410 protein-coding genes, 6 tRNA genes and 4 pseudogenes (2 of these 420 cut by a window edge) are annotated in these 449,146 nt (G+C 66.4%); 207 read left to right on the top strand and 213 right to left on the bottom strand.

Annotation, left to right across the window (positions count from 1 at the left end):
- The 3 genes from hrpB to ACVCNR_RS11110 all read right to left on the bottom strand — a co-directional run.
- Window positions 1–1,148, bottom strand: the start of a protein-coding gene (gene hrpB, locus ACVCNR_RS11120; RefSeq protein ID WP_447074832.1) for an ATP-dependent helicase HrpB. It extends 1,315 nt beyond the left edge of the window; only the first 1,148 of its 2,463 coding nucleotides appear in the window; it begins with the start codon at window positions 1,146–1,148; its stop codon lies beyond the left edge, outside the window.
- A gap of 7 nt (window positions 1,149–1,155) precedes the next feature.
- Window positions 1,156–2,142, bottom strand: coding sequence for a Gfo/Idh/MocA family protein (locus ACVCNR_RS11115; protein ID WP_447074831.1), 987 nt, complete (start codon window positions 2,140–2,142; stop codon window positions 1,156–1,158).
- 75 nt (window positions 2,143–2,217) lie between these two features.
- Window positions 2,218–3,108: a LysR family transcriptional regulator gene (locus ACVCNR_RS11110; protein ID WP_447074830.1), complete on the bottom strand. Its 891-nt coding sequence runs from the start codon at window positions 3,106–3,108 to the stop codon at window positions 2,218–2,220.
- 96 nt (window positions 3,109–3,204) lie between these two features.
- On the opposite strand from ACVCNR_RS11110, the gene ACVCNR_RS11105 reads away from it, so the two are divergent.
- Window positions 3,205–4,200, top strand: coding sequence for an aldo/keto reductase (locus ACVCNR_RS11105; RefSeq protein ID WP_447074829.1), 996 nt, complete (start codon window positions 3,205–3,207; stop codon window positions 4,198–4,200).
- A gap of 57 nt (window positions 4,201–4,257) precedes the next feature.
- Here the strand turns inward: ACVCNR_RS11105 and pheT are convergent, their stop codons facing one another.
- From pheT to infC, 7 genes are all read right to left on the bottom strand, one after another.
- On the bottom strand, window positions 4,258–6,663 hold the full coding sequence (gene pheT, locus ACVCNR_RS11100; protein ID WP_447074827.1) for a phenylalanine--tRNA ligase subunit beta: 2,406 nt from the start codon (window positions 6,661–6,663) through the stop codon (window positions 4,258–4,260).
- Between the two features lie 22 nt (window positions 6,664–6,685).
- A complete protein-coding gene (gene pheS / locus ACVCNR_RS11095; protein WP_447074826.1) occupies window positions 6,686–7,771 on the bottom strand; it encodes a phenylalanine--tRNA ligase subunit alpha in 1,086 nt (361 codons plus the stop codon).
- Window positions 7,768–8,637, bottom strand: coding sequence for a BUD32 family EKC/KEOPS complex subunit (locus tag ACVCNR_RS11090; protein WP_447074825.1), 870 nt, complete (start codon window positions 8,635–8,637; stop codon window positions 7,768–7,770). Before ACVCNR_RS11090 ends, pheS begins: the two co-directional genes overlap by 4 nt.
- 92 nt (window positions 8,638–8,729) lie before the next feature.
- The gene (gene rplT, locus ACVCNR_RS11085; RefSeq protein ID WP_354194472.1) at window positions 8,730–9,131 is read right to left on the bottom strand and encodes a 50S ribosomal protein L20; all 402 of its coding nucleotides are present in this window, start codon (window positions 9,129–9,131) and stop codon (window positions 8,730–8,732) included.
- Between the two features lie 31 nt (window positions 9,132–9,162).
- Complete coding sequence (gene rpmI / locus ACVCNR_RS11080) at window positions 9,163–9,372, bottom strand: 50S ribosomal protein L35 (RefSeq protein ID WP_354194470.1); 210 nt, start codon at window positions 9,370–9,372, stop codon at window positions 9,163–9,165.
- Between the two features lie 178 nt (window positions 9,373–9,550).
- On the bottom strand, window positions 9,551–10,195 hold the full coding sequence (locus ACVCNR_RS11075; RefSeq protein WP_354194468.1) for a methyltransferase family protein: 645 nt from the start codon (window positions 10,193–10,195) through the stop codon (window positions 9,551–9,553).
- Between the two features lie 128 nt (window positions 10,196–10,323).
- Window positions 10,324–10,860 (bottom strand): translation initiation factor IF-3, encoded by a 537-nt coding sequence (gene infC / locus ACVCNR_RS11070; RefSeq protein WP_354194761.1) that lies wholly within the window; start codon window positions 10,858–10,860, stop codon window positions 10,324–10,326.
- A 238-nt stretch (window positions 10,861–11,098) separates the two neighbouring features.
- Between infC and ACVCNR_RS11065 the strand changes: the two genes are divergently transcribed.
- The 3 genes from ACVCNR_RS11065 (at window position 11,099) to ACVCNR_RS11055 (ending at window position 13,384) form a co-directional block, all read left to right on the top strand.
- Complete coding sequence (locus tag ACVCNR_RS11065; protein WP_447074824.1) at window positions 11,099–11,881, top strand: alpha/beta hydrolase; 783 nt, start codon at window positions 11,099–11,101, stop codon at window positions 11,879–11,881.
- Between the two features lie 165 nt (window positions 11,882–12,046).
- Window positions 12,047–12,508, top strand: a complete 462-nt coding sequence (locus ACVCNR_RS11060) for a DUF2852 domain-containing protein (RefSeq protein WP_447074823.1) — start codon at window positions 12,047–12,049, stop codon at window positions 12,506–12,508.
- A gap of 108 nt (window positions 12,509–12,616) precedes the next feature.
- Complete coding sequence (locus tag ACVCNR_RS11055) at window positions 12,617–13,384, top strand: M48 family metallopeptidase (RefSeq protein ID WP_447074822.1); 768 nt, start codon at window positions 12,617–12,619, stop codon at window positions 13,382–13,384.
- 20 nt (window positions 13,385–13,404) lie between these two features.
- Here ACVCNR_RS11055 and ACVCNR_RS11050 read toward each other — a convergent pair whose 3' ends face one another.
- Together ACVCNR_RS11050 and gshB are read right to left on the bottom strand one after the other, a co-directional pair.
- Window positions 13,405–13,623, bottom strand: coding sequence for a hypothetical protein (locus ACVCNR_RS11050; RefSeq protein ID WP_354194462.1), 219 nt, complete (start codon window positions 13,621–13,623; stop codon window positions 13,405–13,407).
- Entirely contained in the window at window positions 13,620–14,561 is a 942-nt protein-coding gene (gene gshB, locus ACVCNR_RS11045) for a glutathione synthase (protein ID WP_447074821.1), read from the bottom strand. The genes ACVCNR_RS11050 and gshB overlap by 4 nt, the downstream gene beginning before the upstream one ends.
- A gap of 177 nt (window positions 14,562–14,738) precedes the next feature.
- Here gshB and ACVCNR_RS11040 point away from each other — a divergent pair, with 177 nt between their 5' ends.
- From ACVCNR_RS11040 to ACVCNR_RS11000, 9 genes are all read left to right on the top strand, one after another.
- Window positions 14,739–16,088: a putative bifunctional diguanylate cyclase/phosphodiesterase gene (locus tag ACVCNR_RS11040; protein WP_447074819.1), complete on the top strand. Its 1,350-nt coding sequence runs from the start codon at window positions 14,739–14,741 to the stop codon at window positions 16,086–16,088.
- A 249-nt stretch (window positions 16,089–16,337) separates the two neighbouring features.
- Window positions 16,338–18,134 carry an acyl-CoA dehydrogenase gene (locus tag ACVCNR_RS11035; RefSeq protein WP_354194457.1) on the top strand — a complete coding sequence of 599 codons (1,797 nt, stop codon included), beginning with the start codon at window positions 16,338–16,340 and terminating at the stop codon, window positions 18,132–18,134.
- A gap of 39 nt (window positions 18,135–18,173) precedes the next feature.
- Window positions 18,174–19,343 carry an acyl-CoA dehydrogenase family protein gene (locus ACVCNR_RS11030; protein WP_447074818.1) on the top strand — a complete coding sequence of 390 codons (1,170 nt, stop codon included), beginning with the start codon at window positions 18,174–18,176 and terminating at the stop codon, window positions 19,341–19,343.
- 8 nt (window positions 19,344–19,351) lie between these two features.
- Complete coding sequence (locus tag ACVCNR_RS11025; protein ID WP_447074817.1) at window positions 19,352–19,837, top strand: OsmC family protein; 486 nt, start codon at window positions 19,352–19,354, stop codon at window positions 19,835–19,837.
- A complete protein-coding gene (locus ACVCNR_RS11020; RefSeq protein WP_447074815.1) occupies window positions 19,830–21,038 on the top strand; it encodes an acetyl-CoA C-acetyltransferase in 1,209 nt (402 codons plus the stop codon). Before ACVCNR_RS11025 ends, ACVCNR_RS11020 begins: the two co-directional genes overlap by 8 nt.
- 16 nt (window positions 21,039–21,054) lie before the next feature.
- The gene (locus ACVCNR_RS11015) at window positions 21,055–23,268 is read left to right on the top strand and encodes a 3-hydroxyacyl-CoA dehydrogenase NAD-binding domain-containing protein (protein ID WP_447074814.1); all 2,214 of its coding nucleotides are present in this window, start codon (window positions 21,055–21,057) and stop codon (window positions 23,266–23,268) included.
- 124 nt (window positions 23,269–23,392) lie between these two features.
- Window positions 23,393–23,938 carry a thioesterase family protein gene (locus tag ACVCNR_RS11010; protein WP_354194447.1) on the top strand — a complete coding sequence of 182 codons (546 nt, stop codon included), beginning with the start codon at window positions 23,393–23,395 and terminating at the stop codon, window positions 23,936–23,938.
- Window positions 23,939–24,023: 85 nt separating this feature from the next.
- Window positions 24,024–24,674: a S24 family peptidase gene (locus ACVCNR_RS11005; protein ID WP_447074813.1), complete on the top strand. Its 651-nt coding sequence runs from the start codon at window positions 24,024–24,026 to the stop codon at window positions 24,672–24,674.
- A gap of 2 nt (window positions 24,675–24,676) precedes the next feature.
- The gene (locus tag ACVCNR_RS11000) at window positions 24,677–25,540 is read left to right on the top strand and encodes a thermonuclease family protein (RefSeq protein ID WP_447074812.1); all 864 of its coding nucleotides are present in this window, start codon (window positions 24,677–24,679) and stop codon (window positions 25,538–25,540) included.
- On the opposite strand, the gene ACVCNR_RS10995 is transcribed toward ACVCNR_RS11000, so the two are convergent.
- Window positions 25,503–27,155 (bottom strand): lysine--tRNA ligase, encoded by a 1,653-nt coding sequence (locus ACVCNR_RS10995; RefSeq protein WP_447074810.1) that lies wholly within the window; start codon window positions 27,153–27,155, stop codon window positions 25,503–25,505. The two genes, ACVCNR_RS11000 and ACVCNR_RS10995, sit on opposite strands and share 38 nt — an antisense overlap.
- A 349-nt stretch (window positions 27,156–27,504) precedes the next feature.
- On the opposite strand from ACVCNR_RS10995, the gene dnaK reads away from it, so the two are divergent.
- From dnaK to pmtA, 3 genes are all read left to right on the top strand, one after another.
- Window positions 27,505–29,421, top strand: a complete 1,917-nt coding sequence (gene dnaK / locus ACVCNR_RS10990) for a molecular chaperone DnaK (protein WP_447074808.1) — start codon at window positions 27,505–27,507, stop codon at window positions 29,419–29,421.
- A 288-nt stretch (window positions 29,422–29,709) separates the two neighbouring features.
- Window positions 29,710–30,840: a molecular chaperone DnaJ gene (gene dnaJ / locus ACVCNR_RS10985; protein WP_354194437.1), complete on the top strand. Its 1,131-nt coding sequence runs from the start codon at window positions 29,710–29,712 to the stop codon at window positions 30,838–30,840.
- 128 nt (window positions 30,841–30,968) lie between these two features.
- Window positions 30,969–31,574 carry a phospholipid N-methyltransferase PmtA gene (gene pmtA / locus ACVCNR_RS10980; protein WP_354194435.1) on the top strand — a complete coding sequence of 202 codons (606 nt, stop codon included), beginning with the start codon at window positions 30,969–30,971 and terminating at the stop codon, window positions 31,572–31,574.
- A 9-nt stretch (window positions 31,575–31,583) separates the two neighbouring features.
- On the opposite strand, the gene ACVCNR_RS10975 is transcribed toward pmtA, so the two are convergent.
- Both ACVCNR_RS10975 and ACVCNR_RS10970 read right to left on the bottom strand, forming a co-directional pair.
- Window positions 31,584–32,465 carry a LysR family transcriptional regulator gene (locus tag ACVCNR_RS10975; RefSeq protein ID WP_447074806.1) on the bottom strand — a complete coding sequence of 294 codons (882 nt, stop codon included), beginning with the start codon at window positions 32,463–32,465 and terminating at the stop codon, window positions 31,584–31,586.
- Between the two features lie 9 nt (window positions 32,466–32,474).
- Window positions 32,475–33,509 (bottom strand): YeiH family protein, encoded by a 1,035-nt coding sequence (locus ACVCNR_RS10970; RefSeq protein ID WP_447074804.1) that lies wholly within the window; start codon window positions 33,507–33,509, stop codon window positions 32,475–32,477.
- 169 nt (window positions 33,510–33,678) lie between these two features.
- On the opposite strand from ACVCNR_RS10970, the gene ACVCNR_RS10965 reads away from it, so the two are divergent.
- The 8 genes from ACVCNR_RS10965 (at window position 33,679) to ACVCNR_RS10930 (ending at window position 41,260) form a co-directional block, all read left to right on the top strand.
- A complete protein-coding gene (locus ACVCNR_RS10965) occupies window positions 33,679–34,143 on the top strand; it encodes a DUF6314 family protein (protein WP_447074802.1) in 465 nt (154 codons plus the stop codon).
- Between the two features lie 87 nt (window positions 34,144–34,230).
- Window positions 34,231–34,680 (top strand): universal stress protein, encoded by a 450-nt coding sequence (locus tag ACVCNR_RS10960; RefSeq protein ID WP_354194427.1) that lies wholly within the window; start codon window positions 34,231–34,233, stop codon window positions 34,678–34,680.
- A gap of 43 nt (window positions 34,681–34,723) precedes the next feature.
- A complete protein-coding gene (locus ACVCNR_RS10955) occupies window positions 34,724–35,164 on the top strand; it encodes a pyridoxamine 5'-phosphate oxidase family protein (RefSeq protein ID WP_447074801.1) in 441 nt (146 codons plus the stop codon).
- Between the two features lie 161 nt (window positions 35,165–35,325).
- Window positions 35,326–36,606: an RsmB/NOP family class I SAM-dependent RNA methyltransferase gene (locus tag ACVCNR_RS10950; RefSeq protein WP_447074800.1), complete on the top strand. Its 1,281-nt coding sequence runs from the start codon at window positions 35,326–35,328 to the stop codon at window positions 36,604–36,606.
- Window positions 36,607–36,660: 54 nt separating this feature from the next.
- Window positions 36,661–37,113 (top strand): TspO/MBR family protein, encoded by a 453-nt coding sequence (locus ACVCNR_RS10945; protein WP_354194421.1) that lies wholly within the window; start codon window positions 36,661–36,663, stop codon window positions 37,111–37,113.
- A 73-nt stretch (window positions 37,114–37,186) separates the two neighbouring features.
- The gene (locus ACVCNR_RS10940; RefSeq protein WP_447074799.1) at window positions 37,187–39,511 is read left to right on the top strand and encodes a Tex family protein; all 2,325 of its coding nucleotides are present in this window, start codon (window positions 37,187–37,189) and stop codon (window positions 39,509–39,511) included.
- A gap of 71 nt (window positions 39,512–39,582) precedes the next feature.
- Window positions 39,583–40,581, top strand: a complete 999-nt coding sequence (gene gnd, locus ACVCNR_RS10935; protein WP_447074798.1) for a phosphogluconate dehydrogenase (NAD(+)-dependent, decarboxylating) — start codon at window positions 39,583–39,585, stop codon at window positions 40,579–40,581.
- A 603-nt stretch (window positions 40,582–41,184) separates the two neighbouring features.
- Window positions 41,185–41,260, top strand: a tRNA-Phe gene (locus tag ACVCNR_RS10930).
- Window positions 41,261–41,332: 72 nt separating this feature from the next.
- Here ACVCNR_RS10930 and ACVCNR_RS10925 read toward each other — a convergent pair.
- From ACVCNR_RS10925 to ACVCNR_RS10885, 9 genes are all read right to left on the bottom strand, one after another.
- Window positions 41,333–41,482: a hypothetical protein gene (locus tag ACVCNR_RS10925; RefSeq protein ID WP_354194361.1), complete on the bottom strand. Its 150-nt coding sequence runs from the start codon at window positions 41,480–41,482 to the stop codon at window positions 41,333–41,335.
- 288 nt (window positions 41,483–41,770) lie between these two features.
- Window positions 41,771–42,391, bottom strand: coding sequence for a 2,3-bisphosphoglycerate-dependent phosphoglycerate mutase (locus tag ACVCNR_RS10920; protein WP_447074796.1), 621 nt, complete (start codon window positions 42,389–42,391; stop codon window positions 41,771–41,773).
- Between the two features lie 41 nt (window positions 42,392–42,432).
- Window positions 42,433–43,242 carry a 4-hydroxy-tetrahydrodipicolinate reductase gene (dapB, locus tag ACVCNR_RS10915; RefSeq protein WP_447074794.1) on the bottom strand — a complete coding sequence of 270 codons (810 nt, stop codon included), beginning with the start codon at window positions 43,240–43,242 and terminating at the stop codon, window positions 42,433–42,435.
- Window positions 43,239–45,080: an ABC transporter ATP-binding protein gene (locus ACVCNR_RS10910; protein WP_447074792.1), complete on the bottom strand. Its 1,842-nt coding sequence runs from the start codon at window positions 45,078–45,080 to the stop codon at window positions 43,239–43,241. Before ACVCNR_RS10910 ends, dapB begins: the two co-directional genes overlap by 4 nt.
- Window positions 45,081–45,194: 114 nt before the next feature.
- The gene (locus ACVCNR_RS10905; RefSeq protein ID WP_447074790.1) at window positions 45,195–46,220 is read right to left on the bottom strand and encodes a glucokinase; all 1,026 of its coding nucleotides are present in this window, start codon (window positions 46,218–46,220) and stop codon (window positions 45,195–45,197) included.
- 397 nt (window positions 46,221–46,617) lie between these two features.
- Window positions 46,618–47,652: a penicillin-insensitive murein endopeptidase gene (mepA, locus tag ACVCNR_RS10900; RefSeq protein ID WP_435521554.1), complete on the bottom strand. Its 1,035-nt coding sequence runs from the start codon at window positions 47,650–47,652 to the stop codon at window positions 46,618–46,620.
- A 183-nt stretch (window positions 47,653–47,835) separates the two neighbouring features.
- Window positions 47,836–48,741: an SDR family oxidoreductase gene (locus ACVCNR_RS10895; RefSeq protein WP_447074788.1), complete on the bottom strand. Its 906-nt coding sequence runs from the start codon at window positions 48,739–48,741 to the stop codon at window positions 47,836–47,838.
- A complete protein-coding gene (queG, locus tag ACVCNR_RS10890) occupies window positions 48,738–49,898 on the bottom strand; it encodes a tRNA epoxyqueuosine(34) reductase QueG (protein ID WP_447074787.1) in 1,161 nt (386 codons plus the stop codon). Before queG ends, ACVCNR_RS10895 begins: the two co-directional genes overlap by 4 nt.
- Window positions 49,879–50,571, bottom strand: coding sequence for a glutathione S-transferase family protein (locus tag ACVCNR_RS10885; RefSeq protein WP_354194347.1), 693 nt, complete (start codon window positions 50,569–50,571; stop codon window positions 49,879–49,881). The genes queG and ACVCNR_RS10885 overlap by 20 nt, the downstream gene beginning before the upstream one ends.
- A gap of 142 nt (window positions 50,572–50,713) precedes the next feature.
- Here ACVCNR_RS10885 and ACVCNR_RS10880 point away from each other — a divergent pair, with 142 nt between their 5' ends.
- On the top strand, window positions 50,714–51,652 hold the full coding sequence (locus tag ACVCNR_RS10880; protein WP_354194345.1) for an undecaprenyl-diphosphate phosphatase: 939 nt from the start codon (window positions 50,714–50,716) through the stop codon (window positions 51,650–51,652).
- 33 nt (window positions 51,653–51,685) lie between these two features.
- Here ACVCNR_RS10880 and ACVCNR_RS10875 read toward each other — a convergent pair whose 3' ends face one another.
- A complete protein-coding gene (locus ACVCNR_RS10875; protein WP_354194343.1) occupies window positions 51,686–52,660 on the bottom strand; it encodes a complex I NDUFA9 subunit family protein in 975 nt (324 codons plus the stop codon).
- 117 nt (window positions 52,661–52,777) lie between these two features.
- Entirely contained in the window at window positions 52,778–53,230 is a 453-nt protein-coding gene (locus tag ACVCNR_RS10870) for a DoxX family protein (protein ID WP_354194341.1), read from the bottom strand.
- A gap of 231 nt (window positions 53,231–53,461) precedes the next feature.
- Here ACVCNR_RS10870 and ACVCNR_RS10865 point away from each other — a divergent pair, with 231 nt between their 5' ends.
- On the top strand, window positions 53,462–54,169 hold the full coding sequence (locus ACVCNR_RS10865) for an SDR family NAD(P)-dependent oxidoreductase (RefSeq protein WP_354194339.1): 708 nt from the start codon (window positions 53,462–53,464) through the stop codon (window positions 54,167–54,169).
- A 119-nt stretch (window positions 54,170–54,288) separates the two neighbouring features.
- On the opposite strand, the gene rpsA is transcribed toward ACVCNR_RS10865, so the two are convergent.
- From rpsA to aroA, 3 genes are all read right to left on the bottom strand, one after another.
- Window positions 54,289–55,986 carry a 30S ribosomal protein S1 gene (rpsA, locus tag ACVCNR_RS10860; RefSeq protein ID WP_354194337.1) on the bottom strand — a complete coding sequence of 566 codons (1,698 nt, stop codon included), beginning with the start codon at window positions 55,984–55,986 and terminating at the stop codon, window positions 54,289–54,291.
- A 196-nt stretch (window positions 55,987–56,182) separates the two neighbouring features.
- Entirely contained in the window at window positions 56,183–56,848 is a 666-nt protein-coding gene (gene cmk, locus ACVCNR_RS10855) for a (d)CMP kinase (RefSeq protein ID WP_447074784.1), read from the bottom strand.
- Window positions 56,848–58,209: a 3-phosphoshikimate 1-carboxyvinyltransferase gene (aroA, locus tag ACVCNR_RS10850; protein ID WP_447074783.1), complete on the bottom strand. Its 1,362-nt coding sequence runs from the start codon at window positions 58,207–58,209 to the stop codon at window positions 56,848–56,850. The genes cmk and aroA overlap by 1 nt, the downstream gene beginning before the upstream one ends.
- 195 nt (window positions 58,210–58,404) lie before the next feature.
- Between aroA and ACVCNR_RS10845 the strand changes: the two genes are divergently transcribed.
- The 4 genes from ACVCNR_RS10845 to ACVCNR_RS10830 all read left to right on the top strand — a co-directional run bounded on the left by ACVCNR_RS10845 (window position 58,405) and on the right by ACVCNR_RS10830 (window position 60,029).
- The gene (locus tag ACVCNR_RS10845) at window positions 58,405–58,791 is read left to right on the top strand and encodes a TIGR02300 family protein (RefSeq protein ID WP_354194331.1); all 387 of its coding nucleotides are present in this window, start codon (window positions 58,405–58,407) and stop codon (window positions 58,789–58,791) included.
- Window positions 58,792–58,948: 157 nt separating this feature from the next.
- Window positions 58,949–59,024, top strand: a tRNA-Ala gene (locus tag ACVCNR_RS10840).
- A gap of 425 nt (window positions 59,025–59,449) precedes the next feature.
- Window positions 59,450–59,659 (top strand): cold-shock protein, encoded by a 210-nt coding sequence (locus ACVCNR_RS10835; RefSeq protein WP_354194329.1) that lies wholly within the window; start codon window positions 59,450–59,452, stop codon window positions 59,657–59,659.
- Window positions 59,660–59,795: 136 nt separating this feature from the next.
- Window positions 59,796–60,029: a hypothetical protein gene (locus tag ACVCNR_RS10830; protein ID WP_447074782.1), complete on the top strand. Its 234-nt coding sequence runs from the start codon at window positions 59,796–59,798 to the stop codon at window positions 60,027–60,029.
- 209 nt (window positions 60,030–60,238) lie between these two features.
- Here the strand turns inward: ACVCNR_RS10830 and ACVCNR_RS10825 are convergent, their stop codons facing one another.
- From ACVCNR_RS10825 to maiA, 3 genes are all read right to left on the bottom strand, one after another.
- Window positions 60,239–62,809: a DNA translocase FtsK gene (locus tag ACVCNR_RS10825; protein WP_447074781.1), complete on the bottom strand. Its 2,571-nt coding sequence runs from the start codon at window positions 62,807–62,809 to the stop codon at window positions 60,239–60,241.
- 153 nt (window positions 62,810–62,962) lie between these two features.
- A complete protein-coding gene (locus tag ACVCNR_RS10820) occupies window positions 62,963–63,211 on the bottom strand; it encodes a YdeI/OmpD-associated family protein (RefSeq protein ID WP_447074780.1) in 249 nt (82 codons plus the stop codon).
- A gap of 52 nt (window positions 63,212–63,263) precedes the next feature.
- Window positions 63,264–63,959: a maleylacetoacetate isomerase gene (maiA, locus tag ACVCNR_RS10815; RefSeq protein ID WP_447074778.1), complete on the bottom strand. Its 696-nt coding sequence runs from the start codon at window positions 63,957–63,959 to the stop codon at window positions 63,264–63,266.
- Window positions 63,960–64,159: 200 nt separating this feature from the next.
- On the opposite strand from maiA, the gene ACVCNR_RS10810 reads away from it, so the two are divergent.
- On the top strand, window positions 64,160–65,305 hold the full coding sequence (locus tag ACVCNR_RS10810; RefSeq protein ID WP_354194319.1) for a GGDEF domain-containing protein: 1,146 nt from the start codon (window positions 64,160–64,162) through the stop codon (window positions 65,303–65,305).
- An 84-nt stretch (window positions 65,306–65,389) separates the two neighbouring features.
- A complete protein-coding gene (locus ACVCNR_RS10805; RefSeq protein ID WP_354194317.1) occupies window positions 65,390–65,719 on the top strand; it encodes a hypothetical protein in 330 nt (109 codons plus the stop codon).
- Window positions 65,720–65,743: 24 nt separating this feature from the next.
- Here the strand turns inward: ACVCNR_RS10805 and hisG are convergent, their stop codons facing one another.
- The 5 genes from hisG to ACVCNR_RS10780 all read right to left on the bottom strand — a co-directional run bounded on the left by hisG (window position 65,744) and on the right by ACVCNR_RS10780 (window position 71,278).
- Entirely contained in the window at window positions 65,744–66,457 is a 714-nt protein-coding gene (gene hisG / locus ACVCNR_RS10800; RefSeq protein ID WP_447074776.1) for an ATP phosphoribosyltransferase, read from the bottom strand.
- Entirely contained in the window at window positions 66,454–67,578 is a 1,125-nt protein-coding gene (locus ACVCNR_RS10795) for an ATP phosphoribosyltransferase regulatory subunit (protein ID WP_447074775.1), read from the bottom strand. The genes hisG and ACVCNR_RS10795 overlap by 4 nt, the downstream gene beginning before the upstream one ends.
- Before the next feature lie 13 nt (window positions 67,579–67,591).
- Window positions 67,592–69,097, bottom strand: a complete 1,506-nt coding sequence (gene hisS / locus ACVCNR_RS10790) for a histidine--tRNA ligase (RefSeq protein ID WP_447074774.1) — start codon at window positions 69,095–69,097, stop codon at window positions 67,592–67,594.
- Window positions 69,098–69,294: 197 nt separating this feature from the next.
- On the bottom strand, window positions 69,295–70,233 hold the full coding sequence (locus tag ACVCNR_RS10785; protein ID WP_447073895.1) for a transposase: 939 nt from the start codon (window positions 70,231–70,233) through the stop codon (window positions 69,295–69,297).
- A gap of 409 nt (window positions 70,234–70,642) precedes the next feature.
- Window positions 70,643–71,278, bottom strand: coding sequence for a DNA-3-methyladenine glycosylase I (locus tag ACVCNR_RS10780; RefSeq protein WP_447074772.1), 636 nt, complete (start codon window positions 71,276–71,278; stop codon window positions 70,643–70,645).
- Between the two features lie 206 nt (window positions 71,279–71,484).
- Between ACVCNR_RS10780 and ACVCNR_RS10775 the strand changes: the two genes are divergently transcribed.
- Window positions 71,485–72,270 carry a L,D-transpeptidase gene (locus ACVCNR_RS10775; protein ID WP_447074770.1) on the top strand — a complete coding sequence of 262 codons (786 nt, stop codon included), beginning with the start codon at window positions 71,485–71,487 and terminating at the stop codon, window positions 72,268–72,270.
- 102 nt (window positions 72,271–72,372) lie between these two features.
- Here the strand turns inward: ACVCNR_RS10775 and glcF are convergent, their stop codons facing one another.
- The 6 genes from glcF to ACVCNR_RS10745 form a co-directional block, all read right to left on the bottom strand.
- A complete protein-coding gene (gene glcF / locus ACVCNR_RS10770) occupies window positions 72,373–73,674 on the bottom strand; it encodes a glycolate oxidase subunit GlcF (protein ID WP_447074768.1) in 1,302 nt (433 codons plus the stop codon).
- Between the two features lie 17 nt (window positions 73,675–73,691).
- The gene (locus tag ACVCNR_RS10765) at window positions 73,692–74,075 is read right to left on the bottom strand and encodes a DUF4870 family protein (RefSeq protein ID WP_447074767.1); all 384 of its coding nucleotides are present in this window, start codon (window positions 74,073–74,075) and stop codon (window positions 73,692–73,694) included.
- Window positions 74,072–75,313: an FAD-binding protein gene (locus tag ACVCNR_RS10760; protein WP_447074766.1), complete on the bottom strand. Its 1,242-nt coding sequence runs from the start codon at window positions 75,311–75,313 to the stop codon at window positions 74,072–74,074. Before ACVCNR_RS10760 ends, ACVCNR_RS10765 begins: the two co-directional genes overlap by 4 nt.
- On the bottom strand, window positions 75,310–75,891 hold the full coding sequence (locus ACVCNR_RS10755; protein WP_447074765.1) for an ASCH domain-containing protein: 582 nt from the start codon (window positions 75,889–75,891) through the stop codon (window positions 75,310–75,312). The genes ACVCNR_RS10760 and ACVCNR_RS10755 overlap by 4 nt, the downstream gene beginning before the upstream one ends.
- Window positions 75,891–77,387, bottom strand: a complete 1,497-nt coding sequence (locus ACVCNR_RS10750; RefSeq protein ID WP_354198215.1) for an FAD-linked oxidase C-terminal domain-containing protein — start codon at window positions 77,385–77,387, stop codon at window positions 75,891–75,893. Before ACVCNR_RS10750 ends, ACVCNR_RS10755 begins: the two co-directional genes overlap by 1 nt.
- Window positions 77,388–77,596: 209 nt before the next feature.
- Window positions 77,597–78,871 (bottom strand): DUF3422 family protein, encoded by a 1,275-nt coding sequence (locus ACVCNR_RS10745; RefSeq protein ID WP_447075679.1) that lies wholly within the window; start codon window positions 78,869–78,871, stop codon window positions 77,597–77,599.
- A gap of 232 nt (window positions 78,872–79,103) precedes the next feature.
- On the opposite strand from ACVCNR_RS10745, the gene ACVCNR_RS10740 reads away from it, so the two are divergent.
- From ACVCNR_RS10740 to ACVCNR_RS10730, 3 genes are all read left to right on the top strand, one after another.
- Window positions 79,104–79,886 carry an FCD domain-containing protein gene (locus tag ACVCNR_RS10740; protein WP_447074764.1) on the top strand — a complete coding sequence of 261 codons (783 nt, stop codon included), beginning with the start codon at window positions 79,104–79,106 and terminating at the stop codon, window positions 79,884–79,886.
- Between the two features lie 100 nt (window positions 79,887–79,986).
- On the top strand, window positions 79,987–81,126 hold the full coding sequence (locus tag ACVCNR_RS10735) for an alpha-hydroxy acid oxidase (RefSeq protein WP_447074763.1): 1,140 nt from the start codon (window positions 79,987–79,989) through the stop codon (window positions 81,124–81,126).
- Window positions 81,127–81,129: 3 nt separating this feature from the next.
- Entirely contained in the window at window positions 81,130–81,921 is a 792-nt protein-coding gene (locus ACVCNR_RS10730; RefSeq protein ID WP_447074762.1) for a metallophosphoesterase, read from the top strand.
- On the opposite strand, the gene ACVCNR_RS10725 is transcribed toward ACVCNR_RS10730, so the two are convergent.
- Window positions 81,894–82,034: a hypothetical protein gene (locus ACVCNR_RS10725; RefSeq protein WP_447074760.1), complete on the bottom strand. Its 141-nt coding sequence runs from the start codon at window positions 82,032–82,034 to the stop codon at window positions 81,894–81,896. The genes ACVCNR_RS10730 and ACVCNR_RS10725 overlap by 28 nt on opposite strands.
- A gap of 272 nt (window positions 82,035–82,306) precedes the next feature.
- Window positions 82,307–83,005 carry a type 1 glutamine amidotransferase gene (locus ACVCNR_RS10720; protein ID WP_354198203.1) on the bottom strand — a complete coding sequence of 233 codons (699 nt, stop codon included), beginning with the start codon at window positions 83,003–83,005 and terminating at the stop codon, window positions 82,307–82,309.
- A 91-nt stretch (window positions 83,006–83,096) separates the two neighbouring features.
- Here ACVCNR_RS10720 and ACVCNR_RS10715 point away from each other — a divergent pair, with 91 nt between their 5' ends.
- Window positions 83,097–83,735 (top strand): hypothetical protein, encoded by a 639-nt coding sequence (locus ACVCNR_RS10715; protein ID WP_447074759.1) that lies wholly within the window; start codon window positions 83,097–83,099, stop codon window positions 83,733–83,735.
- A gap of 31 nt (window positions 83,736–83,766) precedes the next feature.
- A complete protein-coding gene (locus tag ACVCNR_RS10710; protein ID WP_447074758.1) occupies window positions 83,767–84,501 on the top strand; it encodes a 16S rRNA (uracil(1498)-N(3))-methyltransferase in 735 nt (244 codons plus the stop codon).
- Window positions 84,502–84,508: 7 nt separating this feature from the next.
- On the opposite strand, the gene ACVCNR_RS10705 is transcribed toward ACVCNR_RS10710, so the two are convergent.
- Entirely contained in the window at window positions 84,509–86,494 is a 1,986-nt protein-coding gene (locus ACVCNR_RS10705) for an AI-2E family transporter (RefSeq protein WP_447074756.1), read from the bottom strand.
- A 229-nt stretch (window positions 86,495–86,723) separates the two neighbouring features.
- Between ACVCNR_RS10705 and ACVCNR_RS10700 the strand changes: the two genes are divergently transcribed.
- A complete protein-coding gene (locus ACVCNR_RS10700) occupies window positions 86,724–88,097 on the top strand; it encodes a glutamate--cysteine ligase (RefSeq protein WP_447074755.1) in 1,374 nt (457 codons plus the stop codon).
- 66 nt (window positions 88,098–88,163) lie between these two features.
- Window positions 88,164–89,102, top strand: a complete 939-nt coding sequence (locus tag ACVCNR_RS10695; RefSeq protein ID WP_447074754.1) for a DUF937 domain-containing protein — start codon at window positions 88,164–88,166, stop codon at window positions 89,100–89,102.
- 91 nt (window positions 89,103–89,193) lie between these two features.
- Here ACVCNR_RS10695 and ACVCNR_RS10690 read toward each other — a convergent pair whose 3' ends face one another.
- A complete protein-coding gene (locus ACVCNR_RS10690) occupies window positions 89,194–89,475 on the bottom strand; it encodes a DUF1127 domain-containing protein (protein WP_447074753.1) in 282 nt (93 codons plus the stop codon).
- 187 nt (window positions 89,476–89,662) lie between these two features.
- Here ACVCNR_RS10690 and ACVCNR_RS10685 point away from each other — a divergent pair, with 187 nt between their 5' ends.
- Entirely contained in the window at window positions 89,663–90,619 is a 957-nt protein-coding gene (locus ACVCNR_RS10685; protein ID WP_354198190.1) for a LysR substrate-binding domain-containing protein, read from the top strand.
- Between the two features lie 63 nt (window positions 90,620–90,682).
- Window positions 90,683–92,275, top strand: a complete 1,593-nt coding sequence (xseA, locus tag ACVCNR_RS10680; protein WP_447074752.1) for an exodeoxyribonuclease VII large subunit — start codon at window positions 90,683–90,685, stop codon at window positions 92,273–92,275.
- Window positions 92,276–92,421: 146 nt separating this feature from the next.
- Here the strand turns inward: xseA and ACVCNR_RS10675 are convergent, their stop codons facing one another.
- The 3 genes from ACVCNR_RS10675 to ACVCNR_RS10665 form a co-directional block, all read right to left on the bottom strand.
- Window positions 92,422–92,727: a hypothetical protein gene (locus tag ACVCNR_RS10675; protein ID WP_354198186.1), complete on the bottom strand. Its 306-nt coding sequence runs from the start codon at window positions 92,725–92,727 to the stop codon at window positions 92,422–92,424.
- Between the two features lie 407 nt (window positions 92,728–93,134).
- Window positions 93,135–93,211, bottom strand: a tRNA-His gene (locus ACVCNR_RS10670).
- Between the two features lie 266 nt (window positions 93,212–93,477).
- Window positions 93,478–93,927: a phasin gene (locus ACVCNR_RS10665; RefSeq protein WP_447074751.1), complete on the bottom strand. Its 450-nt coding sequence runs from the start codon at window positions 93,925–93,927 to the stop codon at window positions 93,478–93,480.
- 248 nt (window positions 93,928–94,175) lie between these two features.
- Between ACVCNR_RS10665 and ACVCNR_RS10660 the strand changes: the two genes are divergently transcribed.
- Complete coding sequence (locus ACVCNR_RS10660; protein ID WP_447074750.1) at window positions 94,176–97,457, top strand: PAS domain S-box protein; 3,282 nt, start codon at window positions 94,176–94,178, stop codon at window positions 97,455–97,457.
- A gap of 389 nt (window positions 97,458–97,846) precedes the next feature.
- Here the strand turns inward: ACVCNR_RS10660 and ACVCNR_RS10655 are convergent, their stop codons facing one another.
- Entirely contained in the window at window positions 97,847–99,805 is a 1,959-nt protein-coding gene (locus tag ACVCNR_RS10655) for an acetoacetate--CoA ligase (protein WP_447074748.1), read from the bottom strand.
- 186 nt (window positions 99,806–99,991) lie between these two features.
- On the opposite strand from ACVCNR_RS10655, the gene ACVCNR_RS10650 reads away from it, so the two are divergent.
- The 4 genes from ACVCNR_RS10650 (at window position 99,992) to ACVCNR_RS10635 (ending at window position 104,683) form a co-directional block, all read left to right on the top strand.
- Complete coding sequence (locus ACVCNR_RS10650) at window positions 99,992–101,863, top strand: AsmA family protein (RefSeq protein ID WP_447074747.1); 1,872 nt, start codon at window positions 99,992–99,994, stop codon at window positions 101,861–101,863.
- 144 nt (window positions 101,864–102,007) lie between these two features.
- On the top strand, window positions 102,008–102,352 hold the full coding sequence (locus ACVCNR_RS10645) for a hypothetical protein (RefSeq protein ID WP_447074745.1): 345 nt from the start codon (window positions 102,008–102,010) through the stop codon (window positions 102,350–102,352).
- A gap of 140 nt (window positions 102,353–102,492) precedes the next feature.
- Window positions 102,493–103,020: a YcnI family copper-binding membrane protein gene (locus ACVCNR_RS10640; RefSeq protein WP_447074743.1), complete on the top strand. Its 528-nt coding sequence runs from the start codon at window positions 102,493–102,495 to the stop codon at window positions 103,018–103,020.
- A 55-nt stretch (window positions 103,021–103,075) separates the two neighbouring features.
- Entirely contained in the window at window positions 103,076–104,683 is a 1,608-nt protein-coding gene (locus ACVCNR_RS10635) for a copper resistance CopC/CopD family protein (protein ID WP_447074742.1), read from the top strand.
- Window positions 104,684–104,685: 2 nt separating this feature from the next.
- Here the strand turns inward: ACVCNR_RS10635 and ACVCNR_RS10630 are convergent, their stop codons facing one another.
- Window positions 104,686–105,408 (bottom strand): L,D-transpeptidase, encoded by a 723-nt coding sequence (locus tag ACVCNR_RS10630; protein WP_447074741.1) that lies wholly within the window; start codon window positions 105,406–105,408, stop codon window positions 104,686–104,688.
- Window positions 105,409–105,697: 289 nt separating this feature from the next.
- Between ACVCNR_RS10630 and asnB the strand changes: the two genes are divergently transcribed.
- Genes asnB through nadE form a run of 4 tightly spaced genes read left to right on the top strand, consistent with a single transcriptional unit; the run spans window position 105,698 to window position 110,454 of the window.
- Window positions 105,698–107,623 carry an asparagine synthase (glutamine-hydrolyzing) gene (asnB, locus tag ACVCNR_RS10625; RefSeq protein WP_354198169.1) on the top strand — a complete coding sequence of 642 codons (1,926 nt, stop codon included), beginning with the start codon at window positions 105,698–105,700 and terminating at the stop codon, window positions 107,621–107,623.
- Between the two features lie 24 nt (window positions 107,624–107,647).
- Complete coding sequence (locus tag ACVCNR_RS10620; RefSeq protein ID WP_354198168.1) at window positions 107,648–107,908, top strand: acyl carrier protein; 261 nt, start codon at window positions 107,648–107,650, stop codon at window positions 107,906–107,908.
- A gap of 6 nt (window positions 107,909–107,914) precedes the next feature.
- Window positions 107,915–109,471: a class I adenylate-forming enzyme family protein gene (locus ACVCNR_RS10615; RefSeq protein ID WP_447074740.1), complete on the top strand. Its 1,557-nt coding sequence runs from the start codon at window positions 107,915–107,917 to the stop codon at window positions 109,469–109,471.
- A 2-nt stretch (window positions 109,472–109,473) separates the two neighbouring features.
- On the top strand, window positions 109,474–110,454 hold the full coding sequence (nadE, locus tag ACVCNR_RS10610; protein WP_447074739.1) for an NAD(+) synthase: 981 nt from the start codon (window positions 109,474–109,476) through the stop codon (window positions 110,452–110,454).
- A 7-nt stretch (window positions 110,455–110,461) separates the two neighbouring features.
- Here nadE and hutC read toward each other — a convergent pair whose 3' ends face one another.
- Entirely contained in the window at window positions 110,462–111,187 is a 726-nt protein-coding gene (gene hutC, locus ACVCNR_RS10605; RefSeq protein ID WP_435521608.1) for a histidine utilization transcriptional repressor HutC, read from the bottom strand.
- 167 nt (window positions 111,188–111,354) lie between these two features.
- Window positions 111,355–112,713 (bottom strand): formimidoylglutamate deiminase, encoded by a 1,359-nt coding sequence (locus tag ACVCNR_RS10600; protein ID WP_447075678.1) that lies wholly within the window; start codon window positions 112,711–112,713, stop codon window positions 111,355–111,357.
- Between the two features lie 122 nt (window positions 112,714–112,835).
- Between ACVCNR_RS10600 and hutI the strand changes: the two genes are divergently transcribed.
- Genes hutI through ACVCNR_RS10575 form a run of 5 tightly spaced genes read left to right on the top strand, consistent with a single transcriptional unit; the run spans window position 112,836 to window position 118,694 of the window.
- The gene (gene hutI, locus ACVCNR_RS10595; protein WP_447074738.1) at window positions 112,836–114,062 is read left to right on the top strand and encodes an imidazolonepropionase; all 1,227 of its coding nucleotides are present in this window, start codon (window positions 112,836–112,838) and stop codon (window positions 114,060–114,062) included.
- A 23-nt stretch (window positions 114,063–114,085) separates the two neighbouring features.
- Window positions 114,086–115,621, top strand: a complete 1,536-nt coding sequence (gene hutH, locus ACVCNR_RS10590; protein ID WP_447074737.1) for a histidine ammonia-lyase — start codon at window positions 114,086–114,088, stop codon at window positions 115,619–115,621.
- A gap of 1 nt (window position 115,622) precedes the next feature.
- A complete protein-coding gene (gene hutG, locus ACVCNR_RS10585; protein WP_447074736.1) occupies window positions 115,623–116,426 on the top strand; it encodes an N-formylglutamate deformylase in 804 nt (267 codons plus the stop codon).
- A gap of 13 nt (window positions 116,427–116,439) precedes the next feature.
- Window positions 116,440–118,113, top strand: coding sequence for a urocanate hydratase (gene hutU, locus ACVCNR_RS10580; protein ID WP_447074735.1), 1,674 nt, complete (start codon window positions 116,440–116,442; stop codon window positions 118,111–118,113).
- Between the two features lie 8 nt (window positions 118,114–118,121).
- On the top strand, window positions 118,122–118,694 hold the full coding sequence (locus ACVCNR_RS10575) for a HutD/Ves family protein (RefSeq protein WP_354198150.1): 573 nt from the start codon (window positions 118,122–118,124) through the stop codon (window positions 118,692–118,694).
- Here the strand turns inward: ACVCNR_RS10575 and ACVCNR_RS10570 are convergent.
- Entirely contained in the window at window positions 118,678–119,553 is an 876-nt protein-coding gene (locus tag ACVCNR_RS10570; protein WP_354198148.1) for a carbon-nitrogen hydrolase family protein, read from the bottom strand. The genes ACVCNR_RS10575 and ACVCNR_RS10570 overlap by 17 nt on opposite strands.
- A complete protein-coding gene (locus tag ACVCNR_RS10565) occupies window positions 119,553–120,140 on the bottom strand; it encodes a GNAT family N-acetyltransferase (protein WP_447074734.1) in 588 nt (195 codons plus the stop codon). The genes ACVCNR_RS10570 and ACVCNR_RS10565 overlap by 1 nt, the downstream gene beginning before the upstream one ends.
- Window positions 120,141–120,238: 98 nt before the next feature.
- Here ACVCNR_RS10565 and ACVCNR_RS10560 point away from each other — a divergent pair, with 98 nt between their 5' ends.
- A complete protein-coding gene (locus tag ACVCNR_RS10560) occupies window positions 120,239–120,640 on the top strand; it encodes a ketosteroid isomerase-related protein (protein WP_447074733.1) in 402 nt (133 codons plus the stop codon).
- Window positions 120,641–120,712: 72 nt separating this feature from the next.
- Here the strand turns inward: ACVCNR_RS10560 and ACVCNR_RS10555 are convergent, their stop codons facing one another.
- The 6 genes from ACVCNR_RS10555 to ACVCNR_RS10530 all read right to left on the bottom strand — a co-directional run bounded on the left by ACVCNR_RS10555 (window position 120,713) and on the right by ACVCNR_RS10530 (window position 127,748).
- Complete coding sequence (locus ACVCNR_RS10555) at window positions 120,713–121,534, bottom strand: ABC transporter permease (RefSeq protein ID WP_354198143.1); 822 nt, start codon at window positions 121,532–121,534, stop codon at window positions 120,713–120,715.
- 1 nt (window position 121,535) lies between these two features.
- Window positions 121,536–122,501, bottom strand: coding sequence for an ABC transporter permease subunit (locus tag ACVCNR_RS10550; protein ID WP_354198141.1), 966 nt, complete (start codon window positions 122,499–122,501; stop codon window positions 121,536–121,538).
- Between the two features lie 9 nt (window positions 122,502–122,510).
- Window positions 122,511–123,650, bottom strand: a complete 1,140-nt coding sequence (locus ACVCNR_RS10545; RefSeq protein WP_447074732.1) for an ABC transporter ATP-binding protein — start codon at window positions 123,648–123,650, stop codon at window positions 122,511–122,513.
- Between the two features lie 144 nt (window positions 123,651–123,794).
- Window positions 123,795–124,892, bottom strand: a complete 1,098-nt coding sequence (locus ACVCNR_RS10540; protein ID WP_447074731.1) for a polyamine ABC transporter substrate-binding protein — start codon at window positions 124,890–124,892, stop codon at window positions 123,795–123,797.
- Between the two features lie 352 nt (window positions 124,893–125,244).
- The gene (locus ACVCNR_RS10535) at window positions 125,245–126,195 is read right to left on the bottom strand and encodes a DMT family transporter (protein ID WP_354198137.1); all 951 of its coding nucleotides are present in this window, start codon (window positions 126,193–126,195) and stop codon (window positions 125,245–125,247) included.
- A 113-nt stretch (window positions 126,196–126,308) separates the two neighbouring features.
- Entirely contained in the window at window positions 126,309–127,748 is a 1,440-nt protein-coding gene (locus ACVCNR_RS10530; protein ID WP_447074729.1) for a helix-turn-helix domain-containing protein, read from the bottom strand.
- Window positions 127,749–127,998: 250 nt separating this feature from the next.
- Here ACVCNR_RS10530 and aceA point away from each other — a divergent pair, with 250 nt between their 5' ends.
- The 4 genes from aceA (at window position 127,999) to pyrC (ending at window position 131,501) form a co-directional block, all read left to right on the top strand.
- Window positions 127,999–129,285, top strand: coding sequence for an isocitrate lyase (gene aceA / locus ACVCNR_RS10525; protein WP_354198133.1), 1,287 nt, complete (start codon window positions 127,999–128,001; stop codon window positions 129,283–129,285).
- 42 nt (window positions 129,286–129,327) lie between these two features.
- Window positions 129,328–129,567 (top strand): SMc00767 family acetate metabolism repressor, encoded by a 240-nt coding sequence (locus ACVCNR_RS10520; protein WP_354198131.1) that lies wholly within the window; start codon window positions 129,328–129,330, stop codon window positions 129,565–129,567.
- Window positions 129,568–129,845: 278 nt separating this feature from the next.
- On the top strand, window positions 129,846–130,253 hold the full coding sequence (locus ACVCNR_RS10515; protein WP_354198129.1) for a response regulator: 408 nt from the start codon (window positions 129,846–129,848) through the stop codon (window positions 130,251–130,253).
- A gap of 156 nt (window positions 130,254–130,409) precedes the next feature.
- Window positions 130,410–131,501 carry a dihydroorotase gene (gene pyrC, locus ACVCNR_RS10510; protein ID WP_447074727.1) on the top strand — a complete coding sequence of 364 codons (1,092 nt, stop codon included), beginning with the start codon at window positions 130,410–130,412 and terminating at the stop codon, window positions 131,499–131,501.
- A gap of 97 nt (window positions 131,502–131,598) precedes the next feature.
- Here pyrC and ACVCNR_RS10505 read toward each other — a convergent pair whose 3' ends face one another.
- Window positions 131,599–133,107 carry a trimethylamine methyltransferase family protein gene (locus ACVCNR_RS10505; RefSeq protein WP_354198125.1) on the bottom strand — a complete coding sequence of 503 codons (1,509 nt, stop codon included), beginning with the start codon at window positions 133,105–133,107 and terminating at the stop codon, window positions 131,599–131,601.
- A 102-nt stretch (window positions 133,108–133,209) separates the two neighbouring features.
- Window positions 133,210–134,700: a MocR-like pyridoxine biosynthesis transcription factor PdxR gene (gene pdxR / locus ACVCNR_RS10500; protein ID WP_354198123.1), complete on the bottom strand. Its 1,491-nt coding sequence runs from the start codon at window positions 134,698–134,700 to the stop codon at window positions 133,210–133,212.
- A 298-nt stretch (window positions 134,701–134,998) separates the two neighbouring features.
- Between pdxR and pgi the strand changes: the two genes are divergently transcribed.
- The 3 genes from pgi to ACVCNR_RS10485 are packed head-to-tail and all read left to right on the top strand — an operon-like array spanning window position 134,999 to window position 138,196.
- Window positions 134,999–136,645: a glucose-6-phosphate isomerase gene (pgi, locus tag ACVCNR_RS10495; protein WP_354198122.1), complete on the top strand. Its 1,647-nt coding sequence runs from the start codon at window positions 134,999–135,001 to the stop codon at window positions 136,643–136,645.
- A gap of 4 nt (window positions 136,646–136,649) precedes the next feature.
- Complete coding sequence (locus tag ACVCNR_RS10490; protein WP_354198121.1) at window positions 136,650–137,357, top strand: HAD family hydrolase; 708 nt, start codon at window positions 136,650–136,652, stop codon at window positions 137,355–137,357.
- A gap of 41 nt (window positions 137,358–137,398) precedes the next feature.
- Window positions 137,399–138,196 (top strand): glutamate racemase, encoded by a 798-nt coding sequence (locus ACVCNR_RS10485; RefSeq protein WP_447074726.1) that lies wholly within the window; start codon window positions 137,399–137,401, stop codon window positions 138,194–138,196.
- Between the two features lie 23 nt (window positions 138,197–138,219).
- Here ACVCNR_RS10485 and ACVCNR_RS10480 read toward each other — a convergent pair whose 3' ends face one another.
- On the bottom strand, window positions 138,220–140,292 hold the full coding sequence (locus ACVCNR_RS10480) for a long-chain-fatty-acid--CoA ligase (protein ID WP_447075677.1): 2,073 nt from the start codon (window positions 140,290–140,292) through the stop codon (window positions 138,220–138,222).
- A gap of 201 nt (window positions 140,293–140,493) precedes the next feature.
- Between ACVCNR_RS10480 and ACVCNR_RS10475 the strand changes: the two genes are divergently transcribed.
- The 7 genes from ACVCNR_RS10475 to ACVCNR_RS10445 all read left to right on the top strand — a co-directional run bounded on the left by ACVCNR_RS10475 (window position 140,494) and on the right by ACVCNR_RS10445 (window position 147,314).
- Window positions 140,494–140,853: a hypothetical protein gene (locus ACVCNR_RS10475; RefSeq protein ID WP_447074725.1), complete on the top strand. Its 360-nt coding sequence runs from the start codon at window positions 140,494–140,496 to the stop codon at window positions 140,851–140,853.
- 37 nt (window positions 140,854–140,890) lie between these two features.
- A complete protein-coding gene (locus tag ACVCNR_RS10470; RefSeq protein ID WP_354198115.1) occupies window positions 140,891–142,486 on the top strand; it encodes an ABC transporter substrate-binding protein in 1,596 nt (531 codons plus the stop codon).
- An 86-nt stretch (window positions 142,487–142,572) separates the two neighbouring features.
- Window positions 142,573–143,577, top strand: a complete 1,005-nt coding sequence (locus tag ACVCNR_RS10465) for an ABC transporter permease subunit (RefSeq protein WP_354198113.1) — start codon at window positions 142,573–142,575, stop codon at window positions 143,575–143,577.
- Window positions 143,578–143,587: 10 nt separating this feature from the next.
- On the top strand, window positions 143,588–144,496 hold the full coding sequence (locus ACVCNR_RS10460; protein WP_447074724.1) for an ABC transporter permease subunit: 909 nt from the start codon (window positions 143,588–143,590) through the stop codon (window positions 144,494–144,496).
- A complete protein-coding gene (locus tag ACVCNR_RS10455; RefSeq protein WP_447075675.1) occupies window positions 144,496–145,344 on the top strand; it encodes an ABC transporter ATP-binding protein in 849 nt (282 codons plus the stop codon). Before ACVCNR_RS10460 ends, ACVCNR_RS10455 begins: the two co-directional genes overlap by 1 nt.
- Window positions 145,341–146,186 (top strand): dipeptide ABC transporter ATP-binding protein, encoded by an 846-nt coding sequence (locus ACVCNR_RS10450; RefSeq protein ID WP_447074723.1) that lies wholly within the window; start codon window positions 145,341–145,343, stop codon window positions 146,184–146,186. Before ACVCNR_RS10455 ends, ACVCNR_RS10450 begins: the two co-directional genes overlap by 4 nt.
- 168 nt (window positions 146,187–146,354) lie before the next feature.
- Window positions 146,355–147,314 (top strand): DUF1402 family protein, encoded by a 960-nt coding sequence (locus ACVCNR_RS10445; RefSeq protein ID WP_354198107.1) that lies wholly within the window; start codon window positions 146,355–146,357, stop codon window positions 147,312–147,314.
- Between the two features lie 75 nt (window positions 147,315–147,389).
- Here ACVCNR_RS10445 and ACVCNR_RS10440 read toward each other — a convergent pair whose 3' ends face one another.
- Both ACVCNR_RS10440 and ACVCNR_RS10435 read right to left on the bottom strand, forming a co-directional pair.
- Entirely contained in the window at window positions 147,390–148,760 is a 1,371-nt protein-coding gene (locus ACVCNR_RS10440; protein WP_447074721.1) for a dicarboxylate/amino acid:cation symporter, read from the bottom strand.
- A 228-nt stretch (window positions 148,761–148,988) separates the two neighbouring features.
- On the bottom strand, window positions 148,989–151,268 hold the full coding sequence (locus ACVCNR_RS10435) for an NADP-dependent malic enzyme (RefSeq protein WP_354198103.1): 2,280 nt from the start codon (window positions 151,266–151,268) through the stop codon (window positions 148,989–148,991).
- Window positions 151,269–151,403: 135 nt separating this feature from the next.
- On the opposite strand from ACVCNR_RS10435, the gene mutS reads away from it, so the two are divergent.
- Window positions 151,404–154,124 (top strand): DNA mismatch repair protein MutS, encoded by a 2,721-nt coding sequence (gene mutS, locus ACVCNR_RS10430; protein ID WP_435521604.1) that lies wholly within the window; start codon window positions 151,404–151,406, stop codon window positions 154,122–154,124.
- A gap of 74 nt (window positions 154,125–154,198) precedes the next feature.
- Window positions 154,199–154,948 carry a type I methionyl aminopeptidase gene (map, locus tag ACVCNR_RS10425; protein WP_447074719.1) on the top strand — a complete coding sequence of 250 codons (750 nt, stop codon included), beginning with the start codon at window positions 154,199–154,201 and terminating at the stop codon, window positions 154,946–154,948.
- A gap of 181 nt (window positions 154,949–155,129) precedes the next feature.
- Here the strand turns inward: map and ACVCNR_RS10420 are convergent, their stop codons facing one another.
- The 3 genes from ACVCNR_RS10420 to ACVCNR_RS10410 form a co-directional block, all read right to left on the bottom strand.
- On the bottom strand, window positions 155,130–155,969 hold the full coding sequence (locus ACVCNR_RS10420; protein WP_354198099.1) for an aldo/keto reductase: 840 nt from the start codon (window positions 155,967–155,969) through the stop codon (window positions 155,130–155,132).
- 66 nt (window positions 155,970–156,035) lie between these two features.
- Window positions 156,036–156,425, bottom strand: coding sequence for a CopM family metallochaperone (gene copM / locus ACVCNR_RS10415; RefSeq protein WP_354198097.1), 390 nt, complete (start codon window positions 156,423–156,425; stop codon window positions 156,036–156,038).
- Window positions 156,426–156,457: 32 nt separating this feature from the next.
- A complete protein-coding gene (locus tag ACVCNR_RS10410; protein WP_447074718.1) occupies window positions 156,458–158,992 on the bottom strand; it encodes a heavy metal translocating P-type ATPase in 2,535 nt (844 codons plus the stop codon).
- Between the two features lie 184 nt (window positions 158,993–159,176).
- Between ACVCNR_RS10410 and ACVCNR_RS10405 the strand changes: the two genes are divergently transcribed.
- The 5 genes from ACVCNR_RS10405 to ACVCNR_RS10385 all read left to right on the top strand — a co-directional run bounded on the left by ACVCNR_RS10405 (window position 159,177) and on the right by ACVCNR_RS10385 (window position 166,322).
- The gene (locus ACVCNR_RS10405; RefSeq protein ID WP_447074717.1) at window positions 159,177–161,972 is read left to right on the top strand and encodes a [protein-PII] uridylyltransferase; all 2,796 of its coding nucleotides are present in this window, start codon (window positions 159,177–159,179) and stop codon (window positions 161,970–161,972) included.
- A 217-nt stretch (window positions 161,973–162,189) separates the two neighbouring features.
- Window positions 162,190–163,779 carry a murein biosynthesis integral membrane protein MurJ gene (gene murJ, locus ACVCNR_RS10400; RefSeq protein ID WP_447074716.1) on the top strand — a complete coding sequence of 530 codons (1,590 nt, stop codon included), beginning with the start codon at window positions 162,190–162,192 and terminating at the stop codon, window positions 163,777–163,779.
- Window positions 163,780–163,950: 171 nt separating this feature from the next.
- Window positions 163,951–165,018 carry a tryptophan--tRNA ligase gene (gene trpS / locus ACVCNR_RS10395; protein WP_354198089.1) on the top strand — a complete coding sequence of 356 codons (1,068 nt, stop codon included), beginning with the start codon at window positions 163,951–163,953 and terminating at the stop codon, window positions 165,016–165,018.
- 140 nt (window positions 165,019–165,158) lie between these two features.
- Window positions 165,159–165,650, top strand: a complete 492-nt coding sequence (locus tag ACVCNR_RS10390) for a universal stress protein (RefSeq protein WP_354198087.1) — start codon at window positions 165,159–165,161, stop codon at window positions 165,648–165,650.
- Window positions 165,651–165,752: 102 nt separating this feature from the next.
- The gene (locus ACVCNR_RS10385) at window positions 165,753–166,322 is read left to right on the top strand and encodes a NifU family protein (RefSeq protein ID WP_354198085.1); all 570 of its coding nucleotides are present in this window, start codon (window positions 165,753–165,755) and stop codon (window positions 166,320–166,322) included.
- A 132-nt stretch (window positions 166,323–166,454) separates the two neighbouring features.
- On the opposite strand, the gene ACVCNR_RS10380 is transcribed toward ACVCNR_RS10385, so the two are convergent.
- Window positions 166,455–167,069 (bottom strand): L,D-transpeptidase, encoded by a 615-nt coding sequence (locus ACVCNR_RS10380; RefSeq protein WP_354198083.1) that lies wholly within the window; start codon window positions 167,067–167,069, stop codon window positions 166,455–166,457.
- A 207-nt stretch (window positions 167,070–167,276) separates the two neighbouring features.
- Here ACVCNR_RS10380 and cueR point away from each other — a divergent pair, with 207 nt between their 5' ends.
- Both cueR and ACVCNR_RS10370 read left to right on the top strand, forming a co-directional pair.
- A complete protein-coding gene (gene cueR, locus ACVCNR_RS10375; RefSeq protein ID WP_354198081.1) occupies window positions 167,277–167,681 on the top strand; it encodes a Cu(I)-responsive transcriptional regulator in 405 nt (134 codons plus the stop codon).
- 86 nt (window positions 167,682–167,767) lie between these two features.
- Window positions 167,768–168,268 (top strand): MmcB family DNA repair protein, encoded by a 501-nt coding sequence (locus ACVCNR_RS10370; RefSeq protein WP_354198079.1) that lies wholly within the window; start codon window positions 167,768–167,770, stop codon window positions 168,266–168,268.
- Window positions 168,269–168,528: 260 nt separating this feature from the next.
- Here the strand turns inward: ACVCNR_RS10370 and ACVCNR_RS10365 are convergent, their stop codons facing one another.
- From ACVCNR_RS10365 to ilvD, 6 genes are all read right to left on the bottom strand, one after another.
- Complete coding sequence (locus ACVCNR_RS10365; RefSeq protein WP_354198077.1) at window positions 168,529–169,092, bottom strand: ActR/PrrA/RegA family redox response regulator transcription factor; 564 nt, start codon at window positions 169,090–169,092, stop codon at window positions 168,529–168,531.
- Between the two features lie 149 nt (window positions 169,093–169,241).
- Window positions 169,242–170,564, bottom strand: coding sequence for an ActS/PrrB/RegB family redox-sensitive histidine kinase (locus ACVCNR_RS10360; protein ID WP_354198075.1), 1,323 nt, complete (start codon window positions 170,562–170,564; stop codon window positions 169,242–169,244).
- Entirely contained in the window at window positions 170,564–171,058 is a 495-nt protein-coding gene (gene msrC, locus ACVCNR_RS10355; RefSeq protein ID WP_354198073.1) for a free L-methionine (R)-S-oxide reductase MsrC, read from the bottom strand. Before msrC ends, ACVCNR_RS10360 begins: the two co-directional genes overlap by 1 nt.
- A 5-nt stretch (window positions 171,059–171,063) precedes the next feature.
- On the bottom strand, window positions 171,064–171,978 hold the full coding sequence (locus ACVCNR_RS10350) for a DMT family transporter (RefSeq protein WP_354198071.1): 915 nt from the start codon (window positions 171,976–171,978) through the stop codon (window positions 171,064–171,066).
- Window positions 171,979–172,160: 182 nt separating this feature from the next.
- Window positions 172,161–172,412: a hypothetical protein gene (locus ACVCNR_RS10345; RefSeq protein WP_354198069.1), complete on the bottom strand. Its 252-nt coding sequence runs from the start codon at window positions 172,410–172,412 to the stop codon at window positions 172,161–172,163.
- A gap of 204 nt (window positions 172,413–172,616) precedes the next feature.
- Window positions 172,617–174,452 (bottom strand): dihydroxy-acid dehydratase, encoded by a 1,836-nt coding sequence (ilvD, locus tag ACVCNR_RS10340; RefSeq protein WP_447074713.1) that lies wholly within the window; start codon window positions 174,450–174,452, stop codon window positions 172,617–172,619.
- A gap of 230 nt (window positions 174,453–174,682) precedes the next feature.
- Here ilvD and ACVCNR_RS10335 point away from each other — a divergent pair, with 230 nt between their 5' ends.
- Complete coding sequence (locus ACVCNR_RS10335) at window positions 174,683–175,156, top strand: VOC family protein (protein WP_354193066.1); 474 nt, start codon at window positions 174,683–174,685, stop codon at window positions 175,154–175,156.
- 67 nt (window positions 175,157–175,223) lie between these two features.
- On the opposite strand, the gene ACVCNR_RS10330 is transcribed toward ACVCNR_RS10335, so the two are convergent.
- Together ACVCNR_RS10330 and ACVCNR_RS10325 are read right to left on the bottom strand one after the other, a co-directional pair.
- Entirely contained in the window at window positions 175,224–178,310 is a 3,087-nt protein-coding gene (locus ACVCNR_RS10330) for an efflux RND transporter permease subunit (protein WP_354193067.1), read from the bottom strand.
- Window positions 178,307–179,554, bottom strand: coding sequence for an efflux RND transporter periplasmic adaptor subunit (locus ACVCNR_RS10325; RefSeq protein WP_447074711.1), 1,248 nt, complete (start codon window positions 179,552–179,554; stop codon window positions 178,307–178,309). Before ACVCNR_RS10325 ends, ACVCNR_RS10330 begins: the two co-directional genes overlap by 4 nt.
- 126 nt (window positions 179,555–179,680) lie before the next feature.
- Between ACVCNR_RS10325 and ACVCNR_RS10320 the strand changes: the two are divergent.
- Window positions 179,681–179,794 (top strand): annotated as a pseudogene (locus tag ACVCNR_RS10320) (TetR/AcrR family transcriptional regulator); the annotation flags it as partial.
- 48 nt (window positions 179,795–179,842) lie between these two features.
- Window positions 179,843–180,217, top strand: a complete 375-nt coding sequence (locus ACVCNR_RS10315; protein ID WP_447075674.1) for a hypothetical protein — start codon at window positions 179,843–179,845, stop codon at window positions 180,215–180,217.
- 131 nt (window positions 180,218–180,348) lie between these two features.
- Here ACVCNR_RS10315 and ACVCNR_RS10310 read toward each other — a convergent pair whose 3' ends face one another.
- From ACVCNR_RS10310 to ACVCNR_RS10285, 6 genes are all read right to left on the bottom strand, one after another.
- The gene (locus ACVCNR_RS10310) at window positions 180,349–180,585 is read right to left on the bottom strand and encodes a formate dehydrogenase subunit delta (RefSeq protein ID WP_354193070.1); all 237 of its coding nucleotides are present in this window, start codon (window positions 180,583–180,585) and stop codon (window positions 180,349–180,351) included.
- Window positions 180,575–181,474, bottom strand: coding sequence for a formate dehydrogenase accessory sulfurtransferase FdhD (fdhD, locus tag ACVCNR_RS10305; protein ID WP_447074710.1), 900 nt, complete (start codon window positions 181,472–181,474; stop codon window positions 180,575–180,577). The genes ACVCNR_RS10310 and fdhD overlap by 11 nt, the downstream gene beginning before the upstream one ends.
- Before the next feature lie 120 nt (window positions 181,475–181,594).
- Window positions 181,595–184,468, bottom strand: a complete 2,874-nt coding sequence (gene fdhF, locus ACVCNR_RS10300) for a formate dehydrogenase subunit alpha (RefSeq protein ID WP_447074709.1) — start codon at window positions 184,466–184,468, stop codon at window positions 181,595–181,597.
- 86 nt (window positions 184,469–184,554) lie between these two features.
- A complete protein-coding gene (locus ACVCNR_RS10295; RefSeq protein ID WP_354193073.1) occupies window positions 184,555–186,111 on the bottom strand; it encodes a formate dehydrogenase beta subunit in 1,557 nt (518 codons plus the stop codon).
- Window positions 186,108–186,587: a formate dehydrogenase subunit gamma gene (locus ACVCNR_RS10290; protein ID WP_447074708.1), complete on the bottom strand. Its 480-nt coding sequence runs from the start codon at window positions 186,585–186,587 to the stop codon at window positions 186,108–186,110. Before ACVCNR_RS10290 ends, ACVCNR_RS10295 begins: the two co-directional genes overlap by 4 nt.
- Before the next feature lie 150 nt (window positions 186,588–186,737).
- Window positions 186,738–187,637 (bottom strand): LysR family transcriptional regulator, encoded by a 900-nt coding sequence (locus ACVCNR_RS10285; RefSeq protein WP_354193075.1) that lies wholly within the window; start codon window positions 187,635–187,637, stop codon window positions 186,738–186,740.
- Between the two features lie 182 nt (window positions 187,638–187,819).
- On the opposite strand from ACVCNR_RS10285, the gene ACVCNR_RS10280 reads away from it, so the two are divergent.
- The 3 genes from ACVCNR_RS10280 (at window position 187,820) to ACVCNR_RS10270 (ending at window position 190,738) form a co-directional block, all read left to right on the top strand.
- Window positions 187,820–188,461 (top strand): DUF47 domain-containing protein, encoded by a 642-nt coding sequence (locus ACVCNR_RS10280; RefSeq protein WP_447074706.1) that lies wholly within the window; start codon window positions 187,820–187,822, stop codon window positions 188,459–188,461.
- 6 nt (window positions 188,462–188,467) lie between these two features.
- A complete protein-coding gene (locus tag ACVCNR_RS10275; RefSeq protein WP_354193077.1) occupies window positions 188,468–189,472 on the top strand; it encodes an inorganic phosphate transporter in 1,005 nt (334 codons plus the stop codon).
- Window positions 189,473–189,559: 87 nt separating this feature from the next.
- Window positions 189,560–190,738: an Mrp/NBP35 family ATP-binding protein gene (locus ACVCNR_RS10270; RefSeq protein ID WP_447074704.1), complete on the top strand. Its 1,179-nt coding sequence runs from the start codon at window positions 189,560–189,562 to the stop codon at window positions 190,736–190,738.
- A gap of 61 nt (window positions 190,739–190,799) precedes the next feature.
- Here the strand turns inward: ACVCNR_RS10270 and ACVCNR_RS10265 are convergent, their stop codons facing one another.
- Together ACVCNR_RS10265 and ACVCNR_RS10260 are read right to left on the bottom strand one after the other, a co-directional pair.
- On the bottom strand, window positions 190,800–191,252 hold the full coding sequence (locus tag ACVCNR_RS10265) for an SRPBCC family protein (RefSeq protein WP_354193079.1): 453 nt from the start codon (window positions 191,250–191,252) through the stop codon (window positions 190,800–190,802).
- Between the two features lie 85 nt (window positions 191,253–191,337).
- Window positions 191,338–192,177, bottom strand: a complete 840-nt coding sequence (locus ACVCNR_RS10260; protein ID WP_447074702.1) for an ABC transporter substrate-binding protein — start codon at window positions 192,175–192,177, stop codon at window positions 191,338–191,340.
- A gap of 250 nt (window positions 192,178–192,427) precedes the next feature.
- Here ACVCNR_RS10260 and ACVCNR_RS10255 point away from each other — a divergent pair, with 250 nt between their 5' ends.
- On the top strand, window positions 192,428–193,159 hold the full coding sequence (locus ACVCNR_RS10255; protein WP_447074700.1) for an SH3 domain-containing protein: 732 nt from the start codon (window positions 192,428–192,430) through the stop codon (window positions 193,157–193,159).
- Between the two features lie 81 nt (window positions 193,160–193,240).
- Here ACVCNR_RS10255 and ACVCNR_RS10250 read toward each other — a convergent pair whose 3' ends face one another.
- Both ACVCNR_RS10250 and ACVCNR_RS10245 read right to left on the bottom strand, forming a co-directional pair.
- A complete protein-coding gene (locus tag ACVCNR_RS10250) occupies window positions 193,241–193,987 on the bottom strand; it encodes an SDR family oxidoreductase (RefSeq protein WP_354193082.1) in 747 nt (248 codons plus the stop codon).
- 41 nt (window positions 193,988–194,028) lie between these two features.
- Window positions 194,029–195,510: an aldehyde dehydrogenase family protein gene (locus tag ACVCNR_RS10245; RefSeq protein WP_447074699.1), complete on the bottom strand. Its 1,482-nt coding sequence runs from the start codon at window positions 195,508–195,510 to the stop codon at window positions 194,029–194,031.
- A gap of 229 nt (window positions 195,511–195,739) precedes the next feature.
- On the opposite strand from ACVCNR_RS10245, the gene zwf reads away from it, so the two are divergent.
- The 3 genes from zwf to edd are packed head-to-tail and all read left to right on the top strand — an operon-like array spanning window position 195,740 to window position 199,798.
- On the top strand, window positions 195,740–197,209 hold the full coding sequence (zwf, locus tag ACVCNR_RS10240; RefSeq protein ID WP_354193085.1) for a glucose-6-phosphate dehydrogenase: 1,470 nt from the start codon (window positions 195,740–195,742) through the stop codon (window positions 197,207–197,209).
- 2 nt (window positions 197,210–197,211) lie between these two features.
- Window positions 197,212–197,913 (top strand): 6-phosphogluconolactonase, encoded by a 702-nt coding sequence (pgl, locus tag ACVCNR_RS10235; protein WP_447074697.1) that lies wholly within the window; start codon window positions 197,212–197,214, stop codon window positions 197,911–197,913.
- Between the two features lie 58 nt (window positions 197,914–197,971).
- On the top strand, window positions 197,972–199,798 hold the full coding sequence (gene edd / locus ACVCNR_RS10230) for a phosphogluconate dehydratase (protein ID WP_447074696.1): 1,827 nt from the start codon (window positions 197,972–197,974) through the stop codon (window positions 199,796–199,798).
- Window positions 199,799–199,814: 16 nt separating this feature from the next.
- On the opposite strand, the gene folD is transcribed toward edd, so the two are convergent.
- Both folD and ACVCNR_RS10220 read right to left on the bottom strand, forming a co-directional pair.
- On the bottom strand, window positions 199,815–200,714 hold the full coding sequence (gene folD, locus ACVCNR_RS10225; RefSeq protein WP_447074694.1) for a bifunctional methylenetetrahydrofolate dehydrogenase/methenyltetrahydrofolate cyclohydrolase FolD: 900 nt from the start codon (window positions 200,712–200,714) through the stop codon (window positions 199,815–199,817).
- Between the two features lie 110 nt (window positions 200,715–200,824).
- On the bottom strand, window positions 200,825–201,736 hold the full coding sequence (locus tag ACVCNR_RS10220) for a hypothetical protein (protein ID WP_447074693.1): 912 nt from the start codon (window positions 201,734–201,736) through the stop codon (window positions 200,825–200,827).
- A 267-nt stretch (window positions 201,737–202,003) separates the two neighbouring features.
- Here ACVCNR_RS10220 and ACVCNR_RS10215 point away from each other — a divergent pair.
- The 6 genes and pseudogenes from ACVCNR_RS10215 (at window position 202,004) to ACVCNR_RS10190 (ending at window position 207,672) form a co-directional block, all read left to right on the top strand.
- Window positions 202,004–202,088: transfer RNA gene (locus ACVCNR_RS10215), tRNA-Leu, on the top strand.
- Between the two features lie 168 nt (window positions 202,089–202,256).
- Window positions 202,257–203,003 carry a GntR family transcriptional regulator gene (locus tag ACVCNR_RS10210; protein WP_447074692.1) on the top strand — a complete coding sequence of 249 codons (747 nt, stop codon included), beginning with the start codon at window positions 202,257–202,259 and terminating at the stop codon, window positions 203,001–203,003.
- A 139-nt stretch (window positions 203,004–203,142) separates the two neighbouring features.
- Window positions 203,143–204,625: pseudogene (locus tag ACVCNR_RS10205) on the top strand (putative N-acetylmannosamine-6-phosphate 2-epimerase).
- Entirely contained in the window at window positions 204,622–205,950 is a 1,329-nt protein-coding gene (locus ACVCNR_RS10200) for an ABC transporter substrate-binding protein (RefSeq protein WP_447074691.1), read from the top strand. The pseudogene ACVCNR_RS10205 and the gene ACVCNR_RS10200 overlap by 4 nt, the downstream one beginning before the upstream one ends.
- 16 nt (window positions 205,951–205,966) lie before the next feature.
- Window positions 205,967–206,854, top strand: coding sequence for a carbohydrate ABC transporter permease (locus ACVCNR_RS10195; RefSeq protein ID WP_447074689.1), 888 nt, complete (start codon window positions 205,967–205,969; stop codon window positions 206,852–206,854).
- The gene (locus tag ACVCNR_RS10190; RefSeq protein WP_354193097.1) at window positions 206,851–207,672 is read left to right on the top strand and encodes a carbohydrate ABC transporter permease; all 822 of its coding nucleotides are present in this window, start codon (window positions 206,851–206,853) and stop codon (window positions 207,670–207,672) included. The genes ACVCNR_RS10195 and ACVCNR_RS10190 overlap by 4 nt, the downstream gene beginning before the upstream one ends.
- A 16-nt stretch (window positions 207,673–207,688) precedes the next feature.
- Here ACVCNR_RS10190 and ACVCNR_RS10185 read toward each other — a convergent pair whose 3' ends face one another.
- The 16 genes from ACVCNR_RS10185 to ACVCNR_RS10110 all read right to left on the bottom strand — a co-directional run bounded on the left by ACVCNR_RS10185 (window position 207,689) and on the right by ACVCNR_RS10110 (window position 225,534).
- Window positions 207,689–208,774, bottom strand: a complete 1,086-nt coding sequence (locus tag ACVCNR_RS10185) for an ABC transporter ATP-binding protein (RefSeq protein ID WP_447074688.1) — start codon at window positions 208,772–208,774, stop codon at window positions 207,689–207,691.
- A 14-nt stretch (window positions 208,775–208,788) separates the two neighbouring features.
- A complete protein-coding gene (locus tag ACVCNR_RS10180; protein WP_447074686.1) occupies window positions 208,789–209,616 on the bottom strand; it encodes a carbohydrate ABC transporter permease in 828 nt (275 codons plus the stop codon).
- Window positions 209,613–210,485 (bottom strand): carbohydrate ABC transporter permease, encoded by an 873-nt coding sequence (locus tag ACVCNR_RS10175; protein WP_447074685.1) that lies wholly within the window; start codon window positions 210,483–210,485, stop codon window positions 209,613–209,615. The genes ACVCNR_RS10180 and ACVCNR_RS10175 overlap by 4 nt, the downstream gene beginning before the upstream one ends.
- A gap of 123 nt (window positions 210,486–210,608) precedes the next feature.
- Window positions 210,609–211,892: an ABC transporter substrate-binding protein gene (locus ACVCNR_RS10170; RefSeq protein WP_447074684.1), complete on the bottom strand. Its 1,284-nt coding sequence runs from the start codon at window positions 211,890–211,892 to the stop codon at window positions 210,609–210,611.
- A 37-nt stretch (window positions 211,893–211,929) separates the two neighbouring features.
- Window positions 211,930–212,667: an SIS domain-containing protein gene (locus tag ACVCNR_RS10165; RefSeq protein WP_354193104.1), complete on the bottom strand. Its 738-nt coding sequence runs from the start codon at window positions 212,665–212,667 to the stop codon at window positions 211,930–211,932.
- 202 nt (window positions 212,668–212,869) lie between these two features.
- Window positions 212,870–214,360 (bottom strand): FGGY-family carbohydrate kinase, encoded by a 1,491-nt coding sequence (locus ACVCNR_RS10160; protein ID WP_447074683.1) that lies wholly within the window; start codon window positions 214,358–214,360, stop codon window positions 212,870–212,872.
- A 153-nt stretch (window positions 214,361–214,513) separates the two neighbouring features.
- Window positions 214,514–215,431 (bottom strand): glycosyltransferase family 2 protein, encoded by a 918-nt coding sequence (locus ACVCNR_RS10155; RefSeq protein WP_447074682.1) that lies wholly within the window; start codon window positions 215,429–215,431, stop codon window positions 214,514–214,516.
- Entirely contained in the window at window positions 215,428–216,822 is a 1,395-nt protein-coding gene (locus tag ACVCNR_RS10150) for a glycosyltransferase family 4 protein (protein ID WP_354193109.1), read from the bottom strand. The genes ACVCNR_RS10155 and ACVCNR_RS10150 overlap by 4 nt, the downstream gene beginning before the upstream one ends.
- Before the next feature lie 116 nt (window positions 216,823–216,938).
- The gene (locus tag ACVCNR_RS10145) at window positions 216,939–217,796 is read right to left on the bottom strand and encodes a metal ABC transporter permease (protein WP_447074681.1); all 858 of its coding nucleotides are present in this window, start codon (window positions 217,794–217,796) and stop codon (window positions 216,939–216,941) included.
- Window positions 217,793–218,653: a metal ABC transporter permease gene (locus tag ACVCNR_RS10140; RefSeq protein ID WP_447074679.1), complete on the bottom strand. Its 861-nt coding sequence runs from the start codon at window positions 218,651–218,653 to the stop codon at window positions 217,793–217,795. Before ACVCNR_RS10140 ends, ACVCNR_RS10145 begins: the two co-directional genes overlap by 4 nt.
- Window positions 218,650–219,561, bottom strand: a complete 912-nt coding sequence (locus ACVCNR_RS10135; RefSeq protein ID WP_447075673.1) for a manganese/iron ABC transporter ATP-binding protein — start codon at window positions 219,559–219,561, stop codon at window positions 218,650–218,652. The genes ACVCNR_RS10140 and ACVCNR_RS10135 overlap by 4 nt, the downstream gene beginning before the upstream one ends.
- Before the next feature lie 49 nt (window positions 219,562–219,610).
- Entirely contained in the window at window positions 219,611–220,525 is a 915-nt protein-coding gene (locus ACVCNR_RS10130) for a metal ABC transporter substrate-binding protein (RefSeq protein WP_447074677.1), read from the bottom strand.
- A 116-nt stretch (window positions 220,526–220,641) separates the two neighbouring features.
- Window positions 220,642–220,836 carry a hypothetical protein gene (locus tag ACVCNR_RS10125; RefSeq protein WP_447074675.1) on the bottom strand — a complete coding sequence of 65 codons (195 nt, stop codon included), beginning with the start codon at window positions 220,834–220,836 and terminating at the stop codon, window positions 220,642–220,644.
- Between the two features lie 54 nt (window positions 220,837–220,890).
- Window positions 220,891–222,111 (bottom strand): ethanolamine utilization protein EutH, encoded by a 1,221-nt coding sequence (gene eutH / locus ACVCNR_RS10120; RefSeq protein WP_447074673.1) that lies wholly within the window; start codon window positions 222,109–222,111, stop codon window positions 220,891–220,893.
- A gap of 58 nt (window positions 222,112–222,169) precedes the next feature.
- Window positions 222,170–224,629, bottom strand: a complete 2,460-nt coding sequence (locus tag ACVCNR_RS10115) for a GcvT family protein (protein ID WP_447074672.1) — start codon at window positions 224,627–224,629, stop codon at window positions 222,170–222,172.
- Window positions 224,629–225,534, bottom strand: a complete 906-nt coding sequence (locus tag ACVCNR_RS10110; protein WP_447074671.1) for a phosphotransferase — start codon at window positions 225,532–225,534, stop codon at window positions 224,629–224,631. Before ACVCNR_RS10110 ends, ACVCNR_RS10115 begins: the two co-directional genes overlap by 1 nt.
- A gap of 164 nt (window positions 225,535–225,698) precedes the next feature.
- Between ACVCNR_RS10110 and ACVCNR_RS10105 the strand changes: the two genes are divergently transcribed.
- The 5 genes from ACVCNR_RS10105 (at window position 225,699) to ade (ending at window position 231,558) form a co-directional block, all read left to right on the top strand.
- Window positions 225,699–226,460, top strand: a complete 762-nt coding sequence (locus ACVCNR_RS10105) for a DeoR/GlpR family DNA-binding transcription regulator (protein WP_354193116.1) — start codon at window positions 225,699–225,701, stop codon at window positions 226,458–226,460.
- An 81-nt stretch (window positions 226,461–226,541) separates the two neighbouring features.
- On the top strand, window positions 226,542–228,590 hold the full coding sequence (locus ACVCNR_RS10100) for a 3-hydroxyacyl-CoA dehydrogenase NAD-binding domain-containing protein (RefSeq protein ID WP_447074670.1): 2,049 nt from the start codon (window positions 226,542–226,544) through the stop codon (window positions 228,588–228,590).
- Window positions 228,587–229,273: an ankyrin repeat domain-containing protein gene (locus ACVCNR_RS10095; RefSeq protein WP_354193118.1), complete on the top strand. Its 687-nt coding sequence runs from the start codon at window positions 228,587–228,589 to the stop codon at window positions 229,271–229,273. The genes ACVCNR_RS10100 and ACVCNR_RS10095 overlap by 4 nt, the downstream gene beginning before the upstream one ends.
- Before the next feature lie 16 nt (window positions 229,274–229,289).
- Entirely contained in the window at window positions 229,290–229,763 is a 474-nt protein-coding gene (locus ACVCNR_RS10090; RefSeq protein WP_354193119.1) for a nucleoside deaminase, read from the top strand.
- A gap of 94 nt (window positions 229,764–229,857) precedes the next feature.
- Window positions 229,858–231,558 carry an adenine deaminase gene (gene ade / locus ACVCNR_RS10085; protein WP_447074669.1) on the top strand — a complete coding sequence of 567 codons (1,701 nt, stop codon included), beginning with the start codon at window positions 229,858–229,860 and terminating at the stop codon, window positions 231,556–231,558.
- A 30-nt stretch (window positions 231,559–231,588) separates the two neighbouring features.
- Here the strand turns inward: ade and guaA are convergent, their stop codons facing one another.
- The 4 genes from guaA to ACVCNR_RS10065 form a co-directional block, all read right to left on the bottom strand.
- Window positions 231,589–233,151: a glutamine-hydrolyzing GMP synthase gene (gene guaA, locus ACVCNR_RS10080; RefSeq protein WP_354193122.1), complete on the bottom strand. Its 1,563-nt coding sequence runs from the start codon at window positions 233,149–233,151 to the stop codon at window positions 231,589–231,591.
- Window positions 233,152–233,228: 77 nt separating this feature from the next.
- Window positions 233,229–233,882, bottom strand: a complete 654-nt coding sequence (locus ACVCNR_RS10075; protein WP_447074667.1) for a 5'-methylthioadenosine/S-adenosylhomocysteine nucleosidase — start codon at window positions 233,880–233,882, stop codon at window positions 233,229–233,231.
- 26 nt (window positions 233,883–233,908) lie between these two features.
- The gene (locus tag ACVCNR_RS10070; protein ID WP_447074666.1) at window positions 233,909–234,367 is read right to left on the bottom strand and encodes a PaaI family thioesterase; all 459 of its coding nucleotides are present in this window, start codon (window positions 234,365–234,367) and stop codon (window positions 233,909–233,911) included.
- A gap of 92 nt (window positions 234,368–234,459) precedes the next feature.
- Window positions 234,460–235,092 (bottom strand): HAD family hydrolase, encoded by a 633-nt coding sequence (locus tag ACVCNR_RS10065; RefSeq protein WP_447074665.1) that lies wholly within the window; start codon window positions 235,090–235,092, stop codon window positions 234,460–234,462.
- Window positions 235,093–235,337: 245 nt separating this feature from the next.
- On the opposite strand from ACVCNR_RS10065, the gene ACVCNR_RS10060 reads away from it, so the two are divergent.
- From ACVCNR_RS10060 to ACVCNR_RS10025, 8 genes are all read left to right on the top strand, one after another.
- On the top strand, window positions 235,338–236,738 hold the full coding sequence (locus ACVCNR_RS10060; RefSeq protein WP_447074664.1) for an MATE family efflux transporter: 1,401 nt from the start codon (window positions 235,338–235,340) through the stop codon (window positions 236,736–236,738).
- Between the two features lie 106 nt (window positions 236,739–236,844).
- On the top strand, window positions 236,845–238,152 hold the full coding sequence (gene pncB, locus ACVCNR_RS10055; RefSeq protein WP_447074663.1) for a nicotinate phosphoribosyltransferase: 1,308 nt from the start codon (window positions 236,845–236,847) through the stop codon (window positions 238,150–238,152).
- 9 nt (window positions 238,153–238,161) lie between these two features.
- The gene (locus ACVCNR_RS10050; protein WP_447074662.1) at window positions 238,162–239,565 is read left to right on the top strand and encodes a hypothetical protein; all 1,404 of its coding nucleotides are present in this window, start codon (window positions 238,162–238,164) and stop codon (window positions 239,563–239,565) included.
- Window positions 239,566–239,709: 144 nt separating this feature from the next.
- Complete coding sequence (locus ACVCNR_RS10045) at window positions 239,710–241,014, top strand: ABC transporter substrate-binding protein (RefSeq protein WP_447074661.1); 1,305 nt, start codon at window positions 239,710–239,712, stop codon at window positions 241,012–241,014.
- A gap of 33 nt (window positions 241,015–241,047) precedes the next feature.
- Window positions 241,048–241,929, top strand: coding sequence for a branched-chain amino acid ABC transporter permease (locus ACVCNR_RS10040; RefSeq protein ID WP_447074660.1), 882 nt, complete (start codon window positions 241,048–241,050; stop codon window positions 241,927–241,929).
- The gene (locus tag ACVCNR_RS10035) at window positions 241,926–242,882 is read left to right on the top strand and encodes a branched-chain amino acid ABC transporter permease (protein WP_447074659.1); all 957 of its coding nucleotides are present in this window, start codon (window positions 241,926–241,928) and stop codon (window positions 242,880–242,882) included. Before ACVCNR_RS10040 ends, ACVCNR_RS10035 begins: the two co-directional genes overlap by 4 nt.
- Window positions 242,879–243,604 carry an ABC transporter ATP-binding protein gene (locus tag ACVCNR_RS10030; protein WP_447074657.1) on the top strand — a complete coding sequence of 242 codons (726 nt, stop codon included), beginning with the start codon at window positions 242,879–242,881 and terminating at the stop codon, window positions 243,602–243,604. The genes ACVCNR_RS10035 and ACVCNR_RS10030 overlap by 4 nt, the downstream gene beginning before the upstream one ends.
- Window positions 243,601–244,308, top strand: coding sequence for an ABC transporter ATP-binding protein (locus ACVCNR_RS10025; RefSeq protein WP_354193138.1), 708 nt, complete (start codon window positions 243,601–243,603; stop codon window positions 244,306–244,308). Before ACVCNR_RS10030 ends, ACVCNR_RS10025 begins: the two co-directional genes overlap by 4 nt.
- Before the next feature lie 21 nt (window positions 244,309–244,329).
- On the opposite strand, the gene ACVCNR_RS10020 is transcribed toward ACVCNR_RS10025, so the two are convergent.
- The 4 genes from ACVCNR_RS10020 to ACVCNR_RS10005 all read right to left on the bottom strand — a co-directional run bounded on the left by ACVCNR_RS10020 (window position 244,330) and on the right by ACVCNR_RS10005 (window position 248,616).
- Complete coding sequence (locus ACVCNR_RS10020) at window positions 244,330–245,085, bottom strand: TSUP family transporter (protein WP_447074656.1); 756 nt, start codon at window positions 245,083–245,085, stop codon at window positions 244,330–244,332.
- A 117-nt stretch (window positions 245,086–245,202) separates the two neighbouring features.
- A complete protein-coding gene (locus tag ACVCNR_RS10015) occupies window positions 245,203–246,573 on the bottom strand; it encodes a sodium:proton antiporter (RefSeq protein WP_354193546.1) in 1,371 nt (456 codons plus the stop codon).
- Window positions 246,574–246,681: 108 nt separating this feature from the next.
- Window positions 246,682–247,281, bottom strand: coding sequence for a bifunctional nicotinamidase/pyrazinamidase (gene pncA / locus ACVCNR_RS10010; protein WP_447074655.1), 600 nt, complete (start codon window positions 247,279–247,281; stop codon window positions 246,682–246,684).
- An 84-nt stretch (window positions 247,282–247,365) separates the two neighbouring features.
- Entirely contained in the window at window positions 247,366–248,616 is a 1,251-nt protein-coding gene (locus ACVCNR_RS10005; RefSeq protein WP_447074654.1) for a D-amino acid dehydrogenase, read from the bottom strand.
- A 216-nt stretch (window positions 248,617–248,832) separates the two neighbouring features.
- On the opposite strand from ACVCNR_RS10005, the gene hemA reads away from it, so the two are divergent.
- Both hemA and proC read left to right on the top strand, forming a co-directional pair.
- The gene (hemA, locus tag ACVCNR_RS10000) at window positions 248,833–250,110 is read left to right on the top strand and encodes a 5-aminolevulinate synthase (protein ID WP_447074653.1); all 1,278 of its coding nucleotides are present in this window, start codon (window positions 248,833–248,835) and stop codon (window positions 250,108–250,110) included.
- 67 nt (window positions 250,111–250,177) lie between these two features.
- Window positions 250,178–250,993 (top strand): pyrroline-5-carboxylate reductase, encoded by an 816-nt coding sequence (gene proC, locus ACVCNR_RS09995; protein WP_447074652.1) that lies wholly within the window; start codon window positions 250,178–250,180, stop codon window positions 250,991–250,993.
- Here proC and ACVCNR_RS09990 read toward each other — a convergent pair whose 3' ends face one another.
- The 4 genes from ACVCNR_RS09990 to dut all read right to left on the bottom strand — a co-directional run bounded on the left by ACVCNR_RS09990 (window position 250,994) and on the right by dut (window position 254,496).
- Window positions 250,994–251,986: an adenosine kinase gene (locus ACVCNR_RS09990; RefSeq protein WP_354193144.1), complete on the bottom strand. Its 993-nt coding sequence runs from the start codon at window positions 251,984–251,986 to the stop codon at window positions 250,994–250,996. It abuts the gene before it with no gap.
- 126 nt (window positions 251,987–252,112) lie between these two features.
- On the bottom strand, window positions 252,113–253,120 hold the full coding sequence (locus ACVCNR_RS09985) for a proline racemase family protein (RefSeq protein ID WP_354193146.1): 1,008 nt from the start codon (window positions 253,118–253,120) through the stop codon (window positions 252,113–252,115).
- Window positions 253,121–253,122: 2 nt separating this feature from the next.
- Window positions 253,123–253,923 (bottom strand): isocitrate lyase/PEP mutase family protein, encoded by an 801-nt coding sequence (locus ACVCNR_RS09980; RefSeq protein ID WP_354193148.1) that lies wholly within the window; start codon window positions 253,921–253,923, stop codon window positions 253,123–253,125.
- A 93-nt stretch (window positions 253,924–254,016) separates the two neighbouring features.
- A complete protein-coding gene (dut, locus tag ACVCNR_RS09975; protein ID WP_447074650.1) occupies window positions 254,017–254,496 on the bottom strand; it encodes a dUTP diphosphatase in 480 nt (159 codons plus the stop codon).
- Between the two features lie 210 nt (window positions 254,497–254,706).
- Between dut and ACVCNR_RS09970 the strand changes: the two genes are divergently transcribed.
- Window positions 254,707–256,293 (top strand): peptide chain release factor 3, encoded by a 1,587-nt coding sequence (locus ACVCNR_RS09970; protein ID WP_447074649.1) that lies wholly within the window; start codon window positions 254,707–254,709, stop codon window positions 256,291–256,293.
- Window positions 256,294–256,299: 6 nt separating this feature from the next.
- On the opposite strand, the gene relB is transcribed toward ACVCNR_RS09970, so the two are convergent.
- From relB to ACVCNR_RS09950, 4 genes are read right to left on the bottom strand one after another with little or no spacing between them, the layout of a single operon-like run.
- Complete coding sequence (relB, locus tag ACVCNR_RS09965; RefSeq protein ID WP_447074647.1) at window positions 256,300–256,668, bottom strand: type II toxin-antitoxin system RelB family anti-toxin; 369 nt, start codon at window positions 256,666–256,668, stop codon at window positions 256,300–256,302.
- Between the two features lie 10 nt (window positions 256,669–256,678).
- A complete protein-coding gene (locus ACVCNR_RS09960) occupies window positions 256,679–257,209 on the bottom strand; it encodes a Smr/MutS family protein (protein WP_447074645.1) in 531 nt (176 codons plus the stop codon).
- On the bottom strand, window positions 257,206–258,351 hold the full coding sequence (gene mltA / locus ACVCNR_RS09955) for a murein transglycosylase A (protein WP_447074644.1): 1,146 nt from the start codon (window positions 258,349–258,351) through the stop codon (window positions 257,206–257,208). The genes ACVCNR_RS09960 and mltA overlap by 4 nt, the downstream gene beginning before the upstream one ends.
- A 20-nt stretch (window positions 258,352–258,371) precedes the next feature.
- Window positions 258,372–259,073: a Tim44/TimA family putative adaptor protein gene (locus ACVCNR_RS09950; protein WP_354193157.1), complete on the bottom strand. Its 702-nt coding sequence runs from the start codon at window positions 259,071–259,073 to the stop codon at window positions 258,372–258,374.
- A 185-nt stretch (window positions 259,074–259,258) separates the two neighbouring features.
- On the opposite strand from ACVCNR_RS09950, the gene ACVCNR_RS09945 reads away from it, so the two are divergent.
- A complete protein-coding gene (locus tag ACVCNR_RS09945) occupies window positions 259,259–259,759 on the top strand; it encodes an FxsA family protein (RefSeq protein ID WP_447074642.1) in 501 nt (166 codons plus the stop codon).
- Window positions 259,760–259,871: 112 nt separating this feature from the next.
- Window positions 259,872–260,366 (top strand): protein-export chaperone SecB, encoded by a 495-nt coding sequence (gene secB / locus ACVCNR_RS09940; protein WP_447074640.1) that lies wholly within the window; start codon window positions 259,872–259,874, stop codon window positions 260,364–260,366.
- A gap of 86 nt (window positions 260,367–260,452) precedes the next feature.
- Here the strand turns inward: secB and dnaQ are convergent, their stop codons facing one another.
- The 5 genes from dnaQ to ACVCNR_RS09915 are packed head-to-tail and all read right to left on the bottom strand — an operon-like array spanning window position 260,453 to window position 264,114.
- The gene (gene dnaQ / locus ACVCNR_RS09935; protein WP_447074639.1) at window positions 260,453–261,166 is read right to left on the bottom strand and encodes a DNA polymerase III subunit epsilon; all 714 of its coding nucleotides are present in this window, start codon (window positions 261,164–261,166) and stop codon (window positions 260,453–260,455) included.
- Between the two features lie 50 nt (window positions 261,167–261,216).
- A complete protein-coding gene (coaE, locus tag ACVCNR_RS09930) occupies window positions 261,217–261,822 on the bottom strand; it encodes a dephospho-CoA kinase (RefSeq protein ID WP_447074637.1) in 606 nt (201 codons plus the stop codon).
- Window positions 261,819–262,661 (bottom strand): shikimate dehydrogenase, encoded by an 843-nt coding sequence (locus ACVCNR_RS09925; protein WP_447074635.1) that lies wholly within the window; start codon window positions 262,659–262,661, stop codon window positions 261,819–261,821. Before ACVCNR_RS09925 ends, coaE begins: the two co-directional genes overlap by 4 nt.
- The gene (locus ACVCNR_RS09920) at window positions 262,654–263,253 is read right to left on the bottom strand and encodes a Maf-like protein (protein ID WP_447074633.1); all 600 of its coding nucleotides are present in this window, start codon (window positions 263,251–263,253) and stop codon (window positions 262,654–262,656) included. Before ACVCNR_RS09920 ends, ACVCNR_RS09925 begins: the two co-directional genes overlap by 8 nt.
- Window positions 263,254–263,292: 39 nt before the next feature.
- On the bottom strand, window positions 263,293–264,114 hold the full coding sequence (locus ACVCNR_RS09915; RefSeq protein ID WP_447074631.1) for a pyruvate, water dikinase regulatory protein: 822 nt from the start codon (window positions 264,112–264,114) through the stop codon (window positions 263,293–263,295).
- 401 nt (window positions 264,115–264,515) lie between these two features.
- Between ACVCNR_RS09915 and hemE the strand changes: the two genes are divergently transcribed.
- The 3 genes from hemE (at window position 264,516) to rho (ending at window position 267,558) form a co-directional block, all read left to right on the top strand.
- The gene (gene hemE, locus ACVCNR_RS09910; RefSeq protein ID WP_447074629.1) at window positions 264,516–265,550 is read left to right on the top strand and encodes a uroporphyrinogen decarboxylase; all 1,035 of its coding nucleotides are present in this window, start codon (window positions 264,516–264,518) and stop codon (window positions 265,548–265,550) included.
- A complete protein-coding gene (gene hemJ, locus ACVCNR_RS09905; protein ID WP_447074628.1) occupies window positions 265,547–266,077 on the top strand; it encodes a protoporphyrinogen oxidase HemJ in 531 nt (176 codons plus the stop codon). Before hemE ends, hemJ begins: the two co-directional genes overlap by 4 nt.
- A gap of 215 nt (window positions 266,078–266,292) precedes the next feature.
- On the top strand, window positions 266,293–267,558 hold the full coding sequence (gene rho, locus ACVCNR_RS09900; RefSeq protein WP_354193169.1) for a transcription termination factor Rho: 1,266 nt from the start codon (window positions 266,293–266,295) through the stop codon (window positions 267,556–267,558).
- Between the two features lie 37 nt (window positions 267,559–267,595).
- Here the strand turns inward: rho and ACVCNR_RS09895 are convergent, their stop codons facing one another.
- Window positions 267,596–269,614 carry a thioredoxin domain-containing protein gene (locus tag ACVCNR_RS09895; RefSeq protein WP_447074627.1) on the bottom strand — a complete coding sequence of 673 codons (2,019 nt, stop codon included), beginning with the start codon at window positions 269,612–269,614 and terminating at the stop codon, window positions 267,596–267,598.
- 58 nt (window positions 269,615–269,672) lie between these two features.
- Here ACVCNR_RS09895 and mnmE point away from each other — a divergent pair, with 58 nt between their 5' ends.
- The 5 genes and pseudogenes from mnmE (at window position 269,673) to ACVCNR_RS09870 (ending at window position 275,434) form a co-directional block, all read left to right on the top strand.
- Window positions 269,673–270,995 (top strand): tRNA uridine-5-carboxymethylaminomethyl(34) synthesis GTPase MnmE, encoded by a 1,323-nt coding sequence (gene mnmE / locus ACVCNR_RS09890; protein WP_447075672.1) that lies wholly within the window; start codon window positions 269,673–269,675, stop codon window positions 270,993–270,995.
- A gap of 155 nt (window positions 270,996–271,150) precedes the next feature.
- Entirely contained in the window at window positions 271,151–273,025 is a 1,875-nt protein-coding gene (gene mnmG / locus ACVCNR_RS09885; RefSeq protein WP_447074626.1) for a tRNA uridine-5-carboxymethylaminomethyl(34) synthesis enzyme MnmG, read from the top strand.
- Entirely contained in the window at window positions 273,022–273,651 is a 630-nt protein-coding gene (gene rsmG / locus ACVCNR_RS09880; protein WP_447074625.1) for a 16S rRNA (guanine(527)-N(7))-methyltransferase RsmG, read from the top strand. The genes mnmG and rsmG overlap by 4 nt, the downstream gene beginning before the upstream one ends.
- A gap of 39 nt (window positions 273,652–273,690) precedes the next feature.
- Complete coding sequence (locus ACVCNR_RS09875) at window positions 273,691–274,491, top strand: ParA family protein (RefSeq protein WP_447074624.1); 801 nt, start codon at window positions 273,691–273,693, stop codon at window positions 274,489–274,491.
- Window positions 274,492–274,556: 65 nt separating this feature from the next.
- Window positions 274,557–275,434, top strand: a pseudogene (locus ACVCNR_RS09870) (ParB/RepB/Spo0J family partition protein).
- Window positions 275,435–275,675: 241 nt separating this feature from the next.
- Here ACVCNR_RS09870 and holA read toward each other — a convergent pair.
- Window positions 275,676–276,719, bottom strand: coding sequence for a DNA polymerase III subunit delta (gene holA / locus ACVCNR_RS09865; protein WP_447074622.1), 1,044 nt, complete (start codon window positions 276,717–276,719; stop codon window positions 275,676–275,678).
- Between the two features lie 349 nt (window positions 276,720–277,068).
- Between holA and ACVCNR_RS09860 the strand changes: the two genes are divergently transcribed.
- From ACVCNR_RS09860 to lpdA, 4 genes are read left to right on the top strand one after another with little or no spacing between them, the layout of a single operon-like run.
- A complete protein-coding gene (locus tag ACVCNR_RS09860; RefSeq protein ID WP_354193180.1) occupies window positions 277,069–278,301 on the top strand; it encodes a 3-methyl-2-oxobutanoate dehydrogenase (2-methylpropanoyl-transferring) subunit alpha in 1,233 nt (410 codons plus the stop codon).
- A gap of 4 nt (window positions 278,302–278,305) precedes the next feature.
- A complete protein-coding gene (locus ACVCNR_RS09855; protein ID WP_354193182.1) occupies window positions 278,306–279,319 on the top strand; it encodes an alpha-ketoacid dehydrogenase subunit beta in 1,014 nt (337 codons plus the stop codon).
- Between the two features lies 1 nt (window position 279,320).
- On the top strand, window positions 279,321–280,628 hold the full coding sequence (locus tag ACVCNR_RS09850) for a dihydrolipoamide acetyltransferase family protein (RefSeq protein ID WP_447074620.1): 1,308 nt from the start codon (window positions 279,321–279,323) through the stop codon (window positions 280,626–280,628).
- Window positions 280,629–280,686: 58 nt separating this feature from the next.
- Window positions 280,687–282,081 carry a dihydrolipoyl dehydrogenase gene (gene lpdA / locus ACVCNR_RS09845; protein WP_447074618.1) on the top strand — a complete coding sequence of 465 codons (1,395 nt, stop codon included), beginning with the start codon at window positions 280,687–280,689 and terminating at the stop codon, window positions 282,079–282,081.
- 178 nt (window positions 282,082–282,259) lie between these two features.
- Here lpdA and ACVCNR_RS09840 read toward each other — a convergent pair whose 3' ends face one another.
- The 4 genes from ACVCNR_RS09840 to ACVCNR_RS09825 all read right to left on the bottom strand — a co-directional run bounded on the left by ACVCNR_RS09840 (window position 282,260) and on the right by ACVCNR_RS09825 (window position 284,829).
- Entirely contained in the window at window positions 282,260–282,652 is a 393-nt protein-coding gene (locus tag ACVCNR_RS09840) for a hypothetical protein (protein WP_447074616.1), read from the bottom strand.
- Window positions 282,613–282,864, bottom strand: coding sequence for a GlsB/YeaQ/YmgE family stress response membrane protein (locus tag ACVCNR_RS09835; RefSeq protein WP_354193187.1), 252 nt, complete (start codon window positions 282,862–282,864; stop codon window positions 282,613–282,615). Before ACVCNR_RS09835 ends, ACVCNR_RS09840 begins: the two co-directional genes overlap by 40 nt.
- A 629-nt stretch (window positions 282,865–283,493) precedes the next feature.
- Window positions 283,494–283,570 (bottom strand) — tRNA-Arg (locus tag ACVCNR_RS09830).
- 95 nt (window positions 283,571–283,665) lie between these two features.
- Window positions 283,666–284,829, bottom strand: a complete 1,164-nt coding sequence (locus ACVCNR_RS09825) for a M20 aminoacylase family protein (RefSeq protein WP_447074614.1) — start codon at window positions 284,827–284,829, stop codon at window positions 283,666–283,668.
- Window positions 284,830–285,006: 177 nt separating this feature from the next.
- On the opposite strand from ACVCNR_RS09825, the gene ACVCNR_RS09820 reads away from it, so the two are divergent.
- Window positions 285,007–286,119 carry a D-alanyl-D-alanine carboxypeptidase family protein gene (locus ACVCNR_RS09820; RefSeq protein WP_354193191.1) on the top strand — a complete coding sequence of 371 codons (1,113 nt, stop codon included), beginning with the start codon at window positions 285,007–285,009 and terminating at the stop codon, window positions 286,117–286,119.
- Between the two features lie 8 nt (window positions 286,120–286,127).
- On the top strand, window positions 286,128–287,231 hold the full coding sequence (locus ACVCNR_RS09815) for a CobW family GTP-binding protein (protein WP_447074613.1): 1,104 nt from the start codon (window positions 286,128–286,130) through the stop codon (window positions 287,229–287,231).
- 9 nt (window positions 287,232–287,240) lie between these two features.
- Here the strand turns inward: ACVCNR_RS09815 and ACVCNR_RS09810 are convergent, their stop codons facing one another.
- The 5 genes from ACVCNR_RS09810 to ACVCNR_RS09790 all read right to left on the bottom strand — a co-directional run bounded on the left by ACVCNR_RS09810 (window position 287,241) and on the right by ACVCNR_RS09790 (window position 291,194).
- Window positions 287,241–287,474, bottom strand: coding sequence for a sulfurtransferase TusA family protein (locus ACVCNR_RS09810; protein WP_354193193.1), 234 nt, complete (start codon window positions 287,472–287,474; stop codon window positions 287,241–287,243).
- Window positions 287,475–287,481: 7 nt separating this feature from the next.
- A complete protein-coding gene (locus ACVCNR_RS09805) occupies window positions 287,482–288,759 on the bottom strand; it encodes a L,D-transpeptidase family protein (RefSeq protein ID WP_447074611.1) in 1,278 nt (425 codons plus the stop codon).
- 297 nt (window positions 288,760–289,056) lie between these two features.
- A complete protein-coding gene (locus ACVCNR_RS09800) occupies window positions 289,057–290,007 on the bottom strand; it encodes an acetyl-CoA carboxylase carboxyltransferase subunit alpha (protein ID WP_447074609.1) in 951 nt (316 codons plus the stop codon).
- Between the two features lie 106 nt (window positions 290,008–290,113).
- The gene (locus tag ACVCNR_RS09795; protein ID WP_447074607.1) at window positions 290,114–291,031 is read right to left on the bottom strand and encodes a site-specific tyrosine recombinase XerD; all 918 of its coding nucleotides are present in this window, start codon (window positions 291,029–291,031) and stop codon (window positions 290,114–290,116) included.
- Between the two features lie 13 nt (window positions 291,032–291,044).
- Window positions 291,045–291,194: a histidine kinase gene (locus tag ACVCNR_RS09790; RefSeq protein ID WP_354193198.1), complete on the bottom strand. Its 150-nt coding sequence runs from the start codon at window positions 291,192–291,194 to the stop codon at window positions 291,045–291,047.
- A gap of 139 nt (window positions 291,195–291,333) precedes the next feature.
- Between ACVCNR_RS09790 and ACVCNR_RS09785 the strand changes: the two genes are divergently transcribed.
- Genes ACVCNR_RS09785 through ACVCNR_RS09775 form a run of 3 tightly spaced genes read left to right on the top strand, consistent with a single transcriptional unit; the run spans window position 291,334 to window position 293,956 of the window.
- Entirely contained in the window at window positions 291,334–291,930 is a 597-nt protein-coding gene (locus ACVCNR_RS09785) for a shikimate kinase (RefSeq protein WP_447074606.1), read from the top strand.
- Window positions 291,931–291,944: 14 nt separating this feature from the next.
- On the top strand, window positions 291,945–293,060 hold the full coding sequence (gene aroB, locus ACVCNR_RS09780) for a 3-dehydroquinate synthase (RefSeq protein WP_447074604.1): 1,116 nt from the start codon (window positions 291,945–291,947) through the stop codon (window positions 293,058–293,060).
- Window positions 293,057–293,956, top strand: coding sequence for a transporter associated domain-containing protein (locus ACVCNR_RS09775; protein ID WP_354193202.1), 900 nt, complete (start codon window positions 293,057–293,059; stop codon window positions 293,954–293,956). The genes aroB and ACVCNR_RS09775 overlap by 4 nt, the downstream gene beginning before the upstream one ends.
- Here the strand turns inward: ACVCNR_RS09775 and ACVCNR_RS09770 are convergent.
- Both ACVCNR_RS09770 and ACVCNR_RS09765 read right to left on the bottom strand, forming a co-directional pair.
- Entirely contained in the window at window positions 293,904–294,614 is a 711-nt protein-coding gene (locus tag ACVCNR_RS09770) for an aquaporin (RefSeq protein ID WP_447074603.1), read from the bottom strand. The two genes, ACVCNR_RS09775 and ACVCNR_RS09770, sit on opposite strands and share 53 nt — an antisense overlap.
- Before the next feature lie 3 nt (window positions 294,615–294,617).
- Window positions 294,618–294,914 (bottom strand): BolA family protein, encoded by a 297-nt coding sequence (locus ACVCNR_RS09765; RefSeq protein ID WP_354193204.1) that lies wholly within the window; start codon window positions 294,912–294,914, stop codon window positions 294,618–294,620.
- A 176-nt stretch (window positions 294,915–295,090) separates the two neighbouring features.
- Between ACVCNR_RS09765 and ACVCNR_RS09760 the strand changes: the two genes are divergently transcribed.
- The 5 genes from ACVCNR_RS09760 to ACVCNR_RS09740 all read left to right on the top strand — a co-directional run bounded on the left by ACVCNR_RS09760 (window position 295,091) and on the right by ACVCNR_RS09740 (window position 300,292).
- Window positions 295,091–295,705 carry a J domain-containing protein gene (locus ACVCNR_RS09760; protein ID WP_354193205.1) on the top strand — a complete coding sequence of 205 codons (615 nt, stop codon included), beginning with the start codon at window positions 295,091–295,093 and terminating at the stop codon, window positions 295,703–295,705.
- Between the two features lie 271 nt (window positions 295,706–295,976).
- Window positions 295,977–296,963 (top strand): cobaltochelatase subunit CobS, encoded by a 987-nt coding sequence (gene cobS / locus ACVCNR_RS09755; protein WP_354193207.1) that lies wholly within the window; start codon window positions 295,977–295,979, stop codon window positions 296,961–296,963.
- 13 nt (window positions 296,964–296,976) lie between these two features.
- Window positions 296,977–297,324, top strand: coding sequence for a GFA family protein (locus tag ACVCNR_RS09750; protein WP_354193208.1), 348 nt, complete (start codon window positions 296,977–296,979; stop codon window positions 297,322–297,324).
- A gap of 15 nt (window positions 297,325–297,339) precedes the next feature.
- Window positions 297,340–299,232 (top strand): cobaltochelatase subunit CobT, encoded by a 1,893-nt coding sequence (gene cobT, locus ACVCNR_RS09745; protein ID WP_447074602.1) that lies wholly within the window; start codon window positions 297,340–297,342, stop codon window positions 299,230–299,232.
- Between the two features lie 22 nt (window positions 299,233–299,254).
- Window positions 299,255–300,292 (top strand): esterase-like activity of phytase family protein, encoded by a 1,038-nt coding sequence (locus ACVCNR_RS09740; protein ID WP_447074601.1) that lies wholly within the window; start codon window positions 299,255–299,257, stop codon window positions 300,290–300,292.
- A gap of 16 nt (window positions 300,293–300,308) precedes the next feature.
- Here the strand turns inward: ACVCNR_RS09740 and ACVCNR_RS09735 are convergent, their stop codons facing one another.
- The gene (locus ACVCNR_RS09735; RefSeq protein ID WP_447074600.1) at window positions 300,309–301,478 is read right to left on the bottom strand and encodes an NAD(P)/FAD-dependent oxidoreductase; all 1,170 of its coding nucleotides are present in this window, start codon (window positions 301,476–301,478) and stop codon (window positions 300,309–300,311) included.
- Window positions 301,479–301,667: 189 nt separating this feature from the next.
- On the opposite strand from ACVCNR_RS09735, the gene ACVCNR_RS09730 reads away from it, so the two are divergent.
- Both ACVCNR_RS09730 and ACVCNR_RS09725 read left to right on the top strand, forming a co-directional pair.
- Entirely contained in the window at window positions 301,668–302,546 is an 879-nt protein-coding gene (locus tag ACVCNR_RS09730; RefSeq protein WP_447074599.1) for an HpcH/HpaI aldolase/citrate lyase family protein, read from the top strand.
- Window positions 302,547–302,601: 55 nt separating this feature from the next.
- Window positions 302,602–302,811, top strand: a complete 210-nt coding sequence (locus tag ACVCNR_RS09725; RefSeq protein ID WP_354193214.1) for a DUF1737 domain-containing protein — start codon at window positions 302,602–302,604, stop codon at window positions 302,809–302,811.
- A gap of 21 nt (window positions 302,812–302,832) precedes the next feature.
- On the opposite strand, the gene ACVCNR_RS09720 is transcribed toward ACVCNR_RS09725, so the two are convergent.
- Window positions 302,833–303,255: a metallopeptidase family protein gene (locus tag ACVCNR_RS09720; RefSeq protein WP_354193215.1), complete on the bottom strand. Its 423-nt coding sequence runs from the start codon at window positions 303,253–303,255 to the stop codon at window positions 302,833–302,835.
- Window positions 303,256–303,427: 172 nt separating this feature from the next.
- Here ACVCNR_RS09720 and ACVCNR_RS09715 point away from each other — a divergent pair, with 172 nt between their 5' ends.
- From ACVCNR_RS09715 to ACVCNR_RS09700, 4 genes are all read left to right on the top strand, one after another.
- Window positions 303,428–304,393, top strand: a complete 966-nt coding sequence (locus ACVCNR_RS09715) for an ImuA family protein (protein ID WP_447074598.1) — start codon at window positions 303,428–303,430, stop codon at window positions 304,391–304,393.
- Window positions 304,335–305,807 carry a Y-family DNA polymerase gene (locus ACVCNR_RS09710; protein WP_447074597.1) on the top strand — a complete coding sequence of 491 codons (1,473 nt, stop codon included), beginning with the start codon at window positions 304,335–304,337 and terminating at the stop codon, window positions 305,805–305,807. The genes ACVCNR_RS09715 and ACVCNR_RS09710 overlap by 59 nt, the downstream gene beginning before the upstream one ends.
- Window positions 305,804–309,175 (top strand): error-prone DNA polymerase, encoded by a 3,372-nt coding sequence (locus ACVCNR_RS09705; protein ID WP_447074596.1) that lies wholly within the window; start codon window positions 305,804–305,806, stop codon window positions 309,173–309,175. Before ACVCNR_RS09710 ends, ACVCNR_RS09705 begins: the two co-directional genes overlap by 4 nt.
- 247 nt (window positions 309,176–309,422) lie before the next feature.
- The gene (locus ACVCNR_RS09700) at window positions 309,423–310,361 is read left to right on the top strand and encodes a transposase (protein ID WP_447074595.1); all 939 of its coding nucleotides are present in this window, start codon (window positions 309,423–309,425) and stop codon (window positions 310,359–310,361) included.
- A gap of 161 nt (window positions 310,362–310,522) precedes the next feature.
- On the opposite strand, the gene ACVCNR_RS09695 is transcribed toward ACVCNR_RS09700, so the two are convergent.
- From ACVCNR_RS09695 to ACVCNR_RS09680, 4 genes are all read right to left on the bottom strand, one after another.
- Window positions 310,523–310,729 (bottom strand): Trm112 family protein, encoded by a 207-nt coding sequence (locus ACVCNR_RS09695; RefSeq protein WP_354193548.1) that lies wholly within the window; start codon window positions 310,727–310,729, stop codon window positions 310,523–310,525.
- A gap of 119 nt (window positions 310,730–310,848) precedes the next feature.
- Window positions 310,849–311,523, bottom strand: coding sequence for an LON peptidase substrate-binding domain-containing protein (locus ACVCNR_RS09690; RefSeq protein ID WP_354193220.1), 675 nt, complete (start codon window positions 311,521–311,523; stop codon window positions 310,849–310,851).
- Between the two features lie 80 nt (window positions 311,524–311,603).
- Window positions 311,604–312,569 (bottom strand): thioredoxin, encoded by a 966-nt coding sequence (gene trxA, locus ACVCNR_RS09685; RefSeq protein WP_447074593.1) that lies wholly within the window; start codon window positions 312,567–312,569, stop codon window positions 311,604–311,606.
- Between the two features lie 87 nt (window positions 312,570–312,656).
- Window positions 312,657–313,154, bottom strand: a complete 498-nt coding sequence (locus ACVCNR_RS09680; protein ID WP_447074592.1) for a prolyl-tRNA synthetase associated domain-containing protein — start codon at window positions 313,152–313,154, stop codon at window positions 312,657–312,659.
- Window positions 313,155–313,532: 378 nt separating this feature from the next.
- On the opposite strand from ACVCNR_RS09680, the gene ACVCNR_RS09675 reads away from it, so the two are divergent.
- Both ACVCNR_RS09675 and ACVCNR_RS09670 read left to right on the top strand, forming a co-directional pair.
- Window positions 313,533–313,607: transfer RNA gene (locus tag ACVCNR_RS09675), tRNA-Gly, on the top strand.
- A 326-nt stretch (window positions 313,608–313,933) separates the two neighbouring features.
- Complete coding sequence (locus ACVCNR_RS09670) at window positions 313,934–315,589, top strand: DUF6119 family protein (protein WP_447074590.1); 1,656 nt, start codon at window positions 313,934–313,936, stop codon at window positions 315,587–315,589.
- 53 nt (window positions 315,590–315,642) lie between these two features.
- Here ACVCNR_RS09670 and ACVCNR_RS09665 read toward each other — a convergent pair whose 3' ends face one another.
- Complete coding sequence (locus tag ACVCNR_RS09665) at window positions 315,643–315,849, bottom strand: helix-turn-helix domain-containing protein (protein ID WP_447075671.1); 207 nt, start codon at window positions 315,847–315,849, stop codon at window positions 315,643–315,645.
- A 141-nt stretch (window positions 315,850–315,990) separates the two neighbouring features.
- Here ACVCNR_RS09665 and ACVCNR_RS09660 point away from each other — a divergent pair, with 141 nt between their 5' ends.
- Window positions 315,991–316,722 (top strand): hypothetical protein, encoded by a 732-nt coding sequence (locus tag ACVCNR_RS09660; RefSeq protein ID WP_447074588.1) that lies wholly within the window; start codon window positions 315,991–315,993, stop codon window positions 316,720–316,722.
- A 73-nt stretch (window positions 316,723–316,795) separates the two neighbouring features.
- Entirely contained in the window at window positions 316,796–317,359 is a 564-nt protein-coding gene (locus ACVCNR_RS09655) for a hypothetical protein (protein ID WP_447074586.1), read from the top strand.
- A gap of 203 nt (window positions 317,360–317,562) precedes the next feature.
- Here ACVCNR_RS09655 and ACVCNR_RS09650 read toward each other — a convergent pair whose 3' ends face one another.
- The 6 genes from ACVCNR_RS09650 to ACVCNR_RS09625 all read right to left on the bottom strand — a co-directional run bounded on the left by ACVCNR_RS09650 (window position 317,563) and on the right by ACVCNR_RS09625 (window position 323,505).
- Complete coding sequence (locus ACVCNR_RS09650) at window positions 317,563–317,727, bottom strand: hypothetical protein (RefSeq protein WP_447074585.1); 165 nt, start codon at window positions 317,725–317,727, stop codon at window positions 317,563–317,565.
- Between the two features lie 245 nt (window positions 317,728–317,972).
- The gene (locus tag ACVCNR_RS09645) at window positions 317,973–319,211 is read right to left on the bottom strand and encodes a tyrosine-type recombinase/integrase (protein WP_447074583.1); all 1,239 of its coding nucleotides are present in this window, start codon (window positions 319,209–319,211) and stop codon (window positions 317,973–317,975) included.
- Window positions 319,212–319,625: 414 nt separating this feature from the next.
- Entirely contained in the window at window positions 319,626–322,007 is a 2,382-nt protein-coding gene (locus ACVCNR_RS09640) for a bifunctional DNA primase/polymerase (protein ID WP_447074582.1), read from the bottom strand.
- A gap of 126 nt (window positions 322,008–322,133) precedes the next feature.
- Complete coding sequence (locus ACVCNR_RS09635) at window positions 322,134–322,376, bottom strand: hypothetical protein (protein WP_447074581.1); 243 nt, start codon at window positions 322,374–322,376, stop codon at window positions 322,134–322,136.
- An 82-nt stretch (window positions 322,377–322,458) separates the two neighbouring features.
- The gene (locus tag ACVCNR_RS09630; protein WP_447074580.1) at window positions 322,459–322,659 is read right to left on the bottom strand and encodes a hypothetical protein; all 201 of its coding nucleotides are present in this window, start codon (window positions 322,657–322,659) and stop codon (window positions 322,459–322,461) included.
- Between the two features lie 111 nt (window positions 322,660–322,770).
- A complete protein-coding gene (locus ACVCNR_RS09625; protein WP_447074579.1) occupies window positions 322,771–323,505 on the bottom strand; it encodes a hypothetical protein in 735 nt (244 codons plus the stop codon).
- Window positions 323,506–323,594: 89 nt separating this feature from the next.
- Here ACVCNR_RS09625 and ACVCNR_RS24845 point away from each other — a divergent pair, with 89 nt between their 5' ends.
- From ACVCNR_RS24845 to ACVCNR_RS09615, 3 genes are all read left to right on the top strand, one after another.
- Window positions 323,595–323,843 (top strand): hypothetical protein, encoded by a 249-nt coding sequence (locus ACVCNR_RS24845; RefSeq protein ID WP_514373492.1) that lies wholly within the window; start codon window positions 323,595–323,597, stop codon window positions 323,841–323,843.
- A 468-nt stretch (window positions 323,844–324,311) separates the two neighbouring features.
- Window positions 324,312–324,542, top strand: coding sequence for a hypothetical protein (locus ACVCNR_RS09620; RefSeq protein WP_447074578.1), 231 nt, complete (start codon window positions 324,312–324,314; stop codon window positions 324,540–324,542).
- An 8-nt stretch (window positions 324,543–324,550) separates the two neighbouring features.
- Entirely contained in the window at window positions 324,551–326,374 is a 1,824-nt protein-coding gene (locus ACVCNR_RS09615; protein WP_447074577.1) for an ATP-binding protein, read from the top strand.
- A gap of 198 nt (window positions 326,375–326,572) precedes the next feature.
- Here ACVCNR_RS09615 and ACVCNR_RS09610 read toward each other — a convergent pair whose 3' ends face one another.
- Window positions 326,573–327,412 carry a BglII/BstYI family type II restriction endonuclease gene (locus ACVCNR_RS09610; protein ID WP_447074576.1) on the bottom strand — a complete coding sequence of 280 codons (840 nt, stop codon included), beginning with the start codon at window positions 327,410–327,412 and terminating at the stop codon, window positions 326,573–326,575.
- 196 nt (window positions 327,413–327,608) lie between these two features.
- On the opposite strand from ACVCNR_RS09610, the gene ACVCNR_RS09605 reads away from it, so the two are divergent.
- A complete protein-coding gene (locus tag ACVCNR_RS09605) occupies window positions 327,609–328,328 on the top strand; it encodes a BglII/BstYI family type II restriction endonuclease (protein ID WP_447074575.1) in 720 nt (239 codons plus the stop codon).
- 20 nt (window positions 328,329–328,348) lie between these two features.
- Here ACVCNR_RS09605 and ACVCNR_RS09600 read toward each other — a convergent pair whose 3' ends face one another.
- The 7 genes from ACVCNR_RS09600 to otsB all read right to left on the bottom strand — a co-directional run bounded on the left by ACVCNR_RS09600 (window position 328,349) and on the right by otsB (window position 336,792).
- Window positions 328,349–329,986 (bottom strand): DNA cytosine methyltransferase, encoded by a 1,638-nt coding sequence (locus tag ACVCNR_RS09600; RefSeq protein WP_447074574.1) that lies wholly within the window; start codon window positions 329,984–329,986, stop codon window positions 328,349–328,351.
- A 63-nt stretch (window positions 329,987–330,049) separates the two neighbouring features.
- Window positions 330,050–330,496: a very short patch repair endonuclease gene (locus ACVCNR_RS09595; RefSeq protein ID WP_447074573.1), complete on the bottom strand. Its 447-nt coding sequence runs from the start codon at window positions 330,494–330,496 to the stop codon at window positions 330,050–330,052.
- A 66-nt stretch (window positions 330,497–330,562) separates the two neighbouring features.
- Window positions 330,563–331,666, bottom strand: coding sequence for a hypothetical protein (locus ACVCNR_RS09590; RefSeq protein WP_447074571.1), 1,104 nt, complete (start codon window positions 331,664–331,666; stop codon window positions 330,563–330,565).
- Between the two features lie 526 nt (window positions 331,667–332,192).
- On the bottom strand, window positions 332,193–332,753 hold the full coding sequence (locus tag ACVCNR_RS09585; RefSeq protein ID WP_354193348.1) for a GNAT family N-acetyltransferase: 561 nt from the start codon (window positions 332,751–332,753) through the stop codon (window positions 332,193–332,195).
- A gap of 108 nt (window positions 332,754–332,861) precedes the next feature.
- The gene (otsA, locus tag ACVCNR_RS09580; protein ID WP_447074570.1) at window positions 332,862–334,229 is read right to left on the bottom strand and encodes an alpha,alpha-trehalose-phosphate synthase (UDP-forming); all 1,368 of its coding nucleotides are present in this window, start codon (window positions 334,227–334,229) and stop codon (window positions 332,862–332,864) included.
- On the bottom strand, window positions 334,226–336,025 hold the full coding sequence (locus ACVCNR_RS09575; RefSeq protein ID WP_447074569.1) for a glycoside hydrolase family 15 protein: 1,800 nt from the start codon (window positions 336,023–336,025) through the stop codon (window positions 334,226–334,228). The genes otsA and ACVCNR_RS09575 overlap by 4 nt, the downstream gene beginning before the upstream one ends.
- Window positions 336,022–336,792 (bottom strand): trehalose-phosphatase, encoded by a 771-nt coding sequence (gene otsB, locus ACVCNR_RS09570; RefSeq protein ID WP_354193353.1) that lies wholly within the window; start codon window positions 336,790–336,792, stop codon window positions 336,022–336,024. Before otsB ends, ACVCNR_RS09575 begins: the two co-directional genes overlap by 4 nt.
- Window positions 336,793–337,046: 254 nt before the next feature.
- On the opposite strand from otsB, the gene ACVCNR_RS09565 reads away from it, so the two are divergent.
- Window positions 337,047–337,265 carry a hypothetical protein gene (locus ACVCNR_RS09565; RefSeq protein ID WP_354193354.1) on the top strand — a complete coding sequence of 73 codons (219 nt, stop codon included), beginning with the start codon at window positions 337,047–337,049 and terminating at the stop codon, window positions 337,263–337,265.
- Window positions 337,266–337,323: 58 nt separating this feature from the next.
- On the opposite strand, the gene metH is transcribed toward ACVCNR_RS09565, so the two are convergent.
- From metH to soxR, 3 genes are all read right to left on the bottom strand, one after another.
- Complete coding sequence (gene metH, locus ACVCNR_RS09560) at window positions 337,324–341,133, bottom strand: methionine synthase (RefSeq protein ID WP_447074568.1); 3,810 nt, start codon at window positions 341,131–341,133, stop codon at window positions 337,324–337,326.
- Between the two features lie 246 nt (window positions 341,134–341,379).
- Window positions 341,380–342,801: an MFS transporter gene (locus tag ACVCNR_RS09555; RefSeq protein WP_354193358.1), complete on the bottom strand. Its 1,422-nt coding sequence runs from the start codon at window positions 342,799–342,801 to the stop codon at window positions 341,380–341,382.
- A 76-nt stretch (window positions 342,802–342,877) separates the two neighbouring features.
- On the bottom strand, window positions 342,878–343,327 hold the full coding sequence (soxR, locus tag ACVCNR_RS09550) for a redox-sensitive transcriptional activator SoxR (RefSeq protein WP_354193359.1): 450 nt from the start codon (window positions 343,325–343,327) through the stop codon (window positions 342,878–342,880).
- 212 nt (window positions 343,328–343,539) lie between these two features.
- On the opposite strand from soxR, the gene ACVCNR_RS09545 reads away from it, so the two are divergent.
- Window positions 343,540–344,973: an NAD-dependent succinate-semialdehyde dehydrogenase gene (locus tag ACVCNR_RS09545; protein ID WP_447074567.1), complete on the top strand. Its 1,434-nt coding sequence runs from the start codon at window positions 343,540–343,542 to the stop codon at window positions 344,971–344,973.
- A gap of 157 nt (window positions 344,974–345,130) precedes the next feature.
- Here the strand turns inward: ACVCNR_RS09545 and ACVCNR_RS09540 are convergent, their stop codons facing one another.
- Both ACVCNR_RS09540 and ACVCNR_RS09535 read right to left on the bottom strand, forming a co-directional pair.
- Window positions 345,131–346,249 (bottom strand): NAD(P)/FAD-dependent oxidoreductase, encoded by a 1,119-nt coding sequence (locus ACVCNR_RS09540; RefSeq protein WP_447074566.1) that lies wholly within the window; start codon window positions 346,247–346,249, stop codon window positions 345,131–345,133.
- On the bottom strand, window positions 346,249–346,938 hold the full coding sequence (locus ACVCNR_RS09535) for a GntR family transcriptional regulator (protein WP_447074564.1): 690 nt from the start codon (window positions 346,936–346,938) through the stop codon (window positions 346,249–346,251). Before ACVCNR_RS09535 ends, ACVCNR_RS09540 begins: the two co-directional genes overlap by 1 nt.
- Before the next feature lie 139 nt (window positions 346,939–347,077).
- Between ACVCNR_RS09535 and ACVCNR_RS09530 the strand changes: the two genes are divergently transcribed.
- A complete protein-coding gene (locus ACVCNR_RS09530; RefSeq protein WP_447074563.1) occupies window positions 347,078–348,448 on the top strand; it encodes an aspartate aminotransferase family protein in 1,371 nt (456 codons plus the stop codon).
- Window positions 348,449–348,517: 69 nt separating this feature from the next.
- On the opposite strand, the gene ACVCNR_RS09525 is transcribed toward ACVCNR_RS09530, so the two are convergent.
- Complete coding sequence (locus ACVCNR_RS09525) at window positions 348,518–348,781, bottom strand: helix-turn-helix domain-containing protein (RefSeq protein ID WP_354193367.1); 264 nt, start codon at window positions 348,779–348,781, stop codon at window positions 348,518–348,520.
- Between the two features lie 88 nt (window positions 348,782–348,869).
- On the opposite strand from ACVCNR_RS09525, the gene ACVCNR_RS09520 reads away from it, so the two are divergent.
- From ACVCNR_RS09520 to mnhG, 6 genes are read left to right on the top strand one after another with little or no spacing between them, the layout of a single operon-like run.
- Window positions 348,870–351,785 carry a monovalent cation/H+ antiporter subunit A gene (locus ACVCNR_RS09520; RefSeq protein ID WP_435521540.1) on the top strand — a complete coding sequence of 972 codons (2,916 nt, stop codon included), beginning with the start codon at window positions 348,870–348,872 and terminating at the stop codon, window positions 351,783–351,785.
- Window positions 351,782–352,123 (top strand): Na+/H+ antiporter subunit C, encoded by a 342-nt coding sequence (locus ACVCNR_RS09515; RefSeq protein WP_354193368.1) that lies wholly within the window; start codon window positions 351,782–351,784, stop codon window positions 352,121–352,123. The genes ACVCNR_RS09520 and ACVCNR_RS09515 overlap by 4 nt, the downstream gene beginning before the upstream one ends.
- The gene (locus ACVCNR_RS09510; RefSeq protein ID WP_354193370.1) at window positions 352,123–353,745 is read left to right on the top strand and encodes a monovalent cation/H+ antiporter subunit D; all 1,623 of its coding nucleotides are present in this window, start codon (window positions 352,123–352,125) and stop codon (window positions 353,743–353,745) included. Before ACVCNR_RS09515 ends, ACVCNR_RS09510 begins: the two co-directional genes overlap by 1 nt.
- Window positions 353,742–354,227, top strand: a complete 486-nt coding sequence (locus tag ACVCNR_RS09505) for a Na+/H+ antiporter subunit E (protein WP_447074561.1) — start codon at window positions 353,742–353,744, stop codon at window positions 354,225–354,227. Before ACVCNR_RS09510 ends, ACVCNR_RS09505 begins: the two co-directional genes overlap by 4 nt.
- Entirely contained in the window at window positions 354,224–354,505 is a 282-nt protein-coding gene (locus tag ACVCNR_RS09500) for a K+/H+ antiporter subunit F (RefSeq protein WP_447074560.1), read from the top strand. The genes ACVCNR_RS09505 and ACVCNR_RS09500 overlap by 4 nt, the downstream gene beginning before the upstream one ends.
- Entirely contained in the window at window positions 354,502–354,912 is a 411-nt protein-coding gene (mnhG, locus tag ACVCNR_RS09495) for a monovalent cation/H(+) antiporter subunit G (RefSeq protein WP_447074559.1), read from the top strand. Before ACVCNR_RS09500 ends, mnhG begins: the two co-directional genes overlap by 4 nt.
- Before the next feature lie 34 nt (window positions 354,913–354,946).
- On the opposite strand, the gene ACVCNR_RS09490 is transcribed toward mnhG, so the two are convergent.
- Window positions 354,947–355,726, bottom strand: coding sequence for a helix-turn-helix transcriptional regulator (locus tag ACVCNR_RS09490; protein WP_354193376.1), 780 nt, complete (start codon window positions 355,724–355,726; stop codon window positions 354,947–354,949).
- A 115-nt stretch (window positions 355,727–355,841) separates the two neighbouring features.
- On the opposite strand from ACVCNR_RS09490, the gene ACVCNR_RS09485 reads away from it, so the two are divergent.
- The 5 genes from ACVCNR_RS09485 to ACVCNR_RS09465 all read left to right on the top strand — a co-directional run bounded on the left by ACVCNR_RS09485 (window position 355,842) and on the right by ACVCNR_RS09465 (window position 362,770).
- A complete protein-coding gene (locus ACVCNR_RS09485) occupies window positions 355,842–357,986 on the top strand; it encodes a hydantoinase/oxoprolinase family protein (protein WP_447074557.1) in 2,145 nt (714 codons plus the stop codon).
- A 278-nt stretch (window positions 357,987–358,264) separates the two neighbouring features.
- Window positions 358,265–360,454 (top strand): hydantoinase B/oxoprolinase family protein, encoded by a 2,190-nt coding sequence (locus ACVCNR_RS09480; RefSeq protein ID WP_447074556.1) that lies wholly within the window; start codon window positions 358,265–358,267, stop codon window positions 360,452–360,454.
- 6 nt (window positions 360,455–360,460) lie between these two features.
- Window positions 360,461–360,964, top strand: a complete 504-nt coding sequence (locus ACVCNR_RS09475; RefSeq protein ID WP_447074554.1) for an acetone carboxylase subunit gamma — start codon at window positions 360,461–360,463, stop codon at window positions 360,962–360,964.
- A complete protein-coding gene (locus ACVCNR_RS09470) occupies window positions 360,961–361,788 on the top strand; it encodes an SDR family NAD(P)-dependent oxidoreductase (protein WP_447074553.1) in 828 nt (275 codons plus the stop codon). The genes ACVCNR_RS09475 and ACVCNR_RS09470 overlap by 4 nt, the downstream gene beginning before the upstream one ends.
- 43 nt (window positions 361,789–361,831) lie before the next feature.
- Window positions 361,832–362,770 carry a choline ABC transporter substrate-binding protein gene (locus ACVCNR_RS09465; protein ID WP_447074552.1) on the top strand — a complete coding sequence of 313 codons (939 nt, stop codon included), beginning with the start codon at window positions 361,832–361,834 and terminating at the stop codon, window positions 362,768–362,770.
- A 46-nt stretch (window positions 362,771–362,816) separates the two neighbouring features.
- On the opposite strand, the gene ACVCNR_RS09460 is transcribed toward ACVCNR_RS09465, so the two are convergent.
- Window positions 362,817–363,245, bottom strand: a complete 429-nt coding sequence (locus ACVCNR_RS09460; RefSeq protein WP_447074550.1) for an Lrp/AsnC family transcriptional regulator — start codon at window positions 363,243–363,245, stop codon at window positions 362,817–362,819.
- Between the two features lie 119 nt (window positions 363,246–363,364).
- Between ACVCNR_RS09460 and ACVCNR_RS09455 the strand changes: the two genes are divergently transcribed.
- The 7 genes from ACVCNR_RS09455 (at window position 363,365) to ACVCNR_RS09425 (ending at window position 371,828) form a co-directional block, all read left to right on the top strand.
- The gene (locus ACVCNR_RS09455) at window positions 363,365–364,492 is read left to right on the top strand and encodes a saccharopine dehydrogenase family protein (protein ID WP_447074549.1); all 1,128 of its coding nucleotides are present in this window, start codon (window positions 363,365–363,367) and stop codon (window positions 364,490–364,492) included.
- 494 nt (window positions 364,493–364,986) lie between these two features.
- Window positions 364,987–366,012 carry an ABC transporter substrate-binding protein gene (locus tag ACVCNR_RS09450; RefSeq protein WP_447074547.1) on the top strand — a complete coding sequence of 342 codons (1,026 nt, stop codon included), beginning with the start codon at window positions 364,987–364,989 and terminating at the stop codon, window positions 366,010–366,012.
- Window positions 366,013–366,072: 60 nt separating this feature from the next.
- Window positions 366,073–367,569: a sugar ABC transporter ATP-binding protein gene (locus tag ACVCNR_RS09445; RefSeq protein ID WP_447074546.1), complete on the top strand. Its 1,497-nt coding sequence runs from the start codon at window positions 366,073–366,075 to the stop codon at window positions 367,567–367,569.
- Complete coding sequence (locus ACVCNR_RS09440; RefSeq protein WP_354193560.1) at window positions 367,569–368,561, top strand: ABC transporter permease; 993 nt, start codon at window positions 367,569–367,571, stop codon at window positions 368,559–368,561. Before ACVCNR_RS09445 ends, ACVCNR_RS09440 begins: the two co-directional genes overlap by 1 nt.
- Window positions 368,558–369,514 carry an ABC transporter permease gene (locus ACVCNR_RS09435; protein WP_354193388.1) on the top strand — a complete coding sequence of 319 codons (957 nt, stop codon included), beginning with the start codon at window positions 368,558–368,560 and terminating at the stop codon, window positions 369,512–369,514. The genes ACVCNR_RS09440 and ACVCNR_RS09435 overlap by 4 nt, the downstream gene beginning before the upstream one ends.
- Before the next feature lie 22 nt (window positions 369,515–369,536).
- Window positions 369,537–370,556, top strand: coding sequence for a LacI family DNA-binding transcriptional regulator (locus ACVCNR_RS09430; protein ID WP_354193390.1), 1,020 nt, complete (start codon window positions 369,537–369,539; stop codon window positions 370,554–370,556).
- Between the two features lie 27 nt (window positions 370,557–370,583).
- Window positions 370,584–371,828 carry a Gfo/Idh/MocA family protein gene (locus ACVCNR_RS09425; protein ID WP_354193391.1) on the top strand — a complete coding sequence of 415 codons (1,245 nt, stop codon included), beginning with the start codon at window positions 370,584–370,586 and terminating at the stop codon, window positions 371,826–371,828.
- A gap of 17 nt (window positions 371,829–371,845) precedes the next feature.
- Here ACVCNR_RS09425 and ACVCNR_RS09420 read toward each other — a convergent pair whose 3' ends face one another.
- The 3 genes from ACVCNR_RS09420 to ACVCNR_RS09410 form a co-directional block, all read right to left on the bottom strand.
- Window positions 371,846–372,154 (bottom strand): hypothetical protein, encoded by a 309-nt coding sequence (locus tag ACVCNR_RS09420; RefSeq protein WP_447075670.1) that lies wholly within the window; start codon window positions 372,152–372,154, stop codon window positions 371,846–371,848.
- Window positions 372,155–372,282: 128 nt separating this feature from the next.
- On the bottom strand, window positions 372,283–372,750 hold the full coding sequence (locus ACVCNR_RS09415; protein WP_447074544.1) for a hypothetical protein: 468 nt from the start codon (window positions 372,748–372,750) through the stop codon (window positions 372,283–372,285).
- A gap of 77 nt (window positions 372,751–372,827) precedes the next feature.
- Entirely contained in the window at window positions 372,828–373,709 is an 882-nt protein-coding gene (locus ACVCNR_RS09410; RefSeq protein ID WP_354193393.1) for a LysR family transcriptional regulator, read from the bottom strand.
- Window positions 373,710–373,889: 180 nt separating this feature from the next.
- On the opposite strand from ACVCNR_RS09410, the gene ACVCNR_RS09405 reads away from it, so the two are divergent.
- A complete protein-coding gene (locus tag ACVCNR_RS09405; RefSeq protein WP_447074543.1) occupies window positions 373,890–375,386 on the top strand; it encodes a CoA-acylating methylmalonate-semialdehyde dehydrogenase in 1,497 nt (498 codons plus the stop codon).
- 462 nt (window positions 375,387–375,848) lie between these two features.
- Here ACVCNR_RS09405 and ACVCNR_RS09400 read toward each other — a convergent pair whose 3' ends face one another.
- Window positions 375,849–376,271 (bottom strand): VOC family protein, encoded by a 423-nt coding sequence (locus ACVCNR_RS09400; RefSeq protein WP_447074542.1) that lies wholly within the window; start codon window positions 376,269–376,271, stop codon window positions 375,849–375,851.
- Between the two features lie 207 nt (window positions 376,272–376,478).
- Window positions 376,479–377,141 carry a GntR family transcriptional regulator gene (locus tag ACVCNR_RS09395; RefSeq protein WP_447074541.1) on the bottom strand — a complete coding sequence of 221 codons (663 nt, stop codon included), beginning with the start codon at window positions 377,139–377,141 and terminating at the stop codon, window positions 376,479–376,481.
- 98 nt (window positions 377,142–377,239) lie between these two features.
- Here ACVCNR_RS09395 and ACVCNR_RS09390 point away from each other — a divergent pair, with 98 nt between their 5' ends.
- The 11 genes from ACVCNR_RS09390 to ACVCNR_RS09340 all read left to right on the top strand — a co-directional run bounded on the left by ACVCNR_RS09390 (window position 377,240) and on the right by ACVCNR_RS09340 (window position 391,403).
- Window positions 377,240–378,133, top strand: a complete 894-nt coding sequence (locus ACVCNR_RS09390; RefSeq protein ID WP_447074539.1) for a dihydrodipicolinate synthase family protein — start codon at window positions 377,240–377,242, stop codon at window positions 378,131–378,133.
- A 31-nt stretch (window positions 378,134–378,164) separates the two neighbouring features.
- A complete protein-coding gene (locus ACVCNR_RS09385) occupies window positions 378,165–379,430 on the top strand; it encodes an NAD(P)/FAD-dependent oxidoreductase (protein WP_447074538.1) in 1,266 nt (421 codons plus the stop codon).
- An 11-nt stretch (window positions 379,431–379,441) separates the two neighbouring features.
- Window positions 379,442–380,443, top strand: coding sequence for a 4-hydroxyproline epimerase (locus ACVCNR_RS09380; RefSeq protein WP_447074537.1), 1,002 nt, complete (start codon window positions 379,442–379,444; stop codon window positions 380,441–380,443).
- A gap of 342 nt (window positions 380,444–380,785) precedes the next feature.
- Window positions 380,786–381,688 (top strand): branched-chain amino acid ABC transporter permease, encoded by a 903-nt coding sequence (locus tag ACVCNR_RS09375; RefSeq protein ID WP_354193403.1) that lies wholly within the window; start codon window positions 380,786–380,788, stop codon window positions 381,686–381,688.
- A gap of 3 nt (window positions 381,689–381,691) precedes the next feature.
- Window positions 381,692–383,257 (top strand): high-affinity branched-chain amino acid ABC transporter permease LivM, encoded by a 1,566-nt coding sequence (livM, locus tag ACVCNR_RS09370; protein ID WP_354193405.1) that lies wholly within the window; start codon window positions 381,692–381,694, stop codon window positions 383,255–383,257.
- Window positions 383,257–384,780: an ATP-binding cassette domain-containing protein gene (locus tag ACVCNR_RS09365; RefSeq protein WP_354193407.1), complete on the top strand. Its 1,524-nt coding sequence runs from the start codon at window positions 383,257–383,259 to the stop codon at window positions 384,778–384,780. The genes livM and ACVCNR_RS09365 overlap by 1 nt, the downstream gene beginning before the upstream one ends.
- Window positions 384,780–385,508: an ABC transporter ATP-binding protein gene (locus tag ACVCNR_RS09360; RefSeq protein WP_447074536.1), complete on the top strand. Its 729-nt coding sequence runs from the start codon at window positions 384,780–384,782 to the stop codon at window positions 385,506–385,508. The genes ACVCNR_RS09365 and ACVCNR_RS09360 overlap by 1 nt, the downstream gene beginning before the upstream one ends.
- 107 nt (window positions 385,509–385,615) lie before the next feature.
- A complete protein-coding gene (locus ACVCNR_RS09355; RefSeq protein ID WP_354193409.1) occupies window positions 385,616–385,963 on the top strand; it encodes a DUF6867 family protein in 348 nt (115 codons plus the stop codon).
- Between the two features lie 256 nt (window positions 385,964–386,219).
- Complete coding sequence (locus tag ACVCNR_RS09350) at window positions 386,220–387,338, top strand: branched-chain amino acid ABC transporter substrate-binding protein (protein ID WP_354193411.1); 1,119 nt, start codon at window positions 386,220–386,222, stop codon at window positions 387,336–387,338.
- A 205-nt stretch (window positions 387,339–387,543) separates the two neighbouring features.
- Window positions 387,544–391,002, top strand: coding sequence for a pyruvate carboxylase (gene pyc / locus ACVCNR_RS09345; protein ID WP_447074534.1), 3,459 nt, complete (start codon window positions 387,544–387,546; stop codon window positions 391,000–391,002).
- Between the two features lie 140 nt (window positions 391,003–391,142).
- Window positions 391,143–391,403: a DUF2312 domain-containing protein gene (locus ACVCNR_RS09340; RefSeq protein ID WP_447074533.1), complete on the top strand. Its 261-nt coding sequence runs from the start codon at window positions 391,143–391,145 to the stop codon at window positions 391,401–391,403.
- A gap of 205 nt (window positions 391,404–391,608) precedes the next feature.
- Here ACVCNR_RS09340 and ACVCNR_RS09335 read toward each other — a convergent pair whose 3' ends face one another.
- Together ACVCNR_RS09335 and ACVCNR_RS09330 are read right to left on the bottom strand one after the other, a co-directional pair.
- Entirely contained in the window at window positions 391,609–392,643 is a 1,035-nt protein-coding gene (locus ACVCNR_RS09335) for an aspartate-semialdehyde dehydrogenase (protein ID WP_354193415.1), read from the bottom strand.
- 116 nt (window positions 392,644–392,759) lie between these two features.
- On the bottom strand, window positions 392,760–392,894 hold the full coding sequence (locus tag ACVCNR_RS09330) for a hypothetical protein (protein ID WP_354193416.1): 135 nt from the start codon (window positions 392,892–392,894) through the stop codon (window positions 392,760–392,762).
- Between the two features lie 193 nt (window positions 392,895–393,087).
- Here ACVCNR_RS09330 and ACVCNR_RS09325 point away from each other — a divergent pair, with 193 nt between their 5' ends.
- Window positions 393,088–394,950 carry a DEAD/DEAH box helicase gene (locus ACVCNR_RS09325; protein ID WP_354193417.1) on the top strand — a complete coding sequence of 621 codons (1,863 nt, stop codon included), beginning with the start codon at window positions 393,088–393,090 and terminating at the stop codon, window positions 394,948–394,950.
- 204 nt (window positions 394,951–395,154) lie between these two features.
- Here the strand turns inward: ACVCNR_RS09325 and leuB are convergent, their stop codons facing one another.
- The 4 genes from leuB to leuD form a co-directional block, all read right to left on the bottom strand.
- Window positions 395,155–396,258, bottom strand: coding sequence for a 3-isopropylmalate dehydrogenase (leuB, locus tag ACVCNR_RS09320; protein WP_354193419.1), 1,104 nt, complete (start codon window positions 396,256–396,258; stop codon window positions 395,155–395,157).
- A 119-nt stretch (window positions 396,259–396,377) separates the two neighbouring features.
- Complete coding sequence (locus tag ACVCNR_RS09315) at window positions 396,378–396,728, bottom strand: VOC family protein (RefSeq protein ID WP_354193420.1); 351 nt, start codon at window positions 396,726–396,728, stop codon at window positions 396,378–396,380.
- Between the two features lie 2 nt (window positions 396,729–396,730).
- Window positions 396,731–397,573 (bottom strand): Ivy family c-type lysozyme inhibitor, encoded by an 843-nt coding sequence (locus ACVCNR_RS09310; RefSeq protein WP_354193421.1) that lies wholly within the window; start codon window positions 397,571–397,573, stop codon window positions 396,731–396,733.
- Window positions 397,574–397,771: 198 nt separating this feature from the next.
- Window positions 397,772–398,377: a 3-isopropylmalate dehydratase small subunit gene (gene leuD, locus ACVCNR_RS09305; protein ID WP_354193423.1), complete on the bottom strand. Its 606-nt coding sequence runs from the start codon at window positions 398,375–398,377 to the stop codon at window positions 397,772–397,774.
- Window positions 398,378–398,543: 166 nt separating this feature from the next.
- Here leuD and ACVCNR_RS09300 point away from each other — a divergent pair, with 166 nt between their 5' ends.
- The 3 genes from ACVCNR_RS09300 (at window position 398,544) to msrB (ending at window position 400,674) form a co-directional block, all read left to right on the top strand.
- Entirely contained in the window at window positions 398,544–398,990 is a 447-nt protein-coding gene (locus tag ACVCNR_RS09300) for a GNAT family N-acetyltransferase (protein ID WP_354193424.1), read from the top strand.
- Window positions 398,991–398,998: 8 nt separating this feature from the next.
- Entirely contained in the window at window positions 398,999–400,192 is a 1,194-nt protein-coding gene (locus tag ACVCNR_RS09295) for a vWA domain-containing protein (RefSeq protein ID WP_447074530.1), read from the top strand.
- A 77-nt stretch (window positions 400,193–400,269) separates the two neighbouring features.
- A complete protein-coding gene (gene msrB, locus ACVCNR_RS09290) occupies window positions 400,270–400,674 on the top strand; it encodes a peptide-methionine (R)-S-oxide reductase MsrB (RefSeq protein ID WP_354193427.1) in 405 nt (134 codons plus the stop codon).
- Between the two features lie 59 nt (window positions 400,675–400,733).
- On the opposite strand, the gene ACVCNR_RS09285 is transcribed toward msrB, so the two are convergent.
- The 9 genes from ACVCNR_RS09285 to ACVCNR_RS09245 all read right to left on the bottom strand — a co-directional run bounded on the left by ACVCNR_RS09285 (window position 400,734) and on the right by ACVCNR_RS09245 (window position 409,651).
- Window positions 400,734–401,990, bottom strand: a complete 1,257-nt coding sequence (locus ACVCNR_RS09285; RefSeq protein WP_447074529.1) for a D-amino acid dehydrogenase — start codon at window positions 401,988–401,990, stop codon at window positions 400,734–400,736.
- A 37-nt stretch (window positions 401,991–402,027) separates the two neighbouring features.
- Window positions 402,028–403,161 (bottom strand): alanine racemase, encoded by a 1,134-nt coding sequence (alr, locus tag ACVCNR_RS09280; protein WP_447074527.1) that lies wholly within the window; start codon window positions 403,159–403,161, stop codon window positions 402,028–402,030.
- Window positions 403,162–403,501: 340 nt separating this feature from the next.
- Complete coding sequence (locus tag ACVCNR_RS09275; protein WP_447074525.1) at window positions 403,502–404,023, bottom strand: RNA pyrophosphohydrolase; 522 nt, start codon at window positions 404,021–404,023, stop codon at window positions 403,502–403,504.
- A gap of 19 nt (window positions 404,024–404,042) precedes the next feature.
- Complete coding sequence (locus tag ACVCNR_RS09270) at window positions 404,043–405,194, bottom strand: divergent polysaccharide deacetylase family protein (protein WP_447074523.1); 1,152 nt, start codon at window positions 405,192–405,194, stop codon at window positions 404,043–404,045.
- Window positions 405,195–405,332: 138 nt separating this feature from the next.
- Window positions 405,333–406,658, bottom strand: coding sequence for a S41 family peptidase (locus ACVCNR_RS09265; RefSeq protein ID WP_354193435.1), 1,326 nt, complete (start codon window positions 406,656–406,658; stop codon window positions 405,333–405,335).
- A 1-nt stretch (window position 406,659) separates the two neighbouring features.
- On the bottom strand, window positions 406,660–407,934 hold the full coding sequence (locus tag ACVCNR_RS09260) for a murein hydrolase activator EnvC family protein (protein ID WP_447074522.1): 1,275 nt from the start codon (window positions 407,932–407,934) through the stop codon (window positions 406,660–406,662).
- Window positions 407,935–408,086: 152 nt separating this feature from the next.
- A complete protein-coding gene (rlmH, locus tag ACVCNR_RS09255; protein ID WP_447074520.1) occupies window positions 408,087–408,581 on the bottom strand; it encodes a 23S rRNA (pseudouridine(1915)-N(3))-methyltransferase RlmH in 495 nt (164 codons plus the stop codon).
- A 57-nt stretch (window positions 408,582–408,638) separates the two neighbouring features.
- On the bottom strand, window positions 408,639–409,010 hold the full coding sequence (rsfS, locus tag ACVCNR_RS09250; protein ID WP_447075669.1) for a ribosome silencing factor: 372 nt from the start codon (window positions 409,008–409,010) through the stop codon (window positions 408,639–408,641).
- Window positions 409,011–409,270: 260 nt separating this feature from the next.
- Window positions 409,271–409,651 carry a fimbrial protein gene (locus tag ACVCNR_RS09245; protein WP_447074518.1) on the bottom strand — a complete coding sequence of 127 codons (381 nt, stop codon included), beginning with the start codon at window positions 409,649–409,651 and terminating at the stop codon, window positions 409,271–409,273.
- A gap of 26 nt (window positions 409,652–409,677) precedes the next feature.
- Here ACVCNR_RS09245 and ACVCNR_RS09240 point away from each other — a divergent pair, with 26 nt between their 5' ends.
- Together ACVCNR_RS09240 and rpoH are read left to right on the top strand one after the other, a co-directional pair.
- A complete protein-coding gene (locus ACVCNR_RS09240) occupies window positions 409,678–410,718 on the top strand; it encodes an RluA family pseudouridine synthase (protein WP_447074517.1) in 1,041 nt (346 codons plus the stop codon).
- 187 nt (window positions 410,719–410,905) lie between these two features.
- Window positions 410,906–411,817 carry an RNA polymerase sigma factor RpoH gene (rpoH, locus tag ACVCNR_RS09235; RefSeq protein ID WP_354193445.1) on the top strand — a complete coding sequence of 304 codons (912 nt, stop codon included), beginning with the start codon at window positions 410,906–410,908 and terminating at the stop codon, window positions 411,815–411,817.
- Window positions 411,818–411,899: 82 nt separating this feature from the next.
- On the opposite strand, the gene ACVCNR_RS09230 is transcribed toward rpoH, so the two are convergent.
- The 5 genes from ACVCNR_RS09230 to ACVCNR_RS09210 form a co-directional block, all read right to left on the bottom strand.
- A complete protein-coding gene (locus ACVCNR_RS09230) occupies window positions 411,900–412,316 on the bottom strand; it encodes a GNAT family N-acetyltransferase (protein ID WP_447074515.1) in 417 nt (138 codons plus the stop codon).
- Between the two features lie 107 nt (window positions 412,317–412,423).
- Window positions 412,424–412,651 (bottom strand): hypothetical protein, encoded by a 228-nt coding sequence (locus ACVCNR_RS09225; RefSeq protein WP_447074514.1) that lies wholly within the window; start codon window positions 412,649–412,651, stop codon window positions 412,424–412,426.
- Between the two features lie 88 nt (window positions 412,652–412,739).
- Window positions 412,740–413,399, bottom strand: a complete 660-nt coding sequence (locus ACVCNR_RS09220) for a peroxiredoxin (RefSeq protein WP_354193449.1) — start codon at window positions 413,397–413,399, stop codon at window positions 412,740–412,742.
- A gap of 170 nt (window positions 413,400–413,569) precedes the next feature.
- Window positions 413,570–413,935, bottom strand: coding sequence for a cell division protein ZapA (locus ACVCNR_RS09215; RefSeq protein WP_447074512.1), 366 nt, complete (start codon window positions 413,933–413,935; stop codon window positions 413,570–413,572).
- A gap of 15 nt (window positions 413,936–413,950) precedes the next feature.
- Complete coding sequence (locus tag ACVCNR_RS09210) at window positions 413,951–414,223, bottom strand: DUF4164 domain-containing protein (RefSeq protein ID WP_354193452.1); 273 nt, start codon at window positions 414,221–414,223, stop codon at window positions 413,951–413,953.
- A gap of 245 nt (window positions 414,224–414,468) precedes the next feature.
- Here ACVCNR_RS09210 and tkt point away from each other — a divergent pair, with 245 nt between their 5' ends.
- The 5 genes from tkt (at window position 414,469) to ACVCNR_RS09185 (ending at window position 420,386) form a co-directional block, all read left to right on the top strand.
- Window positions 414,469–416,460 (top strand): transketolase, encoded by a 1,992-nt coding sequence (gene tkt, locus ACVCNR_RS09205; protein WP_447074511.1) that lies wholly within the window; start codon window positions 414,469–414,471, stop codon window positions 416,458–416,460.
- A gap of 132 nt (window positions 416,461–416,592) precedes the next feature.
- A complete protein-coding gene (gene gap, locus ACVCNR_RS09200; protein ID WP_447074510.1) occupies window positions 416,593–417,603 on the top strand; it encodes a type I glyceraldehyde-3-phosphate dehydrogenase in 1,011 nt (336 codons plus the stop codon).
- A 119-nt stretch (window positions 417,604–417,722) separates the two neighbouring features.
- Window positions 417,723–418,922, top strand: coding sequence for a phosphoglycerate kinase (locus ACVCNR_RS09195; RefSeq protein WP_447074508.1), 1,200 nt, complete (start codon window positions 417,723–417,725; stop codon window positions 418,920–418,922).
- Between the two features lie 139 nt (window positions 418,923–419,061).
- Window positions 419,062–420,087: a class I fructose-bisphosphate aldolase gene (locus tag ACVCNR_RS09190; protein ID WP_447074507.1), complete on the top strand. Its 1,026-nt coding sequence runs from the start codon at window positions 419,062–419,064 to the stop codon at window positions 420,085–420,087.
- A 140-nt stretch (window positions 420,088–420,227) separates the two neighbouring features.
- Entirely contained in the window at window positions 420,228–420,386 is a 159-nt protein-coding gene (locus tag ACVCNR_RS09185) for a DUF3309 family protein (RefSeq protein ID WP_354193460.1), read from the top strand.
- A 44-nt stretch (window positions 420,387–420,430) separates the two neighbouring features.
- On the opposite strand, the gene ACVCNR_RS09180 is transcribed toward ACVCNR_RS09185, so the two are convergent.
- The gene (locus tag ACVCNR_RS09180; RefSeq protein ID WP_447074506.1) at window positions 420,431–421,609 is read right to left on the bottom strand and encodes an MFS transporter; all 1,179 of its coding nucleotides are present in this window, start codon (window positions 421,607–421,609) and stop codon (window positions 420,431–420,433) included.
- Between the two features lie 168 nt (window positions 421,610–421,777).
- On the opposite strand from ACVCNR_RS09180, the gene ACVCNR_RS09175 reads away from it, so the two are divergent.
- Window positions 421,778–422,251 carry a VOC family protein gene (locus tag ACVCNR_RS09175; RefSeq protein ID WP_354193563.1) on the top strand — a complete coding sequence of 158 codons (474 nt, stop codon included), beginning with the start codon at window positions 421,778–421,780 and terminating at the stop codon, window positions 422,249–422,251.
- 16 nt (window positions 422,252–422,267) lie between these two features.
- Here the strand turns inward: ACVCNR_RS09175 and ACVCNR_RS09170 are convergent, their stop codons facing one another.
- Both ACVCNR_RS09170 and ACVCNR_RS09165 read right to left on the bottom strand, forming a co-directional pair.
- Window positions 422,268–422,576 (bottom strand): DUF1244 domain-containing protein, encoded by a 309-nt coding sequence (locus ACVCNR_RS09170; RefSeq protein ID WP_447074505.1) that lies wholly within the window; start codon window positions 422,574–422,576, stop codon window positions 422,268–422,270.
- Window positions 422,577–422,620: 44 nt separating this feature from the next.
- The gene (locus tag ACVCNR_RS09165; protein ID WP_354193464.1) at window positions 422,621–423,418 is read right to left on the bottom strand and encodes an N-formylglutamate amidohydrolase; all 798 of its coding nucleotides are present in this window, start codon (window positions 423,416–423,418) and stop codon (window positions 422,621–422,623) included.
- A 382-nt stretch (window positions 423,419–423,800) separates the two neighbouring features.
- Here ACVCNR_RS09165 and ACVCNR_RS09160 point away from each other — a divergent pair, with 382 nt between their 5' ends.
- Together ACVCNR_RS09160 and pyk are read left to right on the top strand one after the other, a co-directional pair.
- A complete protein-coding gene (locus ACVCNR_RS09160) occupies window positions 423,801–424,256 on the top strand; it encodes a DUF1036 domain-containing protein (RefSeq protein ID WP_447075668.1) in 456 nt (151 codons plus the stop codon).
- Window positions 424,253–425,686 carry a pyruvate kinase gene (gene pyk, locus ACVCNR_RS09155; RefSeq protein WP_447074504.1) on the top strand — a complete coding sequence of 478 codons (1,434 nt, stop codon included), beginning with the start codon at window positions 424,253–424,255 and terminating at the stop codon, window positions 425,684–425,686. The genes ACVCNR_RS09160 and pyk overlap by 4 nt, the downstream gene beginning before the upstream one ends.
- Window positions 425,687–425,776: 90 nt before the next feature.
- On the opposite strand, the gene ACVCNR_RS09150 is transcribed toward pyk, so the two are convergent.
- Both ACVCNR_RS09150 and ykgO read right to left on the bottom strand, forming a co-directional pair.
- The gene (locus ACVCNR_RS09150) at window positions 425,777–426,391 is read right to left on the bottom strand and encodes a tetratricopeptide repeat protein (RefSeq protein WP_447074503.1); all 615 of its coding nucleotides are present in this window, start codon (window positions 426,389–426,391) and stop codon (window positions 425,777–425,779) included.
- Window positions 426,392–426,495: 104 nt separating this feature from the next.
- The gene (gene ykgO / locus ACVCNR_RS09145; RefSeq protein ID WP_035022199.1) at window positions 426,496–426,621 is read right to left on the bottom strand and encodes a type B 50S ribosomal protein L36; all 126 of its coding nucleotides are present in this window, start codon (window positions 426,619–426,621) and stop codon (window positions 426,496–426,498) included.
- Between the two features lie 259 nt (window positions 426,622–426,880).
- Between ykgO and ACVCNR_RS09140 the strand changes: the two are divergent.
- A pseudogene (locus tag ACVCNR_RS09140) lies at window positions 426,881–427,135 on the top strand (YMGG-like glycine zipper-containing protein); the annotation flags it as partial.
- Between the two features lie 218 nt (window positions 427,136–427,353).
- Here ACVCNR_RS09140 and rpsP read toward each other — a convergent pair.
- From rpsP to ACVCNR_RS09120, 4 genes are all read right to left on the bottom strand, one after another.
- Window positions 427,354–427,743, bottom strand: coding sequence for a 30S ribosomal protein S16 (rpsP, locus tag ACVCNR_RS09135; RefSeq protein WP_447074501.1), 390 nt, complete (start codon window positions 427,741–427,743; stop codon window positions 427,354–427,356).
- A 66-nt stretch (window positions 427,744–427,809) separates the two neighbouring features.
- Entirely contained in the window at window positions 427,810–428,136 is a 327-nt protein-coding gene (locus ACVCNR_RS09130; RefSeq protein ID WP_354193471.1) for a chorismate mutase, read from the bottom strand.
- A gap of 7 nt (window positions 428,137–428,143) precedes the next feature.
- A complete protein-coding gene (gene ffh, locus ACVCNR_RS09125; RefSeq protein ID WP_447074499.1) occupies window positions 428,144–429,724 on the bottom strand; it encodes a signal recognition particle protein in 1,581 nt (526 codons plus the stop codon).
- Window positions 429,725–429,950: 226 nt separating this feature from the next.
- Complete coding sequence (locus ACVCNR_RS09120) at window positions 429,951–430,922, bottom strand: CPBP family intramembrane glutamic endopeptidase (RefSeq protein WP_447074498.1); 972 nt, start codon at window positions 430,920–430,922, stop codon at window positions 429,951–429,953.
- Between the two features lie 253 nt (window positions 430,923–431,175).
- Here ACVCNR_RS09120 and ACVCNR_RS09115 point away from each other — a divergent pair, with 253 nt between their 5' ends.
- Window positions 431,176–431,991, top strand: a complete 816-nt coding sequence (locus ACVCNR_RS09115) for a lytic murein transglycosylase (RefSeq protein ID WP_354193476.1) — start codon at window positions 431,176–431,178, stop codon at window positions 431,989–431,991.
- A 22-nt stretch (window positions 431,992–432,013) separates the two neighbouring features.
- Here ACVCNR_RS09115 and ACVCNR_RS09110 read toward each other — a convergent pair whose 3' ends face one another.
- The 5 genes from ACVCNR_RS09110 to tlpA all read right to left on the bottom strand — a co-directional run bounded on the left by ACVCNR_RS09110 (window position 432,014) and on the right by tlpA (window position 437,185).
- Window positions 432,014–433,078 carry a sn-glycerol-3-phosphate import ATP-binding protein UgpC gene (locus tag ACVCNR_RS09110; protein ID WP_447074496.1) on the bottom strand — a complete coding sequence of 355 codons (1,065 nt, stop codon included), beginning with the start codon at window positions 433,076–433,078 and terminating at the stop codon, window positions 432,014–432,016.
- Window positions 433,079–433,083: 5 nt separating this feature from the next.
- The gene (ugpE, locus tag ACVCNR_RS09105; protein WP_354193565.1) at window positions 433,084–433,932 is read right to left on the bottom strand and encodes a sn-glycerol-3-phosphate ABC transporter permease UgpE; all 849 of its coding nucleotides are present in this window, start codon (window positions 433,930–433,932) and stop codon (window positions 433,084–433,086) included.
- A gap of 34 nt (window positions 433,933–433,966) precedes the next feature.
- The gene (gene ugpA, locus ACVCNR_RS09100) at window positions 433,967–434,851 is read right to left on the bottom strand and encodes a sn-glycerol-3-phosphate ABC transporter permease UgpA (protein ID WP_447074495.1); all 885 of its coding nucleotides are present in this window, start codon (window positions 434,849–434,851) and stop codon (window positions 433,967–433,969) included.
- Between the two features lie 207 nt (window positions 434,852–435,058).
- A complete protein-coding gene (gene ugpB, locus ACVCNR_RS09095; protein WP_354193480.1) occupies window positions 435,059–436,366 on the bottom strand; it encodes a sn-glycerol-3-phosphate ABC transporter substrate-binding protein UgpB in 1,308 nt (435 codons plus the stop codon).
- Between the two features lie 135 nt (window positions 436,367–436,501).
- Entirely contained in the window at window positions 436,502–437,185 is a 684-nt protein-coding gene (tlpA, locus tag ACVCNR_RS09090) for a thiol:disulfide interchange protein TlpA (protein ID WP_354193482.1), read from the bottom strand.
- Window positions 437,186–437,217: 32 nt separating this feature from the next.
- On the opposite strand from tlpA, the gene argH reads away from it, so the two are divergent.
- From argH to ACVCNR_RS09070, 4 genes are all read left to right on the top strand, one after another.
- Window positions 437,218–438,618, top strand: coding sequence for an argininosuccinate lyase (gene argH / locus ACVCNR_RS09085; protein ID WP_447074494.1), 1,401 nt, complete (start codon window positions 437,218–437,220; stop codon window positions 438,616–438,618).
- 104 nt (window positions 438,619–438,722) lie between these two features.
- A complete protein-coding gene (gene lptM, locus ACVCNR_RS09080) occupies window positions 438,723–438,929 on the top strand; it encodes an LPS translocon maturation chaperone LptM (protein ID WP_354193486.1) in 207 nt (68 codons plus the stop codon).
- Window positions 438,930–438,945: 16 nt separating this feature from the next.
- The gene (gene lysA / locus ACVCNR_RS09075; RefSeq protein WP_447074493.1) at window positions 438,946–440,211 is read left to right on the top strand and encodes a diaminopimelate decarboxylase; all 1,266 of its coding nucleotides are present in this window, start codon (window positions 438,946–438,948) and stop codon (window positions 440,209–440,211) included.
- Window positions 440,212–440,387: 176 nt separating this feature from the next.
- The gene (locus ACVCNR_RS09070) at window positions 440,388–442,967 is read left to right on the top strand and encodes a TIGR02302 family protein (RefSeq protein WP_447074492.1); all 2,580 of its coding nucleotides are present in this window, start codon (window positions 440,388–440,390) and stop codon (window positions 442,965–442,967) included.
- Between the two features lie 66 nt (window positions 442,968–443,033).
- Here the strand turns inward: ACVCNR_RS09070 and ACVCNR_RS09065 are convergent, their stop codons facing one another.
- The 3 genes from ACVCNR_RS09065 to ACVCNR_RS09055 all read right to left on the bottom strand — a co-directional run bounded on the left by ACVCNR_RS09065 (window position 443,034) and on the right by ACVCNR_RS09055 (window position 444,914).
- Window positions 443,034–443,417: a response regulator gene (locus tag ACVCNR_RS09065; RefSeq protein WP_447074490.1), complete on the bottom strand. Its 384-nt coding sequence runs from the start codon at window positions 443,415–443,417 to the stop codon at window positions 443,034–443,036.
- A gap of 174 nt (window positions 443,418–443,591) precedes the next feature.
- Window positions 443,592–444,134, bottom strand: coding sequence for a hypoxanthine phosphoribosyltransferase (gene hpt, locus ACVCNR_RS09060; RefSeq protein WP_354193493.1), 543 nt, complete (start codon window positions 444,132–444,134; stop codon window positions 443,592–443,594).
- 93 nt (window positions 444,135–444,227) lie between these two features.
- Complete coding sequence (locus ACVCNR_RS09055; RefSeq protein WP_447074489.1) at window positions 444,228–444,914, bottom strand: hypothetical protein; 687 nt, start codon at window positions 444,912–444,914, stop codon at window positions 444,228–444,230.
- A gap of 183 nt (window positions 444,915–445,097) precedes the next feature.
- On the opposite strand from ACVCNR_RS09055, the gene ftsE reads away from it, so the two are divergent.
- From ftsE to ACVCNR_RS09035, 4 genes are all read left to right on the top strand, one after another.
- A complete protein-coding gene (gene ftsE / locus ACVCNR_RS09050) occupies window positions 445,098–445,757 on the top strand; it encodes a cell division ATP-binding protein FtsE (RefSeq protein WP_035022137.1) in 660 nt (219 codons plus the stop codon).
- Complete coding sequence (locus ACVCNR_RS09045) at window positions 445,750–446,742, top strand: cell division protein FtsX (protein ID WP_447074488.1); 993 nt, start codon at window positions 445,750–445,752, stop codon at window positions 446,740–446,742. Before ftsE ends, ACVCNR_RS09045 begins: the two co-directional genes overlap by 8 nt.
- A 119-nt stretch (window positions 446,743–446,861) precedes the next feature.
- A complete protein-coding gene (locus ACVCNR_RS09040; RefSeq protein WP_447075667.1) occupies window positions 446,862–447,539 on the top strand; it encodes a YdcF family protein in 678 nt (225 codons plus the stop codon).
- 120 nt (window positions 447,540–447,659) lie between these two features.
- Complete coding sequence (locus tag ACVCNR_RS09035) at window positions 447,660–448,451, top strand: lysophospholipid acyltransferase family protein (protein WP_447074487.1); 792 nt, start codon at window positions 447,660–447,662, stop codon at window positions 448,449–448,451.
- Between the two features lie 13 nt (window positions 448,452–448,464).
- Here ACVCNR_RS09035 and ACVCNR_RS09030 read toward each other — a convergent pair whose 3' ends face one another.
- Window positions 448,465–449,146, bottom strand: the 3' portion of a protein-coding gene (locus ACVCNR_RS09030) for an aldo/keto reductase (RefSeq protein ID WP_447074485.1). The gene runs 269 nt beyond the window's last position; the window shows 682 of its 951 coding nt (coding positions 270–951); its start codon lies off the right edge, out of view; its stop codon occupies window positions 448,465–448,467.

Raw genomic sequence — 449,146 nt, 5'->3', positions numbered from 1 at the left:
AGGAAGGCGAGGCTGGCGGGATCGGCAACGCCGAAGGCCGCACAATCAAGCACCAGCCCTGACAGATCGGCGGCGAGGATTTCCGGCGGCGTGAAGGCGGGCAGCGCTGCCGTCTGCTCGGCCCGCCACAGGCGGATCGCCACGCCGGGTTCGGTGCGGCCGGCGCGGCCGGCGCGCTGGTCGGCGGAGGCGCGCGACACCCGCACCGTCTCCAGCCGCGTCAGCCCGCTGGCCGGCTCGTAGTGCGGCAGCCGCGCCAGCCCGCTGTCGATGACGACGCGCACGCCGTCGATGGTGATCGATGTCTCGGCGAGGGCGGTGGCCAGCACCACCTTGCGCCGGCCGGGCGGCGGCGGGCGGATGGCGGCGTCCTGCGCCTTGGCGTCCATCATGCCGTAAAGGGGCACGATATCGGTATCGACCCCGACGCCTTCCAGCCGTTCGGCGGTGCGCTCGATCTCGCGCTGGCCGGGCAGGAAGGCGAGCACGCTGCCGGTCTCCTCGGCAAGGGCCGCGCGAGTGGCGGCGGCCATGGCGTCCTCGACCGGGGTGCCGGCGGGGCGCTCCTGATAACGGATGTCTATCGGGAACGACCGGCCCTCGCTCTCGATCACCGGCGCGCCGTCCAGCAGTTTTGCCACGCGCGCGCCGTCCAGCGTCGCCGACATGACCAGCAGCCGCAGATCGGGACGCAGCGCACCCTGCACGTCGAGCGCCAGCGCGAGACCGAAATCGCCATCCAGCGAGCGTTCGTGGAACTCGTCGAAGATCACCGCCCTGACGCCCGGCAGTTCGGGATCGTCGAGGATCATGCGTGCCAGCACGCCCTCGGTGACGACAAGGATGCGGGTGCGCTCCGACACGCGCTTTTCCATGCGCATGGCATACCCGACCACACCACCCGGCTCCTCGCCGAGCAGGGACGCCATGCGCCTCGCGGCGGCGCGCGCGGCCAGCCGGCGTGGCTCCAGAAGCACGATGGTGCCACTGTTATGCCAGCCGGCCTCGAGCAGGGCCAGCGGCACCAGCGTCGTCTTGCCGGCACCCGGAGGCGCGACCAGCACCGCCTTGTTGCCCTTGTCGAGCGCTGCGGCGAGATCGGCCAGAACGGCGGTGACCGGAAGCTCCGGCAGCGGAACTTTGCTCATCAAGGGATCAGACCGGCTCCCAGCCGTCATGCGTGCCGGCCCGGAAGATGGCGTCGATGACCTTCTGGTTCGCCACCGAGTCCTCCAGCGTGAAGACACGGTCCCTGCCGCCGGCGGCCGCGCGGACGAAAGCCTCGACCTGCAGGCGATATTGCTGCGCGCCGGGAAAGCGGAACAGCTGCGCCGCATCGTGGTCCTGGTTGTGCAGCGTCACCCGCTGGTCGTCATAGAGCCCGGCGTTGAAGGGGGAGGCAATTTCTATGAAGCCCTTGTCGCCGTGGAACACCATGATCTGGCGGGCGGCCATCTGCGTCGAGAGATAGAAGGACAGTTCGAAACCGCCGAAATCGGCGCGCACCGAGGAATAGATGTCGGTGCCGAACGTCTCGTCGCGCTCGATGGTCGCCTGCACCCGCACAGGCTTGCCGCCCGTCGCAAAGCGCGTCGTCACGACCGGATAGACGCCGATGTCCGGCAGCGCGCCGCCGCCGAGATCGAGCTGGTTGCGCATGTTGTGCGGATCGTCATTGAAGTAGGAAAAGGCGCCCTGCACATGGCGCAGCCGGCCGACGGCCCCTTCCGCGATCAGCGCGCGCACCTTGAGCCATTGCGGATGGTGAACGACCATGAAGGCCTCGCTGACCAGCACCTTGTGCCGATCGCGCAGCGCGATCAGCGGGGCGATGTCGGCGGCCTTCAGCGCCAGCGGCTTTTCCACCAGCACATGCTTGCCGGCCTCGATGGCCTTCGCCGCCCATTCGACATGCTGCGAGGTCGGCAGGGGAATGTAGACGCCATCCACCTCCGCAGAGGCCAGCAACTCCTCATAGGAGCCGAAGGCGTGCGGGGCATTCCACCGGTCCGCCAGTTGCCGGGCGCGGGCCGGGTCGCGGCTGGCGATGGCTGCCACCACGCCGTTTTCCGAAGCGGCGATGGCCGGCAGCAGATGGTCGCGGGCGATCTTCGCCGTCGAAAGGATACCCCAGCGGAACATGCTACTGCCTCCAGAATTGCCGGCCCGGATTTGCCCCAAAGAGGCAAGAAAGCCAAGCGGTCGCCACAACAGGTTTTAGTCGCGCCAGCGAAAGAAATCCACGAAGGCGCGAAGCGCCGGGCGCATCTGCTTGCGGCTGGGATAGTAGACGAAGAACCCGTCAAAGGGCGGGCACCAGTCTTCCAGCAGGCGCACCAGCCGGCCCTCGGCCAATGGCTGGCGCACATAATCCTCGAAGAGGAAAGCAATGCCGGCGCCGTCGAGCGCGGCCTGCACGATCCCCCTGTCCTCGCCGAGGATCAGCGGGCCGTCCACGTCCATGACGACCTCCTCGCCGGCCTTTTCGAACTCCCAGCGATAGATGACGCCGCTGGAAAAGCGGAAGCGGATGCAGCGGTGGCCGGCAAGGTCGCGCGGATGACACGGCAGCGCCCTGCTCTCGATATAGGAGGGAGCCGCCACGACCGCACTGCGCAGTTGCGGCCCGATGCGCACGGCGATCATGTCGCGTTGCAGGCTTTCGCCAAGCCGCACGCCGGCATCGAAGCCGCCTTCCACGACATCGGTGAAGCGGTCCTCGTTGACGATCTCGAGCCTGATATCCGGATAGGCGGCCGCGAAGGCGCCAAGGCGCGGCGCCAGCGCAAGCTCGGCGGCGGTGCGCGGAACGTTCAGGCGCAGGTTTCCCGCCGGCCGGTCACGCGCTTCCACCGCCTGCGTCAGCGCAAGGTCGATCTCCGACAGCGCCGGCCGCAGCCGCTCCAGCAGGACCGCCCCCTCCTCGGTAAGCGCGACGCTGCGCGTCGTGCGCGCCAGAAGCCGTACGCCCAGCCGCGCCTCCAGCGCCGAAACGGCATGGCTGACGGCCGACGGGGCAATGCCCAGTTCCCGTGCGGCGGCCCGGAAGCTGCCGTTCCGGGCGACCGCCGCGAAGACCGGGAGATGGGAAAGCTCATGACGCGACATTAATCTAAAATACAGAACAGCCAGTGCTCAAACAAACGGATTATCGAACGGCGGCCTTGCTCCTATCTCTGCCGCATCCCACAAAGGAGCTTGCAGATGCAACCACGCAAACTTGGAACGGAACTCACCGTCAATCCCGTCGGCCTCGGCTGCATGGGCATGAGCTTCGCCTATGGCGGGCAAGAGGAAAAGGAGTCCATCGCCACATTGCACCGGGCCGTCGAGATCGGCGTCGATTTCTTCGACACGGCCGAGGTCTACGGCCCGTTCGAGAACGAACGCCTCGTCGGCAAGGCGTTGAAGGGCGTGCGCGACAAGGTCACCATCGCCACCAAGTTCGGCTTCAGGATCAGCGATGAAGGCACCGGGGCCGAGCGCATGGTGGGCGTGGACAGCCGCCCCGAGCACGTCAAGGCGGTGGCGGAAGCGTCGCTGAAGCGCCTCGGCATCGACGTCATCGATCTTTACTATCAGCACCGCGTCGATCCCTCGGTGCCGATCGAGGACACGGTGGGCGCGATGGCCGATCTGGTGCGGGAGGGCAAGGTGCGCGCGCTCGGCCTTTCGGAGGTGAGCGCGCAGACCTTGCGGCGCGCCCATGCCGTTCACCCGATTGCCGCCGTGCAGAGCGAATATTCGCTGTGGAGCCGCGAGCCGGAAGACGAGATCTTCACTGCCTGCCGGGAACTCGGCATCGGCTTCGTGCCGTACAGCCCGCTTGGGCGCGGCCTGCTCACCGGCACGATCCGCAAGGCGGAAGTCCTCGGCGAAGATGACTGGCGCCGCACCCTGCCGCGTTTCCAGGCACAGGCGATGGAAGCGAATTCGAGACTGGTGGCGCTGCTGGAACAGATGGCAGAGGGCAGGGGCGTGACGCCGGCGCAGTTGGCGCTTGCCTGGGTCCTGCACCAGGGCGATTTCATCGTGCCGATCCCCGGCGCGCGCCGCATCGCCCACCTCGAACAGAATGTCGCGGCAGCGGAGATACGGCTGAGCGACACCGAGGTCGCCAATATCGGCGACGCACTTTCGCCCGAAAAGGTGGCCGGCAAGCGCTACACCGAAGAAGCGCTCGCGCTCACCAACGGCTGAAACGATTGCGGGCAGGCGGAGCGATCCGCCTGCCCGCTTCTTCGTTCTCCAGGCAGATCAGGCCCGCAGCGCGCCGCCGGTCTGCTTCTTCACATTCTCGACGATGCGGCCGGCCAGCGCTTCGAAATCCTCGTCCGTGAGGGTCTTCTCGACCGGCTGGATAGTGACTTCGATGGCGATGGATTTCTTGCCCTCGCCAAGCGCCGCGCCCTCGAAAATGTCGAACACGCCGACATCGGTGACCAGCTTCTTGTCGGCGGCCAACGCCGCCTTCACCAGCGCGCCGGCCTCCACCATCCTGTCGACGACAAAGGCGAAGTCGCGCTTCACCGCCTGGAACGCGGACAGCTCGAGCTTCGGCTTGGTGCGTGTCGGCTTGGCCTTGGGCTCGGGGATGGCGTCCACGAACACCTCGAAGCCGGCGAGCGGCCCGCTGGCGTCGAGCGCCTCCAGCGTCTTCGGATGGAACTCGCCGAAATGGCCGAGCACCACCTTGGGGCCGAGCTTGATGAAACCCGAGCGGCCCGGATGATACCAGCCGGGGGCGGCGGCTTCGATCTGCAAGCGGTCCACCGGTGCGCCGCAGGCTTCCAGAACGGCGATGGCATCGGCCTTGGCGTCGTAGACGCCGACGGGGGCGGCGTTGCCGTTCCAGTGGCGGCCGGAGCCGTCCAGCTTCGCCGTGCCGCGACGGATGCCGGCGGCGACGCGGCGCTGCTTTTCGGGCGTGTCGCCCTCATAGGTGCCGGACACCTCGAACAGGGCGACGTCGCCCATGCCGCGATCCGCGTTGCGCTGGGCGGCGGCGATCAGGCCGGGCAGCAGCGACGGGCGCATGTCGGACATATCCGATGCGATCGGATTGGCGAGCTTCAGCGCCTCCTGCCCGCCGCCGAACAGTTCGGCGTGCCTTGCCGGGATGAACGACCAGGTGACCGCCTCCAGCATGCCGCGCACGGCCAGCGCGCGGCGGGCGAAGCGGCTGCGGATCTGCAAGGTGGTGAGGATCTTGCCGTTGACCGCATCATGGCTGGACAGCGGGCGCGGCACGATCTCGTCGACGCCGTGGATGCGCATCACCTCCTCCACCAGATCGGCCTTGCCGTCGACATCCGGCCGCCAGGACGGCACCTCGACATCAACCACGTCGCCAGTGCCGAGCGGCCTGAAGCCAAGCCGGGTGAGGATCGACAGGCTCTCGTCCCCCGGCACGTCGAGGCCGGTGAGCCGCTTCACTTCCGACAGCGGGAAGGAGACGATTTTCGGCGTGTGGCCGGCATAGCCGACGACCTGCGTCTCGGTCGGCTCGCCGCCGCACAGGTCCAGCACCATGCGGGTGGCCAGTTCCAGCCCCGGCACCATGAATTCGGGATCGACCCCGCGCTCGAAGCGATAGCGGGCATCGGTGATGATGCCGAGCGTGCGGCCCGTGCGGGCGACGTTCAAGGCATTCCAGAGCGCCGATTCGATCAGCACGTCGGTGGTGTTCTCGTCGCAGCCGGAATGCTCGCCACCCATGATGCCGGCGATGGATTCGACACCATTGTCGTCGGCGATGACGCACATGTCCGCCGTCAGCTCGTATTCGCGCCCGTCCAGCGCCAGCACCTTGTCGCCCTCGCGGCCATGGCGCACGGTGATATTGCCGGCGACCTTGGCGGCGTCGAAAACATGCAGCGGCCGGCCACGGTCGAAGGTGACGTAGTTGGTGATGTCGACCAGCGCGTTGATCGGCCGCAGGCCGATGGCCAGCAGCCGCTGCTGCATCCACTTCGGCGAGGGGCCGTTCTTCACCCCGCGCACGAGGCGCAGCGCGAAGCCGGGACACAGGTCGGGCGCCTCGATGGTCAGCTTCACCGGGCATTCGCCCTTGCCGGCGACGGGTTCGACCGGAGCCTCCCTGAGCTTGCCGAGGCCGGAGGCGGCGAGATCGCGGGCGATGCCGTGGACGCTCGTCGCGTCGGGACGATTGGGGGTCAGGTTGATCTCGATGACCGGATCGTCCAGCCCCGCCCAGCTCGCATAGGCGGTGCCGACCGGCGCATCGGCCGGCAGGTCGATGATGCCGTCATGCTCGTCGGAAAGCTGCAATTCGCGTTCCGAGCACATCATGCCGTGGCTCTCGACGCCGCGGATCTTGCCGACCGAGAGCGTCACGTCGATGCCGGGCACATAGGTGCCGGGCGCGGCGAAGGCGCCGACCAGGCCGGCCCGCGCATTGGGCGCGCCGCACACGACCTGAACGGGCGCGCCCGATCCGGTATCCACCGACAGAACGCGCAGCTTGTCGGCGTCGGGGTGCTTTTCGGCGGTGAGGACTTTCGCGATGACGAAGGGCTTGAGGGCGGCCTTGTCATCGACATTTTCGATCTCGAGCCCGATGGCGGTCAGCCGCTCGACGATCTCGTCGAGCGTGGCTTCGGTTTCGAGGTGGTCTTTCAGCCAGGAGAGGGTGAACTTCATTTTTCTGTCCCTTGCCGCTCGATCAGTTGCTCAGTCCGCCGAACAGGGTCGGCATGTCGAGCGGGCGGAAGCCGTAATGCTGCAGCCAGCGCACATCGGCGTCGAAGAAGGCGCGCAGGTCCGGCATGCCGTATTTCAGCATGGCGATGCGGTCGATGCCCATGCCCCAGGCGAAGCCCTGATACTCGTCCGGATCGAGCCCACCGGCGCGCAGCACATTGGGGTGGACCATGCCGCAGCCGAGGATTTCCATCCAGTCGCTGCCCTCGCCGAAGCGCACCTCGCCCGGCCGCGAGCGGTCGCACTGGATGTCCACTTCCAGCGACGGCTCGGTGAAGGGGAAGAAGCTCGGGCGGAAGCGCATCTTCACCTGCGGCACCTCGAAGAAGGCCTTGCAGAACTCCTCCAGCACCCACTTCATGTTGGCGACATTGGCGGTCTTGTCGATGACCAGCCCCTCGACCTGATGGAACATGGGCGAGTGGGTGGCATCCGAATCCTGACGGTAGGTCTTGCCGGGGATGACGATGCGGATCGGCGGCTTCTGGGCCTCCATGGTGCGGATCTGCACCGGCGAGGTGTGGGTGCGCAGCACCTTGCGCTCGCCCTTCTCGTCCGGCTGGAAGAAGAAGGTGTCGTGCATCTCGCGCGCCGGGTGGCCTTCGGGGAAGTTCAGCGCGGTGAAATTGTAGTAGTCGGTCTCGATGTCCGGCCCTTCCGCGATGGCGAAGCCGAGGTCGCCGAAGATGGCGGCGATCTCGTCGATCACCTGGCTGATCGGATGGATGCGGCCGCGCTCGGCCGGCGAGGCGCGCACGGGCAGCGTCACGTCGACCTTCTCGGCCTCCAGCCGCGCCGCGATGGCCACGTCGCGCAGTTCGGCGCGGCGCGCGGAGAGGGACTCGGTGACGCGGTTCTTGAGGCCGTTGATCGCCGGGCCCTTCACCTGCCGCTCCTCCGGGCTCATCGCGCCCAGCGTCTTCAGCAGTTCCGAGACCGAGCCCTTCTTGCCCAGCGCCGAGACGCGAACCGCTTCCAATGCGGCTTCGTCGCCGGCGCCGGCAATCGCATCCGACAGCGTTCGTTCGAGTTGGTCGATATCCGTCATGATTGTCCTCTTGGCCGCTCGCGGCCGGTGGCTTGAAGGGAAGACGCGGGTGCCGCGGCGGCATCGAGCGCGCTTTTCAGGAAAGACGTGGCCTGCACAGCATAGAGCGCGTCCTTGCCGAGCAGGCTTTCGGGCAGCAGCCGCAGCGGCGCCATCCAGCGGTGGAAGAAGCCGACGAGCTGCGCCAGCGCCGGCACCACGGCGGCGGGCGCGGCGGCGCGCCAGGCGGAAAAGGCGCGCATCTGCGCGCCCGGCAGGGCGGCGCGCGACGATATTTGCAGGAACAGCAGCCACAGGTCGCGGGCCTGCGCCATCGGCAGCGGCATGACTGCCTCGGGCTCCTCCTCGAAGTCGAGGAAGCCGACGCGGCCCTGTGCCAGGAACATGTCGCGTGGGTGCGGCCTGCCGTGGCACAGCCCGGCGCGATGCGCCTCGCCCAGCCCCTGCGCAAGCCTGACGAGCAAGTCGTCATGGGCGGCGGCATCCATGGAGCGCAGTTCGCCGAGGCGCTTCTGGGCGCTTTCGCCCACATCGGACAGGATCAGCACGGCCTTGTCCGCAAGCATGAGATCGGCGACCGGGAAGCCGGCGGCGCGGAAGCGGTCCATCTTGCGCCGCTCGCGCTCCAGCCCGGATTGCCCCCCCGCGCGCGCCGACGAGCGCAGGAAGACCGGAAGCAGCGGCGAGACCAGCGCATGCAGCACCTTGCCGAAGGGCATGCGCTCGACATCGTAGCGCTTGATCCAGAGGCGCCGGCCCTCGACCTCGACGCACGCCACGCGCAGATGCGCATGCGCCGCGACAAGGCCCGGCAGGCTTGCCAGACCTTCGGCGGAGAGCGCCCCTGTGTTGTCTTTTGCGTGCATGCTCATCGCATTCCATAAGAAAACCCGCGCCAGCCCTGCCAGCGCGGGTTTCCCAAATCGTGTTGTTGCAGAAGCTTCGGGAAAACGCTGGCTTAAGCTACAGCGCTCTCAAAAGCGTTCGGCGTGGTGTCCTTGAGGTATTCCAGCGCGGTCTTCGACTTCGCCACCAGCGCGGCGAAAGCCTGCGGCTCATGAATGGCCATGTCCGACAGAACCTTGCGGTCGATCTCGATGCCGGCCTTGTTGAGGCCGTCGATGAAACGGCCGTAGGTCAGGCCGTGCTCGCGCACCGCGGCGTTGATGCGCTGGATCCACAGGGCGCGGAAATTGCGCTTGCGGTTCTTGCGGTCGCGATAGGCGTACTGCAGCGACTTCTCGACCGCCTGCTTGGCGATGCGGATGGTGTTCTTGCGACGGCCGTAGAAACCGGAAGCGGCCTTCAGGACCTTCTTGTGCTTGGCGTGGGCGGTAACGCCCCTTTTTACACGTGCCATGTCATGATCTCCTTAAATCGTTCCAACCGGCTCAGAGGCCGCCGCCGTTCGGCAGAAAATTCTTGATGACCTTCTTGGCATCCGGCTCGGCGAGAACCATGGTGCCGCGGGCATCGCGGATGAACTTGTTGGTACGCTTGATCATGCCGTGGCGCTTGCCGGCGGCAGCCGAAAGCACCTTGCCGGTGCCGGTGATCTTGAACCGCTTCTTGGCGGACGATTTGGTCTTCATCTTGGGCATTTTGCTTGTCCTTTTCTGAATGCCTCACAATCGAGGCTAGGCGTTCCAGGCCGACCAAAGCCTGGAAAGCATAAGAAACCGCCACGGCATGCCCTGCCGGGCGGCTTTCCTGAACGGCGGGTCTATACGGCAAAGCGGGCGCAAGCGCAACACCTTGCCTGCGCGACGAAACCGCCCCTTACGGCACGGTGAACAGCACCGGCAGGATGCCGGCCATCTGGGCGCCGTCGATGGATTCGAAAACCGGCATGGCCAGCAGGAACACCAGCCCGTCGAGCAGCGTGGTCTTGAGCAGGCGCGGCTGGAACGAACCGGTGTCGCCCTCGTCATAGAGCGACAGGTCGGGAATGAAGCGCGGGACGCGGGCGAGATAGGCCTCGTAGGGCGCACCCAGCACCTCCTTCAGGAAGCGTTCCTCGCGCAGAATCACAAAATGGAAGGCGAAGGCGCACAAAAGCGCGAAGCCGAACATGGCGGTCAGCGAGCCCATCTGCGCGCCGACACCGGCGGCGGCCAGAGTCGAGAACACATAGAGCGGGTTGCGGGTGATCGAATAGGGGCCGCCGGTCACCACCTCGGCCGACTTGCGGCCGCCGATATAGAGCGTCGACCACAGCCGCCCGACGATGCCGAGGAAGATCAGCAATATGCCGAACATCTCGATGGTTTCGTGGACGACGGATTCGGGCGGATAGATGGACTGGCCGACCAGCAGCAGGGCGCACAACAGCACGACCAGGACCGCGAGGATGCGGCGGCGGGCGCGCTGGTAACCGCTCAGGTTCGGCCTTTCGGCCTGCTGCTTGACGATGCCTTCGCCCATGACCTCACCCCGGATCGCGCTTCCTCGATCGCATGAACACACGACCTTGAGGCAGGAAAGAGGCGCCCTCCCCCTGATCCGGCCTCGGGCCGGCGGGGGAGAGAAAGCGGCGCGCCCGCGGGTGACGTTCAGCGCGGCGCCAGCACCATCATCATCTGGCGGCCTTCGAGCTTGGGCTCGGCCTCGACCTTGGCGATGGTCGCGGTCTCCTCGCGCACCTTGTTGAGGAGCTGCATGCCAAGTTCCATATGCGCCATCTCGCGGCCGCGGAAGCGAAGCGTGACCTTGACCTTGTCGCCGTCCTCGAAGAACCGGCGCGCCGCGCGCATCTTCACCTCGTAATCGTGGTCGTCGATGTTCGGGCGCATCTTGATCTCCTTGATCTCGATGACCTTCTGATTCTTGCGGGCTTCCGCCGCCTTCTTCTGGGTGGCGTATTTCAGCTTGCCGAGGTCGAGGATCTTGACGACCGGCGGATTGGCATTGGGGGAAATCTCGACGAGGTCCAGCCCGACCTCTTCGGCCAGCATGAGGGCTTCGCTGGTGGCAAGTTCGCCGCGGTTGTTGCCGTCGGCATCGATAAGCTGGACGCGGGGGACCCTGATGTCCCGGTTAGCGCGCGGCCCTTCCTTGACGGGCGCTGCTGCTTTGAAAGGTCTGCGAATGGTCGTATTCTCCTCGAACTGTTGATCTGCGCATACGGACGCGCCTATGTGGGGAGCGCGTGCGCGGTGTCAATAGCACAGCGAACAGCAAAAATCACCATACTCCATTGCAAGTGCCTGCATCGGAATTGCATCTGTCGGCATGGGACGAAGAAATCGCGGGAAGGTTTCCCGGACCGCCGATCGCTGGCGGCGCGGGCCGGCCGGAGGAACAAGGGCAAGCGGAAGGAAGCCTGTCATGATCGCATCGCAAGTCGAATTCCTGGATGTCGACGGCACATCCATCGCCGTGCGCCGTCAGGAGGGCGATGTGCCCGGCGTGGTCTGGCTGGGCGGATACAAGTCCGACATGCTGGGCACCAAGGCCGAGGCGCTGGCCGAGTGGGCCGCCGGACAGGGCCGGGCCTTCGTGCGCCACGACTATTCCGGCCATGGCGAATCCGGCGGCGCGTTCGAGGACGGCACGATCTCGAAATGGCTGCGCGAGAGCCTCGCGGTGTTCGCCCGCTACACCCGCGGCCCGCAGGTTCTGGTCGGCTCGTCAATGGGCGGCTGGGTCGCGCTGCGCATGGTGCAGGAACTGCTCAAGGCCGGCGAGAGCCGCGTCAGGGGACTGGTGCTGATCGCGCCGGCGCCAGACTTCACCGCCGTGCTGGTGGAGCCGGCCATGACCGGCGACCAGCGCCGCGACCTGACCGAGCAGGGCTACTTCCAGATACCGTCCGACTATGCGGACGAGCCCTATATCTACACGCGCGCGCTGATCGAGGACGGCCGCGACAACCTCATGATGGGCGGCCCGATCGACACCCACTGCCCGGTCCATATCCTGCAGGGCATGCTGGACGATTCCGTGCCGCACGGCCATGCGCTCAAGCTGGTCAGCCTGCTGCCGGCGGATGACGTGACGCTGTCGCTCGTGCCCGACGGCGACCACCGCCTGTCGCGGCCGCAGGACATCGAGCTTCTGATCGGGGCGGTGCGCGAGATGACGGCCCGCGCCAGCCAGCCGGAGGCATAGGCAGGCAGGCGCATTTCCACCACCTGCCCGACCCGCGAAAAAAGACAACGGCATCAACCGCATATACGGGTGACGCGGATTTTGTCTTGAATCGCCTTTTTCGCCTTCCCATCTCGTTTTCAGGCAGCCGGAACGGCTGGCTCCAACTGAAGGAACGCGAAGAAAATGAACACGACTGCACTGATCCGCCCGGCCTGGACGCCGGCGACCATCGCGCTGATGGTGATCGGCTTCATGGTGTTCTGGCCGCTCGGCCTTGCCATGCTCGCCTACATCATCTGGGGCGACCGGCTCGAAGGCTTCAAGAAGGACGTCAACCGCGCGACCGACGGCATCTTCGCCGGCTGCCGCCGGGGCGCCGACAAGGCACAGCGCTGGGGCCACACCCGCACCGGCAACGTCGCCTTCGACGACTGGCGCGAGAAGGAACTGGCCCGTCTCGACGAAGAGCGCCGCAAGCTCGACGAGATGCTGAACGAGTTCGACGAATATGCGCGTGAACTGCGCCGCGCCAAGGACCAGGAAGAGTTCGACCGCTTCATGGCCCAGCGCAACCGCGCGACCGCGCCCACGACGCAGGCTCCGAAGAAGCGCGGCAAGCCGGACGATAATCTGCTCGACGACTGATCTTGCCGGCCCACGGCATTTGCAGGCGGCGTCGCTTCGGCGGCGCCGTTCGCTTTAGACCCTTTCATCCCCCATCCATCCCGCCGGCGAATCGCCTATGGTAGCGCCATGTCCTTCGGCTTCTTTCGCAATCTCAACAGGACCGCAAAGCCCGCGCCGCAACCGGTGGAGCTGCGCGAGCACACGGTTGGCGGGCGCACGCTGCCGCTGCGGATCGTCGAGAACGGGCGCGCGCGCCGCCTGACCCTGCGCATCGATGCCGGCGGCCAGGGCCTGCGCATCACCGTGCCGCCGGGCCTGCGGGTCGGCGAGGTCGACAATTTCCTCAACCGCCATCAGGGCTGGCTGGAGGAAAAGCTGGCCAAGGTGCCGGACCGGCCGCAGGTGCGGCCCGGCGTCAAGCTGCCGCTCTACGGCGTGCCGCACCTGATCGTGCACGAGCCGGGCAGGCGCGGCACGGTTGCCGTCGGCGCGGACGAGACCGGCCCTGTGCTCGTCGTCCATGGCGAGCGCGTCCACCTGCCGCGCCGCGTGGCGGATTTCCTCAAGCGCGAGGCCCGCCGCGAGATCGGCGCGCTGGTGGACAAGCACACGGCCGCGGTCGGCCGCAAGGCCAAGGCGGTGCGCTTCAAGGACACGTCGAGCCGCTGGGGCTCCTGCACGGCCGACGGCACGCTGTCCTTCTCATGGCGCATCATGATGGCGCCGCGCCCGGTCATCAATTATCTGGTGGCGCACGAGGTCGCGCATCTGCGCGAAATGAACCACGGCCCGAAATTCTGGAAGCTGTGCGAGGAATTGTGCCCGGACACGCCACGCTGCAAGGCGTGGCTGAAACGCAACGGCTCGGCGCTCCAGGCGATCGCCTTCCAGTAAGCGCTCAGTCGTCCCCGTCCTCAATCGTCATTGGTGGCGTTGAGTTCGTCCGGATGCAGCGATTCCCCCTCATGGCGCGGCCACGGCAGAAAGTCCCGGTCGAAGCCGTCGCCGTCGAAATAGGCAAGCGCCCGCTGGCCTTCCGCGCCGTCCATCCCGGCACGCTCCAGCAGATAGGCGATGACCTCGCGGGCCTGCGCCAGCTTTTCCCTGGCTTCCCTTGTGCTGTCGCCGGTCATCTTCGTTTCGCCTCCACGCAATCCCAGAACAGGGCGGCGATGTCGGCGCCGCCGAAACGCCTGACCTCGCGGATGCCGGTCGGCGAGGTGACGTTGATCTCTGTCATATAGTCGCCGATCACGTCGATGCCGACCAGAATGAAACCGCGATCCCGCAGCGCGGGGCCGATCGCCTCGCAGATCTCGCGTTCGCGGCTTGTCAGCTCCGTCTTCTCGGCACGGCCGCCGACATGCATGTTGGAGCGCGATTCATGGTCGGCCGGCACCCGGTTGATGGCCCCGACGGGCTCGCCGTCGATGAGGATGATGCGCTTGTCGCCCTTGCGCACGTCCTTGAGGTAGCGCTGGACGATGAACGGCTCGCGGAACATCTGCGAGAACATTTCGATCAGCGACGACAGGTTCTGGTCGTCGTCGCGCAGATGGAAGATGCCGGCGCCGCCATTGCCGTAGAGCGGCTTGATGATGATGTCGCCGAACTGGCGGCGGAAGGCGGCGACCTCGCCGGGGTCCTTGGTGATCAGCGTCTGCGGCATCAGGTCGGCGAATTCGGTGACGAAGATCTTCTCCGGACTGTTGCGCACCCAGGCCGGATCGTTGACCACCAGCGTGGCCGGATGGATGCGCTCCAGTATGTGCGTGGTGGTGATGTAGTTCATGTCGAACGGCGGATCCTGGCGCAGCAGGATGACGTCCATTTCCGAGAGATCGGTGCGCACCGGCTCGCCCAGCGTGAAATGATTGCCCTTCTCGTCGCGCACCGTCATTTCCTCGATGCGGGCGAACACCTTGCCGTCGAGCAGCGACAGGCGGTCGGGCGTATAGTGGTAGAGAACATGGCCACGCCGCTGCGCTTCCAGCGACAGCGCGAAGGAGGTGTCGCCTTCTATCGACACGGTGGAGATATGGTCCATCTGGACCGCGATCTTGAGCGGCATGGGGGAGTCTCCGAGGGGTACGAGGCGTGAGATATAAGGAAGTTGGCGGGCCCTGCCAATGCGGCGGCCGGCGAAGAATTTCGCAATCGTGAAATATGATTTCGCCGGATACTTTTCCTAAAGGCTTTGCTGCCAAGGTCCGCCACGAGCCTCTTTTTACCCTTTCCAGGAAGCGCAATGCATACGCCGTTTGGCAGCCGGCAGATCAGCAGGGACGGCAACGAGCTGGCTTCGACCGACGCCTTGACCGGGCTGGGCAATCACCGGCGCTTCTGCGACCGCGTCGAGCGCCTGATCCGCGACCGGGCCGACGATCCCGCCCCCTTCGCCATCGGCATACTCGACCTCGACGGCTTCAAGCCGATCAACGATCTGTTCGGCTACCAGGCCGGCGACCACATCCTGGCCCAGATCGCCATGCGGCTGCGCGCGTCCATGGACAGCCACTCCTCGGTCTGCCGCATCGGGGCCGACGAGTTCGCCTTCCTGTGCCCCATGGTGTTCAGCGAAGAGGCGGTGTCGGAGCGGGCGCGCACGCTGATCGAGATCCTGTCCGCCCCCTATGACGTCGGCGAACGCACGGCCCGGCTGTCGGCCTCGGCCGGCTGCTCGCTGTTCTACTCGCAGGACGAGACCACCGAGATCCTGCTGAACAAGGCCGAAACCGCCCTCTATCACGCCAAGCGCTCGGGGCGCGGGCAGGTGATGGTCTACACGCGCGAGATGGAGGAAGCGGCCCGGCGCGTGACCCATATCGAACAGGCATTGCGCCGCGCGGTCTCGGTCGGCGAGGTGGAACCGCATTTCCAGCCGATCGTGAATCTCGCGACGCGGCGCATCATCGGCTTCGAGACGCTGGCGCGGTGGACCGACAGGGACCTGGGGCCGATGTCGCCGGCGGTGTTCATCCCCATCGCGGAGGAGCGCGGCATCATCGGGCCGCTGTCGCAGCTCATGCTGCACAAGGCGGCGGAAACGGCGAGCGCCTGGCCACAGGACCTGTTCCTGTCCTTCAACCTTTCCCCCTCGCAGCTCGTCGACCAGAACACCGGCCGCCACATCCTCGCGACGCTGGAGCGCACCGGCCTCGACCCATGCCGGCTGGAGGTCGAGATCACCGAAACCGGCCTGATGAGCGACCCGGCCTCGGTCGCCAAGATCATCGACGACCTGCGCCGCCATGGCATCCGCGTCGCCCTCGACGATTTCGGCACCGGCCAGTCCTCGCTCGGCCGGTTGCGCGAATTCCCCTTCGACAAGCTCAAGATCGACCGGGCCTTCGTCTCGTCCCTGCTCGACGACCTGCCCTCGCAGCATATCATCCGGGCCATATTGTCGATGTGCGAGGGGCTCGGCATCGACGTCGTGGCCGAGGGCATCGAGGAAGAGGCGCAGGCGCAATGCCTGCTCGATTTCGGTTGCCTGGCCGGACAGGGCTTCCTGTTCGGCAGGGCGGCCAATGCCGACGCGACGCTGGCCCTGCTGCGCAGCCTGATGCGCCGCCCGCCCCTGGTCGCCGTAAGCTGATCCGGCCCCGGCCGCCCGACGATCGGCGGCTCTTTCTTGCCTTCCTTGCGACAGCTCCGTTACCTGCCTGCCCGCCACCTCCCGCCGGTCACGCCATGGCTTGGCCCGGCACGGCGGCGATTTCCGCAGCGGCATGCGCCTCCTGCAAGATTGACGTTTACGCAAACGTCAATATTTGCTATATCTGTGCCATCATCGGATTCAGTGCGCCGCGAGCGCCCGCATCAGTCCCACGGGTGGAGGAACCGCATGCCCATTTACCAGTCACCGGTCCAGGACACGCTCTATCTCCTCAACGAGGTGCTGGGCTATCCCAACCATGCCAACCTGCCCGGCTTCGCCGACGCCTCGCCGGACGTGCTGGAGGCCATTCTGGCCGAGGGCGCGAAGCTCGCCGAGAACGTCATGCTGCCGCTCAACCGCATCGGCGACACGGAAGGCTGCACCCGCAACGACGACGGCTCCGTGACCACGCCCAAGGGCTTCGGCCAGGCCTATCAGCAATATCGCGAAGGCGGCTGGATGGGGCTGGCCGCGCCCGCCGAATATGGCGGCCAGGGCCTGCCCTATGCGGTGCACGCCGCCGTCGGCGAATATCTGTCCTCGGCCAACATGGCGCTGATGATGTATCCGGGCCTGACGCAGGGCGCGATCGCGGCGATCGTCGCCCATGGCAGCGAGGCACAGAAGCAGACCTTCCTGCCGAAGATGATCGACGGCGGCTGGACCGGCACCATGAACCTGACCGAGCCGCATTGCGGCACCGATCTCGGCCTGTTGCGCACCAAGGCCGTGCCCAACGGCGACGGCACCTACCGCATCTCCGGCCAGAAGATCTTCATCTCGGCCGGCGAGCACGACATGAGCGACAACATCGTGCATCTGGTCCTGGCCCGCATCGAGGGCGCGCCGGAGGGCGTGAAGGGCATCTCGCTGTTCATCGTGCCGAAGTTCAAGCTCGACGCCGACGGCAATCCGGGCGAGCGCAACGGCGTGTCCTGCGGCTCCATCGAGGAGAAGATGGGCATCCATGGCAACGCCACCTGCGTCATGAACTATGACGAGGCCGAGGGCACGCTGCTCGGCGCCGAGAACGGCGGCCTCAAGGCCATGTTCGTGATGATGAACGAGGCCCGCCTCGGCGTCGGCCTGCAGGGCCTGTCGCTGTCCGAGGTCGCCTACCAGAACGCCGTCGCCTATGCCCGCGAGCGGCTTCAGGGCCGTTCGCTCTCCGGGCCGAAGAACCCGCAGGGCAAGGCCGATCCGATCATCGTCCACCCCGACATCCGCCGCGCGCTGATGACCATGCGCGCCTTCAACGAGGCCGGCCGCGCGCTGGTGCTGTGGACCGCGCTCAACTCCGACATCGCCCACCGTTCCGCCGACGAGGCGGAGCGGCAGGCCGCCGACGACCTGCTCGGCCTGATGACCCCGGTGCTCAAGGGCGTGCTCACCGACAAGGGCTTCGAGCATGCGGTGATGGCGCAGCAGGTGTTCGGCGGCCACGGCTACATCGAGGAGCACGGCATGAGCCAGTTCGTGCGCGATGCCCGCATCGCCATGATCTACGAAGGCGCCAACGGCATCCAGGCGCTCGATCTCGTCGGCCGCAAGCTGGCGCTGAACGGCGGCCGCGCCGTGCAGGCCTTCTTCAAGGAGGTCGGCGAATTCTGCGAGGAAAACCGCGCCGACGAGACCATGGCGCCCTTCACCAAGTCCATCAAGAAGGGCCTCAACGACCTCCAGGCGGCGACCATGTGGCTGATGCAGAACGCCATGGCCAAGCCCGACAATGCCGGCGCGGCCTCGACCGACTACATGCATCTCTTCGGCCTCGTGGTGCTGGGCTATCTGTGGGGCCGCATGGCCAAGGTCTCGCAGGAGAAGCTTGCCGAGGGCGCCGGCGACACGGCCGCCTTCCACGAGCACAAGATCGTCACCGCCCGCTACTTCATGGAGCGCGTGATGCCGGAGACCGCGGCGCATCTGGCCCGCATCTCCACCGGCGCCGACACCATGATGGCGCTGCCGGCGGAGGCGTTCTAGGGTAAGCGGGTCCAACGAGGGAGGCATCGGAGAAAAACCATGACCAGCCCCGCCGAAGTGCTCTCCGTGCCGAAGCCCGAATGGACGAGCGAAGATGTCGGCATGCTCTACGACATGGCGCACCGCTTTCTTTCGGAGGAGGTCGCGCCGCATTACGAGGCCTACGAGAAGAACGAGATCGTCGACCGCTCCGCCTGGGAAAAGGCGGGCGCAGCAGGCCTGCTCTGCCCTTCCATGCCGGAGGAATATGGCGGCGCGGGCGGCAGCTTCGCCCATGAGAGTGCCATCATCGAGGCCATCAGCCATGTCGGCGTCGACGGCTTCGGCATCGGCCTGCACAACGCTATCGTCGCCCCGTACATCCTCCACTACGGCTCGGAGGAACAGAAGAAGAAATGGCTGCCGAAGCTGGCCAGCGGCGAGCTGATCGGCGCCATCGCCATGACCGAGCCGGGCGCCGGCTCCGACCTGCTGGGCATACGCACCCGCGCCGACAGGGACGGCAACCATTACCGCATCAACGGCTCGAAGACCTTCATCACCAACGGCCAGAACGCCAACCTGATCATCATCGTGGCCAAGACCGACCCGGACAAGGGCGCCAAGGGCACCTCGCTGATCGTGGTCGAGACGGACGGCGCCGAAGGCTTCGAGCGCGGCCGCAACCTCGACAAGATCGGCCTCAAGGCCAACGACACGTCCGAGCTGTTCTTCAACGACCTGCGGGTGCCCACCGCGAACCTGCTGGGCGCGGAGGAAGGCCAGGGCTTCGTCCAGCTCATGCAGCAGCTTCCGCAGGAGCGGCTGATGATCGGCACCACGGCGATCGCCATGGCCGAGCGGGCGCTGGCGCTGACCATCGACTATGTCAAGGAGCGCAAGGCCTTCGGCCAGCCGATCCTTTCCTTCCAGAACACCCAGTTCAAGCTGGCGGAACTGAAGACCGAAATCACCATCGGCCGCGTCTTCTACAATGGTTGCGTGAAGCGCCACATCGAGGGCGGGCTCGACCCCGCCACCGCCTCCATGGCCAAGTACTGGCTCTCCGACCTGCAAGGCAGGGTGATGGACGAGTGCCTGCAACTGCATGGCGGCTATGGCTATATGAACGAATATCCGATCGCGCGCATGTGGCGCGACGCCCGGGTGCAGCGCATCTATGGCGGCACCAACGAGATCATGAAACTGCTGATCGCACGAAGCCTCTGAGGAACCCCATGTCGACCTATGTCGCGGAAATCGAGTGGAAGGCCAATCCGGAAGAGAATTTCCCCGCCGGGCGCTATTCGCGCGTGCATGAAATCCGCTTCGACAACGGCCTTGCGGTGCGGGCCTCGGCCTCGCCGAGCGTCGTGCCGCGCCCCTATTCCGACCCGACGGCCGTCGATCCGGAAGAACTGATGGTGGCGGCACTGTCCTCCTGCCACATGATGTCGTTCCTCGACCTTGCGCGCCGCGCCGGCGTCATCGTGCGCGCCTATCACGATGCGGCGGAAGGCATCCTGGAAAAGACCGCCGAGGGCCGCATCGCGCTGACCAAGGTGACGCTGCGGCCGCGCATCGACTGCGACGCCGACCGTGCCACGCTCGATGACCTCCATCACAAGGCGCATGAGGTCTGCTTCATCGCCAATTCCGTCAGGACCGACGTTCGCGTCGAGCCCGTATTCGAATCTTCAGGGAAGGAAGCACATCATGGCTGAAGCCTATGTCTATGACGCGGTGCGCACCCCGCGCGGGCGCGGCAAGAAGGACGGATCGCTGCACGAGGTGCCGGCCGTGCGGCTGGCTGCGAAGACGCTGGAAGCGATCCGCGACCGCAACGGGCTCGACACCGGTACGGTCGACGACATCATCTTCGGTTGCGTCGATCCGGTCGGCGAAGCCGGCGCGGTGATCCCGCGCGCCGCCGCCTTCGAGGCCGGCTTCGACGACAAGGCGCCGGGCATGCAGATCTCGCGCTTCTGCGCCTCCGGCCTCGACGCCATCAATTTCGGCGCGGCCAAGATCGCCCAGGGCGCCGACGACATCGTCATTGCCGGCGGCGTGGAATCGATGAGCCGCGTCGGCATGGGCGCGGCCGGCGGCGCCTGGTTCATGGACCCCTCGGTCGGCCTGCCCGGCTGGTTCGTGCCGCAGGGCATCTCGGCCGACCTCATCGCCACCAAATACGGCTTCTCCCGCGACGATGTCGACGCCTATGCGGTGGAGAGCCAGAAGCGCGCCGCGCATGCCTGGGAAAAGGGCTGGTTCAGGAACTCGGTCATTCCGGTCAGGGACCAGAACGGCCTGACCATCCTCGACCGTGACGAGCACATGCGACCCGACACCGACATGCAGGGGCTGGCGTCCCTCAACCCGTCCTTCGTCATGCCGGGCGAGATGGGCGGCTTCGACGCCGTGGCCGTGCAGAAGCATCCCGAGATCGAGGCGGTCAACCACGTCCACCACGCCGGCAATTCCTCCGGCATCGTCGACGGCGCCGCCGCCGTGCTGCTCGGCTCCAAGAAGGCCGGCAAGGCGCTCGGCGCGAAGCCGCGCGCGCGCATCCGCGCCTTCGCCAATATCGGTTCCGAGCCGGTGCTGATGCTGACCGGTCCGGTGGACGTGACCGAGAAGCTGCTCAAGCGCGCCAGAATGAAGATCTCGGACATCGACCTGTTCGAACTCAACGAGGCTTTCGCCAGCGTCGTGCTGCGCTACATGCAGGCCTTCGACATTCCGCACGACAAGATCAATGTCGCCGGCGGCGCCATCGCCATGGGCCATCCGCTGGGAGCCACCGGCGCGATGATTCTCGGCACCGTGCTGGACGAGCTGGAGCGGCGCGACCTCAACACCGCGCTGGTGACGCTGTGCATCGGTGCGGGCATGGGCACCGCCACCATCATCGAACGCGTCTGATCGGAGGGCAGGACAGATGACCTACAAGAACTTCACCGTCGAAACCGATGCCGACGGCATCGCCCTCGTCACCTGGGACATGCCCGACCGGTCGATGAACGTGTTCACCGAAGAGGCGATGCGCGAACTGGACAGCATCGTCGACCGCGTGACCGGCGACGGGGCCATCAAGGGCGCCGTCATCACCTCCGGCAAGGATACGTTCTCCGGCGGCGCCGACATCACCATGCTGCAAAAGATGCTGTCGATCTTCGCCGAGGAGAAGGCCAGCGATCCGGTCAAGGCCACGCAGAAGCTGTTCGAGACCGCCGGCTACATGACCGGCCTGTTCCGCAAGCTGGAAACCTGCGGCAAGCCGTGGGTGTCGGCCATCAACGGCACCTGCATGGGCGGCGCGTTCGAGCTTTCGCTCGCCTGCCACGCCCGCGTCGCCGCCGACAGCGACAAGGTCAAGATGGCGCTGCCCGAGGTCAAGATCGGCATCTTCCCAGGTGCCGGCGGCACCCAGCGGGTGCCGCGCCTGACCGACCAGCAGCAGGCCCTGCAGATGCTGACCAGCGGCCAGACGCTGACGCCGAAGAAGGCCAAGTCAATGGGCCTGATCACCGAGATCGCCGAGCCGGCCAAGCTGATCGAGGCCGCCAAGACCCTGATCAGGAACGGGCTTTCGGCCGTGCAACCATGGGACCAGAAGGGTTTCAAGCTGCCCGGCGGGCCGGTCTATTCGGTGGCGGGCGCCAATCTGTGGCCGCCGGCCATCGCCATCCTGCGCCGCGAGACCTACGGCAACTATCCGGCCGCAGCGGCGATCCTGAAATGCGTCTATGAAGGCCTTCTGGTACCGTTCGACACCGCGCTGCGCATCGAGCAGCGCTATTTCACGCAGATCATGCAGAGCCCGGAAGCGGCCGCGATGATTCGCTCGCTGTTCATTTCGTTGCAGGAGCTGAACAAGGGCGCGCGCCGCCCCGAGGGCGTGCCGGAGACGAAGTTCAAAAAGATCGGCGTCATCGGCGCCGGCTTCATGGGCGCGGGCATCGCCTATGTCACAGCCAAGGCCGGCATTCCCGTGGTGCTGCTCGACCGCGACCGGGCATCCGCCGACAAAGGCAAGGCCCATTCCGAAAGCCTGATGGACGGCGCCATCAAGAAGGGCCGCGCCACGCAGGCCGACAAGGAAAAGCTTCTGGCGCTGATCACGCCGAGCGCCGACTATGCCGACCTCAATGGCTGCGACCTCGTAGTCGAGGCGGTGTTCGAGGATTCGGGCGTCAAGAAGGCCGCGACCGAGCAGGCGGAAGCCGTGCTGAAGTCGACGGCTATCTTCGCCTCCAACACCTCGACCATTCCGATCACCTCGCTGGCCAAGAACTCGGCGAGGCCGAAGAACTTCGTCGGCATCCACTTCTTCTCCCCAGTCGACAAGATGATGCTGGTCGAGATCATCCTCGGCAAGAAGACCGGCGGCAAGGCGCTGGCCGTGGCCATCGACTATGTGCGGGCGATCAAGAAGACGCCGGTCGTGGTCAACGACACGCGCGGCTTCTTCGTCAACCGCTGCGTGCTGCGCTATATCGGCGAGGCCTACAAGATGCTGATCGAGGGCGTTCCGGCCGCGATGATCGAGAACGCCGCCAAGGCCGCCGGCATGCCGGTCGGGCCGCTGGCGCTCAACGACGAGACGGCCATCGACCTCGCCCAGAAGATCATGAAGCAGACCCTGCGCGATCTCGGCGAAAAGGCGGTCGACCCCCAACAGATGGCGCTGGTCGACACCATGGTCGACAAGCACGGCCGCCTCGGCCGCAAGAACGGCAAGGGTTTCTACGACTACCCGGAAAAGCCGGCCAAGAAGCATCTGTGGCCGGGCCTGAAGGACCTTTATCCGCAGCAGAACCCCGACGACATCGACTTCGAGGAGCTGAAGCAGCGCTTCCTCGTCGTCATTGCGCTGGAAGCGGCGCGGGTGATGGAGGAAAAGATCGTGACCGACCCGCGCGAGGCCGATGTCGGCTCGATCCTGGCCTTCGGCTTCGCGCCCTATACCGGCGGCGTGCTCTCCTATATCGACGGCATCGGCGCGGCCCGCTTCGTGAGCATCGCCAAGCGGCTGCAGAAGAAATACGGGGCGGAATTCAAGGCGCCGAAGCTGCTCGTCGACATGGCCGCCAGGGGCGACAGCTTCTACCAGCGCTTCGACCCTTACGGCGAGGCGCGGAAGGCCGCCTGACGCGGGGCGCGCGCCGGACAAACAAACGCAGGCCGGGTGTTTGCTTCCCCTCACCCGGCCTGCTTCGCAAACCGCCCTCTCCCCGGGTGGAAGACGGCCGAGGGGCCCGTGAAGGTGAACTGACATGTATGTGTGGGCGCGGCTGGCGCGGATGATGGCGACGGCGAAAAGCCGTGGCGACTACCACATGGGCGAGGAAAGCCGGCTCGGCTTCCGCTGCCTGCCGACCGACATCGACGCCAACCTTCATCTCAACAATGCCCGCTACATGATGCTGGCCGATGTCGGCCGCATCGACGTGTTCCTGCGCGCCGGGTTGTGGCAGGCGGCCCGCAAGCATCGCTGGGCGCCGATGCTGGGCGGGTTGCAGACCGTCTTCGTGCGCGAGATCCGCCTGTGGCAGCGCTTCGACGTCCTTTCCTCCATCGAGACCTGGGAAGGCACGCAGGCCATCGGCCGGCATCGCTTCGTGCTCGAAAGCGGCGAGACGGCGGCGGTGATCATGACCACCGCCGGCGTCTATGACCGCGCCGCCAGACGCTTCCTCGACATGGAGGAGGTCGTCATCGCGCTCGGCAAGCAGGCCACGCCGCGCCCGCTCGATGCCGACGAACGCAGCTTCATGGCCTCGCATACGGCCATGCGCGCCGCCGCCAAGGCGCAGCGCTGACGGTTGCCGCCTCGCGGCTGGACAAGCCGGGCGGGCGGGGATAAAAATCGAAAGGTATTTTTTCCTGTTCGGAGACCTCAGGCGCATGCTCTCGCATGACCGCGTATGGGCCGCCATCGACGCGCTCGCCGAGCGCTACTCGCTGTCCGCATCGGGCCTTGCCCGGCGGGCGGGGCTCGATTCCACCGCCTTCAACAAGTCCAAGCGGCTGTCGGCCGACGGGCGGCCGCGATGGCCGTCGACCGAATCGCTGGCCAAGATCATCGAGGCGACCGGCTCCTCGCTGAACGAATTTATCGCGCTGGTCGAGGACCGGGCCACCGCCGCACCCGACGCCCTGCCGGCGCGGCGCCCCTCCGTGCCGCTGGTCGGCTTCGCGCAGGCGGGCGCCGGCGGCTTCTTCGACGATGCCGGCTTCCCCGTCGGCCATGGCTGGGACCTGATCGAACTGCCGGCACCGGGCGGCGGCCCCGCCTATGCGCTGAAGGTCCAGGGCGATTCCATGCTGCCGCTCTATCGCGACGGCGACGTGCTGATCGTCGAACCGGGCGCCAGCGTGCGCAAGGGCGACCGCGTGGTGGTCAAGACCACGTCCGGCGAGGTCATGGCCAAGGTGCTCAGCCGTCAGAGCGCCAGGACGATCTCGCTGGTCTCGCTCAATCCCGAACATCCGGATCGCGAATTCCCCGTCCATGAGGTGGAGTGGATGGCGCGGATCGTGTGGGCGAGCCAATAGCGATGAAACCCCTGCATGCCGGCTTCGCGGCGCTTTGCCTGCTGATCATGACCGTTCTGGTCGTGGCCGGCGGAAGGGCGCTGAATCCGGGGGCCGATGCGGAACCGCAATCCGAAAGCGGCATCGTCTTCGACACGGAAATCAACGATGTCTTCCCGGAGGCGGAACCGGAGGACACCGCACCCGAGCCCTCCGAAGCCGTGCCGCAATCTTCCCTCCCCTCGCGGCCGATCGAGCCGGACGTCATCGCCCCGCCGCCGCTGGAGCCCTCCGAACTGGAACGGCTGCCGCCGCGCGAGCCGCTGAGCGAGCTTTCCCTCGCCGTTCCGCCCAAGCCGAAGCCCGATGCCGAATGGAAGGGCGCGACGCTGTTTCGCCCGCTCGCCACCGGCGCCGGGCGCATCAAGGCGCAGGGCCGGACCGTGACCGTCGCCGGCATCGACCCGGTGGCGCCGGACGAAACCTGCACGGACAGCGGCCGGCAATGGCCGTGCGGCACCCGCGCCACGACCGCCTTCCGCACCTTCCTGCGCGGCCGCGCCGTGGTCTGCGACATACCCGAAAATGACAGCGAGGGCGATTTCACCGCCCGCTGCCGGCTGGCCAGGCAGGACATCGGCGAATGGCTGGTGGAAAACGGCTGGGCACGCGCCCGGCAGGACGGCCCCTATGCGCAGGCGGCGGAGAAGGCACGAAAAGGCAGGAAAGGCATCTATGGCCACGCGCCGGACCTTTCGGGCCTGCCGCCGGCACCGGCGCAGGGATCGGGAGCCCCGGCGGCGCCGGACAGCATCATCGAGCTGCCCGGCCCTCCCGAACTTGTACCGGCTACGCCGCCAGACGGCCTTCCAGCGCCTTCCCGATAAGCTCCCGGGTCTCGGCGATGCCGTAGAGCGCGGCGAAGGAGCCGAAGCGCGGACCGCGCTCCTGACCGATCAGCACCTGATAGATCATCTGGAAGAAGGCGACCGAGACACCCGGTCCGCCCTCCGGGCTCTTCTTGGCGTGGTCCTGATAGCGCTCGATGGCGCGCGCCACATTGAGCGCCGCGTTCTGGATCGCCTCGCCGTCGGCGTCCTGCGGCAGGGCGGCCAGCGCCTGCGACAGCTTCGCCAGCGCCTCGCGCTCCACCTCGTCCGGCGCGCGGTAGACCTTCGACGGCTTCACGAAATCGTCGAAATAGCGGATCGCGTAGCCGGTCAACCTGTCCAGTTCGGGATGCGTCGCAGGCGTCACACCCGGCGCGTAGCGCGAGATGAAGCCCCACAGCACATCCTTGTTCTGGGCGTTGGAGACGCTGACCAGATTGAGCAGCAGCGCGAACGGCACCGGCAGGTCGATGGAAGGCGGATTGCCGTTGTGGATGTGCCAGACCGGATTGCCGAGACGGTTCTTCCAGTCCTGCTTCGGATAGGCCGACAGGAACTGGTAATATTCGTCCACGGCACGCGGGATGACATCGAAATAGAGCTTCTTGGCCACGCGCGGCTTCTGGAACATATAGAGCGCCAGGCTCTCGGTCGGCGCGTAGGTCAGCCACTCGTCGATGGTCAGGCCATTGCCCTTCGACTTGGAGATCTTCTGGCCGTTCTCGTCGAGAAACAGTTCGTAGACGAAATGTTCCGGCGCGCGCCCGCCGAGGATCTCGCAGATGCGGTCGTAGATCGCGGCGTTGGTCTGGTGGTCCTTGCCGAACATCTCGAAATCGACGTCGAGCGCCGCCCAGCGCATGCCGAAATCCGGCTTCCATTGCAGCTTCACCGCGCCGCCGGTGACCGGCAGCGTGGTCTCGGTGCCGTCCTCGTCGTCGAAGGTGACGGTGCCGGCCTCGGCGTCGACATGCTTCATCGGCACGTAGAGCACGTGGCCGCTCTTGGGCGATATCGGCAGGAAGGGGCTGTAGGTGGCCTGGCGCTCCTCGCCCAGCGTCGGCAGCATCACCTTCATGATGTCGTCATAGCGCTCTGCGGCGCGCAGCAGCACCTCGTCGAAGCGGCCTTCCTTGTAGTAATCGGTCGCGCTGGCGAACTCGTAGTCGAAGCCGAAGGTGTCGAGGAAGCGGCGCAGCATGGCGTTGTTGTGATGGCCGAAGCTCGCGTAGTCGCCGCCGAACGGGTTCGGCACGACGGTGAGCGGCATATGCAGGTAAGGCTCCAGCGCGGCGCGGTCGGGCACGTTGTCCGGGATCTTGCGCATGCCGTCCATGTCGTCGGAGAACACCAGAAGCCGCGTCCTGACCTTGTCCTGCGTGAGGATGCGGAAGGCATGGCGCACCATGGTGGTGCGCGCCACCTCGCCGAAGGTGCCGATATGCGGCAGGCCCGAGGGGCCGTAGCCGGTCTCGAACAGGATCGTTTCCGGAAACCCGGTCTTTGCATAGCGGGCGACGATTTTTTTCGCTTCCTCGAACGGCCAGGCTTTGTTCTCGCCGGCGGCGGCGAGAAGTTCCGGGTTGAGGTCGAGGGCGTCGTTTCCGGCCATGTCGTTGGTCCTGTTGGTGAAGCCGGCTTCGATGCCGGCCGGCCTGCTCTATGCGGGCCGCCGCCCAAGGTCAAATTTTTCCCGCCCGGGAGCCGCGATCGGAGGCCAGAAACGGCCAAAAAGCGTGATTTCACGCCTTTTTTGCGCCGATTCGCCGCGCCGGGCCTTGCAAGCATGTCAGCAGCGCGCAGAACGCTTGCACGCCGCGAAGCCTGTTCTTATATACGCCGCAGATCCGTACCGGCCGTTCCATGCAAGCGGGCGCGTACGGAAATTCTTGTGAACAGGGGCTTTCGCCGGAACGCCTGACAGGGTCCTTGAAAGCCTGCTTGAAGGAGAGAATGAACCAATGGCTAAAGTAATCGGCATCGACCTCGGAACCACGAATTCCTGCGTCGCCGTGATGGACGGCAAGGACGCCAAAGTGATCGAAAACGCGGAAGGCGCGCGCACCACCCCCTCGATCGTCGCCTTCACCTCCGACGGCGAACGCCTCGTCGGCCAGCCGGCCAAGCGCCAGGCGGTCACCAATCCCGAAAACACCGTCTTTGCGGTCAAGCGCCTCATCGGCCGCCGCTATGACGATCCGGTCACCGAAAAGGACAAGGGCCTCGTGCCCTACAAGATCGTCAAGGGCGACAATGGCGACGCCTGGGTCGAGGCCGGGGCTAAGAAGCAGTCGCCCTCGCAGATCTCGGCCATGATCCTGCAGAAGATGAAGGAGACGGCGGAAGCCTATCTCGGCGAGAAGGTCGAGAAGGCCGTCATCACCGTTCCCGCCTATTTCAACGACGCCCAGCGCCAGGCCACCAAGGACGCCGGCAAGATCGCCGGTCTGGAAGTGCTGCGCATCATCAACGAGCCGACTGCGGCAGCACTTGCCTACGGCCTCGACAAGAAGGACGGCAAGACCATCGCCGTCTACGACCTTGGCGGCGGCACCTTCGACATCTCCGTGCTGGAGATCGGCGACGGCGTGTTCGAGGTTAAGTCGACCAATGGCGACACCTTCCTCGGCGGCGAGGACTTCGACATGCGTCTGGTCGAGTATCTGGCCGACGAGTTCAAGAAGGACCAGGGCATCGACCTGCGCAACGACAAGCTCGCCCTGCAGCGCCTGAAGGAAGCTGCCGAGAAGGCCAAGATCGAGCTGTCGTCCACCACGCAGACCGAGATCAACCTGCCCTTCATCACCGCCGACGCCAGCGGCCCGAAGCACCTGACGCTGAAGCTGACCCGCGCCAAGTTCGAGAGCCTGGTCGACGACCTCGTCCAGCGCACCATCGAGCCGTGCAAGGCGGCGCTCAAGGATGCCGGCATCAAGGCGGGCGAGATCGACGAGGTAGTCCTGGTCGGCGGCATGACCCGCATGCCCAAGATCCAGGAAGTGGTGAAGCAGTTCTTCGGCAAGGAGCCGCACAAGGGCGTCAACCCCGACGAGGTGGTGGCGATGGGCGCGGCGATCCAGGCCGGCGTGCTGCAGGGCGACGTCAAGGACGTGCTCTTGCTCGACGTGACCCCGCTGTCGCTGGGCATCGAGACGCTGGGCGGCGTGTTCACTCGCCTCATCGAGCGCAACACCACCATCCCGACCAAGAAGAGCCAGACCTTCTCCACCGCCGAGGACAACCAGAACGCGGTGACGATCCGGGTCTTCCAGGGCGAGCGCGAGATGGCGGCCGACAACAAGCTGCTCGGCCAGTTCGATCTGGTCGGCATCCCGCCCGCACCGCGCGGCGTGCCGCAGATCGAGGTCACCTTCGACATCGACGCCAACGGCATCGTCAACGTCTCGGCCAAGGACAAGGGCACCGGCAAGGAGCACCAGATCCGCATCCAGGCTTCGGGCGGCCTGTCCGACGCCGACATCGAGAAGATGGTCAAGGACGCCGAGGCCAATGCCGAGGCCGACAAGAAGCGCAAGGCGCTGGTCGAGGCCCGCAACCAGGCCGAATCGCTGATCCATTCCAGCGAGAAGTCGCTGAAGGACTATGGCGACAAGGTTTCGGAAGCCGACCGCACGGCCATCTCCGACGCCATTGCGGCGCTGAAGACCGCCGCCGAGGGCGACGACCCGGCCGACATCGAGGCCAAGACCCAGACGCTGGCCGAGGTTTCGATGAAGCTCGGCCAGGCCATGTACGAGGCCTCGCAGAAGGAAGCGGCCGAAGCCGACGCCAAGGCGGATGCCGCCAAGGACGGCGACGTGGTCGACGCCGACTTCGAGGAGATCAACGAGGACGACGACAAGAAGAAGTCGGCCTGATCTTCGACGCGAACAGTGAAAAGCCCGGTCCAGGCCGGGCTTTTCTGCAACTTCGGCCGGAAAAATGCGCCCGGACCTTTGCCGGCTCTGGCATCGGGACCGCGCAGCACCTAAATCGAAGGCCACGAAAGAAAAGCGGAACGCTCCGGGAACCGTGCGTTTCAGGCGCATGACAATGCGGCACACAGGCCGGTAACCGGAAAATCGTTCCAGACGCTTCGATCGACAAGGAATGGCCGTTTCGGCCGATTTGGAGCCATCGGGCAGCAGAACCAAGACGGGCTTTAAATGAAGGCTGATTTCTACGAAACGCTCGGTGTGAGCAAAAGCGCGGACGACAAGGAACTCAAGAGCGCCTTCCGCAAGCTCGCCATGCAGTTCCATCCCGACCGCAATCCGGGCGACCACGCCTGCGAGCACAAGTTCAAGGAAATCAACGAGGCCTATGAGTGCCTCAAGGACCCGCAGAAGCGGGCCGCCTACGACCGCTTCGGCCATGCGGCCTTCGAGAACGGCGGCATGAACGGCGCCGCCCACGGCTTTGCCGCCGGCGGCTTCGCCGACATCTTCGAGGACATCTTCGGCGAGATGATGGGCGGCGGGCGCCGCCGCTCCTCCGGCGGGCGCGAACGCGGCGCCGACCTGCGCTACAACATGGAAATTTCGCTGGAGGAAGCCTTCACCGGCAAGACGGCACAGATCCATGTGCCGGCCTCGGTCTCCTGCGACGAATGCGCCGGCTCCGGCGCCAAGCCCGGCACCCAGCCGGTCACCTGCACCATGTGCGGCGGCCACGGCAAGGTGCGCGCCAGCCAGGGCTTCTTCTCCATCGAGCGCACCTGCCCGCAATGCCAGGGGCGCGGCCAGACCATCAAGGATCCGTGCGGCAAGTGCCATGGCCAGGGCCGCACCACCGAGGAGCGCTCGCTGTCGGTCAACATCCCGGCCGGCATCGAGGACGGCACCCGCATCCGGCTGGCCGGCGAGGGCGAGGCGGGCCTGCGCGGCGGGCCTGCCGGCGACCTCTACATCTTCCTGTCGGTGAAGCCGCACGAATTCTTCCAGCGCGACGGCGCCGACCTCTATTGCAAGGTGCCGATCTCGATGACCACGGCGGCGCTCGGCGGCTCCTTCGAGGTGACGACGCTGGACGGCAGCCAGACCCGCGTGAAGGTGCCGGAAGGCACCCAGAACGGCCGCCAGTTCCGCCTCAAGGGCAAGGGCATGCCGGTGCTGCGCCAGCCGCAGATCGGCGATCTCTACATCCAGACGGCGGTCGAGACGCCGCAGAACCTGACCCGGCGCCAGCGCGAATTGCTGGAGGAGTTCGAACAGATCTCCAGCCAGGAGAACTCGCCGCAATCGAGCGGCTTCTTCACCCGCATGAAGGACTTCTTCGATTCCTTTGCCGAGAAGTAAGGGGCCGCCGCACAGCGAGACGGGGCCCTGTCCGCTTCCGTCGCGGCATCAGCATCTTAGGCCAGATTTTTCCTTGAACCGGGCCAGCCAGATGCTAAGTACGACGACGGGGGCCGCAGGAGATTTGCATGGCTAGAGGAACCGGACTGCGCAAGACGCTGGCGGCAAAGTTCGACGACGAGCTCAAATTCTTCAAGGGCTGGATCGACAAGCCGAAAGCGGTCGGCGCCATCGTTCCCACCAGTTCGGTCACCGCGCGGCGCATGGCCTCCGTCATCGACCTCGGCTCCGGCCTGCCGGTGCTGGAGCTCGGCCCCGGCACCGGCGTCATCACCAAGGCCATCCTCAGGCACGGCGTGAGGCCGCAGAACCTCTATGCGGTCGAATATTCGGCCGATTTCGCCCGCCACCTGCGAACCAATTTCCCCGGCGTGAACGTCATCGAGGGCGATGCCTTCAATCTCGACACCACGCTCGGCAAGGCGGCCGACCTGACCTTCGATTCGATCATCTCGGGCGTGCCGCTGCTCAATTTCCCGGTCCCGCGCCGCGTCGAATATCTCGACGGGCTTTTGTCACGCATGCCGGAAGGCAGGCCGGTGGTGCAGATCACCTACGGCCCGATGTCGCCCATCCCGCCGGGACGCGGCGACTATACCGTCGAGCATTTCGACTTCATCCTGCGCAACATCCCGCCGGCGCGGCTGTGGATCTACCGCCGCCGCACGCACTGAAGCGGAAACTCAGCCTTCGCTCACCAGCCGGACGAATTCGCGTTCGGCTGCCGTCTCGTGATGCTGGGTGTGGCGCAGCATGAAGAACTTGCGGCGCGGCACCGGATAGTTCACCGCCGCCAGACGGCCGGCCTTCAGGGCGTTGGCGACCACGAGCCGCGACATCACCGTCGCCCCCGCGCCCGCCTCCACGGCCACCCGCACCGCCTCGTTGGAGGGGAACTCCAGGCTGATCTCGACATCCGCCAGGCGGTGACCGTGCGCCTTCAGCATGGCCTCCAGGATGGAGCGGGTGCCGGAGCCATGCTCGCGCATCACCCAGGGCGAGGCCCTCAGGTCGAGGGCCGCTCCGTCGAGGCTGCCGGCCCATGCATGGCCCGGCGCCACGATCAGCACCATGTCGTCGTCGGCGACCGCGGCGACGTTCAGGGCCTGGTCCTCGACATCGCCCTCGACGAAGCCCAGATTGGCCTCGCCCTTGCGCACCATCGCCGCCACCGTCTCGGTGTTGCCCATGGTCAGTTCCACAGCAAGGCCGGGATAGGCGGAGCGGAACCGGTGGACGAAGCCGGGCAGCCAGTAGTTGCCCACGGTCTGGCTGGCGGCCAGCCTGAGCGAGCCGACCTTCAGGCCGGCGAGATCGGCCAGCACCAGTTCGGCGCCGGCGGCGCGGGCCAGCACGGCCTTGGCCTCGGCCAGAAAGGTGCGGCCGGCGTCGGTCAGCGCGATGCGCCGCCCGACCCGGTCGAACAGCTTGGTCGCATAACGCGCCTCAAGCGCGGACACTGCCGCGCTCGTCGCCGATTGGGTAAGATTGAGGTCTGCGGCAGCCCGCGTCACATGCTCGCGCTCGGCGACGGCGACGAAGATGCGCAACTGCTCAAGCGTCATTTCCCGCGTTCAACCCAACAGCTTCACCAACAGCAGACTGAAGCCAGCGATAAACACAAACGCGGAAAGCGCAAGCAGAAGCGGCGCCAGGCCGCGCGACCTGATCTCCGACACATTGGCATTCAGCCCCATGGCGGCAAGCCCCATGGTCAGCATCAGGGTGGTGACGAAGACGACCAGCGGGCGCACCGTGTCGGGCAGGCCGACGAAGCTGTTCCACAGCACGACGGCGACAAAGCCCAGCACGAACCACGGCATCGGCGGGCGGGCGCCGCTTTCGCCGCCGCCGGAGCGGCGGGCGGCAAAGCCCATGGCGAACACCATCGGCGCGAGGAGGGCGACGCGGGTGAGCTTCGAGACGGTGCCCGCCTCGCCGGCCTGCGCCCCGTACTGGAAGGCGGCGCCGATGACCTGCGCGACCTCGTGGATGGAGGCGCCGGCCCACAGGCCGAAGGCGTTCTGGTCGAGGCCGGCAAGCGCGCCGAGCAGCGGATAGGCCAGCATGGCGACGGTGCCGAACAGGGTGATCGAGGCCACCGCATAGGCGACGTCCTCGTCGCGCGCATTGGTGACGGCATTGGCCGCCACGATGGCCGAGGCGCCGCAGATCGACGTGCCGGCGGCGATCAGTTGCGCAAGCCGCCGCTCGACGCCGAGCAGGCGGGCGACGCCAAGGGTGAACAGGAACGTCGTCACCAGCGTCAGGGCGATGATTCCGAAGCCGCCGAGGCCGATGGAGGCCGCCTGGTCGACCGTCAACTGGAAGCCGAGCAGGACGATGGCCAGGCGCAGCAGCGTCTTCTGGCTGAAGCGGATGCCTTCCTTGGTGTTGGCCGCGACCCCCACCGTGTTGGCGAACAGCATGCCGATGATCACCGCCAGGATCATCGGGCTGAAGATGACGAGGCCCGGCATTTCGCGCAGCGAATAGCCCGCGCCGGTGATGACGCCGACCAGCACCAGCCCGGGCCAGACGCCACCGGCGCGCTTGACGGTCGCCTTGCTGGCAACCGGCGCCGACAGGAAGCTTTCACTTGCAGACACGACATTCTCCAATTCAGGTCGAATGGGGAATGCCATTTCCGTTATATGCAATCCAACGCATTATTTATGTCGTAATGTTCGATTTCTCCGAACGATCGCGGATATTCGATCCCGCCGGACCCGGCAATCGGCGCTTGCGGGCGGCAAAACGACCGGCCATGGTGGATGGATGACGCCTGTGCATGCCATGTCAGCTTCCGACCGCACCTCGATCTCCGCGCCCCTGGCATCGGGCCCGGCCGATTTCATCGGCCTGTGGACGGTGCGCCGCCGGCTGGTCGACCATCTCGGCCACGCCCATCTGCGCTTTGCCGGGCAGGCACGGATCGAGGCCGACGCCATCACCGAAACCGGCGAGTTGCGCAGCGATCATGGCACGACGGAGGCGAGGCGTCTCTACCGCCTGTCGATGGACGCCGACGGTGTCGACGTCCTGTTCCCGAACGGCTCGGAATTCGTGCGGCTTGGCCTGTCGGCCAGCCAGAGCGTGCGCCATCACTGCGGCGACGACTTCTATGAAGGCCGTTTCGTCTTCCGCAGCCGCGATTGCTGGATCGAGTTCTGGCGGGTGTCGGGACCACGCAAGCGCTATGCCAGCCTCACCCGCTACGAACGGATTCCCGCCACCGGCTGAGCCCGCGACAAGATGCGGCTTGTATGCGGGCGCGGGCAATGGTTCGCTGGCCGTGCGAGGCGATGCAGCCCCTGGGGGTGAATGGCGATGTACGAGCATATTCTTGTGTCCAGCGACGGGTCCGAAGCCGCGCAGGCGGGTGTCGATCACGGGCTGGAACTGGCCAAGAAGCACGGCAGCAAGGTCACCGCCGTGACGGTGACCGAACCGCTCGGCGGCCAGTTCGCCTTCGCCTCCGACCTGTGGTCGCCCAGCGAAACGGAGGTGGCCGCCTTCGACGAAGCGCAGGCCCGCATCGCCCAGCGCATACTGGAGCCGATCCGCCGCAAGGCCGAGGCGCTCGGTATCCCCATCGAGACCGTGCACGTGCCGTGGCGGCTGGTGGCCGGCGCGCTGGTCGAGGCGGCGCAGGAATGCGGCTGCAGCCTGATCGTGATGTCTTCCCATGGCCGCACCGGCATCAACCGGGTTATGCTGGGCAGCCAGACAGCCGAAGTGGTGGCCAGCGCCAAGGTTCCGGTGCTGGTGGTGCGCTGAAAGGCATCGGGTCTTCAGGATTGGCAACGAGGGAGAAGGCGGCATGATCATCACCGAAATGAGCCGGGTCGAGTGCATGGCGCTGCTGTCGGCGCAACGCGTCGGCAGACTGGGCTGCAGCCGGAACGGCCAGCCCTATGTCGTGCCGATCACCTTCGCGCTGGAGGGCAACCATCTCTACAGCTTCTCGCTCACCGGCCAGAAGATCGACTGGATGCGGGTCAATCCGCTGGTGTGCGTGCAGGCCGACGAGTTCGGCCAGCATGGCGAATGGCGCAGCGTCGTCGTCAACGGCACGTTCGAGGAACTGCCGGACCGGATCGGCTGGAAACATGCCCGCGACCATGCCTGGTCGCTGCTCAGCACCCATGCCAACTGGTGGGAGCCGGGCGGGCTGAAGCCGGCGCCGGAAGGCCCGACGCCGCATCTGTTCTACCGCGTCATCATCGAGACCATGACCGGCCGCCGCGCCGTGGCCGAGTAGGCTTTCACGCAGCCGCAAGCCGCAACCGGCCTTTCGATCCGGGCCGCGGGGACCCCCCCCTGCGGCTCTTTTCTTTGCAGCCATGTTCTTTGAGCAGCCGGGGTTGTGCAGCCGCAGCCGGCGGCTTAGAGCCTTTCTGAACCTGAAACCGGATAGAATACATGCGCATGGGCGGAAGGCTGGCCGCAGCCATGGAAGTGCTGGCCGATATCGATGGACGGCAGCGGCCGGCCGCCGAGGCGCTGCGCGACTGGGGCGCCGCCCACCGCTTTGCCGGCGGCGGCGACCGCGCGGCCATCGGCAACATCGTCTACGACGCCCTGCGCCGCCGCCGCTCGGCCGCATGGCTGTTCGACGCCGACAGCCCGAGAGCACTCGCCTTCGGCGCGGTCCTGCTCGAATGGGGGGAGACGGCCGATGGCGTCAACGCCCTGCTGGCCGACGACAGGTTCGCCCCGCCGCCGCTTTCCGACGACGAATTGCAGGCCGTGCGCCAGCGTCTTGCTGAGGAGATGCCCGAGGACGCCCGCGCCGACTGTCCGGACTGGTGCGCGCCGCTGCTCAAGGCCGCCTTCGGCGAGGACTGGGCGGCCGAGGCGGCCGCGCTCGCCCGCCGTCCGCCTCTCGACCTGCGCGCCAATCTGCTGAAAGGCGGCCGCGATGCGGTGCTGGCCGACCTCGCCGCCACCCGCGCCCAGGCGACCGCGATCGCCCCGCACGGCATCCGCATCGCGCCCATCGAGGGCAGCGGCCGCCATCCCAATGTCCAGACCGGCGAGGCTTTCGCCGAGGGCCGGTTCGAGGTGCAGGACGAGGGCTCGCAGATCGTTTCCGAACTGGCCGGCGTCCAGCCCGGCATGCAGGTGCTGGACTATTGCGCCGGGGCCGGCGGCAAGTCGCTGGCGCTTTCGGCCGCGATGCGCAACCAGGGCCAGATCTTCGCCCATGACGCGCTGAAGCCCCGCCTCGCGCCGATCGTCGAGCGCATCAGACGCGCGGGCAGCCGCAACATTCAGGTGGCCGCCGGACCGGACGACCTCACCCCGCTGGAAGGCCGCATGGACGTGGTGCTGGTCGACGCCCCCTGCACCGGCTCCGGCACATGGCGGCGGCGTCCCGACACCAAATGGCGGCTGACGCGCCAGCAGCTCGACGCCCGCCTCGCCGAACAGGCGCAAATCCTCGATATGGCCGCCGCCTACGTGAAGCCCGGCGGGTTGCTCGCCTATGTCACCTGCTCGGTGTTTCAGGAAGAAAATGACGGTCAGGCGAAAGCCTTCACCGAACGCAACCCCGCCTTCGCACCGGAAGACCATAAGGCGCTGTGGAAACACCATTTCCCGAGCCACGAGGACCGCGCGCGCATCGGCATGGGCGTTTCCCTTTCGCCCGCACGCACGGGCACCGACGGCTTCTATTTCTGCGCGCTTCGCCGCACTTGACCTGTCCGGCTCGCGCCCCAGTTTGCACCGGTGCCGCCACCACAGGGGTCTACCTTGAACAGATATGCATCGCTTGGCGTCTTTCTGCTGGCCGTCGTGGGCGCGGGCATGGCGATCGGCATCGCGACGCCGCCCGGCGAATGGTATGCGGGACTCGTCAAGCCGGCTTTCAATCCACCGAACTGGCTGTTCGCCCCGGTCTGGACGATCCTCTACATCCTGATCGCCATCGTCGGCTGGCGCACATGGCGGCGCGATCCGTCCGGCATCGCCATGAAGCTCTGGTTCGTCCAGATGGCACTCAACTTCGCATGGTCGCCGATCTTCTTTGCCGCGCATGCCACGGCGGCTGCGCTCATCGTCATCCTGCTGCTGCTGGTGACGATCCTGTGGTTCATTGCCCGAACCGCCAGCAGCGACAGGCCCTCAGCCCTCATGTTCGCGCCCTATGCGCTGTGGGTCGCGTTCGCCACGCTGCTCAATGCCTCCATCCTTTATCTGAACTGACCGTCCGAAACCGGTTCCCACTTTCGCCGGTCTTGCTCTATGGTCGCTGCCCATCAACGAATCCGGGACAGGCATGAGCACCGACATCAAGCGCATCGCAGCGATCATTTCCGCCGAGATCAACGCCCGGCCCGACCAGGCGGCCGCCGCGATCACGCTGCTGGACGACGGGGCCACGGTGCCGTTCGTCGCCCGCTATCGCAAGGAGGCGACCGGCGGGCTGGACGACACGCAATTGCGCACGCTGTCCGAACGCCTCGCCTATCTGCGCGAGATGGATGCGCGCCGCGACACCATCCTGTCCTCCATCCGCGAGCAGGGCAAGCTGACGCCGGAGCTGGAAGCCAGGATCGCCGCCGCCGCCACCAAGGCCGAGCTTGAGGACATCTACCTGCCCTACAAGCCGAAGCGCCGCACCAAGGCCGAGATCGCCCGCGAGCGGGGGCTCGGGCCGCTGGCCGAGGCGATCCTGTCCGACCGCGCCGCCGTGCCGGCCGAGCTGGCGGCCGCCTATCTCACCGACGAGGTGGCGGATGTGAAGGCGGCGCTGGAAGGTGCGCGCGACATCATCGCCGAACAGTTTTCGGAAAATGCCGATCTCGTCGGCCGCCTGCGCTGCTACATGCATGAGCGCGCCGTGCTGCGCGCACGCGTGGTGGACGGCAAGCAGGAGGAAGGCGCAAAATTCTCCGACTATTTCGACCATGCCGAGCGCTGGGCCGGAGTGCCGAGCCACCGGGCGCTGGCCATGCTGCGCGGCCGCAACGAGGAGGTGCTCGCCCTCGACATCGAGGTCGATGCCGACGATACCTCGCCCATGCGCCCCACCGTGCGGATGATCTGCGACGCCTACGCCATCGGCCGCACCCTTCCCGGTGACGTGTGGCTTTCCGAGGTGGCCGGCTGGACATGGCGGGTGAAGCTGTCGCTGCATCTGTCGCTCGACCTGATGCGGGACCTGCGCGAACGGGCCGAGGAGGCGGCGATCCACGTCTTCGGCCGCAACCTGAAGGACCTGCTGCTTGCCGCTCCCGCCGGCTCGCGCCCGACCATGGGCCTCGATCCGGGCATTCGCACCGGCGTCAAGGTCGCCGTGGTGGACGGCACCGGAAAGCTTCTCGCCACCAGCACGGTCTATCCGTTCCAGCCGCGCAACGACCTGCGCGGCGCGCAGGCGGAACTGTCGGCGCTGATCCGCAAGCATGGCGTGGAGCTGATCGCCATCGGCAACGGCACCGCCAGCCGCGAGACCGAAAGGCTGGTGGCCGACATGCTGTCCGACATGCAGCCGCCGAAACCCACCAAGGTCATCGTCTCGGAAGCCGGCGCCTCCGTCTATTCGGCTTCGTCGACGGCCGCGGCCGAGTTCCCGGACCTCGACGTGTCGCTGCGCGGCGCCGTCTCCATCGCCCGCCGCTTGCAGGACCCGCTGGCGGAACTGGTCAAGATCGAGCCGAAGTCGATCGGCGTCGGCCAGTACCAGCACGATGTCGACCAGTTCCGGCTGGCGAAGGCGCTGGACGCGGTGGTGGAGGATGCGGTGAACGCCGTCGGCGTGGACCTCAACACCGCTTCCGCCCCGCTGCTGTCGCGGGTGTCGGGCCTCGGCACCTCGCTGGCGGAAGCCATCGTGCTGCACCGCAACGTCAACGGCCCGTTCGCCACGCGGCAGGACCTGCTCAAGGTGTCGCGCCTCGGGCCCCGCGCCTTCGAGCAATGCGCCGGCTTCCTGCGCATCCCCGACGGCACCGAACCGCTCGATGCCTCGGCCGTGCACCCGGAAGCCTATGCGGTGGCCAAGAAGATCGTTTCCGCCTGCGGCCGCGACGTGCGCGCGCTGATGGGCGACAGTGCGGCGCTGAAGGCGCTTGATCCGCGCGTCTTCGCCGACGAGCGCTTCGGCCTGCCCACGGTGCGCGACATCATCTCCGAACTTGAAAAACCCGGCCGCGATCCGCGCCCGAGCTTCCGCACCGCGACCTTCGCCGAGGGCGTGGACGACATCAAGGATCTCAAGCCCGGCATGCTTCTGGAGGGCACCGCCACCAATGTGGCGGCCTTCGGCGCCTTCGTCGACATCGGCGTGCACCAGGACGGGCTGGTGCATGTCTCGCAGCTTGCCGACCGCTTCGTGAAGGACGCGCATGAGGTGGTGAAGGCCGGCGACGTGGTGAAGGTGCGCGTGGTCGAGGTGGACGTGAAGCGCAAGCGCATCGGCCTTTCCATGCGCAAGGACGGCGGCGCGCCGCAGCAGGAGCGGCGCCCGCAGAACGACGGCGCCGGCCGGCGTGATTCGCGCCCGTTCAAGAAGCCGCAGGAGGAGAACAGGCCGCAACAGCGCACCCCCCAGCAGGGCGCCTTGGGCGCCGCCCTTGCCGAGGCGCTGCGACGCAAATAAGCAAGGGGGACGGGAGGCAACCATACCCCCGGCACGGTTTCGCCGGCGGCATCACCACAGGATATCAGGTCATGCAGATCGGAATGATGGGCTTGGGCAGGATGGGCGCCAACATGGTTCGGCGTCTCTCGAATGCCGGACATGAATGCGTCGTCTACGACATCGATCCGAAAAGCGTCGCGGCCCTCGTGGCGGAAGGGGCCGTCGGCACCGCATCCATGGAAGAGTTCGTCGGCAAGCTGGCAAAACCCCGTCACGCCTGGCTGATGCTGCCGGCGGCGATCACCGGCGCGGTGGTCGAGCAACTGGCCGGACTGATGGAGGCCGGCGACACCATCGTCGACGGCGGCAACTCCAATTATCGCGACGCCGTGGACCTTGCCGCGCGGCTTTCGGCCAAGGGCGTCAATTTCGTCGATGTCGGCACCAGCGGCGGCGTGCACGGGCTGGAGCGCGGCTATTGCCTGATGATCGGCGGGCCGGACGAGGCGGTGCGCCAGTTGGATCCGGTGTTCGCCTCGCTGGCCCCCGGCGGCGATGAGAAAGCGCCCGGCACGGCCGCGCGCGGCTACCTGCATTGCGGCCCGAGCGGTGCCGGCCATTTCGTCAAGATGGTCCACAACGGCATCGAATACGGCATGATGGCGGCCTATGCTGAAGGCTTCAACATCCTGAAGGCCGCCAATGCCGGCAAGCAGGAGCGCACGGCGGACGCCGAGACCACCCCACTTTCCGAGCCGCAATACTACAAGTTCGACATCGACGTGGCGCAAGTGGCGGAGGTGTGGCGCCACGGCAGCGTCATCGGCTCATGGCTGCTCGACCTCACCGCCGATGCGCTGGCCGCCGACCCGGCGCTGGAGCAGTTCGGCGGCCGGGTTTCGGATTCGGGCGAAGGCCGCTGGACGGTGAAAGCGGCCATCGACACCGGCGTGCCGACGCCGGTGCTGTCGTCGGCGCTCTACAGCCGTTTTTCCTCGCAAGGCAATTCGACCTATGCGGACAAGCTGCTGTCGGCCATGCGCCTTGCCTTCGGCGGCCATATCGAAAAGCCCCACAAGCAGGACTGACCGCAAGGCTTCAGGCCGAATTCAGACCCGGGCCGGAACCCGCGCCGGGCGGCGCGGACCGCCGGCAAAGGGCGGCACCGGCACCTGGCACCACGGGCAGCGCGACGCGGCGCGCGGCAGCTCGCGCTTGCAGCCCCTGCAGACATGCCTGGACGGATCGGAAATCATGGAAACGCTCCTTCTGGGCGATACCGGGCATCGCGGAATGAGCCGCTTTCAGGTCTCTCCCGGAGCAAATCTGGGCGCGGCCGTCAGGTTTCAGTCGCTTCGCCCCGGGCCGCATGGCGTGCTTTGCCGGCGAGCCTCGAGACCCTTATGAAGGTTTCCATGCACATGCCGGCAAGGTGGACGGCAATCGCGGCTTTTCAAGGGCCGCAGGATCACCCACCCGGGAATTTCCGCTTTTGTTGCAACGACTTGGCCCGTCCGGCATCACAGGCATCGCGGGCGATCCATGGTGCCGGACGACAAAGCGAAGAAAAGAGGCCGCAAATCCCGTCAAGGCGGCTGGACAGGCAAAAATCACGTGCTATAACCCACGCGCTCTCGCAGGCGTTCCGGCGTCCTGCTGGGCCGGGAAATCTCCCGGTTTCTTCGAGACAGGCCCAGGTAGCTCAGTTGGTAGAGCATGCGACTGAAAATCGCAGTGTCGGTGGTTCGATTCCGCCCCTGGGCACCACTCTTTTTCCAGACCCGATAGTTTCAGCGTGATGCGGCCGCGTGCAGGCCGGATGCCGGTTTCGGGCATGATCTAGACGAACACCATCACCACCAGCGCGCCGACCGTGATGAGGATGAGGCCCGCGATGAGCATGGGCATCAGGCTGCTGCCTTCCAAGTCCCTGCCGCTGGCGTGTTCGCCGGATAGAACAACCCGGTCGCGCTTTTCGCTGTCGTTCATTGTCGTCGGCCTCCGCATTAATGTGGCAAATAATATACCACTTTTATGCACCGCGCGCCGCGACAAAAAATCGCCGCGCTTCGGCCACCCCTCGGGTGGGTGCGCAGCGATCAGACCGAAACGAAAAGGGTATTCGCGGACGGTTCAGGCCCATTCCGGAAAAAGGACGAAGCGGTTTCGAGGCCGGAACCGCTTCGGAAAAGCATGGAGCCGCGGGCATTACGAAGAACGCCCGCGGCTCCAGGTTGGTTTGCACCGCCAGACGAGCCCGTCCGGCGGCAAAATGCTCTAGCCGGCCAGGATCTCTTTCGAGGCAACGGTGGAATCGGCGTTCAGGCGATAGACGATCGGCACGCCGGTGCCGAGCTCCACCTTCACCACCTCCTCGCCGGACAGGCCGTCGAGCGCCATGATGAGGGCGCGCAGCGAATTGCCGTGGGCCGCCACCAGCACCGTTTCGCCGCGCAGCACATGCGGCTGCATGTCGTGCAGATAGTAGGGCCACACGCGCGCGCCGGTGTCCTTCAGGCTCTCGCCGGCGGGCGGAGGCACGTCGTAGGAACGGCGCCAGACATGCACCTGCTCCTCGCCCCATTTCTGGCGCGCGTCGTCCTTGTTGAGCCCGGAGAGGTCGCCATAGTCGCGCTCGTTCAGCGCCTGGTTGCGAATGGTCTCGAGATCGCCCTGGCCGACCGCATCGAGGATGTGCCGGCAGGTCTTCTGGGCGCGTTGCAGATCGGAGGTGAAGGCGATGTCGAACTTCAGGCCGCGCTCCTTCAGCTTCTGCCCGGCCGCGCGCGCCTCGTCATGGCCCTTTTCGGTCAGGTCCACGTCGCGCCAGCCGGTGAACAGGTTCTTCAGGTTCCATTCGCTCTGGCCATGGCGCACGAGCACGAGGGTTCCGGACATGTTTGCTCCTTCTTCAGTTGCGTTTCGCGAAACGACCCGGCTCAGAAGCCGAGCACGTCGCGCATCGAATAGAGGCCGGGCTTGCGGCCGCGCGCCCACAGGGCCGCCTTGACCGCGCCGCGCGCGAAGATCGCCCGGTCCTGGGCGTGGTGGGCAAGGGTGATGGTCTCGCCATTGCCGGCGAGGATGACCGAATGGTCGCCCGGCACGGAGCCGCCGCGCAGCGTGGCGAAACCGATGCTGCCCGTCTGGCGCGGGCCGGTGTGGCCGTCACGCACCCGCACATCGTTGCCGGAAAGGGAAATGCCGCGCCCGGCGGCCGCCGCTTCGCCCAGCAGCAGGGCGGTGCCGGAGGGCGCATCGACCTTGTGGCGATGGTGCATCTCAAGCACCTCGATGTCGAAATCCTTGGCCTCCAGGGCGCGCGCCGCCTGCTCGACCAGCAGCGCCAGCAGGTTGACGCCGAGGCTCATATTGCCGGACTTGACGATGGTGGCGTGGCGGGCGGCCGCCTCGATGCGGGCGTTGTCTTCCGCCGACAGGCCGGTGGTGCCGAGCACATGGACGATGCGCGCCTGCGCCGCATAGCCGGCGAACTCGACGCTGGCCGCGGGCGCGGTGAAGTCGAGCACGCCATCGGCGGTGGCGAAGGCGGCCAGCGGATCGTCGCCGACGGCCACGCCGGAAGGGCCGAGGCCGGCCAGTTCGCCGATGTCCTTGCCGAGCGCGGGCGAGCCCTTGCGCTCCACCGCCCCGACGATGCGCGCGCCTTCCGCCTCGTGCACGGCGCGCACCAGCGCCAGCCCCATGCGGCCGGCCGCCCCGACGACGACAAGACCCATATCGCTCATATGCTGCTCCCCGATGTTGCGGATGTACCGGCCATATCCGTGGCCTCATCGTCGACGAGGCCCAGCCCCTTGTCGCCCTGGAACCGGTAGAAGCGGGCGTAGACACCGTCCGGATCGGCCATCAGTGCGGCGTGGGTGCCCTGCTCGACCACCCGCCCCTCGTCCAGCACGACGATATGGTCGGCATTGACCACGGTGGAGAGCCGATGGGCGATGACGATGGTGGTGCGGCCGCGCATCGCTTCGTTCAGCGCCTGCTGGACGCGCGCCTCCGACTCGTTGTCCAGCGCCGAGGTCGCCTCGTCGAGCAGCAGGATCGGCGCGTTGCGCACCATGGCGCGCGCGATCGACACGCGCTGGCGCTGGCCGCCGGAAAGCGTCGCGCCGTTTTCGCCGACCTGGGTGTCGTAGCCTTCGGGCTGCTGGCGGATGAACTCGTCCGCCGCCGCCAGCCGCGCCGCCAGCTCGATCTCGTTGTCGGTCGCCTCGGGGCGGCCATAGCGGATGTTGTCGCGGATCGTGCCCTCGAACAGATAGGGCTGCTGCGAGACATAGGCGATGGACTGGCGCAGCGAGCGCTTGGTCACCTTCGATACGTCCTGCCCGTCGATGGTGACGGCGCCGCCATCGACATCGTGGAACCGCTGCAGCAGCGCCACCAGCGTCGACTTGCCGGCGCCCGAGGCGCCGACGATGGCCGTGGTCTTGCCGGGGGCTGCGGTGAAGCTCACCCCATGCAGCACCGGCTGGCCCGGCACATAGCCGAAGGAGACGTTTTCGAAGCGCACCTCGCCCTTAGGCACGGCCAGCGCGGCGGCGCCCGGCACGTCGCCCTGGCGCGGCTCGAGGTCGAGGATCTCGTAGATCATGCGGGCATTGACCAGCGCGCGCTCGACATTGACCTGGGTGCGCGCCAGCCGGCGGGCCGGGTCATAGGCCAGCAGCAGCGCGGTGATGAAGGCCATGACGTCGCCGGGCGGATGGTTGGTCGTGGCCGCCTTGTAGGAGGCGTAGCCGATGACGCCGGCGACAGCGAAGCCGGCAAGGCTTTCGGTGATCGGGCCGAGGCGCTCCGAAACGCGGGCGATCTTGTTGTAGCGGCTCTCGGCCTGATCGACCAACTGGCCGATGCGGGCCGAAAGCTGATCTTCCATGGTGAAGGCCTTGACCACGGCGATGCCCTGCACCGCCTCCTGCATGGCCCCGATGAGGTGCGAGTTGATGGTGACGGATTCGCGCGTCACCGTGCGCACGCGGCGCATGATGTAGTTCACCGCCCACACCAGCGGCGGGCCGATGACGATGATCGAGGCGGCGAGATAGGGCTGCTGCCAGATCATCACCGCGACGAGGCCGATGAGGGCGACGAGATCGCCGGCGACGGAGCGCAGCGTCATGCCCATCAGGTCGCGGATGCCGGCCACGTTCTCGTTGATGCGCGCCGCCAGCCGGCCGGAACGCGTGTCGCCGAAGAAGTCGATGCCCAGCCGCATCAGGTGCTGGAAGACACGCTTCTGGTAGCGCGCCACGACATTGTTGCCGATCCTGGCCAGCGTCACCGAATAGCCATAGGTGGCGATGCCCCGGATCAGGAAGATGGCGATCACGCCGCCGCAGATCAGCGGGGCGCGGTCATAGCGCTGCCTGACGAAGATGTCGTCGACCAGCGGCTGCATGATCCAGGCGGCGAGGCCTGCGGTGGCCGCCGACACCAGCAGGCAGAATATGGTCAGCGCATAGTACCCGATATATTCGCGGCCGTTCTCGGCGAAAATGCGCTTCAGAACGGCGATGACTTCACCGGGCTGGGGCTTGCTGCGGTTGCTGCCGACGGTCAAGGTTGGGTCCGTTGCATTGGTCTGCGTCCGAAGACGCCGGATGAGGTCGGGCACCCTCTTAGAGCCTTTGCATCCATTTGCCTATGGCCGAGCCCAAAATTGCAGCCGGAGAGCTTACGTTCGCCAGCGCCGTCCCGCCGTTTCCACGCCGAAGCCTGACGGCGTGCGGGCATAGGCGGCGAGCCCGGCCAGCGCCGCCAGCGGATGGCCGACGACATGGACGGGAATGGAGCGCATCAGCGCGTTGTGGGGTGCCTTGTCCTCGAAGGCGGCGCGGAAATTGCCGGCCTTCAGCGCCGGCACGATCTTCTGGGCGATGCCGCCGCTCAGATAGACGCCGCCGCGCGCCTTGAAGATCAGAGCCACGTCGCCGGCGACCCGGCCGAGCAGGGTGGTGAAGATTTCCAGCGTTTCGACGGCGGTCGCGTCGCTGCCGGCCAGCCCGGCGGCGGTGATGTCGGAAGGCGCCGTCAAGGCGGGCTCGCCGCCGCCGGCCCGGGCAATGGCGCGATAGAGATTGGTGAGGCCGCGGCCGCACAATATGTCCTCGCCGGAAACGCGCCCGTCCAGCGTCTCGATATTAGCAAAGACCTCGTGGTCGCGCCGCGTGCGCGGGCCGAGGTCGATGTGGCCGCCCTCGCCCGGCACCGGCACCCAGCCGCCGAAGGCATGGACGAGACCGGCCACGCCGAGCCCCGTGCCGGGGCCGAGCACCACGCGCGCCGCATTGGCCACCGGCTCGCCGCCGCCGATCTTTTCCATGTGGTCCATGCCGAGCGCCGCGACCGCCAGCGCCTGCGCCTCGAAATCGTTGAGCAGCACCACGTCGTCGAGGCCGAGCTCGGCCAGCATGCGCCTGGGCCGTATCACCCACGGGCAATTGGTGAGCCGGACCTCGTCGCCCTCGATGGGAGCCGCCACCGCCAATATGGCCGTGCGCGGACGGCGCGGGGCACCGTCCAGAACCGCGGCGCGGATAGCCTCGTCGACACCGGCGAAATCCGCCGTCTTGACGATGCGCGGCTCGCCGGCCCCGGAAGTCTCGCCGCCGATGATGGAAAAGCGGGCATTGGTGCCGCCTATGTCGCCGATCAGGACCGGAAACCTGAACCGAACCTCGCCATCATCCGAACCTGTCATTCTGGTCCCCGACAAGCCATCGCCTTTCCGGGTCGATGCTCGATATGTGTGGTCTTGCCGCCTTCATGCAATGCCGGATGATTCCACCCGGCTGCAAAAGGCTAGAGCATCGGACCGAAAAGTGTACTCGGTTTTCGGATTGTTCCGATGTTCAATCAAAGTGTTAGAGCGTCCTTTGTGCATCCGAAAGGACGCACGGCGCTCCAAAGCGTGTCGCGATCTTTCAGATTCGCTCCATACGCTTCATGTTGTTGTTTTTACGCATGTCGTTATCCCGAAACCGGTTCCCGCTTTCGGGCGACATGCTTTAGCGCATGCCGGGCCAAAGGAAAACACCTTTCCAGCCCACGATTAAACCGATTGAAATAGCAGCAGTACAGCGGAGTTCCCTTTCCGGTCAATCGGCCGGGCGCGGAAACGGCAGAGGCGCGCCATATTCGGGCGTCGCCGCGAAGGAGCTCACGGCCGTGGACAATCCGTCCGAGGCCGCCAGCGCCGCGATCGGATCGGCCCTGGAGATGGTGGGTGCGCCGGCGGAAGGATAGGTGACGGCGGCGATGGACACCGGATCGGGCGCTTCCAGCACCGCGCGGCAGGCCTTGGGCAGCGACGCCATGGTCATCACGTCGCGGGCCTTGGGGGCGTCGGGGTTCTGATTGGGCCGCCAGGGCTCCTCGGTGAACCACCAGGCCAGCGACTTGTCGCACCCTTCGCCCGCCGCGACCGTTGCCTGCCGCTTGCAGTCGGGCGAGCCGGGCTGGCAGCCGATGCGGACGTGGAAATGGTAGTCATGGCCCCAGAACGGCCGGATCTTGCGCAGCCAGGCGCGGTCGCCCTTCACCGTGTCGCACAGCTTCTTCTTGATGCCCGGATTGACCAGAATGCGCTCCACCTCGGGGTAGGAGGCGGCGCGTTTCAGCAGTCTTTCATGCGCCGGCGTCCACAGCCTGTCGATGACCCGGTGGGTCTTTTCGTTCACCAGCGACGTGGCCGACATGTTCTCCCGTTCCTGCGGCGTCAGGCGGCGGTCGGGCATGGGGGTGAACCAGATGTCGGCATCGAGGCCGATCTGGTGCGAGGCATGGCCGGTGAGCATCGGCCCGCCGCGCGGCTGCGAGATATCGCCGAGCAGCAGGCCCGGCCAGCCATCCTGAACCGCATCACGGGACAGTTTCTCGATCAGCGAGATCATCGCGGGGTGGCCCCAGCGGCGGTTGCGCGACAGGCGCATGGCCTGCCAAGTGGGGCCATCGGTGGCGATGGCGACGCCGCCGGAAAAGCAACCCTTGGAATAGAAGCCGATGGATTGCGGCTGGGTCGCGGCCGGCAGCTGGTGGGCCCCGAACAGGTTCTTGGCCAGTTCCTGCGCGACCGCGTCCTGCGCAAAGGTCAGCGTGGACAGTGCGGCGAGCATGGCCACGCCTCTCGCCATCGTCCCCCGCAATGCTCGCATGCCCTCTCTCCAGTCCGGCGCCGCGCACGGCCATCAGAACGCGTCGCGATCTTTCAGATTCGCTCCGTACGCTCCAACTTGTTGTTTTTGCGCATGTCATCATCCCGAAACCGGGCGACATGCTTCAAAGCGAATCACATGATGCCGCCAACTGTGCCACGATCAAGGCAGGCGCATCCTGGCCCGCGATTCTCCCTGGTCCCAGTTGCCGTCATCCCACAGGGTGCGAAGGGCCGCGCGATAGTCGCGAAAGCGCAAATCATAGCCCGACGCCTTGAGCGCGGCGTTCGAGACGCGCTTGTTCTCGCCATAGAAGGAACGCGCCATGGGCGTCAGCTCGGCCTGATCGAAGGGAATTTCCGGCGGCGGCTCGACCCCCATCAGCCCGGCGGCATAGGTCACGACATCCTGCGGCGGCGAAGGCTCGTCGTCGGCGAGGTTGAAGATGCCGCCCCGCGCGGCATTGGCGAGGTGCAGCAGCGCGCCGGCGATGTCGGCGACATGGATGCGGTTGAAGACCTGTCCCGGCTTGACCAGGCGCTTGGCGGTGCCGTCCCGCAGATTGACGAAGGCGTTGCGGCCGGGCCCGTAGATGCCGGCAAGGCGCAGCACCGCGACCGGCCGGCCGACGGCCTCGCCAAGCGCCAGCCATTGGCGCTCGGCCTCGACCCGCAGCACCGAGCGGCGCGACACCGGCCGGCATGGCGTTTCCTCGTCCACCCAGGCGCCAGCGTGATCGCCATAGACGCCGACGGTGGAAAGATAGCCGATCCAGCGCAGCTTCGGCATCTCGCCCGCAAGGATCTCGCGCGCTCCATTCAGCACCGGATCACCGGCTTCGCCGGGTGCCGCCGAGACGACCAGATGGGTGGTGCCGGCCAGCGCGTCCCGCACCTCGCCCGTCACCACACCGTCGAACAGCAGCGGCGAGATGCCGGCCGCGCGCAGCAGCTCGAACTTTCCGGGCGCGCGCGTTGTGCCGAACACCGGCACATCCTTTGGACACAGACCGGCAAAGGCGCGGGCCGAGTAGCCGGCGCCGAAGATGAAGACCTGCTCCATGCTCATATCCTGACCTCCCCGGCCGACCCCATGCCCTGCATCCATTCCATCCGCACGTCCGGCTCCTCTTCCTCAGGCAGCGCCGCGCGCGCCAGACTGTCGAACGCGCCTTGCGGCAGAAGCCGCGACAGCGCCCAGACGGCAGCGCCGCGCACCAGCGGCGAGGCGTCGAGCGTCAGGGCGCGCACCGCACCGGTCAACCCGGCATCCCCGGAATTGCCGGCCGCGATCAGCACGTTGCGGATGAAGCGGTCGCGGCCCACGCGCTTGACCGGCGAGCCGGAAAAGAAGGCGCGGAAGGCCGGATCGTCCAGTTCCAGCATATCGGCGAGCTTCGGGGCGCGCAGGTCGTCGCGCGCGGCCAGCTTCGCCTCGGAGGCGGCCTGGGCGAACTTGTTCCACGGACAGGCGGCAAGGCAGTCGTCGCAGCCATAGATGCGGTTGCCGATCGCCGCGCGGAACTCAAGCGGGATCGGCCCCTTGTTCTCGATGGTGAGATAGGAGATGCAGCGGCGCGCATCGAGCCGGTACGGCACCGGAAAGGCGTTGGTCGGGCAGGCGTCGAGGCAGGCGCGGCAGGAGCCGCAACGATCGACGTCGCGTTCGTCCGGCTCCAGCTCTGCGGTGGTGAAGATGGAGCCGAGGAACAGCCACGAGCCATGCGTGCGGCTGACCAGATTGGTGTGCTTGCCCTGCCAGCCGAGCCCGGCGGCCTCGGCCAGCGGCTTCTCCATCACCGGCGCGGTGTCGACGAACACCTTCACGTCCCCGCCGGCGCGGGAAACGATCTTGCCGGCAATCTCCTTCAGCCGCCCCTTCATCACGTCGTGATAGTCGCGGTTGCGGGCATAGACGGAGATGGCGGCCCGGTCGGGATGGGCGAGAAGCTCGCGCGGATCGTGATCCGGCCCGTAGTTCATGGCCAGCACGATGATGGAGCGCACTTCCGGCCACAGCACGCCGGGTTTCGCGCGCCGCTCCAGCGTCTCCTCGATCCAGCCCATGGAACCGTGGAAACCGTCAGCCACGAATTGCGCCAGCCGTGCCGGGGCCTTCGGAATGGCATCGGGCGAGGTGACGGCGACGAGGTCGAAGCCGGCGCGCAGGGCTTCCCTGTCGATCAGCGCGCGAAGCTTGCCGGAATCAGAAGTCGAGGTCCGCATAGTGGGACACCGGCGCCAGGCCGCGCACGCGGTCGGACAGCAACGGGCGGAAGGAGGGGCGCGATTTCACCCGCATGTACCAGTCGCGCGCGGCGGCGTGCTCGCGCCAGTCGATCTCGCCCAGATAATCCAGCACCGAGAAGGTGGCGGCGGCGGCAAGGTCGGCATAGGTGAGGCGCGATCCGGCCAGCCAGTGACGGGTGCCGGCCAGCCAGTTGGTGTATTTCAGATGCTGCCTGATATTGGCGCGCGCGGCGCGGATGGCGGTGGAATCGGGCGAGCCGCCGCCCGCGGCATCCGGCATCAGCGGCTTCAGCACGCGCTCGCGCACCAGATGGCGGGTCACCTCGCTCTCGGTCTTGACGAGATACCAGTCGACGAGGCGCCTGATCTCGGCCCGGTCCATGGGGTTTTCGGCGAGCAGCCGCCGGTCGCGCTTCAGCACGCCGCGCGTTTCGTCGAGATATTCGGCAATCACCTCGGCGCCCACCACGGGCACGTCGCCTTCGGCCAGCAGGATCGGCAGGGTGCCGGCCGGGTTGAGGGCCAGGAACTCTTTGCGCCTCGACCAGGGCTTCTCCTCAATTAACGCCAATTCCTCGCCATATTCGCCGAATGCGATTCGGACGAAACGACAGGCAGCGGACATCGGATGATGAAAAAGCGTCAGCATGGTTCCTTGGGTCAAAAAAGCGCACTGGCAAATCGATGCCGGCACCGGTAAGCCTTGCCGCCCGCACCAACGGACTGTCAAGCTTTGCGACCTATAGGGTCAGAACGCCGTCCTGACAAGCAAACTGGGATCATCCGCCCATATGGAAAATCAGACGATCATCGAGGCCCTTCTGCTCGGCCTGCTGGAAGGGCTGACCGAGTTCATCCCGGTCTCGTCGACGGGCCACATCCTGCTCGCCGGCCATTTTCTCGGCTTCGAATCGACCGGCAAGGCCTTCGAGGTGCTGATCCAGCTTGGCGCCATCCTCGCCATATTGTCGGTCTATGCGGCCCGCTTCTGGGACTTCATGAAGCGGCGGGACCGGCTCCATGTCATCAGCGAGGTGGTGATCGGCATCCTGGCCACCCTGATCTGGATGGGCGGCTGCGCCGTCGAGTTCGTCTCGGCCATCGTGCGGCGCCGGCGTCCCAATTTGTTCGTGCCGCCGCAGCTTCCCGACGACCCGGCCGTGCGCATGCTGGTCGGCCTCGCCATCGGCTTCCTGCCGGCGGCGGTGATCGGCGTGCTGGCGCATGGCTTCATCAAGTCGGTGCTGTTCGAGACGCCGAAGCTGATCTGCATCATGCTGATCCTCGGCGGCATCGTGCTGTTGTGGATCGACAGGCTCGACCTCCGGCCGAAATACCATGAAGTGCGCGAATTTCCGCTGTCGCTCTATCTCAAGATCGGCCTGTTCCAGTGCCTGGCCATGATTCCCGGCACCTCGCGCTCCGGCGCCACCATCGTCGGCGGGCTGCTGATGGGGGCGGACAAGCGGGCGGCGGCCGAGTTCTCCTTCTTCCTCGCCATGCCGACCATGCTCGGCGCCTTCACGCTCGATCTCTGCAAGAACTGGAACGCGCTGTCGGCCTCGGACCTCAACATCATCGTGGCCGGCTTCCTCTCGGCCTTCGTGGCGGCGGTCATCGTGGTGCGCAGCCTGCTCGGCTATGTCAGCCGCCATGGCTACAGGCTGTTCGGCTGGTGGCGGCTGGTGGTGGGCACAGTCGGCCTCGCCGCCCTCTACATCGTCGGCTGACGAAATCCCTTCAGCCGGTCAACAGGCGTGAATTCAGGCCGCCTGCCGGCGCTGGAATTGGCCGGCGGCGCGGAAGCGCCACAGATAGCTGGGCAGGATGGTGGCCATTGCCTGCGCCTCGATGCCGAGGCCGGCCAGCGTGCGCGCCTCGGACTGCGCCGCCTGCGAAACCACATTGTCGGAGCGGAGCTGCGCCACCTGGTCGCGGGTGAGCAGCGGCTTGGGCAACAGGCCGAGGAAGGAAGCGGCCAGGTCCGCCACCCACCACGGCAGCGGCACCAGCAGGCGCTTGCGCTCGATCACGGCAAGCATCTCCTCCAGGCACTGGCGGAAGGTGGCGACCACCGGCCCGCCAAGCTCGTAGATGCGGCCGCCGACCGCCACGCCGTCCACCGCGCGGGCCACGGCCTCGGCCACGTCGCCGACATAGACCGGCTGGAATTTCGTCGTGCCGCCGCCGATCAGCGGCAGGGCGGGCGCATAGCGCGACATGGCGGCAAAGCGGTTGAAGAACTCGTCCTCGGGGCCGAAGATGATCGAAGGGCGGAAGATGGTGGCGTCCGGCACGGTTTCCAGCACCGCCTTCTCGCCGCGGGCCTTGGTGCGGGCATAGGCCGACGGCGACCGCTCGTCGACGCCGATCGCCGAAACATGGGTGAGACGGGCGCCGACGGCACGCGCGGCCTCGGCCACGGCGCGGGCGCCGAACTCATGCACCGCGCCGAACCTCTGGCGGCTGCCCTCGTGGAGGACGCCGACGAGGTTGATGACGTGATCGGCGCCGATCACCGCCTGGTCAACGGACCGGCGGAACCGCAGATTGGCCTGAACGGCCTGGATCTGGCCGACATTGCCGAGCGGCTGCAGATGTACGGCAAGGTCGGGCCGGCGGCAGGCGACGCGGATGCGGTAGCCGCGCTTGGCCAGCGCGCGCACCACATGCCGTCCCACGAAACCGGACCCGCCGAAGACGACCACGAGCTTGGGGGTTTGCAGGATTTCGGTCATGAGTGGCTCCGGCTAAATGCCCCGGCCCGGCCGGGGGTCTGGCTGAAGCCGTTTCATAGTCCGTTTCGCGCCGAAGGCAAAGTGCGATCGGTGGTCGCTGCCGCCGATCGCCCCGGATCAGAAAGCCTTGCCGATGCGGGCGTCGACCGAATGGCGGTTGGCGCCGCGGATGACGAAGTAGAACAGCATGGCCGACCACAGGATCGACTTTTCGGCGCCGGAATAACCCTGGCCCAGCGTGATCCAGTGGAACCACACCGTCACCAGCAGCACGAACAGGCCGGCGAAGGCGGAGGGCCGGGTGAGGAAGCCCAGCATCAGGAAGATGCCGCCGAAGAATTCGGTGCAGGACAGGAGCAGCGACCAGAAGGCGCCGGGATAGAAGCCCAGCCCCTCGACCATCTGGGCCGCGCCGAAGGGATCGACGATCTTGGACGAGCCGTGGATGGCGAGAATGCCGCCGGTGACGACGCGAAGCAGCGTCTCCGAACCTTCGTGCAGCGCGGCATAAAGGCCGCCAAGGGCCGGAATGATGAGGCGCGGGCGCCCGGTTTCGGTGGTTATGGACATCGATCTTCTTCCTGTTGCGGAGGCGCTCCTAACGCCTCAAGCGGTCTTCACGGTCAAATGAAATAAAGTTGAGCTACATTTCAAGTTTCCGGAGGGTGACAGTCCGTCACCGAAAAACGCAAGGCCGCCATGCGAAAAGGCAAGGCAGGTTCACGGAAATAGCATTTGAGTGGCACTCCAAAACGGGCCACGGTGGAGGGATATGCCAGGGTGAGGAGTGATCTATCGCTGATGACGAAAGCTTTTGACGGCAAGCATATCATCGTAACCGGCGGAACCGGCGCACTGGGCAGCGTCGTCGTCGGGAGACTGGTCGAACAAGGCGCCATATGCCACGTGCCCAATACCCATGCGGAACCGCCGCCGCATTTTCCCCATGCAGACCATCCCAATGTCCGGCTCAGCCACAACATCTATCTGGCCGACGTGCGGACCGTGGACGCCTATTATGCGGACGTGCCCGAACTGTGGGCCTCGATCCATCTCGCCGGCGGTTTTGCCGCCGCTCCCCTCGACAAGACCGAAGCGGCCTCGTTCGAGGAGCTTCTCGAAACCAACATCCACACCGCCTTCTTCTGCTGCCGGGCGGCGCTGCGCGCCATGCTCGCCAGCGGCACGGCCGGGCGCATCGTCAATGTCGCCGCCCGCCCGGGGCTCGACCCGCGGCGCGGCGCGGGCATGGTCGCCTACGCGACGAGCAAGGCGGCCGTGGCGGCCATGACCGTGGCTCTGGCCGAGGAGGTCAAGGCCAAGGGCATCCTGGCCAATGCCATCGCGCCGTCGACGCTCGACACGCCGGCCAACCGCGAGGCCATGCCGGATGCCGATTTCACCCGCTGGGTGAGCCTGGAGGCGGCGGCCGAGACGATCGCCTATCTGGCGTCGCCCGCCAATCAGGCGATGAGCGGGGCGCTGGTGCCGCTCTATGGCAGGGCCTGACGGGCCGGCTACGCGAGCTCTGCTTTACCGACCAAAAAAACCCGCCGGATCGCTCCGGCGGGTTTTTTGTTCCTGTCGGCCGCGCCGTGGAAACGGCGCGGCCGAATGGCCGAAGCTGCTTAGCTGCCCTGCTTCTTGAGCGCGGCGCCCAGAATGTCGCCCAGCGAAGCGCCGGAGTCGGTCGAACCGTACTGCGCGACGGCTTCCTTCTCCTCGGCGATTTCCAGCGCCTTGATCGACACCTGAACCTTGCGGTTCTTCTTGTCGTAGAGGATGACGCGGGCATCGACCTTCTGGCCGACGGTGAAGCGCTCGGGGCGCTGCTCGTCGCGGTCACGCGACAGGTCGGAGCGCTTGATGAAGGTCTCCAGGCCGCTTTCGACCAGACGAACGTCCAGACCGCCATCCTTCACGCCGATGACCTCGCAGGTCACCACGGCATTCTTGCGCAGTTCGCCGGAAGCGGCGGCGTCGCCGGCCGCGTCACGCGAAAGCTGCTTGATGCCGAGCGAGATGCGCTCCTTGTCGATGTCGACGTCGAGCACCTGGGCCTTGACCATGTCGCCACGGTTGTACTCCTCGATGACCTGCTCGCCCGGACGGTTCCAGTCGAGGTCGGAGAGGTGGACCATGCCGTCGACATCGCCCTCGAGGCCGATGAACAGGCCGAACTCGGTCTTGTTCTTGACCTCGCCCTCGACTTCCGAACCAACCGGATGGTTGCGGGCGAAAGCTTCCCACGGGTTCTCAAGCGTCTGCTTGAGGCCGAGCGAGATGCGGCGCTTGGCCGGATCGACCTCGAGCACCACCACGTCCACCTGCTGCGAGGTCGACAGGATCTTGCCGGGGTGCACGTTCTTCTTCGTCCACGACATTTCCGAAACGTGGATGAGGCCCTCTATGCCCGGCTCCAGCTCGACGAACGCGCCGTAGTCGGTGATGTTGGTGACGGTGCCGGTGATCTTCTTGCCGATCGGGAACTTGGTACCGATGTCGGACCACGGATCGCTCTCGAGTTGCTTCATGCCCAGCGAGATGCGGTGCGTCTCCTGGTTGATGCGGATGATCTGCACCTTGACCGTCTGGCCGATGTTGAGGATTTCGGTCGGATGGTTCACGCGGCGCCATGCCATGTCGGTGACGTGCAGCAGGCCATCGATGCCGCCGAGGTCGACGAACGCACCGTAGTCGGTGATGTTCTTGACCACGCCCTCGACCACCTGACCCTCTTCGAGGTTCTGGACGATCTCGGAGCGCTGCTCGGCACGGCTCTCTTCAAGCACGGTGCGGCGCGAAACGACGATGTTGCCGCGGCGCTTGTCCATCTTGAGGATTTCGAAGGGCTGCGGGTTGTGCATGAGCGGGGTGACGTCGCGGATCGGACGGATGTCGACCTGCGAACGCGGCAGGAAGGCCACGGCGCCGTCCAGATCGACGGTGAAGCCGCCCTTGACCTGGTTGAAGATGACGCCCTCGACGCGCTCGCCCTTGGAGAACTTCTCCTCGAGGCGGACCCAGCTTTCCTCGCGGCGAGCCTTCTCGCGCGACAGCATGGCCTCGCCCAGCGCGTTCTCGATGCGCTCGACATAGACCTCGACGGTGTCGCCGACCTTCAGCGTGCCGTCCTTGGCCTTGGCGCCGAATTCCTTCAGCGGAACGCGGCCCTCGACCTTCAGGCCGACGTCGATGATGGCCATGTCCTTCTCGATGGCGGTGACGATACCGCGCACGACCTGGCCTTCACCGGCGTGACCGTCGGCAAAGGATTCTTCGAGCATGCTCGCGAAATCGTCGCGAGTAGGGTTTGAAACTGACATATGTTCTCCTGAAATGCCTCTCGTGAAGGAGGCGGCGCCGTGGGTTCGCGTTGCGTTTGCCTGACCGACATTCCGGACCCTTCGGGCCCAGACCGCCAAGGGGCGGTCGGAAATACGGCGCGTGGAGTGCCGGCAGGCGGTTTCAGTCCGGTGCCGAACGGGGATTTCTCAGGCGAATGCGCCGATCAAGTCCCGCTCAGGCTTCGCTTCCTGTCGCCACTATATCATCAACGATGGTTCTGGCGGCAAGAAACGCGGCTTCTATATCCATTTCGCTGGTGTCGAGCAAGTGCGCATCGGCAGCCGGGCGCAAGGGCGAATCGGCGCGGCCCATGTCGCGCTCGTCGCGGCGCTCGATATCGGCAAGGATGGTGGCGAAGTCGCCGGTGCCGTCCTTGGCCTCGATCTCGGCCAGCCGGCGCCGCGCCCGCACCTCGGCGCTGGCGGTGACATAGAGCTTCACCGTGGCATGCGGGCACACCACGGTGCCGATGTCGCGCCCGTCGAGCACCGCGCCGGAGGGCCGCGCGGCGAAGGCGCGCTGCTTGTCGACCAGTATGCGCCGCACCTCCGCAATGACGGCGACCTTGGAGGCCGCCTCGCCCACGGCGTGGGCCGAAAGCGCGGTGCGGTCGAGCCGGCCCAGATCGACGAGGTTGGCGGCTTCCACCGCATGCGGCATATCGCCGAGCGGCCAGCCCTTCGTGAGCAGCATGTGCGCCACCGCCCTGTAGGTGAGGCCGGTGTCGAGATGCGGCAGGTGGTAATAATCGGCCAGCCGCCGCGCCAGCGTGCCCTTGCCGGACGCCGCCGGCCCGTCGATGGCGATGACCAGGGGAGAAGCGGCGAGCGGGGTGGCCATCACGCCGGCCCGTCCGCCGCCTCGATCTGCGCACCCAGCCCCGCCATGAGGTCCATGAATTCGGGGAAGCTGGTGGCGATCATCGCCTTGTCGTCGATCGTCACGGGATGCTCGCTGGCCAGCCCCATGACGAGGAAGCTCATGGCGATGCGATGGTCGAGATGGGTCTTCACCGCCTCGCCGCCGCCCAGCCCCTTGCCTTCGGCCACGCCGCGCACGGCAAGCGTCGCCTCGCCCTCGGTGCAGTCGACGCCGTTGAGCTTGAGGCCGGCGGCGACCGCAGCCAGCCGGTCGCTTTCCTTGACGCGCAGCTCTTCCAGCCCCTGCATCAGCGTCTCGCCCTCGGCGAAGGCGGCAGCGACGGCCAGCACCGGATATTCGTCGATCATCGACGGCGCGCGCTCGGCCGGCACCGTCACGCCCTTCAGTTGCGAATGGCGCACGCGCAGGTCCGCGACGTCCTCGCCGCCTTCGTTGCGCGGGTTCTGCACCTCGATATCGGCGCCCATTTCCTGCAAGGTGAGGATCAGGCCGGTGCGGGTCGGGTTCATCAGCACGTTGCGGATGACGATGTCGGAGCCGGGCACGATCAGCGCGGCGACCAGCGGGAAGGCGGCCGAGGACGGGTCGCCGGGCACGCGAATCGTCTGGCCGGCGAGCCTGCCCTGCCCCTCGATGAAGACGTGGCGCACACCGCGCTCGTCGGTCTCGACATTGATGCTGGCGCCGAAGCCCTTGAGCATCTTTTCGGTGTGGTCGCGGGTCATCACCGGCTCGATGACGGTGGTGATGCCGGGCGTGTTGAGCGCCGCCAGAAGCACGGCCGACTTCACCTGCGCGGAAGCCATCGGCACGCGATAGGTGATCGGTGCGGCATGCCTGGGGCCGCGCAACGTCAGCGGCATGCGGTCGCCGGGGGCCGCGGAAAGCACCTGCACGCCCATCTGGCGCAGCGGGTCGAGCACGCGCCCCATCGGCCGCGATTGCAGCGAGGCGTCGCCGATGAAGGTGGTCTCCATGTCATAGGTGCCGACCAGGCCCATGGTGAGGCGCGAGCCGGTGCCGGCATTGCCGAAATCGAGCGGACCTTCGGGCTGCAGCAGCGCGCCGTTGCCGGTGCCGCGGATGATCCACTCGTCGCCCGCCTTCTCGATATGGGCGCCCATCGCCTTCATCGCCTCTCCGGTGCGCAGCACGTCCTCGCCTTCCAGCAGGCCGGTGATGCGCGTCTCGCCGGAGGCCAGCCCGCCGAACATGAAGGAGCGGTGCGAGATCGATTTGTCGCCGGGCACGCGCGCCTCGCCCTTGAGCGGAGACGAACGGCGTGCGATGGCCGGTTGCGGGGTGGCGGTATGCGACATGACTATTCCTCTTGCGAAGATCCCGGTTGGCGGGCAGTTTCAAAGGCAGCGCGGCGGTCTCGTATCACGACCCGCAGCGACGGTCATCCCCCTCGGCACAGTGGCGGAAAGCTCGTTTTCCCGTGGCAGCATTTGGCTTTGACAGGCTTGCAGGGAGCCGTTAAGGGGACCAGACTTTTTTCGACGAGGCTTGCCGTGGCTAAACCCGAACTTGGCACAAAACGTATCGACCCGGAAACGGGCCAGAAATTCTACGACCTGAACAAGGATCCGATCGTCTCGCCCTATACGGGCAAGACCTATCCGCGTTCCTATTTCGAGGACAGCAAGTCTTCCATCATCGAGGATGAGGACGAGACCGCCGAGAAGGAACTGGACAACGAGGACGAAGGCGCCGAGCTGGTGTCCCTCGAAGAAGCCGACGACGAGGCGAAGGGTGACGACCTGCCGGATCTCGGCGACGACGACGATGTCGACCTGGGCGACGACGACGACGACACCTTCCTTGCCGACGAAGAGGAAGGCGACGACGACGTTGCCGACATGATCGGCGTCGGTGACGACGAGGAAGACGAAATCTGATCCGTCCCCCTGCCGCGATTTTTTATGTGCGCGGCATGAAAAAGCGGCCAAAGAGGCTTGCTATTGACGACGGGCGGCGCTAGAAGCCGCCCACATCGGGACGGCGACGCGCTGACCCGATCACCTCACCGGAAACGGTGCCCGTAAAACCGGGTGTGGGGCCATAGCTCAGCTGGGAGAGCGCCTGCATGGCATGCAGGAGGTCAGCGGTTCGATCCCGCTTGGCTCCACCAAATTCTCCAACCGCCTTGATTTCCAAAGCGCCCTGATCCGGCGATTTTCCGCTGTAGCGGTATGCAAAGCGGAGAATCCGCGCCGAAGGCCAGCGTCGCCGCGCTTCACGGCATGGCCGGGACCTTCCGGCTGCGCCATGATCGGATCACGCCTCATGGCCGGCAAACTTATACCTTCGCCGACTATATACAATCAGAGGATTACAGCCCCGAAACGCTGAAAAGCCTTCAGAAATTAAATTCTTTGAGGCAAGCCTTGCAATCAACATGATTGGAATATATGTATTACCATATCGATCTTGCTGACGAACTTTGTTTTCGCGCCTCGGCGTTCTGACGATCTTCTCCTCTCAATTTCGAAAGACTACGGCGTTTGGCACTCGGCCAAGCGGCGACAATCTGTGCCGATTTGAAAGGAAATCGCCATGAACACTGGAACCGTAAAGTTCTTCAATACCACCAAGGGCTTCGGCTTTATCGAACTGGGCAATGGCCAGGCGGACGTGTTTGTCCATATCTCGGCCGTCGAACGCGCCGGCATGCGCTCCATCGTCGAGGGCCAGAAGCTCAGCTTCGACATCGTGAAGGACAATCGCAGCGGCAAGAGCGCCGCCGAGAACCTTCAGGCTGCCTGACGGGATATCGCCTCTGGTCCTTGACCACGGATGTACTGGCACTGGCCATTGAGGCGAAGCGGAGAAGGTCGGGAATTTCCCGGCCTTTTTCATTTGTGCACCCGGCCTTTTTTCGTTTGTGCAAAGGAGTAGCGAAATGGACCACGACGCAGTCAATGCTGTTTTTGTACCGAAGCTCACCCGCATGGAAACCAAGGCGGACATATCGGCCCGCGTCGCCCGCGAGATCATGGACACGGAAGTCGCGCGGCGAAACGCCAAGACGGCGCGCCTGAGAGCTGCCCGTCTGGAACAGGAGGCGGAGGCGGAGGCGGCAACGAACAAGGAAAAGACCTCGGCCCCCCGGCGGGCACGAAAGGTTTCTTCTTAGAGCATGTCGCCCGAAAGTGGGGAACCGGTTTCGGGATAACGACACGCGTAAAAACAACAGCTTAAAGCGTAGGCAGCGAATCTGAAAGATCGCGACGCGCTTCAGATTGCCCCTTGGAGCGCCACGCGTCCTTCCGGACGCACAAGGACGATCCGACGCTTTGATCGGACCGAAAGCGGGACCCTGCTTTCGGTCCGATAAGATTTGCGTCAATCGGCGCGGTCGGGACGGCCCATGAGAATCTCGCGCTTGCCGACATGGTTCGGGGCGCCGACCAGCCCTTCCTTTTCCATGCGCTCGACCAGCGAGGCGGCGCGGTTGTAGCCGACGCCGAGGCGGCGCTGGATGTAGGAGGTCGAGCACTTCTTGTCGCGCATCACCACCTTCACCGCCTCCTCGAACAGGCCGTCGCCGTCCTCGGAACCCATGGCGCTCTTGTCGAAGACGGCGCCGTCGTCAGCCTCCGGCTCCTCCTCGTCCTCGTCGGCAGTGACCGTCTCCAGATATTCGGGACGGCCCTGCGTCTTGAGATGTGCGACGACCTGCTCGACCTCGTCGTCGGAGACGAAGGGGCCGTGCACGCGGGCGATGCGGCCGCCGCCGGCCATGTGCAGCATGTCGCCCTGGCCGAGAAGCTGTTCCGCGCCCTGCTCGCCCAGAATGGTGCGGCTGTCGATCTTCGACGTGACCTGGAAGGAGATGCGGGTCGGGAAATTGGCCTTGATGGTGCCGGTGATGACGTCCACCGAGGGGCGCTGCGTGGCCATGATCAGGTGGATGCCGGCGGCGCGCGCCATCTGGGCGAGGCGCTGGATGGCCCCTTCGATCTCCTTGCCGGCGACCATCATCAGGTCGGCCATCTCGTCGACGATGACGACGATATAGGGCATCGGCGACAGGTCGATCTCCTGCTCCTCGAACAGCGGCTCGCCGGTGCCCTTCTCGAAGCCGGTCTGCACCTGCATGACCACGGTCTCACCCTTGTCGCGGGCGGCGGCGGCGCGCTGGTTGTAGCCGTCGATGTTGCGCACGCCGAGCTTCGCCATCTTGCGATAGCGGTCCTCCATCTCGCGCACCGCCCATTTCAGCGCCGTCACCGCCTTCTTGGGATCGGTGACGACGGGGGTCAGAAGATGCGGGATGCCGTCATAGACCGACAGTTCCAGCATCTTGGGATCGACCATGATGAGGCGGCATTCCTCCGGCTTCAGCCGGTAGAGCAGCGACAGGATCATGGTGTTGATGGCGACCGACTTGCCCGAGCCGGTGGTGCCGGCGACCAGCAGATGCGGCATCTTGGCGAGTTCCGCGATCACCGGCTCGCCGCCGATGGTCTTGCCCAGGCACACCGCCAGCCTGGCGCTGCTCTTGCGGAAATCCTGCGATTCGATCATCTCGCGGAAATAGACCGTCTCGCGCGTCTCGTTGGGCAACTCGATGCCGATGACGTTGCGGCCCGGCACCACGGCGACGCGCGCCGAGATGGCCGACATGGAGCGGGCGATGTCTTCGGCCAGATTGATGACGCGCGAGGACTTCACGCCCGGCGCCGGCTCGAACTCGTAGAGGGTGACGACCGGACCGGGGCGGACATGGATGATCTCGCCCTTGATGCCGAAATCCTCCAGAACGCTCTCAAGCAGGTCGGCATTCTGCTCCAGCCGCTCCTGCGACATGTAGTAACCCTGTCCCTCCGGCGCCTCCTGCAACAATTCCTCGGACGGAAATTCATAGGACTCCCCGGACGAAACCTGCGCCACGCGGCCGGCTTTCGGAAGCCCCGGCGCGCGTGGCGTCGGCGCACGTGGGACCGGCATTGTGATCTCGACCGAGCGGGCCGGGCGGGCGGGCGCCGCTTCGGTTTCGGGGGCGGCCGCCACCGGAGCCACCTGCCTTTCCTGCGGCCGGGTTTCCGTCTTGGCGACCGCGGGCTCTACCGCCGCCTGCGCGGCAATGGGCTGCGGTGCGGGCATCGCTGCCGGCTGCGGCTGCGCCTCGAAGGCCTTGCCGGCCACGGCGCATTCGATGACCCGGTAGAGCGTGGTGATGTCGGCATTGCGCAAGGCGCGCGGATCGACAGGCGCCCGGGCAACGGGGGCGGGCGCGACCACCGGCGGCGTGAACGGCACCGCAGGGCGGGCCGGCACGTCAACGGCGATCCCGGCCGCGAACTCGAAGAAGGCATGGTCCGAAATATAGGCCCAGCGCCGGTCCGGCACGAGGCGCGTTTCAGGGGAGCGAACCGATGCAGGCCGGGCCGGCACGGCGGCCGCTGCCACAGGTCGCTGCGGAGCGGAGTGCGGCGCTTGCGGCCCCCGGGCCACGGCATTGTTCGCCGATGCCGGGACCGCCACGGAAACTGCTTGTTTTACGACGGGCGCGACGACGGGCGCCGGCGTTGCGGGCTCAACAGCCGCCGGCTGCGCGGCAGCCTCGTCCGCCGGCGTGCTGTGCCCGTCATCCTCGTCGCGCAGCTTCCTGATCTCGCGATCCGGCGTGCGGGTGAAGCGCACATTGGGCGCCAGGAAGAAATAGTTCTGCCAGTCGGGACGGGCGAATTCGCCTTCGGTGCCGCCGAAATTCGGGAACACGTCGCCATTGCCCTTCGCCTGCACATAGCTGGTGCCGGTGCGGTGCAGGTCGACCATGCGGGACGCCTGCACCGGCTGCGCGGGCGGCTGCAGCGCCGGTCCGCGCGGCGCCTCGGGTCGCGGCTCAGGGGTGCCGCCCTGCGAAACCATGTCCGAAAAATTGGCCCGGGAAAGACGCATGGATGACATACTCGAGACTCGCCGTTTGACTGCTCCCCAAGCAATAGGAAGCGATGGTTAACAGGTCCTTCCCGAGTCGGCGGACCATGACGAATATCGGCGGTTTGTCCCCGGTCGCACGCAGCGGCCTGCTGAGCCCACGTCAGCCTTCGGCGGCCTTGATCAGGCGGCCGGCCCGTTCCATTGCATGCGCATATAGACGCCGCCCCGCTCAAGCTCGTCGAGCATCTGGTCGAGCCGCTTCTGCCGCGTGGCCTCCTGCTTGGCCGAATTGATCCACGACAGGTAGTCGTTGCGCTGATAGGCGGGGCGGGCCGCGTATTTGTCCATCAGACCACGCGCCTCCAACGCTTCGCGCACCAGAGCGCTCATCGGTTGCAACGGCCGCTTCAGACGTCCTTCACCGCTCATTCATGCCTCCTCTTACCTGCCCCCGACCGGGATTCGACGCCCGGCCTTCACATCAGCCGGCCTGCGGCCTGGCCCTGGCGAAGGCGTCCAGCGCCTCGCATCTTTCCGCCACCTCGACGATGAGGGGAAACGCCGCCAGGTCGGCATCGAAACGGCGTGCGTTGAAGACCTGCGGCACGATGCAGATATCGGCCAGCGTCGGCTGCGCCCCGAGCGCGAAGGCAGCCGCACCGCGCCGCCGTTGCAGGATTCGCTCGACCGCGGTGAAGCCTTCCGCGATCCAGTGCCTGTACCATTGCAGGCGGCGCGCTTCCGGAACCTCCAGTTCCCCACCGAGATAGCTCAGCACCCGCAGATTGTTGAGCGGATGGATGTCGCAGGCGATGGCAAGCGCGATCTCCCGCACATGGGAAGCCTGTTCGGGATCGGCGGGGATCAGGCGCGGCCGATCGGGCGTCAGCACATCCAGCCACTCGATCATGGCCAGCGACTGGGTCAGCGAGCCGCCCTCCCAGGCAAAAGCGGGCACAAGACCGTGCGGGATCGCCTCGCTGAATTCCTCGGCCTTCTGCTCGCCCACCCTTATATCGAGATCGACGGTGCGGGCCGGCATGATGCCCTTCAGGTTGAGGGCGATGCGCACCCGGTAGGCGGCCGAGGAGCGGAAATAATTGTAGAAGGTGAAGGCGGGCAGGCGCCCGGTTCCGGGGGCGAGAAGGTCGACAGGCGCGATCTCGGAAAGGGCCATGGGTGACTTCCAGTGACGTTTCCGGCAAGGTACCAGATCGACCGTGGCCAATTCCAGTGCCCGCACGCGGCGGCATGGAGCGTCTCCGCACAGAATTATTTATAGGTTCCATTCACCTCGTTTGCAGTCGCTCTCCGACAATGCGCTTCGATGTGCTAGAGGTGATGGAATGGGGAGTCGCGGCTAGGGGCGCGGTCGGCATGGGGATGGATTCGGGCACGCTTTTCTTCGCTGCCGGCGTTTGCGCCACCGCACTGGCCCTGACCATGCTGAGCGTATGGCTCCAGAACCGCATGGATCGCTTCCTCATCGGCTGGATGCTGAGCATGGCGCTGCTGGGCAGCGGCGTCGTCATCTATTCGACCATCTCGATCGCCGTCAAACCGGCCTCGGTGATCGGCTTCACCTTGCAGATCATCGGCTTCGTCGCGGTTTACGTGTCCGCCCGGCTGTTCGTCGGCAAACAGACACGGCGGGGCACCATCGCCCTCCTGTGCGCCGGCCTTGCGCTTCCCGTCGCCACGCTCATCGCCATCGACCTCGACGGGATCGGCATCGCCATCTACAATCTGTTCGCGGCCGTGATGCTGGTGATGACCGCGTGGGAATATTGGGGCACGCGCAGCGAATCGCCGGTTTCGATTTCCGGCATCACCCTGCTCTATTTGCTCACCGCCCTGTCCTTCGCCGCCTGCGGCGCGGTGCTGCTCAGCGACGGCAAATGGATGCTGGACGCCCGGCCCAACAACTGGGCCGAGAACTTCAACGCGATCATGTCCATAGCGGGCATAACCGGCATCGGGGCGCTTTCGATCGGCCTCAACCAGGCGCGGGCGGCACGGCGGCACCGGCTGGAGGCGCGAACGGACGCGCTGACGGGAATCCTGAACAGGCGCGCCCTGTTCGACAATTTGGCGATCGACCGGATCAACCCGGGCGACGCGGTGGTCGTCTTCGACCTCGATCGCTTCAAGTCGATAAACGACCAGTACGGCCATCATGCCGGCGACCGGATCCTTTGCCAGTTCGCGCTGGAGCTTCGCAAGAACCTGAGGGACGGCGACCTCGCCGCACGCATGGGCGGTGAGGAATTCGTCCTGCTGATCAGGCGGGCGTCGCTGCCGGCCGCCATCGCCACGGCCGAACGCATCCGGGCCGCCTTCACGGCAAGCTCCCTGCAAGCCGAAAATGGCGCCGTCGCCAGCACCGCAAGCGCGGGCATCGCCATCGCGCTCGCCTCGGACGATGGCTTCGAGAGCGTGTTCCTGCGGGCGGACGCGGCGCTCTACCGGGCCAAGAACAACGGCCGTGACCGGGTGGTGACCGAGCTTCAGGTCGTCGCCTGAGGCAGGGGCAAGTCAGCCCGGCTTTGACAGGACCACCTCCATGCGGCAACTTTTCCGTGCATTCGCAGAGGAGGACGAAACGAGATGCGCATTTCGGCAGTGCTTACGGCCATCGCGGCCACCGCCATGCTCAGCGGCTGCGTCACCGAATCCAGCTACAAGCAGGCGCAGGAGATCGTGCGCGGCAGCCCGGCCATGAAGCGGGACGCGATCGACCGCTGCTACAGCGGCGCCTCGCGCGCCACGCCGGCCCGCAAGGCGCAGATGGCCAAGATCATGAATGTCAGCCCGCGCAGCAATGTGGCGCGCACCTATTGCACGCGCGCCTTCAACGGCATCGCCAGCGGCCGCATCACCTATGAGGATTTCCGCACCAAGAGCCCCCGCTTCATCCGCGTGATCCAGGGTAGATAACCACCGACGAGCGGGCCTTCTGCCTCACGCGGCCGGCGCGCCCACGGCGGCCTCGACGGCGGCGGCGATCTCGCCAATGAGCGTTTCGTCCGTGGCCGGGCGTTGCTTGCGCGAGGACACCAGGCAGGCCTGCGAGCGCAGGATCACCCCGTCGCCCAGCACCTTGAGATGGTTGGCGCGCAGCGTCGAGCCGGTCGAGGTGATGTCGACGATGACATCGGCGGACCCAGCCGCCGGCGCCCCCTCGGTGGCGCCGAGGCTTTCGACGATGCGATAGACCTGAATGCCGTGCTTGCCGGAAAAGAACTGCTGCGTGAGGCGCCAGTATTTGGTGGCGATGCGCAGCCGCCGGCCATGGCGCTGGCGGAAATCGGCGGCCACGTCGTCGAGGTCAGCCATCGTATCGACGTCGAGCCACATGTCCGGCACCGCCACCACCACATCGGCATGGCCGAAGCCGAGCCGCGCCACGATCTCGGCGCGGCTTTCCCAGTCGGCCAGGTTCTCGCGCACCAGATCCTCGCCGGTGACGCCGAGGTCGATGCCGCCGCTGCCGATCTCGCCCGAAATCTCGGAGGCCGACATGAACACCACCTCGATATCGGCGCGCCCCTCGACATGGGCATGATAGCGGCGGTCGTCCTCCGGCAGGCTGACGGCAAGCCCCGCACGCGCCAGAATTTCCAGCGTCTTTTCCTTCAGGCGCCCCTTGGAGGGAATGGCCAGCGTCACGCTCATGCCCGCGCCTCCCTGAGCGCTTCGACCCGGTCGAGCCAGACAGAGAAGCCGACACCGGGGATGGGCTGGCGCGCGCCTAGCAGCGTCAGCAGCCGGTCATAGCGGCCGCCGCCGGCAAGCGGGCGGTCCTCGCCATTTTCGGCGCCGATCTCGAAGACGAGGCCGGTGTAATAGTCGAGCGGACGGCCGAAGGCGGCGTCGTACCGCACCACATCGGAAGCCAGGCCGTGGCCGGCAATGGCCTCGGCGCGCGCCGCGAACAGGTCGAGCGCACCACCAAGCTCCAGCCCGGCATCGGCGGCGAAACCGCGCAGCGCGGCCGTCGCCCCGGTGAGCGGCGTGTCGATGGCCAGAAAGGTCTTCAGGGCGGTGAAGGCGTCGTCGGACAGGCGCACGCTGCGCAACTGCACCTTCTCGATCAGCCGGCGGGCGATCTCGGCCGGCGTGCGGCCGGCGGACAGCGGCAGGCCGGCCTGCTCCATGCCCCTGGCGATCTGATCGGCCAGCCCTTCCGCATCGCCGTCGACGGCGAGCAGCGCCACAGGCCCGGCAAGCTGGCCGTTGCGCGGCGGATTGGCGAGATCGGCAAGTGCGGCATCCAGCATGGCATGCGAGCCGAAGGCGCGCGCCAGCCGCATGCGCCAGCCGCGCGGCAGGCCGAGCGCGGCCAGCACCGCCTCGAACACCGACTGGTCGCCGATGGTCACCTTGAGGCCGGCGCCCGGAACGGCCTTCGCCAGCAGTTCATGCGCATCGGCCACCAGCCGCGCATCGGCGCATGCCGTATCCGTGTCGCCAAGGTCTTCGATGCCGGCCTGGAAGAACTCGTTGGACCCGTCGCGATGCTGGCGGAACACTTCGCCGAGATAGCCGTAGCGGCGCGGCGTGCCGGCCTGCGAGGCGATGTGGTCGAGACAGACGGGAATGGTGAATTCCGGCCGCAGGCACAGCGCCTGCCCGGTCTCGCTCTCGGTGAGGAAGATGCGCCGCCGCAGATCCTCGCCGGCAATGTCGAGGAACGGATCGGCCGGCTGCAAGACGCCAACCTCGACCAGATCGACGCTTTTGGCGACGAACAGCGCCTTTACGTCGCCGGCGACGGAAGGGGATCGCGATGTCATCGCCGTTCCTCGCTCATTGGCCGGCCCGGTCGGCCGCCTGTGCATCGAGGATTTTCTTCACCTCGGCGACCAGATCGGCTTCCGGCACGGTGACCTGCGCGGGACGCGCGGCGCGCCATTCGGCATTGTCCGAAATCTCGGCCGACATGCGCGCGCCTTCGATCAGGTCCTTGATCTGGACCTCGCCCTTCGCGCGCTCGTCGCCGCCCTGGATGACGGCCACCGGGCAGCCGCGACGGTCGGCATATTTGAGCTGCGCCTTCATGCCGGCGCCGCCGAGATACATTTCGGCGCGGATGCCGGCCCGGCGCAGATCCGACACCATCTTCTGGTAGCGGCCGAGGCTTTCCGTGTCCTTGTCCATGACCAGCACCACGACCGGCTGGACGACATCGGACATGTCGAGCTTGCCGAGGTTCTTCAGCGCCGTCATCAGGCGCGAAACGCCGATGGAAAAGCCCGTCGCCGGCACCGGCTCGCCACGGAAGCGCGACACCAGCCCGTCATAGCGGCCACCACCACCGACCGAGCCGAAGCGCACGATCCTGCCGTCCTCGTTGGGAATTTCGGCCAGCAGTTCGGCCTCGTAAACGGGGCCGGTGTAATATTCGAGGCCGCGCACCACGGAGGGGTCGATCTTGACGCGGCCGTCATCATAGCCGGCGGCCGCGACCATGGCGCCGATGTCGGCCAGTTCCTGCACGCCGTCCTCACCGCGCGCCGAGCCGGCGACGGCATCGCGCATGGCGGCCAGCGCGCCGGCAAGGTCGTCGCCGGTCGAGGAGGTCAGGAGCAGCACGCGATCCGCCTGCGCCTCATCCAGCCCCGCGCCCTTGGTGAAGTCGCCGCTCTCGTCCAGACGGCCCTTGCCGAGCAGGTCGCGCACGCCGTCTGCGCCCACCTTGTCGAGCTTGTCGACGGCGCGCAGCACGGTCAGCCGGCGGCCGGCATTGTCGTCGCCGCCAAGGCCGATGGCCTCCAGCACGCCGTCCAGAACCTTGCGGTTGTTGACGCGGATGACGTAGTCGCCACGGGCAATGCCCAGCGCTTCCATCACGTCGGCCATCATCATCGCCATCTCGGCATCGGCGGCCACGCCCGGCGTGCCGACCGTATCGGCATCGAACTGCATGAACTGGCGGAAGCGCCCCGGACCCGGCTTCTCGTTGCGGAACACCCAGCCGGCGCGATAGGAGCGGAACGGCTTCGGCAGGCGCTCATAATTCTCGGCCACGAAGCGGGCCATCGGCGCGGTCAGGTCGTAGCGCAGCGACAGCCATTGCTCGTCGTCGTCCTGGAAGGAGAAGACGCCCTCGTTCGGCCGGTCCTGATCGGGCAGGAACTTGCCCAGCGCGTCGGTGTACTCGATCAGCGGCTGGTCAACCGGCTCGAAGCCGTAAAGCTCGTAAACCTCGCGGATCTTCGCCATCATCCGGTCGACGGCGCGGATATCGTCAGCGCTGCGGTCAACAAAGCCGCGCGGCAGACGCGCTTTCATCTTTTCCGGTCGTTCGGCCATGATGGGTACTCGGCGGTTCGGGCATGAAATGTCGCACGGCGGGCTTTCGCCGCGCCGCGCGCTGTCCTAACCGATGCCGCCCCCAGCGGCAAGGGCGGTTGGTTTCAGGGTCATCGCATATCGGGCACGCAGTTGCGGACAACGTCCTTCAATTTAGGTTGCGGACCCGACTTGCCCTGGCAACCACTCCATCGTCATCAACTCTGATGGTTTTGATTGTCTCTGAGCCTTGCGTTGAGGGTTATGATGATCTTTCGCATGGTCGCTGCGATTGCGAGGATCGGTGGTTTTCCGTTGGCGATGAGGCGCGCGTAGAAGGCGGCGAACTCGCCTTGTCCGGCTGCGGCGCGCAAGGCCGGCATGAAGAGTGCGGTCCTGACCTGCGGTCTGCCGCCGCGCTGGCGTCGCCGGCCCCTTGCTGTGCCGCTCTCGTTGGGGTGCGGGGCGGTGCCGGCCAGCGCTGCGGCCTGTCGGCGCTGGAGATGGCCGAGCTCGGGCATCAGGGCGAGGATCGTCACGGCGCTGACCGTGCCGATGCCGTTCATGCCGGTGCAGATGGCGACGCGGTGGCGCAGGCCCGCGTTTTGCGCCACCAGCGCGGCGATCGCCCGCTCGAGCGCCGCGATCTGCCGGGTGATTGTTGCGAGCATGGCCCGAAACGAGGCGGCCATCGCCCTGGCACCGGGTGCCCGTGACCGGTTCTGCTCGGCAACCTTGAATGCGACCAGGTCGGCCCTTCGGCGCACGAGGGCCTGCATCTGCTTCTCGTCGGCGTCGGGCGCCTGCCACAAGGGCAGCTTCGTCCAGCGCTCGCGTCCATAGGCGGCCATCTGCGCGGCGTCGATGGCGTCGCTTTTGCCCAGCGTTCCGAAGGAGCGGATGAAGGCCTTGAGCCTGAGCGTGTCGGCGCGGTGGCAGGCGATGCCGGCCCTCAGGCACTCTTCCAGGAGCAGCAACTCGTAGCCGCCCGTCGGTTCGCACACGACGAGATCGGGGCGGCTGGTCCTGAGCAGCGAGCGGATGGCTGCGCGGCTGTTGGCGACAGTCGCAGCCGTGATGCCGTCATCGACGGCCAGCCGGTCCCTGGCGACATCGACACCGAGGCAGCGGACGGGCGCATGGTGCAGGAAGGTCATGACGGTGCTATCCTTTGCAGGCTTCGGATTGTTTGCGGGCGTGGTGGTGTGCCAGAGGCCCGATCAACTCTCCAAGCGGGGGTGCAAAGGCGGCAGAGACCTTGATGACGTCGGGTGTCGGCCCGATCCCGGAACCGGTCGCCTGCCGCCGAGGCTGCGGGTTTGCAGGCCCGCAGCCTCGCTGCTCAACCTACCCGATATCGATCAAACAATCCCGGAAGTCTGCCGCAGCGAAGCGAAGGCAGGCTGTCCGGGATCCATTCTGTGATGTTCGAAAGTTCCGGCATGAATCCCGGCTCGCGGTCGCTGACGCTCCCTTGGCCGGGATGACAGGCGCTTCAAGCCGCCAGTCAAATCTGAATACTGCCCCTTATGGGGAGGAGGCATACCAAGTGCGAAAACCCCACTTTCAGCCCGGCCGCCTGAAACGGGCGCGCTCGGCCTCGACCTCGGCGCGGCAGGCGCAGCCCTCGATATGGTCGTTGACCATGCCCATGGCCTGCATGAAGGCATAGACCGTGGTGGGGCCGACGAAGCTCCAGCCGCGCTTCTTCAGTTCCTTCGAGATGCGGGTGGAGACGGCCGTGGTCGGGTTGGCGCGCAGATGGGCGAGGTCCACAACCGCCGGCCGTTCTTCTGGAGCCGGCTCGAACTTCCAGAACCATGCGGCCAGCGAGCCGGCCTCATCCGCCAGTTCGCGAGCGCGGCGGGCATTGTTGATGGTGGAGACGATCTTGCCGCGATGGCGCACGATGCCGGCATTGCCGAGCAGGCGCTCGACATCAGCCTCGGTGAACCCGGCCACCCGCTCGAAATCGAAACCGGAAAAGGCTTCGCGGAAGTTTTCGCGCTTGCGCAGGATGGTCAGCCAGGAAAGGCCCGACTGGAAGCCCTCGAGGCAGATCTTCTCGAACAGGCGGCGGTCATCGGCCACCGGGCGGCCCCATTCATGGTCGTGATAGTGGATGTAGTCCGGCAGGTTGCCGTGCCAGAAGCAGCGGTCCACGCCGTCCGGGCCGGTGATGATGCCGTCATTTCCGCTCATGCGATCCATCCGTTGCTACGTTCCCGGCAGGTTTACCGGCGCTTTACCAGATTCCTGAACCGCCGGATAACCATACCGAACGCTTTCCTGACAAATGGGCATTCGACGCATCGGCGATTCACCTTTCGGTTGTCCTTCGCGCACAGGATCGCGTCATGACCGGACAAGCGTTTCCGGCCGACGACCATGTTCCAAGAGTGCGTCACATGAAACGAGTCCTTTTCCTGTTTACCTGCCTTGCCGGGGTGTTCTCCATGGGCTTTTCGCCGGCGCTGGCCAACGACCGCTATATCGAGCGCCCGCCGGTGCGGGTCAGCCCGGACCTCGCGGCGCCGTGGCTGCTGCAACTCGGCCACGCTCCTGACAGCGCGCGCCGCGCGGCACCGGAGCAGCGGCGCGCCTACCGCACGCAGCCGGCGCCGCGCGCCACCAAGCAGGCCCCGCAGCGCCAGCGCGCCGTGCAGACGCAGCCCGCGCGTGTGCAGCAGGCATCCGCGCCGAGGATGGTGCAGAAACGCGCCGTGCGTCCGCAGATCAACCCGATCTACCTGCCGCAGGTCGTCGCCTATGACGGCAAGCACAAGCCCGGCACCGTCATCATCGATACGCGCGACAATTTCCTCTTCCTGGTGGAAAAGAACGGCAAGGCGCGCCGCTACGGCGTCGGCACCGGCAAGCCGGGCTTCGAATGGGCCGGCACCCACAAGGTTTCGGCCAAGCGCGAATGGCCCGACTGGCGCCCGCCGGCGGAGATGATCGCCCGCGAGAAGGCCAAGGGCCGCCATTTGCCGACTTTCGTGGCCGGCGGCATCGAAAATCCGCTCGGCGCGCGCGCGCTCTATCTCGGCTCCACGCTCTACCGCATCCACGGCACCAACCAGCCATGGACGATCGGCGCCGCCGTCTCGTCGGGCTGCATCCGCATGCGCAACGAGGACGTGGTGAATCTTTACGAGCGCGTGCCTGTTGGCGCGACGGTCGTTGTCATGTAGAAGCTTTTCCCAACAACGGGGGACGGGCCGTGTCGGGGGACGTGGCCAGTCGCAGAAAAGGCAGCCGGTGAAAGCCGTGCTGCCTTTTCTGTTTTTGGCACCTCACTGCAACTGTCTGGGTTGCGCCCCGCCATAGGCCCAGTCGAGCAGTTCCACCGTATGCACCACGGGCAGCTTCGCCGCCGAGGCGATCTGGGTGATGCAGCCGATGTTGCCGGTGGCGACGAGTGCCGCACCGGTGGCCGAGATGTTCTTCACCTTGCGGTCGCGCAGCTTTGCCGAAATCTCCGGCTGCATGATGTTGTAGGTGCCGGCCGATCCGCAGCACAGATGCCCTTCGCGCGGCTCCTTCACCACGAAACCCGCTTTGGCCAGCAGCGCCTTGGGTTGGCGCGTGATCTTCTGGCCGTGCTGCATGGAGCAGGCCGAGTGATAGGCGACCACCGTGCCGGGTTTCATCGACGGTTCCGGCAGGTCGAGCGTGTCGAGATATTCGGTCACGTCCTTGGCCAAGGCCGAGACCCGCGCCGCCCTGTCGGCATAGGCGGGGTCGAGCCGCAGCATGTAGCCGTAGTCCTTGATCGTGGTGCCGCAGCCGGAGGCGGTGATGACGATGGCATCCAGCCCGCCCTCGTCGATCTGGCGTGTCCAGGCATCGACATTGCGGCGGGCGAAATCGAGCGCCTCGCTTTCGCGGCCCATATGATGCACCAGCGCCCCGCAGCAGCCCTCGCCCGGCGGCACCACGACCTCGACGCCGAGCCGGTTGAGCAGCGAGATGGTGGCCTCGTTGATGCCGGGATCGAGCACCGGCTGGGCACAGCCGGTGAGGATGGCGACGCGCCCGCGCTTCACCCCCCTGCCCTGATGCACGCCCGGCGAGGCAGCGGAAGACGCGCGCGGAACGCTGGCCGGGGCAAGCTTCAGCATCGCCGCCAGCGGCTTCAGCGCCGCACTGCGCTCGAACAGGGCGGCGAAGGGCTTGCCGAGCTTCGCCAGCTTCAGCGCCGCGCGAAAGCGGGCAGGATAGGGCAGCACGGCGGCCAGGACGGCGCGGATCAGCCGGTCCGGCAGCGGGCGCCTGTATGTCTGCTCGATATGGGCGCGGGCATGGTCGACCAGATGCATATAGTTCACGCCCGACGGGCATGTGGTCATGCACGACAGGCAGGACAGGCAGCGGTCGATATGGGTGACGATCTCGCGGTCGGCCGGCCTGCCGCCCTCCAGCATGTCCTTGATGAGATAAATGCGGCCACGCGGGCTGTCCAACTCGTTGCCGAGCGTCACATAGGTCGGGCAGGTGGCGGTGCAGAAGCCGCAATGCACGCATTTGCGCAGGATCTTTTCCGATTCCGCCACATGCGGATCGGCAAGCTGCTCGGGGGTGAAATGGGTTTGCACGGGCTTTCCGTCCTTGGTCAGTTGCCGAGCAGCCAGCTTTGCGGGTGCCGGACCGGCTCGCCGCGCTGCAAGGCCTGCATGCCGATGACGCAGCGGGCGATGAACCAGACGGCGACCGCCAGCATCAACAGGAAGCCGATCCCGACGATCAACAGCACCGCCGACACCAGCGCGTAAAGCAGCCCGATCCAGAAGGTGCGGATCAGGAAAGCATAGTGGCTTTCGACATAGGTGCCCGCCTTGCCGCGGTTGATATAGGCGATCACCAGCCCGGCCAGCGCGCTGATGCCGATCACCAGGCCGAGCAGATAGAGCACGTAGATCACCAGCGCATTGGTGGGACCCGGTTCCAGCCAGCGATCGGTCTGGCGCGGTTGCGGCCTCATGTTGGTATCGCTCATGTCGATGCTCCCTCCATTGTCCGCACCGGTGCGGACGCCATCCGCCCCGGATTGAGGATATTCTTCGGATCGAACTCGGCCTTCAGCCTTGCCGACAGGGCGGCGAGCGCCGGCGGCTGCGGCTGGAAGGTCGGAATTTCGGCGCGCTGTTCAGGCGTCGCACGCACCAGCATGGCATGGCCGCCGCCGCATTTCTTCACCAGCGACCGGACCAGCCCGGCTTCCGGATCGCCCGCCGCCATGGCGAGCCAGATCAGCCCGCCCTGCCAGTCGTAAAACGCCTCGACCGCCGCCTGCATGCGCAGCGCCATCACCATGTGGTGGCCGTTGGCCGGCGGCATGGACACGCGCCACACCGGCATGTGCGGCACCGATGCGAAAGGCAGGCAGTCGCGGACTTCGCGCCACAGCGCGCGCGAGGCTTCCGCTTCGATCTCGTGCATCGGCCCGGCCTTGGCCAGAAGCTCCTTCAGCAGCCGGATGCGATAGGCGACCGAAGGTCCGAAGCCCTCGACGCGCAGCAGGGTCGCCGGGTCGCTGCCGAGCGCGCCCCCGGCGACGCGGGTGACCGCCGGATAGGGCAGGTGCGCGGCACCCGACACTTCGGCGCTGGAGCCGAGCGCCAGGGACATCGCCGCCACGGCATTGTCGTCGAGCAGGCCGACAACGACCAGGGTCGTTTCCGTCTCTGCCGCCGGCAGCACCTTGAAGGTGACGTCGGTGGCGACCGCCAGCGTGCCCCAGCTGTTGGCCAGCGCCTTGGAGAGGTCATAGCCGGTGACGTTCTTGACCACCCGGCCGCCGGACTTGAACGCCTCGCCCCGCCCGGAAACGGCATGGATGCCGAGGATATGGTCGCGCGCCGCGCCCGCCTTCAGCCGCCGCGGCCCGCTGAGATTGGCCGCCAGCACGCCGCCAATGGTGCCGCGCCCGGCCTCCTGCCCGAGCAGCGGGCCATAGTCCAGCGGCTCGAAGGCAAGTTCCTGCCCGCGCGCCGCCACCACAGCCTCGATCTCGGCCAGCGGCGTGCCGGCCCGCGCCGACAGGATCAGCTCCTCCGGCTCGTAGAGCGTGATGCCGGACAGGCCCGACAGGTCGAGCACATGCCCGGCCTCGACCCTGCCGCCGATGGCGCGCTTGGAGCCGTGGCCGACGATCTCGACGGGCTGCTCCTCCGAAACCGCCCATTGCACGGCTTCCAGAACATCTTCGGCAGATGTGGAGGCAAAGGTGGTCATGGTCGAATTCCCAGGCGCTTGATGGCCGCCTCGCCTCGCACGGAAAGCCGGTACCCCGTTGCAAGGCTTTCGGTAAGGCCGAGTTCCTTCAGCTTGCGCACATCCTGCTTGAACCGCAGCTTTTCCACCTTCAAGCTTTCCGCCAGCACAGCCGCCGGCACTTCCGGATTGTCGCCGATCGCCTTCAGGATCGCGGGGAAATAGCCGGGCCGCGCCTTTTCCCAGCGCGCGAAGCGCTGTTCAAGCTCCGCAATCCCGGCCGCATCGAATGCGGCACGCCTGCGCAGCGTCACGCGCCTGTCGGCCTCGATGCCTGCCAGCGCGATCCGGTAGAGCGGCTTTTCGCCATCCGCGCCAAGCTCCCGCACCAGAGCGGCGAGGTCGTCATAGCCTGCCTTCCGCGCATCCGCCGGCGCAATGTCGCCAAGTTCGATCACCTCGAGAGCGCCTATCCGGACCACCCCCGCCGCAGTGCGGACGGCACCACCCGCCTTGACGGACGGCCTGCTCCAGCGGCGGAAGGCAAGCGTGATGCGGCCTTCGGCAATTCCTTCCAGAACAGCTTGCCTGAACAACATCAGAACCTCGGAATGTCCGGGAACGGCATCTGGCCGCGATGGATGTGCATGCGGCCGAGCTCGGCGCAGCGGCGCAGTTGCGGGAACACCTTGCCCGGATTGAGCAAATGGCCCGGATCGAAGGCGCATTTCACCCGCATCTGCTGGTCGAGGTCCGTTTCCGAGAACATTTCCGGCATCAGGTCGCGCTTCTCCACGCCCACCCCGTGCTCGCCGGTCAGCACGCCGCCGACCTTGACGCACAGCCGCAATATGTCGGCGCCGAAGGCCTCGGCCCTGTCCAGTTCGCCCGGCACATTGGCGTCATAGAGGATCAGCGGGTGCAGATTGCCGTCGCCGGCATGGAAGACATTGGCGACGCGCAGGCCATACTGTTCGGAAAGCTCGCGCATGCCGGCCAGCACGCGCGGCAGCTCCTTGCGCGGAATGGTGCCGTCCATGCAGTAATAGTCCGGCGAGATGCGCCCCACGGCGGGAAACGCCGCCTTGCGGCCGGCCCAGAAGGTCAGCCGCTCCTCCTCGCTTTGCGAGATGCGGCAGGAGGTGGAGCCGTTGCGGATCGCGATCTGCTCGACGAGGCCGATGAGGTGATCGACCTCCACCGCCGGGCCGTCCAGCTCGACGATCAGCAGTGCCTCGCAATCCAGCGGATAGCCGGCATGGACAAAATCCTCGGCCGCGCGGATCGCCGGCAGGTCCATCATCTCCATGCCGCCGGGAATGATGCCGGCGCCGATGATGTCGGCCACGCACTGGCCGCCCTGCTCGTTGGTGGGAAAGCCGATGAGCAGCGCCCGCGCCGTCTCCGGCTTGCGCAGGATGCGCACCGTGACCTCGGTGACGACGCCCAACAGCCCCTCCGAGCCGGTCATGACGCCCAGAAGATCGTAGCCTTCCGCATCGAGATGCATGCCGCCGAGGCGCACCACCTCGCCGTTCATCAGCACCATCTCCAGCCCCAGCAGATTGTTGGCGGTGAGGCCGTATTTCAGGCAGTGCACGCCGCCGGAGTTCTCCGCCACATTGCCGCCGATGGAACAGGCGATCTGCGACGACGGATCGGGCGCATAGTAGAAGCCCTCCGATTCGACCGCATGGGTGATGCCGAGATTGGTGACGCCCGGCTGGGCGACCACGGCGCGGTTGGGATAGTCGATCTCGAGAATACGGTTGAAGCGGCTCATGACCAGCAGGACCGCATCCTGCAGCGGCAGCGCGCCGCCCGACAGCGAGGTGCCGGAACCGCGCGGCACGACGCGGATATTGCGCTCGTTGCAATATTTCAGCACGCGCGACACCTGGTGCGTGGTTTCCGGCAGCACCACCACCAGCGGCAGCTGGCGATAGGCGGTCAGCCCGTCGCTCTCGAAGGCGCGCATCTCGTTGACCGTCTCGACCACGCCCTCGCCCGGCACGATGGAACGCAGGTCGGCGACGATCTCGGCGCGGCGGGCCAGCGTCGCGGCATCGGGTTCGGGCATGGCCAGGCCGGACATCGGCGCTCATCCTCCTCAACTGGTAAAAAGCTTTTACCAGTTTGCGACGGCGCCTGTAAATTGTGCATTTCAAGAAAGCCGCACGGGACGCGGCGGCATGAGCCCAGCGGCAATCTGCCGCTGGGTCGGGGATTGCCGGCAAAATGCGGAGCCGGATTGCCGAACCGCCGGGGAAAACCTCTCGACCACCCGGCGCCCTTATGCCGGGCTCAATCGGCGCCGGCGTGTTTTGTCGGCTCCGAATGCAGCCGCCGCACACGCCGCACGCCCCACCATACCAGAAGAATGGCCACGGGCACGGAAGCGGCGGTCACCGCCTCGGGGGCAACGGCATAGCCGAACCAGGTGGAGCCGCCCTTGGCCAGATAGCCGATGAGGCCGACCACATAATAGGACACCGCCGCCACCGACAGGCCCTCGACCGTCTGCTGCAGACGAAGCTGGAGGCGGGCGCGGTTGTTCATGGAGGCGAGCAGGTCGCGGTTCTGCTTTTCCACCTCGACATCGACCCAGGTGCGCAACAGCGTCGTGGCGCGGGTGAGCTTGCTCGACAGATTGGCCTGCCGCTCCTCCACTGACCGGCAGGTGCGCATGGCCGGCGCCATGCGCCGTTGCAGGAAACCGGCCCAGGTTTCGTGGCCCGGCACGACCATCTCGTCGAGCGCGCCGAGACGCTCGGTGACGATGCCGTCATAGGCGCGGCTGGCGCCGAAGCGGTAGAGGCTCGCGGCAGCGTCCGCCTCCAGTTCCGCCGCAAGCTCGGTGAGGTCGGCCAGAAGCTTCTGGCTGTCGCGGGTGGCGCTCTCGCGCATCTGGCCGGTGATGACGGCCAGCCGATCCTCGATGCGGCGCACGCGGCCCGACAGCGACAGCGCCAGCGGCAGGCCAAGCATGGCAAGCGTGCGATAGGTCTCGATGTCGATGAGGCGATGCGACAGCGCGCCGGCGCGGGCTGGAGTCAGGCCGCGGTCGAGGATCAGGATGCGGGTGAGCCCGTCGCCGTCCTGGCGGAAATCGGTGACGATCGCCGCATTGCCGCCCTCGACCAGCGAATAGCACAGGCTGGTCGGGTCGAAGCCGTCGATCAGCTTCTCGCTGTCCGGCGTCCAGTTGCGGATTTCCAGGCGGATGCCGGAAATGACCGTGCCGGGCGGCGAGAATCCGTTGCCGAAGGGCGAATCCTCCTGCCGGCGGCCGCGTTCGGAAAGCGGGCCTTCCCACAGATAGGTGGAGAATTCGGTGTGCCGCTCCCAGCGCAGCGTGCCCTTGCCCCATTTCATGGCGTGGTGGCGCGCCTGCCGGTCGGGCGCGGCGATGCCCAGCCGGCGCGACAGCTCCGACAGCACCGCCTGGTCGACGACGGAGCCGCCCTCGGTCATGAACGAGAGCTGCACCAGCACGCGCGGGGTGGTGACCAGCGGATAGGGCCGGGAGTGGACCTCGCCGAGCGCACCCGGCCTGCCCTCATGCGCGGGGAAGCCCATGACGCTGCCCGTCGGGCGCGGCTCGAACTCGGAACCGGTCGGACCTTCCTGCACGGCGGATCATCCCCAAAACTGGCACATCGGAGCCGTTTAAAACCGTTCCGCGCCCCGTGCAAACGATCTATGCGTGCAGGGCGATCCGGACACACGGTCCAAACTGGATAAATTAATTGACCAGTTTTGGCGGTTGCCGCTATGTTTTGCGCTCATCGCTCCTTTCATGGGCATACAAGTGACAGAAATCTTCACGCGCATCGAACATTCGCGCACCGCCGACGAGGTGGTGCAGCAGATCGAGAGCCTGATCCTCGAGGGCGTGCTGCGCACCGGCGACAGGCTGCCCGGCGAGCGCGAGCTGGCGCGCCGGTTCGAGGTCTCGCGGCCGATCCTGCGCGACGCGCTGAAGGCGCTGGAGACGCGCGGACTGCTGCTCACCCGCCATGGCGGCGGCACCTTCGTGGCCGACGTGATCGGGCAGGTGTTCTCCCGGCCGGTGATCGAACTCATCTCCAACCACCGCAAGGCGGGGTCGGACTATCTCGAATATCGCCGCGAGATGGAGGGCGTGGCGGCCGAATATGCGGCCCGGCGCGCGACGGCGGACGACCTTGCCCTGCTCGACGCGATCATGGCGCGCATGGACGCCGCCCATCGCGACGCCGATTTCGAGACGGAAGCGGAGGTCGACGTCGAGTTCCACCACGCCGTCGGCGAATGCGCCCACAACATCATCCTGCTGCACACGCTGCGCTCCTGCTACCGGCTGCTGTCGGAGGACGTGTTCCACAACCGTCTTCTGGTGTTCACGCAGCCCGGCGCGCGCGAGGCGCTGCTGGAACAGCACCGCGCCATCCACGCCGGCATCGCCGCCGGCGATCCGGCCGCGGCGCGCAAGGCGGCCATGGACCATATCCTGTATGTCGAACAGATCACCACGCAGGCGGAACGGGCCGGCGACTGGCGCCGCGTTTCGCGGCTCAGGCTGCAGCAGCGCACCGATCCGGGCGAGACCTAGGATCGGCCTTCCTGCCATCGACACCACCACTGCGATGGGGACCCACGCGTCGCCATCTGCCTCAACAAGCCGGACAGAATACGAGAAGGACCGACCGTTCATGGCTGAACCGCTGACAATCGACGACCTCAAGCGCATGGCGCGGCGGCGCGTGCCGAAGATGTTCTTCGACTATGCCGATTCCGGCTCGTGGACCGAGGGCACCTATCGCGCCAACGAGGCGGATTTCGCGGACATCAAGCTGCGCCAGCGGGTGCTGGTCGACATGACGAACCGCTCGCTCAAGTCCACCATGCTGGGCGAGGAGGTGGCGATGCCGGTGGCGCTGGCCCCCACCGGCCTCACCGGCATGCAGCACGCCGACGGCGAGATGCTGGCGGCGCAGGCGGCCGAGGAATTCGGCGTGCCGTTCACGCTGTCGACCATGAGCATCTGCTCGATCGAGGACGTGGCCTCGGTGACGAAAAAGCCGTTCTGGTTCCAGCTCTACGTGATGCGCGACCGCGGCTTCGTCGAAAGCCTAATCGAGCGCGCCAAGGCCGCCAACTGCTCGGCGCTGGTGCTGACGCTCGACTTGCAGATCCTCGGCCAGCGCCACAAGGATCTGCGCAACGGCCTGTCGGCGCCGCCGAAATTCACAGCCAAGCACATCTGGCAGATGGCGACGCGGCCGGCCTGGTGCATGGGCATGCTGGGCACCAAGCGCCGCACCTTCCGCAACATCGCCGGCCACGTCAAAGGCGTCGGCGACCTGTCGTCGCTGTCGTCCTGGACCGCCGACCAGTTCGATCCGCAACTGTCGTGGGACGACGTGGAATGGATCCGGCAGCGCTGGGGCGGCAAGCTGATCCTGAAAGGCATACTCGACCGGGAGGACGCGGAACTCGCCACCAGGACCGGCGCCGACGCCCTCATCGTCTCCAACCATGGCGGACGCCAGCTCGACGGCGCGCCGTCCTCGATCTCCGTGCTCGAGGACATCGCCGATGCGGTGGGCGACCGAATCGAAGTCTTCATGGACGGCGGCGTCCGCTCGGGGCAGGATGTGCTCAAGGCCCTTTGCCTCGGCGCCAAAGGCGTGTTCATCGGCCGCCCCTTCCTTTACGGGCTGGGCGCGCAGGGCAAGAAGGGCGTGACGGCAACGCTGAACATCATCGCCAAGGAACTGGACACGACCATGGCATTGTGCGGCAGGCGCGACATCAAGGATGTCGGCAAGGACATGCTCCATCGGGGCTGACGGATGGACGGCGGCGTCGATCTTGCCCATGCGCGGGCGCCGCAAGGCCTGCGCCTCTACGCGGTCGGCGACGTCCACGGCCGCCTCGATCTGCTTGAGGCCTTCCATCGCCATGTGGCGGCGGAAATCGAGGCCGACGCGCCGCCGGACTGGCGCGTCGTGCACCTGGGCGACTACACCGACCGCGGCCCCGATTCCAAGGGGGTGCTGGCGTTCCTGGCCGAGGCACAGGCCCGCGATACCCGCAACGTGCTGCTGGCCGGCAACCACGATCTCGGCCTGCTCGAATTCATCGACCGGCCCGAGCCCTACGGGCTGTTCATGACTAATGGCGGCATCGAGACGGCGGCCTCCTACGGCGTCCACTGGTCCCGCTTCGGCTTTCCGGTGGAGGACCAGGCCGCGCTGAGCGCCTTCCATGCGGCGCTGCTTGCGGCCATGCCGCCGGCCCATATCGACCTGCTGCGCTCGCTCACCACGTCCTTCGCATGCGGCGACTTCTTCCTGTGCCACGCCGGCGTGCGGCCGGGCATCGCGCTTGAGCGACAATCACGCGACGATCTGGTGTGGATACGCGGCGAATTCCACCACCACAGCGGGCTCTACCCGAAGGTGATCGTGCATGGCCACACACCGGTGGCGGCTGTCGAGGTGAAACCCAACCGGGTCAACCTGGACACCGGAGCCTACTATACCGGACGGCTCAGCGCCATGGCGGTCGAGGCGGGCGCCAAGCGCCTGCTGACGGTCACAAAGGAAGGGGTTTCTCAGTCCAGCGCGGCGGTGACGCCATAGCCGTCGGTCACGGCATGACCTCTCGCGGCGTCGGCCGCATAGATCCCGGCCCCGCCGATGGCGAGCGCGGACAGCATGGCGAAGGTCAGAAGGGCTGCTTTCACTGAGGTCATCTCGGATTGTACCTTCCGGCATCCTGCACGAACATGATTACCATTGCATTGAAACGCGAAAGCCCCGGAAGGGTTCGATCAGCCGCCGGAATACCGCTTGTGGTGCCCGCTGCCGCGCCGTTGCGGTCGGCGTTCTAGGGGGCGGGCGAGGCCGGGCCAAGGCGAAAAGCAGCCATCCACAGCGGTTTCGCCGAAGCGTGCCAAAATTGTCACGCATGCGGCCGCTGACGGGCGAGGCCGGAGCCGGTCCAACCCGCCGCCCGGGCAAAAAGTCAGATGGTCGCGACCCAGGCGCGGGCGATCGACAGGCCGGCGGAATCGGCCAGCACGCCGTTGCGGGCAACCTCGTCCTCCAGAACCTGCGCCCATTCGGGCCGGCGCTCGGCGATCAGTGGCGAGAACAACTCGCTCCACTGCCGCACCAGCCCGGTATCGGCCTCGAAATGGAACTGGAAGCCATAGGCGGCGCGACCGATGCGGAAGGCCTGGTTTTCCGCCACCTGGCTGCCGGCGAGGCGGATCGCGGATTGCGGCAGCGAGAAGGTGTCGTCGTGCCACTGGAAGATGGGGAAGCTCTGCGGCAAAGCGCCCAGCACCGCGTCGGCGCGGGCATCGGCGGTCAGTTCGACCGGCTGCCAGCCGAACTCCCTGGCGCCGCCGATCCGGTTCTCGCCGCCGAAGGCGCGGGCGATCAACTGGCTGCCGAGGCAGACGCCGGCAATGGCGCGGTCCTTGCCCTCGAAATCGCGGATGAGGTCGATCAGAGCCGGGAAATAGGGGCTGACATCGTCGGCCAGCGCATTCTGGGCACCGCCCAGCACCACCAGCGCATCGTGATCCCCGGCGGTCGCGGGCAAGGTGTCGCCGTCATAGGGCCGGCGCAGGTCGATCTCGCCGCCGGCTTCGGCGATGGCGATGCCGATCTGGCCAAGGCCGGCGTTCTCGAAATTCTCGACGACAAGTACCCGCATGATATCCACCCGTGACAAAGGCGCGGCAAGCGATACCATGGCCGGCCGAGGCAGGCAAAGCTCGGCCTGCTTCCAGCCTCGGGAAAGCGCTATGCCACTGCAAAACCGCGTCGATCCGTTCGGTGCCCTGCACGCCGTGCCCGAACGCGGGCTGTTCACCGGCAACCGCGGCATCATCCACGATCCCGACACCAGAAGCCTGCTCGGCCGCCGCTGGACGACCAGGGCCTGGATCGTGTGCGAATGCGACTTCGGCGAGCGGCGCCGCGACCCGATGGGCTGCAACGGCCCGGGCGGCAAGGCCGGCTGGACCGAACTATTCTTCCTCGACGAGGTGACGGCGCTCGCCGCCGGCCACCGCCCCTGCTTCTACTGCCGGCGCGAACGGGCCAGGGACTTCCTTGCCCGGTTCGGCGAAGCCTGCCGGATCGCCGGTCCGCGCGCCGCGCAGCTCGACGCACGCCTGCACGGCGAAAGGCTGGCCAGCGGCGGAACCCCGGCACCCCTGACCCGCGCCGAAGCCGACGCCCTGCCGGAAGGCGCCATGTTCTGCGACGGCGAGGCATGCTTCACCCGCCATCAGGGCAATCTGTTCCAGTGGTCGTTTGCCGGCTATGTGCCGGTTCGGCCTCCGGTGACGGAAAGGGTGTTCCTGCTCACCCCGCCGGCCAGCGTCGCGGCCTTGGGCGCCGGCTACCGGCCGGTCTGGCATCCGTCGGCCACGGCTTGACGCGTCCGCGCGCCTGCCGCATCAGTCGGCCATGCGCGCCAATTACCGACTGCAAAGACTTTTCGTGCCCGGCGACCTCGCCGCCGGGGTCGAGATCGAGGCCGATCCGCAGCAGAGCCATTATCTGGCCCATGTGCTGCGGCTCGGCGAGGGGGCGGAGCTTCTCGTATTCAACGGCCGCGACGGCGAGTGGTCAGCCTCCGTCGCGACGATCAGGAAAAAGGCGGTGCGGCTTCAGGTTCGCAGCCTGCAACGGCCGCAACCGGCGCCGTGCGACCTCGTCTACTGTTTCGCACCGCTGAAGCAGGGCCGCCTCGACTATCTGGTGCAGAAGGCGGTGGAGATGGGGGCGGGCGCGTTGCAGCCGGTCGTGACCCAGCACACGCAGGTGCCGAAGCTCGGGCTGGAGCGGTTGCGCGCCAATGTCGTCGAGGCGGCCGAGCAATGCGGCATCCTCGCCGTGCCCGAGGTGCATGAGACGGTGCGGCTGGAACGCCTGCTGTCGGACTGGGATGGCGGCCGGCGACTGATCTTCTGCGACGAGGACGCCGCCACCAACAATCCCGTGCCCGCACTCAAGGCCATTGCCGAACGCAGCCTCGGCCTGCTGGTCGGGCCGGAGGGCGGCTTCTCCGACGAGGAGCGGCGCATGCTGCGGGCCCTGCCCTTCGTCACCGCCATTCCGCTGGGGCCGCGCATCCTGCGCGCCGACACGGCGGCGGTGGCCGCGCTGGCGGTGATCCAGGCGACGATTGGCGACTGGTAAGGGCGGATCAGGCCGCGGCGCTGGCCGGCTTGCGCGGCCGTGCCCTTCTGCGCGAAAGACGGGCCGGCGCCGCCTTGAGGCGCACGGCCGGCTTGTCCTCGAGACCCGAGGTCACGGCCTCGGCAATGGAGCCGGCGACGAAATCGGCACTGATGGCGTCCGCCTTGACGGTGGCGCTCTCGCCTTCCGCGCGCGGCACGAAGATGCCGACCCGCAGGCCGGACTTCGCCCGCTTCAGCCGGCGCACGACATGGCGGGCATGCGCCTGCGAGCCGGCATTGAGGAAGGCCACGATGACAGTGTCGACCTTGCCGAGCGGCAGGGACGTGACCGCGCGACCCTCCAGCGCCGTGTGGGCGCCGGTCGCCGCCTCGGCGCCCTGCACTTCCAGAACCTGGGCCAGCATGGCGGCGGCGGCATCGTCCAGTTCACCTCGCCCGCCGAGGCACAGCAGCGAATGGCCCTCGCCATCGGGCAGGTCCGGGGTCTCGATCGCGTCCTCCTCCTCTTCGGCGGGCGCGCTCTCGGCCTTGCCGGCATCCTTCTCGGCCTTCTCGTCCTCCTCGTCGTCCTCTTCCTCCTCCTCCTGCGCGACGTCCTCCAGGTTCTCGACCAGCGTCAGCGCGCTGGCGGCCAGCAGCTTGCGCTGCTCGTCGCTCATGACGCCGCGCTGGCGGTCGCTTTCGCCGATCAGCAGGGCGGGAATGCCGATGCGGTCGTAATAGTCGACCAGATATTGCTCCTCCAGGAACTCCTCGGCATTGTCGGTCGCCTCGTCGGGGTCGCCGGCCAGCAGGCGCTGGTAGAGCCGCGCATGGGGTTCCAGCACCGGCTCGTTGCCGAGCAGCACGTCGAGGAAGGCGAATTGCGGCACATGCCGGCCGAGCACCACGAGGCAGACGGTGAGCGGGGTGGAGAGCACCAGGCCGAGCGGCCCCCACAGCCACGTCCAGAAGATCGCCGCCACGATGATGGCGAGCGGCGACAGCCCGGTGCGGGAGCCGTAGAGCCACGGCTCCAAGATGTTGTTGGACACGAGTTCCATGACCAGGAACAGGCCCGCCGTCCACAGCACCAGCGACCAGCCGGGGGCGACGGCCAGCGCCAGAAGCAGCGGCAGCATCATGGCGATGGCCGGACCGATATAGGGCACGAAGCGCAGCACCAGCGCCAAGAGGCCCCACAGCAACGCGTTGGGAATGCCGATCAGCCAAAGGCCGATGGTGATCGGAACGGCATAGGTGGTGTTGACCACGAGCTGCATCAGCAGATAGCGGCCGACGCGCTTGCCGGCGTCCTGCAAGGCCTCGGTGGTGCGGTGCAGGTCGCTGTAGCCGACGAGGCGGATGAAGCGGTCGCGCAGATCCTCCCGCTCCAGCAGCATGAAGATGACGACGACGATGATCAGGCCGGCGGTGGCGAAGGGCGCCGCCAGCGGCACGATGACGTTCTTCAGCGTCTCGATCGGGTTCTGGCGCGCCACGATCTCGACCGGCAGCGGCTCGCGCGGCGGCGTCTCCGGCTCGGCCGCCGGCGCGGTCTGGGTGCCGCGCTGAAGCTCGGCGCCGACGCGCTCGACGGCGCTGGACAGCCGGTCGATGATGCCGCCATTGGCGCCGACCTCGCGCAGCGCGCGGACCTTGTCGAGGATGTTGGACTGATAGGTGGGAATGTTCTGCGCCAGGGTGCTCACCTGGGTGGCGACGACGAAGGAAAACAGGCCGATGGCCATGAAGGCCAGCACGACCGTCAGGATCACCGCCGGCACCTTGGGCACCGAGCGCTTGCGCAGCGCCGAAACCATCGGCGCCAGGGCGAAGGTGAGCAGGAAGGCGACGGCCAGCGGCAAAAACACCTCGCGCCCCAGATAGAGGATGGCGGTGACGCCCACCATGGTGACGGCGGTGGGCACGAAGGGGCGCGAATAGTCGCCATCGGCCGTCACGGCCGCCCGCGCCGGACGCTTCGCCGCTGCTTCATCCGTTGTGGCCATGGCAGATTCCCTCACCTTGTCTTGCGCCTGTCATGCGCATTCTGCAGGAAATGCCGCAGGCTGGCCAAGGTTCCCGCCATCCGGCGGCGAAACCGGCCGTTTTTCATGCGGCTTCACGCTGCGTGCAGTTTCGTTGATGCATGGCTCTACAGTTTTCGCTTGATCGGGCGGGGGCATATCGTCCAACTAGCCGGCAATTCTCCCGAGGGGCCACGGCAACGAGGTTTTCATGGCGCGCGACACGACCGATTTCAGCCCCGTAGAAGGCCTGGACGAACTGGTCGGCTATCTGGCCGCCGGCTGCAAGCCGCGCGAGAAATGGCGCATCGGAACCGAGCACGAGAAGTTCCCCTTCTATGTCGACGGCCACGCGCCGGTGCCCTACGGGGGCGAGCGCGGCATCCGCAGCCTGCTGGAAGGCATGCAGGACAGGCTGGGCTGGGACCCGATCCTGGATGCCGGGCGCATCATCGGCCTGGTCGAGCCGACCGGACAGGGCGCCATCAGCCTGGAGCCGGGCGGGCAGTTCGAACTGTCGGGCGCGCCGGTGGAGACGATCCACCAGACCTGCCGCGAGGGCAACGCGCATCTGGCACAACTGCGCGAGATCGCCGAGCCGCTCGGCATCCGCTTCCTCGGCCTCGGCGGCAGCCCGAAATGGACGCTGGCCGAAACGCCGAAGATGCCCAAGTCGCGCTACGAGATCATGACGCGCTACATGCCCAAGGTCGGCAGCCACGGCCTCGACATGATGTACCGCACCTGCACCATCCAGGTGAATCTCGACTTCGACAGCGAGACCGACATGCGCCGCAAGATGCAGGTCTCGCTGAAGCTCCAGCCACTGGCGACGGCGCTGTTCGCCAACTCGCCCTTCACCGACGGCAAGCCCAACGGGCTGCAAAGCTGGCGCGGCGAAATCTGGCGCGACACCGACAACCAGCGCGCCGGCATGCCCGAATTCTGCTTCGCGCCCGATTTCGGCTTTGCCGACTATGTCGAATGGGCGCTGGACGTGCCGATGTATTTCGTCATCCGCGACGGCCGCTATCACGACATGACGCACATGACCTTCCGCCAGTTCATGGAAGGTGCCGCCCGCAACGAACTGCCCGACGGCCTGCCGACCATGGGCGACTGGGCCAACCATCTGTCGACCGTGTTCCCCGACGTGCGGCTCAAGCGCTTCCTGGAAATGCGCGGCGCTGACGGCGGCCCGTGGCGGCGTATCTGCGCCCTGCCGGCCTTCTGGGTCGGGCTGCTCTATGACGAGGAAGCGCTGGCGGCGGCCGAAGCCCTGACCTCGAACTGGACCTACGAGGAAGTGGTGGCGATGCGCGACGCGGTGCCGGCTAAGGGCATCGGCGCGCCGTTCCGCAACACCACGCTGCGCGAGATCGGCCGCGAGGTGCTGGCTTTGGCCCGGCTCGGCCTAAAGAACCGCGCCCGCCTCAACCGCGACGGCTATGACGAGACCTCCTTCCTGCAAACGCTGGACGAGGTGGTCAGCCGCGGCACCACCAGCGCCGAGGAGATGCTGTCGGCCTACCATACGCGCTGGGGCGGCTCGATCGAGCCGGCGTTCCTCGAATACGCCTACTGATTTAGCTTCAACAGCAGGACGAAAGGCTCTAGGCTTCGCCCCCACGCACAGGCTGGAGGAGCGAAGATGCAGAACCTGTTCGACATGCTGGCCCGGGCCCAGAACGGCCAGGGCATGGAAGCGCTGGCAAGGCAGTTCAACCTGTCGCAGGAACAGGCCCAGGCGGCGGTCGAGGCGCTGCTGCCGGCCTTCTCGCAGGGGCTGAAGCGCAACACCGCCGATCCCTACGGCCTCGGCGGTTTCCTCAACGCGCTCGCCAGCGGCCAGCACGCGAAATATTTCGAGGATGCAAGCCGCGCCTTCTCGCCGCAAGGCGTGGAGGAAGGCAACGGCATTCTCGGCCATCTGTTCGGCTCCAAGGACCTGTCGCGCGCCGTTGCCGCGCAGGCGGCGCAGGCCACCGGCCTCGGCCAGCAATTGCTGCAGCAGATGCTGCCGGTGATCGCCTCGATGATCATGGGCGGCCTGTTCAAGCAGTCGACCGGCCAGATGCAGGCCGCCGGCGGCTTCGGCAACAACCCGCTGGGCCAGATCATCGAGGAGATGATGAAGCAGGCAGGCACGGGACAGGCGGCCCCGCAGCCACGACAGGCGCCGCAGGGCGGCGGTGCCGGCAACCCGTTCGGCGACAACCCGTTCGCCAACACGCCCTTCGGCAAGGTGCTGCAGGACATGTTCGGCGGCGGCGCGCAGCCGTCCCCGCAAACCCGCCAGCAGCCCCGGACTCCGACGGGGGACCCGGCTCAAAACCCGCTGGGCGACACCCCGTGGGGCAAGATCCTGCAGGATATGCTCGGCGGCGGCACGGGCGGGACCGTCCCGGAACCCGAGCCGCAGCCCCGGCAGCAGCAGCGCCAGGCGAACCCCGGCGGGCGACCCACAAACCCGTATGACGACCTGTTCGGGCAGATGTTCGAAACCGGGCGCCCGCAGCGCGACGACTACCAGAAGGGCGTCGAATCGGTCTTCGACCAGTTCCTGCGCGGCATGGACCGCAACCGGTAGGCCGACATGAAAAAAGCCCGGTCCAGAACGGACCGGGCGAGGTTGCAGGCAGGCCGGAGGGGACCGGATGGGTATCGCCTGCGAGGGAAGTTCAGACGGATTTCGCAACGCCCGTCAGGCCGGCGCGCGCATCGGCGATGGCCATCAGCCGCGCGGTCGGATCGGAAGGCGAAGCGCCGAGCGCGACGTCGAGATCGGCGCGGGCAAGGCCGATGTCGGCAAGCTCATGGTCGGTCAGCTCGGACAGGCGCCGGAAGGCGCGGCGGTTCCGCCACAGCTTCAGGAGGCGAAGGGTGGCATGGCCGATACGGGTCAGGGCAGCCGGACGCGTGGAAATGCGTGAGGTCTCGGCGGCGCAGTCACAGGCAGTCATCTCACTCTCCTCAGCCGTGCGGCAAACGGCGACACGACGCGCCGTGGGAGGCGACGCGAGGCGGCCGATGCGCACTCGTTTCCAGTTGCGGGCATTTCTATGAGCCTGCGCACCATGCCAGCGACAGATTGATTAATCCAACGAATGTTTTTAATGTTTAGGATCAACTCTGCTGATGGGTATGCCGATGAAGCCGCCGCTCGACCTCGACCAGTTGCAGACTTTCATCACCATTGCCGACACCGGCAGCTTCACGCGCGCCGCCGAAGAAGTGCACCGCACGCAGTCTGCGGTGTCGATGCAGATGCGGCGGCTGGAAGAGCGCATCGGCAAGCCGCTGTTCGAGAAGGAGGGGCGCTCCAACCGCCTCACCGAAGAGGGCGAGCGGCTGCTTTCCTATGCGCGGCGGCTGCTTTACCTCAACCGCGAGACGCTGGCCGCCTTCGACGACCAGCGGCTGGAGGGCACGATCCGCATCGGCACGCCGGACGATTATGCCGACCGTTTCCTGCCCGAGATCATGGCGCGCTTCTCGCGCTCCAACCCCCGCGTCGAGCTGACGGTGGTGTGCGAGCCGACGCCCGGCCTTGTCGACCAGATCAAGCGCGGCCAGCTCGACATCGCGCTGGTCACCCACAACGACGCGCGCGGCCAGTCGGAAGTGGTGCGGCGCGAGCCCTTGCTGTGGGTCAGCTCCGTCAACCACGCCACCCATGAGCAGGAGGTGCTGCCCATGGCCTTCGGCCGGCCGAACTGCGTGTGGCGACGCGCCGCCTGCGATGTGCTGGACGGCATGAACCGCGAATACCGCATCCTGTTCACCAGCTTCTCGGCCACCGTCATCGCCGCCGCGGTGCTGTCCGGGCTTGCCATCTCGGTGCTGCCGGAATGCGCGCTCAGGCCCGGCATGCGGGTGCTGGGCGAGGCGGACGGCTTCGGCCCCCTGCCCGACTGCCGCATCGGCCTGATGCGCGGCCAGACCGAGCAGCCGGAGATCGTCGATGCGCTGGCCCGCCACATCGCCGAAAGCCTCGACAACATCTCGGTGCCGGGCATCGAGGAGACGACCGGGTTGGGCTTTGCCGCACAGGCACTCAACCGGGCGCGGCGCGGCCAGCCGGCCACGATCCTGCCCGGCTGGTGAGGAAACGGCGGACAATGCCGGGCGCGCCTTGACCGGGCGCGCCGGAAGCTGCCCTATCTGCCCATGAGCGAAACCGTCCCCGAATCACACGGCAGCGCATCGCGCAGCAACGCCGCCGAATTCACAGTCAGCGAGATTTCCGGCGCGCTCAAGCGTACCGTCGAGGACGTGTTCGGCAATGTGCGGGTGCGCGGCGAGATTTCCGGCTACCGCGGACCGCATTCTTCCGGCCATGCCTATTTCGCGCTGAAGGACGACCGCGCCCGGCTGGAAGCGGTGATCTGGAAGGGCACCATGTCCCGCCTCAAGTTCCGGCCTGAGGAGGGCATGGAGGTGGTGGCCAGCGGCAAGCTCACCACCTATCCGGGCTCGTCCAAATACCAGATCGTCATCGACAATCTGGAGCCGGCCGGGGCCGGCGCGCTGATGGCGCTGCTGGAGGAGCGCAAGCGCCGGCTGGCCGCCGAAGGCCTGTTCGACCCGGCTGCCAAGCGCCGGCTGCCCTACATGCCCTCGGTCATCGGCGTCATCACCTCGCCGACCGGGGCGGTGATCCGCGATATCCTCCACCGCATCCGCGACCGGTTTCCGCTGCATGTCATCGTGTGGCCGGTGCGCGTGCAGGGCGAAACCTCCGGCGCCGAGGCGGCAGCGGCCGTCGCCGGCTTCAATGCCTTGCCACAGGACGGCGCGATCCGCCGGCCGGACGTGCTGATCGTGGCGCGCGGCGGCGGCAGCCTCGAAGACCTGTGGGGCTTCAACGACGAGGCGCTGTCGCGGGCCGTGGCGGCCTCGCAGATCCCGGTGATCTCGGCCGTCGGCCACGAGACCGACTGGACGCTGATCGACCTTGCCGCCGACGTGCGCGCGCCGACACCCACGGGTGCCGCCGAGATGGCGGTGCCGGTGCGGGCCGAGCTGGAGGCGACGGTGGCGGCACTGGCCTCGCGGCTGCAAGCGTGCATGTCGCGCCGGCTGGAACGCGACCGGCAGGCAATACGGGCCGCCGCCCGCGCCCTGCCCTCGCCGGACCAGTTGCTGGGACTGAAGCGGCGTCGCTTCGACGAGGCGGAAAGCCGGTTGCAGCGGGCGCTGGAAGTGGGCGTCGAGCGCAAGAAGGCGCGGCTTGCGGCGATCCGGCTGACGCCGGCGGCCCTGTCGCGGCGCATGAACGAGGCCCGCCTGCTGATCGGCCGCGACATGGCTCGCGCCCAGGCCGCCTACTTCGCCGTGGTGCGGGAACGGCGCATGCGCCTTGGCCGCGCCGCCGGGCGGCTGACACCGGCGCCGATCCTGCGGCGCCAGCGCTTGCAGGCCGACACGCTGGCGGCCCTCTCCCGGCGCGGCGACCAGGCGATGGCCGTGCGGCTCGACCGGCTGCGCGCCCGCCTGATCCAGGCGGACCGGCTGCTGACCACGCTGAAACTGTCCGAGCAGGCGATCCTCGAACGCGGCTATGCACTGGTTCTGGACGAACAGGGCGCGCTGGTGCGGCGGGCGGCCGATATACGGCCCGGGCAGAACCTGGAACTGCGCTTCGCCGACGGGCCGGCAAAGGCCGTGGCCGGCAGCGGCGAGACCGCCCCGGCGGAGCCAGCCCGCGCGCGTCCGGCGCCGAAGCCGAAGGATCCCGGCGGACAGGGTTCCCTGTTCTGAAGATTCCGTGAAGGGGCCGGCCTGTATGCGACCCGCGCGTGAGACGGCAGAGCAATTCCAGCAGAAGTGCTGTGCGGTTTTGCGTCCGGAATTGCGTAAAGATAAAAGATGGAGCGTTTCGCGATTCGGAGAGAAGCGGAAATGCTCTAGCCGTTACCGGGACCGGTCTCGGCCTGCGCCTTGCTGTCAGGCTGCTTGTCTGTGGGCAGCGTAGAACCCTGGGGTTCCGGCCCGTCCGCCTCGGCCGCGTCCTCGAGATGCAGGGCAATCAGTTCCTGGATATCGCCGACCTCTTCCTGAATATCCTCGAGCGGAATGCCGGCCTGCGCCGCTTCCTTGGTGCATTCGCGGGCTAGGGTGTGCGCCTGCTCGTCGATGCGGGCCGGCATGGCCGGCGCCTGGCATTTCTCGCCGATCCATTCCTGCAGGAACTTGATCGCCTGTTCACTCATTCTTGCGTACCCCGTATCTTCTGATCCGGTTCCGTTGCAGTCAAAAGGGTCGGTAGCTCAAAATCGCGCCGGATGCTCATCACTCTGCGTTGCCGCGCGTCAGACAGCGGCACTGCCGGCCACAGAGGCCGGAAAAGGAGCGGCTTTTCCACATTTCATGTGAGGCGTTTCCATCATAGTGAAGGCAAGGCCATCCCGGCAAAACGTCGGTCACTCGATCGCCGCGCACCCCGATGGACGCATGTTGACGACCTGTCTCGTTGTTCAAGCACCCGCTTTCGCCTCGATGCTTCGTCCCTCCGCAAGGGAGCGATCGTCTCCTAATCTAGGCGCTGGCCTCCAATGCTGCAACAGCGGAACGGCGATTCCCACTGCCGTGGGAGCATGGCACCTATGCATTGGGGAGATGGTACCGTTGCCTGGGCTCGAACCAGGGACCTCCGGATCCACAATCCGGCGCTCTAACCAACTGAGCTACAACGGCACAAGGCCATGGGGCCGCCTCGGCATCCGCCTTCCGCTTCCGGCGGAACGGCTTCAGCCCCGGCGAAGCGTCAATAAGGTCTAATGGAGTCTAATTCAAGCCATATGAGCCGGAAAACATCACGCACCGTGAAGAGATTGATGCTTCCGGCTTCAGGCACGGGCCTGAACGAAAAAAGGCCGGCGGGAGGAGGCCGGCCAGTTTCGTTTTGCCGTCATGAATGTCCCGCGGCCGGCCGGGAGGAAACCGGCCACAGGACAAGCAGGTCAGGCGGCCTTGGCGCCCTTGAAGGACTTCTCGACGGCGGCCTTGATCGGCCGGGAGACGTCTTCGACGGCCTTGGCGGTGACGGCCTGGAAATCCTTGGCCTGGGCAACGCTCTCTTCGAAGCGCTGGCGCAGGAACGAGCTCTGCAGTTCCACCACTTCCGACAGCGAGCGGGCGCCGACCAGCGCCTCGAGGTGGGCGAAGCCGGCCTCGGCATTGGCGCGCATGGCGGCGATCGTCTTCAGCGACAGGTCGCTGGAACTGGCGCGAACGGCCTCATAAGTGGTTTCGAGGGCCTTCTGGGCCTCTTCGGTGCCGGTTTTCAGCCTGCTATAGGCTTCCTTGGACTGCTCGATGCCCTTTTCGGCGAAATCACGGACGCGATCGGCGGTCTTGGACGCATCGAAGGTCGGGAATTCAACGGTTTCTGCGGTCTTGGTCTTGGTCATTTTCGATCCTTTCGGATAGGGGGGCTTTGACTCGACGCCAACGGGTTTCATCTGTCACCTATCCATATAGCACAATTTTTGTGCAATGCAATATTGCTGTTGCAATGCAGCATAAAATCGGGCGCCGTGTTAACCACACAGGCAGGATTCCCGCGCTTGCAGCCTGTGCGTTGTGGACGCGGGCGCGCAAGCCTTTTACTAACAAAGCGTTAATTACAACCAGTCGGCCATGAGGGTTGGTCAAGCACATGCCGCCCGCAACCTATTCCTTCCTCGACGTCGCCGTGCTCGACACGGTGCGGCAGCGCTTTGCCGTCGGGGATGCGATGGTCATCCTGGCCGCCGATCTCGGACGCGTGCTGTGGGCCAACGGGCCGGGCGCCGCCCTGCTCGGGCATGCCCAGGTGGATGCGGCGATCGGCGCCGAAGCCGGCCTGCCGGCCGTCGCCCGCCGCCAGATCGCGGCCACGCCGGGCTATCCGGATATCGGCGGCGACCGTCCGCTGCTGGTACGGCTGACGAGCGGGGTCAGCGGCGCGGCCACACCCCTGCTGGCCAGCGGCGTGACGATGCCGGACGGCGAAAAGGCGCTGCTGCTGGTGGCGCCCATCGTTTCCGATGCGGCGGCGCCCGACCCGCGCGCGCTCGGAGGCTTCGACGAGAACGCCCAGTTCCTGGCCTTCATCGACGGCGACGGCAGGGTGGAGGCGAGCTCCGCCGGCTTCACCGAACTCGCAATCCCGGCCGCCACCCTTGCGGCGCTGGTCAAGGATGTCGCGCATGAGCGCGACCGCATGGTCAAGCGGCTGATCAGCGCCGGCGCAAGATCCTATCCGGCCGGCATGGCGCGCCTCAGCGACGAGCCGGTGCGCCACCTGCTGGTGGTGGTCGACGAGGGCGTCGCGGATGCCGAAACGATACGGGGCTCCGCTGCACGCTCCGCGCGGGACGAGGCCGGCAGCCACCACGACCACTGGTATTTCAGCCATGAAGACGGGCCGGAACCGCCGCCCGCATGGCCCGACAGCGCGCCCCCGGCCGATCTGCGCGAACCGCAGGAGCGGCCCCGGGCGGAGGCCCAGCCGGTCCGCTTCGTCTGGCGTACCGATGCGCAGGGCCGCTTCAGCATGCTGTCCGACGAATTCGCGGCGGCGGTGGGCGCACCTGCGGCCGACGTCATCGGCCGCCGCTTCCGAGAAGTGGCCACGGCCTTCGGCTTCGACCCGGCCGGCGAGGTGGCCGACCTGCTCGAACGCCGCGACACCTGGTCCGGCCGCTCGGTGCTGTGGCCGATCGCCGGCACCGAACTGCGGGCACCCGTCGATCTGGCGGCGCTGCCCGTCTACAACCGCGAGCGCGAGTTCGAGGGCTTTCGCGGCTTCGGCGTGGTGCGCATGGCCGAGGCCCGGCCCGATCCGGAAAGGATCGGCCTGGCGCTGGTGCCCAACGCGCCGGAACCGGCGCCTGCGGCAGACGAGGACAAGCCGGCCGACCCGTTCAACGGTGAGGTGCCGGCGCTCAGCATCTCGCCGCGGCCGGAACGCCGTTTCACCGACAAGGTCATCAAGCTGGCCGAGCATCGCCCGCCGGTGCACGAGCCGCCCGCCAACGACAGGACGCTGTCGACGAGCGAGCGCAACGCCTTCCGCGAGATCGCCGAACGGCTGAGGAAGGACAGCGGGGCCGATGCAGGCGCGTCCGCCGCCGGCAAGCCGGCACGCCCCGCCCCGCCCGAACAGCAACGCGAGGCGTCACCCAAGGCCGGGCAACCGGCCAACCGCTCCCTGCTCGACTATGTGCAGGACGAGGACGACGACAGCCTCACGAACGCGGATTTCCGCGATGCAAGGCTGGACGGCGACGATGTCGCGCCCGTCGAACCGGACGGCACTCTTCCGGCCGAAGAGGAAATCCGGCCTCGACAGGCCGAACCGGCCGCGTTCGCCCCGCCCTTGCAGCGGGCCGGCTTCGTCCCGTCGGCCTTCGCGGCCGCAAGGCAGGCGCCCGACACCACCATCCTCGCCCGCCTGCCGGTGCCGGTGCTCATCCATTCCGGCGATGCGCTGCACTACGCCAATGCCGAATTCCTCGATCTCACCGGCTACCAAACGGTCGAGGAGCTGGAGGCGGCGGGCGGCCTCGACACCCTGTTCATCGACCCCCATGCCGACGAGCCGGATGCGGAGCGGAATGCCGGCACGAACGGCCGGGACGAGGTGCGCCACGCGCTGTTCCTGCGCAAGCGCGACGGCAGCGAGTTTCCCATCGAGGCGATCCTGCGCTCGGTGCCCTGGCAGGACGGCGCGGCCCTCCTGCTGGTCCTGCGCCGCGCCGGCGAGGACCTGGACCGGCCGCAGGCCGAAGTCCTGCCGCCGGCGGCCAGCGCGGCGACCCAGGCCGACATTGCCGAGCTCAAGGCGCGCATCAGCGAAATGCGCACCATCATCGACACCGCCACCGACGGCGTGGTGCTGATCGGCCGCGACGGCAGCATCCGCTCGATCAGCCGGCCGGCCGAGGCGCTGTTCGGCTTCGACAGCGACGATGTGGCCGGCAAGCCGTTCGCCTCGCTGTTCGCCATCGAGAGCCAGCGGGCGGCGCGCGACTATCTGGCCGGGCTCAGCGAGCCGGGCGTCGCCAGCGTGCTCAATGACGGGCGCGAGGTGATCGGGCGCGAATCACAGGGGCGCTTCATCCCGCTGTTCATGACCATCGGCCGCCTGCCGGGCGACAGCGGCTTCTGCGCGGTGGTGCGCGACATCACCCAATGGAAGCGCGCCGAGGAGGACCTGACCCAGGCCCGCGCGCTGGCCGAGCGGGCCTCATCGCAGAAGAGCGACTTCCTCGCCCGCATCAGCCACGAGATCCGCACGCCGCTCAACGCCATCATCGGCTTTTCCGAACTGATGGTGGACGAGAAGTTCGGCCCCATCGCCAACGACCGCTACCGCGACTATCTGCGCGACATCAACCGCTCGGGCAACCATGTGCTCGATCTAGTCAACGACCTGCTCGATATCTCCAAGATCGAGGCCGGCCAGCAGGAGATGGACTATGAGGCGGTGTCGCTCAACGACACATTGGCCGAGACGGTGGCGCTGATGCAGCCGCAGGCCAACCGCGAGCGCGTCATCATCCGCTCCAGCTTCGCCTCGCGGCTGCCCGACGTGGTGGCCGACCTGCGCAGCGTGCGCCAGATCGCCCTCAACATCCTCTCCAACGCCATCCGCTACACCCAGGCCGGCGGGCAGGTGATCGTCTCGACCGCCTACGAGCCCTCCGGCGACGTGGTGATGCGGGTGCGCGACACCGGCATCGGCATGACCCAGGCCGAGATCGAGCAGGCGCTGAAGCCGTTCAAGCAGGTCAACGCGCTGAAGCGCGCCCGTGGCGACGGCACCGGCCTCGGCCTGCCGCTGACCAAGGCCATGGTCGAGGCCAACCGCGCCCGCTTCACCATCACTTCGACGCCGGGCGAAGGCACGCTGGTGGAGATCGCCTTCCCCTCGGTCCGGGTGCTGGCGGGATAGGCCGGCCGTTTCGCAGTCTCGCAAATATCCAAAGCATTACAGGTTTTTACGAAAGCTGCCCCTCACCCTTACCCTTTCCCCGCAAGCGGGGAGAAGGTCCCGGCAGGGAGATGAGGGGCAGCAACTGGCGCACCGGCAAAGGCGCTGCTACCCTTCAGGCAAAAAGAAAGGCGCCCGAGGGCGCCTGAATTTGAATATGTCACAACGGGCAGGGACTATTCCGTTCCACGCGGGGGCGCTGCCGAACGGGATTTCTCCCTTAACTCGCCCGTAACTATCGGGCTCCGGGCCTTAACAAATCCTTACCGGCACGCCGAAAAATTTACGAATCCCTATCGGAGCTGAAGTTTAGGTAAACCTGCGCGTTAATGCTTCGTTGACCATAAAGCTCAGCTCGCCAGTTGCGGCAGGTCCTTGAACAGGTCGAGGGCCTCGGGATTGGCGAGCGCTTCCTTGTTCTTGACGGGGCGGCCATGGACGATGTCGCGCACGGCAAGCTCGGTGATCTTGCCGGACTTGGTGCGCGGAATATCGGTCACCGCCACGATGCGCGCCGGCACGTGGCGCGGGCTGGCGCCGGTGCGGATGCGGGTGCGGATCTTCTTCTCCAGCGCCTCGTCCAGCTTCACCCCCGGCGCCAGCCGCACGAACAGCACCACGCGCACGTCGTCGTCGAAATCCTGGCCGATGCACAGCGCCTCGGCGATTTCCGGCATCTGCTCGACCTGGTTGTAGATCTCGGCCGTGCCGATGCGCACCCCGCCGGGGTTGAGCGTCGTATCCGAGCGGCCATGGATGACGATGCCGCCATGGGCCGTCCATTCGGCGAAGTCGCCATGGCACCAGACATTGTCGAAGCGCTCGAAATAGGCGGCACGGTATTTGGCGCCGTCCGCATCGTTCCAGAAGCCGATCGGCATCGCCGGAAACGGCTTGGTGCATACCAGCTCGCCCTTTTCCTGGCGCACCGGCCGGCCCTCGTCGTCCCACACATCCACCGCCATGCCGAGGCCGGCGCCCTGGATCTCGCCCTCCCACACCGGCTCGGTCGGCACGCCGAGCACGAAGCAGGAGACGATGTCGGTGCCGCCGGAGATCGAGGCCAGGTGCACATCCTTCCTGATGCCGTCATAGACGAAGCGGAAGTCCTGCGGCGACAGCGGCGAACCGGTCGAGGAGATGGTGCGCACGGTGGAGAGATCATGGCTGTCGATCGGCCGCAGGCCGGCCTTGCGCACCGAATCGATGAACTTCGCCGAGGTGCCGAAATAGGTCATCTTCTCGGCGTCGGCATAGTCGAACAGCACGTTGCCGTCGGGGTAGAAGGGCGAGCCGTCGTAAAGCAGCAGCGTGGCGCCCGAAGCCAGGCCGCTGACCAGCCAGTTCCACATCATCCAGCCGCAGGTGGTGAAGTAGAAGAAGCGGTCGCCCTCCACGAGCCCCGCATGCAGCCGGTGCTCCTTCACATGCTGGAGAAGCGTGCCGCCGGCCGAATGGACGATGCATTTCGGAATGCCGGTGGTGCCCGAGGAAAACAGGATGAACAGCGGATGCGAGAAGGGCAGCCGCTCGAAGCGGACCTTGCCGACGGCGAAGGGCCGGATGGCGTCCTCCAGCGCCTCTGCGCCCGTAATGCCGGCGGCGACGTCCTGCGCGGTGCCGAGATAGTCGACGACCAACACCTTCTTCAGCGTCGGCAGCTTGGCGGCCACCGCCGCCACCTTGTCGCCCACCTCGATGGCCTTGCCGTTGTACCAGTAGCCATCGGGGACGATGAACACCGCCGGCTCGATCTGGCCGAAGCGGTCGAGCACGCCCTGTTCGCCGAAATCGGGCGAGCAGGACGACCACACCGCGCCCAGCGCCGCCGTGGCCAGCATGGCGGCCACCGTCTCGGCCATGTTGGGCATCATCGCCGCCACCCGGTCGCCGGCCTTGACGCCGAGCGAGGCGAACAATTGCTGCAGGCGCGAGACCAGCGCCTCCAGCTCGGCCCAGGTCAGGCGCCGCTCCACCTTGTCCTCGCCGCGAAAGACGATGGCCTCGCCCTTGCCGGCGCGGCCGAGCAGGTTCTCGGCATAGTTGAGCCGCGCCTCGGGGAAGAAGGCGGCACCCGGCATCCTGTCGCCGTCGGCCAGCACCGTACCGCCCTTGTCGCCGACCACGCCGCAGAAATCCCACACCAGGTCCCAGAACGCCTCGGGAGCGGCCACCGACCAGGCATGCAGGTCGCCATAGGACGCGAATTCCCGCCCCGCGCGCCGCTCGGCCTCGACCCGAAATGCGGTCAGCGGCAAGGCCGCAATCCGCTCCGCCGATGGCGTCCAAAGGGGGGGTTCTGTCGTCATCGGCGGCCTCCCATGCGCATTCCGTTCCATTCAAGTCACGTTAAGCATACTGCGTCCGCGTACCGCAAGTTCCGTGACTCCGACAACAGCATGTGCGCAATACGTCATGGCCAGGCCATAAAGACTTGAAATGCGTCAGCCACGGGTTACACCTTGCGCCACCTGACGTGACGCGGAAAGGGCGAGATGACGTCGAGCTGGATCCGGCGCGGCCTATGGGCGCTCGGCATTGCGGCGGTTGCCGCGGCGCTGGCGGTGGCTGCGCTGCCCTATGTCGCCTCCAACCGCATCGTGCGCGACCGCATCGCGTGGGAGATGAGCCGCTGGACCGGCTATCGCGTCACCATTTCCGGCGCACCGAAGATCGAGGTGTGGCCGCAGCTCAATGCGGTGCTGGCGCAGGTGACGCTGTCCCGGTGGAGCGACCCCGAGCAGCAGCCGGTCATCTATGCCGAGCGCGTCGAGATCGGGCTCGCGGCCATGGCGGCGCTGCGCGGCGAGGTCGTGTTCTCCTCCACCCGGCTGATCCGTCCCACCATCAAGGTCGAGCGCACGGCGTCGGGGCTCTACCTGCCGCCCATGCCGGACAGCGGCAGCATCGGCCGTTCCCTCGAGATGGCGCGCGCCATGGTCAAGGCCGGGGCGGCCGAGCCGGACCCGGCGCGGATGCCGGCCGCCATCGGCAATGTCGAGATCCGCGACGGGCGCATCGTCACGGCGGTCAACGGCAAGGACAGCGAAATCCTCAGCGGCCTTTCCGCCCGCGCCAACTGGCCGGAACCCGGCGGGCCGGCAACGCTGTCGGCCTCGGCCATCTGGCGGGGTGAAAGCGTCACCATCGACGCGGCCTCCCAGAAGCCGCTTCTGCTGGCGTCGGGCGTCACCGCGCCGCTTTCCTTCTCGGTCAAGGCCGCGCCGGCCAACCTGTCCTTCGACGGCAAGATCGGCCTCGCCGCCAACGCCTTCATCGACGGCGACGCGAAGTTCCAGGCGCCCTCCCTGCGGCGCGTGCTGGAGTGGACCGGCACGCACATGGCCAACGCCACGACCGTCGCCGCGATTTCCGTATCCAGCCATGTGCTGGGCGAGGCGGAGCGGGCGAAATTCGACAATGCCCAGATCATGCTCGACAAGAATCCGGGCACCGGCGCGCTGGACCTCGCCTTCGGCGAGACCGGCCGCCCGGTGCTGTCGGGCACGCTGGCCTTCGAGACGCTCGACCTCGGCCCGTTCGTCTCCGCCTTCACGCCGCTTGTCGCGCCCGCCGAGGCTGCCGGCAATGCCGGCGACATCGAGACCACGCTGGCGGGCCTGCTCAATCTCGACCTGCGGCTGTCGGCCGCCAAGGCGACGGCGGGCGCCATTCCGCTGACCGAGCTGGCGGCCACGGTGCAGGTCAAGGACGGGCTCTCGGTGTTCGACGTTTCCGACGCCGGCGCCTTCGGCGGCAACATCCAGACCGGCATCCGCTTCGACCGGAAGCCCGGCGGCACGCAGGCCGAGATGCGCCTGCTCGCCTCCGACATCAACGGCGCCGCCTTCGGCGCGGCGGTCGGCATGACGCGGCTGATGCCGACCGGCAAGGGCACCATTTCGGTCATCCTCAAGGGACCCGGCAAGGGCTGGCATTCCGTCATGGAAAGCGCCGACGGCTCGATCTCGGCCACCTTCGGCCCCGGCACGCTGTCCGGCCTCGACCTCGCCGCCTTCATCAGGCGCAACGGCGAGGGCGGCTTCTTCCCGCTCGACGATGTCGACGACGGCTCCGTGCCGATCGACGGCGCCGAACTCAAGGCCAGCGTCGCCAAGGGCGTGGTGCGCATCGAGAAGGCGCAGGCCAATCATGGCGGCTCGCGCCTGTGGCTGACCGGCATCATGCCCTATGCCGGGCGCGGCCTGGCCCTGACCGGGGGCATCGCCAGCCAGCAGCCGCCGGCCGCCGCCAATGGCGAGAGCGGCGAAGCACCCGCCCCGCCGCCGAACCAGACCCTGTTCTTCGTCGGCGGGAGCTGGACCGCGCCGTTCATTTCCCCGATCTCCGGTTCCGGCCAGAACTGATTTCCGTCCTCCCGGACAGGCCCCTCTCCGGAACTGGCCTTGATGTCGCAGCCGCCCGTGCCGTCTTTTCCCGGCGCGGCAGTGCTGCTAGCCTGTTTCTCGAGGGGACACGTCTTGTTCAAACCGGCTCACAGATCGCGGACCATGGTTGCGCTCGTCGCAACCCTGATGCTCGTTCTGCAAACCCTCGCCACCGCCTGGGCCGGCGCCACGCCGAGCGCGCCGCTGGATATCTTCGGCAACCCGCTGTGCATCACCGGCATCGACCATTCGTCGGGCACCACGGACGGCCAGGCGACGCTGCCCGATTGCTGCACCTTCGGCTGCTGCCAGGTGTCGCCGCTCTTTGCCGGAAATGGCGGCGGCGCAGCCCTTGCCGTGCCGTTCATGGTGAAGGCGCGGGCGCCTTCGCTTTCGCACAGAACCATCCATATCACAGGGCCGGATCACAATCCCGGCAACCCGCGCGCGCCTCCCGCGACAGCCTGAAGCCGACCGGCGGGCACCATGACGCCCGCACCGGACAGGCTTTGTCCGCACGTCCACCAATCACATGAATGAAATGACGGTCCGGCACGCGGCCTGCGAAACGCGGCCATGCCCGCCGTTCCATATACAGGAAACATCCCATGAAGAAGCTCGTTCTGTCCGCCGCGCTGGTGCTCGGCGCCCTTGTCCCGGCCGCCGCCCACGTCACGCTCGAGAAGGGCGAAGCGCCGGCCGGCTCCACCTACAAGGCCGTATTCCGGGTGCCGCATGGCTGCGAGGGCGCACCGACCAATGTCGTGCGCGTGCAGATCCCCGAAGGCGTCATCTCGGTCAAGCCGATGCCCAAGCCCGGCTGGACGCTGGAAAAGGTGCGCGGCACTTATGAAAAAGCCTACGACTATTACGGCACGCCGACTAGCGAGGGGGTCAAGGAGGTGATCTGGAAAGGCGGCAATCTCGGTGACGACGAATATGACGAATTCGTCCTGCGCGGCTTCCTGACGCCGGACCTCAAGGTCGGCGAGACGGTCTATTTCCCCGTCGTGCAGGAATGCCCGGAAGGCAAGGTCGAACGCTGGATCGAAATCCCCGCCGCCGGCCAGAGCAGCGACGACCTCGAACTGCCGGCGCCCGGCGTCAAGCTGCTGGAAAAGGCCGGCGGCCATTGAAGACTGGCCGGCGGGCGGCTGCCGCCCGCCGGCTTCCATCCCGAAGGAGAGTGGAATGGTCGACGAGGTCTTCCGTCACGGCCGCCATGCATTGGCGGCGCTTTTCACCGCACTCGCCCTGCTGTGGCTGAGCGTGGCCGCCGAGGCCCATGCTTCGCTGGTCGGCTCCACGCCCGCCGACGGAACCGTGGTGGCCAGCGCGCCGGCAAGCTATGTGCTGCAATTCAACGAGCCGGTCTCGCCGCTGAAGCTGACGCTGGTGCAGCCCGACGGCAACACCTTGTCGCTCGACGGCTTCGAGCTGAAGGACCGGACCCTGGAAATCGTGGCGCCTTCCGGGCTCGGAAGCGGAACGCATGTGCTGAGCTGGCGCGTGGTTTCGGAGGACGGGCATCCGATCGGCGGCTCGGTGGTCTTCTCGATCGGCGAGCCCAGCGCCCGGCCGGACACGGCCGGGAACCAGATCGACTGGACGGTGCGCGCCGGCCTGTGGACTGGGAAGCTGATGCTCTATCTCGGCCTGTTCATCGGCGCCGGCGGGGTCTTCGCCCTCACCTGGCTGATCGACGGAACGCGGCACGGAAGCCGCCCGGTTCTGGCCGCGCTCGGCATCGGCTTTGCCGGCATTCCCCTGTCTGTCGCCTTCCAGGGGCTCGACCTGCTCGCCGCCGCGCCGGCGCGCATCCTCGATCCGTTCGTCTGGTCGGCCGCCGCCGGGTCGAGCTTCGGCCGCACCGCCGGGGTCGCCCTTCTGGCCCTTGCCGCGGGCGGCATAGCGCTGGCGGTGCGGGGCACGACCGCGCGCCTCGCAGCGCTCGCCGCGGTCCTGCTCGCGGGAACGGCGCTGGCGCTGAGCGGCCATGCCAGCGCGGCCAACCCGCAACTTCTTGCGCGGCCGGCCGTCTTCCTGCACACCGTGACCGTGGCCCTGTGGACCGGGGCACTGGTGCCGCTCGGCCTCGCCCTGAAACGGAACGATCCGCGATCGCTGGCGGCGCTGCGGCGCTTTTCGGCCGCGATCCCCTATGCCGTCGCCATTCTGGTTGCGGCGGGGATCGTTCTGGCGGCGCTCCAGATCGACCGCCCGGCGTCGCTGACCGGCACCGCCTATGGCAGGGTGTTCCTCGTCAAGCTGGCGCTGCTGGCGGCCCTGTTCGCGCTGGCCGCCTTCAACCGCTGGCGGCTGACCCACGGCGCGCAAGCCGGTGAAAGCACGGCCCGGCGCGGGCTGACCCGCTCCATCGCCATGGAGACCGCGCTGGTCGTCGCCATCTTCGCCGCCGTCGCCTGCTGGCGCTTCACGCCGCCGCCGCGCTCGCTGGCGGAAGCCGCCGCACAGCCCGAATCGGTGCATATCCACACCGAGAAGGCGATGGCCGAGATCACCGTGACGCCCGGCCGCGCAGGCCCGGTCGACGTGTCGGTGATCGTCATGAGCGGCGAGTTCGGACCTCTCGACGCCAAGGAGATCGGCCTGGTGTTCTCGCAACCGGAAAGCGGCATCGAGCCGATCCGGCGGCCGGCCGGCAAGTCGGCCGATGGCGTCTGGCGCGCGCAGGGGCTGGTGCTGCCGCTGGCCGGAACCTGGCAGGTGCGCCTCGACATCCTCATCAGCGACTTCGAGATGACGCGGCTGGAGGGCGAGTTGCGCCTGCGACCCTGATCTCAGACCGCAAGCAGATGGCGTTTGGCCGGATCGGGGATCACCACGATGGGGCTGCCGTCCCGGACGCTGCCGTGCAGATGGATGATGTCCTGATTGACCAGGCGGATGCAGCCGGACGAGACTTCCTTGCCGATCGACCAGGCTTCCGGCGTGCCGTGCAGGCGATAGAGCGTGTCCTTGCCATCCTTGTGGATGTAGAGCGCACGGGCGCCGAGCGGATTGCGCAGGCCCGGGCCCATCCCGCCATTGGCGATGCTGTAGGGCTCCAGCTCCGGCTGGCGCGCCACCATGGCGTCGGGCGGCGCCCAGCGCGGCCATTCGCGCCTGTAGGCCATGATGGCGCGTCCGGCCCAGGAAAACCCGTCGCGGCCGACGCCGATCCCGTAGCGCACGGCCCGCCCGCCGGGCCGCACGTGATAGAGATATTTTGCCGGCGTATCGACGATCAGCGTGCCCGGCACTTCGCGCGCGTCGTAGTCGATCTCGGCGCGCCAGAACCTTTCCTCCAGCCTGGAGATATCGACGGCCGGAATCGGGAAGCGTTCATCGGGCAAAGCCTCGTACATCGGCGGCCGCACGCGCTTTTCCCGCACCGGGACCTGGGGTTGCGGCGCCACGGAAGGCGGCCTGGCGGAAACACAGCCGGCAAGCGTCGCCGCGCCGGCGCCAATGACAAATGCCCGGCGCGTGAGGCTGCCGGCGCTGCTGCTTCGGTCGGTCAAGGCTCGCAAATCCTCTTCATCCCTGCTTCGGATGCGGCGATCAACCGGCCCTGCCTTAAGCCTACCTTAAGGCTGTCGGCCGGCAACCGCCGCCGACAGGCGTGCCTTGACAGCTTGTTAGGGATCGGCGCCTAGCTTGGCCGCGAAGCGCAACCTTGATCCGGGGGGATCGATTGGCCCGTTGTCGACGGCCACGCGCGACGGGCATCGGCCCCGCCGCCTCAAGCCTGCACGAACTCGGCCGCAAGCCGGGCGAGGCCGGATCGTCCTTGCCAGCCGGAGCCGGCGCATGTGCGCGATAGCCGGCTATCTCGGTCCGCTGCCGTGGGCGGAAGGCACCCGGCTCCTGCAGCGCATGTGCGCGTGCCTCGCCCATCGCGGACCGGACGGGCAGGGTGTCCATGCCGACGACCATGCCGGGCTCGGGCACAGGCGGCTCGCCGTCATCGACCTGTCGCCTGATGCAGCGCAGCCCATGGCCAGCGACGACGGCACGCTCCACATCACCTACAATGGCGAGGTGTTCAACCATGTCGAACTGCGCGCCATGCTGGAAGCGCGCGGCCGGCGGTTCCGCACCTCGAGCGACACCGAGGTGGTGCTCCAGCTCTACGAGGAATTCGGCCCGGATTTCGTGAGCCATCTCAACGGCGATTTCGCGCTCGCCATCCGGGATGCGCCGCGCCGGCGGCTGGTGCTGGCCCGCGACCGCATGGGCGTGCGGCCCCTATTCTACACCTGGCATGAAGGTCGTTTTCACTTCGCCTCGGAAGCCAAGGCGCTGTTTGAGGTGCCCGGCATCGCCGCCGAGCTCGATCCGGTGGCGCTTGACCAGATCTTCACGCTGTGGGCGCCGCTCGCGCCCCGCACAGCCTTCAAGGGCATTTCGGAACTGCCGCCCGGCCATGTGATGATCGTCGCGGACGGCGAGGCCCGGATACACCCCTACTGGACCCTGTCCTTCCCGGATCAGGGCGATGAGGACCAGCGGCCCGTCCCGGTTCTGGCGGAAGAATTGCGCGCCCTGCTGGAAGACGCCACCCGCATCCGCCTGCGCGCCGACGTCGAGGTCGGCTCGCTTTTGTCCGGCGGGCTCGATTCCTCCATCGTCACCGCGCTCGCCGCACGCATGGCTCCGGGCCGGCTGCGCAGCTTCGGCATCACCTTCGACGATGCCGAGTTCGACGAAAGCGACTGGCAGCAGGCGACCGCGCGGGCGCTGGGCGTCACCCACCATGCCATCGCCTGCCGGACCGGCGACATCGCCCGCGCCTTTCCCTCCGTCATCCGCCATGCCGAGCGCAGCGTGCTGCGCACGGCGCCGGCGCCGCTCCACCAGCTAGCCCGGTCCGTGCGCGAACAGGGCGTGAAGGTGGTGCTTTCCGGCGAGGGCGCCGACGAGCTGTTTGCCGGCTACGACCTGTTTCGCGAAGCCAAAATCCGCCGCTTCTGCGCCCGCCGTCCCGGCTCGACGATCAGGCCGCACCTGTTTCGGCGAATCTACCCCTACCTGCCCTCGCTCAGTCAGCAGACGCCGGAATATCTGGCGGCCTTCTTCGGCGTCGGCCAGGACAACGCTTCCGACCCGCTGTTCTCGCACCGGCCACGCCTGCGCAGCACGGCGGGAGCCAAGATGTTCTTCTCGCCCGACCTGCGCGCCGAACTGGCCGGCTACGATGCAGCCGAGGAGATGGCGTCCCTGCTGTCGGACGACTTCGCCCGCTGGCATCCGCTGCATCAGGCGCAATATCTGGAAACGCGGTTCCTGCTGCCGGGCTATATCCTGTCCAGCCAGGGCGACCGCATGGCCATGGCGCATGGCGTCGAGGCGCGCTTTCCGTTTCTCGATCACCGGTTGGTGGAATTCGCGGCAAAGCTGCCGCCCGGCACCAAGCTCAGGGGCCTGCGCGAAAAACACATCCTGCGGGAGGTGGCCGCCGGCCTGTTGCCGCCGTCCATCGCCGCCCGGCCCAAGCAGCCCTATCGCGCGCCCGACAGCGCCTCCTTCAGCGAGGCCGCCTATGCCGCCGAGCTGCTTTCGCCGCAAGCCGTGGCCGCCACCGGCCTGTTCAACCCGGCGACCACCGCCCGGCTGCTCGACAAGAGCCGCCGCAGCGGACTTGCCGGCTTTCGCGACAACGCCGCCTTCGTCGGCGTGCTCTCCACCCAGCTCTTGTCGAGGGAATTTTCAGGGCAGGCGCCGCAAGGCGCCTGACGTGTCCAGGAAAGGCAACACCCCATGTCCGAAACCACCCACAGCCAGGTCCGCAGCTTCGTCGTGGACAACTTCCTGTTCGGCGACCATGCCACGCCGCTGGCCGATGACCAGTCGCTGATCGAAAGCGATGTGATGGACTCCACCGGCGTGCTGGAGCTGGTGTCGTTCATCGAGGAGCGGTTCGGCATCGCCATGGCCGACGCAGACATCGTGCCGGCCAATCTGGACTCCGTGGCGCGCATCGTCGCCTTCGTCGACCGCAAGCGCGAACCCGTGCACTGACCCGCCATGCGCATGGAGGCGTTTCTCAGGCACAGCGCGCGCGCCGCGCCGGACGGCATCGCCGTCGTGGCCGGCGAGACGCGCCTGAGCTATGCCGAACTCGACGGCTGCTCCGACCGGCTGGCCGCCGCGCTGGCGGCGCAAGGCGTGAGGCGCGGCGACCGTGTCGTTGTGCTGATGGAGAACATTGCCGAGGCCGCCGTCGCGATCTACGCCGTGCTCAAGGCCAGCGCCATCTTCTGCCCCGTCAACCCTCAGCTCAAGGGCGCCGGCATCGCCTTCATCCTGCGCGACGCCCGGCCGGCCGCCATCCTGACGCAGGCCAAGTTCATCGAGCCTTGCCGGCAGGCTTCGGACGGGCTCGCCGCGCCACCCGTGCTGATCTCCACCCAGGCGGGCGCCCCGCTGCCGGAAGGCGTGCTGCCCTTTGCCCGGCTTGTCGGGAAAGGCGGCGAGAAGCCGCCGGAAGCCGGCGACGACGGCGAACTCGCCATGATCATCTACACGTCGGGCTCGACCGGCCGGCCCAAGGGCGTGATGATGAGCCATGCGGCCATGGACGCGGCCTCCGGCTCCATCGCGCTCTACCTGCAAAACAGTGCGTCGGACGTGGTGCTGTGCGCGCTGCCGCTGGCCTTCACCTATGGACTCTACCAGCTTGTGGTCAGCGTGCGCAGCGGCGCCCGGCTGGTGCTGGAGAAGAACTTCGCCTTCCCGCACGCCGTGCTGGAAAAAGCCCGCACCGAAGGCGTCACCGGCATGCCGCTGGTGCCGACCATCGCCGCCCTTCTGCTGTCCATGAAGGAGCTTGAGCCGGGCGCGCTGCCGGCGCTGCGCTACCTCACCAATGCCGCGGCCCCACTGCCCCCCGCCCATGTCGAGGGCTTGCGCCGGCTGTTTCCCGGCGTGCGGCTCTACTGCATGTACGGACTCACCGAATGCGCCCGCGCCGCCTATCTCGACCCGGCCGAACTCGACAAAAGGACCGGTTCGGTCGGCAAGGCCATTCCCGGCACCGAGGTCGCGGTGGTCGACGAACATGGCGTTTCCGTCCCGCCCGGAACGGTCGGCGAGCTGGTGGTGCGCGGGCCGCATCTGATGCGCGGCTATTGGGAAAACCCGGATGCGACGGCGGCTGCCCTGCGCCCCGACCCGGCTTCGGGGCAGCGCCAGTTGCACACGGGCGACCTGTTCCGCACCGACGCGGACGGTTTCCTCCATTTCGTCGGCCGCAAGGACGACATGCTGAAGGTGCGCGGCGAAAAGGTCGCCCCGCGCGAGGTGGAGGCTGCGCTTTGCGCCTGCCCCGGCGTGGTCGAAGCCGTGGCGTTCGGCAGGCCGGACCCGGTGCAGGGCACGATCCTGCATGCGGCGGTGGTGGTTTCCGATCCCAGGCTCAGCGAACGCGACCTGCTGCGCCACTGCGCCCGGGCCCTGCCCGACTTCATGGTGCCGAAGACGATCGAATTCCGCGACGACCTGCCGAAGACGGCCAGCGGCAAGATCACCCGCCGGCTGCTTGCCGAAGCAGGGGCCGAAGCCGGCACCGAGACTGGAGAGTGACCATGTCCAAACCGATTCCCTTTTCCGCGCGCACGCTCGACATCGATGCGGAGGCCGAAACCGCCCGCATCGTCGAGGCCTTGCGGGCGCAGCTGCGCGGGGCGGTGCGGCGGCGCGGGCTGGTGCTCGGTCTGTCCGGCGGCATCGATTCCAGTGTCTGCGCCGCCCTTGCAGCCCGCGCCGTCGGCCCGAAGAACGTGTTCTGCCTGTTCATGCCCGAGCACGATTCCGACCCCGAAAGCCTGCGTCTCGGGCGGCTGGTGGCCAACACCTTCGGCCTCGACGGTGCGGTCGAGGACATCGGGCCGACGCTTGCGGCGATGGGCTGCTACGAACGCCGCGACGGCTTTATCCGCGAGGTCGAGCCGAATTACGGGCCGGGCTGGAGCAACAAGATCGTGTTCGCCAATGCGCTCACCACCTCGGGCTTCAACATCTCCTCGCTCGTGGTGCAGACCCCGCAGGGCGAAATCCGCAGGCACCGGCTGCCGGCGCATGTCTATCTCGGCATCGTCGCCGCCACCAACATGAAGCAGCGCACCCGCAAGCAGTTCGAATACTACCATGCCGACCGGCTGAACTATGCCGTGGTCGGCACGCCCAACCTTTTGGAATACGATCAGGGTTTCTTCGTCAAGAACGGCGACGGGGCGGCCGACGTCAAGCCGATCGCCCATCTCTACAAGAGCCAGGTCTACCAGCTCGCCGAATATCTGGGCGTGCCGGAAGAGGTGCGCCGCCGCCCGCCGACCACCGACACCTATTCGCTGGCGCAGACGCAGGAGGAGTTCTACTTCGCCCTGCCCCATGACCGCATGGATCTGTGCCTCTACGGGCTGAACCACGATGTGCCGGCGGCGGAGGTGGCCAAAGCCGTCTCACTGACGGCGGAACAGGTCGGGCTGGTGTGGACCGACATCGCCGCCAAACGCAAGGCGGCGCGCTACCTGCACCTGCCGCCGCAGACGGTGGTTCCACTCTGAATGAAGTTCAGGATGCCGGCGCGAAGCGCGCGACCAGCGTGTGGCTGTCGCCGGGATAGGTCAGCCGCACGAAGGTGACCGGGCCGGCATGGCTCCAGGTGCGGCGCTCGACCACGAGGCAGGGCGAGCCCTTCGGCTGTTCGAGCAGGCGCGCCGTCTCCGCCGAAGCGGCCACGGCCAATATGCGGTTTTCGGCCGCGCTCCACGGCACCTGGGCGATCAGCCAGCCGCCGGGCGCATGCACCTTGAAATCGGTTCCGAGCGCCTCCGGCACGACACCGGCATTGATGCGACGTTCCTCGACGCAGAACGGCTTGCTTCCGGCACGATGCACGGCCACCAGCTCGACCATCGGCGTCGTCCCGGCCAGCTCCATCAGGCTCCGGTCCTTCGCGTTGGAGGGGCGTTCCTTGCGGGAGACGAGGCTGTAGCTGTAGGGCAGGCCCAGCGACTTCACCTCGGCCTCGATGTCGTGCAGTTCCAGCACCGCCGACTGCGCGCGCGGCCTGGTGACGAAGCTGCCGGCCTTGCGGTGGCGCTCGACCAGCCCCGCCTTGGCGAGCTGGGTCATGACCTTGTTCACGGTCATGCGCGAGCAGCCATAATGCTCGGCCAGATCGACCTCGAACGGCAGCCGGAAACCGGGCGGCCATTCACCGGATACGATGCGGCCCTCGATCTCGCTCAGGATCGTCTGGTGGAGGGTCGCCTCCTTGCCGTTTGCCTTCGCCACGTCGCCTTCGCTCTTGTTGTGCCCGGCATTCACTAGAGCCTTTCCGCTTTTCCTTGAATCGCGAAAACGCTCTAACCTTTTGTTTTGACGCAATTCCGAACGCAAAACCGCTTCGCACTTTTGCTGGAATTGCTTTAGCCTATTGGAATCCTGTTTCGCAACGCGCCCTATTCGGCGAGTTCCGCCATGACCTTTGCAAACCGCGTGGCGATCGCATCGCGCCTGCGATGGCGACCGCCCTCGACCTGCTTCGTTCCGCCGACCCAGACGCTGTCGATGCCGATGCCGCGCGCAAAAATGAAATGGTCGAAGACCTTTTCAGCCGGCAGATAGCCGGTGGCCGAAAGATCGAGGGCCAGCAGGTCGGCCGGCTTTCCGGCCTCGATGCCGCTTGCCGTGCCCAACACCTGTGCGCCTCCTTCCAGCGCCTTGCCGTACAGGTTGAGCCCGGTCGATTGGCCCGGCTCGGCCACGACATTGCGTGAGCGGCGCAGCAGGCGCTGCGAATATTCCAGCGTGCGCAGCTCCTCCTCCAGCGAGATCAGGATGTTGCTGTCCGAGCCGACGCCGAACCGCCCACCGGCGGCGAGGAAGGTCGGCGCCTCGAACACGCCGTCGCCCAGATTGGCCTCGGTGATCGGGCAAAGCCCCGCGACCGCGCCGCTTCTGGCCATGCGCACCGTTTCGTCCTCGGTCATGTGGGTGGCGTGGATCAGGCACCAGCGCCCGTCGAGTTGCATGTTGTCGAGCAGCCATTCCACCGGGCGCTTGCCCGACCATGCGATGCAGTCCTCCACCTCCTTCACCTGTTCGGCGACGTGGATATGCACCGGTCCGCCCCTGGCGAAGGGCGCGACCTCCTTCAGTTCCTCCGGCGTCGCGGCCCGCAGGCTGTGCGGGGCGATGCCGAGCACCGCGCCGGGCAGGCCGGCGACGATCGCTTCACACCGCTGCATCAGCCGAGCGAAAGCATCCACATCGTGAATGAAACGGCGCTGGCCCTCGATGGGCGCCGCGCCACCGAAACCGGAATGGGCGTAGAACACCGGCAAGAGGGTGAGCGCGATGCCGGCCTCGGCGCTGGCGGCACCGATGCGCGCGGCCATCTCGGCCGGATCTGCATAGTGCGAGCCGTCCTTGTCGTGGTGCAGATAGTGGAACTCTCCGACTCGGCAGAAGCCCGCCTCCAGCATTTCCATGTAAAGCTGCGCGGCGACCGCCTCGACCTGCTCCGGCGTCATCGACAGGGCGACGCGGTACATTTCGGTGCGCCAGCTCCAGAAACTGTCGGCGCCCGGGCCGCGCGTCTCGGCCAGCCCCGCCATCGCCCGCTGGAAGGCGTGGCTGTGCAAATTCGGCATCGCCGGCGCCACGAAGCGGTGGCGCTCGTCGCCGGATTGCGCCGCCACGCCCTTTTCCACGCGCTGGATTCGGCCATCCGAGAAAGTGATGCGCACATCGCGCGCCAGACCTTCCGGCAGAAGCGCATTTTCGGCGTGGATGACTGTCATGAGACTCTCCCGGATCGCTGCTGCCCGCGCGCAGGCTTGACTTTTTGGCTTGCGCCGATTTCGATTAAGTATATACATAACAGCAAGAGGACGCTTGCGCAACGCGCCAGTCGAAAAGCTTGTCAGGGAGATCACCGATGGCACAAGGCGACCGCATCTGGACCAATGCGCGGCTGGCGACGCTCGATCCCGCCAGGCCCGGGCTCGGCATCGTGGAGAAGGGCGCCATCGCCGCACGCGACGGCCGCATCCTGTTTGCCGGCCCCGCCGCCGACCTGCCTTCCGCCGAACTTGCCGGCGCCGAGACCATCGATTGCGACGGACGCTGGATCACCCCCGGACTGATCGACTGCCACACCCATCTCGTCCATGCCGGCAACCGGGCGCGCGAGTTCGAGATGCGGCTGGCCGGCGCCTCCTATGAGGAGATCGCGCGGGCCGGCGGCGGCATCGTCTCCTCCGTCACCAATGTACGCGCCGCCGACGAGGACACGCTGATCCGCGAGAGCCTGCCGCGCCTCGACGCGCTGGTGGCCGAAGGCGTGACCACGGTCGAGATCAAGTCCGGCTACGGCCTCACGATAGCCGACGAGCTGAAGATGCTGCGCGCCGCCCGCGCCCTTGCCGGCAAGCGCGACGTGGCCGTCGCCACCACCTATCTCGGCGCGCATGCGACGCCCGCCGAATACAAGGGCCGCAATGGCGATTTCCTGCGCGAGGTGGTGCTGCCGGGGCTGGAAGCCGCCCATGCCGAGGGTCTTGTCGATGCCGTTGACGGCTTCTGCGAGGGCATCGCCTTCTCGCCGGACGACATGAAGCTGGTATTCGACGCCGCGCAGAAACTCGGCCTCAGGGTCAAGCTGCATGCCGACCAGCTTTCCAACCTGCATGGCGCCGCCCTTGCCGCTTCCTATGGCGCGCTGTCGGCCGACCATCTGGAATATACCGACGACGAGGGTGCCGCCGCCATGGCCGAGGCCGGCTCGGTCGCGGTGCTTCTGCCGGGCGCGTTCTACTTCATCCGCGAGACGAAGAAGCCGCCGGTCGAGCTGTTCCGCAAGCACGGCACGCCCATCGCGCTCGCCACCGACAACAATCCCGGCACCTCGCCGCTGACCTCGCTGCTGCTCACCATGAACATGGGCGCGACGCTGTTCGCGCTTACCGTGGAAGAGTGCCTCGCCGGCATCACCCGCGAGGCGGCGCGCGCGCTGGGCAAGCTGGATACCATCGGCACGCTGGAAGCCGGCAAGCAGGCGGACCTCGCCATCTGGGACATCGCCGAGCCTGCCGAGCTGGTCTACCGCATCGGCTTCAACCCGCTACATGCCCGCATCCGCGCCGGCCGCGACGCCACAATCTGAACCCTTTCCGGAGGCAACCGCACATGACCATCACGCTTCATCCCGGTTCCGTGCCGCTGGCCGATCTGGCCGCGATCTACTGGAACGGCGACAATGCCGTCCTCGACCGCAGCTTCGATGCCCGCATCGAGAAGGCAGCGGCCCGCATCGCGGCCATCGCCGCCGGCAACGAACCGGTCTATGGCGTCAACACGGGCTTCGGCAAGCTGGCCTCGATCAAGATCGACGCCGCCGACACCGCCACCCTGCAGCGCAACCTCATCCTGTCGCATTGCTGCGGCGTCGGCACGCCGCTGCCGGAAAACGTCGTGCGGCTGATCATGGCGCTGAAGCTCGTCTCGCTGGGACGCGGCGCCTCCGGCGTGCGGCTGGAGCTGGTGCGGCTGATCGAGGGCATGCTGGAAAAGGGCGTGGTGCCGCTGATCCCCGAGAAGGGTTCCGTCGGCGCGTCCGGCGACCTCGCCCCGCTCGCCCATCTCGCCGCCGTGATGATGGGCGAAGGCGAGGCCTTTTATAAGGGCGAGCAGCTTTCGGGCCGCGCGGCGGTGGAGCGCGCCGGCTTGCAGCCGGTCGTGCTCGCCGCCAAGGAAGGCCTGGCGCTGATCAACGGCACCCAGGCCTCGACCGCGCTGGCGCTGGCCGGCCTGTTCCGCGCCCACCGCGCCGCGCAGGCGGCGCTGATCACCGGCGCGCTTTCCACCGACGCGGCCATGGGCTCGTCCGCGCCCTTCACCGCCGACATCCACACGCTGCGCGGCCACAAGGGCCAGATCGACACGGCGGCGGCGCTCCGCGCCCTGCTCGACGGCTCGGCCATCCGCCAGAGCCATATCGACGGCGACGAGCGCGTGCAGGACCCCTACTGCATCCGCTGCCAGCCGCAGGTCGACGGCGCCTGCCTCGACCTGCTGCGCCAGGTCGGCTGCACGCTGGAGATCGAGGCCAACGCGGTCACCGACAATCCGCTGGTGCTGTCCGACGACAGCGTCGTCTCCGGCGGCAATTTCCACGCCGAGCCGGTGGCCTTCGCCGCCGACCAGATCGCGCTTGCCGTCTGCGAGATCGGCGCTATCGCCCAGCGCCGCATCGCGCTGCTGGTCGATCCGGCCCTTTCCTACGGCCTGCCGCCTTTCCTCGCCCGCAACCCGGGCCTCAACTCCGGCCTGATGATCGCCGAGGTCACGTCCGCCGCGCTGATGAGCGAGAACAAGCAGATGTCGCACCCGGCCTCGGTGGACTCGACGCCGACCTCGGCCAATCAGGAAGACCATGTTTCCATGGCCTGCCACGGCGCGCGCCGCCTGTTGCAGATGACGGAGAACCTGTTCAACATCGTCGGCATCGAGGCGCTGGCCGGCGCGCAGGGCGTGGAACTGCGCGGGCCGCTGACCACCAGCCCCGAATTGCAGAAGGCGATTGCCTGCCTGCGTGCTGCGGTCCCTGCGCTGGAAAACGACCGCTACATGGCCCCGGACCTCGCCATTGCCGCCCGCATCGTCGCCGACGGCTCGCTGACAGCCAGCGTTTCGGCAGGGCTGCTGCCCGCCCTGGAGGCGTAAGATGAGCGACGTGTTCGAAGTCCGGCGCGGCTCCTCGCCGGTCGTTCTCGGCTTTCCCCACACCGGCGTCGACGTGCCGGCCGACATCAGGAAACGCCTGAACGACAACGGGCTCAAGCTCGCCGACACCGACTGGCACCTGCACCGGCTCTATGAGGGCCTGCTGCGGAACGCGACCATCGTGCGCGCCACCTTCCACCGCTACGTCATCGACGCTAACCGCGACCCGGAAGGCATCAGCCTCTATCCGGGCCAGAACACCACGACGCTGGTGCCGCTGACCGATTTCGACGGCCAGCCGATCTGGAAGGAGGGGGCGGAACCGACCGAGGCCGACATCGTCGCCCGCCGCGACGCCTTCCACCGGCCCTATCACGCGGCGCTGGCGGCGGAAGTCGAGCGCGTCAGGGCCGAGCATGGCGTGGCGGTGCTCTACGACTGCCATTCGATCCGCTCGCTGATCCCCTTCCTGTTCGAAGGCCGTCTGCCGGACTTCAACATCGGCACCGATGGCGGCGTCACCTGCGATGCGGCCATCGAGGCCGCCACGGTGGAGGCTTCGGCAGCGGCAGAAGGCTACACCCATGTGCTCAACGGCCGCTTTCGCGGCGGCTGGACCACACGCCACTACGGCCGTCCGCGGGACAATGTCCATGCCATCCAGATGGAGCTGGCGCAGGTCAACTATCTCGCCACCGAAACCGTGCCCTTCGCCTACGACGAGGCCAGGGCCGACCAGGTGCGCGCGCCCCTGAAAACCATTCTCGAACGCATCGAGCAGGTCGCGTTCGGGCTGAAACGCTGAGAGGAACAGAGCCATGACCAACCCCCGCCACAATGAACGCGAAGTCCGCGCCCCGCGCGGCGGCGAGCTCAACGCCAAGAGCTGGCTGACCGAAGCGCCGCTGCGCATGCTCATGAACAATCTCGACCCCGACGTGGCCGAGCGCCCGCACGAGCTGGTCGTCTATGGCGGCATCGGCCGCGCCGCTCGCACCTGGGACGATTTCGACCGCATCGTCGCCACGCTGAAGACGCTCAACGAGGACGAGACGCTGCTGGTGCAGTCGGGCAAGCCGGTCGGCGTGTTCCGCACCCACAAGGATGCGCCGCGCGTGCTGATCGCCAACTCCAACCTCGTGCCGCACTGGGCGACGTGGGACCACTTCAACGAGTTGGACAAGAAGGGGCTGGCCATGTACGGCCAGATGACGGCCGGTTCGTGGATCTACATCGGCGCGCAGGGCATCGTGCAGGGCACCTACGAGACTTTCGTGGAGGCCGGCCGCCAGCACTATGACGGCAACCTGAAGGGCAAGTGGATCCTCACCGGCGGCCTCGGCGGCATGGGCGGCGCGCAGCCGCTGGCTGCCGTGATGGCCGGCGCCTGCTGCCTCGCCGTCGAATGCGACGAGACCCGCGCCGACTTCCGCCTGCGCACCCGCTATGTCGACGAAAAGACCCACAGCCTCGACGAGGCGCTGGCCAGGATCGACGAATGGACCAAGGCCGGCGAGGCGAAGTCCATCGCGCTGATCGGCAATGCGGCGGACGTGTTCCCCGAGCTGGTCAAGCGCGGCGTCAAGCCCGACATCGTCACCGACCAGACCTCGGCCCACGATCCGGTGCACGGCTACCTGCCGCGCGGCTGGACGGTGGCCGAATGGCGCGCCAGGCAGGAGAGCGACCCCAAGGCGGTCGAGAAGGCGGCCCGCGCCTCGATGAAGCTGCATGTGCAGGCCATGGTCGACTTCTGGAACATGGGCATTCCGACTCTCGACTACGGCAACAACATCCGCCAGATGGCGCTGGAAGAGGGCCTCGAGAACGCCTTCGCCTTCCCCGGCTTCGTGCCGGCCTATATCCGCCCGCTGTTCTGCCGCGGCGTCGGACCGTTCCGCTGGGCGGCGCTGTCGGGCGATCCGGAGGACATCTACAAGACCGACGCCAAGGTCAAGGAACTGCTGCCGGACAACGCCCACTTGCACAACTGGCTCGACATGGCGCGCGAGCGCATCGAGTTCCAGGGCCTGCCGGCGCGCATCTGCTGGGTCGGCCTCGGCGATCGCCACCGTCTCGGCCTCGCCTTCAACGAGATGGTGAAGAACGGCGAGCTTAAAGCGCCCATCGTCATCGGCCGCGACCACCTCGATTCCGGTTCGGTCGCCTCGCCGAACCGCGAAACGGAAGCCATGAAGGATGGCTCGGACGCCGTGTCCGACTGGCCGCTGCTCAACGCACTGCTCAACACCGCCTCGGGTGCGACCTGGGTGTCGCTGCACCATGGCGGCGGCGTCGGCATGGGCTTCTCGCAGCATTCCGGTATGGTGATCTGCTGCGACGGCACCGATGACGCGGCCCGCCGCATCGAGCGCGTGCTGTGGAACGATCCGGCCACCGGCGTCATGCGTCATGCCGATGCCGGCTACGACATCGCGCTGGACTGGGCGAAGAAGCAGGGCCTGCGCCTGCCGGCCATCCTCGGCAACTGAGGCCAGCGATGAGGATCGCGCGCCGCGCCGGCCACAAGCGCATGGCATGGAAGAACGGGCAGGGCCTCACCGAAGAGGTGGCGGCCTTCCCGGCGGGCAGCGACACCGACAGTTTCGACTGGCGGCTGTCGATCGCCCATGTCGGCGCCGACGGACCCTTTTCGGTGTTCGCCGGCATCGACCGCACCATCGCGCTGCTGGACGGTGCCGGCCTGGCGCTCGATCTGCCCGAGGAGAAAACCGTCGAGTTGCGGCCCGACGGTGCGCCCTTCTCCTTCCCGGGCGATTGGACAATCTCCAGCCGCAATCTCGGCGGGCCGACCATCGACCTCAACATCATGACAAGGCGCGGGCGCTGCACCCATGAGATGCGGCGCCTGACGCTGGCTCCCGGAGAAACATTCACCGCGCCGGGCACCGGCTGGGCGGTGTTCAATTCACCGGCGACAGTCGAGGCGAACGGTCAGGAACACGCCATCGAGCGGTTCGAGGCAATCGCGCTCGAGGCGAGCGAAAGCTTCGCCAACCGCGCCGGGACAGCGGCGGAAATCCTGTTCGTGGCGGTCAGCCCGGCAGCGTGAACTGCTCCGGCCAGTCGCGATAAAGCGCGACCTGGCCCTCGCGCCGCAGGGCGGCGACCTTTTCCAGGTCGATCTCGCCGAACAGCCACACGCTGGCTTCGGTGGCCACCGCTTCGCTTTCGGCGAACACTCCGCTCGGCGGCATGCCGTAATCGGCCGGCACATAGAGCGCGGCGCGGCCGAAATTCTCGTCCACCGCCGGCGACCAGGGCGCGAAGCCGGCCGTGGGCGACACCAGCACGGCCAACTGGTTCTCCAGCGCGCGCGCCTGCGCGCCGATGCGCACGCGATGATAGCCGGCTTCGGTGTCGGTGCAGCTCGGCGCGAGGATCAGGTCGACGCCGTCCTCCGCCAGCCGGCGCGCCAGCATGGGGAACTCGTTGTCGTAGCAGATCAATATGCCAAGCCTGCCGAGCGGCGTCTCGAAGCTGCGCAGGCCCCCGGTGCCGGCGGAAATGAACCATTGCTCGCGCTCGAAGCGCGTCATGACGATCTTGTCCTGATGGCCGGCCAGCCCGTCCGGCCCGAACAGATAGGCGCGGTTGCGGTACTTGCCGTCCGGATCGAGCACGGGAGCCGAACCGGGGCAGAACCACACACCATGGCGGCGGGCGATGGCCTCGCACAGGTCCAGCCAGCGCGGGATGAACGGCTGGATGGCGGCAATGGATTTGTGCAGGTCGCCGCGCTCGTCTTCCGGCAACAATCCGGTCAGCGCCATGGCGGCATATTCGGGCAGAAGCAGCAGTTCCGCCCCGGCGGCAACCGCCTCGCCCGTGAGCCGTTCCAGATGCGCGGCATAGGCATCGAAACCGTCGAACAGCTCGATGGCATATTGGCAGGAAGCGAATTTCACCATCAGCGCAGTTCCTTCATCCAGAACGACATGGGCTTGGCGCTTTCCTCACGCTCGCCGATATCGCGCCACGAGAACTCGGTGCGCAGTTCGGGATGGTGGACATAGCCGCGCCTGGTCCAGAACGCGTGGAGCGGCGCATAGTCCGCCGGCCGCAAGGGGTGATCGACGGGACGCTCCACCGCGCAGAAGCAGCAATGGTCGAATCTGCCGAGGCGGCGCGCATAGGCTTCCCGCTCCTCGAAGAAGCGCACGCCGATGCCCTGCCCGCGATAGCGGGGCAGAAGCACGGATTCGGCGAAATAGAAGATGCGCGCCGGGTTCCAGCCACCCTCGACAAACGGCTTCCTGAACGCCTCGGTCTCATGGTCCATCGGCATGCCGGTCGAGACACCGACGACGCTCTCTCCGTCGAAGGCCAGCACGAACAGGCTTTCGGGCGAGCTGGCATAGGTGGAAAGATAATTCTGCTCGTAGTCCAGCGAGCCCTCGTAGAGATAGGGAAAGGCGCGGAACACCTCGATGCGCAGCCGCGCCAGATCGTCGATATGCGGACCGATCTCAGGCCCCTGCCGAACCACGATATGCATTTTCCCTCCCGGAACAGGCCCAGGCTTCCAAAGCCCGACAAGCTGCTATAGGGCTTGGCCGCAGGCTTGGCCATTGCGTTTGCGAACAGGGAGAGATCATGAGCGCCAAAGACATCATCCGTGCCTATTACGACGCCTTCAACCGGCAGGACATGGCCGCCTTCCTCGACCTGCTGACCGACGACGTGGCGCACGACATCAACCAGGGCGAGCGCCAGACCGGTAAGGACGCGTTCCGCGGCTTCATGGACAAGATGAACCGCTGCTACCGCGAGCGGCTGACCGACATCGTCGTCATGGAAAGCGCCGACGGCACCCGCGGTGCCGCCGAGTTCACCGTCAACGGCGAATATCTGGCGACCGACGAGGGCCTGCCGGAGGCGGACGGCCAGAAATACGTGCTGCCGGCCGGCGCCTTCTTCGAAATCCGCGACGGCAAGGTGGCGCGCATTTCCAACTACTACAATCTCAACGACTGGATCGCGCAGGTCGGCGCCTGATCCTGCTTCATCCCAAAAATGCCAACGGGCATCGGATGCAGCGCACCGGTGCCCGTTCTCCTTGAGGCTCCCTCAGGCCATGCGCAGCGCGGCCTGCTCGTCGCGCCGGCGCTGCACTTCGCGGCGCTTGTTGACGATCGAGGCGGCGATCACGCCCAGCGCCACAATGGCGATCAGCAGGGTGCAGGCCGCGTTGATCTCCGGGGTCACGCCGAGCCGCACCTGGCTGTAGATCTTCATCGGCAGCGTCGTCGCGCCCGGCCCGGAGGCGAAGCTGGCGATGACCAGATCGTCGAGCGACAGGGTGAAGGCCAGCATCCAGCCCGAGATGATGGCGGGCGCGATCACCGGCAGGGTGATCTGGAAGAAGGTGCGCACCGGGGGCGCGCCAAGATCCATCGCCGCCTCCTCCAGCGAGCGGTCGAAGGAGATCAGCCGCGACTGCACCACCACCGCCACGAAGCACATGGAAAAGGTGATGTGGGCAAGCGTGACGGTGAGGAAGCCGCGGTCGAGGCCGATGGCGACGAACAAAAGCAGCAGCGACAGGCCGGTGATGACCTCCGGCATGACCAGCGGCGCGAACACCATGCCGGTGAACAGCACCCGGCCCCTGAAGCGCGTGTAGCGGGTCAGCACGAGTGCGGCCATGGTGCCGAGCACGGTGGCGACGGAGGCCGAGACCAGCGCCACGCGGATCGTCACCCAGGCGGCGTCCATCAGGCCCTGGTTGCGGAACAGCGCCACATACCATTGCGTGGAAAAGCCGCCCCACACGGTGACCAGCCGCGAGGCGTTGAAGGAGAAGACGACCAGAAGCACGATCGGCAGATAGAGGAAGGCAAAGCCCAGCACGATCGAGACGATGTTGAAACGGCTCCAGCTCGCATTCATGTCAGCGATCCTGTTCCTGGGCGCGGGCCTGCGCATGCTGGAAGAGCACGATCGGGACGACCAGCACCAGAAGCAGGATGGTGGCGACCGCCGAGGCGACCGGCCAGTCGCGGTTGGCGAAAAACTCGTTCCACAGCGTGCGCCCGATCATCAGCGTCTGCGAGCCGCCGAGCAGGTCGGGGATGACGAACTCGCCGACCGCCGGGATGAACACCAGCAGGCAGCCGGCGATGACGCCCGGCAGCGACAGCGGGAAGGTGATCTTCCAAAAGGCGCTGATCGGCGGGCAGCCGAGGTCCTGCGCGGCCTCGATCAGCGAATTGTCCATCTTCTCCAGCGACGAATAGAGCGGCAGCACCATGAAGGGCAGGTAGGAGTAGACGATGCCGATGAAGATCGCCGTATAGGTGTTCATGATGACCAGCGGCGAGGAGATTAAGCCAATGCCCATCAGGAACTGGTTGAGCAGCCCCTCGGGCTTGAGGATGCCGATCCAGGCGTAGACGCGGATCAGGAACGATGTCCAGAACGGCAGGATGACCAGCATCAGCAAGGTGGGCCGCAGCGAGGCCGGCGCGCGCGCCATGCCATAGGCGATCGGATAGCCGACCAGCAGCGTCAGCACGGTCGAGATCCCCGCGATCACCACGCTGGAGATGTAGGCATTGAAATAGAGCGGGTCCTCGGTCAGCCACAGATAGTTTTCGAAGCTGAGTTCCTTCAGCGCCGCCATGAGGCCGGAGAACCCTTCGCCGAGGTCCATCACCGGCGCATAGGGCGGCATGGATATCGCCGTCTGCGACAGCGATATCTTGAAGACGATGACAAAGGGGATGAGGAAGAAGAACAGCAGCCAGGCATAGGGCACGAGGATGACCAGCCGCCCGGTGAAGCCGGAAACGACGCGTGACAGCAGGGATTTTTCGGCCGGCGCGGCGGCAGGCGCGGAAGCGGAGACATTCGCCATGACCGCCCCCTACCGCGTCAGCACGACGCCGGCATCCGGCCGGAAGGAAATCCAGGCGCGATCGCTCCAGGTCAGCGGATCGTCGACGATGCGCGCGGCATTCAGCATCGAGGCGCGCACGATCTGGCCGTCGTCGAGCTTGACGTAATAGACGGTCATGTCGCCGAGATAGGCGATGTCGTAGATCTCGCCCTCGAGCGCGTTGACGGCATCCTGCGGCTTGCGCGACGAAACCCTGATCTTTTCCGGGCGGATGGCGAAGGCGACCTCATTGCCCTTCGCCGCCTCGCCGGCATTCTCGACCAGGATCTGCGCGCCGCTGCCGCCGGTGATGCGCGCCGTGTTTTCAGCGCGTTCGGCGACATTGCCCTCGAACAGGTTGACGTTGCCGACGAAGCCGGCGACGAAGCGCGAATTGGGCGCCTCGTAGATTTCGGCGGGCGTCGCAACCTGCATGACCTCGCCCTTGTCCATGATGGCGATGCGGTCGGCCATGGTCATGGCCTCTTCCTGGTCGTGAGTGACGACGACGAAGGTGAGGCCGAGTTCCTGCTGCAGGTCCATCAGCTCGAACTGGGTTTCCTCGCGCAGCTTCTTGTCGAGCGCGCCGAGCGGCTCGTCGAGCAGCAGCACCTTCGGCCGCTTGGCGACCGAGCGGGCGAGCGCCACGCGCTGGCGCTGGCCGCCGGAAAGCTGGTGCGGCTTGCGGGTGGCGAAGCGTTCCAGCTTGACCAGCTTGAGCATCTCGGCCACGCGCTTGTCGATATCGGCCTTGGGCATGCCTTCCTGCTTGAGGCCGAAGGCGATGTTCTTCTCCACGCTCATATGCGGGAACAGCGCGTAGGACTGGAACATCATGTTGACCGGCCGGCGATAGGGCGGGATGCCGCGCAGGTCCTGCCCGTCGAGCAGGATGCGGCCCTCGGTCGGCTCCTCGAAGCCAGCCAGCATGCGCAGCAGCGTGGACTTGCCGCAGCCGGAAGCGCCGAGCAGGGCGAAGAATTCGCGTTCATAGATGGAGAGCGAAAGATTGTTGACGGCAGTGAAGTCGCCGAAGCGCTTGGTGATGTTCTCGAACCTGATATAGGGCTTGGCCTGCGGATCGCTCCACGGCGCAAAATCCCTGCGGATGCTGCCCAGTGACTTCATGCTTCGCTCTCCCCCGCCGGACGACAGATCACGATCTTCCTGTACAGTCGCCCGTGCGCTCCATTTTCGTGTTGAGCCGACTTCCTGTCGAGCGGAACGGCAAAAGGCCCCGGCGAAGCGTCGCGCCGGGGCCGCGCCGTGGCGTTACTGGCCGGTCACCACCTTGGTCCAGGTGCGGGTGAACAGGCGCTGGGTCTTGGAATCGAGCGGCGTGTTGACGAACAGCTTGGCCATCACGTCATCCGGCGGATAGACGGCCGGATCGTCACGGACCTCCTCGTCGAGGAATTCCTGCGAGGCCTTGTTGCCGTTGGCGTAGTAGACATAGTTCGACGACTTGGCGATGACTTCCGGCTTCATCATGTAGTTGAGGAACTCATGCGCCTCCGCCGGGTGCGGCGCATCGGCGGGGATCGCCATCTGGTCGAACCACATCTGCGTGCCCTCCTTCGGGATCACGTAGTTCAGTTCCACGCCGTTGTTGGCCTCCTCGGCGCGGTCGCGCGCCTGGAAGATGTCGCCGGACCAGCCGACGGCGATGCAGATGTCGCCATTGGCGAGGCCGTTGATGAATTCCGACGAATGGAACTTGCGCACATAGGGCCGGACCTTGAGCAGGGCTTCCTCGGCCTTGGCGATATCGTCCGGCTCATGGCTGTCCGGATCGAGGCCGAGATAGGCCAGGGTCACCGGGATCATGTCGGTCGGCGAATCGAGGAAGTTGATGCCGCAATCCTTGAGCTTGGCGGCCTGCTCGGGATCGAACACCGTCTGCCAGCTGTCGATCTCGTCGGTGCCCAGCACTTCCTTGATCTTGTTGACGTTGTAGCCGATGCCGATGGTGCCCCACATGTAGTTGATCGAGTATTCGTTGCCGGGGTCGAAGACCTGCATGCGCTCGCTGACCACATCCCACATGTTGGACAGGTTGGGCAGCTTGGACTTGTCGAGCTTCTGGTAGACGCCGGCCTGGATCTGGCGGGCGAGGAAGCTGCTGGTCGGCACCACCACGTCGTAGCCGCTGCCGCCCGCCAGCAGCTTGGTTTCCAGGATCTCGTTAGAATCATAGACGTCGTAGACGACCTTGATGCCGGTTTCCTTGGTGAACTCGTCGATGATCGAGGAATCGATGTAGTCGGACCAGTTGTAGACATTGACGACGCGCTCCTGCGCCCCGGCCGCGAAGGCGAACGCCGACGCCAGCACCGTGGTCGCGAGAAGCAAGGTTGTTTTGCGTTGCATAGGACACTCCCCTTTCAATGTTCCCCTGCCGGCCGCGCTCATGCGCCGTCGCCGGACATGTCGTTCAATCTATTGAGCTTTCGGAAGGCCAACAAGCGGCATTTGGCCGCTGGACGATGACGTTTGCGCGATGGCAGCCGGCCCCGGGAACAGCCGTCCTGCGGCGTCGGGGATATCCCTTCCGACAAACCCCTGAGCGAAACCGGCCGATGATCGAATAAGCCAGCCGGACACTGACGGGGTGGTGCGAACAAGGGCAAGATGGGCCTGTCTCGTTGTTGCCTTTCGTCCAGCCTGCCCGGGGCATGGAGGCTTTGTCAATGGGAATCGAAGCGGCGGGTCCCAGCCGTTCTCAGTTCGGCGCGGGCAGGCCGCTGACGCCCGGCCGCGGCGGCTGCGAATGGCGCCTGAACTCGCGCGCGATGTGCACCAGCAGGGCCGCGAACACGATGCTCCCGCCGAGGATGGTCCGGCCGGAGGGGACTTCCGCATGGGCCAGCCACACCCACAGCGGCCCCAATATGGTCTCGAAGGTGCCGAGAAGTGCGGCCAGCGCGGCGGGGATCATGCGCGCCCCGGTGGCGAAACAGGCAAGGCCGAGGCCCAGGTTGACGACGCCGAAGGCGAACAGGAACCCCATGTCGCGGCCCGAGACCCCGAGCGCCGAAGCCTGCGACAGCGCGAAGGCGGCGGCGAAGATCGTGCCGAGGCAGGTGGCCGGCGTCATGCGCACATGGGAATAGCGGCGGGTGATGACGGTGGCCGTGGCGAGGGCGCAGGCGATGGCCAGGGCCAGCCCGTCGCCGACGGGCGAGACCGTGCCGCCGAGCGATTCCGACACCATCACCGCCACGCCGACGACGACGAAGAAAATGGCGACCCATGTGCCGCCCGACACCTTTTCGCGCAGGGCGATCCACGCGAACAGCGCCGCGATCAGCGGCACGCCGGCCTGGATCAGCAGGATGTTGGCGACCGTGGTGTAGGAGAGCGCCACGACGAAACTCGACGACGCTGTGGCGAAGCAGGCGGCCACGGCCAGCCCCGGCAGGCCCATGCCCCGAAACAGGCGCAGCGTTCCGCGCCAGCCGTCGCGCCAGACCATGAAGGCCAGCAGGAAGGCGGTGGCCCACACGGAGCGCCAGAAGATGACGGCCCATGGGTCCGGCGCCTCGATATAGCGGGCGATGGCGCCGCCAAGGCTCCACAGCAGGGCGGACAGGAAGACGAGGACGGCGCCGAGGCGCGTCTCGCGGGCGGATGATGCGGTATCGGCAGCCGCCGATTGTGCGAATTCAGCCATGCCGCACCTTCTCCTCCCCCGAAGCGCAACGCTGTGCCAGCACCGACACATAAGGTCCCGATCGGGATGGAGTAAGGTCCAGAACCGCCCCAAGCGTTGGCCTGCCGTTCAGCCTACTGGAAGTCGAAGGCGGACAGGCCCGTCACCATCTCGTCCAGACCCAGCGGGCGCGTCACCGGCGGGGCCGCCCGCGACAGGCAGCCCGGCCGCTCGCACAGCCGGCAGGCGGGACCGACGGGCGTCACGGCGACGCTGCCCGATGCGCCCGGCCCCCTGCCGGCCAGCGCGGCGCCATAGACGACCTCGTCCTTGTAGGCGATGTCGCAGCCGATGAGCAGGGCGGTGCGACGCGGCCGCTCGTTGAAGGCGCCCTGCGGCCCCTCCAGCGTGCGGGCCACGGTCAGGAATTCGGCGCCGTCCGGCATTTCCACCGCCTCGACGAAGATCTGGCCGGGCTGGGTGAAGGCGGCATGAACGGCAAGCTTGGGGCAGCCGCCGCCGAAGCGGCTGTGCGGGAAACCGACGCTGCCGGCCTTGCGGAAGGGGTGGCCGGCATTGTCCACCTCCAGCATGAAGAAGGGAACGCCGGCACTGCCCTGCCGCTGCAACATGGTCAGCCGGTTGGCCGCCTGTTCGAACGAAACGGAAAAGCGCGAGCGCAGCACGTCGACATCGTAGCGGGCGCGCTGGGCGGCGGCGAGGAACGCCTGGTAGGGCATCATCAGCGCATGGGCGGCGTAGCGGCCAAGCTCGAACCGGGCCAGCCGCCGCGCCTCGTCGCTGGACAGCTTCAGCGCCGCGATCTCGGCGGCGACGGCCACCGACATGCGCATCAGGCCGGCTTCCATCGCCACCTCGCGCAACTGGTCGAAGGGCGACAGCCGCTCCGACAGGAACAAGCGCTGCGAATGACGGTCGTAGCGGCGGCGCCAGTTGGGCATGGTCGCCACCGGCAGCACCCTGACGGTGATGCCGTGCTCGCGCTTCAGCCACCCTTTCAGCGTGCCGTAGAGGTCGTCGCCCGGCTCCAGCAGCCGGATGAAGGCCTCGGCCTCCTCCTCCAGCGCCGGATAGTGGTTCGGCCGCCGCTCGAACACCTCGTGCACCTCGTCCATCGGCAGGCGGGCGCCGGACAGCGCGGTGCCGCGCCCTTCCCGCGCCAGCAGCTCGTTGAGGTCCGACAGGCGCTCGGCCTGCTCGCGATAGGCACGGTAGAGCTTGATCATCGCCGCCGCCGCATTGGGCGCGGCCTCGGCCACCTCGACCAGCTCCTGCTCGCCCGGCAGTTCGCCTGCCAGCAGCGGGTCGGCGAACATTTCCCGCAGCGCGGCGATGGAACCGCCGGCCTCGGCCTGCAATTCCTCCGGCTCGACCTTGTAGACCGAGGCCAGCCGCAAAATGAGCTGCACGGTGAGCGGGCGCTGGTTGCGCTCGATCAGGTTGAGATAGGAGGGCGAGATGCCCAGCCCCTCGGCCATCGCCGTCTGGGTCAGCCCCTTGGCGTTGCGGATGCGGCGGATGCGGGGTCCGGCGAAGATTTTCTGTTCGGCCATGGCGAGGACATTTTACACGATTTTACAACATTTGACGCAGGAATTCGCGTCAGGTCGCTTTTACAGTTTTGACATCTTTACAAGCCCGTTCTGTCAAACGCAACACAGGTTTTCCTTTATTTACGGCGGAAATTCCCGGTTTTTCTCGCGTCTTTTGCAGCGCAATGTAAATCATGTCGTACCGGCACACACCAAGCCAGACGGCAAGGAAGTGCCCAGTATCTACATAACCGAAACGCTGGAGCCGCAAATGACCGATTTTTACAACCTCGTCCCGTCCGCGCCGGAAGGTCGCTTCGATGGCATCGAGCGCCCCTATACCCCGGAAGACGTGAAGCGGCTGCGCGGCTCGGTGCAGATCAAGTACACGCTGGCCGAGAACGGCGCCAACCGCCTGTGGAAGCTCATCCATGAGGAGGACTTCGTCAACGCGCTCGGCGCGCTCTCCGGCAACCAGGCCATGCAGATGGTCCGCGCCGGCCTGAAGGCCATCTACCTGTCCGGCTGGCAGGTCGCCGCCGACGCCAACACGGCCTCCGCCATGTATCCCGACCAGTCGCTCTACCCGGCCAACGCCGCGCCGGAACTGGCCAAGCGCATCAACCGCACCCTGCAGCGCGCCGACCAGATCGAGACGGCAGAAGGCAAGCTGTCGGTCGACACCTGGTTCGCGCCGATCGTCGCCGACGCCGAAGCCGGCTTCGGCGGCCCGCTCAACGCCTTCGAGATCATGAAGGCGTTCATCGAGGCCGGCGCCGCCGGCGTCCACTTCGAGGACCAGCTCGCCTCGGAGAAGAAGTGCGGCCATCTGGGCGGCAAGGTGCTGATCCCGACCGCGGCCCATATCCGCAACCTCAACGCCGCGCGGCTCGCCGCCGACGTCATGGGCACCCCGACGCTGATCGTCGCCCGCACCGATGCCGAGGCCGCCAAGCTGCTGACCTCCGACATCGACGAGCGCGACCAGCCCTTCGTGGACCATGATGCCGGCCGCACGGTGGAAGGCTTCTATCAGGTGAGAAACGGCATCGAGCCGTGCATTGCCCGCGCCATTTCCTATGCGCCGCATTGCGACCTGATCTGGATGGAGACCTCCAAGCCGGACCTGGCACAGGCAAGGAAGTTCGCCGAGGCGGTGCAGAAGGCGCATCCGGGCAAGCTGCTCGCCTACAACTGCTCGCCCTCGTTCAACTGGAAGAAGAACCTCGACGACGCCACCATCGCCAAGTTCCAGCGCGAGCTGGGCGCCATGGGCTACAAGTTCCAGTTCATCACGCTGGCCGGCTTCCACCAGCTCAACCACGGCATGTTCGAGCTGGCCCGCGGCTACAAGGACCGGCAGATGGCGGCCTATTCGGAGCTTCAGGAAGCCGAATTCGCCTCCGAGGCCAATGGCTACACGGCGACGAAGCACCAGCGCGAGGTCGGCACCGGCTATTTCGACGCCGTGTCGCTCGCCATCACCGGCGGCAAGTCGTCGACCACCGCCATGAAGGAATCCACCGAGCAGGCCCAGTTCAAGCCTGCCGCGGAATAGAAACCCAGCGCCGCAAGGCCGGCATTCCAAGGGAGAAGCGAAATGGCACAGATCACCCGCGTCAAGGAACGGGCTGAGGAACAGTCCTCGGCCATGAGCACCGACCAGCAGGCCGCGATCCGCATGCTGGCCAACGATCTGCACCGGATGAACCAGTCCGTGATGAAGGCCGTCGAGGCCGGCGTGTCGGTCGAGCTTGTCCGCTCGGCCCGCCACCACAGCGGTGACGGCAACTGGGGCGACCTGCTGATCCCGGTGATCGTGACCCAGGCCCACAAATAAGCCGCACACCCATGTGCCCGAAGGATATCCGACAGGGCGCATGGGAATGACAGAGGGCAATCCGGGCTCCCTGCCCAGCCTGAAGCCGCTCCCGCGATTTTCGCGAGGGCGGCTTCTTCTTCGTGAGACCGGCACCGGAAGCCGCGCCGCCCGCCCGCCGCCGGTTTCTTATCGCTTGACAGGATGAGCGAGGTCACCCAAAAGAGAAATGGTTTCAACCCTGCATTGAGTAGATGGTGTAGGTCGGATTGTCTTCGTATCTCGAACACGATGGCAGCATGGGCTCCGGACGCGCCATGCCCGTGGACGCGGACGGCGCTGCCGACCTGTCCAGGGTCATGGTCGTGGGCCGGTCCCGCATAACGCAGGTTGTGGTCTCCAAGATCATCGAGGGCCTGGGGTTGAAGCCGTTCAGTGAATCGCCCGAAACCGCAATCACGGCCCTGAACTCGCTGCTGCCGGGCATCATCGTGCTCGACGGCGGCTCCGAAAACCGCGACTGCGAGGCGCTGATGCCGGCGCTGGCTTCGCTGCGCCGCGCCACAGGCGGAATTCGGCCGGCGCTGGTGCTGCTGTCCACCCGCGTGGCGACGCCCGAAACCCTGTCCAGCCTCATCGATGCGGTGGTGGCCAAGCCGATCACGCCCGAGCAGTTGCAGCCGGTGCTCAGCCGCCTGGCGAGCTGAACCTTTCCCGTTCCCGCCGCTTTTTTCGTCGTGGAGCGGCAATGCGCCCTGCCAATTCCTTCAAGGCCATGTATATCGCTTGGCAAGGAGCGGCCGGTGCGGATTTGCGGATGCGCCGGGGCCGCAGGTGGAGAGGATTGCCGAAGAGGATTGCCCATGACCATCGACGCGCTTTTCGACACCGGCGCCGGCCCGCAGGCCGAGGCCGCGGCTTCGATCACCATCCCGCGTCCCGACGACTGGCACATCCACCTGCGTGACGGGGCCATGCTTGCGGCGGTGCTGCCCTATACGGCGGCGCAGTTCGCGCGCGGCATCATCATGCCCAATCTGGTGCCGCCGGTGGTGACGGTGGCGGATGCCGTGGCCTATCGCGGCCGCATCCTCGCCAACCGTCCGCAAGGCTCGGACTTCGAGCCGCTGATGACCTGCTACCTCACTGACCGTACCGATCCCGACGAGATCGAGCGCGGCTTCGCCGAGCGGGTGTGGATCGCCGCCAAGCTCTATCCGGCCGGCGCCACCACCAATTCCAGCCATGGTGTGGCCGATCTCGCCGGGCTGTCCCCGGTTCTGGAGCGGATGGAGAAGATCGGCATGCCGGTGCTGATCCATGGCGAATCGACCGACCCGGATGTCGACATCTTCGACCGCGAGGAGGTGTTCATGGACAACACCCTGCTGCCGATGCTGAAGCGGCATCAGGGCCTCAAGGTCGCGGTCGAGCACGCCACCACCTCCGGCACGGTCGACATCGTGCGCGCCCATGCGCCGCGCGTGGCGGCGACGATCACGCCGCACCATCTGGTCATCAACCGCACCTCGATCTTCCAGGGCGGCCTGCGCCCGCATCTCTACTGCCTGCCGGTGGCCAAGCGCGAGAGCCATCGTCTGGCGCTGCGCAAGGCGGTCACCTCCGGCGAAAGCTGCTTCATGATCGGCACCGACAGCGCCCCGCACATGCGCTCGGCCAAGCAGGCCGAATGCTGTTCGGCCGGCGTGTTCGGCGGCGTCACCGCGCTCCAGACCTATGTCCAGGTGTTCGACGAGGAAGGCGCGCTCGACCGCTTCGAGGCCTTCGCTTCGCTGAACGGCGCCCGCTTCCATGGGCTGGAGCCGAACAGGGGCACGATCACGCTGGTCAAGAAGCCGGGCATCGCCGTGGCCGCCGTGCCGATCGGCGACGAGGACATCGTCGTGTTCCGCGGCGGCGAGACGTTGCCCTGGTCGGTCGGAAAGGTCGGTTAGAACCTTTCCGCTTTTCCTCGAATCGCGAAAACGCTCCACTTTCTTATTTACGCAATTCCGAACGCAAAACCGCTTCACACTTTTTGCCGAAACTGCTTTAGCCACCCATCGCGGCGCGCGGCAGACAGATCAGGTCGCCGAAGCGGGCGCGCAGGCGCTCGTCCATGGCGCGCGGCACGTGGCGGGGAAAGCGGGCGGCAAGCACGCGCTGCTTTTCCGCCACCGCGCGCAGGACAATGTCGGGGCGGCCCTTCTCCTCCCATTCGCGCGGCGACCAGCGCTCGCCGACCAGCGGGTGGAACTGGCCGGAACGGGCAAGCTTCACCGTCTGGGGATGGCTGAGATAATGGCCGGGGCCATCCAGGCAGGTTTCGGCGATGACGGCGGCGGAAAGCTGCCCGGCATCGACGTCCATGCCGGCCCGGCCGTGCAGGCACAGGCCGAGCATGTCGTTGTCGATGATGAGGCTTTCCAGGCAAAAGCCGAGCAGCGAGGCATGCATGCCGGCCGCCTCATAGACCAGATCGGCGCCGCTGAGGGCGGCGATCAGATCGGTGATGCCCTTCTCGTAGCCAGACTGGACATCGGGCAGCTTGGCGTCGGTCATGCCGGCCGCCGTGCCGCATGGCAGATCGTAGAAACGGGCCATCTGGGCGCAGGCGACGCCGAGCATCGCCTGCTCGGCCGAGCCGCCGGCCATGGCGCCGGTGCGCCGGTCGGAGGCGAAGGGCCAGGCCCCGAAGATCGCCGGATGGCCGGGGCGCAGCGCATTGACATAGACCAGCGCGGCCAGCACTTCGGCCACCGTCTGCACCACCGCCCCGGCCAGCGCCGCGGGCGCGGTGGCGCCGACCTGCCCCACCGAAAGCAGCAGGACCGGCAGGCCGCCCTTCACGCATTCCTCCAGCACGCCGCAGGCATCCTCGGCGAACTTCATCGGCGAGACGACGAAAGCGTTGGAGTTGGAGACGAAGGGGCGGGCGCGGAACTTCTCCTCGCCGCCGGCGATCATGTAGAGCATCTCCAGCGCCGGCTTCACGTTCCCGCGCACCGTGAACGAGGTGCCGACATGCTTGGAGGTGCCGCTCACGCAGGCATAGAGCGTGTTGAAATCCAGCTCCAGCGGATCGGCGATGTCGCGCGCCACCATGGGGCGCTGGAAGAAATGGATGTTGTCCAGCCCCTCGGCCAGCCGGGCGGCGTCGTAGATGTCCCGCAGGCGCGATTCCCGATAGGTGCGCTCCCCCGCATCGACGAGGTTCACGGCGACGCCGGCGGTGCCGTAGTAAACCCGCCGGCCGTCGAGCCGCATGTCGTGCCGGGGGTGCTGCCCGTGCAGCGTGATGTGGCGGGCGGCTCGCCCGATCGTGTCGAGCACCAGGTTGCGCGGAAAGCGGATGCGCCCGTCCGTACCCAGTTCCGCACCGATGCCGGTCAGCGCCGCAATGCAGGAGGGAATGGCATCGGCGAAGCCCACCGTTTCCAGAACGGTGAGCACCGCTTCATGGATGCGCTCGATATCGTTCGGGCCCAACGGCAGGTAGCCGCCACCCGGCACGGCCGGCCGCGCCGGGGAATCGCTGTCGGCCGGCGACGTCTTCTTCATGGCCGCATCTCCCGCGTCAGGGCCACACCTTGCCGACTATGCAGCGTGGCGCCGCCCCGGCGATGAGCCAGCTTGCCGGGTCTTCTGTGCCAAAGCGTTGGCTCAGGCGGCGGCGGGCCGGCGGCCGGCAGCGGTGGCCAGTTCGCGGATGCCCGGCTCGATATGCTGCAAGGCGATCGACGAGATGCCCAGCCGCACGAAGCGCGACGGCTTGTCGGCATGCCCGAAATAGCGGTCGCCGGGCTCGATGATGACGCTGCGGCTGGCGGCGGCGGCGGCAAGGTCGCGCACATTGATGCCGCGCGGCCCCTCCAGCCACACCGAGGTGCCGCCCGCCGGGTGCGGCGCATGCCACTCCGGCAGGAAGGCCGAAACCGCCTGCTCGAGCCGCTTGCGCCGCTCCTCGAAGGCGCTCGACAGGCGCCGCACCAGCGCCTCGTGATGGCCGAGCGACAGGAACAGGGCGACGGCGCGCTGGTTGTTGGCCGGCGGGTGGCGCAGCATGAAGCGGCGCAGGGCCCGCAGCTCCGAGATCAGCCCGGCGGACGCGACGATGTAGCCGAGGCGCAGGCCCGGCGCGAGGGTCTTGGACATGGAGCCGACATAGACGACGCGGCCCGAGCGATCGATGCTCTTCAGCGCCTGCTGGGGCGCATTGTCCAGCAACTGGCTGTCATAGCCGTCCTCGATGATGATCTGGTTGTGGCGGTTGGCGCGGTCGAGCAGGTCCTGCCGACGCGCCTCCGACAGCGACACCATGGTCGGGCAATGGTGGCTCGGCGTCACGAACACGAAGCCGGCATCGGACGGAATCCGGTCGGTGACGATGCCCGAACCGTCGACCGGCACCGGCACGGTTTCGGCGCCGGCCAGGTTGAAGATGGAGCGCGCGTCGGGATAGCCCGGCTCCTCCATCGCCACCCTGGAACCCTTGCCCATCAGCAGCGTGGCCAGCATGTAGAGCGCGTTCTGCGCCCCCAGCGTGACGATGATCTCGTCGGGATTGGCGAAGATGCCGCGGCGCGGCAAAAGGCGCGCCTGGATCTGCTCGATCAGCAGCGGATCGTCGCGGTCGACCATGTCGGAGGCCCAGTTGCGGATCTCCAGCACGGCCAGCGCCATGCGATTGCATTCGCGCCATTCGGCGGTCGGGAACAGCGCCGGATCGAACTGGCCGTAGACGAACGGGTAGGACGACTTAATCCAGTTCTCGTGCTTGTTGGGCGGCGGCATGTCGGAGGCGGCGATGCGGCGGCGCGCCTTCCAGTCGATCTCGTTGGCCTGTTCCGGCGCCTTCTGCGGCCGGGCCGGCGTCGCCAGCACGTCGGGATTGACGAAATGGCCGCGCCGCTCGCGCGCGATCAGGAAGCCCTGGTCGACCAGTTGCTGGAAGGCCAGCACCACGGTGCCGCGCGCCACGCCCAGCTTCTCGGCCAGGATGCGGCAGGACGGCAGCGGCATCGACGCGGCGATCTGCCGGTCGAGAATGGCGGCGACGATGGCCTGCCGGATCTGGGCCTGAAGGGTCTGCCCCGAATCGGCGGATATGCGGAAAAGGCCCGACCAGATGGTCGCATCGTTTCGCTGGGACATGCAAACCTCCCCGGTGGACAGTCTTTTTCGACTATGTGGACCAGTGGAGTGTCGCTTGGCCCAAGCAATTAAGCCAATCAATTATTCTGATCCTATGGATTTATGCCAGTGATCGATCAGGCGGAAAATCGACGCAAAACAGCTATTGAATCGATTTAAATTCGGAACCATAAGGATGGCGCATCGTGCCGGCCCGAAACGCAGGGCGGGAAGGGTGTTCCATCCGCCGGGTGAAACGCTCTACAGTCCGCCGCGAGCCGTTCCGGGCGGGTGGCCGCCTTTCGCAACATCATCGGAGATGTCCGTGGACCGTTCCTCTTTCGACCGCATCCTTGCCGAGCTTCACCAGCACCGCACCGCAGAACCGGTGGACGTCCGTGCCGCCTTCCGCGCCGACCCGGGGCGTTTCGCCCGCTTTTCCGCGTCCGACGGCGACATGCTGCTCGACTGGTCGAAATGCGCCGTCGACGACGCCACCATGGATCTGCTTGGCAAACTGGCGGGAGCCGCCGGCGTGGAAGCGCGGCGCGACGCCATGTTCGACGGTGCCCACATCAACATCACCGAGGATCGCGCCGTCCTCCACACCGCGCTGCGCAATCCCGGCGCCGAAGGGCCGGTCGTCGACGGCCAGGACGTCGGCGCCGACGTCGCCGCGGTGCTGGATGCGATGAGCGCCTTCGCCGACGCCGTCCGCAGCGGCAAGGCCGGCGGCGCGACGGGCAAGGCGATCACCGACATCGTCAATATCGGCATCGGCGGCTCCGATCTCGGGCCGGTCATGGTGACGCTGGCACTGGCCCCCTACCATGACGGACCGCGCGCCCACTATGTCTCCAACATCGACGGCGCCCACATCCACGACACGCTGCAGGGGCTCGACCCGGAAACCACGCTGGTCATCGTCGCCTCCAAGACCTTCACCACGGTCGAGACCATGACCAATGCCGAGACCGCCAGGCGCTGGATCGAGACGGCGCTGGGCAAGGAGGCGGTGGGGCACCATTTCGCCGCCGTGTCGACGGCGCTCGATCGGGTCGCGGCCTTCGGCATCGCGCCGGAGCGCGTGTTCGGCTTCTGGGACTGGGTCGGCGGGCGCTATTCGGTGTGGGGCGCCATCGGCCTGCCGGTGATGATCGCGGTCGGCCCGCAGCGGTTCCGCGAATTGCTGGCCGGCGCCCACGCGATGGACGAGCACTTCCGCACCGTACCGCTGGAGCGGAACCTGCCGGCCCTGCTCGGCCTCGTCGGCTGGTGGCACCGGGTGGTGTGCGCCTGTCCGGCCCGCGCCGTCATTCCCTACGACCAGCGCCTGTCGCGGCTGCCCGCCTATCTCCAGCAGCTCGACATGGAATCGAACGGCAAGGGCACGGCCCTCGACGGCAAGCCGGTCGCCACGCCTACCGGCCCGCTGGTATGGGGCGAGCCCGGCACCAACGGCCAGCACGCCTTCTTCCAGCTGCTCCATCAGGGCACCGACATCATCCCGGTCGAATTCCTCGTCGCCGCCAACGGCCACGAACCGGAGCTGAAGCACCAGCACGACCTGCTGCTGGCCAACTGCCTGGCCCAGTCGGAGGCGCTGATGAAGGGCCGCACGCTGGAGGAGGCCCGCGTCCAGATGCTGGCCAAGGGCATGGAGGCGGCAAAGGTGGACGAGATCGCGCCGCACCGGGTGTTTTCCGGCAACCGGCCGTCGATCACCATCCTCTACCGGCTGCTCGATCCGGCCACGCTCGGGCGGCTGATCGCGCTCTACGAACACCGGGTCTTCGTCGAGGGCGTGCTTTACAACATCAATTCTTTCGACCAATGGGGGGTCGAACTGGGCAAGGAACTGGCGACACAATTGCTGCCTGTCGTGGAAGGCAAGGAGAATGCCGCGGGCAGGGATGCCTCGACGGCCGGACTGGTGGAACACATCCTCCAGTTGAAGGAGAGGTGAGGACTTGGCCGGCATCAAGGGAATCCTGTTCGACAAGGACGGCACGCTCGTCGACTTCCACGCGACCTGGTCGGCCGTGGCCGAGCTGATGGCGATGGAGGCCTCGGGCGGCGATGCGGTCAGGGCCGGCAGCCTGCTGCTGGCGGCCGGGCTCGACCCCGAGACGCACATGTTCAAGGCCGATTCGGTGTTCGCGGCCGGTACCAATCTCGACATCATCGAATTGTGGTTCCCCGAACTGTCGCGGCGCGAGCAGCTCGACGCGGTCGAGCGCTTCAACCTGATCACCACCGAAAAGGGGGCGGCCATGGCGGTCGCCCTGCCGGGCGTGGTCGACGCGCTGGGCAGCCTGCATGCGCGCGCCTACCGGCTCGGCGTGGCGACCAACGATTCCACGCTCGGCTGCGAGAAGACGCTGGCCGCGCTCGGCATCGCCCAGCTCTTCGAGGCCGCCTATGGCTACGACGCGGTGGCCAATGCCAAGCCGGCGCCCGATACGGTGCAGGCGTTCTGCGACCTCACCGGCTTGAGGCCATCCGAGATCGCCATGGTCGGCGACAACCGCCACGACCTCGACATGGCGCGCGCCGGGGGCTGCGGGCTGGCCATCGGCGTGCTGTCGGGCACCGGCACGCACGCCTCGCTTGCACCGCTGGCCGACGTGGTGCTGGAATCCGCCGCCGATCTTCCCGGCTATCTGGCCTCGATCTGAACCGTTCGCCTAAGAATGAGACTTAAGCCCGGAGGAACGGGATGATCCCCACCCTGCACCGCCCGGTCGCGGTCTTCGACGCCGGCATCGGCAGCTACGCCATCGTCGCCGAAATCCACAAGGCATTCCCCAGCCAGGACATCCTCTATTTCGCCGACCGCGCCAGCTTCCCCTATGGCGGCAAGGGCCGCGACGAATTGCTGGCGGTGATGCGGCGCTCCATCTCCTTCCTCTCCCGCCATGAGCCGAGCGCCATCGTCATCGCCTCCAACGCACCGTCGATCATGGTGCTCGACGAATTGCGGGGCGAGACGAGCCTGCCCCTGTTCGGCGTGCACCCGCCGCTGGAAAGGGCGCTGGCGCAGTCCGGCACCGGCCGGGTCGGCATATTGGGGGTCCAATCGCTGGTCGAAAGCCCGATGCTGGCCGGTTTCGTGGCGGCCCGGGCGCCGCAGCCGGGCCGGGTCGCGCTGATCAACGCCTCGCCCATGGTCGAGCTGGTCGAGGACGGATCCTTCCTGTTCGATCCGGCCGGCACGCAGCGGCGCGTCGATGCCTTCATGCGCGACGTGGGCGACCGGCATCCGGGCATCGACGTCTTCACCCTGTCGAGCACCCACCTGCCCTGGCTTGCCGGCTTCTTCGCCGCCGCCTGCCCAAAGGCCGCATTCCTCGACCCCGCCGCCGACGTGGTGGCCGCCCTGCGGCCCGAAGAAGGCGGCAGCGGCGCCATTGCCGGGCTGGTCACCGAAAGCCCGCGCTACGACCTCGCCTCGTTCCGGGCCATGCTGGACAAGGTGGGCGTCGAGATTCCGCTTGCGGCGGTGACCGTCGACTGACGGTCACCGCACAGGCCGACGGATCAGGAATCGCGCAGTTCGCGCCGCAATATCTTGCCCACCGGCGTCTTCGGCAGCTCGTCGCGGAACTCGATATATTTCGGCCGCTTGTAGCCGGTGAGGTTGTCCTTGCAGTAGGCGATCAGCGTCTCGACGGTGAGGTTCGGATCGCGCCGCACCACATAGAGCTTCGGCACCTCGCCGGACTTCTCGTCCGGCACGCCGATGGCCGCCGCCTCCAGCACGCCCGGATGGCTGGCCGCCACCTCCTCAAGCTCGTTGGGATAGACGTTGAAGCCCGAAACCAGGATCATGTCCTTCTTGCGGTCGACGATCTTGGTGAAGCCGCCCTTGTCCATGAAGCCCATGTCGCCGGACTTGAAGAAGCCGTCGGCGGTCATGACCTTCTCGGTTTCCTCGGGCCGGTTCCAGTAGCCGGCCATCACCTGCGGGCCGCGGATGCAGATTTCGCCGACCTCGCCCAGTGGCAGGTCCCGTCCGTCGTCGTCCCGGATGGCGATCTCGGTCGAGGGGATCGGCAGGCCGATGGTGCCGGTGAAGTCCGGCGACGAGCATTTGTTGGCCGTCGCCACCGGCGAGGTCTCCGACAGGCCATAGCCTTCGGTGATGTGGTTGCCGGTCAGCGCCTTCCAGCGGTCGGCGACGCCCTGCTGCACGGCCATGCCGCCGCCCAGCGACAGCACCAGCGAGCTGAAGTTCAGCTTGCGGAACTCCTCATTGTTGAGCAGCGCGTTGAACAGCGTGTTGAGGCCGGGGAAGATGTTGAAGGAGTGCTTGCCCAGTTCCTTGACGAAGGCCGGTATGTCGCGCGGATTGGGAATGAGCACGTTGAGCGCGCCCTGCTGCATGCCCATCAGCGCGTTCACCGTCAGCGCGAAGATGTGGTAGAGCGGCAGCGCGCAGACATAGACCTGATGCGCCGGCTTCGGCTTGACCGTGAAGGCGTCCTCCACCCACATCGAAAGCTGCAGGACATTGGCCAGCACATTGCGATGCAGCAGCGTGGCGCCCTTGGCGACGCCGGTGGTGCCGCCGGTATATTGCAGGAAGGCGATGTCGTCGGGGCCGACATCGACGGGTTTCAGCGTCCGACCGGCCCCCGCCTTCAGCGCAGCGTTGAAACGGATGTGCCCGGGCAGCGACCACGCCGGCACCAGCTTCTTCACCCGCCGCACCACCAGGTTGACCAGCGCGCCCTTGAGACCGAGCAGGTCGCCCATGGCGGCGACCACCACATGCTTCACCCCGGTCCTGCCGATGGCCGCCTGCAAGGTGGCGGCGAAGTTCTCCAGGATGACGATGGCCTCGGCGCCCGAATCCTTGAGCTGGTGCTGCAGTTCGCGCGCCGTGTAGAGCGGGTTGACGTTGACGACGACATAGCCGGCCCTGAGCACGGCCATCATCGCCACAGGATATTGCAGCACGTTGGGCATCATCAGCGCCACGCGCGCGCCCTTCTTCAGGCCCAGCGACTGGAGATAGGCCCCGAAGGCCGCCGACATCCGCTCCAGCTCGGCGAAGGACACCGTCTTGCCCATACTGGAGAAGGCGGGATTGCCGCCGTAGCGCTTGCAGGAGTCCACCAGCAGCCCGCCGATCGAAGGCGACGGCAGCGGTCCGATCTCGGCCGCCACATTGGCGGGATAGGAGGCCAGCCACGGCTTTTCCGGCCTGCCGGTCCCAATCTTGCCCGCCTCATCCTTGCCGGCGCGCTTCGGCGCGGCCTTCGCCGCCGCCGCGATTTCGGCGACCGCCGCCGCGGCCGCAGGCCTTGCCGGCGCGGGCTTGCTGCGGGCCGGTTTCCTTGCGGCCGGCGCGGCTACGGCCGGCCGGGAGGCCGGGTTGCCAGCCGCCGGCTTTTTCCGGGTGGATGTCTTCACGGCCGGCGCGGCAGCGGGCTTCGCAGCCGTGCGGGCGCCTTTCGACGCAGGGCTGGCGTCCGTCTTCGAAGCCGAGGCAGCGCCTGGCTTGGCCGCCGGTTTTTCCGCAGCCTTGGCCGGCTTGGCGGTCGCTGCCTTGTCGGCGGCCGGCCTGGGCGCGGTCTTGCCGACCGCCGGGACAGAAGCCTTCGCCACGGCCGGTTTCTTTTGCGTCGCCTTCGGTGCCGGCTTTGCCGCCGCGGCCTTGGCAGTCGCCTTTGCGCCGGATGTTTCCGCCGCCGCCCTCGTCCGTGCCGGCTGCGCGCCGGCGGCGCTCTCCGACCCGGTGGCCGCCGTCTTCTTCGCTGGACCCTTCGTTGCCTTGGCCAATGCATCCTCCCTGGTTAGGTTTCGGGGATGCCGTTCGAGCCGGCCCGCTTCCTGCCGGGGAAGCGCCTCCCCGCTGGCCATTCTTCCTCGAAGAACCGCCTCTTCCACCCTGCACCTGCTATCTATGGCGACAAATCCGCGCCATGCAAGTCGTGCCGCAGCGGCAGGACGGTGCGAATCTTTCGCGGCGCGCGCATCGGCGGAACCGGGGACCGGCCGAGCAAAGACGCCGCCGGTCATATTAGATCGCAAGTATTGGCCTTGATTTTCACAGAATTACCCAAAACAGGCGGTGTCGGAAATTTTATTCGCGTTACGCTGGGGCAGATCGACAGGGAGTTCCAAAGCCGGGAAAACGGTGCTTATATGCCGGCTTCACCAGGCTGATAAAAACTGGGCTTGGGAAAATATCAGGGAGTCCTCAATGACCAAGAAGCTGACTATTGCAGCCGCTCTGCTGGCTGCAACCGTCATGGGTGGAGCAGCCAACGCGAAAACCTTCGTCTACTGTTCGGAAGGATCGCCGGAAGGCTTCGATCCGGGTATGTATACGGCAGGCACCACCTTCGACGCCGCCGCCCATACCGTCTACAACCGTCTGCTCGAGTTCAAGCCGGGCACGACCGAGACCGAACCGGGCCTCGCCGAGAGCTGGGAGATTTCCGACGACGGCCTCGAATACACGTTCAAGCTTCGCCAGGGCGTCAAGTTCCAGACCACCGAATTCTTCACGCCGAGCCGTGACCTCAACGCCGATGACGTGGTGTTCTCCTTCGACCGCCAGCTCAACACCAACAATCCGTGGAACCAGTACGTGGCCGGCGCCTCGTGGGAATATGCCAACGGCATGGGCTTCCCGACGCTGATCAAGTCGGTCGAGAAGGTTGACGACAGCACCGTCAAGGTCACCCTCAACCAGCCGGAAGCGCCGTTCCTCGCCAACCTCGCCATGCCGTTCATGTCGATCGTGTCGAAGGAATATGCCGACAAGCTGGAAGCCGAGGGCAAGAAGGAGCAGATGAACCAGATGCCGGTCGGCACCGGTCCGTTCGCCTTCGTCGCCTATCAGCAGGATGCCGTCATCCGCTACAAGGCCAACCCCGACTACTGGGGCGGCAAGCAGAAGATCGACGACCTCGTCTTCGCCATCACCACCGATGCCGCCGTGCGCTACCAGAAGCTGAAGGCCGGCGAATGCCACCTGATGCCGTTCCCGAACGCGGCCGACGTCGAAGCCATGAAGGCCGATCCGAACCTCAAGGTGATGGAGCAGGAAGGCCTCAACATCGCCTATCTCGCCTACAACACCACCCAGGCGCCGTTCGACAAGGTCGAGGTGCGCAAGGCGCTCAACATGGCCATCAACAAGAAGGCCATCGTCGACGCGGTGTTCCAGGGCGCGGCCACGGAAGCCAAGAACCCGATCCCGCCGACCATGTGGTCCTACAACGACGCCATCCAGGACGACGCCTACGATCCGGATGCGGCCAAGAAGATGCTGGAGGACGCCGGCGTCAAGGACCTTTCGATGAAGGTCTGGGCGATGCCCGTGTCGCGGCCCTACATGCTCAACGCGCGCCGCGCCGCCGAGCTGATCCAGTCCGACTTCGCCAAGATCGGCGTCAAGGTCGAAGTGGTCTCCTATGAGTGGGCCGAATATCTCGACCGCTCCAAGGCCAAGGACCGCGACGGCGCGGTGATCCTCGGCTGGACCGGCGACAACGGCGACCCGGACAACTTCCTGCACACCCTGCTCGGCTGCGACGCAGTGGGCGGCAACAACCGCGCCCAGTGGTGCAACGAAGAGTTCAACGACCTCGTCGTGAAGGCCAAGGCGACCACCGATCAGGCCGAGCGCACCAAGCTCTACGAGCAGGCGCAGGAAGTCTTCAAGCGCGAGGCCCCGTGGGCCACGCTCGACCACTCGCTGTCGGTCGTGCCGATGCGCAAGGAGGTCGAAGGCTTCCACCAGAGCCCGCTCGGCGACTTCGCCTTCGAGGGCGTCGACCTCGTCGAGTAACCCAGCCCAGGCAATTGGGGCGCCCGCCATGCGGGCGCCCTTTGCTATTGTGAGTGCCCTCCGGAAGGGCAACGCGAAGGTCCGTCATGCTTCGGTTTTTCCTCGGGCGGCTTGCCGTCCTGATCCCGACTTTCCTCGGGGTCTCCATCATTGCATTTTCATTCATCCGGCTGCTGCCGGGCGATCCCGTCGCGCTGCTTTCGGGCGAGCGCGTCATGTCGCCGGAGCGCCATGCCGAAATCATGCACCAGCTCGGTTTCGACCGGCCGCTGCCGATCCAGTACCTCGATTACATCGGCGGCGTGCTGACCGGCGACTTCGGCACCTCGATCGTCACCAAGCGGCCGATCCTGGACCAGTTCTTCTCGCTGTTTCCGGCAACGCTGGAACTGTCGTTCTGCGCCATCGTCATCGCCGTGGTGATCGGCATCCCGGCCGGCATCTTCGCGGCCATGAAGCGCGGCTCCTTCTTCGACCAGTCGGTGATGGGCGTGGCGCTGGTCGGCTATTCCATGCCGATCTTCTGGTGGGGCCTGCTGCTCATCATCCTGTTCGCCGGCATATTGCAGTGGACGCCGGTGTCGGGCCGCATCTCGCTGATGTATTTCTTCCCGCCGGTCACCGGCTTCATGCTCATCGACTCGCTGCTGTCGGGCCAGAGCGGCGCCTTCAAGTCGGCGGTCAGCCACCTGATCCTGCCCTCCATCGTGCTCAGCACCATCCCGCTGGCGGTGATCGCGCGCCAGACGCGCTCGGCGATGCTCGAGGTTCTGGGCGAGGACTATGTGCGCACGGCGCGCGCCAAGGGCCTCTCCACCTTCCGCGTCATCGGCATCCATTCGCTGCGCAACGCCATGATCCCGGTCATCACCACGATCGGCCTGCAGGTGGGCGTGCTGATGGCCGGCGCCATCCTGACCGAGACGATCTTCTCGTGGCCGGGCATCGGCAAGTGGATGGTCGATTCCGTCTTCCGCCGCGACTACGCCGTCATCCAGGGCGGGCTGCTTTTGATCGCCGGCATCATCATGGTGGTCAATCTCGTGGTCGACCTGCTCTACGGCCTCATCAATCCGCGCATCCGGTACTGAGGAGGACGCCATGACCGACACAGCAACCGTCGCCGGCATCGGCACCGACCCCTCGCTCAAGGCCCGCTTCACCGAGTTCTGGTTCTACTTCTCCGAGAACCGCGGCGCCGTCATCGGCCTGTGGGTGTTCATCGCCCTGGTGATCGTGGCGCTGCTGGCGCCGTGGATCGCCCCGCATGGACCCGCCGCCCAGTTCCGCGACGCGGTGCTGGTGCCGCCGGCCTGGGAGGAAGGCGGCCGGCAGGCCTTCCTGCTCGGCACCGACGCGGTGGGCCGCGATATCCTCTCGCGCCTCATCCACGGCACCCGCTACTCGCTGTTCATCGGCACCATCGTGACCACGCTGGCGCTGGTCGGCGGCATCATCATCGGCGTCATCGCCGGCTATTTCCGCGGCTGGGTCGACACCGTGATCATGCGCGTCATGGACATCATCCTGGCCTTCCCGTCGCTGCTGCTGGCGCTGGTGCTGGTGGCCGTGCTGGGGCCCGGCCTCGCCAATGCGATGATCGCCATCGCGCTGGTGCTGCAACCGCATTTCGTGCGCCTCACCCGCGCGGCGGTGATGGCCGAGAAGAGCCGCGACTACGTCGTCGCCGCCAAGGTGGCCGGCGCCGGGCACCTGCGGCTGATGTTCAAGACCATCCTGCCCAACTGCCTCGCCCCGCTGATCGTGCAGGGCACGCTGTCCTTCTCCAACGCCATCCTCGACGCGGCGGCCCTCGGCTTCCTCGGCATGGGCGCGCAGCCGCCCACGCCCGAATGGGGCACGATGCTGGCCGAGGCGCGCGAGTTCATCCTGCGCGCCTGGTGGGTGGTCACCTTCCCCGGCCTCGCCATCCTCGTCACCGTGCTCGCCATCAACCTGGTCGGCGACGGCCTGCGCGACGCGCTCGATCCCAAGCTGAAGAGGTCGTGATGCCGCTTCTCGAGATCAAGAACCTCACCGTCTCCTTCGAGACGTCCACCGGCCCGTTCATGGCCGTGCAGGGCATCGACCTGTCGGTCGAGCCCGGCGAAGTGCTGGCCATCGTCGGCGAATCCGGGTCCGGCAAGTCGGTGTCGATGCTGGCGGTGATGGGCCTGCTGCCCAAGACCGCCACCGTCAAGGCCGACCGCATGGCCTTCGACGGCATCGACCTGACCACCCTCGATCCGGCCCAGCGCCGCAAGATCGTCGGCAAGGACATCTCGATGATCTTCCAGGAGCCGATCGCCAGCCTCAACCCCTGCTTCACGGTCGGCTTCCAGATCGAGGAGGTGCTGCGCTTCCACATGGGCATGGACCGCGCCCGGAGGCGCGCCCGCGCCATCGAGCTGTTCAAGCTGGTCGGCATTCCCGAGCCCGAGCAGCGGCTCGGCTCCTACCCGCACCAGATGTCGGGCGGCCAGTGCCAGCGCGTGATGATCGCCATGGCCATCGCCTGCAACCCCAAGCTGCTGATCGCCGACGAGCCGACCACCGCGCTCGACGTCACCATCCAGAAGCAGATCCTCGACCTTCTGGTGCGCCTGCAGGCCGAATACGGCATGGGACTGATCATGATCACCCACAATATGGGCGTGGTCGCCGAGACGGCCGACCGGGTCATCGTCCAGTACCGGGGCCGCAAGATGGAGGAGGCCGACGTGCTGTCGCTGTTCGAGAACCCGAAGAGCAACTACACCCGCGCCCTGCTCGCCGCCCTGCCCGACAACGCCGTCGGCGACAGGCTGCCGACCATCTCCGACATGATGTTCGAACCCGCCCCGGGAGCCGCACAATGAACACAGCCATCAAGGGGCCCGTCGTCGTCGAGGGCAAGGACATCAAGCGCGACTATCATGTGCGCGGCGGCCTGTTCACGCCTTCGCGCACCGTGCATGCGGTCAAGGGCGTGTCATTCAGCGTCGAGAAGGGCAGGACGCTGGCCATCGTCGGCGAGAGCGGCTGCGGCAAGTCCACGCTGGCGCGCATCATCACGCTGATCGATCCGGCGACGGCAGGCGAACTGTTCATCGACGGCCGCAAGATCGACATCGCCAACGAGCCGCTGACGCCGGAAATGCGCCGCAAGGTGCAGATCGTGTTCCAGAACCCCTATGGCTCGCTCAACCCGCGCCAGAAGATCGGCGACATCCTGTGCGAGCCGCTGCTCATCAACACCGACGTCAAGGCCGAGGAGCGGCGGGACCGGGCCATGACCATGCTCAAGAAGGTCGGCCTCGGCACCGAGCACTACAACCGCTATCCGCACATGTTCTCCGGCGGCCAGCGCCAGCGCATCGCCATCGCCCGCGCGCTGATGCTCAACCCGTCGCTGCTGGTGCTGGACGAGCCGGTGTCGGCGCTCGACCTGTCGGTGCAGGCGCAGGTACTGAACCTGCTGGCCGACCTGCAGGACGAGTTCGGCCTCACCTACATCTTCATCAGCCACGACCTTTCGGTGGTGCGCTACATCGCCGACGAGGTGATGGTGATGTATTTCGGCGAGGCGGTCGAATACGGGTCGCGCGACGCGGTGTTCTCCGACCCGCAGCACAGCTACACCAGGACGCTGTTCGCCGCGACGCCGCGCGCCGATGTCGAGAGCATCAAGGCGAGGCTGGCGCGCAAGAACGCGGCCTGACCGGCGAAGACAGAACGACGGGCAGCGCAAGTCAGGCTGCCCGCCGCTGCCCGAATTGCCGCATTTATGCAACGCCGGGCGCGGTACGGGCCGGCAAGACGCTTACGGCCTCGACTTGGAGCCGCCGTTTTCATAGTTTGTGCCGCATCCATCCTCGGGCAGCACCACATGAAGAAAGTCACTTCCGTCGTTCTCGGCCTGCTGGCGGCGGCTGTCGCCCTGCCTGCGCAGGCCGCCACGCCGGTGCCGCCCGGCAACCGCTCGGTCGAGCAGCCGCCCGTTCCGGGCGCCTCGACGCGGCGCACCCAGGCGCTGAGCACCACTTTCCAGGGCAAGTACCGCAAGATCTACGCGCTGCTGAAGAACGACGCGGCGCTGCGCGGCAAGATCGCGAAGGTCTCCGCCGCCTATGGCATCGAGCCGATCCACATGGTCGGCGCCATCGTCGGCGAGCACACCTACAATGTCGACGCCTATGACCGGCTGCAGACCTACTACGTCAAGGCGATCTCCTACCTCTCCAACCGGCTGACCTTCTCCTACAAGGGCGAGGACGTGTCGGACTTCGTGCAGCGGGCCGAATTCGACGGCTGCGACGACAAGGCCGACAGCTACGGGCTGTGGCAGTGCCGCGAGCGGGTGTGGAACAGGTCGTTCCGCGGCAGGTCGGTCGACGGCACCGGCTATCCCAACGACCGCTTCGGCGCCACCTTCTTCCAGCCGCTCTATGCCGGCCAGACCTTCGGCCTCGGCCAGCTCAACCCGCTCACCGCCTTGCAGATGAGCGACATGGTGCACAAGGTTTCGGGCCTGCCGAAGCTCGACGTGGGCGACCCCAACCAGGTCTACAAGACCATCATGGACCCGGACCTGACCCTGCCCTATGTGGCGGCGACGATCCGCCATTCCATCGATGCCTACAGGCAGATCGCCGGCTTCGACATTTCCGGCAACCCCGGCCTCACCGCCACGCTCTACAATGTCGGCGACCCGGAAGGCCGGGCACAGGCGCTGAAGGCCGAGAATGCGCGCCGCAAGGCCGCGGGCGAGGCGCCGAAGCTGCCGCAGGAAAACTATTACGGCTGGCTGGTCAACGACAAGCTGGACGAGCTGAAGGCCCTGTTCTGAGCGGTCCGGCCCGGACGACAAAAGCCGGAGCGGCGACACCGCTCCGGCTTTTCTTTACCTGAAGTCTTGCCGGACTTATTCGGCCGGCGCGAGCTGGCCGTCGTCCGGCTCGACGATCTCGCCCCGATTGTAGGCGTTTTCGTCGAGGATGCCCTGCCGCTTGGCGACGATGGTCGGCACCAGCGCCTGGCCGGCGACGTTGACGGCCGTGCGGCCCATGTCGAGGATCGGATCGACGGCGAGCAGCAGGCCGACGCCCTCCAGCGGCAGGCCCAGCGTCGACAGCGTCAGGGTCAGCATCACGGTGGCTCCGGTAAGGCCGGCGGTGGCGGCCGAGCCGATGACCGACACGAAGACGATCAGCAGGTAGTCCTGGATGGCGAGGTCAATGCCGAAGAACTGGGCGACGAAGATGGCCGAGATCGCCGGATAGATCGAGGCGCAGCCGTCCATCTTGGTGGTGGCGCCGAGCGGCACGGCGAAGGCCGCATATTCGCGCGGCACGCCGAGATTGTTCTCGGTCACCTGCTCGGTCAGCGGCAGGGTGCCGATCGACGAACGCGACACGAAGGCGAGCTGGATCGCCGGCCAGGCGCCCTGGAAGAAGCGCAGCGGGTTCAGCCCGTTGGCGCCGAGCAGCACCGGGTAGACCACGAACAGCACCAGCGCCAGTCCGATGTAGATGGCGGCCGAGTACCAGCCGAGCTGCGCCAGCGCATCCCAGCCATAGACGGCGACCGCATTGCCCAGAAGGCCGATGGTGCCGATGGGCGTGAGGCGGATGACCCACCACAACAGCTTGTGCACCACCTTCAGGAACGAGTGGTTGAAGGCAAGGAAGGGATCGGCGGCGGGGCCGACGCGCAGCGCCGCCACACCCACGGCAATGGAGATCACCAGGATCTGCAGCACGTTGAAGCCGAGGCTGGTCGAGGCAGCGCCGTCGGTGATCCTGGTGGAGGCGGTGAGGCCGAGGATGTTGGACGGGATCAGGCCCTTGAGGAAATCGAGCCAGCTTCCGGTGGACGACGGCGCGCGCGCAGCACTTTCCGTCACCGCGGTGTGCAGGCCGGGCTGCAGGATGAGGCCGAGCGCGATGCCGATGACGACGGCGATCAGCGCGGTGGCGGCGAACCACAACAGCGTCTGCCAGACCAGCCGGGCGGCGTTGTTCAGCTCCCGCAGGTTGGCGATGGAGGCGACGATGGCCGTGAAGACCAGCACCGGCACCAGCGCCCTCAGCAGCGAGACGAAGGACGAGCCGATGGTCGCCAGCGTCACCGTCAGCCAGTTGGCGTTGCCGGCGGCGTCGGGACCCATCTGGCGGGCGACGTAGCCGAGCACCAGGCCGACCACCATGGCGACGAGAACCTGGAAGCCGAAGGAGGCGTAAAGGGGTTTGGGCGCACGCGCGGGGCGCGAGGCAGCTTGGGGAGAGGAGGACATGTCCGGACCTTCTTTCAGGCGCGCCACGTCAGCCACGGGCGCGCCGCTACGAGATTGGCCGGAATTTACAACGCGCGGCGGCCGCTTTCACCAGATGAAATTTTGGCCGGACCGGAAAACCAGAAAATTATTTCCCATGAAATCGATTCACGGGAAACCAGATTCTCATCCAGGAGAATTTCCTGCCTGAAATCGGGCGGCTCCGGAGGCGGGACCGCCCGAAACGGTTCAGGTGCCGGCGGAGAAGGCCGCGATCGCCGCCATGTTGACGATGTCGCTGTCCTTGGCGTTGAGCGACACGATCTGCACCGGCTTGTTGAGGCCGACCAGCAGCGGGCCGATGACGGTGGAGCCGCCCAGCTCCTGCAGCATCTTGGTGGCGATGGAGGCCGAGTGGAAGGCCGGCATGACCAGCACATTGGCCGGCCCGTTCAGGCGCATGAACGGATATTGCTGCATGGCGGCCGGGTTGAGCGCCACGTCGGCGGCCATCTCGCCGTCATACTCGAAATCGACGCGGCGCTTGTCGAGGATCTTCACCGCCTCCTGGATGCGCTCCGAGCGCTCGCCCTGCGGGTGGCCGAAGGTGGAATAGGCGAGCATAGCCACGCGCGGCTCGTAGCCCATGCGGCGCGCGAAGCTGGCCGCCTCCTCGGCGATGTCGGCGATCTGCTCGGCATTGGGCATGTCGTGCACGGCCGTGTCGGCGACGATCACCGTGCGGCCGCGCGCCAGCACGATGGAGGCGCCGATGACGCAATGGCCGGGCTTGGCGTCGATGACGCGGCGCACATCCTCCAGCGCCGTCGAATAGTTGCGGGTGACGCCGGTGACGATGCCGTCGGCATCGCCCAGCGCCACCATGCAGGCGGCGAAGTGGTTGCGGTCGTTGTTGATCAGCCGCTGGCAGTCGCGGAACAGGTAGCCCTTGCGCTGCATGCGCTCGTAGAGGTAGTCGGCATAGACCGCGTTGCGGCGCGACAGGCGCGCATTGATCACCTCGATGCCGGGCTTGTGGAGGTCGATGCCGGCATGGCGGGCGTTTTCCTTGATGATGTCGTCGCGGCCGAGCAGGATGGCGGTGCCCAACCCCTGATTGACGTAGGAGACGGCGGCGCGCATGACCTGCTCCTCCTCGCCCTCTGCGAAGACGATGCGCTTGGGCTGGCGGCGCACGCGGTCGTAGATGCGCTGCAAGGTCGAGGCGATCGGGTCGCGGCGGGCCGAAAGCTCCTGCGCGTAGCGCTCCAGATTGACGATCGGCCGGCGCGCCACGCCGGTTTCCATCGCAGCCTTGGCCACCGCCAGCGGAATGGCGGAAATCAGGCGCGGGTCGAACGGCACCGGAATGATGTAGTTGGCCCCGAATTTCGGGCGGTTGCCCTGATAGGCGGCGGCGACGTCGTCGGGCACGTCCTTGCGCGCCAGATCGGCCAGCGCATGGGCGGCGGCGATCTTCATGTCGTCATTGATGGTGGTGGCCTGCACGTCGAGCGCGCCGCGGAAGATGTAGGGGAAGCCCAGCACGTTGTTGACCTGGTTCGGAAAGTCCGACCGGCCGGTCGCCATGATGGCGTCGGTGCGGATCTCGGCCACTTCCTGCGGGGTGATCTCCGGATCGGGATTGGCCATGGCGAAGATGATCGGGTTCCTGGCCATGGACTGGACCATGGCCGGCGTCAGCGCTCCCTTGGCGGAAAGGCCGAAGAACACGTCGGCGCCCTCCATGGCGTCGGCCAGCGTGCGCGCGTCGGTCTTCACCGCATGGGCCGACTTCCACTGGTTCATGCCCTCCTCGCGGCCCTGGTAGACGACGCCCTTGGTGTCGCACAGAAGGACGTTCTCCGGCGAGAAGCCCATCGACTTGATCAGCTCGATGCAGGCGATGCCGGCCGAGCCCGCGCCGTTGCAGACCAGCCTGGTCGTCTTCATGTCGCGGCCGGTGATCTCCAGCGCGTTGATGAGGCCGGCGGCGGCGATGATGGCGGTGCCGTGCTGGTCGTCATGGAAGACGGGAATGTCCATCAATTCGCGCAGCCGCTGCTCGATGATGAAGCATTCCGGCGCCTTGATGTCCTCCAGATTGATGCCACCGAACGAGGGGCCGAGGAACTTCACGCAATTGATGAACTCGTCGGCGTCCTCGGTGTCGACTTCCAGGTCGATGGAATCGACGTCGGCGAAGCGCTTGAACAGCACCGCCTTGCCTTCCATCACCGGCTTGGAGGCGAGCGCGCCGAGATTGCCGAGGCCGAGAATGGCGGTGCCGTTGGAAATCACCGCCACCATGTTGCCGCGGCTGGTGTAGTCGAAGGCGCGGCTGGGGTCCTCTGCAATAGCCTGCACCGGCACGGCGACGCCCGGCGAATAGGCGAGCGACAGGTCGCGCTGCGTGGCCATCGGCTTGGTCGGCACAACTTCCAGCTTGCCGGGGCGGCCCCGCGCGTGGAATTCCAGCGCCTCCTCCGGACTGACTGAGGGGCTTGCGTTCTCTGTCTTGCTGGGCATGTGCTAAAGTTTTCCTCACCGGCGCCGCGCTTGTCCGGGCCGCGGCTTGTTTTTGTGGAGTTTGCGCAATTAAGGCTACACTTCACGACCGTAAAGCGCCAAGCCAATGCTTACAGAAATTTTGGAAACAGTTTCTTGAACGACGCATCTCCCACGCCTCCCGATAGCGTGAAAACGCCGGCGGCAGCAGCCGGCGCCACGCCGATGATGGAACAGTATCTCGAGATCAAGGCGGCGAACCCGGATTCGCTGCTGTTCTATCGCATGGGCGATTTCTACGAGCTGTTCTTCGACGATGCGGAGGTGGCCGCGCAGGCGCTGGGCATCGTGCTGACGAAGCGCGGCAAGCATCAGGGCCACGACATCCCCATGTGCGGCGTGCCGGTGCATGCCGCCGACGACTATCTGCAAAAGCTGATCGCGCTCGGCTTCCGCGTCGCCGTCTGCGAGCAGATCGAGGATCCGGCCGAGGCGAAGAAGCGCGGCTCCAAATCGGTGGTGCGGCGCGACGTGATCCGGCTGGTGACGCCCGGCACCATCACCGAGGACAAGCTGCTGGCACCGGCGGAAGCCAGTTTCCTGATGGCGCTCGGCCGGGTGAAGGGGGCCGCCGACCAGGCCTGGGCGCTCGCCTGGATCGACATTTCGACCGGCGCATTCCGGGTGGCCGAAACCTCCCAGGACCGGCTGCTCGCCGACATATTGCGCGTCGATCCGCGCGAGCTGATCGTGGCCGAGCCGGTGTTCTACGATCCCGATCTCAAGCCCGTGTTCGACGTGCTCGGGCGGGTGGCCAATCCGCAGCCCTCCAGCCTGTTCGATTCCACCTCCGCGCCGGCCCGCATCGCCCGCTTCTTCGAGGTGGCGACGCCGGACAGCTTCGGCACGTTCGGCCGCGCCGAGTTGTCGGCCATTTCCGGCATCATCGCCTATGTCGAGAAGACGCAGAAGGCGGAACGGCCGCCGCTGTCGCGCCCCGAGCGCGAGGAAAGCGGCACCACGCTGTTCATCGATCCGGCGACGCGCGCCAATCTGGAGCTGCTGCGCACGCTCTCCGGCAATCGCGAAGGCTCGCTGTTCAAGGCCATCGACCGCACGGTGACCGGCGGCGGCGCGCGCCTGCTGGCAGAACGGCTGACCGCGCCGCTGACCGACCCTGCCGCGATCGCCGCGCGGCTCGATTCGGTTTCCTTCTTCCGTACCGAGCCGCGCCTCGGCGAAGCGGTGCGCCTTGCGCTGAAGGGCGTGGCCGACATGCCCCGCGCCCTGTCGCGGCTGGCCCTCAACCGCGGCGGCCCGCGCGACCTCGGGGCGCTGCGTTCCGGCCTGTCGGCGGCGGCTTCGATTGCCGGCCTGTTCGCCACGGCCGAGCCGTCGGCCGAGATCAGGGATGCGTTGCAGGCCATCGCCGCGTTGCCGTCTACGCTGGCGCAGCATCTGGAACGGGCGCTGGGCGACGAGTTGCCGCTGATCCGGCGCGACGGCGGCTTCGTGCGCGCCGGCTACGACGCCGAACTCGACGAGATGCGGGCGCTGGCGACCGAATCCCGCCGGGTCATCGCCGGCATGGAGCGCGACTTGGCCGAGGAAACCGGCATCCGCTCGCTCAAGATCCGGCACAACAATGTGCTCGGCTACTATATCGAGGTGACCGCCAACCATCAGGCGGCAATGACCGGCACGGACGCGGCCAAGGCGCGCTTCATCCATCGCCAGACCATGGCCAACGCCATGCGCTTCACCACGACCGAACTGGCGGGTCTGGAGAGCAAGATCGCCAATGCCGCCGCAAGGGCGCTGAGCATCGAACTGGCCGTGTTCGAGGCGCTGGTGAAGGAAGCCGTTGCCGAGGCGGAAGCGATCCGCGCCGGGGCCGAAGCGCTTGCCGTGCTCGACGTATCTGCGGCGCTGGCGCTGCTGGCCGAGCGCGAGGACTGGTGCCGGCCGCAGGTCGATGCAAGCCTTGCCTTCGAGATCGAGGGCGGCCGCCATCCGGTGGTGGAGCAGGCGCTGCGCCGTTCCGGGGAAGGCCCGTTCGTCGCCAATGATTGCGACCTGTCGCCCGAGGGCGACGGCAAGAACGGAGCGATCTGGCTGCTGACCGGCCCCAATATGGGCGGCAAGTCGACCTTCTTGCGCCAGAACGCGCTGATCGCCATCCTCGCCCAGACCGGCTCCTTCGTGCCGGCCGCAAAGGCCCGTATCGGCGTGGTCGACCGGCTGTTCTCCCGCGTCGGCGCTTCCGACGACCTGGCGCGCGGGCGCTCGACCTTCATGGTCGAGATGGTGGAGACGGCGGCGATCCTCAACCAAGCCGGCGAGCGCTCGCTGGTGATCCTCGACGAGATCGGGCGCGGCACCGCCACCTTCGACGGGCTTTCCATCGCCTGGGCGGCGGTGGAATATCTGCACGAGCAGAACCGCTGCCGGGCGATCTTCGCCACCCATTTCCATGAGATGACGGCGCTGGCCGAAAAGCTCACACGCCTCCACAACGTCACCATGCGGGTCAAGGAATGGGAGGGCGACGTCGTCTTCCTGCACGAGGTGGGCAAGGGCGCGGCCGACCGCAGCTACGGCGTGCAGGTCGCGCGCCTCGCCGGCCTGCCGGAGGCCGTGGTGGCGCGCGCCCGCGAGGTGCTGCACCAGCTCGAGGCGGGCGAGGTTTCCGGCAAGGCCGAGCGGCTGATCGACGATCTGCCGCTGTTCTCGGCGGCCGTGAAGCGCGAGCCACCCAAGCCCGCGCCGCGCTCCGACGCGCTCACCGAGACGCTGGCCGGCTTGCATCCCGACGAGATGACGCCGCGCGAGGCGCTGGAGGCGATCTATCGGCTGAAGGGGCTGGCATCCGGCTGAACCGGGCCTCGGCTTGCGACGGCGGCGCGCGCGGCCTATCTGCGGGTGACCGGAAAAGCGGGGCAACAAGGCCGATGACCATTTCGAACGAGGACGAATTCGACGCTCTCAAGGAGATCGGCCGCATCGTCGCCGATACGCTCAAGGCGATGGGCGGCGCCATCGAGCCGGGCATGACGACGGCCGAGCTGGACGCATTCGGCCGCAGGCTGCTGGAACAGGCCGGCGCCCGCTCCGGGCCGGAGCTTGCCTATGGCTTTCCCGGTGCAACCTGCATCAGCGTCAACGAGGAGATCGCCCACGGCATTCCCGGCAACCGCCGCATCGAGAAGGGCGACCTCGTCAATATCGACGTATCGGCGGAAAAGAACGGCTTCTTCGCCGACACCGGCGCGTCGTTCACCGTGCCGCCGGTGTCGCGCCCGATCGAGCGGCTGTGCCGGGACGGCAAGCGGGCCATGTGGACGGGAATCGCGCAGGTGGGGGCGGACAAGCCGCTTTCCGGCATCGGCCGGGCGATCGGCGCCTTTGCCGACAAGAACCGCTATACGCTGGTGCGCAACCTCGCCAGCCACGGCGTCGGCCGCTCGCTGCACGAGGAGCCGTCTTCCATCTCGACATGGCCGGACCGTTCGGAGCGCCGCATCATGAATGACGGCCTCGTCTTCACGGTCGAGCCGTTCCTGTCGCTGGGCGCGGAATGGGCGGAGGGCGGCGGCGACGACTGGACGCTCTACAGCGAACCGCACGCACCGACCGTGCAATATGAACATACTGTCGTCGCCACGCGCGGCGGGCCGGTGGTGGTGACCCTGCCGGGCTGAGGTCCCGTCCCGACCTTGCCTGCACAGGGTCGGAACCTGTCAGTTCGACAAAAATAGCCTCTCTCCCCGCAGACGGGAGAAGGAGGAGATCGGCGTTGCGGACGGCATCCTTCTCCCCGCGCGCGGGGAGAGGCTCCCGGCAGGGGGATGAGGGGCAGGCCCGCCTGAACCGGAAATGATCTTAGATCATCTCCAGCGGCCGCTTGCGCGAGGGCGGCGCGAAGGCGCGGTCGAGCGCGGCGAGATCGTCCTGCGTCAGCGAAATGTCCGCGGCGGCGATGTTCTGGCGCACATGCTCCGGCCTCACCGCCTTGGGGATGGCGATGACGCCGTCCCCTCGCATCACCCAGGCCAGCGCGATCTGGGCCAGGCTCGCGCCATGGCGGTCGGCGACGGCCTGGAGGGCGCGGTTGCCGGCCAGCGCGCCCTGCTCGATCGGCGAATAGGCCATGACGGGCATGGAGCGCTCGCGGCTCCATGGCAGGAGGTCGAACTCGATGCCGCGCCGGGTCAGGTTGTAGAGCACCTGGTTGCTCTGGCAGTTGCCGCCGGCGGGCAGCGCCGACAGTTTTTCCATGTCGTCGGTGTCGAAATTGGAGACGCCCCAGTGGCGGATCTTGCCGGCCGCCTTCAGCGCCTCGAACGCCTCCACCGTCTCGGCGAGCGGCACGCCGCCGCGCCAGTGCAGCAGGAAAAGGTCGATGCGGTCGGTGCCGAGCCGCTTCAGGCTGCGCTCGCAGGCGGCCACGGTGCCGGCGTGCGAGGCGTTGGAGGGCAGCACCTTGGAGACGATGAACAGGCCGTCGCGCCGCCCTTTTACCGCCTCGCCCACCACCAGTTCGGCATCCGCGTACATCTCGGCCGTGTCGATCAGCGTCGCGCCGAGATCGAGGCCGAGCCGCAGCGCCGCCACCTCGTCGGCGAAGCTTTCCTTGCGCTCGCCCATCATCCATGTGCCGAGCCCGAAGACGGGCACGGGCTCGCCGCACGGCAAGGCGGTGGTTCTGATCGGCATCGGCATCCTCCGGCTGACGGGAATCAGGCCATGATGACGCGGATCGGCAAGGGAGGCAATTTTTTGCCGGCCCTACTGCACCGGATGCGCCTCCAGCCACTCCTGCATCTGCCGGATCTCGGCTTCCTGCGCGGTGATGACCTCCTCGGCCAGCTTGCGCATCTCCGGGTCCTTGCCGTGCTCCAGCACCACCCTGGCCATGTCGATGGCCGCCTGATGATGGGGGATCATGCCGCGGGCGAAATCGACATCGGCGTCGCCGCTGTAGTCCATCGCCGCCGTGGCGGCATGCATCTTGTCCATGGCCGCCTTGTAGCCGGCAATGGAAGCGCTTTCCGTGGCCGCCGCCGGCGCGCCGTGGCCGCTGTGGTCGTCCTGCGCCAAGGCGAGCTGGGAGCTGCCGAGGCCGACAGCGAGAGCGGCGGCAACGGCGGCGATCTTCATTTTCCTGCACATCGTCATGGTTCTCCTGTGTGGTGCCCCGCTGCCCGCCTTCAGAGTTTCACCGCCCGCAGCCGGAGCGCATTGGCGATCACCGAGACCGACGACAGGCTCATGGCGGCCGCGGCCAGCATTGGCGACAGCAGCGTGCCGGTGATCGGATAGAGCACGCCGGCCGCCACCGGCACGCCGAGCGCGTTGTAGAGGAAGGCGAAGAACAGGTTCTGCCTTATGTTGGACAGCGTCTTTGCCGCCAGGTGGCGCGCCCGCACGATGCCGGTGAGGTCACCTTTGACCAGCGTGATACCGGCGCTTTCCAGTGCCACGTCGGCACCGGTGCCCATGGCGATGCCGACATCGGCGGCGGCAAGGGCGGGCGCATCGTTGATGCCGTCGCCGGCCATGGCCACCACCGCGCCCTTGCCCTTCAGCTCCGCCACCAGATCGGCCTTGGCCTCCGGCAGCATGCCGGCCCGCACCTCGGCAATGCCGAGATTGGCGGCAATGGCCCTGGCGGTGCGCTCATTGTCGCCGGTCGCCATGACGATGCGCATGCCCGAACGCGTCAGCTCGCGCAGCGCCTCCGCCGCGGTCGGCTTGATCGGGTCCGAAACCGCCACCACGCCCGCCGGCTTGCCATCGATGGCGACGAGGATGGCCGAGCGCCCGTTCTCGCGCAGTTCATCCGCATGCTGCGAGATGAGCGTGGCGTCGATGCCGTGCTCCTGCATGAACAGCGCATTGCCGAGCACCAGCTTGTGCCCGTCGGCCGTGCCGGACACGCCCTTGCCGTTGACCGCCTCGAAATCGCCGGCAGCCGGGAGAGACAGCCCACGCGCCTTGGCGCCGGCGACGATGGCCTCGGCCAGCGGATGCTCGGAGCCCTGCTCGATTGCCGCGGCCAGCGCCAGCACCTCGTTCTCGTCGAAGCCGTCCTCGGCGCGGACATCGGTCAGCTCCGGACGGCCCTCGGTCAGCGTTCCCGTCTTGTCGACGATCAGCGTGTCGACGGCGGCCAGCCGCTCCAGCGCGGCCGCCTCGCGGATCAGCACGCCGGCCTGCGCCCCGCGCCCGGTGGCGGTCATGATCGACATCGGCGTCGCCAGGCCCAGCGCACAGGGGCAGGCGATGATCAGCACCGACACCGCCGAGACGATGGCGAAGACGAGGCGCGGCTCCGGCCCGAAGGTCATCCAGCTGATGAAGGCGAGGATGGCGACCAGCACCACGGTCGGCACGAACCAGGCCGACACGCGGTCGGCAAGGCTCTGGATCGGCGCGCGGCTGCGCTGCGCCTTGGCGACCAGCTCCACGATGCGCGACAGGGTGGTTTCGGAGCCCACCTTCTCGGCCCGCATGACCAGCGTGCCGTTGCGGTTCAGCGTGCCGCCGATCAGGCTGTCGCCCTCGCCCTTCTCGACCGGGATGGGCTCGCCGGTGATCATCGATTCGTCGACGGTGGAGCGGCCCTGTTCGACGATGCCGTCGACCGGCACCGATTCGCCGGGACGGATGCGCAGCCGCTCGCCCGTCCTGACCTCGGCCAGCGGCACGTCGCGCTCGGAGCCGTCGGCGCCGATCAGCCGCGCGGTCTTGGGCGCGAGATCGAGCAGGGCGCGGATGGCCGAGCCGGTCTTCTCGCGCGCCTTCAGTTCCAGCACCTGGCCGAGGAAGACCAGCGCGATGATGACGGCGGACGCCTCGAAATAGACCGGCACCGAATCGCCGTGGCCGCGCACCTCATGCGGGAACAGGTCGGGGAACAGCGTCGCCACGACGCTGTAGAGATAGGCCGCCGCCACGCCGATGGAGATCAGCGTCCACATGTTGGGGCTGCGGTTGAGGATCGAGGCCCAGCCGCGCTTGAAGAACGGAAACGCCGCCCACAGCACCACAGGCGTGGCCAGCGCGAATTCGGCCCACACGGCCACCCGTTCGCCCAGCCAGTCGCGCACCGGCAGGCCGACCATCGGCCCCATGGAGATGACCACCAGCGGCAGCGCCAGCGCGACGCTGACCCAGAAGCGGCGGGTGAAATCGACCAGCTCGGGGTTCGGGCCTTCCTCGCCGGTCGGCACGCCCATCGGCTCCAGCGCCATGCCGCAGAGCGGGCAGTCGCCGGGGTTGTCCTGGACGATCTCGGGATGCATCGGGCAGGTGTACTGGGTGCCGGCCGGCATCGGCTCGGGCGCCGGGCGGTCGCCGAGATATTTTTCGGGCTCGGCCTCGAATTTTTCCAGGCAGCGCGCCGAGCAGAAATAATGCCTCTCGCCCTGATGGCGCAGGAAATGGCGGGCGCTGGCACGGTCCACCTTCATGCCGCACACCGGGTCTTTTGCGGTGACGTAGGCGTCCGGGTCGGCCGCGAACTTGGTACGGCAGCTTTCGCAGCAGAAGTGATAGGTGTGGCCGTCATGGACGAGGCTCGGCTTGCCCGCTTCGGGATCGACCGTCATGCCGCAGACGGGATCGCGCACCACTTCCGCCGTGTCGGCCAGGGCGGGGGCGCCGGAACAGCAGGAGCCGCCGCCCCCGTGCCCGTGGTGGGGCGTGTGGCCGTGTGTGTGGTTATGGTGGTCGTGTGCCATGACAGCCTCATTCAAACTGCTTTGTTCCGAGATAGGGCTTCCAGTCACTGGAAGGTCAAGGGCCCTTCTTGAGGCATCGCTGATCGATAACGGGCAGGCCGGCATGGGCGGCGGCAAGCCCATACCGTTTTCACCGGAAACAGGCTATAGACGCGGCTCCGAACCACGGGAAAAGCCGGCACGCATGGCCAGGATCGCGCTCAGGCTGGACGAACTCATCGACGGCACCGCACTGCGCGCCGAACTGGCGGTGTTGGCCGGCGAGCGGGCCGCCGGCGCTTCCGAGACCCGCAACGCCGTGCTTGCGCTGCTCAAGCGGCGGCGCAAGGAGGGGCTGCGCATTGCCGAGGAATTACTGCGGCAGGACGGCGGCGGCGCGGCCTGCGCGCGCCGGCTCTCGCATGTCATGGATGAGATCGTGCGGGCGCTCTACGAATTCACCGCGACCCGCGTCTATCCGGCCGACAATCCCTCGACCGCCGAGCGCATGGCGGTGGTGGCGGTGGGCGGATACGGGCGCGGCACGCTGGCGCCGGGCTCCGACATCGACCTCCTGTTCCTGTTGCCCTACAAGCAGACGCCGTGGAGCGAGCAGATTGCCGAATACATGCTCTACATGCTGTGGGACATGGGGCTGAAGGTCGGCCACGCCACCCGCAACATCGACGAATGCATCCGCCTGTCGTTCGCCGACATGACCATCCGCACCTCGCTGCTGGAAAGCCGCTTCCTGTGCGGCGAGGAGGCGCTGAGCCGCGAGCTGATGGCGCGCTTCGACCGCGAGGTGGTGGCGACCACCGGGGCCGAATTCGCCCAGGCCAAGCTGGCCGAGCGCGACGTGCGCCACGCCAAGGCCGGCGAAAGCCGCTATCTGGTCGAGCCCAACGTCAAGGACGGCAAGGGCGGCCTGCGCGACCTGCACACGCTGTTCTGGATCGGCAAATACTACTACCGGGTGCGCAGCGGCGCCGAACTGGTCGGCAAGGGCGTGTTCACCCAAAGCGAATACAGGCTGTTCCTGAAATCCGAGGATTTCCTGTGGGCGGTGCGCTGCCAGATGCATTTCCTCACGGGCAAGGCCGAGGAGCGGCTGCATTTCGACATCCAGCGCGACATCGCCGAGCGCCTCGGCTACACCAGCCATCCGGGCCTGTCGGCGGTCGAGCGCTTCATGAAGCACTATTTCCTGATCGCCAAGGATGTCGGCGATCTCACCCGCATCTTCTGCGCCGGGCTTGAGGAGGAGCAGGCCAAGCAGGTTCCTGGCATGGCCGGCATGTTCGCCGGTTTCACCCGGCGGCGCCGAAAGCTGGCCGGCAGCAGCGATTTCGTCGTCGACAACCACCGCCTCAGCGTGGCCGACGACAAGGTGTTCGAGCGCGACCCGGTCAATCTGCTGCGCCTGTTCTGGTTCGCCGACCGCCACGGGCTGGAATTCCACCCGGATGCGCTGAAGCTGGTGACGCGCTCGCTGCGCCTCGTCGACAAGGCGCTGCGCCGCGACGCCGAGGCCAACCGGCTGTTCCTCGACATCCTGACCTCGGACCGCTACGCCGAACTCAATCTCAGGCGCATGAACGAAGCGGGGCTGCTCGGGCGGCTGATCCCCGATTTCGGCAAGATCGTCGCCATGATGCAGTTCAACATGTACCACCACTACACGGTGGACGAGCACCTGATCCGCTGCGTGGGCGTGCTGGCCGAGATCGAGCGCGGCGACGATGCCCGCATGCATCCGCTGTCGCATTCGCTGATGCCCGGCCTCTCCAAGAGCCGCGACGCGCTCTATGTGGCGGTGCTGCTGCACGACATCGCCAAGGGGCGGCCGGAGGACCATTCCACCGCCGGGGCCCGCATCGCGCGGCGCATCTGCCCCCATATGGGCCTGTCGGCGGCCGACACCGAGACCGTCTCCTGGCTGGTCGAGAACCATCTGCTGATGTCGATGACGGCGCAGACGCGCGACCTCAACGACCGCAAGACCATTGAGGACTTCGCCACGGTGGTGCAGTCGGTGGAGCGGCTGAAGCTTCTGCTCATCCTGACCGTGTGCGACATCCGCGGCGTCGGCCCCGGCGTGTGGAACGGCTGGAAGGGCCAGCTCCTGCGCACGCTCTATTACGAGACCGAACTGCTTCTCACCGGCGGCTTCTCGGAAATGTCGCGCTCGGAGCGCGCCGACGAGGCGCGCGACCAGCTCCTCCAGGCCCTGTCCGGCTGGACGGAAGAGGCACGCACCGCCTATGTCGGGCTGCTCTATCCGAACTACCTGCTCACCGTCGATCCTGCCGACCAGCTTCGCCATGCCGAGTTCGTGCGGGCCGCCGATGCCGCCGGCCGCAAGCTCGACACCATGGTGCGCACGCATGAATTCGAGGCGGTGACCGAGATCACCGTACTGGCGCAGGACCACCCCCGCCTGCTGTCGGTGATTGCCGGCGCCTGCGCCGCCGCCGGCGCCAACATCGTCGACGCGCAGATCTTCACCACGGCCGACGGGCGCGCCCTCGACACCATTTTGATCAACCGCGAATTCGACCTCGACGAGGACGAGCGGCGGCGCGCCGAGCGCGTCGGCACGCTGATCGAGGACGTGCTTGCGGGACGGAGCTGGCTGCCTGAGGTGATCGCCAAGCGCAGCAAGGGCAGGCGCAGTTCCAAGGCCTTCACCATCGCGCCCCGCGCCGAAATCCGCAACACGCTCTCCCACCGCTTCTCGGTCATCGAGGTCGAGGGGCTGGACCGGCCGGGCCTGCTGTCGGAGATCACCGGCGCGCTGTCCGACCTGTCGCTCGACATCGCCTCGGCCCACATCACCACCTTCGGCGAAAAGGTCATCGACACCTTCTATGTCACCGACCTGACCGGGCAGAAGGTCGAGAACCCGGCCCGCATCGCCGCCATCCGCAAACGCCTGGTCGAGGTGCTGGAGGGCGCGGGTTTCGGCGAGCTTTACAAGCCCCGCTCGGCGGCGGAATAGGTGACGATGCCGTTGCAGTCATTTGCGTCTCGTTCCCTTGCGGGAAGAACCGTTTCCCAGACTCCGCGTCATCCCGGCCAACCGAGCGAAGCGAGGGCAGAGCCGGGATCCATGCCGGTATCTGGCCACGTCACGGAATGGATCCCGGATATGCCTCCAGGCTTCGCCTTCCGGCGTTCCGGGATGACGGTAGCCGCGTTGCAGGAGCGTTAGTCAGTTGAGCCTCGTCAAAAAATTCGCGACGGTCGCCTCCGGCACGCTGATGAGCCGCGTGCTCGGCTTCACCCGCGAGATGCTGATGGCCGCCGCGCTCGGCACCGGCCCGGTGGCCGACGCCTTCTATGCCGCCTTCCAGTTCCCCAACACCTTCCGGCGCCTGTTCGCCGAGGGCGCCTTCAACACCGCCTTCGTGCCGCTGTTCGCCAAGGAGATCGAGGCCGGCGGCATCGACGGGGCGCGCCGCTTCTCCGAGGAGGTGTTCGGCGTGCTGTTCTCGGTGCTGATCGCGCTGACCATCGTCATGGAACTGGCCATGCCGCTTCTGGTGCGCACCATCATCGCGCCCGGCTTTGCCGGCGACCCGCAGAAATACGGCCTCACCGTCGCGCTCGCCACCATCATGTTCCCCTATCTGATGTGCATGTCGCTGGCGGCGATGATGGCCGGCATGCTCAATTCCCTGCGCCGCTATTTCGCCGCGGCGATCGCCCCCGTCTTCCTCAACGTGATTCTGATCGCCGTGCTCGGCCATGCCTGGTACAAGGGCGCCGACGGCCTCAGCGTCGGCTATGCCATGGCCTGGGGCGTGATGGCGGCAGGCGTCGTGCAACTGGCCATCGTCTGGATCGCGGCCCGCCATGCCGGCATTTCCATCGGCTTCAAGCGGCCGCGCCTGACGCCCAATGTGAAGCGGCTTCTGTGGCTGGCGCTGCCGGCGGCGATCACCGGCGGCATCACCCAGATCAACACGCTGATCGGCACGGCCATCGCCTCCACGCAGGCCAGCGCGGTGTCGTCGCTGGCGCTCGCCGACCGCGTCTACCAGCTTCCGCTCGGCGTGGTCGGCATCGCGGTGGCCATCGTGCTGCTGCCCGAACTGTCGCGGGCGCTGAAGGCCGGCAATCTGGTCGAGGCCGCCAGCCTCCAGAACCGCTCGGTCGAGTTCACGCTGTTCCTCACCCTGCCCGCCGCCGCCGCGCTGCTGGCGATTTCGGAGCCGATCGTGCGCCTGCTCTACGAACGCGGCGAATTCGCCGCCAGCGGCGCCACCTCCACGGTCTCGGCGATCCTTGCCATATTCGGCCTCGGCCTGCCCGCCTTCGTGCTCATCAAGGCCTTCACGCCCGGCTATTTCGCGCGCGAGGACACCAAGACGCCGATGGTGTTCGCCGCCATTTCGGTGGCGGTCAACATCGCCACGGCGCTGATGCTGTTCCCCCGCATGGGCGCGCCGGGCATCGCGGTGGCCTCGGCGATCGCCGGCTGGGTCAACGCCCTGATGCTGCTCGCCGTTCTGGTCCGGCGCGGCCACTGGGGCCATGACGCGCCGCTGATGCGGCGCATTCCCCGGCTGGTGCTGTCCTCGGCGCTGATGGGCGGAGCCCTTTACGGCGGCGCGATCTGGCTGGCGCCGTGGCTGGCCTCTTCCGCCCCGGCGCTGTCGCAGGCGACGGCGCTGGCGCTGCTGTGCGGGGCGGGGGCGCTGCTCTATTTCGTGCTCGCCTTCGCGACGGGCGGGGCCGACATCGCCATGATCCGCCGCAACATCAGGCGAGGACAGACCGCTGCGGCCAGCATGGAAGAGTGACGGCGCACATGTCCCCTTGATGGCCACCCCTTGATTGTGCGGGGGCCATCGTCCATAAGCCCGCGTCGGTGAATTTCGCCACGCGGGGTTTCCGGCCGCATGATTCCGTCCGAAAGCCGAACGCTTGCGGGGGTCATGCTCGAACGGCCCTCCACAAGCCAGGAAGACATCATGACCGCCTTCAAGCCACTCGTCTTTTCCGGGGTCCAGCCGACCGGCAACCTGCATCTCGGCAACTATCTCGGCGCCATCCGCAAATTCGTCGCCCTGCAGGAGACCTCCGACTGCATCTACTGCGTGGTCGACCTGCATTCGCTGACCGCCCAGCTCGTCCATGACGACCTCGCCTCGCAAACGCGCTCGATTACCGCCGCCTTCCTCGCCGCCGGCATCGACCCGAAGAAGCACATCGTCTTCAACCAGTCCCGCGTCATGCAGCATGCGGAGCTGGCCTGGATCTTCAACTGCGTGGCGCGCATCGGCTGGATGAACCGGATGACGCAGTTCAAGGACAAGGCCGGCAAGGACCGCGAGAACGCCTCGCTCGGCCTGCTCGCCTATCCGAGCCTGATGGCGGCCGACATCCTCGTCTACCGCGCCACCCATGTGCCGGTGGGCGACGACCAGAAGCAGCATCTGGAACTGACCCGCGACATCGCCCAGAAGTTCAACAACGACTTCTCCGGCCGCATCGCCGAGCTGGGGCTGGGCGTGGAGATGCAGATGGGCGACGAGACCGTCAACGGCTTCTTCCCCCTCACCGAACCGGTGATCGGCGGGCCGGCGACGCGCGTCATGAGCCTGCGCGACGGCTCCAAGAAGATGTCGAAGTCGGACCCCTCCGACCTGTCGCGCATCAACCTCACCGACGATGCCGACGCCATCTCGAAGAAGATCAAGAAGGCCAAGACCGACCCCGAGCCGCTGCCGGGCGACGTCGAGGGCCTTGCCGGGCGGCCGGAAGCCGACAACCTCGTCGGCATCTATGCCGGCCTTGCCGAAACCAGCCGCGAGGCGGTGCTGAAGGAATTCGGCGGCCAGCAGTTCTCCGCCTTCAAGCCGGCGCTGGCCGATCTGGCGGTCGACAAGCTCGCCCCCGTCGCCGGGGAGATGCGCCGGCTGGTGGCCGATCCCGGCCATATCGACGCCGTGCTGAAGGATGGCGGCGAGCGTGCCGGCGCGCTGGCCGAGCAGACCATGCGCGCGGTGCGCGACATCATCGGCCTGTTGCAGGACTGACGCCGGACCGGGTCGCTGCGCTCTTGCCGCCGGCTTCGGCCGGTGGCAGATTGCGCCGGTTGGAGCACCGGACCGGGAAGCATCCTCGGTTGCCGGTTGTTCCAATGCCAGATCACAAGCCAGCAGGGCAGATCACGCATATGGTATCCAAACGTCTCAGCCGGGAAGCTGGTCATCGCCGCAAGTTCCTGGCGATCATCGACGAAACCCCCGAATCGGAACGGGCGGTCACCTACGCCTCGATCCGCATGCAAAGCACCAATGGCGTGCTGGTGCTGCTCTATGTGATCGAAACGGAAGATTTCCAGCAATGGCTGGGCGTCGAGAAGATCATGCGCGAGGAGGCGACGGCCGCCGCGCACGCCGCGCTCGACGCGCAGGCCACCCGCGTGCGCCAGAGATTCGGCATCGAGCCCGAGCTGGTGGTGCGCGAGGGCAGCCGCGTTGAGGAAATCCACAAGTTGATCGAGGAAGACCAGGACATCGCCATACTGGTCCTGGCCGCGGGCTCCGGCAAGGAAGGTCCCGGGCCGCTGGTCGCCTCCGTGGTCGGCAAGGGCGCGGCCTTCCCCATTCCGGTGACGGTCATCCCGCAGAGCCTTTCGGACGAGGACATCGAAAGCCTCGCCTGAGGCCAATCGTCCGCCATGGCCGGCACGGCTTGAACGGCAAGGGCTGCGGGACTATCTAGAGAAGATATTTTCCCAACGGCCGGAACGGCCATGGAGACGGCCATGTTCATCCAGACCGAGGCGACCCCCAACCCCGCCACGCTGAAATTCCTGCCCGGCCGCGAGGTGCTGCGCGAGGGCACGGCGGATTTCCGCGATGCCGAGACGGCGCGCACCGCTTCGCCGCTGGCCGGGCGCCTTTTCGACATTCCCGGCGTCACCGGCGTATTCTTCGGCTACGACTTCATCACCGTCTCCAAGGACGGCGCCGACTGGCAGCATCTGAAGCCGGCCATCCTCGGCACCATCATGGAACACTTCATGTCGAACCAGCCGGTCATGGCCGGCGCCGGTCCCGCTCCCGAAAGCAGCGAGACCGAGGAGTTCTACGACAAGGAGGACGAGGAGATCGTGCTCACCATCAAGGAGCTGCTCGACACCCGCGTGCGCCCCGCCGTCGCCCAGGATGGCGGCGACATCACCTTCCGCGGCTACGAGAACGGCGTCGTCTTCCTGCACATGAAGGGCTCCTGCGCCGGCTGCCCGTCGTCCACGGCGACGCTCAAGCACGGCATCCAGAACCTGCTGCGCCATTTCGTGCCGGAAGTGCAACAGGTCGAGCAGATCGCCTGAGCGGGCGCCACGCCGTCCCCGACCCTCTTCAAAACAACAAAAAACCGGGCTTTTGGCCCGGTTTTTCGTTTGGGACGTCCGTGTTGCCGAGACGGTCCGCATGCAAACTTCTTTCGGGCAGAGCCCGCGGTTTCAGAGCACGATCACCTTGGCGCCGCTTTCGGCGCGGTTGTAGAGGTCGATGATGTCCTGGTTGATGAGGCGGATGCAGCCCGACGACATCGCCTTGCCGATCGAGTTCCACTCCGGCGTGCCGTGCAGCCGGTATCCGGTGTCGCCACCCTTGTTGAACAGGTAGAGCGCGCGCGCGCCGAGCGGGTTGTTGAGCCCCGGCTCCATGCCGCCGGCATATTTGGCCAGTTCCGGCTGGCGCTTGATCATCTGCGCGGGCGGCGTCCAGGTCGGCCATTCGCGCTTCATGGCGACGCGCGCCGTGCCGCGCCATTCGAAGCCCTCGCGGCCGACGCCGATGCCGTAGCGCATGGCCTTGCCGTCTTCCATCACCAGATAGAGGAACTTCTCGCCGGTATCGACGACGATGGTGCCCGGCTTTTCCTTGGTGTCGTAGCGGACGACCTGGCGGTGGTACTTCTTCTGCACCTTGTCGATGGGAATGCGCGGCAGGCTGTAGCCCGCATCGGTCACCGCGCCGTAGCTGTTGGAGAACATCGGCGTGGTGCCGATGGTGCTGCACCCGGCAAGGGACGCGCTGAGCGCAAGGGCCGCAAGTACCGTTTTGATCCGCATCGAAAAGACTTGCCCCCTCCCGCCAATCTTCGTGGAAGCCGACTCGGGCTTCGGCGCTGTATTGATTGACGGCTTTTCTTTGCTTGCCAAGCAGGCGGCGCCTATATGACAGACACAACCCGCGCGTAAGTTGCATACTATTGCAAATGGGCAACAGTTACTCACGGGAATGTGAAGGAAAATCAACGTTCCGAAAGGCCAGCATCCATGAATGTCGGAGATGCCGCCCGCCGCACCGGGCTCCCCGCCAAGACCATCCGCTATTATGAGGAGATCGGGCTGATCGCGCCGCAGCGCTCGGCCAATGGCTATCGCGACTACACCGGCGAGGATGTGCATCGCCTCGCCTTTCTCAAGCGGGCCCGCAATCTCGGCTTCTCGATCGAGGATTGCCGGCAGCTGATGGCGCTCTACCGCGACCGCTCGCGCGCCAGCGCCGATGTCCACCGCATCGCCTCCAGCCATGTCACGGCGATCGAGGAGAAGATCGGCGAGCTGCAATCGATGCGCGCCACGCTGCAGAAGCTCATCCATGCCTGCCACGGCGACGACCGCCCCGACTGCCCGATCCTGGAAGAGATGGCGGGGACCAAGGAACACGCGGCAGGCTGAGCGGCCCCTGCCCTTTCCGGCATTCGCGATGCACCAAGCGCACAAAAACAGGTTCAAACCGTGAACAAAATCGGCGATACTGAGCCATGCCCATCGTTTCGCCGATTCCCCGCAACCCTCTCGCCGACGGCCGCCAGTCCGAGCGGGCCATGCTCGTGCGCCGCGGCGTGCAGCGCCTTCTGATGGAGATGGGGGCGCATGTGCTACCCGAATTGTCGCTGGCCACCGGTCGCCGCGCCGACCTCGTGGCGCTGACCCGGCAGGGCGACATCTGGATCATCGAGATCAAGTCCTCGGTCGAGGATTTCCGCGTCGACCGCAAATGGCCGGATTACCGGCTGCATTCGGACCGGCTGTTCTTCGCCACCCATCCGGGCGTGCCGGCCGAGATCTTCCCGCCCGATTGCGGTTTCATCCTGTCCGACGGCTACGGCGCCGAGATCATGCGCGAGGCGCCCGAGCACCGGCTGCCCGCCGCCACCCGCAAGGCGCTGATGCTGCGTATGGCGCGCGCCGGTGCGGCGCGCCTGCTCGCCGCCGAGCTTGCCGGCGTGCCCGTGCCGGCGCTGGAGGGAGAGAGTGAATAGGAAGGGCAGTAGGACAGTAGGACAGTAGGGCAGTAGGGCAGTAGGGCAGTAGGGCAGTAGGGCAGTAGGGCAGTAGGGCAGTAGGGCAGTAGGGCAGTAGGGCAGTAGGGCAGTAGGAAAATAAGGACGTAGCCCTACAGCAACAAGTTCATCAGGCCGTGGGAAGGGCTTTTCGGGGACCAGCGCGGCCCCTCGATTTCAGCCAGCTCTTATTTCCCTACTGCCCTATTCCCATACTGCCTTACTGCCCTTCTGCCTTTTTACCGCGGCGCGCGCTTGGCGAGGATGCGCTGCAAGGTGCGGCGATGCATGTTGAGGCGGCGGGCCGTCTCCGACACGTTACGCTCGCACATTTCGTAGACGCGCTGGATGTGCTCCCAGCGCACGCGGTCGGCCGACATCGGGTTTTCCGGCGGCGCGGCGCGCTCGCCCGAGGCACGGGTCAATGCCGCGAACACGTCGTCGGCATCGGCCGGCTTGGACAGATAGTCGACCGCGCCGAGCTTCACCGCGGTCACCGCCGTGGCGATGTTGCCGTAGCCGGTCAGGATGATGGTGCGCGTGTCCTCGCGCTTCTCGCGGATGGCGGCCACCACGTCGAGCCCGTTGCCGTCGCCCAGCCGCATGTCGACCACCGCATAGGCGGGCGGATTGGCCCGCGCCTTGGCGACCGCCTCCTCGACGCTCTCGGCCGTCTCGACGGTAAAGCCGCGCGTTTCCATGGCCCGTGCCAGACGGGTGAGGAAGGGCTTGTCGTCATCCACGAGCAGGAGCGAGGTATCGTCGCCCGTCACCACGCCGCCATTGCCATCTTCGCCGGTCATGATCTTCAACCCCAATCGAATTTCGTGCGACAAACTGTTCCTGCACGGAAATATATGTGTTGGACGCCGCTGTCCAATTTTTGAGCATTTTTTTGCCGCCCCTGCGGACGGAAAAGCATTTGCTCGCCTGCCCTACGTCTTGCCTGCCCCTATGTCTTGCGCGGCGGCAAGGCGGCGCCCTCCTCGGCATAGACGAAGGCGCTGCGCGGCCACCGCACCTTGACCATGGCGCCCTCGCCCGGCCCGCTCGAATTGCCGAAGCTGATGGTGGCGCCGGAGCGCTCCAGCAGCGTCTTGGCGATGAACAGGCCGAGCCCCAGCCCGCCGCCGGGCTCGGCGCCCTGCCGGGTCGACATATAGGGCTCGCCGATGCGGTCGAGCACCTCGACGGGGAAGCCCGAGCCGTCGTCGACGATGGACAGCGACACGACGTTCTCGTCCCAGTTCCAGCGCACGCTGACGCTGGTGTGGGCGAAGTCCACCGCGTTCTCGACCAGATTGCCGAGCCCGTAGAGGACACCCGGATTGCGGCGCCCGACCGGCTCGGGCCCGACGCAGGTGCCCGGCTGGAGACGGATGGTGATGCCGAAGTCGCGGTGCGGCGCCGTCACCTCCTCGACCAGCGAGGTCAGCGGCAGCCGGGCAAGCTGCGGCTCGCCCTCCGACGACAGGCTGGTCAGGCGCTTGAGGATTTCGCGGCAGCGCTCGCTCTGGCTGCGCAGCAGAGTGACGTCGTCGCTGTATTTCGGGTCCTTGCCGAGCGCCTTCTCCATCTCCCTGGCGACCAGCGAGATGGTGGCGAGCGGCGTGCCCAGCTCATGCGCGGCGGCGGCCGCCAGCCCGTCCAGCGCCGACAGGTGCTGCTCGCGCTGCAGCACCAGTTCGGTGGCGGCCAGCGCATCGGAAAGCAGGCGCGCCTCGTCGGCGACTCGGAAGGCGTAGATGGCAGCGAAGGCGGTGGCCGACAGCACCGCCATCCACATGCCGGCGACATAGACGAAGGGCATCACCAGCGTGGTGCCCTCGATCCACGGCAGCGGCCGGTGAACGAAAACCAGCAGCGAGGCGACGGCGATCACCAGGACCGCCTGGATGGCGGTGAGCCTCAATGGCAGCGAGGTGGCCGAGACGACGACCGGCACGATGAGCAGCAGAGAAAACGGGTTGGTGAGGCCGCCGGTCATGTAGAGCAGGCCGGCGAGTTGCAGCGTATCGAAGGTGAGCAGGCCCATGGCGGCCAGCGGGGTCAGCCGGTGCGCGGCCGGATAGCGGAAGGCCAGCCACAGGTTCATCCACGCCGAGGCGGCGATCAGCGCGAAGCACAGGCCGACCGGCAGCGGGAACTGCAGCCAGTAGGCGACGAACAGCACCGCCACGCTCTGGCCGAATATGGCGAGCCAGCGCAGGCGGATCAGCGTGTTGAGGCGGAGCCTGTGGCTCTGGCGCAGGTCGGGAGCGTTCAGCCTTATCATCAGGAACCTGCGCCGGCGGCGACATAGATGGCGGCCAGCCGTTCGACGCCGGCCTGGTCCTCGGCATCGAAGCGGCCGGGAACGGGACTGTCGAGGTCGAGCACGCCGAGGACATCGCCGCCGCGAATCAGCGGCACGACCAGTTCGGAGCGCGAATCCGGATCGCAGAAGATGTGGTTCTCGGCCTTGGTGACATCGTCGACGCGGATCGAGCGGCGCTCGGCGACGGAGGTGCCGCACACGCCGCGCCCCACCGGGATGCGCACACAGGCGGGCTTGCCCTGGAAGGGGCCGACGACCAGCTCCTGCGGCGTGCGCAGGAAGTAGAACCCGGCCCAGTTCAGTTGCGGCATGGTCTGGAAGATCAGGGCGGACGCGTTGGCGGCGTTGGCGATTGCATCGCTCTCGCCCGCAAGCAGCGCCTCCATCTGGGCGGCGAGCTCGCGGTAGAAGCCGGGCTTGTCTGTGCTGTCGATATGGCTTGCTGAAAACATGGCGCTCAATTGACCCCTTTCGGCACGGTCTCCGGCGGCACCGTATCCTTGACGTTCTGGCGATGGAAGATGAACAGGCCGGCCAGGACGACAATGCCGGCGCCGATCAGGATGCGCGGCCCCGGCACGTCGCCGAAGAAGATGACGCCGAACACCACCGCCCACAGAAGCAGCGTGTAATGCAGCGGCGCCAGCGTCGAGGCCGGCGCCATCTTCAGCGCGCGGGTGATCATCAGATGCGCGGCGCCCGAGACGATGCCCAGAAGCAGCATGGCGCCGTAGTCGACGGCCGAGGCGGCATGCCAGTCGCCGATGGCCATCACCGCTCCGCAAAGGCCGACGCCCACGGTCTGCCAGGTCACCAGCGCGGTGTCGCTGGTGCCGCGCAGCAGGCGGCTGAGCACGATAGCGACCGCGAAGGAGACGGAGCCGACCAGCGCGTAGAGCGATTCCACCGACAGCGCCGCCGAGGACGGCTTGAGCATGACCAGCACGCCGCAGAAGCCGATGACGATCGCCAGCCAGCGCCGCCAGCCGACCTTCTCGCCGAGGAACATGTGCGACAGCGCCGCCACGTAGATCGGGCCGGCCATGTAGAAGCTCATCACGTCGGCCAGCGGCAGATGCACGACGGCGGCGTAGAACAAAATCGTGTCCAGCGCCGTGGCGACGACGCGCGCAACCTGCAATCCGATCCGGTCGAGACGGAACAGCTTCACCGGTCCCTGGCGGGCGATCATCGGGCCGAGGATGACGAAGGCGCCGATCGAGCGGATGAACACCACCTGCCCGACCGAGAAACTGGCCACCAGCCATTTGCCCATGGCGTCGTTGAGCGCGAACATGAAGTCGCCGGCCAGCATCAACAGGATGCCGGCCACAAGCATGTTGCGGGTCAGGAGTCCGGGCAGCCGAAACATCGCGCATTTCCTTGGAGAGGCCGTTGCGGCCGTTAGTGCGCTGTTATCCGTGCCACGGAGATTTTGCGAGCAAATTCGGTTGGCGCAGCCAAACGCCGCCAAGGCCGGTCACGACCTGTCCGATCCGCTTGCCGGGCTTCCGGCTCCTGCCCCGAACCCTTCCAGCCTTCGGGAGACAGGCCTTACTTCGCCCTCACCGGCACATAGACCGGCCGGTAGACCACGCGCGGGAACGGGTCGATGTAGCGGGTCTCGCGCGCGGCGGCGCGGCGGTCCAGTTCGATGCGCTGCAGGCATTCGGCAAAGGCGTCGTTCTTGCGCGTGAAGCCGTAGGACCGGCATTTCTCCTCGTCGGCGGCGCGCTGCTGCTCGGCCGTCATGCAGCCGGAAAGCAGAAAGCCAAGGACGATGACGGCTGTGGTTCTGAGAAGCATGACGAGATTCTCGAATGGTCCCTGCCCGTGCGTGATTCCTACACCAGCATGCGGCGATGACAAGATGCCATGCAACCGGCGAGGGTCTCACAAACTTGTGCGGCGCAATACCTCCCCACCCGACGGCGGCGGCCATCAGGTGCCAAAGCTTCTGGCAGCGGCGAAGCTCCCCCTCCCCTTGTAGGGAGAGGGGCCTGTCGAGGGTCAGTCCGGCAGTTTCCGGACGGCGCCCTTGTCTGCGCTTGTTGCGAAGGCGGCGTAGGCCTTGAGGGCTGTGGTGACGTTGCGGCGGCGTTGCTCGGCCGGCTTCCAGCCCCTGGCGTCCTGCTCGGCGCGGCGTTCGGCCAGTTCGGCCTCCGGCACGGCCAGGCGGATGGAGCGGTTTGGAATGTCGATTGCGACGATGTCGCCGTCGCGCACCAGGCCGATGGTGCCGCCAAGGGCCGCCTCGGGCGAGACATGGCCGATCGACAGGCCCGACGTGCCGCCCGAGAAGCGCCCGTCGGTGAGCAGCGCGCAGGCCGCCCCCAGCCCCTTCGACTTCAGGTAGCTGGTCGGATAGAGCATCTCCTGCATGCCCGGCCCGCCGCGCGGCCCCTCATAGCGGATGACCACCACGTCGCCGGCCTCGACCTCGTTGCCGAGAATGCCCTTGACCGCCGCGTCCTGGCTCTCGAACACTTTTGCGGGACCGGTGAAGGTCCAGATCTTCTCGTCGACGCCCGCCGTCTTGACGATGCAGCCGTCGACGGCAAGGTTGCCCTTCAGAACCGCCAGCCCGCCGTCTCTGGTGAAGGGATGCGCGGCCGAGCGGATGACGCCTTTCTCGCGGTCGAGGTCGAGGCTCTCCCAGCGCCGGTCCTGGCTGAAGGCCGTCTGGGTGGGAACGCCGCCGGGGGCGGCGAGGTAGAAGTCGCGCACCTTCTGGCTGTCGGTGCGCGAGATGTCCCAGTGCTCGATCGCCTGGCCCAGCGTCGCGGCGTGCACCGTCGGCTGGTCGCGCCTGATGAGGCCGGCCCTGTCGAGCTGGCCGAGGATGGCGAAGATGCCGCCGGCCCGGTGCACGTCCTCCATGTGGACGTCGGCCTTGGCCGGCGCCACCTTGCACAGGCACGGCACCTTGCGCGACAGGGCGTCGATGTCGGCCAGCGTGAAGTCGATCTCGCCCTCATGGGCGGCGGCCAGGATGTGCAGCACCGTGTTGGTGGAGCCGCCCATGGCGATGTCGAGGGTCATGGCGTTCTCGAACGCCCCCCTGGAGGCGATGGTGCGCGGCAGGGCGGTGGCGTCGTCCTGCTCGTACCAGCGCTGGGCCAGATCGACGATCAGGTGGCCGGCCTCGACGAACAGGCGCCGGCGGTCGGCATGGGTGGCCAGCGTCGAGCCGTTGCCGGGCAGCGACAGGCCGAGCGCCTCGGTCAGGCAGTTCATGGAGTTGGCGGTGAACATGCCCGAGCACGAGCCGCAGGTCGGGCAGGCCGAGCGCTCGATGGCCTTCACGTCCTCGTCCGAGACCTTGTCGTCGGCCGCCGCCACCATGGCGTCGACCAGGTCGAGCGCATGCTGCTCGCCCTTCAGCACCACCTTGCCCGCCTCCATCGGCCCGCCCGAGACGAACACGGTGGGGATGTTGAGGCGCAAGGACGCCATCAGCATGCCGGGCGTGATCTTGTCGCAGTTGGAGATGCACACCATGGCGTCCGCACAATGGGCGTTGACCATGTATTCGACACTGTCGGCGATGATCTCGCGCGAGGGCAGCGAATAGAGCATGCCGTCATGGCCCATGGCGATGCCGTCGTCGACGGCGATGGTGTTGAACTCCTTGGCCACGCCCCCCGCCTTCTCGATCTCGCGCGCCACCAACTGGCCGAGGTCCTTCAGGTGCACATGGCCCGGCACGAACTGGGTGAACGAGTTCACCACCGCGATGATCGGCTTGCCGAAATCGCCGTCCTTCATCCCCGTCGCGCGCCACAACCCGCGCGCCCCCGCCATGTTGCGGCCATGCGTCGTCGTGCGGGAACGGTAGGAAGGCATCAATCTCGTCCTTGGCTAAGAGGCTAGGGGGCGCCCTGATCGGCGGCGGGCACAATAGGTCCGAGGCGCCGCATATGCCATCTTTTTCTGACGCCGCGGCATCGCGCCTTTTCCGGCAGGCCGATGGAGACATAAAAATCAGCGGCGGTGTCGGAATCCCCATTGCTGCCGCGTCCTCGGTCCACAGTCCGCCACCGATCACCCCACGACAGATTGCAGGGAGCGAGGAAATGCAGAAAATCACCCCATGCCTGTGGTTCCGGAACGAGGCCGAGGAGGCGGTCGACTTCTATGTCTCGATCTTTCCCGACGCGAAGAAGGGAAACGTGCTGCGGAGCGGCGAAAGCGGCCCCGGGCCCGCGGGCAGCGTCATCATGGTCGAGTTCGAACTGGCCGGCCAAGCCTTCCAGGCGCTGAACGGCAACATGGAAGATCCCTTCAACAATGCCATCTCGCTGTCCGTCGACTGCAAGGACCAGGCCGAAGTCGACTATTACTGGGACAGGCTGATCGGCGACCGCGGCAAGGAGATCGCCTGCAGCTGGCTGAAGGATCGCTACGGCGTGTCATGGCAGATCGTGCCCGCCATCCTGCCGAAACTGCTTCGCGACCCCGACAAGACCAGGGCGGCGCGCGCCATGCAGGCGATGCTGAACATGACCAAGATCGACATCGCCGCGCTGGAAAAGGCCGTCGCCGGCTGAGCGGGCCCCCCCAAAAAAGCAAACAGCCCGGCCAAGGCCGGGCTGCTTTTTTGCAGGCGGCCGCCGCTCAATGGGAGGCGGCGGGCTCGGCCTCCGGCGGCGGCGTCTCATGGGCATAGGCATCGCCATGATCCTTGCTGGCCAGGAAGGTGTAGAACATCGGCACGACGAACAGCGTGAACACGGTGCCGATGAGGATGCCGGAGAAGATCACCAGGCCCATGGAGTAGCGGGCGGCGGCGCCCGCGCCCTGGGCGGTGATCAGCGGCACCACGCCCAGCGCCATCGCCGCCGTGGTCATCAGGATCGGCCGCAGGCGCACCTTGGCCGAGGCCACGATGCCCTCGCGCCGCGACAGGCCCTGTTCGGCGCGTAGCTGGTTGGCGAATTCCACCAGCAGGATGCCGTGCTTGGTGATCAGGCCGATCAGCGTGATCAGGCCGACCTGGGTGTAGATGTTGAGCGTGCCCAGGCCCAGATTGAGCGGCACGATGGCGCCGAAGATCGACAGCGGCACCGACATCATGATGATGAGTGGGTCGCGGAAGCTCTCGAACTGGGCGGCCAGCACCAGGTAGATGACGACCACGGCGAGGCCGAAGGCGATCAGGATGGTGTTGCCCTGCTCCTTTTCAAGACGGGACTGGCCCGAATAGTCCATGAAGAAGCCCGTCGGCATCAGCGGCCGCGCGATCTCCTCGATGGTCTGCACGCCCGTGCCGGTGGTCACGCCGGGCACCGGCAGCGCCGAGATCGTGGCCGAGTTCAGCTGGTTGAACTGGTCGATCGACGCCGGCGAGGAGTTGGTCGAGATCTTCACCACGGCCGACAGCGGCACCATCTCGCCGGTGGAGGCGCGCACGAAGAACTCGCCCAGCCGGTCGGGATTGTTGCGATATTCCTGCGGCACCTGCGGAATGATGTCGTAGGAATTGGAGTCGCGGTCGAACTGCGCCACCTCGGCCCCGCCCACCAGCAGGCCGAGCGTGGTGCCGATGTCGCTGATGGGAATGTTCAGCGCGGCGGCGCGGTCGCGGTCGATGGTGATGGTGACCTGCGGCGCGTCGTAGGACAGCGAGTTCTGCACGATGATGAACCGGCCGGAAGCCTGCGCCTCCTGCTTGATCTTCTCGGCCACCTCATAGACCTGGCTGGCCTCGCCCGTCGACTGGATGACGATGGAGATCGGCAGGCCGCCGCCGGCGCCCGGCAGCGAAGGCGGCGCGAAGACCAGCGCCTCGACGCCGGCCACCTTGGACAGGCGGCCCTGAATGTCGGTCTGGATCTCCTTTTGCGAGCGCGAACGCTCGGCCCAGTCCTTGAAGGCCCAGATGGCGAAGCCGCTGTTGGTGCCACCGCCGATGCCGACCACCGAGAAGGCGGCGCGCAATTCGGGCAGGTCCTCGGTCAGCTCGTAGATCTGGTCGAGATAGACGCTGGTATAGTCGGACGTCGCATAGCGCGGACCGGTCACCAGCGAGAACAGCGCGCCCACGTCCTCCTCGGGCGCCAGTTCGCTGGAGGTCTTGAAGAACATGAAGCCGGTCACCGACACCAGCGCGATGACGATCATCAGCGTCACCGGGCGGTATTTGAGCGAACCGGACACCAGCCGCTCGTAGCGGTTGGCGACGCGGTCGAAGGTGCGGTCGACGAAGGCGGCAAAGCGGCTGTGGCTGCCCGACTTGAGGATGCGCGCCGACATCATCGGCGTCACCGTCAAGGCGACGACGCCGGAAATGACCACGGCGCCGGCCAGCGTCAGCGCGAATTCACGGAACAGCGCGCCGGTAAGGCCGCCGGTGAAGGCGAGCGGAGCGAACACAGCCGCCAGCGTGATCGTCATCGACACGACCGGACCGGTGATCTCGCGCATGCCCATGAACGCGGCGTCCATCGGACTGAGGCCTTCCTCCATGTGCCGGTGGATGTTCTCCACCACCACGATGGCGTCGTCGACCACCAGGCCGATGGCCAGAACCATGGCCAGCAGCGACAACAGGTTGATCGAATACCCCATCAGGAACAGGAAGAAGCCGACACCGATCAACGACAACGGAATGGTGATCACCGGCATCAGCACCGAACGCAGCGAGCCGAGGAACAACAGGATGACGAGGATGACGATGATCACGGCCTCGCCGATGGTCTTGAAGACCTCCTCGATCGAGGCGCTGATCTGGTCGGTCGCGTCATAGACCAGGGTGATGGTCATGTCCTGCGGCAGGCTGGCCTGAATGTCGGGCAACTCCCGCTCCACCGCTGCCGCGGTGTCGAGCGGATTGGCCGACGGCGTCGGGAAGATGCCGATGAAGGTGCCTGGCTTGCCGTTGAACACCACGCGCGTGTCGGTGCTCTCGGCGGCCAGCTCGACCCTGGCCACGTCGCGCAGGCGCACGACATTGTCGCCGTCGGACTTCAGCGGCAGGGCACCGAAGGATTCCGGCGTCTGCAGCGTCGATTCCAGCGTGATCGACTGCGCCACATATTCGTTCTCCGTCTTGCCCGGCGCAGCCAGGAAGTTGGAGTTGTTGATGGCGCCCAGCACGTCGGCGGCGGTGAGGCCGCGCGCGGCGAGCCGGATGGGATCGATCCACACGCGCATCGAATAATTGGCCGCGCCCAGCACCTGCACCTGCGCCACGCCCTCGATGGTCGACATGCGCGGGCGCAGAACGCGCTCGATATATTCGGTGAGCTGCTCGGCCGTCATGTGCGGGTTCTGCACCGCCAGATACATGATGGCGAACTGCTGGCCGGTGCCCTTGACGATGGTCGGGTCCTTAGCGGCGCTCGGCAGCTCGCCGCGCACCTGCTGCACCTTGGACATCACCTCGGTCAGCGCCGTATCGGGATTGGAGCCGAGCTTCATCTGCACGGTCACCACCGACGACGACGGCATGCTCTGCGAGCTGACATAGTCGATATTCTCGGTGGTCGCGACCGCCTCGGCGATCGGCGATGTGATGAAGCCCTGGATCAGGTCCGGGCTGGCGCCGGCATAGACCGTCGTGATGGTGATGACGGTTTCGTCGACCTTCGGATATTCACGAACCGACAGGTTGAACAGGCCCTGGAAGCCGAGCAGCAGGATCAGCAGCGCGACAACGGTCGAGAGGACCGGGCGTCGGATGAAAAGCGCGGAAAAATTCATTCGGCGTTGCTCCGCGGCTGCCCGGCTGAAGACGGGTCGATGGTGTTGTCGACGGTGACGGGCGAGCCGTTGGCGAGGCGGTTCTGGCCGGCGGTGACCACCTCGTCACCGGCCTGGACACCGCGCACGATCTCGACGCGACCGTCCGAGCGGCGGCCGATGGTGACGAAGACCTGGGTGGCGACCTGGCCTTCCTTGGCCCCCTCGTCGGCCCCGGCGGCCGGCTTTTCGGCGGCGGGTTCTTCCGCCGGCTTGTCCTCGGCCGGCTTGTCCTCCGCGGGCGCGGCCACGGCGGCGCCGGTCTCGGCATTCTTCGGCTCGGCTTCCGTCTTGCCGGCCGGGCGCACGACATAGACATAGTCGCCGTAAAGGCTGCTGATCAGCGCCGTCTGCGGCACGGCGATGACATCGCCCTCGCTCGGCAATTCGACGCGCACCTGGAGGAACTGGCCCGGGCTCAGGCGGCCATCGGGATTGGCGATCTCGGAGCGGACCGAAACGAGGCGGCTGACCGGGTCGATCTTGGGGTCGATGCCGGTGATGGCGCCCTTGTAGGGCATGTCGTCGCCGTTGAAGCCGTATCGGACCGGCTGGCCGATCTTCAATTCGGGGAAGCGCTGCTCGGCCACGGTGAAATCGGCACGCAGCCTGTCGAGGTCCTGCAAGGTGGCGACCGGATTGCCCGGAGCCACATACTGGCCCTCCTCGATGCGCGGAATGCCGATGGTGCCGGAGAACGGCGCCTTGAGCAGCTTCTGGTCGAGCACGGCCTGCAGCTTGGCGACCTGAGAAATCGAGGTCTGCCAGCTCGCGCGCGCCGCGTCGAGCGTCGCATCGGTGCCGACGCCGCGCTTCTGCAAGGCCACGGCGCGGTCGAGCGCCTGCTTGTCGAGCGCCTCCTGCGTCTTGGCGGCCTCGAGATCGGCCTTCTGCACGGCGTCGTCCAGGCGCACCAGCACCTGGCCCTGTTCGACCTTCTCATTGGCCTTGAACAGGATTTCCTTGACGATGCCGGTCGTCTCGACCGTCAGGTCGACGCCGCTGGCGGCCGAAACCGTGCCGATGGCCTCGATGCCCGGCGTCCAGGTCATCGGCTCGACCTTGACGGTCGACACCGTCAGCGGATTGACCGGCATGTTGGCGAAGAAGTCCTGGATCGCCTTGTCGCGGAACAGGTTGAACCCGACAATGCCGCCGCAGACGATCACGAGGAGGATAAGGGCGATAATGAAGCGCTTGATCAAGGTGGTCCCTCTCGGTCGGCTGGTCTGGAGTCAGCTTTCGGGCAGCGTGGCGTAAATTCGGGGCTCTCTACTGTACCGTCTGGACGGTATTGTCAATTGGGTTTAGGCTTCGTATGGGGAGCGCCTATGAAACCCAGAAAGTCAAATTCACGCGATAGAATCCTCGTGGCGGCAGCCGATGTAGCGCGAGAAGCCGGTCCCGGCAATCTCTCGCTCGACGCTGTTGCCAGCCGCGCTGGTATATCGAAAGGCGGCCTGCTTTACAATTTTCCGAGCAAGGCGAAGCTCATGCAGGCGCTGGTGGAGCAGCATTTGCAGGACTTTCACGCGGCGCTGGAAGCCACCCACGCCGCCGACAAGCGGGAAAGCCTGCTGTCCGCCTATATCAGGCTTTCGGTGCAGGAATGTCAGGAGACTGAAGCCGCGGCCTCCTGGATTTTCTCGGCAATTGCCGAGGACCCGGAATTCCTGACGCCATTGAAGTCGTTCAAACACCAGCTTTTCGAGCGCCTGAAGTGCGAAACGCCGGATCTGAAGGCGCTGCTGGTCACCTATCTGGCGATCGAGGGGCTGCGCAGCATGACCCTGTTCGAATTTCACGCCTTGGGCGAGCAGGACCGGCAGGTCCTGGTCGACGCGCTGCTCGACATGGCCAAAAGCTGAGCCGCCTCCCCGCCCTTTCGGGCGAATCAAACTCTCCGGACATCCCTCGTTCGCCCCGCGCCCCCCAGGACGCCCAAAGCGGACGAAGAGGCACAAAGGCCGTTGCCGTCAAAACCGGAAAGACACAGCTTTCAACCCGGGACCTTTTCGGCCGGCGGCGGCTGGCGCACCGCAGCGGCGGCCTCGACGACCAGTCTGTCGAAGCCCGCACCGCCCGCCTCGATCATCTCGAAGAACTGGCGGCGCATGCGCGGCTCCCAGAACTTGTTGATGTGCTCGGCCACCCCGGCGACGCCTTCTTCGTGCGGCTTGGAGTGGAAGAATTTCGCGATCTGGTTGGCCTGGTAGACGAGTTTGTCAGGCGACATGCGTGGCAACTCCGGAAACGACACGGTCGGGGTGGGTGAAGATGTCGAACTCGTCGCCGCGCACCAGCGCCACCAACGTCATACCGGCCGCATCGGTCGTGCGGATGGCGAGCGCGGTCGGCGCCGAGACGGCGATAATGAGGGGCGAGCCGATGGATGCGGTCTTCTGCACCATCTCCACCGACACGCGCGAGGTGACGACGACCGCGCCGCCGGCACCGGCAATGCCGGCGCGCGACAACGCCCCGGCGAGCTTGTCGAGGGCATTGTGGCGGCCGACATCCTCGCGCGCCATCACCACGCCCTTGCCGGGAATGTAGAAACCAGCCGCATGGACGGCCCCGGTCTGCCGGTGCAGGGGCTGCTGCTGCGCCAAAAGCCGCACCGAGCGGGAAATGTCGTCAGGCGTCAGCGCCAGCCTGGGCGCGCCGACGGCGGGCACGGCGCGCATCGCCTCCTCGATCGATTCGATGCCGCACAGGCCGCAGCCCACCGGGCCGGCCAGCCGGCGCCGCCGCGCCTCGAAACGGGTGTTGGCGACGTCGCGGAGGCGGATCTGGATGTCGATGCCGGCGCCGAGGTCCTCCACCTCGACCGCCTCGATCTCGTCGGCGGCCGCGACGATGCCCTCGGTGATGGAGAAGCCGAGGGCGAAATCCTCGAAATCGGCCGGCGAGGCCATCATCACGGCATGGGTGGTGCCGCCATAGGAAAGCGCGATCGGCGTCTCCTCGGGCACCATGCGATCGGCGGTCGAAATGCTTTCGGCCCGATGGGCGATGCGCCGTGTCGCGGTCACCACGGGGCGCGCATCACTTTCCTTTGCCGGGGAAGGCCAGGCCTCACCGGAAGGGCAGGCAGCGGAATGCGTCACGTCAGGTCGGCTCATGGCGCCAATCATAGCACCCGGCGCGGCATCCGGCACCCCGCCGCGCCCGGGCGCCCGCCTGCCGGTCCGGACGGAATGCCCGTCCGGCATCGGAAAGAAGAGGCGCCACGGCCGGCCGCCTCACTCTGCGGCCGCCAAGGGCGCGATGCGCCGGCTGCGGCGGGCCTGCTCCTCATATTCGACCTGCCAGTCGCTCGGGCCGTTGGACGGCGCGATCTGCACGGCGGTGACCTTGTATTCGGGGCAGTTGGTCGCCCAGTCCGAATACTCGGTGGTCACCACATTGGCCTGGGTCAGCGGATGGTGGAAGGTCGTGTAGACCACGCCCGGCGACACCCGGTCGGTGATCAGCGCCCGCAGCGTCGTCTCGCCGGCGCGGCTGGCCACGCGCACCCAGTCGCCGTTGCGGATGCCGCGATGCTCGGCGTCGTGCGGATGGATCTCCAGCCGGTCCTCGTCATGCCACACGACATTGTCGGTGCGCCGCGTCTGGGCGCCGACATTGTACTGGGACAGGATGCGCCCGGTGGTGAGCAGCAGCGGGAAGCGCGGACCGGTCTTCTCGTCCGTCGCCACATATTCGGTACGGATGAACCTGCCCTTGCCGCGCACGAAGCCGTCGACATGCATGATCGGCGTGCCCTGCGGCGCCTTGTCGTTGCAGGGCCACTGCACCGAGCCCATCTCCTCGATCAGGCCGAAGGAGACATTGGCGAAGCTCGGCGTCGTCGCCGCGATCTCGTCCATGATCTCGGAGGGATGGGTGTAGTTCCAGTCGAGACCCAGCGCACGGGCCAGCTCCTGCGTCGCCTCCCAGTCGGCATAGCGGGCCTTGGGCTCCATCACCTTGCGCACGAGGTTGATGCGGCGCTCGGCATTGGTGAAGGTGCCGTCCTTCTCCAGGAAGGTCGAGCCCGGCAGGAAGACATGGGCGTAGTTGGCCGTTTCGTTCAGGAACAGGTCCTGCACCACCACGCATTCCATGGCGGCAAGGCCGGCGGCGACGTGATGGGTGTCGGGGTCGGACTGCAATATGTCCTCGCCCTGCACATAGAGGCCACGGAACGTGCCCTCCACGGCGGCGTCCAGCATGTTGGGAATGCGCAGGCCCGGCTCGTTGTCGAGCTTCACGCCCCATATCTCCTCATAGATGGCGCGGGTCGCGTCGCCGGAGATGTGGCGGTAGCCCGGCAGCTCGTGCGGGAAGGAACCCATGTCGCAGGAGCCCTGCACATTGTTCTGCCCGCGCAACGGGTTCACGCCGACGCCCCGGCGGCCGATATTGCCGGTCGCCATCGCCAGGTTGGCGATGCCCATGACCGCGGTCGAGCCCTGGCTGTGCTCGGTCACGCCGAGGCCGTAGTAGATCGCGCCGTTGCCGCCGGTGGCGTAGAGGCGCGCCGCCCCGCGGATGTCCTCGGCCGGCACGCCGATATAGGCGGCAACGGCCTCGGGGCTATTGGCCTCGTCAGCGACGAATTCGGCCCAGTCCTGGAAGGCGTCCCATTCGCAGCGCTCGCGCACGAACGCCTCGTCGACCAGCCCCTCGGTGACGATGACATGGGCGAGCGCGGTGAGCATGGCGACATTGGTGCCCGGCCGGAGCGGCAGGTGATAGTCGGCCTTCACATGCGGGCTCTTGACCAGGTCGATGCGGCGCGGATCGATGACGATCAGCCGCGCGCCCTCGCGAATGCGCTTCTTCATGCGCGAGCCGAACACCGGATGGGCGTCGGTCGGATTGGCGCCGATGACGAGGATGACATCGGTGTTCTCGATCGAATCGAAATCCTGCGTGCCGGCCGAAGTGCCGTAGGACTGCCCGAGGCCATAGCCGGTGGGCGAGTGGCAGACCCGGGCGCAGGTGTCGACATTGTTGTTGCCGAAGCCCTGCCGCACCAGCTTCTGGACGAGATAGGTCTCCTCGTTGGTGCAGCGCGAGGAGGTGATGCCGCCGACGGCGGTGCGCCCGTACTGGTACTGGATGCGGCGGAACTCGCTGGCCGTGTGGGCGATCGCCTCCTCCCACGTCACCTCGCGCCACGGATCGGAAATCTTCTCGCGGATCATGGGCTTGAGGATGCGGTCCTTGTGCGTGGCATAGCCATAGGCGAAGCGGCCCTTGACGCAGCTGTGGCCGTGATTGGCGTCGCCGCCCTTGTAGGGCATCATGCGCAGCACCTGGTCGCCCTTGACCTCGGCCTTGAACGAGCAGCCGACGCCGCAATAGGCGCAAGTGGTGACCACCGAGCGCTCCGGCATGCCGTGCTCGAGCACCGTCTTCTCGCGCAGCGCGTCGGTCGGGCAGGCCTGCACGCAGGCGCCGCAGGACACGCATTCGGACTCGACGAAATCCTCGCTCATGCCGGCCACGATGCGCGAATCGAAGCCCCTGCCCTCGACGGTCAGCGCGAAGGTGCCCTGCACGTCCTCGCAGGCGCGCACGCAGCGCGAGCAGACGATGCATTGCGAGGCGTCGTAGGTGAAGTAGGGGTTCGATTCGTCGCGGACCAGATAGTCGATGTTGAGCGAACCGTTGCCCGGCGCGACATGGTTGCGGCCGTCATGACCGTAGCGGTTCTCTTCCAGCCCCACCTGCGCGGCGACCCTGTCGAACTCGCTCTGGCCGGTGCCGCGTTCTTCGTTCCAGCCGCTCGGATGGTCGGAGACATAGAGCTCCAGCACGCCCTTGCGCAGCGCGTCGAGCCGCTCGGAACGGGTGTGGACGACCATGCCTTCGCCGACCGGCGTGGTGCAGGAGGCGGGCGTGCCGTTGCGGCCCTCGATCTCCACCAGGCAGATGCGGCACGAGCCGAAGGAATCCAGCATGTCGGTGGCGCACAGCTTCGGAATCTCGATGCCGGCCTCCATCGAGGCGCGCATGATCGAGGTGCCCTCGGGCACGGTGACCGGCTTGCCGTCGACGATCAGCGTCACCTGCTTTTCGGCCTGCGATTCAGGCGTGCCGTAGTCGATTTCGTGGATCAGACCCATGGCTCAGGCTCCCAGAAAAGAAATATAGCACCCAAAGACGGCGCAATCGCGGAAACGGGCGCGGAAATGGAGATGTGTGGACATGGCTATTCCGCAGCCTCCCGCACCGGCGCCGGCTTGAAGTCCTCGGGGAAGTGCGTCAGCGCGCTCATCACCGGATAGGGCGTGAAGCCGCCGAGCGCGCACAGCGAGCCGAGCTTCATGGTGTTGCACAGATCGGTGACCAGTTCGATCTGGCTGTCCGGCGCGATGCCGGCGGCCAGCCTGTCCAGCACCTCGACGCCGCGCGTCGAGCCGATGCGGCAGGGCGTGCACTTGCCGCAGCTTTCGATGGCGCAGAATTCCATGGCGAAACGCGCCTGCTTGAGCATGTCGGCGCTGTCGTCGAAGACGACGATGCCGGCATGGCCGATCAGCCCGTCCTTGGCCGCGAAGGCCTCGTAGTCGAAGGGCGTGTCGAACAGGTCGCGCGGGAAATAGGCGCCGAGCGGACCGCCGACCTGCACCGCCTTGACCGGCCGGCCGGTCGCCGTGCCGCCGCCGATGTCGTCGACGATCTCGCCGAGCGTCAGGCCGAAGGCCGTCTCGAACAGGCCGCCATGGCGAATGTTGCCGGCGATCTGGAGGGGGATGGTGCCGCGCGAACGGCCCATGCCGAAATCCTTGTAATAGGCGGCGCCCTTGTCGAGGATGATCGGCACGGAAGCCAGCGAGATGACGTTGTTGATCACCGTCGGCCTGCCGAACAGGCCCTTGTGGGCCGGCAGCGGAGGCTTGGCCCGCACCATGCCGCGCTTGCCCTCGAGGCTGTCGAGCAGCGCCGTCTCCTCGCCGCAGACATAGGCGCCGGCGCCGACGCGCACCTCCATGTCGAAGGCCCGGCCGGAGCCCAGCACGTCCGGCCCAAGCACCCTGGCGCGGCGTGCGATCTCCACCGCCCGGCGCATGGCGGCAACCGCATGCGGATATTCGGAACGGATATAGATGAAGCCCTTGGTCGCGCCCGTGGCGAGGCCGGCGATGGCCATGCCCTCGACCAGCACGAAGGGGTCGCCCTCCATGATCATGCGGTCGGCAAAGGTGCCCGAATCGCCCTCGTCGGCGTTGCAGACGATGTATTTGCGCACGTCGCCGGTATCGAGCACCGTCTTCCACTTGATGCCGGTCGGGAAGCCGGCGCCGCCGCGCCCGCGCAGGCCCGATTCGGTGACCTCGGCCACGATCTCGGCCGGCGCCATGGAAGCCGCCTTGCGCAAGCCGGCAAGGCCGCCGTGGCGCTCATAGGCCTCCAGCGAGAACGGATCGGTGATGCCGCAGCGGGCGAAGGTGAGGCGGGTCTGGCGTGCGATGAAGGGAATCTTTTCCGGATCGCCCAGCGCCAGTTCGTGGGCGCCGCCCGACAGGAAACCGGCATCGAACAGGCCCTTGACCTGCGACGCCCTTACCGGACCGTAGGCGACACGTCCCGCATCGGTCTCGACCTCGACCATCGGCTCAAGGAAATAGGCGCCGCGCGAGCCGTTGCGGACGATGCCGGCCTCGATGCCGCGCTGCTTCAGCTCGGCGGCAATGGAAGCGGCCACCTTGTCGGCGCCGAGCGCCAGGGCACCGGAATCACCGGGGATGTAGATGACGGGGTTCATGCGCGCACCTCCGCGACGATCTCGTCGACCTTGTCGGCATCGATGCGGCCGATGACCTCCCCGTCGAGCATGGCGGCGGGCGAGCAGGCGCACAGGCCGAGGCAATAGACCGGCTCCAGCGTCACCCGCCCGTCCGACGTGGTCTGGTGGAAATCGATGCCCAGCGCCTGCTTGAGACGCGACGCGACGTCGTCCGAACCCATGGACTGGCAGGATTCCGCCTGGCAGACCTTCAGCACATGGCGGCCGGCCGGTTGCTTGCGGTAGTCGTGATAGAAGGAGACGACGCCATAGACCTCGGCGCGCGACAGGTTGAGGCCCTTGGCGATGACCGGCAGCGCCTCCTGCGGCACATAGCCGAACTCCTCCTGCACCTCATGCAGGATGGGCAGAAGCGGCCCCTCCATGCCTCTCATGCCATCGACGATCGACGCGACCTGCGCTTCGATCTCGGTACCTGCGCCCTGCACGACCATGCAGCGCCCTCCCTGAATAGAATGCCAGCTTTCGCTAAGTCGTTATGCAATCAGAGAATAACGCCCTTATCAATAGCTGCTTTCCGTGGCGTGATAGAATTTCTCTATCGACGCCCAGTGAAATATCCTAACTGCTAGGAAAATAATAGCTTATTTCTCGCGCTGAAAATAGCGCGCCAGCGCCATTGCCTCGTTCAGAAGCGCCGAAACCAGCGGCGTGTGCGGCATGCGCGGCGCCGCGACCAGCCCCACCGTATGGCTGGCGTCGGGCTCGACGATGGGAATGGCCCTTATCGGCTCGGAAAAGCCGAAGGTCTCGGTCAGGGTGAGCGGCATGATCGACGACCATTTGCCGGTGCGGATGTGCGAGAACAGCACGATCATGGAATTCGATTCCAGCGTCGGGCGTATCTGCACGCCGGCTTCGCCCAGATGCTGGTCGATGATGCGGCGGTTCTGCATGTCGGGCGTCAGCAGGCACAGCGGCAGCCGGCTCACTTCCGCCCATGAGACCTTGTCGCGGTCGGCCAGCGGATTGCCGCTGGAGGTGATGAGCTGGTAGCGCTCGTGATAGAGCGGCACGCTGGTCACCCGACCGAGCGGCTCGTTGTCGAGATAGGTGATGCCGGCATCGACCTCGAAATTGCCGAGCAGCGACAGGATCTCGATCGAGGTGCGCGACAGGATCGAGAAGGTCACGCCCGGATGCTTCTCGCGGAACGGCGTGGTCAGCCGCGGCATCATCGCCAGCGCGGTGGGGATGGCGGCGATGCGGATGCGCCCGGAAAGGCCGTGGCGGGCGGCGCGCATCTCCTCGCGCATCGCCTGCGCGTCGCCGACGATGCGCCGCGCCCAGCCCAGCACCTGTTCGCCCTCGGGCGTCAGCCCCTGGAAACGCGAGCCGCGCTTGACCAGCATCACGCCGAGCTGGTCCTCGAGTTGCTTGATCGCCGCCGAAAGCGTCGGCTGGGTGACGCCGGACACTTCCGCCGCACGGCCGAAATGCTCCTCGCGGGCCAGGGCGATGAAGAATTCCAGCTTGTCGATCATGGGTCCGGGGTCCGCTGCGGATGTCGTTATTTCTAAAGTCGGGGAATTCGCCACGGTGCGCAAGCCGGGCGCGCCAAACAGGCGGCTCGCGCCCGGCTTCCACATTTTTCAGCCAACTATGTGTTTGCAGCGGGCCAAAGCGGCGCTAAGGGGAAACATCGGTAACCGACGAAAGATCCGACATGCTTGGCTGGTTCAGGAAGCTGCTTCCGCGCGAGGACGGGTTCTTCGATCTCTTCGAGCGCCATTCCCGCACCGTGGTGGAGGCCGCCGAAGCGCTGCAGCGCCTGCTTGCCGGTGAGGACGTCGCCCGCAACGGCGACGAGATCGTGCGGCTGGAAAAGGAGGCCGACACCATCACCGCCGAGGTGATGCTGGCCGTGCGCCGCTCCTTCATCACCCCCTTCGACCGCAGCGACATCCAGGACCTGATCCAGTCCATGGACGACGCCATCGACATGATGCACAAGACCGTCAAGACGGTGCGCCTGTTCGAGAAGACCGAATTCGACCCGCTGATGCAGGAAATGGGCATCGCCATCGTCGAGGCCGCCCATCTGGTCGCCGAGGCGATCCCGCTGCTCAACAAGGTCGGCCAGAACGTGCACCGGCTCACCGCCATCGCCGAGGAGGTGGTGCGGGTCGAGGAGCGCTCCGACGATCTGCACGAGCGCGGGCTGAAGGATCTCTACCACCGTCACGGCAAGGGCGACGCCATGAGCTATTTCGTCGGCTCGGAACTCTACAGCCAGCTCGAAAAGGTCGTCGACAAGTTCGAGGACGTGGCGAGCGAGATTTCCGGCATCGTCATCGAGAACGTCTAGCAAAACATGGACGCCACCCTCGCCCTCCCGCTGCTGATCGGCCTGATCGGCGTCGCCCTGTTCTTCGATTTCCTCAACGGCTTGCACGATGCGGCGAACTCCATCGCCACCATCGTCTCGACGCGGGTGCTGCGGCCGCAATATGCCGTGTTCTGGGCGGCTTTCTTCAACTTCATCGCCTTCCTGTTCTTCGGCCTGCATGTGGCCGAGACGCTGGGCACCGGCATCGTCGATGCCAACATCGTCTCGCCGGGCGTCATCTTCGCCGCCCTTGCCGGCGCGATCGCCTGGAACATCATCACCTGGCTGGCCGGCATCCCGTCGAGCAGCTCGCACGCGCTGATCGGCGGCCTTCTGGGCGCGGGCATAGCCAGGGCCGGACTCGACGCCGTGGTGTGGACCGGCGTGCTCAAGACGACCTCGGCCATCGTCCTGTCGCCGCTGACCGGCTTCGTGCTGGCGCTTCTTCTGGTGCTGGCCGTGTCGTGGCTGTTCGTGCGCCAGACCCCGTTCGCGGTCGACCGCTCGTTCCGCGTGCTGCAATTCATCTCGGCCTCGCTCTATTCGCTCGGCCATGGCGGCAACGACGCCCAGAAGACCATGGGCATCATCGCCGTGCTGCTCTATTCGCAGGGTATGCTGGGCGACACTTTCTACGTGCCGCTGTGGGTGGTGCTGACCTGCCAGGCGGTGCTGGCGCTGGGCACCCTGTTCGGCGGCTGGCGCATCGTCCACACCATGGGCTCCAAGATCACCCGGCTGAACCCGATGCAGGGTTTTTGCGCCGAAACCGGCGGGGCGCTGACCCTGTTCGGCGCCACCTGGCTCGGCATCCCGGTCTCGACCACCCACACCATCACCGGCGCCATCGTCGGCGTCGGCGCGGCCCGCCGCGTCTCGGCGGTGCGCTGGGGCATCGCCGGCAACATCGTCGTCGCCTGGGTGGTGACGCTGCCGGCCACCGCCGCCATCTCGGCCCTCACCTATTATGTGACCCATCTGGCAGGATGACGCAGCCGGCGGCGCTTGGAGCCGCCGGGCTTATGCAGTATCCCAGGGGACGCCATCGGCAGCAGACCCAGGCATGAGGTACACGCAATGTCCGTCACCAAGGAACTTGTCACCGAGCGGTTGAGAAGCGTGAGCGGGCCGGATTTCTCCGGCAACATCGTCGATCTCGGCATGCTTTCCGAAATCTTCATCGCCGACGGCAAGGTGTTCTTCTCCATCACCGTGCCGGCCGAGCGGGCCGACCACATGGAGCCGCTGCGGGCGGCCGCCGAACGCGTGGTGAAGGCCATTCCCGGCGTCACCGGCGCGGTGGTGACGCTGACCGCCGAGAAGAAGGGCGGCGGCATGGAGGCGGCCCCTCCGCCCCGCCCGGCCCCGCCGAGACCGGTGCCGCAGAGGGCGGCCGCGCCGGCGGCGCGCACCCCGCCGCCGGCACCGCCTTCGCGCGCGCCGGGCAAGCGCGGCGTGCCCGGCATCGACGCCATCATCGCCGTCGCCTCCGGCAAGGGCGGCGTCGGCAAGTCGACCACGGCCGTCAACATCGCGCTCGGCCTCGCCGCCAACGGGCTGAAGGTGGGCGTGCTCGACGCCGACATCTACGGCCCCTCCATGCCGAAGCTGCTCGGCATCCACGGACGCCCCGAGAGCGCCGACGGCAAGATCCTCAAGCCGATGCTCAACTACGGCCTCAAGGTCATGTCGATGGGCTTCCTCGTCGACGAGGAGACGCCGATGATCTGGCGCGGGCCGATGGTCGTTTCGGCCCTCACCCAGATGCTGCGCGAGGTGGACTGGGGCCATCTCGACGTGCTGGTGGTGGACATGCCGCCCGGCACAGGCGACGCCCAGCTCACCATGGCCCAGCAGGTGCCGCTGGCCGGCGCCATCATCGTCTCGACGCCGCAGGACCTGGCCCTCATCGACGCCCGCAAGGGGCTGAACATGTTCAGGAAGGTGGACGTGCCGCTGCTCGGCATCGTCGAGAACATGAGCTATTTCATCGCCCCCGACACCGGCAAGCGCTACGACATCTTCGGCCATGGCGGCGCCAGGCGCGAGGCGGAGCGGCTCGGCGTGACCTTCCTCGGCGAAGTGCCGCTGGAGATGGGCATCCGCGAAAGCTCGGACGCCGGCCGGCCGGTCACCGTCAGCCGGCCGGACGGACCGGAAGCGGCCGTCTACCGCGACATCGCCGCCCGGGTCTGGCAGCGGCTGCAGGAGGAAAAGGGCGCCGGCGCCAGCGGCCCCGCCATCGTGTTCGAGTAGGAACGTCCTTTCAGGCAGCGGGCCACCGGCGTGGCCCGCCAGCCCGGACGGCCGCATTGTGTTAGCCGTTGCTTACCTTTTCGCCAAAGGTCGAGAAGAACTCGCCGGCCAGCTTCTTGGAGGTCGAGGTGATGAGGCGGCTGCCGAGCTGGGCGATCTTGCCGCCGACATCGGCCTTGGCCTCGTATCGAAGCAGGGTGGCGTCCGGTCCGTCCTCGCTCAGCGTCACGTCGGCGCCGCCCTTGGCGAAGCCGGCTATGCCGCCCTTGCCCTCGCCCTGGATGGTGTAGGAATGCGGCGGCTTCAGGTTCTTCAGCGTCACCTCGCCATTAAAGGTCGCCTTGATCGGCCCGATCTTGAGCACCACCGTGGCGGCGAGATCGGTGTCGGACTTCTTCTCCAGGCTCTGGCAGCCGGGTATGCTTTCCTTCAATATTTCGGGATCGTTCAGCGCCGCCCAGACCTTGTCGATGGGCGCGGTGATGCGCTCCTCGCCTTCAATCACCAGAGCCATGAAAGCCTCCTCTCCAACCGGGGCAAACGGTAGCGCGGGCAGGGGCCCGTGTCCATTGCGCCGGAGCGGCTGCGGGCCTGTCCGTTCAGTAAAAGCCGATCGGGAAATAGCGCAGGTAAAGCTCGGCGAAGATGCCCTTGGCCGAAATCTCCTGCAAGGCATAGTCGAAGGCGGCCGGCAGCAGCGCATCGTCGGCGCGGGTGGCGATCGCAAGCCCCGTGCCCAGATATTCGGGGGCCAGATAGGGGCCGCCGGCGAAGCGGCAGCACTTTTCCGACTCCGCGTCGGCCAGCCAGAAGGACAGGCGCATGCCGTCGCCGAAGGCGGCGTCGATCCGGCCGGCCTTCAACTCGGCATGGAGCGCCTCCTCGTCCGGAAGCGGCACGGCCTTCACCCCGCCGAAATAGTCCTGCAACATGCGTTCATGCGCCGACCCGGCGACAACACCGACCGGCTTGCCCTGCAGGCGCTCGTAGATCGGCTCCGACAGCGGCTTCGACTTCAGCACCACGAAGCGGGCGGGAAATTGCAGGTAGGGGCGCGAGAAGGCGTAGGCGGCGCGGGTTTCGGCCGTCACCGCCAGCCCGGCGACGATCGCCTCGCCCTCGCCCAGTTCCAGCGCCGCCTGCAGCTCGTCCCACGGCACCGCCTGTATCTGGCATTTGTCGGCAAGCTCGAGCCGGGCGCAGATGGCGCGGGCCAGATCGACGTGGAAGCCGGACAGCCGCCCCTGGTCGTCGAGGAAGTTGAAGGGCGGGAAATCGGTGGTGGTGAGGAAGCGCAGCCTCGGCAGCACCGAAAGATCAGGCTTGGGCAGCCGCTCCTTGGCGTCCCACAACAGCGGAATCTCCGGCTCCTGCGCACGCGCGTCCGGCAGCAGGCCGGCAAGGAGAAGAGTGAAGGCGACAACAATCCGGAAACGCACGATTCGATATCCGACCGACCTGGAACCGCCCGCTTTTCCTATGAAATCGCAGCCGCGACAAGTTTTACCCCGATATTCACGGCATTTAGCTGCATTCTATGCGCAGTGATGCCACAATTTGCCTTAACATGCCGGGCTGCGGATGGTCGGCTGCGGCAAAAGCTGTCACACTGATTCATGCGCATGCAAGACCGCCGCGGGCAGGCCGGAGCGCCCTTCCGCCGACGGCCGGCTCTTTGGAGATGGCGAAGTGAAAGGTCTACCCGGTTTCGGCAAACCGAGACGGCAGCGTTCGGTTCAATATGGCTACAGCGCGCCCGCCGCGCACTGGCACCGGATCAGGGAACACGCCCCCCTCGTCATCGCCGCCCTCGGCAGCTTCGTCTTCGTCGCCATCGCCGCCACCGCCATATGGTTCGCCCTGCCCCGCGACGACCGGCAGGTGCTGGCGGACGCGACGCCGCAGGAGATGACGAGCCCGCCCGTTGCCGAGGCGGAAGCCGCCATCGCCGAACCGCCCGCATTGCAGGCCGCCACACCCGCCGAAGCCGCGCCGGCGGCCGTTGCGGCGGCGCCCGCACCCCAGCCTGAAAGCACCGGCGAGCCGGAACTGGAGCCGCTGGCGCTGATGGAAGAGCCGCAGGTGCCGGCGCTCGACGCCAAGGCCGCCGCGGCGATCATCGTCACCGACGGCGAGGTCGGCGACACGGCGGAACCGGCCAGCGGCCCCCAGACCGCCGCCATTCCGGCCCCGAAGCCGAAACCGCCTGAACCGAAAGCGGACACGCCGAAAGCAGCGGCCGCTACCGGAAACGGCCGCATCATCCGCGGCGTCACCTTCCGCGCCGGCCCCGGCGGCTCCGCCATCGGCACCATTCCGGCCGGCACCGACGTCAAGGTCATTTCCTGCGGAAGCTGGTGCGAGATCGTCCACGACGGCAAGCAGGGCTTCGTCTACAAGACCTTCCTGAAGCGGGATTGAAGCATTTTGCAGCCAGACGAAATGTCTGGCGTCGCACAAATGCGGCTAAGAAATCGGGTAACCGCCCGCGCCGTTCTCTACTCAGATGCAGCGGCCGCCGTCCACCTCCAGCGCCACGCCGGTGATGAAGGAGGCCTCGTCCGAGGCCAGCCACAGCGCCGCATTGGCGATGTCGAGCGGGGTCGACAGCCGCCCCAGCGGCACGGAAGCGCGGAACTTCTCGCGCAGTTCCGGCGTATCGGACCCCATGAAGCGCTCCAGCATGGCGGTGTCGCCCGCCACCGGGCACAGGCAGTTCACCCTTATGTTGTGCGGCGCGAGTTCCACCGCCATCGACTTGGTGGCGGTGATCGCCCATCCTTTCGAGGCATTGTACCATGTGAGTCCCGGGCGCGGCCGGAGGCCGGCGGTCGAGGCGGTGGTGAGGATGACGCCGCCGCCCTGCCTCTGCATGGTCGGCACCACCGCCAGCGTGCTGTAGTAGATCGCCTTCATGTTGACGGCGGTGATCAGATCGAAGGTCGCTTCGTCCACGCCCAGCAGGTCGCCGTTGCGGTGGGTGAAGCCGGCATTGTTGACGACGATGTCGACCCGGTCGAAGGCGCTCTTGGCGGCATAGACCATCTGTTCGACATCGGCGCGCTGGGAAACGTCGGTGGTGACGGCGATGGCGCCGTTGCCGATCTCCTCGGCAACCTCGGCGGCGCCGCGCGCGTTGAGGTCGGCCACCACCACCTTCGCCCCTTCTTCCGCGAAACGGCGGGCGATGCCCTCGCCGAACCCCGCCGCCGCCCCGGTGACGATGGCGACCTTGTCCTTCAATCTCATGTCCTGCTCTTTCGCCTGTTGCCCTGTCTGTAACTGAACGCTTACCGATGGTCGAACACGACCGTCTTGGTCGCCGACATGTCGTAGAGCGCCTCGAACCCCTTCTCGCGGCCGTGGCCCGAGCGGCCGAAACCGCCGAAGGGCAGCTCCACGCCACCGCCCGCGCCATAGCTGTTGACGAAGACCTGCCCGGCCCGCACCCGCTTGGCCAGCCGGTGCTGGCGCGCGCCGTCACGCGTCCAGATGCCGGCGACGAGGCCGTAATCGGTGCCGTTGGCGAGCCGCACTGCCTCCTCCTCGCCCTCGAAGGGAAACAGCGACAGCACCGGCCCGAAGATTTCTTCCCGGGCGATCCTCGCCGCCGGATCGACAGCGCCGAACAACACCGGCGCGGCATAGAATCCCCCCGGCGGGGCATGTTCATCCACGATGCCGCGCGTCAGCACGGAGATGCCGGCAGCCTCGCCTTCCTCGACCATCGCGGCGACGCGGGCGCGCTGGCGGGCGCTGACCAGCGGGCCGAGATCGCGTTCGGGGTCGGCATCGTGCGGGCCGGCGACCAGCTTCGCGAAACGGTCGGCCAGCGCGCCGGCCAGTGCGTCATAGGCCGGCCGCTCGATCAGCACCCGGCTGCCGGCCGAGCAGGTCTGCCCGGCATTCTGGATGATGGCGTTGACCAGCACCGGCAGCGCTTTGTCGAGATCGGCGTCGGCAAAGACGATATGCGGCGATTTCCCGCCAAGCTCCATGGTCACGCCGCGATTGTTGAGGGCCGCCGCCTGCTGAATGGCGGTTCCGGTCGCGGGCGAGCCGGTGAAGGTGACGTAATCGATCCCCGGATGGCCGGAAAGGGCTGCGCCCGCCTCGCCTCCGGTGCCGGTCACCACATTGAACACGCCTTCGGGAAAGCCGGCCTCCAGCGCCAGTTCCGCGATGCGGATGGTGGTGAGCGAGGCGTCCTCGGCCGGCTTCACCACCAGCACATTGCCCATGGCGAGCGCAGCACCCGCAACCCGCGCCAGGATCTGCAAGGGATAGTTCCATGGAATGATGCCGGCGACCACGCCATGCGGCTCGCGCAGGGTCAGCGCCGTATAGCCGTCGAGGAAGGGGATGGTGTCGCCATGGAGCTTGTCGGCCGCGCCGCCGTAGAACTCGTAATAGCGCATGGTGGCCGTCACATCCGCGCGGCCTTGCCTGAGCGGCTTGCCGGTGTCGCGCGATTCGAGCGCCGCCAGTTCCTCCGCATGGCGCTTGACCAGTTGGCCCAGCCGCGTCAGCAGCCGCCCCCGCTCCACCGCCGGCATGCGGCCCCACGGTCCCTCGTCGAAGGCCCGTCGCGCGGCGCGCACCGCAAGGTCGACGTCCTCGGCCGAGGAGGCGGGAATGGTGGCGAACACCTCGCCGTCCGAAGGGCAGGTCACATCGATGCGTGCGCCCGACACGGCTCCGGTCCGCCTGCCGCCGATGACCTGCCGCCAGGCCGCCGGTGCGGCCGCCCTTGTCAGCGAATCACCATCCATGACGCGTTTTCTCCCCTGCACTCACCTTGGTTCGACATGCCCGCCGCCCTAGAATGATGTGGTGGCCGGGTGGCGCAAGCGTCGCGCGCCGCCCGGTCTCGACTTGCGATTGGTAACAATGCCAGCGCTGCGACGCCATGGCACTGGTCAAATTAAATCGATTAGATTATATCAGCTGCGTTGCCCGAACGATGCCGACAACGACGATGCCGAACAACATGGACGCACCATGACCAGCCAGATCATCCCCGTCGATCCCTTCGACTTCATCATCTTCGGCGGCACCGGCGACCTGTCGGAACGCAAGCTTCTGCCGTCGCTCTATCACCGGCAGCGCGACCACCAGTTTTCCGAGCCGACGCGGATCATCGGCACCTCGCGCTCGAAGATGAGCGATGACGAATTCCGCGCCTTCGCCCGCAAGGCGATCGAGGACCATGTCGCGGCGGAATATATCGACCCCGCCGAGGTCGACGAATTCCTCGGCCGCATTTCCTATGTGGCGGCCGATGCGGTGAGCGGCGACGGTTTCGAGGACCTAAAGGCGGCGATCGGCGACAGCACCTGCATCCGCGCCTTCTATCTGGCGGTGGCGCCGGCCCTGTTCGGCGACATTTCACGCAATCTGGAAGCCCATGGGCTGATCACCCCCGCCTCGCGCATCGTGCTGGAGAAGCCGCTCGGCCGCGACCTCGCCTCGGCCCGCGAGCTGAACGACCTGATCGGCAGGAACTTCCGCGAAAGCCAGATCTTCCGCATCGACCACTATCTCGGCAAGGAGACGGTGCAGAACCTGATGGCGCTGCGCTTCGCCAACGCGCTCTACGAGCCGCTGTGGAACTCCGCCCATGTCGACCATGTCCAGATCACCGTGGCCGAGACGGTGGGGCTGGAAGACCGCGTCACCTATTACGACAAGGCCGGCGCGCTGCGCGACATGGTGCAGAACCATTTGCTCCAGCTCCTGTGCCTCGTCGCCATGGAAGCGCCGTCCTCCATGGATGCCGATGCGGTGCGCGACGAGAAGCTGAAGGTCCTGCGCGCGCTGAAGCGCATCAACGGCAACGAGGCGCCCAAGCACACGGTGCGCGGCCAGTACCGCGCCGGCGCCTCGGCCGGCGGTCCGGTCAAGGGCTATGTCGAGGAACTGGGCAAGGACAGCGGCACGGAGACCTTCGTCGCCATCCGCGCCGAGATCGAGAACTGGCGCTGGGCGAACGTGCCCTTCTACCTGCGAACCGGCAAGCGGCTGGCCACCCGCGTCTCGGAGATCGTCATCGAGTTCAAGCCGATCCCGCATTCGATCTTCGGCGACGGGGCGGGGCCGATCTTCGCCAACCAGCTCGTCATCCGCCTGCAGCCCGACGAGGGGGTGAAGCAGTTCATCATGATCAAGGACCCCGGCCCCGGCGGAATGCGCCTGCGCCAGATTCCGCTCGACATGAGCTTCGCCCAGTCCTTCAAGGGCCGCGCGCCGGACGCCTATGAGCGGCTGATCATGGATGTGGTGCGCGGCAACCAGACCTTGTTCATGCGCCGCGACGAGGTCGAGGCGGCGTGGAGCTGGATCGATCCGATCCAGCAGGCCTGGGAAAACGCCCGGCAGGAAGTGCAGGGCTATACGGCCGGCACCTGGGGCCCGTCCGCCTCCATCGCGCTGATCGAGCGCGACGGACGCACCTGGCACGAAAGCACCTGAGCATGGCGGCGAACGGCTATAGCTGGACCGAGTTCCCGACCCGCGAGGCGCTGGCCGAGGCGCTGGCCGGCCAGGTGGCGGACAGGCTCGCCGACGCCATCGAAAGGCGCGGCGCCGGCCTGCTCGCCGTTTCGGGCGGCACCACGCCGGGCCGCTTCTTCGAGGCGCTTTCGTCGCGCCCGATCGCGTGGGACAAGGTGACGGTGACGCTGGTGGACGAGCGCTTCGTGCCGCCCTCCTCGCCCCGCTCCAACGCCGCGCTGGTGGCTGAAAAACTGTTGCGCGACAAGGCCTCGGCCGCCCGCTTCGCGCCGCTCTACCATACCGCCGACAGCGCCGCCGAGGCAGCCTCGCAGGCCGAGGCGGAACTCTCGGCCCTGCCCTGGCCGCTCGACGCCGCCGTGCTCGGCATGGGCACCGATGGCCATACCGCATCGTTCTTTCCCGATGCCGACACACTCGCCACCTTGCTCGATCCCGCAGGCGGGCGCACTATCCTGCCCGTCGACGCGCCGAGCGCCGGCGAGCCGCGCCTCACCTTGTCGATGACACGCCTCATCGAGGCCGGCTTCCTCGCCCTGCACATCGAGGGGGCGGAAAAACGCGCCGTATTCGAGACGGCGATGGGGAGCGGGGACAAGAAGCCGATCCGGGCGGTGATCGAGGCCTCGCCGCACCCGGTCAAGGTGTTCTGGGCAGCGTGATGCAGGGCCGCCAGACAGGTTTACCGCACCCAAAAAGCCATTTCGCCAGGATCGTGCCATGACAGCCAGAAGCGACATCCAAGCCATCACGGAGCGGATCAGGGAACGCTCGCGACCCAGCCGCGAGGCCTATCTCGCCCGCATCACCGACGCCGCCGGAAAATCCGCGAACCGCGCGGTGCTGGGCTGCGGCAACCTCGCCCACGGCTTTGCCGTGTGCAGCCCGCAGGAAAAGATCGCCCTGTCCGGCGACACGGTGCCGAACCTCGGCATCGTCACCGCCTATAACGACATGCTTTCGGCGCACCAGCCGTTCGAGACCTTCCCCGCCCTCATCAAGCAGGCGGCGCGCGAGGCCGGCGGCATCGCGCAGGTGGCCGGCGGCGTGCCGGCCATGTGCGACGGCGTCACGCAAGGCATGCCCGGCATGGAGCTGTCGCTGTTCTCGCGCGACGTCATCGCCATGGCTGCCGCCGTCGGCCTGTCGCACAACATGTTCGACGCCGCCGTCTTCCTCGGCGTCTGCGACAAGATCGTGCCGGGCCTTGTGATCGCGGCGCTGACTTTCGGCCATCTGCCGGCTGTGTTCGTTCCGGCGGGCCCGATGACCAGCGGCCTGCCCAATGACGAGAAGGCGCGCGTGCGCCAGCTCTATGCCGAGGGCAAGTGCGGCCGCGCCGAGCTGCTGGAGGCCGAATCGAAGTCCTATCACGGCCCCGGCACCTGCACCTTCTATGGCACCGCCAATTCCAACCAGATGCTGATGGAGATCATGGGCCTGCACACGCCGGGCGCCTCCTTCGTCAATCCCGGCACACCGCTGCGCGACGCGCTGACCAGGGAGGCCGCCAGGCGGGCGCTGGCCATCACCCGGCTCGGCAACGCCTATACGCCGGTCGGCCGCATGATCGACGAGCGCGCCATCGTCAACGGCGTGGTCGGGCTGCACGCCACGGGCGGCTCCACCAACCACACCATCCATCTCATCGCCATGGCGGCGGCGGCCGGCGTCAGGCTGACCTGGCAGGACATTTCCGACCTGTCGGAAGCGGTGCCGCTGCTGGCACGCGTCTATCCGAACGGGCTCGCCGACGTGAACCATTTCGCGGCGGCGGGCGGCATGGGCTTCCTGATCCGCGAGCTGCTCGACGCCGGCCTGCTGCACGAGGACGTGCAGACCGTGTGGGGCGAGGGCCTGCGCGGCTATGCGGTGGAAGCCAGGCTCGGGCCTGACGGTTCCGTGGTGCGCGAGGCCGCCCCGGCGACGAGCGGCGACGAGAAGGTGCTGGCGCCGTTCCAGAAAGCATTCCAGCCGACCGGCGGCCTCAAGGTGCTGGCCGGCAATCTCGGCCACGCCATCATCAAGACCTCGGCGGTCAAGCCGGAGCGGCATGTGATCGAGGCGCCGGCGCGCGTCTTCCACAGCCAGCAGGGCCTCAACGACGCCTTCAAGGCAGGTGAGCTGACCGGCGATTTCGTGGCGGTCGTCCGCTTCCAGGGGCCGAAGGCCAACGGCATGCCAGAGCTGCACAAGCTGACCACCGTGCTCGGCATATTGCAGGATCGCGGCCAGCGCGTCGCCCTGGTCACGGACGGACGCATGTCCGGCGCTTCCGGCAAGGTGCCGGCGGCCATCCACGTGACCCCCGAAGCCCTGGAAGGCGGCGTGATCGGCAAGATCAGGGACGGCGACATGGTGCGACTCGACGCCACCGCGGGCATGCTGGAACTGCTGGTGCCGGCCGCCGAACTGGTGCTGCGGCCACAGGCCGGCGCCGATCTGTCCGAGAACGAATTCGGCTTCGGGCGCGAGCTGTTCGCCGGCTTCCGGCATCTGGCCGGCCGCGCCGACCAGGGCGCCAGCGCCTTCGGCAACGCGGCCTGACCGAACGCAGGTCCGATCAGAATTCCGGTCGGGCCAGTCCGGCAACGAGATAGGCGGAAGCGACCGTATTGGCCATCAGCATGGCGATGGTCATCGGCCCGACGCCGCCCGGCACGGGCGTGACCGCGCCCGCCACTTCCGCCGCCCCGGCATAGGCGACGTCGCCGACCAGCCGCGTCTTGCCCTCGCCCTTCTCAGGTGCTGCAATGCGGTTGATGCCGACATCGATGACGGTGGCGCCGGGCTTCACCCAGTCGCCCTTCACCATTTCCGGCCGGCCGACCGCCGCCACCAGAATATCGGCGGTGCGGGCGAGCGCGGCCAGGTCCCTGGTGCGCGAATGGGCGATGGTGACGGTGCAGTTGGCCGCCAGCAGGAGATTGGCCATCGGCTTGCCGACGATGTTGGAGCGGCCGATGACCACGGCGTTGAGGCCGGACAGGTCCTTGCCGCGCACGCGCTCGATCAGCAGCATGGAGCCGGCCGGCGTGCAGGGCACGAAGGCGGTTTCCGCCTCGCCGGTGCCGAGCTTGCCGACATTGACGAAGGTGAAGCCGTCGACATCCTTCTCCGGCGCGATGGTCTGGATGACCTTGCCGCTGTCGATGTGGCCCGGAAGCGGAAGCTGCACCAATATGCCGTGAATGGCGGGATCGGCGTTCAGCTCGCCGATCAGCTTCAGCAAATCCGCCTCGCCGGTGTCGGCGGCCAGCGTGTGCTGCACCGAATGGAAGCCGCATTCCTTGGCCGTGCGCGACTTCGAGGCCACATAGACCTGGCTGGCCGGGTCCTCGCCCACGATCACCACGGCAAGCCCAGGCTTGCCGCCGCCGCCGGCGGCCAGATCGGCGGTCAGTGTTTTCACCCGCTCGACCACCTCCGCCGCTCGCTTCTTCCCGTCGATCACTTCACTCATGCTGATCTCCATTGCGCTGCCGGACGGCATATGACTTGAAAAATGGGGCGGGCACCTACGTCAATGCGCCGCAAGATGCCCTAAACCCGAACTGGAGGGGTCATGCCCGGTCAGAAAAGGCCGCGGGAGCGCCGTCGGGCCAAGTCCTGCGTGGCGGCGCGTAACTGGCGCAGGCTGGCGCGGATCTCCTCCACCGAAGGAGGGCGGCCGAGGGCAAGGTCCCCGCCGGCCCCGGCGAGGGACGAATCGGGCACATCTTCGTGAAACTCATGCCGCGTTTCGCGAATGCTCGCGGGCACCGCGGCATCGGTGGCGGGCGGGGCAGCTTCCGGCTTGCGCCGCCGCGCCAGCAGCAGGCCGGCGACAAGGCCGAGCACCAGCCCGGCCAGGGGCAGGAAAGCGGCAGCCGCGCCAAAGGCGTTCCACAGGAGCAGGGCGACGGCGATGCCGATCAACGCCCCCAGCAGGGTCATGCGCAGGATCATCGGCCGCGAGGCCGCGAGCCCGGGTTTTGCGGGCGTGCCGAACCTTGCAGGCGGGGAGGACCGTTCGTCCGGCCGCGCCGATCCGACTTCGGCGGACGGTTGGGGAGGCGCTTCGACAACCGCATCCGCGCTGTCTTCCGGCTGCTCGACCCGATGATCCGCATCCGCGACAGCCGGCTCGTCCGGCGGGACAACGATGTCCGGCCCGGCGGTTTCCAGCGGCCGCACGACGGGCGCTCCGGTCTCCGACGGTGCTGGTCCTACCGGCTGCGCGATGTCCTGTTCTATCTGTGGTGCGACATAAGGCTCAACCGGACGGGTTTCGGCTTGCTGCTCCGCCAGCCACCCAGCTTCCCGCTGCTGCCGGGCACGCCGGTGGCGCTCGGCCGCCGTGCGGCGCCAGTCCGTCGCCGCCTCGTCCGCCATGGACAGCAGCGAGCCTTCGGGGCGGGCGTCATCCTCGCCGCGCATGGCGCGGGCCAGCGCCGCGAGGGCGCGCTCGCGTCTCCAGTCCTCGGGGCTCTGTCCGTCACTCATCGCGCGCTTGCCGGTTCACCGCCGGCTCAAGGGCCGGCCAAAGGTTAAGACAGGCTAAAGGAATGCGGCAAACAAAAGGTTAATTTTCGTCACGGCGCCCAGCGTCATCCCGCCTGTCCACAGTTTGCCGGCATCCCGCGCGTTGCGGCCGGGACCCTGACCCCTGCCCGAAAAGTCGCAACCTTGCGGCATCCGGCGCTAAAACCGCGACAGGGTCGAAAAAGCGCGTTGACAGGACAGGCCGGCCCGCTTACATGAGCGCCACCAGCCCAGATGGCGGAATTGGTAGACGCGCACGGTTCAGGTCCGTGTGCCGCGAGGCGTGGAGGTTCGAGTCCTCTTCTGGGCACCATCAACCTTTCAGGTTGTTCCCGCACATCATCCGAAAATCGCAGACAGACTTCCCCGCAAGGGGAAATCCGCACGTCCGGCGGGCCGGATGCTGCATATCGCGATAATACCAGTTTAATACACGAACAGAATTTTGCATAAAGGAAGCCATCTTCCTAAGGTGGCTTCCATGGGCGATCAGGCAACACTCGACTTTCTTGCGCAATCGCTTGCCGCCGGCAGCGGCGAGCCGCTCTACCGGCAGCTCGAGGAGGCGCTGAAGCTGGCCATCGCCAGGGCAAAGCTCAGGCATGGCGCCGTCATCCCCAGCGAGCGGACGCTGTGCCAGGCGCTCGGCATGTCGCGCGTCACCGTGCGCAAGGCCATCGACGGGCTGGTCCATGACGGGCTGCTCGACCGCCGCCAGGGCGCCAAGACGGTGGTGGCCTCGCGGGTGGAGAAATCGCTGGCCACCATGACCAGCTTTTCCGAGGACATGCGCTCGCGCGGGCTGGAGCCCGGCTGCGTGTGGATTTCGCGCGAAACCTGCCGCCCTTCGCCGGCCGAAATGATGGCGCTCGGCATTTCGGCCGGCGACCGCATCGTGCGGCTGCGGCGTCTGCGCACGGCCGACGATACGCCCATCGCCATCGAGACGGCCGCCCTGCCCGCCCGCTTCGTGCCCGACCCCGACGCCATCCAGTCCTCGCTCTACGACTATCTCGACGCCAATGGTGCCCGCCCGGTGCGCGCCGTGCAGCGCATGCAGGCCAAGCCCGCCACCGAGGAGGAGCGGCAACTGCTCGGCACGCCCGACAACACCAGCCTGCTGGTGATGGAACGGCGCTGCTTCCTCGCCGACGGCCGTATCGTCGAGTTCACCCAGACCAAGTACCGGGGCGACGTCTACGACTTCGTCATCGAGCTGGTCAGATAATACCAGTTAAAGTCCTGTTGCTTTCTGGCCTTGCACTGGTACTGTGATCCGGCCACAGGAGAAGCCACGCGTGCCGTTTGACCTTCACTCCCTGAGAAACGGACTGGTGGTGTCGTGCCAGCCGGTCAAGGGCGGCCCCATGGACCGGGCCGACATCGTGGTCGGCTTCGCGCTTGCGGCGCTCGACGGGGGTGCTGCCGGCCTGCGCATCGAATCGGCGGATTATGTGCGCGCCGTGCGCGCCGCCACCGCCCGCCCGATCATCGGCCTCGTCAAGCGCGACCTCGACGACAGCCCGGTGCGCATCACGCCATGGCTGGAGGATGTCGACGCATTGGCCGGCGCAGGCGCCGACATCATCGCCTATGACGCGACCGACAGGGTGCGGCCGACAACCACCCGCGCGCTGGTCGAGCGCATCCACCACCATGGCCGCATCGCCATGGCCGACTGCTCGGTGCTGGCCGATGCCGGGCGCGCATTGGCGGAAGGCGCGGAAATCGTCGGCTCGACGCTGGCCGGCTATACCGGGCCGGTGGAGCCGACCGCGCCCGATCTGGAACTGGTCGCCGCCATGGCCCGGCTCACGCCCCATGTGGTGGCCGAAGGCAATATCCGCACGCCCGAGCTGGCGGCAGCGGCCCTGCGGGCCGGCGCCTTTTCCGTGGTGGTCGGCTCGGCCATCACCCGACCCGAGCACGCCACCTCCTGGTTCCGCGACGCGGTCGACCGGGCCGCCGCCGAACGGGCGGCCTGACGCCATGGCCGGCCCCGCCCTCGCGCTCGACATCGGCGGCACCAAGATGCTGGCGGCGCTGGTCGAGGGCGAGCGCGTCCTCGACACGCACCGGATGCCGACGCCGGCCGGCGGCACGCCGAGCGACTGGCTGGCGGCGCTGTTCGCCGGCATCGCGGCATGGCGCGGGCGTTATGGCAGCGTCGGCGTCGCCGTCACCGGGATCGTCGACGACGGGCTATGGTCGGCGCTCAACGCCAGGACCCTGAACATTCCCGAGCGCTTTGCGCTGGTCGAAACCGTGGCGGGCCTTGCCGGCGCGCCCGTACTGGCGGCCAACGACGCGCAGGCCGCCGCCTGGGGCGAATACCGCTTCGGCGCGGGCCGCGGCGCCGACATGGTGTTCCTGACAATCTCGACCGGCATCGGCGGCGGCATCGTCGCGAACGGCCGCCTGCTCGGCGGCATGGCCGGCAATTTCGGGCAGTTCGTCGGCGACGACGCGCAAGGCCCGCTGGAAGACCGCGTCTCGGGCAAGTGGATCGCCGCCGAGGCCGGCCGGCATCAGCCGGGCGCGACCGCGCGCGAGGTCTTCGCTGCCGCGGCCGGCGGTCAGGACTGGGCGAACGCCATCCTCGACATATCGGCCGGCCGGGTGGCGCGGCTGGCCCGCAACATCCAGTTCGCGCTCGACCCGGCCCGCATCGTCATCGGCGGCGGCATCGGGCTGGCGCCATCCTATCTCGACCGGGTGCGGCAGGCGCTGGCGGAACTTCCGGCCCGGCTCAGGCCCGACATCCATGCCGCCGCGCTCGGCGAACATGCCGGCATCGTCGGCATCGCCGATCTGGCAGGACACAATCCGACAGGAGGAGAACGGACATGACATTCTCGCAGATCAGAAAAGCCGGCCTGCTGGCCACCGCAATCGCCGCCCTCATGGCAAGCCCGGCGCTGGCCAAGGTCACCGTGCTCGGCTGGCCGGGCGGCCCGGAGGAAACGGCCCTGCGCGCCGCCGCCGACGCCTACAACGCCAAGGCCGACGTGGCCGAGAACGACAAGGTGGAGCTGCTGTTCTTCAACCGCGACGGCTTCTGGGACAAGCTGCAGGCCGATCTCGCCGCCGGCTCCACCGCCTTCGACGTGAACCTGCTCGCCACCTATTCGATCGGCCGCTACGCCCCGTTCATGGAACCGGTCGAGCTGTCCGGCGAGGCCGAGAGCGTGTATGGCGAGGCCGTGCTCAAGACCATGCAGTTCGAGGGCAAGCAATATGGCGTGCCGACCGACCTGTCGCTGCATTTCATGTATTACCGCAAGGACCTGATCGACGCGCTTTTGAGCGACGACGCGGCCAAGGCCCGCTATGGCGAGATCTCGGAAAAGCTGCTCGGCAAGAAGCTCGAGCCGAAGGACCCGGACGCCTGGGACTGGGACGACTATGCCGCGACCGCGCTCTATTTCACCCAGAGCGTGAATCCGGACAGCCCGACCCGCTACGGCACCGTCTTGCAGATCAAGAACCTTCTGTTCAACATCATGGTGTGGCAGTCGCTGCCGCGCGCCTATGGCGGCGACTGGATGGACGCCGAGGGCAAGGTCACGGTCAATTCCGACGCCTACCGCAAGGGCCTCGAGACCTACAAGCTGCTCTATGACAACGGCGCCACGCCGCGCGACTCGCTGTCCTACGAGTTCCCGGAAGCCAATGCCGCCTATGCCTCCGGGCAGGTGGCGGCGATGCCGCAATGGAACGCGGCCGCCAGCGACCTGACCAGCACCGAAAAGTCGCCGGCCGTGGCCGAGGTGACGGAAACTGTCGCCCCGCCGAGCGGCCCCGAAGGCCGCTTCACGCATATCCACGGCCTCGGCTTCGGCCTCAACAAGAACGCCGCCAACAAGGAAGGCGGGATGAAGTTCCTGCAATGGCTGTCGTCGAAAGAGGCTGCGCTCACCTATGCCCGCAACAACGGCGCGCCGGCGCTGACACCGGAAGTGGTCAAGGAGGTGTCTGAGGAGCGGCCCGACCTCGTCCAGCTCGGCGAGTTCGCCGGCAAGTACGGCTATGTCATGACCGGCGGCACCTCGGCCAAGGCGCTTTCGGTCTACGAGCTTCAGGCGAAGGAGTTCACCGGCTACTGGTCCGGCCAGCAGTCGCTCGACGATGCGCTGGCCAATACCGAAAAGGGCATGGCCGAGCTTTTGAAGTAAGGGAGCGGGAACGCCGATGACCACGACCAGCCCCAGCGTGCGGACCTCGGAGTTCAGGCTTCTGGCGACGCCGCTGGTGCTGTTCCTCTTGGTGTTCCTCGGCTTCCCGGCCATCGTCAATCTGGTCTACTCTGTCTCGCAGGTGTCCTTCGAGACCCTGCGCAGCCCGCAATTGTCCGGCTTCTCGAACTTCGCCGCGGTGTGGAACGACGCCGCCTTCTGGCGGTCGGTCTGGTTCTCGCTGCGCTTCGGGGTGCTCACCGCGCTGCTCGAATGCGGGCTCGGCCTGTTCCTCGCCATCTTCCTGTCGCCGCTGATCGTGAAGCGGAGCTGGCTGCTGGCGATCCTGATGCTGCCGCTGATGGTGGCGCCGGCGCTGGTCGGGCTGATGTACCGGCTGGTGCTACACGAATTCGTCGGCCCGGTGCCCTATTATCTGTGGACCTGGTTCGGGGCGGGCGTCTCCTTCCTCGGCCCCGGCTCGGCCTTCTGGACGCTGGTCACGGTCGAGTCGCTGCAATGGACGCCCTTCGCGCTGCTCCTGTTCTACATGGCCTATCAGGCCATTCCGGCCGACATCGGCGAGGCGGCGGCCATCGACGGAGCCGGGCCGCTCCGGCGGCTGTGGCGCATCGAACTGCCGCTGATGGCGCCGACCATCGTGGCGGCGCTGCTGATCCGCTTCATCGACGGCTTCCGCGTCTTCGACAATGTCTATGTGCTGACCGGCAGCGGCCCCGGCGGCGCGACCGCATCGCTGTCGATCTACATCTACGAGGCCTTCTTCAAGCAGGGCGCCATCGGCAAGGCGGTGGCGGCCTCGGTGCTGCTGTTCGCCGCCTCCTTCGCCGTGCTCTACGGCCTCAATGCGCTTGCCACACGCCGCAAGGGAGCCGCCGCATGATCACCGCGCTGCGCTGGCTGGTCTTCGCCGTCGCCGCGCTGGCGATGAACTTCCCGATCCTGGTGACGCTCGCCACCTCGTTCAAGAGCGCGCGCGAACTCACCACCAATCCGGGCCTGTGGGTGCAGGCGCCGACGCTGGCGAACTATATGGCCGTGTTCCAGGTGACGGATCGGCTCAACATCGCGCTCTACCTGTTCAACAGCATGGTCGCGGCGCTGACCGGCACCGTGCTGGCCGTGGTGCTGGCCCTGCCCGCCGCCTATGCCATCGCGCGCGGCCGGGTGGGCGAGCGCACGCTGCTGCCGCTGATCGTCAACCTGCGCGCCGTGCCGCTCATCATCTTCGCCATTCCGCTCTACATGATGTTCCAGTGGCTGGCCCTGCTCGACACGCGGCTGGGGCTCGGCCTCATCCTCACCATCGTCAACCTGCCGCTGGCGCTGATCATTCTCGTCAACGCCATTCGCGAGCTGCCGGCCGAGCTGGACGAGGCGGCACAGATCGACGGCGCGGGACGCACCCGCACGCTTGTGCGCATCATCGCCCCGGTGTGCCGGCCGGCCATCGTCACCAGCCTGATCTTCGGCTTCATCACCGCCTGGAACGAGTTCCTGTTCGGGCTGATGCTGACCACCTCCAAGGCGGTGCCGATCACGGTCGGCGCCTCGTTCTTCTTCGCGGCCAGCGGCGGCGGCGTGCAGTGGGGCGTGGCCTCGGCGGTGATGATCGTCGGCGCGCTGCCGCCGGTGCTGCTCGGCCTCGTCATGTACCGCCAGATTAGCGGCTCGATGACCGCCGGCGCGGTGAAGGGCTGACCGGCCCGGCCGGGGTTCAGAGCCTGCGGCCGTCCTCGTCGAACAGGAAGGCGCGCGCCGGATCGATGCCGAAGCGGGCCTCGTCGCCGGCGGCGAAGCTGCGCGCATCGCGGCTTTCGACGGTGAGGCTCTCGCCATTACCGAGCTGGGCATGGGCGTAGGAGACGCCTCCCAGCCGCTCCATCAGCGTCACCAGGCCGGTGAGTGCGGCCGCGGCACCTTCCGCTGGCACGAAATGCTCCGGCCGGAGGCCGAGGCTGACCTTTGCGCCCGGCTTCGGCAGTTCGCCCCGCGTCGCCACGGCGAGCCCCGAAAGTCCGGCTTCCGGTGCCGAGACGACCGCCTTACCGCCCTCCACCGCTTCCACTGTCGCGGGAATGAAATTCATGCGCGGCGAGCCGATGAAACCGGCGACGAAACTGTTGTCGGGGTTCTCGTAGAGATCGAGCGGCGCGCCGACCTGCTCGATGCGCCCGGCGCGCAGCACGACGATGCGGCTGGCCAGCGTCATCGCCTCGACCTGATCGTGGGTGACGTAGATCATGGTCGTGCCGAGCTGCTGGTGCAGGCGCGCGATCTCGATGCGCATCTGCACGCGCAGCTCCGCGTCGAGATTGGACAGCGGCTCGTCGAACAGGAACACGCCGGGCTGGCGCACGATGGCGCGGCCGATGGCGACGCGCTGGCGCTGGCCGCCGGAAAGCTCGCGCGGCTTGCGCTTCAGATAGGGCTCCAGATGCAGGATCTTCGCCGCCTCGGCCACCTTGCGCTCGATCTCCGCCTTCGGCCGCTTCGCCATTTCCAGTGGAAAGCCCATATTGGCCGCCACCGTCATGTGCGGATAGAGCGCATAGGTCTGGAACACCATGGCGATGCCGCGCCTGGCCGGGTCCTCGCCGGTGACGTCGCGTCCGCCGATCTCGATGCGGCCTTCCGAGGTGCTCTCCAGCCCGGCGATCATGCGCAACAGAGTGGACTTGCCGCAGCCCGACGGGCCGACGAAGACGACGAACTCGCCATCGGTCACGTCGAGATCGACGCCACGGATCACTTCCGTCTCGCCGAAGCGCTTCTTCACCGATTTGAGCGACAGGCCGGCCATATGTTTCTCCTATGCTATTTCACCGCGCCTTCGGTCAGGCCGGCGACGAACCAGCGCCCGACGAGGGCGAAAAGGACAACGACGGGGATGATGGCGGCGGTGGCGCCGGCCAGCAGCAGGCCCCAGTCGATCTGGTACTGGCCGATGATGCCGGCGAAGCCGACCGGGATGGTGCGCCGCGCATCGGACACGATCAGCACCGAGGCGAACAGATATTCGGTCCAGGACGAGATGAAGGCGAAGATCGCCACGCTGGCGATGCCGGGCGCGATCAGCGGCATGAGGATGCGCACCAGGATGGTGAGCGGCGGCGCGCCGTCGACCACGGCCGCCTCCTCGATCTCGCGCGGCACGGTGGCGAGGAAGGAGCGCATCATCCAGATCGAGAAGGGCAGCGCCAGCGCCACATTGACGATGACCAGCGCCGCGCGGTTGTCGATCAGGCCGACGCGGGCGAACAGGCCGTAGAGCGGGATGAGCACGACGACGCCCGGAAAGGCGTAGGCCAGCAGGATCACCCGGTAGAGCGCGGCGCGACCCGGGAACTCCATGCGGAAAAAGGCATAGGCGGCCGGCAGGGCGAGAAGCACGGTGAAGGCGGTGGAGAACAGCGCCACCGCCAGGCTGTTGACGAGATAGACCGGGAAGTCGGACGCCTGCAGCAGCTTCTCGAAATGCCGGAGGGTGAAGGAATGCGGCACCATGGTGGGCTGGCGCTGGATGATCTCGCGCGGCAGCTTGATCGAGCCGGTGACCACCCACCAGAACGGCAGGCCGATGATCAGCGCGATGAAGGCAAGGCTGCCATAGAGCGCCGCTGCCTGCCGCCGGCTCCGCCTCATCGGGCCGGCTCCGTCGCGGTCATGACGCGGGTGGTGAGGAAGGCGAAGCCCATCAACAGGATGCTGGTCAGCACCGAGACGGTGGCCGCCTCGCTCAGCCTGTAGCCCTTGAAGGCGGTCTCGTAGATCAGCACCGGCAAGGTGGTGCTGGCGCCGGCCGGCCCGCCGGCGGTGAGCAGCCAGATGATGTCGAACACGTTGAAGGAGAGCAGCGTGCCGACCACGCCCAGCACCAGCAGCGACGGCTGCAGCAGCGGCCAGGTGATGCGCCGGAAGCGCTGCCACGCGCCGGCGCCGTCGATGCGCGCCGCCTCGTAGAGGTCGCCGGGGATGCGGGTGAGGCCGGCCAGCATCATCAGCGCCGTGAAGGGAAACCAGCGCCAGGAATTGATGAGGATCAGCGTGGTCATGGCGCTCTCGCGGGTGGCGAAGAAGCCGACCGGCCGCTCGATCACGCCGGCCTGGATGAGCAGCGGGTTGATCATGCCGCCCGAGGTGGAGAGCAGCCAGCGCCAGATGATGACCACCACCACCGTCGGCACGATCCAGGTCAGGATGATCCACACGCGGGCGACGCGCACGCTGGGGAAACGCTGGTTGAGAACCAGCGCCGTCACCAGCGCCAGCGCGGTCTGCACGACGGCGTTGCCCAGCACCCATACCACGCTGCGGCCGAGCGCGCGCCAGAAGCCGGCGCCGCCCAGCACCGCCGCATAGTTGGCGAGGCCGACGAAACGCCCCTGCGAGCCGATCACCCCGACATTCTGGAAGCTGAGCAGCAGCGCCTGCACCAGCGGCCAGCCGAGCACGGCGAGCAGGAACAGCATGGCGGGCGAGACGAAGAGGAACGCAAGCGTGGTGTTCTTCATCGTCCGCGCCGTCCGCCGCACAGTTCCAGATCGCCATGCGTCCTATCGGACGCGTTACGATCTGTCCTTCTGTTTGAGCATCGGATTTTCCGAAAACCGGATTCCACCTTTCGGTCCGATGCTCTAGCGGGCGATGTCGCTCATCTTCGCCTGGCCGGCCTTGACCGCATCGGCCGGGCTCTGGCCGTCGACGACGATCTGCTGCAGGGTTTCGGCGATGACGTTCTGCGCCGAGATGGCGCCGATCGAGGGGAACACCTTGCCGGTGGTAAAGCCGAACAGCTTGCCGCCATGCGAATTGGCGATCATCGTCTCGACCTGCGCCTTGTACTTGGTCACGACCGGATCGTTCCAGAACGAGTCGGCCTTGGCGCCGTCGCCGGTCACCGGCAGGAACAGGCCCGGCTCCATGTTGAGGAAGCGGCCGTAGTTTTCCGGCTCCAGCAGCCAGGCGATGAAGGTTCCGGCCGCCTTCTGGCGGGCCTCGTCCTTGGTGGTGACCATCAGCGCGTTGGGATAGGAGATGGTGCCGGGTCCGCCCTGGCTCTCGGCATGCGGCACGGCCGCGACGGCGAGGTCGGCGGCATCGCCCTCGGCCTGCGTGTCATAGGTGTTGATGACGCTGAACTGCAGGATCATGCCGCAGGTGTCGGAGGCGAAGCAGGCTTCCGCCTCGCCCCAGGTCCACGACCCGTTGTCGGCGGGCGAGAGCTTGGCCAGCTTGCTGTAGAAATCATAGGCCTCGACGGTGGCCGGCTTGTCGAAATCGACGCTGCCGTCGTCCTTGTAGATGTCGGCTGCGCCGGCATTGACCATGAAGGTGTAGACGGTCTGGTCGGTGTAGAGCTGCTTGTTGGCCGGCAGGCCGATGCCGTAGCGCCCGTCCACGGACAGTTTCTCGGCCGCCGCCTGCCATTCGCTCCAGGTCTTCGGCACCTCGATGCCGGCCTCCTTGAAGACGCTGTTGCGATACCACAGCGACAGCGCCATGTTGTAGGCCGGCACCGCCCAGACATGGTCGTCATACTGGTAGGGCTTCAGCGCCGCCTCGATGAAGCCGTGCTTGCCGTCCAGCTCCTTGACCAGATCGTCCACCGGGACGACCGCGTCGATGCCCTTGATGACGGTGGTGAAGTCGGGGATGGTGAACAGGATATCCGGCCCCGTGCCCGCCGCGAAGGCCGCCGGCGCCTTGGCATAGACCTCGCCCCAGCTCTGCGGTTCCTGGCTGACCTGGATGTCGGGATGGGCCTTGTTGAACTCGTCCAGCAGCTCCTGCACGCGCTGCACGCGATGCGGCGGCTGCTCCATGTGCCAGAGCGTGAGCTTGACGGTCTCGGCCTGCGCCGTGCCGGCCAGAAGCAGGGCGGCGAAGCCGGCAAGAAGGGAAAGTCCGGTTGGCTTCATGACAATTCTCCCATTGACCCGGCCGTGGCCGGCTTGCTCAAAGATGCGGGTTGCGGGGCCGGTAGCGGGCCACCAGCCCTTCATTGACCTCTGCCGCGCCCGGCATGTTGGCGCTGAGATAGATGGGAGCGGCGGCGCCCGAGGATTGCAGGCGCACCGCGGCCTCGGCAAACACCGCGTTCATCAGCGCCGCGCCGATCGAGGTCGAGATCGGCCCGACGCGCAGTTGCGAGCCCGGCACGCTCATGATGGCGTCGCCGGGCGGTGCGCCATTGTCGAGCACGATGTCGGCAACGTCGGCGACCCGGGTGCGGCCGCGCGCCGCCTGCCGGGAATAGTCCTGCGAGGTGATGGCGATGACGGTGGCGCCCTTGGCCTTGCCGGCCTCGGCCGCCTCGACGGTGGCGGCGTTGACGCCGCTGTTGGAGACGATGATGAGGACATCGCTGGGGCCGATCGGATAGCGGCGCAGCACCGGCGCCACCATGCCCGGCATGCGCTCGAACGCGGTGCTGGCCACCGCGCCCTCATGCACCATCAGCGGCGTCGACAGGATCGGCACGGTCAGCGCCAGCCCGCCGGCGCGGTAATGCGCCTCCTCGGCCATGGTGTGGCTGTGGCCGGTGCCGAAGATGTAGACCAGCCCGTCGGCGCGCGCCGTGCGCTCCACCGCATCGGCGGCGGCGGCGATCGCATCTCCGTTCAGCTCCATCAGCCTGGCGGTGCGCTCGGCAAGCTCGGTCAGATAGGCGGCGGCGGTGGGCGTCTTGGTCATGCCTGGTTCCTGGCCTTGTTCCGGAAAGTCACTATGGGCTGCATCGCCGGGCCGCATCCATGGCGGCCGGCCCGCGCATATTCGGGCGGGCGGAGCAGGATGGCAAGCGGCGGTTCGGCATGCTGCATCATCGGCCGGTATGCTCCAGGTATGTAAGTGGTATGTACCACTCTGCCCGGCGCTGTAAAGTGCGGCGGCTTCCTTATCCCAGCACTTTGTCGCGATGGGCGCGGTAGGCGGCGAAAGCGCGGTCCCATTGCGGCGCGGCCGCCCTGTCCGGCTCATGCCGGCGCTGAATGGCGCGGGTGGAGACCGAAGCCTCCTCCACGCTGGCGAAGCGGCCAACCGAAGTGGCCGCCAGCAGGGCGGCGCCGCGGGCGCCGAACTCGGTGCCGGCCGGCACCAGCACGGTGACGCCCAGCGCATCGGCGATCATCTGGCTCCACATCGGGCTGCGGGCGCCGCCGCCGGTCAGCAGGATCTCGCCTCCCGCCCCCTCCAGTTCCCGGAACAGGTCGCGCAGCGCCAGCACCACGCCCTCATAGACGGCGCGCAGCATATGCGGGCGGCCGTGCCGGGGCGTCAGCCCGTGGAAGCCGGCGCGCGCCGCGCGGTCGACCACCGGCGCGATGATGCCGCTTTCGCTGAGATAGGGCAGGTAGACCACGCCTTCGCTGCCCACCGGCACCGGCGCGATCATCGCCTCCATGCGGGCATAGAGGTCGGGCGCACCGGCAAGGTCGGGCAGCAGCGTCGCCACCGCCCAGTCGAGATTGAGCGTGCCGGCGACATTGACCATGGCGCGATACCAGCCGCTGCCTGGCAGGGTGAAGAGCAGGCCGAGATCGGGCGGCGTGAACACCGGCCGGTCATGCACCACGCCGACCATGCAGGTGGTGCCGAGCACGGCCAGCGCCATGCCGGGCTGCAAGGCGCCGGCTCCGGTCACCGTCGCCGGCACGTCGCCCGCGCCTATGGCAACGGGTGTGCCGGCCGCCAGCCCGGTCGCTGCGGCGGATTCCGGGGTTATGTCCCCGCCGACCGTTTCGGAGTCGCGCACCGCCGGCAGTTTCGGCGCCAGATCGGAGACGCCGAACAGGTCCAGCATTTCGGCGCTGCGGTCGCGCCGGGCGGCGCTTCCGGGGGCCACGGCAGCCTCGGTGCGGTCGGCCGCGACGCGGCCGGTCAGTTTCAGGCGCAGGAAATCCTTGTAGCTGAAGGCATGGGCGGCGCGCGCCAACACGTCCGGCTCGTATTCCTTCATCCACATCAGCAGCGGCAGGGTGCAGCCCTGCTGCAGCACGCAGCCGTTCGACAGGAAGACGCGCCGGTAGAGATCCGGGATTTCCGCCGCACGCCGGTCGAGGAGGTCCTGCGCGCGGCTGTCCTCCCAGATGATGCCGGGGCGCAGCGCCCGGCCCTCGGCATCGACCAGCCACAGGCCGACCATGGCCGCCGACAGGCCGACCACTGCAATATCCCTGCCGGTCACGCCGGCATCCTGCAATGCGGCGCGGATCGCCGCCACCGCCGCCTGCCAGGCCGCATCCGGATCGATCTCCGACCAGCCCGGCTGCGGCCGCAGCAGGCGGATGCGATGGCCGCCGGCGCCAAGCTGGCGGCCGGCGGCGTCGAACACCGCCGCCTTGGTCACCGAGGAGCCGGCATCGATGCCGAGGAACAGGTCGCTCATGACGGTTTTCTCCCGGCCGCGGCCTGCCCGCCGGACCGTTCGCGATGAGATATGGAAGTCACGCCTGTCGCCCGCGTTTCAAGGGACTTTTGAAAAGCATTCGGGAAATAAAGCATTTCGAGGCGAAGGGGAACGCAGCCCGGCAAGGCGGGGTCAGCGCCGTTCGGGCGTGCGGCCCGCCACCAGCTGCAAGGCTTCCACCAACTCGACCATCCACAAGCGCATCAGGACGAGGATGGCGACGAGCCTGTAGCGCAGGGGATGGCGGCGGTCGCGCAGGAACGCCCACGCGCCGCGCAGCGGCGGCACCAGCGTGCGCAGCAGCCACATCAGCCGCCGCGACGCCGATCCGGCCCTGAGCTGGCCGCCCTTGATGCGGCGCGCCTTGGTGGCGATCTCCTGCCATGTGGTGCGGGCGGGATGGTCGACGCGCATATCGGCTGCGTAGATCAGCGCATGGCCGGCGGCGACCGCCCGGCGGCACAGATCCGCGTCGCCCCCAGAGAAGCGCTTGCTGTCGAAGCCGCCGAGCTTCCTGAACACCGGCATCGGCACGGCGAGATTGGCCGTGGCGGCATAGCCGCGCCCCACATAACGCTGCTGTGGGATGCCCTTGACGACATCATAGATCTCGGCCGCGCCCGGCCGGGCCGATTGCGCCACGACCATGACCGCCCCGGCGATCAGCGCATCGCCGTTCGTATCGGCGGCGGCCCGGTCCAGCCCTGCGAGCCAGCCCGGGGCCGGCAGGCAATCGCCGTCGGTGAACACCAGCCAGTCGCCTTTCGCCTGCGATGCGCCGAGATTGCGCGCGGCATAGGAGCCGGGCGTGTCGCAGCGCAGGATGCGCGCATTGGCCGGCAGATGGTCGGGCGGCGCGAATTCCGGCGAGCCGTTATCGACGAGGATCACCTCGAAGCGCGCCGCCGGCAGGGTCTGCCGCTCCAGGCGCTCAAGCAGCGCCGGCACCAGATGCCATTGCATGTAGACCGGCACGATGACGGAGAACAAGGCGCCCGCATCGTCCGGCATGGCTTGGGCGGTCGGGCCTGGCTGCGCTGGGCGTGTCATCGGCTGTCATGCTCCGTTTCGAGCCCGTCTTCATGTCCGCCCGGCGCGGCGCTGCCGGCAAGGTCTTCTATGCGCCGGGACAGGTCCGCATAGATGGCCGAGGCACTGTAGCGGGCAAGGAACTGGTCCCGTATGCGGGAGCGGTCGATGCCGACGCGACCGGTATCGGCGTCTTGGGCCAGCACCTCCCCGATCGCCGCCGCCATGGCCTCGCCGTCGCCGGCGGCCACCGTGCGGCCGGCGCCGAGGCGGGCCAGAAGTTCGGCCGCCTCGCCCTGAAGCGTCGATATCTGGAAGGCGCCATAGGCCATGTATTCGAAGATCTTGTTGGGCAGGCCCTGCGGCGCGCCCTGCCTGTAGGGCATCAGGCCGATGGCGCTCGCATCGAGAAGCAGGGCGATCTCGCCGGCCGAGAGCCAGCCGGGCGCCACCACGTTCGACAGGATATCGATGCGCTTGAGCAGGCGCTCCCGTTCATGGCCGTCGCCGGCCAGCACGAACAGGGCATCGCTGCGGCCTTCGAGCCGCGCCGCCGCCTCGACCACCGTGTCGAGATCGTAGGTCGCGCCCCAGTTGCCGACGAAGCTGACCAGCGGCCGTGCCGGATCGGCCCCCAACTGCCGCAGCAGGTTCGCGCGGTCGCCGTCGGGCACCGGGGCAGGCTGGTAGCCGAGGGGAACGACCGCATCGAGCGCGCTGCCGGCGCGGCCGCCTTTGGCCAGCCCCCACTCCAGATAGCGCGGCGAGATGCCGATGATCGCCGTGGCATGGCGGCAGGCATAGGCGGCCTGGCGCTCGAAGCCAGCCAGGGCGAACCGGGTCAGCGGTCGCACCGCGGGCGGCAGGAAGTCGCTGAAGAAATCCGGCCACAGGTCGCGGATGGACAGAAGCGAGGGCAGGTTCCATTGCCGGGCCAGACGCATGGCGGCCTCGGCCGCCTCCGTGGTCGGCAGGTCGGCGACGATGATGTCGGGACGCTCGGTGGCCCGCTCCGCAGCGGCGCGGAAGGCACGGGCGAAGACGCGGTTGTGCCACACCCTGAACGGGCTGATGTTGTGGCGGTAGCCCGGCGCATGCAGGACCTCGATGCGGTAATTGTCCGCGATCCGGTGGGTTTCGCTGCGGCGCGTGCGCTGGCGCTTGGCGTAATGGTCGAAGCTGGAGGTGAACCACACCACCTCGTGGCCCCGCCCGGCCAGCGCATTGCACAGCATGGCGCAGCGCATCAGCCGGCGGTCGCCGTCATCGGTGGGCAGCGGCTCCATGTCGCGAACCACCCAGATGCGCAGGGCCCGGGGCGCAGAGCCGCCGCCGGCGCCGGGCATGTGCCGTTCCGCCGCCTCCTCTTCCCGCTCACCCCCCGCCAGGGGATGCGATCGCGGCTCTGTCATGTCAGGGCTTTTCCGCTCGCGGCAAGCTCATGGGGTCCGTATGCTGACGATTCATCGCGGCATGGGTAACGGCTGGCGGGGCCGGACGCAACCGCCATGGCCGGCATGGCGATCCATCAGATTCCCGGGGATGCCGCTTCCTGCGACTGGAGCCGTGCCGCCTTGCGCGTGGCACGGACGAAGGCGGCAAGGAACATGCAGCTCATCAACAGCACGATGGTGGGCGCCGGCGCGCTGTCGATGAAGAAGGCGGCGTAGACGCCGAGGAACGACGAAGCCACCGCCACGAGGAGCGACACCAGCATCATGCCGGCGAAGGTGCGCGCCAGCAGGAAGGCGATGGCGCCGGGCGCGATCAGCATGGCGATGGCCAGGATGATGCCGACCGCCTGCAGGGCGCCGACGATGGTCAGCGAGATCAGCGCCAGCAGGCCGTAGTGCAGCAGGCCGACCCTGAGGCCCACAGCCTGAGCCTGCGCCGGATCGAAGGCATGCAGCAGGAAATCCCGCCACTTCAGCGCGACGATGCCGGCGGTGACGGCGGCGATGACGGCCGACATGGCGATGTCGTTCCACGACACGCCCAGCATGTCGCCGAACAATATGTGGTCGAGATGCACGTCCGACTGGATCTTGACGTAGAGCACCAGTCCCAGCCCGAACATGCCGGAAAAGACGATGCCCATCACCGTATCCTGCTTGATGCGGCTGTTGTCCTTCAGGAAGCCGGTGGCGACGGCGCAGAACATGCCGGCCACGAAGGCACCGATGGCATAGGGAAAGCCGACGATATAGGCGATCACCACGCCCGGGAACACGGCGTGGCTGATGGCGTCGCCCATCAGCGACCAGCCCTTCAGCACGAGGAAGCAGGACAGGAGCGCCATGGGAATCGCCACCAGCACCGAGATGATCAGGGCGTTGACCATGAAGTCGAACTGGAAGGGCGAGGCGAGCGTTTCGAGGAAGCTCATGGCGCGGCCTCCTGCATTGCCTCTGCCGCGCGGCGGCGGGCGGCCAGCATGCCGTGCTTGGGGGCGAAGACGAAGGCGGCGAGGAACACCGCCGTCTGCAACACCACGATGATGCCGCCGGTGGCGCCGTCGAGGAAATAGCTGGCATAGGCGCCGGTGAAGCTGGTCACCGCGCCGATGGCCACGGCCAGCACCAGAAGGCGCGGGAAGCGGTCGGTGAGCAGATAGGCGGTGGCGCCGGGCGTCACCACCATGCAGATGACCAGAAAGGCGCCCACCGTCTGCAAGGCCGCGACGGTCGAGGCCGACAACAGGGTGAAGAACACGATCTTGAGCAGCGTCGGGTTGAGGCCGATGGTGCGGGCGTGGCTCTCGTCGAAGAAGGTGACCATCAGGTCCTTCCACTTCGCCAGCAGGACGGCCAGCGACACGAAGCCGATGATGGCGAGCTGGAGCGTGTCTTCCGGCGTGATGGCGAGGATGTTGCCGAGCACGATGGTCTGGATGGACACGGACGTCGGCGAGATCGACACCATGAACAGGCCGAGCCCGAAGAAGGAGGAGAAGATCAGGCCGATGATGGCGTCTTCCTTCAGCCGGGTGCGCTGGTTGAGGAACAGCATGGCGGCGGCGGCGAGACCGCCCGAGAAGAAGGCCCCGATCGAGAACGGCAGGCCGAGCATGTAGGCGCCGGCCACGCCCGGAACGATGGAGTGCGAGAGCGCGTCGCCGATCAGCGACCAGCCCTTGAGCATGAGATAGCAGGACAGGAAGGCGCAGACGCCGCCGACCAGCGCCGACACCCACATGGCGTTGACCATGTAATGGTAGGAAAAGGGCTCGAGCAGCAGGCTCATTTGCGCCCCCCGCTGAGCTTGTGCTCCATGGCGTCCTTCTCGCCGTAGAAGACCAGCGGCCGCTCGTCGTCGGTAATGACCGAGAGCCGGCGGCGGTCGTCATCCTCGTGCAGGCCGGCCCCGCCGAGCACGAAATGGCGCAGCACGCCGCCGAAGGCGCGCTCCAGATTGGCCTGGGTGAACACGTCCTGCGTCAGGCCATAGGCCAGGACCGTGCCCTTGATGAGCACGGTGCGGTCGCAGAATTCCGGCACCGAGCCCAGATTGTGGGTGGAGACCAGCATCACCCTGCCCTCGTCGCGCAACTCGCGCAAAAGGGCGATGATCTGCTCCTCGGTCTTGACGTCGACGCCGGTGAACGGCTCGTCGAGCAGGATGACGCGGCTGTCCTGCGCCAGCGCGCGGGCAAGGAAGACGCGCTTCTTTTGGCCGCCGGAAAGCTCGCCGATCTGGCGCTTGCGGAAATCGCCCATGTTGACGCGGGCAAGGGCGGCGGCCACCGCCTCATGATCGGCGCGGCGCGGAATGCGCATCATGCCCATATGGCCGTAGCGGCCCATCATCACCACGTCCTCGACCAGCACGGGGAAATTCCAGTCGACCTCCTCGGCCTGCGGCACATAGGCGACGAGGTTGCGGCGCAGTGCCTGCTTCACCGGCATGCCGAGCACCGAAATCTCGCCCCTGGCCAGCCGCACGAAGCCCATGATCGCCTTGAACAGGGTCGATTTGCCGGAGCCGTTGACGCCGACGAGGGCGGCGATGGTGCCGGTGGGGATCTCGAAACCGGCATCGCACAAGGCGGTGTGGCCGTTGCGGTAGGTGACGGTCGCGCCCCTGACCGCGATGCCCGATCCGGCGTCACCCGGCCCCGCATCTTCCGATGCGGGGCGGCGAGGGGTCTTCACATGGCCGGGGCTTTTCACATGGGTTGTCACGGTGTCATTTCCCTTGGGATCAATCCGCCTGCGCCAGGCCCTTGGCGATGGTGTCGGACGTCACCCGCAACAGGTCGATATAGGTCGGCACGGGACCGTCCGCCTCGGTCAGCGAGTCCACATAGAGCACACCGCCATATCGGGCGCCTGTCTCGCGGGCGACCTGCTTGGCCGGCTTGTCGGAAATGGTGCTTTCGGAGAACACCACGGTGATGCCGTTCTCCCGCACCGCGTCGATGACCTTGCGCACCTGCTGCGGCGTGCCCTGCTGGTCGGCGTTGATCGGCCACAGGTAAAGCTCCTTCAGGCCGAAGTCGCGGGCGAGATAGGAGAAGGCGCCCTCGCTCGACACCAGCCAGCGCTTGTCCTGCGGCACCGCGTCGAGCTCGGCCTTGATCGGCGCGATCGCGGCGGTGATCTTCGCCTTGTAGGCTTCCGCATTGGCCTTGTAGGCCTCGGCGTTCTCCGGGTCGTATTTCACGAAGGCATCGCGGATGTTGTCGACATAGATGAGCGCCGAGGTCGGCGACATCCAGGCATGCGGATTGGGCTTGCCCGTGTAAGGCCCTTCGGAAATGCCCATCGGCTCGATGCCCTCCGACACCACCACGCCGGGCACATCCTGCAGGTTCCGGAAGAATTTCTCGAACCACAGTTCGAGGTTCAGCCCGTTCCACAGGATGAGCTGGGCGCCCTGCGCGCGCTGGATGTCGCCCGGCGTCGGCTGGTAGTTGTGGATCTCGGCGCCCGGCTTGGTGATCGATTCCACGATGGCCGCATCGCCGGCGACATTCTGCGCCATGTCGGCAATGACGGTGAAGGTGGTGACGGCCTTGAACTTCTCGGCCGCCTGGGCCGGCAGGGCCACAATAAGGGCGGCAAGGGCGCCGCTCACCATGGACGTGAGAACCGCGCGCCTCGGCAGGTCGAACATATGGGCTTCCTTCTTGCGACTGTGTCTTGTTTGCAATCTTAGCGCGCACCGCCGGGCCGTGGTCGCGTTCATCTGCGACAGGTTTCCGGCAGGTGGCCTTCGTACTTAATATGCTTTTAAGAATGAATTGCAATATTGACGGCGAAAATTTCCTGATGAGGCGGGAACAGAAACATTGCGATATCCGCCCTCCCCCGGCGCTTCAGCGCCGCTTTCGTGCCGGTTGCGAGCTGCAAACGGCCCCCTTTCAGGCGCGCCACCCCTTCCCGCTCACAAAGCCAGGGCAGGAACCGGCAAAGCGGCGGGACCATGCCCCGCCGCCTGTTCTCACTTCGCCCAAGGCCGGATGCGGCAGTCGCGCCGCCCTATTCCGCCGGAACCGGACTGGCTTTCGCCTCGAGCACCGCCAGTTCCTCGGCCTTCGGCACCGACAGCCACACCGCCAGCATGAAGCCGGCCGCACCGCCCAGCAGCTTGCCCAGCATCAGCGGCAGGATCATCGTCGGCTGGAAATTGGCCGAGAAGGCCAGATGGTCGCCGAAGGTGAAGGCCGCGCACACGGCAAAGGCGATGGCCAGCACCTTGTCGCGCGGCTGCATCTTGCCGACCAGCCGGTACATGGCGAGGATGTTGGCGCTGGCGGCCAGCAGCCCGGCCGCCCCTTCCGGCGACACGCCGATGCGCGCCCCGATCACCTGCATCGGCCCGGCAAGATATTTGGTCAGCAGATAGACCATGGGGAAGGCGCCGGCCAGCATGATGCCGATATAGCCGGCGATCTCCAGCGCCCGGAACTGGTCCTGCTCGTCGGCGATGATCGGGTCGAAGCCCCAGGAGCCGAACACGGTGCTGAAGAAGCCGGTGAAATATTCGACTATTGAAGCGACCAGCACCAGGGTGATGCCGGCATACATGATGCGGCCGAACCACAGGAAGCCGGCGATCATGGCATCCGGCGCGAAGCGCAGGCCGAGCGCGATGGCCACGCAGAACACGATCAGCGGCAAAAGATTGCGCAATATGTCGCCGATGGTCAGCGCGATCTGGTGGGTGGCCTCGGCCGTGGTCGAGACCTCGGGCCGGATGTCGAGGCCGGCCAGCGCGATGATGGCGCAGGCGATGAACACGCCGATGGGCACGCTGAGGATGCCCGACATGATGCCGAGCGCCATGTATTTGTGATCGGATTTGGCGAGCATCGCCAGACCCACGGGAATCGAGAAGATGATGGTGGCGCCGGACGTGAAGCCGACGATGGTGGCGATCATCCAGGCGTCGCGCGAACCGGCCAGCGTGTCGGCAAGCTGGTAACCGCCCATGTCGACGGCGATCACCGTGGTCGCCGCGATCGAGGGATCGGCCCCGATCATGGCGAACAGCGGCCCGACCGCGATGCGGATGAACTCGGACAGGTAGGGGATGGCGGCCATGATGCCGGCCACCGGAATGAAGATCGGGCCGATGGAATGCAGGCCCTCGATGAATTCCTTGCCGAGCCCGGTTTCCGGGTTGCGGATCGAGGCGATGGCGCCGGCGACGGCGCACGCCATGATGATGTAGATGACGAAAGTTCCGATTGAAGCCATTTGCCTTACCTCCCAGTGGCGCGTGCGCGCCGGCAGACTTTATCGACGCCCTTCCCGATCAGGCTTTCACGCGTTCCCCTTGCGGATCGTAGAGCGGCGCCACGTGGATCGTGGCGGCGAAGCGCTCGTTCGCCACGATGAGTTCGTAAGTGCCGGACGACAGGAATGCATCGTCCACGCCGGCCGCGTTGCGCACATAGCCGTAGCCGATGGGCAGGCCAACCGTGTAGCCGAAGCCGCCGCTGGTCAGGTAGCCGACCGGCTCGCCATCGCGCAGGATGGTCTCGCGGCCGAGCAGCACCACCTCCGGGTCCTGCGTGGTGAAGCAGGCCAGGCGCTTCGGCAGCGGCTTGCCGGCTGCGGCCGCGCACGCCTCGCGGCCAATGAACTCAGTGCCCTTCTTCAGCTTCACCGCCCAGCCGAGGCCGGCCTCGAACGGGTTGTCGTTGGGCGTGATGTCCGAGCCCCAGGCGCGGTAACCCTTTTCCAGCCGCAGCGATTCGATGGCCCGGTAGCCGGTCGGGCGGATGCCGTGCGGCCGGCCCGCCGCCATCAGCGCATCAAACACCTCACCGGTGCCGGCGATGGGCACATGCAGTTCCCAGCCCGGCTCCCCGACATAGGTGACGCGCAGCGCCCGCACCTTGTGGCCGGCGATCCCGATCTCCCGCACCCGGCCGAAGGGGAAGGCGGCATTGGAGACCTCCGCATCGGTCACCTTCTCCAGCACCGACCGCGCCGCCGGCCCCATCAGCGACAGCGTGCCGTGGTCCTCGGTGACATCGACGATGCGGGCATCCGCGCCCGCTGGCAGATGCTCCTCGATCCACGCAAAATCATGGGTGCGCGAGCCGGTGCCGGTGACGATGTAGAAGCGGTCTTCCGCCAGTCGCGCGACGGTGAGGTCGCATTCGATGCCGCCGCGCGTGTTGAGGATCTGCGTATAGGTCAGGCGCCCCGGCTCTCTGGCGACAGCGTTGGCGCAGATCAGCTCAAGTGCAGCGGCCGCATCCCTGCCCTTCACCTCGAACTTGGCGAAGGACGACTGGTCGAACAGGCCGACTTTTTCGCGCACGGCCCTGTGTTCTTCGCCCAAAGGGCCGAACCAGTTCTGGCGGCCCATCGAATAGACGTCCTTCGGCTCCATGTCCTCCGGGGCGAACCAGTTCGGGCGCTCCCAGCCGAGCTTGGAGCCGAACACGGCGCGATGCTTTTTCAGGCGCTCGTAGAGCGGCGAGACGATGCGCGGGCGGCCGCTCTCATACTCCTCATGCGGGAAGGCGACGGTGTAGTGCTTGCCATAGGCTTCCAGCGTGCGCTCCTCGACCCAGGCGCGGTCGCGGTGCAGACCGGAGAAGCGGCGGATGTCGACCACCCACAGGTCGAGCGGGGCTTCCCCGCGAACCACCCATTCGGCCAGCACCCAGCCAGCGCCGCCGCCGGAGGCGATGCCGAAGGCGTTGAAGCCGGCGCCGACGAACATGTTGGCGCATTCGGGCGCGCGGCCGAGGATGAAATTGCCGTCCGGCGTGAAGCTCTCTGGACCGTTGATCATCTGCTTGACGCCGCTCTCGGCCAGCGCCGGCACACGGGCGATGGCCTGCTCCATGTGCTGCTCGAAATGATCGTAGTCGTCGTCGAAGAGCTGGAATTCCCACCGGTCGGGCACGTCGCCGCCGGGCAGGCCGGTAACCCAGCTTTGCGGGTTCGGCTCGTAGCCGCCCATGACCAGGCCGCCGACTTCCTCCTTGAAATAGATGCGCCGGTCGGGGTCGCGCACCGTCGGCGTGTCGGGCGAAAGGCCGTCGATCTTCTCGGTGACGATATATTGGTGCTTCACCGGTTGCAGCGGCACGGAAACATTCGCCATCGCACCGATCTGGCGGGCCCACTGGCCGCCGCAATTGACCACCGTCTCGCAGCCGATGCGGCCGTGGTCGGTTTCCACCGCCGTGATGCGGTTGCCGTCCATGACGAAGCCGGTGACGCGCACGCCCTCGAACAGCTTCGCGCCATGCATGCGCGCGCCCTTGGCCAGCGACTGGGTGATGTCGGAAGGGCTGGCCTGCCCGTCGGTCGGCAGCCAGGACGCGCCGATCAGGTCGGACGTATCCATCAGCGGCCACATGCGCTTGACCTCGTCGGGCGAGATCAGGTGCATGTCCATGCCGAAGCTGCGCGCCGTGGTGGCCAGCCGTCGAAACTCGGTCCAGCGGTCTTCGTTGGTGGCGAGCCGCAGGCAGCCGGTCATCTTCCAGCCGGTCTCGAGGCCGGTTTCCTCATGCAGCTTCTTGTAGAGCTCGACCGAATATTTCAGCACGCGGGTGATGGAGGCGGAGGAGCGCAGTTGCCCCACCAGCCCCGCCGCGTGCCATGTCGAGCCCGAGGTGAGCTTGCCCTGCTCCAGCAGGATCACGTCGGCCTTGTGATCGCGAGCCAGATGATAGGCCGTTGAGCAGCCGATGATGCCGCCGCCGATGACGATGATCCGGGCATGGGAAGGCAGGGAATTGACCATCAGGCGCGTCCATATTGGGTGCGATAGGCGTCGAGCGCGGCGTCGAGCCGCTTGAGGTTTTCCGCCGTATAGGCGACGTAGTCGGTGCCCGGCGCATCGAGATAAAGCTCCGACACCATGCTCCACATGGCCTCGCGCAGCAGCGAGGCGCATTGCATGGCGGCCAGCGAGCGCCTCAGCCCCTCGTCCGGCGCATGGCCGAAATAGGCGCCGAGCAGTGCTTCCGATTCCTCCGGCGAGAAGCCGGCATTGGAGGAAAGCCCGGCAAGGTCGAACATGGCGGTGGAGAAGCCCGCATATTCGAAATCGATCAGCCACAGGCGCCTGCCGTCATCGAGCAGGTTGGCGGGCAGAAGGTCGTTGTGGCCGAAGACGATGGGAAGCGGTATCTGTGCGGCTTCAAGCTCATCCGCCATTGCCAGATAGGTCGGCAAATGCTCCGCCATGCGGCTCCCACCCTCGTCCAGCGTGCGCGCATAGTCACGCACCACATGGAACGGCCAGAACATGAAGCCCGGGCCCGAGACATGGTGCGGCATCTTCTCGTGGAAGCCGCGCACGATCTCGGCCACGCGCCCGATATTGGCGCGCACATCAGCCTCTGCAAAAGTCCTGGCGCGCAGATAACGGCAGACCATGACGCCGGGCTCGGCATGTTCCACTTCCGGCGCGAAGCCCGCCCTCTCGGCGGCGCGCGCCGTCATCAGCTCGCGGTCGCGCAGCACGTGATGGAACGGATAATCCTGGCCGAAGCGGACCACATGCCCGCCGGCGTCGTCGGTGACCAGCCAGCTCTCGTTGCTGATGCCGCCCATCAGCGGCTCGATAGCGATAGAGCCCTTCCAGATGGGCAAAGCCGCGATCCGCCCGGATCGCACGGCCGTGATTTCCCGGACCACCGCCATATTTCCTCCCGCAACCTTCGGCTGCCTTGTTTTGTCGAAGGATCGGTTCGACGGCTCATTAAGTCAACAGGAAAATGTGGATTTTTGACCGGAGTTGCACGATTCTAACTTAATAACCGGTCATGAACCGTAAAAAACGGTCACGCTCAACGAGGCTCAGCAAGATGGACTACTCCCCCCGCCACGGCCGCATCCTCAGCCTTCTCAACGACGAAGGCACCATAGGGGTCGGCGAACTGGCCCAGCGCCTCGACGTGTCGGTCGAGACCGTGCGGCGCGACATCAAGGCGCTGGCCGGGCGCGGCGACATCGTGCGCATGCATGGCGCGGTCGGCCTGCCCTCGGCCATCAGCGAAGCGCCGTTCGAGCGCCGCATGCGCGAGAACCGGCAGGCCAAGGAGGCCATCGCCCGGCTTGCCGCCGCGACCATCCGCGACGGCGAATCGATCATGCTCGACACCGGCACCACGACCAGCATCCTGGCCCGCGCCCTGCTCGGCCACCGGCGGCTGACGGTGGTGACCAATTCATCCGACATCGCCCGCACGCTGGCGACCATCAACGGCAACAAGGTCTATATGGCCGGCGGCGAACTGCGCAGCGACAGCGGCGCGGCGCTCGGCTTCTCGGCCATCGAGTTCGTCAACCGCTTCAGCGTCGACCACGCCGTCATCTCGGCCGGCGCGGTCAACGCCGCCACCGGGGTGATGGATTACGATCTCGAGGAAGCGCAGTTCGGGCAGGCGGTGCTGGCGCGCGGGCGCAGGCGCGTCGTCGTCACCGACGCCTCCAAGTTCGGCCAGAAGGGGCTGGTGCGGGTCTGCGCGCTTTCGGATTTCGACGAACTGGTCGTCAACCGCGCGCCGCCGGACGATCTGGCCGATGCGCTCGCCCGGGCCGAGGTCGCGGTCAAGGTCTGCGCCTAGACAGAATTGCGTCAAAACATCGCCATCGCGGCCGAAAGCGTGTAGCGGAAGGCATGTCGATGAGATGCATGGGAGAAGAGGATGAGCGCAATGGATGTCGTCAAGGTCGGCCGGCAGGATGATGTGGCGGTGGTCACGCTGAACAACGCGCCCGTCAACGCGCTCTCCCACGCGGTGCGATCGGCCTTGCAGGGTGCCTTTCACGAAGCCGACCGGGACGACGCCATCCGTGCCATCGTTCTGGCCGCCAACGGCAAGGTGTTCTGCGCCGGCGCCGACATTTCCGAATTCGACCAGCCGCCGCGGGCACCGCTGCTGCCCGACCTGCTCGCCTTCATGGATACGCTGGCCAAGCCGGTGGTGGCCGCTGTCGGCGGCGCCGCGCTCGGCGGCGGCTGCGAACTGGCGCTGGCCTGCGATGCCCGCATCGCCACCCCTTCGGCCGGTTTCGGCCTGCCGGAGGTCAAGCTCGGCCTGCTGCCGGGGGCCGGCGGCACGCAAAGGCTGCCGCGCCTGATCGGGGCTGCCGCCGCGCTGGAGATGATGACCGGCGGCGAGCCGCGCAAGGCCGAGGAGGCGCTGGCGCTGGGCATCGCCGACCGCATCGCCACTCCGCAGGACCTGCTGGCGGAAGCGGCCGCTTTGGCCCGCCAGGTCGCCGGCGAGGGCAGGCGGCGCCTCAGCGCCAGGGGCATGGACGCGGGCGAGTTGCCCGGCTTCGAGGAAAAGGCCGCGGTGCTGGTGAACAAGCACGAGGACGCCGACGAGATCGCGGCCATAATCGCCAGCATCCGCAACAGTTTCGGCACCGACTTTGCCGCCGCCTGCCGCGAGGAGCAGGCCCTGTTCCAGAAGCTGCGGCAGGGCGCGCGCTCGAAAGCGCTGCGCTACGCCTTCTTCGCCGAGCGCCGCAGCGCCCATGTCGAGGGCGTTTCCCCCAAGCCGGAAAAGCCCATCGAGACGGTCGCCGTCATCGGCGGCGGCACCATGGGCAGCGGCATCGCCATGTCGTTCGCCAATGCCGGCTTTCCGGTGACCCTGATCGAGACCGATGAGGAGGGCGCCGCGCGGGCGCAGGAACGGGTCGGCGCGACCTATGACATATCGGTCAGGCGCGGCAGCCTCAGCGCCGAGGACAAGACGCAGCGCATGGCGCGGATTTCCTTCAAGGCCGGGCTCGACCATGCCGCGGGCGCCGATCTCGTCATCGAGGCCGCCTTCGAGGACATGGGGGTGAAGCGCGATATTTTCGGCCGGCTCGATGCGGTCGCCAGGCCCGATGCGGTGCTGGCCACCAACACCTCCTATCTCGATGTCGAGGCGATCGCCGGCTTCACGGCCCGGCCGCAACAGGTGCTGGGCATGCATTTCTTCAGCCCGGCCAATGTCATGCGGCTGGTCGAGGTGGTGCGCACCGGCAAGACTTCGCCCGAGGCGCTGGCGCGCACGCTTGCCGCCGCACGGGCGCTCGGCAAGCTGCCGGTGGTGGTGGGCGTATGTCACGGCTTCGTCGGCAACCGCATGCTGGCGCGCCGCTCCGAGCAGGTCGACCGCATGCTGCTGGAAGGAGCGACCCCGGCGCAGATCGACGCGGTGCTGACCCGCTTCGGCTTCCGCATGGGCCCCTGCGCCATGGGCGACATGGCGGGGCTCGACATAAGCTGGCGCATGCGCAAGGCGACGGGCCGGCGCGCGCCGGTCGCCGATGCGCTGTGCGAGGCGGGCCGCTTCGGCCAGAAGACCGGCGCCGGCTACTACGCCTATCCGCAAGGCGCCCGGCAGGGCGTGGAGGACCCGGAGGCGCTGAAGCTGATGGAAGCGGTCTCGGCTCGCGAGGGCGTGGCGCGCCGCATCCTCGACGACCAGGAGGTTCTGGAACGCCTGGTCTACCCGATGATCGACGAGGGCGCGCGCATCCTGGCCGAAGGCATCGCCGCGCGCGCCTCCGACATCGACGTGATCTGGCTGCACGGGTACAATTGGCCGCGCGGGCTGGGTGGCCCGATGCACTATGCCGGCGAGGTCGGCCCCGACCTCATCGCCGAGCGGCTCGACGCCTATGCCGAACAAACCGGCGACGCGTCGCTGCGCCCGTTCGAACGGCTGGGCGAGATGGTCGGGAAGAAATGAACGGGACAGAAATGCGAACCGTCATCGCCATCGTTGCAACGCTTTTCATCGGCGTCATGGCCGCGCCGCTCGCCGCCCGGGGACAATCCATGCAGGACACCGCGCTTTTCACCGCCGCCGCCCGGGACGATGCCGAGGCCGTCCGCGAGCTGCTGGCCGCCGGCGCCGATATCGACGCAAGGGACGGCGAGGGGCGCACCGCCCTTCTGCTCGCCACCCACGCCAATGCGGTCGAGGCCGCCCGCGTCCTCATCGAAGCCGGCGCCAACGTCAACGCCAAGGACGGGATCGACGACAGCCCCTATCTCTATGCCGGGGCGCGCGGGCATCTCGAAATCCTCAAGCTGACGCTGGCGCACGGTGCCGACCTGAAAAGCACCAACCGCTATGGCGGCACGGCGCTCATCCCGGCCTCGGAACGCGGCCATGTCGAGACGGTGCGCACGCTGATCGAGGCCGGCGTCGATGTCGACCACGTCAACAGGCTGAACTGGACCGCGCTGCTGGAGGCGATCATCCTCGGCGACGGCGGCCCCCGGCACCGGCAGATCGTCGAGCAGCTGGTCAAGGCCGGCGCCGACGTGAATCTGGCGGACGGGAACGGCGTGACGCCGCTCCAGCATGCCCGCAGCGCCGGCTATGGCGAAATCGAGCGGATTCTTGCCGCCGCCGGCGCCCGATAAGGAAAGGGAGAACCCGATGAGCGATGCGAACCGCTTCCTGTGCCAGGCGATCGAGCTTGCCCATGCCAATGTCGAGGCGGGCGGGCGCCCCTTCGGCGCCGTCGTGGTGCGCGCGGGCGAGGTGATCGCCACCGCCGTCAACGAGACGCATCTCAGCCGCGACGTGACCGATCATGCCGAGCTTCTGGCCATCCGCGCCGCCGCCCGCACGCACGGGCCGGAGGCGCTCAAAGGCAGCGCCGTCTATGCCAGCGGCCACCCGTGCCCGATGTGCCTGGCCGCCATGCGGCTGGCCGGGGTGGGCGAGGTCGCCTACGCCTATTCCAACGAGGACGGCGCGCCCTTCAACCTGTCCACCGCCGACATCTATGCGGAGCTGCGCAAACCCTTCCCCGAACAGTCGATGACCATCCGCCACGTGCCGACCCGCCTCGAGACGCGCACCGACCTCTATGACGACTGGAGCAGCCGGCAGGTCCGCTGCGGCTGAACCTCGGAGCCCGGGGCATATCCACAGCCGCCGATGTTCCCACCCGGCCGCAAAATGCTAACCTCGGGCTGCAACGAGCAGGGAGCAGGAACGGATGGCCACCAAGCTGGAGCGGATGATCGATCAGGGCACCGGGCGCGCACCCGCCGACCTGGTGCTCAAGGGCGGCCGCTTCCTCGACCTCGTCACCGGCGCGCTGGTCGAGAGCGACATCGCCATCTGCGGCGAGCGCATCGTCGGCACCTGTGCCGACTACGATGGCGCGAAGGAAATCGACATTTCCGGCCGCATCGTCGTGCCCGGCTTCATCGACACCCATCTGCACATCGAATCCTCGCTGGTCACGCCGCATGAGTTCGACCGCTGCGTTCTGCCGCGCGGCATCACCACGGCGATCTGCGATCCGCACGAGATCGCCAATGTGCTGGGGCTGGACGGCATCACCTATTTCCTCGACAGCGTCGCCGAGACGGTGATGGACATCCGCGTGCAGCTTTCGAGCTGCGTGCCGGCGACCCATCTGGAAACCTCCGGCGCGGAACTCACCGTCCATGACCTGCTGCCCTTTGCCGACCACCCCAAGGTGATCGGACTGGCCGAATTCATGAACTTTCCAGGCGTGCTGGCCAAGGACCCGGAGTGCATGGCCAAGCTGGAGGCTTTTCAAGGCCGCCACATAGATGGCCATGCGCCGCTGCTGCGCGGCTACGACCTCAACGGCTATCTCGCCGCCGAAATCCGCACCGACCATGAGACGACCACGGCCGAGGAGGCGCTGGAAAAGCTGCGCAAGGGCATGCATGTGCTGGTGCGCGAAGGCTCGGTGTCGAAGGATCTCGCCGCACTGATGCCGGTCATCACCGAGCGCAACTCGCCCTTCATCGCGCTGTGCACCGACGACCGCAACCCGCTCGACATCGCCGACCAGGGCCATCTCGATCACATGATCCGCACCGCCATCGCCGCCGGCGTCGAGCCGCTGGCCATCTACCGCGCCGCCTCGATCTCCGGGGCGCGCGCCTTCGGCCTCAAGGATCGCGGGCTGGTGGCGCCGGGCTGGCGCGCCGACCTCGTGGTGCTCGACACGCTGGAGGACTGCCGCGCCGAAATGGTGCTGGCGGCCGGCCGCATCGTCTGCGACGACCTCTTCGCCGCCCGCAAGCCGGTCGCCCCGGTCGGGCGTGGAAGCGTCAAGGCAAGACAGGTGGCGGAAGCGGATTTCCGCGCCCGTTCCAACAGCGGCCGCACCCGTACCATCGGCATCGTTCCGGGCCAGATCATCACCCGCGACCTCGAATTCGACCTGCCTGTCGGAGAAAACGGCGTCGGGATCGATCTCGCCAATGACGTGGTCAAGGTCGCGGTGGTCGAGCGCCATGGCCGAAGCGGCAACATCGCCACCGGCTTCGTGCACGGCTTCGGCCTCAAGGCCGGCGCCATCGCCTCGACCGTCAGCCATGACAGCCACAACATCTGCATCGTCGGCTGCTCCGACGCGGACATGGCGCTGGCCGCCAACCGGCTGGGCGAGATCGAGGGCGGCTTCGTGGTGGTGCGCGACGGCAAGGTCCTGGCCGAACTCGCCCTGCCCGTCGCCGGGCTCATGAGCCTCGCCGGCTACGAGACGGTGCGCGAGGAACTGAAGACACTGCGCGCCGCCGCCTTCGAACTCGGCTCGACGCTGGAGGAGCCGTTCCTGCAACTCGCCTTCATCGCCCTGCCGGTGATCCCGCACCTGAAGATCACCGATAAGGGGCTCGTCGACGTCGACCGTTTCGAACTGATCGGCACGTAGGCCATATGCGTCGGCCGGATTGGGCCTGAATCATTCCCACTCGATGGTGCCGGGGGGCTTCGAGGTCACGTCGTAGACGACGCGGTTGATGCCGCGGACCTCGTTGATGATGCGGGTGGCGGCGTTGCCGAGGAAGCTCATGTCGTAGTGGTAGAAGTCGGCGGTCATGCCGTCGACCGAGGTGACGGCGCGCAGCGCGCAGACATATTCGTAGGTGCGCCCGTCGCCCATCACGCCCACCGTCTGGACCGGAAGCAGCACGGCGAAGGCCTGCCAGATGGCGTCGTAGAGGCCGGCCTTGCGGATCTCGTCCAGATAGACGGCGTCGGCCTCACGCAAAATCTCCAGCTTCTCGCGGGTCACGCCGCCGGGGCAGCGGATGGCGAGGCCGGGGCCGGGGAAGGGGTGGCGGCCGATGAAGCTTTCCGGCAGGCCGAGCTCCTTGCCGAGCACGCGCACCTCGTCCTTGAACAGTTCGCGCAGCGGTTCGACGAGCTGCATGTTCATGCGCTCCGGCAGGCCACCGACATTGTGGTGCGACTTGATGGTGACCGAAGGCCCGCCGGTGAAGGACACGCTTTCGATGACGTCCGGATAGAGCGTGCCCTGGGCGAGGAAATCGGCGCCGCCGAGCTTCTTCGCCTCCTCCTCGAACACCTCGATGAACAGGCGGCCGATGGTCTTGCGCTTGGTCTCCGGGTCGGTCTCGCCCTCCAGCGCCGAGATGAAGCGGTCGGAGGCGTCGACCAGAATGAGCGGCAGGTTGTAATGCTGGCGGAACATGGCCACCACGTCGGCGGCCTCGTTCTTGCGCATCAGGCCATGGTCGACGAGGATACAGGTGAGTTGCTCACCGACCGCCTCATGGACCAGCAGCGCCGCCACCGAAGAATCGACGCCGCCCGAAAGCGCGCAGATCACCTTCTTGTCGCCGACCTGCTTGCGGATCGCCTCCACCGCCTGCTGGCGATAGGCGGACATGGTCCATTCGCCCTTTACGCCCACGATATTGCGCACGAAATTGGCGAGCAGGCGGGCGCCGTCCGGCGTGTGCACCACTTCGGGATGGAACTGCACGGCATAGAAGCGGCGCTTCTCGTCGGCGATGGCGGCGAACGGCGCGCCGCGCGAGGTGCCGACGACCTTGAAGCCTTCGGGCAGGGCGGTGACGCGGTCGCCATGGCTCATCCACACCTGATGGCGGGTGCCCCTGGCCCAGACATCGTCGAAGAGGGCGCAATCGGCCTCGATCTCGAGGAAGGCGCGGCCGAACTCGCGCTCATGGCCGGCCTCGACCTGGCCGCCGAGCTGGGCGCACATGGTCTGCTCGCCATAGCAGATGCCGAGCACCGGAATGCCGGCCTCGAACACTTCCTGCGGCGCGCGCGGGCTGCCGATGTCGATGGCCGAATGCGGGCTGCCGGAGAGGATGACGCCCCTGGGCTTGATGCGCGCGAAGGCTTCCGCCGCGGACTGGAAGGGCACGATCTCGCAATAGGCGCCGGCCTCGCGCACACGCCTGGCGATGAGCTGCGTGACCTGGCTGCCGAAATCGATGATGAGGATGGTGTCGGAGTGGTGGTTCGTCGTCATGTCGGGCCTTTAAAGAAGAACGTCCGTCGGCGCAATGGGTTTGTATTCCGCGGTCTGGCGGCCACCGGGGGCGGAGCCTAGCCGAAAGGCAGCGCCCCGTCGCGCAGCGCGCTTTCCAGCAGTTCGACCGCCTGGCCAAGCCTTTCGTCGACGATATGGAGATAGGCGGTCCAGTCATCAACATGCTTCAGTTCGGCCGCGCCGTCGGAAATGCCGCGCAGCGCTGCCAGCGGCACGCCGAACATCTGGCAGGCGCGCAGGCAGGCATAGGTTTCCATGTCGACCATGTCCTCGGCGATGCCGTCATAGGCCGCGCCCGAAACGATCGCCGCGCCGGTCGATAGGGTCGCCTCCTTCACGCCCGGTATGCGCAAGGGCAGGGGCAGCGTGGCGGGAAGACCGAGGAAGGGCGTGACGCCCCGGACGAAGCCGAGCGGCGAAGCGTCCATGTCGCGATAGGACACCGAGACCGCCTGATAGACTTCAGCCTGCTCCAGCTTGCGCGAACCGGCCGATCCCAGCGAGACGACGAGGTCGGGAAGGGCGCCCGAGGCGTCCAGCCTCGCCAGTTCCGCCCCCAACCGCACGCCTGCCTCGACCGGGCCGACGCCGGTCATGAACGGCCTGAACAGCTTCTTGAGCGCCGGCCCGTATTCGGCCTCGGCCGCCATGACGAACAGCACCCGCCGGCCAGCGAATGCGGTCGTGTGATCTGTCGGTCGGGTGCTCATGGTCTCACCCTTTGCGAACCGGCTTCTCACCCCTCGATCCCGTCCCGGCCGGCCACCGTCATCATGGTGCCGGTCATGGTGGCGATCAGCCGCGCCTCGCCGTCGACGCCATAGGCATAGGCCTGGCCGTCGGCCACGGTGATGGTGCGGCCGGGCTTGGTGACGGAACCCCGGAACAGGAAGCGCTCGCCCTTGCCGGGAGCCAGAAGGTTGACCTTGAACTCGATGGTCAGCACGCCGGTGCTTTCCGGCATCAGCGAATAGGCGGCATAGCCGCAGGCCGAATCCAGCGCCGTGGAAATCACCCCGGCATGGAGGAAGCCGTGCTGCTGGGCAAGCCGCGCATCATAGGGCATTTCGATCTCGACGATGCCGGGCGTCACCAGCGTCAGTTCGGCGCCGATGGTGGCCATGGCCCGCTGCCGCGCGAAGGAGGCCCTGACGCGCTCTTCATAGTCGGGGGGCGGCACGATCTTGGCTGCCATCGCCTTATTCTCCGTTCGGCTGGCCGCTTATCGCAAAGCCCCGCGCGGCAGGCAATCGGGCAAAAATCGCCTGGCCGGTGCTTTTGCGCCAGCTAAAGCCCAAGCTCGTAGCGCAACTCCTCGGCCGAGTTGACGATGACGGCGCCGGACGGGCCTTCCATCGGGCGCTCCGGCCAGAAGATGGTGCGCATGCCGGCGGCGAGCCCGGCGGTGACGCCGGTCCAGCTGTCGTCGACGGCCACCGCGTCGGCCGGATCGACGCCGGCCAGATAGGCGGCGCGCAGGAAGGGCTCGGCGGCGGGCTTCGGCTCGATGACATCGTTGCGGCTGATACTGCGCATGCCGGGATGCGACAGGCCGACGGCGCGCAGATTGGCGTCGACCACCAGCCGGTCGGAGTTCGACACCACCGCCTGATGGATGCCCATGACGCGCAGTTCGCCATAGATTTCCAGCGCGCCGGGGCGCGGCACCAGATCGGCGACCAGCGGCATGTAGTGGCCGTATTTGTGCAGGATCCATTCCTCGAAGGGCAGGGAGAGGCCCTGCTCGGCGCGCAGCATCTCGTAGAGCGGCCCGGCGGCGATGCCGATGGCGCGCTCCTGCAGATCGGCCGGCGGCTCGATGCCGAGCTCGCGCAACGCCGCCTCCAGCGCGGCATGATGCAGGGGCTCGCTGTCGACCAGCGTGCCGTCCATGTCCCAGAAAACCGCCTTGTGCCGCATGCGCGTGATCCTTTTCCGGTTGATCGCCGGGACAATTGGCCAGATGCGCCTCGATGGCAAGTCCGGCAGGGCAAGTCTGCCGGGACAAGCCCCGCACAATCTGGATCAATCGACACGCATGGGGAGCCTCTTGCCTTGCCTGGCGCAGGAAGGCAGAAAACAACATGATTCCGGAACATCCTTTCCGGCATCCTCGTGCGGCTTCCGGACATTTTCTCCGACGCGCCGCGATCGGAACGAACGACATGTCTGCCCTCGAAGCCGATGCACGCGCATCCGGATATCTCTGGCGCGAGGAAATCAGGGCCACGCTCTCGCTGGCCTGGCCGCTGGTGCTGACCAATCTGGCCCAGACGGCGATGACCGCCACCGACGTCATGATCCTCGGCCGGGTGGGGCCGGCGACGCTGGCCGCCGGCGCGCTCGGCACCAACCTCTATTTCGCGCCGCTGATCTTCGGGCTCGGCCTGATGTTGGCGACAGTGCCGATGATGGCGCGCGAGGTGGGCCGGCGGCGCAATTCGGTGCGCGATCTGCGCCGCACCGTGCGCCAGGGCCTGTGGGTGGCCGTGCTGGCGGCGCTGCCGATCTGGGCGCTGCTGTGGAACGGCGAACGGGTGCTCTTGGCCATGGGCCAGGAGCCGGCGCTGGCCGCCGATGCCGGACACTATCTGCGCGCCCTGCAATGGGGCCTGCTGCCGTTCTTCTTCTACGTGGTGCTGCGCTCCTTCATCGCCTCGCTGGAGCGGCCGGGCTGGGCCACGGTGGTCGCCTTCATCGGCGTCATCATCAACCTTGTCGGCAACCTGTTGCTGGTGTTCGGCCATCTCGGCTTCCCGCGCCTGGGCATCTTCGGCTCCGGCCTTGCCACCTCGATCGCCAATTTCTCCATGTTCCTCGGCATGGTTCTGGTGGTGACGCTCGACCGCCGTTTCCGCCGCTACCATCTGTTCGGCCGGTTCTGGCGGCCCGACTGGCAGCGGCTGCGCCAGCTTCTGTGGCTCGGCCTGCCGATCGCGGCGATGATGGCGTTCGAGACGACGCTGTTCAACGCCGCCGCCTTCATGATGGGCCTGATCGGCGCCTCCTCGCTCGCCGCCTATGCGGTGGTGATCCAGCTCTGCTCGGTCTCCTTCATGATCCCGCTCGGCATCAACCAGGCGGCCACCGTGCGGGTCGGCATCGCCTATGGCGCGCATGACCCGGAAGCAATCGCCCGCGCCGGCTGGACGTCCTGCGCCATGGGCGTCGGCTTCATGGCGCTCTCGGCGCTGGCCATGACCACCTTGCCGCGCCCGCTGCTCGGCGCCTTCATCGATGTCGACAGCCCGGCCAACGCCGAGGTGGTGGTGCTGGCCACCGGCTTCCTTGCCGTCGCCGCGCTGTTCCAGATCGTCGACGGCGCCCAGGCGGTGGCCGCCGGCATGCTGCGCGGCTTGCAGGACACCACCTTGCCGATGCTCTATGCCGCCATAGGCTACTGGGGCATCGGCATGCCGCTCAGCATCGCGCTCGGCTTCCATTCCGGCTTCGCCGGCGTCGGCATATGGATCGGCCTTTCGGCGGGGCTGGCGGTCGTCGCCGTGCTGCTTCTGGCGCGCTGGCTGCGGCGGCGCCGGCTGCCCGCCTATGCGGCCATGCGATAGCATCGTTTTTCGCGCCACCCGATCAAAGCGGGCAGCGCACGCGCCAAAACGATGCTAAGAGACCGGCGCGGAATTTTCCATCGGGCAGCGAAGGCAAACCTGATCCATGGCCACCAAGACTGACATTGCGCGGCGCGTCTACAACCACACCTGGAAGCTGGACCCGATCATCCGCAGCCTGCTCGACACCGATTTCTACAAGCTTCTGATGCTGCAGATGATCTGGGGCATGTATCCCAAGGTCGACGCCACCTTCACGCTGATCAACCGCACCACCTCGGTGCGGCTGGCCGACGAGATCGACGAGGGCGCGCTGCGCGAACAGCTCGACCATGCCCGCTCGCTGCGCTTTTCCAAAAAGGAGATGATCTGGCTGGGCGGCAACACCTTCTATGGCCGCAAGCAGATCTTCGAGCCGGAATTCCTCGCCTGGCTGGAGGATTTCCAGCTCCCCGACTACCATCTGGAAAAGCGCGACGGCCAGTACGAGCTGAGCTTCGCGGGTCCGTGGATGTACACGACGCTGTGGGAAATCCCGGTGCTCGCCATCATCAACGAGCTGCGCTCGCGCGCCGCGCTGCGGGACTACGGGCCGTTCGCGCTCGATGTGCTTTACGCCCGCGCCAAGGCCAAGATGTGGGCCAAGACCGAGCTGCTGAAGCAGCTTCCCGACATCAACATCTCCGATTTCGGCACCCGCCGCCGCCATTCCTTCCTGTGGCAGCGCTGGTGCGTAGAGGCGCTGAAGGAAGGCATCGGCGACGCCTTCACCGGCACCTCCAACGTCAAGCTCGCCATGGACACCGACCTGGAGGCGGTGGGCACCAATGCGCACGAGCTGCCCATGGTGCTGGCGGCGCTGGCCGACAGCGAGGCCGAACTGAAGCAGGCCCCGTACCGGGTGCTGCAGGACTGGCAGCGCTACTATGGCGGCAACCTGCTGATCGTGCTGCCCGACGCCTTCGGCACCGCCGCCTTCCTGCGCGACGCGCCCGACTGGGTGGCCGACTGGACCGGCTTCCGCCCCGACAGCGCCCCGCCCATCGAGGGCGGCGAGCGCATCATTTCGTGGTGGCGCGAAAAGGGCAAGGACCCGCGCCAGAAGATGCTGATCTTCTCCGACGGGCTGGAGGCCGAGACCATCGTCGAGACCTACAAGCATTTTCACGGAAAGGTGCGCATGGCCTTCGGCTGGGGCACCAACCTGACCAACGACTTCGAGGGCTGCGCGCCGGTTCCCACCACCCGGCTGAACCCGATCTCGCTGGTCTGCAAGGTGACCGAGGCCAACGGAAGGCCCGCCGTGAAGCTCTCCGACAATCCCGCCAAGGCCACCGGCGACGCGAACGAAATCCGCCGCTATCTGCGCATCTTCGGCGACGAGGAGCGGGTCGAGCAGCTCGTCAAGGTCTGACGCCGGGCGATGCGCGCGAGGACGGGAATCGCATTCGCGCTGCCGGCCCTGCTGGCGGCGGCGATGCCCTCGCAGGCGCTCGCCCATGCCTCGGATCGCGGCCATGTGCTCCTGTTGCCGACCGGCTATTATTCCGCCGGCGGCGCCCTCGCGGTCGCGGTGTCCTTCCTCGTGCTGGCGCTGGTGCCGCCACGGTTTCTGGCACGCCTCTGGGCGCAGCGGCTGACGCTGTTTCCGCCCGGCGAGGGGGCGCGGACCGCAACGAGCCTGCTGTCCTTCGCCGGCTTTGCCATGTTGCTTGCCGCCGGCTTCCAGGGCAGCCGTGACCCGCTCTCCAACCCGCTGCCGCTGACCATATGGACGCTCTTGTGGGTCGGCATGACGCTGGTGCAGGGGCTGCTCGGCGATGTCTGGGCATGGCTCAACCCGTGGCATGGCCCCTGCAGGGCCATGGAGCGGCTGGGCGTTGCCCGCAAGAAGATCATCTTGCCGCAGCGCCTCGGCATGTGGCCGGCGGTCGTCCTGCTGTTTGCCTTCGCATGGTTCGAGCTGGTCTATCCGGCGCCGGACGATCCCGAAAAGCTGGCGCGCGCCGCCGGCCTCTACTGGCTGGCCAGCTTCATCGCCATGCTTCTGTTCGGCCACGCGGAATGGAGCCGGCGCGGCGAGTTCCTCACCGTCTTCTTCCGGCTCCTGTCGCGCTTCGCCGTTCTGGGCCGGGACGATGCGGGCCGCCTGACGCTCAACTGGCCCGGCGCGCGGCTTCTCGCCATTGCGCCGCTGCCGCGAAGCGGCGTCGCCTTCGTGCTTCTGGCGCTGTCGTCCGTCTCTTTCGACGGCCTGTCGAAGACCTTCTTCTGGCTCGGCCTGATCGGGGTCAACCCGCTCGATTTTCCCGGCCGCACGGCGGTGATGGCGTCGAGCACCGCCGGCCTGCTGCTGAGCTTTGCCATCCTCGGCGCGGTGTTCCTGCTGGCGGTGCGGCTGGGCGACCGGATTGCCGGTTCGCCACATCCCAAGAACAGCGCCGGCCTGCTGGTGTGGTCGATCGTGCCGATCGCGCTCGCCTACCATCTGGCGCATTATCTCGCCTCGCTGCTGGTCGACGGCCAGTATGCGCTGGTCGCCCTGTCCGACCCCTTCGCGCGCGGCTGGAACCTGTTCGGCACCGCCGGCATGCAGGTCGAGGCCGCCGTCACGGCGGGAGCGGGATCGGCATGGGTGCTGTGGAACATACAGGCGGGTGGCATCGTCGCCGGTCATGTGCTGGCGGTGCTGGTGGCGCACGGCCTCGCCTTCCGCCTCTACGGCGATGCCGGCCGGGCGACGCGGAGCCAGCTTCCGCTCACACTGCTGATGATCGGCTACACCGTCTTTGGCCTGTGGCTGCTTTCGACGCCATCGGCGGGCTGAAGCCGCCTTTTCCCTTGGGTAAACCTTGTCTTGCAACAAGCAGCCTTTGATGATTTAGCTTGCGCGCCTAAAATCCGTCCGACGCCGCGAGATGCCCCACATTCCTCGCTCCTTCGCCACCACGCCAGAACAGGAAGTTCGCCCATGACCGATCGGAAAACGGTTTCCGCAGCCGGAACGGCCCCGCTCAGCCGCCGCACGGCCCTCAAGGGCATGGCCGCCGCGGGCGGCCTGATGGCGGCGCCGGGCTTCGTGCGCTATGCGCAGGCGCAGAGCGCCGCCCCGATCCGCATCGGCTTCCAGTGCCACCGCACCGGCATCGGCGCCGCCTATGGCCGCTGGTACGAGCGCACCACCGCGGCCGCCGTCAAGCTCATCAACGAGGCCGGCGGCATCAACGGCCGGCCGGTCGAGATCGTCATCGAGGACGACGGCACCGATGCCGGGCGCGGCGCCGAGGTGGTGGCCAAGTTCGCCAACCAGCACAAGACCGACATCGTCTACGGCACGCTGTTCTCGCATGTGGTGATCGGCTCGGCACCGGCCGCCGGCGAACTGAAGATCCCCTATTATGTGGTCAGCGAGGGCTATCACGTGGCCTCCGGCCAACTCAACCGCTGGTGCCTGCAGCCCGGCATCACCGACGTGCGCGCCCAGGTGACCGCCATGGCGCCGTGGATCGCCGCCAATGCCGGCAAGAAGGTCACCATGATCTATCCGGACTACGCCTTCGGCTACGACCATCGCGACTACCTGCCGCCGGCGCTGGAGAAGGCGGGCGCGGAAGTGGTGGCCAAGATCGCCATCCCGCCGACGGAAAGCTCTTTCACCAAATATTTCCCGCAGATTCCGTCCTCCACCGACGTGCTCTACCACGTCATGGTCGGCCCGGCCGTGCTCACCTTCGTCAAGGAACTCGGCGAATTCTACGGCGCCAGCGGGCCGAAGCTGTTCGGCTTCATCGATTCGCTCGAAGCCGTCGACATCAACAGCCCCGGCCTCGAATATCTGGACGGCAGCCATTTCTGGGAAGGTTCGCCCCGCTATGCGCAAGCCGACGACACCGACGCCATGAAGGCCTATCGCGCCGCCGTCGGCACCGACGACAACGGCGCCTCGGTCAACGATCCGCGCGATATTTCCACCGCCGGCCACATGTTCGGCTGCTGGGAGACGCTCTATGTCATCAAGCGGGCGATGGAGGCAGCCGGCTATCGCGGGCCGGAAGACCGCGCCAAGCTGGTCGAGGCGACCGAGGCGATGAGCGCCTTCGCCGAGGGCCCCGAGCACCCGCAGGGCGACAAGGTTTTCGACGGCAAGATCCATCAGGTCTTCGGCCACCAGTACATTTCCCGGCTGGAAGGCGGCCGCCTCAACGTGGTGCACAAGACCGCCATCGAGGACAGCCGCTACGAGCCGGAAGCCGACTACACCACGCAGCCGTTCTGATGCATCCGAAACGGCGCTGACGGATAGTCCGGCATGGGTTTCGGACCTCACCTGCTGCTGGCGGTTCTGGAAGGGCTGGTCACCTCGGCGGTGCTGGCGCTGACGGCGCTCGGCCTGTCGCTGGTGTTCGGGGTCATGCGCGTCGTCAACGTCGCCCATGGCGAGCTGTTCATGCTGGGGGCGGTGCTGGCCTGGGCCGTGGCGACAGCGGTCGGCGGCAGTCCGGTCCTCGGCTTTGCCGCCGCCCTCGTCATCGCGCCGCTGATCGTCGGCGCGGTGGCTGTGCTGGCCGAGCGGCTGGTGCTGCGCCGGGTGGAGTACGACCCGGAGGCGACCATCGTCGCCACCATCGGCCTGCTCTACATCATCCAGCAGCTCGCGCTCACCTTCTACGGCGCCGACGCGCGTCCGGTGCCGCCGCCCTTCAACATGCGCCTCGCGCTGCCATGGTTCGGCTATTCGGCCTACAAGCTGTCGATCGTCGGCGCCTCCGCCCTGCTTCTCCTGATCTCGTGGCTGGTGCTGACGCGCACCCGCGCCGGGCTGGTCATGCGCGCCACCCAGTACGACCGCGAGACCGCACAGGCCTTCGGCATCCTGGTCGAGCGGGTCTATGCCGCGGTCTTCGCCATCGGCGCCATGCTGGCCGCGATCGCGGCGGTGCTGATCGTGCCGATCAGCCAGGCGCATTACCTGATGGGGCAGGACCCGCTGCTCTTGTCCTTCGCCGTGGTCATCATCGGCGGGCTGGGCTCGTTGCGCGGCACGGTGGTCGCGGCCCTGCTGATCGGCGTCTCCGACGGGGTGATCTCCATGTTCTTCTCCCCGACGCTGGCCAAGCTGATCGCCACGCTGGCGGTGGCCATGGTGCTGGTGTTCCGCCCGCAGGGCCTGTTCGGCAAGGCCGCGCGATGAACGGGACGCTAAGGCTCTACGCATTGCACGGCGCGGTGGTCGCGCTGCTTGTGGCGCTGAACTTCCTGCTGCCGGCCTATCACCACGGGCTGATGGCGCGCATCCTGGTGCTCGCCACCTTCGCCATGGGCTACAACCTCACCTTCGGCTATGGCGGGCTGTTGTCGCTCGGCCATGCCATGTTCTTCGCCGCCGGCCTCTATGGCGCGGGGCTCGGCATCCATCATCTCGGCCTCGGCGTGCCGGCGGCCTTCCTTGCAGCGCTTGCCTGCGGGGCCGTGCTGGCGCTGCCCGTCGGCCTTTTGGCGCTGCGCACCACCGGCGTCGCCTTCATGATCGTGACGCTGATGTTCTCGCAGGCGTTCCACCTCGCCATCCTCTATTTCTCCGCCTTCACCGGCGGCGATCAGGGACTGGTGCTGAAGCCCCAGCAACGCCGCATCGAAACATGGCTCGGCACGCTCGACCTCACCGATCCGGCGACGCGCTACCTGTCGGCGCTCACCCTGTTCGCGGTGGTGCTGTTCGTCCTGCTCGCCATGGTCCGCTCCGGCTTCGGCCGGGTGCTCGTCGCCATCCGCGAGAACGAGGAGCGCACCCGCATGCTGGGCTACGACACCTTCGCCAACCGGCTGGCGGCGCTGGTGGTGTCGGGCACGGTCTGCGCCGCCGCCGGCGCCGCTTACGGGCTGCTGTTCGGCTATGTCGGCGCGAACTTCGCCTCGGTGCAATACTCCATCCTGCCGCTGCTGTGGGTGCTGCTGGGGGGTGCCGCGACGACGCTCGGGCCGCTGTTCGGCACCGTCTTCATGTATTACGTGGTCGACATCACCAGCGGCTACACCTCCGCCTATATGCTGGTGGTGGGCGTGATCCTCATCCTGCTGGTGCTGTTCTTCCGCAAGGGGCTGCTCGGCACGCTGCGCGAACGCTGGCTGGGGTGGCTGCCGTGACCGTATTGCTCGAAACACGCGGCCTGTCGCGCAACTTCGGCGGATTGCGCGCCGTCGACCGCGTCGACTTCTCCCTGATGCAGGGCGAAATCCGCGCGCTCATCGGCCCCAATGGCGCCGGCAAGACCACTTTCGTCAGCCTCGTCTGCGGCCGCCTCGCGCCCTCCGCCGGCACCATCGTCTTCGACGGCGCCGACATCACGTCCCTTCCCGCCCACCGGCGCGTGCGCCTCGGCATCGCTTATACGTTCCAGATCACCAGCGTCTTTTCCAACCTCAGCGTCTTCGACAATGTCGCGCTCGCCGTCCAGCGCACGCTGGCCGACGGCCGCGCACAAGGCCGGCTGCGCGCCGGCGTGACGGAGGCGCTGGAGCGGGTCGGGCTGGCGGACCGCGCTTCGCTGCCGGCCGGCCAGCTCGCCTATGGCCACCAGCGCCTGCTGGAAGTGGCGATGGGCCTTGCGCTGAAGCCGCGGCTGATGGTGCTGGACGAGCCGACGCAGGGGCTCGGCGACGGCGAGATCGAGGCTTTCATCGCGCTGGTGCGCGAGATCGCCGCCGAGGCCACCGTGCTTTTGATCGAGCACAATATGGACGTGGTCATGCAGCTCGCCGATCGCATCACCGTTCTGGAAGCGGGCAGGGTGCTGGCCGAAGGCACGCCCGACGCCATCCGCGCCGACGAGGCGGTGCAGCGCGCCTATCTGGGGGGCAGCGCATGAGCGAGCTGCTCTCCGTCTCCGGGCTCGACTGCTTCTATGGCGAGGTGCAGGTGCTGCACGGGCTGGAGCTTGCGCTGCGCAAGGGCGAGATCCTGTGCCTGATGGGGCGCAACGGCGCCGGCAAGACGACGACGCTGAAAGCCATCATGGGGCTTGTGCGGCCACGCGCCGGCTCCATCCGCATGGGCGGCGTGGAGCTGACGGGCCGGCCGGCGCATGAGGTGCCGAAGCAGGGGATCGGCTATGTGCCGCAGGGCCGCCGCCTGTTCGCCGAGATGACGGTGCGGGAGAATCTGGAGATCGGCCTCAATGCAAGGGCCAAGGGCGCCGGCACGCTGGAAAGCGTGCTCGACCTGTTCCCGCTGCTGCGCGAGCGGCTGAAGCAGCAATCCGGCACGCTGTCCGGCGGCGAGCAGCAGATGCTGGCCATGGCGCGCGCGCTGTGCCTCGAACCGGAAATCCTGCTGCTCGACGAGCCGACCGAAGGTCTGATGCCGTCGATGATCCGGAAAATCCGCGAAACGGTGCTGGCGCTGCGCCAGCGCGGCGTCTCCACCATCCTGGTCGAGCAGCGCACGGAAGCGGTCCTGGCCATGGCCGACCGCGTCACCTTCATCGAGAACGGCCGCAGCCGCGAGACCGTGGCCGTGACGGAATTGAAGGCGGACCCCTCTGCCTTCAGGCGCTATGTCGGGATCGGCTGAAGACCTCTTCCGAATTGGAGCCTACGGCCACAGGACGGGAATGACGAGCGACACGCCCGACAGGAACAGCAGCGCAAAGGCCAGGCGCCGTTGCGCGAAGGGCGACAGCGGCGGCGGCCAGCGCCGCGCAAGGTAGGTCGCGCCCGCCACCCCCGGCAGGCCGGCAAGCGCCCACACCATGACATGGTTGTCCCACTCGCCGCTCACCGCCACCAGCGACAGGCGAAACAGGGCGTTGAAGGCGAAGACGGCGACGAGCGTTTCGCGGATGGTCACCAGCGGCAGCGGCTGGCGGTAGAAATGATAGACCAGCGGCGGCCCCGCGGTCGAGAACAGGCCGCCCATCAGCCCGCCGATGCCGCCGAAGGCGGCGAAGCTCCAATGCGGGGAAAGCTCCCGGCGCGGCGCGGGCCGCCGCATCAGTTGCAGGCTGGACAGGATGATGACCAGACCCAGGCTCAGCCTGAGCGCCGACAGCGACAGCGAGGCCACCACCAGCAGCGCCGCGTAGCCGAGCGCGACCAGGGGAATGCCGCCGGCCAGCGACAGCAGGAAGGGCCGGCGGGCGATGTCGCGCCAGCCGCGCGCCAGCACCATGAGGGCATTGACCAGCGTCAGCAGCGAGATCACCACCGCCGCTTCCGGCAGCGGCACCAGGCCGGTGAGCGCGATGACCCCCATCAGCACCAGCCCGAAGGCGAAGCCGGTCACCGTCTGCACATAGGCGGCGACGAAGCAGAGCAGCGGGAAGAAGGTGATACCGAGGGTCAGGGGCATGATCAGGCTGTTGTTGCGAGACGGACAATCCGGGTCCCTCACCGCCAGGACCGGGACGCTTGAGATCGAGGCCGGCTCCTCAATGGAAGCCGGCCTCGACTGCAATGAAGCGGGCGGCTAGCCGAAGAAGATGAAGCTCGACAGCACGAAGATCGGCAGCAGCACCACGCCGGACCACAGCATGTAGCCGAAGAAGCTCGGCATGCGGATGCCCTGGCTGCGGGCGATGGCGTAGACCATGAAGTTCGGCGCGTTGCCGATATAGGTATTGGCGCCCATGAACACCGCACCGGCCGAGATCGCCGCCAGCGTCGTGGCGAAGGTGGTCATCAGCTCCTGCGGATTGCCGCCGGCCAGCTCGAAGAACACCAGATAGGTCGGCGCGTTGTCGAGGAACGACGACAGGACGCCGGTCATCCAGAAATAGGCCATGTCGTTGGGCTCGCCGGACGCGGTGGTCACCAGCGACACCAACGGGGCCAGCGCGCCCTCCATGCCGGCGCGCAGGATCGCCACCACCGGCACGATGCAGACGAAGATCGCCGCGAACAGCTTGGCCACTTCAAGGATGGGGGCCCAGTTGAAGCCGTTGGCGGAACGATACTTCTTCGGCGACACCACCAGCGAGACGAAGGCCAGGCCGAGGATGATGGCGTCGCGCACCAGGTTCTGCAATTCGACATGCACGCCCTGGATGGTGAACTCCACACCCGGCTTCCAGGCTGCCGACATCAGGATGGCGCCGATGACGCCGGCCAGCAGCGGGAGGTTGACGAGGCCGAGGATGCGCACCCTCGAATCCGGCGTCGGATCCTTGATCCGAGGCTGGCCGCCTTCGCGCCGGTAGAGGATGGTGTCGAGCACGAAGAACGCCGCCAGCACCAGCCCGCCGACCAGAAGCGTGTCGGGCAGCAGATGCACCGTGGTCCAGAAGAAGTCGACGCCGCGCAGGAAGCCGACGAACAGCGGCGGGTCGCCGAGCGGCGTCAGCGAGCCGCCGATATTGGAGACGAGGAAGATGAAGAACACCACGACATGGGCGTTGAAGGGGCGGTTGTCGTTGGCGCGGATCATCGGCCGGATCAGGATCATCGAGGCGCCGGTGGTGCCGATCACCGAGGCGAGGATGGCGCCGACCAGCAGCAGCCCCGAATTGAACAGGGGCGTGCCGTGGATGTTGCCGGACACCAGGATGCCGCCCGAAATGGTGAACAGCGCAAACAGCAGGATGATGAACGACATGTATTCCAGAAGCATGGCGTGCAAAACCGCCTCGCTGGCGGCCGGAATGCCGTAGAAGAAGGCCAGCGGCACCACGACCAGAACCGCCCAGAGGGCGGCGATCTTGCCGTAGTGATGCTCCCAGAAATGATGGAACAGCAGCGGCCCGGTGGCGATGCACAGCAAGAGGCCGGCGAAGGGCAGGCCCCACCACAGCGACATGTCCGCGCCCGGAAGCGCCTCGGCGGCAAAGGCCGGAGTGGCCATGAGGCCGGCAAGGACCAAGGCGGGGGCAAAGGCAGCCCATCGCAATGCAGCAGCGTTCACCGGTTTCTCCCTTGTAGCTCAATGAGTGTGATTGTGGACGGTACGGCGTCAGCCCAGCGCGACGCCCGCCTCGCGCATCCTGGCGGTCATCGCATCGAGCGACCCGCCAAGGTCGATGCCGCGGCAGGCGTCGAGCCGCACCGTGACCGAGAAGCCGAGCCGCACCGCATCGAGCGCCGAATAGGCGACGCAGAAATCGGTGGCGAGGCCGGCCAGGGTGATCGCGCCGATGCCGCGCTCGCGCAGATAGCCGGCAAGGCCGGTCGGCGTGGTGCGGTCGTTCTCGTAGAAGGCCGAATAGCTGTCGATGGCCGGGCGGAAACCCTTGCGGATGACCAGCTCGGCCTTGGTCCAGGCGAGGCCGTGATGGAAATCGGCGCCGCGGCTGCCCTGGATGCAATGATCGGGCCAGAGCGTCTGCTCGCCATAGGGCATGGTCACGGTCTGGAAGGGCTGGTGCCCCGGATGGCTGGAGGCAAAGCTGGAATGGCCGGCCGGGTGCCAGTCCTGGGTGAGGATGACGTGCTCGCTTTGCCGGATCATCTCGTTGACCAGCGGCACGATCTCATCGCCACCGGCGACCGCCAGCGTCCCGCCCGGGCAGAAGTCGTTCTGCAGATCGATGACGACAAGCGCTTCGTCGGCCATGTTCTCTCCTTGCCAGCGCATTTCGCGAGAGCCGTAACATGACCAGATGGGCTCCCCCGTCAACCCAAATCGGTCCGGATGCGGTCACTTCCCGTAGAGCAGGCCGGTGGTGTCGATCTCGGGCGGGCGTCCGGCGACGAGGTCGGCAAGCAGGCGGCCGGACCCCGCGGCCATGGTCCAGCCGAGATGGCCATGGCCGGTGTCGAGGTAAAGGTTGCGATAGCGGGCGCGGCCGAGCACCGGCACCGAACTGGGCATCATCGGGCGCAGGCCCGCCCACAGTTCCGCCCTGGCTTCATCGAAGGCGCCGGGGAAAATCTCGCGTGCCGTGCGGAACATGGCGGCGAAATTCGCAGGCTGGAACGAGCGGTCGAAACCGGTGAACTCGGCCGTGCAGGAGAGCCGCAGCCGGTTGCCGAGGCGCGAATAGGCGACATAGCGGTCCTCGTCGGCGCCGCCCATGGTCGGGCCCCGGGCCTCGTCCTCCAGGGGTATCGTCGCCGCGTAGCCCTTCACCGGATAGACCGGCAGGTCGAGCCCGTGGCGGCGGCCGAGCAGGCCGCTTTCCGGCCCCATGGCGATGACGACGATGTCGACCGCCAGCGGCCCGGCATCGGTGCGCACGGCCCGCACCCCGTCGCCCTCGATGTCGAGCCCCTCGACCGTGGTGCCGAAGCGGAACTCCACGCCGAACTTCTCGGCGGCATGGTCCGCCAGCCTGGTGACGAACAGGCGCGAATCCCCTGTCTGGTCGGTCGGCGAATAGACGGCGCCGGCGAACTGACGGCGGCCGGCGGAAAGGCCCGGATCGATCTCGGCCGCCCGCTCCGCGTCGACGATCTCGATCGGCAGGCCGTGATCGGCCAGATAGCGATAGTTCGGCAGGGCCGCATCGAGGCTTTCGCGGCTGCGGTAGAGATAGAGGATGCCCTTGCGCCGGTCGTCATAGGCGATGCCGGTCTCCTCGGTAAGCGCGTTGATGCTGTCGCGCGAATAGAGCGCCAGCCTCAGCTTCGACAAGGTGTTGGCGCGCTTGGCGGCCAGCGTGCACTGGCGCAGGAAGCGCAGGCTCCACGCCAGCAGATAGGGGTCGCGACCGAGCCGGACCTTGATGCCGAGGTCGTGATTGAACATGCCGAGCACGAACGTCCTGAGAGCCTCGGGCGAGGCCCATGCGGTGGCGTCGCCCGGCGAGACCAGGCCGGCATTGGCGTAGCTGGTGCCGGAGGCCGGCGCCGCATGGCGCTCGACGACGGTGACCTCATGCCCGTCGCGGGCCAGATAATAGGCGGCCGCCGTGCCGACCGCACCGGCGCCCAGAACCAGTATCTTCATCCAAGCCTCTCCAGGATTCCGCCCCCCCCGCAGGCGTGGCATTTTGACCGAACGGCCTGCGTGGACGCCGGCGGCGGCCGGCATTATGATCGTATCAACCTGAGCAGTCCCGCTTTCCTTGAAACTGCGTAGCTGCCCTGCATCTTTGTCATGCGCAATTCCGTACGGAAAGCCATTCCCCTTGTTTTCCCGGAATTGCTCGAACGGGACTCGAAAATGAACTATCAAAGGTTCTTCGAAGACGCCATCGACCAGCTTCATGCCGAGCGCCGCTATCGCGTGTTCGCCGATCTGGAGCGCATGGTCGGCAAGTTTCCGCGCGCGCTGTGGCGCACCGGCGCCGACACGCGCGAGATCACCGTCTGGTGCTCCAACGACTATCTGGGCATGGGCCAGCACCCGAAGGTGGTCACCGCCTTCCAGGACGCGGCCGGGCGCATGGGCTCGGGCGCCGGCGGCACCCGCAACATCTCCGGCACCAGCAATCCGCTGGTCGAACTGGAAAGCGAACTGGCCGACCTGCACGGCAAGGAGGCCGGGCTGGTGTTCACTTCCGGCTTCGTCTCCAACGAGGCAGCGATCTCCACCATCGCCCGGCTGCTGCCCAACTGCCTCATCCTCTCCGACGAGCTGAACCACGCCTCGATGATCGAGGGCGTGCGCCGCTCCGGCGCGGAAAAGCGCATCTTCCGCCACAATGACGTCGCTCATCTGGAAAGCCTGCTGCAGCAGGCCGGGCGCGAGCGCGCCAAGCTGATCGTGTTCGAGAGCGTCTATTCGATGGATGGCGACATCGCGCCGATCAAGGAAATCGCCGACCTCGCCGACAAGTACAACGCCATGACATATATCGACGAGGTCCATGCGGTGGGCATGTACGGACCGCGCGGCGGCGGCATCACCGAGCGCGAAGGGCTGGCCGATCGCATCGACGTGATCGAGGGAACGCTCGCCAAGGCGTTCGGCACGCTGGGCGGCTACATCACCGGCACCAGCGCCGTGGTCGATGCCGTACGCTCCTACGCGCCGGGCTTCATCTTCACCACGGCCCTGCCGCCGGCGCTTGCGGCGGCCGCGACGGCCTCGATCCGCCATCTCAAGTCCTCGCAGGGCGAGCGCGACGCCCAGCAGCGCCAGGCGGCGCGCGCCAAGCAGATCCTCGGCGACGCCGGCCTGCCGGTGATGTCTTCGGTGACCCATATCGTGCCGGTGCTGGTCGGCGACCCGGAGCTGTGCAAGATGGCCAGCGACCGGCTGCTCGGCGTGCACGGCATCTATATCCAGCCGATCAACTACCCGACCGTGCCGCGCGGCACGGAGCGGCTGCGCATCACGCCGACGCCCTTCCATTCCGACGCGCTGATCCTCGAACTGCGCGATGCGCTGGTCGAAACCTGGAATGCGCTGGGCATACCCTACGGCACCGTGCAGCGCCCCGAGGTCAGCGCCAGCGAACGCATCGTGCCGCTCTTGGTGCCGAAGTCCGGGGGCTGACCTCCAGCACGCTTTCCAGCCGAAGCTGTCCGGGTTATGAAAACTCCCGACAGCTGGGAGGAATGGAATGACTGCAAGGCTTGTTCTCGTCGGCTGCGGCCATATGGGCTACGCAATGCTGGCCGGCTGGGTCGGCTCCGGCCGGATCGCGGCCGGCGACATCGTGGTGGTCGAGCCCAACGACGCCTTCCGCGACCGGGCGGCGGCCCTCGGCTGCATCACGGCATCCGGCGCCGACGGGCTTCCCGCAGACATTGCGCCCGAAATCGTGGCGATCGCAGTCAAGCCGCAGGCCATCCGCGACGTGCTGGCCGACTATGCGCGCTTCGGCAACGGCGCCACCACCTTCGTCAGCATTGCCGCCGGCACCAGCGTCGCCACCTTCGAAAGCCTGCTCGGCGAAAACACGCCGGTGATCCGCTGCATGCCCAACATTCCCGCCGCCATCGGCAAGGGCATGATGGTGGTCTACGCCAACGCCCATGTCGGCGCGGAAGCCCGCCGGTTCGTGGCCGACCTCCTCACCGCCAGCGGCGAGGTGGCATCGATCGACGACGAGAAGCTGATGGATGCGGTGACGGCGGTGTCCGGCTCGGGCCCCGGCTATGTGTTCCATTTCATCGAGGCGCTGACCGCCGCGGCCAGAACCGCCGGCCTGCCAGCCGAGACGGCGGCGCGGCTGGCCGTGCAGACGGTCTACGGCGCGGCCGTCATGGCGGCGGAAAGCGGCGAGGAACCCGGCGTGCTGCGCCAGCAGGTGACGAGCTACAAGGGCACCACCGCCGCCGCGCTCGACGTGCTGATGGGCGAGGAGCGGCTGACGCGGCTGCTGACCGAGGCCGTCGAGGCGGCGCGCAAGCGTTCCATCGAGCTGGGAAGCTGATTACAACAACCCGGCCTGCTCGGCCTCGATGCGCAAATTCTGGCGCGGGCGCGGGCCGATCTGCTGGATGACCAGGCCGGCGGCGAGCGAGCCCAGCTTGCCGCAGTCCTCGAGCGAACGCCCCTGCGTATAGCCGAACAGGAAGCCGGCGGCGTAGAGGTCGCCGGCACCGGTGGTGTCGACCAGCTCGTCGATGGCGATCGCTTCGATCGGGATCGTCCGCTCGCCCTCGACGATCGTCGAGCCCTTTTCCGAACAGGTGACGGCCGCCAGCCGGCAATCCCTGCGGATGGCCTCGATGGCCGTTTCCAGGGACGCTGTCAGGTAGAGCGCCCGCAATTCGTGGTCGTTGGCAAAGACGATGTCGACCGTGCCACTGCGCATCAGGTCGAGGAACTCGTCGCGGTAGCGGTCGACGCAGAAGCTGTCCGAAAGCGTCATCGCCACTTCCCGGCCGGCGGCATGGGCCAGCCGCGCCGCCTCGCGGATCGCTTCCTTGGCGCGCGGCGGGTCCCACAGATAGCCCTCGAAATAGACCACCTTGGAACCGCTGGCCTTTTCGGTGTCCACGTCCTGCGGGCCGAACTCGATGCTGGCGCCGAGATAGGTGTTCATCGAGCGCTCGCCGTCCGGCGTGACGAAGATCATGCAGCGCGCGGTGGGCGGCGTGCCGGTGAGCGGTTTCGTGTCGAAGGCCACGCCCAGCGCGCGGATGTCGTGGGCATAGATGCCGCCCAGATGGTCGTCGGCGACCTTGCCGGCAAAGGCGGCGCGGCCGCCGAAGCTGGCGATGCCGGCGGCCGTGTTGCCGGCCGAGCCGCCGGAGGCCTCGACGGCCGGCCCCATGCGCGCATAGAGCAATTCGGCGCGCTCCGCATCGATGAGGTTCATCGCCCCCTTGATGATGCCGTTCTCGGCGAGGAAGCTCTCGTCGCTCTGGGCGATGATATCGACAATGGCATTGCCGATGCACAGCACGTCATATTCCGGCATTCATTCCTCTCCGGTTCGGGCCTTTCCGGCGCGGCCCCGCGCCCCTGAAATCCGCATGGGTGGTAGAGCATGGCGCAGGCTTTGCAAAGCCTCGGCACGACGATGTCCGCGGATCGGGCAAACCGATCAACGCAGCAGGAAACCGCGGCCGAGTTCGTCGTCCGCTTCCAGGGTGAATTCGGCCTTGCCCGAATAGAAGGCCCGGCCGCCGACGCGGGCGACGATCGCCGCATGCGGGCCGGCACGCGTGGTGCGGGCGACCTCACCCGTAAATCGCGAGCCGACGATGCTTTCGAAGACGCGCGCCCGGCCGGGTTCGATCTGGCCCTTGGCATGCATGACCGCCAGCCGCGCGGTGACGCCCGATCCGGTCGGCGAGCGGTCCACCTCGGCTTCGGCGAACACACAGACATTGCGCGTCGGCCGGTCCGCAAAGGCATCGCCGCCATCGGTCAGGATGGTGCCGTAGAGGAAGGCGAGGTCGTCATGATCGGGGTGGGCGAGCGGGAAACCGGCCTTCAGCCGGTCGGTCAGCGCCGTCGCCGCATCGACGAAATCGCGCACCCGGTTGGCGCCGAAGGCAAGCCCGAACTGGCGGCAGTCGGCCAGCGCATAGAAGGCCCCGCCATAGGCGACGTCGAAGCGTATCGTTCCGTAGGGACCGAGATCGATGCTGCGGTCGCCGGCGAACAGAAAGGCGGGCACGCTCTCGAACGAGACGGCGCCGGCCTTGCCGTCGCGGACCTCGACCGAGGCGACGACGAGGCCGCAGGGCGCCTCGATCCTGACCGTGGTCACCGGTTCGCTGGCCGCCACCATGCCGGTGTCCACCGCATAGCGGCCGAGCGCGATGACGGCGTGGCCGCACATGGTGGAATAGCCCTCATTGTGCATGAACAGCACGGCCAAGTCGGCGTCCGGCAGGTCCGGCTCGACCAGCAGCGCGCCATACATGTCGGCATGGCCGCGCGGCTCGAACATCAGGAGCCTGCGCAAATGGTCGAGATGCTCGCGCACATAGGCGCGCTTTTGCAGGATGGTGCCCTTCGGGATCGGCGGATAGCCGCCGGTGACGATGCGGACCGGCTCGCCGCCGGTGTGCATGTCGGTGACGGTCAGCACTTCCGCCGCCATCGTCAGGCGTCTTCCGCGAACATGGCCTGCAACCGGCCATAGGCCATGGCATCGCCGGCGAAGGCGAAGCTGCCCTTCTCCAGCATTTCCTTCGCCGCCCTCTCCACGGCACCGAAGGCGCAGGCGGTCAGCTTGGAGCCGAGCGAGATACGCCTTGCGCCCGCCTCGGCTAGCGCGGCCATGGTGAAGGCCGGCATTGCCAGCACGTTGACCGGCTTTTCCAGCGCGGCGCAGAGCGTGCGCACCTGATCGATTTCGGTGAGGCCCGGCGCATAGAGCACATCCGCCCCGGCCTTCTCGAAGGCCTGCAATCGCCGGATCGTGTCGTCGAGATCGGGACGGCCGTGCAGGAAGTTCTCGGCCCGCGCGGTGAGCACGAAATCGTGTTTCAGCGCCCGCGCCGCCTCGACGGCCGCCGCCACACGCTCCACCGCATGGGAGAAATCGTAGATCGGCGTGCTCTCGTCACCCGAAAAATCCTCCAGCGAGCAACCGGCAAGCCCCGCCGCCTCCGCCGCGAAAATGGTTTCGGCCGCGCTTTCGGGGCTGTCGCCCTTGCCCTTTTCCAGATCGGCCGAGACGGGCAGGTCGGTCGCTCCGACGATGTCCTTGCAATGGGCGATCATCGCCTCGAAGGCGACGCCGCCATCGGGCAGGCCGCGCGAGAAGGCGAAGCCGGCGCTGGTCGTGGCCAGCGCCTTGAAGCCCAGGGATTGCAACAGCCTGGCTGTTCCGATGTCCCATGGATTGGGGATGATGAAGGTGGAAGCGTGCAGTTCCCGAAAGACCGTGCCCTTGTCCATGGCCAAACCCCGGATGTGATCATCGCGGCGATCCTATCGCCGCCGACGGGACCGGGCAAACGAAACCGATGGGGCCAGCCGGGATGCCGCGGGTCAAGCGGTTCCGGTCGAGCCGAAGCCACCCGCGCCGCGCCCGGTGTCGCCGGCCAGCTCGCGCTCCTCGGTGCGCACATGGGTGACCGGGGCGAAGACGATCTGGGCGATGCGCATGCCACGGCTGACCGAAAAATCCTCGTCGCCGAGATTGACCAGCAGCACCTGGACCTCGCCGCGATAGTCGCTGTCGATGGTGCCGGGCGTGTTGAGGCAGGTGATGCCGTGCTTCAGCGCCAGGCCGGAGCGGGGCCGCACCTGGCCTTCCATGCCTTCGGGTATTTCCATGATCAGGCCGGTCGGCACCAGCGCCCGTTTGCCGGGCAGGATCAGGATCGAGCGATCCTCGGGAATGGCGGCGCGCAGGTCCATGCCGGCGGCGCCGGCGCTTTCATAGGCGGGCAGGGGCAGGCCTGCCGCATGCGGCAGGCGCACGAAGCCGACGGTGGGGCCGATGACGGAAGCGGTGGGGGAGGACATGGCAGCTTTCCTATCGAGAGTGGACCTGGCGGGAACGGACGAACAGCCGGGACGCGACCTCCACGGCATGCGCCCCGGCGGTTCCGCTTACAGCAGCCCGCCGGAATAGACCAGCACAGACCACATAGCCGAGGCCCGCCCCGGCACCATTTCCGTTCGACAGCCCGACCGGTTGTTGCTAGAAGCCCGCCACCAGACGGGATTCCAGACATGGCCGAGACAATTCAAGAAGCGGTGAAGCGCCGTCGCACCTTCGCGATCATCGCACACCCGGACGCCGGCAAGACGACGCTGACGGAAAAGCTGCTTCTGTTCGGCGGCGCCATCCAGCTCGCCGGCGAGGTGAAGGCCAAGAAGGACAAGATCCAGACCCGCTCCGACTGGATGAAGATCGAGCGCGAGCGCGGCATTTCGGTGGTCACCTCGGTGATGACCTTCGAATATGGCGACAACGTCTTCAACCTGCTCGACACGCCGGGCCACGAGGACTTCGCCGACGATACCTATCGCACGCTGTCCGCGGTCGACGCCGCCGTGATGGTCATCGATGCGGCGCGCGGCATCGAGCCGCGCACATTGAAGCTGTTCGAGGTCTGCCGCCTGCGCGACATTCCCATCATCACCTTCGTCAACAAGATGGACCGCGAGGCGCGCGACACCTTCGAGATCCTCGACGAGATCGAGGAGAAGCTGGCGCTCGACACCGCGCCCGTGACCTGGCCGATCGGGCAGGGCAAGACCTTCGCCGGCACTTATCATCTCGCCGAGAACGCGGTGCGGCGCGGCGATGCCGAGACCGAGCGCACCCCCGTGCACGGGCCGGACTCCAACCGCGCCGCCGGCCTGCTGCCGGAGAACGACCGCCCGGCCTTCATCGAAGAGGTGGAGCTGGCGCGCGAGGCATGCCGGCCGTTCGATCTCGAGGCCTTCCGCGAGGGTCATCTGACGCCGGTCTATTTCGGCTCGGCGCTGCGCAATTTCGGCGTGCGCGACCTGATCGAGGCGCTGGGCGCCTACGGGCCGCCGCCGCGCGCGCAGGAGGCCGACAGCCGCACGGTCGAGGCGACGGAGGACAGGATGACCTCCTTCGTCTTCAAGATCCAGGCCAACATGGACCCCAACCACCGCGACCGCATCGCCTTCGTGCGCGTCTGCTCCGGCATATTGCAGCGCGGCATGAAGGCCAAGCTGGTGCGCACCGGCAAGCCGATGTCGCTGTCGGCGCCGCAATTCTTCTTCGCCCGCTCGCGCATCACCGCCGACGAGGCCTATGCCGGCGACGTGGTGGGCATTCCCAACCACGGCACGCTGCGCATCGGCGACACGCTGACCGAGGGCGAGGACATCCTGTTCCGCGGCGTGCCCAACTTCGCCCCGGAAATCCTGCGCCGCGTGCGCCTCGGCGACGCCATGAAGGCCAAGAAGCTGAAGGATGCGCTGCACCAGATGGCCGAGGAAGGGGTGGTGCAGCTCTTCACGCCGGAAGACGGCTCGCCGGCCATCGTCGGCGTGGTCGGCGCGTTGCAGCTCGACGTGCTGAAGGAACGGCTCAACATCGAATACGGCCTGCCGGTCGATTTCGAGGTGTCGCGCTTCTCCGTCTGCCGCTGGATCGACGCCGACGAACAGGTCGAGCTGACGCGGTTCATGGAGGCGCATCGCGGCGACATCGCCCGCGACCTCGACGACGATCCGGTGTTCCTCGCCCAGCACGAATTCTCGCTGAACTACGAGGCCGAGCGCTGGAAGGCGATCCGCTTCACGACGGTGAAGGACTATCAGGTCCGCGATGCCTGACTAAATTCAGCGGCGGCGCGCCAGCACGTCCCGGATGCGGGCGGTGATGGCGCGGATTTCGGCCTCGTCCATGCGTGCGATGTTCTCGGCCAGCAGGTTGGCCAGTTCCGTCGCCGCCGGCGACAGGCCGGAGGTGTCGACCTTGACGCGCGGATGCGAGGCCTGGGCGATGCGCTGGAATTCCTCCGCCTCGTCCCAGATGATGTTGAAATAGCCGATGATCTTCTGGATCAGGGTCCAGCTCGGCGCGCCGCGCCTTCCATGCTCCAGCGCCGACAGATAGGCGGGGCTGACGCCGATGGCCGCCGCCATCTCCTTCTGGCTGGCGCCGCGTTCCTGTCGCAACTCGCGGATCTTTTCGCCCAGCGGCGTCATCGAAGCCTCCTCACCGGACCTTGCGCAGGCGCACGTAAAGCGCGCCCGCGCCGCCGTGATGGCGGGCGGCATGCTCGTGGCTCGACACGAGCATGCGGAAGGCCGATGTCGCCAGCCAGCCCGGCACCGAGCGGCGCAGCACGCCGTCGCCACCCGACGACGCGCCCTTGCCGGTGATGACCAGCACATAGCGCAGCCCGGCCGCATGGGCGCGGTGCAGGAACGAAAACAGCAGGGAATAGGCCTCGTCCTGCGTCATGCCGTGGAGATCGACACGCGCCTCGATCGGCAGCCGGCCCTTGGCCAGCTTGTCGAGGGTCGGGCGGTCGAGATGACGGGGCGGCGGCGGCACCGGCTTTGCCGGCGCGGAGGCCGCCGGTGCACCGGAAACCGGGGCGGGAGGCGGAGGCCCGCCCGCCGCCGGTCCGGGTGCCTCGGCCGGCGGCCCCGCCCGGCCCTTGAGCGGCACGGCCGTGCGGGCCACCAGGCTCCACAGGACCCGGTCCTCGTCGCTCAGCGTCTTTTGCGGCCGTCGCGTCATCGATTCGTATCCGTAACGGACGACAGATGGTCCGCGATCTGCTGCGGCACAAGAGCGTAGAAATCGGCCCGATGGCGCACCACGCCGGCGATCTCGCCGGCCGCATCGCCCGATCCGGCGAACAGGTCGCCGCGCGCGGTGCCGACGATGGCCGAGCCGGTGTCCTGCGCGACCATCAGCCGGCGGAAGGGTTTTTGCCCGAAGGCGAGAAGGTCCGGCGCGTCGATATAGAAGGGCGTGCCGAAGGTATGCAGCAGGCGATCGACGGCAACCGAGCGCCCCGGCGTCAGCGGCACCTTGGCCGCCGCCACCGGCCCGAGCGTCGGATCGTCCACCGGCGCCTCGCGAAAGAAGATATAGGAGCGGTTCCGCCACAGGATTTCGTCCACGCGCTGCGGGTTGCGGCGGAACCAGGCCCGGATCGACTGCATGGTGACCTCGGCCAGCGGAATTTCACCGAGATCGGCCAGGACCCCGCCCGGCCCGGTGAAGCGCTGCCCGGATTTCGCGGCATAGGTGACGCGGATGCTGCGCCCGTCGGTCATGGCGAGCCGCGCCGCGCCCTGCACGTGGACGAAGAAAGCATCGACCTTGTCGGCCAGCCAGGCGATCTCGAGGCCCTGTCCGGCCAGCACACCGCCCTCGATGGCCGCGCGGTCGTGATATTCGACCGGCCCCTGCGACGTGACGCGGGCAAAGGCCAGATAGGGGTCCAGGCCGGGCGGGCGATTGGCGTCGTCGATGTCGACGAGATCGGACGGGCGGGCCAGCAGCGGCACGGTGAAACGGGCTGTCCTGACCGGCGAAGCCTCGACCTGCGGTTCGTAGAAGCCGGTCACAAGCCCGTGATCGCCATGATCCGGCCTCACATGCAGGGGCACGAAATGGCGCTCGAAGAAGGCGCGCGCCTCGATACGATTCGCCGGCGAAACGGTTAGCGCCGCGTCATAGGTGTCGGCGAAAGCCTCGAACCGGATGCCGAGCGCACCGGTGCGATAGGGCTTCTTGCTTGCATGTTCGGCGGAACGCCGGAACGCCGCGAAGGCGGCAAGTTGGTCGTCGTCCTGCCAGCCGGGAAGCGCGCCGAAGCCGACACGGCGGAAGGGACCTGGCGGGCTTTCGGGAACTCGGGCTTCCGGCACGGGACGCAGCGCCCAGCCGGTCAGTCTTCGGCTTCGGTGGCGACCAGCTTCCAGTTCGGATCGCGCGAGCGGGTGTCGCGCGCGAAGGTCCACACATCCTTGACCTCGGCCACCGTGTCCGGATCGCCATCGACGATATCGCCGGCCTTGTCGCGGGTGGCCGAAATCAGTTCCGAAACGATGCGCAAGGTCACGTGGGCCTCGCCCCCCTTCATCTCCGCCGAGACGATCTCGGCCTTGTCGATGCCGACGAAGGAGGACTGGATCTTCTCGCCACGGCCCTCACGCTCGGCTATCGCCGCGACGAAACCGTCATAGACCTCGCGCGACAGCAGGTTCTTGAGCGTCTTGCGGTCGCCGTCCGCATAGGCCATCACGATCATTTCATAGGCCATCTTGGCACCGTCGACGAAGCCCTTCGGCTCGAAGCTGGCATCGGCATCCTTGATGGCGCGCAGGCCCTTGTTCAGCTCGGTCTCGGGCCTGGCCAGCGCATCGATGGCCGCATAGGTCTCGGCCGCGGCTTCGCCGCGCTTGTTGCGCGGCAGGGCGACGACATTGTCGGCATCGCCTGCGGCGGGCTTGTCCTGCTTGCGCGCGGAATAGGGATCGAAGGGGGGGCGCTCACTGCCGGTGCGGCGGCCAAGCACATTGCGCAGCTGAAAGAAGATCACCACCGCCGCGACCAGGAAGAAAATCGTGCCGAAGTCGAAAAATTCCATCGCGCGCCAATCGATCCCTTTACGCTGCACCGAACGCACAGCACCGCGTCTGGCGTCATCCTATCAAAGCATATAGAACGCGAGACACAATCATTCAAATCAAAGGCACGCATACCTATCTGTAGGGACCAGTGCCAGCGGCAAATGACGCCGAAGGCGTAAACGACCAGCAAACGGTTACGATTTTGCGTGTTTCCTTCTTCCCCGTGCTCTTTCTCCTGCTTCCGCTCCTGGAGATCGCCGCTTTCGTCCTTGTCGGCAAGCAGATCGGGGCGCTGGCCACGGTCGGCCTCGTCATCGCCTCAAGCGTGGCCGGCAGCCTGCTCCTGCGCCATCAGGGGCTGGGGGCGATGAACAAGGTACGCGCGGCGATGGAAAAGGGCGAGGACCCCAGCCTCCAGCTCGCCACCAGCGCCATGGCGGTGGTGGCCGCCATATTGCTCATCGTCCCGGGCTTCATCACCTCCGCCATTGGCCTGCTTGTCCTCCTGCCGCCGGTACGGGCCCTGTTCTGGCGGCTGTTCGGGCGCCGCGTCGTCTTCACCGGCCAGTTCAGCGCCTCCGGCTTCCGGCGCGGACGCGATGGGCGCACCATCGATCTCGACAGCGAGGATTTCCAGCGCAGCGGCCAGGGAGGCGGACGGCCCGACGCGGATTCGCCCTGGCGACGGCTTCCCGAGGAATAGAGGCGGGACGGGACGGCCGGCGGTCAAAACCTTGTGTTGACTGACCGGTCGTGATAGCCAACCCCGCGAATCCACATCGGGGCCGGACGGTCCGAAAACAGGAACAGGGCTCATGGCCGACGAGAACGACAAGAAAGCCACCGCCGGAAACGGCAATGGAACCCAGCCGACCCTCAACGTGCTGGCGCAGTATGTGAAGGACCTGTCCTTCGAGAGCCCCGGCGCCCCGAATTCGCTGCGCGGCCGCGACAAGGCGCCCGGCATCGCCATCAACGTCAACGTCAACGCCAATCCGCTGTCGGAAAAGCAGTTCGACGTGAACCTGTCGCTGACGGCCAAGGCCACGGTCGACAAGGACGTGCTGTTCAATGTCGAGCTGGTCTATGGCGGCGTGTTCAACATCGACGGCTTCCCGCAGGAGCACATGCTGCCGATCCTGTTCATCGAATGCCCGCGCCTGCTGTTCCCCTTCGCACGCCAGATCATCGCCGACGCGACCCGCAACGGCGGCTTCCCGCCGCTGATGCTCGATCCGATCGACTTCGCGCAGATGTTCCAGCAGAAGCTGGCCGAGGACCAGGCCGCCGCCAAGGTTCAGGTGAGCTGAGCCGCAGCCGGAATGACGATACGAAAAACCCGGCCTCGCGCCGGGTTTTTTCATAGAAAATATATTGAAAACAACAGGTTATTTTGTCAGGCCGCCGGCCGGCCGAGGGCCTGCAGCCAGACCGCCTTTTCCCCCATCGAATCGACCAGCGCCGCATGGGCGGCGCGGTCCGCCTCGCTGAGGCGCGACGGCAGCGGCGAGGGACGGCTGCCGATCCGGACCTCGGCCATGTCGATGCTGACCTCTTCCACGCCGACCGCGACCACCGTGTCCAGCACGAGCGCCGCCTGCTTGCCGCCGATCAACTCGATATAGACTTCGGCCAGAAGCTCGGAATCGAGCAGGGCGCCGTGCTTGGTGCGATGGCTGTTGTCGATGCCGTAGCGGCGGCACAGCGCATCGAGCGAATTCGGCCCCATCGGATGCTTGCGCTTGGCCAGCGCCAGCGTGTCGACCACCAGGTCGGACACCACCGGCGGATGGCCGAGGCGGGCGAACTCGGCATTGATGAAGTTGATGTCGAAATTGGCGTTGTGGGCGACCAGCCTGGCGCCGTCCACGAAGGCCATGAATTCTTTGGCGATCTCAGGAAAGGTCGGCTTGCCGGCTAGGTCGGCGGCGCTGATGCCGTGCACGGCCTGCGCGTCGGGGTGGATCTGGCGGCCCTGCGGGTTGATGTACTTGTGAAAGGTGCGCCCGGTCGGGAACCGGTTCACCAGTTCGACGCCGCCGATCTCGATGATGCGGTCTTCGCGCGCATCGAGCCCCGTGGTTTCCGTATCGAAAATGATTTCACGCACCGAATCGCTCCTTGCCTGAACCATGCGCAAAAGCCCGGCACGCGGCAAGTTCAGCCATCGGACGCTGCCGTCTTTTCCCCTGTCAGGTCCGCGATGATTTCCCCGATGCGGGCGCGGGTGACGTCGAAATCCCGGCAGGTGTCGATGACATAGTCGGCCAGGCGGCGCTTTTCGGCGTCCGGCACCTGCTTGGCAAGGATCGCCTCGAAGCGCTCCGCCGTCATGCCCGGACGCGCCAGCACCCGCTCGCGCTGGACCTCGGCCGGCGCCGAGACGACCGCGACCTTGTCGACGCGGTCGCGGCCGCCGGTCTCGAACAGCAGGGGAATGTCGAGCACCGCGAGCCTGGCGCCGGCGGCGCGTTGCCGGGCCAGGAATTCATCGGCGTCGGCCCGCACCAGCGGATGCACGATCGCCTCCAGCTTCTTCAGTGCGACCGGGTCGCCGAAGACCAGCTTGCCGAGGGCGGCGCGGTCGACCACGCCGTCGACGGTGGTGCCGGGGAACGCGGCCTCGACCAGCGGTGCGGCAGCTCCGGCATAGAGACGGTGCACGGCCTCGTCGGAATCGTGCACCGCCACGCCCGCCTCGCGGAACATCTTTCCGGCAGTGGACTTGCCCATGCCGATGGAGCCGGTGAGGCCGAGCACGATCATGCCGCCACTCCCAGATCGGCCAGCACGAGATCGCGCAATTCCGCCGTCACTTCGGGACGTTTGCCGAACCAGCGTTCGAAGCCGGGAACGGCCTGATGGAGCAGCATGCCGAGCCCGTCGACGCAGGCAAGGCCACGCGCCCGGGCAGCGGCCAGCAGCGGCGTCTCCAGGGGCACATAGACGATGTCGGTGACGATGGCCTTGTCCGGCAAGGCCGCGGGATCGGCAGGCAGGCCTTCATTGCCATGCATGCCGAGCGCCGTGGTGTTGACCAGAAGACCGGCATCGGCCAGCAATTCGCCGGCGGCTTCCAGCCGATGGGCGCTGATGCCCTTGCCAAAACGGTCGCGCAGGTCCCCGGCGCGTTCGAGGGTGCGGTTGAGAATGCGGATGTCGCGCACCCCGCGCTCCTTCAGCGCATAAATGATGGCGCGCGCCGCGCCACCGGCGCCAAGCACGACGGCCGGCCCGTTGGCGGCCCAGCCGGGAGCATGTTCGTCGAGATTGGCGGCAAAGCCATGTGCGTCCGTATTGCCGCCCCACAGGCGGCCGTCCTCGAACCACAGCGTGTTGACGGCACCGATCCGTTCGGCAGCCGTATCGATCCGGTCGACGAGTTCGAACACCGCTTCCTTGTGCGGGATGGTGACGTTGCCGCCGCGAAAGCCGTTTTCCCGCAATGCGGCAATGAAACCTGCCAGATCGCCCGGCGCGACGTCGATCGCCTCATAGCTGCCGGCAAGACCGTAGCTCTTCAGCCAGTGGCCATGGATCTTCGGCGAGCGCGAATGGGCGATGGGATGGCCGATGACGAAGGCCCTGTTCGCGTTCTCAGCCATCGATGGCTCCCAGCCGGCGCAGTTCGGAAAGCAGCGGCAGCAGCGGCAGGCCGACAATGGTGAAATGGTCGCCCTCGACCTTTTCGAAGAGCTGAATGCCTGCGCCCTCGATCTGGTAGGCACCGACGCTGGACAGGGCCGTGTCGCCGACTTTCGCCAGATGGCGACCGATGGAGGCCGGATCGAGCTGGCGCATGGTGAGGTTGGCGATGCCGACATGGCGCCACAGCACCGCGCCGTCGCGCACCAGAACGGCGGCGCTGTTCAACTGATGGGTCTTGCCGGACAGGGCGAGCAGATGGCGGCGGGCGCCTTCCATATCGGCCGGCTTGTGAAACAGCCTGTCGCCGAGCGAAAGCGTCTGGTCGCATCCCAGCACCAGCGCGCCCGGCCGTCTTTCGCTTACTTCCACCGCCTTGGCCTCGGCGAGGATCGCCGCCACGTCCTCGGGGGACACACCGCTGTCCTGCAACGGCGCTTCCACGGCCCGCTCGTCGATCTTCGCCGGCACGGCCTCGACATCGAGCCCGGCATCGACCAGCATCGCCTTGCGGAACGGGCTGCCGGAGGCGAGGATCAGTTTCTCGGTCATGGGCGGACCTTTCGGCTTCTGTTGCAAGGCAGCCAGCGATTACCGGCTCTTGCTGCGCAGGGCAAGAATGGCGGCCGCCGTCTCCTCGATCGACCGGCGGCTGACATCGATCATCGGCCAATTGTAGCGCGTGCAGATCTTGCGCGCATAGGCGAGTTCTTCGGTAATCGAAGCCCGGTCGACATAGGTGCCGCCCTCGAATCCGCTGGTGCTGCCGAGGGTGCGGTTCTGGCGGATATGCGAGATACGCTCGGCCGTCGCCACCAGCCCGACGACCAGCGGCTTCTTTGCCTTGACCAGGCTGTCCGGCACAGGAACGCCGAGCACGATGGGGATATTGGCGGTCTTGATGCCGCGATTGGCGAGGTAGATGCTGGTCGGCGTCTTGGAGGTGCGCGAAATGCCGATCAGCACGACATCGGCATCGTCCATGTCGAGCGGCAATTGCCCATCATCATGCTCCATGGTGAAGTTGAGCGCATCGATGCGCCGGAAGTAATCCGCATCCAGCACATGCTGGGCGCCAACCCTGCGCCCGGCCGGCGTGCCGAGATAGGACTGGAACACGGTCAGCACCGGCTCCAGCACCGACACGCAGGGCAGGCCCATGGTGACGCAATGCTCGTCGATGAGCCGCGCCAGCTTCTGGTCCACCACCGTATAGAGGATGATCCCGGGCTCCTCCTCGATCTCCTCGAACACCTTCATCAGCTGCTTCTCGTTGCGGATCAGCGGATAGATGTGCTCGATCGCCCGCGCATCCTTGTACTGGGCAGAAGCCGCGCGCCCCGCCGCAAGCAGCGTTTCGCCGGTGGCGTCCGAGATCATATGCAGATGGAAGAAACTTTGCGGCTTGTTCACACTATACATCCGGCTCTGTGGGCGACTGTGGACAAGGCGGGAGAAAATCCACGGCTCGCCGGGCGCGACTGTATCAGATGCCGCCTTGTCCACAATTCGCGGGTGCGTGCATTTTTCTCCCGGGCTGGGGACAAGACCGTGGAGAAAACCGGAAGCCCGTGCGCCATCCACAGGCCGGAATTTGCATCTCTTCCTGAATCCGCTTGATTCAGCTTGTGTTTTGGCGACGATCCCCAGCATTGTACGGGCTGGACAAGCCCGGTCGCGACAAAATGCTGAATGGCTTTCACGGCGGCGAACCGGGAAAGATCACAATCACCGATTCCAACAGACTCTTAGAATCAGAAGATTCTCTCATTTAGAGATTTGTTTTTAGATTTGGCTCCTGAAAGCGAGACGCAATGAGCGGCAACCGGAAGATGATGCGGGTCCTGAAGGGCGAGGCGGTTTTCCCGCCGCCGCTGTGGATGATGCGCCAGGCCGGGCGCTACCTGCCCGAATACCGCGAGACCCGGAAACAGGCTGGCTCCTTCCTCGACCTCTGCTACAATCCCGACCGCGCCGTCGAGGTGACGCTGCAGCCGATCGAGCGTTTCGGCTTCGACGCTTCGATCCTGTTTTCGGATATCCTTGTCGTTCCGCATGCGCTCGGCCGCGATCTGCGCTTCGAGGAAGGACGCGGGCCGCTGATGACGCCGATCACGGCCGGCGAGATCGGTGCGCTCGACGCCGAAACGTTTCACGTGAATCTGGAGCCGGTCTACGAGACGGTGCGGCGCCTGCGCCGGCAATTGCCGGACGAGACGACGCTGATCGGCTTCTGCGGCGCTCCCTGGACCATCGCCACCTATATGATCGCCGGCCACGGCACGCCCGACCAGGCGCCGGCGCGGTTGTTCGCCTATCGCGAGCCAGAGGCCTTCCGGAAGCTCCTGAACGTGCTGGCGGACCAGTCCGCCGCCTATCTCATCCGGCAGATCGAGGCCGGCGCCGACACGGTGCAGATTTTCGATTCCTGGTCCGGCGTCCTTGATGAGGCCTCGTTCGAGGCCTTCTGCGTGGAGCCGGTCGCCCGCATTGTGCGCAAAGTGCATGAAGCCCATCCCGAGGTTCCGGTGATCGGTTTTCCCAAGGGCGCAGGGGCCAACTACACTTCCTACCGTCGCAAGACGGGCGTGGCGGGGCTCGGCCTCGACTGGTCGGTGCCGCTGTCGCAGGCGGCCGCCCTGCAACGGGAAGGGGCGGTGCAGGGCAATCTCGACCCGCTCAGGCTGGTGGCCGGCGGCAAGGCGCTTTCGGACGGCGTGGCAGCGATCCTCGACGCATTGAAGGATGGACCGTTCATTTTCAACCTCGGCCATGGCATCGTTCCGGAGACGCCGGTCGCCCATGTCGAGGCGATGGTGAGACAGGTGAGGGAGGGAGCCAGCCGATGACGGATATCCGGGCAAGCAACCGCAATGCGGCGCTGCGGGCGGTGGTGGGGATTCTCGTCCTGGCCGCCCTGGCCGCGGTTCTGTTGCTTGTCGCCTCCGAGGATCTCTACAACTGGATCAAGGCCTTCCATGTCATCGCGGTCATCGCGTGGATGGCGGGAATGCTCTACCTGCCGCGCCTGTTCGTTTATCATGCCGGCGCTGAAAAGGGCTCGGTGCAGTCCGAGACCTTCAAGGTGATGGAGCGGCGCCTGCTGCGCGCCATCATCAACCCGGCAATGACGGCGACATGGGTTCTCGGCCTGTGGCTGGCATGGAAGGGGTTCGGGTTCCAGGGCGGCTGGCTGCACGCCAAGATCGCGGCCGTCCTGGCGATGTCCGGCCTGCATGGCTATCTGTCGGCAGCGGTGCGCAAGTTCGACGAGGACCGCAATGAAAAGCCGGCCCGGCACTGGCGGATCGTCAATGAAGTTCCTACCTTGCTGATGATCGCCATCGTCATTCTGGTGATCGTCAAGCCGTTCTGACGGTCTATCCTTTTGTAATTGCAGCGGATTTTCGTTCAATCCGGATCTGGCCTTCCCGCGTCGCGCTGTGAACGAGCCATATTGCTCTTTGGCCGGCGCGGCGGTAAAAGGACATTCCTCCCTTTTGCCTTGCGCCGTTGGTTTTCACCACATCGACCGCCTCGGCACATCATCGCATCCGCCGATAATCCGCTCAGCACACCCAGAGTCCCGCCATGCAGGAAATGAAACTCGCAGAGTTCAAGAACAAGAAGCCGCCAGAGCTGATCGCCTATGCCGAATCGCTCGAGGTTGAGAATGCCAGCGTCATGCGCAAGCAGGAGCTGATGTTCGCCATCCTCAAGAAGCTGGCGGCGCAGGATATCGAGATCATCGGTGACGGTGTCGTGGAAGTGCTGCAGGACGGTTTCGGCTTCCTGCGCTCGGCCAACGCCAACTATCTGCCGGGCCCGGACGACATCTACATCTCGCCCTCGCAGATCCGCCGCTTTTCGCTGAAAACCGGCGACACCGTCGAGGGGCCGATCCGCAGCCCGAAGGAGGGCGAGCGTTATTTCGCGCTGCTCAAGGTCAACACGATCAATTTCGACGATCCGGAAAAGATCCGCCACAAGATCCATTTCGACAATCTGACGCCGCTCTATCCGAACGAGCGGCTGAAGATGGAGGTCGACATTCCGACCACCAAGGACATCTCGCCGCGGGTCATCGATCTGGTCGCCCCGCTCGGCAAGGGCCAGCGCGGGCTGATCGTGGCGCCGCCGCGCACCGGTAAGACGGTGCTGTTGCAGAACATCGCCCATTCGATCACCACCAACCACCCCGAATGCTATCTGATCGTGCTGCTGATCGACGAGCGGCCCGAGGAAGTGACCGACATGCAGCGCTCGGTGAAGGGCGAGGTCGTGTCCTCGACCTTCGACGAGCCGGCCGCGCGCCACGTCCAGGTGGCCGAAATGGTCATCGAGAAGGCCAAGCGCCTGGTCGAGCATGGCCGCGACGTCGTCATCCTGCTCGATTCGATCACCCGCCTCGGCCGCGCTTACAACACGGTCGTGCCGTCCTCCGGCAAGGTGCTGACCGGCGGTGTCGACGCCAACGCCCTGCAGCGCCCCAAGCGCTTCTTCGGCGCGGCGCGCAATATCGAGGAGGGCGGTTCGCTCACCATCATCGCCACGGCGCTGATCGACACCGGCAGCCGCATGGACGAGGTGATCTTCGAAGAGTTCAAGGGCACCGGCAACTCGGAAATCGTGCTCGACCGCAAGGTGGCCGACAAGCGCATCTTCCCGGCCATGGACATTCTCAAGTCCGGAACCCGCAAGGAAGACCTGCTGGTTGCGCGTCAGGACCTGCAGAAGATCTTCGTGCTGCGGCGCATCCTGGCGCCGATGGGCACGACCGATGCGATCGAGTTCCTCATCGACAAACTCAAGCAGACCAAGACGAATTCGGATTTCTTCGATTCGATGAACACCTGACCGGGAACCGATCGGGCGCGTTTTGCAGAAGGCGGGGCTATGGCCTCGCCTTCAATGCTTTTTCCAGTGTGTCGGCGTCTGCGATGACCGGCAGACAGACAATCCCGGTACACAGATAGGCGCAGGGCTTTTCCGTAGACGGCGCCACGCCACCCGGAAGGCTCACCTCCACATCCCGCCCGAGCGGCAGGACAAGGTCGACCCGGCGCGGATCGGGGCATTGATTCGCCGCCGGAACAAATTTAGGGCTTGCCGGATCGTCGACCATCACCAGCTTGCGGGGCTCGCGGGTCAGCTCGCAGGCATTGAAGATGCCGATCTGCCCGTAGCTTTGCCGGCTGGCGCGGCCGGCGGCATATTCGGCAATCGTCCACGCCTTTTCCTGGATGTCCGTGTCGCCGGTGGCGCTGGCCAGCCGTGCCAATGCCTCGATGATCTGGCTGGTTGCGGAGGGAATGGCTTCATCGACATCGCCGCGGATGCGGACCGGCACATCTTCGCTGTCGGATGCACTGAGATAATGCCCGCTCCCCCCATCGTCCGCGTGCCAGCGGTCGAGCTCACCCATGAAGTGCCGGGCGTGATTGATAAAGGCCGGTTCCTGCGTCGCCTCGAACAGGGAAATGGCTGCATTGGCCATGGAGGCATAGTCGCTCGACAGCGCCGGAAACTGCGCCTTCTTGCCCAGTGTCGAATGCGGCAGGCGCCCGCCCCGGGCGGTGCCGACAATCTGTTCAAAGGCCATACGCGCCGCTTCGATCCAATCCGGCTGGCCGAAGGTGCGCCCGCATTCGGCGAGAGCGCCGATGGCCAGACCGTTCCAGTCGGTCAGCACCTTGGCGTCAAGCCCGGGCCGGACCCGCTTTCCACGTGCCGAGAGGAGTCTTTGCTTGAGCGGCTTCAGCTCCACGGCATTCACGACGGCCTGCATAGCCTGGTCGGGCGTCTGGAAGAGGATCGGCTTGCCTTCCCACGAGGGCGGCTTGGCAAGGGAAAAATATTTGAAAAACAAGGATGAATCCGAACCAAGAACTTCTTCGACCTCGCTTTCTTCCCAGGTGTAGAACAGCCCCTCCTGTCCCTCGCTGTCGGCATCGAGGCTGGATGCGAAAGCGCCGCCCTCGACCCGCATTTCGTCGAGCAGGAAAGCAATAGTTTCCTCGATTCGGACCCGGAACAATTCCGATCCCGATTCCGCATAGGCCCAGTTGGCAAGCCGCAGCAATTGCGCATTGTCGTAAAGCATCTTCTCGAAATGCGGCACCAGCCATTGTGCGTCGGTGGAATAGCGCGCCAGCCCGCCGCCGACATGATCGTAGATGCCGCCGGCCAGCATGTGTTCAAGGCTGGTGAGCACGGCCGATCGATGCGCTGCATTGCCGGTATTGAGATAGGACAGCCATAGGGCGTGCATGAAGGGCGCGTTGGGGAATTTCGGCGCGCCTTTCAGGCCACCTGCATCGCGATCGATCATGTTATGGATGTTCTCGGCGATATCGGGAAGGGTTTCGGGCCGGATCGTGCCCTTGTCATGGGTGGCGCCGAGCTTATCCTGGACATGGGCGGTCAGCGTTCCGGCGCCGCGCAATATGTCGGCGCGCTTCTTGTGCCATGCGTTGGACACCGCCTCCAGGATTTCGACGAAGCCATGCCGGCCGAAGCGGGCGCGCGGCGGAAAATAGGTGCCGCCCCAGAACGGCTGCGCATCGGGCGTGAGGAACATGGTGAGTGGCCAGCCGCCCTGGTCGCCCATGGCCGTCAGCGCCGCCATATAGAGCTGGTCGATATCCGGGCGCTCCTCGCGATCGACCTTGATATTGACGAACAGACGGTTCATGACGCCGGCAATGTCCGGGCTCTCGAAGCTTTCATGGGCCATGACATGGCACCAATGGCAGGCGGCATAACCGACCGACAGCAGGATCGGGCGGTCGAGTTCCCGGGCTTCCTGCAGCGCGGCAGGGGACCACGGCCGCCAATGCACGGGATTTGCGGCGTGTTGTTGCAGATAGGGGCTTGCCTCATCAGCAAGCAGGTTGCGAGGCGGTAGGGCCATGATGCCGCCTTTGGCTGAAAGGAACCCAAGTGGTAGTGCGGTTCGTGACGAGGGGCAAATGATTTTCGGGGAAACCATTCTGGCGCTGTCGAGTGGTCGCCTGCCTGCCGGCGTGGCTGTCCTCCGCCTTTCCGGGCCGCAAACTCGATTCGTTGTCGAAACGATCTGCGGTTCTGTGCCGCCGCCCCGCAAGGCAACGCTCCAAATCCTCCGTTCTCCCGCCGGCGAGATACTGGATCGTGGATTGACGCTGTTCTTTCCGGCGCCTCACAGCTTTACCGGCGAGGACGTGGCCGAATTCCAGGTGCATGGGGGCCAGGCCGTCGTTTCCGCAATCCTGCGTGAGGTCACGGCCATACCGGGAGTCCGTCACGCCGAACCGGGGGAATTCACCCGCCGTGCCTTCCTGAACGGCAGGCTCGACCTTGTCCAGACCGAGGCCCTGGCCGATCTGATCAATGCCGACACCGAGGCACAGCGCCGTTTTGCCCAAAGCAATGCCGATGGCGCGCAAAGCATGCTCTATAATGGATGGCGGCAGCGGCTGATTCATGCGCGGGCCATGATCGAGGCCGAAATTGACTTTGCCGATGAGGGCGATGTGCCGGGTTCGGTCGCGTCTGCCATCTGGACGGACATGGCAACCCTTGCCGACGATATTGGGGGCCACATCAAGGGGTTTTCGGCCGCCGAAATCATCCAGGACGGGTTCAAGGTGGCGATCCTGGGCGCGCCCAATGCCGGCAAGTCCAGCCTGTTCAATGCGCTGGCCCGCCGCGAGGCGGCCATCGTCACGGATGAGCCCGGTACCACGCGCGATGTTCTGGAAGTGGCGCTGGACCTCGACGGGCTCAAGGTGATGATTGCCGACACGGCCGGGCTGCGCGAGGGCGCCGGCAAGGTGGAAAGCATCGGAATAGAAAAGGCGAAGGCGCGGGGCAAAGCCGCCGATCTTGCTCTGGTGCTGGAAGATCTGGTCGACCCGCAGCCCATCGATACACATTGGCTTTCTGTCGATAGAATCACCGTTGGTACCAAGCTGGATCTGGTGGAGGCTCACGAGGGCCGGGCCTGCCATGATTTCCGGATTTCAACGCTGACGGGAGCGGGCATCGAGCCCTTGCTGAACGAGATCAGGAAGCGCACCGAAGCGAGGCTGAAAGTTGCCGGAGACATTTTGCCGTCACGGCTGCGCCATGTGGAACTGCTGGAAGACACTCTTGGACATTTGAGAAATGCGCTGAGTGGCTCCCATCATCCCCTGGAGATCAGGGCGGAAGAATTGCGCCTGGCGACGGATCGACTTGGGCGCATCACCGGTGTGATCGATGTGGAGGATTTGCTGGATGTCATCTTTGCACAGTTTTGTATCGGCAAGTGACTCACGTGAAACACCGCCAATGAAGCTGACTCACGTGAAACAGGGCGAGTTCCACCGCAGGGTTTCTCGCGCCCGTTTCACGTGAAACACCTGCACAAGCCATTGACAGGCACCATGCGGTTGAACATGTGTCATCCATGAACAGAGATTTGGAAATGGAACAGACTTACGATGTCATCGTCGTTGGTGGCGGGCATGCCGGCTGCGAAGCGGCCAGCGCGGCGGCGCGCAGTGGCGCCCGCACGGTCCTGGTAACGCTGGATGCCGACAAGATCGGCGTGATGTCCTGCAATCCGGCCATCGGTGGTCTCGGGAAAGGGCAACTCGTCCGGGAAGTCGATGCCTTTGATGGGCTGATGGGACGCGTGGCTGATCAGGCCGGAATCCAGTTCCGTATGCTCAATCGCCGCAAGGGGCCGGCTGTACGCGGGCCTCGAACGCAGGCCGACCGCAAGCTCTACAGGCTGGGTGTCCAGGCCGCATTGCGCGCGCAAGCCGGGCTTGATGTGATCGAAGGCGAGGTCCACGACCTGGAGATCGAGAACGGCAAGGTCGCGGCGGTGCTGCTGGCCGACGGGCAACGGCTGTGCTGCGGCGCCGTGGTGCTCACCACCGGGACTTTTCTGCGCGGCCTGATCCATATCGGCGACAGGAAGATCGTTGCCGGCCGGATGAACGAGCAGGCTACATCCGGATTGTCCGCGACCATGGCGCGGGAAGGATTCCTGCTCGGCCGGCTCAAGACAGGCACACCGCCCCGGCTGGATGGGCGGACGATCGATTGGCCATCGCTCGACATGCAGGCCGCGGATGAGGATCCGGTGCCGTTCTCGTCGATGACGGATAAAATTACCGTGCCGCAGATCGAATGCGGCATCACCCGCACGACCACGGCGACCCATGAGTTGATCCGGGCCAATCTCGGGCGCTCGGCCATGTATTCCGGTTCTATCGAAGGTATCGGACCGCGCTATTGTCCGTCCATCGAGGACAAGATCGTCAAGTTCGGCGATCGCGAGACGCACCAGATCTTTCTGGAGCCGGAGGGATTGGACGATCATACGGTCTATCCGAATGGCATTTCGACCTCTTTGCCGGTAGATGTGCAGGTTGAAATCCTCAAGACGATCCCCGGTCTCGAACTTGCTGTCATGCTGCAACCCGGCTATGCGATCGAGTATGATCATGTCGATCCCCGCGAACTTGAAGCGACACTTGAAACCAGGCGGGTAAGTGGCCTGTTTCTGGCTGGCCAGATCAATGGAACAACGGGGTATGAGGAGGCAGCCGGCCAGGGACTGGTTGCCGGCCTCAACGCGGCGCGCAAGGCATCGGGCGCGGGCCCGGTCACGGTCAGCCGCACCGAAGCCTATATCGGCGTGATGATCGACGATCTGATCCATCGCGGCGTCACCGAACCTTACCGTATGTTCACCTCGCGGGCCGAGTTCCGCCTGTCGCTGCGGGCGGACAATGCCGACGCGCGGCTGACACCCCTGGCGATCGAACTCGGAATTGTTTCGGCCGAGCGCCGCGCGCGATTTGAGAAGGCTCGCAAGGCTCTCGAAGCCGCCCGGACTCTCGCCAGAAGCATCGAACTGACGCCGCGCGAAGCTGCCCGCCATGGCTTGGCGATCAATCAGGATGGCGTGCGTCGCTCGGCCTATGATTTGTTGAGCTACGCGGAGGTCGATGTCGACTGGCTGTCGAAGCTCGATCCCGCCTTCGCGCAGATTGGCAGGAAGACGGCCGAGGCACTGGAAATTGAAGCCAAATATGCCGTCTATATGGAACGGCAGAAGGCGGATGTGGCCCGCATCCAAACCGAGGAGGCGAGGCTCATTCCATTCGATTTGAATTTCGGGAACCTGCCCGGATTGTCGAACGAACTGAAGCAGAAGATGGGACTGAGGAAGCCACGTTCCATAGCCGAGGCGCAACGCATCGAAGGGATGACGCCGGCTGCGCTTGCCATCATCATTGCCCATATCCGCAACCATGAACAGGCCAATCGCAAGGGCGCGGCATGACCGATCCGCGTTATGAGTCGCTGCGGGCAGCGGTCGAACCCGTTTCACGTGAAACGTTCGAGGAACTGGTGCGATTCGAATCGCTGTTCCTGAAATGGAATCAGCGGATCAATCTGGCCGCCAGCTCGACACTTTCCGACGTGTGGGGGCGGCATATCGTGGACAGCGCCCAGTTGGCCACGCTGGCGCCGGCGGCAACCAGATGGCTGGACCTTGGCTCCGGCGGCGGCTTTCCGGGTCTCGTACTTGCTTTCCTGATGCGGGAGCGGGGTGGCGCGATCGACCTCGTCGAGAGCAACCGCAAGAAGGCGGGTTTTTTGCAGGCCATGGTCGGGGAATTCAATCTGCCTGCCCGGATCGTGGCGCGGCGGATCGAAGACGCGCCCGGCATTGTCGGCCAGCCGCAGGTGGTGACGGCGCGGGCGCTGGCCTCGCTCCCCCTGCTTCTGGAGCTGGCTTCGCCCTGGCTGCTGGCCGGCGCCACGGCCCTGTTTCACAAAGGTCGGGATTACCGGTTGGAAGTCGAAGAAAGCGGTCAACGTTGGTCCTTCGATCTGGTAGAACATGGCAGTTCGACCGATTCCGAAGGAGTCGTGCTTGAGATTCGCAATTTGAGCGTCAGGTAAGAGCGTCCTTCTATCGGAGTGAATTTCCGGCAGGAAAGCATGATCAGCAGCAAACCCCGCATCATCACCGTGGCGAACCAGAAGGGCGGCGTCGGCAAGACGACGACGACGATCAATCTCGCCACCGCCCTGGCCGCCATCGGCGAGAAGGTTCTCATCGTCGATCTCGATCCGCAGGGCAATGCCAGCACGGGACTTGGCATCGAGCGCAAGGATCGCTCGGTTTCGTCTTATGACGTGCTCACCGGCGCCGCCAGCATCGAGGCGGCGGCGATGCAAACGGTCGTGCCGGGCTTGTCCATCGTGCCGTCGACCTTGGACCTGCTGGGCGTCGAGATGGAAATCGCGGCGGCGCCCGATCGGGTTTTGCGGCTGCGCAATGCCTTGCGCGCCGCGGCCGAGCGCAGCAATCCGTTCAGCTATGTGCTGATCGACTGCCCGCCGTCGCTCAATCTGCTGACCCTCAATTCGATGGCCGCGGCGGATTCGGTGCTGGTTCCGTTGCAATGCGAGTTCTTTGCGCTGGAAGGTCTCAGCCAGTTGCTGGAAACCGTGCAGCAGGTGCGCGGTTCCATCAATCCGCAACTGGAAATCCAGGGCATCGTGCTGACCATGTATGACGGCCGCAACAACCTCGCCAACCAGGTGGTTCAGGATGTGCGGGCGCATATGGGCGAGAAGGTCTACGAGACGGTCATTCCGCGCAATGTGCGGGTGTCCGAGGCCCCGTCCTATGGCAAGCCGGCCATTCTCTATGATCTGAAATGCTCGGGGAGCCAGGCTTATTTGCAGCTCGCTTCGGAAGTGATCCGCCGCGAGCGGCGCCTGCGGGCCGCATGATCCCAAGCCGGGCATGACCAGTCAGGGCCTGGATTGATTCGATAGTGAAACGGTTTTGGTGAACGATGAACGATGATCCTTCAAGAAAGCGGCTGGGGCGCGGACTGGCGGCGCTGATCGGTGAGATCGATCGTCCCGCGGAACCCGAAAAGCCGGCTGCATTGGCCGACGGCAAGGTGCCGATCGAGTTCGTGGCACCCAACCCGCGCAACCCGCGTCGGCACTTCGGCGAGGCCGAACTGACAGATCTTGCCCAGTCCATTCGTGAGCACGGCATCGTCCAGCCGGTCGTGGTGCGCCCGTCGCCGCTCCAGCAGGGTCGTTACGAGATCATCGCCGGCGAGCGCCGCTGGCGCGCGGCGCAGCGTGCCGGCCTGGCCGAAATCCCGGTCATCGTGCGCGATGTCAGCGACCGTACGGCGCTTGAACTGGCGATCATCGAAAACGTGCAGCGCGCCGATCTCAATCCGATCGAAGAGGCGCTGGGCTACGAGCAACTGATCGAGGAACACAGCTACAGCCAGGCCGATCTGGGGCAGGTGATCGGCAAGAGCCGCAGCCATGTCGCTAACACGCTGCGATTGCTGAAACTGCCCGATGTGATCCGCGACCTCGTGGTCGACGGATCCTGTCGGCCGGCCATGCCCGTACCCTGGTCACGGCCGAGGATCCGGTGGGGTTGGCCAGACGCATCATCGACGAAGGACTGTCGGTGCGCCAAGCGGAAGCGTTGGCGCAGGCGCCTGCCGCACCGGTGCGCGACAGCCGTTCCTCCGCGCCGGCGGAGAAGGATGCCGACACCATTGCGCTGGAGAAGTTGCTTGGCGATACGATCGGCATGAAGGTGTCGATCGCCCACAAGGAGCGGGGCGGTGGCGAGCTGCGCGTCGCCTACAAGACTCTCGACCAGCTCGACGAATTGTGCCGCAAGCTGAAGCTTTGAGCTGGTCCCGCTGCCCTATCGAACGGCCCGCCATCGTGCCGGCCTTTTTTTATCTTATTGTTTTTAAAGTATATTATTACCAGTTCAGGTCTGTCGGAAGCGGCCATCTACTCTCTCTGCGCACACGGAGAGAGGGAGGCAACAGCGTTGCGGACGGCATCCTTCTCCTGTCATGGGGGAAGGAGGGCAGTCCAGCCTGAACCTGAACGGCTCCAGCTTGGTTTCCTGGCCGCAAAATGCTCTATCGGCGCGAGAAGCGGGCGCTTTCCACGGCAATGCCCAGCAAAGCCTGCCGCACCAGCGCCGAGGCAAGGTCGGGACGTCGGCGCGATTGCAGCACCGCGGCCTGAAGCCGTGCCAGGGCGCGTTCGATGGCCTGCCGGTTCCAGCGCTCCAGCGTGCGTTCGATGAGCTTGCGGCGGGGAAAGAAGACCGGCGGCCGCGCGCCGGCCACGACCGAAGCGGCGTTGCGGCCGCTTTCCTCCATGGCGCCGCGCATGGCATGGATGGCATGGAACTGGCGCATGGTGCCGGACAGCGCCAGGAAGGGCTGGCCGCCGGCCTGGCAATGGCGGGCGAAGGCGCTGTCGAAATCGCCGATGCGCCCGTCCAGCACCGCGTCGACGGCGTCGTCCAGGGACTGGCCGGAAACGTCGCCGGTCATGGCCTTCACGTCCTCGAGCGAGATTTCCGGCTGGCCCAGTGCATATAGCGTCAGCTTCTGCAACTCGGCGCGGGTCGCAAGCCGGTCCCCGCCGAGATTGCGGCGCAGCGCCTGCCTTGCCTCCAGCGCCATGGTGATGCCGGCCTTGCGCAATTCGTCGTCGATCACCGCCTCGATGTCGCGACCGTCATCGGCATAGCACGGCAGGGCCATGCCGCCGTCCGCGCCTTCCACGACCGTGCGCAGCGCGGCGCCCTTCTTGAGGTCGCCGGCCTCGATCAGGATCGTGGCGTCGCGCGCCGGTTCGGCAAGCAGAGCCTTGACCTCGTCGGCCAGGCCCTTCTGGCCGGAGGCGTTGCGCACCCACAGCAGGCGGCGGTCCGAGAACATCGGTACGGTTTGGGCCTCTTCCAGCAGCCGGCCTTCGCCGCGTTCCACCTCAGCCCCGTCCAGCTTCACGACGCTGAAGGGATCGTCGAGCGGCAGGCCGGTGCGTTCGGCAAAAGCCTTGCCGCGTTCCGCCACCAGCCCGCGATCGGGGCCGTAGAGCAGCACGAGGAAGGTCTTCGGGTCCGACCGCGCCAGCCAGGAATCGACTTCATGAGCTTTCTTCTGTGCCATGCGGGATTTCTAGAGCATTGGAGCGGAAAGGGGAATCCGGTTTCCCAGCCAGACCGATGCAGGGAGTGAAAGCCATTTCACGGAAGTCGGGTTGCCTTGCGTCGGAAGTGGGCAGGCGTTTTTCGTGCGCGACGATGCTTCGGCTGGCCGCCGGCGAGCAGCTATGCGCAGCATTCATCAACGGAACAAGCCCGCCGCATTCGCTTTATTGCCGCAGGATGATCGTCAAAAATGGGAAATTGCTCGGCTTTCCTGCCAATATCCGGGCATCGCCGCTGCTGTTCCGGGTCGCTGCTGTTCGGACAGCGATTATGTGCGATGATCGGACGTGGCGACAGGAGGAGAGGTCATGACCGACACCGGAATGTTGCGATTCCATGTGCCCGAACCGGAGGTAAGGCCGGGCGGCACGCCGGATTTCTCGAATGTGCCGATCCCCAAGGCCGGCTCGGTGCCGCGGCCGCCGGTCGATGTCGATCCGCGCGAGATCCGCGATCTTGCCTTTTCCATCATCCGCGTTCTGAACCGGGCCGGTGAAGCGGTCGGCCCCTGGTCGGGCTCCCTGACCGACGAGGCGTTGCTGGAAGGCCTGCGCCATATGATGACGCTGCGCGCCTTTGATGCCCGCATGCAGATGGCGCAGCGGCAGGGCAAGACTTCCTTCTACATGCAGCATCTGGGCGAGGAGGCCGTCAGCTGCGCCTTCCGCAAGGCGCTGGCGCCCGGCGACATGAACTTCCCGACCTATCGCCAGGCCGGCCTGCTGATCGCGGGCGGCTATCCGATGGTCACCATGATGAACCAGATCTACTCCAACGAGGCCGACCCGCTGAAGGGCCGGCAATTGCCGATCATGTATTCCTCGAAGGAGCACGGCTTCTTCTCGATCTCCGGCAATCTGGCCACCCAATATATCCAGGCGGTGGGCTGGGCGATGGCCTCGGCCATCAGCGGCGACAACCGCATCGCGGTGGGCTGGATCGGCGACGGATCGACCGCAGAGTCGGATTTCCACGCCGCGCTAGTGTTCGCCTCCACCTACAAGGCGCCCGTGGTGCTCAATGTGGTCAACAACCAGTGGGCGATCTCGACCTTCCAGGGCATCGCCCGCGGCGGTTCCGGCACGTTCGCGGCGCGGGGCCTCGGTTTCGGCATTCCGGCCCTGCGTGTCGACGGCAACGACTATCTCGCCGTGCATGCTGTGGCGCAATGGGCTATCGAACGCGCCCGCCGCAATCTGGGGCCGACGCTTATCGAGTACGTCACCTACCGGGCCGGCGCGCATTCGACCTCGGACGACCCGTCCGCCTACCGTCCCAAGGCGGAATCCGATGCCTGGCCGCTCGGCGATCCGGTCATCCGGCTGAAGAACCATCTCATCCGGCTCGGCGTCTGGTCGGACGAGCGGCACGCACAGGCCGAGGCCGAGATTCTCGACACGGTGATCGCGGCGCAGAAGCAGGCCGAGGAACACGGCACGCTGCATTCGGGCAACAAGCCTTCGACGCGCGACATGTTCGAGGGGGTTTACGAACAGATGCCGCCGCATTTGCGGCGCCAGCGCCAGCAGGCGGGGGTGTAGGCCCATGGCGCGCAAGACAATGATCGAGGCCATTCGCGACGCCATGGACGTCTCCATGGGGCGCGACGAACGCGTCATCGTGTTCGGCGAGGATGTCGGCTTCTTCGGCGGCGTCTTCCGCTGCACGGCCGGCTTGCAGGCCAAATACGGCAAGAACCGCTGCTTCGACGCGCCGATCAACGAATCCGGCATCGTCGGCGCCGCCATCGGCATGGCCGCCTATGGCCTGCGCCCCTGCGTGGAAGTGCAGTTCGCCGACTATGTCTATCCGGGTTACGATCAGATCGTTTCGGAAGCGGCACGGCTGCGCTACCGCTCCAATGGCGATTTCACCTGCCCCATCGTGGTGCGCATGCCGACCGGCGGCGGCATCTTCGGCGGCCAGACCCACAGCCAAAGCCCCGAGGCGCTGTTCACCCACGTCTCCGGCCTCAAGGTCGTGGTGCCTTCCAATCCCCGCGACGCCAAGGGCCTGCTGATCGCGGCGATCGAGGATCCCGATCCAGTGATCTTCCTCGAGCCCAAGCGCCTCTATAACGGTCCCTTCGACGGCCACCACGAACGCCCGGTCACCTCATGGTCGAAGCACGAACTGGGCGAGGTGCCGGACGGGCATTATACGGTGCCGCTCGGCAAGGCCGCGGTCCGCCGCGAGGGCAGCGACGTCACCGTGCTCACCTACGGCACCATGGTCTATGTGGCCGAGGCGGCGGCCGCGGAAACCGGCGTCGACGCCGAGATCATCGACCTGCGCACGCTTTTGCCGCTCGATCTGGACGCCATCGTCGCCTCGGTCACCAAGACCGGGCGCTGCGTGGTGGTGCACGAGGCGACGCAGACTTCCGGCTTCGGTGCCGAACTGGCCGCCCTGGTGCAGGAGCACTGCTTCTATCATCTGGAAGCGCCGGTGGCGCGGGTGACGGGCTGGGACACGCCCTATCCGCATGCGCAGGAATGGGACTATTTCCCCGGGCCGGCGCGTGTCGGCCGGGCACTTGTCGAGACGATGGAGGCTTGAGATGGGCGAGCACGTCATCAGGCTTCCCGATGTCGGCGAGGGCGTGGCCGAGGCCGAGCTGGTCGAATGGCATGTCAAGATCGGCGACATGGTGCGCGAGGACACGGTGCTGGCCGCCGTGATGACCGACAAGGCGACGGTCGAGATCCCGTCGCCGGTGGAGGGCGAAATCCTGTGGCTCGGTGCCGAGATCGGCGACACGGTCGCCATCGGCTCGCCCATCGTGCGTCTCAAGGTGGCCGGCGAGGGCAATGTCCAGGAAGGCGATGCGACGCCGGAAGCGCCCCAACTGCCCCCACAGGAAAAGAAGGCTGCCGCTCCAGACCAGCCAGCCAAGCCGGCGGCTGTGGAACCAGAGAAGAAGCAGCCGGTTGCGGCTCCGGCTCAGCCGGGCGGAACCCGCAGCGCCGGCATCGGCGCGCCGCGCCGCGAGGGCGAGAAGCCGCTGGCTTCGCCGGCGGTGCGGCTGCGGGCCAGGGAAGCCGGCATTGATCTCCGGCAAGTGCCCGGCAGCGGGCCGGCGGGCCGCATCGGCCATGAGGATCTAGACGCCTTCATCGCGCGCGGCCCGCAGCCCGGCAAGGTGTCCGGCCTCGTGCGCAACGATCGCGTCGAGGAGATCAAGGTTGTCGGGCTGAGGCGCAAGATCGCCGAGAAGATGCAGCTGGCCAAGGCGCGCATCCCGCACATCACCTATGTCGAGGAGGTGGATGTGACGGCCCTGGAGGACCTGCGTGCCGGCCTCAACAAGCAGAAGCCCGGCGCGGACCGGCCGAAGCTGACGCTGCTGCCCTTCCTCATGCGCGCCATGGTCAAGGCCATTGCCGAACAGCCGCATCTCAACGCGCTCTATGACGACGATGCCGGCATCATCCGCCAATATGGCGGGGTGCATATCGGCATCGCTGCGCAGACCGCCAGCGGCCTCGTGGTTCCGGTGGTCAAGCACGTCGAAGCCCGCGACCTGTGGGAGTGCGGCGCCGAGCTGAACCGGCTGGCGGAAGCCGCGAAATCCGGCACCGCGACGCGCGAGGAGCTTTCCGGCTCGACCATCACCATCACCTCGCTCGGCGCCATGGGCGGCGTGGTGACGACGCCGGTCATCAACTATCCGGAAGTCGCGATCATCGGCGTCAACAAGATGATGGTGCGCCCGATGTGGGACGGAACGCAGTTCGTGCCGCGCAAGATGATGAACCTGTCGTCCTCCTTCGACCACCGTGTCATCGATGGCTGGGATGCCGCCGTCTTCGTGCAGCGCATCAAGGCGCTGCTCGAGACCCCGGCCATGATCTTCGTCGAGGGCTAGCCATGCAAAAAGAAAGCCGGCTCATGATCGCCAATCTTACGGGCAAGGGAGATCGTCGATGAAGGAGATTTCCTGCAAGCTTCTGATCATCGGCGCCGGCCCGGGCGGCTATGTGTGCGCCATTCGCGCCGGCCAGCTCGGGCTCGACACCGTCATCGTCGAAGCCGGCAAGCCAGGCGGCACCTGCCTCAACATCGGCTGCATCCCCTCCAAGGCCCTGATCCATGCCGCCGAAGCCTTCGAGCAAGCCAGGGCGCGCGCCGGGGGCGACGATCCGCTGGGTGTTTCGGCAGCCGCGCCGAGCCTCGATTTTGGCAAAACGGTTGGGTGGAAAGATGCAATCGTTAGTCGGCTTACCAGCGGCGTTGCCGGGCTTTTGAAGAAAGCCAAGGTCAAATATGTGCAGGGTCATGCCCGGTTCCGCGATGGCAAGACCATCGAGGTGGAGACGGAAACCGGCCTGCAGATCATCCGGGCCGAGACCGTCGTTATCGCCACCGGTTCGGCGCCGGTGGAACTGCCCTCGCTGTCGTTCGGCGGGCGGGTGATCTCGTCTACCGAGGCGTTGTCGCTCGCGGACGTGCCGCAGAAGCTGGCCGTGGTGGGGGGCGGTTATATCGGGCTCGAACTCGGCACTGCCTTCGCCAAGATGGGCGCCAAGGTCACCATCGTCGAGGCGCTGCCGCGCATTCTTGCCCAATATGACGCCGAGCTGGTGCGGCCGGTGTCGAAGCGGCTTGCGGCGCTCGGCATCGATGTGCTGGTCGGCGCGAGGGCCAAGGGCCTGTCCTCGAAGGGCGATGCGCTGCTGATCGAGACGGCCGACGGCAAGGACAGGAAGATCGCCGCCGACAAGGTGCTGGTCACCGTCGGCCGCAGGCCGGTGACGGACGGCTGGGGCCTGGAGGAAATCGACCTCGACATGAACGGCCGCTTCATCCGTATCGACGACCGCTGCCGTACCTCCATGCGCGGCATCTATGCCATCGGCGACGTCACCGGCGAGCCGATGCTGGCGCACCGGGCCATGGCGCAGGGCGAGATGGTGGCCGAGATCGTCGCCGGTCACCGACGCAGCTGGGACAAGCGCGCCATTCCCGCCATCTGCTTCACCGATCCCGAACTGGTGACGGCCGGCCTGTCGCCCGAGGAAGCCAGGGCGCTGGGCGAGATCAAGATCGGGATGTTCCCGTTCTCCGCCAATGGCCGGGCCATGACGAAGCAGGGCGAGGACGGCTTCGTGCGCGTGGTGGCGCGGGCCGACAACCATCTGGTGCTGGGCATCCAGGCGGTCGGGCAGGGCGTGTCGGAACTGGCGGCGGCCTTCGGCCTGGCGCTGGAGATGGGCGCGCGGCTGGAGGATATCGCCGGCACCATCCATGCGCATCCCACGCAAGGCGAGGCCTTCCAGGAAGCCGCGCTCAAGGCGCTCGGCATGGCGCTGCATATTTGAACGGAAGCGCAAACGCGGCAGGGGAAAGCCGCGTCGCTGATAATCGGCCGCGGGGTGAATGGTTGCCGCTACCCCTCCATGGCCAGCACCGCAATGATGGCGATCACGGAAAGGATGATCACCATCAGGGGATATTTGCGCGGGGGAGGGGCGCTGTCGGTCGGTTTTTCCGAGCCGGTCATCGAAACACGCACTCCTGGACCAGAGTTTCGAGGTTTCCCGGCCGGGCGGTCCGGAAGGTGACGGCCGTCTGGTTCTGGCCCGCATCCGCAAACTCGACGACAGTGCTGTCGGGCTGCTCGCTCCCTACGAATATACGGACCATGCGGAAGCCGTAGAGGTCATCCCTGCGCCGGAAGTTTTCCGGACCGACGCTTTCATAAAAGCAATCGGCCAGCTGCCGGTAATGCCCCGAGACGATCGTGGTCTTGAAGGTCGAAGCCGTGAACTGGCACCCGGCGAGAAGCGACAGGGCAAGCAGGGGGAGCCCAACGCACCGGCCGACAATCGTGGCGGATTGCCCTCGCACCATTATCCGCGCACTGCCCGCGCACCCCAGATCAGGATGCATGCACCGATGCAACCGGCGACGAGGTAGCCAAGCCAGCCGCCGAACGACACGCCGAGAAGGCCGAAAATGAAACTGGCCACCGCGGCGCCGATGATCCCCAGAATGATGTTCATGAAGATGCCGGTGTTGCTGTCCATGAACCGGGATGCGATCCAGCCGGCCAGGCCGCCGATGATAATTGCCGCAATCCAGCCGATGCCTGCTTCTTCCATGCCAATTCTCCTCGTCACGCGTTATGAAAAAGAATGGGAAACGAGGATGAAAGGTCAAGGTCGGCCGCGCCCTGGAGCATTTTTTATCGGCCCCTGTGGCAGAATAGACAGTGGGGTTTGGCGGGAAAAAGCGCGCGCAACAATGGCTGGACCATAGCCGTCCCTAGAAAACGGCAAAAACGCCTGCATCAGAAAATAACCGGCAAATGCGGAAATCAAAATCAGGGGGGATGACCATGATCATCATTCTCCCGGAGTTCCGAATTAACAAAACTGGAAGTACGCCGCCAATGATGACCGGAAGAAGGACAAGGAACCAGCTCAGATAGATGAGGTGGTGATCATGCATTGCAGGAATTGCCGATGATTCCCTGCAAGGCACAAATCCGGGCAGCAGGCCGCCGCCTTAACCGACCGTTAACTTGCCGGGCGCAGGGATGATCGGCACCCCGCCTTGCGGGAAGGCACTCAGGCAACAGGCCCGCCATCCGCAAGGGTGGCGGGCTCTTTCGCATTGTCTCTTTGCAAACGGATTGTTGCAGATGGGACGGGAGGGACCTTTTGGACGCGGAACAGCTTGGCTGCGGCATGAAAATCCCGCAAAGGATGTGACAGGCCCGGAATTTTGCTGGTGATCCCGGCAGGAATCGAACCTGCGACCTACAGATTAGGAATCTGCCGCTCTATCCTACTGAGCTACGGGACCACTGGCGCAGACACATAACGGTTTCGCGCCCGCTCGCCAAGGCGGGGCGCTTCAAAAACACGCGCCGCCGCGCAAATCCGCGCATCCGCCCCGGCTTAGGGCGCCAGCGCCGTCTCCGCCAGCCGCACCCAGTAGCTGACGCCGTGCGGGATCGCCTCGTCGTTGAAGTCGTAGGCGGGGTGGTGCAGCCCGGCGCTGTCGCCATTGCCGAGGAAGATGAAGGCGCCGGGGCGCGCTTCCAGCATGTAGGAAAAATCCTCGCCGGCCATCAGCGGCGGCATGTCCCGGTCCACCAGGGCGGCGCCGGCAATGGCGGCGGCGACATCGCCGGCGAAGGCGGTTTCGGGCGCATGGTTGAAGGTCACCGGATAGTTGGGCCGCAAATCGACGTCCACCGAGACGCCGAACGTGGCGGCGATGCCGTCGCAGACCGCCTTCAGCCGTTCTTCCGCCAGCTTCGCGGTTTCGGCCTTCAATGTGCGCACGGTGCCGGCCAATTCCGCCTGCTCGGGAATGATGTTGTGGGCATCGCCGGCATGGAACTTCGTCACCGACACCACCGCCGCCTCCAGAGGATCCACATTGCGCCCGACGATGGATTGCAGCGCGGTCACCAGATGGCTGGCCGCCACGATCGGATCGAGGGTACGCTGGGGCATGGCGGCGTGGCCGCCCCGGCCGGCCACCTTGATGTCGAACTCGGCGGTCGCGGCTAGAATGGGACCCTGCCTGGTGGCGAAGTTCCCGACCGGCAGGCCGGGAAGATTGTGCATCCCGAACACGTTCTCGATGCCGAAGCGGTCCATCAGCCCGTCCTTGACCATTTCGCGGCCGCCGCCGCCGCCTTCCTCGGCCGGCTGGAAGATCACGGCGACCGTGCCGGCAAAATTGCGGGTCTCGGCCAGATAGGAAGCCGCGCCGAGCAGCATGGCGGTGTGGCCGTCATGGCCGCAGGCGTGCATCTTGCCGGTGCGGGTCGAGGCATAGGGCTTGCCGGTGATCTCGCCGATCGGTAGCGCGTCCATGTCGGCGCGTAGGCCGATTGTGCGGCCCTGGCCCAGCTTTCCGCGGATGAGACCGACCACGCCGGTGCGGCCGATGCCCGTCACCACCTCGTCGCAGCCGAATGCGGCCAGCTTGTCGGCCACGAAGGCGGCGGTCTCGACCACGTCGAAGCCAAGTTCCGGTCTGCTGTGCAGATGGCGGCGCCAGCCGGCGACTTCTTCCTGCATTTCGGCGGCGCGGTTCAGGATGGGCATGGTTTCTCTCGGCTCCGGATGGACAAATCGCGGTCGCGGGATGACGACCGGCCTTTGCCATGTTGACGACATATAGGTTAAATAGCACCGGCTGAAGCGGCCGGGGAAGAGCGGGCAGCGCCATTGCCGCGCGCCCGAGGGCCAGACCGACCACGGCACAGGATGTTCAGGATTACCATGACGACCACGCGTTTCGTGAAACTGGCGCTTTTCGGCGCGCTCGGGCTCGGTGCCCTCCCGGCTCCGGCAGCCGCCAACCCGACGCTGCTGTTCGAGCTGAACACGGGCAGGGTGCTTGCGCATGAAGATGCGTTCAAGCGCTGGTACCCGGCTTCGCTTACCAAGCTGATGACGGCCTATGTCACCTTCCGCGCCATCGAGGCGGGCGAGGTGGCGCTCGATTCGCCGATCAAGATGACGCGTAACGCCGTCAACCAGCCGCCGAGCAAGATGGGCTTCAAGACCGGCCAGGTGATGCGGCTCGACAATGCGCTCAAGATGATGCTCGTCAAGTCCGCCAACGATATCGCCATGGCCATCGGCGAGAATATCGGCGGCACCCAGGCCGATTTTGCCCTTCGCATGAATGCGGAAGCCGCGCGCCTCGGCATGAGCGGCAGCCATTTCGTCAACCCCAACGGGCTGTTCTCGCCCGAGCAATACACGACGGCGCGCGACATGGCGGTGCTGGTCACGGCGCTGCGCCGCGATTTCCCGCAGTATAATTCCTGGTACGGCATCGAGGGGCTCGCCTTCGGCAAGAGCAAGATCCCCAATTACAATCTTCTGGTCGGCCGCTATCCGGGTGCCGACGGCATGAAGACCGGCTTCGTGTGCGAATCGGGCTTCAATCTGGTCGGCACGGCGACCCGCAACGGGCGCACGCTGGCGGCCGTGGTGTTCGGGGAGAAGAACGGGCTTGCCCGCGCCGAGGCGGTGGCGAAGCTGCTCGACGCCGGTTTCGCCACGCAGGGCCAGGGCAGCGCCAGCCTCGCGACGCTGGCGCCCTATGGCGATACGCAGACGCCGACGGACCTGCGCCCGGTGATCTGCAAGCCCGCCCAGGCCGCCGCCCAGTCGGAGGCCTCGACCGGGCCGAAGGAAGGGCCGAAATCGATCTACCAGCAGAAGCTGACCGATCCCAAGCTGGTCGTGGTCAGCCTCGGAGGCGCCACCGGCCCGGTGCCGAAGGCCATGGTCGGCCGCGTCGAATATGCCGACGTGCCGGTGCCGAGCTGGCGGCCCGACCTGCCGCCGCCGGCCTTCGCCGCCTCGGCCCAGGGCGGCTGACCCGCTCCATGCCCGGCTTTCCCATTCCCGTCACGGTGCTGACCGGCTTCCTCGGCTCCGGCAAGACGACGCTGCTCAACCGGCTCCTCAAGACCCCCGAGCTGAAGGACACCGCCGTCATCATCAACGAGTTTGGTGACGTCGCCATCGACCATCTGCTGGTCGAGCAGGCTTCCGACGGGATCATCGAACTGTCGGATGGCTGCCTGTGCTGCACGGTGCGCGGCGAGCTGGTCGATACGCTGGCCGAGCTGGTCGACCGGGTGCAGACCGGACGCATCGCAGCCCTGTCGCGCGTCGTCATCGAGACGACCGGCCTTGCCGATCCCGCGCCGGTGCTGCGGTCGATCATGGCGCATCCGGTGCTGGTGCAGGCCTTCCGCCTGGACGGCGTTCTGACGCTGGTCGATGCCGTCAACGGCGCAGCCACCCTTGACGCCCATATGGAGGCGGTGAAGCAGGCGGCGGTTGCCGACCGCATCGTCCTCTCCAAGCTCGACATGGTCGCCGACGAGGCGGTTCCGGCCGGGCTGACGGCGCGGCTCAGCCGGCTCAATCCGTCGGCGCCGATCCTCGATGTCCGCAATGCCGGGCTGCGGGACCTGTTCGGTTGCGGGCTCTACGACCCCGAAACCAAGACCGCCGACGTGCGCCGCTGGCTGGGGGAAGCGCGGCATGACCATGATAACTATGCCTGCGAGGGGCACCACGACCACGACGCGCACCATCGCCACCACCATCACGACGGGCGCATCCGCACCGACACCTTGGTCCATGACGGGCCGGTGCCTTTCGCGGCCATCGAGATGTTCCTCGACCTGCTGCGCTCCACCCATGGCGAGAACCTGCTGCGCATGAAGGGCATCGTCGAGCTGGCCGAGGACCCGTCACGGCCGCTGGTGGTGCATGGCGTTCAGAAGATCCTGCATCCGCCGGCGCGCCTGCCCGCATGGCCGGACGACAAGCGCGGCACGCGGTTGGTGCTGATCACCTTCGACATGCCGGGCGACTATGTGGCGCGTCTGTTCGCGGCGATCACCAATGTGCCGCAGATCGACATGCCGGACCGCGCGGCGCTCGAAGGCAATCCGCTGGCCATCCCGGGACGATAAGCCCCGGACTCAGCCGCCCCGCTCGATCAGGAAGCGGTGGGCGCCGTCCAGCGCCGTGGTTTCGATCAGCAGATGGCCGGCCTCGTTGCAGAAGGCGGGAATGTCGAGCACGGCCAGCGGATCGGTGGTTTCCACCCACAGGAGCGCGCCCCGGGGAAGGCCGGCGAGGCGCTTGCGCGCCTTCAGCACCGGCAGGGGGCAGTTGAGGCCCCGCAGATCATAGACGTCGATGTCGTCGGGCAAGGCTATGTCAGCCGCCGAACATGCCGAGCAGCCGCTTCTTCAGCTTGGCGGCGGTGCCCTCGTCCGCGTCTTGTGATTGCGCGGTCTGCATCGGCGGCGCGGGCTGGACGGGCGCCTGCGCCGCGACCTCGGCGGCTTTGGCCGCGGCGGCCGCCTCGACCTTCTGCGTTTCCTTCGCCGCCTTGGCGGCGGCGACCGCAGCCGCCTTTTCCTCGGCAGCCTTCTTCTTGGCTGCCTCTTCCGCCTCGATCGCGGCCATGCGGCGGCCTTCGGCGGAATCGATGCGGCCCATGCGCTCGGTCTGGGTGACGGTCCCGTCGGGGTTCAGCGACGGCGGCTCGATCGGCACGCGCTCGCCGCGGGCGCGCTTGCGCGTCCATTCCGAAACGATGTTGGCTTCCTTGACGCCGGCGATGGTCGGCTTCGGCGCCGGGGTGGAGGCTTTCAGCGCGCTGTTGAAGGCCGCCTCATAGTTGCTCTGGTAGCTGCTGTAGGCGACCTTCAGCGAATCCGGCTGCGAACTGGCCGGGCAGGCGCCGGTCGGGTTGAAGGGCTGGCCGTCGACCGGAAGCTGGTTGAACACATAGCGCCGCTCGCACACGTCGACCTTCGGCGGCACCTTGGTCAGCTCGAAATGATCGTAGCCGACCTTGAGCATCTTCCAGAACTCGTAGTTCGGGTCGTTGCGGTAGCGCGCCATGTTGGCGGCGGTCATGCGGAAGGGGAAGGCCTGCACCTGGAACTCGGTCTGCCCGCCCTGGAAGGCGTCGCGGCCGAAGGCGTAGATTTCCTCGATCTGCTGGTCGGTCATCGAATAGCAGCCGGCCGACGAGCAGGCGCCGTGCACCATCAGATTGGAGCCGGTGCGGCCGTTGGCGCGGTCATAGGCGTTCGGGTAGCCGATGTTGAAGGCCAGGTGGTATTGCGAGTTCGGCTTCATCTGCGAGGGCCGCACCGTGTAGAAGCCTTCCGGCGCCTGCCGGTCGCCCTCGGTGAATTTCGGCCCGAGCTTGCCCGACCATTTGCAGATGTCGTAGCTGGCGATGAGGTCGTAGCGGCCGTTGGTCTTCTGCTTCCAGATTTCCAGCTTGCCCTCTTCCTTGAACACACGCGCCAAGATGGGCGACGTCTTGTTCATGCCCTTGGCCTTCATCGCCTGAAGGACCTTGGGCGGAAGCTGCCGGTTGGCATGCTGGGGGGCGAAGTCCCCGATGGAGGAATCGGTACAGCCGGCAAGCGCGATGGCACCGATGAGAAGTCCGGCCCTGGCGAAACTGGTCAGCATGGACACGCTCTTCGTCTTTGTCCCCGTTCCGGCCTGCCGGCCGGGTGATGTCTCAAATCTGGCGGCCCCGGACGATTGCACCTTCAGATCAACCGGTGAAACCGTCCAATTCCCTGAAACCTACCCGGCCAAGGAATCGCCGCGCATTTTCCTAGAATTGTCTTAGTCTCGTTAACCTTGCAAAATCCTTACCGCAAGCCGGCCGGATGTGCCTTGACCCCCAAACGGCCTTCACAGCTTCGTTACGGGGGATGCGGCGGCATCTTTATGGCGAAAATGCGGTTGTGGGCGCAACGATCAGAGGTTGCGACCCATCGCCAGGTATTTTTCACGCCGTTGCTCGCGGAAATCGACATTGCCTTCGCCGAATTCCTTCATGGTGCGGGCGATCAGGTCGCCGGTGGCGGTGATGACCGCTTCGGGCGCACGATGGGCGCCGCCGAGCGGCTCGGGGATCACGGCATCGACGATCTTGAGATTGAGCAGGTCCTGCGCGGTGATCTTCATGTTGGTCGCCGCATCCCTGGAGCGGGTGGTGTCGCGCCACAGGATGGAAGCCGCGCCCTCCGGCGAGATCACCGAATAGATGGCGTGCTCGAGCATGTAGACCCGGTTGGCGGTGGCGATGGCGATGGCGCCGCCCGAGCCGCCCTCGCCGATGATCACCGCGATGGACGGGACCTTCAGGCCGAGACCGGCCGAGGTCGAACGCGCAATGGCCTCGGCCTGGCCGCGTTCCTCGGCGCCGACGCCGGGATAGGCGCCGGCCGTGTCGACCAGCGAGATCAGCGGGATGCCGAAGCGGTCGGCCAGTTCCATGATGCGCACCGCCTTGCGGTAGCCCTCGGGGCGCACCGAGCCGAAATTGTGCTTCAGCCGGCTGGCGGTATCGGAACCTTTTTCCTGGCCGAGGATCGCCACCGGCTCGCCGCGGAAGCGGGCGAAGCCGCCGACCAGCGCCTGGTCCTCGCCGAAGGTGCGGTCGCCGGCCAGCGGCGTGAATTCGGTGAACAGGCCCCTGACATAGTCGAGGCAATGGGGACGGTCGGGATGGCGCGCCACCTGCACCTTCTGCCACGGGCTCAGCGCCTTGTAGAGATCGCGGAGCGCGTCGCGGGAGCGCTTTTCAAGCCGGGCGATCTCGTCGGCAACGTCCACGGACTCGCCGCCTTCGGCAAGCTTCTTCAGTTCCAGGATCTTGCCTTCGAGATCGGCAACCGGTTTTTCGAAGTCGAGGTAATTGTACATTCGTGAGCGGACCAGTGCGCCGGAAATGGCGTTGATTGATGCCTGCGCAACCCTGAACGGAAGGTTATCAGGCGCGAAATGTCGCCCTCACATAACGATATGAGGCCTAGTCGGCAAGCGGATGGTGGTCATTGACCAGCCGCACCAGCCGCTCTGCCAGCACATGGGTGTAGATCTGGGTGGTGGAGATGTCGGCATGGCCGAGCAACTGCTGCACGGCGCGAAGATCGGCGCCGTTCTGCAGCAGGTGGCTGGCAAAGGCATGGCGCAGCACGTGCGGCGAGATCTTCGCCGCCGAAATGCCGGCCCGCGCGGCAAGGCCCTTGAGGTCGCGGGCGAAGACCTGCCTTGCAAGATAGCCGCTCGCGGAGGCGGCCGGGAACAGGAACGGGCTCTCGGCGAAGGCCGGCACCTTGGCCCGTGCCGCCAGCCAGGCCTGCATGGCGGCGCGCGCCTTGGCCGAAAGCGGCACCATGCGCTCCTTGCCGCCTTTGCCCTTGACCATGAAGAAACGCTCGTCGCGCAGGGCGACCGCGACGGGCAGGCCGACCAGCTCGGAGACGCGCAGGCCGGTCGCATAGAGCACCTCGACCAGCGTGTGCAGGCGCAGCGCGGCAACGGCGTCGCCGCCGGCCAAGGCGGGGTCGGCGGCCTCCAGGGCCGCGCGGTCGAGCAGGCGGCCGGTGTCGGCCTCGCTCATGATCCTGGGCAGCGCTTTCTTCTTCTTCGGGCTGTCGAGCGTGCCGGTGGGATCGTCCGCCCGCAGCCCCTCGGCATAGAGGAAGGCGAAGAACTGGCGCAGCGCCGAAAGCTTGCGGGCCTGCGAGGAGGCGGCGAAGCCGCGCCCGGCGATGTCGTCCAGATAGGCGCGCAGTGCGGCCGCATCGGCCCCGGCCAGTCCGCCCCCGATGATGTCCGAGGCATCCTCGAGATCGCGGCGGTAGGAGTCCAGCGTGTTGCGGGCGGCGCCGCGTTCCGCGCTCATCATCTCGAGGAAGGCTTCGATGCGGGCGGCGTCCTTCATGGCCGGCGGCAGCCTATCTTTGCGGGTTCAGCTTTTCGGGCGGGATGCGCACGCTGAGTTCCGCCTGCTTCGGCTCCACGAACATGACCAGCGCCACCATGGCGCCATAGACGATGCCGGCCAGTACGGCGAGCGTGACGACGAAACGGAACAGTGTCGGCATGAATTTTCGCTGGTTCTTTCTCGCCGGCCCGGAATTGTCCCCTTATGAGGCGCCGCCGCCGCCATTTCAAGGGCATGCCGCGGCCCGCGCTGCCTTGTGCTGCTTGACGCAACCCGGCTTTTCATGTCGATACGCCACGATGAACGCACAGCACGCCTCCGCATCGCAGGCCGACCGCGCCGCCCTCCTCGACAGGCTGGGCAAGCGCTCCATCGTGCTTGTCGGCCTGATGGGGGCGGGCAAGACCTCGATCGGCCGCAAGGTGGCGGCCACGCTCGGCCTGCCCTTCGTCGACAGCGACCACGAAATCGAGGACGTGTCGCGCATGACCATTCCCGAACTGTTCGAGGCCTATGGCGAGCCGGAGTTCCGGGCGCTGGAGCAGCGGGTCATCGCCCGCATCCTGGAAACCGGGCCCAGGGTGCTGTCCACCGGCGGCGGCGCCTATATGAACGAACAGACGCGCGCGGCCATCGCGGGCCATGGCGTTTCGGTGTGGCTGAAGGCCGATCTCGACCTGCTCATGGAGCGGGTGTCGAAGAAGCAGAACCGGCCGCTGCTGCGCGACCCCGACCCGCGCGGCGTGCTGAGACGGCTGATGGACGAGCGCTACCCGGTGTATGCGCTGGCCGACGCCACAGTGGTGACCCGCGACGAATCCAAGGACGTGATCGCCGCCGAGGTCATCGAGGCGATCGGCCGGCATATGAAGGTTTCCAGCGAGGTGGACCAGTGAGCGAAGACGTAGCCGTGAGCGAAGATGTGAGGGTCGAGGTGGGGCTCGGCGAGCGGGCCTACGACATATTGATCGGGCCGGGCCTGGTCGCGCGCGCCGGGGCCGAGATCGGCCGGCGCCTGCCGGGCATCCGTGCCGCCATCGTCACCGACGAGAACGTGGCGCAGCGACACCTGGAGATGCTGAAGACCGGGCTCGACCGGGGCGGCATCGCGTCCTCCACCATCGTGCTGCCGGCGGGCGAGAAGACCAAGAGCTTCGCTGCCCTTCAGGAAGTGGTCGACGGCGTGCTGGCGGCGCGGCTGGAGCGCGGCGACGCGGTCATCGCCTTCGGCGGCGGCGTTATCGGCGACCTGGCCGGCTTTGCCGCCGGCATCGTGCGGCGCGGCATGAATTTCGTGCAGATGCCGACCTCGCTGCTGGCACAGGTCGATTCCTCGGTCGGCGGCAAGACCGGCATCAACAGTGCGCGTGGCAAGAACCTGATCGGCGTGTTCCACCAGCCGAAGCTGGTGCTGGCCGACACCGCCGTGCTCGATACGCTGCCGATCCGCGAATTCCGCGCCGGCTATGCCGAGGTCGCCAAATACGGGCTGATCGACCGGCCGGATTTCTTCGCCTGGCTGGAGGCGAACTGGCAGGAGGTGTTTGCCGGCGGGCCGGCCCGCATCGAGGCCATCGCGCAATCCTGCCGGGCCAAGGCCGACGTGGTGGCGCGCGACGAGTTCGAGACCGGCGACCGGGCGCTGCTCAATCTCGGCCACACCTTCGGCCATGCGCTGGAGGCGGCGGTGGCCTATGACGGCGCCCGCCTCGTCCACGGCGAGGGCGTGGCCATCGGCATGGCGCTGGCGCACCGCTTCTCGGCGCGCATGAACCTTGCCAGCCCCGACGATGCGGCCCGCGTCGAGGCCCATCTCAAGGCCGTCGGCCTGCCGTGGCGGATGGCCGACGTTCCGGGCGGCCTGCCGGATGCCGACGCGCTGCTTTCCTTCATCGCGCAGGACAAGAAGGTCAGCCGCGGCGCGCTGACCTTCATCCTGACGCGCGGCATCGGCCAGTCCTTCATCGCCCGCGACGTGCCGGTCTCGGAGGTTCTGGCCTTCCTGAAGGAGAACCATCCGGGATGAAGGAAGCCGGCTGGATCGTCGCCCTGATACTGGCGGCGCTCGGCGCCGCCGCCTTCCTGCTGCGCCACAGGCTGGCGCGGGCCATCGGCTATGTGCGTGCCGACCAGGCCGGCGGCGAAGGGCGGCGCGAGGAAAGCCCGCGCGGCAACGGGGCGCGCTCGGACCGGCAATGGCTCGGCGAGCGCTTCGAGCTGGACGAGCTTGAAGTCTCCGACGTTATGGTCCACCGCACCAACATGCGCTCGGTCAATGCCGACAATCCGCCGGAAGCCATCGTGCGGGAAATCCTGCAAAGCCCCAACACCCGCATACCGCTGTGGCGCGGCTCGCTCGACAACATCGTCGGCGTGCTGCACGCCAAGGACGTGCTGCGCGCGCTGGACGAGGCCGGCAACGATCTTGCCCGCGTCGACCTGATGAAGTTCGCCGAGCGGCCGTGGTTCGTGCCCGACACCACCACCTTGCAGGAACAGCTCAACGCGTTTCTTAGGCGCAAGGCGCATTTCGCCATCGTCGTCGACGAATATGGCGAGGTCGAAGGGCTGGTGACGCTGGGCGACATCATCGAGGAGATCGTCGGCGAGATCGCCGACGAGGGCGACATCGACCTGGCCGGCGTGAAGAAGGAGGCCGACGGTTCGGTGGTGGTCGACGGCACCGTGCCGATCCGCGACCTCAACCGCGCCCTCGACTGGGACCTGCCCGACGAGGAGGCGACGACCATTGCCGGCCTCGTCATCCACGAGACGCAGTCTATTCCCGACGAGAAGCAGGCCTTCACCTTCCACGGCAAGCGCTTCGTGGTGATGAAGCGCGACAAGAACCGCATCGCGCGGCTGAGGATCAGGCCGGTATCCCTTGAGGCGGTGCCCCGGCCTGATCCGGAACGGACCTAGGCGCGGGCCAGAAATAGCGCCCGGCGAGAATGGCCAGCGCCGCGCCCGTGATCTCGGCGGCGGCAAAGCCGAAAACGTGCTGCGGCAGGATGCCGGCCGGCGTGGCCGTGAGGGCGCGGACCAGCGTCATGGCCGGATTGGCGAAAGCGGTGGAGGCGGTGAACCAGTAGGCCGCGGCGATGTAGAGGCCGACGGCCGCCGGCACCACCGAGGGCCTGCGCGCGACGCAGCCGAGAATGACGAGGATCAGGCCGAAGGTCGCGATCGCCTCGGCCAGCCAATGGCCGGCGCCGGTGCGGGTGGTGACGGCCATTTGCAGCACAGGCAGCTCGAACATGGCGTGGGCGCTCCACAGGCCGATGGCGAAGCCGGCAAGCTGGGCGAGGCCGTAGGGAAGGACATCGCGCCAAGCGAGCTGGCCGTTGGCGGCGAAGGCGAGGCTGACCACGGGGTTGAGATGGGCGCCCGAGACCGGCCCGAACAGCCAGATCAGCACCGTCAGCATGGCGCCGGCCGAGGTCGAGGTGACGAACAGCGCCATGGCGGGCGCGCCCGCCGCCAGCTTCGCGCCCATGATGCTGGTGCCGACGATGGTGGCCAGCAGGAATGCCGAGCCGACGACTTCGGCGGCCAGTCGCTTGCAGAGCGGTTCGTTCATGGCCTACCAGCGCACCTTCTCGCCGGGCGCCGCCGGTTCCACGGCCAGCGCGTGCAGCCCGGCGGCGATCTCGCCGGCCAGCGCCTCGTTGACGGCCCGGTGGCGCTCGACCCGGCTCATGCCGGCAAAGGCGGCGGCGACGATGCGCACCCGGAAATGGGTCTCGCCGGCGCCGTCGAAGGTTCCGTCGGAATCATGGTCGTGATGGCCGGCATGGAGATGGCTTTCGTTGACGACGGCGAGCCGTTCGGGTGCAAAGGCCGCGTTCAGCTTCTCTTCGATCCGTGCCTGTCTGGACATCGTCCCGCCTCCTCACCATATGGCCCGTATCGCGCCATTTCGGGCTCGTAATACGAGCATTGCCGTCACACAATGCGCAAAATCGCGCATGATCCCTGCCGGCGAGGGGTTAGGGGCAGGAAAGCGCAAATGTCAATTCTTGTTTCGCGGCGGCGAAGGCTCCATAGATCGGGCAAATGAAACCGTATCCGAAATATTTCGATAAGATTCGCATCCGCCGCGACAAGGACGCGGAAGCGAAGACGCAGGCGCCGCTGTGCCAGTGGGACGGCTGCCGGGAGCCCGGCACCCATCGCGCCCCGGTCGGCCGCATGCGCGAGGGCGAGTATTTCCGCTTCTGCTTCGACCATGTGCGCGAGTACAACAAGAGCTTCAACTACTTCTCCGGCGTCTCGGATTCGGAGGTCGCCCGCTTCCAGAAGGAGGCGCTGACCGGCCATCGGCCGACCTGGAAGATGGGCGTCAACAACGCGGCCCGCTCGGCGCCGGATTTCGCCCAGATGCGCTCGGGGCGCGCCGGCTACTACAACCGCATGCGCGACCCGTTCAACATTTTCGGCACCGATCCCAACACGCCGCCGCGCCAGCGCAAGGCGCGCCCGCTGGAGGCCAAGGCGCTGGAGACGCTGGGCCTGACCGCCGAGGCGACGGCCAAGCAGATCAAGTCACGCTACAAGGAACTGGTCAAACGCCATCATCCTGACGCGAATGGGGGCGACAGAGGATCGGAAGACCGGTTCCGCGACGTGCTGCAGGCCTATCGCGTGCTCAAGCAGGCGGGCCTGTGCTGAAGCAGGGCCGCAGCGGGGCGTCCGGAAGGACGCACGACGCTGGAGCATCGGACCGGAAAGTGGAACGGCTTTCGGAATATTCCCGATGCTCAATTGAAGTGTTGGAGCGTCCTTTGTGCGTCCGGAAGGACGCACGGCGCTCCAATGACAGGGCCAGAGTGCTTTTCCAACTTTCATCCGGCTGGAAAAGGCTTTAAGACCGCCCCGGACAAACCATGATTACCGGCGAAGGCACGGACTTTCTTTCGCCTGCGGAGACGTTGGAAGCATCATGAACAAGGTCGAACGAGACATTGCCAACCTGCCGGATACCACGGTTTCGGTGAAGGATACTTTCGGGTTCGAGTCGAAGATGGTCGTGCCGGCCTATGCCGCGCCGAGCGAGCATGTGCCCGACGTCGATCCGGACTATCTGTTCGACCGGAACACCACCCTCGCCATCCTGGCGGGCTTCGCCTACAACCGCCGGGTGATGGTGTCGGGCTATCACGGCACCGGCAAGTCGACCCATATCGAGCAGGTCGCGGCGCGTCTCAACTGGCCGTGCGTGCGCGTCAACCTCGACAGCCATGTCAGCCGTATCGACCTGGTCGGCAAGGACGCCATCGTGCTGCAGGACGGCAAGCAGGTGACGGAATTCCGCGACGGCATCCTGCCCTGGGCCTATCAGCGCAACGTGGCGCTGTGCTTCGACGAATACGATGCGGGCCGCCCGGACGTGATGTTCGTCATCCAGCGCGTGCTGGAGGCTTCCGGCCGCCTGACCCTGCTCGACCAGAGCCGCGTCATCCGCCCGCACCCGGCCTTCCGCATCTTCGCCACCGCCAACACGGTCGGCCTCGGCGACACCACCGGCCTCTATCACGGCACGCAGCAGATCAACCAGGCGCAGATGGACCGCTGGTCGATCGTCACCACGCTGAACTACCTGCCGCACGACAACGAGGTGAACATCGTGCTGGCAAAGGCCAAGCACTACCGCACCGACAAGGGCCGCGACATCGTCAACAAGATGGTGCGGGTGGCCGACATGACGCGCTCGGCCTTCATCAACGGCGACCTGTCGACGGTGATGAGCCCGCGCACGGTCATCACCTGGGCCGAGAACGCGGAAATCTTCGAGGATGTCGGCATGGCCTTCCGCCTGACCTTCCTCAACAAGTGCGACGAGCTGGAGCGGCCCGTGGTGGCCGAGTTCTACCAGCGCGTGTTCGGGGAGGACCTGCCCGAAAGCGCGGCCAACGTCGTTCTGGGATGATCGGGAGGAGAAGGTGAGCTATCAGGGCGGCTGCCATTGCGGCAAGGTGCGGTTCAGCGTGGAGGTCGATCTTTCGAGCCCCATCACCTGCAACTGTTCCTACTGCGCCAAGCGCGGCAGCATCCTGGCCTTCACGCCGGCCGAGAACTTCACGCTGGAAAGCGGCGCGGCCGACCTCACCGACTATCGTTTCAACTCCAAGACCATCGAGCATCTGTTCTGCGCTTCCTGCGGCATGGAATCCTTCGCGCGCGGCGCCATGCCCGATGGCAAGAAGATGGTGGCGGTGAATGTGCGCTGCCTCGATGGCGTCGACCTCGATGCGCTTCAGCCGCATCAGGTGGACGGCCGTTCGCGCTGACAGGCAGGCAGGATCATGGCGGGGCCCGGCGACAACACGCGAAACAAACCCAAGTCCGGCGCTGAAACCGACGGTTTCAAGCGGGCCATGACGGTGGCCATGCGCGCCATCTCCAACGACCGGGAGATGGAGGTTTCCTTCGCCAAGGACAAGCCGGCCATGGCCGGCAACCGGGCGCGGCTGCCCGAGCTGCCGAAGAAGGCGACGGCGGCCGATATCGCGGTGACGCGCGGCATCGGCGATTCCATGGCGCTGCGCCGCGCCTGCCACGACCAGCGCATCCACACAAGGCTCACCCCGGAAGGCAAGCAGGCGCGCGCCGTCTATGACGCCGTCGAGCAGGCCCGCGTCGAGGCGATCGGCGCGCGCGCCATGGCCGGCGTGGCCGGCAATATCGGCGCCATGCTGGAAGACAAATACGCCAAGGCCAATCTGGCCGAGGTGCGGGACAGGGACGAGGCGCCGCTGGAAGAGGCCGTGGCGCTTGTGGTGCGCGAGCGGCTGACCGGCCAGCCCGTGCCGAAGAGCGCCGAGCGGCTGGTGGAGCTGTGGCGCGGCTGGATCGAGGAGAAGGCCGGCGAGAGCCTTAATGGGCTCGGCGCCAGGCTGGAAGACCAGCAGGCGTTCGGCCGCGTGGTGCGCGACATGCTCGCCTCCATGAACATGGCCGAGGAATTCGAGGACGACGACGAGACGGAAGAAACCGAGGACGACCAGGAGGAGGAACCGCAGGGCGGCGAGGATTCCGAGGAAGGCGGCGAGGAAGATTCCGGCTCCGAGGAAGCCCAGGCCGAGGATGCCGCCGCTTCCGAGGAGGACCAGTCGCAGGCCGAGGCGGAAGCCGACGACGCCATGTCCGAGGACCTGTCGGACGACGACGATGCCGACGCCGAAAATCCCGGCGAGGCCCGGCGCGGCGACAATCCCTTCGCCAATCTGGCCAGGGACATGGACTACAAGGTCTATACGACCCAGTTCGACGAGACCGTCGGCGCCGAGGAGCTGTGCGAGGAGGAGGAGCTGGACCGGCTGCGCGCCTTCCTCGACAAGCAACTCGCCAATCTTCAGGGCGTGGTCGGCCGGCTGGCCAACCGCCTGCAGCGCCGCCTGATGGCGCAGCAGAACCGCTCCTGGGACTTCGACCTCGAGGAAGGCTATCTCGATCCGGCGCGGCTGGTGCGCGTGGTCATCGATCCCATGCAGCCGCTCTCCTTCAAGCAGGAGCGCGACACCAAGTTCCGCGACACGGTGGTGACGCTGGTGCTCGACAATTCGGGCTCGATGCGCGGCCGCCCGATCACGGTGGCGGCCACCTGCGCCGACATCCTCGCCCGCACGCTGGAACGCTGCGGCGTTTCGGTGGAAATCCTCGGCTTCACCACCCGTGCGTGGAAGGGCGGGCAGGCGCGGGAGAAGTGGCTGAAGGACGGCAAGCCGGCCAATCCCGGCCGCCTCAACGATCTGCGCCACATCGTCTACAAGTCGGCCGACGCGCCGTGGCGGCGGGCCCGGCGCAATCTCGGCCTGATGATGCGCGAGGGCCTGCTAAAGGAGAACATCGACGGTGAGGCGCTGCTGTGGGCGCATCACCGGCTGATGGCGCGGCCCGAGCAGCGCAAGATCCTGATGATGATCTCGGACGGCGCGCCGGTCGACGATTCGACGCTGTCGGTCAATCCGGGCAACTATCTGGAGCGGCATCTGCGCGCCGTCATCGACCTGGTCGAGACGCGCTCGCCGGTCGAGCTTCTGGCCATCGGCATCGGCCATGACGTCACCCGCTACTACCGCCGCGCCGTCACCATCGTCGATGCGGAGGAACTGGCCGGCGCCATGACCGAGCAGCTTGCCGGCCTGTTCGAGGAGGAAAGCGGGCACGGCCGCGGCGGCTTGCGGCGGGCCTCCTGATGCGCGGCTTCGCCTTTTCCTGATGCCCCCTCGCCCGGCGTCCGCTGCGTCGTTGTGCCTCCTGTGTGGACTGGTCCTCGCCATTGTGCTTGCGGCGGGCGCGCCGGCCCCGGTACTGGCCGATCCCGCTCCGATGCAGGCGGTCGAGGTTTCCTCCCGGCCGATCTCCCGCTTCCATATCGGCCGTGACGAGAGCCGCTTCGGCCCGCTGGAATTCGTCGGCGGGCTGGAGATGACGTCGCCGGCCCGTGCCTTCGGCGGCATCTCCTCGATGCGCTTCCTTTCGCCCGGCCGCGACCTCATGGCGGTGACCGACACCGGCATGTGGCTGTTCGGCAGGATCGCGCGCGACGCGGACGGCAGGCCGGCCGGGCTCGAACAGGTGCGCATGCAGCACATGGCCGACGCGACCGGCTCTGCGATCCTCGACAAATGGGAAGCGGACGCCGAGGGGCTTGCGGTGCGCGACGGCGAGGCGGTCGTCGGGTTCGAGCGCCGCCATCGCCTCAGCCGCTTCCGCATCGAGCCGGAGGGCATGCAGGCAGCGACCGGCACTGTCGACTTTCTCGTGCCCGCCCATGAGTTGCGCCAGAACCGCGGCTTCGAGACCCTCGCCTATGCGCCGGCTTCGGGTCCGCTGAAGGGAGCGCTGGTGGCGGTCACCGAAAAGAGCCTCGACAGGCAGGGCAACATCTTCGCCGCCGTGACCGATGGGCCGAGGAAAGGCATCTTCACCGTTCGTCGCCACGAAGGCTTCGACATCACCGACGGCGCTTTCCTGCCGGATGGCGACCTGCTTCTCCTGGAGCGCAGCTATACGATCATGAGCGGCGTGGGCATGCGGCTGCGGCGCATTGCCGGCGACAGCATCGGCAAGGGCGCGCTGGTCGACGGGCCGGTGCTGCTGCAGGCCGACATGGCCTACCAGATCGACAATATGGAAGCGCTCGACGTGTGGCGGCGCGGCGACGGCGCCACCATGGTGTCGATGATGTCGGACGACAACACGTCGATCCTGCAGCGCAATCTCTATCTTGAGTTCGTGCTGCACGAAGACTGACCGACGCCGGGCTGGCTCAGATGACGTTGAGTTCGCGGAACGGGCGGCCTTCGGCGATGCGCCGGTAGGAGAACACCGAGCAGTCGAGCGTGCGGTATGCGCCATGCACGATCAGCTCGGCCAGCGCCTTGCCGACGGCGGGCGCCTGTTGCAGGCCGTGGCCGGAAAAGCCGTTGGCGAAGATGAAATTCGCCACCTGCGGATGCGGGCCGATCACCGCGTTCTGGTCGAGCACGTTGTAATCGTAGTGGCCGACCCAGGCGCGCGTCATCTTGATCGCCTCGAAGGCGGGGATGCGGGTGGCCAGCACCGGCCAGATCTCGTTCTCGAACAGGCCCCAGTCGGGCTCGAAATCGGCGGGGTCGGCGGCCTGCTCGCCCGCTTCGTCCTCGGCGCCGCCGGTGATGTAGACCGAGCCTTCCGGCCGCACATAGATGCCGGAAGGGTCGACCAGCAGCGGCATGTCGCCATAGCGCTCGCGCGCCTCGAACACGAAGACGTTGCGCTTGCGCGGTTCCACCGGCAGCTCGATGCCGGCGAGCGCCGCGACCTTGCCGGCATTCGGCCCGGCGGCGTTGACGACAATGCCGGCCTCCAGCCTTTCGCCGGTGTCGAGGGTCACCGAGGTAACCTCGTCGCCCTGCCGTTCGATGGCCGCGACCGAGGCGGTGACGAAATCCACCTTCATGCCGCGCAGCGCCTTGCGGAACAGGGAGAGATAGGCGTGGGCGTCGAACCAGCCCTCGCCGCTGACCCCGTAAGCGCCGGCGGCGATGCCCTCGCTGGACAGCCACGGGAAGCGCCTCATCAGGGCTTCGGCATCCTCCAGCGCGATGTCGGCCCCTTCGGCCAGTTGCACATCGTGATTGGACTTGAGCACCGGCAGCCCCTCCTCCGAGGCGAGGATCAGATAGCCGCCCTCGCGGAAGCCGATGTCGGCCTCGTCGCCGAACTCCTCCTTCAGCCGGCGGAACAGGTCGAGCGTGAAGCGCGACAGGCGGATGTTCTCGGCGATCGAGAATTGCTGGCGGATCGAGGCGGCCGACAGCGTCGTGGCGGAATGGGTGAATTGCGGGTCGCGCTCGATAAGCGCGATCGGTCCCGCAAAACCTTCCTTGCGCAGATAATAGGCGAGCGAGGCGCCCATGATCGCGCCGCCGATGATGATGACGTCGTATTTCGCCATGATGCGATTCCCGATTTGCCTTTGCCGATCAATGCAGCTTTGGTCGCCTGGAGCGGCATTCTCCGGAACGCCGCTGCTTCAGCCTGTTTATCTGCCGCATTTGTGCAACGCCAGACGATTCCGTCAGGCTGCAAAATGCTCTTGCCGCAAGCTCTTGCAAGGGCCAGCGCGGCCGGGCAAGAAGACCAGATGACCGAGATGCAAAACCGCCCCCGCCGTTCCGTGCTGTATGTGCCTGCCGTCAACGACAAGGCGCTGGCCAAGATCGGGCGGCTGCCCTGCGATGCCGTCATCGTGGATCTGGAAGATTCGGTTTCGCCGGACCAGAAGGCGGTGGCGCGGCGGAAGCTGTCCGGCATCTTCGCCGCCCGTCCGCAGCGCACCGAGATGGTGGTGCGCATCAATGCCCTGTCGAGCGAATGGGGCGCCGACGACCTCGCCGCGGTGATTGCCTGCAAGCCGGACGCCATCCTGCTGCCCAAGGTGGATACGGCGCGCGACGTGCTGGAAGCGAATGACCGGCTGGACGAGGCCGATGAGGACGCCGCCATTGGCCTGTGGGCGATGATCGAGACGCCGAGGGCGCTGGTGAACAGCGGCGCGATCGCCGAGCTTGGGCGCGATCCCGCCTCGCGGCTTTCCTGCTTCGTGATCGGAACGAACGATATCGCCAAGGAAACCGGCGTGGCGCTTACGCCTGACCGGCGCTATGTCACGCCATGGCTGATGCAGATATTGCTGGCCGCACGCGCCGGCGGGCTCGACATGCTCGACGGCGTCTACAACGACTTCCGCGATGCCGACGGTTTTGCCCGTGAGTGCTCGGAAGCGGCGAATATGGGGTTCGACGGCAAGACGCTGATCCACCCGGCCCAGATCGAGGCGGCCAATGCGGCCTTCGCGCCGTCCGAAGCGGCGCTCGCCGCGGCGCGCGCCATAAGGGAAGCGTTCGCCCGGCCGGAAAACCGGGACAAGGGGGTCATAGCCCTGAACGGGCGCATGGTCGAGCGCCTGCATCTGGCGCAGGCCGAAAAACTTCTGGCGAAAGCGGCTGCCATCGGGGCATGATCTTCGCCCACGATCCCGCCTATGTTCTCCGGCGACGCCACCACAGGACGAACCCATGCGACTCTACCGTTTCCTCACCGCCGTCGACGACGCCAGCTTCTGCCACAAGGTGACGGCGGCGCTGAACAAGGGCTGGCATCTCTACGGCTCGCCGACCTATGCCTATGACGCCGGGCAGCAGACCATGCGCTGCGGCCAGGCCGTGGTGAAGGATATCGAGGGCCAGGACTATGTGGCGGGCGAGACGAAATTGAGCGACTGGTAGGAAAAAAGCGAGCGATACGCCCTATTCGGCCGCCGCCTCGATGCGCTCCATGTCGTCGTCGGAAAGGCCGAAATGGTGGCCGATCTCGTGGATCAGCACATGGGTGATGATGTCGCCCAGCGTCTCCTCGTTCTCGGCCCAGTAGTCGAGGATGGCGCGGCGGTAGAGGGTGATGCGGTTGGGCCCTTCGCCCGTGGCCGGGTTCCAGCGCTCGGCGATGCCACGCCCCTCGAACAGGCCGAGCAGGTCGAAAGGCGTTTCCAGCGCCAGGTCGTCCATGATCTCGTCGGTGGGGAATTCGGCCACCTGGATGACGATCTCACCGGTCAGGGTACGGAATTCGTCCGGCAGATGCGCATAGGCCTCCAGCGCCAGCAGCTCCAGTTCCTCCAGTGAGGGCGAGAGTTCGCCGTGCCAAGTGCGGGTCTTGTAGATGCGGGCCATGCTTCGTCCTTCTTTCCCGCGGCATATAGGCTTTTGCGCGGGACTCGGCAAACGCTGATGCGTGCCGGCAAAGAAGGGGAGGAATAAATTCTCCTCAGGCGCCGCTTGACTCTTCCGCGCAGCTCTGGAATCCATAAGAACATAACAGGAACAAATAAGGAGATCGACCGTCATGGCGAGCCGCGCCGTGGCGCGGGAGGCTGTTTTTGCCCTGCGCCGGGAAATCGCGAGGATCGAAGGAACGCTGCCGCAACGCCTTGAAGGCCAGGTAGGAGAAGCCGAGGCTGCCCGGCAGGGTGCGCGCCTGCGCCTCGGCATCGATGGTTTCGACGCTCTGCTCGGCGGCGGGCTGATGCGCGCGGCACTGACCGAGATCCATGGCTGCGAGACGCGCGATGCCGGCGCGGTTGCGGGCTTCACGCTGGCCTTGGTGGCCCGGTTGCTGCGGGAGGTCCCGGAACCGGGGCTGGTGTTGTGGGCGGGCACGGTGGAGGTGTTCCGCGAAGCCGGCTTGCCGCATGCCGCGGGCCAGCACGCGCTGTTCGGCCTTGCGCCGGAGCGGCTTGTGCTGGCGCAGGTGCCCAGGCTCGCCGATGCGCTGTGGGTGGCGGAGGAGGCGATCCCGCTGCAAAGGCTGGCGGCCGTGGTGGTGGAGGCGCGCGGAAACCCGGAAAAACTCGATCTGACCGCGACGCGCCGCCTGCACCGCCGGGCGCAGGCGGCCGGCCGGCCGGTGCTGCTCCTGCGCCAGGCGGCCCAGCCCGATGCCACCGCCGCCCCGGTGCGCCTCGTCGTTGCGCCGGCCGCGTCCGGGCAGCGCAGCACCCTTGCCGGTCCGCTCGACGGCTCGATCGGACGGCCCGCCTTCACCGTCTCGGTCGACAAATGTCCGGCCGCCTTGCCCGGCCTGTTCACACTGGAGTGGAATTCCGATGAGTGCCTGTTCACCGAAAGAGCAAAGTCGCAAAACCGGGCAGCGGATCCTGTCGCTGTGGTTTCCCTATCTGGCTGCCGAGCGGGTCCTGCGCCGGCGGCTGGGCAGGTCGTGGCGTTCCGCAGGCAAGGCGCACCCGCCGCTGGTGCTGAGCATACACCAGAACAACACGACGCAGGTCGCGGCCCTCGACGCGCGGGCTGAGGCGCTCGGCCTGAAGCGCGGCATGGGGCTGGCCGAAGCGCGCGCCATGCACCCCTCCATCGCTGTGGCCGAGGCCGACCGGCAGGGCGAGCGCCGCCTTCTGGAAGGACTTGCCGACTGGTGCGACCGCTACACGCCGCTGGTGGCGCTGGACGGCGAGGACGGGCTGTTCCTCGACGTGACCGGCTGCACGTCGCTGTTCGGCGGCGAAAAAGCGATGCTGGACGGCATGCTGGCCCGGTTTTTCGAACAGGGGTTCGAAGTCCGCGCCGGCCTTGCCTCCACGGCGGGGGCCGCATGGGCGGCGGCGCGTTTTTTTGGCCGGCTCGTGGCTGCGCCGGGACAGGAAGGGGAAGTGCTGGCGCCGCTGCCGCCGCAGGCGCTGCGTCTCGAAAGCCCGGTCTGCACGGGGCTCGACAGCGTGGGCCTGCGCAGCGTGGCCGACATCATGACGGCTCCGCGCGCCCCGCTCGCCCGCCGCTTCGGCCGGGCGCTGCTGATGCGCCTCGACCAGGCGCTCGGCCGCATCGACGAGGCGGTGTCGCCGCGCCTGCCGGTGGCGTCGCTATCGGTGGAGCGGCAACTGGCCGAGCCGGTCGTGCTCACCGAGGATGTCGAGCGGCTGGCCCAGATGCTGGCCGAGGCGCTGAAGCGCGATCTGGAACGGCGCGGCGAAGGGGCGCGGCGACTCGGCCTTTCCCTGTTCAGGGTCGACGGCGCCGTCAGCCGCATCGCCGTTTCCACCTCCCTGCCGCTGCGCGATCCCGGCAAGATCCGCAACCTGTTCCGCGAGAAGCTCGCCGCCATCGCCGATGATTTCGACGCCGGCTACGGTTTCGATCTGGTGCGTCTGGCCGCCTTCGCGACCGCGCCCTTCGACATGCGCCAGACCGACCTTGCCGGCGAGGCGAGCACCGCACAGGACGATCTGGCGCTGTTCGCGGACCGGGTGCGGGCCCGGCTTGGGGCCGGTGCGGTGATGCGGCCGGTGGCGGTCGAAAGCCATCTGCCGGAGCGCGCGGTCACCCTGCGGCCGTTCACCGGGGAGGCCTGGCCGCCCGCTTCCGGGCGCGGGCGGCCGCTTGTGCCTGCGGCGCGGGTGGTGCCGTCTCACATGCCCGCGCGCCCGATCCGCCTGTTCGGCCAGCCGGAGCCGGTGGAAGTGCCGGCCACCGAAATGCCGGAAGGGCCGCCGCTGCGCTTCCGCTGGCGGCGGGCCGTGCACAAGGTGGTGCGCGCCGAGGGGCCGGAGCGCATCGCGTCCGAATGGTGGCATGGCGCCGCGGATACGCCGACCCGCGATTATTACCGCGTCGAGGACAGCGAAGGCCGTCGCTACTGGCTGTTCCGGCAAGGGCTGCATGAGGCCGGCCAGCCGTCGCCGCGCTGGTTCCTGCACGGGCTTTTCGCATGAGCGCTTCTCCTGCCGGAAGCGGCCCGCCCGCCTATATCGAGTTCGGCGTGCAGTCGAATTTCTCGTTCCTGCGCGGTGCGTCGCGGCCGGAAGAGCTGGTCGCGACCGCCTGTGCGCTCGGCCATGCCGGCATGGGGCTGGCCGACCGCAACACGGTGGCGGGCGTGGTGCGGGCATGGAGCCAGTCCAAGGCGATCCGGTTTTCGACAAAAGACGAGCCCCGCACCCTGCCCTGTCATCCCGGCTGCCGGCTGGTCTTCGCCGACGGCACGCCGGACGTGCTCGCCTACCCGCAGGATCGCACGGGCTGGGGGCATCTGTGCCGGCTGCTGACGACAGGCAATCTGCGCGAGGAAAGCGAAAAGGGTGCGCCGCTGCTTTATCTCGACGACCTGATGGAATGGGGCGACAACATCTCGCTCGCCATCCTGCCCGATCCGCTTGCCCCCGATCCGCTTGGCAAAGAATCCGGCACGCTTCCCCTGCTCGCCCGGCTGAGGGACCGTTTCGGGGAAAATCTGTGGCTGGCCGTGGCGCCCGACTATCGCGGCAACGACCGCTTCCGGCTGGCGCAGGCCGCGGCTCTCGCCGATGCCGCCGGCCTGCCGCTGATGGCAACCAACGACGTGCTCTACCACACCGCAGAACGGCGGCCCTTGCAGGACGTGCTCACCGCGATCCGTCTCAAGACGACCGTGGCCGAGGCGGGCTTCGAGCTTGCCGCCAATGCCGAGCGCCATCTGAAACCGCCGGCCGAGATGGCGCGGCTGTTCAGGGCCTGTCCGCAGGCACTGGCCGAGACGCTGCGCTTTGCCGGCACGCTGTCCTTCTCGCTTTCCGAATTGAAGCACAACTATCCCGAGGAGACGACGGAGGCGGGCACGGACCCGCAGACGGAACTGGAAAGGCTGACATGGCAAGGCGCGCAAAAACGCTATCCGGACGGCATCCCTGAAAAGGTGAAGGAGCTGATCCGACATGAACTCGGCATTGTCGGCCTCAAGAAATACGCATCCTATTTTCTTACCGTCAACGACATCGTCCGCTTCGCCCGCGAGAAGGCCGACATCTTGTGCCAGGGGCGCGGTTCGGCCGCCAATTCGGTCATCTGCTACTGCCTCGGCATCACGGAAGTCGATCCCAATCTGACCGAGGTGCTGTTCGAACGCTTCGTCTCGACCGAGCGTGACGAGCCGCCCGACATCGACGTCGATTTCGAACATGAGCGGCGCGATGAGATCATGGCCTATATCTATGAGAAATACAGCGCCAGGCGCACAGCCCTCGCCGCCGCCGTGGTCAGCTATCGCGGCCGCTCGGCGCTGCGCGAGGTGGCCAAGGCCATGGGCCTGTCGCAGGATGTGCAGGGGGCGCTGTCCGGCTCGATCTGGGGCTGGTGGTCCTCCAGGCTTGGCGAGAAGGAGGCGAAGGCCGGCGGCCTCGACAAGACCGATCCTCTGGCCGGGCAGGTGATCGACCTTGCCAATGCGATCATGGGCTTTCCGCGCCATCTGTCGCAGCATGTCGGCGGCTTCGTCATCACCCGCGACCGGCTCGACGAGATCGTGCCCATCGTCAAGACGGCGATGGACGAGCGCAAGATGGTGGAGTGGGACAAGGACGATCTCGACGCCGTCGGCATCTTGAAGGTCGACGTGCTGGCGCTCGGCATGCTGACCTGCCTGAAGCGCGCCTTCAACCTGCTCGAGGACCATTACCGGGTGCGCGACCGCCATGGCCGGCCGATCACGCTGGCGACCATGCGCAAGGAAGACCCGCGCGTCTACGACATGATCTGCCGGGCCGATACGCTGGGCGTCTTTCAGGTTGAATCGCGCGCCCAGATGTCGATGCTGCCGCGCCTGAAGCCGCGCAAGTTCTACGACCTCGTCATCGAGGTGGCGATCGTACGCCCCGGCCCGATCCAGGGCGACATGGTGCACCCCTATCTGCGCCGGCGTGAAGGCAAGGAGAAGGTCGACTATCCGAGCGAGGAGTTGAAGAAGATCCTCGTCAGGACGCTGGGCGTGCCCCTTTTTCAAGAGCAGGCGATGAAGATCGCCATCGATGCCGGCGGCTTTACGCCGGGCGAGGCGGACCAGTTGCGGCGCGCCATGGCGACCTTCCGCCGCAACGGGACCATTGGCAATTACGAGAAACGCATGATCGACGGCATGGTGGCGAACAACTATCCGAAGGAATTCGCCGAGCGCTGCTTCAAGCAGATCGAGGGCTTCGGTGATTATGGCTTTCCCGAAAGCCATGCCGCCTCCTTCGCCCTGCTGGTCTATGCCTCCTGCTGGTTCAAGGCCTTTTATCCGGACGTCTTTTGCGTGGCGATCCTCAACTCCCAGCCCATGGGGTTCTACAAGCCGGCCCAGCTCATCCGCGATGCGGCCGAGCACGGTGTCGAAATCCGGCCCGTCGACATCAACGCTTCCGGCTGGGAGTGCACACTGGAAAAGGCCGCGTTCGATCCGGCCCGGCTTTCGGAACGCCATGTCGAAATGCGCCGCACCATCCGCACCATGCATGCGGTGCGCATGGGCTTCAACCAGATCAAGGGGCTTGGACAGGAGCGCATGGAAGCCTTCGTCGCCCGGCGCGGCGACGGCTATGTTTCGGTGCGTGACGTGTGGCTGCGTTCCGGGCTGGATACGGGCGAGATCGGCAAGCTGGCCGAGGCGGACGCCTTCCGCTCGATCGGCCTCGACCGGCGCGCAGCCCTGTGGGCGGTGCGGGCGCTCGATGCCAAGAGCGCGGTGGAAAGCCTGCCGCTGTTCGACCGGCCGGGCCTCGACCTGCCGGACCGGGAACCGGTCACCCGCCTTCCCGCCATGCGGCCGGGCGAGCAGGTGGTGCATGATTATCGCAGTCTCGGCCTGTCGCTGAAGGCTCATCCGGTCGGTTTCCTGCGGGCGCGGCTGGAGCGGGCGGGCGTGACGCCCAATGTGCGGCTGGGGGCCTTGCTGGATGGCGTGCGCGTCACCGTGGCCGGGCTGGTGCTGGTACGGCAGCGGCCGGGCAAGGGCAATGCCATCTTCCTGACGCTGGAGGACGAGGCGGCGATCGCCAACATCGTGGTGTGGCCGCGCATATTCGAGCGCCACCGCGCGGCGATCATGGGCGGGCGCTTCGTGCGCGTCAACGGCAAGCTGCAATCCGAAACGGGCGTCATCCATATCATCGCCGACCGGATCGAGGACCTCTCGTCATGGCTGGGGATCCTGCTCGACGAGGGGGTGGACGGCACATCCGCCCCGGATGGCGACAGCATGCGCCGCCCGGTGGAGCGTGCCGGCAGGAACCCGCAGGCGCTGGCCCGCAGCGCGCGTGACGTCATGCCCAAGGGCCGCAATTTCCAGTAAAGCATGTCGCCCGAAAGTGGGAACCGGTTTCGGGATTGTTTGATCGATATCGGGTAGGTTGAGCAGCGAGGCTGCGGGCCTGCAAACCCGCAGCCTCGGCGGCAGGCGACCGGTTCCGGGATCGGGCCGACACCCGACGTCATCAAGGTCTCTGCCGCCTTTGCACCCCCGCTTGGAGAGTTGATCGGGCCTCTGGCCCACCACCACGCCCGCAAACAATCCGAAGCCTGCAAAGGATAGCACCGTCATGACCTTCCTGCACCATGCGCCCGTCCGCTGCCTCGGTGTCGATGTCGCCAGGGACCGGCTGGCCGTCGATGACGGCATCACGGCTGCGACTGTCGCCAACAGCCGCGCAGCCATCCGCTCGCTGCTCAGGACCAGCCGCCCCGATCTCGTCGTGTGCGAACCGACGGGCGGCTACGAGTTGCTGCTCCTGGAAGAGTGCCTGAGGGCCGGCATCGCCTGCCACCGCGCCGACACGCTCAGGCTCAAGGCCTTCATCCGCTCCTTCGGAACGCTGGCCAAAAGCGACGCCATCGACGCCGCGCAGATGGCCGCCTATGGACGCGAGCGCTGGACGAAGCTGCCCTTGTGGCAGGCGCCCGACGCCGACGAGAAGCAGATGCAGGCCCTCGTGCGCCGAAGGGCCGACCTGGTCGCATTCAAGGTTGCCGAGCAGAACCGGTCACGGGCACCCGGTGCCAGGGCGATGGCCGCCTCGTTTCGGGCCATGCTCGCAACAATCACCCGGCAGATCGCGGCGCTCGAGCGGGCGATCGCCGCGCTGGTGGCGCAAAACGCGGGCCTGCGCCACCGCGTCGCCATCTGCACCGGCATGAACGGCATCGGCACGGTCAGCGCCGTGACGATCCTCGCCCTGATGCCCGAGCTCGGCCATCTCCAGCGCCGACAGGCCGCAGCGCTGGCCGGCACCGCGCCGCACCCCAACGAGAGCGGCACAGCAAGGGGCCGGCGACGCCAGCGCGGCGGCAGACCGCAGGTCAGGACCGCACTCTTCATGCCGGCCTTGCGCGCCGCTGCCGGACAAGGCGAGTTCGCCGCCTTCTACGCGCGCCTCATCGCCAACGGAAAACCACCGATCCTCGCAATCGCAGCGACCATGCGAAAGATCATCATAACCCTCAACGCAAGGCTCAGAGACAATCAAAACCATCAGAGTTGATGACGACATGCGTATAAACAAAAGCTTAAAGCACAAGGAGCGAATCTGAAAGATCGCGACGCGCTTTAGCAGGAAGAACCGGAAAGCCCCTGCCCGGGCGACGGAAACGTCCTGCTTCTGGCAGGATGCTCAAATCCGGAAGGTCGCCGCTCCTGAAACCTTCACGTTTCCTCGGACAGGGTGCGCGCTTCCGAAGGCAGCATGATGGGAATGCCGCCGCGGACCGGATAGGCCAGCCGCGCCAGCCGCGATACCAGCTCGCCGCGCTCCGGGTCCCAGCTCAGCGGCCCCTTGGTCAGCGGGCAGGCCAGCAGCTCCAGAAGCTTCGGGTCGACCTGCGGCTCCTTCTTGTCGCGCTCATCCGCCATATGCCTGCCTCGCATGCTCTCGCCCCACCATAACGCCTCCCCGGCGGAATGCGCAAAGCGCGCCGCGATCTTTCAGATTCGTTCCGGATGAAACCGGCTCCCGCCTTCGGGCGGCATGCTTACTGGAGGCTCGAGCCGAAATCATCATTGTCGCGGGCCAGCGCGATTTCGGTGATGGCGATCAGCGTTTCGGCGCGGGTGCGCAGGTCCGGCGCCTCGAGCAGCGCCTGCTTTTCCGCCGGCCCATAGGGCGCCATCATCGACAGGGCGTTGACCAGCATGGTGTCGTCGGCCCGGTTGACCCCCTCCCAGTCCGCCTGCAGGTCATTGGCCTGCAGATAGGCGCGGAAAACCTTCAGCAGGGCCGGACGGTCGATGCTGCCGGAGACGGCGCCGCTGTCGTCGAGATCGGCGAGGAACGGCGTGACCCGGCATTGGCGGAACGGGGTCTTGACCGCCAGTTCGTCGGCCAGCCGGAAACGGCACACGCCCTGCAGCGCGATCAGGTAGCGGCCGTCGCCGGTCTCGGTGAGCGAGGTGATGCGGCCGAAGCAGCCGACCTCGCACAGTTCCGGCTGGCCATCGTTGCGCTGGGCGCCGTCGAGGCTGGGCTGGATGAGGCCGATCAACCGGTCCGAGCCGATGGCGTGGTCTACCATCTGCAGGTAGCGCGGCTCGAAGATGTTGAGCGGCAGCCGGCTGCCCGGCAGGAGCAGGGCACCTTCCAGCGGAAACACCGCAACGGTGTGCGGAAGGTCCGCTTCGCGCCGGTAATGTGCGTTTCCTGCCTGCATTTCCTTGTCCGTCACAACAAGAAGCGGAGCGTCTTCGCGATTCGCAAAAAGCGGCATCGCTCCGCCATGTGCCGCCTCCCCTACGAGAACAGCAGCGAGGAGAGCTTGCGCCGGGCGGCGAGCGTGGCCTCGTCGGTCATGCCCCAGGCTTCGAAGAACTGCAGCAACTGGGCGCGCGCCCCGTCATCCTTCCAGGTCCGGTCGGCCTTGATGATGGCGAGCAGATTGTCGGCCGCCTCCATGCGCTCGCCCTTGGCATTCTGGATCATGGCGAGGTCGAAGCGGGCCTGATGGTCGCCCGGGTCCTGCTGGAGGCGCTTTTCCAGCTCGGCCGCATCGCCCAGCTCTGCCGCTTGCGCGGCCAGCGACAGTTTCGTGCGGATGGCGGCGATCTCCGGCGCGTCGCGCGTGTCCTCGGGAACGCCGTCCAGCACCGCCCCGGCGCCTTCGGCGTCGCCCGCCTCGAACAGGATATCTGCCAGGCCGGCGGCGGCCTCGGCCGAATCGGGCGCCTGTTGCAGGATGGCGCCGTAGATGTCGGCGGCGGTCTGCGCGTCGCCCTGGCCGCGCGCCTCGGCGGCTGCGGCAAGCGCCTCGGCGAGGGCCGCCTTGCCGTCGTCCTTGCCGCCGCCCAGCCGGGCGATGAATTCGTTGATCTGGCTTTCGGGAACCGCGCCCATGAAGCCGTCGACCGGCTGGCCGTCCTTGAAGGCGATGACCGCCGGAATGGACTGGATGCCGAGCTGGCCGGCGATGGCCGGATGCTCGTCGATGTTCATCTTGACCAGCTTGACGCGGCCGCCGGCGGCCAGCACCGCCTTTTCCAGAACCGGGCCGAGCTGCTTGCAGGGGCCGCACCACGGCGCCCAGAAATCGACCAGCACCGGCTGGTTGCGCGATTCCTGGATCACGTCGGCGCTGAAGGCGGCCGTCGTCGTGTCCTTGATGACATCGGCGGGGGCGCTGCCGGCAGGGGCCGGGTCGGTGCCGAACTGGACCGTCGTTGCATATTGGCTGCCCGAGCCGAACGGATTGCTGTCGCTCATTGTCTCATCCCAGAAATTGTTGTCGGAGCCGGAGCGGTTCCCGGCCCCCGGTTGCGTGCCCGAGCCGCATGGCCCTCAATGTGGCGATCAGGCAGCGACTTTCAAGATAACAGGCTCGTGTCCGGTTGCCTCGATGAATCTGAGCAGGTCGGCGGAGCGGATCGAACTGGTCGCCTCGTTGGTGAGGGGGTGGCCGTTGACGATGTCGTTTTCCATCAGCGCGGCGTCGAGCACCGTCTTTACCCGGCCCTGCGTGTCGTTGATGAGGCCGAACACGGTGACGGCGCCCGGCACGACGCCGAGCAGTTCCATCAGCATTTCCGGCTTGCCGAACGACACGCGGCTGGCGGCGCCGATCAGGTGGTGGATCTGCTTCAGGTCCACCTCGGCGTCCTCGTCCACGGTGACGAGGAAGAAATTGTCCTTCTTGTCCTTCAGGAACAGGTTCTTGGTGTGGGCGCCGGCAATGGTGCCGCGCAGCGCCTGCGAATCGGCGACAGTGAACAGCGGCGGATGGCGCGTGGTCGAAACCATAATGCCGAGATCGGCGAGAAAGGCGTAAAGCTCGTCTTCGGTTTTCGGCATTTTCGCTCCCTGCTGTCCGTGCCGGGCCGGTTTAGAGCATTTTTTCGGCAAGGGGAATCGCTTCGGGCATTTCGCCTTTTCTTCGAATCGCGAAACCGCTTCCCTCCCTGTTTCGTGCAATTGTGCGCGGCAACCCGCTTCGCACTCTTTAAGGGCTTTCGCGCCCACCGGCTGCCAGCCGCGCGGAGGGGCGTTGTGCGGGCCCTGCCCGATCCCGGCCTCGCCATCCGGCTTTTCGCTTCCTGCCGGCCGATTTTGCCCGGCCGATGCGGCTTCTTTCCGTCAGGTACAGAAAGCTTCAAAAAAGACGCGATTTCCCTGTTGCAATCGCCTCGGTCTTCGGCCATATAGGCGCGGCTTGCGGCGAGAGCCGCGCGAGCGGGTGTAGCTCAGGGGTAGAGCACAACCTTGCCAAGGTTGGGGTCGGGCGTTCGAATCGCCTCACCCGCTCCAAGTAACCTCACCGAAAAGCCGCGGAATTCCGCGGCTTTCGTGTTTTTAAGCAGGTTGAAGTCGCAGTCGCCCGAAACCTCCAAAATGGTCGCGGTTACCGCCCGGTCACCAATTCGCGGAATCGACGCAGCGTGAAATCGTGATGTCGATGGAATGCGTGGCGCATACGGTTGGGTTCACGAAATCAGCTCGGGAATGGCCCGTCAGCGTGGCCATTGACGAGTTCCTCGCACGGCCTTCTATCTAACCGCTTAGGTTTGGGTATTGATGTAGATTTGTCGTCTTTCGTGCCTTAGTGTGAGAAAAACATTGCCGGGGGGCGATGCATGGCAAAAGCAAAGACAGGTGCGCCTAGCACAATGACGCTTTCGGTGCGGCTGTTGCGCGCCGATAGAACAGTCGAACAAGCAATTAGAGATAAGAGCGAGGTGAACGAGGTCGTAACCACCTCTGGCCGTCTTTTTACAGCGCAATCTCCTGGTACAGCACCAGGTTGGCTAGGCATCGTGAATCAGTTTACGGCCGAAGGTAGCCTTAAGCTCGAGAACAAGAGCTGCGCCGCCATTTTGTTTTTGGAGGTCACGCCCGATGATAAGGGGGCAAAGCCTCGAATTTTTGCGCTCGCATTCGGTGGAGGGCATCACGCGCTGAATCCGGAGGCTTTTGTGCGGAATTTCGGATTGAAGGTCACACTCAATTCTGTTGCGCGTGATGCTCTGAAGAACTTAGACGTCGCGACACTTGACAGCACGACCATACAGAAACGCATTCAGGCGAGTCGAAAGGCCGACCTTCAAGGCTTCGGCATCGACATCCAGAACGATCTGTTGCGCCTCGCTGGCGGAGTTCCTACGGACGCGAGCTTTGCAAGTTCGCTCACCGGCAAGGACGCGCTCACACTTACTAGCAAACTTTCCGCGAGCGAGATCACAGATAAATGCAAGCTTGCCCTCAAGCTATTCGATGCCATTGACTACAAAAAGGATTATTCCTTCATCGATCAAATCATCCCCGTGCGGGACAAAGACCTTCGCGAAAAGCTTGACGATCTGGTCTTCGCCGAGGTGCAGGCCCTTATCAAAGGCCAGCCCTCCGATCTGCACATCACACTGCCCGAAATCATTGATCCGGAAGAGTCTCGCGACTTCGGGTATTTCGGTGCTGGATTTAACTCAGGCGCGAAAACGGCCTACGGTGAACTCGCTATCGAAGATTATATCCGAGAGCTTGTTGCGGGCAGGCCCGGCGATGTGGGCAGCATGGCCGAGTTGAAGGCCAGCCACGAGATTCGCGTGGTCGTGGATGGGCAGGGCGATAAGAAAAAGCACCGACGCCTCTATGACTGCTTCGTTTACGAGGCCGTTCACGAGAAGAAGAACTACGTTCTGTTCTCCGGAGAGTGGTACTGCATTGAGGATAAGTTTTTCGCCGACGTCGAAAAGGACTATCAAGCGCTTCTTGCCGCTCCTATTCGCGCGTCCACCGCTGCAACCAATGAGCAAGATCTGATCGCGGAACTCGACAAGGATGCAGATCTCCTCAACCTCGATAAGGTTAAAGCTTCACCGTCAGGTGCTGCCGGTGCAAACCTTGAGCCCTGCGATTTCTTGTCTCGGAACAAGGAATTCATTCACCTGAAGGATGGCCATGGTTCTGCGCCTATTAGCCACCTGTGGAGCCAGGGTGTTGTTTCGGCCGAGACGTTCGTGCGCGACGAGGTTTTCCGTAAATCGATGCGGGACGCGGCGATTAAGCGTCAAAAGAAAGCGGGCAAAAAGGGTTTCGAAGCCCTACTTCCAGACGGTCGCTCGAAGCCGGTCGCGACGGAATACAAGGTGGTCTACGGCATCATGCGTCACCCTTATCAGCGCACGAAGAAGCTTGGCTTGCCATTCTTTAGCAAAGTCAGTCTGCGCGCTGCCGCCAACCGCATCCAGCTAATGGGATACACTGTTGAGGTCCATCTCATCGAGAAGACGTAGGACAGGAGCGGACCACCCGTGAGTCAACCTTTCACTACCCTTTCAGTGACAGGTTAGCTGTCGTCATGCTCCGTCGCTTCAATGATTTTTCGCGGATCAATTCCAATCGCCCTGCTAACGGCGATAAACTCTGCGACGTCAAGCCGCCGCTCGCCGAGCTCGAATTTCGACACGAACGTCTGACGCTGCCCGAGACGCTTCCCAAGCTCCACCTGCGTGATGCCGGCGTCCTTGCGAGCCTGCACAAGCAGTTCAATCATTCGTTGATAGAGATCGGAGCGAAGTGAGGACAACGGAAACGCCAGTGCAAAGACCAGCGCTTCAATAAAACCCGAATTTTGAGTACCCCAAATTAGGGTATTTTGCGATGCTGCCCGCCGAAAAGCGATTCGGAGGGGTGGGTGAAGCACCAATACGTCGGGGACATCAGCGACTATCGCAAGTATGCGTTGCTGCGGGCGCTATCGGCCGGCGGCGGGAACCAGATTGGCGTGTGCTGGATGCTGACGCCGGACGATGGCGGCGCGGACGGCGGCAAACTCGCCTACCTCGGGCAGCCGGAACGCTTCCGCCATTTCGATCCCGCGCTATTCGATATCCTGGCTCATGCTGCCGCCGAGCCTGATCGCCGCCGGCTGCAAACGATTGAGGACAGTGGGGCGATTGCCGGCGCTCTCTATTATAACGAGACGCTGCCCGACGACGCAGTTGGCCGCGCCGCCTTCATGGTGCAGTGTACATCGCAGTTCCGCGACGCCGAACTGGTCTTCTTCGACCCCGACAACGGCTTGGAGGTATCGCTGCCGAAGGGCCGCAAGAACTCGTCCAAGTACCTGTACCTCGACGAGGTGGCGACGTTCTACGAGGCGCGCAAGTCGCTGCTCATTTACCAACACTTTCCCCGTGTCGAGCGGAAGGCGTTCTTGGCATCCTGCATCGGGCGGCTGCGCGGCGTCGCTCCCGGCTGCGCTATGTGGACGTTCACGACTTCCCATGTGGTGTTCCTGCTGCTCGTCCATCCCGAGAGCCCCGCAAGATTGGCGGTCGCCGCCATGGAAGCTTGTTCCCACCTCGATCCCGCGTTCGTGCGAGGCGAGTGCCTCGGCTGGCATCGCACCACGCTCGCCGTCTAGCCCAATATTGACGGCGGATTCCCGTCGTGTTTCCGTTTTCGCTTTTTTGTCCAATGGCTTGGGAGACAATCGAATGACCAAGAGACTGCTCACCGGAACCACGCTGCTGCTGCTGACGACGCTGACGCTCGCCGCTTGCAATTCCGTAGAGACGAAGACCTCGCTGGTGACGCCGGCCACGAACAGCGTCATGAGCGCCGGCCCCGGCGACGTGGTGATGAGCTTCCAGTCAAAGCGCGCTCTGCCCAACGCATTCGGCAAGGCCGACGTGTTCGGTCGCACGACGAACGCAGGCGGGACGTCGGTGCGCTATATTGGCAGCCGTGGTGGACAGGCAATCTTTGAGCGGACTGACGTTCAGGTGACGAGCGACGCCACGACTATGAGCGAGACGCCGCTTATCCTGCCAAGCACGACGCACACCAACATAGAGGGTACGGTGGGAAGATATTCCGTCTCGGGAACCGCAACCTCGACGTCCAGCCAGTTCATCCCCGCGCGGGGCTCGTCGCAATACGCCACGGCGTCACGCCCAATCCAGTTCAGCCTCGGCAAGGGACAGAGCGTTAAGATCTCGGGCAGGACGCTGCGCGTGGTCCGGGTCGGCTCGGCGTCGGTCGATTATCGTATAGAATGAAGCAGGACGGTGGCGCGGGCCGACGTATGACGTATTCGCCGGTAACCGTCGCAGGCCCACAGGGGTCCCCCGACACCGGCAACGGGTCCCATCGCGCGTGGGGGGAGTATCGAGCCATTTCGCCCGGAGACGGGCAGGCATAAACAAAGCGGGCGTCGGTGCTGCCGACGCCCGCGCTGTATGGGTTGCTGGCTAAGCTCGGCCTACCAGTCCTGATCGAGAGCGACGTGGTCGACGGATTCGCACTCGCCGAACTCCTCCAGCGCCCATTCTATCTCGTCAGCCGCAAGGTCCATCAACTCGGCGGCGCGTTCCAGCGGCAGCCATTCCTCGCTGCCGGTTCGCTTGTCCCTGACCATGATGTGCATGGCATTGCCTCCTGTCCAACAAGACAGGAAATCACGCTGGGAACCGGCACACAATTATCTGGGTAATATCAACGGGTTAGGCGATTCCTACATAGTGCATCCATGCCACATGCCGTTCCTGTGGCAGGGGAGGCCCACGGGACGCGCGCTGCTGCTGGCCGGCCTATACGGCCGGGAAGCTGTCCAGCGGTCACGGGCGTACGGTCGGTGGGGCGCGGCGTACTAGTGCCGTGCCCGGTGGCCACCTAGCTTCCGTAAGCTCGGTCCAGCGCCTCGATGGCCGCGCTGCCGTCGCGAACGGCCTGCGTGTAGTGCCCGAGCGTGACGGTCGGGTTGGCGTGGCCGGCGATCTGCGCCACCAAACCCACCTCGATCCCCTGCGCCTGCAAGGTCGATATGAAGGAGTGACGGGCGGAATGCGGCGTCACGTAGGGCAGCTTGAGGGCCTTGAAGATCGGTGCCCAATACCGCTTGCGGAAGTTCTGGTAGAGCAGCGGCCCACCACCGCCGATCCTCGGCTTCGGCCATTCTTGGAGGCGTCCCGGCCCCGGAAAGACGCGGTGCAGCTCCTTGCCCTTTCGTGGGCATCGGATGCGCCACGCCAGCAGCATCTCGCGCAGCACGGCGCTCATTGGGATGTCGCGGGTGCCGGCGTCCGTTTTCGTGACCTCGGTGAGCGAGCCGTCGCGCTCCTGTATACGGCGGATGCGGATCACGTTCCGGTCGAAGTCCACCTCGGACCAGAGCAGGCCCATCTGCTCGGAAGGCCGAGTGCCGGCGAGGAACGGGAACGCATAGTAGATGCCATGTTCCGCGTCCTCGCGCGCCGCCGCGATCAGCTTGGCGATGTGTTCGGGCGTGAGGATCGCCTTTTTCTGCTTATGCCGGTTGCGCGGAAGTCCGGTCGGCATCGACGGGGCTCGGATGCCGAAATCTTCCTCGGCGAGGGCCAAGATGGACTTGAGGTGGCTCTTTGCCCTGTTCGCGGTATAGGCCCCACACTGCTCCGTCACCGTCCTGTGCCATTGGCGAATCGTCGCGGTGTTCAGGTCCGGTAGCTTGATATGCCCGAGCATTTTGAGGAACCGAGCGTTCTTCGGGGCGACGCCCTTCTCAGTGTAGTCGGCGCGCTCCTGCTTGGTCCCGATCAGCAGCGGGCCACGGATCGCCCCGTTCGCGACGACCTTGTATCCCTTCAGCGTCGAGGGCTTGACGCTGCCTTCCTTGGTCGCAAGCCAGTGGTCGAGGGACTTGCTCACATCAGGAGCTTTCCGTTCGTCCACATAGCTGTTCTCGGCGACCTTGAGCAGCAGGGCATTCCGGAACGCCTCCGCATCCTTCTTGCGGTTGAAGGCGCGGCGGCGGCGCTTCCGGGTCAGCGGATCGCGATATTCGCAATAATATTGGAGCTTTGCGCTTATCGCCCCGCTCGTCAGCTTGCGACGGCGGGTCGTGGTGGTGATGGAGACGTTGAAATCATTCATGATGTCGCTCGTTTCAAGGAAAAAAGCGGCGAGGAAAACACGCGAGAGTGACCGGCACAAGTAATCGCCGGAGCGGTCAGAGAACCCGTGAAACGGCTCGAACTGTAACCAGGCGCGTAACCTCGACCATTGTTGAAGGGGCAAAGCCGCGAGACGACGCGGCCTCGGAAATCTCGGAATCCTCGCCCACCGAGGTTGAAATCGCCATTCCACGTCACGCGTCACGTCACGTCACGGGTATGGCGCGGGCAGCGGCGGCACAGCACCCAGCCCGTCACCCCGACCATCATTCCCAATCACTCCCGCATGAGGTGAGGTTTGGTTTCGATGTCGAAGCGCTTCCGCCATGCTGGTACTGGCCCGTGCCGGCCGGTGGCCTGCGCTGGGGTGTGACGTGACGTGACGCCGTGACGGTCAGTATGGGAGCTCCGGCTGATCCCATTCGGGGATCAGCGCCGCCGGAATCAGCGTCCCGAGGGAGCGCGTGTCCTCGGAGAAGCGCTTTTGTTTGGTGCCGGTCGCGCCGGGGAGCCGTCGCAGCGAATCGCCCCAGTTGCCGGCCTCCCACTGCGTTCCCCGGAATATCTCCCTGAGCGCGCGGTGCGAGTTGGCCACGATGATCCCTTTCCCGTCCCATTTAATGCCGAGCCGTTCGATTTCGGTCGTGAGGGATTTCAGGCTGTTGCCATCCCTGCGAACATCGCGCCCCGCTTCCGACAGCCTCTTGATCTGCCCCAGAACCTCCCCCACCAACTGGCCTTCCCGGCTGCCCTGTAGCGGATATTCGAGCAGGGCGTTCCAGCATTCCACGGCGTCGTCCTGATCGTGGGCTTCCGCGAGCTCGTCGATGAACGGCAGATGTTCCTGGATGAGCACCTCGGCGTTCGTCTCATCGATTTCGCGACCGTTCAACATGGTCCATGCCGCGCCGAGCAAGGTGGACATGTTCAGGGCATGGCGGCTGTCGCAGGGCGGGAAAACACGTTGCAGCGTTTTGATACTGGCTAGGATTTCCGCCGTGAGGTCCATGGCCCGGAGACACCAGCTTGCGCTGGCTCCCTCGAACTGCTGGCTCAGTTCGACAATCTGCCGTGCTCGCGCCTTGTCATTGTCGTGCTTGGTGAGGGCAAGATTCACGATGCGGGACCGATCGGCCGCCGTCACCGCCATCGCGTTGATCGCGGCTAGCAGAAAGCTCGCGCGGATGGTGAACTCCAGCGCCTTCCCCTCGGGTGTACCGCGCGCAATCGCGAGATTGCCCGATGACGAACTGCGGATCAGCTTGATGACCTGCCGCATCCGGCCAAGGTTTTGGTCGCTCTCGAACTCATCGAGCATGACGGGCCGACTGTCGGGACCGAGCTTCTGGCGGATGCCTGCCTCCGTGCTCTGGCCATCCAAGGCGACGACGATCTTTTCGAGCAGGTTGTGCATGGCGTTCACCAGCGTCGTCTTGCCGGTGTTCTTGGCACCCGTGATAAAAACATGGGTCCGCCATTCGAGTGCACCGCAAATCACGGCGGACGCCAACCAGCCGAACAGGAGGAATGCGGCGCTGGACGACGCAAAGTTGAACAACTGAAGGAACTTCAACACGACGGCCGGGTCCACCTGCTTGCCATTCGCGTCGATCTTCAACGGAATGGGGCAGATGTAAGCATAGCTGGCGCTGCGCGGGATCTCGCCGCCGAAGTTGCGGACGACCTGTCCGTTTTCGATATAGACGCCACGACCGCGAACGCTGCCCTCATCGAAGCCGCCTTTGGCGCGGCCCGCCGACATTAGTTCGATCCCGGCCGCCGTCGCACTGATGCCCTTGTCAGTGGAATAGTTCCGTGCCCAGAACTCGATGGGAGCCAGATTGAGCAATGTACCGAGGACGACGAGCCTCGTGCTGGTTTCCACGACGATAAGGTGGCGGGTCTGCTCGAAGAACACGAATCGGCCGTCCGGCAGATAGCCCAGGGGTATCGGTCCCAATTCGCCGGGCTCGTAGCCCCCACCGGATACCGCCCCCTTCCCGAGGTTCTTCTCCCGTGCGCTCTTCAACATTCCGAGTGTTTCGTCGGCTGTGTTTCCGCGATAGCCGGGCGGCAGGAGGCCGTTCAGGCAATGCGCCATCCATCCCAGATCGAGGTCGAGCATGGCGATGCCCGACGAAGTCAACGCCAACATCAGGTCGTGCGCCTTCAGGTCGGGACCGCCTTCCGCCATGGCGAGGGCGGACGGGTTCGAGCAGACCTTCGTCAAAAACTCGATACGCAGCTCATCCAGCATCGGTAGGGTGCATGGGTCGACTTCGTGGAGGGGCTTGCCGTGCCAGCGGTATCGCACACCGGACGGGTGCGCCGATGGCGGGATCACCGTCATTCCCGACGACACCATCAGCTCGGCCACCGGAGCTTTCGCGCCCTTCTGGCGGACCTTCTTGCTCTTGGTGCCGCCCGCAAACTGGCAGAAGATCGTGATGCCCTTCTGACCGATCTTGCCGGATACGGGATCGACCAGCCGGCAGAAGAATTCGGTGAAGCCAGGATGGTCACCGTCGAGGAAGCCGAACAGATTGCCGTTCGACAACGCGGTTCCCGCCAATAGTCCGATGCTGGCTTTCGAATACTTTTGCCTGAGCTTCTGGCGTTGGGTGGGTGCAAACGCTCGGTGCTTCGTCCAACCGGTGATGAGCGGTTTCTTGTCGCCAAGCACTATTGGCGTGGCGGCCAGCCCGATTTTCTCATAAAGTGTGTCGTGATGCTCGAAGATGTTTTCGCTGTCGGCAGCGGGTTCAATCTTGGACATGGTGTTACCTCGAATTTTGACAAGCCGATCCCATTCCGTGCCGAGGAACGGCAAGGCTGAGCGGCTCGAATTGTGGAGGGAAAGGCGCGGCCCGTAGCCGGGCCGCGTTGGATTTAAGTCAGCGGATTACAGTGGCTTTCGTTGTCCCACGGTAATCTTCAGAAAATGGCCGTCCGAGCCGGCGCACACGACTACCCAAGCCTCTGGACCGTAAATCGGAATTTCGTGATATCCGGCCTCCAACGGACTATGATGATAGGTCGGCAAGTAATCGGCCGGATTGCCATTGATCGGGGCGGTGTGGGACTTACGCATCATTCGACCGCCCTTGCGACGGGCGGGTGCTGATCTGCGGTGGTTATTGCTCATTGTGGTTTCCTTCGTTCGGCAAGCCGATCCCGTTCCGCACCAAGGGCACGGCTGGGCGGCTCTGATTTTTCGGTAGGTTTCGTTAGGCGGCGGACATCAGGTCGAGGATGTCGCGCAGCTTCACGTATTTGCGGCCATTCAGGATCGAATACGTCGGGATGATCCCGGACCGTGCCGCGCGTTGCACCTTGAAGTAGGGAATGCGCAGCGCTGCTGCGGCATCCCTGTAGGTGCGTAGCTGGTCGAGATCGTCGAACAGCGATGGCGATGTGTTGGCGTTCATTTTTCATCTCCTTTCTCCGGACTTCCGTGGCCCGGCGGAGACAAACAAATACTCACATGAACGCGCGGCGCTACAAGGCAGATTCCTACAGGCTAAGCCCCTAGGAAAAAATCAGGGCCGGGCGGTCGGCACTACAAGCTCGATTGGTGGCAAATCTTCGAATTCGATGGCCGCCAGCTCGCGCAAGGATGCCTCGCTCATGTTGTTCTGTTCCATCGGAGAGACGATGCGCCCGCGATCGTCGTCACGCACCAGCGTCTTGAACCAAGCCAGATCATATCCATCGGGGATTTCCTCGGCGTTCCCCTTTTCAATGAAATCCCAGATCGCCTTGGCGGCATTCGGCTCAGCCTGTTTCCGGCGTTGCTCTTGTTCGTCCATAAACCAGAGCAAGAGCCTGGCCAGAAAGATGCGTTGTGGTGTGCGATCTGTGGCCCGCGTGCCTTTCACGCGATTTCGATACGTTTCGAGATCGTCGCTGTCATCGAACACATGGGACGCGACGTATCCGTGACAGAACATCAGCTTCCCCCACTGCTGCACGAATTCCGGGGTCAGCTTTCGAGCCTTTAGCGCATTTTCGATAAACGGTATCAGCTTCAACCCGATGTCGAGATAATACTCGCGTTGGTCATTTTCCTCGCTGACATTGCGGTAGCGAATAAGACCCATGCTGATCCGATCAAGCTCCGCCGCTGGCCTGCTCTGAAAATCTACGTCGAGAGCCTGTTCCTTTGTCTCCAGCGGCATTTCGAGGACATAACGGGCGAGGCCAAAGTGCTCTTGCAGAATTTCCCACAAATCCGCCTCGTCGGCAGGAATTCGCAGCACATTGTCGTTATACATGGCTTCACCGGTTCAGGTCGCAAGACGTAGCGGCTTCTTTAGCAGGGAAGACCAGTGGGCCAAACTGGAAGCGGGAAGCAGGGGCAAAGATGGTCAAAGCAGTGACATGCGAGGTTTGGCGCGGAAACCGATGGGAGGAAATCGGCATCGCCGAAGCACTGCCAATCAAATCAGAGTATCTGATGCGCTGCTGCGAGTGTCATGGCCGTGTCTGGGCACACCGGAAAGGCAACAATGGTATGCGGGCACATTTCGAGCACAGCGCGGCCTATCACGGCTGTAGCCTGTCGACAGAATTCTCCGGCACACGGTCACTGCACCCGGATGCGGTCACCTAGCAGTAGCGGGCCCCTAAGCCCGGAACGCTACCTCCACGCGCGCGCCTGCGTGGCCGCGCCGCCACGGACGGTTGGGATACAGGTGATCGGTAACGTATGGATGCGACGGGCGTATTAGTGCTTCACGCCCTTCCTGCTCATAGCCCTGCAGACCACGAGCGCTATTGGGGCCCAAATCGGACAGGCTTCTGCCACGCTCACGGGCAAAGCGGCCAGCGTGTTCCTTTGTGGCGCTTCGAGACCCCCGAAGTGTATTCGGCGGCCCCTTCTCCTCGCCTATCTGGCCATGCCCGTTCCGGAGAACCGGTGTGGAGCTGCTTAGCCGCCATTCCGTTGATGCAGGGCTTGGAACGTTAGTCACATACTGTGAAGGTGCATGTGATGCATATTTAGACGAGTATTGCCACGATACTTATCATCAATTATGATCATTCCAGTGTCGCGGGGCGCGCAATACTGGAGCGAAAAATGGAAACGGCGGGCAAGAAGCGGGAGAAGTTCCGTGAGCTGGCGTCTAATAGGACTGACAAGGCGCTGGAAGCTATTGAGCGGATCGGGAATCTCTCTAACCGGCAACTCTATGAGTGGGAAGCTGGCGAGATTCGCAAGATCATCAAGGCGCTGCGAGACGAGGTGGCCAAAGTCGAAGCACGATTCGAAACCCCTAACACCCGGCGGCGCGACCGCTTCAGCCTTTGAGGTCAGACATGCACCACTACAGTGCCGTTTCAGCTCTACGGGTCGACGATCAGGACTTTTTGGTTCGGAGCACCATCGACCGTTGCCCGAAGGTCATGATGATCCGGGAGTTATTTAAGAACGCGTTGGAGGCCGCACAGCAGGAAACAGACGGGAAAGTGATCTTCTCTGTTGCGCACGAAAGCGTACCTAAGCTCTCCATCTGGAACAATGGTCCTGGGATGGATGACGAGGAGCTCGGCCGGATGACCAACTTGGCCGCCTCAATAGGAAAGGTGAAGGGCCTAGACAAAAACTTTGGCATGGGGGCGAAAGTCGCATCCCTTCCTTCGAATCGCCGAGGTATCCGCTATCGCACCTGCAAAGATGGACGGGTTCATGAAACGATCTTGTGCGAACGGGAGGGCGTCTACGGACGATTGCGCCGGTTCGACACGAACGGTGACCCGCTTGGTGATGTTATAGAAGTGACCGACATATTGAAGGCAGAAGGCGGACACAGGCTAGACGAAGACTGGACCGAGGTCGTTCTACTCGGCAACCGTGCTGAGCAGAACACCGTGTTAGACCCGTACGACGGGGATCCCGCCCAAAAGGCATTCTGGCTGGCCACATATCTCTATCATCGCTTCTACCACCTGCCTGACAACGTCGAGGTGCGGTTGCTTGAAGGTACACATGCCAGAAAGGATGGCTCCCGCCGCTTCGAAACGATCTCAGCTCGCCGAGCGAAGGGGGTATTTGCGCAGCATGAAACGGTCGAACTCAACAACGGAATCAAGCTGCACTACATTTATGACGAACCAATGCGCGACACGTCGCACAACCGTTCGGTCAGCGGCTCAATTGCGTCTAACCTCAGCACCTGCGCGATTGTTTTCCAAGGAGAAATGTACAGTGTGCTGACGGGTCGTTCGTGGACGATAGAGGCCCCCACCTTCGGCATCCCATTCGGGGCCCGGCACATCTCGGTCCATATTGAGCTCCCCGATGACTATTCCGTTCTTCCGGAAGGCTACCGTCAGTTCCTTCGTTACGCTGACGGTGAGCAGGATCAAGTGGAGGCAAAGGACTTCGCTCTGCAAGTGCTCGAGAACCGCCCCGAATGGCTGATCGACTTGATCCATTCCATGGCTCCGAACTCTGGCGACTCAAGCGATGAGATCAGAAATCGGTTGCAAGACCTTCTTAACAAGTTGCGCGTCCGGGCGATCTCACCTCGTGTCGATGACGAAGGCAATCTCGACGTTGATCCGGGGGCAGGTCGGGGTTCCATAGAAGGCGGAGCGGGCCGGAATGAAGGCAACGGCGGTAGTCGCCATAAGCCCGATGACCTTACCGTCGTGCAGACAGGGGCGCAAATGGCTCGCATGGCACAAAATCTGGAGCGCGCACCCAAGCTTATTCCGCTGGACGACCCATCGGACATTGAAGATAAACAGATCGTCGGGCGGGCAGGTCGCTACTACCCAGCCTCGGGCGAACTCTTCATCAATATGACTTATCCAGCCGTTTCCTTGATGCATGAGCAACTCGGCCGTGAGTACTCACAAGCACCCGACCCGGAGGTGATGCAGAAGATGGCTAGGGGGCTGTCTCGAAACTCCATGATCAATCGCGTGGGCTTAGCTGTGGTCTTCGCGCTTGCGAAGCGCATCAACAAGGAATGGGATGAGGAGGCGATGGGCAAGGCACTTCAGCCCGAGAGCCTTAGCCTCGCTGCGGACAACTACTTCGAGTCTCTTCAAGATGCTCGGCGGATGCTTGGCAAGACGCTCAAAATGAAGCGGATAGACGGTGATGAGGAAGAGCAAGAAAGCGAAATGGCCTAAAAGGCAGAGCTGAAGGCAACACGTCGATTAGGAAACGACTCGGCCTATAGAGGCACGTTAACGCCCATCGACGATGGAGAATTAGTGTATACCTGAAACGCTGTTAGTTCGAAGTCGTCAGTTCCTCGACCAGGTGGCGGATTTCCATTCGCGACCCTGAACTGGATGTCTCGGCACCGACCGGAGTGCTTATAAGCCTCAAATTCCGACTGTTCCGGTCGTCACAGATTCTGTTTGCTCTAGCTCGGCCTCAGCCTGCTCAACCTCCGCGAGGGCAGCCTTCCCCTCGTCAAAAGTGACTATCGTGTCCGGTAAGCCGATGAGCACCAATGGGCACGGGTTTCCAACCCCTCGCCGCAGGCGGTCGTCCAATTTCCTCCAGTGGGTTGTCGCTTCGCCAAATTTGTCGGAAACGAATTTGTCGGTGAAGGCTTCCCGGAAAGTTAAAGGCGCGCGTGCGCGGTTCATCCGATCCTGTATTCCCTTGCGCTGCCGCGCTGTCGGATCATAGCCCCACTCACGTAGATCATCGAGATTCTGGATTTGCCGCTCATCGAGGAATCTCCGGACGAGCGCGCGCATATTGTCATGCAGTGACCTACCCCGTGTGACGATCAACCCGACAGAGATCGCCCCATCGGCGTGCAACCTCTTGTAGTTCTCCAAATCCCGATCGTAGAAGGGGTCCTTGTTGTTCCACTCGATCTCAAGCGCGATCCGCCCTATGCCTTCGAACTCCCGGACATGATCGACTTCATGGGATTGGGCTTCGCTTGGAATTCCATTTATCCGCTTCTCCACGATGAACTGCATCTTACGCCAGCGAAGCTTGGTCAACGCACGGCGCAAGCGTTGTGTGCCCTTGGCCTCACCGCCACCTCCCGCGATGATCTCCTCGATTGGGATTGTCGTCGTGGAAAGGGCCTCGACCAGTTCGGTAGCCGCCTCGGGAAAATCGGAACCCAAGATGGCCTTGGCATGGGATCGGAACTCCACTTGGAAGCCCTTTTCTTCAAGCGCTTCGAAAAGACTGGACATGCTACCCTCGAAAAACACCTGTTGACGATCAGCCGCTGCTTCATGAAGGTTGCAGGGCGACTCGCATTGCTATCAGCAGTACAGGTGGAGTCGGCGCCGGAGCAAGACGTAACTTGTGCAGCTAGCCGCAAGTCCCGCCACTTCGGCTATCGAAGCTGCCGCACATTATATTTTCAAGATTCGTCGGAGCCGGCAGATGAAATTCCATATTTTCAGTTATCGCTACGCCCGAGAAATACTTGAACATCACACAAACAATGAAGCTTGGGACGAGATCATAGATGTAGTGTCTAACGCGCCTCTATTCATCTATCCAGGGAAAAGCAGGAGTAACCCACGGCTTGATGTAGTCCAGCAATGTATGAACACATGGTTCGACCGAGCCTTGGCTGTTGAGCACGGATGGCTATACCACCCATTGGCCACTGCGATTGCGAATTCACGTTTGGCCGCAGATTTCAGGAAAATCTTCCCGAACATCACGATCCAAGCTGAAGTCCAATTCGGGAATATGAGCCGCTGGTACTCCGATATCTTCAAACTCCAAACGGCCTATTCGCAGTCCCTTGTCAACCTAGGGCTGTCCATTGTGCCAATGGGGGTTTTGGGGAGGCGGATCGATTCCAACATCGTCAGTTACGAGAGGGTTTTGCGCGAATTGCCATCTGCCGATCTCTCCATAACACTGCCGATCCTTGTAATCGGAGTCGAGCCCGACGAAGATACGCAAGTCGTCGACCTGCGCGTGTCGCGGATTCCATTATCCAGGTTGATCCGGAAGGGATCAGAAAAGAACCGGTATAGGATCATCCACGCCTTATCAGAGGGCAGGACACTGCGTAGGGTTGACGAGGCAAGCGATACTGGTCCGATGGCGAACCCGATCGTTAACGTGCCCGACGAAGATGAGGAATAAGCCAAGCAAGGCAAATACGGCTAGGCTGCGGCCTTCTGCTCGCAATGCCATTCAAGGGCGTTGAACCACTCACCAACAATTATACCGGCAAGTATCGGCAAGGCGTATCTGCCTAGTTTCCGATGCCCAACAACCTTGTCGACTTCCCCCACACCGCTGGCGACAGTGATGATGTAGTCCACCACCACTGATCCATCTTCCTCCCCAACTTCCTTGGCCAGTCGGCCATGTAAATCCGCTGCGAGAGCGCCCAATCTATCAACTATCACATACGGACCAGTCCCCTCGATCTTATGCGCCCATGCAAGCTGCAGTTTTGCAGGGGTTGTCGAGGTGAAATCCTGGGCTGCCTTTGTGAATTCTTTCTGGAAGGCACGGATCACCGATGAGAAGCGCGAACTATCCTGGAGGTCTCGGCTGACCGCCCCATCCAAATCGATCTCGCGTATATCCTTGGATGGGCCAAAGAAGAAGCGAACCTTCCACTCGGTTGTTTCGCCCGCATTGGCATTCGCCAGTTCAAAGCGCATACCGCTCTTGAATCGCAGCCCCGGCAAGGCAGCCCTGAAACCTCGGGATATGGGGTAGGTGCGCCCTTCGCGATCCGGAGGTGTGACAGGGGCCCTCTTTTCTGGGATCGTCAAATCCTTCCCGATCACTTGGAACTCTTTGAATTGCTCGGCGCTAGTGCCTAGGGCTGCACAAGCCAGGAGGTATGTGAAGGTTGGGGGGATGGCGTTCCCGATCATCTTCGCCTTCTCGGCAAACGATCTGGCGTAGAATTGGTATGTGATGGGGAAACCCTGCAGGCAGGCACGCTCGCGGATTGTCAGTCGGCGGAACTGCCCCTCAACCTTCGGATCAGCTATCACTATGCTCTCGCGGGAAACCCGCGTGCAGGTGGCGGTCACCGTCCTAGCCGGTTCGTCAAGTGGGTCTGGGAATGCCATGTTGTTGTAGACCGGGTGGAATTCCTTCGCTTCCCGGTTCATGCGCAATTCTTCGTCGTTCAGCGGCGCTTCGGATTGCAGCTCGGTAAGTTGACTAGGCTGGAGGGACACTCCCCAGACTGGATCAACCACGGCGCCTGATGAGCCGATGGCCTTCAGGACATCCCCGAGTGTACGTTCAGCGGTCTTGGCACGGTAGGAAGACAGGCGGTCCAATGGGATGTTCGTCGCAATGCAACGACGACGTGCCTGGGGAGCACCATAATCGGAAAAATCGAAGACCTCGATCTGCGGTTTGAGATGCCTGAACCGATATAGGGCGTGCCCCCGCGTCTTGAAGCCGGTGCGTAGGACTTCCGCAACCCTCGGCACGTTCTCCATTGCCCAGAACTTTGGCTTCAGGTGTTCCACCACCTCGAAGAACTTGACGAGGTCCTTCAATCCTTCGGCAATGTCGCCGCTGCCTCCACGATTGGCGTAGGAGAATTCGGTGCAGGGAGGACTTCCAACGACCAGATCGACGTCCTGGGGTAAAGTGGTGAAATCCAGCTTCCGGATATCCACCGGCTCGATTTGTCCACCCAGATTCGCGTTATGTGTGTCGATTGCCGGCTTCCATCGCTCATAGGACCCGACGAGTTCCACGCCGGCTAGGCGCAATCCTAGTCCCCAGCCGCCGATCCCCGCATATAAGTCGATTGCCCGCATCCCCGATCCGATTCACCTGCATAAACGTCGAAATCCTCCGAAGGATATACCGATTATGGCCGGTCACACAAGATCCAAAGGACATTGATCCGTGGCATTTGTCGGCCCGACGAATGCCTTCAGGCGCGCCTCAAGGGTGGGCTCATCGCGCGTTTCACATTCCCAGATGACCAGGGATTCCCATCCCTCATCGGTCGCTCGGGCAAGGTCCCGCGCATCGCGCGCGCGGTTGCGGGCGAATTTCGCTTCCCAGAAATCGCGACGCGTCTCAGGGACATGGGCGAGACGGCATCCATCATGCTGGTGCCAGAAGCATCCATGCACAAAGATGATCTTCCTCCGACCCGGAAAGGCGATATCAGGTCGTCCGGGCGCAGCTTTCCATTGCAGCCTGAAACGATAACCAAGCCGATGGAGGAGTCTCCGCACTATCAACTCAGGCTTGGTGTTGGACCGTCGGATGCGCCCCATATGGGCGCTGCGTTGCGTTGGCGTGAGGGAATCTGGCATGTCGTTACAAAGCTGGAGAAGGAAATTAGAGCCCGTTGGTCATGGTCCCGTGGCAGGAACTGCTGCTCATTTGATCTTGTCGAAAAACACAGCAGCCCCAGCCGCAAGAGGGTTGTCTTCGATCGCCCTGCGCTGGGCCCAGTTCAACCATTCAGGGATAGATTTATCGCCAACGACTTCATCGCTCTTGCCCTGCAACATCTCCAACTCAGCTATGAATTGGGTAACAACTTGGCTTGTCCGCCACGCTTCCGCCGCTGCGACAAATCGTGACCACCGCCCCTCTTCCTCTTTGGCAAGCCGCTGGAGCTCTGCTCTCTGAGCTGCTTCCTGACGCCACCGCTCGCGTTCCGCCTCCTGTTCAATATGCCAAGCTTTCAGGATCGTTGCTCCGTCAAAAAGCCGGTCGATTATTCGAGGAAGTTGCCGCTCGAGAGGCAAGCGATCGGTTTCTAGGTATTCCTCGTTATGGGGGCCTCTTAGATAGGTCTTGATCGCAAACACGAGGTAACCGGTGCCGACAAGGCCAGTCCTATAGCCCCGCGTGTACAAGAATTTTTCGCGATCAAACACGGCTGTCTTGGACTGCCTCATTTTCTCGCGAATCTGGAATTCAATTTTCTCGCCATCGATCTTCACGGCCTGGATGCCATCCCCATTGTCGGAAACTGCGCCTCCTCGCGCTTCCAACTCCTTGAAAGTGGCATCAAGCAGGCGATGTCGACGTTTCTCGATCTCACTCAGTGGGGGCGGAACGCTCCGATGCGGGTCCCTGCTGGACAACACCTCACGACGTCGCCTTTCATGCTTTTCGAGCCAATCCGATATAATTGGATGAGGTTTAGAGAGGCGTTGCTTGACGATCGACTTCCCCTCTGATCGGATTCTATCCAGCTTTCTGTCGCCCTCCTCAGCTTCTATCTTAATTACTGTGCGTTTGGGCCTCGCCAGAGGGATTGTAATGGTATCTTGCTCGCTCGGCGGAAGGGGCTGAATGGAGACTGGCATCCCCAAGGATATCCGGGTCCAGTGGCCCGAACCCGGGTACGGCACAACGTGCTTCTTGCAGACGGCCGCCAAGGCGGTGCCCGAAATACCGAACTGCGGCGCAACTTTGCTCAGGGGCTTCTCGCTCACAAGACGATACAATTCCGAGCGGGTGATCTCCATGCCGGCCTCCAAGGAACACTGATTGGAGACCGTAATGAAGCATACCGGTTGAAGGATCGCACCATATTGCTTGCAGTGGCCACACGGCGCGTACGGTCACCGCGCGGTCACCGTTTTGTCGTTTCGCTGCGGTTCACGTAAGTTCATCGGAGTATCGTCGCCTCCACAAATCGCCAACCCGACGAATACCGGAAGAACGCGCCCTCTTGCGTACTGGAGTGAAATCTGTGATATTCCGATCGAATACCTCGACAGTGTAATTTTCTGCTTGCCAAGGTTGGGGTCGAGCGTTCGAATCGCTTCACCCGCTCCAAGTAACCTCACCGAAAAGCCGCGGTTTTCCGCGGCTTTCGTGTTTTCCGGCTGTTGAAATCGCAAGGCGCGGAAGCGACCTGTAAGGGCTTGGTTACACGCGGGGCATCACTTTGCGGAATCGACGCGGCGTGAAATCGTGGTGTCGCTGGGGCGCGTGAGGTCCATGCAGGGCTGGGAGTTTAACCAAGACGGGCCCCGGCTTGCTTGGGCTTCAGGGATCGCTACCCTTCCAATCGATGCGCAGCAACGTTGTGACGTGTTCGACCGTTTGCCTTCCGTCGGCCATGCAACGGCTGGAAACCTCACCTGTACGTCGATACCCCAATTTCTGCTGCATCATCCAGGAATTTTCGTTGCCGTCGAAGTAACCGTTGACCAACTTCGTCAGACCAAGTTTGCAAAAAGCGAATCGGATCTTGGCCTCAAACGCTTCGCCGCCGTAGCCGTGGCTCTGATAATGGCCGGCTATCCAGATGCCTCCCCCGGCCGTCCCGGCCTTCCAGTCGATCTTGTTGAGGCTGACCCCTCCGATCAGCGTTCGGGCAGGTTTAAGATCAACTGCAAATTCGTATGCAACCGGCCGCTCGCCGGCGTTTGAACTCGCCTGACATCTCGCGATCCAGTTTTTCGCGTCTGACGTCGAATAGGGATGAGGAACGAAAGCCAGCCACTTTGAGAGTTCGAGATCGTTCAAGCCTAGCGTGAGCTGTTCGACGTCTTCTTCTCCCCAAGGCCGAAGAGTAAGGCGCGAAGTTTCGATTTTGATGTTCACGACGTTGCAGCCTCCTTTGCCGCAGGGCGCGTTCGCGGAAGATTGCCTAGCTTGAGCCGCTTCCGATACTTTCGGCCTTCGCGGCTTCTGCGTCTTCCTCAACCCCAATCACCCGCGCAGCACATCCAGAAAATCCGCGCACCAGCGCGAGATGTCGTGCTCTTCCAGCCGCTTCATCATCGGGGCGAGGCGGTCGCGGCGGGCCTCGACGGGCATCGACAGGGCCTGGGCAATGGCGTTGCCGACGGCCTCGATGTCGTATGGGTTGACGAGGATGGCACCGTCGAGCTCGCGCGCGGCGCCGGCGAAGCGCGACAGCACCAACACGCCGGGGTCTTCCGGGTCCTGCGCGGCGACGAATTCCTTGGCCACCAGGTTCATGCCGTCCCTGAGCGGGGTGACGAGGCCGACGCGCGCCAGCCTGTAAAGGCCGGCCAGCACGTTCTGGCCGATGGCGCGGTTGACATAGCGGATCGGCACCCAGTCGAGCCGGCCGAGCGCGCCGTTGACCCGCCCGGCATGCTCGGCCACCTGGCGCTGCATGGCGGCATAGCCCGGCACGTCGGAGCGCGACTTCGGCGTCACCTGCAGCATGGTGGTGCGGCCGTGCCAGGCCGGATTCGCGGTCAGGAACCGCTCATAGGCGTCGATGCGGTGGGTCAGTCCCTTGGAATAGTCGAGGCGGTCGACCCCGATGATCAGGTCGCGGCCTTCGAGGCTGTCGGCGAAGCGCTTCACCGGCGCGGTGCGGACGGCCTGCCGGGCGAGACCGGCGAACTCCCGGGTGGCGATGCCGATCGGGAAGGCGCCGGCCCGGAAGCGGCGCCCATAGGCTTCCAGCCAGCCGTCGCCGGCATCGCCGCCGATGCCCTCGCGCTGCAGGCAGGAAGCGAAATTCTCCGCATCGTGCGCGGTCTGGAAGCCGACCACGTCATAGGCGGTGAGGCCGCCGATGATCGCCTCATGGACGGGCAGGGTGAGGAAGACGTCCGGCGGCGGCCAGGGGATGTGCATGAAGAAGCCGATGCGGTTCCCGATGCCCAGCCGGCGCAACTCCGAAGCGATCGGGATCAGGTGATAATCGTGGATCCAGATCAGGTCGTCGGGCTGGATCAGCGGCCTGAGCCGCTCGGCGAAGAAGCGGTTGACCCGGAAATAGCCGGCCATGTCCTTGCGGGCATAGTCGGTGAGGTCGAGCCGGTAATGGCACAGCGGCCACAGCACGCTGTTGGCGAAGCCGGCGTAATATTCGGACAGGTCGCGGCGCGACAGGTCGGAAAGGGCGAAGGTGATGGGCCCCTGCTCGTGGAAGTGCAGGGGGCCTGGCTCCTTGGCGCCGCTCGACTTGCCGGACCAGCCCATCCACACGCCGCCGTGCTTGTCGAGCGCCGCCTTCAGCGCCACGGCAAGGCCCCCGGCGGGCGGGCCCTTGGCGATGTCCGGCACGCGGTTCGATACGACAATGAGGCGGCTCATAACACGTCCTCCCAGCGGCGCGACAGGTGCATCGCCGCGTTGATCAGCCCCACCATCGAATAGGTCTGCGGGAAATTGCCCCACAATTCGCCGCTCTCGACATGCAGCCCTTCGGAAAGCAGGCCGAGATGGTTCCTGTGCCGGAGCACATCGGCGAAGATGGCGCGGGCGTCGTCCTTGCGTCCGACGCGTGTCAGCGCGTCGATCAGCCAGAAGGTGCAGGCGGTGAACGCCGTTTCCGGCTCGCCGAAGTCGTCCGGGGCCCGGTAGCGATAGAGATGATTGCCGAAGCGCAGGCGCTTCTCGCAGGCGGCGAGCGTCGACAGGAAGCGCGGGTCCTTGGCGGGCAGGAAGCCGATCTCCGGCATCAGGAGCAGGCTGGCGTCGAGGTCCGCGCCGCCGAAGGCGGAGGTGAAGCTGTTCATGTCCTCGTTCCAGGCCCGCGCCAATATGGCGGCGCGAATGTGCTCGGCCCGCTCGCGCCAGTGCGCCGCCCGCTCGTCGAGGCCGAGTTTCAGGGCGATGCGGGCGAGCCGGTCGCAGGCCGCCCAGCACATCATCGCCGAATGGGTGTGGACGCCGTTGCGGGTGCGGAACTCCCAGATGCCGGCATCGGACTGGTCCCAGCGCCGGAAGGCCTGGTCGCCCAGCGGCTCCAGCCGGCGAAACAGCGCCTCGCCGCCCATCACCGGCAGGCGCTCGTCGAAAAAGCACTGGATGATCGACAGGATCACCGAACCGTAGCCGTCGTTCTGCACCTGCGTATAGGCGGCGTTGCCGGCGCGCACCGGGCCGTAGCCGCGATAGCCGGGCAGGGCGGCGACGATCGCCTCGTCGAGCCGGCGCTCCAGCCCAAGCCCAAACAGGGGCTGGAGATAGCCGTCGGGCGAATCCACGGCGATGTTGGAGACGTAGCCGAGATAGTCCTCCATCGTCTTGGTGGCACCGAGAAGGTTGAGCGCCTTGACGGTGAAATAGGAGTCACGCAGCCAGCAGAACCGGTAGTCCCAGGTGCGGCCGCTCTCGCCATATTCGGGGATCGAGGTGGTCAGCGCCGCGACGATGCCGCCGGTTTCCTCGTGCGAGCACAGCTTGAGGGTGATGGCGGAGCGGATCACCACGTCCTGGAAGTCGATCGGCAGCGACAGGTAGCGCACCCATTCGCACCAGTAGTTCTCCGTCTCCTCCAGGAACATGCGGGCCACGTGCACGGGCGCCTGCGTCAGCCGCTCGTCCGGGCCGAGGATGAAGGCATAGGCGCGGTCGACGAGGAAAGGGGTGCCGCGCTCGACGAACTCGACCGGCGCGTCGGTGGTCAGCCGCATCACCTGCCCGTCGAGCAGGAAGCGGATGTGATTGGTGCCGCGCGTCGTCTCGGGCGCATGGGCGCCGTAGCCGTAGCGCGGTTGCAGGCGCATCTCGACGCGCGGCGCGCCATCCAGCGGCTCGATCAGCCGCACGATGGTCTGCGGCCGGAAGATGCGGCCGGAGGCCTTGAAGCGGGGCGCGAAATCGGTGACGCGCAGCCGGTTGCCGTCGCGGTCGCTGAACACGGTCTCGAGGATGGCGGTGTTGCGCAGATAGCGCTGCTCGCTCGCCACCTTGTTCCTGATGGTGACAGACCATTCCCCGCCTGCGTCCTCGCCCTGGCCAAGCAGGCTGCAGAAGATCGGGTCGCCGTCCATGCGCGGCGCACACATCCACACGATGGATGCGTCGCGGTCGATCAGCGCGGCGGCGGAGGCGTTGCCGATGACGCCGAGATCGAGCGAGGGCGATGTCGTGCCGTTGCTCATGCCGCCACCCTCGCGATCCAGGCGCGCACCGCGGCCGGCGAGGCGGCGCGGCCCCGGGCCAGGCTCGGCCTGCCGTCGTCGCCCACCCGGACGGACAGGCCGTCCAGACCGTTGGCGGCGGCGAACATCGCCTCGTCGGTCACGTCGTCGCCGATGGCCAGTGGACGGCGCGTCCGAAACGGCTCCACGGCCATGAAAGCCGTCAGGGCGGCGCCCTTGTCGCGGCCACGGGGGCGCAGCTCGACCACCTGCTTGCCCTGTTGCAGGACCCAGCTTTCACCGACTTCGCGGGCCAGTTCCGCCATCAGCGCGCGCACCTCGCCTTCCCGGTCCGGGGCGAGGCGGTAATGGGCGGCGATGGCGGCGCCCTTGTCCTCGAAGAGGGTGCCGGGCAACAGGGCCAGCCGGTTGCGCAGCAACGCCCTGGCGCGTTCGAACGCCTCTGTCGTTTCCGGGCGCGTGATGCGTCCGGCCGCGTCGCGCTGTTCGGCGCCGTGCAGGCCGCAGACGGCGATCCCGGCGGTTTCCAGAAGGCGGTCGACGGTCTCGACCGAGCGGCCCGTCACCAGCGCCAGTGCGCCGTCCAGCCGGGCGGACAGGCGCTCCAGCGCCTGCGGCAGGCCGGGCGGCACGATGACCGCCTCGGGTGTGGGGGCGATGTCGAGGAGCGTGCCGTCGATGTCGAGAAAAACCGCAAGACCGGAAATGTCTTCGGGAAGCGCGCGGATGGCCCGGGGCGCCTGTGACGATGAAATCGTGTCATGCATGATGCAAAGAATAGGCGTTCGGAGGCGTTCGACAACCCGTCGCGGCCAGATTGTGCGGGGTGAAGCAGGTTATGTACGGAATTCCGGCCGGGCTTGGGCGATGGAGCGGCAGGGTTGTTTTCCGGCCCGGCACATACCATGTGCCGGTAAGGCCATGCTCCAGCGTGGTGCTGTCGGCTGCATTCTTGCAAATGCCGGACGATCCGCCCGGCCGCAAGGTGCCCCGGCCGGCAATCAAACCGGGGAGACAGAACATGTCGATGACACGCGATGATATCCTGTCGGTTCTGGGTCCCGTCGATGAGGAACTCGTCGCCGAATTGATGACGACGGGCGCGTCGGCGGACGAGTTGCGGGAAGCCTGGGCCTGGCTCAACAGCGACGAGGCGCTGATGGGGATCGGGCGGCCCCTGCCGGGCTCCCGCGTCGGCGAGCTCATCGACCTGCTCGAACCGGCCGACGACGAGGCCTGACGCCTCGCTGCCGAGTCGGGTTTGACTTGTCGCGCCGTCGGCTGGCCGGTTTCCCGTCCTACTCCGCCGCTTCCGCCACGGGGGCGGGCATGTAGTTGAGGATCGGTCCCAGCCAGCGCTCGACTTCGGCGACGCTCATGTCCTTGCGCCTTGCATAGTCCTCGACCTGATCGCGCTCGACCTTGGCGACGCCGAAATAATAGCTTTCGGGATGCGACAGGTAGAGGCCGGAGACGGAGGAGCCCGGCCACATGGCCATGCCCTCGGTCAGGCGCACGCCGGCGCCGTTTTCCGCGTCCAGCAGCTTGAACAGCGTCACCTTCTCGGTGTGGTCGGGCTGCGCCGGATAGCCGGGGGCGGGGCGGATGCCCGCATAAGCCTCGGCGATGAGATCGTCGCCCGACAGGGCCTCATCCGCCGCATAGCCCCAGAACTCCTTGCGCACCCTCTCGTGCAGGCACTCGGCGAAGGCCTCGGCGAAGCGATCGGCCAGTGCCTTGACGAGGATCGAGGAATAGTCGTCATTGGCGCGCTCGAAGCGCTCGGCGATCGCCACTTCCTCGATGCCGGCGGTGACCACGAAGCCGCCCAGCCAGTCCGGCTTGCCGCTCTCCACCGGGGCGACGAAATCGGACAGGGCCAGATTGGGCTTGCCGTCGCGCTTGGTGAGCTGCTGGCGCAGGGTGAAGAAGGTGGCGAGGTCTTGCCGGCGGTCTTCATCGGTGAACAGGCGGATGTCGTCGCCCACCGCATTGGCCGGCCAGAAGCCGATGACGGCCCGCGGCGCGAACCACTTCTCGTCGACGATCTTCTTCAGCATCGCCTGGGCGTCGTCGAAGAGCTGGCGCGCGACCGCGCCCTGCTTCTCGTCCTCGAAGATCTTCGGATAACGGCCCTTCAGCTCCCATGTCTGGAAGAACGGCGTCCAGTCGATATAGGAGGCCAGCTCGGCCAGATCCCAGGTCTGGAACACCCTTGTGCCGGTGAAGGCGGGCTTGGGCGGATCGTAGGATGCCCAGTCGATGCGGTGGGGATTGGCGCGCGCCCTGGCCAGCGGCAGGCGCTGCTTCTCGCGCTCGGAGCGCTCATGCGCCTCGGCCACCTTGCGGTATTCGGCGCGCAGCGTCTCGACATAGCCCGGCTTCATCTCCGCCGAGAGCAGGCTTCCCACCACGCCGACCGCGCGGCTGGCGTCGTTGACATGGACGGCCTGCCCGCGTTCATAGCGCGGATGGATTTTCACCGCCGTGTGGACGCGGCTGGTGGTGGCGCCGCCGATCAGGAGGGGAATGTCGAAGCCCTCGCGCTCCATCTCGGCCGCGACATGGGCCATCTCGTCGAGCGAGGGGGTGATGAGGCCGGACAGGCCGATGATGTCCACCTTCTCGGCGCGTGCCGTCTCCAGGATCTTCGTCGCCGGCACCATGACGCCGAGGTCGATGATCTCGTAATTGTTGCAGGCCAGCACGACGCCGACGATGTTCTTGCCGATGTCGTGGACATCGCCCTTGACCGTCGCCATCAGGATCTTGCCGGCGCTCTGCCGTTCGTCGCCGCCGCCCCCGTTTTCGGCATTGGCAAGCTTTTCGGCCTCCATATAGGGCAGCAGCACCGCGACGGCCTGCTTCATCACGCGGGCCGACTTCACCACCTGCGGCAGGAACATCTTGCCCGCGCCGAAAAGGTCGCCGACGACGTTCATGCCGGCCATCAGCGGTCCCTCGATGACATGCAGCGGGCGCTCGGCGTTCTGCCGGGCCTCTTCCGTGTCCTCCTCGACGAATTCGGTGATGCCGTTGACCAGCGCGTGCTCCAGCCGCTTCTCCACCGGCCAGTCGCGCCAGGCGAGGTCCTTTTCCCTGGCTTCCTTGCCGGCCGCGCCCTTGAAGCGCTCGGCGATCTCCAGCATGCGCTCGGTGGCGGTGCCGCCGGCCTTCGGCTGGCGGTTGAGCACGACGTCCTCGCAGGCCTCGCGCAGTTCCGCGTCGATGGTGTCGTAGACGGCGAGCTGGCCGGCATTGACGATGCCCATGTCCATTCCCGCCTGGATGGCGTGGTAGAGGAACACGGCGTGCATTGCCTCGCGCACCGGCTCGTTGCCGCGGAAGGAGAAGGAGAGGTTCGAGACGCCGCCGGAAATATGGACGCGCGGCAGCGTCGCGGTGATTTCCCGCGTCGCCTCGATGAAGTCGACGCCGTAATTGTCGTGCTCCTCGATGCCGGTGGCGATGGCGAACACGTTCGGGTCGAAGATGATGTCTTCCGGCGCGAAGCCGGCGACTTCGGTGAGCAGCTTGTAGGCGCGGGTGCAGATCTCGACCTTGCGCTCCTTCGTGTCGGCCTGCCCGGCCTCGTCGAAGGCCATGACCACCACCGCCGCGCCATACATGCGGCACAGCCTCGCCTGATGCAGGAAGGCGTCCTCGCCCTCCTTCATCGAGATCGAGTTGACGATGGGCTTGCCCTGCACGCATTTCAGCCCGGCCTCGATCACCTCCCATTTGGAGGAATCGATCATCACCGGCACGCGGGCGATGTCGGGCTCTGCGGCGATCAGGTTGAGATATTCCACCATCGCCTTCTTCGAATCGATCAGGCCCTCGTCCATGTTGACGTCGATGACCTGCGCGCCGTTGGCGACCTGGTCGCGGGCGACGTCGAGGGCGGCGGCATAGTCGCCGGCGGTGATCAGCTTGCGGAATTTCGCCGAGCCGGTGACGTTGGTGCGCTCGCCGACATTGACGAAGGGAATGTCCCTGGTGAGCGTGAAGGGCTCCAGCCCCGACAGCTTCATCAGCGGCTTCACCTTGGGCACTGCGCGCGGCTTGTGGCGCGCCACGGCCTCGGCGATGGCCGCGATGTGCTCCGGCGTCGAGCCGCAGCAGCCGCCCACCACGTTCACCAGCCCCTCGCGGGCGAACTCCTCGACCTGTTCGGCCATGAACTCGGGCGATTCGTCATACTGGCCGAAGGCATTGGGCAGGCCGGCGTTCGGGTAGGCGCAGGTGAAAGTGTCGGCAACGCCCGACAGCTCGGCCAGATGCGGGCGCATGGCGGCAGCGCCCAGCGCGCAGTTCAAGCCGACCGTGAACGGCCGCGCATGGCGGATGGAGTGCCAGAAGGCGGTCGGCGTCTGGCCGGACAGGGTGCGGCCGGAAAGGTCGGTGATGGTGCCGGAGATCATCACCGGCAGGTGGATGCCCTTCTCGGCGAAGATTTCCTCGCAGGCGAAGATGGCCGCCTTGGCGTTCAGCGTGTCGAAGATGGTTTCGATCAGGATGATGTCGGCGCCGCCGTCGATGAGGCCGCGCAACTGCTCGCCATAGGCGATGCGCAGGTCGTCGAAGGTGACGGCGCGGTAGCCGGGATTGTTGACGTCGGGCGACAGCGAGGCGGTGCGGTTGGTCGGTCCCAGCGCCCCGGCGACGAAGCGGCGGCGGCCGTCCTCCTGCTCGGCGCGCAAAAGGGCGCGGCGGGCAAGGCGGGCGCCGTCGCGGTTCAGCTCATAGACCATGTCCTCCATGCCGTAGTCGGCCTGGGCGATGGAAGTGGAGGAGAAGGTGTTGGTCTCGACGATGTCGGCGCCGGCCCTGGCGTAGGCGTAGTGGATGTCCTCGATGGCCTTGGGCTGGGTGAGGATCAGCAGGTCGTTGTTGCCCTGCTGGTGGCAGGCGCAGCAGGTGAAGCGGTTGCCGCGGAAATGATCCTCCCCGAAGCCGAGGCCCTGGATCTGCGTGCCCATGGCGCCGTCGAGGACAAGAATGCGTTCGCGCGCCGCGGCCTGCAACGCGGCGAGGATTTCCGCTCCGTCCCCCTTGCGGTCGAGCGGCCCGAACAGGCCATCCAGCGTTTGCGAAGTCTGCGACATTTTTTATTCCCGATGCGAAGTTTGGGAAATCGCATAAAGATATCTTTATGTCAACATATTGGTCTTCTTTTCGCGGCATGGTTTCGGAAATGAAAAACCCATCCCGCCCCGAGGGGACATGGGGCGGGATGGGTGGCACGGCGCCGGATGGGCAGGAGATGGCAGGGGAGCGACACCTGCCCGGCCGAAGTGCCGGCCGCCAGGGGGAATGGCGCGGACTCCGGCGGGTGGCACCGTGCTCCAGGGTCAGGAGCGACCCTGGATGTGGCTCGCCACGAGCACGCCGATCGCCGGCGCGAGCGCGAACAGGGCGCAGACCCAGAAGGCGGCGGATGCGGCCCCCTCGACGCCGCCGGGCGTACCGATGCCGGCGGTATTGGAGATCATGCCGGCAAGGGCCGTGCCCATGGCGATGGCGAAGAGCTGCACCGTGGTCATCCCGCCGGTCGCCAGATCCTGCTCGTCGGCGGGCGCGCTGCGGTAGACTTCGGTGACGAGGTTCGGCCAGGCAATGCCGATGCCAAGTCCCACGAGGATCAGCGCGAGGCAGATCGGACCCAGCCACATCCATGAGCCGTCGCCCTGAACCGGCAGGCAGATGGCGAGGATGACCAGACCGATGAAGGTGAGCGCGGGGCCAATACCCAGCATGACCTTGCTATCGGACTGGCGGCGCGACGACAGCAGCGAGCCCAGCGTCCAGCCCATCGACATCATGGCAGCCAGATAGCCGGCCCACAGGGGTGTCTGGGCATGCAGTTGCTGGAGCATGTAGGGCACGTAGATTTCCGGCTGCATCGACAGCATCAGCAGCGCGACGCTGAGATAGAGCGGCGCGAGCGCGGAGGAGAAGCGGAAGGAGCGGCGCGGCAGCAGGCGGGCACTGGCGATCGCATCGGTGCGTGCGATCAGCACGATCAGCACCAGCGCGCCGATCAGGCCGGCCGCGGCCCATTGCGTCTCGCTCGACAGGCCGCCTGCCGAAACCGCCAGCACGGCCAGCGTCAGCAGGATGAGCTGTAGCACCGGCACCGGCGCGCGCTCGTTCCTGTCGCTGCTCTTGCGCGGGAAGGCGAAGAGGGCAAGCAGCGCGAAGGCGAGGGCGAAGGGAAGCAGCGACCAGAAGGCGGTCCGCCACGAGCCCTGATCGGCAAAGATGCCGCCGATGGCCGGACCCACCAGCGTGGCGATGCCGAACACGGCCGAGATCAGGCCGATGGCCCGGCCCCAGACGCGCTCCGGCAGCACGATGCGGGTGAGCGCATAGGCCAGCGCATAGAGGAAGCCGCCGCCGAGGCCCTGAAGCGTGCGGCCGATGAGCATGACCGACATGGTTGGCGCCATGGCGCAGGTCAGCGTGCCGGCGGCGAACAGCACCGACGCGATGAAATAGGCGCCGCGCGGTCCCCACTGGCGCAGCAGGTTGGCCGCAAGTGCCGCGCCCAGGATGGAGCCGACGACGAACAGCGTCATGGTCCAGGCGTAGAAGTCGAGCCCGCCGATCTCCTGCACCACCGAGGGCATGACGGTGATGGCGATGTACATGTTGACGGAATAGAGCGTCACCCCGCCGGCCAGAACCAGCACCGGCATGGCGTTGCCGCCCGAAAAGAGGTCGCCCCAGCCCGCCGGGGCGGGTGGCGCACAAGTCGTATCGATCGAATCCATTGTCGGCTCCTGTTGATTGCCGACAGGGCTTGTAGGACCTCAAGCATGGTTGAGGTCAAGGGGCCCGGCTCCGCTGTCAGGGCAATTTCAGGCGCCGCGGGCCGGGGCCCTCTTCGCCCAGCGCATCGTCCGGGTTGCGCAGCGGGCATTCCTCCAGCGACAGGCATCCGCAGCCGATGCAGCTCGCGATCTGGTCGCGAAGCTGGATGAGGCGGGTGATGCGGTCCTCCAGCATGCCGCGCCAAGCATCGGTGAAGTGCTGCCAGTCGCGCGCATTCGGCACATGATCGTGCGGCAGGTCGGTCAGCGCCTCGCGGATGCGGGCCAGCGGGATGCCGGCGCGCTGGGCGATGCGGATGATGGCGATGCGGCGCAGCACCGCGCGATGGTAGCGGCGCTGGTTGCCTTCCGTGCGCCAGCCTTCGATCAGCCCCTTGGCCTCGTAGAAATGCACGGTGGAGACGGCGATGCCGCTGCGCCGCGCCACCTCGCCCACGGCGAGCACCGGGGCCGGTTTCCTGGACATGCAACAACCTCAACTATTGATGAGGTTATCATCACCGGCGGCGCTGCCCTTTGCAAGCCATGCGACGACATGACCGGCGCGAGGCCCTCCCATCCGCAGGACCAATCGTTTAGACCAGTGTGGCGCGAGCGCCGGCCCCGCCGGGAGCGCTATAGGCGGCGCATTCGATTTCGCAACTCCACGACACCGGTCGCATGTAACGGGATGGCATCATGTATCCGCAGGTAGGACTTTTCATCGACGGCGCCTGGGGCGCGGCTTCGGACGGCAGGACGCTGGACGTCCAGAACCCGGCGACGGGTGAGGTTATCGGGACGGTGGCCTGCGCCACCCGGGCCGATCTCGACCGGGCGCTGGCGGCGGCCGAGCGCGGCTTCAGGATCTGGCGCAAGGTCTCGCCCTTCGAGCGCGGCAAGGTTCTGCGCGAGGCGGCGCGGCTGCTGCGTGAGCGCGCGCCGCGCATCGCCGAGCTGTTGACCACCGAGCAGGGCAAGCCGCTGGCCGAGGCGATGGCCGAGATCAACGGCTCGGCCGACATCATCGACTGGTTCGCCGAGGAAGGCCGCCGCACCTATGGCCGCATCGTGCCGGCGCGGGCCGAGGGCATCTACCAGCTCGTCGTCAAGGAGCCGGTCGGCCCGGTCGCCGCCTTCACGCCGTGGAACTTCCCGGTCTCGCAGGCGGTGCGCAAGATCGGCGCCGCCCTTGCCACCGGCTGCTCGATCATCGTCAAGCCGCCGGAAGAGACGCCGGCCTCGCCGGCCGCGCTGGCCGACATCTTCAAGGATGCCGGCCTGCCCGACGGCGTGCTCAACCTCGTCTACGGCAACCCGCCGGACATTTCGGGCTACCTGGTGCCGCATCCGGTGATCCGCAAGGTGTCGTTCACCGGCTCGGTGCCGGTCGGCAAGCATCTGGCGGCGCTGGCCGGGCAGCACATGAAGCGGGCGACGATGGAGCTTGGCGGCCATGCGCCGGCCATCGTGTTCGACGATGCCGATCTCGACAAGGCGGCCGACCTGCTGGCGGCCTCGAAGCTGCGCAATGCGGGCCAGGTGTGCGTGTCGCCCACCCGCTTCATGATCCAGGAAAAGGCGTACCAGCCGTTCCTTGAAAAATTCGTCGGCAAGCTGCGCGACGTGAAGGTGGGGGACGGCCTGGCCGAGGGCACGAAGATGGGACCGCTGGTCAACGAGCGCCGGGTGCAGGCGGTCGATGCGCTGATTGCCGAGGCGGTCAGCCAGGGCGCGAAGCTGGAAACCGGCGGCAAGCGCATCGGCAACAAGGGCAGCTTCTACGAGCCGACGGTGCTGTCGGGCGTGACCCGCGACATGCGCATCATGAACGAGGAGCCGTTCGGGCCGGTGGCGCTGGTGGCCCCGTTCAAGGGCTTCGAGGAGGTGGTGGCCGAGTCGAACCGGCTGCCCTACGGGCTTGCCGCCTACGCCTTCACCTCGTCGGCGAAGACGGCGACGGCGCTGGGACAGGAACTGGAGACGGGCATGCTGACCCTCAACCATCTGGGGTTGGCCCTGCCGGAAGTGCCGTTCGGCGGCGTCAAGGACAGCGGCTACGGCTCCGAGGGCGGAACCGAGGCCCTCGAGGCCTACCTCGTCACCAAGTTCGTCAGCCAGTCCGGCGTGTGAGCCTTTCGGCTTCTGCCGGCAACGGCCCCCTCACCCTCACCCTCACCCTCACCCCGCAAGCAGGGAGAGGGGGCGTCGACGTTGCGGACAGCCGGTAGGGGATGAGAGGCAAGCCCGCCCGAATCGGCGTCGCTCCAAGGCCGGGATCGTCCCGGCCTTATTTTTTGGTTTCGAGGCTCTCGGCCACGCGCCCGGCGATGGCGAGGCAGGAGGTGAGGCCGGGGCTTTCGATGCCGAACAGGTTGACGAGGCCGGCAATGCCGTGCGCCTTCGGTCCCTGGATGACGAAGTCGGCATTGGCCTCGCCGGGGCCGGAAAGTTTTGGGCGGATGCCGCTATAGGCCGGCTGCAGGGCGTCGTCCGGCAGGCCCGGCCAATAGGTGCGGATGGCGCCGTAGAAGCGTTCCGCGCGGGCCGGATCGACGGCATAGTCGAGGCCGTCGACCCATTCGACATCGGGCCCGAAGCGGGCGATGCCGTTCAGGTCCAGCGTCAGATGGATGCCGAGCCCGCCGGGTTCCGGCACCGGATAGATGAGGTGCCGGAACGGCGCGCGGCCCGCCACCGAGAAATAGTTGCCCTTGGCGTAGCGCAGCGCCGGCACGAAGCGCGGATCGAGACCGTCGAGCGCGCCCGCCAGCGCCACCGCGCCGAGCCCCGCCGCGTTGACGAGACGGCGCGTGGCGATCTCGAATATGTCGCCGCCCTGGGCGTTCCGCGTCGTCAGCACGATGCGGTCCGCCTCGATCCGGCCCGAGACGATTTCGGTGTTGAGGCCGAGCATCGCCCCTGCGGCCTCCGCGTCGCCCAGCAGCGACAGCATCAGCGCGTGGCTGTCGACGATGCCGGTCTGGGGCGACAGCAGGGCGGCGGTGCAGGACAGCGCCGGCTCCAGCGCCCGGGCCTCGGCGGCGGTGAGCTGCCGCAATTCGCCGGCGCCGCTGGCGCGGGCATTGTCGGCGATGGCGGCCAGCGCCTGTTCCTGCCCCGCGCCGGTCGCCACGATCAGCTTGCCGCAGCGGCGGTGGGCGATGCCGCGCTCGGCGCAGTAGCCGTAGAGCATGGCGCGGCCGGCGACGCAAAGCTCGGCCTTCAGCGATCCGGGCGGATAGTAGAGCCCGGCATGGATGACCTCGGAATTGCGCGAGCTGATGCCGGTGCCGATGGCGTCCGCCGCTTCCAGCACGAGGACTTCGTGGCCACGGCCGGCAAGCGCGCGCGCCACGGCCAGCCCGACGACGCCGGTGCCGGCGACGATGCAGTCGACCTCCTCCATCAGTGTCGGGCCCCGGCTGTGTCGAGACGGGTCGCAAGGCGTTCGAGGATGATGTCGGCGGCATCGCCGATGTCGCTGGCGATGGCCCGCTCGGCGGCGTCGGCGTCATGCGCCTCGACCGCCCTGAGCAGCGCGTGGTGGTGGTCGATCATCACCCGCCCGCCCGGCTCGTAGGCCTCGGCGATCAGCGGCCCCATCTGCAGCCACAGCCGGTGCAGGATACCGCGCAGCAGGGGCAGGCCGGCAATGTCGGCCAGCGCGAAATGGAAGGTCTGGTTCAGCTCCAGCGCTTCGGCCCAGTCCTTGCGGGCGATGGCCTTTTCGTTGCGGGCGACGAGGTCCCCCAGCCGCCTGATGTCGTCCGCTCCGGCCCGCAGCGCCGTCTCGCGCGCGGCCAGCCCTTCGAGCTTCAGGCGGATCAGGCGGATCTCGCGGTAGCGCTCCGGCGTCATCACCGGCACGCGCACCTCGCGCGCCGATTTCTGCACCAGCGCCTCGTCCTGGATCAGCCGCAGGATGGCGTCGCGCACCGGGGTGACGCTGGTGCCGAGCGATTGGGCCAGTTCGCGGATGGTCAGCCGCGCGTCGGGCGCGAAGCGGCCTTTCATCAGCGCCTCGGCCAGCCGGCCATAGACCGTCTCGCCGAGATTCTCCTTCTCAAGCGCCTCCAGGCTGAAAGATGGCTGCATGCGGCTTCCATTCCGTCGCGTCGTGGACCAATCGACCCGACATTGACAATCGACCTGATGAAAAACATGATGCATCACACACCGAATGGCAAGGCATTGCTTTTCTCAAGTGGCCGCGCCTCGCAATCAGGGATCTGACATGACCACCCAGCCGAATTCCGCCGAAGCCCGCGACATCCGCTACCACCTTCATTCCTACACCAATGCGCGCAAGCACGAGGAAATCGGGCCGCTGATCATCGAGAAGGGCGACGGCATCTATGTCGAGGACGCGTCGGGCAAGCGCTATATCGAGGCGATGGCGGGCCTGTGGAGCGTGGCGGTCGGCTTCTCCGAGCAGCGTCTGGTCGACGCCGCGACGCGGCAGATGAAGAAGCTGCCCTTCTACCACAATTTCACCCACAAGGGGCATTCGCCGGTCATCGACCTGGCCGAGAAGCTGGTGTCGATGGCGCCGGTGCCGATGAGCAAGGCCTTCTTCACCAATTCCGGTTCGGAAGCCAACGACACTGCGATGAAGATGGTCTGGTACCGTTCCAACGCGCTCGGCCAGCCGCAGAAGAAGAAGATCATCTCGCGCAAGCGCGGCTATCACGGCGTCACCATCGCCTCGGCGAGCCTCACCGGCCTGCCCAACAACCAGATCTCCTTCGACCTGCCGATTGCCAATGTGCTGCACACCGGCACCCCGCACCATTATCGCGACGCCCTGGCCGGCGAGAGCGAGGAGGCCTTCGCCACGCGCCTGGCCGAGGAGCTGGAGCAGCTCATCCTGGCCGAGGGGCCGGAAACGGTCGCCGCCTTCATCGGAGAGCCGGTGATGGGCGCGGGTGGCGTCGTGGTGCCGCCGGCCACCTATTGGGAGAAGATCCAGGCGGTGCTGGCCAAGTATGACATCCTGCTGGTCGCCGACGAGGTGATCTGCGGCTTCGGCCGCACCGGCAACATGTTCGGCTGCCAGACCTTCGACATCAAGCCCGACATCCTGGTGATGTCGAAGCAGATTTCCTCGTCCTACCTGCCGATCTCGGCGCTGCTCATCAACGAGAGGGTCTATGCGCCGCTGGCCGACGAGAGCAACCGCATCGGCACCTTCGGCCACGGCTTCACCGCCGGCGGCCATCCGGTCGCCGCGGCGGTGGCGCTGGAGAACCTGAAGCTGATCGAGGAGCGCGATCTGGTCGGCAATGCCCGCACCGTGGGCGCCCACATGCAGAAGCGCCTGCGCGAACTGGCCGGCCACGAGCTGGTCGGCGAGGTGCGCGGCGTCGGCCTCATCGGTGCGGTCGAGCTGGTGGGCGATAAGCAGGCCAAGACGCCGTGGAGGAATGCCGGCGCGCTCGGCGGCCTCGTCAACGGCCTGCTCCAGGAAAACGGCGTCATCTCGCGCAACATGGCCGACACGCTGGCCTTCTGCCCGCCGCTCATCATCACCGAGAAGCAGGTCGACGACATGGTCGATGCCTTCAGGAAGGCCCTCGACGCGGCCGTCCCGCAGGTCAGGGGCTGACCGCGGGCGGTCTTTCCCAGCAGTCTGTCCAAGGTCGGCCGCGCCCAGCGCGGCCGACCTTTTTGTTCGTCACGACCTGGCCTGGGCGGACAGTTTTTCCGGCTTTTCCATGCGCACGCCGACGCCGGCGCCGTCCGCATCGAACAAAAGCCTCACCCCGCAGCGCGTGAACGCGCCGATGACCAGCTCCTCCGATCCGCGCTGAAGCGCGTGGCGGTGGCATTCGAAATCCTTGATCGTGCTGCGCGAGACGCCGGCGGCCTGGGCAAGCCGGTCCTGCGTCCAGTTCAGCAGGCCGCGTGCGGCCCGACACTGCTCAGGTAATATTTGCATCGATCGGCCCTTGCGGTACGCCGGTAGATTCAACCATAATGGATGAAATCAGGCAATATCGTCTCGCTTTCTTTCCAAGGATCTCCGCATGTTGGGCGGCGCGTCTCTTATCTGGATGATTGTGCTGCCCTTCGTGGCCAGCGCCGTCGCCGTGCTGCTGCCCGCCAATGCGCGCAACGCCGAGGCGTGGCTGTCGGGCGGCGTCATGCTCGTCCTGCTGATCCTGGTTCTGCTGGCCTATCCCGACATCGCCACCGGCAATGCGGTTCGGCAAACCATAGGCTGGGTGCCGGAACTGGGGCTCGACCTGGTCTTCCGCCTCGACGGCTTCGCCTGGATGTTCGCGCTGCTGATCTCCGGCATCGGCTTCCTGGTCGTGGTCTACACGCGCTACTACATGTCGCCGGAAGACCCGATCCCGCGCTTCTACATGTTCTTCCTGGCCTTCACCGGCTCGATGCTGGGCATCGTGCTGTCGGGCAACATCATCCAGCTCGTCATCTTCTGGGAACTGACCAGCGTCTTCTCCTTCCTGCTGATCGGCTACTGGTATCACACACCGGCCGCCCGCGACGGCGCGCGCATGGCGCTCACCGTCACCGGCATCGGCGGGCTGGCGCTGCTGGCCGGCATGCTGCTCATCGGCCATGTGGTGGGCAGCTACGATCTCGACGAGGTGCTGGCTTCCGGCGACCTGTTGCGCGAGCATGACCTCTACACGCCGATCCTGATCCTGGTCCTGCTCGGCGCCTTCACCAAGAGCGCCCAGTTCCCGTTCCAGTTCTGGCTGCCCAACGCCATGGCCGCGCCGACGCCGGTGTCGGCCTTCCTGCACTCGGCGACCATGGTCAAGGCCGGCGTGTTCCTGATGGCGCGGATGTGGCCGGTCCTGGCGGGCACCTATGAATGGTTCTTCATCGTCGGCCTCGCCGGCATGATCACGCTGGTGCTGGGCGCCTTCTTCTCCATCTTCCAGCAGGACATCAAGGGCCTGCTGGCCTATTCGACGATCAGCCATCTCGGCCTCATCACCATGCTGCTCAGCCTCGGCAGCCCGCTGGGCGCGGTGGCGGCCATCTTCCACATGATGAACCATGCCACCTTCAAGGCGTCGCTGTTCATGGCCGCCGGCATCATCGATCACGAAACCGGAACGCGCGACATGCGGCGCCTCGGCGGCCTGCTCAGCGCCATGCCGATCACGGCGACGCTGGCCATGGTGGCGAGCGCGGCCATGGCGGGCGTGCCGCTGCTCAACGGCTTCCTGTCCAAGGAGATGTTCTTCGCCGAGGCGATCGAGCACCACGCCGATTCCTGGCTCGACACCATCGCGCCCTACGCGGCCGTCATCGCCAGCGCCTTCGCGGTCACCTATTCGGTGCGCTTCATCTACGGCGTCTTCTTCGGCACCGCGCCCGAGCCGCTGCCGCACGAGCCGCACGAACCGCCCTTCTTCATGCGCCTGCCGGTGTTCCTGCTGGTGCTGATCTGCCTTGTCGTCGGCGTCGTTCCCGGCCGCACCGTCGGTCCCTATCTGCACAGCGCCGTGGTCTCGGTGCTGGGCGATGCCACCCCCTATTACAGCCTCGCCGTCTGGCACGGCTTCACCCTGCCGCTGATGATGAGCATCATGGCGCTTGTGGCCGGGACGCTGATGTTTCTGGTAATCCGCACCTATCTGGCGACCAGCGAGGAGGGACCTCCGTTCTTCCGGCGCATCAACGGCCAGCGCATTTTCGAGCAGGTCATGGTCACCGTCTCGTGGCGCTGGGCGCGCTTCCTCGAAGCCTGGCTCGCCACCAGAAGGTTGCAGCCGCAGCTTCGCGTGCTCGTCGCCATCGCCCTTGCCGCCGCCGTGCTGTCGCTGTGGCGCGGCCCGATGCTGCCGCAGGTGAAGCTGCCCGGCAGCAGCGACTTCGTGTTCACCATGCTGTGGGTGCTGGGCATGGCCTGTGCGGTGGGCGCCGCCTACCAGGCCAAGTTCCACCGCCTTGTCGCCCTGGCGCTGCTGAGCGGCGCGGGACTGGTCACCTGCATCACCTTCGTGTGGCTGTCGGCGCCCGACCTGGCGCTGACCCAGCTTCTGGTCGAGGTGGTCACCACGGTGCTGATCCTGCTCGGGCTGCGCTGGCTGCCGCAGCGCATCGAGGAGGTCGAGACGCCGGCGCAGGCCCTGTGGTCGAAGCTGCGCCGCTATCGCGACTTCCTCATGGCGATCGCCTGCGGGCTCGGCATGGCGCTGATCTCCTATGCGGTCATGGTCCGGCAGCCGCCGCAGACCATCGCCGACTATTTCATCGAGAACGCCTATTCGCTGGGCGGCGGCACCAACATCGTCAACGTCATCCTCGTCGATTTCCGCGGCTTCGACACCTTCGGCGAGATCACCGTTCTCGGCATCGTGGCGATCACCGTCTTCGTGCTGCTGCGCCGTTTCCGCCCGGCGCCCGACAGTGTCGGCTCGACCGAGCAGCAGCGCCACCAGTCCGCCGACGATCCGGCGGCCAAGCCGGGCGGCGGCACCATCGCCGGCGACTATCTCTACGTGCCGTCGGTGATCATGCAATGGCTGTTCCCGGTCATCATCGTGCTGTCGGCCTACCTGTTCCTGCGCGGCCATGACCTGCCGGGCGGCGGCTTCGTGGCCGGCATCGCGCTGGCCTCGGCCTTCATCCTGCAATATCTGGCTGCCGGCACGCGCTGGGTCGAGGAACGGCTGCGGGTGCTGCCGGTGAAGTGGATCGGCTGGGGCCTGCTGATCGCCGGCGCCACCGGCATGGGCTCGTGGGCGCTGGGCTATCCCTTCCTCACCTCCCACGCGCAATATGTCGAGCTGCCGGTGATCGGGAAGGTGCCGGCGGCAACCGCGCTGTTCTTCGACCTCGGCGTCTTTGCTCTGGTGGTCGGCGCCACCGTGCTGATGTTGATCGCCCTGGCGCACCAGTCGATCCGCAAGCTGCGCGTGGCCAAGACGGCCGTGCCTGCGGAGCAGGAGGCCCAATGACCGAACTGACCCTTTCGCTCGGCATCGGCGTGCTGGTGGGCTCCGGCGTGTGGCTGCTGCTGCGTCCGCGCACCTATCAGGTGATCGTCGGCCTGTCGCTGATCGCCTATGGCGTCAACCTGTTCATCTTCTCCATGGGGCGGCTGCGCAGCGGCGCGCCGCCGGTGCTGGACGGGTCCGGCATCGCCGATCCGGCCGCCTATACGGACCCGGTCCCGCAGGCGCTGGTGCTGACCGCCATCGTCATCGGCTTCGCCACCACGGCGCTGTTCCTGGTGGTGCTCCTGGTGGCGCGCGGCCTGACCGGCTCCGACCATGTCGACGGCAGGGAGCCGTGATGCAGCTCGCCAATCATCTCGACATCGCGCCGATCATCCTGCCGCTGCTCACCGGCGCCTTCCTGCTTTTGTTCGACGAGCGGCGCCACATCTTCAAGTCGCTGGTTAATGTCGCCGCGACGCTCGGCCTGCTCGGCATCGCCTGCCTGCTCGTGGCGCAGGCCGATGTCGAGGGCTCGGTGGCCAGCGTCTACCTGCTTGGCAACTGGGCGGCGCCGTTCGGCATCGTTCTCGTGGTCGACCGGCTGTCGGCGCTGATGCTGCTGCTCACGGCGCTGCTGGCGAATGCCGCGCTGGTGTTCTCGCTGGCGCGCTGGCACAAGGGCGGCCAGCATTTCCATTCGCTGTTCCAGTTCCTGCTGATGGGCCTGAGCGGCGCCTTCCTCACCGGCGACCTGTTCAACCTGTTCGTCTTCTTCGAGGTCCTGCTGGCCGCCTCCTACGGCCTGATGCTGCACGGCTCGGGCGTGACGCGGGTGCGCTTCGGCATGCACTATATCGCCGTCAACCTCGCCGCCTCGATGCTGTTCCTGATCGGCGTCAGCCTGATCTACGGAGTCGCCGGAACGCTCAACATGGCCGACCTCGCCGTGCGCATCCCGGCCGTGGCGCCGCAGGACCGCGCCCTGCTGGAGGCCGGCACCGCCATTCTCGGCATCGCCTTCCTGACCAAGGCGGGCATGTGGCCGCTGTGCTTCTGGCTGCCCGGTGCCTATTCGGCCGCCGCCGCGCCGGTGGCGGCGCTGTTCTCGATCATGACCAAGGTCGGCGTCTATGCGGTGCTGCGCCTGTCGCCGCTGCTGCTCGGCGCGCGGGCCGGCGAATCGGCCAGCTTCGGCGATGTCGGCCTGCTCACCGCCGGGCTGGTGACGATGGGCTTCGGCACCATCGGCGTGCTCGCCTCGCAGGCCATGGCGCGGCTGGCCTCCTACAGCGTGCTGGTTTCGTCGGGCACGCTGCTGGCGGCGGTCGGCATGGCCGATGCCGGGGTCACGGCGGGCGCCCTGTTCTACCTCGTCTCCTCGACGCTGACGATCGGCGCGCTGTTCCTGCTGGTCGAGCTGGTCGACCGCTCGCAGGACCCGGCCGCCAACGTTTTGGCCGTGACCATGGAAGCCTATGGCGACGATCCGGAGGAGGAAGAGGTCGTCGAGGAAGTGGGCGTGACGCTGCCGGCGACGCTGGCCATCCTCGGCATCTGCTTCGTGCTGTGCGGGCTGCTGCTGGCCGGCATGCCGCCGCTTTCCGGCTTCCTCGGCAAGTTCGCGCTCCTGTCGGCGGCGCTGTCGACCGGCGACGACGGCTCGATTTCCGGCATGGCCTGGGCCTTCCTCGCCGTCCTCATCATTTCCGGCCTGTTCGCCATGGTCGCCATGCTGCGCGTCGGCATCCGCACCTTCTGGGCGCCGCCGATCGAGGGCGTGGTGCCGCGCGTGCTGGTGGTGGAGTTCGCGCCCATCGCCCTGCTTCTGGCGCTGTGCGTGGTGATGACGGTGAAGGCGGGGCCGGTGATGGCCTATGTCGACGCGACCTCGCAGGCCCTGCATGCGCCGGACGCCTATATCGAGGGCGTGCTGTCGGCGCGCCAGGTGCCGTCGCCCAAGATGGAGGCCGGCCAATGACGCGCGTGCTTCCCTATCCGCTGCTGGCCGCCGCGCTGCTCCTGATGTGGCTGCTGCTCAACGGCTTCACCCCCGGCCATCTGCTGCTCGGCGCCGTCATCGCGCTGGTCGCGGCGTGGACCATGTCGGCCCTGCAGCCGTCGAAGCCGCGCGTCCGCCGCTGGAGCCGGATCGCCCGGCTGATGGGCATCGTCTTCGTCGACATTTTGCGCTCCAACATCGCCGTCGCCCGTATCGTGCTGGGCGGGCGCAACCTCGAGGTCACCTCCGGCTTCGTGGCCATTCCGTTGCAATTGCGCGACCCGACCGGCCTTGCCTTCCTCGCCTGCATCATCACCAGCACGCCGGGCACGGCCTGGGTGGAATACCGCTCGGCCGAGGACCTGCTGCTGATCCACGTGCTCGACGTGCTGAGCGAGGACTCGTGGAGCGAGCTGATCAAGGACCGCTATGAAGCCCTCTTGATGGAGATCTTCGAATGAGCGCCACCATTCTGGTCTGGGCCGTCACAATTTCGCAGCTCTTCCTGGCGCTGGCGGCGCTGTGCTGCGTGGTGCGGCTGTTCCGGGGGCCGCGGGCGCAGGACAGGGTGCTGGCCCTCGACGCGCTTTATGTGTGTGCCATGCTGATCCTGGTCACCTTCGGCATCCGCACCGGCTCGACGCTCTATTTCGAGGCGGCGCTGGTGATCGCGCTGCTCGGCTTCGTGTCGACCTCGGCGCTGGCCAAGTTCCTGATGCGCGGCGAGGTGATCGAATGAGCGCCGCCGCCGACCTGCCGCTGTGGGCGGCGCTGCTGGTCGCCCTGCTTTTGCTGCTGGGCTCGGGGCTAACGCTGCTCGGCGCCATCGGGCTGGTGCGCCTCGACAGTTTCTACAAGCGCGTCCATTCGCCGACGATGGGCACCACATGGGGCACGGGCGGCATCCTGCTCGCCTCGATGCTGTTCTTCACCATGACCGAGGGGCGGCCGGTGCTGCACGAACTGCTGATCGCGGTGTTCGTCACCGTGACCACGCCGGTGACGCTGATGCTGCTGGCGCGGGCCGCGCTCTACCGCGACCGCACCGAGCAGAGCCCGCATGTGCCGACCTTCACCGCCGTCAGCGAGCGTTCTTCCGAAGTGGTGGAGAACGGCAGGCCGGGCGAACCGGGAGAGCCGGGTTAAGGCCCGCCTCCAGGCCGTTCCCGGAACCGGCGCGTCACGCGGCCAGCGCGTGTTCGAAGAACTGGAGGAACAGCTCCCGCTCCGTGGTGATGTCGAGCTTGTCGTAGATGCGGCGGCGATGGTTCTTGGCCGTGCCCACGGTGATGCCGAGGCGCTGGGCGATGGTCGCGGTCGGATGGCCGGCCAGCACCAGCGACACCAGCTCGCGTTCGCGCGCGCTCAGTTCCGGCCACAGGCCGGCAGGCAGGCGCGGCTCGCGCCGCGGCGACGCGCCGGGCAGCACGGGCGCCTGGGTGCGGGAGAATTCCGCGTCGCGGGTGCGCAGGTCCTGCGCGTGGAGCGCGGCGAACACCGGCAGGCGCTCGTTGAGCACGGCGATCTCGCCGGAGCGGAACGGCCGGCTGGTGCGGTCGAGGAAGATGCCGAGGCACCAGTCGCCGCCGTCGGCCAGCAGGATGCCGACCTCGTCGCATATCTGCGACTTGGCCAGGAACTCGGCGATGTACTGGCCGCGCTTGGCCTCGTCCCCGGCCAGTGCCCGCAGCGGCACGATGCCGAGCCGACGCTCGCGCCGCCATGAGGCGTAGAACGGATCGTAGACGTAGTAGCTCTCCAGATAGCGCCGCACCATCTCGTCGGAAAAGCGCCGGTGCTTGACGAATTCCGGCATCTTCGTCGCCGAATAGCGGGTGACGGTGATCAGGTCGTGATCGATGTCGGCGCCGATCAGATCGATCAGGCGGTCGACATGCTCGTCACAGCCGTTGGCCGCGATGGCGCGCGCGAGTGTCTGCCACAATCTACCGTTCCCCATGTCGCATCCTCGGCGTTCCGTCCCGAGGCGTCATTGTGCCTTTAGGCATATGGCGCGCCGCCCGCCACTGCCGTTAGCCTCGGTCATCATCAAGCCAGCGACCTGGAAGGCGACCGTGACCGAACTCAGCACGACCCGGCCCATCGTCATCGGCATCGATGCCGGCGGCACCATGACCGACACCATTCTTGTGGATCAGGACGGCCACTTCAAGATCGGCAAGTCCGCCACCACGCCGGCCAACGAAGCCGAAGGCTTCCTGGCCTCGGCCGAGGACGCCGCCGACGCCTGGGGCATCTCGCTCGAAGCGCTGTTTTCCGGCGTCAACGTGGTGCTCTATTCGGGCACCGGCATGCTCAACACGCTGCTGTCGCGCACCGGCCGCCGGCTGGGCCTCATCACCACCAAGGGGCTGGAGGACATGGTGCTGATGGGCCGCGGACTGCAGACCTGGGCCGACTATTCCTATGCCGACCGCCTGCATGCGGTGACCCATCACCACCCCGACCCGCTGGTGCCGCGCCGCCGCACCCACGGCGTGACCGAGCGTGTCGACCAGTTCGGCGACGTCGTCCTGCCGCTCTACGAGCACGAGGTGCATGCGGCGGCGCGGAAGCTGATCGCGGACAAGGTCGACGCGATCTGCATCATGACCATCTTCGCCCACGTCAATCCGGTGCACGAGAAGCGCATCGCCGAGATCTGCCGCGAGGAGATCGACAAGGCCGGCGCCGACATCACCGTCTACACCTCGCACGAGGTGCGCCCGGTGATCCGCGAGCAGTCGCGGCTCAACTCGGTGCTGATCGAGGCCTATGCCACCTCGCGCGGCCGCAAGCAGCTCAAGGGCATCGAGGACATCTCCAAGAAATACGGCTTCCGCTACGGCGTGCAGACGCTTTTGTCCTTCGGCGGCCTGACCTCCATCAACCATCCGCGCCTGCACGAGACCATGATCTCGGGGCCGATCGGCGGCATCCTGGGCGCGGCCTATGTCGGCAAGCTGATCGGCAACGATTCGCTGATCTGCTCGGACATGGGCGGCACCTCCTTCGACATGGGCGTCATCACCCGCGGACAGACGCGCATCGAGAACGAGCCGCTGATGGACCGCTTCAAGCTCAACGTGCCGACGCTGCATCTCGACACGATCGGGGCGGGCGCGGGCATGATCCTGAAGGTCGATCCGCTGACGAAGAAGGTGTCGCTCGGGCCGGAAAGCGCCGGTTCCGATCCCGGCCCGATCTGCTTCGACAGGGGCGGCACCGAGCCGACCATCGCCGATTGCGATGCCATCCTCGGCCGGCTCAATCCGGACTATTTCCTCGGCGGCAAGGTCAAGCTGCAGGTCGAGAAGGCGCGCCAGGCGTTCAAGGCGAAATGCGCCGACATTCTGGGCGTCGGCGTCGAGGAGGCGGCCGAAGGCATGATCGAGATGCTGGAGACCGATGCCAACAACGCGCTGCGCCGGGTGATCTCCGGCCAGGGCATCCATCCCTCCGAATTCACGCTCCTCTCCTATGGCGGCTCCGGCCCGCTGCACCTGGCCGGCTGCGCGCGCGGCATCGCCTTCCGCGACATCATCACCTTCCAGTTCGCGGCGGCGTTCTCGGCCTTCGGCTGCACCACGGCCGATTTCATGCGCCGCCATTCGGTGTCGACCCAGCTCGACATCGGGGCGCGGGCCGGCGACGAGGAACTGAAGGATTTCGGCGCCCGCATCACCGCGGTGTGGGAAGACCTCACCCGCGCGGCGGTGGCCGAGATGGAGGCCGACGGCCACCCGCGCGACCGGATCAGGACGGTGCCGTTCCTGATGATGCGCTACACCGGCCAGCTCGAGGACGTCGAGGTTTCGGCGCCGCTTTCCGAGGTCCGCTCCGCCGACGACATGCGCGCCGTCATCGCCGCCTTCGAGAACGTCTACGCCAAGGTCAACCACCGGGTGTCGCGCTATGGCGAGGCGGGCTTCTCCATCACCGAGCTGGGGCTGGTGGCCACGGCCGAGAAGGTCAAGCCGGTGCTGATCAGGCGCCCGCTCGGCGCCTCCGATCCTTCCGCCGCCCACAAGGGCGTGCGCGAGGCCTATATCGGCGGGCGCTGGCACAAGGCCGATCTCTACGAGATGGACCTGCTCCAGCCCGGCCATGAGGTGAACGGCCCGGCCATCATCGAGCACCCGGCGACCACGCTGGTGGTGCATCCGCAGGACCGCGTCTTCGTCGATGAATGGACGCTGCTGCACTACGCGCATGGGTGAGGGTGAAATGATCTCCGCCTGGCTTCCTTTGTCGCCGCCGGTGCTGCCCCTCACTGCCCTGCCGGGCATCTCTCCCCGTAAACGGGGAGAGAGTGGCTGGCCGCAACGCAGGCACCAACTCTGCAACGTCGGCGACTGGCGAAGCCGAAGCGGCAGTCCTGCCTCTCCCCGTTTGCGGGGAGAGGATGCCGGCAGGCAGGTGAGGGGCGCAGCCGGCGCTCCCGATAACCAAACCGCCGTTGCCATCAATCTTTCCCATGCTTGAGAAGGCGAAACCCATGCTGAACCGACCGACCGCGCCGCTTCGTGAACGGCTGATCGATTCCGAACGGCTCATGGACGAGACCGGATGCTATGACGGCATCACCGAACTGACGCTGCGCAACCAGGATCCGCTCAAGTTCGAGACGCTGCACACCAAGCTGCGCGCCTATTGCGTCTCCGCCCGCGAGATGGCGCGGCGCATCTCCGCCTCGCCCGGCGTGCGCGAGGTGGGCGAGATGGTGGTGGCGATCTACACGCCCGAGGGCGATGCAATCGCGCTTTCCAACGGCATCATGGTGCATGTCCACACCATGAGCCGGTTCATCAAGTGGATGATCCGCAACGGCTACGAGGACAATCCCGGCATTCGCGACGGCGACATCTTCGCCAACAACGACGCCTTCATCGGCACCGTGCAGGTGCCGGACGTGATGGATGTAATGCCGATCTACCATTCCGGCAGGCTGGTCGGCTGGGCCGGCGCCGTCTGCCACGAGCTGGAAGCGGGCGGCATCACGCCGGGCGGCGACGTGGCGCTGGCGCAGGAGCGCTTCACCGAAGGCCTGTTCGTCTGCGCCGAGAAGGTCGGCGAGAACGACGAGCTGCGCCGCGACTACGTCATCCGCTGCGAGCGCAACCTGCGCATGCCGATCTACTGGGTGCTGGACGAGAAGGCCAAGGTGGCCTCGTGCATCGACATGCGCGAGAGCGTCAAGGCGCTGATCGACGAGATCGGCCTCGACTACTGGATGCAGGTGTCGAAGGAGTTCATCGAGGAGGGCCGCCGCGCCCAGCTCGCCCGCACCCGCCAGCTCACCGTGCCGGGCAAATATCGCGGCCACACCTTCTACGGCCATGTCACCAAGGGCAAGCCGGGCTACCAGCCGCTCGGCGATCCCGACTGGCTCTACAACATTCCCATCGAGATGGAGATTTCCACCGACGGCAAGATCACCATGGACTTCGAGGGCACCCAGCCCTGGGGCTACCATTCCATGAACTGCACCCCGGCCGGCATGGATGGCGGCATGTTCGTGACGCTGACCCAGCACATGAATTTCGAGGGGCTGGTCAATGACGGCGCCTGGATGGCGACCGAGCTGAAATTGCCCGAGGGCACCTGGACCAATCCCGACAACGAGATGGTGGCGACGGCGACGTCGTGGGCGCTGCTCTTGCCCGCCTACGGCGTGTTCCAGCGGCTCTTGTCGCGCTCCTTCGTCGCCCGCGGCTTCGTCGAGGAGGCTTTCGTCGGCCAGGTCAATTCGCCGATGATCGAGATGGGCGGCACCAGCCAGTACGGCACGCCCTTCGGCATGGCGCATTTCGAATGCGCGGCGGCGGGCTCCGGCGCGCTCGCCATCAAGGACGGGCTCGACACGGCCTATGTCGGCTGGAACCCCGAATCCGACATGGGCAACATCGAGATATGGGAGCAGAACATGCCGATGGTCTATATCGGCCGCTCCATCGTGCCCAATTCCGGCGGTGCCGGCAAATATCGCGGCGGCTGCTCCTTCCTCTCGACCTGGCTGGTCAACAAGACCGATCATCTCAGGCTCGTCACCTCCGAGCACTCCAGCCGCGTGTTCGACAATGGCGGCATGTGCGGCGGCTATCCGGCGCCGACCTGCCAGAAGCACCGGGCGGTGCGCGACACCAACATCTTCGAGCTGGCCGGGAAGGGCGCGCCGCTAGCCCATCATACCGGCACCAATCCGCATCGCTCGGAACTGGAACTGCGGCTGGAAGGCGAGCATGTGACGGTGGAGGGACCTTACATCACCGCCCCCCACAAGGCCGGCGACGTCTTCACCCATTCCTACAATGGCGGCGGCGGCTATGGCGACGTGCTGGAGCGCGATCCGCTCAAGACGGCCTGGGACGTCGAGAACGGCTTCCTCACCAGGGAGGCGGCGGAAGGCGTGTTCGGCATCGTGCTGGACGAGGACGAGGAAGGCTTGCCGGTCGCCAATCTGGAGGCCACCAAGCGGCACCGGGCCGAGATGCGGGCGCGGCGGCTGGCGCGGGCGAAGCCGGTGCCGGAGTGGATCGCGGCCGAGCGCGAGCGCGTCAAGGCGGCCGATTTCGCGCCCGAGGTGAAGAAGATGTATGCCAGCGCGATCCGGCTGTCGCCGCGCTTTGCCCGGGATTTTTCCGATTTCTGGAACGTCGACGCCAGGTCGACCTTCGGCGTGGAGTGAGAGAACATGACCGCATACAGCAAGGAAGTCATCGCCGACCTCGTTTCCGGCCAGCTCCCCTGGCCGCAGACGCGGCGCATCATGAGCGCCTACAAGGACGATGACCGCTTCTTCAAATATATCGCGGTGCTGCAGGACCGCGTCGCCTGGAAGGACCCGATCCTGTTGCCGGTGTCCGACCATCTGTTCATCTGCCAGAGCGGCGACGAGCGGGTGACGAAATGCGAATGCGGCCATTCCTTCGGCGACTATCGCCGGAACTGGAAGCTCAATGCCCATATCCTGGTGCGCGACAGCGAGGAGGCGCTGCGCGAAATCTATCCGAACAGCGACATCCCCGACCCCGAGTGGATGGAGATCCGCGAGTTCATCTGCCCCGAATGCGGCACGCTGCACGAGGTCGAGGCCGCCGCGCCCGGCTATCCGGTCGTGCATGATTTCGAGCCGGACCTTGAAGGCTTCTATCGCGACTGGCTGGGCAAGCCGCTGGCGGAGGAGAAGGGCAGGTGACTTTCCTTTCAGGGCGCGCCGCCGTCGTCACCGGCGGATTGACCGGGCAGGGGCTGGCGATTGCGCATGAGCTGGCCAGGGCCGGCGCCAATGTCGCCGTCGGCTCCTATGTCAGCGAGGCGGCGGGCCGGCAGGGCGACGCCGCCGCCTATCCCGACCCGGACGAGATCGTCGCCGTGCGCGGCGCGCTGGAGGCGCATGGCGCGAAGGTCTTCGCCGGCCATCTCGACGTGCGCGACACCGGCGCGATCCGGGGCTTCCTGGGCGCTGCCGAGGTCATCTGTGGCCCCGCCGACATCCTCGTCAACGCCGCCGGCACCACGGCCGAGCAGCCGGTCTGCGGCCATTCCGACGAGCTGTGGCTGAAGATCCTCGACACCAACCTTAACGGCGCGTTCCGCACCACGCGCGAGGTGCTGCCGGGCATGATCGAGCGCAAATGGGGGCGCATCGTCAATATCGGCTCGACGGCGGCGAGCGTCGGCTGGAAGGACAACCCGGCCTATTGCGCCTCCAAGGCCGGCCTGCTCGGGCTGACGCGCTGCGTGGCGCTGGAAGGTGCGCCGCACGGGGTCACCTGCGTCATGGTCAGCCCGACCTGGGTCGAGACCGAGCTGATGCGGCGCAATGTCGAGCAGGTGGTGGCGCGCGAGGGCAGGGGCCGCAGCCCTGCCGAGGCCATGGCCGACATCGCCGCGCAGAACCCGCAGCAACGCATCATACAACCGGGGGAGGTCGCCGGGACGGTGGCCTTCCTGTGCAGCGAGGCGGCCAGGGGGATCACGGCGGAGAACATCCAGATAACCGGCGGGGCGCACTGGTAGCGCCCCGTTTGCGTTCAAAAAGAGGGAACAGGGAGTGCGCAAGATGAAGAGGAGCATTTGCATCGCGATCGCCGTCATGGCGCTCGGCCTCGGCGCCGCGCAGGCGGGCGAGCCCGAAAGCTGCCGCACGGTGAGGTTCTCCGATGTCGGCTGGACCGATATCGCCTCAACGACCGCGGCCGCATCCGTCATCCTGGAGGCGCTGGGCTACAGTCCGCAGGTGCAGATACTGTCCATACCCGTCACCTATGCGTCGATGAAGAACAGGGACGTCGACGTCTATCTGGGCGACTGGCAGCCGAGCATGGAGGCCGACCGGAAGCCCTATCTCGACGACGGGTCGATCGAGGTCGTGGGAACCAATCTCACCGGTGCCAAATACACCTTCGCCGTGCCCGACTACGTGGCCGCGGCGGGCGTCCGGGACTTTGCCGACCTGCAGAAATTCGCCGACCGCTTCGGCCGGCAGATCTACGGCATCGAGCCCGGCAACAACGGCAACCGCATGATCCAGGACATGATCGACAAGGGCGACTTCGGCCTCAAGGGATGGAACCTCGTCGAATCGTCGGAGCAGGGCATGCTGGCCGAGGTGGACAAGGCCATCCGTGCAGAAAGGTGGGTCGTCTTCCTCGGCTGGGCGCCGCATCCCATGAACACGCGTTTCCGGATCGAGTATCTGGCCGGCGGCGACGACTATTTCGGCCCGAACTATGGCGGCGCGGAGGTGCTTACCAACATCCGCGCCGGCTATGGCGAGGAATGCCCGAACGTGGCGCGGTTCGCCGGCAATCTCCGCTTTACGCTGGATATGGAGAACGAGATGATGGGCGCCATACTGGACGAGGGACAGGAGCCGAAGGCGGCGGCGCGCGCCTGGCTCAAGGCCCATCCGGATGTCGTCGATCCGTGGCTGGAAGGCGTCGCAACCTTCGACGGCGGCGACGCCCGGGCGGCGGTGGCGGAAAAGGTGCTGAAGTAGCCGGGGCGGTGCCGGCCGATGCCCCTCGGCCGGGCTCCCGGCAGCCTCAGCGGTCGATGCGGGTCGACAGGATGATGGAGGACAGCGTCCGTTCGACCCCCTCCATCGCCCCGATCTCGTCCAGCAGCGCGTCGAGATCGCTGATCGACGGCGATTCGACCACCACGATCATGTCGAAGCTGCCGCTGACCGAGTGGAGGGCGCGCACGGCCGGCTGCGCCCTGAGGTCGCGCACCACCTTGTCGGACTGCTTCGGCGTCACCGTCAAAAGCACATGGGCGCGCACCAGCCCCTTCTCGTGGTCTGGCGACAGCCTTACCCCGTAGCCGGTGATGACGCCGCGCGCCTCCAGCCGCTCGATGCGGCTTTGCACCGTGGAACGCGACACGCCCAGCCGCCGCGCCAGCTCGGCGGTGGAGGCGCGGGCGTTCTCCCGCAGCAGGGCGATCAGTTCCTGATCGGGGCGTTTCGTCATATCGTCGAATCCATGCGTTGAACTGTTCATCATATAGCATCGATTCGCCTGAACGCATCCTTTCTTTCGACGTGGATGGTGCGATGATTTCACCAGTTCACGCAACAGAGGGTGCCGTCATGAAGGAAATCGTCGTTATCGGTGCGGGCAAGATCGGCTCCACCATTGCGGGCATGCTGGCGAGGACCGGCGATTACCGCGTCACCGTCGTCGACCGTTCGGCCGGGCAGCTCGAGGCGCTGGATGGCATGGCGGGCGTGTCGGGCCTGGAACTGGACATCGCCGCCGCGGGCGAGCTGGAAAAGGCGCTGGCCGGCAAGTTCGCGGTGCTGAGCGCAGCCCCCTTCAACCTCACCACCCGCATCGCCGAGGCGGCCGCTGCGGCCGGCGTCCATTATCTCGACCTCACCGAGGACGTCGCTTCGACCCGCCGCGTCAAGGAGCTGGCGAAGACGGCAAGGACCGCCTTCATCCCCCAGTGCGGGCTGGCGCCGGGCTTCATCTCCATCGTCGCTGCCGACCTTGCCGGCCGCTTCGACACGCTGGAGAGCGTGCGCATGCGCGTCGGCGCGCTGCCGCAATATCCCTCCAACGCGCTCAACTACAACCTGACCTGGAGCACCGACGGCGTCATCAACGAATATTGCGAGCCCTGCGAGGCGATCGTCGAGGGCGCGCTGGTCGAGGTGCCGCCGCTGGAGGAGCGCGAGGAGTTCTCGCTCGACGGCGTGACCTACGAGGCCTTCAACACCTCGGGCGGGCTCGGCACGCTTGCCGAGACGCTGAAGGGCAGGGTGCGCACGCTGAACTACCGCACCATCCGCTATCCCGGTCATGCGGCGATCATGAAGGCGCTGCTCAACGATCTCGGCCTGCGCCATCGCCGCGACGTGCTCAAGGACATCTTCGAAAGCGCGCTGCCGGCCACCATGCAGGACGTGGTCATCATCTTCGTCACCGTGTCGGGCCGCAAGGGCGGCCGCCTGTTGCAGGAGACCTATGCCAACAAGGTCTACAGCCGCCGCGTCGGCGACACGGTGCTGAGCGCCATCCAGCTCACCACGGCATCCGGCATCTGCGCCGTGCTCGACATGCTGGCCAGGGGCGACCTGCCGCAGCAGGGCTTCATCCGCCAGGAGGACATCGCCCTCGACACCTTCCTCGCCAACCGCTTCGGCCATGCCTATGCGCAGGCGGAAAGCCTCGGAAGCCATGGCGTGCAGCCCTGGAGCGAAAAGGCCGCGTGAGACCTTGCATCCCGTGCCGAATCGGACGGCGCGGGATGAACATTTGTCTGCGGCCATGTTGCATTGCACAAATCGCAACGCAGCCATGCAAAATTGGACCTTTTATCAAATCGGTTCAGGGAGTAGGTTCTGATCATCGAATTCCGCCGGGTTTTCCTCCTCCCAGACCCTGCGGATACGGGCCAGCCATTACCTCCTCCCGATAGCTGGCCTACCCATACGACACCCGCCGGACCTCCTCCCCCGGCGGGTGTTGTTTTTTCCGGCTCCCTCCTTTCACTCCTGACGGCTGTTTTCGCTGCGCAAGCACAGGCGGCGTCGCCGTGCCGTTCAAACGGCGGCCGGGCAGCTTGTTCGAAGCCGGTTCGTCCATGGCCGCCTGTCACAGGTCCGGTCCGCCTTCTCATCGCTTTCCAATCTTCCGACTCCCATTGAAATCGATTTCATTTGCCTCTAAGCTCCATTTCGAAATTGAGCTCCAGGGAGGAATTCAAATGAAGAAGTCGCATATTCTCTCCGCCGTCGCGGGTATCGCGCTGGCCTTTTCCGCCGCATCCGCCTTCGCGCAGGACTTCAAGATCGGCCTTTCCAACGGCTGGGTCGGCTCCGAGTGGCGCACGCAGATGATCGACGAGGCCAAGGCCGCCGCCGAGGCGTGGAAGGAAAAGGGCGTCAACGTCACCGTCGAGGTGCAGAGCGCCAATGTCGACGTGCCCGGCCAGATCGCCCATGTGCGCAATTTCATCAGCGCCGGCGTCGATGCCATCATCATCAACCCGAACAGCCCGACCGCCTTCGATCCTGTGTTCGCGCAGGCCAAGGAGGCCGGCATCCTCGTCATCGCCACCGATGCGGAGGTGTCATCGCCTGATGCGCTCTATGTCGGCATCGACCAGAAGGCGTGGGGCGCCGCGGGTGCCGAGTGGCTGGCCAAGACGCTGGACGGCAAGGGCAACGTGGTCGCCATCAACGGCGTCGCCGGCCATCCGGCCAACGAGATGCGCGTCGCCGGCTACAAGGAAGTGTTCGCCAAGCATCCCGACATCAAGGTCGTCAACGAGGTGAACGCCAACTGGGATCAGGCGCAGGGCCAGCAGGCCATGCAGAACCTGCTCGCCACCTATCCCGACATCAACGGCGTGTGGGTGCAGGACGGCATGGCCGCCGGCGCCTGGAAGTCGATCATGGATGCCGGCAAGACCGATTCCATCGCCGCGACCGGTGAGATCCGCAAGGACTTCATCGACCTGTGGACCAAGGACAAGCTGAATTCCGGAGCGTCCGTGAACCCGCCCGGCGTCATGGCCTCGGCCCTCAACGTGGCGGTGCTGATGTTGCAGGGCAAGGAGCTGAAGGAGCCGGCGGAAGCGGGCCAGTACAAGAACGCCATGTATCTGCCGATCCCGTTCATCGACAGTTCCAACCTCGAGGAAGCGGCCAAGCAGCTCGAAGGCAAGCCGGGCTATTATTCCTACACCAGCGCGCTGTCGATCGAGGACGCCGAGGCGCTGTTCAAATAGGCGATTCAGCAAAAGCGGCATGCGGGTTTCCCTCGCATGCCGCATGATGGCGGCAGGACCATGAGCAGGTTGCAACTCAAGGGCGTCGGCAAGAGCTACGGCGCGACCAGGGCGCTTCGCCACGCCGATCTCGACATCGAGGCCGGCGAGGTGCATGTGCTGATGGGCTCCAACGGCTCGGGCAAGAGCACGCTGTCCAAGATCGTCGCCGGTTCCGTGCGGCCCGATACGGGCGAAATCCTGCTCGACGGCAAGCCGGTTTCCATCACCGGGCCGCAGGCGGCGCGGGCGCTGGGCATCGCCATCTTCTACCAGGAACTGTCGCTGGCCGCGCACCGCACGGTGGCGGAAAACATCTGCCTCGCCGACCTGCCGTCGCGCGGCGTGTTCGTGGACGGCGCGGCGCTGGAAGAGCGGGCAGCACTCTATGCCGCCCTGTTCGACGGCGTGACCGGCGACGGTTTCTCGCTCGACGCCGTGGTGCAGGACCTGCGCGCCGACCAGCGCCAGCTCGTCGAGATCATGAAGACGCTGGCCGGCGAGGCGTCGGTGCTCATCTTCGACGAGGCGACCTCGGCGCTCGACCGGGCGCAGGTGGAGCGCTTCTTCGACATCCTGCGCGATCTGAAAGCGCAAGGACGCTCGATCATCTTCATCTCGCACCGCATGGACGAGATTTTTTCGATCGGCGACCGCGCCACCGTCATCCGCGACGGCGAGATCGTCGGTTCGCGGCAGATTGCCGAAACCACGCCGGCCGAAATCATTTCCATGATGGTGGGTGGCCTGGAAGAAGCAGCGACCGCAGCCGATGCGGCACCGGCCCGGCCGGCGGATCCGCCGGTGCTGTCGGTGCGCGGCCTGACCGGGCGGGGCTTCTCCGACATCGGCTTCGAGGTGCGCGCCGGTGAAATCCTCGGCTTCGGCGGGCTGCACGGGCAGGGCCAGTCGGCGGTGCTGCGGGCGCTGTTCGGCGCCAATCCGCCGACGGCCGGCAGCGTCGAGCTTGGCGGAAAGCCGCTCCATCCGAAAAACCCGCGCGGGACGATCCGGCAGGGCGTTGCCTATGTGTCGGGCGACCGCTCCCGCGACGGCGTGGTGACGGGTCGCCCGATCCTCGAAAACGTCATGCCGATCCACTATCTGCGCGAGCGCATGGTGCTGGCCAACCCCTCCGCGCTGGCGGCCAAGGCGCTGCCGGCCTTGCAGGCGCTCAAGACCAAATTCGCCGGCCTCGGCCATCCGATCTCGTCGCTCTCCGGCGGCAACCAGCAGAAGGTGGTGATCGCGCGATGGCTGATCGACCGCCCCGCCGTGCTCCTGCTCGACGATCCCACCAAGGGCATCGACCTGTCGGCCAAGGCGGACCTGTTTTCGCTGATCCGCAAGCTGGCCGAGGAGGGCATGGGCATCGTGCTCTATGCCTCGGAGGATGCCGAGCTGCTCGACAATGCCGACCGCATCCTCGTCTTCAACGGCGGCGCGATCCGGCGCGAGCTGACCGGGGCGGCGCGCACCCGCTTCAACCTCTACCAGGCCGCATACGAGGCTGCATGATGGCAAGCATCGAGGCCCCCGCCCGCCCCCGCAGCAGCAGCGCCGTGAAGCGCGCCTTCGAGCGCTATCCCTTCCTGCCGGCGCTGATCATCCTCGTGGTGCTGATCGCGCTCAACGGCTGGTTCCAGCCGCGCAGCCTGTCGCTGGTCGGGGTGACGGGGCTGGTCAAGACCTATCTGGCGCTGATGCTGCTCGCCGTCGCCCAGACCTACGTCATCTATGCCGGCGACATCGACCTTTCTGCCGGCGCCATCGTGTCGCTGGTCAATGTCGTCATCGTCGGGGTGATGGCGCAATGGGGCGGGGATGGCGTGACCATCGTCGCCGCGCTTGCCATCGGGCTGGCGACCGGGCTCGCCTGCGGCATCGTCAACGGCATCGTGGTGGCGGCTTTGCGCCTGCAAGCCATCGTCGCCACCTTCGCCACGTCGATCTTCTTCACCGGGCTGGCGCTCTATATCCAGCCGGTGGCCGGAACGCCCGCGCCGACCGCCTTCTGGCGCACCTATGGCGGGCGCATCCTCGAAATCCCCTTCGTCTTCTATGCGATTATCGTGTTCGCGGTGCTGCTCGCCATTCTGGTGCGCACGCGCCTGTCGCTGCGGCTGCTCGCGGTCGGCGACGGGCAGCAGGAAGCCTATCAGAGCGGCCTGCCGGTGACCGCGATCCGCATGGGCGGCTATGCGCTGTGCGGCGTGTTCGCGGCGCTCGCCGCCTTCTGCATCACCGGCGATACGGCGAGCGGCGACCCGCTGGTCGGCGGCAAGATGACGCTGTTCTCCATCGCCGCCGTGGTGCTGGGCGGCAGCGCCCTTTCCGGCGGCTACGGCACCGTCGTCGGCTCGGTGATCGGCGCGCTGATCATCGGTTTCATCAACTCGCTGGTGTTCTTCGTCGGCACGCCTTCGGAATGGCAGAACCTCGTGCAGGGCGTCGCCATCCTGCTGGCGCTGATGGCCGGCGTGCTGGTCGGGCGGAGGGCGCGGGCATGAGCGCGGTGACCGCCTTCCTCAGGCAGCCGCTGGTGGTGGCCCTGATCCTGATCGCCGTCCTGTTGTGGCTCGGCGAGGCGCTGTCGCCGGGCTTCGCTTCCGGCCAGCAGATCCTGCGCCTGCTCATCGTCGCAGCGCTGCTCGGCATTGTCGCGGCCGGGCAGAACCTCGTCATCCTCGGCGGGCGCGAGGGCATCGACCTGTCGGTCGGCGGCGTGGTGTCGCTCAGCGCCATCATCGCCGGCAATCTGATGGCGGGCGACAATGGCGGCATTCCGCTGGCCATCCTCGCCTGCGTCGTCACCGGCGCGTTCTTCGGCCTGCTCAACGGCATCGGCGTGACGCTGCTGCGCATCCCGCCGCTGGTCATGACGCTCGGCATGCTGGGCGTGCTGCAAGGGCTGCTGGTGGTGGTGCGCCAAGGCATCCCCTCGGGCCGCGCAGCACCTGCGCTGGCTGATTTCGTGTCGCGCACCTTCCTGTTCGGCCTGCCCGGCATTCTGTGGCTGTGGATCGCCATCGGGCTGGTGATGGCCTTCCTGCTCAACCGCACGGTGTTCGGCCACCGCATCTACGCCATCGGCTCCAACGAGCAGGCGGCGTTCATGGCCGGCGTGCCGGTCAAGGCGATCCGCATCGCGCTGTTCGTGCTGTCGGGGGTGTTCGCGGCGATCGCCGGCATCTGCCTGCTCGGCTATTCGGGCTCGTCCTTCGCCAATGTCGGCGAGCAATACATGCTGGCCTCGATCATCGCCGTGGTGTTCGGCGGCACGCCGCTGTCGGGCGGCAAGGGCGGCTATACCGGCACCATGGCCGGCGCCTTCCTGCTGGTCATCCTGCAAAGCATCCTGACCACCGTCAACATCGACGAATCCGGCCGCCAGATGGTGTTCGGGGCCACGCTTCTGGTGCTGATGCTGTTCTACGGCCGCGGCCGCTCGATGAGGGCGTGATGGGGCGGGCGTGACGAAACCCATGACAAGGCGGCCGAAGATCAAGGACATTGCCGAGCGCCTCGGCGTCTCGCCGGCCACCGTGTCGCGGGCGCTGGCCGACACCGGGCTGGTGGCGGAGCCGACGCTGTCGCGCATCCGCGAGGCGGCGAGCGCACTCAACTACCGGCCCAATGTCAGCGCCCGCAATCTGCGCACCCGCCGCTCCATGGCGGTGCTCCTGGTGGTGCGCGACATCGGCAATCCCTTCTATCTCGACGTGGTCAAGGGCGTGGAGGCGGCGGCGCGGGCCGCCGGCTATGCCGTGCTGATGGGCAATGCCGAGAACGACCCCGAGCGTGAGACCGAATATTTCGACATGCTGCGCGACGGCCATGCCGACGGCATGATCCTGATGACCGGCTCGCTGCCCTCGACACCGGACTTTCGCCGCCACCTCTCGCCGGACCTGCCGGTGGTGGTGGCGCTGGAAATGATCGAGGGCGTCGGCTTCCCGCATGTCCAGATCGACAACGAGGCGGCAGCCAGGCAGGCGGTGGAGCATCTGGTCGGGCTCGGCCATCGCCGCATCGCCCATGTCTGCGGGCCGGTGCCGGAGGAGATGAGCGTGCGCCGCCGGGAAGGCTATCGCGCCGCCATGCAGGCGGCCGGCCTGCCCATCCCCGAGGGCTATGAGCAGCGCGGCGACTATCTGCTGCAATCGGGCCGCGACGCCTGCCGCCGGCTGCTGGCGCTGCCCGAGCCGCCCACCGCCATCTTCCTCGCCAATGACGAGATGGCCTTCGGCGCCATCCACGAATTGCGCCGCATGGGCCGCGACGTGCCGGGCGACGTGTCCGTCGTCGGCTTCGACGATCTTTATTTGAGCGAGGCCTTCTTCCCGCCGCTCACCACGGTCGCGCAGCCGCGCGCCGAGATCGGCAGGCGGGCCATGGGCATGCTGCTCGACATGCTCTCCGGCGGGCCTGCGCCGCATGACCCGGTGATCCTGCCCACCACGCTGAAAGTGCGCGGCACCACCGCCGCGCCGAAGATTTCCTGAACAACGCCATTCCTGAAAGGAGCGACCATGACGGAGTTTCCGAAAGCCACGCTGCGGGTCGGTTTCGTCGGCAGCGGCTTCATCGCCCATTTCCATCTGAAGTCGATGCTCGGCGTGCGCAATGTCGAGGTGACGGGCGTCTACAGCCGCAGCGCCGAAAACCGCCAGCGCTTCGTCGATCAGGTGACGGAACTGGGGCTGGGCGCCTGCACCGGCCATGACAGCCTGGAATCGATGTTGCACGCCGACAATGTCGACGCCATCTGGATCCTGTCGCCCAACCACACCCGCCTCGACATCATGCGCACCATCCATGCCGAGGTGAAGGCGGGGCGCAGCAAGGTGTTCGCGGTTGCCTGCGAAAAGCCGCTGGCGCGCACCGTGCGCGAGGCGCGCGAGATGCTGTCGCTGGCCACCGATGCCGGGCTCAACCATGGATATCTGGAGAACCAGGTGTTCTCGACCCCGGTGCTGCGCGGCAAGGAGATCATCTGGCGGCGCGCCGCCTCCACCACCGGCCGGCCCTATCTGGCGCGCGCGGCGGAGGAGCATTCCGGCCCGCATGAGCCGTGGTTCTGGCAGGGCGACAAGCAGGGCGGCGGGGTGCTCTCCGACATGATGTGCCATTCGGTCGAGGTCGCCCGCCATCTGCTGACCGCGCCCGGCGCGCCGCGCAGCTCGCTCAAGATCAAGGCGGTGAACGGCACGGTCGCCAATCTGAAATGGACGCGGCCGCATTATGCCGACCAGTTGCGCGCCCGCTTCGGCGCCGAGGTCGATTACCGAAACCGGCCGTCCGAGGACTTCGCGCGCGGCACCATCACGCTGGAGGACGAGGACGGCAACGAGCTGGTGATCGAGGCCACCACCTCATGGGCCTATGTGGGGGCGGGCCTGCGTATCCAGCTCGAACTTCTGGGGCCGGAATATGCGATGGAGTTCAACTCGCTTTCGACCGGGCTCAAGGTTTTCATGTCGCGCGAGGTGAAGGGCTCGGAAGGCGAGGACCTCGTCGAGAAGCAGAATGCCGAGCAGGGGCTGATGCCGGTGCTGGAGGACGAGGCGGGCGTCTATGGCTACACCGACGAGAACCGCCACATGGTCGAGTGCTTCCGCAAGGGCGAGACGCCGCTGGAAACCTTCGAGGACGGGCTGGGCGTGGTCGAGATGCTGATGGGCCTCTACCGCTCGGCCGAGACCGGCGAGACGGTGCGTTTCCCTGCGCCGGAACTGGAAGACTACGTGCCGGTGGTGGCGCGGCGGGGCGCGTAGAGCCCGGGAAAAAGGCTTCAGGCCGAGCCGGCGATGCGCATGGTGCGCAGGTCCGCCACCGGCTTGTAGCGGATCGCCGCCATCAGCGCGGTGCACAGCATGTCTGTGTCGGCGCGCTCGTTCGGGCGCCAGTTGCAGGGGCAGGCGTTGGGGCCGGAATGGCTGTCGGCAACCTCGCGGTAGACCTCGCCGACGGCGCGCGCGGCAAGCCGCATCACCGCCATGGGCGGCAGGCCGCTGCGCCCCATGATGCGGCAGAACTCGTTCATGATCGTGATGCGCAACTGGTCCTGCGCCTCGTCCTGGCGTCGTTCGATTTCCACCATGTTGGTCAAGGCCTGCTGCTCCGCTTCTATCCATGCCGCCGCTTGCCGGGCTTTCATATTAAAGTGGATAAAAATAATCAAGATTAAATTTGAAGCGCCGCCCGCGACCCTGAACCTGTCCGCTCCGGTCAGCCGGTCTGGCAGGCGTCGAGCATGGCCTGCACGGCCTCGCCCGCGTCGTAGAGCGGATAGTCCTGCCTGTCGCCCTCGATGGTCAGCGTCAGCGGTCCGGGCGAGGTGAGCAGGCCTTGAAGGCGCGCGTCGAGCAGCGTTTCGCCCTGCAGGATGAACAGTTCGTCCATCAGCAGCCTGGTGCCGGTGGTCGCAAGCGGCACTTCGATGTCGCCGGCCGAAAGCAGCACCGCCACCGCGACGCCGTCTTCGGCATTGGCCGGCTCGTGCTCGATGACCACGGTCAGCGGTGTGCCCGGCCTGTCGCAGCGGAACGAGACCGGCGCATAGCCGCTGTCGGGCGTGCCGTAGATCAGCTCGATGCCGCCTTCGCCGGCCGGCTGCGTGAACCATGACAGGTCTTCCGCCGATGCCGTGCCGGCAAGCGCCAGCCCCAATGTCAAAACTGCGATTTTCGGTCCCACGCCCTTGCCCCTGTTCAGCCCGGGCGGAAAATCTCCGAAAAGCAAGCGGTTGGCAAGGCCGCCGGCCTGTTCGCCTGTCAGGAAAACAGGGCTCGCTCGCGTTCGACGGCCCGGGTGATAAAGCTCGCCACGGCCTGCACGCGGCGCAGCGGCCGCACCGTCTCGTGATAGACCAGCCAGTAGGAGCGGCGGATCGGGGCCACCGCCTCGACCGGCACGAGCTCGGGCATGGAGCGGGCGATGAAGGTGTGCAGGATGCCGATGCCGGCACCCGAGCGCACCGCTTCGGCCTGCCCCAGCGCAGAGGAGATGGCGAAGGCGGAGCGCCAGTCCGCGCTGAATTCGGCCTCGTAGTCGAGCGAGGGGCTGACGATCAGGTCCGGCACATAGCCGATCAGCGCGTGCTGCGGCAGCTCCGTGGCGTTCTTCGGCAGGCCGTAGCGTCCGGCATAGTCGCGCGAGGCGAACAGGCCCAGCGTATAATCGACCAGCTTGCCCGCCACCAGCCGGCCCTCCTGCGGCCGCTCGACGGTGATGGCGATGTCGGCCTCGCGCCGCGACAGCGAAAAGGAGCGCGGCACCGGCACGAGCTGGATGGTGAGGTCGCGGTGCTGGCGGGTCAGCTCGCCGAGGCGCTTGGCGAGGAAGGCGACGCCGAAGCCGTCCGGCGCGCCGATGCGCACCGAGCCGGAAATGTCCTCGTCCTCCTCGGCCACCGCCGAGCGGGCGGCGATCACGTCGGCCTCCATGCGCTCGGCGATTTCGAGGAACCGCTCGCCGGCCGGCGTCAGCTCGCTGCCCGTGGTGAGGCGGCGGAACAGTTTTGCCCGCAGCGCCTCCTCCAGCGCGCCGATGCGCCGCGACACGGTGGCGTGGTTCAGCTCCAGCCGCCGCGCCGCGCCGAGGATCTGCCCCGAACGGGCCACGGCGAGGAAGATGCGCACATCGTCCCAGTTCACGGGCTTTTCCTTCCTTCTGGACCAGCGACAGATCCTACTATGCACCAAATAAAGCACGCAACGAGTCCGTTATGCTAAATTTGCACAACGGATGCGTTTCCGCTCGCATTGCCAAGCTTGTCAGGACGGTGAACAATCCGGCCCAATGAAAATCTTGGCATCCATCCAGGGAGTGAGAGCATGATTGAGTACGGCCATTTCATCGACGGCAAGCATGTGAAGGGCGCTTCGGGCCGCACGGCGGACGTGTTCCAGCCGCTCGACGGTTCGGTCCGCGCCAGGGTGGCGCTGGCCTCCAAGGCGGAGCTTGACGCGGCCGTCGCGGCGGCCAAGGCGGCGCAGCCGGCCTGGGCGGCGACCAACCCGCAGCGCCGCGCCCGCGTGCTGATGAAGTTCCTGGAACTGGTGGCGCGGGACAATGACGAACTGGCCGAGCTGCTGGCCCGCGAGCACGGCAAGACCCTTCCCGACGCCAAGGGCGACATCCAGCGCGGCGTCGAGGTGGTCGAGTTCATGCTCGGCGTGCCCCACCTGATGAAGGGCGAGTTCACCGAGGGCGCCGGCCCCGGCATCGACCTCTATTCGATCCGCCAGCCGCTCGGCGTGGTCGCCGGCATCACCCCGTTCAACTTCCCGGCCATGATCCCGATGTGGAAGTTCGCCCCGGCCATCGCCTGCGGCAACGCCTTCATCCTCAAGCCCTCGGAGCGCGATCCGGGCGTGCCGATGCGCCTGGCCGAACTGATGCTGGAAGCCGGCCTTCCCGCCGGTATCCTCAACGTGGTCAACGGTGACAAGGAATCGGTCGACGCCATCCTCGACCATGAGGACATTTCGGCCGTCGGCTTCGTCGGCTCATCGTCGATCGCCCAGTACATCTATGCCCGCGGCTGCGCCAACGGCAAGCGCGTGCAGTGCTTCGGCGGCGCCAAGAACCACATGATCATCATGCCCGACGCCGACATGGACCAGACGGTCGATGCGCTGGTCGGCGCCGGCTACGGCGCGGCCGGCGAGCGCTGCATGGCCGTTTCGGTGGCCGTGCCGGTCGGCAAGGCCACCGCCGACAGGCTGATGGACAAGCTGATCCCGCGCGTGGAAAGCCTCAAGATCGGCCCCTCGACCGATCCGAGCGCCGATTTCGGGCCGCTGGTGACGAAGCAGGCGCTGGACCGGGTGCGCGGCTATGTCGATCTCGGCGTTCAGGAAGGCGCCAAGCTGGCGGTCGACGGGCGCGGCTTCAAGATGCAAGGCTACGAGGACGGCTTCTATCTCGGCGGCTGCCTGTTCGACGAGGTGACGCCCGACATGCGCATCTACAAGGAGGAGATCTTCGGGCCGGTGCTGTCGGTGGTGCGCGCCCATGATTTCGAGGAAGCGGTGCGCCTGCCTTCCGAGCACGAATATGGCAACGGCGTCGCCATCTTCACCCGCGACGGCGATGCGGCGCGCGAATTCGCGGCCCGCGTCAATGTCGGCATGGTCGGCATCAACGTGCCGATCCCGGTGCCGGTCGCCTACTACACCTTCGGCGGCTGGAAGAAGTCCGGCTTCGGCGACCTCAACCAGTACGGCCCCGACGCGGTGCGCTTCTACACCAAGACCAAGACGGTCACCACGCGCTGGCCGTCCGGCGTCAAGGAAGGCGCCGAGTTCTCGATGCCGCTGATGAAATAGCACCGGACGTCGATCTGTCTGCGCGTCCTCGCCTTCGGCTGCGGGCGCGCGGCGCGGCGTCAAGGAAGGCGCCGAGTTCTCGATGCCGCTGATGAAATAGCACCGGACGTCGATCTGTCTGCGCGTCCTCGCCTTCGGCTGCGGGCGCGCGGCGCGGCGTCAAGGAAGGCGCCGAGTTCTCGATGCCGCTGATGAAATAGCACCGGACGTCGATCTGTCTGCGCGTCCTCGCCTTCGGCTGCGGGCGCGCGGCGCGGCGTCAAGGAAGGCGCCGAGTTCTCGATGCCGCTGATGAAATAGCACCGGACGTCGATCTGTCTGTGCGTCCTCGCCTTCGGCTGCGGGCGCGCGGCGCGGGTCAAGGAAGGCACCGAGTTCTCGATGCCGCCGATGAAGTGACGTTGTTCGGCTGATTCCGGCACGCGGCCCCTGCTCCCGTCAAAACGGGAGCAGGGGCCTTTTTTACAGGCCGAACGTCACCTGTCCGCGATCGTCGATGGTCCAGGCCGGGTTCCAGGCGATTTCCCAGGCGTGGTCGTCGGGATCGGCCACATAGCCGCGGAAGCCGCCATGTGTCGGGGCGTCGGCTTTCCGCAGCAACCTGCCGCCCGCCGCCAGCAGGCGCTTCATGACGGGCTCGACCTCTTCCGGATCGGGCACGTTGTGGGCGAGGGAGAAGGCGCCCGGAGCCAGAAGCCCGGTCCGGTTCATGTCCTGCTCGAGGGCCGGCTTGCTGAATGTGCCGAGGACGAAACCGTTCATCTGGTAGAAGATGATCTCGTCGTTCTCGAAGACCGGGCGCCAGCCGAACCCCTCGACATAGAAGCTGCGGGAGCGGGCGAGATCGGCGATGCCGAGCGTGATGATGGAAATTTGCTGTTGCATGTCCAAGTCCTCTTGTTCGCCCCGCATAATTGCGAAGGCGTTGAAGGTCTTGGGCCGCCGCATGTGCGACGGAAGGACCCGCCTGGAGATTTCGCATTGCGCGGAAACCGCCTCCGGCGGGGGCCGGGCCAACCGCACCGACCTAACCTGTTTCAGACAGGCCGAGGTTCTCACAGCCGGGCGGCGGTGGCAAGGCCGGCGTGATGCTCAGCGGGTGGCGGCGTCCTCGGCCAGGCCGCGCAGCAGGTCCATCAGCCGGTCGGCGTTGGCGGCGGCGGCATCCTCGTCGCCGTCGAGGATCGACTGGATCAGCGCCACATGGTGGGCCGCCGAATCGGCCAGCCCCGTCTGGGCGCGATAGCGGAACCAGAAGCGGCGGCTGTGGGTTTGCAGCGGCGCGGCGACGCGCGCCGCGAAGATGTTGTCCGCCGCCAGCGCCAGCGCCTCGTCCATGGCCTTGTCGGCGGCGAGGAAGGCGAACACGTCGCCGGCGAGGACGGCCTTCTGCATGGACAGCGCCGCGTCATGGAAGCGGTCGGCGGCCTCGCGGGTGACGAAGCGGGCGGCGGAGCGGGCAAGCACCATCTCCACCCCGCGCCGCGCATCGATGACGCGCAGCCAGTCGCCGGCGTGCAGCGGCGCCACCGCGATGCCGGCGCGCGGCCGCACCTCGAGCAGGCCTTCCCATGCCAGCCGCTGGATCGCCTCACGCACCGGCGTGCGCCCGAGGCCGAGACGGTCGATGAGGGCGCCTTCGGTGACGAAGCTGCCGGGCGGCAGTTCGAGGGTGACGATCATCCGCTCCAGGGCGTGGTAGGCCCTGGCGGTGGCGGGTTCGGAGCTGTCGTTCGACGCGGATATCACACGCATCTCCTTGGGCGAGAAATTGATATATCACCAGACCGCACGGCTTGACAGCTCTCAAGTCCACAGATATATCTCAAATATATCAGATGGAGAACAAGGCGATGTGGGCAGGCGTTATTCCGGCGGTTACGACGAAATTCACCGAGGACGACCGCCTCGACCATGCGGAGATGGAACGCTGCTTCGGCGTCCAGATCGACGCCGGCTGTGATGGCATCATCGTCGCCGGCTCGCTGGGCGAAGGGCCGATGCTGTCGCATGACGAGAAGATCGAGGTGTTCCGCACCGCCCGCAAGGTGGCCGGTTCGCGCCCGGTGCTGATGACCGTCAACGAGGCGGCGACCCGCGAGGCGGCGAGCCTCGCCAGGCGCGCGGCGAAGGAGGGCGCCGACGGGCTGATGATCGTGCCGAGCCCGATCTACCACACCAACCCGAAGGAAACGGTCGACGCGCTGAAGGCGGTGGCGAGCGCCGGCGGCCTGCCGGTGATGATCTATTCCAACCGTATCGCCTACCGGGTCGACGTCACCGTCGACGACATGGAAGAGCTGGCCCGCGACGACCTGTTCGTCGCCATCAAGGAATCCTCCGACGACATCCGCCGCTCGACCGAGATCATCAACCGCTTCGGCGACCGCTTCGATCTGTTCACCGGCGTCGACAATCTGGCCTTCGAGGCGCTGTCGGTGGGCGCGGTCGGCTGGGTGGCCGGTCTGGTCGTCGCCTTCCCGCGCGAGACGGTGGCGATCTACCAGCTCATGAAGCAGGGCCGCCGCGAGGAGGCGCTGGCCATCTATCGCTGGTTCCGGCCGCTGCTTGACCTCGACGTCTCCACCTATCTGGTGCAGAACATCAAGCTGGCCGAGGTCCACGCCATCGGCTCCAGCGACCGGGTGCGCATGCCGCGCCAGCCGCTGTCCGGCGAGCGCCGGGCCGCGGTCGAAGAGATCATCAAGGCGGCGATCGCGGTGCGCCCCGAATTGCCGAAGTTCTGAGGAAAGGGGCAATGCCGGGGCGGAGGATTTCATGAACCAGCCTTCCGCTCCCCGGCCATCGTCGCCTCATGTCGGCATCGTCGGGGGCGGCATCGTCGGCATCGCCGCGGCGGCCTGCCTGGCCGAGGCGGGGTTTTCCGTCACCGTCTTCGACCGCACCGGCATCTGCGAGGAAACCAGCTCCGGCAATGCCGGCGCCTTCGCGTTCTCGGACGTGCTGCCGCTGGCCCAGAAGGGCATGATGCGCCACCTGCCGCGCTGGCTGGCCGATCCGCTCGGGCCGCTTTCCATTCCGCCCGCATATCTGCCGACCCTCCTGCCGTGGCTGTGGCGCTTCTGGCGGGCGGGCGCGCCGTCCCGCTACGAGGCGGCGCTGTCGGCGCAGGCGGCGCTGATGCAACTGGCCGAGCGCGAATGGGCGGGCCTGATGCAGCGTTCCGGCACCCTGCCGATGCTGCGGGAGGAGGGCTCGCTGGAGCTTTACGAGAGCGAGGCCGAATTCCGCGCCGCACTTCCCGGCTGGGCGGCGCGCGACCGCTTCGGTATCGCCTACCGCCATGTCGAGGGCGCGGAACTTGCCGGGTTGCAGCCGGGCCTGTCGCCCCGCTTCGTCAAGGCGACCTTCGTGCCCGGCTGGAAGACGGTCGCCGACCCGAAGCTGCTCGGCAAGGCGCTGTGGGCCCATGCCGAGCGCCTCGGCGCCCGGTTCGAGAACGGGCTCGTGGAGGGCGTCGAGACGGTTGGCGAAGGCCCCGCCATCCTGCTGCGAGGCGGGGAGCGCCGGGCATTCTCCAAGGTGCTCATCGCGGCGGGCGCCTGGTCGCATCGGCTGGCCGCCGGCCTCGGCGATCGCATCCCGCTGGAAACCGAGCGCGGCTACAACACGACGCTGCCGCCCGGCGCCTTCGATGTGCGCCGGCAGATCGTCTTCCCGGCCCATGGCTTCGTCATCACGCCGCTCGACACCGGCCTGCGCATCGGCGGCGCGGTGGAACTGGCGGGGCTGGAGCGGCCGCCCAACCATGCCCGTTCGAAGGCGCTGCTGGCCAAGGCGCAGCGTTTCCTGCCCGGCCTCGATCCGCGCGGCGGGCGCGAATGGATGGGCTTTCGCCCGTCCCTGCCCGATTCGGTGCCGGTGATCGGCCGGTCCGCCCGCTCGCCCGACGTGTTCTATGCCTTCGGCCACGGCCATCTCGGCCTCACCCAGGCGGCGGCCACGGCCAGGCTTGTGCGCGGCCTTGCCGAGGGGCAGTCTCTTCCCATCGACCTCGCACCCTTTTCGCCCCAGCGCTTCTGACGGAGGAACATATGGCGCGTCACTCCTTCTTCTGCATCGACGGCCACACCTGCGGGAACCCCGTGCGGCTGGTCGCCGGCGGCGGACCCCGGCTGGAAGGCAACACGATGATGGAGCGGCGGGCCCATTTCCTGGCCGAATATGACTGGATCCGCACCGGGCTGATGTTCGAGCCGCGCGGCCACGACATGATGTCGGGCTCCATCCTCTATCCGCCGACGCGCGACGATTGCGACGTCGCCATATTGTTCATCGAGACCTCGGGCTGCCTGCCCATGTGCGGCCACGGCACCATCGGCACCGTCACCTTCGCGGTCGAGCATGGGCTGGTGCGGCCGAGGGTGCCGGGCGTGCTGCGCCTCGACACGCCGGCCGGGCTGGTGGTGGCCGAGTATCGGCAGGTCGGCGACCATGTCGAGGAGGTGCGCATCACCAACGTGCCCTCCTTCCTCTATGCCGAAGGGCTCGCGGTGGAGTGCCCGCAACTGGGCAGGCTCACGGTCGACGTCGCCTATGGCGGCAATTTCTACGCCATCGTCGAGCCGCAGGACAATTACCGCGACATGGCGGACCACACGGCCACGGACCTCGTCGCCTGGAGCCCGGTGCTGCGCCAGCGCCTCAACGAGAGCTACAGCTTCGTCCATCCGCAGAACCCCGGCATCGATCGGCTCAGCCATATCCTGTGGACCGGTGCGCCGCAGCACCCGGAGGCGCATGCGCGCAACGCCGTGTTCTACGGCGACAAGGCCATTGACCGCAGCCCCTGCGGCACCGGCACCTCGGCGCGCATGGCGCAGCTGGCGGCCAGGGGCCGCCTCAAGGCGGGTGACGACTTCATCCACGAATCGATCATCGGCTCGCTGTTCAAGGGCAGGGTCGAAAGCGAAACCGAAGTGGCCGGCCGGCCGGCGATCGTGCCCTCCATCGGCGGCTGGGCGCGCATGACCGGGCTCAACACCATCTTCATCGACGAGCGCGATCCCTTCGCTCACGGATTTGTGGTCAGATAGGTGCGGGATGCGGCAGCCGGGCTGTGAGGAGAGGCGATCGGCGCGCCCTTGACCAAAGTCAAGACGCAAGGATCACCCAATATTGATGTTGATGTTAAATTTTTCTTGCATGAATGGCGTGTAAAAGCTCGGAAACGTCAATGACATTGCATTGGGCCGATGCTAGGTTCCGCCCTGACCTACCGACAGGATGCATCTCCCGCGATCAAAGGCAATCTCATCCCAAAGTCGCGCAACAGAACAAAAATTGGAGTTGCAATCCGGACTTGAAACCGTACCACTAGGGGAAATACGAGAAGGAATGCGCCCGATCCGGCGACATTCCAGGGGAGCGGCTTAAATATGCAATATTTCATCCAGCAGCTTATAAACGGGCTGACGCTGGGATCGATCTATGGCCTGATCGCGATCGGCTATACGATGGTCTACGGCATCATCGGCATGATCAACTTCGCGCATGGCGACATCTTCATGGTGGGTGCCTTCACTGCGCTGATCGTGTTCCTGATCCTCGGCGCGATGTTCTATTCGGTGCCGGTGGCCGCCGCCCTTCTGATCATGATGATCATCTCCATGCTGCTGGTCAGCCTCTACAACTGGGTGATCGAGAAGATCGCCTACCGCCCCTTGCGCGGCTCCTTCCGGCTGGCGCCGCTGATCACCGCCATCGGCATGTCGATCGTGCTGTCGAACTTCGTCCAGGTCACCCAGGGCCCGCGCAACAAGCCGATCCCGCCCATGGTGAGCCAGGTCTACAACATCTACGGCATCTCGGTCTCGCTGAAGCAGATCATCATCGTCGTGGTCACCGCGCTGCTGCTGGTCATCTTCTGGTACGTGGTCAACAAGACGGCCCTGGGGCGGGCCCAGCGCGCCTGCGAGCAGGACCGCAAGATGGCCGCGCTGCTCGGCATCAATGTCGACCGCACCATCTCCATCACCTTCATCATCGGCGCCTCGCTGGCCGCCGTCGCCGGCACCCTGTTCCTGATGTATTACGGCGTGGTGGTGTTTTCCGACGGCTTCGTGCCGGGCGTGAAGGCCTTCACCGCGGCGGTGCTGGGCGGCATCGGCTCCATTCCCGGCGCCGTGGTCGGCGGCCTCGCCATCGGCTTCATCGAGAGCATCTGGTCGGCCTATTTCTCCATCGACTACAAGGACGTGGCGGCTTTCTCGATCCTCGCCATCGTGCTCATCTTCATGCCCTCCGGCATTCTCGGCCGGCCGGAAGTCGAAAAGGTCTGACCCATGGCCATCGCTGAAACAACCAAGACCGCCGGCACTGCAAATGTCGCTGCGGGGCTGCGCGAGGCTTTCTACGCCGCCGTCATCGCCTTCTTCATGTTCGTGCTTCTGGTCGGGGTGAAGACCGACCAGAACATCCATAACGAGCTGGTGCTGGTGCCGCGTCCCTACCTGCTGGCCGGGCTGGTGGTGCTGGCGGCGGTCGTGCGCTTCGTGCAGGTCGTCTACCTGACGCCGTTCCTGGCGGCGCAGAAGGTGGCCGACGTCAAGACCGGCCTGCTTCCGACCAGCGTGGCGCTGCGCGTCTTCAACACGCGCAACCTCGTCATCGGCGTGATCCTGGCCTGCGGCCTGCTTTTGTTCGGGACGAGCCTGCAGGCGGCCGTGGGCCCCTATTGGGGCGCCTGGCTCGGCCTGCTGCGCGCCGCGGCCATCATCTATGTGATCGCCTGGGGCATCTTCTACTTCCGCAGCTTCATCAGCGCCTATTCCTATTCGCTCGGCTTCACTGTGCTGGTGCTCTATCCGATCGTCATGGTGTCGCTGTTCGGCTTCCAGGGCTCGCTGAAGTGGGTCGACAATTTCGGCATCCAGATCCTTATCTATGTGATGCTGGCCTGGGGCCTGAACATCGTCGTCGGCCTCGCCGGCCTGCTCGACCTCGGCTATGTCGCCTTCTACGCCGTCGGCGCCTATTCCTATGCGCTGCTCGGCACCCAGTTCGGCTGGTCGTTCTGGATCCTGCTGCCGGCCGCCGGCGCCATGGCGGCGATGTGGGGCATCATCCTCGGCTTTCCGGTGCTGCGCCTGCGCGGCGACTACCTGGCCATCGTCACGCTCGCCTTCGGCGAGATCATCCGGCTGGTGCTGATCAACTGGCGCGAGGTCACCAACGGCGCCGCCGGCATTTCCGGCATTCCGAAGGTCAGCTTCTTCGGCGTGATCTCGTTCAACGTCTCCGACCCGAACTACATCGCCAAGGTGTTCGATATCGCCACCTCCGGCGCCTACTATAAGATCTTCCTCTACTACCTCATCCTGGCGCTGTGCATGCTCACCGGCTATGTCACCATCCGCCTGCGCCGGCTGCCGGTCGGGCGCGCCTGGGAAGCCTTGCGCGAGGACGAGATCGCCTGCCGCTCGCTCGGCATCAACACCACCACGACCAAGCTCACCGCCTTCGCCATCGGCGCCATGTTCGGCGGCTTCGCCGGCTCCTTCTTCGCCGCGCGGCAGGGCTTCGTCAGCCCCGAATCCTTCATCTTCCTGGAATCGGCGATCATCCTCGCCATCGTGGTGCTGGGCGGCATGGGCTCGCTCGGCGGCATCGCGGTGGCCGCCGCGGTGATGGTGGGCGGCACCGAGATCCTGCGCGAGATGCAATTCCTCAAGATGATCTTCGGGCCGGACTTCACGCCCGAGCTCTACCGCATGCTGCTGTTCGGCGCCGCCATGGTGATCGTCATGGTGTGGAAGCCGCGCGGATTCGTCGGCAGTCGCGAGCCGACCGCCTTCCTGAAGGAACGCAAGGCTGTCTCGGGTTCGTTCACCAAGGAAGGGCACGGCTGATGAATGCGACGACCCCTGCAGCGATGCCGATCCTCCAGGTCGAGCATCTGTCGATGAAGTTCGGCGGCCTGGTCGCCATCGGCGACCTGTCCTTCGACGTCCGGCGCGGCGAGATCACCGCGCTGATCGGCCCCAACGGCGCCGGCAAGACCACGGTGTTCAACTGCATCACCGGCTTCTACAAGCCGACCGAGGGCATGATCCGCTTCACCGGCCGGGCGGGCAACGAGTTCCTGCTGGAGCGCATGCCGGACTTCCAGATCACCGCCAAGGCCAAGGTGGCGCGCACCTTCCAGAACATCCGGCTGTTCTCCGGCATGACGGTGCTGGAGAACCTGCTGGTCGCCCAGCACAACAAGCTGATGAAAGCCTCGGGCTACACCATTCTCGGCCTGTTCGGCGTCGGCGGCTATCCGCAGGCGGCTGCCGAATCGATCGAGAAGGCCAAATACTGGCTGGACAAGGCCGACCTGACCCAGCGGGCCGACGATCCCGCCGGCGACCTGCCCTACGGCGCCCAGCGCCGGCTGGAGATCGCGCGGGCCATGTGCACCGAGCCGGAGCTGCTGTGCCTCGACGAGCCGGCGGCCGGCCTCAACCCCAAGGAGTCGCTGGCGCTCAACGCCCTGCTCAACGACATCAAGGCCAACACCGGCACCTCGATCCTGCTGATCGAGCACGACATGTCGGTGGTCATGGGAATCTCCGACCACATCGTGGTGCTGGAATATGGCCGCAAGATCTCCGACGGCACGCCGGAGGAGGTGCGCACCGATCCGCGCGTCATCGCCGCCTATCTCGGCGTTGACGACGAGGAGGTCGAGGAAGTGCTGATCGAGGTCGGCGACGAGGAGGTCATCGAGCAGCTCGATACCGGCCCCGACACCGAGCATGGGCCGGAGGCGTCGGCCTCGATGCTGGCCGGGCCGGTGAGCGACACGGTGGTGCACGGCAATGGCGAGCGGGTGACGGTCGAGAAGGGCGCCGGCAAGGCCGAAAGGGCCGGGACGGCAAAGCCGGCCGCCGCCACGCCTGTCGTGAGCAAGCCTGCCGCCAAGGCGGCAAAGCCGGCCAAGGCACAGCCTGCTCCTGGGCCGAAGGCCGAAACGCCGGTGAAAGCCTCCAAGCCGGCCGGTGCGGCGAAAACCGGCAAGGCAGGCCCTGCGGCCAAGGCCGCGTCCGCCGCTGCACCCGCGACGAGCACGCCTGCGAAGGCGAAGGCCGCTCCGGCATCGGGCAAGGCGGCCGGAATCTCCAACCGGCTGCCGGCGCCGCGCGGCGGCAAGGCCGACGACCTCCAGCTCGTCAAGGGGATCGGCCCGGTCAACGAGAAGAAGCTCAATGCCCACGGCATCTATCACTTCGACCAGATCGCCGCCTGGAAGAAGGCCGACATAGCGGCCGCGGAAGCCTATCTGGCCTTTGACGGCCGCATCGCCCGCGAAGACTGGATCGGCCAGGCCAAGGCGCTGGCCAGAAAGGCCGCATCCGCACCGGCAACCAAGCGCGGGGGGCGCAAGTAATGTCCAAGGCACCGCTGCTCGACGTCAAGCGCGTCGAGACCTTCTACGGCAACATCCAGGCCCTCAACAGCGTCGATGTGAGCGTCAACGAAGGCGAGATCGTCGCGCTGATCGGCGCCAACGGCGCCGGCAAGTCGACGCTGATGATGACCATCTTCGGCACGCCGCGGGCGTCTTCCGGCATGATCACCTTCGCCGGCACCGACATCACCCGCCTGCCGACCCACGAGATCGCCCGGCTGCGCATCGCCCAGTCGCCGGAGGGGCGGCGCATCTTCCCGCGCATGACCGTGCTGGAAAATCTGCAGATGGGCGCCAGCCTCGACAACCTCAAATATTTCAACGAGGACGTGGAGAAGGTGTTCGCCCTGTTCCCGCGTCTCAAGGAGCGGCTCAGCCAGCGCGGCGGCACGCTCTCGGGCGGCGAGCAGCAGATGCTGTCGATCGGCCGCGCCCTGATGGCCCGGCCGAAGCTGCTTCTGCTCGACGAGCCGTCGCTGGGGCTCGCCCCGCTGATCGTCAAGCAGATTTTCGACGCCATCCGGGAACTGAACCGCACCGAGAGCCTTACCGTGTTCCTGGTCGAGCAGAACGCCTTCGCCGCGCTCAAGCTCGCCCATCGCGGCTATGTGCTGGTCAACGGCCGGGTGACGATGAGCGGCAGCGGCAAGGAGCTGCTGGCCGATCCGGAAGTGCGCGCGGCCTATCTGGAAGGCGGCCGCCACTAGGACAAGGCCGGCCGGCGGGCTTCGGCCCGGCGCCGCGCCGGAAACACTGGAAGAACGCGTTATGCGGGCGCCCGGGGCGGCGTCCCGCAAAGTCGGGAGGCAGCATCATGCAGGGCATTCTCTACGAGGAACCCTCAATCTGGCAGTTCTTCTTCGTCACCTGCCTGCTCGGCGGCTGGGCGGCGTGGATGACGGGGCGGGCCTGCGCGCAGACCTGGCGGCCGCCGCTGGCGCTGTTCTTCTATCTGATGGGCCTCGGCCTTGCCGTGCGCTTCATCCATCATGCGCTGTTCAACGGCACCATGTTCAGCCCGCAATACTATCTCGTCGACACCGTCGTGCTGATGGTGCTGGGTTTCCTGGGCTACCGCTACACGCGCACCAACCAGATGGTGACCCAGTACAGCTGGCTCTACGAGAAGGTGTCGCCGCTGAGCTGGCGCTCGAAAGGCTAGGATCGGTCGGGAACAGGGCGGGCGGATGCCGGTAAATTCCATGCCAGCGCAGGCGGATGGGACGGGTTCGATCCGGGCCGGAACGGCAGCGGCGGCCCGGCTGCCGCGCCTGGAAGCTACTGCCGCAACGGCATTTCCGCCAAAGATGAATCGACGTGACAACTGCCTGGAAATAGGCAAGGTTGGCTTTCTGCGAGATGGGTGGGCATCGCATGAAAGTATAACTGTCGCCCACTCTGGAAATGGGAGCGTATAAATGAAGAAGTCACTCTTGTCCGCCGTGTCGCTCGGCGCGCTGCTGATCTTCAGCGGTTCCGCCTGGGCGGATGTCCTCATCGGCATCGGCGCACCGATCACCGGTCCGAACGCCGCCTTCGGCGCCCAGATTCAGCGGGGCACCGAGCAGGCCGTGGCCGACATCAACGCCGCCGGCGGCATCAATGGCGAGCAGATCAAGGTGTCGATCGGCGATGACGTGTCCGACCCGAAGCAGGGCATTTCGGTCGCCAACAAGTTCGTCGCCGATGGCGTGAAATTCGTGGTCGGCCACTTCAACTCGGGCGTCTCGATCCCGGCCTCGGAAGTCTATGCCGAGAACGGCATTCTCGAAGTTACCCCGGCCGCCACCAACCCGGTCTTCACCGAGCGCGGCCTGTGGAACACGATCCGCGTCTGCGGCCGTGACGACCAGCAGGGCGAAGTGGCCGGCGCCTACATCGCCGAGAACTACAAGGACGCCAAGATCGCGGTGATCCACGACAAGACCCCCTACGGCCAGGGCCTTGCCGACGAAACCAAGAAGGCGCTCAATGCCGCGGGCTTCCAGGAAGTCATGTATGAAGGCGTCAACACCGGCGACAAGGACTTCTCGGCGCTGATCGCCAAGATGAAGGAAGCCGGCGTGACCCTGATCTACTGGGGCGGCCTGCACACCGAGGCCGGCCTGATCATCCGCCAGGCGTCGGACCAGGGCCTGAAGGCGCCGCTGTTCTCGGGCGACGGCATCGTCTCCAACGAGCTGGCCTCGATCGCCGGCGACGCGGTGCAGGGCACGCTGAACACCTTCGGCCCCGACCCGCGCAAGAACCCGGCTGCGCAGGAAGTGGTCGAGAAGTTCCGCGCCGGCGGCTTCGAGCCGGAAGCCTATACCCTCTACGCCTATGCCTCGACCCAGATCATCGCGCAGGCCGCCGCGGCGGCCGGCTCGAACGATCCGCAGGAAGTGGCCAAGGCGATCCGGGAAAAGGGCCCCTTCAAGACCGTGCTGGGGGAACTGTCCTTCAACGAGAAGGGTGACCGCACCGACGCCGACTATGTCGTCTACGAATGGCGCAAGGGCGACGACGGCAAGTACAACTACTTCCAGCTCGACTAGAGCCTTGCAGCCGGACGGAACGCCCGGCGCTGCACAGATGCGACCAGCAGGCTCTTCGGCCTGACGACCAAGGGCCCGGCGTGCAACGCCGGGCCTTTTTGCATGTTTCATGCATTTGCCGCCTCACGCAGCGTCATTCCTGTTTGCGATGCAGCATTTTCGCGGTAATCATGCGCCGCCTTCTTCCAGACAGCGGAGTGTGTCATTGGCCATCACGAAGATCCTCGTCGCCAACCGGTCTGAAATCGCCATCCGCGTGTTCCGCGCGGCCAATGAGCTCGGCCTCAAAACCGTGGCCATCTGGGCGGAAGAGGACAAATACGCGCTGCATCGCTTCAAGGCCGACGAGAGCTACCAGGTGGGCCGCGGCCCACATCTGGCGCGCGATCTCGGGCCCATCGAAAGCTATCTGTCGATCGAGGAGGTGCTGCGCGTCGCGAAGCTTTCGGGCGCCGACGCCATCCATCCGGGCTACGGCCTCCTGTCGGAGAGCCCCGAATTCGCCGACGCCTGCGCGGCCGCCGGCGTCACCTTCATCGGCCCCAAGCCGGAGACCATGCGCCGGCTCGGCAACAAGGTGGCGGCGCGCAACCTCGCCATCGAGGTGGGCGTGCCGGTCATCCCGGCCACCGATCCGCTGCCCGACGACATCGAGGCGGTGAAGGTGCTTGCCGCCGAGATCGGCTATCCGCTGATGCTCAAGGCGTCATGGGGCGGCGGCGGGCGCGGCATGCGCGTCATCCGCTCGGAAGCCGAGCTTGCCCGCGAGGTGATGGAGGGCAAGCGCGAGGCCAAGGCCGCCTTCGGCAAGGACGAGGTCTATCTCGAAAAGCTGATCGAGCGGGCCCGCCATGTAGAAGTTCAGATACTGGGCGACACGCATGGCAATGCCGTGCATCTGTTCGAGCGCGACTGCTCGATCCAGCGCCGCAACCAGAAGGTCGTGGAGCGCGCGCCGGCCCCCTATCTCAGCGACGAGCTGCGGCAGGAACTGTGCGGCCACGCGCTGAAGATCGCCCGCGAGACGGATTATGTCGGCGCCGGAACGGTCGAGTTCCTGCAGGACGCGGACACCGGCAAGTTCTATTTCATCGAGGTCAATCCGCGCATCCAGGTCGAGCACACGGTCACCGAGGAGGTGACGGGCATCGACATCGTCAAGGCGCAGATCCACATCCTCGACGGCCATGCCATCGGCACGGCGGAATCGGGCGTGCCGGCCCAGCAGGACATCCACCTGCAGGGCCATGCCCTCCAGTGCCGCATCACCACGGAAGACCCCGAGCAGCATTTCATTCCCGATTACGGCCGCATCACCGGCTATCGCTCGGCCGCCGGCTTCGGCATCCGCCTGGACGGCGGCACCGCCTATTCGGGCGCCATCATCACCCGCTACTACGATCCGCTGCTGGTCAAGGTGACGGCTTCGGGGCGCACCCCGGACGAGGCGATCCAGCGCATGCACCGGGCGCTGCGCGAATTCCGCATTCGCGGCGTCGCCACCAACCTCACCTTCCTGGAAGCGATCATCACGCATCCGAAATTCCAGGACAATTCCTACACCACCAAGTTCATCGACACGACGCCGGAACTGTTTACCCAGGTGAGGCGGCAGGATCGCGCCTCCAAGCTGCTCACCTATCTGGCCGATGTCAGCGTCAACGGCCATCCCGAGACGCGCGGCCGGCCGCAGCCGAAGGCGGGCATGGCCGAGCCGATGGTGCCATGGTTCACCGGCCCGATCCCCGAAGGCACCCGCAACCGGCTGGACGCGCTGGGACCGGAGGGCTTCGCCAAATGGATGCGCGCCCAGAAGCAGGTCTTGATCACCGACACCACCATGCGCGACGCCCACCAGTCGCTGCTGGCGACACGCATGCGCACCCATGACATTGCCCGCATCGCCGGCACCTATGCGCGCGCCCTGCCGCAGCTTCTGTCGCTGGAATGCTGGGGCGGCGCCACCTTCGACGTCGCGATGCGCTTCCTGACGGAAGACCCGTGGGAGCGTCTGGCGCTGATCCGCGAGGCGGCGCCCAACATCCTGCTGCAGATGCTGCTGCGCGGCGCCAACGGCGTCGGCTACACCAACTATCCCGACAATGTCGTCCAGCATTTCGTGAAGCAGGCGGCCGATGGCGGCGTCGACCTGTTCCGCGTCTTCGACTGCCTGAACTGGGTCGAGAACATGCGCGTCGCCATGGACGCGGTGATCGCCGAGGGCAAGCTGTGCGAGGCGGCGATGTGCTACACGGGCGATATCCTCGATCCGTCCCGCGCCAAATACGACCTCAAATATTATGTGGCACTGGCCAAGGAACTGGAGGCGGCCGGCGCGCATATCATCGCGGTCAAGGACATGGCCGGCCTGCTGAAGCCGGCTGCAGCGGGGGTGCTGTTCAAGGCGCTGCGTGACGAAACCGACCTGCCGATCCATTTCCACACGCACGACACTTCCGGCCTTTCGGCGGCGACCGTGCTGGCGGCGGTGGAAGCGGGCGTCGATGCCGTCGAAGGCGCCATGGACGCGTTTTCCGGCACCACCTCGCAGCCCTGCCTCGGCTCCATCGTCGAGGCGCTGAAGGGCGGCGAGCGCGACCCGGGCCTCGACACCGAATGGATTCGCAAGATCTCCTTCTACTGGGAGGCGGTGCGCAACCAGTATGCGGCCTTCGAGAGCGACCTCAAGGGACCGGCCTCGGAGGTCTACCTGCACGAGATGCCCGGCGGCCAGTTCACCAACCTCAAGGAGCAGGCGCGCAGCCTGGGGCTGGAAACGCGCTGGCACGAGGTGGCGCAGGCCTATCACGACGTCAACCTGATGTTCGGCGACATCGTCAAGGTGACGCCATCCTCCAAGGTGGTGGGCGACATGGCGCTGATGATGGTCAGCCAGGAACTGACCGTCGCCGATGTCGAGAACCCGGACCGCGACATCGCCTTCCCGGATTCGGTGGTGTCGATGCTGCGCGGCGACCTCGGCCAGCCGCCCGGCGGGTGGCCCGCGGCCTTGCAGAAGAAGGCGCTGAAGGGGGCCAAGCCGATCGCCGTGCGGCCGGGCTCGCTGCTGGCGGCGGCCGATCTGGCGGCGGGCAGGAAAGAGGCGGAGGAGAAGGTCGGACGCACGCTTTCCGAGCAGGAATTCGCGTCCTGGCTGATGTATCCGAAGGTGTTTTCCGATTTCGCCGCCGCGCAGGAAACCTACGGTCCGGTCTCCGTGCTGCCGACGCCGACCTACTTCTACGGCATGAAGCCGGAGGATGAGATCTTCGTCGACATCGAGAAGGGCAAGACGCTGGTCATCCGCTGCCTTGCCGTGGGCGACGTCGACGACAAGGGCATGGTCACCGTGTTCTTCGAGCTGAACGGCCAGCCGCGCCGCGTCAAGGTGCCGGACCGGGCGCATGGCGCTTCCGCCGTCAAGGCGCGCCGCAAGGCCGAGCCCGGCAACGACGCCCATGTGGCGGCGCCGATGCCCGGCGTGGTCTCCACGGTCGCCGTGGCGGCCGGCCAGAGCGTCAAGGCGGGCGACGTGCTGCTTTCCATCGAGGCGATGAAGATGGAGACGGCGCTGCATGCCGAGCGCGACGGCACGGTGGCCGAGCTGCTGGTGCGTTCCGGCGACCAGATCGACGCCAAGGACCTGCTGATCGTCTTCGAATGAGTGTCAGCAGATCGTTTTATGGGGCCGGGACGGCCCTACAAACCGCTTGACCCGCCCAAGCCTGTCGGGCATCGAACCGGGCTGAATTTGCGGCCCGGCTTGCCGAGTCGCCGCCAACCAGAAACGATACGGAGAAAATCATGGCCGACGAGATCACCGAAACCAGCAACACCGTGGCCGCCGGCCAGCTGCGGGCCTTCATCGAGCGCGTCGAACGGCTCGAGGAAGAGAAGAAGACCATCGCCGACGACATCAAGGAAGTGTTCGCCGAGGCCAAGGGCACCGGCTTCGACACCAAGGCGATGCGCACCATCATCCGCCTGCGCAAGAAGGACCAGGCCGAGCGCGAGGAGGAAGAATCCATCCTCGACCTCTACAAGGCCGCTCTCGGCATGGTGTGATCGGTCTTCAAGGACCTGAAAGGAAAATCGCCCTGAAGCAGCGCTTCAGGGCGATTTGTTTTGGGGCGATTCCGGTTCAGGTGGTCTGCCTCTCATCCCCCTGCCGGGACCTTCTCTCCGCAGGCGGGGAGAAGGATGATGGCCGCAACGTCGATGCCTCCCTCTCCCCGCTTGCGGGGAGGGTGGGGGGCTGTTTCCTTGCGACTCAGGCGGCCTGCTTCTTGGGCTGGATGAGGCCGCGCGCCACCAGCAGCTCGGCGATCTGCACGGTGTTCAGGGCGGCGCCCTTGCGCAGATTGTCCGACACGATCCACAGGTTCAGGCCGTTGTCGATGGTCGAATCCTCGCGGATGCGGGAGATGTAGGTGGCGTCCTCGCCGGCGCTCTCCACCGGGGTGATGTAGCCGCCGTCCTCGTGCTTGTCGACGACCAGGCAGCCCGGCGCCTCGCGCAGGATCTCGCGGGCCTCGTCGGCGGTGATGGGCTTCTCGAATTCGAGGTTCACGGCTTCCGAATGGCCGATGAACACCGGCACGCGCACGCAGGTGGCGGTCACCTTGATCTTGGGGTCGAGCATCTTCTTGGTCTCGGCCACCATCTTCCACTCTTCCTTGGTGGTGCCGTCTTCCATGAACACGTCGATGTGGGGGATGACGTTGAAGGCGATGCGCTTGGTGAACTTCTTGGCCTCGACCGGATCGGCGACGAAGACGGCGCGGGTCTGCGAGAACAGCTCGTCCATGCCTTCCTTGCCGGCGCCCGACACCGACTGGTAGGTGGACACCACGACGCGCCTGATGGTGGCGGCGTCATGCAGCGGCTTCAGCGCCACCAGCATCTGCGCGGTCGAGCAGTTGGGGTTGGCGATGATGTTCTTCCTGGTGAAGCCGTCGATGGCGTCCGGGTTCACTTCCGGCACGATCAGCGGCACGTCAGGGTCGTAGCGCCAGGCCGAGGAGTTGTCGATGACGACGCAGCCCTGCTTGCCGATCTTCGGCGACCACTCCTTGGAGACGTTGCCGCCGGCCGACATCAGGGCGATGTCGGTGTCGGAGAAGTCGTATGTCTCCAGCGCCTTGACCTTGAGGGTCTTGTCACCGAAGGACACCTCGGTGCCCTGGCTGCGGCGCGAGGCGAGCGCCACGACCTCGCTGACCGGGAAACCGCGCTCTTCCAGAATGGTGAGCATTTCGCGACCCACATTGCCTGTGGCGCCGACAACCGCAACCTTGAAGCCCATCGAACTCTATCTCCTGTCGCTCTCCGCTTGTTTTGCTTGGAGAAACCCGCCGGCCGTTTGCGGGTCCCGCCTCCCTCGGGCCGGACCCGGGGAGAGGGCGAGCAGGCCAAGGGAGATCAGACCGTGGTGGCGGTCGTTTTTTTGGCCGTGGTTTTGGTCGAAAGCAGGGACGCGAACATGCGCCCGGCCGGGGCCGGGGTCTCGCGGCTGTCAAGGCCGCGTGCGAGAAAAGCCATCAAAAGGCCGCGCATGGTGGATACGTCCTGTTCGGTGCCGGCTTTTACGCGTTTTGCGTCAAGAGTCAATCACGCTCGCTCTGTACAATGGGCGCCGGGCGCAGTAGGAGCGGCGCAGCTTCGTTTCCGGCCGCGCGGTCTTATGCCGCCAAGTGGCCGGCTCTTATTTTCGAAGGCCTGGACGGGCCCCGCATTCCGAAAGACAAAAATGATGGTTGAAGGTATCGCGCCCGCGCTCGCCGAGGCGCTGGAAAAGCGCGGTTATTCCGAGTTGACGCCGGTGCAGAAGGCGGTGATCGACCCCGCGCTGGGGCAGTCCGACGCGCTGGTTTCGGCGCAGACCGGCTCCGGCAAGACGGTGGCGTTCGGGCTGGCGCTGGCGCCGACGCTGCTGGGCGAAGCAACCCGCTTCGGCGAGGCCGGGGCACCGCTCGGGCTGGTGGTGGCGCCGACGCGCGAGCTTGCCTTGCAGGTCGCGCGCGAGCTGTCATGGCTCTACGAGCAGGCCGGGGCGGCGATCGCCACCTGCGTCGGCGGCATGGACATGCGCACCGAGCGGCGGGCGCTGGAACGCGGCGCCCATATCGTGGTCGGCACGCCCGGCCGCCTGCGCGACCACATCACGCGCGGGGCGCTCGACATTTCCGGGCTCGCCGCCGTGGTGCTGGACGAGGCCGACGAGATGCTCGACCTCGGCTTCCGCGAGGACCTCGAATTCATCCTGGGCTCCTCGCCCGTCGAGCGCCGCACGCTGATGTTCTCGGCCACCGTGCCGCGTGCCATCGCCGCGCTGGCCAGGGAATACCAGCGGGACGCCGTTCGCATCGCCGCGGCGGGCGAAGAAAAGCAGCATCACGACATCGAGTATCGCGCGCTGGTGGTGACGCCGGCCGATCGCGACAATGCCGTCGTCAACGTGCTGCGCTATTACGAGGCGCGCAACGCCATCGTGTTCTGCAACACGCGCGCGGCGGTGAACCATCTCACCGCCCGGCTGAGCAACCGCAATTTCTCGGTGGTGGCGCTGTCCGGCGAGCTCAGCCAGAACGAGCGCACCCATGCGCTGCAGGCCATGCGCGACGGCCGGGCGCGGGTGTGCATCGCCACCGACGTGGCGGCGCGCGGCATCGACCTGCCGGGGCTGGAACTGGTGATCCATGCCGACCTGCCGACCAATCCCGATACGCTGCTGCACCGCAGCGGCCGCACCGGCCGGGCCGGGCGCAAGGGCATCAGCGCGCTGATCGTGCCGCATCCGGCGCGCCGGCGCAGCGAACGCGTCCTGCAGGCCGCCCGTATCGAGGCCGAATGGGCGCGCCCGCCCTCGGCCGAGGAGGTGATCGCCCGCGACAATGAGCGGATGTTGTCCGATCCGGCGCTGTCGGAACCGGTCAGCGAGGGCGAGCGCGACTTCGTCGCCACGCTGCTCGACCGTTTCGGCCCCGAGCAGATGGCGGCCGCCTATCTGCGGATGAGCCGCGCCGGACGCTCCGCCCCGGAATATCTGTCGGAAAGCGGGCCGCTGCCGGTCGGCGGAAAGGCTGGCGGCCATGCCGGCACCCCGTCTAAAAGCCGTGACGATTTCGGCGACAGCGTCTGGTTCTCGCTGTCGGTCGGGCGCAAGCAGAACGCCGAGCCGCGCTGGCTGATCCCTATGCTGTGCCGCACGGCCAATCTCACCAAGCGCGAGATCGGCGCCATCCGCATGCAGCCGGAGGAAACCTTCGTGCAGATCGCCGCCGACAGCGCCGATGCGTTCGTGGAGGCGCTGGGGCCGCATATGACCATTCAGGGCAATATCCGCGTCGAGGCGGTGGATGGCGAGCCCGATTTTTCCCGCAGCGCCTATCGTGCGCCGCGGCCGGAAAAGAAGCCGCATCGCGGCAAGGGCGGGTTCGGCAAGGAAAGTGGCGAACGCGCGCCGAAGAAAAAATTCGCGAAGGGCGACAAGCCGGCATTCGCCGATGCCGGTGCAAAGCCATGGGGCGGCAAGAAGGCGGCCAAGCCGAAGTTCGACACGGGCGCAACAGGAAAGCCGGCAAAGAAACCGAAGCGGCCGAAGCCCGAATAGGTTCGCATAGAAAAAGGCCGCCCCAAGGCGGCCTTTTTTGCTTTCCACCGTCGTCCCGGAAGCCGGAGCGCAGCCGAGGCTGTCCGGAATCCATTCCGTGACGTTCGAAGGTTCCCGGAATGGATCCCGGCTCGCGGTCGCTATCGCTTCCTTGGCCGGGATGACGAGCAATCAGAAGGCGATTGCCCGTTGACCGGAACCGCTTTAGGCGGCGCGATACTTCGCCATGATGGCGTCGCCCATCTCGGCGGTGCCGACCTGCTTCATGCCTTCCGACATGATGTCGCCGGTGCGGTAGCCCTCGTCGAGGACCGCCGAGATCGCCTTTTCCAGGCGGTCGGCTTCCACAACCATGTTGAAGGAATAGCGCAGGCACATGGCGAAGGAGGCGATCATGGCGATGGGATTGGCGATGCCCTTGCCGGCGATATCCGGCGCCGAGCCGTGCACCGGCTCGTAGAGCGCCTTGCGCTTGCCGGTCTTGGCATCGGGAGCGCCGAGCGAGGCCGAGGGCAGCATGCCGAGCGAGCCGGTCAGCATGGCCGCCACGTCGGAGAGCATGTCGCCGAACAGGTTGTCGCAGACGATGACGTCGAACTGCTTGGGCCAGCGCACGAGCTGCATGCCGCCGGCATCGGCCAGCATGTGGTCGAGCTTGACGTCGCTGTATTTCGCCTTGTGGGTGGCGGTGACGACCTCGTTCCACAACACGCCCGACTTCATGACGTTGCGCTTTTCCATCGAGGTGACGTGGTTGTTGCGGGTGCGGGCCAGCTCGAAGGCCACACCGGCGATGCGCTCGATCTCGAAGGTGTCGTAGACCTGCGTGTCGATGCCGCGCTTCTGGCCGTTGCCGAGGTCGATGATCTGCTTGGGCTCGCCGAAATAGACGCCGCCGGTCAGCTCGCGCACGATGAGGATGTCGAGCCCTTCGATCACCTCCTGCTTGAGCGAGGAGGAGGCGGCCAGCGCCGGATAGCAGATGGCCGGGCGCAGGTTGGCGAACAGTTCGAGGTCCTTGCGCAGGCGCAGCAGTCCGGCTTCCGGGCGCACCTCGTAAGGCACGGCATCCCACTTCGGCCCACCGACTGCGCCGAACAGCACGGCGTCGGCGGCCAGCGCCTTTTCCATGTCGGCTTCGGAAATCGCCTGCCCGTGGGCATCATAGGCCGAACCGCCGACCAGGCCCTCGTCGGTCTCGAAGCCGGCGCCGGCCTTGTTCATGACGGCGATCAGTTTCTTCACCTCCGCCATCGCTTCAGGGCCGATGCCGTCGCCGGGGAGGAGGAAGAGTTTTTTCGCAGCCATGAGATCATTTCCCGAGGAGTGTTGAACCGCCGCTTTGCTAACCGCGCGCGGGCGCTTGCGCAAGACGCAAGCTTTCCGCAAGGGCAAATCCTTGCGAGCCGGATTGCCCGGCCCGCCCGCTATCGATGCGAGAGGATGTTCACCAGCCGGCCGAAGGGATCGCGCACATAGAAGCGGCGCACGCCCCACGGTTCGTCGGCGGGGCCGTATTCGATGCCGAAGCCGGCGGCTTTCATGTCCGTAAAGGCCTCATCGACATCGTCGACCTCGATGGAAAGATCGGGCACCGGCGTGCCGGAGCCGCCCTCGACGGCGAAGGAAACCTGCACCGTCATCTTTTCCTGCGAGCCCCACGTGGCGATCCAGCCATGGTCCATGAGGATGTCGAGGCCGAGCACGTCGCCATAGAAGCGCTTTGCCGCGGCGATATCATCGGTGGCGATATTGGCGAGGACGCGCCGGACCTTCATGGTTATTGACGCGGCTCCAGCGCCTTTTCCATGGCGGTGCGGGCTTCCGCCGGCCAGCCGCCGAGCGCCGGCCAGGTCTGGGGTTTGCCGGCGTCGGTCTGGCGGGCGAAATAGAGCTTCTGGTTCGCCGGATCGATGGCCATGAAGCCGTCATAGGTGCCGCAGGCATGCGGGATGCAGCCGTCGCCGTAGATGATGCCGGAGGCCGTCTTTTCCGGTCCCGCGCCGACCATCAGGCTGGTGACCACCTCTTCCAGCGAATCGTCGAGCAGATCGACGGCCTGCCCGTAGACGGCCTCGTTCTGGAAGGCGTCGATCATGTTGCCGAACTTCGCGGGGTCGATGTCCTTCCAGCCCGTTCCCGGCTGCGGCGCATAGGTCAGGGTGCCTGCCGTGGCAAATCCCGCATCGGGCGTCCAGCGGGTGACGACCCCGTCGCCGCCCGGGGCCAGCCACGGCACGAAATAGAGCGAGTCGTCGGAAACGGTCGTCACCGGCGCGCCGCAATCGTCCTCGCCCATGCTGGCGCGCTGGACGGCGCCGTTCTCGCCCTTCCACACCATGATCTTGGCGGGGCCGCAGGCATTGCCGCCGTCGCCGACATCGAACAGCGCGACCTCGGTGCCGGCCAGATCGACGATCTTGTCGAAATACACCACATAGGCGCTCGCCAGTTCCTTGTCGCCGAAGGAAAGGGTCTTTTCGCCATATTCCTCTTTCTGGGTGATGGTCAGGGCGCCACCGGCAAAGGGGATGCTCTGCGGCTGCTCGTCCTGCGTCAGGGCGGGCGAGCAAAGGCCGATGCCCACAAGGGTTGCCGCGGACAGGCGGAAAATCGGTTTCATCGTGTGGACCTCCGGTTGCACCGTGATCGCTTCCCGACCGGAAGGGGCCGAATCGGAATGGCTTGGGAGAAGGGCACGTTAGGGAGGCTGCCGGGTGCTGTCCACCTTTGCGCGGGATGCCCGAGGGGAAGGCCCGAAATGCGAAACGGGATGCGGGCCGTCAGGCGCGCATCCCGTCGATTTCGTTGCTTCAGTCGGTCAGGCCCAGGGGCGGGACTCGGCGTTCTTCTGCTCGAAGGTGCTGATCGAGCCGGCCTTCTCCATGGTCAGGCCGATGTCGTCGAGGCCGTTCAGCATGCAGTGACGCTTGAAGTCGTCGAGGTCGAAGGTGATGACGCCGCCGTCGGGGCCGCGGATTTCCTTGGCCTCCAGGTCGATCGACAGCGTGGCGTTGGCGCCGCGCGAGGCGTCGTCCATCAGCTTGTCGAGGTCTTCCTGGCTGACGGTGATCGGCAGGACGCCGTTCTTGAAGCAGTTGTTGTAGAAGATGTCGGCGAACGAGGTCGAGATCACGCAGCGGATGCCGAAGTCGAGCAGGGCCCAGGGCGCATGCTCGCGGCTCGAACCGCAGCCGAAATTGTCGCCGGCGACGAGGATCTGGGCGTTGCGATAGGCGGGCTTGTTGAGCACGAAATCGGGGTTTTCCGAACCGTCCTCATTGTAGCGCATCTCGGCGAACAGGCCCTTGCCGAGCCCGGTGCGCTTGATCGTCTTCAGATAATCCTTGGGGATGATCATGTCAGTGTCGACATTGACGATCGGCAGGGGCGCCGCGACGCCGGTGAGCTTGGTGAACTTGTCCATGGCTTGTGCCCGTAGTGTCGTTGCGGGAGTTGCTGCCTTCGCTTTACACAAAGGCGGCGCATAAGGAAAGGCGCGGATGTCCATGGCGCAGGAAAGGCCGGCTTGCTGCACCATGGCGCAGGCGGCCGTGCCCCTCTAGGCTGGGGCGGCGAACAGGGAGAAGAGCATGAGCAACATCATCATCCGGCCGCTGGAAGCGGGCGACCATGGCGCCTGGCAGCGTCTGTGGAGCGCCTATCTCGCCTTCTACGAGACCGAGCTGCCGCAAGAGGTCCATGCAAGCACATGGCAGCGGCTGTTTTCGCCCGGCGAGTTCGAGCCGAAGGGCTTCATCGCGCTGATCGACGGCAAGGCGGTGGGCCTCACCCACTATCTCTATCACCGCTCCTGCTGGTCGCTGGTGGACAATTGCTACCTTCAGGACCTGTTCGCGGACCCGGCGGCGCGCGGCCGGGGCGTCGGCGCGGCGCTGATCGAGGCGGTGCGGCAGGCGGCGGCGAAGCGCGGCGTGACGAACGTGTACTGGATGACGCACGAGACCAATGCCACGGCGCGCCGCCTCTATGATAGGGTGGCGCGACGCACCGGCTTCATCGAATACGACCTGTTGTAGAAACGTCTATGTTCATCCCCTTCTTCCTCGAACTGAAAGCGGCCAAGGTTCCCGTCTCGCTGCGGGAATACCTGTCGCTGCTCGAGGGCATGGAGGCGGGGCTGGTCGAGTACGACGTCGAGGGCTTCTACTATCTGGCGCGCGCGGCGCTGGTGAAGGACGAGCGCCATATCGACCGCTTCGACCGGGTGTTCGCGCATGTCTTCCGTGGCGTCGAGGCGGTTTCGGGAGAGGGCGGCGTCGACCTGGCCAACCTGCCCGAGGACTGGCTGCGGCGGCTGGCCGAAAAGCACCTCAGCGAGGAGGAAAAGCGGCTGGTCGAGGCGCTCGGCGGCTTCGAGAAGCTGATGGAAACGCTGCGCCAGCGGCTGGAGGAGCAGAAGGGCCGCCATCAGGGCGGCTCGAAATGGATCGGCACTGCGGGCACCTCGCCCTTCGGCGCCTATGGCTACAACCCCGAGGGCGTGCGCATCGGCCAGCATGAAAGCCGCCACCGGCGCGCGGTGAAGGTGTGGGACCGGCGCGAGTTCCGCAATCTCGACGATTCGGTGGAGCTCGGCACACGCAACATCAAGGTCGCCCTGAAAAGGCTTCGCCGCTGGGTGCGCGACGGGGCGGCCGAGGAACTGGACCTGCCCGGCACCATCCACGCCACGGCCGAGCATGGCTATCTCGACGTCAAGACCCGGCCGGAACGGCGCAACGCGGTGAAGCTGTTGATGTTCTTCGATGTCGGCGGTTCGATGGACGACCACATCAAGGTGGCTGAGGAGCTGTTTTCCGCCGCGCGGGCCGAATTCCGGAAGCTCGAATATTTCTACTTCCACAACTGCCTCTACGAGGGTGTGTGGAAGGACAACCGCCGCCGCCATGCCGAGGTGGTCCCGACCTTCGACGTGCTGCACAAATACGGTTCCGACTACAAGGCGATCTTCGTCGGCGACGCCGCGATGAGCCACTACGAGATCAGCCATCCCGGCGGTTCGGTCGAGCACTGGAACCCGGAGGCGGGCGCGGTATGGCTGCAGCGGGCGCTTGCCCAATGGCCGGGCGCGGTGTGGCTGAACCCCACCGCCGAGAAGCATTGGGGCTACACCCACTCCATCGGCATGGTCCAGAAGCTGTTTTCCGGGCGCATGTTCCCGCTCACGCTCGCGGGGCTGGAAGCGGCGACGAAGCAGCTTGGCCGCGCCATGCATTGAAAATCGCCGGGTGCTGGTCAGGCCGGTTGCCTGATCCTATCTTTGCCTAAGGCAAATCGCTCCCGCAGGAGAGTTTCATGGAAAGCACCACCTATCCCGTCACCCGCAGCGATGCCGAATGGCGCGCGCTGCTGTCGCCCGAGCAATATGCGGTGATGCGCCAGCACGCCACGGAGCGGCCCGGAAGCTGCGCGCTGCTCCATGAGCACCGCGCCGGCGCGTTCCATTGCGCGGGCTGCGATGCGAAGCTGTTCGAGGCCAACCTCAAATTCGAGAGCGGCACAGGCTGGCCGAGCTTCAACGACCCGGTGCCGGGATCGGTCGGCGCTACCACCGACCGCAGCCACGGCATGCTGCGCACCGAGGTGCATTGCGCGACCTGCGGCAGCCATCTCGGCCATGTCTTCCCCGACGGCCCGCCGCCCACCGGCCTGCGCTACTGCATCAATGGCGTGGCGCTGAATTTCAAACCGGCCGAGTAGAGGCTTTCCCTTCTCGAAATGAAAACGCCCGGCCTGGACCGGGCGTTTCCTTTCGGCGGTCAGGCCGCGTAGCGCTGCGGCCCCAATGCGCTGGTGTCGATGTCCGGCTTGCGGCCGGAAACGATGTCGGCCAGCACCCGCGCCGAGCCGCAGGCCATGGTCCAGCCCAGCGTGCCGTGGCCGGTGTTGAGATAGAGGTTGGAATATTTCGAGGCGCCGATGATCGGCGGTCCGTCCGGCGTCATCGGCCGCTGGCCGGTCCAGAAGGTGGCCGCGCCGATGTCGCCGGCGCCGGGGAACAGGTCGGTCACCGAATGGACCAGCGTTTCGCGGCGGGCGTCGTGGAGCTTTAGGTTGTAGCCCGAAATCTCCGCCGTGCCGCCGACGCGGATGCGGTCTCCGAGGCGGGTGATGGCGATCTTGTAGGTCTCGTCCATGATGGTCGATTCAGGCGCGGCGGCTGCGTTCACGATCGGCACGGTGATCGAATAGCCCTTGACCGGGTAGACCGGGATCGGCTGGCCGAGCTTGCGCATCCAGATCGGCGAATAGGAGCCCAGCGCCATCACATAAGCGTCGGCGCTGCGCTTGCCGGCGTTGGTGTCGACGCCGGTGATCCGGCCCTGCGCGGTGTCAATGCCGGTGATGGTGACGCCATATTCGAACCTGACGCCGGCGGCGGCGGCGATCTCGGCCAGCCGCTCGGTGAACATCTGGCAGTCGCCGGTCTCGTCGCCGGGCAGGCGCAGGCCGCCGACAAACTTGCCGCGCACATTGCCGAGGCCGGGCTCGACGGCGATGCAGCCCTCGGGATCGAGCACCTCGAAGGGAACGCCGGTCTGCTTCAGCACCTCGACGTCGCCGCCGATGGAATCGAGCTGCTTCTGGGTGCGGAAGAGCTGCAGGGTGCCCTTCATGCGCTCGTCATAGGCGATGTTGGTGCGCGAGCGCAGGTCCTTCAGCACGTCGCGGCTGTATTCGGCGATCGGCACCATGCGCGACTTGTTGAGGGCGTAGCGCTCGCTGGTGCAGTTGCGCAGCATCTTCAGCATCCACGCATACATGTGCCAGTCGAGCGTGGGCTTCACCACCAGCGGGCCGTGCTTCATCAAGAGCCATTTGAGCGCCTTGACCGGCACGCTGGGGCCGGCCCAGGGCGAGGAATAGCCGGGCGAAACCTCGCCGGCATTGGCGAAGCTGGTTTCCAGCGCCGGGCCGCCCTGGCGGTCGATGACCGTCACTTCATGGCCGGCCTCGCGGAGGAAATAGGCAGTGGTGACGCCGATGACGCCGCTGCCGAGGACCAGTACTTTCATGTTCTACTCCCGAAAATCCGTGGTTGGTCCGGCGGGGTCACGCGCCGACATGGATGCGGTGGAAACGGTGGCCGAGGCTGGTCAGCACCTCATAGGCGATGGTGCCGTAGGAGCCGGCCAGGTCGTCGATGGTCTGCTCGGCGTCGATGAGGTCCACCAGATCGCCGGCCTTGAGCCGGCTCTCGGGCAGCGCAGAAATGTCGAGGATGATGGAATCCATCGACACGCGCCCGATGAAGGGCAGTTCGACCCCGTCGAAGCGGGCGGCGGCGCCGGCGCGGCGGTGCCAGCCGTCGGCATAGCCGAGCGAGATGGTGGCGAGGCGCTGCGGGCCTTGGGCGGTGGCGGTGTGGCCGTAGCCGATGCCGGCGTCCCGCTCCACCGTCCGGGTCTGGATCACCTTGGCCTGCAGGCGGATCACCGGCAGCATCGGGTTTTCCTGGCCCGGTGTCGGATTGATGCCGTAGAGCGCCGCACCCGGCCGGGCAAGCTGATGATGATAGGCCGGGCCGAGGAAGATGCCGGAGGAATTGGCGAGCGAGGCGGGCGCGGCCGGCAGCAGGGCGCGCAGCCGGTCGAATTCGATGCGCTGCGCCTCGTTGGCCGCATGGCCGGGCTCGTCGGCGCAGGCGAGATGGCTCATCACCAGCTTCAGCTCGATGCCGTCGAGGGCATGGCGATCTGCGGCCACGGCCTCGACCTCGGCCGGCGACATGCCGAGCCGCGACATGCCGCTGTCGACCTGCAGGGCGGCCGGCAGCGCATGACCGGCCTGCCTGGCGGCAGCGCGCCAGGCGGCAAGCTGTTCGGTGCTGTTGAGCACGGCGATCAGCCCGGCGGCGATTGCATCCGGCTCGGAGCCGGGCGGCAGGCCGTTCAGCACGTAAATGGAAGGGCCGGGGCCGATGGCGGCGCGCAGCGCGACGCCTTCGCCGACATGGGCGACGAAGAAGGTGTCGCAGCCTTCCTGCATCAGGGCGCGGGCGACCGGAACGGCCCCCAGCCCGTAGCCGTCGGCCTTGACCACCCCGGCGCATTTCGCGCCGCCGAGGCGGGCCTGGAGGCGGCGGTAGTTCTTGCGGACAGCGCCGAGGTCGATGGTGAGGATGGCGCCGGCATCGGCTGCCGGATCGGCGGCCACCGTCTTGTATCCACGCGGAACCTGATTCATGTCCTCCACCCGGTATTCTTTCGCAAACAAGCGCCGATAACGCACTTCGATGCTTGTAACACCGATCAGGCGCATATTCCTTGCAAATATGATGCCTGAATTCGTGGATCGTGCGATCCGAAATGCCTTGATGGCCCGGATTTCGCACGGAAACCCGGTGTCCTGCAAAAAGGCCGAAAAAAGCTGCGCTTCGGCGCGGTCGGGGCGGGACCGTTCGGGGTTTCATCCCGTGGCGTGCCGCCGCCGCGGGATCGTAGCGCATTTTGGACGCAACAGGCACCCGGCGCGGGTTCAGGTCCGCGTCTCAGGCTTTGTCTTCGCGCCGGTCGGGAGACGGGTTTCAGCCGGCCAGATGGCGGAAGACCGTCACCACGTCCTCGTAGACCTTGCGCTTGAAGGGCACGATGAGCCCGGGCAGGTCGGCCATCGGCATCCAGTCCCAGCGGTCGAACTCCGCCGTATGGCCACCGGGCGGCGGGTTGACGCGGATTTCACTCTCGTCGCCCTCGAAGCGGAAGGCGAACCATTTCTGGGTTTGGCCGCGATAGCGGCCGTGCAGGGCGATGCCCATCAGGTGCGAAGGCAGGTCGTAGTTGATCCAGTGCGGCGCTTCGGCCAGCAGCGACACGCTCTCGATGCCGGTTTCCTCGAACAGCTCGCGCCGGGCCGCGACCAGCGGGTCCTCGCCCCTGTCGATGCCGCCCTGCGGCATCTGCCACAATTTGTCGGAGCCGGTGGTCTCGTCGTTGGGCTCGGGAACGCGATGGCCTGCCCATACCAGCCCGCCGCGGTTCAGCACCATCACGCCCACGCAGGGGCGGTAGGGCAGGCTCTCGGGATCGACGGGCTTCTTCTTCGACATGGTTCAGCTTTCCCCGGCTTCAGCGGCTCTCCGGATCGTTGGCGACGGCGGAAATCGGCACGATCTCGATACCGCGCATCTTCGCTTCATTGACCCAAGCGGCGACGGCGTCAACCGTCATGTCGAAGGCCGAGCCGATGCCGATGGCGCTGCCCCTGGCGCGGGCGGTGGCTTCCAGCTCGTCGAGCTTCTTGAGAATGGCGGCGCGGTCCTGCACGGCGTCGATCTGGGTGTCGGCGACGGCGAGCGGCATCTTCTCCTGCGCCGCCAGTTCCGGCGCGCGGCTGCGGGCGGAGGAGCCGTCGTCCAGATAGCCGAGACCGCGCGCCGCCAGTTCCCGCATGATGGGCGAAAGCGCCTGTTCGTCGGCGGTGAAGCGGGCGCCCATATAGTTCATCACCGCGGTGTAGTTGGTGGTGCGCGACAGCACGCGGCGCATGGCGCGCAGATTGTCGTCCGGCGCGGCCTCGACGGTCAGCGTGTCGCGGCCGGGATCGACATTGGGATAATCGAACGGCTCCATCGGCACCTGCATCACGATCTCGTGGCCCTTTCTGCGGCCCTCCTGCATCCAGCGGCCGATCGAATTGCCGCCCGAGGCGAAGCCCAGCGTCACCTCCGGCGGCAGCTTGGCGAGGGCGGCCTGGGTGCCGGTCTGCGAAACGGCCAGCCCGCCGATGACGATGGCGACGCGGGCGCCGCGCGCGCCCGACCAGGGCCGGGCATAGACGTCGAAGGGCCGCCTGCCGTCCTCGGCGCGCTTCGGCAGCGGGCCGGTCTCGCTGTCCTCGACCAGCGCGCGGTCGGGCAGATGGGCGACGCGCAGGTTCTGCTGCAAGGCGGAAGGATCGCGCACGACGATGGCGCCGCCGTCATCCGGCCCGTCGGGCTCGACGCGGATGATCTGGGCGCCGCCCGGCTGCGTGGTGATCCTCGTTTCGGGGTGCGCCGGCTGTGCCGGGACCTCGGCTGCGGGCTGCGGCGTGGCGACGACTTCCGGCTGGCGCCAGGGCCGCTCGCGCAGCGCGATCATGGCGGAGGCGCCCACCACGGCCACGGCGGCAAGGCTGAGCAGGACGGTGCCGGCCGGGATGCGCGGCAGGGCCGGGGCACGGCGCGGCCGCCCCTGCTCCTGCCCGAGAGGGCGGTCGATATCCTTTTCGCCTGACAAGCGGCGTCTCCCCAATCAGACCGCCGCAACCCTGCGGCTGCGGCAGGCCCCCGAATCAAAACTGCCGGAACGGCGAGGTTCCGGCAGTCTGGCATTGCGTGGCGCGGATGAACAGGTCCGCGCGGCGGGCCGAACCTCCTACTGGTTGAGGACGGCCTTGTCCGGGTTGGGCGGGAAGGCCGGGTCGGTCTTCTGGCCGCGCAGCAGTTCCAGCGCATAGGTGAGCTGGAGGTCGTCCTTGGCTTCCGGCGGCACGTAGGCGACCGAGCCGGAGCCGGTTTCGCCCTCTTCCGCACCCTTGATGTGGCCCTTGAGGTCGGATTCGCCACGGGTCAGGTCGCGGCCCTGCAATTCCGGCGGCAGCGGCTGGTCGACCTTGATGTCGGGCGCAATGCCCTTGCCCTGGATCGATTTGCCGGACGGCGTGTAGTAGAGCGCCGTCGTCAGCCGGAGCGCGCCGCTCTCGCCCAGCGGGATGATGGTCTGGACCGAGCCCTTGCCGAAGGACTGGCTGCCGACCACGGTGGCGCGGCGCAGGTCCTGCAAGGCGCCGGCGACGATCTCCGAGGCGCTGGCCGAGCCGCCGTTGATGAGCACCACCAGCGGCTTGCCGTCGATGGAATCGCCCGCCTTGGCGTCGAAGCGGGTGACGTCCTTGGGATCGCGTCCGCGCGTCGAGACGATCTCGCCGCGGTCGAGGAAGGCGTCGGAAACGCTCACCGCCTGGTCGAGCAGGCCGCCCGGATTGAGGCGCAGGTCGAGCACATAGCCCTTGAGCTTGTCCTTCGGGATGTCCTTCTTGATCGAGGTGATGGCGGCCTCGAGGTCGTCATAGGTCTTTTCGGTGAAGGAGGTGATCTTGATGTAGCCGATATCGTCCTCGGTGCGGAACTTGACCGCCTTCACCTTGATGATGTCGCGCACCACCTTGATCTCGATCGGCTTGTCGGCGCCCTCGCGCAGGATGGTCAGTGTGATCGGGGTCGAGACCGGCCCGCGCATCTTCTGCACCGCGTCGTTGAGGGTCAGGCCGCGCACCTCCTCACCGTCGATCTTGGCGATGTAGTCGCCGGCCAGCACGCCGGCCTTGGCGGCGGGCGTGTCGTCTATCGGGGTGATGACCTTGACGAGGTCGTTCTCCATGGTGACCTCGATGCCGAGGCCGCCGAACTCGCCCTTGGTCTGCACGCGCATGTCCTGGGCGGCTTCCGCATTCATGAAGGAGGAATGCGGGTCGAGCGAGGTGAGCATGCCGTTGATGGCGTTCTCGACCAGCGACTTGTCGTCCGGCGGCGTCACATACTGGGCGCGCACGCGCTCGAAGATGTCGCCGAACACGGCAAGCTGCTTGTAGGTCTCGGCGCCTGCCGCATTCGCCGCGGTGCCCGGAACGCCATAGACAAGGCTCATGGCGGATGCGCCCATCAGCGCACCGGCAAACAGGAGCGAGAGTTTCCGCATCATTTCACGTCCTTCCAGAAACACGGTCCGCCCACCACGGGGTCGGATCAACGGGTTTACCATCCTTGCGGAACTCGACATAGAGCTCCGGCGTGGCATTTGCATCCTGTGTCGCCGAGGTGCTTGCCACCCTTGCTTCACCCATCGCGCCGATCGGCTCGCCCGCGAGAACGGATTGGCCGGACGCGACGGTCAACCTGTTCATCCCCGCCAGGACGACATGATAGCCGCCGCCGGCGTCGAGGATCAAGAGTTGACCGTAGGAGCGGAACGGCCCCGCATAGAGTATCTCCCCATCCGCCGGTGCGGTGACGATGGCGCCCGATTGTGTCGCAACCATGTCGCCCTGCATCACCGATCCGTTACCGTCATTGGCGCCGAAGCGGCGCTTGACCGTGCCGGTCACCGGCAGGGCGATCTGCCCGTGCAGGGACCGGAAGGGGATGCGCTCCAGCAGGCGGTTGGCCTCCGGTACCGGCAGGGCCGCCGTGCGGGCCTCCTCCTCGGCCTTGCGCTTGGCCTGCTTGTCGAGGGCCGCGATCAGGTCCTTCAGGCTGCGCGCCCTGGCCGCCAGCTCCTGCGCGTTCTGCTGCTCGGCCGCGAGCGCCGCCTGGGTCTCGGCCTGGAATTTCTTGCGCGCCTCGAGCAACAGGGTGAGGCGCTGCTTCTCGGCCAGCTGCTCGGTCACGGAGGCGGTGAGCCGGGCGCGCTCGGCCTCGATGGAGGCGGTGACGCGCGCATGTTCCTTGAAATCCGCCATCAGCCTTTCGGTCTCGTGGCGCAGTTCCGGCACCACGGCGCCGAGCAGGATGGCGCTGCGCACCGAGGCCAGCGCGTCTTCCGGGCGCACCAGGATCGCCGGCGGCGGGTTGACGCCCATGCGCTGCAACGCGCCCAGCACCTCGGCCAGCACGTCGCTGCGCTCGGCCAGCGAGGCGCGGATGCGGGCGTCCTGCCCCTTCAGCTCCTCCAGCCGGGTGCCGATGTCGTCGATGTCCTGCCCGAGCTTCTGCTCGGTCTTGGCCGACTGTATGAGGGCGGCGGTGATCGAGGCATAGTCCTTGCGCACCGCGGCGATGTCGGCGGCAAGCCTGGCCAGCCGCTCCGAGGAGAGGCTGATCTCCTTCGTCACCTGCTCGTATTCGGCGCGCTTGGCATCGGCCTCGGCCGGCTCTTCCGGCGCGGCCTGGGCGAGGCCGCAGGAAACCAGCAGCGCCAGCGCCCCCAGCAGGCGGCGGGCGCCGCGCGGGCCCGGTTCCGATCTCAAGCGCTCATCCATGCAGGAGCGACAGTAGCGGCAGCATCGTTAACGAATCATCAACCATGTTTGCGGGTTTGGCGCATGTTCCACCCGACCTTCTGCTGACCGCAGAATGGGGCGAAAATCCGGGCGAGCCCGTCATTGGCCGTGATTCTCATCTATCCCGGTTTTCAGGCGCGATGATAGGGGTGGCCGGCGAGAATGGTGGCGATGCGGTAGAGCTGTTCGCCGAGCATGACGCGGACGAGCTGGTGCGGCCAGGTGAGCGCGCCGAAGGAGACGATCAGCTCGGCCTCGCTGCGCAGCGCCTCGCCATGCCCGTCCGGCCCGCCGATGGCCACCACCACCGCCTTGCGGCCGTTGTCGCGCATGGCGTCGATGCGGCGGGCGAGTTCCTGCGACGAAAAGCTCTTGCCGCGCTCGTCGAGCAGAAGAAGGGCAGCGCCCGCCTGCCCCTGGGCCTGCACGTGGGCGAGCAACTTCTGCCCTTCCTCGCGCTGGCGCTCGTCCACCGTCTGGCCGCGCCCTTCCGGGATTTCGGTGATGCCGCCGAATTCGAGGCCGACGGCCGGCCCGCTGCGGGCGAACCGCTCGTAGTAGCGGTCGCCAAGCTCCTTCTCGGGGCCGGACTTCATGCGGCCCACGGCGTGTACGGTGAGTTTCATGCCCGCCCCAGATCAAGCATCGGATATTCCCGATGCTCCAAAGCGAGACGCCGGCTCCTAGTGCAGCGTCTCTTCCTCCAGATCCGGCGCCTGCCACATCTTCTCCAGATTGTAGAATTCACGGACCTCTGGACGGAAGATATGGACGATGACATCGCCCGAATCGATCAGGACCCAGTCGGCGCCGGCCAGACCCTCGACGCGCGCATTGCCGAAGCCGGCATCCTTGAGCGCCTTGAGCAGGTGATCGGCGACGGCCGCGACATGCCGGTGCGACCGGCCCGAGGCGATGACCATGTGATCGCCGAGGCTCGATTTGCCCTGAATGTCGATGGGGACGATATTTTCGGCCTTGGAGTCTTCGAGACTGGCAAGGACGATGTCGAGGGCGCGGGGCTGGCTGACGCCTATCCCGGCCGGCGAAGGCACGATCTCGGCCTTCTTCCGAAGTGCTGTTCTCAGTGTCTTTCCTTTCGCAACAAGAACAACCATGCCGCCTGCAATCGGGCGACACTGGAAAGATAGGCAGAGTCGCATTGCAGTTTCAAGACGAACGCACGCTGTGCGCGCAGAAGTGATCGGGCCAAAGCGTGTCGCGATCTTTCAGATTCGCTCCCTGCGCTTCAAGTTCCTGTTTTTTTGCGCATGCCGTTATCCCGAAACCGGTTCCCGCTTCCGGGCGACATGCTTTATCTGTTGCGGATGGTGAAGCGCCCGACCATGCTGCGCGCGGCGATGTCGTAGACGAACAGCACGCGCTCGCCGCCCGCCAGTTCCGCATCGAGGGAAATGCGGTTGCCGGAAATCGACTGCGAGACGACGCGCGCGCCGACCGGCAGCACGATATCGCCTTCGATCTGCTGGCCGGCAGGCGCCTGGATGTCGCCGGCGGGGGCGGCGACCTGCGGCTCCGTGGTCCGGGATTTGTAGACAAGGGCGGCGATCACCACCATAAGGGCGAGGAACAGAAGGCCGAGATTGATGCCCATGAAGCGGATCATCTTGCGGCGCACCTTCTCGATGGAAGGGTCCAGCGGCTTGTCTTCTTCTTCGGTTTCGGGCCGGGTCATGGCAGGGTCCGCAACAGTTCATCGGGATGAGCGGTCATAACGAAGTGGGTTCGGGATTGATAGAGGGCGGCCGGGTCGAGTTCGTCACTGACGCGGAGGCTGCCGGCCAGCGGCTCGACCAGTGGCTGGCAGCGCGGCTGGCGCCCGACCTGTCGCGCAGCCGGGTGCAGGCGCTGATCAGGCAGGGCGCGGTGCTGGTCGGCGGCGTCGCGACCGGCGAGCCGAAGCGCAAGCTTGCCGTCGGCGAGCGTGTCGAGGTCGCCATGCCCGAGCCGGAGCCGGCGGCGCCGCTGGGCGAGGCCATCCCCCTCGACATCCTCTACGAGGATGACGAGCTGATCGTCGTCAACAAGCCGGCCGGGCTGGTGGTGCATCCGGGCGCCGGCAACTGGACCGGCACGCTGGTCAATGCGCTGATCCACCATTGCGGCGACAGCCTGTCCGGCATCGGCGGGGTCAAGCGGCCGGGCATCGTGCACCGGCTGGACAAGGACACGTCCGGCGTGCTGGTCGCGGCCAAGACCGACCGGGCCCACAAGGCGCTGTCGGAGGCCTTCGCCGACCATGGCCGCAGCGGCGATCTCGAACGCGCCTATGTGGCGCTGGTCTGGGGCATTCCCCAGCGCCTGGCAGGCACGGTCGACGCGCCGCTCGGCCGGGCGGCGGACCGGGTGCGGCGCGCCGTGGTGCCGGAAGGGCGCGACGACGCCCGCCACGCCGTCACCCACTACCGGGTCGAGGAGCGCTTTGGCGAGGGCCAGAGCCAATATGCGGCCGCGAGCCTCGTGGAATGCCGGCTGGAAACCGGCCGCACCCACCAGATCAGGGTGCACATGGCGCATATCGGCCATCCGGTGATCGGCGATCCCGATTACGGGCAGGCGTTGCGCACCAAGGCGAACCGGCTGCCGGAACCGCTGAAGGACGCGGTGCAGGCCTTCCCGCGGCAGGCGCTGCATGCGCGGCTGCTTGCATTCCGCCATCCCGCCACCCATATGATGATGCGGTTCGAAGCGCCGCTGCCTGCGGACATGGCCGCGCTGGTGAGCGGCTTTCGCCAAATCTGAACCTGCCATCAAAAAACCTGACTCGCTTTGTTCACTTCACCGTGACAGTCTGTTTCGCATTGAACAAATACGTGCGTTTCCGGTTTTGTTCCTGTATAAGCTGTTCTTGCAGACGTGCGCTTTTCCGGCGTCTGCACTCCATGCCCGCCGCGTTTCGGGGGCATCGCTCTAGAGAGGAGGGCGCTTTATGGCCCAGACACTACCCAGCATCGTTTCCGGCGAAGGTGGCCTGACCCGCTACCTGGAAGAAATCCGCCGCTTTCCCATGCTCCAGCCGCAGGAAGAGTACATGCTCGCCAAGCGCTATCATGAGCATGGCGACACGGCCGCCGCCCACAAGCTCGTCACCAGCCATCTGAGGCTCGTGGCCAAGATCGCCATGGGCTATCGCGGCTACGGCCTGCCGATCGGCGAGGTGATCTCGGAAGGCAATGTCGGCCTCATGCAGGCGGTCAAGAAATTCGAGCCGGAGCGCGGCTTCCGGCTGGCCACCTATGCCATGTGGTGGATCAAGGCCTCGATCCAGGAATACATCCTGCGCTCGTGGAGCCTGGTGAAGATGGGCACCACCGCCAATCAGAAGCGCCTGTTCTTCAACCTGCGCAAGGTGAAGGGCAAGATCCAGGCGCTGGACGACGGCGACCTGAAGCCCGAGCAGATCGCCGAGATCGCCACCCGCCTCAACGTCTCCGAGGAGGAGGTGGTTTCGATGAACCGCCGCCTGTCGGGCGACGCCTCGCTCAACGCGCCGATCCGCGCCACCGAAGGCGAGAGCGGCGAATGGCAGGACTGGCTGGTCGACGACAGCGACAGCCAGGAGCAGATGCTGATCGAGCAGGACGAACTGGACAACCGCCGCAAGATGCTGGCGGGTGCCATGTCCGTGCTGAACGATCGCGAACGCCGCATCTTCGAGGCGCGCCGCCTTGCCGAGGAGCCGCTGACGCTGGAGGAACTGTCCGGCGAGTTCGACATCAGCCGCGAGCGCGTGCGCCAGATCGAGGTGCGCGCCTTCGAGAAGGTGCAGGACGCGGTGAAGGCCGAGGCCAAGCGCCAGGCGCAGGCGCTGCGCACCATCGAGGCGCAGCCGGCGGCGTAATCTCCGTCAGCCCAATAACAAACGGCGCTCCGAACGGGGCGCCGTTTTCGTTTGGCCGTGGCTTTACGTCGGACGGCCCGGTTCAGGGCACCTTGAAGGCCATGCCGAGGGATTTCGGCGCGGTTTCCCGAAAGCCGAACTGCTCGTAGAGCTTGTTGGCCGGTACATCCGCGATCAGGCTGACATAGGCCGAGGAGGGAAGCGCGGTCGTGACATATTCCATCAGCGCCGCCATGATGGCCTTGCCCAGGCCTTTGCCCTGATGCTCCGGCTCAACAACGATGTCGACGATCTGGAAAAAGCAGCCGCCATCGCCGATCAGCCGCCCCATGCCCACGGCCTTGTCGCCGTGCATCACCAGTGCGGCAAAGCGGGTGCCTTTCAGTCCGATGCTGGCGGCATCCCGCGAAAAGGCGCTGAGGCCCCCGGCGGCGCGCAGGCGCATATAATCTTCGACGGAAGGGTGGCGGGCCAGAACCCGATAGCCGGATGAGGTCATGCTGCTGCCTTTGCGGATGCCTTGTTCCGAACTGTCATGGACGACGGTTCACGGCAAGGCAACGCTTCCTGCCGGGGAGCCGCCGCTGATGCCGGACGCGGGCATCGTCAGGCTTCTCTCTTGGCCAGCCAGACGGTGGCGCCGCCGCAGGCAGGAGCGTTCTTCCCATGCCTGAGAACGGTGAACCCGTTGCCGGCAAGCAGGGCCCGGCATTCATCGGCATTGAGGCTGGCGTGATAAAGCGGCTTGCCCGCGAAGCTGCCGATCGCCTCGCCATGCGTGGCGCCGGGGTTGATCGCTTCCGGCAATTCGTCCTTGTCGGGCGCGATAGCCATTGCGCGTGTCCGGAACGAATGGCCCCGGATAAAAAAACGTCGCGAAACCGCATGGGTCCGCGACGTTTGGGCAGTTGCCTGACCTTTGTCAGGCCGTCGGCTGCCTGGTCTTGCGGATATAGGGCAGGATGGTCTCGTAGGAGCCGAAGCGCTTGACGGCGTCCTCGTCGGAGACGGCGGCGGTGATGATGACGTCATCGCCCTGCTTCCAGTCGGCCGGCGTCGCCACCTGGTGCTTGGCGGTGAGCTGGATGGAATCGATGGCGCGCAGGATTTCCTGGAAGTTGCGGCCCGTCGACATCGGGTAGGTGAGGACCAGCTTGATCTTCTTGTCCGGCCCGATGACGAACACCGAGCGCACGGTGGCGTTGTCGGCGGGCGTGCGGCCTTCGCAGCTATCGCCGGCTTCGGCGGGCAGCATGTCGTAGAGCTTGGCGACCTTCAGCTCGGGGTCGCCGATCAGCGGATAGTCGACCGCATGGCCGGTGACGGCGCGGATGTCGTCCTTCCAGCGGTTGTGGCTCTCCACCGGATCGACCGAAATGCCGATGATCTTGGCATTGCGCTTGCGGAACTCGCCCTCGAGCCCGGCCATGGTACCGAGCTCCGTGGTGCAGACCGGCGTGAAGTCCTTGGGATGGGAGAACAGCACCGCATAGCCGTCTCCGATCCAGTCGTGGAAATGGATGGTGCCCTGTGTGGTCTCGGCCGTGAAATCGGGGGCCGTGTCGTTGATACGGAGGCTCATGGCGTGTCCCTGCCCTGTTGTCTGGAAATTGGCTGAACATAGTCTAGCCCGTGCGGACGCGCTCCCGGAAGGAAAGCGTTACCGGCATATGGGCCGTTCCGGAATAGTATTCCAGGCCGGCCGATTTTAACAGTATGGAATTCCAGAGGCGAACGGCGCTCCGCCCCGCCTCACTCCTTGCGGAAGGCCAGCGAGGCGGCGAGCGCTTCCATCCGCTCGGTCAGCGCGCCCAGCGCGCCGGTGAGGGCCGCATCGTTCTTGTCGGCCTTGCTCAGCGCGTCGTCGCGGGTCTTGCGCAGGGTCTGGATCTCGCTCTCCATGCCCTTGATGTTCTTTTGCAGTTCCGACAGCTCGTCCATGACCATGATGCCGGCCATCACCGTTAGCCGCTGGTCGCCGATCTCGCCGAAGGATTCCTTGAGGTGGAGCACATAGCGGTCGAAGCGCTCGGCGAGGCCGATCAGGTGCTCTTCCTGACCCTCGTCACAGGCCATGCGGTACTGCTTGCCGTCGATCGAAACCGTCACCTGGGCCATTGCGACACTCCCGAACTATCTGTCCAGCACCGCACGGATGGTTTCCATGGCGGTCACCAGACGCCGCGACACTTCCTTGTTGGCTTCTTCGAGCCGCTCGGCGCGGGCTTCCGAATTGTCGAGCTCCTGCGCCAGCCGCGAGCGGTCAGCGTTCATGCGCTGCACCTCGGCCTCGGCCTCGGCATAATCGCGTTCATGTTCGAGCCGGGCCGCCACCGCGTTCTCGAGGTTTTCCATGGCCTTGCCCAGACGGGCGATGACCTCCTTGAGCGTGGTGTCCCCGGTCATGGCTGCCATCCCATTTGTGCGCATCACCGAATCGTACGCGTTCAGAACGCGTTATCGAGGAAACATTAGGCTCCGGGTGAACCATGCGTCAACAAAGCTCTCGCCCTGTCCCCCGCTAAGGATGGGGCGGACCGTCCCGATTGCACCGAAAAGACATCAAAACGCACCGATTTGTTGACTTCAAGGCGTCGCCTGCTATGTGTCGCGCACTCCCTTTCCCAGCCCAGATCCTGCCTGGAGGAACCATGCCCTCGCGTGAACAACATGACCGGATGGCGAATGCGATCCGCTTTCTTTCCATGGATGCGGTCGAGAAGGCCAATTCCGGCCATCCGGGCCTCCCGATGGGTTGTGCCGACATCGCCACGGTGCTGTTCACCCGCTTCCTGAAGTTCGATGCCCGCAACCCGCACTGGGCCGACCGCGACCGCTTCATCCTTTCGGCCGGCCACGGCTCGATGCTGCTCTATTCGCTGCTCTACCTGACCGGCTACGAGGACATCACCCTCGACGAGATCAAGAATTTCCGCCAGCTCGGCTCGCGCACCGCCGGCCATCCCGAATACGGCCATGCCGCCGGCATCGAGACGACCACCGGGCCGCTCGGCCAGGGCATCGCCAATTCGGTCGGCTTCGCCCTCGGCGAGCGCATCATGAATGCCGCCTTCGGCGACGATCTGGTCGACCACTACACCTACGTGCTGGCCGGCGACGGCTGCCTGATGGAGGGCATCAGCCAGGAGGCGCTCTCGCTGGCGGGCCACCTCAAGCTCAACAAGCTGATCGTCATCTGGGACGACAACAACATCTCCATCGACGGCGCGGTCTCGCTGTCGGACTCCACCGACCAGCCCGCCCGTTTCGCGGCCTCGGGCTGGAACACGCTGAAGATCGACGGCATGGACCCGGAAGCCATCGCCGGCGCGCTGGAAGCGGCCCGCAAGTCCGACCGCCCGACCCTGATCGCCGCCAAGACCACAATCGGCTTCGGCGCGCCGACCAAGGCCGGCACCTCCAAGGTGCACGGCTCGCCGCTCGGCGCCGAGGAAATCGCCGGCGCCCGCAAGGCGCTGGGCTGGTCCTATGAGCCGTTCGACGTGCCCGCTGACGTGCTCGACGCCTGGCGCGCCGCCGGCGCCAGGGGCGCCGAGGCACGCGAGGCATGGGAAGGCCGCCTGGCCAAGACCGATGCCGCCAGGCGCGCCGAGTTCGAGCGCCGCATGTCCGGCAAGCTGCCGCAGGGCTTCGACGCGGCCATCGCCGACTACAAGAAGAAGCTCGCGGAGGACAAGCCGAAGGTCGCCACCCGCAAGTCGTCGGAAATGGCGCTGGAGGTCATCAACGGCGTGGTGCCGGAGACCATCGGCGGCTCGGCGGACCTCACCGGCTCCAACAACACCAAGACCAGCCAGACCAAGCCGATCACGCCCGGCAACTACGGCGAGCGCTATGTCCATTACGGCATCCGCGAGCATGGCATGGCCGCGGCCATGAACGGCCTGACGCTGCATGGCGGCATCATCCCCTATGGCGGCACCTTCCTCACCTTCTCCGACTATGCGCGCCCGGCCATGCGCCTGGCCTCGCTGATGGGCATCCGCTCCATCTTCGTCATGACCCATGATTCCATCGGGCTGGGCGAGGACGGTCCGACCCACCAGCCGGTCGAGCACGTGGCGGCGCTGCGCGCCATCCCCAACCACAACGTCTTCCGCCCGGCCGATGCGACCGAGGCGGCCGAGTGCTGGCAGATCGCGCTGGAAACGGAAAAGACCCCGTCGACGCTGGCGCTGACCCGCCAGAACCTGCCGGCGCTGCGCACCACCTATGTGGAAGAAAACCTGTGCCGCAAGGGCGCCTACGAACTGGCCGCCGCCGAGGGCGGCGAGGCCGCGGTGACCATCTTCGCCACCGGCTCCGAGGTCGAGATCGCGCTGAAGGCGCGTGACCTGCTCCAGGGCCACGGCCATCCGACCCGCGTCGTCTCGGTGCCCTGCCTCGATATCTTCGAGCAGCAGGACGAGGCCTACCGCAAGGCGATCATCGGCAAGGCCGCGGTCAAGGTGGCGGTCGAGGCCGGCATCCGCCAGGGCTGGGACGCGGTGATCGGCTCGGACGGCATCTTCGTCGGCATGACCGGCTTCGGCGCCAGCGGCACCATCGAGCAGCTCTACGCCCATTTCGGCATCACCGCCGAGGCCGTGGCCAAGGCCGCCGAACGCCGGCTGCACGGCTGAGCCCGGGAGGCAGGCCCCTGGAATTGATAGGCCAGGGACAGGCTAATCGGTTTGAAGCGCATGGCGGGAGATGGATTCCAGCACCCGCCTCTTTTAAGAACGGCAGGGATTTTCCCGCTTCAGGAGACGGACATGACTGTGAAGGTTGCCATCAACGGATTTGGCCGCATCGGCCGCAACATCGTGCGCGCGATCTATGAAAGCGGCCGCAAGGACATCGACGTGGTCGCCATCAATGATCTCGGCCCGGTCGAGACCAACGCGCATCTGCTGCGCTACGATTCCGTGCATGGCCGCTTCCCCAGCGAGGTGAAGGTCGACGGCGACACCATCTCCGTCGGTTCCGATTCCTTCAAGGTGTTCGCCGAGCGCGACCCGTCCAAGCTGCCTTGGGGCGAGCTCGGCGTCGACATCGTGCTGGAGTGCACCGGCATCTTCACCTCCAAGGAGAAGGCCTCGGCCCACCTCGCCGGCGGCGCCAAGCGCGTCATCGTGTCGGCCCCGGCCGACGGCGCCGACCTGACCGTGGTCTACGGCGTCAACCACGACAAGCTGTCGAAGGACCATGTCGTCATCTCCAACGCCTCCTGCACCACCAACTGCCTGGCCCCGGTGGCCAAGGTGCTCAACGACGCCTTCGGCATCGAGAAGGGCTTCATGACCACGGTGCACGCCTATACGGGCGACCAGCCGACGCTCGACACCATGCACAAGGACCTCTACCGCGCCCGTGCGGCGGCGGTGTCGATGATCCCGACCTCGACGGGTGCGGCCAAGGCCGTCGGCCTCGTGCTGCCGGAGCTGAAGGGCAAGCTCGACGGCGTGTCGATCCGCGTGCCGACGCCGAACGTCTCGGTCATCGACTTCAAGTTCGTGCCGAAGAAGAAGGTCACCGTCGAGGAGGTCAACGCCGCGCTGGTGGCGGCCGCCGACGGCTCGCTCAAGGGCATCCTCGCCTACACGCGCGACCCGCTGGTCTCCATCGACCTCAACCATGATGCCCATTCCTCGACCTTCGCGCTCGACCAGACCAAGGTCATCGATGGCGATCTGGTGCGCGTCATGTCGTGGTACGACAACGAGTGGGGCTTCTCCAACCGCATGGCCGACACGGCCGTCGCGTTTGGCAAGACCATCGGCTGATCGCCGCCGCCCGATCGAGACGCCCGGCTTTGCCGGGCGTTTTGCTTCGCGCAGCGTGACTTGGACAATTTTCGTCGCCTGCACTCGCCGGGCGGCCTTCTGGATCAAGGGGATTTGACATGACGGTCGGCTTCAAGACGCTGGATGACATTGGCGATATCCGCGGCAAGCGCGTGCTGGTGCGCGTGGATCTCAACGTGCCGATGGCGGAGGGCAAGGTCACCGACGCCACCCGCATCGAGCGGGTCGGGCCGACCATCGCGGAACTGGCGGACAAGGGCGCGAAGGTCATCCTGCTCGCCCATTTCGGCCGTCCCAAGGGCGAGCCCAAGGCGGAGTTCTCGCTGGAGCCGGTGGCGAAGGCCACCGCCGGGGTGCTCGGCCGCGCCGTCGGCTTCGCCGGCGACTGCGTGGGCGAAAAGGCTGCCGCCGCCGTCGCCGCCATGCAGGACGGCGACGTGCTGCTTCTGGAGAACACCCGCTTCCACAAGGGCGAGGAGAAGAACGATCCCGATTTCGTCAAGGCGCTGGCCGCCAATGGCGACATCTACGTCAACGACGCCTTTTCCGCCGCGCACCGGGCGCACGCCTCGACCGAGGGGCTGGCCCATGTGTTGCCGGCCTATGCCGGACGCACCATGCAGGCCGAGCTGGAAGCGCTGGAAAAGGGGCTGGGCAGCCCGGCCAAGCCGGTGGTGGCCATCGTCGGCGGGGCCAAGGTCTCGACCAAGATCGACCTCCTGAGCAACCTGGTGCGCAAGGTCGACGCGCTGGTCATCGGCGGCGGCATGGCCAACACCTTCCTCGCCGCGCGCGGCACCGAGGTTGGCAAGTCGCTGGCCGAGCACGACCTGGCCCAGACCGCCAGGCAGATCATGATCGCGGCGGCCGAAGCCGGCTGCGCGGTCATCCTGCCGGTCGACGGCGTGGTGGCGCGCGAGTTCAAGGCGGGCGCCGCCAACGAGACCGTCGCCATCGATGCGGTGCCGCAGGACGCGATGATCCTCGATGCCGGCGAAAAGAGCGTCGAGACGATCAACCAGTGGATCGACCGGGCGGCGACGCTGGTCTGGAACGGCCCGCTCGGCGCGTTCGAGATCGAGCCGTTCGACCGCGCCACGGTGGCGGCCGCGCGCCATGCGGCTGAGCGCACAAGCGAGGGCAAGCTGATCTCGGTGGCCGGTGGCGGCGACACGGTGGCCGCCCTCAACCATGCCGGCGCCGCCGACGACTTCACCTATGTCTCGACCGCCGGCGGCGCCTTCCTGGAATGGATGGAGGGCAAGCCGCTGCCCGGCGTCGAGGTTCTGAAGCGCTGATACCCACAGCTTCCCCGCCCGCGGCGGAACCCTTGGCCTTTCAATCGATTAGGAAGCGCGGCCGGCATTTCTTTGCCGGGCGGGTTCTGCTATGCGGCGGGCATGCTTTCCAGCCGGCACCTTTTTGAGGAGTGACACAATGAGCGAACGTCTTGAGGATATCGCGGCGGCCATGGTGGCCGACGGCAAGGGCATTCTTGCGGCGGACGAAAGTTCCGGCACGATCAAGAAGCGCTTCGACGTCATCGGCGTCGAATCCACCGAAAACAGCCGCCGCGACTATCGCGAGCTGATGTTCCGCGCCAAGGAGGCGATGAGCCAGTATATTTCCGGCGTCATCCTCTATGACGAAACCATCCGCCAGAAGGCCGCCGACGGCACGCCGCTGGTCGACATCATCAAGGCCGCCGGCGCCATTCCCGGCATCAAGGTCGATGCCGGCGCCAAGCCGCTGGCCGGCTTCCCCGGCGACACCATCACCGAGGGCCTCGACGGCCTGCGCGAGAGGCTGGCCGAGTACCACAAGCTCGGCGCCCGCTTCGCCAAGTGGCGCGCGGTGATCGACATCAACGAGGAGGAGGGCGTTCCCTCGGGCTACGCGATCGACGCCAACTGCCATGCGCTCGCCCGCTATGCGGCGCTGTGCCAGGAAGCCGGCATCGTGCCGATCGTCGAGCCGGAAGTGCTGATGGACGGCGCCCACGACATCGACACCTGCTATGAGGTCACCAAGGTCACGCTGCTCCAGCTCTATGCCGAGCTGAATGCCGCCGACGTGGTTCTGGAAGGCACGATCCTCAAGCCGAACATGGTCATCGCCGGCAAGAAGTCGGGCACGAAGAACTCGCCCGAGGAAGTGGCCGAGAAGACCATCAGGCTGTTCCGCGAAACGGTGCCCTGCGCCGTTCCGGGCATCGCCTTCCTGTCGGGCGGCCAGTCGGACGAGGAGGCGACCGCCAACCTCAACGCCATCAACGCCATCGGTCCGCATCCGTGGAAGCTGACCTTCTCCTATGGCCGCGCCCTGCAGGCCGCGCCGCAGAAGGCGTGGAGCGGCAAGGCGGACAACGTCGCCGCCGCGCAGGCCGCCTTCACCCACCGCGCCCGCATGAACTCGCTGGCCGCGCTCGGCAAGTGGCAGGATAGCCTGGAAAAGGCCGCCTGAGAGGGCGGCGAACCGCCATTCTTCCTGAAACCCGGGCCTTGCGCCCGGGTTTTTTCATGGGCGCCGGAATCGGGTGCCGGGAACGCCGGGGCGGGCTTGCGCATTGTGGTTGAGACAACCATCAAGCGGGAGGTCCACCCATGCCCCTTACGACGCTTCTCATCATCATACTGGTGCTGATCCTGATCGGCGCGGTGCCGAGCTGGCCCTATTCGCGCAATTGGGGCTACGGCCCCTCCGGCATCGTCGGCGTCATCTTGGTGGTGCTGCTGATCCTGGTGCTGATGGGGCGGATCTGACGCCGGGCCTGTCTTTGTATCGCGCTCACGCCTCCGGTGGGGCTTCACTCGGCCGGCGGGGTGGCGCTGAAATCGGCGCGCCGGACCCGCCCCGCCATCAGGAACACGATGACCAGCAGCCCTGACAGGCCGATGAACACCGGGCTGAAGCCGACATGCTCGGCGACGAAGCCGATGGCCGAGGGGGCCACAAGAATGCCGCTGTAGCCCATGGTGGTGACCACGCTCATGCCGACGCCCGAGGAGATGCCGTGCTGGTTGCCCGCGGCCGAGAAGGCGATCGGCACCATGTTGGCGATGCCGATGCCGCAGAAGGCGAAGCAGGCGATCGCCATCCACGGCGCGGCGGCGAGACCTGCACCCAGCATGCCGGTTGCCGCGATAAAGGCGCTGATCCGCAGCGTCGTGACCGCGCCGAAGCGGTTGCGCACCGCATCGCCGGCGAAGCGCATGCAGGCCATGACGCCGGAAAAGGCGGCGAAGGCGAGGCTGGCCGTCGCGAGATCGGCCCCAAGCTCCTGCTGAAGATAGAGGGCCGCCCAGTCGAGCACAGCGCCTTCCGGCGTCATTGAAAACAGCGCCATCACGCCGATCAGGTAGATCAGGGGATTGCGCGGCAATGAGAAGCGGGGCCGTGCCGTCCCCCCCGGCTGGCCTTCCGAGATCAGGTGACGGTTGGCGAGCATCACGCCGGCAAAGGCGACGGCCGTCACGATTATGGAGTGGGCCAGATGCCCGAATGTCTGGATGCCCAGCCCTCCAAGCCCCCCGCCGACGAAGCCGCCAAGGCTCCAGAAGCCGTGGGAGGAGGACATGATGGCGCGCGCCAGCCGGCGCTCGACGACCACCGCGTTGGTGTTCATCGCCACGTCCATGGCGCCGATGAGGCCGCCGAAGGCGATCATGGTGAGCGCCGCCAGGATAAGGTTGGGCGCCAGCGCCACCAGAAGCAGGCCGAAGCTCGCCGCGACGGCAAAGCGGGACAAGACGATGCGTGAGCCATGCCGGGCAATCAGATATCCGCACCATGACATGGCGACGACCGCGCCCGCACCGAACAGCAGGATGAGCAGGCCGAGGGTGAACCTGCTGATCTCCAGCCGGACCAGAAGCACCGGGATCTGCGGCGCCCAGCTTCCGGTGATGAAGCCGTTGATGAAGAACATGGCGGCCACGGCCCAGCGTCCGCGCACGGCCATGCTTTTCCGGCTCTGCTCATCCATGGTCGATAATCCTGAGGATTGAAGACGCGAGCCTTCTAAATCGTTTTATGCGCTGCGTCCAATCCCTGGACAGCTCATCGGACAGTTGGCGGAACGTCGGTCGGCGCAAGCGCGTTTCGTGATCTTGATATACCGTTGAAAGCTGGCTGAAAGGACAAAACAATGGCAATTGCCAGAAACACAATCTGCCTGTGGTACGACAAGGAGGCCGAGGCTGCGGCCCGCTTCTATGCCGAGACCTTTCCCGACAGCGCGGTCACCGCCGTTCGCCGCGCGCCCAGCGACTTCCCGTCCGGCAAGGCCGGCGATGTGCTGACGGTCGAATTCACCGTCCTTGGCATCCCCTGTATCGGCATCAATGGCGGGCCCACGTTCAAGCAGAGCGAAGCCTTCTCGTTCCAGATCGCCACCGACGATCAGGAAGAGACTGACCGCTACTGGAACGCCATCGTCGGCAATGGCGGCGCGGAGAGCGTTTGCGGCTGGTGCAAGGACAAATGGGGCGTCTCCTGGCAGATCACGCCCCGCGTCCTGACCGAAGCGATGGCTGCCGGCGGGGCGGAAGCGAAACGGGCCTTCGACGCGATGATGGAGATGAAGAAGATCGACGTCGCGGCGATCGAGGCGGCCCGGCGCGGCTGACCCGTATCAGCGCGGATCAATGATCCTTCGGCCGGTTCTGCTCGAAGGCGGCCTTCTGCGCGTCGGTGGCCTCGAGCTGATGGCGGGCCTGCCACTCGTCATAGGGCATGCCGTAGACGATCTCGCGCGCCTCGTCCTTCGACAGCGCCACGCCGTCGCCCTCGGCCGCCTCGCGATACCAGTTGGCTAGGCAGTTGCGGCAGAAGCCGCCAAGATTCATCAGGTCGATGTTCTGCACGTCGGTGCGCTCGCGCAGATGCTGGAGCAAGCGGCGGAAGGCGGCCGCCTCGAAATCGCGCTGCTTGTCCTGGCTGATGTCGGTCATCGCAATCTCTCCTGCCTTGAACCTCGGCCTGTCGGTTCCTCGATCTATACCGGGCCGGTGCGCGAGCCGTAGCGGCGCACCTCATGTATATCGGGACGGCGATCGATGGCTTCAACGATGGGGGCGAGGCGCTGCGCCCAGCCACGCGCCGTCTCGGGCATGGCGACAAGGTCCTGCCGGATCTCGATCAGCGCATGCGGATAGCCGTTGACGATGGCGTGGCGGAACATGGTGTCGCCACGCAGCGCACCGTCATAGGGTTCGTTGTCGCCCACCACCAGCGCGCCGTCGGCGGCCAGAGCCTCGATCAGCGGCCTGGCCACGCGGTCGTCGCGGTCCCACAGGACGCCGACATGCCATGGCCGGGCGATGCCCTGCATGGACGGAGTGAAGGAATGCACCGAAAACAGGAAGGGCGCGCGCCCCGAAGCCTTGGCCACGGCGGCGGTCGCGGCCGAGACGGCATCGTGATAGGGCCGGTAGAACATGTCGAGCCGGCGCTGCCGCTCGGCTTCGGAAAGCGGATAGTTGCCCGAAATGATGGTGCCGTCATAAAGCTGGCGGATCAGGGTCGGGTCGTCCTCGCCGCGATTGGGGTCGATGAGCAGGCGCGAGAAATTGGCCAGCACCGCCGGCACGCCGAGCAGGGCGGCCAGTTCGCGCGTCACCGTCTCGACGCCGATGTCATAGGCGATGTGGCGCTCGAACTCGGCTGCCGGCAGGCCGAGCGTGCCGTAATCCTGCGGCAGGTCACGCCGTGCATGGTCTGCGACCAGCAGGATGCCGCGCCTGACGTCGCCTTCAACCAGGTCGAAGGGGGCGAAAACTGTGGATCGGGTCATGGCTGGAAGGAAAGGTCCGTTTTTCGTTCCGGGCTGGGTGATAGAGCAATAGCAGGAAAAGTGGGAACCGATTTTCCGTTCGCCATTGCGTGGAAACTGGAAGATAGAGTTTCCGCGATTTCGCGAAAGCGGAACCCTGCGGTTTCATCCCACGAAGAGGGCATCCTTGCAATGCCGTGGTTTGGACAAGGTTTTTGCCAGAATTCCGCCCCGGGCGACGAACGACCCGCGCGCTCCGCTTTTAAATCGATTGGATTTCGAGGCGGCGGCGCGTTGACATACGCCCGGACTTTGCCGAAAAGGGGCCAAGCACATGAAGAGATCGATGCTGAGGGGTAGGAACAAGGTCCGTGCCGGCACAGGCAGCGCGCGCCGCGCGCTGATGGCCGCATTGCCGTTTGCCGCCGTGCCGCTGGCCCTGCTGGCGCAGGCGGCACCGGCCCATGCCGATTTCAGGGTCTGCAACGCCACGCAGAGCCTGGTCGGCGTCGGCATCGGCTATCGCGCCAAGGCGGGCTGGATCACCGAGGGCTGGTGGCACATCGAGGCGTCGAGCTGCAAGACGCTGATCGAGGGGCCGCTGTCATCGAGGTTTTACTATCTCTATGCAGAAGACGCGGAGCGCGGCGGCCGTTGGGACGGCCCGATCAACATGTGCGTGGCGGAAAAGGAATTCAAGATCGCCGGCGTCACCGACTGCGTGGCACGGGGCTTCCAGCGGGCCGGCTTTCAGGAATACGACACCGGCGAGCAGTCAAGCTGGATGGTCCAGTTGACCGAGCAGCCTACAACGGACGGGGCCTCGTCCCCGACAACCAACGGTCAAAACGGTCAATGAGACGCAGCCGCAAGGTCAAGATACTCGCCACAATCGGGCCCGCCTCCTCCGAGCAGGCCACGCTCAGGAAACTCTTCGAAGCCGGTGCGGACGTCTTCCGCATCAATATGAGCCACGCCGACCATGAGCTGATGCGCACGCTGATCGGCCGCATCCGCGCCGTCGAGGCCGAGGTCGGGCGCCCCATCGGCATCCTGGCCGACCTGCAGGGCCCGAAGCTGCGCGTCGGCCGCTTCGCCGACGGCAAGGAAACGCTCGCCGTCGGCCAGACCTTCATCCTCGACGCCGATCCCGCCCCGGGCGATGTCACGCGCGTCCACCTGCCGCATCCCGAAATCCTCGCATCCGTACAGCCCGGCCATCGCCTGCTGATCGACGACGGCAAGCTGGAATTGAAGGCGGTCAAGTGCGACGGCCGCTCCATCGAATCCGTGGTGGTGGCCGGCACCTCCATTTCCGACCGCAAGGGCGTGTCGCTGCCCGACACCGACCTGCCGGTCGGCGCGCTGACCGAGAAGGACCGCGCCGACCTCAATGCCGCGCTGGAAGCCGGCGTCGACTGGATCGCGCTGTCCTTCATCCAGCGCCCCGAGGACCTGGTCGAGGCGCGCCAGATCGCCAAGGGACGGGCGCTGCTGCTGTCCAAGATCGAGAAGCCGCAAGCGGTGGCCCGGCTTTCCGAGATCATGGAACTGACCGACGCGCTGATGGTGGCGCGCGGCGACCTCGGCGTCGAGATGCCGCCCGAGGCCGTGCCCGGCATCCAGAAGCAGATCACCCGCGCCGCCCGCAGGGCCGGCAAGCCGGTGGTCGTCGCCACCCAGATGCTGGAATCGATGATCTCCTCCCCAGTGCCGACCCGCGCCGAGGTGTCCGACGTGGCGACCGCCGTGTTCGAAGGCGCCGACGCCATCATGCTGTCGGCGGAATCGGCGGCCGGTGCCTATCCGGTCGAGGCCGTCGCCACCATGAACCGTATCGCCGAGCGGGTCGAGAAGGACCCGACCTATCCGGCCATCATCAACGCCCAGCGCTCGACGCCGGAGGCGACCGGGCCGGACGCCATTTCCTTCGCGGCGCGCGAGATCGCCGAGACGCTCGAACTGTCGGCCATCGTCAGCTACACCGCCTCGGGCGCCACCGGCCTGCGCGCCGCGCGCGAGCGGCCGAAGGTGCCGATCATCGCGCTGTCGCCGATCCTCGAAACGGCCCGGCGCCTGTCGCTGGCCTGGGGCACGCATTGTGTGGTGACCGAGGACGCAAAGGACCTCGACGACATGGTCGACCGCGCCTGCCGCATCGCGCTGCACGAGAATTTCGGCGCGGTGGGGGATCGCATCATCATCACCGCCGGCGTGCCGCTCGGCACGTCGGGCGCCACCAACATGCTGCGCATCGCCAGCATCGGCGCGGATGGCGGCGGCAAGTAAGGACGACGGACCCGACCTTAAAACGGCAGTCCGGATGACCCGGGCTGCCGTTTTTCCATATAGCTGCCGCGCGGGACCGCGCGGGCCGCTCTAGATGCTCTGGCCGGCCACTTCCTCGGAAAGCGTCGAAAGCTGGTCCTGCGCGGCGCGCAGGGCCGGATAGATGTCGAGCACGCGCTGCCAGGCGTCGATGGCGGCTTCCTTGCGGTCGGTGTCGGACATGATGCGGGCAAGGCCCGAGATCGCGCCGTAATGGCGCGGTTCCAGCTTCAGCGTGCGGTCGATGTCGGCCATCGACTTGGCATAGTTCTTCATCGTGTAGTGCAGGGTGGCGCGTCGGTTCCAGCCTTCGGCGAAATCCGGCTGCAAGGTCACCACCTGGTCGAGGAAGTCGAGCGCCACGTCGTATTTCTGCGAAGCGGCCGCCTTCTGCGCCCATTCCATCATCAGGTCCACCGAGGCGCTGCCGGATTGCGACCATTCCCGCTGGATGCGGCGGGCGATGCGCTCGGCCGCCCGCGGGTTGCCCTCGCGCTTCAGTTCGGCAAACAGCCGGTCGAGCCTCTGCGCATGGTTTTCAGCGGGCTTTTCGACGGTATCGCCGGAGACGGTGCCGTTGGGAAGCGCAGCATCGTCGGCAACGGCCGCAAGGGATGCGGCGCCCAGCGACAGCAACGTCGCGCCGATGAGAACGACAAAGCGCATGAAAGGGAATCTAACCCCGTCATGCGCCCGGTCAAACTGAATTTCGCGTGAGTTGCGCAACCGGAAATCCAGAGCCGAAGCCCTGCGCCCGGCCGGCGCCGGTCTCAGCCCTGGCGGGCCTTGTAGCGCGGGTCGGTCTTGTTGATGATGTAGATGCGGCCCTTGCGGCGAACGAGGCGGTTGTCACGGTGACGTGCCTTCAGCGCCTTGAGCGAGTTCTTGATCTTCATGGTACTGCCCGTCAATTTGGCCCTTTGCGGGCGTAACTGAAAAGCGCGCCCAAGAGCGCGCCGAAGTTGTGACAGGCTCATAAACGAGGACCCTTGCCCCTGTCAACCTTCGCATGGCCTGCCGGATGCCGGAAATCGCGTTCAGCCGCCATTCATGATCCGGTTGCCATGGATTCCGCCGCCGCCCCGGATCGAATCCCGTTTTTGTTCGTTATCTGCGGTGGTGAGGGACAGCAATTGTCCGCGAGAGGTTGAGACAATGAAGAAGTTGATCGTGCTTATGGGTCTGCTCGTGCCGCTGGCCGCATGCTCGCAGACGGAACAGGGTGCGGCGATCGGCGGTCTGGGTGGCGCTGCCATCGGATCGGCTGTCGCCTCGCCCGGAAATCGCGCCGAAGGCGCTCTGGTGGGTGGTGCCGTGGGCGCGGTGGCCGGCGCGCTGATCGGATCCGCCAACGAGCCGAACCGCTGCCGCTACCGCGACCGCTACGGCCGCGTCTATGTCGCGCAGTGCCCGCGCAATTATGACGACCGCTATTATGGCCGGAGCTACGATGACCGCTATTACGGGCGGCGCTATGATGATCGCTACTACAGCCGCCGCTACAATGATCGCTACTACGACGGCTACTGATCCGGCAATGCATGAGCCCCCGGCATGATGCCGGACGACAAAAAAGGCTGCGCCGGATCGCCCGGCGCAGCCTTTTTTCGTGAACGAAGCTGGGTGCCTTACTCGGCGTTGGCCTCGGCCGGGGCGGCGGCAGCCGCAGCAGCGGCGGCGGCCGCTTCCTGGGCCTTGGCGAGCAGGGCGGCGCGCTCCTGCGCCTTCTTGCCGGGCTGACCCTTGGTCGGGTTCGAGCGGGCGTCGCGCTTGGAGATGCCGGCCTGGTCGAGGAAGCGGGCGACGCGGTCGGTCGGCAGGGCGCCGTTGTCGAGCCAGTGCTTGACACGGTCGGCGTCGATGGTCACGCGCTCGCCGTCCTTGGGCAGCATCGGGTTCCAGGCGCCCACGGCCTCGATGAAACGGCCATCGCGCGGGCTGCGCACGTCGGCGATGACGATGTGGTAGTAGGGACGCTTCTTGGAGCCCGCGCGGGCCAGTCGGATCTTCAGTGCCATTTTCTTTCTCCTAAAGCTCTGATGTCTGGGTAGGTGTGATTGGGTCTGTGTGGCTCCGGCCGATGGTCAGCCGGGTTGGGAGGCACCGCCATTGGCGGCGATATGCTCATGGTGGCGGATGACCTCGCGGATGACGAAGTTCAGGAACTTCTCCGCGAAGTCGGGATCGAGATGGGCGTCGTTGGCCAGCCGCCGCAGGCGCTCGATCTGCTGGGATTCGCGCGCCGGATCGGCCGGCGGCAGGCCGTGGGTGGCCTTGAGGACGCCCACCGCCTGGGTGCAGCGGAAGCGCTCGGCCAGCATATGGATGAGAGCCGCGTCGATATTGTCGATCGAGGCGCGGTAGCCGGCGAGCAGGCGCTTGGCCTCGTCGAGGTTTTTCTCTTCGCTCATCGTCCCCTCACTTCTTCTTGGCCGGCAGGCCGCCGAGGCCTGGCAGTTTCATGCCGCCGGGCAGGCCCGGCAGGCCGCCGCCCAGACCCGGAAGACCACCGGGCATGCCGCCCGGAAGGCTCCCGGAAAGCCCCTTGCCGAGGCCGGCGGCCTCCGCCTGCTTCTTCAGCGCCTCGATCTGCTTCGGGTCCATCTTGGAAAGGTCGGGCATGCCGCCCCCGAGGCCGCCCATCCCCATCTTGGAGGCAAGGCCGCCCATGAGGCCGCGCATCATGCCGCCGCCCTTGCCCTTGCCGCCCATGGCTTTCATCATGTCGGCCATGCCGCGGTGCATCTTGAGCAGCTTGTTGATTTCGGCCGCATCGGTGCCGGAACCGGCGGCGATGCGCTTCTTGCGGCTGTGCTTCAAAAGGTCCGGATTGGCGCGCTCGGCCCGGGTCATCGAGGAGATGATGGCGAGCTGGCGCTTGAACATTTTGTCGTCGAGGCCGGCGGCGGCCATCTGGTCCTTCATCTTGCCCATGCCGGGCATCATGCCCATGATGCCGCCCATGCCGCCCATCTTCTGCATCTGGCCAAGCTGGTCGGCGAGGTCGTTCAGGTCGAACTTGCCCGACTGCATCTTCTTGGCCATCGCCGCGGCCTTTTCCGCGTCGATGGTCTCGGCGGCCTTCTCGACCAGGGAGACGATGTCGCCCATGCCGAGGATGCGGTCGGCGATGCGCTTGGGATAGAATTCCTCCAGCGCGTCCATCTTCTCGCCGGTGCCGATCAGCTTGATCGGCTTGCCGGTGACGGCGCGCATGGAAAGGGCGGCGCCGCCGCGCCCGTCGCCGTCCATGCGGGTGAGCACCAGGCCGGTGATGCCGACGCGCTCGTCGAAATTGCGGGCGAGGTTGACCGCGTCCTGGCCGGTCAGCGAATCGGCGACCAGCAGGATCTCGTGCGGGTTCGAGGCGGCCTTGATCTCGGCCATCTCGACCATCAGCGGCTCGTCGATGTGGGTGCGGCCGGCGGTGTCGAGGATGACCACGTCATGCCCGCCGAGCCTGGCCGCCTGCACCGAGCGTTTCGCGATGTCGACCGGCGACTGGCCGGCGATGACGGGAAGCGTGGCGACCTTCACCTGCTCGCCGAGCTGGCGCAACTGCTCCTGCGCGGCCGGCCGGCGCGTGTCCAGCGAGGCCATCAGCACCTTCTTGCCCTGCCGGTCGGTCAGGCGGCGCGCGATCTTGGCGGTGGTGGTGGTCTTGCCCGAGCCCTGCAGGCCGACCATCATGAGGACGACCGGGGCGGGCGCGTTGAGGTCGATCGGCACGCCCTCCTCGCCCAGCATGGCGACCAGCTCGTCATGGACGATCTTGACCACCATCTGGCCGGGCTTGATCGACTTGAGAACCGCCGCGCCGACCGCCTTCTCGCGCACCTTGTCGGTGAAGGAGCGCACGACATCGAGCGCCACGTCTGCTTCCAGCAGGGCGCGGCGAACCTCGCGCAGCGCGGCCGAGACATCGGCCTCCGACAGCGCGCCGCGGCCGGTGAGGCCGTTCAGGATCGAGCCAAGGCGTTCCTGCAGCGATTCAAACATGTCTCTTCCTTTTCCCTGCCGTCCGTGGATGGACGAGAGGTAGTGCCGCTCCGGTCCTTCTCCAAGCGAAACCAAAGCCGAAAAGCACCCGGGGGCGCATCGCGCTGCCGGGTGTTGGCCTCCGGGATCGGCTTGTGGTCATGACGGCCACGGCGCCCCGGTCAGCTTCGCGAAAAGAAGACTTGTCGCAGAATTGCGGGCTGTAGACAGGAAAAACCGGCCGGAGTCAAGACCGGGCGGTATCCGCCGCCGCCGACGCATCGGCTTCCAGCTTCAATGGCGAGCGCGGATGGATCAGGAGGACCAGGGTGAGCGCGCTGCCGGCGATGCCGATCAGGGTCAGCAGCACGGCATGCAGCGGGGTCCAGCCGGGGCCCTCCAGCGATGCGCCCAAAAAGAGTGCGAAGACGCCGTAGGTTTCCTGATGCGATATCAGCACGAAGCCGAACAGGTTGTTGGCAAGGTGGGCCCCGAAGGCGGCGCCCAGATTGCCGGTGAGCCATACCGTCGCCGCCAGCACCAGCGCGAAGGCGCCGATCGACAGGAGGCCGGCCAGATGCACCGCCGGGTTGGCCGAAGCGCCCCAGTGCAGGACGGTGAAGACGGCCACCGGCAGCACGAACCAGACCAGCGGGCTGGCGAAACGGGCGGCTAGGCCGCGCATCAGGTAGCCTCGGAACAGCATTTCCTCGGCCGAGGTCTGGATGAGGGTAAGCACCGCCACCGGCGCCAGCAACAGCAGCCAGGTCTCGACCGGGATGGCGCCGCGGGAAAGCTCCGGCCGCAGCAGGTAGATCAGCACTTCCGAAAGCATCGAGGTGACGAGGACGGCGATGAAGCCCCTGGCGAAGCCGCTGCGCGACAGGCGGCGGCCTGGGCCGTAGAGGGCGGAGAGCGGTTCGCGGTGCAGGAAGCGCATCGCCAGCCACAGGCCGATCCATATCCCCGAGAAGGACAGCAGCATGGCCGCCACGCCTCCCGGCGAGGCGATGAAGTGGGTCATCAGGTCGGGGCTGGCGGGCTCGCCCGCATCGATGCGGCGCAAGGCGAAGAGATAGGCGCCGCCGCCGATGGCGGCCAGCGTCGTCGCCACCCAGGCGAGGCCGACCACGGCAAGGCCGACGAAAAGCCGTGGCAGGGTGGCTTTTTCTCCGGCCGAGCGGCGGTATCGATCAAAAGCGCGTGAAGAAGCGGTCATGCCTGTCCTGCCGGGTTGGCCCGTCGGAATCATGTAGCGCATGCGGCCGGGAAGTTGAATCGCCGATGCAATTCAATCGCGGATAGGGTAAATGGCTGCGTTCCTGCCGGCGGGCCGCTTTGCCACATTTAGAGCGAACTCCGCCTGCACAGAGCCCGCCTTGCAGGCGCAGCTTGCCGGAACGGCGATGACAATTACACGTTTGACTGGCAAATTCGCGCGGGGACGTGATTCAGGCACTCAGGAGACCGATATGGCATTTCTTGCCAAGGGAAGGATTTTTGCGGCGGCGGCGCTTGCCGCCTTGACAACGGCCGGCGCGGCGCAGGCGGCCGGCAAGTGCGGCAACGACGGCAGCGGCTTCAATGCGTGGGTGGATGCCTATGCGGCCGACGCCAAGGCGAGGGGCATCGACACGCGGCCGTTGCAGGGCATCAAATACGAGACCGGCGTCATCAAGATCGATCGCGCCCAGCACAAGGCGTTCCGCGGCAGCCTTGAGGATTTCATGAACCGCCGCGCGCCGGCCTCCTATGTCAAGAAGGCCAAGGGCTACATGAAGTCCGAGGCTTCGCTGCTGCGCCGCATCGAGCAGCGCTACGGCGTGCAGCCGGAGGTTCTTCTGGCCATCTGGGGCATGGAGACGGGCTTCGGCGCCAATTCCGGCAACAAGGGCGTGTTCGGCCCGCTGGCGACGCTGGCCTATGACTGCCGCCGCTCGGCCTTCTTCACCAACGAGCTGGATTCGGCGCTGATCATCGCCCAGAAGGGCTATATCTCGGCCGCCCAGATGAAGGGCGCCGGCTTCGGCGAACTCGGCCAGACCCAGTTCCTGCCGTCGAAATATCTGGAATATGCCGTCGACTTCGACGGCGACGGCCGCCGCGACCTGATCCGCTCGCGCGCCGACGTGCTGGCCTCGACCGCCAACTTCCTGCGCGGCCATGGCTGGCAGCCGGGTGGCGGATACGGTCCGGGCGAAGTCAATTACAGGCACTGGAACGACTGGAACCGCGCCACGATCTACCAGAAGGCGCTGGCCGAGTTCGCCCGCCGCATCGCCAACTGATACGGGATGGGGCAGACGGGTTTCAGACCCGCTTGCCGTCCTTGTCGAAGAAATGCAGCCGGTCGAGGCCGGCTGCGATTTCCAGCGTGTCGCCGGGCTGGACCATGCTGCGGCCCGGCACCCGCACCACGATGCGCTCGCCGTTGATGGCGCAGTGCAGGAAGCTTTCCATTCCGACAGGCTCGACCGCCTCCACCGTCACCGGCAGCGAGAGCGCGCCCTTCTGAGGCGACTGCGGGGTCGAGACCAGCGCATCCTCGGGCCGCAGGGCGACGATCGCCACATGCTGCGGAATCGATCCTTCGATCCTCGCCCCGCCCATCACCGTGGCCGTGCCGTCCGTCTCGCGCGCCAGCGCCAGCAGGTTCATCGGCGGCGCCCCGATGAAGGCGGCGACGAAGGTCGAGGCCGGCTTTTCGTAGACGTCCATCGGCGCGCCGATCTGCTCGATCAGGCCGGCATTCATCACCACCAGCATGTCGGCCAACGTCATGGCCTCGAGCTGGTCGTGGGTGACGTAGACCGAGGTGACGCCGAGATTGCGTTGCAGGTTCTTGATTTCCACCCGCATCTGGCCGCGCAGCTTGGCGTCGAGATTGGAAAGCGGCTCGTCGAACAGGAACACCTTGGGATTGCGCACGATGGCGCGGCCCATGGCGACGCGCTGGCGCTGGCCGCCGGAAAGCTGACGCGGCTTGCGGTCGAGAAGCTGCTCCAGTTCGAGGGTCCTGGCGGTGGCGCGCACGCGGCTGTCGATCTCGGGCTTCGGCGTGCGGCGGTTGCGCAGACCGTAGGCCATGTTGTCGTAGACGCTCATATGCGGATAGAGCGCGTAGTTCTGGAACACCATGGCGATGTCGCGGTCGGTCGGGCCGATCTCATTGACGACCTTGCCGTCGATGGAGATCGTGCCCGAGGAGATGGTCTCCAGCCCGGCGATCATGCGCAGCAGCGTGGACTTGCCGCAGCCCGAAGGGCCGACCAGCACGCACAGCGCCTTGTCGGGAATGGCGATCGAGACGCCTTTTACCGCCTCGACGCCGCCGGCATAGACCTTGCGCACATCGTTGAGATCGACTGTCGCCATTGTTCCTATTTCTCCGACTCGACCAGACCCTTGACGAACCAGCGCTGCATCGCCACCACCACGAGGATGGGCGGCACGATGGCCAGCATCGCCGTCACCATGACGAGGTGCCATTGGGTGTCGGCGTCGGCGAAGGAGATCATCTTGCGCAGCGCGATGACGATGGTGTTCATGCTGTTGCTGTTGGTGACCAGAAGCGGCCACAGATATTGCGTCCAACCGTAGATGAAGAGGATGACGAACAGCGCCGCGATGTTGGTGCGCGACAGCGGCAGCAGGATGTCGAAGAAGAAGCGCCACGGCCCGGCGCCGTCGACGCGGGCGGCTTCGACCAGTTCGCCCGGAATGGTCATGAAGAACTGCCTAAACAGCAGTGTCGCCGTCGCCGAGGCGATCAGCGGCACGATCAGCCCGGCATAGGTGTCGATGAGGCCGAGGTCGACCATCACCTTGTAGGTGGGCAGGATGCGCACCTCGACCGGGAGCATCAGGGTGATGAAAATGATCCAGAAGAAGGTCATCCTGAGCGGAAAGCGGAAGAACACGATGGCATAGGCCGACAGGATCGAGATGACGATCTTGCCGATGGCGATGCCGAGCGCCATCACCGTGGTGTTGACCAGCAGCGTATCGACGCCGACCCCGCCGATCCGGTTCACCCCGCCCGACAGCGCCTGCGAGTAGTTGTTCCAGAATTCCGGGCCCGGCAGCAGCGGCAGCGGCGGGCGCAATATGGTCTGCAAGGTGTGGGTGGAGGCGACGAAGGTGTAGTAGATCGGGAAGGCGACGATGAGGATGCCGAGGATCAGGATGGCGTGGGCTACATAGATGCCCGTGGCCGACTGGCCGATCATCAGCTTGTCGTGGCCGCTGGCCGGCGCTTTGAGGTCAGCCATAATGCACCTTCCTCTCGACATAGCGGAACTGGATGGCGGTGAGCGCGATGACGATGATCATCAGGATCACCGACTGGGCGGCGGATTCGCCGAGGATCAGGTTGACGAAGCCGTCATTGTAGACCTTGTAGACCAGCGTTTCCGTGGCCTTGCCCGGCCCGCCGCCGGTGACGGCGTGGATGATGCCGAAGGTGTCGAAGAAGGCGTAGGTGGTGTTGATGACCAGCAGGAAGAAGCTGGTCGGCGCCAGCAGCGGGAAGACGATGGTCCAGAACCGTTTGGTCTCGCCGGCGCCGTCGATGGCCGCCGCCTCGATCAGCGTCTTGGGGATCGCCTGCAATCCGGCGACGAAGAACAGGAAGTTGTAGCTGATCTGCTTCCAGGCGGCGGCGGTCACCACCAGCACCATGGCGTCGGTGGAGTTGAGCAGCGGGTCCCAGGAGATGCCCGCCTTGCGCAGCAGCACGGCCAGCGTGCCGATCGAGGGGTTGAACAGGAACAGGAACAGCATGCCGGCGATGGCCGGCGCCACCGCATAGGGCCAGATCAGCAGCGTGCGGTAGAGGCCCCGGCTGCGCACCACCTTGTCGGCCATCACCGCCAGCAGCAGCGCCACGCTCATGGCAACGGCGGCGGTGGCGATGGAGAAGACGGCGGTGACCTCCAGGGAGTTCACATAGGCGGGATCGGCCAGCACCTTCCTGAAATTGGCGAACCCGACGAAGCGGGAGTTGAGGCCGAACGGGTCTTCGCGCAGCATCGACTGGTAGAGCGCCTGGCCCGCCGGCCAGTAGAAGAACACCAGCGTGATGGCAAGTTGCGGGGCAACGAGCAGATAGGGCAGGACCCGGTTCGGGAATACGACGCGGGGCGTCATGATATGGCCTCTCCTCCAGCCTCGGCGTCCCTCTTTTCGCGCGTGCGGACGGGAAATCGCCGTACGGTTTTCCGTCCGTCGCCGCGGGCTCGCCACCGTGCCCATCGGGGCGCGAATTCCTGAACCCTCTCCAATCCGGGTCTTTTCCGAAATTAGGGGACAGGCAGGGGCCGGCAAGGATGTGCCGGCCCGGATCGGCGGATGGGCTCAGTTGCCCATCGCATCCTTGATGGCCGCGTTGCCGCGCTGGACGGCCGCGTCGAGCGCCTGCTGGGCGGTCTGCTGGCCGGCGAGCATCTTCTCGAACTCCTCGTTCTGGATGTCGCGGACCTGCGGCAGGTTGGCGAGGCGCACGCCCTTGGAGTTCTCGGTCGGAGCCTTGCCCATCATCTGCAGGATCGGCGTCTCGCGGCCGGGATTCTTCTCGTAGAAGTCCGAGTTCTTGGTCGCCTCATAGGCGGCGAGCGTCACCGGCAGGTAGCCGGACTGCTCGTGCAGATATTGCTGCACGTCGGTCTGCGACAGGTAGTTGAAGAAGGCGGCGACGCCCTTGTACTGCTCGTCAGACTTGCCGGCCATCACCCACAGGCTGGCGCCGCCGGGAATGGTGTTCTGCGGGCCGTTGCCGTCGCTGTCATAGGGCAGTTGCCCGATGCCGTAGTTCATGCCCGCCTTGACGATGTCGCCGAGGCCGCCGGAGGATTCGGTCATGATGCCGCATTCGCCGGCGAGGAAGAGCTGCTTGGCTTCCGAGGTGCGGCCGCCATATTTGAAGGTGCCGTCCTTGGCGAGGTCGGCGATCGCCTGGAAATGGTTGACGAAGAGCGGCGCGTTGATCTTCAGCTCGACCTCGCCGCCGGCCAGGCCGTTCTCCTGGGTGCCGTAGGGCACGTTGTTCCAGGCCGCGAAATTCTCCAGATGGATCCAGGTCAGCCAGGTCGAGGTGTAGCCGCATTCGGCCGCGCCGCTGGTCTTGATCTTCTTCGCCGCTTCGAAAACCTCGTTCCAGGTCTTGGGCGGGTTGTTCACGTCGAGCCCGGCTTTCTCGAAGATGTCCTTGTTGTAGTAGAGGATCGGCGAGGAGGAGTTGTAGGGGAAGGACAGCATGGTGCCGTCGGGCTTGGAGTAATAGGCGACGATGCCCGGCAGATACTGGCTCTTGTCGAACTTCAGCCCGGCGCCTTCAAGCACCTCGGCCACCGGGCGGATGGCACCCTGCGCGGCCATCATGACGCCGGTGCCGACGTCGAAGACCTGGATGATGTCGGGCGCCTGTCCGGCGCGGAAGGCGGCGATGCCGGCGTTCAGCGCCTCGGGATAGGTTCCCTTGAACACCGGGACGACCTCGTAGTCGCTCTGGCTGGCGTTGAAGTCCTTGGCGATCTTGTCGACGACCTCGGCATTGGCGCCGGTCATGGCGTGCCACCAGCTTATCTGGGTGGCGGCAAGGGCACTGGCCGAGGAATACAGAGTGAGTGCAGTGGCGAAACCTGCTGCGATACCCAGAAGCTTCATCTTCTTCTCCCGATACTTCGTTGACCGAATGGAGTTAAGTTCCGCGGTCGGGAGTATGGGGCGAATATGACAGACAGACAACAGTTGCGTGTCGTTCCGATGAAAGCCGGTTAAGGATTATGGGGAAATCCAGCTTTACTTTACGTCACCTAGAGCGGCCTCGATAAACTTGAATGCATCCGGCGTGGACCATTCGGCGGGACCGTTCATATGGGCCAGAAGACAGCCCTCGTCATCGACCAGAACGGTGACCGGCAGGCCGAGGGCGAGGCCCTTCGACTTCAGATCGTTGAACACCCCCATTGTGTGGTCGCTGTAGTAGGCGAGGCTCGAGACCTTGATTTCGTCGAGGAAGGCCTTCGGCTTGTCGTCGTTGCCGGTGTCGACATTGATCGCCACGACTTCGAACCTGTCGCCCCCCATCTTCTGCTGAAGCTCGTCCAGCGCCGGCATTTCGGCGCGGCAGGGCGCGCACCATGTCGCCCACAGGTTGACGAGCACAGTTTTGCCGGCGTGTCCGGCAAGGGTAGCCGGCTTTCCATCGGGGTCGCTGAAGGCGAGGGCCGCCAGGGACTGCGGCGGATCGGCGGGCAGCATGGCGGCGACATGGCCGGTGGCGGCCGCCGCCACCGCCTTCGCCTTCCCGGCCTTGGCGGCGCAGACGCGATCCTGTCCGGCGACGGATGCCGTCGCGTCCGGTGCGTTGTTGCCAGGAAGGCCGCCGCTGACATATACCGCGAGCGCGCCGGCTGCGGCTCCGGCCACGAGGGCCGCCAGGATCAGGCGCGGGGTGGGAAAAAGTTTTCTGCCGTCTGCCATTTTATCAACTGCTCCGGACACGGGTTATAGCGATGAGCGACAAGAAGGCCAGCAACCAGATGTGGGGCGGACGATTTGCCTCGGGTCCCGCCGCGATCATGGAAGCGATCAACGCCTCCATCGGCTATGACCGCAAGCTCTACGCGCAGGATATAAGGGGCTCGCTCGCCCACAGCGAGATGCTGGCCAAGACCGGCATCATCTCGACCGACGACAGCAAGAAGATCGCCGATGGCCTCGAGACCATCCTCAAGGAGATCGAGGACGGCAAGTTCGCCTTTTCCACCAAGCTCGAAGACATCCACATGAACATCGAGGCGCGGCTGGCCGAGCTGATCGGCCCGGCCGCCGGGCGCCTGCACACGGCGCGCTCGCGCAACGATCAGGTGGCGGTCGATTTCCGGCTGTGGGTGAAGGACGAATTCCACCGCGTCGCCGAGGCGCTGAAAGGCCTGATCGCGGCCTTCGTGGAGCGCGCCGAAGAGCATGCCGGAACCGTCATGCCGGGTTTCACCCATCTCCAGACCGCGCAGCCGGTGACCTTCGGCCATCATTGCCTCGCCTATGCCGAGATGTTCGCGCGCGACCTTTCGCGGGTGCGCGACGCCATCGAACGCATGGACGAGAGCCCGCTGGGGGCCGCCGCCCTTGCCGGCACCGGCTTCCCCATCGACCGCCACATGACGGCGAAGGCGCTCGGCTTCCGCGAGCCCACCCGCAATTCGCTCGACAGTGTTTCCGACCGCGACTACGCGCTGGAGTTCCTGTCCATCGCCTCGATCGCCGGCACGCATCTGTCGCGGCTGGCCGAGGAGATCGTCATCTGGTCGACGCCGCAGTTCGGCTTCGTGCGTCTGTCCGACAGCTTCTCCACCGGCTCCTCGATCATGCCGCAGAAGAAGAACCCGGACGCGGCCGAACTGGTGCGGGCCAAGACCGGTCGCCTCAACGGCCATCTGATCGGGCTGCTGACGGTGATGAAGGGCCTGCCGCTGACCTATTCCAAGGACATGCAGGAGGACAAGGAAGCCGTGTTCGACGCGGCCGAGACGCTCGACCTGATGCTGGCGGCGATGACCGGCATGGTGCGCGACCTGACGGTGAACGCTGCGGCCATGAGACAAGCGGCCGGCTCCGGCTTCTCCACCGCCACCGACCTGGCCGACTGGCTGGTGCGCGAACTCGGCATCCCGTTCCGCGAGGCCCATCACGTCACCGGCCGCGCGGTGGCGCTGGCCGAGGAGAAGAAGGTCGGACTGGAGAAGCTCACGCTGGACGACCTGAAATCGATCCATGACGGCATCACCGCGGACATCTTCTCGGTTCTGTCGGTGCAGAACTCGGTGAAGAGCCGGCAGAGCTTCGGCGGCACCGCGCCGGTCGAGGTGCGCCGGCAGGTGCGCTACTGGAAAAAGCGCCTCGCCAAGGCTTGATGGCAGGTGGCAATAACGGCCAAACTTGGCTAGAAGCTCTAGCTATCTGGCTAGGTAGCTATCTAGCTAAAAGTTCTGGGCAGAAGCACGGACAGGATGGAACGATGACCGCAGGCAGGATGGTTGTGATGCTGGCGCTGGTCGCCGCAACGGCGACGGTTGCCGCCTGCGGGCGCAAGGGAGGCCTCGACACGCCCTATGAGGCGGCCGTCGAGGCGCGCAAGGAAGCCCAACGCAACAAGGAGCCGCTGCCGCCCGAGCCGCAGAAACCGGACACCGACAAGCCTTTCATCCTCGACAAGCTGATCTGATTTCCGGACCTTCGCCTTGAACCATTTCGAATATCGCGACGGCGTCCTGCACGCCGAGGACGTCTCGGTAAAGGCCATCGCGGCTGCGGTCGGCACGCCGTTCTACTGCTATTCGACGGCGACGCTGACGCGCCATTTCAACGTGTTCAGCCAGGCTTTCGCCGGCCTCGACACCATGGTCTGCTATGCGCTGAAGGCCAATTCCAACCAGGCGGTGCTGAAGGTGCTGGCGAAGCTCGGCGCCGGGGCCGACACGGTCTCGGAAGGCGAGATCCGCCGGGCGCTCGCCGCCGGCATCCCGGCCGAAAGGATCGTGTTCTCGGGCGTCGGCAAGACGGCGCGGGAAATGGATTTCGCGCTTCAAGCCGGCATCTACTGCTTCAACGTCGAATCCGAGCCGGAGCTGGAGCTTCTTTCGGCGCGGGCCGTGGTGCTCGGCATGGTGGCGTCGGTGTCGCTGCGCATCAACCCGGACGTCGACGCGCGCACCCATGCCAAGATATCGACCGGCAAGTCGGAGAACAAGTTCGGCATCCCGCTGTCGCGGGCGCGCCAGGCCTATGCCCGGGCCGCAAAGCTTCCCGGGCTGAAGGTGCGCGGCGTCGATGCCCATATCGGCAGCCAGATCACCGACCTCGAGCCGTTTGACAACGCCTTCGCGCTGATGGCGGAACTGGTCGGCCAGCTCAAGGCGGACGGCCATGCCATCACCCATGTCGACATGGGCGGCGGGCTCGGCGTGCCCTATCATCTGGACAATTCGCCGCCGCCGCTTCCCGTGGCCTATGGCGAGATCGTGCGCAGGCGCTTCGGCGACCTCGGCGTCAAGCTGGTGTTCGAGCCGGGCCGGCTGATCGTCGGCAATGCCGGCATCCTCGTCACCGAGGTCATCTACCTCAAGGAGGCCGAGGCGAAGAACTTCCTCATTGTCGATGCCGGGATGAACGATCTCATCCGCCCGACGCTCTACGAGGCCTATCACGAGATCCGCCCGGTGATCGAACCTGCCGACAAGGCCGAGTGGCTCCGGGCCGACGTGGTCGGGCCGGTGTGCGAGACCGGGGACTATCTCGGCCTCGACCGCAATTTGCCGCGCCTGGGACCGGGCGATCTGGTGGCCGTCTGCACCGCCGGTGCCTACGGCGCGGTGCAATCCGGCACCTACAACACCCGCCCCCTCATTCCCGAGGTGCTGGTCGACGGCGACCGTTTCGCCGTCGTGCGCAAGCGCCAGACCTACGAGGAATTGATCGGGCTCGACAGCGTGCCCGACTGGCTCTGAAAACGCCTGAGGGCAGGCCGCAAGCGGCGGTTTTGCCATGCTGCGACGCGGTTTCAGGGGCGGCGGCCGTTCACGATTTCGGGAGGTCGCCTCGCCTTCGCCGTCTTTGCTGTTATTGTTGGACTGCTATAGTTGGCGAACAGGCCATGCCATGAAGGCCGGCCGCGGAAAGGCCGATGACTGACCGTCCCGACGCAAGCACGACCCCGAGACTGCCGCAGCGTCTCCTGATGAGCCGCGCGGCGACGCGCGCGGCCATGATCGGTGAGCGGATCTGGCCGCTGGTGCTGCCGCTGCTGCTGGTCGCCGGGCTGTTCGTCAGCCTGTCCTGGTTCGGCGTGCTGGCGCGTATGCCGGATGCGCTGCGCATCGGCATCGTCGCCATCTTCGCCATCGGCACGCTGGCGGCCCTGTGGCCGCTGCGCCGCTTTCGCCTGCCTTCCGCCGCCGAGGTCGACCGCCGCATCGAGGCGGTGAACCGGCTGGAGCACAGCCCGGTGCAGGCCCTCAGCGATCGGCCGAGCGGCACGCACTCGCCCTTCGGCGAGGCGCTGTGGCGCGAGCACCAGAAGCGCATGGCGGCGCGCCTCGGCCGCCTTGATGCGGCCCTGCCCGCCGCGCGCGTGCCCGAGCGCGACCCGTGGGGCCTGCGCGCCGCTGTGGCGCTGCTTCTGGTCACCTCCTTCGCCTTTTCCTTCGGCCCGCTGGGCGGGCGGCTGACCGACGGGTTCCGGCCCGCCGCCGCGCGCGAGGCGATCGCGCCGCGCATCGACGCCTGGGTGACGCCGCCGCCCTATACGGGCAAGGCGCCGATGTTCCTGACCGCCGACGCCAATCGCGCCGTCTCCACCTTCACCGTGCCGCAGGACAGCACGCTGTCGCTGCGCGTCACCGGCGGCTCGGGCGAGGAGACGCTGAGCTATGCGCCTGCGGGCCGTGAGGCGCAGGCGATCGAACCGGCCGCTCCGGCGGTGGAAGGCGGGTCCGACAGCGCTCCCGTCACGCCCGCCGCCAGCGGCGTCAGGCAGTTCGCCGGCACGCTCACCGAGGACGGCGAACTGGTGCTGCAATCTGGCCGGCAGGAGATCGGCCGCTGGGCCTTCTCGGTGACGCCGGACAAGCCGCCGGTGATCCGCTTCGCCGGCGAGCCGAAGCGCGCCGTCAACGGCACGCTCGAACTGCAATATGAGGTCGAGGACGATTATGGCCCGGCCGCTGCGGAAGCCGAGTTCGCGCAGGCTGAAGCACCGGCCCCCGATGCGCGCCCGCTCTACGATGCGCCGGAAATGACGCTCAACCTGCCGCGGCGCGGCTCCAAGGCCAATGCCGCCAAGACCTCCAAGGACCTGACCGAGCATGTGTGGGCCGGCAGCGCCATCACGCTGACGCTTTCGGCCACCGACGATGCAGGCCAGAGCGGGCGCAGCGAGGCCGTTGCCATGGTCATGCCGGAGCGCAGCTTCACCAATCCGCTGGCGCGGGCGGTGATCGAGCAGCGCCGCCTGCTCGGCCTCGACGCCAACGCCAAGCAACGCGTGCTCGACCTGATGGACGCCGTGACGCTGCGCCCGGAAGACACGTTCGACAGCCCGGCCAACTATCTGGCGCTGATGAGCGCCCGTACCCGGCTCAAGCTGGCGTCGGGCGACGACCAGCTTCGCGACGTGGTCTCCTACCTGTGGCAGGTGGCGCTGGGCATCGAGGACGGCAATCTGTCGGCCGCCGAGCAGCGTCTGCGGCAGGCGCAGCAGGCGTTGCAGGACGCCCTGCGCAACGGCGCTACCGATGAGGAAATATCGAAGCTGATGCAGGAACTGCGGCAGGCGATGAACGATTTCCTGCGTGAGTTCGCGCAGCGCAACCAGAACCAGAACAACGCCCAGATGCCGCAGAACGGCCAGCAGATGCGCCAGAGCGATCTCGACCGCATGCTGGACCAGATCGAGAATCTGGCCCGCTCCGGCAATCGCGAGCAGGCCGAGGACCTTCTGGCCCAGCTTCAGGACATGATGAACAATCTGCAGATGGCCCAGCCGCAGCAAGGACAACCGGGCCAGCAGGGCGAGTTCAGCCAGCAGATGAACAAGCTGGGCGAGATCATGCGCCGCCAGCAGGAGATGATGAACGAAACCTTCCGCATGGACCAGACGCAGCGCGGCGACAATGGCCAGAACGGCCAGATGGGCGAGGACTGGCAGGACCAGGGTCAGCAAGGCCAGCAGGGCCAGCAGGGCGAGGGCCAGGGCCAGCAGATGACCCCGGAAGAGCTTGCCGAGGCGCTCAAGCAGTTGCAGGAGGGCCAGGGCCAGCTCCAGCAGGACCTCCAGCAGCTCGGCAAGGACCTCGAAGGCTTGGGCATGCAGCCCAATGAGGGCTTCGGGCAGGCCGACCGCTCCATGGGCCAGGCCGGCGAATCGCTTGGCCAGGGCGAGGGCGACCGCGCCGTCGGCCATCAGGGCCGGGCGCTCGAGGCGCTGCGGCAGGGCGCGCGCGAGATGATGCAGCAATTGCAGGCCATGATGGGCGAGGACGGCCAGGAGGGACAGGGCGGACGCCAGCAGAGCGCCGACCGCGATCCGCTCGGCCGGCCGCGCGCCACGCAGGGGCCGGACTTCGGTGATTCGGTCAAGGTGCCGGACGAGATCGACGTGCAGCGCGCCCGCCAGATTCTCGAGGCGATCCGCAAGCGGCTGGGCGATGCGCTGGCGCCGGATGTCGAGCGCAGCTATCTGGAGCGGTTGCTGGAGCTGAAATAAGGCCTCGGCCCGCAGCGCGAAGCTGCTTCCAATCCGTATCTATGGAATGCGGAAGCGCCGCCGTGGTCAGGCGGCGCGGGTGAGTTCCACCGACAGCGCCGTGTCGACCCGGCCGCGGATCTCGGCCAGCGAGAACGGCTTGTTGACGACGTCGATGATGACGCCGTTCAGCTCGTCGGCGCGCTCGCGCTGGTCGGCGTAGCCGGTCATGAGCAGGATGCGCAGCCCGGGATGGAGGCCGGCCGCGGATTTCGCCATCTCGATGCCGTCCATCTCCGGCATGCGTATGTCGGAGACGACGAGATCGTAGCCGCCCTTGGCGGCGCGGATCATCTCCAGCCCTTGCGCCCCGTCTACGGCGACATCGATATGGTGCCCGGCGCGCTCCAGCGCGCGGGAGACGAACATGCGGACGGAATCATCGTCCTCGACGATCAGAAGCTTTGCCATGCCCGATCATTGGCGGCCAAAAGTTGAATTTTGTTGATCGGACATAGTAAGCAAAAAGTTATGCGTCGCCCCGGCTGGAGCGTTTCCGCTTTCTGCGAATCGCAAAAATGGTCAACCTATTATTTTGACGCAGTTGCGGACGCAAAACCGCTTCGCACTTTTGCTGGAACTGCTCTAGGCATCCCCTTTGACGATGCCGACGAAGGGCAGCTCGCGGAAGGCGTGGCCGACATCCATGCCGTAGCCGACGACGAAATGGTCGGGGCAGTCGAAGCCGACATAGTCGGCCTCCAGATCGGTCTGGCGGCGCATGCGCTTGTCGAGCAACACGGCCAGCGAGCAGCTTTTCGCGCCGCGCGAAAGCATCAACTCGCGGGTGAATTGCAGCGTCTTGCCCGATTCCAGTATGTCGTCGATCAGGAGCACGTCGCGGCCGGTCACCTCGTTGTCGATGTCGCGCAGCACGCGCACCTTGCCGCTTTCCGTGCCGGCGCCATAGGAGGAGATGAAGATGAACTCGACCTCCGGGGCGAGGCCGGCATCGTGCATGGCGCGGATCAGGTCGGCGGCGAAGATGAAGGAACCCTTCAGGATCGAGATGACCAGCAGGTCCTGATATTCCCGGCTGGCGATCTCCTTGGCCAGTTCAAGGTTGCGGCGGGCGATCGCCGAGGCCGAGAACAGGACTTCGATGTTCTTGCCGCGCACGACTGGCATGTGGCGATACTCCCGCTGGAACCTGGTCTGGCTTCGATTCACCTTTCGCATGCCGTCACCCCGGAACCGGTTCCCACTTTCGGGCGGCATGCTCTATCCGGCGAAGGCGACGGATACGGATTTCACCCCGTTTCTAGGCACCTCGACGCGTCCGGAAAAGGCAAATCTTTCGCCCGGTGCCAAGGTGCGGTCCAATGTCCCCAACCTGTAGCGGGTGACGCGGCCGTCTTCGCCGGTGACGCGGATCTCCAGCGGCGGCAGCGGCGCGGCTTCCGCGCCGTCATTGCCGGCCTCGCCGTCGACGAAGAGCAACGGCCGCGCGCCCGTATCGTCGACGCGCGAGGTGACGGCGGAAATGCTGAGCGCCGATTGCGGCATGTTACGCAGGAGTTCCGTCTCCGTCACCAGCGCGTGGCCGCCGGCGATCCAGAAGGCGGCGATGACGATGCCGAGCCCGCCCAGCCAGAAGGCGGGACCGCCGGATTTCGACAGGGAGCGGGAAGGAACGGGGTCGCGGGCAAGCAGCATGGCCATGCCGTCCGCCGCCGGCGGTTGCGCGGGGGCAGGTGCGGTGCCGGCCGGTTCCGCGGACCGGGGGCCGGGATGGTGCGTTTCGGTAAGGGTGACGTAATCGGCATCGACGATATCGGCCGTGCCAGAGTCGAAGGGGCCCGCATCGAAGGCGCCCGCCGCGGCAGGGAAATGGTCGCAGGCACGCCGTTCGCTGGCGCCGGTCATGATTTCGCCGGAAACCGGTCGTGCCATCGTCTGGGCGGCCATGCTGGTCCCCGTTCGCACCGTCGTTTTTTTCAGGTAGACGAAAAATGGTTAACGCTTCGCGACCGGAGCCCGCCCGCAAGTGACGAAAGTGCCGGAATTTAACGTGGCGTTAACCAAGCCTAACGATTTTCACACAAAGGAAACGGTCGGTGCTTCGGCCGTTCAGCTTTCAGGTCGTTCAACGTGATCCGCTTCGAAAATGTCGGCCTCCGCTATGGCATGGGTCCGGAGATTCTCCGCGATATCTCCCTGCACATACCGGCCGGGTCGTTCCAGTTCCTGAGCGGGCCGTCCGGCGCCGGCAAGACGACGTTGCTGCGCCTGTTGTTCATGTCGCTGAAGCCGACGCGCGGGCTGATCACCATCTTCGGCAAGGACCGCGCCCGCATCTCGCGCGCCGAACTGCCCCTGCTGCGCCGGCGCATCGGCATCGTGTTCCAGGATTTCCGCCTGCTCGACCACATGACGACCTATGAGAACGTGGCGCTGCCGCTGCGCGTGCGGGGCCGCGAGGAATCCAGCTACCGCACCGATGTCATGGAACTGCTGAAATGGGTGGGGCTGGGCGAGCGCATGCATGTGCTGCCGCCGGTGCTCTCCGGCGGCGAGAAGCAGCGCGCGGCGATCGCCCGCGCCCTGATCGAGCAGCCCGAAATCCTGCTGGCCGACGAGCCGACCGGCAATGTCGATCCGCAGCTCGCGCGCCGGCTGCTCAGGCTGTTCATCGAGCTGAACCGGCTGGGCACGGCGGTGGTCATCGCCACCCACGACCTCACGCTGATGGACCAGGTGGACGCGCGCCGCCTGATCCTCGCCAATGGAAGGCTGGACATCTATGATTGACGTTCCGGCTCCGGACCCGGTGGAAGAGGATGCGGCCGAACGGCCCCAGCCGGCGGAGCGCGCGCCGCGCAAGACCGCGCCCATCGTGCCGGCGCAGAACATCGCCGGGCGGGCGCTGGTCGTCGTCATCGCCATCATGACTTTCCTGTCCTGCGTCACCTTCGGCGCGGTGACGCTGGTGCGCGACACGGCGTCGGTCTGGGAGAACCAGATCTCGCGCGAGGCGACGATCCAGATCAAGCCGGCCGACGGCCTCGACATGGAGATCGCGCTCGCCACCGCCGCCGGCGTCGTCTCCGAATTCGACGGGGTGAAGGGCACCCGCATCGTCGACCGGGCGGCCACGACGCGGCTCCTGGAGCCGTGGCTGGGCTCCGGCTTCGACATCGAGCAACTGCCGGTGCCGCGCCTCGTCATCGTCACCATCGACGAAAACAGCCCGCCCGACTTCGCCGCCATGCGCACGGCGGTGTCGAGCGCGGTGCCGAGCGCCACGCTGGACGACCACCGCACCTGGGTCGACCGGCTGGTGGCCATGGCCCACACCACGGTGACCATCGGCATCGCCGTGCTGGCGCTGATGCTGTCGGCGACGGTGATGACGGTGGTGTTCGCCACGCGCGGCGCCATGGCCGGCAACGGCCACATCATCGAGGTGCTGCATTTCGTGGGGGCCGAGGCGCAGTTCATCGCGCGCCAGTTCCGCACCCGCTTCCTGTTCACCGGCATGAAGGGGGCGGCGGCAGGCGGTCTAGCCGCCATCATCGTCTTCGTCCTGTTCTCCTGGTGGTCGTCGCGCAACATGGCCACGCCGCAGGGCGACCAGGCGGCCGCCCTGTTCGGCAATTTCGCCATCGGCTCGGCCGGCTATCTCGGCGTGCTGATGATGGTGGTGATCATCGGCGCGCTCACCGCCGCCACCTCGCATGCCACGGTCGTGGCCTATCTCAGCGATCTCGAAGGCGGGCAGGCGGATGGCGGTTGATGCAGGTCACGGACGGAAATAATTGGTAATCTAATGTGCGGGCGGCACTCCGCCAAAGGGCGCGAATCAAGGTTTACCATGGGTGCATGTTCGGGAAGGAAATGGGTGTGATGGCCGATATGGTGCCAGCATCGCGCATGGGGGAGCGCACGCGGGGCCGTACCCGCCGTTTCCTGCGCGTCGCGGCCATCCTCGTCCTTGCCGCCGCCACCTGTTTCGTCGCCGGCTTCGGCTGGTTCTCCAGCCATGTCAGCCGGCTGAGCCCGCCGGCCGATCCCGAGAAAGCCGATGCCATCATCGTGCTCACCGGCGGCCAGTCGCGCCTCGACGCGGCGATGGAGCTGCTCGAATCGGGCAAGGGCCAGCGGCTGCTGATCAGCGGCGTGCACCCGGCCGCCAGCCGCAAGCAGCTCCAGCTTGCCATGGGCGGCGACAGCAAGCTGTTCACCTGCTGCGTGGACATCGACCGCGCCGCGCTCGACACCATCGGCAATGCCGAGGAAAGCGCCAAATGGGTGCGGGAGCACGCCTATGGCTCCATCATCCTGGTGACCAACAACTACCATATGCCGCGCAGCCTGCTGGAGATGGGCCGCCTGCTGCGCGAAGCGCGGCTGGAGCCCTATCCGGTCGTCAACTCCAAGCTCGACGACGGGAGCTGGCTGACCAAGCCGCAGGCGCTTCGGGTGCTGTTCACCGAATACAACAAATATCTCGTCGCGCTGGCCCGCGGCGTCGTGCCGGTGCGCCTCCAGCATGGCGGGGTGTCGGTGGCGGACGCCTCCGCCGGCGAGTAGGGTCCGCCCACCGGTCCCGGCCGCTCGCGATATCGGCCCGTTTCCATTTTCGCGGCGCATGGTGTAACGAAGGCGCGCTTCACCTTCCGGAATTGCTCTGGTCCCAGGCTCATCTCGCCCATGCTCCATATCCGCTCGCTGGCCTTCAACTTCGTCTTCTATGCCAGCCTGATCTTCCAGATGCTGTTCTGGTCTCCCTATTACTTCCTGTCGCCGCGACACCGGGCGTGGTTCGTGCCGAAGTTCTGGTCGCGCTCCAGCCTGTGGCTGTACGAGAAGATCGCGCATACCCGAAGCGAGATCACCGGCCAGGAGAACCTGCCGGAAGGCTCCTTCATCCTAGCGCCCAAGCACCAGTCGTTCTGGGATGCGATCGCCTTCTTCCCCTTCCTGAAAGACCCGCTCTACATCCTCAAGCGGGAGCTGACCTGGATCCCGTTCTTCGGCTGGTACGTGCTCAAGATGCGCATGATCCCGGTCGATCGCGGCAGCCGCTCGAAGGCGCTGAAGGCGGTGAGCGCGGCCACCAGGGCCGAGATGGCACGCAATCCGCGCCAGCTCATCATCTATCCGGAAGGCACGCGGCGCGCGCCCGGCGACGTGCCGAACTACAAATGGGGCATCGTCGAGCTTTACACCCAGCTCGGCGTGCCGGTGGTGCCGGTCGCCCATGTCGCCGGGCTCTACTGGCCGCGCCGCAAGTTCCTGCGCTTTCCCGGCACCATCAAGGCGCGCTTCCTCGAGCCGATCCCGCCCGGGCTGGACAAGGAGGCGTTCATGAGCCGGCTGATCGCCGAGACCGAGGCGGCGTGCGATGCGCTGCTGATCGAGGCGGCGACGGCGCCGAACCCGCCGCCGATGCCGCCCACCGCCGCGCGGCGGCTGAAGGAACTGGGCGTCAGCGTGCCTTGACCTGCCTTGGCCCTCAGGGGGTGCTGGCCATGTCCAGCCTTCTCATGTCGGCATCGGCAAGCTCCAGCGAGACCGCCCCGATCAGGCTTTCGAGCTGGTCGAGCGAGGTCGCCGAGGCGATCGGCGCGGTGATGCCGGGCCGGGCTATGATCCAAGCCAGCGCCACCTGCGCCGGGGTGGCGCCGTGGCGGGCGGACACCTCGTCGAGGGCGGCGAGGATGCGCAGGCCGCGCTCGTTCAGATAGGCGGCGGCGGAACTGCCGCGCGGACTTTTGCCGAGATCGGCCTTGCTGCGGTACTTGCCCGAGAGGAAGCCCTTGGCCAGCCCGTAATAGCTGATGACGCCGATCTCCTTCGCCATGCACAGGTCGCGCAGCGGGCCCTCGAACTCGCCGCGGTCGTAGAGGTTGTAGCCGGGCTGCAACACCTCGTAGCGGGGCAGGTTGTGATGGTTGGCGGCATCGAGCGCGGCCTTCATCTGGCCGGCGTCGAGGTTGGAGGCGCCGACATGGCGCACCTTGCCCTTCTCGATCAGCCGCCGGTAGGCGCCGAGCGTCTCGGCATGGGTCACGGTCGGGTCCGGCCAGTGCGACAGGTAGAGGTCGATGACGTCGGTCCGGAGCCTTTTCAGCGAAGCGTCCACCGCCTTCTCGATATGGACCGGCGACAGGGAGACGCGGCCCTGGCCGATGTCT

Source organism: Aquamicrobium terrae, assembly GCF_052978165.1.
The sequence above is the reverse complement of the archived record's forward strand: the minus strand, read 5'-3'. Positions and strand labels throughout refer to the sequence as shown.

What these genes read in the sequence shown, in the direction of transcription:
- ACVCNR_RS11115 (WP_447074831.1), bottom strand. Translation starts at nt 2,142, where the DNA reads ATGTTCCGCTGGGGTATCCTTTCGACGGCGAAGATCGCCCGCGACCAT.
- ACVCNR_RS11110 (WP_447074830.1), bottom strand. Translation starts at nt 3,108, where the DNA reads ATGTCGCGTCATGAGCTTTCCCATCTCCCGGTCTTCGCGGCGGTCGCC.
- ACVCNR_RS11105 (WP_447074829.1), top strand. Translation starts at nt 3,205, where the DNA reads ATGCAACCACGCAAACTTGGAACGGAACTCACCGTCAATCCCGTCGGC.
- pheT (WP_447074827.1), bottom strand. Translation starts at nt 6,663, where the DNA reads ATGAAGTTCACCCTCTCCTGGCTGAAAGACCACCTCGAAACCGAAGCC.
- pheS (WP_447074826.1), bottom strand. Translation starts at nt 7,771, where the DNA reads ATGACGGATATCGACCAACTCGAACGAACGCTGTCGGATGCGATTGCC.
- ACVCNR_RS11090 (WP_447074825.1), bottom strand. Translation starts at nt 8,637, where the DNA reads ATGCACGCAAAAGACAACACAGGGGCGCTCTCCGCCGAAGGTCTGGCA.
- rplT (WP_354194472.1), bottom strand. Translation starts at nt 9,131, where the DNA reads ATGGCACGTGTAAAAAGGGGCGTTACCGCCCACGCCAAGCACAAGAAG.
- rpmI (WP_354194470.1), bottom strand. Translation starts at nt 9,372, where the DNA reads ATGCCCAAGATGAAGACCAAATCGTCCGCCAAGAAGCGGTTCAAGATC.
- ACVCNR_RS11075 (WP_354194468.1), bottom strand. Translation starts at nt 10,195, where the DNA reads ATGGGCGAAGGCATCGTCAAGCAGCAGGCCGAAAGGCCGAACCTGAGC.
- ACVCNR_RS11065 (WP_447074824.1), top strand. Translation starts at nt 11,099, where the DNA reads ATGATCGCATCGCAAGTCGAATTCCTGGATGTCGACGGCACATCCATC.
- ACVCNR_RS11060 (WP_447074823.1), top strand. Translation starts at nt 12,047, where the DNA reads ATGAACACGACTGCACTGATCCGCCCGGCCTGGACGCCGGCGACCATC.
- ACVCNR_RS11055 (WP_447074822.1), top strand. Translation starts at nt 12,617, where the DNA reads ATGTCCTTCGGCTTCTTTCGCAATCTCAACAGGACCGCAAAGCCCGCG.
- ACVCNR_RS11050 (WP_354194462.1), bottom strand. Translation starts at nt 13,623, where the DNA reads ATGACCGGCGACAGCACAAGGGAAGCCAGGGAAAAGCTGGCGCAGGCC.
- gshB (WP_447074821.1), bottom strand. Translation starts at nt 14,561, where the DNA reads ATGCCGCTCAAGATCGCGGTCCAGATGGACCATATCTCCACCGTGTCG.
- ACVCNR_RS11040 (WP_447074819.1), top strand. Translation starts at nt 14,739, where the DNA reads ATGCATACGCCGTTTGGCAGCCGGCAGATCAGCAGGGACGGCAACGAG.
- ACVCNR_RS11035 (WP_354194457.1), top strand. Translation starts at nt 16,338, where the DNA reads ATGCCCATTTACCAGTCACCGGTCCAGGACACGCTCTATCTCCTCAAC.
- ACVCNR_RS11030 (WP_447074818.1), top strand. Translation starts at nt 18,174, where the DNA reads ATGACCAGCCCCGCCGAAGTGCTCTCCGTGCCGAAGCCCGAATGGACG.
- ACVCNR_RS11025 (WP_447074817.1), top strand. Translation starts at nt 19,352, where the DNA reads ATGTCGACCTATGTCGCGGAAATCGAGTGGAAGGCCAATCCGGAAGAG.
- ACVCNR_RS11020 (WP_447074815.1), top strand. Translation starts at nt 19,830, where the DNA reads ATGGCTGAAGCCTATGTCTATGACGCGGTGCGCACCCCGCGCGGGCGC.
- ACVCNR_RS11015 (WP_447074814.1), top strand. Translation starts at nt 21,055, where the DNA reads ATGACCTACAAGAACTTCACCGTCGAAACCGATGCCGACGGCATCGCC.
- ACVCNR_RS11010 (WP_354194447.1), top strand. Translation starts at nt 23,393, where the DNA reads ATGTATGTGTGGGCGCGGCTGGCGCGGATGATGGCGACGGCGAAAAGC.
- ACVCNR_RS11005 (WP_447074813.1), top strand. Translation starts at nt 24,024, where the DNA reads ATGCTCTCGCATGACCGCGTATGGGCCGCCATCGACGCGCTCGCCGAG.
- ACVCNR_RS11000 (WP_447074812.1), top strand. Translation starts at nt 24,677, where the DNA reads ATGAAACCCCTGCATGCCGGCTTCGCGGCGCTTTGCCTGCTGATCATG.
- ACVCNR_RS10995 (WP_447074810.1), bottom strand. Translation starts at nt 27,155, where the DNA reads ATGGCCGGAAACGACGCCCTCGACCTCAACCCGGAACTTCTCGCCGCC.
- dnaK (WP_447074808.1), top strand. Translation starts at nt 27,505, where the DNA reads ATGGCTAAAGTAATCGGCATCGACCTCGGAACCACGAATTCCTGCGTC.
- dnaJ (WP_354194437.1), top strand. Translation starts at nt 29,710, where the DNA reads ATGAAGGCTGATTTCTACGAAACGCTCGGTGTGAGCAAAAGCGCGGAC.
- pmtA (WP_354194435.1), top strand. Translation starts at nt 30,969, where the DNA reads ATGGCTAGAGGAACCGGACTGCGCAAGACGCTGGCGGCAAAGTTCGAC.
- ACVCNR_RS10975 (WP_447074806.1), bottom strand. Translation starts at nt 32,465, where the DNA reads ATGACGCTTGAGCAGTTGCGCATCTTCGTCGCCGTCGCCGAGCGCGAG.
- ACVCNR_RS10965 (WP_447074802.1), top strand. Translation starts at nt 33,679, where the DNA reads ATGACGCCTGTGCATGCCATGTCAGCTTCCGACCGCACCTCGATCTCC.
- ACVCNR_RS10960 (WP_354194427.1), top strand. Translation starts at nt 34,231, where the DNA reads ATGTACGAGCATATTCTTGTGTCCAGCGACGGGTCCGAAGCCGCGCAG.
- ACVCNR_RS10955 (WP_447074801.1), top strand. Translation starts at nt 34,724, where the DNA reads ATGATCATCACCGAAATGAGCCGGGTCGAGTGCATGGCGCTGCTGTCG.
- ACVCNR_RS10950 (WP_447074800.1), top strand. Translation starts at nt 35,326, where the DNA reads ATGCGCATGGGCGGAAGGCTGGCCGCAGCCATGGAAGTGCTGGCCGAT.
- ACVCNR_RS10940 (WP_447074799.1), top strand. Translation starts at nt 37,187, where the DNA reads ATGAGCACCGACATCAAGCGCATCGCAGCGATCATTTCCGCCGAGATC.
- gnd (WP_447074798.1), top strand. Translation starts at nt 39,583, where the DNA reads ATGCAGATCGGAATGATGGGCTTGGGCAGGATGGGCGCCAACATGGTT.
- ACVCNR_RS10925 (WP_354194361.1), bottom strand. Translation starts at nt 41,482, where the DNA reads ATGAACGACAGCGAAAAGCGCGACCGGGTTGTTCTATCCGGCGAACAC.
- ACVCNR_RS10920 (WP_447074796.1), bottom strand. Translation starts at nt 42,391, where the DNA reads ATGTCCGGAACCCTCGTGCTCGTGCGCCATGGCCAGAGCGAATGGAAC.
- dapB (WP_447074794.1), bottom strand. Translation starts at nt 43,242, where the DNA reads ATGAGCGATATGGGTCTTGTCGTCGTCGGGGCGGCCGGCCGCATGGGG.
- ACVCNR_RS10905 (WP_447074790.1), bottom strand. Translation starts at nt 46,220, where the DNA reads ATGACAGGTTCGGATGATGGCGAGGTTCGGTTCAGGTTTCCGGTCCTG.
- mepA (WP_435521554.1), bottom strand. Translation starts at nt 47,652, where the DNA reads ATGGCGAGAGGCGTGGCCATGCTCGCCGCACTGTCCACGCTGACCTTT.
- ACVCNR_RS10895 (WP_447074788.1), bottom strand. Translation starts at nt 48,741, where the DNA reads ATGAGCATGGAGCAGGTCTTCATCTTCGGCGCCGGCTACTCGGCCCGC.
- queG (WP_447074787.1), bottom strand. Translation starts at nt 49,898, where the DNA reads ATGCGGACCTCGACTTCTGATTCCGGCAAGCTTCGCGCGCTGATCGAC.
- ACVCNR_RS10885 (WP_354194347.1), bottom strand. Translation starts at nt 50,571, where the DNA reads ATGCTGACGCTTTTTCATCATCCGATGTCCGCTGCCTGTCGTTTCGTC.
- ACVCNR_RS10880 (WP_354194345.1), top strand. Translation starts at nt 50,714, where the DNA reads ATGGAAAATCAGACGATCATCGAGGCCCTTCTGCTCGGCCTGCTGGAA.
- ACVCNR_RS10875 (WP_354194343.1), bottom strand. Translation starts at nt 52,660, where the DNA reads ATGACCGAAATCCTGCAAACCCCCAAGCTCGTGGTCGTCTTCGGCGGG.
- ACVCNR_RS10870 (WP_354194341.1), bottom strand. Translation starts at nt 53,230, where the DNA reads ATGTCCATAACCACCGAAACCGGGCGCCCGCGCCTCATCATTCCGGCC.
- ACVCNR_RS10865 (WP_354194339.1), top strand. Translation starts at nt 53,462, where the DNA reads ATGACGAAAGCTTTTGACGGCAAGCATATCATCGTAACCGGCGGAACC.
- rpsA (WP_354194337.1), bottom strand. Translation starts at nt 55,986, where the DNA reads ATGTCAGTTTCAAACCCTACTCGCGACGATTTCGCGAGCATGCTCGAA.
- cmk (WP_447074784.1), bottom strand. Translation starts at nt 56,848, where the DNA reads ATGGCCACCCCGCTCGCCGCTTCTCCCCTGGTCATCGCCATCGACGGG.
- aroA (WP_447074783.1), bottom strand. Translation starts at nt 58,209, where the DNA reads ATGTCGCATACCGCCACCCCGCAACCGGCCATCGCACGCCGTTCGTCT.
- ACVCNR_RS10835 (WP_354194329.1), top strand. Translation starts at nt 59,450, where the DNA reads ATGAACACTGGAACCGTAAAGTTCTTCAATACCACCAAGGGCTTCGGC.
- ACVCNR_RS10830 (WP_447074782.1), top strand. Translation starts at nt 59,796, where the DNA reads ATGGACCACGACGCAGTCAATGCTGTTTTTGTACCGAAGCTCACCCGC.
- ACVCNR_RS10825 (WP_447074781.1), bottom strand. Translation starts at nt 62,809, where the DNA reads ATGTCATCCATGCGTCTTTCCCGGGCCAATTTTTCGGACATGGTTTCG.
- ACVCNR_RS10820 (WP_447074780.1), bottom strand. Translation starts at nt 63,211, where the DNA reads ATGAGCGGTGAAGGACGTCTGAAGCGGCCGTTGCAACCGATGAGCGCT.
- maiA (WP_447074778.1), bottom strand. Translation starts at nt 63,959, where the DNA reads ATGGCCCTTTCCGAGATCGCGCCTGTCGACCTTCTCGCCCCCGGAACC.
- ACVCNR_RS10810 (WP_354194319.1), top strand. Translation starts at nt 64,160, where the DNA reads ATGGGGATGGATTCGGGCACGCTTTTCTTCGCTGCCGGCGTTTGCGCC.
- ACVCNR_RS10805 (WP_354194317.1), top strand. Translation starts at nt 65,390, where the DNA reads ATGCGCATTTCGGCAGTGCTTACGGCCATCGCGGCCACCGCCATGCTC.
- hisG (WP_447074776.1), bottom strand. Translation starts at nt 66,457, where the DNA reads ATGAGCGTGACGCTGGCCATTCCCTCCAAGGGGCGCCTGAAGGAAAAG.
- ACVCNR_RS10795 (WP_447074775.1), bottom strand. Translation starts at nt 67,578, where the DNA reads ATGACATCGCGATCCCCTTCCGTCGCCGGCGACGTAAAGGCGCTGTTC.
- hisS (WP_447074774.1), bottom strand. Translation starts at nt 69,097, where the DNA reads ATGGCCGAACGACCGGAAAAGATGAAAGCGCGTCTGCCGCGCGGCTTT.
- ACVCNR_RS10785 (WP_447073895.1), bottom strand. Translation starts at nt 70,233, where the DNA reads ATGACCTTCCTGCACCATGCGCCCGTCCGCTGCCTCGGTGTCGATGTC.
- ACVCNR_RS10780 (WP_447074772.1), bottom strand. Translation starts at nt 71,278, where the DNA reads ATGAGCGGAAATGACGGCATCATCACCGGCCCGGACGGCGTGGACCGC.
- ACVCNR_RS10775 (WP_447074770.1), top strand. Translation starts at nt 71,485, where the DNA reads ATGAAACGAGTCCTTTTCCTGTTTACCTGCCTTGCCGGGGTGTTCTCC.
- ACVCNR_RS10765 (WP_447074767.1), bottom strand. Translation starts at nt 74,075, where the DNA reads ATGAGCGATACCAACATGAGGCCGCAACCGCGCCAGACCGATCGCTGG.
- ACVCNR_RS10760 (WP_447074766.1), bottom strand. Translation starts at nt 75,313, where the DNA reads ATGACCACCTTTGCCTCCACATCTGCCGAAGATGTTCTGGAAGCCGTG.
- ACVCNR_RS10755 (WP_447074765.1), bottom strand. Translation starts at nt 75,891, where the DNA reads ATGTTGTTCAGGCAAGCTGTTCTGGAAGGAATTGCCGAAGGCCGCATC.
- ACVCNR_RS10750 (WP_354198215.1), bottom strand. Translation starts at nt 77,387, where the DNA reads ATGTCCGGCCTGGCCATGCCCGAACCCGATGCCGCGACGCTGGCCCGC.
- ACVCNR_RS10745 (WP_447075679.1), bottom strand. Translation starts at nt 78,871, where the DNA reads ATGGGCTTCCCCGCGCATGAGGGCAGGCCGGGTGCGCTCGGCGAGGTC.
- ACVCNR_RS10735 (WP_447074763.1), top strand. Translation starts at nt 79,987, where the DNA reads ATGGCTGAACCGCTGACAATCGACGACCTCAAGCGCATGGCGCGGCGG.
- ACVCNR_RS10730 (WP_447074762.1), top strand. Translation starts at nt 81,130, where the DNA reads ATGGACGGCGGCGTCGATCTTGCCCATGCGCGGGCGCCGCAAGGCCTG.
- ACVCNR_RS10725 (WP_447074760.1), bottom strand. Translation starts at nt 82,034, where the DNA reads ATGACCTCAGTGAAAGCAGCCCTTCTGACCTTCGCCATGCTGTCCGCG.
- ACVCNR_RS10720 (WP_354198203.1), bottom strand. Translation starts at nt 83,005, where the DNA reads ATGCGGGTACTTGTCGTCGAGAATTTCGAGAACGCCGGCCTTGGCCAG.
- ACVCNR_RS10715 (WP_447074759.1), top strand. Translation starts at nt 83,097, where the DNA reads ATGCCACTGCAAAACCGCGTCGATCCGTTCGGTGCCCTGCACGCCGTG.
- ACVCNR_RS10710 (WP_447074758.1), top strand. Translation starts at nt 83,767, where the DNA reads ATGCGCGCCAATTACCGACTGCAAAGACTTTTCGTGCCCGGCGACCTC.
- ACVCNR_RS10705 (WP_447074756.1), bottom strand. Translation starts at nt 86,494, where the DNA reads ATGGCCACAACGGATGAAGCAGCGGCGAAGCGTCCGGCGCGGGCGGCC.
- ACVCNR_RS10700 (WP_447074755.1), top strand. Translation starts at nt 86,724, where the DNA reads ATGGCGCGCGACACGACCGATTTCAGCCCCGTAGAAGGCCTGGACGAA.
- ACVCNR_RS10695 (WP_447074754.1), top strand. Translation starts at nt 88,164, where the DNA reads ATGCAGAACCTGTTCGACATGCTGGCCCGGGCCCAGAACGGCCAGGGC.
- ACVCNR_RS10690 (WP_447074753.1), bottom strand. Translation starts at nt 89,475, where the DNA reads ATGACTGCCTGTGACTGCGCCGCCGAGACCTCACGCATTTCCACGCGT.
- ACVCNR_RS10685 (WP_354198190.1), top strand. Translation starts at nt 89,663, where the DNA reads ATGAAGCCGCCGCTCGACCTCGACCAGTTGCAGACTTTCATCACCATT.
- xseA (WP_447074752.1), top strand. Translation starts at nt 90,683, where the DNA reads ATGAGCGAAACCGTCCCCGAATCACACGGCAGCGCATCGCGCAGCAAC.
- ACVCNR_RS10675 (WP_354198186.1), bottom strand. Translation starts at nt 92,727, where the DNA reads ATGAGTGAACAGGCGATCAAGTTCCTGCAGGAATGGATCGGCGAGAAA.
- ACVCNR_RS10665 (WP_447074751.1), bottom strand. Translation starts at nt 93,927, where the DNA reads ATGACCAAGACCAAGACCGCAGAAACCGTTGAATTCCCGACCTTCGAT.
- ACVCNR_RS10660 (WP_447074750.1), top strand. Translation starts at nt 94,176, where the DNA reads ATGCCGCCCGCAACCTATTCCTTCCTCGACGTCGCCGTGCTCGACACG.
- ACVCNR_RS10655 (WP_447074748.1), bottom strand. Translation starts at nt 99,805, where the DNA reads ATGACGACAGAACCCCCCCTTTGGACGCCATCGGCGGAGCGGATTGCG.
- ACVCNR_RS10650 (WP_447074747.1), top strand. Translation starts at nt 99,992, where the DNA reads ATGACGTCGAGCTGGATCCGGCGCGGCCTATGGGCGCTCGGCATTGCG.
- ACVCNR_RS10645 (WP_447074745.1), top strand. Translation starts at nt 102,008, where the DNA reads ATGGTTGCGCTCGTCGCAACCCTGATGCTCGTTCTGCAAACCCTCGCC.
- ACVCNR_RS10640 (WP_447074743.1), top strand. Translation starts at nt 102,493, where the DNA reads ATGAAGAAGCTCGTTCTGTCCGCCGCGCTGGTGCTCGGCGCCCTTGTC.
- ACVCNR_RS10635 (WP_447074742.1), top strand. Translation starts at nt 103,076, where the DNA reads ATGGTCGACGAGGTCTTCCGTCACGGCCGCCATGCATTGGCGGCGCTT.
- asnB (WP_354198169.1), top strand. Translation starts at nt 105,698, where the DNA reads ATGTGCGCGATAGCCGGCTATCTCGGTCCGCTGCCGTGGGCGGAAGGC.
- ACVCNR_RS10620 (WP_354198168.1), top strand. Translation starts at nt 107,648, where the DNA reads ATGTCCGAAACCACCCACAGCCAGGTCCGCAGCTTCGTCGTGGACAAC.
- ACVCNR_RS10615 (WP_447074740.1), top strand. Translation starts at nt 107,915, where the DNA reads ATGCGCATGGAGGCGTTTCTCAGGCACAGCGCGCGCGCCGCGCCGGAC.
- nadE (WP_447074739.1), top strand. Translation starts at nt 109,474, where the DNA reads ATGTCCAAACCGATTCCCTTTTCCGCGCGCACGCTCGACATCGATGCG.
- hutI (WP_447074738.1), top strand. Translation starts at nt 112,836, where the DNA reads ATGGCACAAGGCGACCGCATCTGGACCAATGCGCGGCTGGCGACGCTC.
- hutH (WP_447074737.1), top strand. Translation starts at nt 114,086, where the DNA reads ATGACCATCACGCTTCATCCCGGTTCCGTGCCGCTGGCCGATCTGGCC.
- hutG (WP_447074736.1), top strand. Translation starts at nt 115,623, where the DNA reads ATGAGCGACGTGTTCGAAGTCCGGCGCGGCTCCTCGCCGGTCGTTCTC.
- hutU (WP_447074735.1), top strand. Translation starts at nt 116,440, where the DNA reads ATGACCAACCCCCGCCACAATGAACGCGAAGTCCGCGCCCCGCGCGGC.
- ACVCNR_RS10575 (WP_354198150.1), top strand. Translation starts at nt 118,122, where the DNA reads ATGAGGATCGCGCGCCGCGCCGGCCACAAGCGCATGGCATGGAAGAAC.
- ACVCNR_RS10570 (WP_354198148.1), bottom strand. Translation starts at nt 119,553, where the DNA reads ATGGTGAAATTCGCTTCCTGCCAATATGCCATCGAGCTGTTCGACGGT.
- ACVCNR_RS10565 (WP_447074734.1), bottom strand. Translation starts at nt 120,140, where the DNA reads ATGCATATCGTGGTTCGGCAGGGGCCTGAGATCGGTCCGCATATCGAC.
- ACVCNR_RS10560 (WP_447074733.1), top strand. Translation starts at nt 120,239, where the DNA reads ATGAGCGCCAAAGACATCATCCGTGCCTATTACGACGCCTTCAACCGG.
- ACVCNR_RS10555 (WP_354198143.1), bottom strand. Translation starts at nt 121,534, where the DNA reads ATGAATGCGAGCTGGAGCCGTTTCAACATCGTCTCGATCGTGCTGGGC.
- ACVCNR_RS10550 (WP_354198141.1), bottom strand. Translation starts at nt 122,501, where the DNA reads ATGGCGAATGTCTCCGCTTCCGCGCCTGCCGCCGCGCCGGCCGAAAAA.
- ACVCNR_RS10545 (WP_447074732.1), bottom strand. Translation starts at nt 123,650, where the DNA reads ATGAAGTCACTGGGCAGCATCCGCAGGGATTTTGCGCCGTGGAGCGAT.
- ACVCNR_RS10540 (WP_447074731.1), bottom strand. Translation starts at nt 124,892, where the DNA reads ATGCAACGCAAAACAACCTTGCTTCTCGCGACCACGGTGCTGGCGTCG.
- ACVCNR_RS10535 (WP_354198137.1), bottom strand. Translation starts at nt 126,195, where the DNA reads ATGGCTGAATTCGCACAATCGGCGGCTGCCGATACCGCATCATCCGCC.
- ACVCNR_RS10530 (WP_447074729.1), bottom strand. Translation starts at nt 127,748, where the DNA reads ATGGCCGAACAGAAAATCTTCGCCGGACCCCGCATCCGCCGCATCCGC.
- aceA (WP_354198133.1), top strand. Translation starts at nt 127,999, where the DNA reads ATGACCGATTTTTACAACCTCGTCCCGTCCGCGCCGGAAGGTCGCTTC.
- ACVCNR_RS10520 (WP_354198131.1), top strand. Translation starts at nt 129,328, where the DNA reads ATGGCACAGATCACCCGCGTCAAGGAACGGGCTGAGGAACAGTCCTCG.
- ACVCNR_RS10515 (WP_354198129.1), top strand. Translation starts at nt 129,846, where the DNA reads ATGGGCTCCGGACGCGCCATGCCCGTGGACGCGGACGGCGCTGCCGAC.
- pyrC (WP_447074727.1), top strand. Translation starts at nt 130,410, where the DNA reads ATGACCATCGACGCGCTTTTCGACACCGGCGCCGGCCCGCAGGCCGAG.
- ACVCNR_RS10505 (WP_354198125.1), bottom strand. Translation starts at nt 133,107, where the DNA reads ATGAAGAAGACGTCGCCGGCCGACAGCGATTCCCCGGCGCGGCCGGCC.
- pdxR (WP_354198123.1), bottom strand. Translation starts at nt 134,700, where the DNA reads ATGTCCCAGCGAAACGATGCGACCATCTGGTCGGGCCTTTTCCGCATA.
- pgi (WP_354198122.1), top strand. Translation starts at nt 134,999, where the DNA reads ATGTCCGTGGACCGTTCCTCTTTCGACCGCATCCTTGCCGAGCTTCAC.
- ACVCNR_RS10485 (WP_447074726.1), top strand. Translation starts at nt 137,399, where the DNA reads ATGATCCCCACCCTGCACCGCCCGGTCGCGGTCTTCGACGCCGGCATC.
- ACVCNR_RS10475 (WP_447074725.1), top strand. Translation starts at nt 140,494, where the DNA reads ATGCCGTTCGAGCCGGCCCGCTTCCTGCCGGGGAAGCGCCTCCCCGCT.
- ACVCNR_RS10470 (WP_354198115.1), top strand. Translation starts at nt 140,891, where the DNA reads ATGACCAAGAAGCTGACTATTGCAGCCGCTCTGCTGGCTGCAACCGTC.
- ACVCNR_RS10465 (WP_354198113.1), top strand. Translation starts at nt 142,573, where the DNA reads ATGCTTCGGTTTTTCCTCGGGCGGCTTGCCGTCCTGATCCCGACTTTC.
- ACVCNR_RS10460 (WP_447074724.1), top strand. Translation starts at nt 143,588, where the DNA reads ATGACCGACACAGCAACCGTCGCCGGCATCGGCACCGACCCCTCGCTC.
- ACVCNR_RS10455 (WP_447075675.1), top strand. Translation starts at nt 144,496, where the DNA reads ATGCCGCTTCTCGAGATCAAGAACCTCACCGTCTCCTTCGAGACGTCC.
- ACVCNR_RS10450 (WP_447074723.1), top strand. Translation starts at nt 145,341, where the DNA reads ATGAACACAGCCATCAAGGGGCCCGTCGTCGTCGAGGGCAAGGACATC.
- ACVCNR_RS10445 (WP_354198107.1), top strand. Translation starts at nt 146,355, where the DNA reads ATGAAGAAAGTCACTTCCGTCGTTCTCGGCCTGCTGGCGGCGGCTGTC.
- ACVCNR_RS10440 (WP_447074721.1), bottom strand. Translation starts at nt 148,760, where the DNA reads ATGTCCTCCTCTCCCCAAGCTGCCTCGCGCCCCGCGCGTGCGCCCAAA.
- ACVCNR_RS10435 (WP_354198103.1), bottom strand. Translation starts at nt 151,268, where the DNA reads ATGCCCAGCAAGACAGAGAACGCAAGCCCCTCAGTCAGTCCGGAGGAG.
- map (WP_447074719.1), top strand. Translation starts at nt 154,199, where the DNA reads ATGACCATTTCGAACGAGGACGAATTCGACGCTCTCAAGGAGATCGGC.
- ACVCNR_RS10420 (WP_354198099.1), bottom strand. Translation starts at nt 155,969, where the DNA reads ATGCCGATGCCGATCAGAACCACCGCCTTGCCGTGCGGCGAGCCCGTG.
- copM (WP_354198097.1), bottom strand. Translation starts at nt 156,425, where the DNA reads ATGACGATGTGCAGGAAAATGAAGATCGCCGCCGTTGCCGCCGCTCTC.
- ACVCNR_RS10410 (WP_447074718.1), bottom strand. Translation starts at nt 158,992, where the DNA reads ATGGCACACGACCACCATAACCACACACACGGCCACACGCCCCACCAC.
- ACVCNR_RS10405 (WP_447074717.1), top strand. Translation starts at nt 159,177, where the DNA reads ATGGCCAGGATCGCGCTCAGGCTGGACGAACTCATCGACGGCACCGCA.
- trpS (WP_354198089.1), top strand. Translation starts at nt 163,951, where the DNA reads ATGACCGCCTTCAAGCCACTCGTCTTTTCCGGGGTCCAGCCGACCGGC.
- ACVCNR_RS10390 (WP_354198087.1), top strand. Translation starts at nt 165,159, where the DNA reads ATGGTATCCAAACGTCTCAGCCGGGAAGCTGGTCATCGCCGCAAGTTC.
- ACVCNR_RS10385 (WP_354198085.1), top strand. Translation starts at nt 165,753, where the DNA reads ATGTTCATCCAGACCGAGGCGACCCCCAACCCCGCCACGCTGAAATTC.
- ACVCNR_RS10380 (WP_354198083.1), bottom strand. Translation starts at nt 167,069, where the DNA reads ATGCGGATCAAAACGGTACTTGCGGCCCTTGCGCTCAGCGCGTCCCTT.
- cueR (WP_354198081.1), top strand. Translation starts at nt 167,277, where the DNA reads ATGAATGTCGGAGATGCCGCCCGCCGCACCGGGCTCCCCGCCAAGACC.
- ACVCNR_RS10370 (WP_354198079.1), top strand. Translation starts at nt 167,768, where the DNA reads ATGCCCATCGTTTCGCCGATTCCCCGCAACCCTCTCGCCGACGGCCGC.
- ACVCNR_RS10365 (WP_354198077.1), bottom strand. Translation starts at nt 169,092, where the DNA reads ATGACCGGCGAAGATGGCAATGGCGGCGTGGTGACGGGCGACGATACC.
- ACVCNR_RS10360 (WP_354198075.1), bottom strand. Translation starts at nt 170,564, where the DNA reads ATGATAAGGCTGAACGCTCCCGACCTGCGCCAGAGCCACAGGCTCCGC.
- msrC (WP_354198073.1), bottom strand. Translation starts at nt 171,058, where the DNA reads ATGTTTTCAGCAAGCCATATCGACAGCACAGACAAGCCCGGCTTCTAC.
- ACVCNR_RS10350 (WP_354198071.1), bottom strand. Translation starts at nt 171,978, where the DNA reads ATGTTTCGGCTGCCCGGACTCCTGACCCGCAACATGCTTGTGGCCGGC.
- ACVCNR_RS10345 (WP_354198069.1), bottom strand. Translation starts at nt 172,412, where the DNA reads ATGCTTCTCAGAACCACAGCCGTCATCGTCCTTGGCTTTCTGCTTTCC.
- ilvD (WP_447074713.1), bottom strand. Translation starts at nt 174,452, where the DNA reads ATGCCTTCCTACCGTTCCCGCACGACGACGCATGGCCGCAACATGGCG.
- ACVCNR_RS10335 (WP_354193066.1), top strand. Translation starts at nt 174,683, where the DNA reads ATGCAGAAAATCACCCCATGCCTGTGGTTCCGGAACGAGGCCGAGGAG.
- ACVCNR_RS10330 (WP_354193067.1), bottom strand. Translation starts at nt 178,310, where the DNA reads ATGAATTTTTCCGCGCTTTTCATCCGACGCCCGGTCCTCTCGACCGTT.
- ACVCNR_RS10315 (WP_447075674.1), top strand. Translation starts at nt 179,843, where the DNA reads ATGCAGGCGCTGGTGGAGCAGCATTTGCAGGACTTTCACGCGGCGCTG.
- ACVCNR_RS10310 (WP_354193070.1), bottom strand. Translation starts at nt 180,585, where the DNA reads ATGTCGCCTGACAAACTCGTCTACCAGGCCAACCAGATCGCGAAATTC.
- fdhD (WP_447074710.1), bottom strand. Translation starts at nt 181,474, where the DNA reads ATGAGCCGACCTGACGTGACGCATTCCGCTGCCTGCCCTTCCGGTGAG.
- fdhF (WP_447074709.1), bottom strand. Translation starts at nt 184,468, where the DNA reads ATGGGTCTGATCCACGAAATCGACTACGGCACGCCTGAATCGCAGGCC.
- ACVCNR_RS10295 (WP_354193073.1), bottom strand. Translation starts at nt 186,111, where the DNA reads ATGAACCCCGTCATCTACATCCCCGGTGATTCCGGTGCCCTGGCGCTC.
- ACVCNR_RS10290 (WP_447074708.1), bottom strand. Translation starts at nt 186,587, where the DNA reads ATGGTCGTGCAGGGCGCAGGTACCGAGATCGAAGCGCAGGTCGCGTCG.
- ACVCNR_RS10285 (WP_354193075.1), bottom strand. Translation starts at nt 187,637, where the DNA reads ATGATCGACAAGCTGGAATTCTTCATCGCCCTGGCCCGCGAGGAGCAT.
- ACVCNR_RS10280 (WP_447074706.1), top strand. Translation starts at nt 187,820, where the DNA reads ATGCTTGGCTGGTTCAGGAAGCTGCTTCCGCGCGAGGACGGGTTCTTC.
- ACVCNR_RS10275 (WP_354193077.1), top strand. Translation starts at nt 188,468, where the DNA reads ATGGACGCCACCCTCGCCCTCCCGCTGCTGATCGGCCTGATCGGCGTC.
- ACVCNR_RS10270 (WP_447074704.1), top strand. Translation starts at nt 189,560, where the DNA reads ATGTCCGTCACCAAGGAACTTGTCACCGAGCGGTTGAGAAGCGTGAGC.
- ACVCNR_RS10265 (WP_354193079.1), bottom strand. Translation starts at nt 191,252, where the DNA reads ATGGCTCTGGTGATTGAAGGCGAGGAGCGCATCACCGCGCCCATCGAC.
- ACVCNR_RS10250 (WP_354193082.1), bottom strand. Translation starts at nt 193,987, where the DNA reads ATGAGATTGAAGGACAAGGTCGCCATCGTCACCGGGGCGGCGGCGGGG.
- ACVCNR_RS10245 (WP_447074699.1), bottom strand. Translation starts at nt 195,510, where the DNA reads ATGGATGGTGATTCGCTGACAAGGGCGGCCGCACCGGCGGCCTGGCGG.
- zwf (WP_354193085.1), top strand. Translation starts at nt 195,740, where the DNA reads ATGACCAGCCAGATCATCCCCGTCGATCCCTTCGACTTCATCATCTTC.
- pgl (WP_447074697.1), top strand. Translation starts at nt 197,212, where the DNA reads ATGGCGGCGAACGGCTATAGCTGGACCGAGTTCCCGACCCGCGAGGCG.
- edd (WP_447074696.1), top strand. Translation starts at nt 197,972, where the DNA reads ATGACAGCCAGAAGCGACATCCAAGCCATCACGGAGCGGATCAGGGAA.
- folD (WP_447074694.1), bottom strand. Translation starts at nt 200,714, where the DNA reads ATGAGTGAAGTGATCGACGGGAAGAAGCGAGCGGCGGAGGTGGTCGAG.
- ACVCNR_RS10220 (WP_447074693.1), bottom strand. Translation starts at nt 201,736, where the DNA reads ATGAGTGACGGACAGAGCCCCGAGGACTGGAGACGCGAGCGCGCCCTC.
- ACVCNR_RS10210 (WP_447074692.1), top strand. Translation starts at nt 202,257, where the DNA reads ATGGGCGATCAGGCAACACTCGACTTTCTTGCGCAATCGCTTGCCGCC.
- ACVCNR_RS10200 (WP_447074691.1), top strand. Translation starts at nt 204,622, where the DNA reads ATGACATTCTCGCAGATCAGAAAAGCCGGCCTGCTGGCCACCGCAATC.
- ACVCNR_RS10195 (WP_447074689.1), top strand. Translation starts at nt 205,967, where the DNA reads ATGACCACGACCAGCCCCAGCGTGCGGACCTCGGAGTTCAGGCTTCTG.
- ACVCNR_RS10190 (WP_354193097.1), top strand. Translation starts at nt 206,851, where the DNA reads ATGATCACCGCGCTGCGCTGGCTGGTCTTCGCCGTCGCCGCGCTGGCG.
- ACVCNR_RS10185 (WP_447074688.1), bottom strand. Translation starts at nt 208,774, where the DNA reads ATGGCCGGCCTGTCGCTCAAATCGGTGAAGAAGCGCTTCGGCGAGACG.
- ACVCNR_RS10180 (WP_447074686.1), bottom strand. Translation starts at nt 209,616, where the DNA reads ATGAGGCGGAGCCGGCGGCAGGCAGCGGCGCTCTATGGCAGCCTTGCC.
- ACVCNR_RS10175 (WP_447074685.1), bottom strand. Translation starts at nt 210,485, where the DNA reads ATGAAGAACACCACGCTTGCGTTCCTCTTCGTCTCGCCCGCCATGCTG.
- ACVCNR_RS10170 (WP_447074684.1), bottom strand. Translation starts at nt 211,892, where the DNA reads ATGAAGCCAACCGGACTTTCCCTTCTTGCCGGCTTCGCCGCCCTGCTT.
- ACVCNR_RS10165 (WP_354193104.1), bottom strand. Translation starts at nt 212,667, where the DNA reads ATGACCAAGACGCCCACCGCCGCCGCCTATCTGACCGAGCTTGCCGAG.
- ACVCNR_RS10160 (WP_447074683.1), bottom strand. Translation starts at nt 214,360, where the DNA reads ATGAGCGACCTGTTCCTCGGCATCGATGCCGGCTCCTCGGTGACCAAG.
- ACVCNR_RS10155 (WP_447074682.1), bottom strand. Translation starts at nt 215,431, where the DNA reads ATGACACGCCCAGCGCAGCCAGGCCCGACCGCCCAAGCCATGCCGGAC.
- ACVCNR_RS10150 (WP_354193109.1), bottom strand. Translation starts at nt 216,822, where the DNA reads ATGACAGAGCCGCGATCGCATCCCCTGGCGGGGGGTGAGCGGGAAGAG.
- ACVCNR_RS10145 (WP_447074681.1), bottom strand. Translation starts at nt 217,796, where the DNA reads ATGAGCTTCCTCGAAACGCTCGCCTCGCCCTTCCAGTTCGACTTCATG.
- ACVCNR_RS10140 (WP_447074679.1), bottom strand. Translation starts at nt 218,653, where the DNA reads ATGAGCCTGCTGCTCGAGCCCTTTTCCTACCATTACATGGTCAACGCC.
- ACVCNR_RS10130 (WP_447074677.1), bottom strand. Translation starts at nt 220,525, where the DNA reads ATGTTCGACCTGCCGAGGCGCGCGGTTCTCACGTCCATGGTGAGCGGC.
- ACVCNR_RS10125 (WP_447074675.1), bottom strand. Translation starts at nt 220,836, where the DNA reads ATGGTCCCGCCGCTTTGCCGGTTCCTGCCCTGGCTTTGTGAGCGGGAA.
- eutH (WP_447074673.1), bottom strand. Translation starts at nt 222,111, where the DNA reads ATGGCTTCAATCGGAACTTTCGTCATCTACATCATCATGGCGTGCGCC.
- ACVCNR_RS10115 (WP_447074672.1), bottom strand. Translation starts at nt 224,629, where the DNA reads ATGGTCAATTCCCTGCCTTCCCATGCCCGGATCATCGTCATCGGCGGC.
- ACVCNR_RS10110 (WP_447074671.1), bottom strand. Translation starts at nt 225,534, where the DNA reads ATGGCGGTGGTCCGGGAAATCACGGCCGTGCGATCCGGGCGGATCGCG.
- ACVCNR_RS10105 (WP_354193116.1), top strand. Translation starts at nt 225,699, where the DNA reads ATGGACTACTCCCCCCGCCACGGCCGCATCCTCAGCCTTCTCAACGAC.
- ACVCNR_RS10100 (WP_447074670.1), top strand. Translation starts at nt 226,542, where the DNA reads ATGAGCGCAATGGATGTCGTCAAGGTCGGCCGGCAGGATGATGTGGCG.
- ACVCNR_RS10095 (WP_354193118.1), top strand. Translation starts at nt 228,587, where the DNA reads ATGAACGGGACAGAAATGCGAACCGTCATCGCCATCGTTGCAACGCTT.
- ACVCNR_RS10090 (WP_354193119.1), top strand. Translation starts at nt 229,290, where the DNA reads ATGAGCGATGCGAACCGCTTCCTGTGCCAGGCGATCGAGCTTGCCCAT.
- ade (WP_447074669.1), top strand. Translation starts at nt 229,858, where the DNA reads ATGGCCACCAAGCTGGAGCGGATGATCGATCAGGGCACCGGGCGCGCA.
- guaA (WP_354193122.1), bottom strand. Translation starts at nt 233,151, where the DNA reads ATGACGACGAACCACCACTCCGACACCATCCTCATCATCGATTTCGGC.
- ACVCNR_RS10075 (WP_447074667.1), bottom strand. Translation starts at nt 233,882, where the DNA reads ATGAGCACCCGACCGACAGATCACACGACCGCATTCGCTGGCCGGCGG.
- ACVCNR_RS10070 (WP_447074666.1), bottom strand. Translation starts at nt 234,367, where the DNA reads ATGGCAGCCAAGATCGTGCCGCCCCCCGACTATGAAGAGCGCGTCAGG.
- ACVCNR_RS10065 (WP_447074665.1), bottom strand. Translation starts at nt 235,092, where the DNA reads ATGCGGCACAAGGCGGTTTTCTGGGACATGGACGGCACGCTGGTCGAC.
- ACVCNR_RS10060 (WP_447074664.1), top strand. Translation starts at nt 235,338, where the DNA reads ATGTCTGCCCTCGAAGCCGATGCACGCGCATCCGGATATCTCTGGCGC.
- pncB (WP_447074663.1), top strand. Translation starts at nt 236,845, where the DNA reads ATGGCCACCAAGACTGACATTGCGCGGCGCGTCTACAACCACACCTGG.
- ACVCNR_RS10050 (WP_447074662.1), top strand. Translation starts at nt 238,162, where the DNA reads ATGCGCGCGAGGACGGGAATCGCATTCGCGCTGCCGGCCCTGCTGGCG.
- ACVCNR_RS10045 (WP_447074661.1), top strand. Translation starts at nt 239,710, where the DNA reads ATGACCGATCGGAAAACGGTTTCCGCAGCCGGAACGGCCCCGCTCAGC.
- ACVCNR_RS10040 (WP_447074660.1), top strand. Translation starts at nt 241,048, where the DNA reads ATGGGTTTCGGACCTCACCTGCTGCTGGCGGTTCTGGAAGGGCTGGTC.
- ACVCNR_RS10035 (WP_447074659.1), top strand. Translation starts at nt 241,926, where the DNA reads ATGAACGGGACGCTAAGGCTCTACGCATTGCACGGCGCGGTGGTCGCG.
- ACVCNR_RS10025 (WP_354193138.1), top strand. Translation starts at nt 243,601, where the DNA reads ATGAGCGAGCTGCTCTCCGTCTCCGGGCTCGACTGCTTCTATGGCGAG.
- ACVCNR_RS10020 (WP_447074656.1), bottom strand. Translation starts at nt 245,085, where the DNA reads ATGCCCCTGACCCTCGGTATCACCTTCTTCCCGCTGCTCTGCTTCGTC.
- ACVCNR_RS10015 (WP_354193546.1), bottom strand. Translation starts at nt 246,573, where the DNA reads ATGGCCACTCCGGCCTTTGCCGCCGAGGCGCTTCCGGGCGCGGACATG.
- pncA (WP_447074655.1), bottom strand. Translation starts at nt 247,281, where the DNA reads ATGGCCGACGAAGCGCTTGTCGTCATCGATCTGCAGAACGACTTCTGC.
- ACVCNR_RS10005 (WP_447074654.1), bottom strand. Translation starts at nt 248,616, where the DNA reads ATGAAGATACTGGTTCTGGGCGCCGGTGCGGTCGGCACGGCGGCCGCC.
- hemA (WP_447074653.1), top strand. Translation starts at nt 248,833, where the DNA reads ATGAACTATCAAAGGTTCTTCGAAGACGCCATCGACCAGCTTCATGCC.
- proC (WP_447074652.1), top strand. Translation starts at nt 250,178, where the DNA reads ATGACTGCAAGGCTTGTTCTCGTCGGCTGCGGCCATATGGGCTACGCA.
- ACVCNR_RS09990 (WP_354193144.1), bottom strand. Translation starts at nt 251,986, where the DNA reads ATGCCGGAATATGACGTGCTGTGCATCGGCAATGCCATTGTCGATATC.
- ACVCNR_RS09985 (WP_354193146.1), bottom strand. Translation starts at nt 253,120, where the DNA reads ATGGCGGCGGAAGTGCTGACCGTCACCGACATGCACACCGGCGGCGAG.
- ACVCNR_RS09980 (WP_354193148.1), bottom strand. Translation starts at nt 253,923, where the DNA reads ATGGACAAGGGCACGGTCTTTCGGGAACTGCACGCTTCCACCTTCATC.
- dut (WP_447074650.1), bottom strand. Translation starts at nt 254,496, where the DNA reads ATGTCCTCCCCCACCGCTTCCGTCATCGGCCCCACCGTCGGCTTCGTG.
- ACVCNR_RS09970 (WP_447074649.1), top strand. Translation starts at nt 254,707, where the DNA reads ATGGCCGAGACAATTCAAGAAGCGGTGAAGCGCCGTCGCACCTTCGCG.
- relB (WP_447074647.1), bottom strand. Translation starts at nt 256,668, where the DNA reads ATGACGCCGCTGGGCGAAAAGATCCGCGAGTTGCGACAGGAACGCGGC.
- ACVCNR_RS09960 (WP_447074645.1), bottom strand. Translation starts at nt 257,209, where the DNA reads ATGACGCGACGGCCGCAAAAGACGCTGAGCGACGAGGACCGGGTCCTG.
- ACVCNR_RS09950 (WP_354193157.1), bottom strand. Translation starts at nt 259,073, where the DNA reads ATGGAATTTTTCGACTTCGGCACGATTTTCTTCCTGGTCGCGGCGGTG.
- secB (WP_447074640.1), top strand. Translation starts at nt 259,872, where the DNA reads ATGGCCGACGAGAACGACAAGAAAGCCACCGCCGGAAACGGCAATGGA.
- coaE (WP_447074637.1), bottom strand. Translation starts at nt 261,822, where the DNA reads ATGATCGTGCTCGGCCTCACCGGCTCCATCGGCATGGGCAAGTCCACT.
- ACVCNR_RS09925 (WP_447074635.1), bottom strand. Translation starts at nt 262,661, where the DNA reads ATGGCTGAGAACGCGAACAGGGCCTTCGTCATCGGCCATCCCATCGCC.
- ACVCNR_RS09920 (WP_447074633.1), bottom strand. Translation starts at nt 263,253, where the DNA reads ATGACCGAGAAACTGATCCTCGCCTCCGGCAGCCCGTTCCGCAAGGCG.
- hemE (WP_447074629.1), top strand. Translation starts at nt 264,516, where the DNA reads ATGAGCGGCAACCGGAAGATGATGCGGGTCCTGAAGGGCGAGGCGGTT.
- hemJ (WP_447074628.1), top strand. Translation starts at nt 265,547, where the DNA reads ATGACGGATATCCGGGCAAGCAACCGCAATGCGGCGCTGCGGGCGGTG.
- rho (WP_354193169.1), top strand. Translation starts at nt 266,293, where the DNA reads ATGCAGGAAATGAAACTCGCAGAGTTCAAGAACAAGAAGCCGCCAGAG.
- ACVCNR_RS09895 (WP_447074627.1), bottom strand. Translation starts at nt 269,614, where the DNA reads ATGGCCCTACCGCCTCGCAACCTGCTTGCTGATGAGGCAAGCCCCTAT.
- mnmE (WP_447075672.1), top strand. Translation starts at nt 269,673, where the DNA reads ATGATTTTCGGGGAAACCATTCTGGCGCTGTCGAGTGGTCGCCTGCCT.
- mnmG (WP_447074626.1), top strand. Translation starts at nt 271,151, where the DNA reads ATGGAACAGACTTACGATGTCATCGTCGTTGGTGGCGGGCATGCCGGC.
- rsmG (WP_447074625.1), top strand. Translation starts at nt 273,022, where the DNA reads ATGACCGATCCGCGTTATGAGTCGCTGCGGGCAGCGGTCGAACCCGTT.
- ACVCNR_RS09875 (WP_447074624.1), top strand. Translation starts at nt 273,691, where the DNA reads ATGATCAGCAGCAAACCCCGCATCATCACCGTGGCGAACCAGAAGGGC.
- holA (WP_447074622.1), bottom strand. Translation starts at nt 276,719, where the DNA reads ATGGCACAGAAGAAAGCTCATGAAGTCGATTCCTGGCTGGCGCGGTCG.
- ACVCNR_RS09860 (WP_354193180.1), top strand. Translation starts at nt 277,069, where the DNA reads ATGACCGACACCGGAATGTTGCGATTCCATGTGCCCGAACCGGAGGTA.
- ACVCNR_RS09855 (WP_354193182.1), top strand. Translation starts at nt 278,306, where the DNA reads ATGGCGCGCAAGACAATGATCGAGGCCATTCGCGACGCCATGGACGTC.
- ACVCNR_RS09850 (WP_447074620.1), top strand. Translation starts at nt 279,321, where the DNA reads ATGGGCGAGCACGTCATCAGGCTTCCCGATGTCGGCGAGGGCGTGGCC.
- lpdA (WP_447074618.1), top strand. Translation starts at nt 280,687, where the DNA reads ATGAAGGAGATTTCCTGCAAGCTTCTGATCATCGGCGCCGGCCCGGGC.
- ACVCNR_RS09840 (WP_447074616.1), bottom strand. Translation starts at nt 282,652, where the DNA reads ATGCATCCTGATCTGGGGTGCGCGGGCAGTGCGCGGATAATGGTGCGA.
- ACVCNR_RS09835 (WP_354193187.1), bottom strand. Translation starts at nt 282,864, where the DNA reads ATGGAAGAAGCAGGCATCGGCTGGATTGCGGCAATTATCATCGGCGGC.
- ACVCNR_RS09825 (WP_447074614.1), bottom strand. Translation starts at nt 284,829, where the DNA reads ATGCCCATCCTGAACCGCGCCGCCGAAATGCAGGAAGAAGTCGCCGGC.
- ACVCNR_RS09820 (WP_354193191.1), top strand. Translation starts at nt 285,007, where the DNA reads ATGACGACCACGCGTTTCGTGAAACTGGCGCTTTTCGGCGCGCTCGGG.
- ACVCNR_RS09815 (WP_447074613.1), top strand. Translation starts at nt 286,128, where the DNA reads ATGCCCGGCTTTCCCATTCCCGTCACGGTGCTGACCGGCTTCCTCGGC.
- ACVCNR_RS09805 (WP_447074611.1), bottom strand. Translation starts at nt 288,759, where the DNA reads ATGCTGACCAGTTTCGCCAGGGCCGGACTTCTCATCGGTGCCATCGCG.
- ACVCNR_RS09800 (WP_447074609.1), bottom strand. Translation starts at nt 290,007, where the DNA reads ATGTACAATTACCTCGACTTCGAAAAACCGGTTGCCGATCTCGAAGGC.
- ACVCNR_RS09795 (WP_447074607.1), bottom strand. Translation starts at nt 291,031, where the DNA reads ATGAAGGACGCCGCCCGCATCGAAGCCTTCCTCGAGATGATGAGCGCG.
- ACVCNR_RS09790 (WP_354193198.1), bottom strand. Translation starts at nt 291,194, where the DNA reads ATGCCGACACTGTTCCGTTTCGTCGTCACGCTCGCCGTACTGGCCGGC.
- ACVCNR_RS09785 (WP_447074606.1), top strand. Translation starts at nt 291,334, where the DNA reads ATGAACGCACAGCACGCCTCCGCATCGCAGGCCGACCGCGCCGCCCTC.
- ACVCNR_RS09775 (WP_354193202.1), top strand. Translation starts at nt 293,057, where the DNA reads ATGAAGGAAGCCGGCTGGATCGTCGCCCTGATACTGGCGGCGCTCGGC.
- ACVCNR_RS09770 (WP_447074603.1), bottom strand. Translation starts at nt 294,614, where the DNA reads ATGAACGAACCGCTCTGCAAGCGACTGGCCGCCGAAGTCGTCGGCTCG.
- ACVCNR_RS09765 (WP_354193204.1), bottom strand. Translation starts at nt 294,914, where the DNA reads ATGTCCAGACAGGCACGGATCGAAGAGAAGCTGAACGCGGCCTTTGCA.
- ACVCNR_RS09760 (WP_354193205.1), top strand. Translation starts at nt 295,091, where the DNA reads ATGAAACCGTATCCGAAATATTTCGATAAGATTCGCATCCGCCGCGAC.
- cobS (WP_354193207.1), top strand. Translation starts at nt 295,977, where the DNA reads ATGAACAAGGTCGAACGAGACATTGCCAACCTGCCGGATACCACGGTT.
- cobT (WP_447074602.1), top strand. Translation starts at nt 297,340, where the DNA reads ATGGCGGGGCCCGGCGACAACACGCGAAACAAACCCAAGTCCGGCGCT.
- ACVCNR_RS09740 (WP_447074601.1), top strand. Translation starts at nt 299,255, where the DNA reads ATGCCCCCTCGCCCGGCGTCCGCTGCGTCGTTGTGCCTCCTGTGTGGA.
- ACVCNR_RS09735 (WP_447074600.1), bottom strand. Translation starts at nt 301,478, where the DNA reads ATGGCGAAATACGACGTCATCATCATCGGCGGCGCGATCATGGGCGCC.
- ACVCNR_RS09730 (WP_447074599.1), top strand. Translation starts at nt 301,668, where the DNA reads ATGACCGAGATGCAAAACCGCCCCCGCCGTTCCGTGCTGTATGTGCCT.
- ACVCNR_RS09725 (WP_354193214.1), top strand. Translation starts at nt 302,602, where the DNA reads ATGCGACTCTACCGTTTCCTCACCGCCGTCGACGACGCCAGCTTCTGC.
- ACVCNR_RS09720 (WP_354193215.1), bottom strand. Translation starts at nt 303,255, where the DNA reads ATGGCCCGCATCTACAAGACCCGCACTTGGCACGGCGAACTCTCGCCC.
- ACVCNR_RS09715 (WP_447074598.1), top strand. Translation starts at nt 303,428, where the DNA reads ATGGCGAGCCGCGCCGTGGCGCGGGAGGCTGTTTTTGCCCTGCGCCGG.
- ACVCNR_RS09705 (WP_447074596.1), top strand. Translation starts at nt 305,804, where the DNA reads ATGAGCGCTTCTCCTGCCGGAAGCGGCCCGCCCGCCTATATCGAGTTC.
- ACVCNR_RS09700 (WP_447074595.1), top strand. Translation starts at nt 309,423, where the DNA reads ATGACCTTCCTGCACCATGCGCCCGTCCGCTGCCTCGGTGTCGATGTC.
- ACVCNR_RS09695 (WP_354193548.1), bottom strand. Translation starts at nt 310,729, where the DNA reads ATGGCGGATGAGCGCGACAAGAAGGAGCCGCAGGTCGACCCGAAGCTT.
- ACVCNR_RS09690 (WP_354193220.1), bottom strand. Translation starts at nt 311,523, where the DNA reads ATGCAGGCAGGAAACGCACATTACCGGCGCGAAGCGGACCTTCCGCAC.
- trxA (WP_447074593.1), bottom strand. Translation starts at nt 312,569, where the DNA reads ATGAGCGACAGCAATCCGTTCGGCTCGGGCAGCCAATATGCAACGACG.
- ACVCNR_RS09680 (WP_447074592.1), bottom strand. Translation starts at nt 313,154, where the DNA reads ATGCCGAAAACCGAAGACGAGCTTTACGCCTTTCTCGCCGATCTCGGC.
- ACVCNR_RS09670 (WP_447074590.1), top strand. Translation starts at nt 313,934, where the DNA reads ATGGCAAAAGCAAAGACAGGTGCGCCTAGCACAATGACGCTTTCGGTG.
- ACVCNR_RS09665 (WP_447075671.1), bottom strand. Translation starts at nt 315,849, where the DNA reads ATGATTGAACTGCTTGTGCAGGCTCGCAAGGACGCCGGCATCACGCAG.
- ACVCNR_RS09655 (WP_447074586.1), top strand. Translation starts at nt 316,796, where the DNA reads ATGACCAAGAGACTGCTCACCGGAACCACGCTGCTGCTGCTGACGACG.
- ACVCNR_RS09650 (WP_447074585.1), bottom strand. Translation starts at nt 317,727, where the DNA reads ATGCACATCATGGTCAGGGACAAGCGAACCGGCAGCGAGGAATGGCTG.
- ACVCNR_RS09645 (WP_447074583.1), bottom strand. Translation starts at nt 319,211, where the DNA reads ATGAATGATTTCAACGTCTCCATCACCACCACGACCCGCCGTCGCAAG.
- ACVCNR_RS09640 (WP_447074582.1), bottom strand. Translation starts at nt 322,007, where the DNA reads ATGTCCAAGATTGAACCCGCTGCCGACAGCGAAAACATCTTCGAGCAT.
- ACVCNR_RS09635 (WP_447074581.1), bottom strand. Translation starts at nt 322,376, where the DNA reads ATGAGCAATAACCACCGCAGATCAGCACCCGCCCGTCGCAAGGGCGGT.
- ACVCNR_RS09630 (WP_447074580.1), bottom strand. Translation starts at nt 322,659, where the DNA reads ATGAACGCCAACACATCGCCATCGCTGTTCGACGATCTCGACCAGCTA.
- ACVCNR_RS09625 (WP_447074579.1), bottom strand. Translation starts at nt 323,505, where the DNA reads ATGTATAACGACAATGTGCTGCGAATTCCTGCCGACGAGGCGGATTTG.
- ACVCNR_RS24845 (WP_514373492.1), top strand. Translation starts at nt 323,595, where the DNA reads ATGGTCAAAGCAGTGACATGCGAGGTTTGGCGCGGAAACCGATGGGAG.
- ACVCNR_RS09620 (WP_447074578.1), top strand. Translation starts at nt 324,312, where the DNA reads ATGGAAACGGCGGGCAAGAAGCGGGAGAAGTTCCGTGAGCTGGCGTCT.
- ACVCNR_RS09615 (WP_447074577.1), top strand. Translation starts at nt 324,551, where the DNA reads ATGCACCACTACAGTGCCGTTTCAGCTCTACGGGTCGACGATCAGGAC.
- ACVCNR_RS09610 (WP_447074576.1), bottom strand. Translation starts at nt 327,412, where the DNA reads ATGTCCAGTCTTTTCGAAGCGCTTGAAGAAAAGGGCTTCCAAGTGGAG.
- ACVCNR_RS09605 (WP_447074575.1), top strand. Translation starts at nt 327,609, where the DNA reads ATGAAATTCCATATTTTCAGTTATCGCTACGCCCGAGAAATACTTGAA.
- ACVCNR_RS09600 (WP_447074574.1), bottom strand. Translation starts at nt 329,986, where the DNA reads ATGCGGGCAATCGACTTATATGCGGGGATCGGCGGCTGGGGACTAGGA.
- ACVCNR_RS09595 (WP_447074573.1), bottom strand. Translation starts at nt 330,496, where the DNA reads ATGCCAGATTCCCTCACGCCAACGCAACGCAGCGCCCATATGGGGCGC.
- ACVCNR_RS09590 (WP_447074571.1), bottom strand. Translation starts at nt 331,666, where the DNA reads ATGGAGATCACCCGCTCGGAATTGTATCGTCTTGTGAGCGAGAAGCCC.
- otsA (WP_447074570.1), bottom strand. Translation starts at nt 334,229, where the DNA reads ATGAGCCGCCTCATTGTCGTATCGAACCGCGTGCCGGACATCGCCAAG.
- ACVCNR_RS09575 (WP_447074569.1), bottom strand. Translation starts at nt 336,025, where the DNA reads ATGAGCAACGGCACGACATCGCCCTCGCTCGATCTCGGCGTCATCGGC.
- otsB (WP_354193353.1), bottom strand. Translation starts at nt 336,792, where the DNA reads ATGCATGACACGATTTCATCGTCACAGGCGCCCCGGGCCATCCGCGCG.
- ACVCNR_RS09565 (WP_354193354.1), top strand. Translation starts at nt 337,047, where the DNA reads ATGTCGATGACACGCGATGATATCCTGTCGGTTCTGGGTCCCGTCGAT.
- metH (WP_447074568.1), bottom strand. Translation starts at nt 341,133, where the DNA reads ATGTCGCAGACTTCGCAAACGCTGGATGGCCTGTTCGGGCCGCTCGAC.
- ACVCNR_RS09555 (WP_354193358.1), bottom strand. Translation starts at nt 342,801, where the DNA reads ATGGATTCGATCGATACGACTTGTGCGCCACCCGCCCCGGCGGGCTGG.
- soxR (WP_354193359.1), bottom strand. Translation starts at nt 343,327, where the DNA reads ATGTCCAGGAAACCGGCCCCGGTGCTCGCCGTGGGCGAGGTGGCGCGG.
- ACVCNR_RS09545 (WP_447074567.1), top strand. Translation starts at nt 343,540, where the DNA reads ATGTATCCGCAGGTAGGACTTTTCATCGACGGCGCCTGGGGCGCGGCT.
- ACVCNR_RS09540 (WP_447074566.1), bottom strand. Translation starts at nt 346,249, where the DNA reads ATGGAGGAGGTCGACTGCATCGTCGCCGGCACCGGCGTCGTCGGGCTG.
- ACVCNR_RS09535 (WP_447074564.1), bottom strand. Translation starts at nt 346,938, where the DNA reads ATGCAGCCATCTTTCAGCCTGGAGGCGCTTGAGAAGGAGAATCTCGGC.
- ACVCNR_RS09530 (WP_447074563.1), top strand. Translation starts at nt 347,078, where the DNA reads ATGACCACCCAGCCGAATTCCGCCGAAGCCCGCGACATCCGCTACCAC.
- ACVCNR_RS09525 (WP_354193367.1), bottom strand. Translation starts at nt 348,781, where the DNA reads ATGCAAATATTACCTGAGCAGTGTCGGGCCGCACGCGGCCTGCTGAAC.
- ACVCNR_RS09520 (WP_435521540.1), top strand. Translation starts at nt 348,870, where the DNA reads ATGTTGGGCGGCGCGTCTCTTATCTGGATGATTGTGCTGCCCTTCGTG.
- ACVCNR_RS09515 (WP_354193368.1), top strand. Translation starts at nt 351,782, where the DNA reads ATGACCGAACTGACCCTTTCGCTCGGCATCGGCGTGCTGGTGGGCTCC.
- ACVCNR_RS09510 (WP_354193370.1), top strand. Translation starts at nt 352,123, where the DNA reads ATGCAGCTCGCCAATCATCTCGACATCGCGCCGATCATCCTGCCGCTG.
- ACVCNR_RS09505 (WP_447074561.1), top strand. Translation starts at nt 353,742, where the DNA reads ATGACGCGCGTGCTTCCCTATCCGCTGCTGGCCGCCGCGCTGCTCCTG.
- ACVCNR_RS09500 (WP_447074560.1), top strand. Translation starts at nt 354,224, where the DNA reads ATGAGCGCCACCATTCTGGTCTGGGCCGTCACAATTTCGCAGCTCTTC.
- mnhG (WP_447074559.1), top strand. Translation starts at nt 354,502, where the DNA reads ATGAGCGCCGCCGCCGACCTGCCGCTGTGGGCGGCGCTGCTGGTCGCC.
- ACVCNR_RS09490 (WP_354193376.1), bottom strand. Translation starts at nt 355,726, where the DNA reads ATGGGGAACGGTAGATTGTGGCAGACACTCGCGCGCGCCATCGCGGCC.
- ACVCNR_RS09480 (WP_447074556.1), top strand. Translation starts at nt 358,265, where the DNA reads ATGCTGAACCGACCGACCGCGCCGCTTCGTGAACGGCTGATCGATTCC.
- ACVCNR_RS09475 (WP_447074554.1), top strand. Translation starts at nt 360,461, where the DNA reads ATGACCGCATACAGCAAGGAAGTCATCGCCGACCTCGTTTCCGGCCAG.
- ACVCNR_RS09465 (WP_447074552.1), top strand. Translation starts at nt 361,832, where the DNA reads ATGAAGAGGAGCATTTGCATCGCGATCGCCGTCATGGCGCTCGGCCTC.
- ACVCNR_RS09460 (WP_447074550.1), bottom strand. Translation starts at nt 363,245, where the DNA reads ATGACGAAACGCCCCGATCAGGAACTGATCGCCCTGCTGCGGGAGAAC.
- ACVCNR_RS09455 (WP_447074549.1), top strand. Translation starts at nt 363,365, where the DNA reads ATGAAGGAAATCGTCGTTATCGGTGCGGGCAAGATCGGCTCCACCATT.
- ACVCNR_RS09450 (WP_447074547.1), top strand. Translation starts at nt 364,987, where the DNA reads ATGAAGAAGTCGCATATTCTCTCCGCCGTCGCGGGTATCGCGCTGGCC.
- ACVCNR_RS09445 (WP_447074546.1), top strand. Translation starts at nt 366,073, where the DNA reads ATGAGCAGGTTGCAACTCAAGGGCGTCGGCAAGAGCTACGGCGCGACC.
- ACVCNR_RS09440 (WP_354193560.1), top strand. Translation starts at nt 367,569, where the DNA reads ATGGCAAGCATCGAGGCCCCCGCCCGCCCCCGCAGCAGCAGCGCCGTG.
- ACVCNR_RS09435 (WP_354193388.1), top strand. Translation starts at nt 368,558, where the DNA reads ATGAGCGCGGTGACCGCCTTCCTCAGGCAGCCGCTGGTGGTGGCCCTG.
- ACVCNR_RS09430 (WP_354193390.1), top strand. Translation starts at nt 369,537, where the DNA reads ATGACAAGGCGGCCGAAGATCAAGGACATTGCCGAGCGCCTCGGCGTC.
- ACVCNR_RS09425 (WP_354193391.1), top strand. Translation starts at nt 370,584, where the DNA reads ATGACGGAGTTTCCGAAAGCCACGCTGCGGGTCGGTTTCGTCGGCAGC.
- ACVCNR_RS09420 (WP_447075670.1), bottom strand. Translation starts at nt 372,154, where the DNA reads ATGGTGGAAATCGAACGACGCCAGGACGAGGCGCAGGACCAGTTGCGC.
- ACVCNR_RS09405 (WP_447074543.1), top strand. Translation starts at nt 373,890, where the DNA reads ATGATTGAGTACGGCCATTTCATCGACGGCAAGCATGTGAAGGGCGCT.
- ACVCNR_RS09400 (WP_447074542.1), bottom strand. Translation starts at nt 376,271, where the DNA reads ATGCAACAGCAAATTTCCATCATCACGCTCGGCATCGCCGATCTCGCC.
- ACVCNR_RS09395 (WP_447074541.1), bottom strand. Translation starts at nt 377,141, where the DNA reads ATGCGTGTGATATCCGCGTCGAACGACAGCTCCGAACCCGCCACCGCC.
- ACVCNR_RS09390 (WP_447074539.1), top strand. Translation starts at nt 377,240, where the DNA reads ATGTGGGCAGGCGTTATTCCGGCGGTTACGACGAAATTCACCGAGGAC.
- ACVCNR_RS09385 (WP_447074538.1), top strand. Translation starts at nt 378,165, where the DNA reads ATGAACCAGCCTTCCGCTCCCCGGCCATCGTCGCCTCATGTCGGCATC.
- ACVCNR_RS09380 (WP_447074537.1), top strand. Translation starts at nt 379,442, where the DNA reads ATGGCGCGTCACTCCTTCTTCTGCATCGACGGCCACACCTGCGGGAAC.
- ACVCNR_RS09375 (WP_354193403.1), top strand. Translation starts at nt 380,786, where the DNA reads ATGCAATATTTCATCCAGCAGCTTATAAACGGGCTGACGCTGGGATCG.
- livM (WP_354193405.1), top strand. Translation starts at nt 381,692, where the DNA reads ATGGCCATCGCTGAAACAACCAAGACCGCCGGCACTGCAAATGTCGCT.
- ACVCNR_RS09365 (WP_354193407.1), top strand. Translation starts at nt 383,257, where the DNA reads ATGAATGCGACGACCCCTGCAGCGATGCCGATCCTCCAGGTCGAGCAT.
- ACVCNR_RS09360 (WP_447074536.1), top strand. Translation starts at nt 384,780, where the DNA reads ATGTCCAAGGCACCGCTGCTCGACGTCAAGCGCGTCGAGACCTTCTAC.
- ACVCNR_RS09355 (WP_354193409.1), top strand. Translation starts at nt 385,616, where the DNA reads ATGCAGGGCATTCTCTACGAGGAACCCTCAATCTGGCAGTTCTTCTTC.
- ACVCNR_RS09350 (WP_354193411.1), top strand. Translation starts at nt 386,220, where the DNA reads ATGAAGAAGTCACTCTTGTCCGCCGTGTCGCTCGGCGCGCTGCTGATC.
- ACVCNR_RS09340 (WP_447074533.1), top strand. Translation starts at nt 391,143, where the DNA reads ATGGCCGACGAGATCACCGAAACCAGCAACACCGTGGCCGCCGGCCAG.
- ACVCNR_RS09335 (WP_354193415.1), bottom strand. Translation starts at nt 392,643, where the DNA reads ATGGGCTTCAAGGTTGCGGTTGTCGGCGCCACAGGCAATGTGGGTCGC.
- ACVCNR_RS09330 (WP_354193416.1), bottom strand. Translation starts at nt 392,894, where the DNA reads ATGCGCGGCCTTTTGATGGCTTTTCTCGCACGCGGCCTTGACAGCCGC.
- ACVCNR_RS09325 (WP_354193417.1), top strand. Translation starts at nt 393,088, where the DNA reads ATGATGGTTGAAGGTATCGCGCCCGCGCTCGCCGAGGCGCTGGAAAAG.
- leuB (WP_354193419.1), bottom strand. Translation starts at nt 396,258, where the DNA reads ATGGCTGCGAAAAAACTCTTCCTCCTCCCCGGCGACGGCATCGGCCCT.
- ACVCNR_RS09315 (WP_354193420.1), bottom strand. Translation starts at nt 396,728, where the DNA reads ATGAAGGTCCGGCGCGTCCTCGCCAATATCGCCACCGATGATATCGCC.
- ACVCNR_RS09310 (WP_354193421.1), bottom strand. Translation starts at nt 397,573, where the DNA reads ATGAAACCGATTTTCCGCCTGTCCGCGGCAACCCTTGTGGGCATCGGC.
- leuD (WP_354193423.1), bottom strand. Translation starts at nt 398,377, where the DNA reads ATGGACAAGTTCACCAAGCTCACCGGCGTCGCGGCGCCCCTGCCGATC.
- ACVCNR_RS09300 (WP_354193424.1), top strand. Translation starts at nt 398,544, where the DNA reads ATGAGCAACATCATCATCCGGCCGCTGGAAGCGGGCGACCATGGCGCC.
- ACVCNR_RS09295 (WP_447074530.1), top strand. Translation starts at nt 398,999, where the DNA reads ATGTTCATCCCCTTCTTCCTCGAACTGAAAGCGGCCAAGGTTCCCGTC.
- msrB (WP_354193427.1), top strand. Translation starts at nt 400,270, where the DNA reads ATGGAAAGCACCACCTATCCCGTCACCCGCAGCGATGCCGAATGGCGC.
- ACVCNR_RS09285 (WP_447074529.1), bottom strand. Translation starts at nt 401,990, where the DNA reads ATGAAAGTACTGGTCCTCGGCAGCGGCGTCATCGGCGTCACCACTGCC.
- alr (WP_447074527.1), bottom strand. Translation starts at nt 403,161, where the DNA reads ATGAATCAGGTTCCGCGTGGATACAAGACGGTGGCCGCCGATCCGGCA.
- ACVCNR_RS09275 (WP_447074525.1), bottom strand. Translation starts at nt 404,023, where the DNA reads ATGTCGAAGAAGAAGCCCGTCGATCCCGAGAGCCTGCCCTACCGCCCC.
- ACVCNR_RS09265 (WP_354193435.1), bottom strand. Translation starts at nt 406,658, where the DNA reads ATGATGCGGAAACTCTCGCTCCTGTTTGCCGGTGCGCTGATGGGCGCA.
- ACVCNR_RS09260 (WP_447074522.1), bottom strand. Translation starts at nt 407,934, where the DNA reads ATGGATGAGCGCTTGAGATCGGAACCGGGCCCGCGCGGCGCCCGCCGC.
- rlmH (WP_447074520.1), bottom strand. Translation starts at nt 408,581, where the DNA reads ATGAAACTCACCGTACACGCCGTGGGCCGCATGAAGTCCGGCCCCGAG.
- ACVCNR_RS09245 (WP_447074518.1), bottom strand. Translation starts at nt 409,651, where the DNA reads ATGACCCGGCCCGAAACCGAAGAAGAAGACAAGCCGCTGGACCCTTCC.
- ACVCNR_RS09240 (WP_447074517.1), top strand. Translation starts at nt 409,678, where the DNA reads ATGAGCGGTCATAACGAAGTGGGTTCGGGATTGATAGAGGGCGGCCGG.
- rpoH (WP_354193445.1), top strand. Translation starts at nt 410,906, where the DNA reads ATGGCCCAGACACTACCCAGCATCGTTTCCGGCGAAGGTGGCCTGACC.
- ACVCNR_RS09230 (WP_447074515.1), bottom strand. Translation starts at nt 412,316, where the DNA reads ATGACCTCATCCGGCTATCGGGTTCTGGCCCGCCACCCTTCCGTCGAA.
- ACVCNR_RS09225 (WP_447074514.1), bottom strand. Translation starts at nt 412,651, where the DNA reads ATGGCTATCGCGCCCGACAAGGACGAATTGCCGGAAGCGATCAACCCC.
- ACVCNR_RS09220 (WP_354193449.1), bottom strand. Translation starts at nt 413,399, where the DNA reads ATGAGCCTCCGTATCAACGACACGGCCCCCGATTTCACGGCCGAGACC.
- ACVCNR_RS09215 (WP_447074512.1), bottom strand. Translation starts at nt 413,935, where the DNA reads ATGGCCCAGGTGACGGTTTCGATCGACGGCAAGCAGTACCGCATGGCC.
- ACVCNR_RS09210 (WP_354193452.1), bottom strand. Translation starts at nt 414,223, where the DNA reads ATGACCGGGGACACCACGCTCAAGGAGGTCATCGCCCGTCTGGGCAAG.
- tkt (WP_447074511.1), top strand. Translation starts at nt 414,469, where the DNA reads ATGCCCTCGCGTGAACAACATGACCGGATGGCGAATGCGATCCGCTTT.
- gap (WP_447074510.1), top strand. Translation starts at nt 416,593, where the DNA reads ATGACTGTGAAGGTTGCCATCAACGGATTTGGCCGCATCGGCCGCAAC.
- ACVCNR_RS09195 (WP_447074508.1), top strand. Translation starts at nt 417,723, where the DNA reads ATGACGGTCGGCTTCAAGACGCTGGATGACATTGGCGATATCCGCGGC.
- ACVCNR_RS09190 (WP_447074507.1), top strand. Translation starts at nt 419,062, where the DNA reads ATGAGCGAACGTCTTGAGGATATCGCGGCGGCCATGGTGGCCGACGGC.
- ACVCNR_RS09185 (WP_354193460.1), top strand. Translation starts at nt 420,228, where the DNA reads ATGCCCCTTACGACGCTTCTCATCATCATACTGGTGCTGATCCTGATC.
- ACVCNR_RS09180 (WP_447074506.1), bottom strand. Translation starts at nt 421,609, where the DNA reads ATGGATGAGCAGAGCCGGAAAAGCATGGCCGTGCGCGGACGCTGGGCC.
- ACVCNR_RS09170 (WP_447074505.1), bottom strand. Translation starts at nt 422,576, where the DNA reads ATGACCGACATCAGCCAGGACAAGCAGCGCGATTTCGAGGCGGCCGCC.
- ACVCNR_RS09165 (WP_354193464.1), bottom strand. Translation starts at nt 423,418, where the DNA reads ATGACCCGATCCACAGTTTTCGCCCCCTTCGACCTGGTTGAAGGCGAC.
- ACVCNR_RS09160 (WP_447075668.1), top strand. Translation starts at nt 423,801, where the DNA reads ATGGCCGCATTGCCGTTTGCCGCCGTGCCGCTGGCCCTGCTGGCGCAG.
- pyk (WP_447074504.1), top strand. Translation starts at nt 424,253, where the DNA reads ATGAGACGCAGCCGCAAGGTCAAGATACTCGCCACAATCGGGCCCGCC.
- ACVCNR_RS09150 (WP_447074503.1), bottom strand. Translation starts at nt 426,391, where the DNA reads ATGCGCTTTGTCGTTCTCATCGGCGCGACGTTGCTGTCGCTGGGCGCC.
- ykgO (WP_035022199.1), bottom strand. Translation starts at nt 426,621, where the DNA reads ATGAAGATCAAGAACTCGCTCAAGGCGCTGAAGGCACGTCACCGTGAC.
- rpsP (WP_447074501.1), bottom strand. Translation starts at nt 427,743, where the DNA reads ATGGCACTGAAGATCCGACTGGCCCGCGCGGGCTCCAAGAAGCGTCCC.
- ACVCNR_RS09130 (WP_354193471.1), bottom strand. Translation starts at nt 428,136, where the DNA reads ATGAGCGAAGAGAAAAACCTCGACGAGGCCAAGCGCCTGCTCGCCGGC.
- ffh (WP_447074499.1), bottom strand. Translation starts at nt 429,724, where the DNA reads ATGTTTGAATCGCTGCAGGAACGCCTTGGCTCGATCCTGAACGGCCTC.
- ACVCNR_RS09120 (WP_447074498.1), bottom strand. Translation starts at nt 430,922, where the DNA reads ATGACCGCTTCTTCACGCGCTTTTGATCGATACCGCCGCTCGGCCGGA.
- ACVCNR_RS09115 (WP_354193476.1), top strand. Translation starts at nt 431,176, where the DNA reads ATGGCATTTCTTGCCAAGGGAAGGATTTTTGCGGCGGCGGCGCTTGCC.
- ACVCNR_RS09110 (WP_447074496.1), bottom strand. Translation starts at nt 433,078, where the DNA reads ATGGCGACAGTCGATCTCAACGATGTGCGCAAGGTCTATGCCGGCGGC.
- ugpE (WP_354193565.1), bottom strand. Translation starts at nt 433,932, where the DNA reads ATGATCGGCCAGTCGGCCACGGGCATCTATGTAGCCCACGCCATCCTG.
- ugpA (WP_447074495.1), bottom strand. Translation starts at nt 434,851, where the DNA reads ATGACGCCCCGCGTCGTATTCCCGAACCGGGTCCTGCCCTATCTGCTC.
- ugpB (WP_354193480.1), bottom strand. Translation starts at nt 436,366, where the DNA reads ATGAAGCTTCTGGGTATCGCAGCAGGTTTCGCCACTGCACTCACTCTG.
- tlpA (WP_354193482.1), bottom strand. Translation starts at nt 437,185, where the DNA reads ATGGCAGACGGCAGAAAACTTTTTCCCACCCCGCGCCTGATCCTGGCG.
- argH (WP_447074494.1), top strand. Translation starts at nt 437,218, where the DNA reads ATGAGCGACAAGAAGGCCAGCAACCAGATGTGGGGCGGACGATTTGCC.
- lptM (WP_354193486.1), top strand. Translation starts at nt 438,723, where the DNA reads ATGACCGCAGGCAGGATGGTTGTGATGCTGGCGCTGGTCGCCGCAACG.
- ACVCNR_RS09070 (WP_447074492.1), top strand. Translation starts at nt 440,388, where the DNA reads ATGACTGACCGTCCCGACGCAAGCACGACCCCGAGACTGCCGCAGCGT.
- ACVCNR_RS09065 (WP_447074490.1), bottom strand. Translation starts at nt 443,417, where the DNA reads ATGGCAAAGCTTCTGATCGTCGAGGACGATGATTCCGTCCGCATGTTC.
- hpt (WP_354193493.1), bottom strand. Translation starts at nt 444,134, where the DNA reads ATGCCAGTCGTGCGCGGCAAGAACATCGAAGTCCTGTTCTCGGCCTCG.
- ACVCNR_RS09055 (WP_447074489.1), bottom strand. Translation starts at nt 444,914, where the DNA reads ATGGCCGCCCAGACGATGGCACGACCGGTTTCCGGCGAAATCATGACC.
- ACVCNR_RS09045 (WP_447074488.1), top strand. Translation starts at nt 445,750, where the DNA reads ATGATTGACGTTCCGGCTCCGGACCCGGTGGAAGAGGATGCGGCCGAA.
- ACVCNR_RS09040 (WP_447075667.1), top strand. Translation starts at nt 446,862, where the DNA reads ATGGTGCCAGCATCGCGCATGGGGGAGCGCACGCGGGGCCGTACCCGC.
- ACVCNR_RS09035 (WP_447074487.1), top strand. Translation starts at nt 447,660, where the DNA reads ATGCTCCATATCCGCTCGCTGGCCTTCAACTTCGTCTTCTATGCCAGC.